The organism is Amycolatopsis sp. NPDC043887, assembly GCF_056435665.1.
Genome location: NZ_JBWKEB010000005.1, coordinates 54,670 through 510,396 on the forward strand (window position 1 = coordinate 54,670; position 455,727 = coordinate 510,396).

At 68.8% G+C, this 455,727-nt stretch carries 437 protein-coding genes and 9 pseudogenes (1 of these 446 only partly in view); 229 read left to right on the forward strand and 217 right to left on the reverse strand.

Features of this window, described 5'->3' with window-relative positions; all coding sequences use genetic code 11:
- On the forward strand, positions 1-306 hold the 3' end of the coding sequence (gene pip / locus AC069H_RS14700; RefSeq protein ID WP_478232927.1) for a prolyl aminopeptidase. Its footprint begins 600 nt before the window's first position; the window shows 306 of its 906 coding nt (coding positions 601-906); the start codon falls outside the window, past its left edge; its stop codon occupies positions 304-306.
- A 64-nt stretch (positions 307-370) separates the two neighbouring features.
- Here the strand turns inward: pip and AC069H_RS14705 are convergent, their stop codons facing one another.
- Positions 371-1,558, reverse strand: a complete 1,188-nt coding sequence (locus tag AC069H_RS14705) for a Glu/Leu/Phe/Val dehydrogenase dimerization domain-containing protein (RefSeq protein WP_478232613.1) — start codon at positions 1,556-1,558, stop codon at positions 371-373.
- 161 nt (positions 1,559-1,719) lie between these two features.
- Here AC069H_RS14705 and AC069H_RS14710 point away from each other — a divergent pair, with 161 nt between their 5' ends.
- The 8 genes from AC069H_RS14710 to AC069H_RS14745 all read left to right on the forward strand — a co-directional run bounded on the left by AC069H_RS14710 (position 1,720) and on the right by AC069H_RS14745 (position 10,311).
- On the forward strand, positions 1,720-2,643 hold the full coding sequence (locus tag AC069H_RS14710) for a LysR family transcriptional regulator (protein WP_478228281.1): 924 nt from the start codon (positions 1,720-1,722) through the stop codon (positions 2,641-2,643).
- 130 nt (positions 2,644-2,773) lie between these two features.
- The gene (locus AC069H_RS14715) at positions 2,774-4,036 is read left to right on the forward strand and encodes a glutamate-cysteine ligase family protein (protein ID WP_478232614.1); all 1,263 of its coding nucleotides are present in this window, start codon (positions 2,774-2,776) and stop codon (positions 4,034-4,036) included.
- On the forward strand, positions 4,033-5,382 hold the full coding sequence (gene egtB / locus AC069H_RS14720) for an ergothioneine biosynthesis protein EgtB (protein WP_478232615.1): 1,350 nt from the start codon (positions 4,033-4,035) through the stop codon (positions 5,380-5,382). Before AC069H_RS14715 ends, egtB begins: the two co-directional genes overlap by 4 nt.
- Positions 5,383-5,387: 5 nt before the next feature.
- Positions 5,388-6,152 carry an ergothioneine biosynthesis protein EgtC gene (egtC, locus tag AC069H_RS14725; RefSeq protein WP_478228284.1) on the forward strand — a complete coding sequence of 255 codons (765 nt, stop codon included), beginning with the start codon at positions 5,388-5,390 and terminating at the stop codon, positions 6,150-6,152.
- Positions 6,149-7,126, forward strand: coding sequence for an L-histidine N(alpha)-methyltransferase (gene egtD, locus AC069H_RS14730; protein ID WP_478232616.1), 978 nt, complete (start codon positions 6,149-6,151; stop codon positions 7,124-7,126). Before egtC ends, egtD begins: the two co-directional genes overlap by 4 nt.
- A 46-nt stretch (positions 7,127-7,172) precedes the next feature.
- Entirely contained in the window at positions 7,173-7,595 is a 423-nt protein-coding gene (locus AC069H_RS14735; RefSeq protein WP_478228366.1) for a nitroreductase family deazaflavin-dependent oxidoreductase, read from the forward strand.
- A gap of 156 nt (positions 7,596-7,751) precedes the next feature.
- The gene (locus tag AC069H_RS14740) at positions 7,752-9,359 is read left to right on the forward strand and encodes an alpha/beta hydrolase (protein ID WP_478232617.1); all 1,608 of its coding nucleotides are present in this window, start codon (positions 7,752-7,754) and stop codon (positions 9,357-9,359) included.
- A gap of 232 nt (positions 9,360-9,591) precedes the next feature.
- On the forward strand, positions 9,592-10,311 hold the full coding sequence (locus AC069H_RS14745; protein WP_478232618.1) for a nucleotidyltransferase domain-containing protein: 720 nt from the start codon (positions 9,592-9,594) through the stop codon (positions 10,309-10,311).
- Here AC069H_RS14745 and AC069H_RS14750 read toward each other — a convergent pair.
- Positions 10,301-10,648, reverse strand: coding sequence for a darcynin family protein (locus tag AC069H_RS14750; protein WP_478232928.1), 348 nt, complete (start codon positions 10,646-10,648; stop codon positions 10,301-10,303). The two genes, AC069H_RS14745 and AC069H_RS14750, sit on opposite strands and share 11 nt — an antisense overlap.
- A gap of 258 nt (positions 10,649-10,906) precedes the next feature.
- Positions 10,907-12,321 (reverse strand): annotated as a pseudogene (locus AC069H_RS14755) (MFS transporter); the annotation flags it as partial.
- Between the two features lie 144 nt (positions 12,322-12,465).
- Here AC069H_RS14755 and AC069H_RS14760 point away from each other — a divergent pair.
- From AC069H_RS14760 to AC069H_RS14805, 10 genes are all read left to right on the forward strand, one after another.
- The gene (locus AC069H_RS14760; RefSeq protein WP_478232619.1) at positions 12,466-13,419 is read left to right on the forward strand and encodes a LysR family transcriptional regulator; all 954 of its coding nucleotides are present in this window, start codon (positions 12,466-12,468) and stop codon (positions 13,417-13,419) included.
- A 135-nt stretch (positions 13,420-13,554) separates the two neighbouring features.
- The gene (locus AC069H_RS14765; RefSeq protein ID WP_478232620.1) at positions 13,555-14,037 is read left to right on the forward strand and encodes an MgtC/SapB family protein; all 483 of its coding nucleotides are present in this window, start codon (positions 13,555-13,557) and stop codon (positions 14,035-14,037) included.
- Positions 14,038-14,158: 121 nt separating this feature from the next.
- Positions 14,159-14,341, forward strand: coding sequence for a hypothetical protein (locus AC069H_RS14770; RefSeq protein WP_478232621.1), 183 nt, complete (start codon positions 14,159-14,161; stop codon positions 14,339-14,341).
- A gap of 498 nt (positions 14,342-14,839) precedes the next feature.
- Positions 14,840-17,347 carry a Pls/PosA family non-ribosomal peptide synthetase gene (locus tag AC069H_RS14775; protein ID WP_478232622.1) on the forward strand — a complete coding sequence of 836 codons (2,508 nt, stop codon included), beginning with the start codon at positions 14,840-14,842 and terminating at the stop codon, positions 17,345-17,347.
- Positions 17,348-17,355: 8 nt separating this feature from the next.
- Complete coding sequence (locus AC069H_RS14780; RefSeq protein WP_478232623.1) at positions 17,356-19,875, forward strand: non-ribosomal peptide synthetase; 2,520 nt, start codon at positions 17,356-17,358, stop codon at positions 19,873-19,875.
- A 12-nt stretch (positions 19,876-19,887) separates the two neighbouring features.
- Positions 19,888-20,895: a TauD/TfdA family dioxygenase gene (locus tag AC069H_RS14785; RefSeq protein ID WP_478232624.1), complete on the forward strand. Its 1,008-nt coding sequence runs from the start codon at positions 19,888-19,890 to the stop codon at positions 20,893-20,895.
- 32 nt (positions 20,896-20,927) lie between these two features.
- Positions 20,928-21,977, forward strand: a complete 1,050-nt coding sequence (sbnB, locus tag AC069H_RS14790) for a 2,3-diaminopropionate biosynthesis protein SbnB (protein ID WP_478232625.1) — start codon at positions 20,928-20,930, stop codon at positions 21,975-21,977.
- Between the two features lie 38 nt (positions 21,978-22,015).
- A complete protein-coding gene (gene sbnA / locus AC069H_RS14795; RefSeq protein ID WP_478232626.1) occupies positions 22,016-23,002 on the forward strand; it encodes a 2,3-diaminopropionate biosynthesis protein SbnA in 987 nt (328 codons plus the stop codon).
- 22 nt (positions 23,003-23,024) lie between these two features.
- On the forward strand, positions 23,025-24,197 hold the full coding sequence (locus tag AC069H_RS14800; protein WP_478232627.1) for a pyridoxal-phosphate dependent enzyme: 1,173 nt from the start codon (positions 23,025-23,027) through the stop codon (positions 24,195-24,197).
- Positions 24,198-24,579: 382 nt separating this feature from the next.
- Positions 24,580-27,489 carry an AfsR/SARP family transcriptional regulator gene (locus AC069H_RS14805; RefSeq protein ID WP_478232628.1) on the forward strand — a complete coding sequence of 970 codons (2,910 nt, stop codon included), beginning with the start codon at positions 24,580-24,582 and terminating at the stop codon, positions 27,487-27,489.
- A 404-nt stretch (positions 27,490-27,893) separates the two neighbouring features.
- Here the strand turns inward: AC069H_RS14805 and AC069H_RS14810 are convergent, their stop codons facing one another.
- Entirely contained in the window at positions 27,894-28,697 is an 804-nt protein-coding gene (locus AC069H_RS14810; RefSeq protein ID WP_478232629.1) for an alpha/beta fold hydrolase, read from the reverse strand.
- A gap of 74 nt (positions 28,698-28,771) precedes the next feature.
- On the reverse strand, positions 28,772-31,579 hold the full coding sequence (gene acnA / locus AC069H_RS14815) for an aconitate hydratase AcnA (protein WP_478232630.1): 2,808 nt from the start codon (positions 31,577-31,579) through the stop codon (positions 28,772-28,774).
- 387 nt (positions 31,580-31,966) lie between these two features.
- Between acnA and AC069H_RS14820 the strand changes: the two genes are divergently transcribed.
- The 5 genes from AC069H_RS14820 (at position 31,967) to AC069H_RS14840 (ending at position 37,167) form a co-directional block, all read left to right on the forward strand.
- A complete protein-coding gene (locus AC069H_RS14820) occupies positions 31,967-33,322 on the forward strand; it encodes an NlpC/P60 family protein (protein ID WP_478232631.1) in 1,356 nt (451 codons plus the stop codon).
- A 2-nt stretch (positions 33,323-33,324) separates the two neighbouring features.
- The gene (mobA, locus tag AC069H_RS14825; protein ID WP_478232632.1) at positions 33,325-33,867 is read left to right on the forward strand and encodes a molybdenum cofactor guanylyltransferase; all 543 of its coding nucleotides are present in this window, start codon (positions 33,325-33,327) and stop codon (positions 33,865-33,867) included.
- A gap of 300 nt (positions 33,868-34,167) precedes the next feature.
- Positions 34,168-35,235 carry an AAA family ATPase gene (locus AC069H_RS14830; RefSeq protein WP_007032585.1) on the forward strand — a complete coding sequence of 356 codons (1,068 nt, stop codon included), beginning with the start codon at positions 34,168-34,170 and terminating at the stop codon, positions 35,233-35,235.
- Positions 35,236-35,305: 70 nt separating this feature from the next.
- Positions 35,306-36,190 (forward strand): DUF58 domain-containing protein, encoded by an 885-nt coding sequence (locus tag AC069H_RS14835; protein ID WP_478228368.1) that lies wholly within the window; start codon positions 35,306-35,308, stop codon positions 36,188-36,190.
- Positions 36,187-37,167, forward strand: a complete 981-nt coding sequence (locus AC069H_RS14840; protein ID WP_378444146.1) for a VWA domain-containing protein — start codon at positions 36,187-36,189, stop codon at positions 37,165-37,167. The genes AC069H_RS14835 and AC069H_RS14840 overlap by 4 nt, the downstream gene beginning before the upstream one ends.
- An 80-nt stretch (positions 37,168-37,247) precedes the next feature.
- Here AC069H_RS14840 and AC069H_RS14845 read toward each other — a convergent pair whose 3' ends face one another.
- Positions 37,248-37,709, reverse strand: coding sequence for a tRNA (cytidine(34)-2'-O)-methyltransferase (locus AC069H_RS14845; protein ID WP_478232633.1), 462 nt, complete (start codon positions 37,707-37,709; stop codon positions 37,248-37,250).
- A gap of 111 nt (positions 37,710-37,820) precedes the next feature.
- On the opposite strand from AC069H_RS14845, the gene AC069H_RS14850 reads away from it, so the two are divergent.
- The gene (locus AC069H_RS14850) at positions 37,821-39,416 is read left to right on the forward strand and encodes an alkaline phosphatase D family protein (RefSeq protein ID WP_340682126.1); all 1,596 of its coding nucleotides are present in this window, start codon (positions 37,821-37,823) and stop codon (positions 39,414-39,416) included.
- Here the strand turns inward: AC069H_RS14850 and AC069H_RS14855 are convergent.
- From AC069H_RS14855 to AC069H_RS14880, 6 genes are all read right to left on the reverse strand, one after another.
- Complete coding sequence (locus AC069H_RS14855; RefSeq protein WP_478228303.1) at positions 39,404-39,835, reverse strand: acyl-CoA thioesterase; 432 nt, start codon at positions 39,833-39,835, stop codon at positions 39,404-39,406. The two genes, AC069H_RS14850 and AC069H_RS14855, sit on opposite strands and share 13 nt — an antisense overlap.
- A gap of 599 nt (positions 39,836-40,434) precedes the next feature.
- Positions 40,435-41,721, reverse strand: coding sequence for an alpha/beta hydrolase family protein (locus AC069H_RS14860; protein WP_478232634.1), 1,287 nt, complete (start codon positions 41,719-41,721; stop codon positions 40,435-40,437).
- Positions 41,722-41,821: 100 nt separating this feature from the next.
- Positions 41,822-42,763 (reverse strand): TAXI family TRAP transporter solute-binding subunit, encoded by a 942-nt coding sequence (locus AC069H_RS14865; RefSeq protein ID WP_478232635.1) that lies wholly within the window; start codon positions 42,761-42,763, stop codon positions 41,822-41,824.
- The gene (locus AC069H_RS14870; RefSeq protein ID WP_478232636.1) at positions 42,760-44,163 is read right to left on the reverse strand and encodes a sensor histidine kinase; all 1,404 of its coding nucleotides are present in this window, start codon (positions 44,161-44,163) and stop codon (positions 42,760-42,762) included. Before AC069H_RS14870 ends, AC069H_RS14865 begins: the two co-directional genes overlap by 4 nt.
- Before the next feature lie 3 nt (positions 44,164-44,166).
- Positions 44,167-44,835, reverse strand: coding sequence for a response regulator transcription factor (locus AC069H_RS14875; RefSeq protein WP_478228307.1), 669 nt, complete (start codon positions 44,833-44,835; stop codon positions 44,167-44,169).
- 10 nt (positions 44,836-44,845) lie between these two features.
- Positions 44,846-46,204 carry an MFS transporter gene (locus AC069H_RS14880; protein WP_478232637.1) on the reverse strand — a complete coding sequence of 453 codons (1,359 nt, stop codon included), beginning with the start codon at positions 46,202-46,204 and terminating at the stop codon, positions 44,846-44,848.
- A 190-nt stretch (positions 46,205-46,394) separates the two neighbouring features.
- On the opposite strand from AC069H_RS14880, the gene fabG reads away from it, so the two are divergent.
- Both fabG and fabI read left to right on the forward strand, forming a co-directional pair.
- Positions 46,395-47,099, forward strand: a complete 705-nt coding sequence (fabG, locus tag AC069H_RS14885) for a beta-ketoacyl-ACP reductase (RefSeq protein WP_016334125.1) — start codon at positions 46,395-46,397, stop codon at positions 47,097-47,099.
- A gap of 50 nt (positions 47,100-47,149) precedes the next feature.
- The gene (gene fabI / locus AC069H_RS14890; protein WP_061986623.1) at positions 47,150-47,917 is read left to right on the forward strand and encodes an enoyl-ACP reductase FabI; all 768 of its coding nucleotides are present in this window, start codon (positions 47,150-47,152) and stop codon (positions 47,915-47,917) included.
- A 6-nt stretch (positions 47,918-47,923) separates the two neighbouring features.
- Here fabI and AC069H_RS14895 read toward each other — a convergent pair whose 3' ends face one another.
- From AC069H_RS14895 to AC069H_RS14905, 3 genes are all read right to left on the reverse strand, one after another.
- Positions 47,924-48,427: a nuclear transport factor 2 family protein gene (locus AC069H_RS14895; protein ID WP_478232638.1), complete on the reverse strand. Its 504-nt coding sequence runs from the start codon at positions 48,425-48,427 to the stop codon at positions 47,924-47,926.
- An 8-nt stretch (positions 48,428-48,435) separates the two neighbouring features.
- Positions 48,436-49,617: a Cmx/CmrA family chloramphenicol efflux MFS transporter gene (locus tag AC069H_RS14900; RefSeq protein WP_478232639.1), complete on the reverse strand. Its 1,182-nt coding sequence runs from the start codon at positions 49,615-49,617 to the stop codon at positions 48,436-48,438.
- A 73-nt stretch (positions 49,618-49,690) separates the two neighbouring features.
- Positions 49,691-50,275 carry a TetR/AcrR family transcriptional regulator gene (locus AC069H_RS14905; protein ID WP_478232640.1) on the reverse strand — a complete coding sequence of 195 codons (585 nt, stop codon included), beginning with the start codon at positions 50,273-50,275 and terminating at the stop codon, positions 49,691-49,693.
- An 85-nt stretch (positions 50,276-50,360) separates the two neighbouring features.
- On the opposite strand from AC069H_RS14905, the gene AC069H_RS14910 reads away from it, so the two are divergent.
- Positions 50,361-51,407, forward strand: coding sequence for a ferrochelatase (locus tag AC069H_RS14910; RefSeq protein WP_478232641.1), 1,047 nt, complete (start codon positions 50,361-50,363; stop codon positions 51,405-51,407).
- A gap of 209 nt (positions 51,408-51,616) precedes the next feature.
- Here the strand turns inward: AC069H_RS14910 and AC069H_RS14915 are convergent, their stop codons facing one another.
- Positions 51,617-52,189 carry a TetR/AcrR family transcriptional regulator gene (locus tag AC069H_RS14915; RefSeq protein ID WP_478232642.1) on the reverse strand — a complete coding sequence of 191 codons (573 nt, stop codon included), beginning with the start codon at positions 52,187-52,189 and terminating at the stop codon, positions 51,617-51,619.
- 87 nt (positions 52,190-52,276) lie between these two features.
- On the opposite strand from AC069H_RS14915, the gene AC069H_RS14920 reads away from it, so the two are divergent.
- Both AC069H_RS14920 and AC069H_RS14925 read left to right on the forward strand, forming a co-directional pair.
- A complete protein-coding gene (locus AC069H_RS14920) occupies positions 52,277-53,161 on the forward strand; it encodes an alpha/beta fold hydrolase (protein WP_478232643.1) in 885 nt (294 codons plus the stop codon).
- The gene (locus AC069H_RS14925; RefSeq protein ID WP_340682113.1) at positions 53,158-53,778 is read left to right on the forward strand and encodes a VC0807 family protein; all 621 of its coding nucleotides are present in this window, start codon (positions 53,158-53,160) and stop codon (positions 53,776-53,778) included. The genes AC069H_RS14920 and AC069H_RS14925 overlap by 4 nt, the downstream gene beginning before the upstream one ends.
- A gap of 4 nt (positions 53,779-53,782) precedes the next feature.
- On the opposite strand, the gene AC069H_RS14930 is transcribed toward AC069H_RS14925, so the two are convergent.
- Positions 53,783-54,580 (reverse strand): hypothetical protein, encoded by a 798-nt coding sequence (locus AC069H_RS14930; RefSeq protein WP_478232644.1) that lies wholly within the window; start codon positions 54,578-54,580, stop codon positions 53,783-53,785.
- Between the two features lie 133 nt (positions 54,581-54,713).
- Here AC069H_RS14930 and AC069H_RS14935 point away from each other — a divergent pair, with 133 nt between their 5' ends.
- The 4 genes from AC069H_RS14935 (at position 54,714) to mshC (ending at position 60,163) form a co-directional block, all read left to right on the forward strand.
- Positions 54,714-56,111 carry a sigma 54-interacting transcriptional regulator gene (locus AC069H_RS14935; RefSeq protein WP_478232645.1) on the forward strand — a complete coding sequence of 466 codons (1,398 nt, stop codon included), beginning with the start codon at positions 54,714-54,716 and terminating at the stop codon, positions 56,109-56,111.
- Entirely contained in the window at positions 56,108-58,066 is a 1,959-nt protein-coding gene (locus AC069H_RS14940; protein WP_478232646.1) for a vWA domain-containing protein, read from the forward strand. Before AC069H_RS14935 ends, AC069H_RS14940 begins: the two co-directional genes overlap by 4 nt.
- 19 nt (positions 58,067-58,085) lie before the next feature.
- A complete protein-coding gene (locus AC069H_RS14945) occupies positions 58,086-58,850 on the forward strand; it encodes a MerR family transcriptional regulator (protein WP_478228320.1) in 765 nt (254 codons plus the stop codon).
- Between the two features lie 74 nt (positions 58,851-58,924).
- Entirely contained in the window at positions 58,925-60,163 is a 1,239-nt protein-coding gene (mshC, locus tag AC069H_RS14950; protein WP_478232647.1) for a cysteine--1-D-myo-inosityl 2-amino-2-deoxy-alpha-D-glucopyranoside ligase, read from the forward strand.
- A 52-nt stretch (positions 60,164-60,215) separates the two neighbouring features.
- On the opposite strand, the gene AC069H_RS14955 is transcribed toward mshC, so the two are convergent.
- Together AC069H_RS14955 and AC069H_RS14960 are read right to left on the reverse strand one after the other, a co-directional pair.
- Positions 60,216-61,823 carry an ABC-F family ATP-binding cassette domain-containing protein gene (locus AC069H_RS14955; RefSeq protein WP_478232648.1) on the reverse strand — a complete coding sequence of 536 codons (1,608 nt, stop codon included), beginning with the start codon at positions 61,821-61,823 and terminating at the stop codon, positions 60,216-60,218.
- Between the two features lie 149 nt (positions 61,824-61,972).
- On the reverse strand, positions 61,973-62,443 hold the full coding sequence (locus AC069H_RS14960; protein WP_478232649.1) for a MarR family winged helix-turn-helix transcriptional regulator: 471 nt from the start codon (positions 62,441-62,443) through the stop codon (positions 61,973-61,975).
- Positions 62,444-62,594: 151 nt separating this feature from the next.
- Between AC069H_RS14960 and AC069H_RS14965 the strand changes: the two genes are divergently transcribed.
- Genes AC069H_RS14965 through AC069H_RS14975 form a run of 3 tightly spaced genes read left to right on the forward strand, consistent with a single transcriptional unit; the run spans position 62,595 to position 65,248 of the window.
- On the forward strand, positions 62,595-63,173 hold the full coding sequence (locus AC069H_RS14965; RefSeq protein ID WP_478232650.1) for an ArsR/SmtB family transcription factor: 579 nt from the start codon (positions 62,595-62,597) through the stop codon (positions 63,171-63,173).
- Positions 63,170-64,408 (forward strand): MFS transporter, encoded by a 1,239-nt coding sequence (locus AC069H_RS14970; RefSeq protein ID WP_478232651.1) that lies wholly within the window; start codon positions 63,170-63,172, stop codon positions 64,406-64,408. The genes AC069H_RS14965 and AC069H_RS14970 overlap by 4 nt, the downstream gene beginning before the upstream one ends.
- A 15-nt stretch (positions 64,409-64,423) precedes the next feature.
- The gene (locus AC069H_RS14975) at positions 64,424-65,248 is read left to right on the forward strand and encodes a metallophosphoesterase family protein (RefSeq protein WP_378444121.1); all 825 of its coding nucleotides are present in this window, start codon (positions 64,424-64,426) and stop codon (positions 65,246-65,248) included.
- A 110-nt stretch (positions 65,249-65,358) separates the two neighbouring features.
- Here AC069H_RS14975 and AC069H_RS14980 read toward each other — a convergent pair whose 3' ends face one another.
- Entirely contained in the window at positions 65,359-66,258 is a 900-nt protein-coding gene (locus AC069H_RS14980) for a PAC2 family protein (protein WP_126732014.1), read from the reverse strand.
- Positions 66,259-66,436: 178 nt separating this feature from the next.
- Here AC069H_RS14980 and AC069H_RS14985 point away from each other — a divergent pair, with 178 nt between their 5' ends.
- The 5 genes from AC069H_RS14985 to hisG all read left to right on the forward strand — a co-directional run bounded on the left by AC069H_RS14985 (position 66,437) and on the right by hisG (position 70,358).
- Positions 66,437-67,117, forward strand: coding sequence for an HAD family hydrolase (locus AC069H_RS14985; RefSeq protein ID WP_478228325.1), 681 nt, complete (start codon positions 66,437-66,439; stop codon positions 67,115-67,117).
- A gap of 56 nt (positions 67,118-67,173) precedes the next feature.
- On the forward strand, positions 67,174-68,637 hold the full coding sequence (locus AC069H_RS14990) for an AlkA N-terminal domain-containing protein (RefSeq protein ID WP_478232652.1): 1,464 nt from the start codon (positions 67,174-67,176) through the stop codon (positions 68,635-68,637).
- A gap of 15 nt (positions 68,638-68,652) precedes the next feature.
- Positions 68,653-69,144 carry a methylated-DNA--[protein]-cysteine S-methyltransferase gene (locus tag AC069H_RS14995; RefSeq protein WP_340682101.1) on the forward strand — a complete coding sequence of 164 codons (492 nt, stop codon included), beginning with the start codon at positions 68,653-68,655 and terminating at the stop codon, positions 69,142-69,144.
- A 72-nt stretch (positions 69,145-69,216) separates the two neighbouring features.
- Positions 69,217-69,480, forward strand: coding sequence for a phosphoribosyl-ATP diphosphatase (locus tag AC069H_RS15000; protein WP_034306611.1), 264 nt, complete (start codon positions 69,217-69,219; stop codon positions 69,478-69,480).
- A gap of 32 nt (positions 69,481-69,512) precedes the next feature.
- On the forward strand, positions 69,513-70,358 hold the full coding sequence (gene hisG / locus AC069H_RS15005) for an ATP phosphoribosyltransferase (protein WP_478232653.1): 846 nt from the start codon (positions 69,513-69,515) through the stop codon (positions 70,356-70,358).
- A gap of 72 nt (positions 70,359-70,430) precedes the next feature.
- Here hisG and AC069H_RS15010 read toward each other — a convergent pair whose 3' ends face one another.
- From AC069H_RS15010 to AC069H_RS15020, 3 genes are all read right to left on the reverse strand, one after another.
- Positions 70,431-71,366, reverse strand: a complete 936-nt coding sequence (locus AC069H_RS15010; RefSeq protein WP_034306615.1) for a ParA family protein — start codon at positions 71,364-71,366, stop codon at positions 70,431-70,433.
- Positions 71,367-71,528: 162 nt separating this feature from the next.
- Complete coding sequence (locus tag AC069H_RS15015; RefSeq protein WP_478228328.1) at positions 71,529-72,314, reverse strand: thioesterase family protein; 786 nt, start codon at positions 72,312-72,314, stop codon at positions 71,529-71,531.
- Positions 72,315-72,323: 9 nt separating this feature from the next.
- On the reverse strand, positions 72,324-73,217 hold the full coding sequence (locus AC069H_RS15020) for a RecB family exonuclease (protein WP_340681807.1): 894 nt from the start codon (positions 73,215-73,217) through the stop codon (positions 72,324-72,326).
- 128 nt (positions 73,218-73,345) lie between these two features.
- Between AC069H_RS15020 and AC069H_RS15025 the strand changes: the two genes are divergently transcribed.
- Together AC069H_RS15025 and AC069H_RS15030 are read left to right on the forward strand one after the other, a co-directional pair.
- Positions 73,346-74,497 (forward strand): M50 family metallopeptidase, encoded by a 1,152-nt coding sequence (locus AC069H_RS15025; RefSeq protein ID WP_340681806.1) that lies wholly within the window; start codon positions 73,346-73,348, stop codon positions 74,495-74,497.
- A gap of 60 nt (positions 74,498-74,557) precedes the next feature.
- Complete coding sequence (locus tag AC069H_RS15030; protein ID WP_007035384.1) at positions 74,558-75,382, forward strand: tRNA (adenine-N1)-methyltransferase; 825 nt, start codon at positions 74,558-74,560, stop codon at positions 75,380-75,382.
- 337 nt (positions 75,383-75,719) lie between these two features.
- Here AC069H_RS15030 and AC069H_RS15035 read toward each other — a convergent pair whose 3' ends face one another.
- The gene (locus AC069H_RS15035) at positions 75,720-76,175 is read right to left on the reverse strand and encodes a hypothetical protein (protein ID WP_478228329.1); all 456 of its coding nucleotides are present in this window, start codon (positions 76,173-76,175) and stop codon (positions 75,720-75,722) included.
- Between the two features lie 7 nt (positions 76,176-76,182).
- Positions 76,183-77,004 carry a hypothetical protein gene (locus tag AC069H_RS15040; protein ID WP_478232654.1) on the reverse strand — a complete coding sequence of 274 codons (822 nt, stop codon included), beginning with the start codon at positions 77,002-77,004 and terminating at the stop codon, positions 76,183-76,185.
- Between the two features lie 362 nt (positions 77,005-77,366).
- Between AC069H_RS15040 and arc the strand changes: the two genes are divergently transcribed.
- Positions 77,367-79,169: a proteasome ATPase gene (arc, locus tag AC069H_RS15045; RefSeq protein WP_478228331.1), complete on the forward strand. Its 1,803-nt coding sequence runs from the start codon at positions 77,367-77,369 to the stop codon at positions 79,167-79,169.
- A 54-nt stretch (positions 79,170-79,223) separates the two neighbouring features.
- On the opposite strand, the gene AC069H_RS15050 is transcribed toward arc, so the two are convergent.
- Entirely contained in the window at positions 79,224-80,135 is a 912-nt protein-coding gene (locus AC069H_RS15050; protein ID WP_478232655.1) for a DMT family transporter, read from the reverse strand.
- A 143-nt stretch (positions 80,136-80,278) separates the two neighbouring features.
- Between AC069H_RS15050 and AC069H_RS15055 the strand changes: the two genes are divergently transcribed.
- The 3 genes from AC069H_RS15055 to AC069H_RS15065 are packed head-to-tail and all read left to right on the forward strand — an operon-like array spanning position 80,279 to position 82,232.
- Entirely contained in the window at positions 80,279-80,623 is a 345-nt protein-coding gene (locus AC069H_RS15055) for a hypothetical protein (RefSeq protein WP_125678154.1), read from the forward strand.
- Positions 80,620-81,573 carry an aldo/keto reductase gene (locus tag AC069H_RS15060; protein WP_478232656.1) on the forward strand — a complete coding sequence of 318 codons (954 nt, stop codon included), beginning with the start codon at positions 80,620-80,622 and terminating at the stop codon, positions 81,571-81,573. The genes AC069H_RS15055 and AC069H_RS15060 overlap by 4 nt, the downstream gene beginning before the upstream one ends.
- Before the next feature lie 53 nt (positions 81,574-81,626).
- Entirely contained in the window at positions 81,627-82,232 is a 606-nt protein-coding gene (locus AC069H_RS15065; protein WP_478232657.1) for a hypothetical protein, read from the forward strand.
- On the opposite strand, the gene AC069H_RS15070 is transcribed toward AC069H_RS15065, so the two are convergent.
- Positions 82,229-82,747, reverse strand: a complete 519-nt coding sequence (locus tag AC069H_RS15070) for an NUDIX hydrolase (RefSeq protein ID WP_478228335.1) — start codon at positions 82,745-82,747, stop codon at positions 82,229-82,231. The genes AC069H_RS15065 and AC069H_RS15070 overlap by 4 nt on opposite strands.
- A 43-nt stretch (positions 82,748-82,790) precedes the next feature.
- Here AC069H_RS15070 and dop point away from each other — a divergent pair, with 43 nt between their 5' ends.
- From dop to prcA, 4 genes are all read left to right on the forward strand, one after another.
- Entirely contained in the window at positions 82,791-84,293 is a 1,503-nt protein-coding gene (gene dop, locus AC069H_RS15075; RefSeq protein ID WP_478232658.1) for a depupylase/deamidase Dop, read from the forward strand.
- Positions 84,294-84,390: 97 nt separating this feature from the next.
- Positions 84,391-84,585: a ubiquitin-like protein Pup gene (locus AC069H_RS15080; protein ID WP_037319666.1), complete on the forward strand. Its 195-nt coding sequence runs from the start codon at positions 84,391-84,393 to the stop codon at positions 84,583-84,585.
- Positions 84,586-84,662: 77 nt separating this feature from the next.
- Positions 84,663-85,499, forward strand: a complete 837-nt coding sequence (gene prcB, locus AC069H_RS15085) for a proteasome subunit beta (RefSeq protein ID WP_378441607.1) — start codon at positions 84,663-84,665, stop codon at positions 85,497-85,499.
- A 52-nt stretch (positions 85,500-85,551) separates the two neighbouring features.
- A complete protein-coding gene (prcA, locus tag AC069H_RS15090) occupies positions 85,552-86,310 on the forward strand; it encodes a proteasome subunit alpha (RefSeq protein WP_478228337.1) in 759 nt (252 codons plus the stop codon).
- A gap of 811 nt (positions 86,311-87,121) precedes the next feature.
- On the opposite strand, the gene AC069H_RS15095 is transcribed toward prcA, so the two are convergent.
- A complete protein-coding gene (locus tag AC069H_RS15095; RefSeq protein WP_478232659.1) occupies positions 87,122-88,600 on the reverse strand; it encodes a phosphatase PAP2 family protein in 1,479 nt (492 codons plus the stop codon).
- A gap of 147 nt (positions 88,601-88,747) precedes the next feature.
- Between AC069H_RS15095 and pafA the strand changes: the two genes are divergently transcribed.
- The 4 genes from pafA (at position 88,748) to AC069H_RS15115 (ending at position 92,598) form a co-directional block, all read left to right on the forward strand.
- A complete protein-coding gene (gene pafA, locus AC069H_RS15100) occupies positions 88,748-90,106 on the forward strand; it encodes a Pup--protein ligase (protein WP_007035399.1) in 1,359 nt (452 codons plus the stop codon).
- A gap of 80 nt (positions 90,107-90,186) precedes the next feature.
- Positions 90,187-91,230 (forward strand): WD40/YVTN/BNR-like repeat-containing protein, encoded by a 1,044-nt coding sequence (locus tag AC069H_RS15105; RefSeq protein ID WP_478232660.1) that lies wholly within the window; start codon positions 90,187-90,189, stop codon positions 91,228-91,230.
- 91 nt (positions 91,231-91,321) lie between these two features.
- A complete protein-coding gene (locus tag AC069H_RS15110; protein ID WP_478228341.1) occupies positions 91,322-91,663 on the forward strand; it encodes an ArsR/SmtB family transcription factor in 342 nt (113 codons plus the stop codon).
- Between the two features lie 71 nt (positions 91,664-91,734).
- Complete coding sequence (locus tag AC069H_RS15115; RefSeq protein ID WP_478232661.1) at positions 91,735-92,598, forward strand: TIGR03620 family F420-dependent LLM class oxidoreductase; 864 nt, start codon at positions 91,735-91,737, stop codon at positions 92,596-92,598.
- On the opposite strand, the gene AC069H_RS15120 is transcribed toward AC069H_RS15115, so the two are convergent.
- Genes AC069H_RS15120 through AC069H_RS15130 form a run of 3 tightly spaced genes read right to left on the reverse strand, consistent with a single transcriptional unit; the run spans position 92,595 to position 94,718 of the window.
- Entirely contained in the window at positions 92,595-93,293 is a 699-nt protein-coding gene (locus AC069H_RS15120) for an SDR family oxidoreductase (RefSeq protein WP_478232662.1), read from the reverse strand. The two genes, AC069H_RS15115 and AC069H_RS15120, sit on opposite strands and share 4 nt — an antisense overlap.
- A complete protein-coding gene (locus tag AC069H_RS15125; protein ID WP_478232663.1) occupies positions 93,290-93,742 on the reverse strand; it encodes an SRPBCC family protein in 453 nt (150 codons plus the stop codon). The genes AC069H_RS15120 and AC069H_RS15125 overlap by 4 nt, the downstream gene beginning before the upstream one ends.
- A 37-nt stretch (positions 93,743-93,779) precedes the next feature.
- The gene (locus AC069H_RS15130) at positions 93,780-94,718 is read right to left on the reverse strand and encodes an NADP-dependent oxidoreductase (RefSeq protein WP_478232664.1); all 939 of its coding nucleotides are present in this window, start codon (positions 94,716-94,718) and stop codon (positions 93,780-93,782) included.
- 103 nt (positions 94,719-94,821) lie between these two features.
- Between AC069H_RS15130 and AC069H_RS15135 the strand changes: the two genes are divergently transcribed.
- The 7 genes from AC069H_RS15135 (at position 94,822) to AC069H_RS15165 (ending at position 99,757) form a co-directional block, all read left to right on the forward strand.
- Positions 94,822-95,253 carry a winged helix-turn-helix transcriptional regulator gene (locus tag AC069H_RS15135; RefSeq protein ID WP_478228369.1) on the forward strand — a complete coding sequence of 144 codons (432 nt, stop codon included), beginning with the start codon at positions 94,822-94,824 and terminating at the stop codon, positions 95,251-95,253.
- A 9-nt stretch (positions 95,254-95,262) separates the two neighbouring features.
- Positions 95,263-96,243, forward strand: coding sequence for a helix-turn-helix transcriptional regulator (locus tag AC069H_RS15140; RefSeq protein ID WP_478232665.1), 981 nt, complete (start codon positions 95,263-95,265; stop codon positions 96,241-96,243).
- Positions 96,240-97,217, forward strand: coding sequence for a helix-turn-helix transcriptional regulator (locus AC069H_RS15145; RefSeq protein ID WP_478228346.1), 978 nt, complete (start codon positions 96,240-96,242; stop codon positions 97,215-97,217). Before AC069H_RS15140 ends, AC069H_RS15145 begins: the two co-directional genes overlap by 4 nt.
- A 9-nt stretch (positions 97,218-97,226) precedes the next feature.
- Entirely contained in the window at positions 97,227-97,436 is a 210-nt protein-coding gene (locus tag AC069H_RS15150) for a bacteriophage holin (RefSeq protein WP_005150907.1), read from the forward strand.
- Positions 97,437-97,474: 38 nt separating this feature from the next.
- Positions 97,475-97,807, forward strand: a complete 333-nt coding sequence (gene tatA / locus AC069H_RS15155; RefSeq protein ID WP_034306661.1) for a Sec-independent protein translocase subunit TatA — start codon at positions 97,475-97,477, stop codon at positions 97,805-97,807.
- A 95-nt stretch (positions 97,808-97,902) separates the two neighbouring features.
- The gene (gene tatC / locus AC069H_RS15160) at positions 97,903-98,874 is read left to right on the forward strand and encodes a twin-arginine translocase subunit TatC (protein ID WP_478232666.1); all 972 of its coding nucleotides are present in this window, start codon (positions 97,903-97,905) and stop codon (positions 98,872-98,874) included.
- Between the two features lie 7 nt (positions 98,875-98,881).
- Positions 98,882-99,757 (forward strand): diacylglycerol/lipid kinase family protein, encoded by an 876-nt coding sequence (locus AC069H_RS15165; RefSeq protein WP_478232667.1) that lies wholly within the window; start codon positions 98,882-98,884, stop codon positions 99,755-99,757.
- A 53-nt stretch (positions 99,758-99,810) separates the two neighbouring features.
- On the opposite strand, the gene AC069H_RS15170 is transcribed toward AC069H_RS15165, so the two are convergent.
- Complete coding sequence (locus tag AC069H_RS15170) at positions 99,811-100,317, reverse strand: hypothetical protein (protein ID WP_478232668.1); 507 nt, start codon at positions 100,315-100,317, stop codon at positions 99,811-99,813.
- Positions 100,318-100,428: 111 nt separating this feature from the next.
- Here AC069H_RS15170 and AC069H_RS15175 point away from each other — a divergent pair, with 111 nt between their 5' ends.
- The 5 genes from AC069H_RS15175 (at position 100,429) to AC069H_RS15195 (ending at position 107,192) form a co-directional block, all read left to right on the forward strand.
- The gene (locus tag AC069H_RS15175) at positions 100,429-103,206 is read left to right on the forward strand and encodes a DEAD/DEAH box helicase (RefSeq protein ID WP_478228350.1); all 2,778 of its coding nucleotides are present in this window, start codon (positions 100,429-100,431) and stop codon (positions 103,204-103,206) included.
- Positions 103,207-103,477: 271 nt separating this feature from the next.
- A complete protein-coding gene (locus tag AC069H_RS15180) occupies positions 103,478-104,254 on the forward strand; it encodes a DUF4333 domain-containing protein (protein ID WP_478232669.1) in 777 nt (258 codons plus the stop codon).
- 40 nt (positions 104,255-104,294) lie between these two features.
- Positions 104,295-105,494 carry a GNAT family N-acetyltransferase gene (locus AC069H_RS15185; RefSeq protein ID WP_478232670.1) on the forward strand — a complete coding sequence of 400 codons (1,200 nt, stop codon included), beginning with the start codon at positions 104,295-104,297 and terminating at the stop codon, positions 105,492-105,494.
- A gap of 34 nt (positions 105,495-105,528) precedes the next feature.
- Positions 105,529-105,927 (forward strand): DUF4333 domain-containing protein, encoded by a 399-nt coding sequence (locus AC069H_RS15190; protein ID WP_478228353.1) that lies wholly within the window; start codon positions 105,529-105,531, stop codon positions 105,925-105,927.
- A gap of 44 nt (positions 105,928-105,971) precedes the next feature.
- A complete protein-coding gene (locus tag AC069H_RS15195; protein ID WP_478232671.1) occupies positions 105,972-107,192 on the forward strand; it encodes a GNAT family N-acetyltransferase in 1,221 nt (406 codons plus the stop codon).
- Between the two features lie 117 nt (positions 107,193-107,309).
- On the opposite strand, the gene AC069H_RS15200 is transcribed toward AC069H_RS15195, so the two are convergent.
- From AC069H_RS15200 to AC069H_RS15210, 3 genes are all read right to left on the reverse strand, one after another.
- Complete coding sequence (locus tag AC069H_RS15200) at positions 107,310-108,278, reverse strand: pirin family protein (protein ID WP_478232672.1); 969 nt, start codon at positions 108,276-108,278, stop codon at positions 107,310-107,312.
- Positions 108,275-109,219, reverse strand: coding sequence for a 5'-3' exonuclease (locus AC069H_RS15205; RefSeq protein ID WP_478228356.1), 945 nt, complete (start codon positions 109,217-109,219; stop codon positions 108,275-108,277). Before AC069H_RS15205 ends, AC069H_RS15200 begins: the two co-directional genes overlap by 4 nt.
- Positions 109,220-109,293: 74 nt before the next feature.
- Positions 109,294-109,830, reverse strand: coding sequence for an NADPH-dependent FMN reductase (locus AC069H_RS15210; protein WP_478232673.1), 537 nt, complete (start codon positions 109,828-109,830; stop codon positions 109,294-109,296).
- Between the two features lie 118 nt (positions 109,831-109,948).
- Here AC069H_RS15210 and AC069H_RS15215 point away from each other — a divergent pair, with 118 nt between their 5' ends.
- Genes AC069H_RS15215 through AC069H_RS15240 form a run of 6 tightly spaced genes read left to right on the forward strand, consistent with a single transcriptional unit; the run spans position 109,949 to position 113,936 of the window.
- A complete protein-coding gene (locus tag AC069H_RS15215; RefSeq protein ID WP_478232674.1) occupies positions 109,949-110,527 on the forward strand; it encodes an ArsR/SmtB family transcription factor in 579 nt (192 codons plus the stop codon).
- Positions 110,524-111,774 carry an MFS transporter gene (locus AC069H_RS15220; protein WP_478228359.1) on the forward strand — a complete coding sequence of 417 codons (1,251 nt, stop codon included), beginning with the start codon at positions 110,524-110,526 and terminating at the stop codon, positions 111,772-111,774. Before AC069H_RS15215 ends, AC069H_RS15220 begins: the two co-directional genes overlap by 4 nt.
- A gap of 10 nt (positions 111,775-111,784) precedes the next feature.
- Positions 111,785-112,927, forward strand: a complete 1,143-nt coding sequence (locus AC069H_RS15225) for a M24 family metallopeptidase (RefSeq protein ID WP_478232675.1) — start codon at positions 111,785-111,787, stop codon at positions 112,925-112,927.
- A complete protein-coding gene (locus tag AC069H_RS15230) occupies positions 112,924-113,376 on the forward strand; it encodes an Lrp/AsnC family transcriptional regulator (protein ID WP_016334198.1) in 453 nt (150 codons plus the stop codon). Before AC069H_RS15225 ends, AC069H_RS15230 begins: the two co-directional genes overlap by 4 nt.
- Positions 113,377-113,422: 46 nt before the next feature.
- On the forward strand, positions 113,423-113,650 hold the full coding sequence (locus AC069H_RS15235) for a hypothetical protein (RefSeq protein WP_007035425.1): 228 nt from the start codon (positions 113,423-113,425) through the stop codon (positions 113,648-113,650).
- The gene (locus AC069H_RS15240; protein WP_005150941.1) at positions 113,637-113,936 is read left to right on the forward strand and encodes a hypothetical protein; all 300 of its coding nucleotides are present in this window, start codon (positions 113,637-113,639) and stop codon (positions 113,934-113,936) included. The genes AC069H_RS15235 and AC069H_RS15240 overlap by 14 nt, the downstream gene beginning before the upstream one ends.
- On the opposite strand, the gene AC069H_RS15245 is transcribed toward AC069H_RS15240, so the two are convergent.
- Positions 113,933-115,006: a GDSL-type esterase/lipase family protein gene (locus AC069H_RS15245; RefSeq protein WP_478232676.1), complete on the reverse strand. Its 1,074-nt coding sequence runs from the start codon at positions 115,004-115,006 to the stop codon at positions 113,933-113,935. The genes AC069H_RS15240 and AC069H_RS15245 overlap by 4 nt on opposite strands.
- Positions 115,007-115,075: 69 nt before the next feature.
- Positions 115,076-115,978, reverse strand: a complete 903-nt coding sequence (locus tag AC069H_RS15250; RefSeq protein WP_478232677.1) for a LysR family transcriptional regulator — start codon at positions 115,976-115,978, stop codon at positions 115,076-115,078.
- Positions 115,979-116,074: 96 nt separating this feature from the next.
- Here AC069H_RS15250 and AC069H_RS15255 point away from each other — a divergent pair, with 96 nt between their 5' ends.
- Positions 116,075-116,914, forward strand: coding sequence for an oxidoreductase (locus tag AC069H_RS15255; protein ID WP_478232678.1), 840 nt, complete (start codon positions 116,075-116,077; stop codon positions 116,912-116,914).
- Between the two features lie 10 nt (positions 116,915-116,924).
- Here AC069H_RS15255 and AC069H_RS15260 read toward each other — a convergent pair whose 3' ends face one another.
- The 4 genes from AC069H_RS15260 to AC069H_RS15275 all read right to left on the reverse strand — a co-directional run bounded on the left by AC069H_RS15260 (position 116,925) and on the right by AC069H_RS15275 (position 120,668).
- The gene (locus AC069H_RS15260) at positions 116,925-117,554 is read right to left on the reverse strand and encodes a maleylpyruvate isomerase family mycothiol-dependent enzyme (protein ID WP_478232679.1); all 630 of its coding nucleotides are present in this window, start codon (positions 117,552-117,554) and stop codon (positions 116,925-116,927) included.
- A 191-nt stretch (positions 117,555-117,745) separates the two neighbouring features.
- The gene (locus AC069H_RS15265; RefSeq protein ID WP_478232680.1) at positions 117,746-119,209 is read right to left on the reverse strand and encodes a M20/M25/M40 family metallo-hydrolase; all 1,464 of its coding nucleotides are present in this window, start codon (positions 119,207-119,209) and stop codon (positions 117,746-117,748) included.
- Complete coding sequence (locus tag AC069H_RS15270) at positions 119,202-120,029, reverse strand: M55 family metallopeptidase (protein ID WP_007035431.1); 828 nt, start codon at positions 120,027-120,029, stop codon at positions 119,202-119,204. The genes AC069H_RS15265 and AC069H_RS15270 overlap by 8 nt, the downstream gene beginning before the upstream one ends.
- Before the next feature lie 42 nt (positions 120,030-120,071).
- Positions 120,072-120,668 carry an Rv1733c family protein gene (locus AC069H_RS15275; protein ID WP_478232681.1) on the reverse strand — a complete coding sequence of 199 codons (597 nt, stop codon included), beginning with the start codon at positions 120,666-120,668 and terminating at the stop codon, positions 120,072-120,074.
- A gap of 285 nt (positions 120,669-120,953) precedes the next feature.
- Between AC069H_RS15275 and abc-f the strand changes: the two genes are divergently transcribed.
- Positions 120,954-122,576 carry a ribosomal protection-like ABC-F family protein gene (gene abc-f / locus AC069H_RS15280; RefSeq protein WP_478232682.1) on the forward strand — a complete coding sequence of 541 codons (1,623 nt, stop codon included), beginning with the start codon at positions 120,954-120,956 and terminating at the stop codon, positions 122,574-122,576.
- Here abc-f and AC069H_RS15285 read toward each other — a convergent pair.
- Complete coding sequence (locus tag AC069H_RS15285; protein WP_478232929.1) at positions 122,560-123,825, reverse strand: family 1 glycosylhydrolase; 1,266 nt, start codon at positions 123,823-123,825, stop codon at positions 122,560-122,562. The two genes, abc-f and AC069H_RS15285, sit on opposite strands and share 17 nt — an antisense overlap.
- 181 nt (positions 123,826-124,006) lie before the next feature.
- Between AC069H_RS15285 and AC069H_RS15290 the strand changes: the two genes are divergently transcribed.
- Both AC069H_RS15290 and AC069H_RS15295 read left to right on the forward strand, forming a co-directional pair.
- A complete protein-coding gene (locus AC069H_RS15290; RefSeq protein WP_478228884.1) occupies positions 124,007-124,852 on the forward strand; it encodes an LLM class flavin-dependent oxidoreductase in 846 nt (281 codons plus the stop codon).
- 123 nt (positions 124,853-124,975) lie between these two features.
- Positions 124,976-125,107, forward strand: a complete 132-nt coding sequence (locus AC069H_RS15295) for a CGNR zinc finger domain-containing protein (RefSeq protein WP_478232683.1) — start codon at positions 124,976-124,978, stop codon at positions 125,105-125,107.
- Here the strand turns inward: AC069H_RS15295 and AC069H_RS15300 are convergent.
- A pseudogene (locus tag AC069H_RS15300) lies at positions 125,096-125,808 on the reverse strand (PIG-L deacetylase family protein). The gene AC069H_RS15295 and the pseudogene AC069H_RS15300 overlap by 12 nt on opposite strands.
- A gap of 177 nt (positions 125,809-125,985) precedes the next feature.
- Between AC069H_RS15300 and AC069H_RS15305 the strand changes: the two are divergent.
- A complete protein-coding gene (locus AC069H_RS15305) occupies positions 125,986-127,065 on the forward strand; it encodes a glycoside hydrolase family 5 protein (protein ID WP_478232684.1) in 1,080 nt (359 codons plus the stop codon).
- 72 nt (positions 127,066-127,137) lie between these two features.
- Here AC069H_RS15305 and sigJ read toward each other — a convergent pair whose 3' ends face one another.
- The 4 genes from sigJ to AC069H_RS15325 form a co-directional block, all read right to left on the reverse strand.
- Positions 127,138-128,025 carry an RNA polymerase sigma factor SigJ gene (gene sigJ, locus AC069H_RS15310; protein ID WP_478232685.1) on the reverse strand — a complete coding sequence of 296 codons (888 nt, stop codon included), beginning with the start codon at positions 128,023-128,025 and terminating at the stop codon, positions 127,138-127,140.
- 12 nt (positions 128,026-128,037) lie between these two features.
- Positions 128,038-129,114 (reverse strand): FtsX-like permease family protein, encoded by a 1,077-nt coding sequence (locus AC069H_RS15315; protein ID WP_478232686.1) that lies wholly within the window; start codon positions 129,112-129,114, stop codon positions 128,038-128,040.
- A gap of 83 nt (positions 129,115-129,197) precedes the next feature.
- On the reverse strand, positions 129,198-130,232 hold the full coding sequence (locus tag AC069H_RS15320) for a 4Fe-4S binding protein (protein ID WP_478232687.1): 1,035 nt from the start codon (positions 130,230-130,232) through the stop codon (positions 129,198-129,200).
- The gene (locus tag AC069H_RS15325) at positions 130,229-131,410 is read right to left on the reverse strand and encodes a thiolase family protein (RefSeq protein WP_478232688.1); all 1,182 of its coding nucleotides are present in this window, start codon (positions 131,408-131,410) and stop codon (positions 130,229-130,231) included. The genes AC069H_RS15320 and AC069H_RS15325 overlap by 4 nt, the downstream gene beginning before the upstream one ends.
- A gap of 89 nt (positions 131,411-131,499) precedes the next feature.
- Between AC069H_RS15325 and AC069H_RS15330 the strand changes: the two genes are divergently transcribed.
- The gene (locus AC069H_RS15330; RefSeq protein WP_478232689.1) at positions 131,500-131,946 is read left to right on the forward strand and encodes a winged helix-turn-helix transcriptional regulator; all 447 of its coding nucleotides are present in this window, start codon (positions 131,500-131,502) and stop codon (positions 131,944-131,946) included.
- Positions 131,947-131,992: 46 nt separating this feature from the next.
- Here the strand turns inward: AC069H_RS15330 and AC069H_RS15335 are convergent, their stop codons facing one another.
- Both AC069H_RS15335 and AC069H_RS15340 read right to left on the reverse strand, forming a co-directional pair.
- Positions 131,993-132,571 carry a DUF2867 domain-containing protein gene (locus tag AC069H_RS15335; protein WP_478232690.1) on the reverse strand — a complete coding sequence of 193 codons (579 nt, stop codon included), beginning with the start codon at positions 132,569-132,571 and terminating at the stop codon, positions 131,993-131,995.
- A complete protein-coding gene (locus tag AC069H_RS15340) occupies positions 132,568-132,840 on the reverse strand; it encodes a hypothetical protein (protein ID WP_478232691.1) in 273 nt (90 codons plus the stop codon). Before AC069H_RS15340 ends, AC069H_RS15335 begins: the two co-directional genes overlap by 4 nt.
- Positions 132,841-132,933: 93 nt before the next feature.
- Here AC069H_RS15340 and AC069H_RS15345 point away from each other — a divergent pair, with 93 nt between their 5' ends.
- Entirely contained in the window at positions 132,934-133,500 is a 567-nt protein-coding gene (locus AC069H_RS15345) for a TetR/AcrR family transcriptional regulator (protein WP_478232692.1), read from the forward strand.
- Between the two features lie 60 nt (positions 133,501-133,560).
- Entirely contained in the window at positions 133,561-134,562 is a 1,002-nt protein-coding gene (locus AC069H_RS15350; RefSeq protein ID WP_478232693.1) for an RNA polymerase subunit sigma-70, read from the forward strand.
- A 4-nt stretch (positions 134,563-134,566) separates the two neighbouring features.
- Here AC069H_RS15350 and AC069H_RS15355 read toward each other — a convergent pair whose 3' ends face one another.
- The 4 genes from AC069H_RS15355 to AC069H_RS15370 are packed head-to-tail and all read right to left on the reverse strand — an operon-like array spanning position 134,567 to position 136,935.
- Complete coding sequence (locus tag AC069H_RS15355) at positions 134,567-135,151, reverse strand: dihydrofolate reductase family protein (RefSeq protein WP_478228873.1); 585 nt, start codon at positions 135,149-135,151, stop codon at positions 134,567-134,569.
- Positions 135,152-135,206: 55 nt separating this feature from the next.
- Positions 135,207-135,353, reverse strand: coding sequence for a hypothetical protein (locus AC069H_RS15360; RefSeq protein ID WP_378444531.1), 147 nt, complete (start codon positions 135,351-135,353; stop codon positions 135,207-135,209).
- Positions 135,350-136,573 carry a hypothetical protein gene (locus AC069H_RS15365; protein WP_478232694.1) on the reverse strand — a complete coding sequence of 408 codons (1,224 nt, stop codon included), beginning with the start codon at positions 136,571-136,573 and terminating at the stop codon, positions 135,350-135,352. The genes AC069H_RS15360 and AC069H_RS15365 overlap by 4 nt, the downstream gene beginning before the upstream one ends.
- Positions 136,570-136,935: a cupredoxin domain-containing protein gene (locus AC069H_RS15370; protein ID WP_478232695.1), complete on the reverse strand. Its 366-nt coding sequence runs from the start codon at positions 136,933-136,935 to the stop codon at positions 136,570-136,572. Before AC069H_RS15370 ends, AC069H_RS15365 begins: the two co-directional genes overlap by 4 nt.
- Before the next feature lie 111 nt (positions 136,936-137,046).
- Between AC069H_RS15370 and AC069H_RS15375 the strand changes: the two genes are divergently transcribed.
- From AC069H_RS15375 to mptB, 6 genes are all read left to right on the forward strand, one after another.
- Entirely contained in the window at positions 137,047-138,837 is a 1,791-nt protein-coding gene (locus tag AC069H_RS15375; RefSeq protein WP_478232696.1) for a hypothetical protein, read from the forward strand.
- Between the two features lie 392 nt (positions 138,838-139,229).
- The gene (locus AC069H_RS15380) at positions 139,230-141,014 is read left to right on the forward strand and encodes an ABC transporter substrate-binding protein (protein WP_478232930.1); all 1,785 of its coding nucleotides are present in this window, start codon (positions 139,230-139,232) and stop codon (positions 141,012-141,014) included.
- Positions 141,015-141,124: 110 nt separating this feature from the next.
- Positions 141,125-142,156 (forward strand): ABC transporter permease, encoded by a 1,032-nt coding sequence (locus tag AC069H_RS15385; RefSeq protein ID WP_478232697.1) that lies wholly within the window; start codon positions 141,125-141,127, stop codon positions 142,154-142,156.
- Entirely contained in the window at positions 142,153-143,058 is a 906-nt protein-coding gene (locus AC069H_RS15390; RefSeq protein WP_478228868.1) for an ABC transporter permease, read from the forward strand. The genes AC069H_RS15385 and AC069H_RS15390 overlap by 4 nt, the downstream gene beginning before the upstream one ends.
- Positions 143,055-144,725: a nickel ABC transporter ATP-binding protein NikE gene (gene nikE, locus AC069H_RS15395; protein WP_478232698.1), complete on the forward strand. Its 1,671-nt coding sequence runs from the start codon at positions 143,055-143,057 to the stop codon at positions 144,723-144,725. Before AC069H_RS15390 ends, nikE begins: the two co-directional genes overlap by 4 nt.
- 14 nt (positions 144,726-144,739) lie before the next feature.
- Positions 144,740-146,302, forward strand: a complete 1,563-nt coding sequence (gene mptB, locus AC069H_RS15400) for a polyprenol phosphomannose-dependent alpha 1,6 mannosyltransferase MptB (protein WP_478228866.1) — start codon at positions 144,740-144,742, stop codon at positions 146,300-146,302.
- Positions 146,303-146,457: 155 nt separating this feature from the next.
- Here the strand turns inward: mptB and AC069H_RS15405 are convergent, their stop codons facing one another.
- From AC069H_RS15405 to AC069H_RS15420, 4 genes are read right to left on the reverse strand one after another with little or no spacing between them, the layout of a single operon-like run.
- Complete coding sequence (locus tag AC069H_RS15405; protein ID WP_478232699.1) at positions 146,458-146,874, reverse strand: TIGR03668 family PPOX class F420-dependent oxidoreductase; 417 nt, start codon at positions 146,872-146,874, stop codon at positions 146,458-146,460.
- A 14-nt stretch (positions 146,875-146,888) separates the two neighbouring features.
- Positions 146,889-147,512 (reverse strand): class I SAM-dependent methyltransferase, encoded by a 624-nt coding sequence (locus AC069H_RS15410; protein WP_478232700.1) that lies wholly within the window; start codon positions 147,510-147,512, stop codon positions 146,889-146,891.
- Positions 147,513-147,560: 48 nt separating this feature from the next.
- The gene (locus tag AC069H_RS15415; protein ID WP_478232701.1) at positions 147,561-148,448 is read right to left on the reverse strand and encodes a S66 peptidase family protein; all 888 of its coding nucleotides are present in this window, start codon (positions 148,446-148,448) and stop codon (positions 147,561-147,563) included.
- On the reverse strand, positions 148,445-150,385 hold the full coding sequence (locus AC069H_RS15420; RefSeq protein ID WP_478232702.1) for a S9 family peptidase: 1,941 nt from the start codon (positions 150,383-150,385) through the stop codon (positions 148,445-148,447). The genes AC069H_RS15415 and AC069H_RS15420 overlap by 4 nt, the downstream gene beginning before the upstream one ends.
- Positions 150,386-150,506: 121 nt before the next feature.
- Here AC069H_RS15420 and AC069H_RS15425 point away from each other — a divergent pair, with 121 nt between their 5' ends.
- From AC069H_RS15425 to AC069H_RS15455, 7 genes are all read left to right on the forward strand, one after another.
- Positions 150,507-151,082, forward strand: a complete 576-nt coding sequence (locus AC069H_RS15425) for a DUF3090 domain-containing protein (protein ID WP_378439468.1) — start codon at positions 150,507-150,509, stop codon at positions 151,080-151,082.
- Positions 151,083-151,086: 4 nt separating this feature from the next.
- Positions 151,087-151,869: an SCO1664 family protein gene (locus AC069H_RS15430; protein ID WP_478228861.1), complete on the forward strand. Its 783-nt coding sequence runs from the start codon at positions 151,087-151,089 to the stop codon at positions 151,867-151,869.
- Complete coding sequence (locus AC069H_RS15435; RefSeq protein WP_478232703.1) at positions 151,854-152,753, forward strand: aminoglycoside phosphotransferase family protein; 900 nt, start codon at positions 151,854-151,856, stop codon at positions 152,751-152,753. Before AC069H_RS15430 ends, AC069H_RS15435 begins: the two co-directional genes overlap by 16 nt.
- A gap of 97 nt (positions 152,754-152,850) precedes the next feature.
- Positions 152,851-153,666, forward strand: a complete 816-nt coding sequence (locus AC069H_RS15440; protein ID WP_478232704.1) for a DUF3097 domain-containing protein — start codon at positions 152,851-152,853, stop codon at positions 153,664-153,666.
- Between the two features lie 95 nt (positions 153,667-153,761).
- Positions 153,762-154,193, forward strand: coding sequence for an NfeD family protein (locus AC069H_RS15445; protein ID WP_219151993.1), 432 nt, complete (start codon positions 153,762-153,764; stop codon positions 154,191-154,193).
- Positions 154,194-154,251: 58 nt separating this feature from the next.
- Entirely contained in the window at positions 154,252-155,598 is a 1,347-nt protein-coding gene (locus AC069H_RS15450) for an SPFH domain-containing protein (protein ID WP_478228891.1), read from the forward strand.
- A gap of 194 nt (positions 155,599-155,792) precedes the next feature.
- Positions 155,793-156,275, forward strand: a complete 483-nt coding sequence (locus AC069H_RS15455; protein ID WP_478232705.1) for a pyridoxamine 5'-phosphate oxidase family protein — start codon at positions 155,793-155,795, stop codon at positions 156,273-156,275.
- Here the strand turns inward: AC069H_RS15455 and AC069H_RS15460 are convergent.
- From AC069H_RS15460 to AC069H_RS15475, 4 genes are all read right to left on the reverse strand, one after another.
- Entirely contained in the window at positions 156,265-156,639 is a 375-nt protein-coding gene (locus AC069H_RS15460; protein WP_478232706.1) for a MerR family transcriptional regulator, read from the reverse strand. The two genes, AC069H_RS15455 and AC069H_RS15460, sit on opposite strands and share 11 nt — an antisense overlap.
- Positions 156,636-158,084, reverse strand: a complete 1,449-nt coding sequence (locus tag AC069H_RS15465) for a DHA2 family efflux MFS transporter permease subunit (RefSeq protein WP_478232707.1) — start codon at positions 158,082-158,084, stop codon at positions 156,636-156,638. Before AC069H_RS15465 ends, AC069H_RS15460 begins: the two co-directional genes overlap by 4 nt.
- Entirely contained in the window at positions 158,081-158,665 is a 585-nt protein-coding gene (locus AC069H_RS15470) for an NADPH-dependent FMN reductase (RefSeq protein ID WP_478232708.1), read from the reverse strand. The genes AC069H_RS15465 and AC069H_RS15470 overlap by 4 nt, the downstream gene beginning before the upstream one ends.
- Before the next feature lie 75 nt (positions 158,666-158,740).
- The gene (locus AC069H_RS15475; protein ID WP_478232709.1) at positions 158,741-159,169 is read right to left on the reverse strand and encodes a hypothetical protein; all 429 of its coding nucleotides are present in this window, start codon (positions 159,167-159,169) and stop codon (positions 158,741-158,743) included.
- A 91-nt stretch (positions 159,170-159,260) separates the two neighbouring features.
- Between AC069H_RS15475 and AC069H_RS15480 the strand changes: the two genes are divergently transcribed.
- From AC069H_RS15480 to AC069H_RS15500, 5 genes are all read left to right on the forward strand, one after another.
- The gene (locus AC069H_RS15480) at positions 159,261-159,746 is read left to right on the forward strand and encodes a hypothetical protein (RefSeq protein ID WP_478232710.1); all 486 of its coding nucleotides are present in this window, start codon (positions 159,261-159,263) and stop codon (positions 159,744-159,746) included.
- Positions 159,743-160,129: a VOC family protein gene (locus tag AC069H_RS15485; RefSeq protein WP_478228852.1), complete on the forward strand. Its 387-nt coding sequence runs from the start codon at positions 159,743-159,745 to the stop codon at positions 160,127-160,129. Before AC069H_RS15480 ends, AC069H_RS15485 begins: the two co-directional genes overlap by 4 nt.
- Entirely contained in the window at positions 160,129-160,446 is a 318-nt protein-coding gene (locus AC069H_RS15490; RefSeq protein ID WP_007034535.1) for a metalloregulator ArsR/SmtB family transcription factor, read from the forward strand. Before AC069H_RS15485 ends, AC069H_RS15490 begins: the two co-directional genes overlap by 1 nt.
- 20 nt (positions 160,447-160,466) lie before the next feature.
- Complete coding sequence (locus AC069H_RS15495; protein ID WP_478232711.1) at positions 160,467-160,883, forward strand: SRPBCC family protein; 417 nt, start codon at positions 160,467-160,469, stop codon at positions 160,881-160,883.
- 64 nt (positions 160,884-160,947) lie between these two features.
- Complete coding sequence (locus tag AC069H_RS15500; protein ID WP_478228851.1) at positions 160,948-161,520, forward strand: TetR/AcrR family transcriptional regulator; 573 nt, start codon at positions 160,948-160,950, stop codon at positions 161,518-161,520.
- Here the strand turns inward: AC069H_RS15500 and AC069H_RS15505 are convergent.
- A complete protein-coding gene (locus AC069H_RS15505) occupies positions 161,511-162,269 on the reverse strand; it encodes an SGNH/GDSL hydrolase family protein (RefSeq protein ID WP_478228850.1) in 759 nt (252 codons plus the stop codon). The two genes, AC069H_RS15500 and AC069H_RS15505, sit on opposite strands and share 10 nt — an antisense overlap.
- 109 nt (positions 162,270-162,378) lie before the next feature.
- Between AC069H_RS15505 and AC069H_RS15510 the strand changes: the two genes are divergently transcribed.
- Positions 162,379-162,792 (forward strand): hypothetical protein, encoded by a 414-nt coding sequence (locus AC069H_RS15510; RefSeq protein WP_478232712.1) that lies wholly within the window; start codon positions 162,379-162,381, stop codon positions 162,790-162,792.
- 357 nt (positions 162,793-163,149) lie between these two features.
- Here the strand turns inward: AC069H_RS15510 and AC069H_RS15515 are convergent, their stop codons facing one another.
- A complete protein-coding gene (locus tag AC069H_RS15515) occupies positions 163,150-164,622 on the reverse strand; it encodes an alpha/beta hydrolase (RefSeq protein WP_478232713.1) in 1,473 nt (490 codons plus the stop codon).
- A gap of 129 nt (positions 164,623-164,751) precedes the next feature.
- Here AC069H_RS15515 and AC069H_RS15520 point away from each other — a divergent pair, with 129 nt between their 5' ends.
- The 7 genes from AC069H_RS15520 to AC069H_RS15550 all read left to right on the forward strand — a co-directional run bounded on the left by AC069H_RS15520 (position 164,752) and on the right by AC069H_RS15550 (position 174,824).
- On the forward strand, positions 164,752-165,474 hold the full coding sequence (locus AC069H_RS15520; protein ID WP_478228847.1) for a helix-turn-helix domain-containing protein: 723 nt from the start codon (positions 164,752-164,754) through the stop codon (positions 165,472-165,474).
- A 2-nt stretch (positions 165,475-165,476) separates the two neighbouring features.
- Positions 165,477-166,139: a hypothetical protein gene (locus tag AC069H_RS15525; RefSeq protein WP_478232714.1), complete on the forward strand. Its 663-nt coding sequence runs from the start codon at positions 165,477-165,479 to the stop codon at positions 166,137-166,139.
- 79 nt (positions 166,140-166,218) lie between these two features.
- Positions 166,219-170,595 (forward strand): HAD-IC family P-type ATPase, encoded by a 4,377-nt coding sequence (locus AC069H_RS15530; protein ID WP_478232715.1) that lies wholly within the window; start codon positions 166,219-166,221, stop codon positions 170,593-170,595.
- Positions 170,596-170,824: 229 nt separating this feature from the next.
- A complete protein-coding gene (locus AC069H_RS15535; RefSeq protein ID WP_478232716.1) occupies positions 170,825-172,303 on the forward strand; it encodes an FAD-dependent oxidoreductase in 1,479 nt (492 codons plus the stop codon).
- The gene (locus AC069H_RS15540; RefSeq protein WP_478232717.1) at positions 172,300-173,343 is read left to right on the forward strand and encodes a hypothetical protein; all 1,044 of its coding nucleotides are present in this window, start codon (positions 172,300-172,302) and stop codon (positions 173,341-173,343) included. Before AC069H_RS15535 ends, AC069H_RS15540 begins: the two co-directional genes overlap by 4 nt.
- Before the next feature lie 28 nt (positions 173,344-173,371).
- Positions 173,372-173,977 carry a TetR/AcrR family transcriptional regulator gene (locus AC069H_RS15545; RefSeq protein ID WP_478232718.1) on the forward strand — a complete coding sequence of 202 codons (606 nt, stop codon included), beginning with the start codon at positions 173,372-173,374 and terminating at the stop codon, positions 173,975-173,977.
- A 124-nt stretch (positions 173,978-174,101) separates the two neighbouring features.
- A complete protein-coding gene (locus tag AC069H_RS15550; RefSeq protein ID WP_478232719.1) occupies positions 174,102-174,824 on the forward strand; it encodes a VanZ family protein in 723 nt (240 codons plus the stop codon).
- A 10-nt stretch (positions 174,825-174,834) separates the two neighbouring features.
- On the opposite strand, the gene AC069H_RS15555 is transcribed toward AC069H_RS15550, so the two are convergent.
- Positions 174,835-175,290, reverse strand: coding sequence for a glycogen operon protein GlgX (locus AC069H_RS15555; protein ID WP_478232720.1), 456 nt, complete (start codon positions 175,288-175,290; stop codon positions 174,835-174,837).
- An 86-nt stretch (positions 175,291-175,376) separates the two neighbouring features.
- Between AC069H_RS15555 and AC069H_RS15560 the strand changes: the two genes are divergently transcribed.
- Positions 175,377-176,102: a TetR family transcriptional regulator gene (locus AC069H_RS15560; protein WP_478232721.1), complete on the forward strand. Its 726-nt coding sequence runs from the start codon at positions 175,377-175,379 to the stop codon at positions 176,100-176,102.
- A gap of 210 nt (positions 176,103-176,312) precedes the next feature.
- Here AC069H_RS15560 and AC069H_RS15565 read toward each other — a convergent pair whose 3' ends face one another.
- Positions 176,313-177,416 carry an epoxide hydrolase family protein gene (locus tag AC069H_RS15565; RefSeq protein ID WP_478232722.1) on the reverse strand — a complete coding sequence of 368 codons (1,104 nt, stop codon included), beginning with the start codon at positions 177,414-177,416 and terminating at the stop codon, positions 176,313-176,315.
- A gap of 90 nt (positions 177,417-177,506) precedes the next feature.
- On the opposite strand from AC069H_RS15565, the gene AC069H_RS15570 reads away from it, so the two are divergent.
- A complete protein-coding gene (locus AC069H_RS15570) occupies positions 177,507-177,965 on the forward strand; it encodes a MarR family winged helix-turn-helix transcriptional regulator (RefSeq protein ID WP_478228837.1) in 459 nt (152 codons plus the stop codon).
- On the opposite strand, the gene AC069H_RS15575 is transcribed toward AC069H_RS15570, so the two are convergent.
- Together AC069H_RS15575 and AC069H_RS15580 are read right to left on the reverse strand one after the other, a co-directional pair.
- The gene (locus AC069H_RS15575) at positions 177,962-178,837 is read right to left on the reverse strand and encodes a LysR substrate-binding domain-containing protein (protein WP_478232723.1); all 876 of its coding nucleotides are present in this window, start codon (positions 178,835-178,837) and stop codon (positions 177,962-177,964) included. The two genes, AC069H_RS15570 and AC069H_RS15575, sit on opposite strands and share 4 nt — an antisense overlap.
- 51 nt (positions 178,838-178,888) lie before the next feature.
- Positions 178,889-179,644, reverse strand: coding sequence for an SDR family oxidoreductase (locus tag AC069H_RS15580; RefSeq protein WP_478232724.1), 756 nt, complete (start codon positions 179,642-179,644; stop codon positions 178,889-178,891).
- Between the two features lie 151 nt (positions 179,645-179,795).
- Here AC069H_RS15580 and AC069H_RS15585 point away from each other — a divergent pair, with 151 nt between their 5' ends.
- Both AC069H_RS15585 and AC069H_RS15590 read left to right on the forward strand, forming a co-directional pair.
- A complete protein-coding gene (locus AC069H_RS15585) occupies positions 179,796-181,016 on the forward strand; it encodes a hypothetical protein (protein WP_478232725.1) in 1,221 nt (406 codons plus the stop codon).
- A 125-nt stretch (positions 181,017-181,141) separates the two neighbouring features.
- A pseudogene (locus AC069H_RS15590) lies at positions 181,142-181,248 on the forward strand (IS481 family transposase); the annotation flags it as partial.
- Positions 181,249-181,251: 3 nt separating this feature from the next.
- Here AC069H_RS15590 and AC069H_RS15595 read toward each other — a convergent pair.
- The 4 genes from AC069H_RS15595 to AC069H_RS15610 all read right to left on the reverse strand — a co-directional run bounded on the left by AC069H_RS15595 (position 181,252) and on the right by AC069H_RS15610 (position 184,502).
- Positions 181,252-181,770: a CGNR zinc finger domain-containing protein gene (locus tag AC069H_RS15595; protein WP_478228833.1), complete on the reverse strand. Its 519-nt coding sequence runs from the start codon at positions 181,768-181,770 to the stop codon at positions 181,252-181,254.
- Positions 181,771-181,974: 204 nt separating this feature from the next.
- Positions 181,975-183,099: a tyrosine-type recombinase/integrase gene (locus tag AC069H_RS15600; protein WP_478232726.1), complete on the reverse strand. Its 1,125-nt coding sequence runs from the start codon at positions 183,097-183,099 to the stop codon at positions 181,975-181,977.
- A gap of 111 nt (positions 183,100-183,210) precedes the next feature.
- The gene (locus tag AC069H_RS15605) at positions 183,211-183,636 is read right to left on the reverse strand and encodes a nucleoside deaminase (RefSeq protein ID WP_478228830.1); all 426 of its coding nucleotides are present in this window, start codon (positions 183,634-183,636) and stop codon (positions 183,211-183,213) included.
- Positions 183,633-184,502: a TIGR03619 family F420-dependent LLM class oxidoreductase gene (locus AC069H_RS15610; protein WP_478232727.1), complete on the reverse strand. Its 870-nt coding sequence runs from the start codon at positions 184,500-184,502 to the stop codon at positions 183,633-183,635. Before AC069H_RS15610 ends, AC069H_RS15605 begins: the two co-directional genes overlap by 4 nt.
- Positions 184,503-184,595: 93 nt before the next feature.
- Here AC069H_RS15610 and AC069H_RS15615 point away from each other — a divergent pair, with 93 nt between their 5' ends.
- Positions 184,596-185,042, forward strand: coding sequence for an Lrp/AsnC family transcriptional regulator (locus tag AC069H_RS15615; RefSeq protein WP_007034427.1), 447 nt, complete (start codon positions 184,596-184,598; stop codon positions 185,040-185,042).
- 26 nt (positions 185,043-185,068) lie between these two features.
- On the opposite strand, the gene AC069H_RS15620 is transcribed toward AC069H_RS15615, so the two are convergent.
- Positions 185,069-185,458, reverse strand: coding sequence for a VOC family protein (locus tag AC069H_RS15620; protein WP_478228828.1), 390 nt, complete (start codon positions 185,456-185,458; stop codon positions 185,069-185,071).
- Positions 185,459-185,528: 70 nt separating this feature from the next.
- Complete coding sequence (gene rox / locus AC069H_RS15625) at positions 185,529-186,956, reverse strand: rifampin monooxygenase (protein ID WP_478232728.1); 1,428 nt, start codon at positions 186,954-186,956, stop codon at positions 185,529-185,531.
- Between the two features lie 160 nt (positions 186,957-187,116).
- Between rox and AC069H_RS15630 the strand changes: the two genes are divergently transcribed.
- Entirely contained in the window at positions 187,117-187,380 is a 264-nt protein-coding gene (locus AC069H_RS15630) for a hypothetical protein (protein WP_478232729.1), read from the forward strand.
- Here the strand turns inward: AC069H_RS15630 and AC069H_RS15635 are convergent.
- Positions 187,371-187,961, reverse strand: a complete 591-nt coding sequence (locus tag AC069H_RS15635; RefSeq protein ID WP_478228825.1) for a CGNR zinc finger domain-containing protein — start codon at positions 187,959-187,961, stop codon at positions 187,371-187,373. The genes AC069H_RS15630 and AC069H_RS15635 overlap by 10 nt on opposite strands.
- Before the next feature lie 97 nt (positions 187,962-188,058).
- Here AC069H_RS15635 and AC069H_RS15640 point away from each other — a divergent pair, with 97 nt between their 5' ends.
- Positions 188,059-188,826 carry an MBL fold metallo-hydrolase gene (locus AC069H_RS15640; RefSeq protein ID WP_478232730.1) on the forward strand — a complete coding sequence of 256 codons (768 nt, stop codon included), beginning with the start codon at positions 188,059-188,061 and terminating at the stop codon, positions 188,824-188,826.
- Between the two features lie 147 nt (positions 188,827-188,973).
- A pseudogene (locus AC069H_RS15645) lies at positions 188,974-189,566 on the forward strand (dienelactone hydrolase family protein).
- A gap of 286 nt (positions 189,567-189,852) precedes the next feature.
- Here the strand turns inward: AC069H_RS15645 and AC069H_RS15650 are convergent.
- Positions 189,853-191,019 carry an epoxide hydrolase family protein gene (locus AC069H_RS15650; protein WP_478232731.1) on the reverse strand — a complete coding sequence of 389 codons (1,167 nt, stop codon included), beginning with the start codon at positions 191,017-191,019 and terminating at the stop codon, positions 189,853-189,855.
- Positions 191,020-191,100: 81 nt separating this feature from the next.
- Between AC069H_RS15650 and AC069H_RS15655 the strand changes: the two genes are divergently transcribed.
- Together AC069H_RS15655 and AC069H_RS15660 are read left to right on the forward strand one after the other, a co-directional pair.
- Positions 191,101-191,667, forward strand: a complete 567-nt coding sequence (locus tag AC069H_RS15655; RefSeq protein ID WP_478232732.1) for a CGNR zinc finger domain-containing protein — start codon at positions 191,101-191,103, stop codon at positions 191,665-191,667.
- Between the two features lie 11 nt (positions 191,668-191,678).
- The gene (locus tag AC069H_RS15660) at positions 191,679-192,371 is read left to right on the forward strand and encodes a class I SAM-dependent methyltransferase (RefSeq protein ID WP_478232733.1); all 693 of its coding nucleotides are present in this window, start codon (positions 191,679-191,681) and stop codon (positions 192,369-192,371) included.
- Here the strand turns inward: AC069H_RS15660 and AC069H_RS15665 are convergent.
- Positions 192,368-192,664: pseudogene (locus tag AC069H_RS15665) on the reverse strand (3-beta hydroxysteroid dehydrogenase); the annotation flags it as partial. The gene AC069H_RS15660 and the pseudogene AC069H_RS15665 sit on opposite strands and share 4 nt — an antisense overlap.
- Before the next feature lie 31 nt (positions 192,665-192,695).
- Here AC069H_RS15665 and AC069H_RS15670 point away from each other — a divergent pair.
- On the forward strand, positions 192,696-192,986 hold the full coding sequence (locus tag AC069H_RS15670; RefSeq protein WP_478232734.1) for a hypothetical protein: 291 nt from the start codon (positions 192,696-192,698) through the stop codon (positions 192,984-192,986).
- Here AC069H_RS15670 and AC069H_RS15675 read toward each other — a convergent pair.
- Complete coding sequence (locus AC069H_RS15675; protein WP_478232735.1) at positions 192,932-193,906, reverse strand: AraC family transcriptional regulator; 975 nt, start codon at positions 193,904-193,906, stop codon at positions 192,932-192,934. The genes AC069H_RS15670 and AC069H_RS15675 overlap by 55 nt on opposite strands.
- Before the next feature lie 93 nt (positions 193,907-193,999).
- On the opposite strand from AC069H_RS15675, the gene AC069H_RS15680 reads away from it, so the two are divergent.
- Positions 194,000-194,905, forward strand: a complete 906-nt coding sequence (locus AC069H_RS15680; RefSeq protein WP_478232736.1) for an NADP-dependent oxidoreductase — start codon at positions 194,000-194,002, stop codon at positions 194,903-194,905.
- A gap of 345 nt (positions 194,906-195,250) precedes the next feature.
- Positions 195,251-195,715 carry a MarR family winged helix-turn-helix transcriptional regulator gene (locus AC069H_RS15685; RefSeq protein WP_478232931.1) on the forward strand — a complete coding sequence of 155 codons (465 nt, stop codon included), beginning with the start codon at positions 195,251-195,253 and terminating at the stop codon, positions 195,713-195,715.
- Here AC069H_RS15685 and AC069H_RS15690 read toward each other — a convergent pair.
- Positions 195,636-197,282, reverse strand: a complete 1,647-nt coding sequence (locus AC069H_RS15690) for a WXG100 family type VII secretion target (RefSeq protein ID WP_478232737.1) — start codon at positions 197,280-197,282, stop codon at positions 195,636-195,638. The two genes, AC069H_RS15685 and AC069H_RS15690, sit on opposite strands and share 80 nt — an antisense overlap.
- Positions 197,283-197,380: 98 nt before the next feature.
- A complete protein-coding gene (locus tag AC069H_RS15695; protein ID WP_478232738.1) occupies positions 197,381-198,160 on the reverse strand; it encodes an SDR family NAD(P)-dependent oxidoreductase in 780 nt (259 codons plus the stop codon).
- A gap of 85 nt (positions 198,161-198,245) precedes the next feature.
- Here AC069H_RS15695 and AC069H_RS15700 point away from each other — a divergent pair, with 85 nt between their 5' ends.
- Positions 198,246-199,097 (forward strand): helix-turn-helix transcriptional regulator, encoded by an 852-nt coding sequence (locus AC069H_RS15700; RefSeq protein ID WP_478228797.1) that lies wholly within the window; start codon positions 198,246-198,248, stop codon positions 199,095-199,097.
- On the opposite strand, the gene AC069H_RS15705 is transcribed toward AC069H_RS15700, so the two are convergent.
- Positions 199,047-200,279: a PucR-like N-terminal domain-containing protein gene (locus tag AC069H_RS15705; protein ID WP_478232739.1), complete on the reverse strand. Its 1,233-nt coding sequence runs from the start codon at positions 200,277-200,279 to the stop codon at positions 199,047-199,049. The two genes, AC069H_RS15700 and AC069H_RS15705, sit on opposite strands and share 51 nt — an antisense overlap.
- Positions 200,280-200,431: 152 nt before the next feature.
- Between AC069H_RS15705 and AC069H_RS15710 the strand changes: the two genes are divergently transcribed.
- Positions 200,432-201,262 (forward strand): SGNH/GDSL hydrolase family protein, encoded by an 831-nt coding sequence (locus tag AC069H_RS15710; RefSeq protein WP_478232932.1) that lies wholly within the window; start codon positions 200,432-200,434, stop codon positions 201,260-201,262.
- A 136-nt stretch (positions 201,263-201,398) separates the two neighbouring features.
- Here the strand turns inward: AC069H_RS15710 and AC069H_RS15715 are convergent, their stop codons facing one another.
- Entirely contained in the window at positions 201,399-202,580 is a 1,182-nt protein-coding gene (locus AC069H_RS15715; RefSeq protein WP_478232740.1) for a S8 family peptidase, read from the reverse strand.
- A 260-nt stretch (positions 202,581-202,840) separates the two neighbouring features.
- Between AC069H_RS15715 and AC069H_RS15720 the strand changes: the two genes are divergently transcribed.
- Positions 202,841-203,644 (forward strand): pentapeptide repeat-containing protein, encoded by an 804-nt coding sequence (locus AC069H_RS15720; protein WP_478232741.1) that lies wholly within the window; start codon positions 202,841-202,843, stop codon positions 203,642-203,644.
- 119 nt (positions 203,645-203,763) lie between these two features.
- On the forward strand, positions 203,764-204,717 hold the full coding sequence (locus tag AC069H_RS15725) for a helix-turn-helix transcriptional regulator (protein WP_478232742.1): 954 nt from the start codon (positions 203,764-203,766) through the stop codon (positions 204,715-204,717).
- Here the strand turns inward: AC069H_RS15725 and AC069H_RS15730 are convergent.
- Positions 204,696-205,634 (reverse strand): AraC family transcriptional regulator, encoded by a 939-nt coding sequence (locus AC069H_RS15730; protein ID WP_478232743.1) that lies wholly within the window; start codon positions 205,632-205,634, stop codon positions 204,696-204,698. The genes AC069H_RS15725 and AC069H_RS15730 overlap by 22 nt on opposite strands.
- Positions 205,635-205,715: 81 nt before the next feature.
- On the opposite strand from AC069H_RS15730, the gene AC069H_RS15735 reads away from it, so the two are divergent.
- The gene (locus tag AC069H_RS15735; protein ID WP_478232744.1) at positions 205,716-206,543 is read left to right on the forward strand and encodes a Rossmann-fold NAD(P)-binding domain-containing protein; all 828 of its coding nucleotides are present in this window, start codon (positions 205,716-205,718) and stop codon (positions 206,541-206,543) included.
- A 32-nt stretch (positions 206,544-206,575) separates the two neighbouring features.
- The gene (locus AC069H_RS15740; RefSeq protein WP_478232745.1) at positions 206,576-207,067 is read left to right on the forward strand and encodes an anthrone oxygenase family protein; all 492 of its coding nucleotides are present in this window, start codon (positions 206,576-206,578) and stop codon (positions 207,065-207,067) included.
- A 7-nt stretch (positions 207,068-207,074) separates the two neighbouring features.
- Here the strand turns inward: AC069H_RS15740 and AC069H_RS15745 are convergent, their stop codons facing one another.
- The 3 genes from AC069H_RS15745 to AC069H_RS15755 form a co-directional block, all read right to left on the reverse strand.
- A complete protein-coding gene (locus tag AC069H_RS15745) occupies positions 207,075-207,758 on the reverse strand; it encodes an alpha/beta fold hydrolase (protein ID WP_478232746.1) in 684 nt (227 codons plus the stop codon).
- Positions 207,759-207,829: 71 nt separating this feature from the next.
- Positions 207,830-209,056 (reverse strand): RNA polymerase sigma factor, encoded by a 1,227-nt coding sequence (locus AC069H_RS15750; RefSeq protein ID WP_478232747.1) that lies wholly within the window; start codon positions 209,054-209,056, stop codon positions 207,830-207,832.
- Positions 209,053-210,186 (reverse strand): glycosyltransferase, encoded by a 1,134-nt coding sequence (locus tag AC069H_RS15755; protein ID WP_478232748.1) that lies wholly within the window; start codon positions 210,184-210,186, stop codon positions 209,053-209,055. Before AC069H_RS15755 ends, AC069H_RS15750 begins: the two co-directional genes overlap by 4 nt.
- Before the next feature lie 74 nt (positions 210,187-210,260).
- On the opposite strand from AC069H_RS15755, the gene AC069H_RS15760 reads away from it, so the two are divergent.
- The 5 genes from AC069H_RS15760 (at position 210,261) to AC069H_RS15780 (ending at position 213,771) form a co-directional block, all read left to right on the forward strand.
- Complete coding sequence (locus tag AC069H_RS15760) at positions 210,261-211,286, forward strand: hypothetical protein (RefSeq protein ID WP_478232749.1); 1,026 nt, start codon at positions 210,261-210,263, stop codon at positions 211,284-211,286.
- Between the two features lie 12 nt (positions 211,287-211,298).
- Complete coding sequence (locus AC069H_RS15765; RefSeq protein WP_478232750.1) at positions 211,299-211,586, forward strand: hypothetical protein; 288 nt, start codon at positions 211,299-211,301, stop codon at positions 211,584-211,586.
- A gap of 63 nt (positions 211,587-211,649) precedes the next feature.
- Positions 211,650-212,984 carry a hypothetical protein gene (locus AC069H_RS15770; protein WP_478232751.1) on the forward strand — a complete coding sequence of 445 codons (1,335 nt, stop codon included), beginning with the start codon at positions 211,650-211,652 and terminating at the stop codon, positions 212,982-212,984.
- On the forward strand, positions 212,968-213,516 hold the full coding sequence (locus AC069H_RS15775) for a hypothetical protein (protein WP_478228783.1): 549 nt from the start codon (positions 212,968-212,970) through the stop codon (positions 213,514-213,516). The genes AC069H_RS15770 and AC069H_RS15775 overlap by 17 nt, the downstream gene beginning before the upstream one ends.
- A 6-nt stretch (positions 213,517-213,522) precedes the next feature.
- Positions 213,523-213,771 carry a hypothetical protein gene (locus tag AC069H_RS15780; RefSeq protein WP_478228782.1) on the forward strand — a complete coding sequence of 83 codons (249 nt, stop codon included), beginning with the start codon at positions 213,523-213,525 and terminating at the stop codon, positions 213,769-213,771.
- A 449-nt stretch (positions 213,772-214,220) separates the two neighbouring features.
- Here the strand turns inward: AC069H_RS15780 and AC069H_RS15785 are convergent, their stop codons facing one another.
- Complete coding sequence (locus AC069H_RS15785) at positions 214,221-215,015, reverse strand: TetR/AcrR family transcriptional regulator C-terminal domain-containing protein (RefSeq protein ID WP_478232752.1); 795 nt, start codon at positions 215,013-215,015, stop codon at positions 214,221-214,223.
- Between the two features lie 68 nt (positions 215,016-215,083).
- Between AC069H_RS15785 and AC069H_RS15790 the strand changes: the two genes are divergently transcribed.
- Positions 215,084-217,801: a DEAD/DEAH box helicase gene (locus AC069H_RS15790; protein ID WP_478232753.1), complete on the forward strand. Its 2,718-nt coding sequence runs from the start codon at positions 215,084-215,086 to the stop codon at positions 217,799-217,801.
- Positions 217,798-218,958 carry an SWIM zinc finger family protein gene (locus tag AC069H_RS15795; protein WP_478232754.1) on the forward strand — a complete coding sequence of 387 codons (1,161 nt, stop codon included), beginning with the start codon at positions 217,798-217,800 and terminating at the stop codon, positions 218,956-218,958. The genes AC069H_RS15790 and AC069H_RS15795 overlap by 4 nt, the downstream gene beginning before the upstream one ends.
- Here the strand turns inward: AC069H_RS15795 and AC069H_RS15800 are convergent.
- The 6 genes from AC069H_RS15800 to AC069H_RS15825 all read right to left on the reverse strand — a co-directional run bounded on the left by AC069H_RS15800 (position 218,895) and on the right by AC069H_RS15825 (position 223,562).
- Complete coding sequence (locus AC069H_RS15800) at positions 218,895-219,542, reverse strand: DUF4865 family protein (RefSeq protein WP_478232755.1); 648 nt, start codon at positions 219,540-219,542, stop codon at positions 218,895-218,897. The two genes, AC069H_RS15795 and AC069H_RS15800, sit on opposite strands and share 64 nt — an antisense overlap.
- A gap of 25 nt (positions 219,543-219,567) precedes the next feature.
- The gene (locus AC069H_RS15805) at positions 219,568-219,996 is read right to left on the reverse strand and encodes a hypothetical protein (protein ID WP_478228243.1); all 429 of its coding nucleotides are present in this window, start codon (positions 219,994-219,996) and stop codon (positions 219,568-219,570) included.
- 312 nt (positions 219,997-220,308) lie between these two features.
- The gene (locus AC069H_RS15810) at positions 220,309-221,928 is read right to left on the reverse strand and encodes an acyl-CoA dehydrogenase family protein (RefSeq protein ID WP_478232756.1); all 1,620 of its coding nucleotides are present in this window, start codon (positions 221,926-221,928) and stop codon (positions 220,309-220,311) included.
- Positions 221,912-222,517 carry a TetR/AcrR family transcriptional regulator gene (locus tag AC069H_RS15815; RefSeq protein WP_410646765.1) on the reverse strand — a complete coding sequence of 202 codons (606 nt, stop codon included), beginning with the start codon at positions 222,515-222,517 and terminating at the stop codon, positions 221,912-221,914. The genes AC069H_RS15810 and AC069H_RS15815 overlap by 17 nt, the downstream gene beginning before the upstream one ends.
- 32 nt (positions 222,518-222,549) lie before the next feature.
- Entirely contained in the window at positions 222,550-223,008 is a 459-nt protein-coding gene (locus tag AC069H_RS15820; protein WP_478228241.1) for a peroxiredoxin family protein, read from the reverse strand.
- 20 nt (positions 223,009-223,028) lie between these two features.
- Positions 223,029-223,562 carry an RNA polymerase sigma factor gene (locus tag AC069H_RS15825; protein WP_478232757.1) on the reverse strand — a complete coding sequence of 178 codons (534 nt, stop codon included), beginning with the start codon at positions 223,560-223,562 and terminating at the stop codon, positions 223,029-223,031.
- A gap of 144 nt (positions 223,563-223,706) precedes the next feature.
- Here AC069H_RS15825 and AC069H_RS15830 point away from each other — a divergent pair, with 144 nt between their 5' ends.
- From AC069H_RS15830 to AC069H_RS15845, 4 genes are read left to right on the forward strand one after another with little or no spacing between them, the layout of a single operon-like run.
- Positions 223,707-224,222 (forward strand): DinB family protein, encoded by a 516-nt coding sequence (locus AC069H_RS15830; RefSeq protein ID WP_478232758.1) that lies wholly within the window; start codon positions 223,707-223,709, stop codon positions 224,220-224,222.
- 2 nt (positions 224,223-224,224) lie between these two features.
- Entirely contained in the window at positions 224,225-224,992 is a 768-nt protein-coding gene (locus AC069H_RS15835) for an NAD(P)-binding domain-containing protein (protein WP_478232759.1), read from the forward strand.
- Positions 224,989-225,747, forward strand: a complete 759-nt coding sequence (locus AC069H_RS15840; protein ID WP_478232760.1) for a putative protein N(5)-glutamine methyltransferase — start codon at positions 224,989-224,991, stop codon at positions 225,745-225,747. The genes AC069H_RS15835 and AC069H_RS15840 overlap by 4 nt, the downstream gene beginning before the upstream one ends.
- 10 nt (positions 225,748-225,757) lie before the next feature.
- Positions 225,758-226,399: a class I SAM-dependent DNA methyltransferase gene (locus AC069H_RS15845; protein WP_478228236.1), complete on the forward strand. Its 642-nt coding sequence runs from the start codon at positions 225,758-225,760 to the stop codon at positions 226,397-226,399.
- Between the two features lies 1 nt (position 226,400).
- Here the strand turns inward: AC069H_RS15845 and AC069H_RS15850 are convergent, their stop codons facing one another.
- The 3 genes from AC069H_RS15850 to AC069H_RS15860 all read right to left on the reverse strand — a co-directional run bounded on the left by AC069H_RS15850 (position 226,401) and on the right by AC069H_RS15860 (position 228,243).
- Positions 226,401-227,240, reverse strand: a complete 840-nt coding sequence (locus AC069H_RS15850) for a class I SAM-dependent methyltransferase (protein WP_478232761.1) — start codon at positions 227,238-227,240, stop codon at positions 226,401-226,403.
- A gap of 95 nt (positions 227,241-227,335) precedes the next feature.
- Complete coding sequence (locus AC069H_RS15855) at positions 227,336-227,692, reverse strand: VOC family protein (protein ID WP_478232762.1); 357 nt, start codon at positions 227,690-227,692, stop codon at positions 227,336-227,338.
- Positions 227,693-227,718: 26 nt separating this feature from the next.
- Positions 227,719-228,243: a DUF4303 domain-containing protein gene (locus AC069H_RS15860; protein WP_478228233.1), complete on the reverse strand. Its 525-nt coding sequence runs from the start codon at positions 228,241-228,243 to the stop codon at positions 227,719-227,721.
- A gap of 609 nt (positions 228,244-228,852) precedes the next feature.
- Here AC069H_RS15860 and AC069H_RS15865 point away from each other — a divergent pair.
- On the forward strand, positions 228,853-229,833 hold the full coding sequence (locus AC069H_RS15865) for a tyrosine-type recombinase/integrase (protein WP_219151799.1): 981 nt from the start codon (positions 228,853-228,855) through the stop codon (positions 229,831-229,833).
- A 1-nt stretch (position 229,834) separates the two neighbouring features.
- Here the strand turns inward: AC069H_RS15865 and AC069H_RS15870 are convergent, their stop codons facing one another.
- Positions 229,835-230,218 carry a hypothetical protein gene (locus AC069H_RS15870; protein WP_125677752.1) on the reverse strand — a complete coding sequence of 128 codons (384 nt, stop codon included), beginning with the start codon at positions 230,216-230,218 and terminating at the stop codon, positions 229,835-229,837.
- 66 nt (positions 230,219-230,284) lie between these two features.
- On the opposite strand from AC069H_RS15870, the gene AC069H_RS15875 reads away from it, so the two are divergent.
- Positions 230,285-231,064 carry a glycerophosphodiester phosphodiesterase family protein gene (locus AC069H_RS15875; RefSeq protein ID WP_478232763.1) on the forward strand — a complete coding sequence of 260 codons (780 nt, stop codon included), beginning with the start codon at positions 230,285-230,287 and terminating at the stop codon, positions 231,062-231,064.
- A 59-nt stretch (positions 231,065-231,123) separates the two neighbouring features.
- Here AC069H_RS15875 and AC069H_RS15880 read toward each other — a convergent pair whose 3' ends face one another.
- Positions 231,124-231,798, reverse strand: a complete 675-nt coding sequence (locus AC069H_RS15880; RefSeq protein WP_378436328.1) for a transglycosylase family protein — start codon at positions 231,796-231,798, stop codon at positions 231,124-231,126.
- A 270-nt stretch (positions 231,799-232,068) separates the two neighbouring features.
- Here AC069H_RS15880 and AC069H_RS15885 point away from each other — a divergent pair, with 270 nt between their 5' ends.
- The 3 genes from AC069H_RS15885 (at position 232,069) to AC069H_RS15895 (ending at position 234,832) form a co-directional block, all read left to right on the forward strand.
- Positions 232,069-233,469, forward strand: a complete 1,401-nt coding sequence (locus tag AC069H_RS15885; protein ID WP_478232764.1) for an MFS transporter — start codon at positions 232,069-232,071, stop codon at positions 233,467-233,469.
- A gap of 30 nt (positions 233,470-233,499) precedes the next feature.
- Complete coding sequence (locus tag AC069H_RS15890) at positions 233,500-234,258, forward strand: thymidine kinase (protein ID WP_478232765.1); 759 nt, start codon at positions 233,500-233,502, stop codon at positions 234,256-234,258.
- A gap of 226 nt (positions 234,259-234,484) precedes the next feature.
- Positions 234,485-234,832, forward strand: coding sequence for an RNA polymerase-binding protein RbpA (locus AC069H_RS15895; protein WP_005151365.1), 348 nt, complete (start codon positions 234,485-234,487; stop codon positions 234,830-234,832).
- Between the two features lie 258 nt (positions 234,833-235,090).
- Here AC069H_RS15895 and dapA read toward each other — a convergent pair whose 3' ends face one another.
- Positions 235,091-236,002 carry a 4-hydroxy-tetrahydrodipicolinate synthase gene (gene dapA / locus AC069H_RS15900; protein ID WP_478232766.1) on the reverse strand — a complete coding sequence of 304 codons (912 nt, stop codon included), beginning with the start codon at positions 236,000-236,002 and terminating at the stop codon, positions 235,091-235,093.
- A 73-nt stretch (positions 236,003-236,075) separates the two neighbouring features.
- Between dapA and AC069H_RS15905 the strand changes: the two genes are divergently transcribed.
- A complete protein-coding gene (locus tag AC069H_RS15905; protein ID WP_478232767.1) occupies positions 236,076-236,981 on the forward strand; it encodes a LysR family transcriptional regulator in 906 nt (301 codons plus the stop codon).
- Between the two features lie 28 nt (positions 236,982-237,009).
- Here AC069H_RS15905 and AC069H_RS15910 read toward each other — a convergent pair whose 3' ends face one another.
- On the reverse strand, positions 237,010-237,384 hold the full coding sequence (locus AC069H_RS15910; protein WP_478232768.1) for a DUF4406 domain-containing protein: 375 nt from the start codon (positions 237,382-237,384) through the stop codon (positions 237,010-237,012).
- Positions 237,385-237,435: 51 nt separating this feature from the next.
- Between AC069H_RS15910 and AC069H_RS15915 the strand changes: the two genes are divergently transcribed.
- Positions 237,436-238,233, forward strand: coding sequence for a DeoR/GlpR family DNA-binding transcription regulator (locus AC069H_RS15915; RefSeq protein WP_478232933.1), 798 nt, complete (start codon positions 237,436-237,438; stop codon positions 238,231-238,233).
- Here AC069H_RS15915 and AC069H_RS15920 read toward each other — a convergent pair.
- From AC069H_RS15920 to AC069H_RS15930, 3 genes are read right to left on the reverse strand one after another with little or no spacing between them, the layout of a single operon-like run.
- Positions 238,187-238,954, reverse strand: coding sequence for a polyprenol monophosphomannose synthase (locus tag AC069H_RS15920; protein ID WP_457954448.1), 768 nt, complete (start codon positions 238,952-238,954; stop codon positions 238,187-238,189). The genes AC069H_RS15915 and AC069H_RS15920 overlap by 47 nt on opposite strands.
- A gap of 26 nt (positions 238,955-238,980) precedes the next feature.
- Positions 238,981-240,573: an apolipoprotein N-acyltransferase gene (gene lnt, locus AC069H_RS15925; protein ID WP_478232769.1), complete on the reverse strand. Its 1,593-nt coding sequence runs from the start codon at positions 240,571-240,573 to the stop codon at positions 238,981-238,983.
- Positions 240,574-240,582: 9 nt separating this feature from the next.
- Positions 240,583-242,193: an amidohydrolase gene (locus tag AC069H_RS15930; RefSeq protein WP_478232770.1), complete on the reverse strand. Its 1,611-nt coding sequence runs from the start codon at positions 242,191-242,193 to the stop codon at positions 240,583-240,585.
- A gap of 142 nt (positions 242,194-242,335) precedes the next feature.
- Here AC069H_RS15930 and AC069H_RS15935 point away from each other — a divergent pair, with 142 nt between their 5' ends.
- Complete coding sequence (locus AC069H_RS15935) at positions 242,336-243,742, forward strand: KamA family radical SAM protein (protein ID WP_478228221.1); 1,407 nt, start codon at positions 242,336-242,338, stop codon at positions 243,740-243,742.
- 348 nt (positions 243,743-244,090) lie between these two features.
- Here the strand turns inward: AC069H_RS15935 and AC069H_RS15940 are convergent, their stop codons facing one another.
- The 8 genes from AC069H_RS15940 to AC069H_RS15975 all read right to left on the reverse strand — a co-directional run bounded on the left by AC069H_RS15940 (position 244,091) and on the right by AC069H_RS15975 (position 251,694).
- Positions 244,091-244,270: a hypothetical protein gene (locus AC069H_RS15940; RefSeq protein WP_478232771.1), complete on the reverse strand. Its 180-nt coding sequence runs from the start codon at positions 244,268-244,270 to the stop codon at positions 244,091-244,093.
- Positions 244,267-244,944 (reverse strand): hypothetical protein, encoded by a 678-nt coding sequence (locus AC069H_RS15945; RefSeq protein WP_340681908.1) that lies wholly within the window; start codon positions 244,942-244,944, stop codon positions 244,267-244,269. Before AC069H_RS15945 ends, AC069H_RS15940 begins: the two co-directional genes overlap by 4 nt.
- Positions 244,945-244,984: 40 nt before the next feature.
- Complete coding sequence (locus AC069H_RS15950; protein ID WP_340681907.1) at positions 244,985-245,341, reverse strand: hypothetical protein; 357 nt, start codon at positions 245,339-245,341, stop codon at positions 244,985-244,987.
- A gap of 20 nt (positions 245,342-245,361) precedes the next feature.
- Entirely contained in the window at positions 245,362-245,661 is a 300-nt protein-coding gene (locus AC069H_RS15955) for a hypothetical protein (RefSeq protein ID WP_478232772.1), read from the reverse strand.
- Positions 245,658-245,975, reverse strand: coding sequence for a YbaB/EbfC family nucleoid-associated protein (locus tag AC069H_RS15960; protein ID WP_478232773.1), 318 nt, complete (start codon positions 245,973-245,975; stop codon positions 245,658-245,660). Before AC069H_RS15960 ends, AC069H_RS15955 begins: the two co-directional genes overlap by 4 nt.
- 110 nt (positions 245,976-246,085) lie before the next feature.
- Positions 246,086-247,813, reverse strand: coding sequence for a cation:proton antiporter (locus AC069H_RS15965; protein WP_478232774.1), 1,728 nt, complete (start codon positions 247,811-247,813; stop codon positions 246,086-246,088).
- A 159-nt stretch (positions 247,814-247,972) separates the two neighbouring features.
- The gene (locus AC069H_RS15970; protein WP_478228214.1) at positions 247,973-248,668 is read right to left on the reverse strand and encodes a glycoside hydrolase family 12 protein; all 696 of its coding nucleotides are present in this window, start codon (positions 248,666-248,668) and stop codon (positions 247,973-247,975) included.
- A gap of 38 nt (positions 248,669-248,706) precedes the next feature.
- Positions 248,707-251,694: a glycoside hydrolase family 3 protein gene (locus AC069H_RS15975; RefSeq protein ID WP_478232775.1), complete on the reverse strand. Its 2,988-nt coding sequence runs from the start codon at positions 251,692-251,694 to the stop codon at positions 248,707-248,709.
- Positions 251,695-251,943: 249 nt separating this feature from the next.
- Between AC069H_RS15975 and AC069H_RS15980 the strand changes: the two genes are divergently transcribed.
- Both AC069H_RS15980 and AC069H_RS15985 read left to right on the forward strand, forming a co-directional pair.
- Positions 251,944-254,151 carry a glycoside hydrolase family 3 C-terminal domain-containing protein gene (locus AC069H_RS15980; protein WP_478232776.1) on the forward strand — a complete coding sequence of 736 codons (2,208 nt, stop codon included), beginning with the start codon at positions 251,944-251,946 and terminating at the stop codon, positions 254,149-254,151.
- 38 nt (positions 254,152-254,189) lie between these two features.
- Positions 254,190-255,197, forward strand: a complete 1,008-nt coding sequence (locus tag AC069H_RS15985) for a LacI family DNA-binding transcriptional regulator (protein ID WP_478232777.1) — start codon at positions 254,190-254,192, stop codon at positions 255,195-255,197.
- Positions 255,198-255,488: 291 nt separating this feature from the next.
- Here the strand turns inward: AC069H_RS15985 and yicI are convergent, their stop codons facing one another.
- The 5 genes from yicI to AC069H_RS16010 all read right to left on the reverse strand — a co-directional run bounded on the left by yicI (position 255,489) and on the right by AC069H_RS16010 (position 262,118).
- Positions 255,489-257,741 (reverse strand): alpha-xylosidase, encoded by a 2,253-nt coding sequence (gene yicI / locus AC069H_RS15990; RefSeq protein WP_478232778.1) that lies wholly within the window; start codon positions 257,739-257,741, stop codon positions 255,489-255,491.
- On the reverse strand, positions 257,738-258,550 hold the full coding sequence (locus tag AC069H_RS15995; protein ID WP_199749239.1) for a carbohydrate ABC transporter permease: 813 nt from the start codon (positions 258,548-258,550) through the stop codon (positions 257,738-257,740). The genes yicI and AC069H_RS15995 overlap by 4 nt, the downstream gene beginning before the upstream one ends.
- Positions 258,547-259,431, reverse strand: a complete 885-nt coding sequence (locus AC069H_RS16000; RefSeq protein WP_478232779.1) for a carbohydrate ABC transporter permease — start codon at positions 259,429-259,431, stop codon at positions 258,547-258,549. Before AC069H_RS16000 ends, AC069H_RS15995 begins: the two co-directional genes overlap by 4 nt.
- Positions 259,428-260,705, reverse strand: coding sequence for an ABC transporter substrate-binding protein (locus AC069H_RS16005; RefSeq protein ID WP_478232780.1), 1,278 nt, complete (start codon positions 260,703-260,705; stop codon positions 259,428-259,430). The genes AC069H_RS16000 and AC069H_RS16005 overlap by 4 nt, the downstream gene beginning before the upstream one ends.
- 237 nt (positions 260,706-260,942) lie before the next feature.
- Positions 260,943-262,118, reverse strand: a complete 1,176-nt coding sequence (locus AC069H_RS16010; protein WP_478232781.1) for a carboxylesterase family protein — start codon at positions 262,116-262,118, stop codon at positions 260,943-260,945.
- A 107-nt stretch (positions 262,119-262,225) separates the two neighbouring features.
- On the opposite strand from AC069H_RS16010, the pseudogene AC069H_RS16015 reads away from it, so the two are divergent.
- Both AC069H_RS16015 and AC069H_RS16020 read left to right on the forward strand, forming a co-directional pair.
- A pseudogene (locus AC069H_RS16015) lies at positions 262,226-262,282 on the forward strand (hypothetical protein); the annotation flags it as partial.
- A 65-nt stretch (positions 262,283-262,347) separates the two neighbouring features.
- A complete protein-coding gene (locus tag AC069H_RS16020) occupies positions 262,348-263,067 on the forward strand; it encodes a LysR substrate-binding domain-containing protein (RefSeq protein WP_478232782.1) in 720 nt (239 codons plus the stop codon).
- A gap of 10 nt (positions 263,068-263,077) precedes the next feature.
- On the opposite strand, the gene AC069H_RS16025 is transcribed toward AC069H_RS16020, so the two are convergent.
- Genes AC069H_RS16025 through AC069H_RS16060 form a run of 8 tightly spaced genes read right to left on the reverse strand, consistent with a single transcriptional unit; the run spans position 263,078 to position 269,972 of the window.
- Entirely contained in the window at positions 263,078-264,073 is a 996-nt protein-coding gene (locus tag AC069H_RS16025) for an amidohydrolase family protein (RefSeq protein ID WP_478232783.1), read from the reverse strand.
- A gap of 1 nt (position 264,074) precedes the next feature.
- A complete protein-coding gene (locus AC069H_RS16030; protein ID WP_478232784.1) occupies positions 264,075-264,596 on the reverse strand; it encodes a 3-hydroxyanthranilate 3,4-dioxygenase in 522 nt (173 codons plus the stop codon).
- Complete coding sequence (locus AC069H_RS16035; protein WP_478228202.1) at positions 264,593-265,021, reverse strand: RidA family protein; 429 nt, start codon at positions 265,019-265,021, stop codon at positions 264,593-264,595. The genes AC069H_RS16030 and AC069H_RS16035 overlap by 4 nt, the downstream gene beginning before the upstream one ends.
- Entirely contained in the window at positions 265,018-265,785 is a 768-nt protein-coding gene (locus tag AC069H_RS16040; protein ID WP_478232785.1) for a 2-keto-4-pentenoate hydratase, read from the reverse strand. Before AC069H_RS16040 ends, AC069H_RS16035 begins: the two co-directional genes overlap by 4 nt.
- Positions 265,782-266,789: a 4-hydroxy-2-oxovalerate aldolase gene (gene dmpG, locus AC069H_RS16045; protein ID WP_478232786.1), complete on the reverse strand. Its 1,008-nt coding sequence runs from the start codon at positions 266,787-266,789 to the stop codon at positions 265,782-265,784. The genes AC069H_RS16040 and dmpG overlap by 4 nt, the downstream gene beginning before the upstream one ends.
- The gene (locus tag AC069H_RS16050) at positions 266,786-267,718 is read right to left on the reverse strand and encodes an acetaldehyde dehydrogenase (acetylating) (RefSeq protein ID WP_478232787.1); all 933 of its coding nucleotides are present in this window, start codon (positions 267,716-267,718) and stop codon (positions 266,786-266,788) included. Before AC069H_RS16050 ends, dmpG begins: the two co-directional genes overlap by 4 nt.
- Positions 267,715-268,506 (reverse strand): 2-keto-4-pentenoate hydratase, encoded by a 792-nt coding sequence (locus AC069H_RS16055; protein ID WP_478232788.1) that lies wholly within the window; start codon positions 268,504-268,506, stop codon positions 267,715-267,717. The genes AC069H_RS16050 and AC069H_RS16055 overlap by 4 nt, the downstream gene beginning before the upstream one ends.
- Complete coding sequence (locus tag AC069H_RS16060) at positions 268,503-269,972, reverse strand: 2-hydroxymuconic semialdehyde dehydrogenase (RefSeq protein WP_478232789.1); 1,470 nt, start codon at positions 269,970-269,972, stop codon at positions 268,503-268,505. The genes AC069H_RS16055 and AC069H_RS16060 overlap by 4 nt, the downstream gene beginning before the upstream one ends.
- Positions 269,973-270,644: 672 nt before the next feature.
- On the opposite strand from AC069H_RS16060, the gene AC069H_RS16065 reads away from it, so the two are divergent.
- The gene (locus AC069H_RS16065; RefSeq protein WP_478232790.1) at positions 270,645-271,991 is read left to right on the forward strand and encodes an MFS transporter; all 1,347 of its coding nucleotides are present in this window, start codon (positions 270,645-270,647) and stop codon (positions 271,989-271,991) included.
- Between the two features lie 10 nt (positions 271,992-272,001).
- On the forward strand, positions 272,002-272,730 hold the full coding sequence (locus AC069H_RS16070) for a dienelactone hydrolase family protein (RefSeq protein ID WP_478232791.1): 729 nt from the start codon (positions 272,002-272,004) through the stop codon (positions 272,728-272,730).
- Here AC069H_RS16070 and AC069H_RS16075 read toward each other — a convergent pair.
- The 4 genes and pseudogenes from AC069H_RS16075 to AC069H_RS16090 all read right to left on the reverse strand — a co-directional run bounded on the left by AC069H_RS16075 (position 272,717) and on the right by AC069H_RS16090 (position 275,314).
- Positions 272,717-272,950, reverse strand: a complete 234-nt coding sequence (locus tag AC069H_RS16075) for a DUF6480 family protein (protein WP_478228194.1) — start codon at positions 272,948-272,950, stop codon at positions 272,717-272,719. The two genes, AC069H_RS16070 and AC069H_RS16075, sit on opposite strands and share 14 nt — an antisense overlap.
- A gap of 62 nt (positions 272,951-273,012) precedes the next feature.
- Positions 273,013-273,954 (reverse strand): glycoside hydrolase family 43 protein, encoded by a 942-nt coding sequence (locus AC069H_RS16080; protein ID WP_478232792.1) that lies wholly within the window; start codon positions 273,952-273,954, stop codon positions 273,013-273,015.
- A gap of 239 nt (positions 273,955-274,193) precedes the next feature.
- Entirely contained in the window at positions 274,194-274,490 is a 297-nt protein-coding gene (locus tag AC069H_RS16085; protein ID WP_478232793.1) for an erythromycin esterase family protein, read from the reverse strand.
- Positions 274,468-275,314, reverse strand: a pseudogene (locus tag AC069H_RS16090) (erythromycin esterase family protein). Before AC069H_RS16090 ends, AC069H_RS16085 begins: the two are co-directional and overlap by 23 nt.
- Before the next feature lie 95 nt (positions 275,315-275,409).
- Between AC069H_RS16090 and AC069H_RS16095 the strand changes: the two are divergent.
- Entirely contained in the window at positions 275,410-275,706 is a 297-nt protein-coding gene (locus AC069H_RS16095) for a DUF3040 domain-containing protein (RefSeq protein ID WP_478232794.1), read from the forward strand.
- An 8-nt stretch (positions 275,707-275,714) separates the two neighbouring features.
- On the opposite strand, the gene AC069H_RS16100 is transcribed toward AC069H_RS16095, so the two are convergent.
- The 7 genes and pseudogenes from AC069H_RS16100 to AC069H_RS16130 all read right to left on the reverse strand — a co-directional run bounded on the left by AC069H_RS16100 (position 275,715) and on the right by AC069H_RS16130 (position 281,464).
- On the reverse strand, positions 275,715-276,641 hold the full coding sequence (locus AC069H_RS16100; RefSeq protein WP_478232795.1) for a universal stress protein: 927 nt from the start codon (positions 276,639-276,641) through the stop codon (positions 275,715-275,717).
- Between the two features lie 20 nt (positions 276,642-276,661).
- A complete protein-coding gene (locus AC069H_RS16105; RefSeq protein ID WP_478232796.1) occupies positions 276,662-277,300 on the reverse strand; it encodes a dienelactone hydrolase family protein in 639 nt (212 codons plus the stop codon).
- An 80-nt stretch (positions 277,301-277,380) separates the two neighbouring features.
- Positions 277,381-277,790: pseudogene (locus AC069H_RS16110) on the reverse strand (DUF2267 domain-containing protein).
- 17 nt (positions 277,791-277,807) lie between these two features.
- Positions 277,808-278,299 carry a phosphoribosyltransferase family protein gene (locus AC069H_RS16115; RefSeq protein ID WP_478232797.1) on the reverse strand — a complete coding sequence of 164 codons (492 nt, stop codon included), beginning with the start codon at positions 278,297-278,299 and terminating at the stop codon, positions 277,808-277,810.
- A gap of 126 nt (positions 278,300-278,425) precedes the next feature.
- Complete coding sequence (locus AC069H_RS16120) at positions 278,426-278,755, reverse strand: DUF8129 domain-containing protein (protein WP_478232798.1); 330 nt, start codon at positions 278,753-278,755, stop codon at positions 278,426-278,428.
- Between the two features lie 55 nt (positions 278,756-278,810).
- The gene (locus tag AC069H_RS16125) at positions 278,811-279,905 is read right to left on the reverse strand and encodes a M20 family metallopeptidase (protein ID WP_478232934.1); all 1,095 of its coding nucleotides are present in this window, start codon (positions 279,903-279,905) and stop codon (positions 278,811-278,813) included.
- A 50-nt stretch (positions 279,906-279,955) separates the two neighbouring features.
- Positions 279,956-281,464, reverse strand: coding sequence for an AbgT family transporter (locus AC069H_RS16130; RefSeq protein ID WP_478232935.1), 1,509 nt, complete (start codon positions 281,462-281,464; stop codon positions 279,956-279,958).
- Positions 281,465-281,623: 159 nt separating this feature from the next.
- Between AC069H_RS16130 and AC069H_RS16135 the strand changes: the two genes are divergently transcribed.
- Positions 281,624-282,622 carry an Lrp/AsnC family transcriptional regulator gene (locus AC069H_RS16135; protein WP_478232799.1) on the forward strand — a complete coding sequence of 333 codons (999 nt, stop codon included), beginning with the start codon at positions 281,624-281,626 and terminating at the stop codon, positions 282,620-282,622.
- On the opposite strand, the gene AC069H_RS16140 is transcribed toward AC069H_RS16135, so the two are convergent.
- The 3 genes from AC069H_RS16140 to AC069H_RS16150 form a co-directional block, all read right to left on the reverse strand.
- Complete coding sequence (locus tag AC069H_RS16140; protein WP_478228186.1) at positions 282,603-283,634, reverse strand: TolB-like translocation protein; 1,032 nt, start codon at positions 283,632-283,634, stop codon at positions 282,603-282,605. The genes AC069H_RS16135 and AC069H_RS16140 overlap by 20 nt on opposite strands.
- Positions 283,635-283,650: 16 nt before the next feature.
- Positions 283,651-285,210, reverse strand: coding sequence for a discoidin domain-containing protein (locus tag AC069H_RS16145; protein ID WP_478232936.1), 1,560 nt, complete (start codon positions 285,208-285,210; stop codon positions 283,651-283,653).
- A gap of 419 nt (positions 285,211-285,629) precedes the next feature.
- Positions 285,630-287,198 (reverse strand): discoidin domain-containing protein, encoded by a 1,569-nt coding sequence (locus tag AC069H_RS16150; RefSeq protein WP_478232800.1) that lies wholly within the window; start codon positions 287,196-287,198, stop codon positions 285,630-285,632.
- 175 nt (positions 287,199-287,373) lie between these two features.
- Here AC069H_RS16150 and AC069H_RS16155 point away from each other — a divergent pair, with 175 nt between their 5' ends.
- From AC069H_RS16155 to AC069H_RS16175, 5 genes are all read left to right on the forward strand, one after another.
- Complete coding sequence (locus tag AC069H_RS16155; protein WP_478232801.1) at positions 287,374-288,909, forward strand: PucR family transcriptional regulator; 1,536 nt, start codon at positions 287,374-287,376, stop codon at positions 288,907-288,909.
- 109 nt (positions 288,910-289,018) lie between these two features.
- A complete protein-coding gene (locus AC069H_RS16160) occupies positions 289,019-290,284 on the forward strand; it encodes an NAD(P)/FAD-dependent oxidoreductase (protein WP_478232802.1) in 1,266 nt (421 codons plus the stop codon).
- Positions 290,281-290,451: a transposase gene (locus tag AC069H_RS16165; protein ID WP_478228182.1), complete on the forward strand. Its 171-nt coding sequence runs from the start codon at positions 290,281-290,283 to the stop codon at positions 290,449-290,451. Before AC069H_RS16160 ends, AC069H_RS16165 begins: the two co-directional genes overlap by 4 nt.
- Positions 290,452-290,539: 88 nt before the next feature.
- Positions 290,540-290,998, forward strand: a complete 459-nt coding sequence (locus tag AC069H_RS16170) for a GreA/GreB family elongation factor (protein ID WP_478232803.1) — start codon at positions 290,540-290,542, stop codon at positions 290,996-290,998.
- Between the two features lie 81 nt (positions 290,999-291,079).
- Positions 291,080-291,523, forward strand: coding sequence for a DUF6389 family protein (locus AC069H_RS16175; protein ID WP_478232804.1), 444 nt, complete (start codon positions 291,080-291,082; stop codon positions 291,521-291,523).
- A gap of 76 nt (positions 291,524-291,599) precedes the next feature.
- Here the strand turns inward: AC069H_RS16175 and AC069H_RS16180 are convergent, their stop codons facing one another.
- Genes AC069H_RS16180 through AC069H_RS16190 form a run of 3 tightly spaced genes read right to left on the reverse strand, consistent with a single transcriptional unit; the run spans position 291,600 to position 295,175 of the window.
- Entirely contained in the window at positions 291,600-293,777 is a 2,178-nt protein-coding gene (locus AC069H_RS16180) for a xanthine dehydrogenase family protein molybdopterin-binding subunit (protein WP_478232805.1), read from the reverse strand.
- Positions 293,774-294,736, reverse strand: a complete 963-nt coding sequence (locus AC069H_RS16185) for an FAD binding domain-containing protein (protein ID WP_478228178.1) — start codon at positions 294,734-294,736, stop codon at positions 293,774-293,776. The genes AC069H_RS16180 and AC069H_RS16185 overlap by 4 nt, the downstream gene beginning before the upstream one ends.
- Positions 294,723-295,175 (reverse strand): (2Fe-2S)-binding protein, encoded by a 453-nt coding sequence (locus AC069H_RS16190; RefSeq protein WP_478232806.1) that lies wholly within the window; start codon positions 295,173-295,175, stop codon positions 294,723-294,725. Before AC069H_RS16190 ends, AC069H_RS16185 begins: the two co-directional genes overlap by 14 nt.
- A 222-nt stretch (positions 295,176-295,397) precedes the next feature.
- Here AC069H_RS16190 and AC069H_RS16195 point away from each other — a divergent pair, with 222 nt between their 5' ends.
- Entirely contained in the window at positions 295,398-295,973 is a 576-nt protein-coding gene (locus tag AC069H_RS16195; RefSeq protein WP_478228176.1) for a TetR/AcrR family transcriptional regulator, read from the forward strand.
- Positions 295,974-296,005: 32 nt separating this feature from the next.
- Here AC069H_RS16195 and AC069H_RS16200 read toward each other — a convergent pair whose 3' ends face one another.
- Together AC069H_RS16200 and AC069H_RS16205 are read right to left on the reverse strand one after the other, a co-directional pair.
- Positions 296,006-297,745, reverse strand: a complete 1,740-nt coding sequence (locus AC069H_RS16200) for a pyruvate dehydrogenase (RefSeq protein ID WP_478232807.1) — start codon at positions 297,743-297,745, stop codon at positions 296,006-296,008.
- A gap of 353 nt (positions 297,746-298,098) precedes the next feature.
- Complete coding sequence (locus AC069H_RS16205) at positions 298,099-298,689, reverse strand: cysteine hydrolase family protein (protein ID WP_478232808.1); 591 nt, start codon at positions 298,687-298,689, stop codon at positions 298,099-298,101.
- A gap of 120 nt (positions 298,690-298,809) precedes the next feature.
- Between AC069H_RS16205 and AC069H_RS16210 the strand changes: the two genes are divergently transcribed.
- Positions 298,810-299,766, forward strand: a complete 957-nt coding sequence (locus AC069H_RS16210) for a helix-turn-helix domain-containing protein (protein WP_478232809.1) — start codon at positions 298,810-298,812, stop codon at positions 299,764-299,766.
- A gap of 454 nt (positions 299,767-300,220) precedes the next feature.
- Here the strand turns inward: AC069H_RS16210 and AC069H_RS16215 are convergent, their stop codons facing one another.
- Positions 300,221-300,586 carry an ArsR/SmtB family transcription factor gene (locus AC069H_RS16215; protein ID WP_478232810.1) on the reverse strand — a complete coding sequence of 122 codons (366 nt, stop codon included), beginning with the start codon at positions 300,584-300,586 and terminating at the stop codon, positions 300,221-300,223.
- Positions 300,587-300,852: 266 nt separating this feature from the next.
- Between AC069H_RS16215 and AC069H_RS16220 the strand changes: the two genes are divergently transcribed.
- Positions 300,853-301,512, forward strand: coding sequence for a hypothetical protein (locus AC069H_RS16220; RefSeq protein ID WP_478228171.1), 660 nt, complete (start codon positions 300,853-300,855; stop codon positions 301,510-301,512).
- A gap of 14 nt (positions 301,513-301,526) precedes the next feature.
- Here AC069H_RS16220 and AC069H_RS16225 read toward each other — a convergent pair whose 3' ends face one another.
- From AC069H_RS16225 to AC069H_RS16255, 7 genes are all read right to left on the reverse strand, one after another.
- Positions 301,527-301,676 carry a hypothetical protein gene (locus AC069H_RS16225; RefSeq protein WP_185927105.1) on the reverse strand — a complete coding sequence of 50 codons (150 nt, stop codon included), beginning with the start codon at positions 301,674-301,676 and terminating at the stop codon, positions 301,527-301,529.
- A gap of 391 nt (positions 301,677-302,067) precedes the next feature.
- Positions 302,068-302,874, reverse strand: coding sequence for a type I methionyl aminopeptidase (map, locus tag AC069H_RS16230; RefSeq protein WP_478232811.1), 807 nt, complete (start codon positions 302,872-302,874; stop codon positions 302,068-302,070).
- 80 nt (positions 302,875-302,954) lie between these two features.
- Positions 302,955-304,325 (reverse strand): aspartate aminotransferase family protein, encoded by a 1,371-nt coding sequence (locus AC069H_RS16235; RefSeq protein ID WP_478232812.1) that lies wholly within the window; start codon positions 304,323-304,325, stop codon positions 302,955-302,957.
- A complete protein-coding gene (locus AC069H_RS16240) occupies positions 304,322-308,374 on the reverse strand; it encodes a Pls/PosA family non-ribosomal peptide synthetase (RefSeq protein ID WP_478232813.1) in 4,053 nt (1,350 codons plus the stop codon). Before AC069H_RS16240 ends, AC069H_RS16235 begins: the two co-directional genes overlap by 4 nt.
- Complete coding sequence (locus AC069H_RS16245) at positions 308,371-309,639, reverse strand: aspartate kinase (RefSeq protein ID WP_478232814.1); 1,269 nt, start codon at positions 309,637-309,639, stop codon at positions 308,371-308,373. Before AC069H_RS16245 ends, AC069H_RS16240 begins: the two co-directional genes overlap by 4 nt.
- A gap of 329 nt (positions 309,640-309,968) precedes the next feature.
- Positions 309,969-310,694 carry an ABC transporter ATP-binding protein gene (locus AC069H_RS16250; protein WP_478232815.1) on the reverse strand — a complete coding sequence of 242 codons (726 nt, stop codon included), beginning with the start codon at positions 310,692-310,694 and terminating at the stop codon, positions 309,969-309,971.
- The gene (locus tag AC069H_RS16255; RefSeq protein WP_478232816.1) at positions 310,691-311,773 is read right to left on the reverse strand and encodes an ABC transporter permease; all 1,083 of its coding nucleotides are present in this window, start codon (positions 311,771-311,773) and stop codon (positions 310,691-310,693) included. The genes AC069H_RS16250 and AC069H_RS16255 overlap by 4 nt, the downstream gene beginning before the upstream one ends.
- 171 nt (positions 311,774-311,944) lie before the next feature.
- Between AC069H_RS16255 and AC069H_RS16260 the strand changes: the two genes are divergently transcribed.
- A complete protein-coding gene (locus AC069H_RS16260; RefSeq protein WP_478232817.1) occupies positions 311,945-313,111 on the forward strand; it encodes a sensor histidine kinase in 1,167 nt (388 codons plus the stop codon).
- Positions 313,108-313,743, forward strand: coding sequence for a response regulator (locus AC069H_RS16265; protein WP_478232818.1), 636 nt, complete (start codon positions 313,108-313,110; stop codon positions 313,741-313,743). The genes AC069H_RS16260 and AC069H_RS16265 overlap by 4 nt, the downstream gene beginning before the upstream one ends.
- Before the next feature lie 210 nt (positions 313,744-313,953).
- Here the strand turns inward: AC069H_RS16265 and aztD are convergent, their stop codons facing one another.
- From aztD to aztB, 4 genes are read right to left on the reverse strand one after another with little or no spacing between them, the layout of a single operon-like run.
- A complete protein-coding gene (aztD, locus tag AC069H_RS16270) occupies positions 313,954-315,126 on the reverse strand; it encodes a zinc metallochaperone AztD (RefSeq protein ID WP_478232819.1) in 1,173 nt (390 codons plus the stop codon).
- A gap of 26 nt (positions 315,127-315,152) precedes the next feature.
- The gene (gene aztC / locus AC069H_RS16275) at positions 315,153-316,052 is read right to left on the reverse strand and encodes a zinc ABC transporter substrate-binding protein AztC (RefSeq protein WP_478232820.1); all 900 of its coding nucleotides are present in this window, start codon (positions 316,050-316,052) and stop codon (positions 315,153-315,155) included.
- Positions 316,049-317,245, reverse strand: a complete 1,197-nt coding sequence (locus tag AC069H_RS16280) for a WD40 repeat domain-containing protein (protein ID WP_478232821.1) — start codon at positions 317,243-317,245, stop codon at positions 316,049-316,051. The genes aztC and AC069H_RS16280 overlap by 4 nt, the downstream gene beginning before the upstream one ends.
- Complete coding sequence (aztB, locus tag AC069H_RS16285; RefSeq protein WP_478232822.1) at positions 317,242-318,093, reverse strand: zinc ABC transporter permease AztB; 852 nt, start codon at positions 318,091-318,093, stop codon at positions 317,242-317,244. The genes AC069H_RS16280 and aztB overlap by 4 nt, the downstream gene beginning before the upstream one ends.
- Positions 318,094-318,140: 47 nt before the next feature.
- On the opposite strand from aztB, the gene aztA reads away from it, so the two are divergent.
- Positions 318,141-318,890 (forward strand): zinc ABC transporter ATP-binding protein AztA, encoded by a 750-nt coding sequence (gene aztA, locus AC069H_RS16290; protein WP_478232823.1) that lies wholly within the window; start codon positions 318,141-318,143, stop codon positions 318,888-318,890.
- Between the two features lie 9 nt (positions 318,891-318,899).
- Positions 318,900-319,481, forward strand: a complete 582-nt coding sequence (locus AC069H_RS16295) for an SMI1/KNR4 family protein (protein WP_478232824.1) — start codon at positions 318,900-318,902, stop codon at positions 319,479-319,481.
- 430 nt (positions 319,482-319,911) lie between these two features.
- Here the strand turns inward: AC069H_RS16295 and AC069H_RS16300 are convergent, their stop codons facing one another.
- Positions 319,912-320,121 carry a hypothetical protein gene (locus AC069H_RS16300; RefSeq protein ID WP_478232825.1) on the reverse strand — a complete coding sequence of 70 codons (210 nt, stop codon included), beginning with the start codon at positions 320,119-320,121 and terminating at the stop codon, positions 319,912-319,914.
- Between the two features lie 297 nt (positions 320,122-320,418).
- Between AC069H_RS16300 and AC069H_RS16305 the strand changes: the two genes are divergently transcribed.
- Positions 320,419-320,601: a hypothetical protein gene (locus AC069H_RS16305; protein WP_478228154.1), complete on the forward strand. Its 183-nt coding sequence runs from the start codon at positions 320,419-320,421 to the stop codon at positions 320,599-320,601.
- On the opposite strand, the gene AC069H_RS16310 is transcribed toward AC069H_RS16305, so the two are convergent.
- Positions 320,547-321,161 carry a TetR/AcrR family transcriptional regulator gene (locus AC069H_RS16310; protein WP_478228153.1) on the reverse strand — a complete coding sequence of 205 codons (615 nt, stop codon included), beginning with the start codon at positions 321,159-321,161 and terminating at the stop codon, positions 320,547-320,549. The two genes, AC069H_RS16305 and AC069H_RS16310, sit on opposite strands and share 55 nt — an antisense overlap.
- 87 nt (positions 321,162-321,248) lie before the next feature.
- Here AC069H_RS16310 and AC069H_RS16315 point away from each other — a divergent pair, with 87 nt between their 5' ends.
- Positions 321,249-321,710, forward strand: coding sequence for a nuclear transport factor 2 family protein (locus AC069H_RS16315; RefSeq protein WP_478232826.1), 462 nt, complete (start codon positions 321,249-321,251; stop codon positions 321,708-321,710).
- 11 nt (positions 321,711-321,721) lie between these two features.
- Here the strand turns inward: AC069H_RS16315 and AC069H_RS16320 are convergent, their stop codons facing one another.
- Entirely contained in the window at positions 321,722-322,405 is a 684-nt protein-coding gene (locus tag AC069H_RS16320; RefSeq protein WP_478228151.1) for a class I SAM-dependent methyltransferase, read from the reverse strand.
- A gap of 39 nt (positions 322,406-322,444) precedes the next feature.
- On the opposite strand from AC069H_RS16320, the gene AC069H_RS16325 reads away from it, so the two are divergent.
- The 3 genes from AC069H_RS16325 to AC069H_RS16335 all read left to right on the forward strand — a co-directional run bounded on the left by AC069H_RS16325 (position 322,445) and on the right by AC069H_RS16335 (position 326,049).
- The gene (locus AC069H_RS16325; RefSeq protein WP_478232827.1) at positions 322,445-323,485 is read left to right on the forward strand and encodes a DUF2891 domain-containing protein; all 1,041 of its coding nucleotides are present in this window, start codon (positions 322,445-322,447) and stop codon (positions 323,483-323,485) included.
- Positions 323,486-324,058: 573 nt separating this feature from the next.
- Positions 324,059-324,460, forward strand: a complete 402-nt coding sequence (locus AC069H_RS16330) for a hypothetical protein (RefSeq protein WP_478232828.1) — start codon at positions 324,059-324,061, stop codon at positions 324,458-324,460.
- Positions 324,461-324,585: 125 nt separating this feature from the next.
- Positions 324,586-326,049: a trypsin-like serine protease gene (locus tag AC069H_RS16335; protein ID WP_478232829.1), complete on the forward strand. Its 1,464-nt coding sequence runs from the start codon at positions 324,586-324,588 to the stop codon at positions 326,047-326,049.
- 56 nt (positions 326,050-326,105) lie between these two features.
- Here AC069H_RS16335 and AC069H_RS16340 read toward each other — a convergent pair whose 3' ends face one another.
- Positions 326,106-326,594 carry a hypothetical protein gene (locus AC069H_RS16340; protein WP_478232830.1) on the reverse strand — a complete coding sequence of 163 codons (489 nt, stop codon included), beginning with the start codon at positions 326,592-326,594 and terminating at the stop codon, positions 326,106-326,108.
- 277 nt (positions 326,595-326,871) lie between these two features.
- Here AC069H_RS16340 and AC069H_RS16345 point away from each other — a divergent pair, with 277 nt between their 5' ends.
- The 3 genes from AC069H_RS16345 to ligA all read left to right on the forward strand — a co-directional run bounded on the left by AC069H_RS16345 (position 326,872) and on the right by ligA (position 330,390).
- On the forward strand, positions 326,872-327,123 hold the full coding sequence (locus AC069H_RS16345; RefSeq protein ID WP_478228146.1) for a hypothetical protein: 252 nt from the start codon (positions 326,872-326,874) through the stop codon (positions 327,121-327,123).
- 123 nt (positions 327,124-327,246) lie between these two features.
- A complete protein-coding gene (locus tag AC069H_RS16350) occupies positions 327,247-328,344 on the forward strand; it encodes a calcium:cation antiporter (RefSeq protein WP_478232831.1) in 1,098 nt (365 codons plus the stop codon).
- Between the two features lie 54 nt (positions 328,345-328,398).
- The gene (gene ligA, locus AC069H_RS16355; protein ID WP_478232832.1) at positions 328,399-330,390 is read left to right on the forward strand and encodes an NAD-dependent DNA ligase LigA; all 1,992 of its coding nucleotides are present in this window, start codon (positions 328,399-328,401) and stop codon (positions 330,388-330,390) included.
- Positions 330,391-330,562: 172 nt separating this feature from the next.
- Here the strand turns inward: ligA and AC069H_RS16360 are convergent, their stop codons facing one another.
- From AC069H_RS16360 to AC069H_RS16375, 4 genes are read right to left on the reverse strand one after another with little or no spacing between them, the layout of a single operon-like run.
- Positions 330,563-331,708: a family 2 encapsulin nanocompartment cargo protein terpene cyclase gene (locus AC069H_RS16360; RefSeq protein ID WP_478232833.1), complete on the reverse strand. Its 1,146-nt coding sequence runs from the start codon at positions 331,706-331,708 to the stop codon at positions 330,563-330,565.
- 25 nt (positions 331,709-331,733) lie between these two features.
- Positions 331,734-332,597, reverse strand: coding sequence for a geranyl diphosphate 2-C-methyltransferase (locus AC069H_RS16365; RefSeq protein WP_478232834.1), 864 nt, complete (start codon positions 332,595-332,597; stop codon positions 331,734-331,736).
- A 53-nt stretch (positions 332,598-332,650) separates the two neighbouring features.
- Entirely contained in the window at positions 332,651-334,039 is a 1,389-nt protein-coding gene (locus tag AC069H_RS16370; RefSeq protein WP_478232835.1) for a family 2B encapsulin nanocompartment shell protein, read from the reverse strand.
- On the reverse strand, positions 334,036-335,457 hold the full coding sequence (locus AC069H_RS16375) for a family 2B encapsulin nanocompartment shell protein (protein ID WP_478232836.1): 1,422 nt from the start codon (positions 335,455-335,457) through the stop codon (positions 334,036-334,038). The genes AC069H_RS16370 and AC069H_RS16375 overlap by 4 nt, the downstream gene beginning before the upstream one ends.
- Before the next feature lie 453 nt (positions 335,458-335,910).
- On the opposite strand from AC069H_RS16375, the gene cmtR reads away from it, so the two are divergent.
- Genes cmtR through AC069H_RS16395 form a run of 4 tightly spaced genes read left to right on the forward strand, consistent with a single transcriptional unit; the run spans position 335,911 to position 337,999 of the window.
- Entirely contained in the window at positions 335,911-336,237 is a 327-nt protein-coding gene (gene cmtR / locus AC069H_RS16380; protein ID WP_478228139.1) for a Cd(II)/Pb(II)-sensing metalloregulatory transcriptional regulator CmtR, read from the forward strand.
- The gene (locus AC069H_RS16385) at positions 336,234-336,887 is read left to right on the forward strand and encodes a cation efflux transmembrane domain-containing protein (RefSeq protein WP_478228138.1); all 654 of its coding nucleotides are present in this window, start codon (positions 336,234-336,236) and stop codon (positions 336,885-336,887) included. The genes cmtR and AC069H_RS16385 overlap by 4 nt, the downstream gene beginning before the upstream one ends.
- A gap of 10 nt (positions 336,888-336,897) precedes the next feature.
- A complete protein-coding gene (locus tag AC069H_RS16390) occupies positions 336,898-337,509 on the forward strand; it encodes a class I SAM-dependent methyltransferase (protein WP_478232837.1) in 612 nt (203 codons plus the stop codon).
- Positions 337,510-337,552: 43 nt separating this feature from the next.
- Positions 337,553-337,999: an LppU/SCO3897 family protein gene (locus AC069H_RS16395; protein ID WP_478228136.1), complete on the forward strand. Its 447-nt coding sequence runs from the start codon at positions 337,553-337,555 to the stop codon at positions 337,997-337,999.
- Between the two features lie 4 nt (positions 338,000-338,003).
- Here the strand turns inward: AC069H_RS16395 and AC069H_RS16400 are convergent, their stop codons facing one another.
- Complete coding sequence (locus AC069H_RS16400; RefSeq protein WP_478232838.1) at positions 338,004-338,816, reverse strand: MBL fold metallo-hydrolase; 813 nt, start codon at positions 338,814-338,816, stop codon at positions 338,004-338,006.
- Positions 338,810-339,415: a TetR/AcrR family transcriptional regulator gene (locus AC069H_RS16405; protein WP_478232839.1), complete on the reverse strand. Its 606-nt coding sequence runs from the start codon at positions 339,413-339,415 to the stop codon at positions 338,810-338,812. Before AC069H_RS16405 ends, AC069H_RS16400 begins: the two co-directional genes overlap by 7 nt.
- A gap of 70 nt (positions 339,416-339,485) precedes the next feature.
- Here AC069H_RS16405 and AC069H_RS16410 point away from each other — a divergent pair, with 70 nt between their 5' ends.
- Positions 339,486-340,379 carry an NADP-dependent oxidoreductase gene (locus AC069H_RS16410; RefSeq protein ID WP_478232840.1) on the forward strand — a complete coding sequence of 298 codons (894 nt, stop codon included), beginning with the start codon at positions 339,486-339,488 and terminating at the stop codon, positions 340,377-340,379.
- Between the two features lie 6 nt (positions 340,380-340,385).
- Here the strand turns inward: AC069H_RS16410 and rraA are convergent, their stop codons facing one another.
- Positions 340,386-340,871, reverse strand: coding sequence for a ribonuclease E activity regulator RraA (gene rraA / locus AC069H_RS16415; protein ID WP_478232841.1), 486 nt, complete (start codon positions 340,869-340,871; stop codon positions 340,386-340,388).
- Positions 340,872-340,884: 13 nt separating this feature from the next.
- Positions 340,885-341,484 carry a TetR/AcrR family transcriptional regulator gene (locus AC069H_RS16420; RefSeq protein WP_478232842.1) on the reverse strand — a complete coding sequence of 200 codons (600 nt, stop codon included), beginning with the start codon at positions 341,482-341,484 and terminating at the stop codon, positions 340,885-340,887.
- 62 nt (positions 341,485-341,546) lie between these two features.
- On the opposite strand from AC069H_RS16420, the gene AC069H_RS16425 reads away from it, so the two are divergent.
- Positions 341,547-341,783: a hypothetical protein gene (locus AC069H_RS16425; protein WP_340681820.1), complete on the forward strand. Its 237-nt coding sequence runs from the start codon at positions 341,547-341,549 to the stop codon at positions 341,781-341,783.
- 2 nt (positions 341,784-341,785) lie between these two features.
- Here AC069H_RS16425 and AC069H_RS16430 read toward each other — a convergent pair whose 3' ends face one another.
- On the reverse strand, positions 341,786-342,241 hold the full coding sequence (locus tag AC069H_RS16430; protein ID WP_478232843.1) for an NAD(P)-dependent oxidoreductase: 456 nt from the start codon (positions 342,239-342,241) through the stop codon (positions 341,786-341,788).
- An 88-nt stretch (positions 342,242-342,329) separates the two neighbouring features.
- The gene (locus tag AC069H_RS16435) at positions 342,330-343,232 is read right to left on the reverse strand and encodes an EamA family transporter (RefSeq protein ID WP_478232844.1); all 903 of its coding nucleotides are present in this window, start codon (positions 343,230-343,232) and stop codon (positions 342,330-342,332) included.
- 79 nt (positions 343,233-343,311) lie between these two features.
- On the opposite strand from AC069H_RS16435, the gene AC069H_RS16440 reads away from it, so the two are divergent.
- Positions 343,312-344,217, forward strand: a complete 906-nt coding sequence (locus AC069H_RS16440; RefSeq protein ID WP_478232845.1) for a LysR family transcriptional regulator — start codon at positions 343,312-343,314, stop codon at positions 344,215-344,217.
- 71 nt (positions 344,218-344,288) lie between these two features.
- Here the strand turns inward: AC069H_RS16440 and AC069H_RS16445 are convergent, their stop codons facing one another.
- Both AC069H_RS16445 and AC069H_RS16450 read right to left on the reverse strand, forming a co-directional pair.
- Positions 344,289-345,149, reverse strand: coding sequence for an NAD(P)-dependent oxidoreductase (locus tag AC069H_RS16445; RefSeq protein ID WP_478232846.1), 861 nt, complete (start codon positions 345,147-345,149; stop codon positions 344,289-344,291).
- 11 nt (positions 345,150-345,160) lie between these two features.
- Positions 345,161-346,036: an NAD(P)-dependent oxidoreductase gene (locus AC069H_RS16450; protein WP_478232847.1), complete on the reverse strand. Its 876-nt coding sequence runs from the start codon at positions 346,034-346,036 to the stop codon at positions 345,161-345,163.
- 95 nt (positions 346,037-346,131) lie between these two features.
- Here AC069H_RS16450 and AC069H_RS16455 point away from each other — a divergent pair, with 95 nt between their 5' ends.
- The 4 genes from AC069H_RS16455 (at position 346,132) to AC069H_RS16470 (ending at position 353,391) form a co-directional block, all read left to right on the forward strand.
- Positions 346,132-349,320, forward strand: a complete 3,189-nt coding sequence (locus AC069H_RS16455) for an AfsR/SARP family transcriptional regulator (RefSeq protein ID WP_478232848.1) — start codon at positions 346,132-346,134, stop codon at positions 349,318-349,320.
- A gap of 147 nt (positions 349,321-349,467) precedes the next feature.
- Complete coding sequence (locus tag AC069H_RS16460; protein WP_478232937.1) at positions 349,468-352,044, forward strand: FtsX-like permease family protein; 2,577 nt, start codon at positions 349,468-349,470, stop codon at positions 352,042-352,044.
- A complete protein-coding gene (locus AC069H_RS16465; protein ID WP_340681814.1) occupies positions 352,037-352,729 on the forward strand; it encodes an ABC transporter ATP-binding protein in 693 nt (230 codons plus the stop codon). The genes AC069H_RS16460 and AC069H_RS16465 overlap by 8 nt, the downstream gene beginning before the upstream one ends.
- The gene (locus AC069H_RS16470; protein ID WP_478228123.1) at positions 352,729-353,391 is read left to right on the forward strand and encodes an ABC transporter ATP-binding protein; all 663 of its coding nucleotides are present in this window, start codon (positions 352,729-352,731) and stop codon (positions 353,389-353,391) included. Before AC069H_RS16465 ends, AC069H_RS16470 begins: the two co-directional genes overlap by 1 nt.
- A gap of 234 nt (positions 353,392-353,625) precedes the next feature.
- Here AC069H_RS16470 and AC069H_RS16475 read toward each other — a convergent pair whose 3' ends face one another.
- A complete protein-coding gene (locus tag AC069H_RS16475; protein WP_478232849.1) occupies positions 353,626-355,269 on the reverse strand; it encodes a tannase/feruloyl esterase family alpha/beta hydrolase in 1,644 nt (547 codons plus the stop codon).
- Between the two features lie 198 nt (positions 355,270-355,467).
- Between AC069H_RS16475 and AC069H_RS16480 the strand changes: the two genes are divergently transcribed.
- The gene (locus AC069H_RS16480; protein WP_478232850.1) at positions 355,468-359,760 is read left to right on the forward strand and encodes a GH92 family glycosyl hydrolase; all 4,293 of its coding nucleotides are present in this window, start codon (positions 355,468-355,470) and stop codon (positions 359,758-359,760) included.
- 64 nt (positions 359,761-359,824) lie between these two features.
- Here AC069H_RS16480 and AC069H_RS16485 read toward each other — a convergent pair whose 3' ends face one another.
- On the reverse strand, positions 359,825-361,231 hold the full coding sequence (locus AC069H_RS16485; RefSeq protein ID WP_478232851.1) for an MFS transporter: 1,407 nt from the start codon (positions 361,229-361,231) through the stop codon (positions 359,825-359,827).
- 423 nt (positions 361,232-361,654) lie between these two features.
- On the opposite strand from AC069H_RS16485, the gene AC069H_RS16490 reads away from it, so the two are divergent.
- The 3 genes from AC069H_RS16490 to AC069H_RS16500 are packed head-to-tail and all read left to right on the forward strand — an operon-like array spanning position 361,655 to position 367,669.
- Positions 361,655-362,413 (forward strand): SDR family oxidoreductase, encoded by a 759-nt coding sequence (locus AC069H_RS16490; protein WP_478232852.1) that lies wholly within the window; start codon positions 361,655-361,657, stop codon positions 362,411-362,413.
- 55 nt (positions 362,414-362,468) lie between these two features.
- Positions 362,469-365,540, forward strand: a complete 3,072-nt coding sequence (locus AC069H_RS16495) for a GH92 family glycosyl hydrolase (RefSeq protein WP_478232853.1) — start codon at positions 362,469-362,471, stop codon at positions 365,538-365,540.
- On the forward strand, positions 365,537-367,669 hold the full coding sequence (locus AC069H_RS16500) for an FUSC family protein (RefSeq protein WP_478232854.1): 2,133 nt from the start codon (positions 365,537-365,539) through the stop codon (positions 367,667-367,669). The genes AC069H_RS16495 and AC069H_RS16500 overlap by 4 nt, the downstream gene beginning before the upstream one ends.
- Here AC069H_RS16500 and AC069H_RS16505 read toward each other — a convergent pair.
- Both AC069H_RS16505 and AC069H_RS16510 read right to left on the reverse strand, forming a co-directional pair.
- The gene (locus AC069H_RS16505) at positions 367,617-368,261 is read right to left on the reverse strand and encodes a DUF4360 domain-containing protein (RefSeq protein ID WP_478228116.1); all 645 of its coding nucleotides are present in this window, start codon (positions 368,259-368,261) and stop codon (positions 367,617-367,619) included. The genes AC069H_RS16500 and AC069H_RS16505 overlap by 53 nt on opposite strands.
- Before the next feature lie 195 nt (positions 368,262-368,456).
- Positions 368,457-369,098, reverse strand: coding sequence for a DUF4360 domain-containing protein (locus tag AC069H_RS16510; RefSeq protein WP_478228115.1), 642 nt, complete (start codon positions 369,096-369,098; stop codon positions 368,457-368,459).
- 438 nt (positions 369,099-369,536) lie between these two features.
- Between AC069H_RS16510 and AC069H_RS16515 the strand changes: the two genes are divergently transcribed.
- Positions 369,537-370,526, forward strand: coding sequence for a malate dehydrogenase (locus AC069H_RS16515; protein WP_478228114.1), 990 nt, complete (start codon positions 369,537-369,539; stop codon positions 370,524-370,526).
- A 13-nt stretch (positions 370,527-370,539) separates the two neighbouring features.
- On the opposite strand, the gene AC069H_RS16520 is transcribed toward AC069H_RS16515, so the two are convergent.
- Complete coding sequence (locus AC069H_RS16520) at positions 370,540-370,923, reverse strand: MerR family transcriptional regulator (protein ID WP_478232855.1); 384 nt, start codon at positions 370,921-370,923, stop codon at positions 370,540-370,542.
- Between the two features lie 52 nt (positions 370,924-370,975).
- Between AC069H_RS16520 and AC069H_RS16525 the strand changes: the two genes are divergently transcribed.
- A complete protein-coding gene (locus tag AC069H_RS16525; protein WP_478232856.1) occupies positions 370,976-371,812 on the forward strand; it encodes an NAD(P)-dependent oxidoreductase in 837 nt (278 codons plus the stop codon).
- Here the strand turns inward: AC069H_RS16525 and AC069H_RS16530 are convergent.
- Positions 371,809-371,934 carry a helix-turn-helix domain-containing protein gene (locus tag AC069H_RS16530; protein WP_478228111.1) on the reverse strand — a complete coding sequence of 42 codons (126 nt, stop codon included), beginning with the start codon at positions 371,932-371,934 and terminating at the stop codon, positions 371,809-371,811. The two genes, AC069H_RS16525 and AC069H_RS16530, sit on opposite strands and share 4 nt — an antisense overlap.
- 362 nt (positions 371,935-372,296) lie before the next feature.
- Between AC069H_RS16530 and AC069H_RS16535 the strand changes: the two genes are divergently transcribed.
- On the forward strand, positions 372,297-374,744 hold the full coding sequence (locus tag AC069H_RS16535; protein ID WP_478232857.1) for a DUF6493 family protein: 2,448 nt from the start codon (positions 372,297-372,299) through the stop codon (positions 374,742-374,744).
- Here the strand turns inward: AC069H_RS16535 and AC069H_RS16540 are convergent.
- Both AC069H_RS16540 and AC069H_RS16545 read right to left on the reverse strand, forming a co-directional pair.
- Positions 374,727-375,860, reverse strand: a complete 1,134-nt coding sequence (locus tag AC069H_RS16540) for an SWIM zinc finger family protein (protein ID WP_478232858.1) — start codon at positions 375,858-375,860, stop codon at positions 374,727-374,729. The genes AC069H_RS16535 and AC069H_RS16540 overlap by 18 nt on opposite strands.
- Positions 375,861-375,974: 114 nt before the next feature.
- Positions 375,975-376,844 (reverse strand): TetR/AcrR family transcriptional regulator C-terminal domain-containing protein, encoded by an 870-nt coding sequence (locus AC069H_RS16545; protein WP_478232859.1) that lies wholly within the window; start codon positions 376,842-376,844, stop codon positions 375,975-375,977.
- Positions 376,845-376,931: 87 nt separating this feature from the next.
- Between AC069H_RS16545 and AC069H_RS16550 the strand changes: the two genes are divergently transcribed.
- Entirely contained in the window at positions 376,932-378,731 is a 1,800-nt protein-coding gene (locus AC069H_RS16550) for a right-handed parallel beta-helix repeat-containing protein (protein ID WP_478232860.1), read from the forward strand.
- Between the two features lie 132 nt (positions 378,732-378,863).
- Complete coding sequence (locus AC069H_RS16555; RefSeq protein ID WP_478232861.1) at positions 378,864-379,430, forward strand: hypothetical protein; 567 nt, start codon at positions 378,864-378,866, stop codon at positions 379,428-379,430.
- A 26-nt stretch (positions 379,431-379,456) separates the two neighbouring features.
- Here the strand turns inward: AC069H_RS16555 and AC069H_RS16560 are convergent, their stop codons facing one another.
- Positions 379,457-380,830 carry an aminotransferase-like domain-containing protein gene (locus AC069H_RS16560; protein ID WP_478232862.1) on the reverse strand — a complete coding sequence of 458 codons (1,374 nt, stop codon included), beginning with the start codon at positions 380,828-380,830 and terminating at the stop codon, positions 379,457-379,459.
- 31 nt (positions 380,831-380,861) lie between these two features.
- Here AC069H_RS16560 and AC069H_RS16565 point away from each other — a divergent pair, with 31 nt between their 5' ends.
- Positions 380,862-382,052, forward strand: coding sequence for an aminotransferase class V-fold PLP-dependent enzyme (locus AC069H_RS16565; RefSeq protein ID WP_478232863.1), 1,191 nt, complete (start codon positions 380,862-380,864; stop codon positions 382,050-382,052).
- Between the two features lie 54 nt (positions 382,053-382,106).
- Here the strand turns inward: AC069H_RS16565 and AC069H_RS16570 are convergent, their stop codons facing one another.
- The 4 genes from AC069H_RS16570 to AC069H_RS16585 form a co-directional block, all read right to left on the reverse strand.
- The gene (locus AC069H_RS16570) at positions 382,107-384,149 is read right to left on the reverse strand and encodes a M3 family metallopeptidase (protein WP_478232864.1); all 2,043 of its coding nucleotides are present in this window, start codon (positions 384,147-384,149) and stop codon (positions 382,107-382,109) included.
- Positions 384,150-384,252: 103 nt separating this feature from the next.
- On the reverse strand, positions 384,253-384,963 hold the full coding sequence (locus AC069H_RS16575) for a histidine phosphatase family protein (protein WP_478229477.1): 711 nt from the start codon (positions 384,961-384,963) through the stop codon (positions 384,253-384,255).
- 106 nt (positions 384,964-385,069) lie between these two features.
- Complete coding sequence (locus tag AC069H_RS16580; protein WP_478229476.1) at positions 385,070-385,909, reverse strand: undecaprenyl-diphosphate phosphatase; 840 nt, start codon at positions 385,907-385,909, stop codon at positions 385,070-385,072.
- Positions 385,909-386,955: an LLM class F420-dependent oxidoreductase gene (locus AC069H_RS16585; RefSeq protein ID WP_478232865.1), complete on the reverse strand. Its 1,047-nt coding sequence runs from the start codon at positions 386,953-386,955 to the stop codon at positions 385,909-385,911. Before AC069H_RS16585 ends, AC069H_RS16580 begins: the two co-directional genes overlap by 1 nt.
- A gap of 136 nt (positions 386,956-387,091) precedes the next feature.
- Between AC069H_RS16585 and AC069H_RS16590 the strand changes: the two genes are divergently transcribed.
- From AC069H_RS16590 to AC069H_RS16600, 3 genes are all read left to right on the forward strand, one after another.
- On the forward strand, positions 387,092-388,057 hold the full coding sequence (locus tag AC069H_RS16590) for an aldo/keto reductase (protein WP_478229475.1): 966 nt from the start codon (positions 387,092-387,094) through the stop codon (positions 388,055-388,057).
- Positions 388,058-388,170: 113 nt separating this feature from the next.
- On the forward strand, positions 388,171-389,184 hold the full coding sequence (locus AC069H_RS16595) for a YncE family protein (RefSeq protein ID WP_478232866.1): 1,014 nt from the start codon (positions 388,171-388,173) through the stop codon (positions 389,182-389,184).
- The gene (locus tag AC069H_RS16600) at positions 389,181-389,402 is read left to right on the forward strand and encodes a DUF5703 family protein (RefSeq protein ID WP_016334446.1); all 222 of its coding nucleotides are present in this window, start codon (positions 389,181-389,183) and stop codon (positions 389,400-389,402) included. Before AC069H_RS16595 ends, AC069H_RS16600 begins: the two co-directional genes overlap by 4 nt.
- Here the strand turns inward: AC069H_RS16600 and AC069H_RS16605 are convergent.
- Genes AC069H_RS16605 through AC069H_RS16620 form a run of 4 tightly spaced genes read right to left on the reverse strand, consistent with a single transcriptional unit; the run spans position 389,395 to position 392,976 of the window.
- Complete coding sequence (locus AC069H_RS16605; RefSeq protein ID WP_478229473.1) at positions 389,395-390,138, reverse strand: SRPBCC family protein; 744 nt, start codon at positions 390,136-390,138, stop codon at positions 389,395-389,397. The genes AC069H_RS16600 and AC069H_RS16605 overlap by 8 nt on opposite strands.
- Positions 390,139-390,735: a winged helix-turn-helix domain-containing protein gene (locus AC069H_RS16610; protein WP_007029600.1), complete on the reverse strand. Its 597-nt coding sequence runs from the start codon at positions 390,733-390,735 to the stop codon at positions 390,139-390,141.
- A gap of 31 nt (positions 390,736-390,766) precedes the next feature.
- Positions 390,767-391,654 carry an alpha/beta fold hydrolase gene (locus AC069H_RS16615; protein ID WP_478232867.1) on the reverse strand — a complete coding sequence of 296 codons (888 nt, stop codon included), beginning with the start codon at positions 391,652-391,654 and terminating at the stop codon, positions 390,767-390,769.
- A complete protein-coding gene (locus AC069H_RS16620; RefSeq protein ID WP_037338283.1) occupies positions 391,654-392,976 on the reverse strand; it encodes a M20/M25/M40 family metallo-hydrolase in 1,323 nt (440 codons plus the stop codon). The genes AC069H_RS16615 and AC069H_RS16620 overlap by 1 nt, the downstream gene beginning before the upstream one ends.
- Positions 392,977-393,720: 744 nt before the next feature.
- On the opposite strand from AC069H_RS16620, the gene AC069H_RS16625 reads away from it, so the two are divergent.
- The 6 genes from AC069H_RS16625 (at position 393,721) to AC069H_RS16650 (ending at position 397,940) form a co-directional block, all read left to right on the forward strand.
- A complete protein-coding gene (locus AC069H_RS16625; protein WP_478232868.1) occupies positions 393,721-394,518 on the forward strand; it encodes a hypothetical protein in 798 nt (265 codons plus the stop codon).
- A gap of 223 nt (positions 394,519-394,741) precedes the next feature.
- A complete protein-coding gene (locus AC069H_RS16630; protein WP_478232869.1) occupies positions 394,742-395,146 on the forward strand; it encodes a hypothetical protein in 405 nt (134 codons plus the stop codon).
- Positions 395,147-395,157: 11 nt separating this feature from the next.
- Positions 395,158-395,433, forward strand: a complete 276-nt coding sequence (locus AC069H_RS16635; RefSeq protein ID WP_478232870.1) for a hypothetical protein — start codon at positions 395,158-395,160, stop codon at positions 395,431-395,433.
- Complete coding sequence (locus tag AC069H_RS16640) at positions 395,427-396,539, forward strand: hypothetical protein (protein WP_478232871.1); 1,113 nt, start codon at positions 395,427-395,429, stop codon at positions 396,537-396,539. The genes AC069H_RS16635 and AC069H_RS16640 overlap by 7 nt, the downstream gene beginning before the upstream one ends.
- Entirely contained in the window at positions 396,540-397,394 is an 855-nt protein-coding gene (locus AC069H_RS16645; RefSeq protein ID WP_478232872.1) for a tetratricopeptide repeat protein, read from the forward strand. It begins immediately after the preceding gene.
- Between the two features lie 129 nt (positions 397,395-397,523).
- A complete protein-coding gene (locus tag AC069H_RS16650) occupies positions 397,524-397,940 on the forward strand; it encodes a hypothetical protein (RefSeq protein WP_478232873.1) in 417 nt (138 codons plus the stop codon).
- 218 nt (positions 397,941-398,158) lie between these two features.
- Here the strand turns inward: AC069H_RS16650 and AC069H_RS16655 are convergent, their stop codons facing one another.
- From AC069H_RS16655 to AC069H_RS16665, 3 genes are all read right to left on the reverse strand, one after another.
- Positions 398,159-398,992 (reverse strand): class I SAM-dependent methyltransferase, encoded by an 834-nt coding sequence (locus tag AC069H_RS16655; RefSeq protein WP_478229467.1) that lies wholly within the window; start codon positions 398,990-398,992, stop codon positions 398,159-398,161.
- 37 nt (positions 398,993-399,029) lie between these two features.
- Positions 399,030-399,899 (reverse strand): EamA family transporter, encoded by an 870-nt coding sequence (locus tag AC069H_RS16660; RefSeq protein WP_478232874.1) that lies wholly within the window; start codon positions 399,897-399,899, stop codon positions 399,030-399,032.
- 101 nt (positions 399,900-400,000) lie between these two features.
- Entirely contained in the window at positions 400,001-400,177 is a 177-nt protein-coding gene (locus AC069H_RS16665; RefSeq protein WP_478232875.1) for a hypothetical protein, read from the reverse strand.
- A 556-nt stretch (positions 400,178-400,733) separates the two neighbouring features.
- On the opposite strand from AC069H_RS16665, the gene AC069H_RS16670 reads away from it, so the two are divergent.
- The 3 genes from AC069H_RS16670 to AC069H_RS16680 are packed head-to-tail and all read left to right on the forward strand — an operon-like array spanning position 400,734 to position 404,266.
- Entirely contained in the window at positions 400,734-401,732 is a 999-nt protein-coding gene (locus AC069H_RS16670; RefSeq protein WP_478229464.1) for an NAD-dependent epimerase/dehydratase family protein, read from the forward strand.
- An 18-nt stretch (positions 401,733-401,750) separates the two neighbouring features.
- Positions 401,751-403,064: a glycosyltransferase family 4 protein gene (locus AC069H_RS16675; protein ID WP_478232876.1), complete on the forward strand. Its 1,314-nt coding sequence runs from the start codon at positions 401,751-401,753 to the stop codon at positions 403,062-403,064.
- Entirely contained in the window at positions 403,061-404,266 is a 1,206-nt protein-coding gene (locus AC069H_RS16680) for a cytochrome P450 (protein ID WP_478229462.1), read from the forward strand. Before AC069H_RS16675 ends, AC069H_RS16680 begins: the two co-directional genes overlap by 4 nt.
- A gap of 15 nt (positions 404,267-404,281) precedes the next feature.
- On the opposite strand, the gene AC069H_RS16685 is transcribed toward AC069H_RS16680, so the two are convergent.
- From AC069H_RS16685 to AC069H_RS16720, 8 genes are all read right to left on the reverse strand, one after another.
- A complete protein-coding gene (locus AC069H_RS16685) occupies positions 404,282-405,331 on the reverse strand; it encodes a methyltransferase (protein ID WP_478232877.1) in 1,050 nt (349 codons plus the stop codon).
- Between the two features lie 11 nt (positions 405,332-405,342).
- Complete coding sequence (locus tag AC069H_RS16690; RefSeq protein WP_478232878.1) at positions 405,343-406,560, reverse strand: aminotransferase class V-fold PLP-dependent enzyme; 1,218 nt, start codon at positions 406,558-406,560, stop codon at positions 405,343-405,345.
- Positions 406,557-407,645, reverse strand: coding sequence for an adenine nucleotide alpha hydrolase family protein (locus AC069H_RS16695; protein WP_478232879.1), 1,089 nt, complete (start codon positions 407,643-407,645; stop codon positions 406,557-406,559). The genes AC069H_RS16690 and AC069H_RS16695 overlap by 4 nt, the downstream gene beginning before the upstream one ends.
- 348 nt (positions 407,646-407,993) lie before the next feature.
- Positions 407,994-408,269, reverse strand: coding sequence for a hypothetical protein (locus tag AC069H_RS16700; protein WP_478232880.1), 276 nt, complete (start codon positions 408,267-408,269; stop codon positions 407,994-407,996).
- A 95-nt stretch (positions 408,270-408,364) separates the two neighbouring features.
- Positions 408,365-408,997, reverse strand: a complete 633-nt coding sequence (locus AC069H_RS16705; RefSeq protein WP_478232881.1) for a hypothetical protein — start codon at positions 408,995-408,997, stop codon at positions 408,365-408,367.
- A 109-nt stretch (positions 408,998-409,106) separates the two neighbouring features.
- On the reverse strand, positions 409,107-409,391 hold the full coding sequence (locus AC069H_RS16710) for a DUF1540 domain-containing protein (RefSeq protein ID WP_340681766.1): 285 nt from the start codon (positions 409,389-409,391) through the stop codon (positions 409,107-409,109).
- Positions 409,392-410,211: 820 nt separating this feature from the next.
- Positions 410,212-410,565, reverse strand: a complete 354-nt coding sequence (locus AC069H_RS16715; RefSeq protein WP_478232882.1) for a hypothetical protein — start codon at positions 410,563-410,565, stop codon at positions 410,212-410,214.
- Between the two features lie 513 nt (positions 410,566-411,078).
- Entirely contained in the window at positions 411,079-412,134 is a 1,056-nt protein-coding gene (locus AC069H_RS16720) for an AraC family transcriptional regulator (protein ID WP_478232883.1), read from the reverse strand.
- Positions 412,135-412,555: 421 nt separating this feature from the next.
- Here AC069H_RS16720 and AC069H_RS16725 point away from each other — a divergent pair, with 421 nt between their 5' ends.
- A complete protein-coding gene (locus tag AC069H_RS16725) occupies positions 412,556-412,969 on the forward strand; it encodes a RidA family protein (protein WP_478232884.1) in 414 nt (137 codons plus the stop codon).
- Between the two features lie 298 nt (positions 412,970-413,267).
- Here the strand turns inward: AC069H_RS16725 and AC069H_RS16730 are convergent, their stop codons facing one another.
- The 4 genes and pseudogenes from AC069H_RS16730 to AC069H_RS16745 form a co-directional block, all read right to left on the reverse strand.
- Entirely contained in the window at positions 413,268-413,747 is a 480-nt protein-coding gene (locus AC069H_RS16730) for a beta/gamma crystallin-related protein (RefSeq protein ID WP_478232885.1), read from the reverse strand.
- Positions 413,748-414,233: an NUDIX hydrolase gene (locus tag AC069H_RS16735; protein ID WP_478232938.1), complete on the reverse strand. Its 486-nt coding sequence runs from the start codon at positions 414,231-414,233 to the stop codon at positions 413,748-413,750.
- 237 nt (positions 414,234-414,470) lie between these two features.
- Positions 414,471-414,630, reverse strand: a pseudogene (locus tag AC069H_RS16740) (M20/M25/M40 family metallo-hydrolase); the annotation flags it as partial.
- Between the two features lie 63 nt (positions 414,631-414,693).
- The gene (locus AC069H_RS16745; RefSeq protein WP_478232886.1) at positions 414,694-416,859 is read right to left on the reverse strand and encodes an acyltransferase family protein; all 2,166 of its coding nucleotides are present in this window, start codon (positions 416,857-416,859) and stop codon (positions 414,694-414,696) included.
- Between the two features lie 168 nt (positions 416,860-417,027).
- Here AC069H_RS16745 and AC069H_RS16750 point away from each other — a divergent pair, with 168 nt between their 5' ends.
- The 7 genes from AC069H_RS16750 to AC069H_RS16780 all read left to right on the forward strand — a co-directional run bounded on the left by AC069H_RS16750 (position 417,028) and on the right by AC069H_RS16780 (position 425,904).
- Positions 417,028-417,258, forward strand: a complete 231-nt coding sequence (locus AC069H_RS16750; protein WP_478229445.1) for a hypothetical protein — start codon at positions 417,028-417,030, stop codon at positions 417,256-417,258.
- Between the two features lie 979 nt (positions 417,259-418,237).
- Entirely contained in the window at positions 418,238-421,117 is a 2,880-nt protein-coding gene (locus AC069H_RS16755; RefSeq protein ID WP_478232887.1) for a type 2 lanthipeptide synthetase LanM family protein, read from the forward strand.
- A 12-nt stretch (positions 421,118-421,129) separates the two neighbouring features.
- Entirely contained in the window at positions 421,130-421,324 is a 195-nt protein-coding gene (locus AC069H_RS16760) for a hypothetical protein (protein ID WP_034318598.1), read from the forward strand.
- Between the two features lie 197 nt (positions 421,325-421,521).
- Positions 421,522-424,410 carry a helix-turn-helix transcriptional regulator gene (locus AC069H_RS16765; RefSeq protein WP_478232888.1) on the forward strand — a complete coding sequence of 963 codons (2,889 nt, stop codon included), beginning with the start codon at positions 421,522-421,524 and terminating at the stop codon, positions 424,408-424,410.
- A gap of 3 nt (positions 424,411-424,413) precedes the next feature.
- A complete protein-coding gene (locus tag AC069H_RS16770) occupies positions 424,414-424,653 on the forward strand; it encodes a glutaredoxin family protein (protein WP_125677434.1) in 240 nt (79 codons plus the stop codon).
- Entirely contained in the window at positions 424,650-424,859 is a 210-nt protein-coding gene (locus tag AC069H_RS16775) for a putative acetyltransferase (RefSeq protein ID WP_478229441.1), read from the forward strand. Before AC069H_RS16770 ends, AC069H_RS16775 begins: the two co-directional genes overlap by 4 nt.
- A gap of 58 nt (positions 424,860-424,917) precedes the next feature.
- On the forward strand, positions 424,918-425,904 hold the full coding sequence (locus AC069H_RS16780) for a YihY/virulence factor BrkB family protein (RefSeq protein ID WP_478232889.1): 987 nt from the start codon (positions 424,918-424,920) through the stop codon (positions 425,902-425,904).
- 89 nt (positions 425,905-425,993) lie between these two features.
- Here AC069H_RS16780 and AC069H_RS16785 read toward each other — a convergent pair whose 3' ends face one another.
- Positions 425,994-426,875 carry a manganese catalase gene (locus AC069H_RS16785; protein ID WP_478232890.1) on the reverse strand — a complete coding sequence of 294 codons (882 nt, stop codon included), beginning with the start codon at positions 426,873-426,875 and terminating at the stop codon, positions 425,994-425,996.
- 31 nt (positions 426,876-426,906) lie between these two features.
- A complete protein-coding gene (locus AC069H_RS16790; RefSeq protein WP_340681753.1) occupies positions 426,907-427,362 on the reverse strand; it encodes a DUF4383 domain-containing protein in 456 nt (151 codons plus the stop codon).
- 417 nt (positions 427,363-427,779) lie between these two features.
- Here AC069H_RS16790 and AC069H_RS16795 point away from each other — a divergent pair, with 417 nt between their 5' ends.
- Positions 427,780-428,016 (forward strand): hypothetical protein, encoded by a 237-nt coding sequence (locus tag AC069H_RS16795; protein WP_478232891.1) that lies wholly within the window; start codon positions 427,780-427,782, stop codon positions 428,014-428,016.
- A 1,079-nt stretch (positions 428,017-429,095) separates the two neighbouring features.
- Here AC069H_RS16795 and AC069H_RS16800 read toward each other — a convergent pair.
- The 3 genes from AC069H_RS16800 to AC069H_RS16810 form a co-directional block, all read right to left on the reverse strand.
- Positions 429,096-431,429 (reverse strand): chitobiase/beta-hexosaminidase C-terminal domain-containing protein, encoded by a 2,334-nt coding sequence (locus tag AC069H_RS16800; protein WP_478232892.1) that lies wholly within the window; start codon positions 431,427-431,429, stop codon positions 429,096-429,098.
- A 124-nt stretch (positions 431,430-431,553) separates the two neighbouring features.
- On the reverse strand, positions 431,554-433,917 hold the full coding sequence (locus AC069H_RS16805) for an ATP-binding protein (protein WP_478232893.1): 2,364 nt from the start codon (positions 433,915-433,917) through the stop codon (positions 431,554-431,556).
- Positions 433,918-433,994: 77 nt separating this feature from the next.
- Positions 433,995-434,381 carry a hypothetical protein gene (locus AC069H_RS16810; RefSeq protein ID WP_478229435.1) on the reverse strand — a complete coding sequence of 129 codons (387 nt, stop codon included), beginning with the start codon at positions 434,379-434,381 and terminating at the stop codon, positions 433,995-433,997.
- A gap of 248 nt (positions 434,382-434,629) precedes the next feature.
- Here AC069H_RS16810 and AC069H_RS16815 point away from each other — a divergent pair, with 248 nt between their 5' ends.
- The 4 genes from AC069H_RS16815 (at position 434,630) to AC069H_RS16830 (ending at position 438,086) form a co-directional block, all read left to right on the forward strand.
- Positions 434,630-435,604 (forward strand): hypothetical protein, encoded by a 975-nt coding sequence (locus AC069H_RS16815; protein WP_478232894.1) that lies wholly within the window; start codon positions 434,630-434,632, stop codon positions 435,602-435,604.
- A gap of 79 nt (positions 435,605-435,683) precedes the next feature.
- On the forward strand, positions 435,684-436,511 hold the full coding sequence (locus tag AC069H_RS16820; RefSeq protein ID WP_478229433.1) for a peptidoglycan-binding protein: 828 nt from the start codon (positions 435,684-435,686) through the stop codon (positions 436,509-436,511).
- Positions 436,512-436,632: 121 nt separating this feature from the next.
- The gene (locus tag AC069H_RS16825) at positions 436,633-437,256 is read left to right on the forward strand and encodes a cyclodeaminase/cyclohydrolase family protein (RefSeq protein WP_478229432.1); all 624 of its coding nucleotides are present in this window, start codon (positions 436,633-436,635) and stop codon (positions 437,254-437,256) included.
- Entirely contained in the window at positions 437,253-438,086 is an 834-nt protein-coding gene (locus tag AC069H_RS16830) for a bifunctional 5,10-methylenetetrahydrofolate dehydrogenase/5,10-methenyltetrahydrofolate cyclohydrolase (protein WP_478232895.1), read from the forward strand. The genes AC069H_RS16825 and AC069H_RS16830 overlap by 4 nt, the downstream gene beginning before the upstream one ends.
- Before the next feature lie 114 nt (positions 438,087-438,200).
- Here AC069H_RS16830 and AC069H_RS16835 read toward each other — a convergent pair whose 3' ends face one another.
- A complete protein-coding gene (locus tag AC069H_RS16835) occupies positions 438,201-438,773 on the reverse strand; it encodes a TetR/AcrR family transcriptional regulator (protein WP_478229430.1) in 573 nt (190 codons plus the stop codon).
- A gap of 50 nt (positions 438,774-438,823) precedes the next feature.
- On the opposite strand from AC069H_RS16835, the gene AC069H_RS16840 reads away from it, so the two are divergent.
- Complete coding sequence (locus tag AC069H_RS16840) at positions 438,824-439,627, forward strand: class I SAM-dependent methyltransferase (RefSeq protein WP_478232896.1); 804 nt, start codon at positions 438,824-438,826, stop codon at positions 439,625-439,627.
- A 166-nt stretch (positions 439,628-439,793) separates the two neighbouring features.
- Here AC069H_RS16840 and AC069H_RS16845 read toward each other — a convergent pair whose 3' ends face one another.
- Positions 439,794-441,245, reverse strand: coding sequence for a cellulose binding domain-containing protein (locus AC069H_RS16845; protein WP_478232897.1), 1,452 nt, complete (start codon positions 441,243-441,245; stop codon positions 439,794-439,796).
- Complete coding sequence (locus tag AC069H_RS16850; RefSeq protein ID WP_478232898.1) at positions 441,242-443,563, reverse strand: cellulose binding domain-containing protein; 2,322 nt, start codon at positions 443,561-443,563, stop codon at positions 441,242-441,244. The genes AC069H_RS16845 and AC069H_RS16850 overlap by 4 nt, the downstream gene beginning before the upstream one ends.
- 227 nt (positions 443,564-443,790) lie before the next feature.
- On the opposite strand from AC069H_RS16850, the gene AC069H_RS16855 reads away from it, so the two are divergent.
- Positions 443,791-443,955 (forward strand): ArsR/SmtB family transcription factor, encoded by a 165-nt coding sequence (locus AC069H_RS16855; protein WP_478232899.1) that lies wholly within the window; start codon positions 443,791-443,793, stop codon positions 443,953-443,955.
- Positions 443,956-443,960: 5 nt separating this feature from the next.
- Here the strand turns inward: AC069H_RS16855 and AC069H_RS16860 are convergent, their stop codons facing one another.
- Positions 443,961-444,326 (reverse strand): RNA-binding S4 domain-containing protein, encoded by a 366-nt coding sequence (locus tag AC069H_RS16860; RefSeq protein ID WP_340681739.1) that lies wholly within the window; start codon positions 444,324-444,326, stop codon positions 443,961-443,963.
- A gap of 173 nt (positions 444,327-444,499) precedes the next feature.
- On the opposite strand from AC069H_RS16860, the gene AC069H_RS16865 reads away from it, so the two are divergent.
- The gene (locus tag AC069H_RS16865) at positions 444,500-446,041 is read left to right on the forward strand and encodes a GMC oxidoreductase (protein ID WP_478232900.1); all 1,542 of its coding nucleotides are present in this window, start codon (positions 444,500-444,502) and stop codon (positions 446,039-446,041) included.
- Positions 446,042-446,099: 58 nt separating this feature from the next.
- Here AC069H_RS16865 and AC069H_RS16870 read toward each other — a convergent pair whose 3' ends face one another.
- Both AC069H_RS16870 and AC069H_RS16875 read right to left on the reverse strand, forming a co-directional pair.
- Positions 446,100-446,579, reverse strand: a complete 480-nt coding sequence (locus AC069H_RS16870; RefSeq protein ID WP_478232901.1) for a carboxymuconolactone decarboxylase family protein — start codon at positions 446,577-446,579, stop codon at positions 446,100-446,102.
- The gene (locus tag AC069H_RS16875) at positions 446,576-447,655 is read right to left on the reverse strand and encodes an NAD(P)H-dependent amine dehydrogenase family protein (RefSeq protein ID WP_478232902.1); all 1,080 of its coding nucleotides are present in this window, start codon (positions 447,653-447,655) and stop codon (positions 446,576-446,578) included. Before AC069H_RS16875 ends, AC069H_RS16870 begins: the two co-directional genes overlap by 4 nt.
- Positions 447,656-448,023: 368 nt before the next feature.
- On the opposite strand from AC069H_RS16875, the gene AC069H_RS16880 reads away from it, so the two are divergent.
- From AC069H_RS16880 to AC069H_RS16890, 3 genes are all read left to right on the forward strand, one after another.
- On the forward strand, positions 448,024-449,169 hold the full coding sequence (locus AC069H_RS16880; protein ID WP_478232903.1) for a Cmx/CmrA family chloramphenicol efflux MFS transporter: 1,146 nt from the start codon (positions 448,024-448,026) through the stop codon (positions 449,167-449,169).
- A 30-nt stretch (positions 449,170-449,199) separates the two neighbouring features.
- Complete coding sequence (locus AC069H_RS16885) at positions 449,200-449,796, forward strand: formylglycine-generating enzyme family protein (RefSeq protein ID WP_478232904.1); 597 nt, start codon at positions 449,200-449,202, stop codon at positions 449,794-449,796.
- 81 nt (positions 449,797-449,877) lie between these two features.
- On the forward strand, positions 449,878-450,141 hold the full coding sequence (locus AC069H_RS16890) for an amphi-Trp domain-containing protein (protein ID WP_125677397.1): 264 nt from the start codon (positions 449,878-449,880) through the stop codon (positions 450,139-450,141).
- Between the two features lie 96 nt (positions 450,142-450,237).
- Here the strand turns inward: AC069H_RS16890 and AC069H_RS16895 are convergent, their stop codons facing one another.
- Positions 450,238-450,963 carry an SDR family oxidoreductase gene (locus AC069H_RS16895; protein WP_478232905.1) on the reverse strand — a complete coding sequence of 242 codons (726 nt, stop codon included), beginning with the start codon at positions 450,961-450,963 and terminating at the stop codon, positions 450,238-450,240.
- A gap of 93 nt (positions 450,964-451,056) precedes the next feature.
- On the opposite strand from AC069H_RS16895, the gene AC069H_RS16900 reads away from it, so the two are divergent.
- Positions 451,057-451,731 carry a TetR/AcrR family transcriptional regulator gene (locus AC069H_RS16900; protein WP_340681732.1) on the forward strand — a complete coding sequence of 225 codons (675 nt, stop codon included), beginning with the start codon at positions 451,057-451,059 and terminating at the stop codon, positions 451,729-451,731.
- Between the two features lies 1 nt (position 451,732).
- On the opposite strand, the gene AC069H_RS16905 is transcribed toward AC069H_RS16900, so the two are convergent.
- Together AC069H_RS16905 and AC069H_RS16910 are read right to left on the reverse strand one after the other, a co-directional pair.
- Positions 451,733-452,581, reverse strand: coding sequence for a fructosamine kinase family protein (locus AC069H_RS16905; protein ID WP_478232906.1), 849 nt, complete (start codon positions 452,579-452,581; stop codon positions 451,733-451,735).
- Positions 452,582-452,667: 86 nt separating this feature from the next.
- Complete coding sequence (locus AC069H_RS16910) at positions 452,668-453,486, reverse strand: helix-turn-helix domain-containing protein (RefSeq protein WP_478232907.1); 819 nt, start codon at positions 453,484-453,486, stop codon at positions 452,668-452,670.
- Between the two features lie 57 nt (positions 453,487-453,543).
- On the opposite strand from AC069H_RS16910, the gene AC069H_RS16915 reads away from it, so the two are divergent.
- A complete protein-coding gene (locus tag AC069H_RS16915; RefSeq protein WP_478232908.1) occupies positions 453,544-454,407 on the forward strand; it encodes an alpha/beta fold hydrolase in 864 nt (287 codons plus the stop codon).
- On the opposite strand, the gene AC069H_RS16920 is transcribed toward AC069H_RS16915, so the two are convergent.
- On the reverse strand, positions 454,404-454,751 hold the full coding sequence (locus AC069H_RS16920; protein WP_478232909.1) for a hypothetical protein: 348 nt from the start codon (positions 454,749-454,751) through the stop codon (positions 454,404-454,406). The two genes, AC069H_RS16915 and AC069H_RS16920, sit on opposite strands and share 4 nt — an antisense overlap.
- 160 nt (positions 454,752-454,911) lie before the next feature.
- Between AC069H_RS16920 and AC069H_RS16925 the strand changes: the two genes are divergently transcribed.
- Positions 454,912-455,667, forward strand: a complete 756-nt coding sequence (locus AC069H_RS16925) for a thioesterase II family protein (protein ID WP_478232910.1) — start codon at positions 454,912-454,914, stop codon at positions 455,665-455,667.
- Positions 455,668-455,727 lie beyond the last annotated feature (60 nt).

Here is a 455,727-nt window from a genome sequence, read left to right on the forward strand (position 1 = left end):
CCGTACAAGAGCTTCGAGAGTCCGAAGTTCCGGCTCGCCTTCGCCAGGCTGGTCACGCACTACTGGAGTCAAGGGTCCTTTTTGGACGAAGGCGTGGTCCTGCGGGAGGCCGGGAAACTGGCTCACATCCCGGCCGTACTCGCCGAAGGAAGTCTCGACCTGAGCAACCTCATCGGCACCCCGTGGGAGCTGGCGCACGCGTGGCCCGGCAGCGAGCTTGTGGTCATCGACGAGGTCGGCCACAGCACCCAGGACGAGCCGATGCGCGAAGTCCTCATCGGCGCGACGGACCGCTTCGCCGCGTAGCAGTAGCGCGTGAAGGCCTCCTTCCCTCAGCTCAGCTGAGGGAAGGAGGCCTTCACGCGCATTCTCAGGGGATGACCAGGGCCGGGGCGGTTTCGGGAGAGGTGGCGACCGAACGGGTGGTTTCGGCGAGCCGTAGCCCGGTGGTGCGCGGCGCGATCCGGTCGAGGTTCCACGAACTCAGCAGCAGGGCCACTTTCGCCCGCATCTCGGTCCGCAGGCGCAGGAACGAATCGGCGGGATCGGCGCCGACCTCGCCGAGCAGGAGCCACCAGGCCCACGCGGCCGCGCCCGCGTTCGCGACGAAGTCCGGGATCACCGGGATGCCACGAGCCGCCAGTCCGGCCTCGGCGTCGGGGGTGGTCGCCGCGTTGGCGGCTTCGATGACGACCTTCGCCTTGACCATGCCCTGGTTCCCGGCGCGCAGTGCGTACGAGATCGCCGCCGGGACGAGGATGTCGGCGTCCGTCGCCACGATCTCGTCGCGCGGGAGCAGCCGGACGTCGGCGGGAAGCCGGCTGCGGTCGATCTCGCCGTAGGAGTCCCGCAGCTCCAGCAGCGCCGGGATGTCAAGGCCTTCGGGCCGGTAGAGCGTCCCGGCCGCGTCGGCGACCGCGACGACCTTCATGCCGGCTTCGTGCAGGTACCAGGCCGCGCCGCCGCCCATGGTGCCGATGCCCTGGATGGCGACCGTGGTCTTCTCGGCCGCCCATTCCCAGGCGTCGGCGACACCGAGGCAGGCCTGCGCGACGCCGTAGCCGCCGATCACGTCGCCGAGCAGGAGGCCGCCGGGGACCGGTGTGCTCAACCCGGCCTGCACGCGGCGAAGGGTGTGCGCCGGGTCGGCCGAACGGCGGATCGCCGCGTGGTACGACTGCTCGAGCCCGAGCTTCGCGAACACCTCGTCGATCAGGTGCTGGGGTACGCCGAGGTCTTCGGCGGTCACCCAGTGGTTGTCGATCCACGGCCGCAGGAACGCGCAGAACCGTTCCAGCACACCGAAAGCGCGCTCGTCCTTCGGATCGAAGTCGATGCCGCCCTTGGCCCCGCCGACCGGCAGGCCGAAGGTCGCGGTCTTGTTCGCCATCCCCCTCGCCAGGTCCTCGACCTCCGGCATCGTGCAACCCGCGCGCATCCGGGTCCCGCCGGTCGCGATGCCGGAGACCAGGCTGTGCACTACGAGGTAGCCGGTGGCACCGGTGACGGGGTCGGTCCAGATGAGCCTCATCAGCGGTTCGGCGTTCCTCGCGGCCATGCGGCCACCTCCTTCGGGATTCGGGGTCGTCCTGCGCCACTTCCGAGAGTGCGCCCTGCCGGGCACGGGCGTCCATTTACCGAATCTGAACGATGTCGTGCAGAGAAACTGGTGTAACGCGTCATCCGGCGTCCGCGACCGCGCCCGATTACGTTGGGATCATGGAGCTTTCGTTGCACCGCCTGAGGATGCTCCGCGAGCTGAGCCGGCGTGGCACCGTCACGGCGGCCGCCGCTTCGCTGCATTACACCGCTTCGGCGGTGTCGCAGCAGCTGGCGCAACTGGAGCGGGACGTGGGCGCGAAGCTGTTCGAACGCTTCGGCAGGCGGGTGCAGCTGACCGAACTGGGGTTGTTGCTCACCGAGCACGCCGAGGAGATCCTGGGGTCCGTCGAGCGGGCGACACTGGCCTTGGAAGAGGCGCAGGAGACCGTTTCGGTACGGCTCATGGCCGGAGTGTGGGCGTCGGTCGCTTCGGGACTGCTTCCGCACGCGCTGGCCGCGCTGGCGGGTGAACATCCGGGGATCCAGGTCCGGACCCGGGAGCTCGCCCCCGAGGACACCGCCGACGCCGTCCGGGACGGCGAGCTGGATCTGTCGTTCGTGATCGACTACTCCGACGCGCCGATGCCGTGGGACGCCGGTCTGGAACGCGCGGTGATCGCGGTCGAACGGCTGCACGCCGCGGTGCCGGCCGGCGCCGTCCCCGCGGGGAGCGCGTCGTTGCTCGAACTGGCCGAGCACCCGTGGATCCTCGCCAGCCCGAAGAGTCACTTCGGCCGCGCGGTGCGCACGGCGTGCCATCGCCACGGGTTCGAGCCGAAGATCAACCACGAGGTAGAGGAGCAATCGACGGCGATGGCGATGGTCCGGGCGGGGCTCGGGGTAACCCTCGTTTCGGATCTCGGACTCGGCCTCCGGCCGCCCGGGATCGACGTCGTCGCGTTGACCACACCGTTGCTCCGGACGGTTTCGATCGCCTATCGGACGACCTCCTCTCGGCGGCCGGCGCTGCAGCTGGTGATCGAGGCGGTCCGCAACGCGGCCGCCGCGCTCGGGCTGGGCACGGAGCCCGCTTTGCCCTGAATCGTCCGGTCCTAAGAGGTGGTCGGGGGATCCTGCCCCGCAAGAACCGGCCTGAATTTGTCGGACCCCGCGTGTAGCGTCCGAAGTCAAGGTATCTCAGTTATCGGACAACCGACTGGACGGCGGAAAGATGACTACTGTTCATGATTTCCCCGAGAAGTCCGGGAGCGCGTCGAACGCGACGGCGAAGGTCCTCTCGGACCGCGCCGAGGGTGAGGCGTATGTGGCTTCCGTGTGCTTCAAGCACGGGCCACCGAGACTCCTCGGCGTAGAGCTGGAATTCACCGTGCACTACGCCGACGAGCCCGCCCGGCCTCTCGATCCCGACGATCTCGCCACCGCGCTCGGCCCGCACACCCCGCGGACCCTGCGCCCCGACAGCCCCGCCCTCCCGCTTCCGGCAGGTTCACCGCTGAGCCTCGAGCCCGGATGCCAGGTGGAGATCTCCGCTCAACCACAGACCACGCTGCGCCACTTGGACGCCGTCGTCTCGGCCGATCTGGCCCACCTCGAAAATCTTCTCGCCGCCCGCGGCCTGCACCTGGGGGACTCCGGGATAGACAGGTATCGCGCCCCCGTTCGCAAACTGGGCACACCGCGCTACGCCGCGATGGAACGCCGCTTCGCGCCGATGGGCGCCGGGGGCGCGACGATGATGTGCAGCACCGCCGGCCTGCAGGTCTGTGTGGACGCCGGTGAGACGGGCGACCTGGCCGACCGCTGGGCCGCGGTCCACGCGCTCGGTCCGCCCCTGCTGGCCACCTTCGCCAACTCCCGGGTCCACGCCGGACGCGACACCGGCCACGCGTCCGCGCGCTGGCTCGCCGTGATGGAAACGGAAAGGGTCCGCACCCGGTCGGCGGAACCGGGCAAGGATCCGGCGGGGGAGTGGGCACGCAGGATCCTGGACACCCCGCTGATGGTCCTTCCCGGCCGTGACGGCCGCTGGGACGCGCCCGATTCCCTGACCTTCGCCGACTGGATCGACGGACGGGGCGAGGGCGCCGGGCTCGACAGGCCGACCGAGGAAGACCTGGCCTATCACCTGACGACGTTCTTCACCCCGGTCCGTCCACAGGGGTATCTGGAGATCCGGTACCTGGACGCCCAGCCCGCCGCGAGGTGGCTGCACCCGGTCGCCCTGTTGGCCGCGCTGCTCGCGCGGCCGTCCACAGTGGACAAGGTGCTCGAACTGTGCGAACCGGTCATGGGCAGATGGGAGCGCGCGGCCCGGTTCGGCCTGGCCGACAGGGCGATCGCCGGCGTCGCGAGCAAGGTGGTGGACCTCGGCTGTGCCGAACTCGGCACCACCGGTCTGCCGCCGGAGACCATCACGGAGATCAGCGAGGGCGTGCAGTCCCTCGTGCACCGTTCGAGGAGCCACCAGTCATGAGCGTGGAAAGCACCGAGACCAACCCGCTTCGCGCGCTGAGCCCGCAAGACCTGCGGGCGCACGCGGCAGAGGCGCTCACCAGGGCCCGCGAGCGCAGCGTCGCGCTGACGGACGTGGACGACGAAGACCTGGTCCGCCAGCATTCGAAACTGATGTCGCCGCTGGTCTGGGATCTCGCGCACATCGGCAGCCAAGAAGAGCTCTGGCTGGTGCGTGACGTGGGCGGCCGTGAGGCGCTCCGGCCCGACATCGACGACATCTACGACGCGTTCCAGCACGCTCGAGCGGATCGTCCGGCGCTGCCGCTGCTGGGCCCGGAGGAAGCGCGCAAGTACGTCCGCGAAGTCAGGGAGAAATCCTTCGACATCCTGGAAAGCGTTCCGCTGCAAGGCAGGCGGCTCACCGAGGACGCCTTCGCCTTCGGCATGATCACCCAGCACGAGCAGCAGCACGACGAGACGATGCTGGCCACCCATCAGCTCCGCAAGGGCGATCCGGTGCTGCACGCGCCAGCGCCACCACCGTCCCGGTCCGGGCCGCTGCCCGCGGAGGTGTTCGTCCCCGGCGGCGCTTTCACCATGGGCACCTCCGCCGAGCCGTGGGCGCTGGACAACGAGCGTCCCGCGCACGAGGTCGCGGTGGAGGCGTTCTTCATCGACACCGCACCGGTCACCTGCGGGGCGTACGCCGAGTTCCTCGACTCCGGGGGTTACGAAGACCCGAAGTGGTGGAGCGAGCGTGGCTGGGCGTACCGGAGCGAGCACGGCATCGAGGCGCCGCGCTTCTGGAAACGGGAGCAGGACGGCTGGTGGCGGACGCGGTTCGGCGTCTACGAGAAGGTGCCCGCCGCGGAGCCTGTCGTCCACGTTTGCTTCCACGAGGCCGAGGCGTACGCCGCCTGGGCAGGCCGTCGCCTGCCGACGGAACCGGAGTGGGAGAAGGCCGCCCGGTTCGACCCGGCCACCGGCCGGTCGCGCCGGTTCCCCTGGGGCGACGAGGAACCCACTCCCGACCACGCGAACCTCGGACAGCGGCATCTGCGGCCCGCGGAGGTCGGCGCGTACCCGGCGGGTGCGTCGCCGTTGGGCGTGCACCAGTTGATCGGCGACGTGTGGGAGTGGACCAGCAGCGGCTTCGAAGCGTATCCGGGCTTCGCCGCGTTCCCGTACAAGGAGTATTCGGAGGTGTTCTTCGGAGGGGACTACCGGATCCTGCGCGGTGGCTCGTTCGGGACGGACGCGGCGGCCATCCGCGGCACCTTCCGCAACTGGGATCACCCGATCCGGCGACAGATCTTCTCCGGGTTCCGCTGTGCCCGGGACGCACGGCCGAGCGAGGTGGCCTGAGGGGCATGTGCCGTCACCTCGCGTATCTCGGCGAGCCGCGCTCGCCCGCCGAGATGCTCTTTCACGCCCCTCATTCGCTGCTCGTGCAGTCCTACGCTCCCCGTGACATGCGGGGCGGTGGTTCGGTCAACGCGGACGGGTACGGCCTCGGCTGGTACGCCGACGGCTCCGAACCGCTGCGGCTGCGCAGGTCCGCTCCCTTGTGGACGGACGGGGATCTGCCGGCGCTGGCCGGCTCGGTCCGGTCGCACGCCTTCCTGGCGGCTGTCCGGAACGGGACGACGGGGATGCCCGTGGTCGAGGCGGCGAACGCGCCGTTCACCGGCGGCCGTTACCTCTTCAGCCACAACGGGCTGGTGCGGGGCTGGCCGGACTCGATGGCCGAGCTCGCCGCGAAACTGCCGATCACCCGGCTGCTGACGCTGGAGGCGACCACGGATTCGGTACTGCTGTGGGCGTTGCTGAGTGAGCGGCTCGAGGCGGGCGAAGACCCGCTCGCGGCCGTCACGTGGCTGACCGGAGTGGTCGAGGAGGCGGGGCCGGGTTCGCGGCTCAATCTCCTGCTCACCGACGGCCGGACACTCGTCGGTACCGCGTGGACGCATTCCCTGTCCTATCGGGACACCGGAGGCGGTGTGCTCGTCGCGTCGGAACCGTGCGACGACGATCCCGGCTGGACTCCCGTTCCCGACCGCCACGCCGTCCGGGTCACCGGCGCGGGCGTGGAAATCCTTCCCCTCGAAGCCGATCGGAGCCCTGAGGCACGATGACCGAAGTCGACCTCGACGTACACCACAGCGAATCGGATATCACCGAGCAACTGCGCGCGGACGTCCGCGCCGGCCTGGAGGCGGATCAGAAATGGTTGTCGCCCAAATGGTTCTACGACGCCCGCGGCAGCGAACTGTTCGAGAAGATCACCGCCCTCCCCGAGTACTACCCGACCAGGAGCGAGCGGGAGGTGCTCGCCGCGCGCGGTGGCGAGATAGCCGAGAGTTCGGGCGCGCACACCCTTGTCGAACTCGGTTCCGGATCGAGTGAAAAGACGAGGCTCCTCCTCGACGCGCTCACGAGCCACGGCACGTTGAAGGAGTTCGTCCCGCTCGACGTCTCCGAAACCGCGCTCGCCGAAGCCGCGGAAGCCATCACGGCCGACTACCCGTCCCTCGAAGTCCGGGGCGTGGTCGGTGACTTCACCCGTCATCTGGACCTGTTGCCGGGCGACCGTCCGCGGCTGGTGGTCTTCCTCGGCGGCACGATCGGCAATTTCCTTCCCGCCGACCGCGCCACCTTCCTGCGCTCGGTCCGCGAAGTGCTCGACGAGGGGGAGTGGTTCCTTCTCGGGACTGACCTGGTGAAGGACCGGGAAACCCTGGAACGCGCGTATGACGACGCGGCCGGGGTCACCGCCGAGTTCAATCGCAACATGCTCCGCGTGATCAACAACGGTCTCGGCGCGAACTTCGACCCGGCCGCCTTCGACCACGTCTCGTATTGGGACGAGGAGAACGAATGGATCGAAATGCGTCTGCGCGCCCGTGAACCGCAGACCGTCGACATCCCGGGCGCCGACCTGCAGGTGAAGTTCGCCGAGGGCGAATACGTGCGCACCGAGATCTCCGCGAAGTTCCGGCGGGAGGGAATCGCCGCGGAACTGGCCGCCGCCGGTTTCTCGGTGGAGAAATGGTGGACGGACTCGGAATCGCGGTTCGGGGTGAGCCTGGCAAGATCTGTCCGTGGCTAACCCTCTCACGTCGCTCGCCCGCGCGCTCGGCACGAAACCGTGGCTGATGGGGCTCGCGGGCGGGATCATCTGGGTGGACAAGAGACTCCATCGGCTGTTCAAGGGGAAGGTGAGTCTGGTCGCGCTGGCCGGGCTCCCTTCCCTGCGCCTGACCACGACCGGCCGCAAGAGCGGCCTGGCCCGCAGTACCAATCTCCTGTACTTCCCGCACGGTGAGGACTTCGTGCTCGTCGGCTCCAATTGGGGGAGACCGAACGATCCCGCGTGGACGCACAACCTGCGGTCGAATCCCGACGCGATCGTCGCGCTGGCGGGCAAGGAGATCCCGGTCAGGGCCAGGGAACTGCGCGGAGACGAGTACGAAGCGATGTGGAAACTGCTGCTGGAGTTCTGGCCCGGTTACTCCATGGAGGAGCAAGCCGCTTGCCGTGTGTTACCGATTTTCGAGTTGAAGACAACCACTCGATAGGTTCGTACCATCCTTTCGGCCGGTGACTGGGTTACCGGCTTGTGCGAGGCTCGCTTGGTGTTACGCGCCGTGACGTCGACGGCGCGCCGAGCGACGTGGCCCATCACGTCGCCAGCCGAGGGAGGAGTCGTTTTGCCGAGATCCACAAGGAGGCCGGTGCGCGGTTTCGCACTGGTAGGGGCACTCGTGGCCGGCGCCGCGTTGACCGGGGCGTCCGGGACGGCGGTCGCCGCCCAGGAGGCTGGGACGCCCGCCGCCCAGGTAGGCGCGACGGCGCCGGTGAACTGGGGTGCCTGCACGGCGGACCAGGTCCGCGGTGTTCCCGCCGACCAGGCCAAGTTCTACAGCTGCGCGCGGTATCGCGTGCCGATCGACCACGACAACGCGGCGCTCGGCACCATCGACATCGCGATGCTGAAGCGGGCGGCGAAGACGCCCGACAAGAAGGTCGGTTCGCTGTTCCTCAACCCGGGCGGTCCCGGCGGTTCCGGTTTCCGGATGCCGATCGGCGCGGCGAACTACTTCCAGCCGCAGGTGCTGGACCGGTTCGACCTGATCGGATTCGATCCGCGCGGGGTCGGGGCCAGCAACCCGCTCAAGTGCTTCACCACGCAGGAAGACGCGGACGACGTCTTCTCCGCGCAGATCCCCGTGCCGCTGACCCGGCAGGAGATCTCCGGGACGCTGGCCTCGTACCGCGACTACGGCCAGTTCTGCAAGAACAACGCGGGCGCGCTGCTGAACCACATGTCCACCAAGGACGTCGTGCGTGACCTCGACAAGATGCGGGCGGCCGTCGGCGACCAGAAGCTGACCTTCGTCGGCTTCTCGTACGGGACCCTGATCGGGTCGACGTACACGTCGATGTTCCCGAAGCAGAGCCGGGCGATCGTCATCGACGGCAACGTCGACCCGGCGCTGCGCACCAGCGACGGTGTGCAGTACGACCGCGAGCGCGCTCGCGGGTTCGAGATCGCGCTGGACGCCTTCCTGCGCAAGTGCGCGCAGGTCGGGCCGAAGTGCTCCTTCAGCCCAGGCACGCCGCGGGAGAAGTTCGACGAGATCCGCGACCACCTGCGCCAGCAGCCGATCAAGCTGCCGGACGGGAGCAGCTACGACATCAACGCCTTCACCAGCACGGTGGCCGGGGTGCTGTACTCGCCGACGTCGTTCCCGCCGCTGGCCGACGACCTGCAGGCGCTGTACAACATCGTCCACCCGCCCGCGGCGCAGACGCAGACGGCACAGGCCGTCGAGCTGAAGGTGCTGCGGTCGGGGGCGAACGGGCGCGCGGACGTGAACCCGGACAGCCCGTACACCGGTGACGACTCCTACTTCGCCGTGAACTGCTCGGACAAGAAGATCACGATCAAGCAGGAGAAGGTCCCCGAGATCGCCGCGAAGTGGGAGAAGGAATCGCCCACTTTCGGCCGCTACCAGGCGTTCTCGGACGTGGCGGGGTGCCCGGTGTGGCCGGCGAAGAAGCCGGACGTCTATCGCGGTCCGTGGCAGGCCAAGACCGACACCCCGGTGCTGGTCATCGGCAACTACTACGACCCGGCGACCCAGTACCTGTTCTCGAAGCGGATGGCCGACCAGCTGGGCAACGCCCGGTTGCTCTCGGTCGACGCCTTCGGGCACTGCATCCTTGGCGACTCGCTCGGGGTGGACAAGGTGACGGCCGACTACCTGATCGATCTGAAGGTCCCGGCCAACGGCCAGGTGTTCCAGCCGAACGTCCAGCCGTTCGAAACCACTGCCTGATCCTGGGCGAACGACCACGAAGGCCACCGTCCCGGCGGTGGCCTTCGTGGCGTCCGGGGACCGGTCCCCAACGCCCGGCCCTAGGGTTCCCGACGGGGAGGGCCGGATAGGCCGGACGACTGCTCGTCCCGGCCATCCGGGTGGGTAACCAGGGCACCGGCTTCGGCGTGGTCGCGGCCGCCGGTGCGCCTGGCTCACCCACCGGCCGACGAGGCTGAGGCATGCTGGACGGATGGATCCGGTCCGAATCGCCCGCCAGGTGGTCGAGAGTCGCTTTCCCGGTGCGAGGGCCGCGATTCTGGGCGGAAGCGCGATCACCGGATGGCGTACCGCGAGCTCGGATCTCGACATCGTCGTGATCCTCGACGGCCCACCCGCGCCGTACCGCGAAACGACCGAACACGACGGCGTGCCGGTGGAACTTTTCTGCCATACCCCCGAGTCGTACGAGCGCTTCGCCGATCAGGAGACGGCGAACCGCCGCTCGCCTCTCCTGCACATGTGCGGTGGAGGTGTCGTTCTCCTCGACCACGACGGCTTCGGGCGTCGGACCCGGGCGGAAGCCCGGGCGCGACTGCGCGCCGGGCCTCCGCCGTTGTCCGCGACCGACCTGGAGGACCATCGTTATCTGCTCACCGACCTCTTGGACGATCTTGACGGGGCCGATGATCCCGACGAACTGATCTTCATCGCCGATCGGCTGTTGACCGCGGTGGCCGAACTGATCCTCCTGGCCGGGGGACAATGGCGATCCCACGGCAAATGGCTCCTGCGACGGCTTCGAGAGGCCGATCCGGAGACCTGCCGGGAACTCCTGCTCGGCTACCGGCAGGTCGTATGCACTGGGGATCGGGCTCTGATGCGGCGGGTCGCCGCCGCGGTCCTCGACGGTGTGGGAGGCCGCCTTCTGGTGGGTTACCGGCGAGACGCGCCCACCGGCTTCAGACGTTGACGCTCGCGCAGGCGTCGAGACCGTAGTTCGCCGCGTACGCGTTCTCGACCCCGACCAGGAGGTCGACGACCTCGAAGTACCGGTCCCAGAAGGGCGTCTCACGGAGCGCCTCGATGAGCAACTGGTACGAGTGATGGTCCTCCGCTTCCCATACCCACACGTCGGTCACGCGCGCGGAGTAGAACTCCGTGTCGAAGAACCCGGACCGGACACCTTTCACCTTGCTTTCGATCACCGGGAGGATCTCGGTCTTGAAGGCCTCCACCCGTTGCTCGACGGTGAGGCCGAGCCATTCCGGCGTGGTCTTCACCAGCATGAACGCGGTCACTTCGGACATGGTGTTTCCTTTCGGCCAGGCGTAGGCGCCGGTTTCGATGTCCTTGGCCATATGGGCTCCGTACGGGGTTCACTTGAGGAGTTCTCGGGTGCGCGCCCTAGTCGTGCTTGTTCGCCAGGTGGATGACGGCGCCGGCCTCTTCGGCACCCGAGCGGAGGCCGTCGAGATCGTCCAGGTCGCCGCGGCGGATCCGGGACGGCCGAGCCGATCCAGCCGGTCGCCCTGGTGACGAATACCTGCATGGGAAGCTCCTTCTACTCGGGGGTTACGGGAAAGCCTTGATTGCAGGACGACGAGCGCCCCGAGGACGAGCACGCTGACGCCGATCACCCGGAGGGCCGTGCTCGCGCCGGTGACGGACGCGGAGATCACTTCGGGAGAGCGGCCGGGGACGGTTGCCAGCGCCTGCGCCACGGTGTGCGGATCGTGGTCCGCGCGGACGTCGGACGGCAGCGCGGCGACGAACCGTCCGGTGAGGACGGTGCCGATGACCGCGACACCGAGCGCGCTGCCGAATTCCCGGGTGGTGGCCTGCAGCCCGGCACCGACACCGGCCTGGGCGGGAGGCAGCGAACCGGAGATCGCGGCGGAAAGCGTCGGAAGGGCCAGCGTGACACCGATCCCGGTCACCACGAGCCAGGCCGCGTAGACCGGGTACGGAGTCGAAGAGTCGCTTGTGGACAGTCCGACGAGGCCGCAGCCGCAGAAGACGAAGGCGATGGCGACAGTGGTGTCGACGCCGGCGCGCCGGACGAGTTTGCCGACGTGCCGCGCGCCGAGGATGACCGGACGGTCAGCGGGATGATCCCGAGCCCGGTCAGCAGCACACTGAAACCCTTGCCGTATTGGAGGAAGGACGCGTTGACGTAGAACAGCGCGAACATCCCGAAGAAGATCGCGGTCATGCCGAGGCAGGCACTGCGCAGCGCGGGCACGCGAAGCAACCGGGGATCGAGCAAGGGGTGTTCGGCCTTCAGTTCCACGAACGTCCACAGGGCGAAGAGCGCGACCGCACCGGCGAACCCGGACAGAACGATCGGGCTGCCCCAACCCGCTTCAGGGCCTTCGACGATGCCGAGCAGCAACGCGAACGACGCGCCGACGAGCAGGACGGCGCCGAGTGGACTGAGTGGCCGGTCGTGCCGCGGGGACACCGGCGCGATCCGGGCGGCCAGCGCGAGGAGCACCGGGGAGAGCGGGACGGCGGCCGCGAACAGCCATCGCCATGACCCTCCTGTCAGCACCGCTCCGCCACCGACGTTCCCCAGGACACCGCCGATCCCGGTCATCGAGGCCCAGGTCGCGATGGTCACCCCCTTGCGTTCGGCGGGGACGGCGTGCAGCAGGACGGCGAGGGTGTTGGGCAGCACCGCGGCGGCCCCGATCCCCGTGATCGCCCGGCCCGCCAGCAGGAAAGGCACGGTGGGCGCGAGCGCCGACAGCAGCGCACCGAGGGCGAAGAGCGCCAGGCCGGCGAGCAGGACACCCTTGCGGCCGAAGCGGTCGCCCGCCGCTCCGCCGGGGATCACGAGACAGGCGAAGAAGATGACGTAGGTGTCGACGATCCAGATCAGTGCCGACGCGGACGGGTGAAGCTCGCTCGCGGCCAGCATCGGGACGGCGAGGTTGATCGCGGCGACCATCCCGACCACGAGCACGACACAGGCGCACATGGCGGTCAGCAGGCCGCGCCGGTCCGTTGCGGCTTCGGGAGCGTCGCGGACTTGAAGTCGGAGTGGCATGTCCACGACGCTATGGGCCAGCGCATTCTTCGTGCCATGCAACTTTCACAACCCAAAGTTGCATACGATGCAACAATGGCCGATCAGCTGGACCTCAACCTCTTGCGCGTGTTCGACGCGTTGCTGCGAGAGGGCAGCGTGACGGCGGCGGCCGAACGGCTGCACCTGTCGATCCCCGCGGCCAGCCGGGCGCTGGGCCGGTTGCGGCGGGCGATGGGCGACCCGATCCTGGTGCGCGCCGGCCGCGGGATGGTGCCGACGCCGTTCGCGCTCCGGACGGCCCCGCGGGTGCGGTCCCTGCTCGACGAGGCGTCGGCCCTGATCAGCGCCGACCGCGAGCTGGCGATCGGCGACCTCGAACGGACCTTCACCATCCGCATCAACGACGGTGTCGCCGCCACACTGGTGACGGCCGCCGCCGAGACGACCGCCGCGGTCGCGCCTGGCGTCGTCCTGCGTTTCGTCGCCGAAGGCAGCGAAAGCACCGAGGCCCTGCGAGACGGTTCGGTGGACCTGGACATCGGCGCGGGCCACATCGCCGCGCCCGACATCCGTTCGACGCTGCTGTACCACGAACGACTGGTCGCGATCGTCAGGGCGGACGGCCCGCTCGGCGGCGTGCGCCGCCCGACGTTGAGACAGCTTTGCCGGTATCCGCACGTTTCCGCCTCACGGCGAGGGCGGGGCAGGGGACCGCTCGACGACGTGCTCGAGGCGGCCGGTCTCCAGCGCCGGGTCGCGGCGGTCGTCCCCACCTCCGCCGTCGCCACGTTCCTGGTCGCGTCGAGCGACTACATCGGGCTGGCGCCCCAGCGGCTCGCCGAGCAGTACGGCCGGTCGCTCGGAATCCGCTGGTTCCCGGTCCCCGCGGAACTCCCGCCCATCGAGGTCTGCCAGCTCTGGCACGCGCGACTCGACGCCGACCCCGCCCAGCGCTGGCTGCGTGACACGATCCACGCCGCGCTCGGCTCGTCCGGTGGTACAGTCCCGAAGGTTGATCAACACCGATCGAGTACGGAAGCGAGGTGAGCGGCACATGCCGGAAGACAGTTCTGGACCGACCGGACATGGTCGCCGTTCACCCGTGTGCGCGGTGCGCTGACCTTCTCCGGTCTCCTTTCTCTGTCTGGCTTTGTGTACGCACGCCAGAAAAGAGCCGGAATCATGAACACCTTCGAAATGCTGCTCAGGGTCGGCACCGGCGTCGGCCTCGGCGCCGTCATCGGCATCGAGCGCCAGTACCGCGCCCGGATGGCCGGACTCCGCACCAACGCCCTCGTCGCCGTCGGCGCGACCCTCTTCGTCCTGTTGTCCGCCCACGGTTTCGGCGGGCTGAGCACCAGCGGCGACGCCGACCCGACGCGTGTCGCGGCCCAGATCGTCTCCGGTATCGGTTTCCTCGGCGCCGGGGTGATCCTGCGGGACGGGCTGAACGTGCGCGGGCTCAACACGGCGGCCACGCTGTGGTGCTCGGCGGCCGTCGGCTCCCTTGCGGGAGCGGGACTTTACGTCGTCGCGCTCGCCGGGACCGTGGTGATCGTCGGGGTCAACGTGCTGTTGCGCCCGCTCGGCCGCGTCGTCGACCGCCGCCCGGAGCACCGGGAAGACGACCTCGTGCGTGGTAGGGACGGTTCTGTTGAGGGGTAAGTCAAATGTGGCGTGACCGAGCCCGGTACGCCCGCATCACACTCTCGATGCTCGCGCACGCCTGGCTCGCCGTCACCAGATCCCTTGCCATAAAAGGGGAATCGGTGTCGACGAACCAGGCATGATCGCGTTCACGCTACCGGAGATCCGACGCCTGCTCACCAAACTCATCCTGCGTGTCTCCGACACCGCCGAACACATCTGGCACTGGTCACGATTCCGCCGCCGACGACAACACCAAGCCCGCCTCAGCCACTACAAACGACGCGGCTACCCACTCACCGAACTGCCGTTGCAGTTTTAGAGCCCAAATCGCCACTCACGACCACCTGGACCGACCACTCACCGGAAGCCTCAAGCCGGTAGGTCCGTGAAGGCCTCCTTTCCTACCTTGAGGGTAGGAAAGGAGGCCTTCACGGACCTGGCACATTTGGCTTACCCCTCAATAGCCCGATCGTCGCGCCGCTTCTGCCAGAGCCGGCCACCACGGCGCGGTGAGGGCCTTGGCGAACGAGGCGTGCGCGATCCGTAGGGCCATTTACCCGGTATCGAGTTGAGGCAGGGTTGCGCTACGGCTGCGGCAGCCGCAAGCGCGCCGCAATCGCCAGGCGCTCTAGTGGTCACCAGAACGAACCAAAAAGTTCTGTACGACGACAAGGCTTCCAATGGCTCCTCCCTTGGCGCGCTAACGCTTGTAATGTGAGGCGCGGCCCGCCCGCGGAAGCCACCCCGCGCGGGATCCCGGCGTGTCCGTCATAACCCCGCACGGTCATCTCTCGATGTACTGCTCAAAGGAGACGACATGCCAGTGGATCATCGGGCCGTCGATCGCGCCGACGCGACGACCGGCACCGAAGGGATTCTCGCCGAGGTGCTGGCCGGTGTCGTGCGCGTCGAACGGGTGTCGGTCGACAGCCACTTCTTCGACGACCTCGGCGCCGACTCGATGGTGATGGCCCGGTTCTGTGCCCGGGTCAGGAAGCACGGGGACCTGCCATCAGTGTCCATAAAGGACATCTACCAGCATCCCACGATCAGAAGCCTGGCGACGGCGCTCGCGCCATCGAGCGATACCCCGGTCGAGCCGGCCCAGGCGGCCATCGAGGTGGCGACGCCGGTCAGCGCACGGCAGTACGTCCTCTGCGGAACGCTGCAGTTTCTGATCCTGCTCGGGTACGCCTACCTTGCCGCGCTCGCCGTCGAGCAAGGCGTCGACTGGATTTCCGCTGGGGATGGCAGCCTGCTCGATGACTACCTGCGGATGGCGCTGGCCGGCGTCGCGGGTTTCGTTGGCGTGTGCGCTCTCCCGATCTTGGCGAAATGGGTGCTCATCGGCCGGTGGCGGCACCAGCGGATCCGCATCTGGAGCCTGGCCTACGTCCGCTTCTGGGTGGTCAAGACGTTGGTCACGCTGAACCCGCTGGTCCTGTTCGCCGGTTCGCCGCTCTACGTGCTCTATCTGAGGGCGCTGGGTGCGAGAGTCGGGCGCGGTGCCGTGATCTTCTCCCGGCATGCGCCGGTGTGCACCGACCTGCTCACCATCGGCGACGGCACGGTCATCCGCAAGGACACGTACCTTACCTGCTACCGGGCCTGCGCCGGCGAGATCCAGACGGGCGCGGTCACCCTCGGGAAGGACGTTTTCGTCGGCGAGAAGGCGGTGCTCGACATCGAGACCTCGCTCGGCGATGGGGCCCAGCTCGGCCATACCTCCTCGCTGCACGCCGGGCAGGCCGTGCCCGGCGGCGAGCGCTGGCACGGGTCCCCGGCGCAGCCGACCGGAGCGTATTACCTGGGGGTCGAACCGGCCGGCTGCGGCACCGGGAGAAGGGCCGCCTACACCGTCCTGCAACTGGTGAGCGTGCTGTTCTTCTACGCTCCGCTGGCGTTCGGCGGCGTGGATCTCCTGTTCGCCAAGTCCCCGGTGCTCGCCATGCTGCTCGAGCCAGGGCCGTCGGCCTTCACGAACTGGAGGTTCTACGGCGCAGCGCTGGTGACCTCCTTCGTGCTGTTCTTCGGCTCCGCGCTCGTCGGCCTCCTCGTCGTCGTGACCGTCCCGCGCATGCTCAACCTCGCCATCGAACCGGACAAGGTCTACCGCCTGTACGGATTCCACTACGCCGTCCATCGGACGATCGCGCGCCTGACCAACTGGACGTTCTTCATCAAGTTGCTCGGGGACAGTTCCTACATCGTCGGCTATCTGCGCCGGCTCGGGTATCGCCTCACTCCGGTCGTGCAGACCGGGGCGAACTTCGGCAAGAAAGTGAAGCATGAGACCCCCTATCTGGTCTCCGTCGGCAGCGGCACGGTGATCGCCGACGGACTGTCGATCGTCAATGCCGACTTCTCCGGCTCGTCCTTCCAGGTGTCGCGAACCTCGATCGGGCCACGCAACTTCCTGGGCAACGAAATCGTCTATCCCTCGCAGGGCAGGACCGGTGACAACTGCCTGCTCGCGACGAAGGTCATGGTCCCGATCGACGGAGAGGTCCGGGAAGGTGTCGGTCTGCTGGGCTCGCCCAGCTTCGAGATCCCGCGTACGGTCGAGCGGGACAGCAGGTTCCACCATCTGGCCACCGGACCCGAGCTGCCACGCCGTCTCGCGGCCAAGAACAAGCACAACGCCCGCACCATTGGCTGGCTCCTGCTGTCGCGGTGGTTCTACGCCTTCGTGCTCGCCCTGATCGGTTTCTGGGCCACGGACCTCTACGGCTCGTGGGGAGCGCCGGCGATCGCGTTGTCCCTCATCTTTTCCCTGCTGTTCGGCGTGCTCTACTTCACGCTGGTCGAACGTGCCGCTACGGGATTCCGGGGCACGCGGCCGACATCCTGCTCGATCTACCAGGTTGATTGCTGGCGGCGGGAACGTTTTCTGAAGATGACCGGGCACATGCACTTGGCGCTCAACGGCACCCCGCTCAAGAACGTGGCCTGGCGGCTGCTGGGTGTCCGGCTCGGCAAGAGGCTCTTCGACGACGGCTGCACCATGGCGGAAAAGGACCTGGTGACGATCGGCGACGACTGCACGCTCAACGCGGGAAGTTCGATCCAGTGCCACTCACTGGAGGACTTCGCCCTCAAGTCCGACCGCACCACGATCGGTTCCGGCTGCACCATCGGGACCGGCGCACTCGTCCACTACGGCGTGACGATGGGCGACGGCGCGGTGCTGGCCCCCGACTCCTTCCTCATGAAGGGCGAGGAAATGCCACAGCGCGCACGGTGGGGCGGAAACCCGGCCCGGGAGATGCCGGACAACTCGGCCGACCCGCTGGTTCGCCGGAACGTCGACGTCGAGCGGAGGTGAAAGGTCTGATGGAAACGCCAGCGGAAGCAGGCCGGGAATTCTGGCGGAGTGTGCTCGTCACGGGCGGGTTCACCGCGATCCCACGGTGGACCACCGATCCGGTGCCGGGCGTCGCCGAGCGCGAGGTGCCGCTCCCCGGCGAGGAGATGGCGACGTTGTGGCGGCTCGCGGACGAGCTGGCGGTGTCGCTCAGTTCGGTGCTGCTGGCCGCGCACGCCAAGGTGCTCGCCGCGCTGTCCGGCGAGCGAGAGGTCACGACCGGCTACGTCGCCGTGGCGGGCGGCCGGCCGTTGCCCTGCCGGCTGACGACCGAACCGAGCTCGTGGCGGGCGTTGCTCCTGGGCACTTATCGAGCCGAGTCGGAACTTCTGTCGCACAAGGATTTCCCGGTCGATGATCTCGGGCGCGAGCTGGGCCTGACCGAACCGCCGTTCTCGACCGTGCTCGATCCGGCCGGTGACGATCAAGACCTGGCCGAGAACACCGTGCTGTGGTTGGGGATCTCGCGGCACAGCGGCCAGCTTGTGTTGCGGTACCGGACCGACGTCATCGACGCCGGCTGTGCCGCCAGGATCGCCGGCTATCACCGCACCGCGCTCGCGCTGATCGCCGCCGATCCGGAGGCCGAGCACGAACGGCAGAGCCTGCTGTCCGCCGAGGAACTCCACTTCCAGCTCAACGGACTCGCCGGACTTCGCCGGGAGCTGCCGGACAGGCGGGTACACGAGCTGTTCGAGCAGCGAGTGGAGGCACACCCGGATGCCGTCGCGGCCGTGCACGGCGGCCGGCAGTGGACCTACCGGGAGCTCAACGCCCGCGCCAACCGGCTGGGACGAACCCTGATGGCGCGGGGCCTGCGCCGCGAAGGCGTCGTCGCGGTGGTGATGGAACGCAACCTGGACTGGATGGCCGCCGTCCTCGCGATATTCAAGGCCGGTGGCGTGTACTTGCCCCTGGAGCCGCATTTCCCGGCCGATCGCATCGCGACCGCGCTCGCCCGCGCCGAGTGCGGGCTCGTGCTGACCGAACGCGGCAGCACCACCACGCTCGACGCGGCCCTCGACACCCTGCCCGGAATCGGGATCCTCAGCGTCGACGCGGCCTACCAGGAGGACCATGCCGACGGGAATCTCGGCATCGACGTCGCGCCGGACCAGCTCGCCTACATCCTGTTCACCTCGGGCTCCACCGGAGAACCCAAGGGCGCGATGTGTGAGCACGTGGGCATGCTCAACCACATCTACGCCAAGATCGCCGACCTGGAGATCCGCGAGGGCGAGGTGATCCCCCAGACCGGACCGCAGTGCTTCGACATCTCGGTGTGGCAGCTGGTCGCCGCGCTGCTGGTCGGTGGGCGGACCCTGCTGGTCGAGCAGGAGGTGATCCTGGACATCGAGCGGTTCGTCGACACGATCGCCGACGGCCGGGCTGCCGTGCTCCAGGTCGTGCCGTCATATCTCGACGTCGTCCTGTCCTATCTGGAGCAGCACCCCCGCGAACTGCCGGACCTGCATACGGTGTCGCCCACCGGCGACTTCGTGAAGAAGGAGCTCGTAGAGCGCTGGTTCGCGGCCCAGCCCAAGATCAAGCTGGTCAACACGTACGGGCTGACGGAGACCTCGGACGACGCCGTCCACGAGGTCATGGACCGGGTACCGGCCGGCGAACGGGTCCCGCTCGGCCGCCCCATCGACAACGTGCACGTCTACGTCGTCGACGAGAACCTGTCACCGGTGCCGCTGGGCGCCCCCGGCGTGATCGTCTTCTCCGGGGTCTGCGTCGGCCGCGGGTACATCAACGACCCCGAGCGCACCCGACTGGTCTTCACGGTCGATCCGCACCGCGAGGGTCAGCGGATCTGCCGGAGCGGCGACTACGGCCGCTGGCAGCCGGAGGGCAAGCTCGAGTTCCTCGGCCGCCGGGACAACCAGGTCAAGATCCGTGGCTTCCGGATCGAGATCGGCGAGATCGAGAACGCCTTGTCGCGGGTGGCCGAAGTCCGTGACAGTGCCGTAGTGGTCGCCGAGGGGCCCGACCAGAGCAAGCGTCTGGTGGCCTTCTACTCCGGTCGGCGGCCACTCGAGGCCGGTGTCATACGGGACCGGCTGGGTGAGTCGCTGCCCGAGTACATGGTCCCGTCGGCCTTCCATTGGAGGGAAGGTCTGCCGCTGACCGCCAACGGCAAGATCGACAGGAGAACGCTGACGGCGCTCGCCGCAGAACTCGACGCCCACGACGTCACGAAGAAAGACTTCCAGGCGCCGGGTACACCGGCCGAAGTTCGGCTGGCGGCCGCGTGGGCGACGGTGCTCGGGATCCCGGCCGGCCAGATCGGCCGGCGGGACCACTTCTTCGACCGGGGTGGCACGTCGCTGTCGGCAGTGCGGCTGGTGATCGCCCTGGACCGTGCGGTGTCCCTCACCGACGTCACCCGGCATCCGATCCTCACCGATATGGCCGCGATCCTCGACGACAGGTCCGAACGGAGCGCCGTCGAATTGCTGACTTCTTCCCCGAGTGGCAACTGAAAGGAAACCGAGATGTCGTCCTCATCCCGGGCGTCACAGCTCGCCGTGGACTTGCGGCCCGGCACACCTCCGATACTGCGGATCGATGCCAACGGCGACGCACTGAGCTGGGCGGCCGAGCACTCGGACGCGCTGCGAGCCGTCGTCGCCGAGCACGGTTCGGTCCTCCTCCGCGGTCTCGGGCTGTGCGACGCGGCCGAGATCGGTGCCGTCTTCCGAGTCATGGTGCCCACCGGTCTGATGACCGAGAGGGAGGCCTTCGCATCCCGGAAGACCTACTTCGGCGGCGTGTACTCGTCATCGACGTGGCCTGCGAACCAGCCGATGTGCATGCACCACGAACTGAGTTACACGCTTGAGTTCCCCGGCCTGATGCTGTTCGCCTGTCTTCGCGCGCCCACCGTCGGCGGAGCCACTGGGGTGGCCGACTCGCCGAGTGTGCTCGAGGCGCTGCCCGGCGAGGTGGTCGAGCGGTTCGAGCGGGAGGGCTGGCTGCTCACCCGCACCTACAACGACGAGATGGGGGCGTCGATCGCCGCAGCCTTCGGCACCGAGGACCGTGGCGCCGTCGAGAGCTACTGCCGTGCCAACGCGATCGACTTCGAGTGGCAACCCGGTGGTGGACTGCGCACCAGGCAGCGCCGCAGCGCCGTGGTGCGTCATCCGGTCACCGGCCGACGCTGCTGGTTCAACCAGATCGCGTTCCTCAACGAGTGGACCCTGGACCCGGAGGTGCGCGAGTACCTGGTGGACGTTCATGGCGCCGACGCCCTGCCGTTCAACACCCGCTTCGGCAACGGTGACGCGATCGGCGAGGACGTCATCCGACTGATCAACAAGGTCTACGAGGCCACCACCGCACGCGAGCCGTGGCAGGCCGGCGACCTGATGCTCGTCGACAACATCCGTACCGCGCACAGCAGAGACCCCTACGAGGGACCGCGCGAAGTGCTTGTCGCGATGGCCGACCCGGTGCGCCTGGCCGACTGCTCGCCAACCGTGGAGGTGACCACAAGATGACCACAATCCGTTCCACCGCAACGGAGCCCGCAATGTCCGAACCGATCGCCACCGAACCGATCACCGTGCCATCGTTCGCGGTGATCTCCGGCGCCCAGGTCCAGCATACGCTGCGGGGGCGTGAAAACCTGATCGTGGAGTTGGTCGAGGCCGCCTATCGGCTGCACAGCGCCGGTGATTCGGTGAACCCGCCGTCCTACTTCCTGCGTTTCCCTGACCGTCCGTCCTCCAGGATCATCGCGCTGCCCGCCGCGATCGGCGGGCAGGTGCGGGTGGCCGGCCTGAAGTGGATCTCCAGCTTCCCGGAGAACGTGGGGACCGGCATCCCGAGGGCCTCGGCCGTGCTGATCCTCAACGACCACGACACCGGCTACCCGTTCGCCTGCCTGGAAAGCTCGATCATCAGCGCCACCAGGACGGCCGCGCTGGCGGCGTCGGCGGCCGACTGGCTGTCCCGCGGCCGGCGACGCCCGATGCGCGTCGGGTTCTTCGGGGCGGGCCTGATCGCCCGTTACATCCACACCTTCCTGGCCGGCACGGGCTGGTCCTTCGCCGAGATCGGCGTGCACGACCTGTCCGCCGACAGCGCGGCAGGCTTCCGTGGTTACCTGGAGCGGTCGGGCACCGGCGGCCGGATCACCGTGCACGAGGACGCCGAGCGGTTGATCCGGTCGGCCGACCTGGTGGTCTTCGCCACCGTCGCCGGTCAGCCGCATGTCAGCGAACCGGCGTGGTTCGAACACAATCCGTTGGTGCTGCACGTGTCGCTACGCGACCTCGCGCCGGAGATCGTGCTCGCCTCGACCAACATCGTCGACGACATCGAGCACTGCCTGAAAGCCGATACCTCGCCACATCTGGCCGAACAGCTCACGGGCGACCGGGACTTCCTGCACGGCACGTTGGACGACGTGATCTCCGGGCGGGTGACGGTACCGGCCGACCGGCCGGTGGTGTTCTCGCCCTTCGGCCTCGGAGTGCTCGATCTCGCGGTGGGCAAGTACGTCTACGAGGAAGTGGTCCGCTCCCGCGAGTTGCGGGTCGTCGACGACTTCTTTTACGAGCTGCGCCGGTACGGATGAGCGGCCGAGTAGCTGCCACACAAATGAAGGGGGCAAAGGTGCCGGTCATATCCGTTCCCCAGGACTTCAACGAAGACGAGCTCTACGTCGATCTTCGGTCGATCTTCGGGCACTCGCTCTTCCTGAAGTGTGAAGGGTTCAACTTCGCCGGCTCGATCAAGCTGAAGGCCGCCACCGAGATGGTGGCGGCCGCCGAGCGGGACGGAGTCCTGATGCCGGGGTCGATCCTGGTCGAGTCTTCGTCCGGGAACCTGGGCGTGGCGCTGAGCATGATCGCGGCGAGCAAGGGCTACCGGTTCCTGTGCGTGACCGACTCCCGCTGCAACCTGTCGACCAGGCGGCTGATGGAGGCGTTGGGCAGCCAGGTGCACGTCATCACCGAACCGGACACCGTCGGCGGCTTTCTCGGTGCACGGATCGACCACGTCCGTGCGCTGTGCGCCTCCGACGACCGGTACGTATGGCTCAACCAGTACGCCAATCCGGGCAACTGGGAGGCGCACTACCGCAGGACCGCCCCGGCGATCGCGGCCGCGTTCCCGCAGCTGGACGTGCTGTTCGTCGGGGCCGGGACCACGGGGACCCTGATGGGCTGCGCACGCTACTTCTGCGAGTGGCACCGGCCGGTGCGGGTCGTCGCGGTGGACAGCGCCGGCTCGGTGACCTTCGGCGGTCCGCCGGGCCGCAGGATGATTCCCGGCCTGGGCACAAGCGTCCGTCCACCGCTACTCGACGAGTCCTATGTGGACGATGTGGTACGTGTCGAGGAGGCGGACACCGTCCGTGCCTGCCATCGGTTGGCCGGAAGCGGATTCCTGTTCGGCGGCTCCACCGGCACAGTGGTCAGCGGCGCGATGGACTGGCTGGCCCGGCGCGACGCGCGTGAACTCACCGCTGTGGCCATCGCCCCGGACCTCGGCGAGCGCTACCTCGACACCGTCTACCAGACCAACTGGCTGCGGGATCTTTACGGCGAGGATGTGCTCGGCGCCGACGAGCTGCCCGCCGGTTCCCGGGCAGTCTGACACACAGAGGGGTGGTTACGACGTGGGCAGCGTGACCGGGTCGGCCGACCTGGCGGGATGTGAATGGCTGCAATACGACTATAGCCCCGCGCTGATGTCGCGGGGGCGGCCGGGTTCGTTCACCATGTGGCGATACCGGAAGCTGCTGCCGGTTCCCGATGATCCGGTGCGGTACCCGCTGCCGGTCGGCGGCACCCCGCTCTTGCCCGCACCGGCTCTGAGACGGGAGCTGGGCACGCCGCAGCTATGGATCAAGGATGAGACGCGTAATCCGAGCGCGTCCAACAAGGACCGTGCCACCGCGCTCGTGATCGAAGACGGGCTGCGGCGCGGAGTGGATACGATCACGACAGCCTCCACCGGCAACGCGGCTGTGGCCACCGCCTTCGGTGCCGCGGCAGCCGGAATGCGGGCAGTCATCTTCGTGTCCACCGACTGCCGTCCGGGGAAGCTCGCGCTCATGACGCAGGCCGGTGCACAGGTCTTTCAGGTGCGCGAAGGTTATGCGGCCGCTGTCGAGCTCTCCCGGGCCGCCGCCCGCACGTTCGGCTGGCTCGACCGCAACACCGGCGCCAACCCGTTCACCATCGAGGCGAAGAAGACGGTGGCGTTCGAGGTGTGGGAACAACTCGAACGCCGGGTTCCGGACGTGATGATCGTCCCGGTCGGCGACGGCCCCACGTTGGTGGCGCTCGACAAGGGCTTCGCCGAACTCGTCAGCTGCGGCCTCGCAGCGCGCCAACCACGTCTGATCGGGGTACAGGCCGAGCGCTGTCAGCCGTTGGTGCGAGCCTGGTTCGGCACGCCCGCCGGGCAGACGGAGCTGGAGCCCGCAGCCACGGTCGCCGACGGCATCGCGGTGGTACACCCGGCCATCGGTGATGCCGTGCTGGACGCGGTAAGCCGAGGCGGCGGAGAAATGGTGGCGGTCACCGATGACGCCCTGCTGAACGCGGTCGCGACCTTGGCCGGCCGGGCAGGCGTGGGTGCCGAACCAGCCGGGGCCGCGGCCCTGGCCGGGCTGGAAAGTGCCGTCGAACGCGGTCTGGTGGACCCGTTGGAAACCGTGGTTCTGCTGGTCACCGGCCGGGAGGTGAAAGCGGGTGGGGCGACGGCCTACCCGGGCCGGGTGGCGGTCGTCGAAAGACTCGACGAGGTCGAGCGGGCTCTGGCGGACCCGATTCCTGCCCCATGAAGATGTGCCCTCGGTAAGGACCAGGTCATCCAGTGGATTGCACGACCGCGTTTCCCGGCCGTACTCGGAGAGGTGACGCCCGGTGCCGGTGTTGGTGATGGCCTGCCCCACGAAACGTCGTCTTGCCTGGCTCCAGCTCGCACGCATCGACCTGGACGCTCAGCTCCGCATTGTCACGTCGGGGAGGTCCAGTGAAACCGCCAGGTCTCGCTCGGCGGGTTTCGATGATCCAGGCATTGGGCGATGACAGCCGATTGTCCGATTTGCGAAAATGACGCTTTTGGCCTTGTTCAAACCCTTGCTTTCCCGGCGGAGCGGATAGCATCGATGATTCTCGGATCCGTGTCTGACCTGCGGATGGGGGATGCAGGTGGGGGTGGGAATGCCGGAAAATGTGAAGATCCATCTGTTGGGGCCGGTGGAGGTACTCGGGCCCGGCGGCGTGGTGGAGTTGCACGGTGGGGGACAACGCACCTTGATCGCCCGTCTGGCATCGCCGCCGGACAAGACGGTGACCCGTGGGGCGCTCATCGACGCGTTGTGGGCTGACGCGGGACCACCAGCCGCCCCGAAAACCCTGCACAGCCACCTGGCTCACCTGCGCCGGTGGCTTCGTGAGGCCGGTCTCCCGGATCTGATCGCCACCCGGGATTCCGGCTACGTACTGCGCGCACCCGCGGACGCGGTGGACGCCATCCGCTTCGAAACTCTCTCTGCGCAAGGGCGAAACGCGTTGGCCGCAGGAGACCTCAAAGCGGCAACCGAGTCGCTGCAGGCCGCGTTGAAGATGTGGCGTGGCGAGGCATTGACCGACTGCCGTCCCGGCGAATGGCGGCGTGCCGAGACAACCCGGCTCAACGAGGCCAGACTTGCCGCCACAGAGGACCTGATCAGTGCCCGCCTCGCCCTCGGCGAACACATCACCGCAGTCGGCGAACTGGAATTCCTCGTCATCCAGCACCCGTTCCGGGAACAGTTGTGGGAACAGCTGATCCTTGCCCTGTACCGCTCGGGCCGTCAAGCCGATGCCTTGTCCGCCTACCAACGCGCCCGCGCCACATTGATCGACGAACTGGGAATCGAACCAGGCCCGAAGCTACGCCGGCTCGAAACAGCCATACTCACCGCCGACCCCTCGCTCGATCAGCCGGTTGCTCCGGAAGTGACCGTGACCGGCCACCGCTTCAGAGGGCGCTTGCCAGTGCCGCTCACTCGCCTTGTCGGCCGGGAGGCAGACATGTCGACGCTGCGGCGGTCTCTCGCCCGGCGGCGTCTGGTCACCGTCACCGGCCCCGGAGGCTGTGGAAAGACGCGGCTGGCCGTGGCCATAGCGGCGCAGCACGCCCAACCTGTCTGCTTCGTAGATCTAGCCCCACTGGCCGAATCCGACCTCGTACCGCAGGCGATCGCCGACGCTCTCAGCCTGAGTGAGCAGGGCGGTCGCAGTATCATCGACAGCCTGGTCGACCACCTGGCAGATCAAGCGCTCCTTCTGGTACTCGACAACTGCGAGCATCTCGTCGACGCCTGCGCGCAGCTAGCCTGTGCGGTGCTCCCCAGCTGTCCTGAGTTACGGGTCTTGGCAACGAGCCGAGAGCCGCTGCATGTGCCGGGTGAAACGATCCACGCTCTGCGGCCCCTGGCAACCCCGGACCCCGGCGCCCCGCATTCCCACCGAGATCTTCTCCGCTACGACGCGGTCCGGCTGTTCCTCGATCGGGCACAGGACGCCGGAGCCCAGATCGGCACGGACGGGGCTACCGCACACGAGATGGCCTTGATCTGTGCACGCTTGGACGGGCTGCCACTCGCTCTCGAGCTGGCGGCGGCCCGCGCGGCGGCGCTGCCGATCCGGCAGATCGCCGAACACCTGGACGACCGCTTTCACACGCTCTTGTCCGGCAGCCAGGTCGCACGTCCCCAGCATCGGGCACTGCACAGGACCATCAAGTGGAGCTACGACCTGCTCAATCCCGACGAACGCGCACTGTTCCGGCGGCTTGCCGTGTTCGCCGGGAGTTTCGGGCTATCCGCCGTCACGGCACTATGGCCGCACGGCGACGATGCTGCCGCCCTGCTTGGCCGATTGGTAGAGAAGTCATTGGTGGCCAAGGAAGTCGGCGCCGCGCGTTACCACCTGCTGGACACCATCCACCAGTTCGCCGCCGTCCAGCTGGTGGGGAACGAACTGGCCGGCGCGCGGCGACGACACGCCGAATTCCACCTGGCACTGGCCGAACGGGCGGAAGAACACCTCGACGGTGTGAGTGCCGTGGAGTGGCTGGACCGGCTGACCGCCGAGCACGAGAACTTTCGAGCTGCCATCACTTGGACAATGGCGCATCCCGATCCCGCACCGGTCTTGCGACTGGCCGGCTCACTGTCGCGGTACTGCCGGCTGCGCGGACACTACGGGGATGGCCGGAAGTGGCTGGCGGGCGCTCTGGATCATGCTGGGCAGGCCCCCTCCGCGCTGCGGGCGAAGGCAATCGCCGGGGCGGTCACCCTCACCTTCCTTCAGTGCGACTACGACGCTGCCGCACAGCTGGCCGAGCAGAACCTGGACTTGTACCAGTCGCTCGGTGACGTGCACGGCGTTGCCAGCACTCGTCTGCTACTCGGCTCGATCTGCCGGGAACATGCCAGCTACCAGCAGGCCCTGGAGTACCACCGGTCCGCTCTGGAGACCTTCCAAGCCATCGACGACGCTCCAGGGATCGCGCGAGCCCTGCAGCTGTGCGCCTTCACCGCATGGCTGCGCGGCGACTTCGACTCAGCCGTCGCGTGGGCGCAGGAAAGTCTGCGCCGTTCGGAGGAACTGGGCGACGCGGAGTCGACCGCCAGCGCGGTCATCCATCTCGGCGCGGTAGCGCATTACCGAGGCGACAACACGCAGGCGCTCCAGCTGCTCGCCAAGGCGCACACGGTTTCCGAGCACAACGGATTCCTGGAAGGAATCGCCTGGACGCTGAACCTGCTCGGCCTGGTACACCACGCGACCGGCTCGGCGGAAGCCCGCACGCTCCTTGAACGAAGCCTTACCCTGCACCGCAAACTAGGCGACCGGTGGCGGATGGCCAGCGTGCTCGAGGCGATGGCCGCGATCGCTTGTGAACAGCACCGCTGGGAAGAGACGGCCGGCTTGCTGGACGAGGCCGGAACCTTGCGCAGGGAGATCAACAGCCCCATCCCCACCTGCGAACTTCCCCTCTACCAACGCACACAGGCCGCGCTCAAAGCCGCCGACAAACGCCCGATCGCCACCCTTCAGACGACCCGCCGAGCGAAGTAGTCCCGCCGGATTCTCGCGGTTCATGCATCCGACCTGCCGTGACAGGCACGTTCGACGGGTAAGGCATGATCGCCGGCCATGTCGTTGCGTCTGCTCTATCCGACCTTCTTTCGGCTGGTGGGCCTGGTGGTGTTGCTCGCCGCCCGTCGGCGCCCGAGAACGTCGAGGTGCTGGTCCTGCGCCATGAGGTCACCGTGCTGCGCAGAGGCAAACCGAAACCTCGTCTCGACTGGGCTGACCGGACCCCTCGTCAAACCGCACAAATCGCTCGACTCGGACACTGACGCCGCAGAAACTGTCCCTTATGGACAGTCGGGAAGGTGTCTCTTCGGCGAGTCCCGCTCCTGCCGCCAACTCCGGCACGCCACGTTTGCCTTACCCTGCTTGAGGATCAAGCTCACCACTCACGAGCAGGCCAGGAAATCCAGCACCATCCGGGAAAACTCGGCGGGCTTCTCCAGATTGATCATATGCGCGACCCCGGGGACGACCAGTTTCCGGGCGTCGCGTGCTTCGCTTTCGATCTGGCAGGCGATGGCGAGAATGTCCGAGGAATCCAGATCTCCCACCAAGGTCAAGGTGCGTGGGGTCAGCTCGCCGGTGCGCTCGATGGCCCGGAGCTCGTCCATCAGCGTGAAGCCCGAGAGCCCGTGCCGGACTATCGTCTGCGTGTACATCTCCTGGCACAGCCGCCGGACTCGCTGATCGACGTCCGCGGGTGCGCGCCGCGGCCCGTCCACCCACATGCGCAGGATGCACTCGATGGCGCCGGAAAGATCGCCCCGAGCGCCCGCCTCTTCGAGCTTCTTGGTCTGTTCCAAGACGAAAGGATCCTTCGTCACCATCGCGCTGAGGCCGGTGGCGACGAGCACGAGGTTCTCGACCAGATCCGGGTAGGTCAGCGCGAAGTCGACCGCGATCCGGCCACCACCGGAGAGTCCGACCAGCGACGCGCGGGGGAGTCCCAGCGTGGCCATCAGCTCGCGGAGATCCTCGTAGTGGCTGAATCGCTCCGTCGGCGTGGACGACTCGCCGTGCCCGCGCGCGTCGTACCGGATGGCGGTGTGGTGGCGTTCGAGCACCGTCATCTCCGCGTCCCACATCCGGGAGCCGAGGATCCCGCCGTGCAGCAGGATCACCGGATCGCCATCGCCCCGGGCCTCGTACGCCAATTCGCCGTTTTCGACCTGAACTCTCCCCGTGGTCATACCCGCACGGTACCGAAGAACGCGAAAGGCCCCTTTCCCCAAAGTGCGGGGAAAGGGGCCTTCGTGTGCCGTGCTTACGCCTGGGTCATCTTCCGCAGGACGTACTGCAGGATGCCGCCGTTGCGGTAGTAGTCCGCCTCACCCGGGGTGTCGATGCGGACGTCCGCGTCGAACTCCACCTTGGTGCCGTCGGTCTTCGTCGCGGTGACGTGGACCGTGCGCGGGGTCTCGCCGTCGTTCAGCTTCGTGATACCCGAGATGTCGAACGTCTCGGTGCCGTCGAGGCCGAGCGACGAGGCCGACTCGCCCGCCGGGAACTGCAGCGGGATGACGCCCATGCCGATCAGGTTCGACCGGTGGATGCGCTCGAACGACTCGGTGATCACCGCGCGCACGCCCAGCAGGCGCGTGCCCTTGGCCGCCCAGTCACGGGACGAACCGGAGCCGTATTCCTTGCCGCCCAGGACGACCAGCGGGATGTCCTGCGCCGCGTAGTTCTGCGCCGCGTCGTAGATGAACGCCTGCGGGGCGTCGTCCTGGGTGAAGTCGCGGGTGTAGCCGCCCTGCACGTCGTCCAGCAGCTGGTTGCGCAGCCGGATGTTCGCGAAGGTGCCGCGGATCATGACCTCGTGGTTACCGCGACGCGAGCCGTAGGAGTTGAAGTCCTTCTTCTCCACGCCGTGCTCGGTCAGGTACTGCGCGGCCGGGGTGCCCGGCTTGATCGCGCCGGCGGGGGAGATGTGGTCGGTGGTGACCGAGTCGCCCAGCTTCGCCAGCACGCGCGCGCCGGAGATGTCGGTGACCGGGGCGGGCTCCGCCTGCATGCCCTCGAAGTACGGGGGCTTCCGGACGTAGGTGGACTCCGCGTCCCAGTCGAAGGTCTTGCCCTCGGGGGTCGGCAGCGACTTCCACCGCTCGCCACCGTCGAAGACGTCGGCGTAGTCCTTGGTGAACATCTCCTGCGTGATCGCGTAGTCGATGGTCTCCTGGATCTCCTTGGCCGACGGCCAGATGTCCTTCAGGAAGACGTCGTTGCCGTCGGTGTCCTTGCCGAGCGGCTGGGCCTCGAAGTCGAAGTCCATCGTGCCGGCGAGCGCGTACGCGATGACCAGCGGCGGCGACGCGAGGTAGTTCATCTTCACGTCGGGGTTGATGCGGCCTTCGAAGTTCCGGTTGCCCGAGAGCACCGAAACCGCGGTGAGGTCGTTCTCCTGGATCGCCGCGGAGATCTCGTCCGAGAGCGGGCCGGAGTTGCCGATGCAGGTGGTGCAGCCGTAGCCGACCAGGTGGTAGCCCAGCTTCTCCAGGTACGGCCAGAGACCGGCCTTGTCGTAGTAGTCGGTGACGACCTGCGAACCCGGCGCCATCGAGGTCTTGACCCACGGCTTGACCGCGAGACCCTTGTCGACCGCGTTCCGGGCGAGCAGCGCCGCGCCGAGCATGACCGACGGGTTGGACGTGTTGGTGCAGGAGGTGATCGAGGCGATCACCACGGCGCCGTGGTCGAGGATGAACTCGCCGCGGTCGGGGGTGCTGACCTTGACCGGGTTGGTCGGGCGGCCGCTGTGGCCGTTCGCCGCGGACTGGATGTCGACCGCGCCCTCGTCCTTGAACGAGAGGGCGGCCGGGTCGCTGGCCGGGAACGACTCCTCGACGGCTTCGTCCACGTTGGTGTGCGGGACCTCTTCGCCGCCCACGTAGTCGTGGATCGACTTGCGGAACGAGTTCTTCGCGTCGGTGAGCTCGATGCGGTCCTGCGGTCGCTTCGGGCCGGCGATCGACGGGACGACCGTCGACAGGTCCAGCTCGATGTACTCGGAGTACTCCGGCTCGTGCGACGGGTCGTGCCAGAGGCCCTGCTCCTTGGCGTAGGTCTCGACGAGCGCGACCTGCTCCTCGGAGCGGCCGGTGAGCTTGAGGTAGCGGACGGTCTCCTCGTCGATCGGGAAGATCGCCGCGGTGGAACCGAACTCCGGGCTCATGTTGCCGATGGTGGCGCGGTTGGCCAGCGGCACCGCGCCGACGCTCTCGCCGTAGAACTCGACGAACTTGCTGACCACACCGTGCTTGCGCAGCATCTCGGTGATGGTGAGCACGACGTCGGTGGCGGTCACGCCGGTCGGGATCTCGCCGGTGAGCTTGAAGCCCACGACGCGCGGGATGAGCATGGAGACCGGCTGGCCCAGCATGGCGGCCTCGGCCTCGATGCCGCCGACGCCCCAGCCCAGCACGCCGAGGCCGTTGACCATGGTGGTGTGCGAGTCGGTGCCGACGCAGGAGTCGGGGTACGCCTGGCCGTTGCGGGCCATCACCGTGCGCGCGAGGTGCTCGATGTTGACCTGGTGCACGATGCCGGTGCCCGGCGGGACGACCTTGAACTCGTCGAAGGCGCCCTGGCCCCAGCGAAGGAACTGGTAGCGCTCGCGGTTGCGCTCGTATTCGATCTCGACGTTGCGCTCGAAGGCGTCGGCGCGGCCGAAGACGTCGATGATCACGGAGTGGTCGATGACCAGCTCGGCGGGGGCGAGCGGGTTGACCTTGTCCGGGTCGCCGCCGAGGTCGGTGACGGCCTCGCGCATGGTGGCGAGGTCGACGACGCAGGGCACGCCGGTGAAGTCCTGCATGATCACGCGGGCGGGCGTGAACTGGATCTCGATCGACGGGTCGGCCTTGGCGTCCCAGTTGCCGAGCGCGCGGATGTGGTCGGCGGTGATGTTCGCGCCGTCCTCGGTCCGCAGCAGGTTCTCGAGCAGGATCTTCAGGCTGTAGGGAAGGCGCTGGGAGCCCTCGACCTTGTTCAGGCGGAACACCTCGTAGGAGGCGTCGCCCACCTTCAGCGTGTCTTTGGCGCCGAAGCTGTCCTTGCTGGCGGGTGCGGTCACTTCTAACTCCAGTGGCGGGTCAGTTCGGTGAGTTCTCCAGGCCGTTCGGGTCGGCCGGGAGCGAGTCTTGCGCACCCCCACCGTAGGTCCGGACGCGGGATGGCACACCTCGTTCGTCTCCTCAAACAGTACGCCCGTCCTTTTTTAAATTCAAGTCGCCCCCCCCGGTTCCGGACCGTTCCCGCTCACTTTGACTGGCAAGCCGACACGCGGGTCAGGAACGTCTCATCCACCGGCGGCCGTTCGAGTGACGAAACGGTCGTCTGTCGTCCCCCGTTGAGGGGAAATGGTGCCTACGGTGTGTAAGTTCCTGGTGGTGCTTCTGGTAATGCTGTGACGGCAGTGGCACAGTGAGTTCATTGTTCAAGATCAGGAGGTGGGTGGATCGTGCGTGGTGAAGCCGGGTCTGGGGCACGCGCCCGCCGTGGCGTGACCATTGGCGCGCTCGGTGTCGCCCTGTTGCTCGGGGTGACGGGTACCGCCGTTGCGGTACCGCCGCCCCCGCCGAATCCCAGCGACTCCGAGATCAACTCCAGCAAGGCCGACGCCAACGCCAAGGCGGGCGACGTCGGCAGGCTCACGAACCAGCTGGCCCAGGCCGAGTCGAAGCTCGCCCAGCTCAACGACGACGTCGAGCTGAAAATGGAAGAGGCCAACAAGGCGAGGGTCGACGCGGAGACCGCGCAGGACGAAGCCGCGCAGGCCGATCGCGACGCGCAGGCCGCGCGCACCGAATCCGACGCGGCGCAGGCTGCCATCGAAAAGGCCCGCGCCGACCTCGACAGGTTCGCCGCCGCCAGCTTCCAGCAGGGCAGCAAGATCGGCTCGGTTTCGGCATACCTGACGGCCAACAGCCCGAAGGAACTGCTCGGCCGCGCCCAGATGCTCGACGCGGTCGGCGGCAGCAGGCTCAACGCGCTCGACACGATGAAGCGCGCGCAGACGGACAAGTCCAACAAGGACGCGACCGCGCGCAAGAAACTGGAGATCGCGCAGGAGCGCAAACGCGCGGCCGAGGCGGCCAAGCACGAGGCCGACAACGCCCAAAGCGCCGCGCAGCACGCGCAGGACACCCAGGCCGCGCAGAACGAGAGGCTCGAAGCCGACAAGGCGAGCGTCGAGAAGCAACTCTTCGAAGCGCAGCAGAAGGTCAGCGGCCTGCAGGGGCAGCGGCAGCGCTACGAGGACTGGAAGGCGCAGAAGGCACGCGAGGACGAGGAGCGTGCCCGTCAGGCCGCTCTCGCCGCGTCGAGGCCCAGCCCCAGCCAAGGCGGGGGTGGCCGCCCGACGGCCAGGCCCGTCCAGTCGGCCCCCGCCGGAGCGAGCGTCGAAGCCGTCGTCCGGCGCGCTTTGTCGCAGCTCGGAGTGGTGTACGCCTGGGGTGGCGGCAACGCGTCCGGCCCGACGCGCGGTATCCGCGACGGTGGTACGGCGGACCGTTACGGCGATTACAACAAGATCGGCTTCGACTGCTCGGGCCTGATGATCTACGCGTTCGCCGGGGTGAAGTCGCTCCCGCACTACAGCGGCTATCAGTACAACGCCGGGCGGAAGGTGCCGCTCTCCCAGATGCGCCGCGGCGACATGCTCTTCTGGGGCGGCAGCGCGCGGGGTATCCACCACGTCGCGATGTACCTCGGGAACGGGCAGATGGTCGAGGCGCCGCAGTCCGGTCTGCGGGTCCGCATCGCGCCGGTGCGCTACGGCGGAATCATGCCGTACGCGACCCGCTTGATCGGCTAGGCGTGACGTACTCGGGGATCGTGCTGGCGGGCGGCGCCGCCCGTCGCCTGTCCGGTGTGGACAAACCCGCGCTCCCTGTCGGCGGAAAGCCGTTGCTGTCCAGGGCTTTGGCCGCGCTCGCGGACGCGGACCCGGTGATCGTCGTCGGGCCGGAACGGCCGGGATTCGGCGACGTCGTCTGGACCCGGGAGTCCTCACCCGGTACGGGACCGGTGGCCGCGCTGGCCGCCGGGCTCGCGTTGGTGCGCTCGGACCTCGTCGTGGTGCTGGCCGGTGATCTCGCGGGCGTCCGGAAGTCCACTGTGGACCGGCTGCTGGCCGGGCTCGGCCGGGCATCGGGCGCGGTGCTGGTCGACGACTCGGGGGAGCGGCAATGGCTGCTCGGCGCCTGGCGTGTGGAGGCATTGCGCGACGCGCTGCCGGAGTCGGTGGAGAACGCGTCGCTGCGGCGGACGCTGGGCGGGCTGGAGATCGTCGAGGTGCCCGAGGAGCCTGGCGAGAGCGAAGACATCGACACGCCAGAGGATCTGGACCGGCTCTCTTAGGGCGGTCGTGAGTGGTATGGACGGTTAGAACCGTTCCTGCCACTCACGAGACCCGACCGGCTCGAAACCTGCGCCTTGGGCGGGGTGTGGCCCAAGCACACGAAGGCCCCCTTCATGTACCTGGGCCTTCACTCGCCATAGTCGTGGCGGTGGTTCGCCGTAGGCTCCAGCAGGCGTCGCCGAGGCCTTCACAGCCGTCATACCGCTGATCGGGTTGGCTACCGTCACGAACGGCTGTGTCACCGACCACTACGGTCACATCCGGACACAAGTACGCAAGCGGGGAACACAGGAGGCACAGTGACCGAGCCCGGCTACGCCGACGGCGCGCAGCAGCCCGGAACGCCGGCGCGGGACGCCCAGTTGCTTGAGCGGACCGTGTTCGAGGTCAAGCGGATCATCGTCGGCCAGGACAGGCTGGTCGAGCGGATGCTGGTCGGCCTGCTGGCCAGGGGGCACCTCCTGCTCGAAGGCGTTCCCGGTGTCGCGAAGACCCTCGCCGTCGAGACCTTCGCGCGAGTGGTCGGCGGTTCGTTCTCGCGGGTGCAGTTCACCCCGGACCTGGTCCCCGCCGACATCCTCGGCACCCGGATCTACCGCCAGGGCGCCGAGCGGTTCGACGTCGAACTCGGCCCGGTGGTGGCGAACTTCGTTCTCGCCGACGAGATCAACCGCGCGCCGGCGAAGGTGCAGTCGGCGATGCTGGAGGTGATGGCCGAGCGGCACGTGTCCATCGGCGGCCAGACCTTCCCGATGCCCGACCCGTTCCTCGTGCTCGCCACGCAGAACCCGATCGAGAACGAGGGCGTGTACCCGCTGCCCGAGGCGCAGCGCGACCGCTTCCTCTTCAAGATCGTCGTCGAGTACCCGACGGCCGAGGAAGAGCGGGAGATCATCTACCGGATGGGCGTCACCCCGCCCACCCCGCAAGAGGTATTGACCCCGGCCGAACTGGTCCGCCTGCAGAACGTCGCTTCGCAGGTCTTCGTGCACCACGCGCTGGTCGACTACGTCGTCCGCCTCGTGCTCACCACTCGTACGCCGAACGACCACGGCCTCGCCGACGTCGCGGGCTGGGTGTCCTACGGTGCCTCGCCGCGGGCCAGCCTCGGCATCATCGCCGCGGCCCGCGCGCTGGCGCTGGTCCGCGGCCGGGACTACGTGCTGCCGCAGGACGTCGTCGACGTCGTTCCCGACGTGCTGCGCCACCGGCTCGTGCTGTCCTACGACGCGCTGGCCGACGGCGTGCCCATCGACCACATCATCACGCGGGTGCTGCAGACCGTGCCGCTGCCGCAGGTCTCGGCCCGTCCGCAGGGCGGCGCCGGGCAGGGCGGCCCGGTCCCGGCCGGCGCACCGGTCAGGTAGGGAAGCGAGCGTGAAGAACGAGAAGGGCGAACGTCCTTCCTGGGCTCCGCCGGTACTCCGCGGGGAGCGGATGGAGGCGGGCCTGCGCACACTCGAACTCGACGTGCGCCGCCGCCTCGACGGTCTGCTGCAGGGAAACCATCTCGGCCTGGTGCCGGGGCCCGGTTCGGAACCGGGGGAGGCCCGGCCGTACCAGCCCGGTGACGACGTCCGCCGGATGGACTGGGCGGTCACCGCGCGGACGACGAGCCCGCATATCCGGGAGACCGTCGCCGACCGTGAGCTGGAGACGTGGCTGGTGGCGGACGTGTCCGCGAGCCTCGACTTCGGCACCGCGCTGTGCGAGAAGCGAGACCTGGTCGTCTGCGCGACGGCCGCGGTCGCCCATCTGACCGGCGGTGGCGGCAACCGGATCGGTGCGCTCGTCTCCAACGGGGCGGGCAACATCACGCGAATTCCGGCGCGTGGCGGCCTCCCGCACGCGCGGGGGCTGGTCCGCAAGATCGCCGAGACCCCGCGCGCCGAGGAAGGTGTCCGCGGGGATCTCGCCGCGGCACTGGAAAAACTGCGCCGTCCGCCCCGCCGTCGCGGGCTCGCCGTCGTGCTCTCCGACTTCCTCGGCGACACCGAATGGCAGCGGCCGTTGCGCGCGCTCGGCGGGCACCACGACCTCATCGCCATCGAAGTCCTCGACCCGCGCGACATCGACCTGCCCGACGTGGGCACCGTCGTGCTGGCCGACCCGGAGACAGGGAAACAGCGCGAAGTGCACGCTTCGGCCTTGCTGCGCAAGGAATTCGGCGCCGCGGCGCACGCTCACCGGCAGGACGTCGCGGCCGCGCTGCGCCGGGCCGGTGCCGCGCATCTGGTGCTGCGCACCGATTCGGACTGGATCGCGGACATGGTCCGGTTCGTGGTGGCCCGCAAGCGCCGCTGGTCCGGTGGTGTCGCGTGAGCCTCAGCGGATTCGCCTCGCCGTGGTGGTTCCTGCTGCTGCTGGCGGTCGCCGCGGTGGCCGTGGGCTACGTGCTTTCCCAGCGCGCGCGGCGCAAGCGCACCATGCGGTTCGCCAACCTGGAACTGCTGGAGAAGGTCGCGCCGAAGAGCCAGGGATGGGTGCGGCACGTTCCCGCCATCCTGATCGTGCTTTCGCTGCTGGTGCTCACCGTCGCGCTCGCGGGGCCGACGGCCGAACAGAAGGTGCCCCGCAACCGGGCCACCGTGATGCTGGTGATCGACACCTCGCTGTCGATGGAGGCGACCGACGTCGCCCCGACCCGGCTGAAGGCGGCCCAGGAGTCGGCGCGTTCGTTCGCGCAGAACATGACCCCGGGGGTGAACCTCGGGCTGATCTCCTTCGCCGGGACGGCGACCGTGCTGGTCGCGCCGACCACCGATCGCGGCGGCGTGGTGAAGGCGATCGACAATCTCAAGCTGGCGCAGTCGACGGCCACCGGCGAAGGGATTTTCGCCGCGTTGCAGTCGATCGAGAGCTTCTCGGCGATCGTGGGCGGCGCGGAAGGCCCGCCGCCCGCACGGATCGTCCTGATGAGTGACGGCAAGCAGACAGTTCCGGACGATCTGTACGCCCCGCGAGGCGGCTACACGGCGGCGCAGGCGGCGAAGCAGGCTCAGGTGCCGATCTCGTCGATCTCGTTCGGCACCACGCACGGTTCGGTCGACATCGACGGCAAACCGCAGGACGTGAAGGTCGACGACGAATCGCTGGAGGAGATCGCCCGGCTTTCGGGCGGCGACTTCTACAAGGCGGCGAGCGCGGACGAGCTGAAACGCGTGTACGACGACCTCGGCGAGCAGATCGGATACGAGCTCAAGGACGCCGACGCGAGCAGGCCTTGGGTGATTCTGGGGACGCTGGTGCTGATGATCGGGGCGGCGGCTTCGCTCTTCCTGGGGCAGCGGCTGCCGTAGACGCTCGGGCTCTGCAATGAAGGGGCCTTTCATAGCAAAATTTGCTATGAAAGGCCCCTTCATTGCAGTGGGGCTGCGTCTCAGGGAGTCGCGAAGCCGTTCTGCCGCCAAGCCTCGTAGACGCTGATCGCCGCGGTGTTCGACAGGTTCAGCGACCGGCTCGACGGCAGCATCGGCAGCCGTACCCGGTCGCTCACCTGCGGGGATTCCTGGATCTCGGCGGGCAGCCCCGCCGACTCCGGCCCGAACATCAGGACGTCACCGGGCTCGTACGCGACGTCGGTGTGCAGCCGCGTCGCCGAAGCGCTGAACGCGTAGACCCGCGCCGGGAGGAGCGCCGCCCAAGCGGCGTCGAGATCCGCGTGGACGTGGACACGTGCGAGGTCGTGGTAGTCGAGCCCCGCACGCCGTAATTGCTTGTCCTCCAGCGTGAAACCGAGCGGCTCCACCAGGTGGAGTTCGCAGCCGGTGTTCGCGGTCAAGCGGATCGCGTTACCCGTGTTGGGCGGGATTTCGGGGCGGTAGAACAGGATGCGGAACACGAGGGTTGATCGTCTTTCGTTCACGGGCGCTTCGCCTGAGCGCGGCCGGGTGGCCATCAAGCCGGACGAGCATGAGGCCCGCCCGTGACCATCCCACCACAGGAGGGCATCATGCCTTCGCTCCCTCACCCCCTGTCGCGGCGTCGCTTCCTCGGATACGGCTCCGCCGGCGCGGCCGCAGTCCTGCTGGGGACCGGTGCCTGGAACGCCGCCGGCGCGATGCCGCTCGCCAGCGGTGCCGGTAACCCGTTCACCCTCGGAGTCGCGTCGGGTGACCCGTTGCCCGGCGGTGTCGTGCTCTGGACAAGGCTCGCGCCGAAGCCCTACGAGGCCGACGGCTTCGGCGGTATGCCGCGGACGCCGGTCCGCGTCGAGTACGAGGTGTCGCTGGACGAGCGCTTCCGCGCCGTGATCCGCCGGGGATCCGTGGTCGCCACGCCCGAACTCGGTCACTCCGTGCACCCGGAGATCCACGGCCTCGCGCCGGACCACGAGTATTTCTACCGTTTCCGCACGGGCGGTGAGATCTCTCCGGTCGGGCGCACCCGGACGGCGCCGGTCGCGTGGTCGTCGCCGCGTGAGCTGAACTTCGCGTTCGCGTCCTGCCAGAACTGGGAGGCCGGGCATTTCACCGCGTACGAGCACATGGCGGCCGAGGACCTCGACCTGGTCGTGCACCTGGGCGACTACCTCTACGAAAGCGGTGTCACGGGCGTCGGCCGCGGAACGCCGGTGGGGCCGCAGTTCAAGGGCGAGACCTTCGACCTGGCCCGCTACCGGCTCCAGTACGCGCTCTACAAATCCGAAGCGCCGCTGATGGCCGCGCACGCCGCCTTCCCGTGGATCCACGTCAACGACGACCACGAGGTGGAGAACAACTGGGCGGGCGACATCTCGCAGATCGACAAGGAACCGGACCAGGACCGCGCGGTGTTCCGGCAGCGGCGGGCTGAGGCGTTCCAGGCGATGTACGAGCACCTGCCGTACCGCATCGCCCAGCTGCCGAAGGGCCCGGACGCGCGTCTGCACCGGCGGCTGAGCTACGGCACACTGGCCGACTTCACCATGCTGGACACCCGTCAGTACCGCGACGACCAGCCGTGCGGTGACGGCCAGTCGGCGAACTGCACGGAACGGTTCGACGAGAACCGCACCCTGCTCGGCTCGGAGCAGCGGAACTGGCTGCTCGACGGCTTCTCCCGGTCCCGTGCGCGGTGGCAGATCCTCGGCAACCAGGCGCCGATGGGCCAGACCGACACCGACGCGGGCGAGGCGACGAACGTCTACCTCGACCCGTGGGACGGCTACGTCGCCGACCGCGACCGCGTGCTCGCCGCGGCGCAGGACCGCGGGGTGCGGAACCTGGTGGTCATCACCGGCGACAGGCACCAGAACTACGCTTGGGACCTCAAGCGCGACTTCGCCGACCCGGATTCGCCCACCGTGGCTAGCGAGTTCGTCGGGACGTCGATCACCAGCGGCGGCAACGGCGCGGACATGACGCCTGGCGGTGAGAACCTGCTGAAGGCCAACCCGCACATGAAGTTCTTCAACAGCCAGCGCGGGTACGTCCGGGTCAACGTCAACCGGCAGCGCTGGCGGAGCGACTTCCGGGTGGTGCCGTTCGTCAACACCCCCGGCGCGCCGATCAGCACGCGCGCCAGCTACGTCGTCGAAGACCGGCGACCCGGCGTTCAGTCCGCCTGAGCGGGCAGGAGGGCGGCGTACACCTCGCGCACCGGCGCTGGTGGCGCCGCCTTCTTGAGCGTCTTCGGGTCGACGAAGACGTAGCGGGTCTTCACTTCCGTGCACAGGTCGCCGCCGCGGGTGATCTCGAAGTCGATGATCAGCGACGTCGTGCCGAGGTGTTCCAGGTACACGGCCACGACCAGTTCGTCGTCGTAGCGGCAGGGCGCGCGGTAGCGGAGGTTGGACTCGGCGACGACGACGTCGACGCCGCGGGCCAGCGCTTCCTGGTGCGAGCCGAAGAGGGCTTTCTCCACTTCGAACATGGCCATGTCGACGTAGGCGAGGTAGTTGGCGTTGAACACGATGCCCTGCCCGTCGCACTCGTGGTAGCGCACGCGCAGCGGCATTTCGACGATCGGTTTCCGTGGCTCCGTCACGGTTCCAACCTACGTGAAGGGCTCCTTCCCTTGGCTTGGGCAGGGGCTCGGCAAAGCCGCATGAACGCCGGCCGGTGTCGCTCTTGGTGATTCGAACTGGACGTCCGAACGGGCAGACGACAGGGGTTTGAACGGGCGGTGTCCGCAAAGGACGCCAGCTGACAGGTGGATGTCCGTCCGGTGCTCATCTGTACGGTTTTCGATCGGGGTCGTGAGTGGCGATTCGGGTTCTAACCCTCATTGCCACTCACGACCCCCTCGTCAAACCAGTCATATGGCCTTGAAGCAGGAGAGCGCGGCTGACTCCTGTCGGCCAGTCCGGAACCACGCCGCGAAGAGCCGCCTCTCTGCCCTGACTCAGCGAAGTGGTCCTTCACCGCAGAGGCTCGGTCACGCCACATTTGACTTACCCCTCCCTGGCACTCACGACCCCCTTCGCAAAACGCTCGAATCGGGTACGGCCGTCCCCAAAGTGTCCCCTGTGGACAGTCGAGAATGTGCAGGCCACTGTGACGAGCCCCTCCAACACCCACGTGACCAGCGGATAGAGGACTTCGCCGGGACCCTGTGGCTTGGGGGAAGGGAGTCCTTCACGCGGCTCAGTCGATGAAATCGATATCCGGGTGGCGCGGCGACTCGCCGTCGAACAGGTGCCGGTCACGGCCCTTCAGGTGCAGATCGAAGAACGCGCCGATGTAGTCCCGTTGCGCGGCCAGCGAACGACGGGGATCGATCGTGCCGATGACCGCCTCACGCTTCTCCGGCGCCACGCGCGAGCCGAGCTGCGGCACCACGACCTGCAGATCGCTGTACGCCATATGCGTGCTCCCGCCGCGCAGCAGCAGGTCTCGCTTCCAGCCCCGCTGGTTTGCCCAGAAGTCCGCCCAGCTGCGATCGAACTCGGGCTGCCGGTGCGTGTGCTCCAGCGGCTTCCCGTTCTCGTCGACGCCCTCGGCGCCCATCAGCAGGAACGGCCGGTCGAGACCGCGTTTCGTGACTTCACCGGGCACGTAGGCACTGCCCGGCGGGTAGCCGAACGCGGTCGCCATGGCGCCGTCGAGATTGATCCCCGCGTCGACACGGCGGTCGTGGACCATCGTCTCGCCCGCGGTGAACCCGCCGTAGGAGTGACCGTAGGCGCCGACCCTGGACAGGTCGAGCGACCAGCCGAGCCCGCGGGGGAGCGGCCGGTTCTCCGCGTCCGGGTTCTGGCCGCGGGTGATCTTCGCCAGCTGGTCGAGGACGAACCGGCTGTCGGCGACCCGGGCGTCGAGAGCCTTCTTCATGAACTCGGGCCCCTCGCCCGGCGGAAGAGCAGTTTCGAGCCGTCCGCCGGGGAACTCGACCGCGGCGCTCTCGTAGGTGTGCGAGAGCGAGACGACGACGTAGCCGCGGCTGGCCAGATCGTCGACGATCGCCGAGTACGTTTCCCGCGGCCCGCCGAAACCGGGGGAGAAGAGCGCGACCGGCTTGGGCGCGCCGTGCGCCGCGGGAACGCCGATCTCGGCCCGCCGCTTCGCCGACGCCCAGTCGATGGAGCCGACCGGGAGGCCGAGGTAGTCCTCGCCGGACAACGCTTGGTCGATGACACCGCTGATGCCGGGCGTGAGCCACGGAGCGCGCGGTCCGTCGGCGAACCGGTCCGCCGGATAGGTGACGGTGACCATGAGTTCCCGGCGCCGCTCCGGTTTCCACGGATCGGGTCGGGACGGGTCGACGAGATGGAGGTCGGTCGTGCCGACCTCGTAGTGGCCGGTGAGGGCGGGTGCGGTGAGTTTGGCCTGGTCGGCCGCGACGGCGGGGGCCGCCGCGGCGAGTCCGCCCGCGAGCGCGAGGCTCGCGATCAGCGCCGAACCCCGCACCACCCTGGTGTGTCTCGATGACACTGCTGGAGTCCTTCCGGATCGGGGCGGCCCGTTGGCCGCCTGGTTCCGACCCTGGCAGCGCGCCGGTGCGACGCGCATCCCTCTGAAGATGGAGCCCGGATCACCCGTGCAGGGCACGGTAGGCCGAGGCGGCTCCGGGATGCAGGGGCACCTTGCCGGTGCCGATCAGCGTCCGGACGTCGAGGAACTGCGTTCCCACCGCGGCCGCCGGGACGAGATCGGCGGCGTGCCCGGCCAGCACCCGGGTCACCGCCGCCGCGACGTCGTCGGGCAGTGAAGGAGCCGCCAGCAGCAGGTTCGCGACGCCGATCGTCCGCAGCTCACCGACCCCCTGATAGGCCTGCGCCGGCACGAGGACCTGGTCGTACACCGGGCCGTAGCCCGCGCGCAGGGCGGGGAGATGAGCGTCCAGCGGGAGAAGGGTGATCGGAGTGGTCCGGTTCAGTTCGGTGAGCGCGGGGGTCGGGATCCCGCCGGACCAGAGCAGCGCGTCGACCTCGTGCGCCGCCAACGCGTTGATCGCTTCACCCAAGAGCAGGTTCTTCGCCTTCACCGGGACTTCGGCGCGGGCGAACAGGCGCGTGCTGAACACCGCGACGCCGGATCCGCTCGCACCCATCGCCACCGGCCGCCCGGTCAGATCGGCGAGCGAGCGCACTCCGCCGTCCGCCCGGACCACGAGCTGGTGGTAGTTCTCGTAGACACGGCCGATGGCCGAGAACGCGATCGGGACGGAGAACGGCTCCGCGCCGGCGAAAGCGGACTCGGCGACGTCGCCGAGGACGAGCCCGAGATCCGCCCGGCCGTCCCGCAACCGCCGCAGGTTCTCGACGCTGGCCTCGGTGGCGACGGCCGTCGCGCGCAGCCGCGGTTCCGCCAGGTTCAGCTGCTGGGCCAGCAGTTCCGCGAAGGCGAGGTAGAAACCGCCGCTCTCTCCCGCCGCGATGACGACCTCGCGTTCCGGGCCCCGGTAACCCGCGGTCGAGCAGCCCGCGAGCGTCGCGAGCCCGGCCAGGAGAGCGGTGCGCCTGGTGACGGTCACGGCATTTCCCCTGTCGCGAGAGGCAGTTCGACGCGGACTTCGAGCCCATGTGGTTTCGCTTCGCGCAGTTCGAGTTTCCCGCCCCGGGCGAGCACGTGCTGGCTCGCGATCGCGAGCCCGAGGCCCGTTCCGCGCGGCGCGCCGTCGCCACCCGCGCGCCAGAACCGTTCGGTCGCGCGTTCACGGTCCTCAGCGGACAGTCCGGGACCGTTGTCGGAGACGAAGAACGTGGCCGTCGTGTCTCCGGTTTCGTAGCCGGTGGTGATCGTCGCGCCGCGTCCCGCGTAGTGCACCGCGTTGTCCAGCAGGACATCCAGGACTTGGGCCAGCTCGCTTTCCGTGCACCGCACCGGCACCGGCTCGTCGTGGCCTTCCGCCGCCGCGAGGCTCACCTCCGCGTCTTCGGCCGAGGGACGCCACGCGTCGACTCGTTCGGCCAGGACCGCCGGGAGGTCGCAGGGTTCGTCGCCGGACTCACCCGCGGCGAGCCGGGTCGCGGCGCTTTCGGCGAGCGCCAGCGCGAGCAGGCCGTCGAGCAGGGACTCCAGCCGTTCGACCTCCGCGACGGTCGCGCGGTAGGCCCGCTGACCGTCCCCGTCGACCTGCGCGGCCAGCGAGTCCACGCGCAACCGCAAGGCGGCCATGGGATTGCGCAGCTGGTGTGACGCGTCCGCGACGAGCCGCCGCTGCTGTTCGGACGCCTCGACGACGGCGTCGGACATCCGGTTGAACGACGTCGCGAGCGAACGCAGCTCGCGGGGCCCGGCCCGGTCGGGAACCTGGGCGCGATGCCCCTCGGTCACCGCCTGCACGCCGGTCTCCAGTTCGTGGAGCGGCCGCACCATCCAGCGGGCCAGCAGGACCGCGAGCACCACGAACACCGTCGCGACCAGCACCGCGCCCGCGACGATCGCGGCCCAGCGGATGGCGACGTCGGTCGCCGCCGTGGTCACCGAAGCGCGAAGCACGACCACTCCGGCGACCCGAGTGCCCGTGCCCACCGGACGAGCGAAGTAGACCGGATCGGCCGACCACGGGCTCAGTTGTTCCGGTCCCTTCGCGGGCTGGTTGCGAAGCGCGGCCTCGACAAGCGAGCGGGCCACCGGCTCGGCGGCGGTCATCCCGCCGGTTTCGACCAGCGGCACCCCGCGTGCGTCGACCACCACGACCGCTTCGCCGTATAACGACGAATACCGCTCGGCGTCGACCGCCAGCGCGGTCGGGTCGGCGGCGTCGACGGCTTGCTGCGCCAGGACGACGAAGCGGTCGACGTCGGCGTTGCGGGCGATCACCAGCTGCTGGGTCCGCTGCGCGGCGGTCGACCCGAACAGGGGGATCGCGAACGCGGCGACCACGGTCAGCGCGAGCGCGACGAGGACGACCAGCAGCCGGGTGCGCACCGCTCAGTCCCGGCCCAGCCGGTAGCCGAAACCGCGGATCGTGGTCAGCAGTCCCGGCCTGTCGAGCTTCGCGCGCAGCTGGGTCAGGTGCACGTCGAGGGAGCGGGAGACGGCGAGGTACGCGTCGCCCCAGACCTCGTCCATGAGCTGCTGGCGGCTCACCGCCGTGCCCGGCCGGGCGGCGAGCACGGCCAAGACGGCGAACTCCTTGGCGGTCAGCCCGATGTCGTTCCCGTCGACCAGCACGCGCCGCGCGCCGAGATCGATCTCGACGTCCTCGATACGGACGACGCCGTCCTGTGGTGCGGCGGAGACGGCCGCACGGCGCACGACCGCGTCCATCCTCGCCAGCAGTTCGGCCAGGCGGATGGGTTTGGTCAGGTAGTCGTCGGCGCCGAGCCGCAGGCCGCGCACCACGGACCGCTCGTCCCCGCTCGCGGTGAGCACGAGCACCGGCACCGGCGAGACCTGCCGGACCTTCCTGAGCACGTCGAGCCCGTGCATGTCGGGCAAGTCGAGATCCAGCAGGATCACGTCGGCCGCGCGATGCCGGTGCAGCGCGTCGCTGCCACGGATCGCGTGGGAGACGGTGTGGCCGCGCGTTTGCAGCGCCTCGGCGAGCGCGTCGGCGACACCGGCGTCGTCCTCGACGAGCAGCACCCGCACGGCCACACCTTCCCGCCTAGCCTTCGCGGCCGGACACGAGCTCGGGCTCGGGCCGCTTCTTCTTGTCCAGCTCCGAGGTCTTCGAGGTTTCCCGCATTGTGCCGTACACGATGAGGGAGACCAGGACACAGCCCGCGACGTAGTAGAAGAACACCGATTCGTGACCGGCGCCCTTCAGCGCCTGCGCGATGAGCTCGGCGGTTCCGCCGAAGATCGCCACGGTGAGCGCGTAGGGGAGACCGACGCCGATGGCGCGGATCTTCGTCGGGAACAGCTCGGCCTTCACGATCGCGTTGATCGAGGTGTACCCGGTGACGATCACCAGTCCGGCCAGCATCAGCAGGAAGGCGAGCACGGGTTCCTTGGTGCCGCCCATCAGCGTCATGATCGGGACGGTCAGCAGGGTGCCCGCGATCCCGAAGAACATCAGCAGCGGGCGACGGCCGATCCGGTCGGACAGCTTGCCCGCGAACGGCTGAAGGATCGCGGCGACGAGGATCGCGCAGAACAGGATCAGCGTGACCGTCCGGCGCGGGATACCCGCGGTGTTCTCCATGAACTTCTGGCTGTAGGTGGCGAAGGTGTAGAACGACACCGTGCCGCCGAGGGTGAGGCCGACGACGAGCGCGATCTCCTTGGGGTACTTGATCAGCGCGCGCAGCGTGCCCTTGTCGCCCGCGTCCTTGCCGGTGCCGGACGCCTTGGTCTCCTCGAAGCTGGCCGACTCGTCCATCCCGCGGCGCAGGACCATCACCACGACGGCCGCGAGCGCGCCGACGACGAAGGCGATCCGCCAGCCCCACGAGGTCAGCTGCTGTTCGGTCAGGATGGCCTGCAGCAGCAGCTGGAGGCCGAGAGCCAGCAACTGGCCGCCGTACAGCGTCACGTACTGGAAGCTGGAGTAGAAGCCGCGTTTGCCCGGTGTGGCCACTTCGGACAGATAGGTCGCGGAGGTCGAATACTCACCGCCGACCGAGAGCCCCTGGATGAGCCGGGCCACCAGCAGCAGGATCGGCGCGGCGATCCCGATCGTGGCGTAGCTCGGCGTCAGCGCGATCATCAGCGACCCCGCCGCCATCAACATGACGGAAAGCACGAGTGCGCTTCGTCGCCCGAAGCGGTCGGCGAACCGGCCCAGCATCCAGCCGCCGAGCGGTCGCATGAGGAAGCCGACGGCGAAGACCGCCGCGGTACCGAGGAAGGCTGCCGTCGTGTCCTTGGTGGGGAAGAAGGACTTGGCGAAGTAAGTGGTGAAAGCGGCGTAGGCGTACCAGTCGTACCACTCGACCAGGTTGCCGATGGAGCCGCGCAGCACGTTGCCGACGACTCGCCTCTCGCTCACGGGCGGCGAGGATTCGCCGATCCGGGTTGTCATCTTTGACCTCCTGTGTTCCGGCTCACGGTGAACAATCCGTGACGACCGGGCAAGGTTTCGGCGCGGTTCCTAACATCCGCTTAGGACGGTCGCGGTTACCCGGAGGTAGGGGTGGCGCGGCTCGGGCGTGAACCTGGCGAGCCGATAACCTCATGCCGTCAGCGCGACAGGACGAGGCGAGGAGAGCTCTGTGGGACGGTCGGTACTGGTCACCGGCGGCAACCGCGGCATCGGTTTGGCGATCGCGAAGGACCTCGCGGCGCAGGGGCACAAGGTCGCGATCACGCACCGCGGTTCCGGCGCGCCCGAGGGCCTCTTCGGGGTGCAGGCCGACGTCACCGACGCCGAGCAGATCGACGCCGCCTTCAAGCTCGTCGAGGAGCACCAGGGCCCGGTCGAGGTCCTCGTCGCGAACGCCGGCATGACCGACGACACCCTCCTCATGCGCATGAGCGAGGAGCAGTTCACCCGCGTGGTCGACGCCAACCTCACCGGCGCGTACCGGGTCGCCAAGCGTGCCTCCCGCGGCATGCTCCGCGGCAAGTGGGGCCGCTACATCTTCATCTCGTCCGTCGTCGGGCTCACCGGGTCCGCCGGGCAGGTCAACTACGCGGCGAGCAAGGCCGGCCTCGTCGGTCTCGCCCGTTCGCTGGCGCGTGAGCTGGGCTCGCGCAACATCACCTCGAACGTCATCGCGCCGGGCTTCGTCGCCACGGACATGACCGACGAGCTCGGCGAGGACCGCAAGAAGGAGATCCTCGCCCAGGTTCCCTCCGGCCGGTACGCCGAGCCGTCGGAGATCGCCGCCGCCGTCCGCTACCTCGCCTCCGAAGAGGCCGGTTACGTCAACGGCGCGGTGCTGCCGGTCGACGGCGGCCTCGGCATGGGCCACTGACGTCCCCGTTTTCCCGTACCGATCGCAAACCACTCCGGACTGGAGGTCCCGTGCCAGGACTGCTCGAAGGCAAGCGCCTGCTGATCACCGGCGTCATCACCGACGCCTCGCTCGCGTTCCACGCGGCCAAGATCGCGCAGCAGGAGGGCGCGAAGGTCGTGCTCACCGGCTTCGGCAGGCTGTCGCTCGTCGAGCGCATCGCCAAGCGTCTCCCCGAGGAGGCGCCGGTGCTGGAGCTGGACGTCACCAACCAGGAGCACCTCGACTCGCTCGCCGACCGCGTCCGTGAGCACGTCGACGGGCTCGACGGCGTGCTGCACTCGATCGGGTTCGCCCCGCAGTCCTGCCTCGGCGCGCCGTTCCTGGACGCTCCGAGCGAGGACGTGAAGGTGGCCGTCGACGTCTCGGCGTACTCCTTCAAGGCGCTGGCCGTCGCGACCCTGCCGCTGCTGTCGCGCGGTTCGTCGATCGTCGGCATGGACTTCGACGCGCGCGTCGCTTGGCCCGCCTACAACTGGATGGGCGTGGCGAAGGCGGCGCTGGAGTCGGTCAACCGCTACCTGGCCCGCGACCTGGGCCCGCAGGGCATCCGGGTCAACCTGGTCAGCGCCGGCCCGATGAAGACCATGGCCGCGAAGTCGATCCCCGGCTTCGCCGACCTGGAGAACGGCTGGGGTGACCGCGCGCCGCTCGGCTGGGACAGCTCCGACCCGGACCCGACGGCGAAGTCCGTCTGCGCCGTGCTGTCGGACTGGCTACCGGCGACCACCGGCTCGATGATCATGGTCGACGGCGGTCTGCACGCCACCGGCTTCTAGGTCTCTTCACGCGCTTCCAGTGGTGGCTGCCGGAGTAATGAAGGCCTCCTTGCCTACCTTCAGGGTAGGCAAGGAGGCCTTCACGGCCCTGCGGGCTGGCGGGATCAGGGAAGGACCGCGTTCGCGACGTGCCACGAGTCCTCGAGCAGCAGGTACTTTGGTGATCAGGCCGTCGTCGTTGACCTCGAACTCGATGGTGAAGGCCGTCTCGATAACCTTGCCGGTGCTGCGGATCGTCGAGCGGAGGCGGCCGATCGCGACGGCGTGCGGCCCGTCGACGAGGACGCGTTCGACATCGAACCGGTCCTTGATGAGCCCCTTGTCGAGCAGGTCGTAGAACTCGCGGATCTCCGCCGGATTCCGGCGCGGGCCGATCCACGGGACCAGCTCGGTCGCACCGGGGATGTCCCACGCGACGCTGTCGGCGAACAGTTCCGTGGCTCCGTCGGTGTCCCCTGTGGACATTCGGCGGAAGAACCCGGCAAGGGTGGATCGGGTTCGTTCGGACATGATTCTCCTTACTGGGTAACGGGTTCGCGGAGCAGGCGGGTGTCGTCGGTGCGCTGGACACCGGCGGCGAAGGTGAGCGCGACGACGGTGGCGACCCCGAGCCCGACGCTCACCCACGCGACGCTGGGGTAGCCGAGACCGGCGTCGATCGATTCGCCGCCGAGCCACGGGCCGAGGGTGTTGCCGACGTTGAACGCGGCCGTCGTGCTCGCGCCGACGAGCGTGGGCGCGTTGCCCGCCACGGCGAAGGCGCGGACGTTCAAAGCGGGGTTGACCCCGAATCCGGCGACGCCGAACAGGAACACGGCGAAGATCGCGACCGGGGTCGCCGGGCCGGAGATCGCGAGCAGGACCAGGGCGAGCAGGGCGACGGCGAGGCCGCCGTAGAGGGTCGCGAAAGGCCTCGCGTCGGCGAGCCTGCCACCCGCGGTGATGCCGATCAGCGCGCCGAGCCCGAACAGCGACAGGACTCCCGGCACCCAGCTTTCCGGCAGCCCGGCGACCTCGGTCAGCAAGGGCGCGAGGTAGCTGAAGGTCGCGAAGATCATCGCCTGCGCGAGCGCGATCACGCCGAGCGCCAGCCAGAACCGGCCGCCGCGGTAGAGCCGCAGTTCGGTCGCGACGTCGGTCTTGTCCGCACCGTTCTGGGTCTCCGGGACCAGGGCGAAGACCCCGATCAACGCGACGACGGTCAGCGCCGTGACCGCCCAGAAGGCCGCTCGCCAGCCCGCGTGCTGGCCGAGGAAGGTCCCCGCGGGGACGCCGGCGATGTTCGCGACGGTGAGTCCGCCGACCAGGATGGCCAGCGCGCGGCCACGGCGCTCGACCGGCACCAGCGCGACGGCGGTGGCCGCCGCGACCGCCCAGAATCCGGCGCAGGCGACCGCGCTGACGACACGCGTCGCGAAGAGCAGGGCGTACCCCGAGCCCAGCGCGCCGACGACGTGCGAAACGCCGAAGACGACGAGCAAGGCCATGAGGGTGGCGCGCCTCGGCACCCGCAGCGTCGCGATCGCGAGCAGGGGAGCGCCGACGACCATGCCGATCGCGAACGCCGAGATGAGCAGCCCGGCCTCCGGGATGCCGACGTTCAGATCGGCCGCCATCCCCGGAAGCAGGCCGGTGATCATGAACTCGGACGTGCCGAGCGCGAACACGCTCAGTCCGAGTACGCAGACTGCCAAAGGCACGGGAAGTCCCTCCAGTATTGTATCGATCAGTCCAAAATGTGGGCAGCGTCGCGCACGGGATTCGTTCGAGGTCTTACTTCGCGGCGATCGCGTCCAGTGCGATGGCGGCGACGGACTCCATGGCCGCCCGGCCGGCGCCTCGGCGGGACATCAGCCGGAGGCCGGCGACGGTGCTGTGCGCGAACTCGGCGATCGCACCGGGGTCGCGATCGCCGTCGATCGTCCCGTCGAGCTGCCCTTCCTTGGCGCAGGCCGAAAGAAGGGCGAGATGCCGCCGGGTGTCGGCCTCGATCCGCGCCTTGACCTCGGGGTCGCGCCCGCCGAATTCGGCCACCGTGTTGACCACGAGGCAGCCTCGTCCGTGGTGCGCGACCTCCTCGTCGATCGTGTACGAGAACAGGGCACGGAATCGCTCGACGCCGGTCCCGGATTCCTCCAGCAAGGCCGTCCTGGCCACGATCCCGCGATCGGCGTAGTGATCGAGCGCGCGCATGAACAGTTCGTGCTTGCTGGTGAAGGTGTTGTAGATGCTGCTACGGCCCAAACCGGTGGCTTCGCAGAGGGCCTGTGTCGACGTGCCCTCGTAGCCGCGTGTCCAGAACGCGTCCATGGCGCGCCCGATCGCGGCGCGTTCGTCGAATTCCTTCGGCCTGGCCATGGAAGTGACCGTACCAGGTTTTGGATCGGTCGGTTCAAAATGGGCCGGGTCAGCGTGCGGGGCGCCATAGCGGCAAGATGGCAGGGTGGGTTACGACGCGCTGCTTTGGCTTTCGTTCGGTGGTCCCGAGGGACCCGGCGAGGTGATGCCGTTCCTGGAGAACGTCACGCGGGGCCGTGGGGTCCCCCGGGAACGCCTGCTCGAGGTCTCCGAGCACTACCAGCACTTCGGCGGGGTCTCGCCGATCAACCGGCTCAACCGGGACGCGATCTCCGCGGTGGAGAAGCAACTCGCGGCCGCCGGGATCGACCTGCCCGTTCACTTCGGCAACCGCAACTGGCGGCCGATGGTCGAGGACACCCTCGCCGAGATCACCGAGGCGGGCGCTCGGCGCGTCCTAGTCTTCCCGACGAGCGCGTACGGCGGCTATTCCGCCTGCCGTCAGTACGACGAGGACATCGAGCGTGCCCGCGCGGCGGTCGGCGACGGCGCGCCGGAACTGGTGAAGCTGCGGCAGTTCTTCGACCACCCGCTGTTCATCGCCGCCTTCGCCGACGCCGTCCGCGCCGCGCACGCGAAACTGGGGAACCGGCCCGGAACCCGCACGGTGTTCTGTGCCCACTCGGTGCCCGAGTCCGCCGACGCCGCGTCCGGCCCGCCGTCGGAAGGCGGACGGCGCTACTCGCGCCAGATCGCCGAGGCCGCGCGCCTCGTCGCGGCCGAAGCGGGGATCGAGACCTACGACGTCGTCTGGCAGTCGCGCTCCGGCCCGCCGCAGGTGCCGTGGCTGGAGCCGGACATCGTCGACCACATCGACGCGCTGCACGCGGAAGGTGTCACCTCGGTGGTCGTCTGCCCGGTGGGTTTCGTCTCCGATCACCTCGAGGTGATCTGGGACCTCGACAACGAGGCCGCCGAGCGGGCCGCGGAACATGGCATGGGCTTCGCGCGGGCCGCGACGCCGGATACCGACCCGCGGTTCGCCGAACTCGTCGTGGAGTTGGTCCGGGAACACACCGAGGGGCTGCCGGCGCGGAAGCTGTCGCCGTTCCCGGCGGCCGGGTGCACGGTCAACGGGGCGCCTTGCGCGATCGGATGCTGCGAGCCCGCCAAGAGGCCCGCGCGCCCGTAAGTGTCAGCGGCCATCGCCGCTCTTCCTGCGCCGCCACTGTGGCTGCTGGGACCAGTGATGTCGCTGAGGCTATGGGTGGCGATCGCGCGTAGTCCGTGAAGGCCTCCTTCCCTACCTTCAGGGTAGGCAAGGAGGCCTTCACGCACCTGTCGCCACAAAAACAGACGTACCTCGGCGCTAACCGTCCTTGCCACTCACGAGATCGATCGTCATCGGGCGGCGATCCTCGACAGGTGGAGGTCGACGAGGGCGATGGCCTCGTCGCCGGTCTGGTAGCCGAGCAGCACCGCGTCGCCCAGGCCGGCCACTAGGGCGAGCAGGAGGTCGGCCTCCATGGCCGGGTCGCCGGTGAGCTGGAGGTCACCGGCGTCCTGGCCGGCGACGAGCAGGGCCGCCACCGCGTCGCGGAGCTGGCCGTGCCCGGTCCGGAAGTGGCCGGCGATCTCCGGATCCTTGAGCGCGCGCACCACGAAGGCGTTCGCGACGAGCGCGTGGTCCCGGCCTGCCTCGTCCAGGGGGAGCAGGGCGATGAGCAGGTCTCGGACCCGCGGCTCGGACGGGGTGGCGATGCGCTCCTCAATGCCACCTCGCAGGGTGGTCGTCGCGTAGCGCAGCATCTCGTCCCTCGACGCGAAGTAGTGCTGGACGGAGCCCTTCGAGATACCGGCTTCTGCCGCGACCTCGTTCAGGCTGACCCCTTCGAGCCCCCGGTCAGCCGCGATGCGGCGAACGGCCGCGGCGATCTGCCGCCGCCGGTCCTCGTGATCGACTCGTTTGGGCACCCGTACTCCTTTTGGCAGTCCGATCGGATTGCAAACTTCTCACCAACTGGTTACAATCCGATCGTACCGTAAAAAGGAGGGGTGAGAATGAAGGTGGGCGGATTCGCCTCGCCGGAGGCGCGCGCCGAGTACGAGGCCGTCTACGAACGAGGTTTGGCGGCCTTGCCCGCGCCGACCGGGATCCACGACGTCCGGACGGCGTTCGGGGTGGCGCGCGTGTACCGGTTCGGGGAGCCGGGTGCGACGCCGATCGTGCTGTTGCCCGGCCGCGCGGGGACCGCGGTGATGTGGGAACCCAACCTCACCGCGCTGCTCGGGCACGGCGAGGTCTTCGCGGTGGACCTCATCGGCGAAGCCGGCCGCAGCGAGCAGACCGCCCCGATCCGCGACGCCGCGGACCAGGCCGCGTGGCCGAGCACGGTGCTCGCCGAGCTCGACCTGCCGTCCGTGCACCTGATCGGGTACTCGTTCGGTGGCTGGCTCGCGACCAACCTCGCCGTGCGGTCACCGGAACGGCTGAAATCGCTCACCGTGATCGACCCCGTGCTGACGTTCGGCGGTCTGACCGCGGGACTGGTCTTCCGCTCCACGCTCGCCGCGATCCCCGGAATCAACCGATGGACTCGCCCGTCGTTCCTCGACTGGATCTCCGGCGGCGCGGAAGTCGACGCCACGGATCCGGTCGCGCGGGTGATCGACGAGGGGATGCGGACCTACCGCATCGCCCTGCCGTCGCCCAGGTTGTTCACCGATGAGCAATTGCGCTCCGTGCGGATGCCCGTGCTCGCCCTCATCGCCGGGCGCAGCGTCATCCACCACCCGGAACGGGCGGCCGCCCGCGCCCGTGAGTTCCTGTCGCGAGGTCAGGTCGAACTGTGGCCCTCGGCGACCCACGCCATCGCCGGGGAAGCGGCGGACGAGGTCAACGCACGTGTTCTGAAGTTCCTGTCCGAGTGCGAGATGGACTCGTGACCGCGCGCGCCAAGAACCCCACGCTGTCCTTGCTGCTCTGGGACGTCGCGCTCCCGCTGGCCGCCTACTACGGGCTCCGGCTCGCCGGACAGAGCGAGCAGGTCTCGCTGCTGGCCGGGGCGGGGGTGGCGGCGGCCCGGATCGTGTGGGTCGCCGTCCGGGACCGGTCCTTCGACGGCTTCGCCGCGTTGCTGGCCGGTGTGCTCGGGGTCGGGCTGGTGCTTTCGCTGGTCACCGGGGACGCGAAATTCCTGTTGCTGAAGGAATCCTTCGCCACCGCGACCGCCGCGATCGTCCTGCTGCTCAGCTGCTTCAGCCGTACGCCGATGGTGCTCGTCGCCGTGCGGGCAGGCTCCAGCGCGGCCAAACGCGCGGAGATCGACCGGCTCGGCGACGAGGTCCCCGAGTTCCGGCGGGCGTTCACCCGGATGTCGGCGGTGTGGGGAGTGGCGCTGCTGCTGGAGGCCGCGATCCGGGTGCCGCTGGTGTACACCTTGTCGGCCGACGTGATGAACGCGCTCAGCGTGGTCCTGCTGCTCGCCGTCATCGGCGGGCTTTCGCTGTGGTCCGTCCGCTATGCCGAGAAAGTCCAGAAAAAGCACACTGTGACCACGTGAACCGCTACGGGTGCCTGTCCGCCTGTTCGGCGAACACTCGCACCGCTTCGTTGATCGCCGCGTAGCGGGCGTTGCGGACCGCTTCGGTCAGCGGCCGCAGCGCCTCCGCCCGCCGGAGCGCCGCCGACGAAGAGAGCGCGCCGCCCGGATCGTCGGATTCGGCGATGGCGAGTATCGCCGCGATCTCCTGGGAACGCTGGAGCACCCGCAGCGCCCGGCTGGGCATCCCGGCGGGCCAGGGCGCGTCGGTGGTGGCCCGCAGCCGCGCCGAGAGTTCCGCCCGCACCCCTGGCCGCTCGCTGGCGACGTCCAGCGCCTGCAACGCGCCCGCACTCGCGCGGATCGCGTCGGTCAGACCGTGTTCGGCCTCGCCCAGCGGGCGGTACTCGAGGACGCCCGGCATGGGCACCGAGTACACCGTCCACCGCATGAGGCCTTCGGCGATCGCCTCGGGGACCACGCCGTAGCCGAGGTCCGGCAGCAGGACGGCCTCTCCGATCCGCAGCGCGGCCTCGGTGAACGGCCCGCCGCCACCCAGGCCCCGGACGTCGCCGGGTACCGGGAGCAGCAGCTGCATGCTCTTGGCGCCCTGCGCGCGCAGGGCGAGCAGCAGCTGGACCGGGGTCGCGGCCCGGTTGAACGCGAGCGGCAGGTCGAACGCTTCGGCGGCCGCCGCGTCCGCGGCGACGAAGTCATGGGCTTCGCCCCAGACCTGCAGGGCGTCAAGGATGTCGTCGGAGGCGGCGGCTCCGTTCAGCCACGCCGAAGACCAGACCGCGAGGGTCGCACTAGGACGGCACACCGGATTGATTTTAGTCGTGCTTTCGGCGAAACCCGGCTATGGGAGGGTTAACCCAGGCTTGCCGTTCGCCATCGCCGGAGCTGGAGTTGCTTCACGTCGACAGGGACCACGCTCGCGACGTAGCGTCGAACGGGTGAACGATGTTCCCGCAAACCTGCCCCGGACCGCCGGGGACCTTCGCGCGGCGGGTCACCTGCCGCGGTCGATCAAACAAGAGCTGCACGACAACCTCCTCGCCAAGCTCCGCGCCGGGGAAGACGCCTGGCCAGGGATCGTCGGGTTCTCGCGCACCGTGCTGCCGCAACTGGAACGCGCGCTGCTGGCCGGGCACGATGTCGTCCTCCTCGGCGAACGAGGCCAGGGCAAGACCCGCCTGCTGCGCACCCTCGCGGGGCTGCTCGACGAATGGACGCCCGTCATCGAGGGCGCCGAGCTGGCCGAGCATCCGCTCGACCCGATCACCCCGGAATCGCGCCGCCGTGCCGCCGAACTCGGCGACGCGCTGCCGGTGACCTGGCGCCACCGCGACGAGCGGTACACGGAAAAACTGGCCACACCGGACACTTCGGTCGGTGACCTGATCGGTGACGTCGATCCGGTGAAGGTCGCGGAAGGCCGCAGCCTCGGCGATCCCGAGACCATCCACTTCGGACTCGTCCCGCGCGCCCATCGCGGCATCGTGGCGATCAACGAGCTGCCGGACCTCGCCGAGCGCATCCAGGTCGCGCTGCTGAACGTGATGGAGGAACGCGACATCCAGGTACGCGGCTACACCCTGCGCCTGCCGCTGGACGTGCTGCTGGTGTCGACGGCCAACCCGGAGGACTACACCAACCGCGGCCGCATCATCACCCCGCTCAAGGACCGGTTCGGCGCCGAGATCCGCACGCACTACCCGCTCGACGTCGAGGCGGAGATCGCGGTCGTCCGGCAGGAGGCCCGGCTGGTCGCCGAAGTCGGCGAGCCGCTGCTGGAGGTGCTCGCCCGGTTCGTGCGGAACCTGCGCGAGTCGCCGGTGATCGACCAGCGGTCGGGTGTCTCGGCCCGGTTCGCCGTCGCCGCGGCGGAAACGGTCGGCGCGGCGGCACTGCGCCGGTCCGCGCTGACCGGTGAGGAACCCGCCGTGGCGCGTCCGGTCGACCTCGACGCGGTCCCCGGCGTCCTGCGCGGCAAGCTCGAATTCGAGCCGGGGGAGGAGGGACGCGAGACCGAGCACCTCGTGCACCTGCTGCGCCGGGCGGTCGCGGAGACGGCCCGTTCGCGGTTCGCCGGCCTGGACCTGCTGCCGCTGGCCGACGCCGTCGAGTCCGGGCATCTGGTCGCCACCGGGGAACGCGTTCCCGGCAAGGACGTCCTCGCCGCACTGCCGGAACTGCCCGTGCTCCACGACGTCGCCGCGCGCGCCGGCGTCGGTCCGGACGAACCGGCGGGGCGGATCGCGGCCGCGGTCGAACTGGCACTGGAATCCCTGTTCCTGTCGAGGAAACTCGCCAAGGACTCCGACGACTCGACGACCGTCTACGGCCGATGAGTCTCCTCCCGGAAGGATATTCATACGGGCCGTGGGACAACGGCCCCGATCCGCTGGCGCCGCCGGCGGACCTGCGGGACGCGCTCGACGAGATCGGCCGCGACGTCATGGCGGGCGCTTCGCCCCGGTCCGCGCTGGAAGAACTGCTGCGCCGCGGCACCCCGCGCACCGCCGGGCTCGACGAACTGACCAGGCGGCTCTGGCAGCGCCGGTCGGAGATCCAGCGGCGGCACCGGCTGGACGGCACGCTCCAGGAGGTCCAGCGGTTGCTCGACCAGGCGCTGGAGGCCGAGCGGCGCGAGCTGTTCCCAGATCCGGACGACGACGCCCGCTTCCGTGAGGCTCAGCTGGACGCGTTGCCGCCGGGGACGGCGGCGGCCGTGCGCGAACTCGCCGGGTACGACTGGCGCTCGCGGGAGGGCAGGGAGAACTACGAGAAGATCCGTGACCTGCTCGGCCGTGAGCTGCTGGATTCCCGTTTCGAGGGGATGAAGGAGGCGCTGCGGAACGCCGGGCCGGAAGGGGCCGAGCGGGCGAACCGGATGCTCGCCGACCTCAACGCGCTCCTGGCCGCGCACGTACAGGGCAGGGAGGACGTCCCGGAGCGGTTCGCGGAGTTCATGCGCGAGCACGGCGAGTTCTTCCCGGAGAACCCGAAGAACGTCGAGGAGCTGATCGACGTCCTTGCCGCTCGTGCCGCGGCCGCGCAACGAATGTTGAACTCGATGACGCCGGAACAGCGGGCCGAACTGGCCGAACTGTCGCAGCAGGCGTTCGGCGACCCCAGGCTCGCGCAGCAGCTGTCCACTTTGGACGCCCAATTGCGGGCGCTGCGGCCCGGCGAGGACTGGACGTCTTCCGAACGGTTCCGGGGCAACGATCCGCTGGGCCTCGGCGAAGGCGCCCGGGCGATGTCCGATCTCGCCGAACTGGACGCGCTGGCCGAACAGCTCGGCCAGTCCTACCCCGGCGCGAGGCTGGAGGACATCGACGTCGACGCTCTCGAACGCCGGCTCGGACCCGATGCGGGCGTCGACGCGCGGCGGTTGTCCGAACTGGAACGCGAACTCCGGCGCCAAGGTCTCTTCGAACGTGCCCCCGATGGCACGCTCCGGTTGTCGCCCAAGGCTTTACGACGGCTGGGGGAGACGGCGCTCGCTGACGTCGTGAACGCTTTGCGCGGCAAGACCGGCCAACGGGAGACGGAGTCCGCCGGAGCCGCGGGCGAGCCGACCGGTGCCACCAGGCCGTGGCGGTTCGGGGACATGCAGCCGTGGGACGTCTCCAGAACGGTCCGCAACGCGGTCCTGCGTTCGGTTTCGGTGGGCGAGCGGTCGGTCCGGATGGACGTCTCCGATGTCGAGGTGATCGAGACCGAACATCGGTCGCGCGCGGCGGTGGCGTTGCTCGTGGACACGTCGTGGTCGATGGTGCAGGAGGGTCGCTGGCTGCCGATGAAGCGGACGGCACTCGCGTTGCACCAGCTGATCAGCACCCGGTTCCGCAACGACGCGCTCCAGCTGATCACCTTCGGCCGCTACGCGACGTCGGTCGAACTGGCCGAGCTGGTGGGCCTGGAGGGCGCTTGGGAACAGGGCACCAACGCCCACCACGCGCTGCTCCTGGCCGGACGGCATCTGCGGCGGCATCCCGACGCGCAGCCGGTGGTCCTGATGGTCACCGACGGGGAGCCGACGGCACATCTCGAGCCCGACGGCACGGCGGAGTTCGACTACCCGCCCCAGCCGAGGACCCTGCTCAAAACCCTGTCCGAAGTGGACAGGATGGCGAAGCTGGGCGCGTCGGTGACGGTGTTCCGGCTCGGGGACGACCCGCGCCTGACGGAGTTCGTCGACCTCATCGCGCGCCGCTCGGGCGGCCGTGTCGTCGCTCCGGATCTGGACGGGCTCGGCGCCGCCGTGGTCGGCGACTACCTGCGAACCAGGAAGCGCTGAACTCGCTTACGCTGGCCCGATGGGGTACTCGGTCGGAAAGGTCGCGGCGCTCTCGGGGGTCACCGTGCGCACGCTGCATCACTACGACGAGATCGGCCTGCTGTGCCCGAGCGGGCGGACGGCGGCGGGGTACCGGAGCTACAGCGACGACGACCTCGACCGCCTGCAGCGCGTCCTGTTCTACCGCGAACTCGGGTTCGGCCTCGAGACGATCGCGAAGGTGATCGACGACCCGGCGGTCGACGCGCTGGAGCATCTGCGGCGCCAGCGGGTGCTGCTCGCCGAGCGGATCTTCGAGCTGACGCGGATGGCCGAAACGGTCGAGCGGGTGATCGCAGCGAAGGAGGCCGGAGCCGCGCTGACCGCGGAGGAGCGGTTCGAGGTCTTCGGCGAGTTCCGTGAGCCGGAGGGCTACGCGGAGGAGGCCGTCCGCCGGTGGGGGGACACGCCGCACTGGCAGGCGGCGGCCATCCCGCGGTCAAAGCAGGAATGGATCGAGGCGGAGAAGCTCCGGGAGGACTGGGTCCGGCGGCTGCTCGCCGTCTTCGACTCCGGCGCGCCCGCCGACGGCCGCGCGGCGATGGACCTCGCCGAGGAGCACCGCCGGATGCTCGCGGCGTTCATGGGGGACTGCGACCTCGCGACGCACCGGGAGCTCGCCGGGCTGTACGCGACCGAGCCGGTCCAGCTCGGCTTCCTGGTGCGTGAGCCGGACCAGCGACCGGGCCTCGGCGAGTACATCCGGGACGCCGTCCACGCCAACGCCGAACGGGTCACGGGATAGCGAATCGGTTACTCCGGCCGTGTCCGTCTCCCACCGGACGGGAACGGCGCGGCGGCTCCGCTTACAGTCGAGGTATGCAGACTTGGTCATCGGTCGACGTGCCCCGTATCCCCGGCACCCCCCGTCCGCTGCGGCTTCACGACACGGCGACGGGGCAGATCCGCCCCACGGCGCCCGGGTCGACCGCCCGGATGTACGTCTGCGGCATCACGCCGTACGACGCCACCCATCTGGGGCACGCCGCCACGTACCTGACATTCGACCTGGTGAACCGCCTGTGGCGGGACGCCGGGCACGACGTCCACTACGTGCAGAACGTGACGGACATCGACGAGCCCCTGCTGGAGCGCGCCGAGCGCGACAAGGACGACTGGGTCGTCCTCGGCATGCGCGAGACCGCGCTGTTCCGCGAGGACATGACCGCGTTGCGGGTGCTGCCGCCGCGGCAGTTCGTCGGGGCGGTCGAGAGCATCCCGGAGATCGTCGAGGTCATCGCCAAGCTGGTGGCGAACGGCAGCGCGTACCGCGCGGACGACGCGGAGTACCCGGACATCTACTTCGAGCACAACGCGACCGGGCACTTCGGTTCGGAGTCGAACTACGACGCCGAGACCATGGCGAAGTTCTTCGCCGAACGCGGCGGCGACCCGGACCGTCCCGGCAAGCGGCACCCGCTCGACGCGTTGCTGTGGCGGATGGCGCGGCCGGGTGAGCCGTCGTGGGAGTCCGAACTGGGCGCGGGGCGGCCGGGCTGGCACATCGAGTGCAGCGCGATCGCGGTCAACCGGCTCGGCCTCGGCTTCGACGTCCAGGGCGGCGGCTCGGACCTGATCTTCCCGCACCACGAGTACAGCGCCGCGCACGCGGAAGCCGTCGCGGGGGACAGGCCGTTCGCGCGGCACTACGTGCACGCCGGGATGATCGGCCTTGACGGCGAGAAGATGTCGAAGTCGCGCGGGAACCTCGTGTTCGTCTCGCGGCTGCGGGCCGACAAGGTCGACCCGGGCGTGATCCGGCTCGCGCTGTTCGCCGGCCACTACCGCGAGGACCGGCCGTGGACCGCGCAGTTGCAAGCGGACGCCGAAGCGCGCCTCGCGCGCTGGCGCGAAGCCGTCTCCCTCGGCACCGGCCCGGCGGCGGAGGACACCGTCGCGCGCCTGCGTGACCACCTCACCGACGACCTCGACACGCCCAAGGCACTCGCGGCCGTCGACGCCTGGGCCGAGCAGGCGCTGAACCGCTCCGGCACCGACCCGGCCGCGCCCGGGCTGATCCGGAACACCGTCGACGCGCTGCTCGGCATCGAGCTCTGACGAACACTGCCGGGGGCGGGAAGTTCCCGCCCCCGGCAGTGTGTATAACGCCCTAGACGGCGACGCGCCCGGCTTCCAGCCGGAGGTGGTCACCCGCCCAATCGCGCCGCAGCCACCGGTCATGCGACGCGATGACGACGGCACCCGGCGCGGAATCGAGCGCGGTGAACAACTCCTCGGCCAAGGTGAGCGAGATGTGGTTCGTCGGCTCGTCCAGCAGGAGCACCTCCGGCGGGTCGGCGATCAGCAATGCCAGCGCGAGCCGCCGCCGCAGCCCGACCGACAACGCGCCCACCCGGGTCCCGAGATCGCGCGGGGCCAGCAATCCCAGGCCGCGCAACGGGGGAGCGTCCTCGCCGAGGGCTTCGGCGTAGGTCCGCTGCGCGGTCTTCTCCGGCTCGGCGAACGCGACGTCCTGAGCCAGCATGCCGATCCGCACGCCGCGTCCGGAAAGGACGGTGCCGGAGTCGGGTGTCAGCGAGCCGGCGAGGACGGACAGCAGCGTCGACTTCCCGGCGCCGTTCCCGCCGGTGATCAGGAGCCTCGACGTCGTGGTGACGTCCAAGGTCGCCAGCCGCAACCGTCCGGCGATCTCGATGTCCCGTACGGAGATCGCCGTCTTGCCCTCTCCGGGTTCGCCGGTCAGCTCGCCCTGGAACCGCAGCGGCGCGGGCGGTTTCCGCACCTGGTCGCGTTCCAGTTCGGCCAGCCGCAGCTGGGCGTTGCGGACTCGGCGTGAGATCTGCTTCTGCACCCTCCCGGTCTTGAAGTCGTAGAGCATCTTGGCGTTGTCGCGCTGCGGCCGGTTGTGCGCGACGTTGCGCGCGGTGACGGCCACCGACTCACGCAGTTCCTTGAGCTCGTCCTGTTCCTCGGCGTAGCGCTGCTCCCAGCGCGCCCGTTCGGCCCGTTTCTGGTCCAGGTAGTCGGAATACGTGCCGCCGTACCGGGTCGGTCCGCCCAGGGCCGGGTCGAGGTCGACGATGTCGGTGCACACCGCGTCGAGGAACACGCGATCGTGCGACGACAGCACGAGGACACCGGTCAGCGAGGCGAGATGCTGCTCCAGGAACTCCATCGCGGCGTCGTCGAGGTGGTTCGTCGGCTCGTCCAGGACGAGCGTGCCCGGTCGCCGGATCAGCAACGCCGCGAGGCCGAGCCTCGACCGTTGCCCGCCCGACAGGGTGCCCAGTTCGCGCGCCGGGTCGATCCCGGCGAGCCCGAGACCCGCGCACACGACCTCGGCACGCCGGTCGGCGTCCCACAGGTCGTGTGCCTGGGCCCATTCCAGGACGGTGCCGTACTCGTCGAGCACGGCGGCGTCGTCCGGCTGCCGAGCCAGCGCCGCGGTCAGCTCGTCGAGCCTCGCCGACGCCTGCCGGATCTCGGCGAGCGCGTCGTCGACGACGTCGGAGAACCGCGCGGTGAGCGGGAAAGGCAGCTCCTGCAAGAGGAAACCGAGTTCGTCGCCTCGCAGTACCTCACCGCTCTGCGGCTCTTCGACGCCGGCCAGCAAGCGCAGGAGCGTGGACTTGCCGACGCCGTTCTCGCCGACCAGTCCGAGCCGCTGTCCCGCCGAAGCGGTCAGGCTGACGCCGTCGAGGACGACGCGGGCACCGTAGGAGTGGACGAGGTCCTTGGCGATCAGGGAAAGAGACATACGACATCACCGTGTTTCGCGGACATGAGGGATCCTCGCCGGGCCTCATGGCTTTACGGGAGCGGTGCTCGACCGAAGCCGCCTCGGAGCGGGGAAGGTGTGATGTCAGTTGTCCATGATGCGAGGAGTCTAACGCAACCGGTGTAGCGTTAGTCAACCCCCTTTTCGGAACGCAGGCGAGCGGCCTCCTGTTCGGCGAACGCGCGCCCGTCGGTCATGACGCCGAGAAGCGCGGTGAGCTGGCGCCGGTCAAGTCTGCCGAGGCGGTCGCCGAAGAAGCGGGCCATGGGGGAGTAGAGGTCGGCGACATCGTCGAGCCGGTCGGGTAGTGGGCGGATCGCGAGGCGGCGCCGGTCGGCCGGGTCGGGGACGCGTTCGACCAGGCGCCGCTCCTCCATGCGGTCGAGCATCCGGGTCACCGCGCCGGTGGTCATGCCGAGGGCCCGTGCCAGCCCGGTCGGCGAGGTCGCGGCACCGCTGATGACCAGCTGGAGGCCGTGCAGCTCGGTGGCGCTGATCCCGAGTCGCTCCGCCATGGCCGCCTGGAACAGGACGGTCGCGCTGACGAACCGGGGGATCTCCAGAGCCGCCGCGGTGGCGAGTTCGCGCTGGTCAGGCATGTGCTTCCTTGTTCAGTCGTTGAGTCATGCAGTGACTGCATCGTGCAGCAACTGTCCCGGCAAGGGTATCCGGGGCGCCTTGACATCCGGTCGGCCACCTGTGAATCTGAAAGAGAAATTTCGAAAGACTTCTTTCAGATTGGCTGGGCCGATGACCGGGTTACCGCCGCGCAAGCGGATCGAAGACGTCGAGCTGATGCGGGCGCTGGCGCATCCGCTGCGTTCGGCGCTGGTGGACCACCTCATGGCGGTCGGTCCGCGGACCGCGAGCGAGTGCGCGGAGGCCGTCGGCTCGACGGCCTCGAACTGCAGCTGGCATCTCCGTCAGCTGGCGCAGCACGGTCTCGTGGAGCGGGTCGAAGGGGAGGACGGGCGGGAGCGGCCGTGGCGGGCGTGCCAGGTCGGCATCGAGTTCGGCGACGACCCGGAGCTGCGCGGCGCGCAACTGGCGGTCGTCGGCACCACCCTCGCGCGGGAGAAGGAGCTGACCGAGCGCTATCTCGACGCCGCCGACCGGCTCGACGAGGAATGGCGGGACGCGTCGGGGATCAACAACTACTCGCTGCGGGTGACCGCGGCGGAGCTGGACGAGCTGGTGCGGGGGATCGACGCGCTCGTGCGGCCCTATGTCGGCGCGATCCGTGAAGACGCTCCCGCGGAGGCCCTGCCGGTCCACTTGGGACTTCGGGCGTTCCTCCGCATCGACGCCGAGGGGAAGCCGAGCAGATGAAACCGTTGAGAGAACCCGCCTTCGCGCGGTTGTGGATCGCTGCCTTCTTCTCCGAGACCGCCGAGTGGATGCTGCAGATCGCGTTGCCGGTGTTCGTCTTCCAGGCCACCGGTTCGGCGGCCACGACGGCGTTGAGCATCGTCCTCGGCCTGGTGCCCGCGGTGCTGCTGAGCCCGGTCGCCGGCGTGATCGCGGACCGCTGGAACCGGCGGCTGGTGCTGTGCGTGGTGTGCGCGGGACAGGCGTTCGTGGCGCTGCCGCTGCTGTTCGTCGCGTCCGGCGGCCCGGTCTTCGTGATCTACGGGGTGATGGCCGCGCAGGCGGGTCTGGCCTCGTTGTTCGAACCCGCCCGCAACGCGCTCGTGCCCGAACTGGTCGCCCCCGGCGAGCTGATCGGTGCCAATGGCCTGATGAGCATCAACGGCAGCGTCGCTCGCCTGGCGGGCGGCTGGGCGGGTGGTCTCCTGCTCGGATTCGGCGGCCTGGGCTGGGTCGTGGTGGCCTACCTCGGCGTGCTGGTGATCGGTTCGGCCCTGCTGGCGCGCCCGTTTCCGCGCGTCGCCGCGCCGAAACCGGCCGGACCGCACGAACCGGTGTTGCGAGCCTGGATCGACGGGCTTCGCGAGATCGGCCGCGAAGGGCGCCTTCGCCTCGCCGGTGTCGTCGTGGTGCTGACGTCCCTGGCGCAGGGGATGTTCCTGGTGCTGTTCGTGGTGTTCGTGCTCGACATCCTCGACGGCACCGAAGGCGACGTCGGCCTGTTGCGCGGTGTGCAGGCCCTCGGCGGGCTGGCCGCAGGCTTCGCCGTCGCCACCGTCGCCCGCAAGGTCGCGCCCGCCGCTCTGCTCGGCTGGGGCGGGCTGGCGCTCGGTCTGCTATCGGCCGTGATCTGGAATCTGCCCGCGTTGACCGCGTCGCTGGGTGTCTTCATCGGGCTCTTCGGGCTGGTCGGCGCCCCCGGAGTGCTGGCAGGCTCGGGTCTGCTCTCGCTGGTCCAGACCGCCGCGTCCCCTGAGCGGTCCGGCCGTGTGCTGAGCACCGTCTTCGCCGGGACGGCGGGGTTCACGGCACTGGGCGCGCTGTTGACGGGCGGCCTGCTCGACGTGCTGGGCTCCGGTGTCCTGCTCAACGTCCAGGCGGGCCTGCACACCGTCTCGGCGTTGGTCGTACTGGGCGTGTCGGCGTCGGGCAAGGTGCGCCGTGACCCGATTCCGGCGGTTCCCCGGTCCGGGTGAAGCTACGGTGGTGGAGTGCCGCATCTCTTCGCCACCAGCGACCTCCACGTCACCCATGAGGGCAACGCCCCGCTCGTCGACGAGGTCGTCCCCAGGACCCCCGACGACTGGCTGCTCGTGGCCGGTGACGTCGCCGAACGCGCCGAATCCGTGATCGGGGTGCTCAGGACCTTGCGTGAACGCTTCGCGAAGGTCGTCTGGGTGCCCGGAAACCACGAGCTGTGGACCACCCAGAAGGATGAATGCCAGCTGCGGGGACAGGCGCGCTACGAGCACTTGGTCGAGCGCTGCCGCGAGATCGACGTCCTCACTCCGGAGGATCCGTACCCGGTGTGGGAACACCAGGAGAAGCCGCTGACGATCGCCCCGCTGTTCGTGCTCTACGACTACAGCTGGCGCACCCCCGCGGCCGACGGCCTGCCGATGCTGGCGGCCATCGAGCAGGCAAGGGAGGCCGGCGTGCTGTGCACGGACGAGTTCTTCCTGCATCCGGACCCGTATCCCAGCAGGCAGGCGTGGTGTGCCGACCGGGTGAAGATCAGCACGGAACGGCTGGAGGCGATCCCCGAGGACCACGGGACGATCCTCATGTCGCACTGGCCGCTGCACCGCCACCCGACCGAGCCGCTGTACTTCCCGGAGTTCGCGCTGTGGTGCGGGACGACGGAGACCGAGGACTGGCACCAGCGCTTCCGGGCGGAGGTCGCCGTCTACGGGCACCTGCACATCCCGCGCTCCACGGAAGCGGACGGTGTGCGGTTCGAAGAGGTTTCGCTCGGCTATCCGCGTGAGTGGCGGAAGCGGTCGCGGGGGCCGATCCCGCTGCGGCGCATCTTCTGACGCCTCCTCAGTACCGGTGTCCCTTGCTCACCCGGAGTCCGTGAAGGCCTCCTTGCCTACCCTCAGCGTAGGCAAGGAGGCCTTCACGGACCGGCCTCGAGGCCGGGAGTTCAGCCGCGTCCGGGACCGTCCTGGCCGGGACGGCGCCGTCGCAGGTACCGCTCGAACTCGGCCGCGATCTTGTCCCCGCTCACGTCGTCCAGCGTGAACTCGGTCTCCGCGTCACCGCGCTCCTCGAGCCCCCGGACGTACTCGCTGATCTCCTCGTCCTCCTCGGCCATCTCGGTGACCGTCCGCTGCCACTCCTCGGCCTGCTCGGGCAGGGCGCCGAGCGGGATCTCGACGTCGAGGACGTCCTCGAGCTTGTGCAGCAGCGCCAGCGTGGCCTTGGGCGACGGCGGATGCGAGACGTAGTGCGGCACGGCCGCCCAGATCGACACCGCCGGGACGCCCGCCTGCACGCAGTAGTCCTGCAGGACCCCGACGATGCCGGTCGGCCCCTGGTAGTTGTTCAGCTCCAGGCCGAACTGCGAAGCGGTGTCCTTGTCGTACGCCGTCCCGGTGACCGGGACAGGGCGGGTGTGCGCGGTGTCGGCCAGGAGCGCGCCGAGGGTGACTACCGTGGCGACTTCCAGTTGCTGGATGTGCTCCAGCAGTTCGGCGCAGAAGGCGCGCCAGCGCATATTCGGTTCGGGGCCCTGGACCAGCACGATGTCGCGGCTGAAGCCCTCCGGGCGGCACACCGAGAGCCGCGTGGTCGGCCAGTCGACCCTTCGGGTGACGCCGTCCACCATGCGTACGGTCGGTCTGCTGACCTGGAAGTCGTAGTACTCGTCAGGACTCAGCTCGCTCAGCGGTGTCGCATCCCAGTTGAGCTGGAGATGCTCGACCGCCCGGCTGGCCGCGTCACCTGCGTCGTTCCATCCTTCGAAGGCGACGATCATGATCGGCTTGCTGTCATCCGGGTGGTCGCGGCCGGGCCGCTGGGTCTCGTCGACGGGCTCACTCACCGGACCAGCCTACGACCAGGCGGCCGTGCGGCGTTGGGCATGTCCGGTGGCGTTTCGCCGGGGCGAACCGTGCGGAGCCGACGTAACGCGACATTTCGGGCAGTGGCCTCGCCGCCGACGTGAATCCGTCTCGGCTACCGTGGGTCCCGGAAGGTCCATCCGATCATGAGGGGGAACCGTGACCGAACCGTCCACACTGGACGGACTCGCCGCCGTGCTGTGGGACATGGACGGCACGCTGGTCGACTCGGAGAAGCTGTGGGACGTCGCGCTCTACGAGGCCGTCGAAAGCCTCGGCGGCACCTTGGCCGAGGAGCAGCGCCTGAGTCTCGTCGGGTCCAATATGGACGACACGGCCGCCTTCCTCCTCGAAGTGTGCGCCAGGCCCGTCACGCCCGAGTCGATCGCGGAGATGGGGGAGTGGATCCGCCGCCGCACGGCCAATCTGTTCGACGGCCCGCTCCCGTGGCGCCCCGGCGCGCAGGAGCTGCTCGAACTGTTGCGCGCCAACGGTGTCCCGATGGCGCTGGTCACCTCCACCGAACGGTCGCTGACCGAGCTCGCGCTCAACACCATCGGCCGCGAGCACTTCGCCGCCACGGTCTGCGGCGACGAGGTCGATGGTCTGAACAAGCCGAACGCCAGGCCGTACCAGCTGGCCGCGGAGTTGCTGGGAGTCCCGGCTTCCCGGTGTGTCGCGATCGAGGATTCCCCGCCAGGCGCGGCTTCGGCGGCCGCCGCGGGCTGCACGGTGGTGGTGATCCCGAACGACGTCGAGGTCGAGCCGGGTGAACGGCGCGTGTTCCGTTCGTCGCTGGTGGGTCTCGACGTGTCGGCGCTGACCGCGCTCCTGCCTTGACCGCCATGTCGCATTTCCGCTAGACCCAGCCCCGTGCGGTCGGTGATGCTTGCCGGGTGCATGAGGATTTCGAGCGCTGCGTCCGGGCGGTCCAGTCGAAGGACGCCCGGTTCGACGGCTGGTTCTTCACCGCGGTGCTGACGACGCGGATCTACTGCCGGGCGAGTTGCCCGGTCGTCCCGCCCAAACCGGAGAACATGAGCTTCTACCCGAGCGCGGCCGCCGCGCAGGAGGCCGGGTTCCGCGCCTGCAAGCGATGCCGTCCGGACGCGAGCCCGGGTTCGCCGCAGTGGAACGAGCGCGCGGACCTGGTGGCCAGGGCGATGCGGCTGATCGCCGACGGCGTCGTCGACACCCACGGAGTGAGCGGGCTGGCCGCCCGGCTGGGCTACAGCGTCCGGCAGGTGGAGCGGCATGTGCGCGCCGAACTCGGTGCCGGCCCGCTCAGCCTCGCCCGCGCGCAGCGGGCGCAGACGGCACGGCTGCTGATCGAGACGACCGGCCTGTCGATGATCGACGTCGCCCTCGCCGCGGGCTTCGGCAGCGTCCGGACCTTCAACGACACAGTGCGAGAGGTCTTCGCCCTGTCCCCGACGGAGCTGCGGGCTCGCGTCCGCACGGCGCCGGCCACCGCACCTGGAACGCTGAGCCTGCGCTTGCCGTACCGGAAGCCGTTGTTCCCGGACAACCTCTTCGGGCATCTGGTCGCGACAGGCGTCCCCGGCGTCGAAGAATGGCGCGACGGCGCGTACCGCCGGACGCTGCGGCTCCCGCACGGTCCCGCCATCGTCGCGCTCAAGCCGGAGGACGGCTACATCGGCTGCCGTCTCACAGTCTCTGACCTGCGAGACCTCTCGACCGCGATCAGCCGTTGCCGCCGCCTGCTCGACCTCGACGCCGACCCGATCGCGGTCGACGAGGCGCTGGCGGCGGACCCGCTGCTCGAGCCACTCGTTGCCGCCGCGCCGGGCAGGCGGGTGCCGAGGACGGTCGACGGTGACGAGTTCGCCGTCCGCGCCGTACTGGGCCAGCAGGTGTCCACCGCCGCGGCCCGCACCCACGCGGCCCGGCTGGTCCTCGCGCACGGTGCCCCCGTCGACGACCCGGACGGCGGCCTCACACATGTCTTCCCGGACGCCGCCGCGCTGGCGGACATCGACCCGGAGAGCCTCGCGATGCCGCAGAGCCGTAAGCGGACCCTGCTCGGTCTCGTGGCCGAACTGAACGACGGCGACCTCGACCTCGGCGCGGGAAGTGACTGGCAGCGAGCCCGCGAGCGGCTGCACGCGCTGCCCGGTTTCGGCCCGTGGACCGTCGAGAGCATCGCGATGCGCTCGCTCGGCGATCCGGACGCCTTCCTGCCGACCGACCTCGGCGTCAAGGTCGCCGCGAAGGGTCTCGGACTCGGCCCGGCCGCGTTCGCCGCGCACGCCGAACGCTGGCGCCCGTGGCGCGCCTACGCCGTCCAACACCTCTGGGCGACCGGAGATCACCCGATCAACCGGCTGCCCGCCGCCTGAATTTCGAGGAGCGCCATGCGCACGCACACCGTCATCGACAGCCCGTACGACAAGCTGACCCTGGTCGCGGACGGCGAAAGCCTCTGCGGGGTGTACATGGTCCAGCAGCGGCATCGCCCGGCCGAGGAGACGTTCGGCCATCCGGATCCGGGCTCGCCGATCTTCGTGGACACCGAAAAACAGCTGAAGGAGTACTTCGCCGGCCAGCGGAAGGAATTCGATCTCCCACTGAGCTTCGGGGGCACCGAATTCCAGCGGATGGTCTGGGAAGGGCTGCTCGGGATCCCGTATGGCGAGACGGTCTCCTACGGTCAGCTCGCCGACCGGCTCGGCAGGCCCACCGCGTCGCGCGCGGTCGGTCTCGCGAACGGGAAGAACCCGATCAGCATCATCGTGCCGTGCCATCGGGTGATCGGTTCCAACGGCGATCTCACCGGATACGGCGGTGGCGTCGAACGGAAGCGGCACCTGCTCGACTTCGAGCGGGGCGGCGCGGCGCTGTTCTGAAGTGTGACGCGACCGGCACCACACCGGCCCGGGGCAGCGCGGTGCGGGCGCGGATGGAAGGATCTCCAGACTGTGAAGACCTTCGATGAGCTGTTCGCCGAGCTTGCCGACCGCGCCCGCACGCGGCCCGACGGTTCCGGCACCGTCGCCGCGCTCGACGCGGGAGTGCACGCGCAGGGCAAGAAGGTGCTCGAAGAGGCGGGTGAGGTGTGGATCGCCGCCGAGCACGAATCCGACGACAGGCTCGCCGAGGAGATCTCACAGCTGCTGTACCGCGTGCAGGTGCTCATGCTCGGCCGAGGACTGTCGACAGAGGACGTGTACCGGTACCTGTGACGCGTTCGCGTCCGGAGAACCAAGGAGAAGCAATGCTGCGTGTCGCCGTGCCGAACAAGGGAGCCCTCGCCGCCGCCGCGTCGGAGATGCTCGGAGAGGCCGGCTACCGCAGGCGACATGAGGCCCGCGACCTGACCGTGCTGGACACCGTCAACGAGGTCGAGTTCTTCTTCTTGCGTCCCAAGGACATCGCGATCTACGTCGGGTCCGGCGAGCTGGATCTCGGCATCACCGGCCGCGACCTCGCGCTCGACTCCGGCGCCCCGGTCGAGGAGATCCTCGGCCTCGGCTTCGGCGGTTCCACCTTCCGGTACGCCGCACCCGCGGGCCGGGAGTGGAAGGCCGGAGACCTGCAGGGCAAGCGGCTCGCGACGTCGTATCCGCGCCTCGTGCGCGAGAACCTGAAGCAGCACGGGGTGGAGGCGGAGGTCATCCGTCTCGACGGCGCCGTCGAGATCTCGATCCAGCTCGGCGTCGCCGACGCCATCGCGGACGTCGTCGAGTCCGGACGTTCGCTGCGCCAGCACAACCTCGTGGCCTTCGGGGATCCGATCTGCGTGTCGGAGGCGGTGTTGCTGCAGCGGGCCGGCACCGAGCACACTCGGCCGAAGGACCAGCTGAAGGCACGGCTGCAGGGAGTCGTCTTCGCGCAGCACTACATGATGCTGGACTACGACTGCCCGCGTTCGCTGCTCGACGCGGCCATCGCGATCACGCCGGGTCTCGAGTCCCCGACCGTCGCGCCGCTGGCGGACGAAGACTGGGTGGCCGTGCGGGCGATGGTGCCGCGCAAGGAGGTCAACCGGATCATGGACGAACTCGCCGAGACCGGCGCCAAGGCCGTGCTGGCTTCGGACATCCGGGCCTGCCGCCTCTGACCCCGGTCACAGACGCCATGAAAGGTCCTTTCCTTGCGAAATTTGCAAGGAAAGGACCTTTCATGGCGTTGGTCAGCGGGGCCGGTTCGGCTTCTTGGGCATCAGGTCGTAGAGCTTCTTGCGTGCCCCGTTGTCCTTCGCACTGCGGGTCACCGACACCTCGGTGATGAAGTCCTCGAAGACGAACTCCTCGTCCGCGGGCACGATCGCCGCGGCAGGATGGTTCTGCAGATAGCCGTCCAGTGTCGCCGCGATCTCCCGGAACGACAGCGCCTGCAAGGTTTCCGGCGCGTAGGTCGTCACCGGTACGCCGTGCGCGGCGGCCTCGTTCATCACGACGCCGAGTGGGACGTGCGACAGCATCGGGATCCCGAACGCGTACAACTCCTGCAACGCCGCCGCCGCGTAGTGCGAGATCGGGCGGCGGTACAGACCGGGGACGAGGCCGTAGTAGGCGATCGGCGGACGGCCGACGGTCTGTTCGACGTAACGCACCTGGTCCGCGAGCAGGCGCAGCGCGCGGATGCTCGTCCGGTCCGGCTGCACCGGCACGAGGATCCCGTGCGAAGCGGCGAGCGCGTTGTTGGTCAGGACGTCGAGCGCGGGCGGGCAGTCGATGATGATGTGGTCGTAGTTCGCGAACTGGATGACCCTGGCCAGCTGCCAGCCGGGCACCCGGAACTGGTCCAGCCGCCGGATCAGGTCGAACATGCCCGGCGAGGTCGGGATGACGTCGAACGCGCCGCCCCGGCCGAGGTTGCTGCGCGGATGCCGCACGGCGAGTTCCTCGATCGGCCCCTTCCATACCTTGGTCAGGGCTTTCGCCAGGCTGGGCATGTCATGCGCCACCTCGTCGAGCCCGAGGAGTTCGGTGGTCGCGTGGCCCTGGGGGTCGAGGTCGATCAGCAGCACCCGGCGGCCGCGTTCGGCCAGTGCGGCCGCCGCGCCCACGCTGAGTGAGGTCTTGCCGACCCCGCCTTTCTGGTTGACCACCGAGGTGATCTGCATGCCGAAGCGCTCCCTGTGTCTGTTGTTCCGGGAAGGCTATTGGAAACCCGCCGAGAAAGCGCGTCTATCCGATGGTGTTTTGGTCGCGCGCTACCGGAAGCATCCCGCACGGCGCGGGCCCGCGACTGCGGTGCAGCTGGTCAGGGCCGTGCGGCTGCCACGTCAGCCCGCCTGTCGCGGTCGCACCAGGAGAGCCTGGGCGCCGGAGGCGACCGGGCCCGAGGCGTCGTGCAGCGTGGTGGTCGCCGTCCCGATTCCGTTCGGGCCGACCAGGGTGGCCGCGTCGACGCCGATCCAGTCGCCCAGCGGTGGGCGGCGGAGGTGCACCGTCAGCTCCGAGTTGATGAACCACCACACACGCGGGTCGAGGAAGTTCGAGATCCCGTTGCCGGAGTCCGCGAGGACGAACAGCCGCTGCAGCGGGCTGGGCTTCTCCCCGTCGACGAGGGCGACGTGCTGGCGGCCCCAGACGGTCGCCGGTCCAGCCGCGTCGAGCGCGCCCTTGACCCGCCGCCACTCGACGGCGTCGAGGTACCCACCGTGCCAGCCCTCCGGCCAGGAGGACGTCGGCAGCCCCTCCGGCGAAGGCAGCGCCGGACCTTCCGCGGTGGCCACCGCCGTGGTGTCCGAGGTCGCGATACGCCACGCCGACGCACGGGCGACGACCCGCTCACCGTGGGAGAGTTCGGCCACCAGCCACTCGACCGAGCGGCCCGGCCGCTCCACCCACGCCCGCACCGAAAGCTCCTTCAGCGGCGCGGGCCCGAGGATCTCGATCGTCACCCGTGCCAGCTGGCTCGCGTGCGTCGCCTCGACCTCTTCGAGCGCGCGGACCAGCAACGCCGAGGGCGGCCCGAAGTGCTGCGCGTCCGGGGTCCAAGGGCCGGCGGTGTGCGGGGTCGGGAGGAAGACGCCGTCACCTGACGGCACGTAGAAGGCTTCTGTCACAAGGGCACTCTAATCAGCACGGTCCAATACGGACTCCTCGCCGGGATCCGGCTCTGGCCAGCCAGGATACGGCGGGGGAGTGCCGCCGTACTGCGGGCAGAGCGCCTGGTGATCGCACCACGCGCAGAGTTTGCTCGGATTGGGGCGGAAATCGCCGGTCTTGCCCGCTTTGAGGATCGCCTGCCAGATCGCCTCCAGTGTGCGCTCGAAGCGGATCAGCTCACCCTCGTCCGGCGTGTAGGCGAGGGACTGCCCGTCGGTGAGGTACATCAGTTTCAGCTGGCGCGGCACGACACCGCGAAGCCGCCAGAGGACCACGGCGTAGAACTTCATCTGGAACATCGCCTTGGCCTCGCCGATCTCGCGCGGCGCGGCGCCGGTCTTGTAGTCGACGACCCGGATCTCGCCGGTCGGCGCGACGTCCAGCCTGTCGACGTAGCCCCGAAGCAGCACTCCGGAGCCGAGCTCGATCTCGACGTGCAGCTCGCACGCCTCAGGCTCCAGACGGCGCGGATCCTCGAGGCCGAAGTAGGTGTCGACGAGCTGCTCGGCCGACGAGAGCCACGAGGTGACGGCCTCGGGATCATCCTGGTCGAACAGCTCGATCCATTCCGGGCGTTCCGCGGACAGGTCCTCCCACGCCGGCGCGAGCAGTTCCTTTGCCTGCGGCGGGGTGCGATCGGCTTGGGGAAGGGAGAACAGGCGCTCCAGCACGGAATGCACCAGCGTGCCGCGCAGCTGGGCCTTCGTCGGGACCTCGGGCAGTCTGTCTACCGCTCGGAAGCGGTAGAGCAGCGGGCACTGCTTGAAGTCGCTGGCACGCGACGGGGACAGGGCCGGCCGACGGCGCGGGACTTCGGCGCCGGGCGGCGGATCGGCGGTGACCGTGTCGGTGTCGGGCATGGGGTGAGCGTATCGCCGGGCACCGACAGTTTCGGGGCCGCGACGCACCGGAGCGACATGACCGACACCACCCGGACGGGAAGGGCGGGTTACCGGCACCCCACACCTGGGCATCTACGCTCTGACACATGGCGGTGACGGGTGAGCAGGGCCCGCCTCGACGAGGCGTGGCGCCAGAGGGTGGGCTCCTGCTGTTCCGGGTATCCGGGATCCCCGTGCTGCTGGCCCCTTCGTGGTGGATCGGCTCCCTGATCATCGTGGTGCTCTACACGCCGCTGGTCGGGCGGATCCTGCCCGGCGCGACGACGTTGACCTCGTGGCTGCTGGCGGCCGCGTTCGCGGTCCTTCTCGGACTCTCCGTGCTCGCGCACGAACTCGGGCACTGCCTGGTCGCGCTGCGGCTCGGGATCCCGGTCCGGCGCCTGCGGCTGTTCCTGCTCGGCGGTCTCTCCGAGGTCGCCAGGACCCCCCGCGAGCCGAGGCAAGAAGGGCTCGTCGCGGCCGCGGGACCGATCGTTTCCCTGCTGCTCGGCGGTTTCTGCGGTCTGCTCATGTTCGCCGTCCCACCGGAAAGCGCGGCATGGCTGCTCATCGCCGAATGCGCCGTCGCGAACTTCGCCGTCGGGATCTTCAACCTCCTTCCCGGGCTTCCGCTCGACGGCGGCAGGCTGGTCCGCGCCGGGGTCTGGGCGGCGACCGGCCGCCGTGAGAAGGGCACGCGGGCAGCGGTCGTCGGTGGCGGTGTCGTCGCCGCCGGACTGCTCGTCTGGGCGCTGTGGGGGCTGGCGGCGGGCAGCGAGGACCGCTGGCTCCGGCTCGGTGTCTGCGTCGTGACGGCGTGGTTCGTGATCCTCGGCGCCCGAAGCGAACTCGCCGCCGAAACCCGCCGGGGGTGGCCGGAAGGTGTGCGGCTGAGCGAACTCGTCCGTCCCGTTCTCCAGCTTCCGGCGGAAAGCCCCGTCTCGGACGCGCTGGCCGCATCGGCGGGCCGCGGGGTGGTCCTGGTGCGTGCCGACGGCGTCGCGGCGGGCCTGCTCGACGAGACGGCAGCCGCGCAGCTGGCCGGGACGTCGCCGCACGCGCCCGCGGAGATGGCCGCGGAGCCGATCCGTGCCGACACCGTGCTGCTTTCCTCGGAGTCGGGGGAGGAGATAGCCGAGCGGGTGCGGGAAACGGCCGCGTGGCAGTTCCTCGTGGTGGACGACGAAGGCAGGCCCGCGGGGGTGCTCAGGCGTGAAGACCTGCGCGCCGCGATGACCCGGAGCCGACCCCCGGCGTAGCGCGGTGCGGCCACCTGCGAGGATCGGTCGTCGATCTGTGTTCGCGCGTATGGAGGTTCAGTGTCGGTCCGAGGGCCGTTTCGTGTTGGTGACCGGGTTCAGCTGACCGACTCCAAGGGGCGGCACTACACCATGGTCCTCGCCGAGGGACAGCAATATCACACCCATCGCGGCGCGCTGGCGCATGACGACGTGATCGGTGCGCAGGAGGGATCGGTCGTCACTTCGGCAGGCGGCAGCCACTATCTGGCGCTTCGCCCGCTGCTGCCGGACTACGTGTTGTCGATGCCGCGTGGCGCGCAGGTGATCTACCCGAAGGACGCCGCGCAGATCGTGATGTGGGGCGACATCTTCCCGGGGGCGCGGGTACTCGAGGCGGGCGCCGGCTCCGGCGCGCTGACCTGTTCGCTGCTGCGGGCGGTCGGTTCGGAAGGGACCGTGCAGTCGTACGAGATCCGGGACGACCACGCCGAACACGCCGAGCGGAACGTCGAGAAGTTCTTCGGCCACAAGCCGGACAACTGGTCGCTGACGGTCGCGGACCTGTCGACGCACACCGGCGAGGTCGACCGCGTCGTCCTCGACATGCTGGCGCCTTGGGACCAGCTGGAGACGGTCGCCGCGCATCTGGTGCCGGGCGGCGTGCTCACGGTCTATGTGGCGACGGTCACACAGCTTTCGCGGATCACGGAAGCCTTGCGGGACCAGCAGTGCTGGACCGAGCCGGAATCGTGGGAGACCCTCATGCGGCCTTGGCACGTCGTGAGCCTCGCGGTGCGGCCGGACCACCGGATGGTCGCGCACACCGCGTTCCTGCTGACGGCGCGCCGTCTGGCTGACGGCACCGTTTCGCCGCGGGTGCACCGCCGCTCCGGCAAGGGCTGATCGGTACAGCCGGTCGTGAGTGGCGTTTCGGGTTCTCTTTGAGGGAAGGGCAAACGTGGCGTGATCGACTTCCTGTCACGCGGGCCGTCTTCGCCGATTGCGTGCCCGATTGATGTCATGATGTCCGCTTCTTGCCGGGGTCGTGAGCGGCATAGACGGTTAGAACGATCATTGCCACTCACGACCCCCACGCAAAGCACCCAAATCGGGCACGCGGGGGTGTCTTTGTGTCCCTTGCGGACAGTGGGGTCGCGATCAGTCCGGCAGGCCGGGCCTCCAGCGCGCAGCACGCCACATTTGCCTAACCCCTCAATAACCCGAAACGCCACTCACGACGTCAGGGCACGCACCACTTGCCGTCGTGCTTCTTGAGCGGGAACGGCGTGTCCTTCTGGCCGCCCACGCCTTCGACGTGGACGGTCACCGTGGCGGAGTCGCCGCTGACCACCGGCGGATCCGGGACGGTCGCGGTCACCTTGCCCGCCGCCGCCCATTTCCGGCCGAGCTCGGCCAGATCGGCCGACGACTGCTGGACGCAGGTGAGTTTCCCGAACGCCGTCGCGTCGTGGTTGACGATGGCCGCGGCGATCGCCTTGCCGACCACCTCGACCGCGGCCACGTCCGGATCCACCGGAACCGGACGGGACGACACCGGCGGTGGAGTGGGCGTGCCGGTGCTCGACGCGGCCGGGTCGGAGCCGGAGGGGGCCACCAGGAGCAGCCCCACCACGACCCCGGCCACGACCGCGCCACAAACCACCGCCACGGCGATCAGCTTGTGGCTCACCGTCACGGACAGGTCACTTCTTGTCGGCCTTGATGTCCTTGAGGCACCACAGGTCCGACTCCTTGGCCGCCGTGATGGTGCCTTCCGCCATCTTGGTGCCCTGGGTGGCGCGGTAACGGCCGGTCGCCCGGTCGCCGCTTTCCTTGGCTGGCTCGGTGATCTCGAGCTTGATGGGGTCGAGCGGCTTGCCCTCGTCCTTGGTGTTCTCGCTGCGGCAGATCAGGTCGAGGAACGTCTTCTTGTCACCCGCGCTGTAGGAGGTCGCGGCGCTTTCGAAGACTTCCTGCGGCGTGGCCTTGCCGCCGGGCGCCGGACCTGAGCTCTTCGTCGACGACGTGCTCGGCGAGCTGGACCTCGTACGGGTCGAGCTCGGCTTCTGCGACGACGAGGACGGGGCCTCCGACGGGGCGGCGCTGCTGGTGGGCGGCGCGGCGGTCGGGTTGTCGTCACCCGAGTTCAGCGCGATGACCAGCGCGGTGACACCGCCACCGACCAGCAGGACCGCGCCGATCGCGATGCCGACGATCAGGCCGGTCTTCTTTTTCTTGGGTGGCTCTCCGCCGCCGAACCCGCCTCCCTGCGGGTAGGCGTTGTAGCCGCCCTGCTGCCCGTACGGGTCCGGCTGGCCGAACTGCTGCGTGCCGCCGGGGTATCCCTGCTGGGGCTGAGGACCGCTCTGCGGGTAGCCGCCTTGTTGCTGGCCGTACGGATCCTGTCCGTACTGGCCGCCACCGGGGTATCCCTGTTGCGGCTGGGGGCCGCTCTGCGGGTACCCGCCCTGCTGGCCGTACGGATCTTGTCCGTAGCCGCCGGGCTGCTGCGGCGGGTAAGTCATGGCTGGTGCCCCCTAGCTGTTCTGCGAAAATGCTCAACATGACGTGCCGGTCCGCCTCCCCGGCGAACGTCGCCCGATGCTAGCCATCGAGCCGGATCGCCGCTCGATTAGGGCCGAACTGAGACCGGAAACCCGTTTGCACCCGGACGGAGCCGGGTATTCCGTCGCAGGTCAGGCCAGGTGGACGGATTGTGACCATGAGTGTGCCGGACCCGGCACCGGGATGGCCCCTTGCGCGTCGCGAAGGTACGTGCTGGCGGGTCGTCCGGAACGCGACGCGCCGATCTTGTGATGCGGAAAGGCCTTTTATTGTCGGTGATCGCCGGTACCGTGGAATGAAAAGCACTCCGAGGAGGTGCCCGATGCATCATGACCTTCCCGGAGGTCGGCGCGAGGAGGCCGACCCTTCAGAAACGACCGGAGCTGGAACCACGTCCGACGAGCAGGCACGTCAAATCCGCTTCCTCGAGGAGGAAGTCGCCCTGCTGCGCCGGAAGCTCACCGATTCCCCACGTCAGAACCGAGTGCTGGAGCAGCGACTCGCCGAGGCGTCGGAACGCGTGAGCCAACTCACTGAACGCAACACGAAACTGGTCGAGACGCTCCGCGAGGCGCGTGGTCAGTTGCTCGCGTTGCGGGAGGAGGTCGACAGGCTGGCCCAGCCTCCGAGCGGTTACGGCGTGTTCGTCACCGCGTACGAGGACAACACGGTGGACGTGTTCACCGCGGGCCGCAAAATGCGGGTTTCGGTCTCACCCGCGGTCGAGGTCTCGTCGCTTCAGCGCGGACAGGCGTTGCGGCTCAACGAGGCGCTGACCGTCGTCGAGGGCGGTGACTTCGAGCGGATCGGCGAGGTCTGCGCGCTGCGCGAGGTGCTGGCCCCGGACGTCGAGGGCGGCAGCCCCCGTGCGCTCGTGGTCGGGCACGCGGACGAGGAGCGGGTCGTCCTGCTCTCCGATCCGCTGTCCGAACAGCCCCTCAAGCCGGGCGATTCCCTGCTGGTGGACTCGAAAGCCGGTTACGCCTACGAACGCGTGCCGAAGGCGGAGGTCGAGGATCTCGTGCTGGAGGAGGTGCCCGACGTCCGGTACGAGGACATCGGTGGCCTGACCCGGCAGATCGAGCAGATCCGCGACGCCGTCGAGCTTCCGTTCCTGCACGCTGATCTCTACCAGGAGTACCAGCTGCGGCCGCCGAAGGGCGTCCTGCTCTACGGGCCTCCTGGCTGCGGTAAGACCCTCATCGCCAAGGCGGTGGCCAACTCGCTCGCCAAGAAGGTCGCGGAAGCCCGCGGCGACTCGGCGGACGGGAAGTCCTACTTCCTGAACATCAAGGGTCCGGAACTGCTGAACAAGTTCGTCGGGGAGACCGAGCGGCATATCCGCCTGATCTTCCAGCGAGCTCGGGAAAAGGCCTCCGAAGGCACCCCGGTGATCGTGTTCTTCGACGAGATGGACTCGATCTTCCGCACCCGCGGTTCGGGCGTGTCCTCCGACGTGGAGACCACGATCGTCCCGCAGCTGCTTTCGGAGATCGACGGTGTGGAAGGCCTGGAGAACGTCATCGTCATCGGCGCCTCCAACCGTGAGGACATGATCGACCCGGCGATCCTGCGGCCGGGCCGGCTCGACGTCAAGATCAAGATCGAGCGTCCGGACGCCGAAGGCGCGAAGGACATCTTCTCCAAGTACCTGTCCGATGGCCTGCCGATCCACGCGGACGACCTCGCCGAGTTCGGCGGGGACCGCAGGGCGACGTTCGACGCGATGATCCAGCACACGGTCGAGCGGATGTACGAGGAGACGGACGAGAACCGGTTCCTCGAGGTCACCTACGCCAACGGTGACAAGGAAGTCCTGTACTTCCGCGACTTCAACTCGGGCGCGATGATCCAGAACATCGTGGACCGGGCGAAGAAGTCGGCGATCAAGTCGGTGCTGGAGACCCAGCAGCCCGGCCTGCGCGTGCAGCATCTGCTGGACGCGATCGTCGACGAGTTCGCGGAGAACGAGGACCTGCCCAACACCACCAACCCGGACGACTGGGCCAGGATCTCCGGCAAGAAGGGCGAGCGGATCGTATACATCCGCACGCTCGTCACCGGCAAGAACCAGGATTCGGGGCGGGCGATCGACACCGCCACGAACACCGGTCAGTACCTGTAGGGCAAGCCGAAAGGGCCCTTCGCCGCAGCATCTGCGGCGAAGGGCCCTTTCGCGTCACGCGGGTACGGGTTCCCGGACTTTCTTGCGCACGCTCAGCCGTCCGTGCGCGGCCAGGATGCCGAGGACGACGAGCAACGCGCCGACGGGCTGGTTCCACGCCAAGGGTTCGTCGAGGACGAGAACACCGAGCAGCACACCCACGACAGGTGTGAGGTAGGTCACGGCTGACGCGTTCGACGCGCCCCACGCCGCGATGATCGACGCGTTCCAGGCGTAGGCGAGCCCGGTGCCCAGTGCTCCGAGCGCGATCATGCTGAGGACGATCGGCGTGTCGAGGCGGACCGGAGTCGTCGCGATGAACGGCGCGAGTACCAGCATCACGACGGCACCACAGCAGACCTGTCCTAGCGCGACAGTGGGCGCGTCGAGGTTCCGCCAGGAAATGAACCGTCGCACGTAGACGAACGAGATGCCGTAGCAGGTCGTCGCGCCCAGGCACGCCAGTTGCGCGGTCAGCTCGTGGGAGACATCGATCCCTTGCCAGACCCCGACGATGGTGAGCACTCCCAGGAATCCGAGGATCAGTCCGGTCGTGCGGGCCTTCGTGAAGCGTTCCGACGGCAGGGCCGCGGCGGCGATGAGCATGGTGATCAGCGGGGTCGTCGCGTTGAAGATGCTGGCGAGCCCGGAGGAGATGTACTGCTCGGCCCAGGAGAACAGCAGGAACGGGATGACGCACAGCAGCACGGAGACGACCGCGAGATGGCCCCAGAGCGCCGGATCGCGGGGGAGCGGCTTACGGCGCCACGCGGCGATGGCGATCAGCGCCACGGCGCCGAGGCAGACGCGCGAGAGCGCCACCTGAGCCGGCGACAGGCCGGTGAGACCGACCTTGATGAACAGAAAACTCGCACCCCATACGACCGCGAGCGCCGCGAACCGGATCGCGATACCGAAACGTCCCAATTGTCCTTCTCCTGAATCCTCAAGCCGGGGCTCAGTGAATCCCGGAATCCCGTTGCGCTCCAGCGGTTTTCGGACGATGTGTCCGAAGACTCGCGCGTGGCGGTCACCCGAACCGTCTGTATAACGACCTATACTTCCGGGCTGTGAGTGAATCCTCCGGGCGCCCGCGCGCGCCGATCACCGAAGCCGATGTCCTGGCCTGGCTGGAAACGACGGCGGCCGCCGTACGGGCGGGGGAGGTGAGCGCCCCCGAACTCATCGAGATTCTGGGGGAGTTGCGCCGCGCCTCCGCGGCCTGCGCCGACGCGTCGGACTGGGCACTGCTCGCCGCCAGAGAAGAGGGCGCCAGTCTCCGTCAGATCGCGCCCGTCTTCGGCAAGGGTTACGTTCGGGCTCCGGCGGCGCGCCTCGAAAAGCTCCATCGGCAGGCGCAGAACTCGAGCCAGTGGCTCGCGATCCTCCGCCACAAGAACGAAGGAGCCCGGTGACAGACTCGGAAACCCCCGTCGGCGACCGGATCGCCGTCGGACTGGCGGCGCTCGGCAGGCCCGCGTACATCAACCTCGGCCGGGTCGAGGCGCTGCCGCCAGGACGCGAGTTCGAGGCGATGCGCGCGGCGACCTACGACGTGCTGGACGACGCGTATCGCGCGGGCGTCCGCTGGATCGACGTCGCTCGTTCGTATGGTTCTTCGGAGGAGTTCCTCGCCGGCTGGCTCGCCGACCGCGGCCACCCGGGCGTCACCGTGTCGAGCAAATGGGGCTACCGCTACGTGGGGGAGTGGAAGCTCGACGCGGAGGTGCACGAGGTCAAGGAGCACACCGCGGCGCGGTTCGCCGAGCAGTGGACCGAATCCGCCGGGCTGCTGGGGAAAGCGATCTCGCTCTACCAGGTCCATTCGCTCACTGTGGACAGTCCACTGTTCACCGACGACCGGCTGATCGGAGCGCTGGCGGGACTCGCCGCGGACGGGGTTCCGGTGGGGTTCTCGACGTCCGGACCGTCGCAGGCCGACGCCGTCCGCCGGGCGTTCGAGCTGGAGGTGTCCGGAACGCCGGTCTTCAGTGCCGTGCAGTCGACGTGGAACCTGCTCGAACCGTCCGTCGGCCCGGCGCTCGCGGAGGCGCACGCCGCCGGGAAACGGGTGTTGGTCAAAGAAACCGTCGCGAACGGACGGCTGGTGGTCGAGCCGCCTGCGCCGCTCGCGCGGATCGCGCGGGACCACGGGACGGGCCCGGACGCGGTGGCCATCGCGGCGGTGCTGGTGCAGGACTGGCGTCCGATCGCGGTCGTCGGCCCGTCGAGCACCGCCCAGCTCGCGGAGAATCTCGTTGCCGCGAAGGTGAAACTCGCCGAAGACGAACTCGCGGAGCTGGCCGCGCTCGCGGAGGAACCGGTCGCTTACTGGCGGCACCGATCCTGCCTCGGCTGGCATTGAGGGGCTGGACTAGTCTCGCGGCAAACGTCAGGCGGAAGCCGGGAGGGCTCGGGGTGCGTCATCGGCAGGTGCTCGCGGTGGCGACGGTCGCGCTGTTCGGTCTGTCGGGATGCGCCGACCGTCCCAACGACCTCGACACCTACTACGACGACCCGACACCGACGCCCGCGGCCGAGCCGTCACAGCCCTCGGTCAAACCGCAGGCCAACCCGGTGCCGCCGTCGTCGACCCGGCCTCCCGTCCCCGCGGCCGTTTCCGTTGCGTTGCTGACCGACGAGGACGTCGCCGAGGAAGAGGTCGTCCCCGGCGACAGCAAGGTGTCCGGCTGTCTGACCGGTCTCACCCGGGGCACGAGCCGCTCGGCCACGTGGTCGTACCCCAGCGGCTCGACGCTGGAACATCAGGTCACCGAGTACCCCGACCGTGACGCTTCGGACGTCGTCCTCCGGGCGGACTGCGACGGCAAGAAACTCACCCTCGCGAAGCAAACCGGCGTCGAGGTCCAGCGCGCCTGGTGCGACGGCACGACGTGCACGGTGTTACTCGCCAAGGGGAAGCTCGTCTCCGCCCTCAGCGTGACGGCCGGAACCGAGGCGCGGGCAACGGAAGCGGCGAAGCGGCTGTTGCCGATCGTCGCGCAGCGCCTCCGTTCCGCCTAGCGGGCGTTCTCCCGCCGGAACCATTCCAGCGCACCGAGACGGCCGTCCGGCACGAACGCGCTCGAAGGATCGTCGAGCCACGAACGCAATTCGGCCAATGTCAGCCAACGCCCTTCGACGACTTCGGACGGCTGATGGACGAAGGGGCCGTCCCAACGCGTTTCGAACGCGAAGTTGTGGCAGCGGATCGTGTCGTCGTCGGTGACATGGACGAAAAGCGGCCGTAGTTCCGCTCCGTGAACACCCAGTTCTTCAGCCAGTTCCCGGCGCGCGCACTCTTCCGGTGTCTCACCCGCCGCGACGATGCCGCCCGCCCAGCAGTCCCAAGTGGAGGGATAGACGTCCTTCGTGGGAGTACGCAGGTGCACGTAGACGGAGTCTCCGTCACCCGAACGGACCAACACCACGCCCGCCGCGTGCCAGAGCCCTTCGGCGCGGACCCGGGAGCGCGTGGCCGCTCCGACCACGGTTCCGCCGAGGTCATAGAGCGCAACGAGTTCGTCACTGCCTGACATGGGGGGCATCGTCGCACGGCCCGGACCCCGTAGGGTGGTGGGTATGCGGCGGATCATGGGAACCGAAGTCGAGTACGGCATCGCGGTGCCGGGCGACGCGACGGCGAACCCGGTACTCACCTCGACCCAGGTCGTGCTCGCCTACGCGGCCGCGGCGGACGTTCCGCGGGCCAGGCGGGCGCGGTGGGACTACGAGGTGGAATCGCCCCTGCGCGACGCGCGCGGGTTCGACCTGACCGGCCCGAGCGGCCCGGGACACGACCCGGACGTCGAGGACCTCGGCGCGGCGAACGTGATTCTGACCAACGGAGCGCGGCTGTACGTCGACCACGCGCACCCCGAGTATTCGGCGCCCGAGGTGACGAACGCGCGCGACGCGGTCATCTGGGACAAGGCGGGCGAACGGGTCATGGAGGAGGCGGCGCGCAAGGCCGCCACCGTGCCGGGACAGCCGCCGTTGCAGCTGTACAAGAACAACGTCGACGGCAAGGGCGCGAGCTACGGCACGCACGAGAACTACCTGATGCAGCGGTCGACCCCGTTCACCGCGGTGATCGCGGGGCTGACGCCGTTCTTCGTGTCCCGCCAGGTGATCACGGGCTCAGGCCGCGTCGGTGTCGGGCAGCAGAGCGAAGAAGCGGGTTTCCAGCTCTCGCAGCGCTCGGACTACATCGAGGTCGAGGTCGGCCTGGAGACCACGCTCAAACGCGGGATCATCAACACCCGCGACGAGCCGCACGCCGACGCGGACAAGTACCGCCGTCTGCACGTCATCATCGGCGACGCGAACCTGGCCGAGTACTCGACGTACCTCAAGGTCGGCACGACGGCGCTGGTGCTGGACCTGATCGAAGCGGGCATCCGGTTCGACGACCTGAAACTGGACGAACCGGTGCGGGCCGTCCACCGGATCAGCCACGACCCGACGCTGAAGGCGAAGGTGTCGCTGGCCAACGGGCGCAAGTACACCGGGCTGGACCTCCAGTTCGCCTACCACGAGATCGCGTCGGCGAACCTGGAGCGCACCGGCGCGGACGAGGCCTCCAAGGAGGTCTTGCGGGTCTGGGGCGAGATCCTGGACGCGCTGGCGCGGGACCCCCAGGAATGCGCGGACAGGCTGGACTGGCCGGCGAAGCTGCGGTTGCTCGAGGGCTACCGCGCGCGGGACCAGCTGGCCTGGGGCGCGCCGCGGTTGCGGCTGGTCGACCTGCAGTACTCGGATGTCCGGCTGGACAAGGGCCTGTACAACAGGCTCGTCACCAGGGGTTCGATGAAGCGCCTGGTGACCGAGGAGGAGGTGCTGGAGGCGGTCACGACCCCGCCTTCGGACACCAGGGCCTACTTCCGGGGCCGCACGCTGGAGAAGTACGCCAACTCCATCGCCGCGGCGTCGTGGGATTCGGTCATCTTCGACGTCGGCAGGGAATCGCTGGTGCGGATCCCGACGTTGGAGCCGTTGCGGGGCACGAAGGCCCACGTGGGGAAGTTGCTGGACGACTCCGCGACCGCCGAGGAGCTGGTGGAGGCGCTCACCGGTTCGGACTAGCGGGATTTCCTTTCATCGGGGTTAAGCGATCACGGATCCCACGGATTGTCGGGACCGCTGGGTAGGCTAGGAAACATCGGCCACACCGGGAGGCGAGATGGCTCAGGAAAAGATCGAAAAGCACGGCGGCGGCGACTCGGACGAAGAGTTCGAGGACGGCGGTCCGGCGGGTCAGGAACGGCGCGAGAAGCTCGGCGAGGACGTCGACACGATCCTCGACGAGATCGACGACGTGCTCGAGGAGAACGCCGAGGACTTCGTCCGCGCCTACGTGCAAAAGGGCGGCGAGTAGCTCGTTTTCCGGCGGCCCCGGGCCGGGGCCGCCTGTGCGGAGCCGGCGGATCACACAGATTGGAACTTTGAGCACGTATGGAACACACCTCGGGTAAGTCGGCGCTGCCCGCCGCGTACTTCTCGTCGGCGACCTCGTCGTTCTCGGACTTCCTCCGGGCGCAGGCGCCCGAGCTGCTCCCGGAGCGGCGGGTCTCGACCGGGGCGGGCGGGCTGGACGCCCCCCACGGGACGACGATCGTCGCGGTCAAGTTCGCGGGCGGGGTGCTGATCGCCGGTGACCGGCGGGCCACGTCAGGCAACCTGATCGCTTCGCGCGACATGGAGAAGGTCCACGTCACCGACGAGTACTCGGCCGTGGGCATCGCGGGCTCGGCCGGGCTGGCGATCGAGATGGTGCGGCTGTACGCGGTCGAACTGGCGCACTACGAGAAGATCGAGGGTGTTTCGCTCTCGCTCGACGGCAAGACGAACAAGCTCGCGGGGCTGGTGAAGTCCAACCTCGAGATGGCGATGGCGGGGCTGGCCGTGCTGCCGCTGTTCGTCGGGTACGACCTCGACGCCGAGGACGCGAAGCACGCGGGCCGGATCGTCTCGTACGACGCGACGGGCGGCCGCTACGAGGAGAACGCGGGCTACCACGCCATCGGCTCGGGTTCGCTGTTCGCGAAGGGCTCGCTGAAGAAGCTGTACGACCCGGACGCGGACGCCGAAGCCGCGATTCGGACGGCGGTGGAGGCGTTGTACGACGCGGCGGACGACGACACCGCGACCGGCGGGCCGGATCTGGTGCGCCGGATCTTCCCGACGATCGTGACGGTCACCGCGGAGCAGGGTGCGGTGGCGTTGCCGCTCGAGCAGACGACAGCGGTGGCCGAGGCCGTCGTGGCCGCACGAGCCGAGCGCGGGCGCTAGCCGTCCCTCCCTGTCCCTTCCCGATTAGAGCCCGAAAGAGCGGAGCACCACAGTGACGATGCCGTTGTACGCCTCTCCCGAGCAGTTGATGCGGGAGCGTTCCGAGATCGCGCGCAAGGGCATCGCGCGTGGCCGGAGCGTGGTCGTGCTCAAGTACCGCGGTGGCGTGCTGTTCGTGGCCGAGAACCCCTCGGCGACGTTGCACAAGGTGTCGGAGATCTACGACCGGATCGGTTTCGCGGCCGTGGGCCGCTACAGCGAGTTCGAGAACCTCCGTGTCGCCGGCATCCGGCACGCGGACCTGAAGGGCTACCAGTACGACCGGCGGGACGTCAGCGCGCGTGCGCTGGCGAACGCGTACGCCGCGACGCTGGGCAGCATCTTCACCGAGCAGCTGAAGCCGTTCGAGGTGGAGGTCTGCGTCGCCGAGGTCGGCGCGACCGCCGCCGAGGACCAGCTGTACCGGCTGACCTACGACGGCTCGATCTTCGACGAGCCGAAGTTCGTCGTGATGGGCGGTCAGGCCGACACGCTCACCACGAAGCTCAAGGAGAGCTTCGAGTCGGACATGGAGCTGGAAGCGGCGCTCGGCGTCGCGGTGAAGGCGTTGCGCGCCAACACCCCCACGCCCGCGAACGGCGACTCGGACCCGGTGAAGCTCGAGGTCGCCGTCCTGGAGCGGGAACGGCGTGGCCGCAAGTTCCGCCGGGTCGCCGGTGCCGCGCTGGACGCGCTGCTGCCCGCCGAGCCGGAGGAGCCGAAGGACGACGCCGAGGGCGACAAGCCCGATGGTGAGTCCAAGAAGGACTGAGCCTCTCGAATTACGTGAAGGCCTCCTTGCCTACCGTGAGGGTCAGGGTCCCGGCAAAGTCGGCTATCCGCTGGTCAAGCGGGTGCCGGATGGGGCTCGTCACAGTGGCCGGGCACCTTCTCGACTGTCCACGGGGGCCACTTTCGGGGCGACCGTGCCCGGTTCGGGTGTTTTGTGCGGGGTCGTGAGTGGCAAAGAGGGTTAGAACCCACTGTCACGTAGCTTAAGTTGATCTTGGGTGAGGTTGACGGGTGGGGTGAAGGCTCCCTTCGCTGCGTCTGATGCGACGAAGGGCTGGTCGTGGGTCGGGTTGGTCGTGAGTGGCGTTTCGGGTTCTAACCCGAAACGCCACTCACGACCCCCATCCGGGCTTCAATCAGACATTGAGTCAGCGAGAAGTGTCCTTTGTGGACACTCGGGGGCGCGGTCGGCTCCTGTCGGCCAGGGCAACCGAGCGCGTGACCTGCGGCAATCCTCGCCGCTTACGATCCAGGCCCCATCCAAGATCAACTTAAGCTACGTGGGATTGGGTTCCAATCCCTCTTTGTCGCTCACGGCCCCGACCGAGAACCGTACAGATGCGCATCAAACGGACATCCACCCACCCGTCAGCTGGCGTCCTTTGTGGACACCGTCCGTTCAAGCCCGCTGTCGTCCGCCCCGTTCGAATCACCAACAGCGACGCTGACCAGCGTCTATGCGACTTCGCCGAGCCCTGGCGTTCAGCGCAATGAAGGGGGCCTTCATGAACTTGCGGGCTGCGTTGTACACAGTGGACGCGGCGGCGCGTGTTCGGCCCGGAGGGCGGCGCCTAGAGCCGGTAGATGGTGAGCGCGCTGGGCCGCGACCGGAAGCGGAAGTCGTTGCCGAGCGGGCCGACCTCGCCGTCGGTGGCGACGCGGCGGTTGCCGTTCAGCAGCCGGACGTGCAGCTCCGGAACGTCGAGTTCCTGGTAGACGTGGCTGGCGTTGAGGCTGTTCGTGATCGTGGCGAGGATGAACCGCGCTCGCGAGTACGGCAGGTCGGCGCGCAGGTACCGGACGTCGAGAAGGCCGGTGTCGAGCGCCGGGCGGCGTGAGGGCGCGAATCCCTTGGGCGAGTAGGTGCCGTTGCCGACGAACAGCAGCCAGATGCTGGTGTGCTTGCCGTTGAGGGTCACTTCCAGCGGCTTCGCACGCCGGAGGGTGCGGGCGAGCGCGATCGCCGCCGACGGCCACTTCGGGTGCCGCTTCTGCAGCCTTTCCCGGATGCGGACCATTTCCGGGTAGCCGCCGAGGCTGGCGGTGTTGACGAAGTAGCGGTGGTCGTCGCCGTGGTTGATCTCGGCCTCGCCGAGGTCGACGCCGACGGCGTTGCCCGCTTCGGTGGCGGCGTCCGCGTCGGGCATCGAGCGCATGCCCACGTCCCGGGCGAAGTGGTTGAGGGTGCCGGCCGGGATGAGCGCGAGCGGCAGGTCGTGGTCGGCCGCGACGGCGGCCACCGCGGCGACCGTCCCGTCACCCCCGGCGACACCGAGCGCGCGCACGGTGTTGTCCCGGGCGGCGATCTCGTCGCAGAGTTGATCGCGCAGGTCACGCTTCGCGTCCGGATACAGGATCGTGGCCTTGGGCCAGGCGAACCGGGCTTCCTCGGTCGGATCCTGGCCGTCGATCCCCGAATGCGGGTTGACCAGGACGAGCATGTCCTCGCCGTCGCGCATCTCGGGCGCTTCGGCGGTGTGCGCGGTGCGGCCGGGGACGTCGTCGTTCAGCGGCCACCAGTGCCGCGTCAGCAGGCCGGCGCCGACACCGATCCCGATCCCCACGCCGACGTCACTGGGCCAGTGCACGCCGGTGTGGACCCGGGAATAGGCCACGGCGGCGGCCAGCGGTACGAGGGCGGCGCCTGCCTTGGGCGATTCCATCGCGACGGCCGTGACGAAGGCCGCCGCGGACGCCGAGTGCCCGGACGGGAACGACGACGAGGTCGGCCGCCGGACGAGCCGCCGGTGCATCGGCACCTCTTCGGCCGCCGGGCGGCGGCGGGGGAACAGCGGCTTGCCGATCAGGTTCGCCGCCGCGCTGGCCCCGGCGATGGCGGCCACGCCGCGGAGCGCTCCCCGGCGCGTCGGCCCCTTCTTCGCCGCGAGCAGGACCGCGACACACCACCAAAGCTTGGATTTGTCCGCACTTTTGGAGAGCGAGGTGATCACGTCGTCGGCCCTGGTCCTCCGCAGGGCAGCACTCCGCGCCATCAGCCGCCGATCGGTCCGCCCGACCTTGCGGAAAGGGCGCTTGAGCTGCTTTAACACGGGTTCCCCACTTCCGGCCCGGAACGTCATGCGCGTGAGACCCGATCGGGACGTCCCGCACACCTTTCACCGAATGCAACGTACCGACCGCGTGTCGCCGCCCGAACGGCGCACCTTCAGTGGGTCTTCACCGCCTACTCTGGTGGGATGCAGCGGCGGATCTTTGGCATCGAGACCGAGTTCGGGGTCACGTGCACCTTTCACGGGCAACGCAGGCTCTCCCCGGACGAAGTGGCGCGTTACCTGTTTCGGCGTGTCGTGTCCTGGGGGCGTTCGTCGAACGTCTTCCTGTCGAACGGCTCGCGGCTCTACCTCGACGTGGGTTCCCACCCGGAGTACGCGACGGCCGAATGCGACGACCTCGTCCAGCTCGTCACGCACGACAAGGCGGGGGAGCGGATCCTCGAGGACCTTCTGGTGGACGCCGAGCGGCGGCTGGCGGACGAGGGCATCGGCGGCGACATCTTCCTGTTCAAGAACAACACCGACTCGGCGGGCAACTCCTACGGCTGTCACGAGAACTATCTGGTGACGCGGGCGGGTGAGTTCTCCCGGATCGCCGACGTGCTGCTGCCGTTCCTGGTGACCCGGCAGCTCATCTGCGGCGCCGGCAAGGTGCTGCAGACGCCCCGCGGCGCCGTGTACTGCCTGTCCCAGCGAGCGGAACACATCTGGGAGGGCGTCTCCAGCGCCACCACGCGCTCGCGGCCGATCATCAACACCCGTGACGAGCCGCACGCCGACGCCGAACGCTACCGGCGCCTGCACGTGATCGTCGGCGACTCGAACATGGCCGAGCCGACCACGATGCTCAAGGTCGGATCGGCGAACCTGGTGCTGGAGATGATCGAAGCGGGCGTCCAGTTCCGCGACTTCACGCTGGACAACCCGATAAGGGCCATCCGCGAGATCAGCCACGACCTCACCGGCCGCCGACAGGTGCGGCTCGCCGGCGGCCGCGAGGCGTCCGCGCTGGACATCCAGCGCGAGTACCACGCCCGGGCCGTCCAGCACGTCAAGGAGACCGGTTCGTCGCCGCAGTCCGAGCGCGTCGTCGAGCTGTGGGGCCGGGCGCTGGAGGCGGTCGAGCAGCAGGACTTCAGCAAGATCGACACCGAGATCGACTGGGCGATCAAGCACCGACTGGTCGAGCGCTACCGCAACAAGCACGACCTCGACCTGTCGAGCCCGCGGATCGCGCAACTCGACCTGGCCTACCACGACATCCGGCGCGGGCGGGGCATCTTCGACCTGCTGCAGCGGAAGGGGCTCGTGCGGCGGGTCACCGACGACGGCGAGATCGAGTTGGCCAAGGACACTCCGCCGCAGACCACGCGGGCGAAGCTGCGCGGTGACTTCATCGCCGCCGCGCAGGCCGCCGGGCGTGACTTCACCGTGGACTGGGTGCACCTCAAGCTCAACGACCAGGCGCAGCGGACCGTGCTGTGCAAGGACCCGTTCCGCTCGGTGGACGAACGCGTCGAGAGGCTCATCTCCTCGCTCTGAATTACTCCGTGAAGGCCATCTTGGAAAGCTCCGCGCCCTCTAAGGTGGCCTTCACGGATCTTCGAGGGAGAGGTGCGCCGATGCGCCGTGCGTTGCTGGTCCTGCTGGGTGCGGTCGTCCCGATGGCGTTCACCGGCGTCGCGCACGCCGCACCGGAATGTCCGGAGCCCGCGTGGACGGAGACTCCGACGGGCACGGACGCCCAGTTGCGCGGCCTGTCCGCGGTGGATTCCCGTACGGCGTGGGTCAGCGGCAGCAGGGGCACCGTCCTGCGCACCACCGACCGCGGCCGCACCTGGCAGCCCGTCGCCCCGGCGGGCACCGAGGCGCTCGACTTCCGTGACATCGAGGCCTTCGACGCCGATCACGCGGTCGCGCTGTCGATCGGGCCCGGCGACGCGTCCCGGATCTACCGCACCGACGACGGTGGCAAGAGCTGGCGACTGTCCTTCAGGAACAGTGACCCTGCCGCCTTCTACGACTGTGTCGCGTTCTTCGACCACCGGCGCGGTCTCGCGATGAGCGATCCGGTGGACGGCAAGTTCCGGTTACAGTCCACTTCGGACGGCGGTCGCACGTGGAAGCCGGTCCCCGCCGAGGGCATGGTCCCCGCGCTCGACGGCGAGTTCGGGTTCGCCGCCAGCGGCCAGTGCCTCACCACTTCAGGCCCGCGTGACGCTTGGATCGCCACCGGTGGCGGGGCCCGCGCCCGCGTCCTGCACTCCGGCGACGGCGGGATGACGTGGGAAGCCGCGGACACCCCGTTGCCGAGCGGCGCCTCAGCCGGGGTCTTTTCGGTGACGTTCCGGGATCCGCGGCACGGCGTGGCCATCGGCGGCGACTACGCGGCGCCGAACGCTCCTGGTCCGGCGGTGGCGCTCAGTGCGGACAGGGGGCGCACCTGGCGGACATCGCCCGAGGCCCCGGTCGGCTACCGCTCCGGCCTGGCGTGGCTGGGGAACACCGTGATCGCCGTCGGCCCCGGCGGGAGCGATCTGAGCCCGGACGGCGGACGGCATTGGAAGTCGTTCGACACCGGATCGCTCGACTCGGTCGACTGCGCTCGTGGCGCGTGCTGGGCGAGTGGGGCCAACGGCAGGGCCGCGCGACTCGGCACGGCCTGAGCAAAAGCGCGTGGGTGCCCTGGTCGTGAGTGGCAAGTAGGGTTAGAACACGAATCGCCACTCACGACCGACCCGCGAGCTTCTGAGGACTATGACCGCACAAGCCGAACCAGTCCCGGAGACCACCGATCATCTGGTCGAGGTGTTGAAAGCGCTCGCCAACCCGATCCGGCTCCAGGTGCTCGGGTGGCTGCGCGAACCGGACCGGCACTTCCCGCCGGAGAACGCGATCGCCGACCAGAACGAGGTCGGGGTCTGCGTCAGTCATCTCCAGGCGAAGCTGGGGCTCGCGCAGTCCACGGTGTCGGCGTACATGGCGCTGTTGCATCGCGCCGGGCTCGTCCGGTCCACCCGGGTGGGCAAGTGGACGCACTATCGCCGTGACGAGCAGCGGATCGCGCAGCTGGTCGACTTGCTGGGACGCTCCATCTGAGCCCGGCCGGGAATAACGTATCGAAAATCTGCGATACTTCGATACGTTGGACCCGACTTGAGGAGAGACAGATGGAACTGGGGCGTTTCGGGATCTGGACGTTCGACTTCGAGGATCAGCCCGCGAGCATGATCCGGGATTCGGTGCGAGAACTGGAAGAACTCGGCTGGCCCGCGATCTGGATCCCGGAACGGGACGGCCGCGAAGCGCTGACCCACGCCGGATTCCTGCTCGCGTCCACCGAACAGATGGCCGTGGTCAACGGGATCGCGCGCATCGACTCCCGTGGGTCCCGCTGGACCCGTGGCGCGGCGCTCCTGCTCGCCGACGCGTATCCGGGCAGGCATGTCCTCGGGCTCGGCTTCGGTGGCGCGCGTCCCGGCGTCAAGCCGCTGGAGGCGATGAACACCTACCTCGACGAACTCGACGCTGTCACCAGCGCGAACCCGCTGCCCGCTCGGCCGATCCGGCGGCTGTTGGCGGCGTACGGGCCGAAAATGCTCGGGCTCGCCCGCGACCGGTCCGAGGGCGCGCACACCTACCACGTGCCGGTGTCGCACACCGCCCAGGCGAGGGAAGTGCTGGGGGAGAAGGCCTTCCTCGGCGTCGAGCACGCCGTGCTGTTCGAAACCGACCCGGGCAAGGCGCGTGCGATCGCCCGCGACCATCTGCACGCCTACCTGACGTCGAAGTACAACGTGGCCAAGTTCCTCCGCCTCGGCTACACCGAAGCCGACATCGACGGCGGTCGAGGCAGCGACCGGCTCGTCGACGATCTCGTGTTCTGGGGCGACCTCGGCACCGTCACCGCGAAACTGCACGGCCACCTCGACGCGGGCGCCGACCACGTCGGCGTCCAGGTCATCGGCATCGAACCCGGCGAATCGGCCATGCCGCACTGGCGGCGGCTGGCCGACTCGCTGCTGCCGCGCTAGCGGACCTGGCCGGTCGGGCGGACCACGACCTCGTTGATGTCGACCGAGGGCGGCTGCTCCAGCGCGAAGAGCACCGCCCTCGCGATGTCGTCGGGTTCCAGTTTCGGCTTGGACTTCGAGTCCTCGGGGATCATCGAGGTGTCGACCAGTCCCGGCTGCACGACGGTGACCCGCACGCCGGTGCCGATGGCCTCCTCGCGGATGGACCCGGCGAGCCCGGTCACCGCCCATTTCGTGGCCGAGTAGAGGTTCCCGGGCCGGTGGTAGCGCCCGGCGACCGAGCCGGTGAGCACGAGGTGCCCCTTCGATTCCGCCAGTGACGGAAGGGCCGCCCGCGCGGTGAGGGCGGTGCCGTAGACGTTCGTCAGCACCATGTCCCGCCACTGTTCGGGGTCCGCGCCGCCGTCGCCGAAGAACGAGACGACGACGCTTTGTCCCGCGTTGGCGAACACCGCGTCCAGCCGGCCGAAGGTGTTCTTCACCGTCTCGACGGCCGCGGAGATCGATCCCCATTCGGTGACGTCCGCCGCGACCGCGAGGGCCCGCTCCTCGCCGAGCTCGGCGACGAGCGGGAGCAGCGCCTCGCGGTCGCGGGAGAGCAACGCCAGCCGGAATCCGGCCGTCGCGGCCCGGCGCGCGGTGGCCGCGCCGATGCCGCGGGAAGCACCGGTGATCAGCAGTACTCGCTCGTTCATGCCTCCAAACTAGGCGGCGTGTAGGTGTCCCATACGGGCACCGGTTCGCCGGCGAGCGCGGCGCCCAGCCGGTCGAGGTAGAAATGCCAGCCCTTGGCGATATCCGAGGTGTCCCAGTCGGGCCGGGGCATCCGATGCACGAAGTCGAGCACCGTTCCCTCTCCGCGCGGCGTCAGGGTCAGCTCCACCCGCCAGGTCGGCTCGCCGGTGTTGTGCAGATCCATGACCAGCCGTTTCGGCGGATCGCATTCGCGGATGACGGCGGGACCCGGCTCGGAGCCCTCCTCGGCGGTCATCGACAGCATGATCGTGTTGCCGACTCCGGCTTCGCCCGTCCAGGTGCCGATCCAGCGGGCCGTGCGCTCGGAATCGGTGAGCGCCGACCAGACGTCCTCGATGGGGTCCGGGTACTCGCGCCGGAGTTCGAGCCGGGTCTCCTCGTTGTCCATGACGCGAAGATAACCGTAGGCTTAATTAAGCGTCAACTTATTCGTTGGTCAGGACCAGCCTCCCGCGGAGCCCGCCCTCCGCCAGGCGTTCGTGCGCCTTCACCGCCTCGGCCAAGGGCAAGGTGTCCGCGACCCGGAGGATGAGCGCGCCGTCGTCGACCAAGGTCGCCAGCCCGGCGAGCGCCGCGCCGTCGGCGGCTATCCAAACGTGCTCGACCTTGATACCCCGCAACGGAATCGGGGCGGCTCCGGCGGCGAACACGACGAACCGGCCGCGGTTCGCCACCGCGTCCACCGCGTCGAGCCCGAGCAGCGCCGTGTCGAGTGCCGCGTCGACGCCGCCAGGGACCACCGTCCGCACGCGATCGGCGAGGAAATCGCCACGTGACACGAAAACCTCCGCGCCGAAGCCTCGAACCAGCGCCTCGTCGGCCGGGCCGGCGGCCGCCACCACGCGGAATCCCCTCGCCTTGGCCAAGGCGACCGCGTAGCCGCCGACGGCTCCCGCCGCGCCGGTCACCAGAACCGTCGAACCCGATGGCAGGTCGAGCAGATCGAGGGCCTGGACCGCGGTGAGACCGTTCAGCGGCAACGTCGCGGCCTCTGCGAGGGACACCGTCCGCGGGGCGGCGGCGATCGCGTCCGCGTCGAGTACGACGAAATCGGCATACGCGCCGAGCGCGGCTGACGGCCGGTCCAGCAGGCCGATCACGCTGTCGCCGGCGGCGAACCCGGTGACGCCGCCGCCCACGGCGTCGACAGTCCCGGCCACGTCCCAGCCGATCCCGACCCGCTCACGCGGCGGGATGATCCCCGCCTCGGTCAGGAAACCCGACCGGGTCCCGGCGTCGACCGGGTTGACCCCGGCCGCGGCCACCTTCACTCGTACCTGACCGGGCCCCGGTGCCGGCACCGGGACTTCGGCGAACTCCAGGACTTCCGGCCCGCCGAACCGGCGGACCACCACTGCGCGCATCGTTCTCCTCCCGGGAATCGTTCACGGCGAACGTATGGGGAGTTACTCTCCTTCGGGAAGTACGCACCTCGAGGTGCCCAACCCACACGGAGGTACGCGCACCGTGGTCACGCGCACGGCACAGGAACGCCGGGACGAACAGAAACGGGCCTACGACGCCTACCTCGCGGCCTGTCCCGCCCGGAAACTGCTCGACGAGGTCTCGGGCAAATGGGTGAGCCTCGTCCTCGTCGCCCTCGGCGACGGACCCCAGCGCTACAGCGACCTCTCGCGCCGGATCGCCGGCGTCAGCCAGAAGATGCTCACGCAGACCCTGCGGACCCTCGAACGGGACGGCCTCCTGACCCGCACGGTGACACCCTGCGTGCCGGTCCGCGTGGACTACGAACTGACCGAGCTCGGCCGGAGCCTCCGGCAGCTGCTGGCCGGGATCAAGGACTGGGCCGAGACCCGGTTCGACGAGGTCGAGACCGCCAGGGATCGTTACGACGCGCGATCGGCGGCTGTCACCATCGGGTCGGACGGCGCGGGCTAGGGTAGCCGGGTGTCCACCGCACGCGCCGAACGTCTGGTCAACCTGGTTCTGGCCCTTCTGTCCACCCGGCAGTACCTCACCGCCGAGCGGATCCGGGGCATCGTGCCCGGGTACGCCGACGCGGCCAGCGACGAGGCGTACTTCCGCATGTTCGAGCGCGACAAGACCGAACTGCGCGAACTCGGCATCCCGTTGGAGACCGGCCGCAATTCCGCCTTCGACGCGATCGACGGCTACCGCATCGCGCGCCGCGACTACGAACTCGGCGAGATCGACCTGGCGCCCGACGAGGCGACCGCGGTCGGCCTCGCCGTCCGGCTGTGGGATTCCCCGGAACTGACCGGTGAGGCGCAAGGCGCGCTGGTGAAACTCCGCGCCGCCGGGGTCGAGGTCGACGACCACGCCCCGACCGTCGTCGAACCCCGCGTCCGCGCCGAACCGGCGTTCGGCCCGCTGCTCGCCGCCGTCCAAGCCGGGCGGGCGGTGCGTTTCGAGTACCGCCGCAGTGGTTCGGCCGAACGCAAGATCCGCACCCTCGAACCGTGGGGCGTGGTGTCGTGGAAGGGCCGCTGGTACGTCGTCGGGCACGACAGGGACCGCGGTGCGCCCCGGTGCTTCCGCCTCTCGCGCGTGACCGGGAAGGTCGACGCCTTCGGCGCGACCGGCGTCGTCGAACGCCCGGAAGGGGTCAACCTGCTGCGGATGGTCTCCGCCAGCAGTGGCGAGGACCCGTCCGCGCCGACCACCGCCAGTGTCTGGGTCGCCGACGGCCGGGCCGCCGGGGTCCGTCGCCGCGGCCGGGTGGTCGGCCGCAGCGACGCCGGGGGAGAAGAAGGCGATCTCGTGGAGATCGAGCTGTACTACCCCGAATCCGCCGCCGACTGGCTCACCGCGCACGGGCCGGACGTCCTCGTCCTCGAACCAGAGGTGCTCGCGAAGTCGGTCTTCAGCCGCCTCGAAGCCATCGCGCACGCCGGCGGTGCCCGATGAGCACCACCGGACGGATGCCGCGGCTGCTCGCGCTCGTGCCGTATCTCCTCGCGCGGCCCGGGATCAAGATCGACGACGCCGCCCACGACTTCGACGTCACACCCAAGCAGCTGCGCAAGGACCTCGAACTGCTGTGGATGTGCGGGCTGCCCGGCTACGGCCCCGGCGACCTGATCGACCTCTCTTTCGAGGGCGACACGATCGTCGTCACGCATGACGCGGGCATGAACCGCCCGCTGCGGCTCACCGGCGGCGAGGCGACGGCCATGCTCGTCGCGCTGCGCGCGCTGGCCGAGACGCCCGGGGTGGTCGACGCCGACGCGGTCCGCCGGGCCATCGCGAAGATCGAGGTGGCCGCGGGGCAGGCCCAGCCGTCGGGGATCGTCGTCGGCGGGGGAGTGCGGGAAGGCAAGAAGACGGCAGGCACGCGCGAAGCCGTCCGGGCCGCTCTCACGGCGAAGCGCGCGTTGCGGATCCGGTACTACACGGCGTCGAAGGACGAGATCACCGAACGCACCGTCGATCCGATGCGGCTGCTCATCGTCCAGGCGGTCGGCTACCTCGAAGCGTGGTGCCGCCGCGCCGAGGGTGTCCGGCTGTTCCGCCTCGACCGGATCGATGAGCTCACCGTGCTGGACGAACCCGCCGTCCCGCCGGCGCACGCACAGCCCACTGACATTTCCGATGGTGTTTTCCGCCCGCGTCCCGATCAGCAGGAAGCCGTTCTCGTCCTCGACCCCGACGCACGCTGGGTAGCCGAGTACTACCCCTGTGAGGAGCTCGACGAGCTCGACGGCGGGCGGCTGCGCATCCGGATGCGGTACGCCGACGAATCGTGGATGGTCCGGCTCATTCTGGGGCTGGGCGGAGACGCGCAGGTCGAAAGCCCGGTCGCGCTCGCAGAGGCAGTTCGTCAACGGGCGGCCGACGCACTGGCCCGGGCTCGTCACCTAACGTCAACCTACGAGCAGTAGGGTGACGCCGTGTCGTACCTGCCGAGCATCGCGCTCGCCGTCGCCGGGCTCATCCTGCTCTTTGTTCTGCTAATCAAATTACGCAGAGTCTTGCGCGTACTCACCCATACGATGAGCATGGTGGCTACGAACACCCGAAAACGGACAGGGCTCCTTCGCGCCCGGTCGGCCGCGCTGCGCGTGGCGATCGCGCAACGACGTGGGCTCGAAGACCGGTAACATCACACACGAGAGACTCGAGAAGGAGGCCGCAAACGATGAACGCGCTGCAGCCGTGGCACATCATCATCCTGGTGCTCGTCGTTGTTCTGCTGTTCGGCGCCAAGAGGCTTCCGGACGCCGCGCGGTCCATCGGCAAGTCCATGAAGATCTTCAAGGCCGAGACCAAGGACATGGCCGGAGACAAGGACAAGGCCGCCGAGGCCGAAGAGGTCGAGACCAAGCAGCTGCCGCAGGCCACCACGCCCGCGCCCGCCGCGACCGCGCAGGACAAGCAGGTCGCCGACCTCCAGCGTCAGCTCGACGAGCTCAAGAAGCAGCAGGCCGCCGCGCCCGCTCCGGCCGAGCAGGCGCAGAAGAACGCCAGCTGAGCGGTCTTTAGTTAGCCAAGCGGAGCCTGTTCGCGGATGAGCGCGCCGAAGTGCCGGCGCGCTCATGGTGGACCCTGACGAGAACGGACTGTCCAGTGGCGGATTCCGCCTCCGGTGAGGAGCGCCGCGGCACGAAGCGGCGCAAGCGCAGCCGTCGGGCCAACCCCGACGGCACGATGACGCTCATCGAGCACATCTACGAGTTCCGGCGCCGTCTGGGCTTCGCGCTGCTCGCCATCCTGGCGGGCGGGATCATCGGTTTCCTCTGGTTCCAGACCAGGGTGGGCCCGATCCCGTCGCTCGGCCAGATCATGACCGGGCCGTACTGCGGCATCCCGTACCAGCGCAGGCTCGGCGGGGAACCCGACGGTCCCTGCCAGCTGCTTCAGACGGTTCCGTTCGAAGCCTTCATGATCCAGCTGAAGGTCGGTCTCGCCGCGGGCGCGGTCCTGCTCGCCCCGCTGTGGCTCTACCAGATCTGGGCGTTCATCGCGCCCGGCCTCTACTCGAAGGAGCGCAAGTACGCGCTCACCTTCGTCTTCTTCGCGTCGATCCTGTTCGCCGCCGGCGCCGTGCTGGCGTACCTGCTCATCCCGCACGCTCTCGAGCTGCTGATGAACTTCGGTGGCGACCAGTTCATCACCGCCCTCACCGGTGACAAGTACATCTCGTTCATCCTGTCGCTGCTGCTGATCTTCGGCGTCAGTTTCGAACTCCCGCTGTTCGTGGTGATGCTGAACCGCGTCGGCGTCCTCAAGTACCAGACGCTGAAGAAGTGGCGCCGCGGCCTGATCATGGTCGTGTTCGTCTTCGCCGCGTTCGCGACGCCCGGTTCGGACCCGTTCTCGATGCTCGCCCTGGCCGGCGCGCTGGTGGTGCTCCTGGAGCTCTCGATCCAGATCGCGCGCTTCCACGACCGCAAGCTCGACAAGGTGCGCGGCACCGAGGGCTGGGACAAGCTCGCCGACGACGAGGCCGCGCCGTTCGACTACACGCCGAGCACCATCGACGAGGAACCGTCGGCCGCCACGAACGGCAAGCGCACCAGCACCGACGACGTCACCTGAGCCGGGGATGCACGCGGCGCTGGCCGTCCACCCCGCCTCCGGTGACGGGGCCGCGGGACGGCTGCTGGAGTCGGTCGCGGCGCGGCTGCGGCCCGTCGTGGACCGGCTCGACGTCCTCGTCGCCCACACGGTCGAGGAATCCCGCGCGCTGACGACCGACTCGCGCGCGGCCGGGCTGGACGTCCTCGTCGTCCTCGGTGGTGACGGTGCGGCGCACCAAGGCGTGCAGTTCTGCGCCGAATCCGGCGTCGCACTCGGGCTCGTCCCCGCGGGTACCGGCAACGACTTCGCCAGGGCACTCGGCATCCCCGATCGGCCGCACGCCGCCGCCGATCTCGTCGCGAGGCGGATCGCGGAGGGGAAACGACGGAGGATCGATCTCGGCCGGGCGGGTGGCGAATGGTTCGCCACGGTGCTGTGCTCGGGTTTCGACGCCCTCGTCACCGAACGAGCCAACCGGCTGACCTGGCCTCGCGGCCCGCGCCGCTACGACGTCGCGATCCTCGCCGAACTCGCCGCCTTCCGGCCCCGGCCGGTCGTGCTCCGCACGGACGTCGAGACACTCGAACTCGACGCCACCATGATCGCCGTCGGCAACACCCCGTTCTACGGTGGCGGCATGCCGATCTGCCCCGGGGCGGACCCCGAAGACGGTCTGTTCGACGTCACCGTCGTCGGCAACGCGACCCGGCGCGACCTGCTCCGCATGCTGCCCGGAGTCCGGGCCGGGCAGCACATCGCGCATCCGGCGGTCCGGACCCTCAAAGCCAGTCAGATCCATCTGGCGGGCAGCGACCTGCCCGTGTACGCCGACGGCGAGCCGCTGGGCAGGCTGCCGATCGACGTCACCTGTGTTCCCGGCGCGCTCACCGTCGTCGGGTGAGCCCGGCGTAGCACCCGCTCGCCACACCAGTCCGCGGAACGTCGCGGCAGACATCAGTTCGCCGCGCGGGAAGAACACCCCGCCGCAGCGGTGGCAGAACCACGCCTGCCGCCAGTACTCCAGCGCGTCGGGGATGCCCCGCCGGATCCGCGCGTTGCGCCGCAGCCTGAGCACGAACAGCACGGCGAACAGCGCGACCAGCGCGAAGGCACCGAACGGGAAGATCGACGCTCCGATGAACTGCGCGACCCGGACGTCGGCGCGACGTTCTCGTCGAGCACGTCGGTGGCGAACGCGAGGAACACGAACGCGGGGATTAGCATGACCAGCACGAGCGCCAGGAAGCAGCCGCCGCGGAGCACCGGGTAAGGGGAGAGGGAGGCCGCGGTGGCGGTCACCGACACGCCGGTGTGCGTCGTCGCGGTGTAGACCACGCCGTCGCCCGCCGGGATGGCCGTCATGCCGCCTTGCACCCGGTAGGTCGTCTGCCCGCTCTGGAACACCGCCGGCACACTCTGCACTTGGTCGACCTGCGCGCATTGCGGGCAAGCGATCTCCATGGGTCCCCTCTCGATCTCGGATCCGGCCCTTGGATGACACAGGGGTGGCGGCCGTTCCCGAGATCGTCACACCGAGTGCGAACTGTCGGTGGGGTATGGAACCCTGACGAAGTGGTCAATAGCCCTTCTCAGACCCCGGCCGAGGCCTACGCGGCCTCCCAGCGCCGCGCTCGATACCCCCAGCTGACCCGCTTCGCGGCGGAATCGTCGTTCGAATTCGACGACTTCCAGGTCCGCGGCTGCGAGGCGCTCGAAGACGGTCACGGCGTGCTCGTCTGCGCGCCCACCGGCGCCGGGAAGACCGTGGTCGGCGAGTTCGCGGTGCATCTCGCCCTCGCCGAGGGTCGCAAATGCTTCTACACGACACCGATCAAGGCGTTGTCGAACCAGAAGTACGCCGACCTCGTCGGCCGCTATGGGGCCGACGCCGTCGGCCTGCTGACCGGCGACACCTCGATCAACGGCAACGCGCAGGTCGTGGTCATGACCACCGAGGTCCTCCGCAACATGCTGTACGCCGGGTCCTCGACCATCGGCGAGCTCGCGTACGTGGTGATGGACGAGGTCCACTACCTCGCCGACCGGTTCCGCGGTGCCGTCTGGGAAGAGGTCATCCTCCACCTGCCCGAACACGTCCGGGTCGTCGGCCTGTCGGCCACGGTGAGCAACGCCGAGGAGTTCGGCGAATGGCTCGTCGAGGTCCGCGGCGACACCACCGTCGTCGTCGACGAGCACCGGCCGGTGCCGCTGTGGCAGCACATGCTGGTCGGCAACCGGCTGCTGGACCTGTTCGCAGGCCAGGAGGAACACGCGCCGGGCGCCGAACTGCGGATCAACCCCAGCCTGCTTCGCCGCACCGAGGAGATCGGCGGGCGTTTCGCCCCGGCCGGGTTGCGCGGGCCGAGAGGACGGCGAGGGGCGCCGTCGCGGATGCCGCGGTATCGGCCGCCGTCCCGCACCGACACGGTCGAGCGGCTGGACAACGCCGGGTTGCTCCCCGCCATCGTGTTCATCTTCTCCCGCGCCGGCTGTGACGCCGCCGTCGGTCAGTGCGTCCGGTCCGGCTTGCGGCTCAACGGCCCCGAAGAGGTCGAGAAGGTCCGCCGCATCGTCGCCGAGCGCACCAAGGACCTCCCCGAAGGCGACCTCGGCGTCCTCGGCTTCTGGGAATGGCGTGAGGCGCTCGAACGCGGTATCGCCGGGCACCACGCCGGGCTGCTCCCGGCGTTCAAGGAAACCGTCGAGGAGCTGTTCGTCCAGGGCCTGGTGAAGGTCGTCTTCGCCACCGAAACGCTCGCGCTCGGCATCAACATGCCCGCGCGCACCGTGGTGCTGGAGCGGCTGGTGAAGTACAACGGCGAGGCGCACGTCGACCTGACGCCGGGGGAGTACACGCAGCTCACCGGGCGGGCCGGACGGCGCGGCATCGACGTCGAAGGCCACGCGGTCGTCGCCTGGCAGCCGGGAATCGACCCGAAGCAGGTCGGCGGGCTGGCCTCGACCAGGACGTACCCGCTGCGGTCGTCCTTCCGGCCCGGCTACAACATGGCGGTGAACCTGGTCGCCCAGGTCGGCGCCGAAGAGGCCCGTGACCTGCTGGAACAGTCGTTCGCGCAGTTCCAGGCCGACCGGTCGGTGGTCGGGACGGCCCGGCGGATCGAGCGGAACAAGGAGGCCCTGCGGGGCTACACCTCGGCCATCACCGGCGATTTCGACCAGATGCTGGAGTACGTCGAGTTGCGGGCGAAGATCTCCGCCCGGGAGAAGGCGCTGTCGCGTCAGAACACCTCCGCCCGCCGTGCGGGAACCGCCGAATCGCTGGAGAAGCTCCGGAAGGGCGATGTCATCGCCGTCCCCGCCGGGCGGCGCGCCGGGCTGGCGGTGGTCGTCGACCCGGGGCTCGACCCGATCCGCGAACCGCGGCCCGTCGTGGTCACCGAGGACCGCTGGTCCGGGCCGCTCTCGGTCTCCGACTTCCCGTCGCCGGTCGAGGCGCTGGGGAACATCAAGCTGCCGAAGCACATCGAGCTGCGCTCGCCCAAGACCCGGCGGGATATCGCTTCGAGTCTGCGCAACGCGGGAATCTCCTTGCCTGGCAGGCAAAAGCGCCGAGCTGGGGCCAATGAGGACGGTGAGCTGGCCGCGCTGCGGCGGGCGCTGCGCGCGCATCCGTGCCACGGCCTCGCCGAACGCGAGGCGAACCTGCGCTGGGTCGAGCGGTACCAGCGGCTCACGGCCGAGACCGAGCAACTGGAACGCAAGGTCGCGGCGACCACGCACTCGCTCGCGCGTGCCTTCGACCGCATCCTGCGGCTCCTCGGCGAACGCGGGTACCTCGGCCCCGAGTCGAAGGGCGACGGCGAGAACCGTGTCACCGAACACGGGAAGCGGCTCACCCGGCTCTACAGCGAGTCCGATCTGCTCGCCGCCGAGTGCATCCGGCACGGCGTCTGGAAAGGACTGGCGCCCGCCGAACTCGCCGCCGTCGTCTCGACGCTGGTCTTCGAGGCACGCCGGGACACCGCGGGGGAGCCCCGCCTGCCCGCGGGCAAGGTGCTCGACGCCTGGCAGGCGACCACGCGGCTGTGGATGGAGCTCACCGAGGACGAGCGGCGCCACAAACTGGACCGCACCCGCGAACCCGACGCCGGTTTCGCCTGGCCCGTCTACCGATGGGCGCGCGGCGAATCGCTGGAGAAGGTCCTCACCGCCGCCGAGGCGAACGGGCAGGAGCTGTCGGCCGGTGACTTCGTGCGCTGGGCGCGGCAGGTCATCGACCTGCTGGACCAGATCCGCGACGTCCTCGGGAAGGCGGACCCGGTCGGAGCGGCGGCCTCGGACGCGGTGAAGGCGTTGCGGCGTGGAGTCGTGGCGGCCGGCGGCGCGTGACCGTCCGTGAAGGCCTCCTTGCCTACCTTCAGGGTAAGTAAGGAGGCCTTCACTACGCGCGAGACCACCACCCCTCGCGGAGAGCCCATCTCCACACCCAGGAGTTGGGCTGACCGGCGGAATGGAAGCGCGTCCGGTGTGAGCACGGTCGCGGCGAGTTGCCCCGACACCGGCCGGGAACAGTGGGCAGGGGCGCCGACCTGTGGTTGGATCGCCCACGACGGCCATGCAGGTCGGCCGGTGACGATGGCGGAACAGGCGGAGGCGAACGATGAGCACGCCGTATGGCGGCAACGACCCGCAGCAGCAGCCCCAATGGGGGCAGCAGCCGGGCTACGGGCAACAGCCGGGCGGCGCTCAACCGCCGAGCGGCCCGCAGCAGCAACCGCAGTGGGGCCAGCAGCCGCAGTACGACCCGTCGCAGACCCAGCAGCAACAGCCGCAGTGGGGTCAGCAGCCCGCCCCCTACGACCCGTCCCAGCAGCAGCCGGGCTACCCGCAGCAGCAGGACCCGTCGCAGACGCAGCAACAGCAGCCGCAGTGGGGTCAGCAGCCGCAGTACGGCCAGCAGCCGGGATATCCGCAGAGCGGGCCCCAGCAGCAACCCGGCTACCCCCAGAGCGGCCCGCAGCAACAGGCGCAGTACGGGCAGCAGCAGCCCGGCCAGTACGACTACGGCCAGAGCCAGTTCCCAGGCACCCAGGGCGAGGCGCAGGACAAGCCGAAGTCCAAGAAGGGCCTGTTCGTCGGGATCGGCGCGCTCGTGGTGATCATCGCCGCGGTCGGCATCCTCGGCTTCGTCACGCCGGGCTGGTTCAACACCCAGGTGTTCAACAACACGCAGATGCAGACCGACGTGCAGAAGCTGCTCACCGAGACCTACGGGATCAAGGAGATCAGCGCGGTCACCTGCCCCTCCGGCCAGGAGGTCAAGGACGGCGTGAAGTTCACCTGCACCGCCACGATCGAGGGCAAGCCACAGGAGGTGCCGATCACCGTGAAGGGTGACACCGGCAACTACGAGGTCTCTCCGCCCGCCATCAAATAACGGCGGGCGCCGCGCGCGGTCGATCCTGCATGATCGTGTCATGAGCGACTTCTCAGTGCGGCGGCTGCGGTCCGACGAGGAACGGACCGCGACCGATTTGTTCAGGCGCGCCTTGCACGCCAAGGAGATGACCGACGAGGAATGGTCGGCCATCGCCCCGTCGATGCAGCCGGACCGCGGGTTCGGCGCGTTCGACCAGGAGCTGATCGGCACCCTCCGGTCGTTCGATTCGGAAGTGACCCTGCCCGGCGGCGGCACCACGCCGCTCGCCGCGGTCAGCCTCGTCGGCGTCCGCGCCGACCGGACCCGCCGCGGCGTGCTGACCGGATTGATGCGCGCGCAGTTCGAGGATTTCGCCGCTCGGGGCGTTCCCGCGGCGATGCTGCACGCGTCCGAAGGCGCCATCTACGGCAGGTTCGGCTACGGCGTCGCCGTGCGGGCGAAGTCGATCGAGGTCGACAGGCACCGGGCCCGCTTCCGGCCCGAGGCGCCCACTGGCGGTGAGATCTCCTTGCTGGATCTGGAAAGCACTGTCGAGCAATGGCCTTCGCTCTTCGACGCGCTGCCGCGCACCCGGCCGGGGATGATCGCGCGGAGCCCGCATCTGTGGCCGGGCTACGAACGGGAACTGCGCCGGGCGACCACGCCGGTCACGACCGCGGTGCATCGCGGCCAGGACGGGGTCGACGGCTATGTCACCTACACCGTCGAGAGGGCTCATTTCGGCGCTCCGGCGCTCCTGAAGGTCCAGTCGTTCCACTACGCGAGTCCTGACGCGTTCGCGGGGTTGTGGCGCTACCTGGTGTCCGTGGACCTGGTCGACCTCATCACCGCCGAGAAGCGGCCGCTCGACGAGCCGGTCGAGTTGCTGTTCAGCGACCCGCGGCACGTGACGGTGCAGAAGATCCAGGACGAAGGCTGGCTCCGGCTGGTCGACGTCGCGAGGATGCTCGACGCGCGCACGTACCGGGGCGAGCCGGTCGTCATCGAGGTCACGGACCCTTTCCTGGACCACAACTCCGGCCGCTACCGCCTGTCCGAGGACGGCGCCGTCCGCACCACCGACCCGGCGGATCTCGAACTGCACGCCGACACCCTGTCGATGGTGTACCTCGGTGGCTGGCGCCCGTCGGATCTCGCGGCCGCCGGCCGGGTCCGTGCCACCGGTGCGGCCGCTCTGGAGCATGCGGACCTGCTGTTCGGCACGCGGGTCAATCCCTGGTGCGGTACCTTCTTCTGACGTTGGATGATCACACCGGTGGGGGTGGAGAAGCTTGAGCAGGCGAGCCGTCGCGACGGTCGGTCTGTGCTGTGCCGCGTTCGCGATGCTGGCGGCGTGTTCGGACACCCCGGCGCCCACGCCGGCGACGAAGACCGTCACGGTCCCGCCGACGACGAGCCCTGCGCCGGGCACGCCCGCCACGTCCGGCGGTTCGTCCTCCGCCGCTCCGGGCAGAGTCTTCGACCCGCGGACCATGCAGGCGGACGTGCGGAAGATCCTCACCGAGACCTATCAGGTGAGAGACGTCGGCGACGTGCTCTGCCCGGCGAACCAGACGGTCAAGGACGGCAGCACGTTCACCTGCACCGTCCAGGTCGGCGACGAGGGCAAGACCGTGACGATCACCGTCACCGGGGACGACGGCCGCTACGAGGTCGGCGCGCCCGCCTGAAAACGGGTTGGGTTCGGCCGGTCCGCGCGGCAGGATCGGCGGGTATGAGCGAATTCCATGTGCGTGCCGTGGCCGAAGGCGAACAGAGGGCGTGTCTCGGAGTCCTGGCGGAGTCCTTGCACGGCAAGCCTGCTTCGGACGAGGTCTGGGCGAAGATGGCCCCGTCCTGGCCCGCCGCCGGGAAATTCGCCGCGTTCGACGACCACGGCACCCCGGTGGGCATCGCCAGTTCCTTCGAGGTGGAGCTGACCGTCCCGGGTGGACGGAAGCTCGTCACGGCCGCCGTCGACGGTGTCGGCGTCCGCGCAGACTGGACCCGCCGCGGGATCCTCACCGCGATGATGGCCGTACAGCTGGAAGACCTCGCGGCGCGCGGCGTCCCGCTCGCCGCGCTGCACGCGTCGGAAGCGGTGATCTACGGTCGCTTCGGTTACGGCGCGGCCACTTTCTGCAGAGGTGTTTCCGTCGAACGCCCCCGCGCCCGGCTTCGCGACGGCGTGGGGCGGGACGGCGTGGTCAGGTTCGTCACCCCGGCCGAAGCGGTCGAGCGTGTTCCCGCGCTGTACAGCCGATTCGAGGGAACGCGGCCGGGTTTCGTGACCCGGCCGGCCAACTGGTGGCCGGGCTTCTTCGAACGAGTGGTCACCGGGGACGACGGGTATCGCGTAGCCGTCCACAGTGGACCGGACGGCGACGACGGGTTCGTCGTCTACCAGACCATCGACACTCGCGACCGGCAGGCGCCGGAGCGTGGCGCGCTCCTGGACATCCGTGAACTTCATGCCGCCACGCCACAGGCCTGGGCGGGCCTGTGGCGCTTCCTGCTGTCGATCGACCTCGTCTCGGCCGTCGCCGGCCGTGGCCGCCCGCTGGACGAGCCGCTCGCCGAACTGCTCACCGACCCGCGCGCGGTGAACACCACCGAAGTCATCGACGACCTGTGGCTGCGCCTCGTCGACGTCCTCGCGGCGCTGCGGGCACGCTCCTATGGCACCGCCGATCCCGTGGTACTCGAAGTGCACGACAAGCAGCTTCCGGACAACAACGGCCGTTACGTCGTCGGCCCGGACGGCGTGGAACGCACGACCGCCGAGGCCGATCTGCGGCTGGACGTCGCCACGTTGTCGTCGCTGTACCTCGGCCACGGCCTGTTCGGCGATCTGGCCTTGTCCGGCCGGGTCGAGGTACTGGACGAGGCAGCGGCCGCCCGTGCCGACGCGCTGTTCCACACCGCGCGCACGCCTTGGTGCGGAACGTTCTTCTAAGTCGGGCTGCCCGCAGGGCGATCGTGTGTCCGTGAGGGCCTCCTTGCCTACCCTGAAGGTAGTGATGGGGCCCTTCACGGACTTCAGTCCATCCCTAGCGGCTCCGAGGCCGCGCTGCTAAGCCGGGTTGCGGCGAGGTTTGATCCGCACCTGCGGCAGCGTGGGCGCGGGCAGCCACGCGGTGGTGCCCTGATAGCCCTCCACCTGACCGAATCGGTCGGCCTGTGCCTGCCACGCCTCGCGGTACCCGGCGATCTCCTCGTGACTCCGGCCCACGAAGTTCCACCACATGACGAGTTCCTCGGTGAACGGAGTCCCGCCGAGCAGGAGCACCCGAGCCGGTTCGCCACTGGAGTTCGTCAGTTCCAGCCGCTCCGCGCCCGGTGCGAGGTAGGCGAGTTCCCCGGTTCCCAGCGCCACTCCGGCGACCGTGACGGAGCCGATGTCCTGGAGGACACCGTGCTCGAAGGCCGGGTCGACATCGAGCGCCAGGGTCGCTCCGGGCTCCACCGTGAGTTCGGCGCCCAGCAGGGGAGTGAACGCCGGGACCGGTGACGTGGTCCCGGCGAGACTCCCGAGAAAGACCCGGGCGGTCGCGCCGGGCAGGTCGAGCAGTGGCGGCGCGTAGTGCCGGAAGTCCCGAGCGGTGTCGCGATGTTCGTCCGGCAGCGCGATCCAGAGCTGGACGCCGTGCAGCGTCGAGGTGTCCGGTGTGGACACTTCGGAATGCGCGATGCCGTGCCCGGCGGTCATCAGGTTGAGCTCGCCGGGCCGCACCATGGCCCGGGTGCCGATGCTGTCGCGGTGCTCGATCTCGCCGCTGAACAGCCAGCTCGCGGTCTGCAAGCCGGTGTGCGGATGCGGCGCGACGTCCATCCCGCCGGACTCCGAAACGTCCTGCGGGCCGTAGTGGTCGGCGAAACACCAGGCGCCGATCAGGGACCGTTGGCGCTGCGGGAGTGTCCGCCGGACCCGGATGGCGCGCGGACCGCCGAGCGGGACGTCGCGCGGGGTCAGCACGGTGACGCCTTCGCCCGGCCTTTCCCGGCACCGCAGCTCGGCCGGGTCGGCCTCGGTGTTGCTCACGGCTTGGGGAGCGCGGCCAGCAGACGCTCCACCGAACGGCCGAGATTCCAGCGTTCCGCGAGTTCCGCGACCTTGTCCGGGTCGGCGGGCTCGGACGGGACGACGTCCGGACGGGACTGTTCGACCGGTGCGTCGGCGGCGACCCGGACGACGGTCGGGGCGACCGCGAGGTAGTCGGCGGCGTCGGTCAGCCGGAGCCGGGTCTTGAGCGGCACGCGCGAGTCGCCTGCGTCGGACGCCTCGATCAGCTCCTGCAGCGAACCGAACTGGGTGATCAGCTTCGCCGCCGTCTTCTCGCCGATCCCGGCGACGCCGGGCAGCCCGTCCGAGGGGTCTCCGCGCAGCGCCGCCATGTCGGCGTAGCCTGGCCCGGCGTTCCCGGCCGGGATCCCGTACTTCTCCGCGATCTCGTCCGGGCCGAGGACCTCGGCCTTGTTCCAGCCCTTGCCGACGTAGATGACGACCGTGGGCGTCGGTTCATGGCGGACCAGCTGGAAAAGGTCGCGGTCGCCGGTGATGACCTCGACGGGTGACACCTGCTCGCGGATCGCGAGCGCGCCGATGACGTCGTCGGCCTCGTACCCGGCCGCCTCGGCCGTCGCGATCCCGAAGGCCTCCAGCAGTTCCAGGATGATCGGCACCTGGGGCGTCAGGGTGTCCGGCACCTCTTCGACATCGCTGCCTTCCGGGACCTCTTCGGCCACCCGGTGCGCCTTGTAGCTGGGCAGCAGGTCGGTGCGGAACTTCGGCCGCCAGTCCGCGTCGAGGCACGCCACGAGCCGGGAAGGCCGCCGGTCGACGAGGATCCGCGCGACGGTGTCGGTGAACCCGCGCACCGCGTTGACCGGTGTCCCGTCGGGGGCGGTCATCGAATCGGGCAGTGCGTAGAACGAGCGGAAGTAGAGGCTCGCGGAATCGAGGAGAGCGAGTGGTCCGGTCACGCGGACAGCCTGCCATGTCCCGCCCCGGATGTCCGTGAAGGACCCGACCCCCAGCCGGGTCCTCCACGGACACGTCAGGCCGCGTAGGGCCGCACCCGGCGCGCGTCGCGGAGGGCGTTGGCCCACCAGTTCAGCTGATTCAGCAGCGTGGTGGCCGCGGCGGAGGCGCCTTCGAAGTCGTCGTGCTCACCGTCCGGGCCGAAGTGGTTCCAGGCGTAGGGGAAGCTCACGGTCTCGCGGATCGTCGCGGCGTGGAGTTCGGCGAAGACCGGACGCAGGTGCTCCACCGCGCGCAGGCCGCCCGAGATACCGCCGTAGGAAACGAAGGCGACCGGTTTCCCGTGCCATTCGGGGCCGGTGGCGTCGAGCGCGGTCTTGAGCGGGCCGGGGTAGCTGTGGTTGTACTCGGGGACGATCACGACGACGGCGTCCGCGGCGGCGACGCCGCGGGAGAGATCACCGGGGGCTTCGGCCAGGTCGATGACGGACAGGGTGACGTCGTCGCGCTGCTTGGCGCGGTCGAGGAACCAGTTCGCGACGACGGGAGCGAAGCGGCCCTCGCGGACGCTGCTGATCACGACGGCGAGTTGGTAAGGCGAGTTCGTTGTCATGCCCAAGACCGTAAAACCTGCACTTAACTTGAAGTCAAACTCCAGAATGGTCTCACTTCAAGAGTCATTCGCAGAGAACTCTTTGCAAAGAACTCTCTGCGGTCGTAGGGTGGAGCACATGGGGGAGGGCGAGAGGTATCTCGCGCGGGTCGACGGCCGCATCCTGCGGGCGCTGTCGCATCCACTGCGCGTCAAGATCCTGGAGTTGCTGCGGGAGGACGGACCGGCGACGGCGTCCGGACTGGCGAAACGGGTGGGGGAGAGTTCCGGGACCACGAGCTGGCATCTGCGTCAGCTGGCCGAATCCGGGCTGATCACGGAGGACACCGAGCGCGGCAGCAGGCGTGACCGGTGGTGGAGGGCGGTGCACGAGGGGGACCAGATGCGCGCCAAGGACTTCATCGACGATCCCGACCTCGCGGGTCCCTTCAACGCCTACGCCCACACGATGATCGAGCGGCGCTACGCGGCCGAAGCGCAGTTCGTCGCCGAAGTGCGGGACTGGGCCGACGAGTGGATCGACAAGGTCAGCTTCCACGATTCGCCGCTGTCGCTGACACCGGACGAGGCCGCCGCGTTGAGCGACGAAATCCTCGAGGTGATCGGCCGGTACCGCCGTCCGGAGAAGGACGGCGACACCCAGGTCCGTGTGCACTGGGCGGCCTTCCCGAGGAAGTCCCGGCCGGAGACGCCATGAGCCGGATGCCACTGGGGGCTCTGGTCGTGGCTTCGGGGATCTCCTCGGCCGGGGTGATGATGACGTTGCTCGCGATTCCCTGGTTCGTGCTGCAGAGCACGGGCAGCGGCACCAAGACCGGTCTCGTCACCGCGGCCGAGGTGCTGGGACTGATGGTCGCGGCGCTGCTGGGCGGGCCGATCGTGGACCGCGTCGGCACACGCCGGGCGAGCGTCGGTGCGGACCTGCTGACCACCGTCACGGTGCTCCTCATCCCGCTCGCGATGGGCACGACAGGGCTCAGCCTGCCCGGGCTGATCGTGCTGTCGTTCGTGATGGGGGTTTCCCGGGGGCCCGCGGACACGGCCAAGCAGGTGCTGCTCCCCGGCGTCGCCGAACTCGGCGGTGTCCGCTTGAGCCGGGCGGCGAGCGCCGTCGAAGCGGCGATGAGAACCGGCCGGATGGTGGGCGGGCCCGCCGCCGGCGCGCTGATCGCGCTGATCGGCCCGATGCCGGTGCTGTTCGTCGACGCGGGCGCGTTGCTGCTGTCCTCGGCGCTGGTGTTCGCGCTGATCCCGGCCGCGGCCGGTCCGCCGAGGCCGCCGTCGGGCGGATACCTCAGGCAACTGCGCGAAGGGCTCGGATACGTCAAGCGTGACGCGGTACTGCGCGCGGTGGTCGGCATGCTGATGCTCACCAACAGCCTCGATTTCGGGCTGCTCGGCGTCCTGTACCCGGCGTACGGCGACCAGGTCCTGCACAGCACCGCGCTCATCGGCGCGATGATCACCGCGGTCGCGGCGGGCGCGCTGCTCGGTTCGGCGATCTACGGCTGGATCGGCCACCGGTTCTCCCGGCGGACGGCGATCCTCGTCGCCGTCGCGATCGAAGGCGCGCCACGCTTCGCCTTGCTCGCGCTGGAACCCGCACCGCCGGTCCTGCTCGCCGGGCTCGTGGTCGCCGGGATCGGGGCGGGCGCGCTGAATCCGATCGTGCTCCCGGCGGTCTACGAACGGGTTCCCGAAGCCGTCCGCGGCCGCGTGCTCAGCCTTCTCGTGGGCGGGGTGCTCGCCGCGATGCCGCTCGGCTCGATGGCGGCAGGGTTGCTGCTGGACGGGATCGGCCTCGTCGGCGCGCTCGCCGTGTTCGGCGCTCTGTACCTGATCGCCGGCACCTTCCCGGCGATCTTCCGGGTCTGGCGCGGACTCGACGATCCCGCCCCGATCGGGGGTGACCGGCCGGTGAGCCAAGGGGCGCGGACCGACTAGGCTCGCCATCATGTCGCGCCGTTCCCTTCACAACCCAGCCCCCGACGCCGCCAGCCTCCGCGCCCGCCTCGACCGGGCCCGCGCCGCCGCGGCCGCCGCCGACACCGACGCCCTGCTGATCGCACCCGGCTCGGACCTGCGCTACCTCATCGGCCAGGCCGGGGGCTCCTTCGAACGGCTGACCACGCTGGTGATCCCGGCCGACGGCGTCCCGGCGCTGGTCCTGCCGAAGCTGGAAGCCCCCGGCTACGCCGACGTCCCCGCCGACGAACTCGGCATCGAGATCGTCACCTGGGTCGACGGCGACAACGCCTACGAACTGGTCGCCGACCGGCTGGGCAAGCCCGGCCGCGTGGCGGTCAGCGACTTCACCCCGGCGCTGCACGTGCTCGCCTTCCGCGGCGCGCTCGGCGACGCGGAGCAGACGCTCGCCGGGCCGATCGTGCGCGAACTGCGGATGCGCAAGGACGCGGCCGAGATCCAGGCGCTGCGCGACGCGGGTGCCGCCATCGACCGCGTACACGCCCGCGTGCACGAATGGCTGCGCCCCGGCCGCACCGAGGCCGAGGTCGGCGCGGACATCACCGCCGCGATCGTCGAAGAGGGCCACACCCACGCCGACTTCGTGATCGTCGGCTCGGGCCCCAACGGCGCCAGCCCGCACCACGACGTCTCCGACCGGGTCATCGAGCGCGGCGACGTCGTCGTGGTCGACATCGGCGGCCCGATCGCCGAGGGCTACAACTCCGACTCCACCCGCACGTACGCGGTGGGCGAGCCGCGTGACGCCGACGTCGCCGAGACCTACGCCGTCCTGCAGCGGGCGCAGAAGGCCGCCGTCGACGCCGTCCGTCCGGGTGTCACCGCCGAGTCGATCGACGCCGCCGCGCGCGACATGATCGCCGAGGCGGGGTACGGCGAGTACTTCATCCACCGCACCGGCCACGGCATCGGCCTCGACGTGCACGAGGAGCCCTACATCATCAAGGGCAACGCGCTGCCGCTCGAACCGGGCATGGCCTTCAGCGTCGAGCCCGGCATCTACCAGCCCGGTCGCTGGGGCGCCCGCATCGAGGACATCGTCGTGGTCACCGAGGACGGCGTCGAGTCGGTCAACCAGCGCCCGCACGACCTGATCGTGCTCGACGCATGACGGGTTCCCTGGAGCCGCTGGATCAGGCCATCGTGCAGGAACTGGCCGCGGACGGACGGCGCAGTTTCACCGATCTGGCGGAGCGGGTCGGGCTTTCGGTGTCGGCGGTGCACCAGCGGGTGCGCCGCCTGGAGCAGCGCGGGGTCATCCTCGGGTACACCGCGCGGCTCGACGGCGAGCAGATCGGGCTGCCGCTCACGGCGCTGATCTCGCTGACGCCGAACGATCCGGCCGCGCCGGACGACTACCCGCAGCGTCTCGAGCACATCAAGGAGATCGAGTCCTGCTACTCGGTCGCGGGGGACGAGTCGTACATCCTCCTGGTCCGGGTGGCTTCGCCGCTCGGCCTGGAGGATCTGCTCCGCCGGATCCGGGAGTCCGCCAAGGTCTCGACCAGGACCACGGTGGTGCTGTCGACGCCGTTCGAGGGCCGTTCGCCCACCCTGTGAAACGGGAAAACGGGTGGGCTTGCGCGACGCTGGTACGATAAAAGGTATGGCAACACGTAAGGTCACTCTCTCACTCGACAGTGGTGCGCTCGAGTTCGCCGAGCGGGCCGCGAAGGCACACGGGATCTCGGTCTCGTCGTGGTTGTCCAAAGCGGCCCGCAGGGAGGCCGTCCGCACCGGATACACCCCGCAGCGCGCCCCGGTCGAACCGTCCGCCGAATCGGACGAGGCCGAGCTGACCGCCGCGGAGAAGGATCTGCGTGCACAGGGGTGAAGTCTGGACGTACCACCCCCCGACCGAACCGGCACGGCAGCGCACCGTCGTCCTGCTGTCCTCGGACGGGGTGAACGAATCCGAGCGGCCGTGGCTGCTCGGCACCGAACTGCTGGACCGTGACCCGCAGGACATCCTCGGCGTCGCCGTCGACGCGCGGTACTGGGTCTCCACGCTGAACCTCACGCGCCTGTACAGGCCGTGGTTCGACGAGAAGATCGCGGAGATCGACCAAGAGGTCCAGGAGCGCATCGACATCGCGTTGCGCGCCGCACTGGACCTCTAGCGCGCGATCACCTCGGGCGCGGCGTGCAGTTTCCCGTCGGGTCCGGAGAGGCACGACGCGTTGCCGCCGCGGGCGGCGAGGAACTCGTTGAGGCAGTTCGCGATCTGCGCGTGGCCGTTCGCGTTGGGATGGAACGACTCCTGCAACGCGTGGCTGGCGCGGTCCACCTGGCCGAGGTCGCGCAGCTGCAGCGTCAGCCTGCTGAACCACTCGTTCGCCGGGTCGCTGCTGCACGCCTCGTGCCCGGCGCCCGCCCGCGAGAGGTCCAGGAACCGCGCGCTGGTCGCCCTCGACGCCTGCTTGAGCCCGTCCGACAGGACGGAGACGCCGTCGCGGCGCATCCACTCGAGGTCCTCGATGCGGAACGGGCAGCCGTTGAGGCTGCGCAGGGCCTCCGGGATCTGGGGGCCGACAGGCGAGGCGTACGACATCAGCACGAGCTGATAGTCCGCCGGGACGTAACCGGCCTGAGCCAGCACCTTCTTCACGTCGGCGACGGCGTTGGTCACCTTCGGCACCATGGCGTCCACTTTGGACTTCCACGTGGTGCGAAGCGCCGCGCTGCACGGCGGGTTCTGCGGCGAGAACCAGGCCTTGAAGCATTCGTTGACCTGAGCGGAGAACTTCGGCTCGTCGTTCGCGCCGATCGCGATCACCACCGCGGCGACCCGATGGTCCTTGATCAGGTTCGCGAGCTGTTGAGCCTGCGACGGCTCGGTCCACTGCTTGGCGTCGCCGAGGGCGATCTGCTCCGAGGGCGCCCCCGAACACGCGAGGTTCACCCGCGCGGTGACATCGGGGATCTTGATCTGCTCGACGAAGGCGTTGGGGGAGCGGTGGCACCAATTGCCGCCCTGCCCGTTGGTCGTGGGCGTGTAGTCGCCCGCGCCCTCACCGGACACGGTGCTGTCGCCGATGGAGACGACCGTCAGCGGCCCCGTCCCCGGTGGGCCTTGGCGCGGGGACGGCTGCCCTGGGCGGCTTTCCGACCCGGTAAAGGCAATGAACCCGACGAGAACCACCACGAACGTGAGCGCCAGAGCACCCCACCACCACCGGAAACGTCGCATCGTCACCGGATTCTACGGACCCGCGGCCCGACAGGGTGATCATGGCGGTGTGACGGTCGCGATGTCCGGTCAGCCCGCCTCCGTCAGATCCGTTCCAGCTGCCAGTTCTGTCACGATTTCGAGCACGCCGGGCAGCGTGGGCTTGCCGTTCGCCGGCGACCAGGCCACCACCGTCCGGGCGGTGTCGCCCGCCAGAGGCACGAACACCACGCCGCTCCGGCGCAGGCTGTGCGAAGACCTGGCGAGTCTCGTGACCCCGACGCCAGCGGCGACCAGACCGAGCAGGCCTTGGACGGTCGCCGCCCGCTGGACGACCCGCGGCGTGAAGCCGGCCGCCTCGAATTCGTCGTCATAGTGGCGATGCCAGGGCTCCCACGAGCTTCGCGGCGTGAGCACCCAAGATTCGTCGGCCAGATCCGCGAGCTTCAGTTCGGGCGCGGCCGCGAGGCGGTGCCCCTCCGGCAGGACGGCGCAGACCTCCTCGGTGGTCAGGGTGCGGGTCTCGAACCCGTCGACGAGCGGAGGCCGGGTGAAGATCAGGTCGTAACGTCCGCCGGTGAGCCCGTCGACGAGGGACGCGATCTGGGTGTCGTCGGTGGTGAGGGTGAGGTCGGGGAGCCGTTCACGGACCGCGCGCACCACCGGCGGGAGCAGGTAGTTGGCCGTGGTGGTGAGGAAGCCGAGGTGCAGTGTGCCGATTTCGCCGCGCACCGCCCGGTCCAGTACCGACAGCGCCTCGTCGTTGCGCGCTAGGACGGCGCGGGCCTCCGGCAGGAACAGTGAACCGACTTCGGTGAGCCGGGTCCCGCGGGTGTCACGCTGCAGCAACTTCGCGCCGAGGACCCGTTCCAGCACGGTGATCTGCTGCGAAAGGGACTGCTGGGCGATGTGCAGGCGCCGCGCCGCCTTGGTGAAGCTCGCGTCCTCGGCGACGGCGACGAAATAGCGCAACTGCCGCAACTCGGGGGTCACAGGCTCTGACTGTAGCCGTACCAGGAAGCCGGTGTTGGCGGCCCGGGCGCGGTCTTCGCACGATGGACCCCAGGAACTTCACTGGAGGAAACAGGAATGACGAAGGAAACCGAGGGCCGCGTCTGGCTGATCACCGGCTGCTCGTCCGGGTTCGGCAGGCACCTCGTCCTGGCCGCGCTCGACGCCGGTGACCAGGTGATGGCCACGGCACGCCGTCCGGAGACACTGGCCGATCTGGAAGAGTTCGGCCAGGGCCGGGTGCGCACCGCGGCGCTCGACGTCACCGATCCGGCGCAGGTCGAAGCCGCAGTGCAGGCGACTCTCGCCGAGTTCGGCCGGATCGACGTCGTGGTCAACAACGCCGGGCATGGTTCGGTCGGTGCGGTCGAAGAACTGACCATGCCCGACCTGCGATCGCTGATGGACGTGATGTTCTTCGGCGCCGTCGAGGTGACGAAGGCCGTCCTGCCGCACCTGCGCGAACAGAGGAGCGGAGCCATCGTGCAGATGAGTTCGATGGGCGGGCAGCAGAGCCCGCCCGGCTTCGGGGCCTACTGCTCGGCGAAGTTCGCCCTGGAGGCGATGTCGGAGTCCTTGGCCGCCGAGGTCGCGCCGTTCGGCGTGAAAGTGCTGATCGTGGAGCCCGGCGCCTTCCGGACCGCGTTCGGCGGTAGCCGGTTGCAGCGCTCGCGGGTGATCGAGGCGTACCGCGAATCGACCGGCGCGATCCGGGACTTCGTCGAGGGGATGGACGGCTCGCAGCCCGGAGACCCGGCGAAGGCCGCGGCGGCGATCTTGAAGGTGCTCGAAAGCGATGCCCCGCCGCTCCGGCTCGCACTCGGCGACGACGCTGTCGACGGGTTGCGAGCCGTGCACGAGGCCAGGGCGGCGGAGTTGGCTGCTTGGGAGTCCTTGAGCCGTTCCACCGCGCTCTGAGCCTTCGGCCTCAACGACCGTCCACCCTGGACGCGAGGATCGCCGCGCCGGGCCCGGAAAGTTCGTCCAGTGCCACGGCCCGGCCGGCGATCGACAGCAGGAGCGCCTCACCGGGGCCGCGGACCTCCGGTCCGGATCCGGCCGACCAGCCGAGATCCGTGGCGACGAGCCGGAGCCCGCGCGCCCGCTTGCGCGCCTTGATCGGCGGGGCGTAGCGGGCGAAAGCCAGGGCGTGCCGCAGCCGTTCCGGCGGCACCTCGCGGGGAAACCCCAGCGGGCGCCGGATGTCCTGGTGATGGAGGAGGCCGTCGAGCAGCGCCACCCGTCCGCCGAACGCCGAGGTGAGGCCGCGTGGTTCGAGGTGCTCCTCGAACCACGCGATCAGCTCGTCCGGGGTCCGGCCGGGTTTCCGTGCCACACCCAGCGCGTTCATCCGGTTCAGCCGCAGCCCGCCGCGGACGGCCTGGCCGAGCAGATCACGGAACCGCTGGGCGTCGTAGTCGACAACGTGGGCGACCACCTGGCGGACCGTCCACTCCGAACACAACGTGGGCGCGTCCCAGTGCTCGGGGGACAGCGTTCGCAGGAAGGCGGCGAAGTCCGCCCGTTCGTTCCGGGCGAGTCGCGCGACGGTGTCCACTGGCGGCCTCCTGCTCACTCGTGGTCGAGCCACCCGCAAACGTAGTAGTCCGTGTCCTCGTTCCGCTCGACATACCGCAGGAGGGTCGACCGCAGACGCGGGCAGGGTCGTCTGCCGGAGGGGTCGTCTATGAAGGATTTGGGACACTCAACGTCCCAAATCCTTCATAGACGCGAGACCGCCCCGGTGCCTCAGCAGTGCTCGAGGAAATGCCGCAGCACCCGCGTGCCGAACCGCAGGCCCTCCACCGGGACGCGCTCGTCCACCCCGTGCGCCATCGCGCGGTACGGGAAGCCTTCCGGCAGCCACAACGGAGCGAAGCCGTAGCAGTCGATCCCGAGCGGGCTGAACGCCTTCGCGTCCGTGCCGCCGCCCATGCAGTAGGGGACGACGACGGCTTCGGGGTCTTCGGAGCGCAGCGCCTCAGCCATCGCGTCGAACCACGGCGAATCCACCGGGGCCTGGACCGGCGGCTGGTGTGCGACGAACTCGCGGCTGACGCCCTCGCCGAGCATCGCGTCGAGTTCGGCGAACAGGTCGGGCTCGGTACCGGGGAGGACGCGGACGTCCACCTGGGCCTCGGCCGAAGTCGGGATCACGTTCACCTTGTAACCGGCGTCGAGCATGGTCGGCGTCGTGCTGTTACGGACGGTCGGCACCACCAGCGCACCGGCGGGCCCGAGGCGGGCGATCGTTCCGTCCACATCGGACAGATCGATCGGGACGCCGAGCGCCTCCCCGGTGCGTTCCAGAAACGCTTGCACCGTGGGTGTCAGCTGGACCGGCCACCGGTGCGCGGCGATCTTGCCGAGCGCGGTGACCAGCCGGGTGACCGCGTTCTCGTCGTTGGGGCGCGATCCGTGGCCCGCGCGGCCCTTGGCGGTCAGGCGCAGGTGCGCCGTGCCGCGTTCGGCCGTCGCCACCGGATAGAGCCGCACGGTGCGGCCGTCGGCGGCGGGGACGTGGTAGGTGTACGCGCCCGACTCGCTGATCGCGGCCGCGCAGCCGTCGAACAGGTCCCGGTGCGTCGCGGCGAGCCAGTGTGCCCCGTACTCGCCCTTGTCCTCCTCGTCGGCCACGAACGCCAGGACGATGTCCCGCCGCGGCCGGAAACCCGTGGCGAGGGCGGCGAGCACCATCGCGCAGAAGTCCTTCATGTCGACCGCGCCGCGGCCCCAGAGGAACCCGTCGCGGATCTCGCCCGAGAACGGATCCACCGACCAGTCGGCGGCGTCGGCCGGGACGACGTCGAGATGTCCCTGTACGAGCAGCGCGGGCAGATTCGGGTCGGTGCCGGGCACCCGGGCGATCACGTTCGCGCGGCGGGGCGCGGACTCGATGATCTTCGAGCCGATCCCGAGTCCCGAAAGCAGCGATGCCACGTACTCGGCCGCATCGCGCTCGCCCTCGGAGTCCCCGTTGCCCCGGTTCGTGGTGTCGAACCGGATCAGCCGCGAGCAGATTTCGACGACATCCAGGTCAGCGTTGTTTCGGGAACCCGCGTCCGCGATCGCGTCGCCAGGGCGCACCTTTTCACTGCTCGGCACGTCGTCGCCGACGGCGCCCTGGCGCCGCGATAGCGGGGCCTGCGGCCGGGCGAGTTCCGCGTTGGCAACACGGTCGGGAAGTTCGCCCTGCGTTTCCAGCTCAGCCATAGATACCCTGCACCGCCCCGGCCGCGATCGCCGTGACGATCTTGAACGCCTTCATCGCTTCGGTCATGTCCGGCGCGTCGAAGCCGACCCGCCGCACGCCGATCTGTTCCACCGTCGGGATCACCGCCGCGGCCTGCGCGAGGTGGCTCGCGTCGAACTCGACCTCGATCCGGTGGGGCGTGGTGAATCGCTCGACCCGGCCCGCCCGGTTCATCGCGTCCGCGGCGGCCGAGCTCAGCAGTTCGGCCGTCCTCGCGGGCGGCAGGCAGATCGCGGCGTAGCGGCTGACGCACTCCTTCACCGTGACCAGTTCGGCCTCCGGCGCGTAGTCCTGGGCATCGTCGCAGGCTTTGTCGTCACCGGAGACGACGAGCACCGGGACGCCGTACTCGGCGGCCATCGCGGCGTTCAGCCTGCCTTCGCTGGCGGGGACGTCGTCGAGCCACACGCCGGTGATCTGGTTCTCGAGGTACGTGTGGGACAGGACGCCGTCGAATCCCGCGCCGGCGTGGTAGCCGAGGAAGACGACACCGTCCACGCCGGTGTCGATGCCTTGCATCATCGAGAGCGGCTTGTGCCTGCCGGTGAGCATGCGCGCGCGGCCGTCGAGGTCTTCGAGCAGGAGGTTCCGCTGGGAGGAGTGCGCCTCGTTGACCAGCACGTCGGTGGCGCCGGCGTCGAACAGACCCGCGATGGTGGCGTTGACGTCACCGGTGAACAGGCGGCGGAATCGCTGCCATTGCTCGGTACCGGGGATGACGTCCTCGGTCCAGGTGACGCCGGTGGCGCCCTCCATGTCCGCCGAGATCATGATGCGCATGCGGGGCACCCTAGCCGAGGCTCTTTGCCTTCGCCGCCGGGATCAGGGCCAGGAACCGGAACGCGGGTAGACCGCCCAGGCGCGCTCCCAGGCCGCGGCGCGCTGCCGGTCGAGCACCAGCCGGACGACCCGGTGGAACAGGACGAGCGCGGCGACCACGGCGAACCAGAGCCAGAGGCCGACGAGCACGGAATCGAACACCGCCGTCGACGCGTTCCTCGGGGCCGCGGTGAGCTCGCCGCGGGCGTCGATCCAGATCGGCACGGGCGATCCTGCGGGGCTGCCCGGCGTCGCGAGGACACCACCGGTGTGCCGCGCTCCGCGCGAGTCGGTCCAGGTCGCCTGGGTGGTGGAGTCGTCGGTCCCGACGCTCTCGCTGTCGACGATGCGGACGGGCGCGGCCGTCAGCAGATACGCGGTGGCGGCCTGGCGCCCGGTGGCGTCGGAGGCGGCCGCGGCGACCTGCCTGCCGTGGTTGGTGGAGCCGACGGCGGCCGCGCCCGGGATGGCGAGCAGCGCCGCGAGGATGACGAGTTTGAGCACCAGGGCTTCGAACCGGTCGGAGCCGCGGGCCAGCGAGTTGCGACCGGGGAAGAGCCGTCGCCCGAACCGGGTGATCGGACCGCTGGACCCGTGCACGAGGAACCCCATTCCCTCAGACCGCGAAAACCTCCACGTTCGATTCTCGGTCACCGGGGCGCCGCTGTCGCGGTATGGGGACACAGACCACTCTGTGAACCCGTACACAACCTTTAATTCGTTTTACCCGTCCGCGTTGCCCCGCTACCGTCTTCGGCATGGGGATTTTCTTCACTCTGTGATTCTCGCCTTCGACGCGGCCCTGGCGTAGAGCCTTTCGCTCCGCCGGGCCGCGTCCTTCCGCATGTTCTCTTCTTCCCTTGCGAGAATCAGGAGGACGCCCCTGTGCGTACCCCGCATCGAAATCCCGGAACACAACTCGTGCTCTCCGGTGTCACCAAGCGTTTCGACGACCATGTCGTACTCGACCAGGTCTCCTTCACCGTCAAACCGGGGGAGAAGGCGGGCGTCATCGGCGACAACGGCTCGGGCAAGTCCACGTTGCTGAGGCTGATCGCCGGCCGGGACCGGGCGGACAACGGCACGGTGACCGTCACCGCGCCCGGAGGCGTCGGCTATCTCCCGCAGACGCTGGAGCTGCCCGACACCGCCACGGTCGGCGACGCGATCGACCTCGCGCTGGCCGACATCCGGGACCTCGAGTCACGGCTGCGGGCAGCCGAAACAGCGCTCGAAACCGCCGAAGACCTGGCCGCTTACGGGGACCTCATGACCGTCTACGAAGCCCGTGGCGGTTACGAGGCCGACGCCAGAGTGGAGGTCGCCCTCCACGGTCTCGGGCAGCCGGGCCTCGATCGCGGCCTCGTGCTGGGCAGCCTGTCCGGCGGTCAGCGGTCCCGGCTGGCGCTCGCGGCCACCCTGGCCGCTTCGCCGGAACTGTTGCTGCTGGACGAGCCGACCAACGATCTCGACGACGAAGCCGTCGCCTGGCTGGAGAACCACCTTCGCGGGCATCGCGGCCGGATAGTCGCGATCACCCACGACCGGATGTTCCTCAGCCGGGTCACCAGCACGATCCTCGAGGTCGACGCGGACCGCCGGACCGTGCAGCGGCACGGCAACGGCTACGCGGGTTACCTCGCGGCGAAGGAGGCCGCGCGGGCCCGATGGGTCCGTGAGTACGAGGAGTGGCGGCTGGAGAAGGCCCGTTACGAAAGGATGGCGGACGTCAATATCGACCGGTTCTCGGCGATCCCGCGCAAGGCCCCGGCGGCCTTCAGCGGGGCCGGCGCGTTCCGGGCCCGATCCCGGGCGCACGGGGCGATGAGCCGGATCCGGTCGGCACGCGAGCGGATCCAGCGGCTCGAGGCGGACCGTGTTCCGCCGCCGCCGGAGCCGCTCCGGTTCACCGCGCGGATCGCCGCGGGGGAGACCGAGGCCGATCAGTACGTGGTGAAGGTGGACGACGTGTCGGTCGACGGCCGTCTTCCGCGGACGTCGCTCAGCGTGCTGCCGGGCGAACGGGTCCTCGTGACCGGGCCCAACGGGGCGGGCAAGACGACCCTGATGCGGGTGCTCGCCGGCGAGCTGGCGCCGTCGACGGGGTCGGCGGAGCGGACGGGCCGGATCGGGTTCCTGCACCAGAATGGCGGACTCGCCCCCGACGCTCGAACCGTTCTGGCGGTCTTCGCCGGGGACAGTGACGAGGACGAGGCGGCCGGGAGGTTGCTGTCGCTGGGCCTGTTCCGGGCGCCGGATCTGCGCAAGCCGGTGCGGGAGCTGTCCATCGGGCAGCGGCGGAGGCTCGAACTGGCCAGGCTCGTGACGGCCAGGACCGACCTGCTGCTGCTCGACGAGCCGACCAACCATCTCGCCCCGGATCTCGTGGAGGAGATGGAGCAGGCGCTCGCGGAGTACTCCGGCGCGCTCGTGGTCGTCACCCACGACCGGCGGATGCGGCGGACGTTCGAGGGCAGACGACTGGAGCTGGTCACTTCAGCGGCATGAGCGGTCCGTCCACTTTGGCCGGGTTGAGGCAGCTGTTCAGCCCGTCCACGAGGGAACAGGTCCCCGGACCGCGCTTGAGCCGGAAGCCCTGCGGCACGCCACCCGCCGTCACCAGAGCCTGGTACGCGGGAACGGCGTCCGTGGGGCGCCGGGTCAGCGCGGGATCGGTGAGAGCGTCCACTGTGTACAGTCCGAACCGGGCGCGATAGCTGCCCCATTCGTAGTTGTCGGTGAGGCTCCAGTAGTTGTAGCCGATGAGGTTCATCCCGTCGGCCTTGGCTCGCTGGAGCCAGTACACCGTGTCGCGGACATGATCGCCGCGGGTGTAGTCCGCGTCGCGGAGCTTCCCGTTGTCGGTCGCCATGCCGTTTTCGACGATGTAGAGCGGCATCCGCGGGAACCGGTCGTGGTAGCTGCGCAGCGCGTAGTAGATGCCTTCGGGCTGGAGCTTCACGTCCCAGAACTTGTCGGTCGCCGCGGCGAACACCGTCCAGTTGTCGATGCTCAGGCCGTAGTAGTAGTCGATCCCGATGAAGTCGAGCTTGTCCTTGACCTGGTCGAGGAAGAACCAGTCGGCCATCCCGTTGACGCCGGTGATGTAGGCCTGGTTGCTGGTGACCTTCGAGGTCGGGTCGAGTTCGTGGATCAGGTCGTAGGCTCGCCGGTGCGCCTGGACGATGTTGGACTGCGCCGCGAAGTATCGCGTCGCGTTCAAGGCGCCGACCTTCTGTTCGTTCTTGAGGAAGATCAGCGGCTCGTTGAACGTGACCCAGAGGACGTCCTGCCCGGCGTAACGCTGGACGATCTTCCGGCTGAACTCCAGCCACGCGTCGGCCGTCCGCGACTCCGCCCAGCCGCCCTGATCGAGCGCCCAGCCCGGGTAGACCCAGTGGTTGAGCGTGATCATCGGGGTCATGCCCGCGGCCCGGACCTGCCGGAGCACGTCGTCGTAGAAGGCCAGCTCGGTTTCGTCCCACCGTCCTGGCGATGGCTCGACGCGAGCCCACTCGATGCCGAAACGGTAGGTGTTGACGCCGAGCCCGGCCGCGAGGCGGATGTCGTCGGCGTAGCGGTGCCGGAAGTCGACGGAGTCGCGGTATTCGTCGACGCCGTCTTTGCCGGCGGAACGGTCCACGAACCGCTTCCAGTTGCTGTCCGGAGCGCTGCCCTCGGACTGATAGCCCGACGACGCGACGCCCCAGTAGAAGTCCCGGGACCAGCCGTCGTCCTGCGACGCGGACGCGTTCACCGCGGAGAGTGTCGCGCATAGTGAGACGGCGACCACCGAGGACAGCGCCCGGCGTAACCTTCCCCGATGCTCCGGCCACTTCGTCGATCGTTCACCAGCGTCCGCCATCCTCGGGACGCTAACGTGGGTGAACGGCGTAAACAAGCGGCCGTCCGGGGACTTCGACGATGACGTTGGGGAGATGATCGACTTGACCGGCAGCACGGTCCGACACGCCGTCTATCTGCCGCCTTTCGGCCCGTTCGGTGAGCCGGGGGTGCTCGTCGACCTCGCCGTGCGCGCCGAGGCGGCGGGCTGGGACGGGTTCTTCCTGTGGGACCACGTGGTCGCGGACACCATGCCCATCGCGGATCCGTGGACGACGCTCGGCGCCATCGCGCACGCCACCAGCCGGCTGCTGTTCGGCCCGATGATCACGCCGCCCGCCCGGCGCCGCCCGTGGGTGGTCGCCCGGCACGCGTCGACGGTCAGCAGGCTCTCCGGCGGGCGGCTGATCCTCGGCACCGGTCTCGGTTCGGACGAATCCGGTGACTTCAGCCGGTTCGGCGAGCAGACCGACCTGCTGACCCGGTCGGCGATGTTCGACGAGGGTCTCGACGTCATCCGCGCGATCTGGTCCGGCAGGCGTTTCGACCACGACGGCGCGCACTACCAGGTCGCGCTCGCCGAGGCCCCGCCCGAGCCGTTCCGGATCCCGATCTGGGTGGCGAGCTCCACCGACAATCCGCGCGTCGTCCGGCGGGCGGCGTTGTGCGACGGGATCTTCCCCAATCCGGAGGACCACACGCCGACCGCCGAGGAGATCGCGGAGACGCACCGTGCGCTCGGCCTCGCCGGGCTGGAGCCGGGCCGTCCCTTCGACGTCGCGGTCGCCGGGAACGCGAGCCCGGCGTGGGAGGAGCCGATCAAGGTCGATCTGCCCGCGCTGGGGCAGGCCGGGATGACGTGGTGGATGGAGTCGCTCATGCATCTCGACCCGCTGGAGCTTTCGCAGAAGATCGTGGACGCCGGTCCGCCTCGGTGGTGAGCGGCCGCTCGGCCTCGTGAGTGGTAAGGACGGTTAGAACCGTCCTTACCACTCACGAGACCTGCCCCAAGTCTCTCCGGCACTCACTGTCCACAGTGGACCCAGGATCCGCCGTCCGTCGGGTTGTGCGCGGCGCCGCGGTGCGATCAGGTGTACATCGACGCGAGCCAGGCGCAGATCAAGCGGTTCTGCGGGCTGGCCTGCCAGAACCGGGTGAAGGCCGCCGCGTACCGCGCCCGCCGTTCAGGAGCGTGAGCCTCGCGGTGTCGCGTCGACGTACCACTCGCGGTTGAACACGAAGCCGAAGAGCGGCGCCGGAATCCGGGTGAGCACGCGCATCAGCGGAGCGAGCCTGCCGTTGCCGCTCACCTGCGAGGAATGGGCGGCGATCGCCGCCTGCTTCTGGCGCGCGAAGCGCCGGACGTCGAAGGTGTGCGTGATCTCGGACTTGGCGCTGTAGGCGCGGCGAAGCGCGTCGACGTCATAGCGGAACGGGATCCGTGACAGGCGCACGATCCACACCAGGCGCGCGACGACGTCGCGGGGATCGTGGCCTCCAGCAGACGGACGTCGCCCGCGAGTTCCGCCGCCCGCTTGCCGACCTCGTGTACCTTGACGTGGTCGCGGTGACCGTAGCCGCCGTTGCGGTCGTAGCTCAATAGGACCGAAGCCCCCTCTTCGCGCAGGATCGCCACGAGCCGCGCCGCCGCTTCGTCGGTGCTCGCGCGGACGAAGCGGACCCAGTCCGGCGGGTCCGGATGAACGACGCGCGCGACGCCCAGCACCTTCGCGCTCGCCTCGAGTTCGGCCCGGCGCGACGCGTCCGCGCCCCGCATGCCGATGGTGGCGACGACGAGGACGACACGGTGGCCGTCCGCGGCGGCGCGGGCGAGGGTGCCGCCGGTCAGCAGGGCTTCGTCGTCGGGATGGGCGTGGAAGGCCACGATGGTCGTCATGCTCCGAGCATGTCAGTGGTCGTCGGAACGGTCGGCGGTGAACTCTTGACCGTCCGTCGACCCTGTGGGTAATCTTCCCTTTACCTTCCAATAGTAAGGAAAGTTTCTTATTTAAGTCCGCCGCCCTGACCGTCGGCGCGCCAACGTCGGTGCCGTCGACGCGAGAGGAGAAGCCGAATGCGTTGGGACAAGATCCGCCTCCGGGTGACGGCCGCACTGGCCGCCGGACTGCTGGCCCCGGTCGCGACCGCGAGCACGTCGACGGCGGCCGAGACCGCGGCAGAGCCCGCAACGCAGGCAGCCGCCGCGCTGCCGCCGGGCAGTCCGGCGGCGATCAACGGACAGCTGAAGGTCTGCGGTCTCCAGCTCTGCAACTCCGCAGGCAAGCCGATCCAGCTCCGTGGCATGAGTACCCACGGCATCCAGTGGTTCAGCCAGTGCGTGAAGACCGCTTCACTCGACGCGCTGGCCAACGACTGGAAGGCCGACGTCCTCCGGATCTCGATGTACATCCAGGAAGGCGGCTACGAGACCGACCCGCGCAAGTTCACCGACATGGTGCACGGGTACATCGAAGAGGCCACCAAACGCGGGATGTACGCCCTGGTCGACTGGCACCAGCTCACCCCCGGCGACCCGAACGCGAACCTCAGCCGCGCCAAGACGTTCTTCACCGAGATCGCCCAGCGGCACAAGGACAAGACCAACATCATCTACGACATCGCCAACGAGCCCAACAACGTCAGCTGGGACCGGGTCCGCAGTTACGCGGAGCAGATGATCCCGGTCATCCGTGCTCAGGACTCCGACGGCGTCGTGCTCGTGGGCACGCACGGCTGGGGCTCGCTCGGCATCTCCGACGGCCGCGACGAGACCGACATCATCAACAACCCGGTGCGCGCCAGCAACTTCATGTACACGTTCCACTTCTACGCCGCGTCGCACAAGACCGAGTACTTCAACGCGCTGAGCCGCGCCGCGAGCAAGATCCCGCTGTTCGTGACCGAGTTCGGCACCCAGACCGCCAGCGGTGACGGCGGGAACGACTTCACCAACTCGCAGAAGTACCTCGACTTCCTCGCGTCGAAGAAGATCAGCTGGACCAACTGGAACTTCTCCGACGACAGCCGTTCGGGCGCGGTGTTCAAGCCGGGCACCTGCTCGGGCAGCTCGTTCACCGGTACGGCGCCGCTGAAGCCCGCCGGTGTCTGGATCCGGGACCGCATCCGCACCGCGGACAACTTCCCGACCTCCTGATCCCGGCAGCGCGCACGTCAGGAAAGGGTCGTTCAGGACGTTTTCCGTCCTGAACGACCCTTTCCTGACATTTCAGCCGAGCGGTTCGAAGTCCAGCGCGGCCAGGCGGTCCGGATCGGCCAGGATGTCGATCGCCGCGATCTTGCCGCCGACGACGGTGAACGCGAAGACCGTCGTCGGGACGCCGTCCTTGGTGATCACCATCCCGGCCGCGCCGTTGACCAGCGCGGGACGCGGGACTCCGCCGTCGCCCGCCGAGCGGAACATGAGCGCCTGGCTCGCCACTGTGGCCGCCCCGCGCACGAAACGCGAGGTCCCCGCCGGAGCCGCGCCACCCTCGGCGCGCAGGATGACGTCCGGGTCGAGCACCGAAACCAGCGCGTCGAAGTCGCCGCCCCGGGCGGCGGCGAAGAACGCGTCGACGACTTCCCTCTGACGGCTCAGATCCGCGTCGGGGACGGTCGGCGAGCCCTGCAGACGGCGGCGCGCGCGGCTGGCTAGCTGCCGGGTCGCCGCGGAGGACCGGCCCACGATCGGCGCGATCTCGTCGAACGGCAGGGCGAACATGTCGTGCAGGACGAACGCCAGCCGCTCGGCGGGGTCCAGGGTGTCGAGCACGACCAGGAGCGCCAGCCCGACCGAGTCTGCCAGCAGTGCTTGGTGTTCCGGGTCGATCCCGCCCTCACGGCCGATGATCGGGTCGGGGAGTTGCGCGCCGACCGGCTCCTCCGGTCGCGACTTGCGGGAGCGCAGCATGTCGAGACAGATCCGGCCGACGACGGTGGTCAACCATCCGGCGAGGTTGTCCACGTCGCCGGAGTCCGACCGGCTCAGCCGCAGCCAGGCCTCCTGCACGGCGTCGTCCGCTTCGCTCAGCGAACCGAGCATCCGGTACGCCACCGCCCTCAGATGCGTCCGGTGCCCTTCGAAGCGCCGTGCCAACCAGTCGTGTTCGTCCACGGTCCCCATCCTTCATCGATCAGTCGTAACCCTGACGCGTGGGGGATCGGAGATGTGACAGGTCTTCAGCCGCGGATACCCGCTCGGATCGCCGGGGTGCGCATCGCCTTCGCCGCCGCGCCCAGGTGTGAACCGAGCGTCAGGGTCACCGCGACGGCGACGATGGCGAGATAGGTGCCGATCGTCGCGACCGCCACCAGGACGGTGCCCTCGGTACCGACGAGCCGCAGGACCTGCGACGGTGTTCACCAGCATCACGGCGGCGAACAGCGCGATCATGCCGGCGACGACGTAGTTCAGGGTCTCGATACTGCTCGCGATCTCGACCGGTGCGGTGACGGCGGCGTTCTCGATGGCCTGCATGTGCAGCGTCCCGGTAGCGATCCCGGTGAACAGGATGATCGGCACCAGCACCCCGGCCATCTGGCGGCTTCGGACCCGAAGGTGCGCAACCGTGAGGTGACCGGTGACGCCCGCGCGTCGCAGCCGAGCCGGCAGCCGGCACGATCGCGGCGACGGCCATCTGGAGGGGCTGGTCCGCCAGGTATCGACGCCCGCTTCGCGAATCGCCTCCACCGCTCCGCGTCGGGTCACCTGCCGCGCGGCGACCGTCCCCGCCGCCAGGGCCGCGAGAAGGGTGATGTCGGTGCCCATCGAGACCGCGATCGGGCCGAACCGCGCCTCCAGCCTGGCCGGGACGCGGCCTGTGTCGCCGAGCAGCGCGACCAGCCACCGTCCGGCGAAGACCGACGGCACGACGGCCGCGGCCTCACTGACGATCACCCGGCCGATCTGCGACGGCGTCGCGCCGACACTTTTCAGCAACGCCATCTCCGGGGCGCGTTGCCGGATCAGTAGTGAGAGCGTCGAAAGCGTCGCGAACAGGACGATCACCAGGCCCCAGCCACCGACGACGCCCGCCATGATCAGCAGCGTCTTCGCGGTCTCCGGCCCAGCGGCGGTGCGAGTGTCCAAAAGGGACGTGAACGTCATCAGGATCGTGGCGCCGAAGAACAGCGCGACGAAGCTCGCGATGAATCCGGTGGTACGACGGCGGAGCGACGAGAACGCCAGCTCGGTCGCGATCATGCGGAAGGTCCTCCCCAGGCTTTGCCGCGAGGCCGGCCGTCATCGGACAGGGACAGGCCCCCGGACGCGGGGTAGGGACGGCCCTACCGTCGCGGGTAGCCGCCGTCGACCTCCTTCACCGGCTTGTGGGGGAAACGGCGTTCGGCGTAGGCCTTCGCTGCCGATCCTTCTCGCACGTACAGCGTCTCCACTTTGTCCTGCAACGGCTTCACGACGTTTCCGAGAAAGCCGCGCCGATCTTCGAGGTACGGGCCGAGCACGTCTTCGCCCGCCGGACAGACCGCCATGCAGTACGCGGCCTTGTAGTTCGGCTTGAACGCGAGGCTCTGCCACATCGACACGTTCTCCGAGTCGGTCACCCTGGACCGGAAGTCGGCGGCGTCCTCGCTGTCGGCCACGGTCTGCGCCCAGTCGGTGAAGCCGCTCATGAACTCACGGTAGTTGTGCGTCGAACAGGCGAGGAAGTCGAATTCGCCGGTCTTCGAGATCGCCCCGATGGGACAGGCGGCGACGCACAGCTTGCACTCCAGGCAAGGGTTATAGTCGAGAGCCTCGCCGTAGGTGGACACCTCGGCATCGACGAGCAACGTCGCGAGGAGCACGAAGTTGCCGAACTTCGGGTGGATGACGTTGCGATGCAGTCCCATGGCGCCGAGACCGGCCGCGACGGCGACCGTCTTGTGCGCGACGACCCAGATCCGGCCGGGATAGTGCTCCATCTCCATCGGGAACGTCGCGGACGGGTTGATCGCGCGGTATCCGGCGTCCTGCAGCGTCCGGACGATCTTGTGTCCGGCCTCGTTGATGATCTCTCCGGCGCGATGGAACTCCTGGTTGGCGACGCTGCGGGCGGGGGAGCGGACGTCGTCGCGGTTCGTCCGCACCACGAGCGAGACGAGGGTCTTCGTGCCGGGAAGGGCGCGCTCGACGTGCTCGCGTTCGCCCGCCAGATCAGGATGGTCGAGCGAGACCGCGGCCGCGTCGTCGGCGCCGGCGGCGAGACAGATCTCCTTGAGCCAGGCGGCGTCGATCACCGGGGACGGCTTGTCCCGCGGTTTGGCGAGTACCGCCCGCACCGACGGATGATCCGCCAGCTTCTTGGGGAGCCTGCCGGTCACAACGCCTCCAGGATTGTCGCGTTGGCCTGGCCGCCGCCTTCGCACATCGCCTGCAGGCCGTACCGGGCGCCGTGGTGGTGCAGCGCGTTGACCAGGGTGCCCATCAGGCGGGTCCCGCTCGCGCCGAGCGGATGGCCCAGCGCGATCGCGCCGCCGTGGACGTTGACCTTGGCCGGGTCGGCCCCGGTTTCCTGTTGCCACGCCAGCACGACACTGGCGAACGCTTCGTTGATCTCGAAGAGGTCGATGTCCGCCAGGCTCAGCCCCGCACGCCGCAGCACCTTCTCGGTCGCCGGGATGACCCCGGTGAGCATGAGCAACGGGTCGGATCCGGTGACGGCGAAGCTGTGCAGGCGGGCGCGCGGGCGGAGGCCCAGCCGGGCCGCGGTCGCGCTGGAGGTGATGAGCAGGGCGGAGGCGCCGTCGTTGATCGGGCTGCTGTTGCCCGCGGTCACCGACCAGTCGATCTGCGGGAAACGCGCGGCGACAGCCGGCTCCTGGAACGCCGGGCGCAGCTTGGCGAGCGTTTCGAGGTCGGTCCCCGGCCGGACGGACTCGTCGGTGGACACCCGGCCTGACGGTGTCTCGATCGGCACGATCTGGCTCGCGAACCGCCCGAGTTGGTGCGCCCTGGCCGCCTTCTGGTGCGAGGACATCGCGAACTCGTCCATGGCCTGGCGGCTGAGCGACCACTTCGCGGCGATGAGTTCGGCACTGATCCCTTGGGGCACCAGGCCTTCCGGGTAGCGGGTGGCGACGCCCGGGCCGAGCGGATCGGTGCCCGGGAGGACGTTCGACCACATCGGGACGCGGCTCATGGACTCGACGCCGCAGGCGATGACGACGTCGTACGCGCCGGCCATCACGCCCTGCGCGGCGAAGTGAACGGCCTGCTGACTGCTTCCGCACTGCCTGTCGACGGTGGTCGCCGGCACGGTTTCCGGCAGCCCGGCCGCGAGCGCCGCCCACCGTGTGACGTTCTGGGCCTGTTCGCCGACCTGGTCGACCGCGCCGCCGATGACGTCGTCGATCAGCTCCGGATCGAGGCCGTTGCGTCGGACGAGAGCCTGCAGCGTATGGGCGAGCAGCTGGACCGGATGGACCCCGTGCAGGGCGCCACCGGGTTTGCCCTTGCCGATCGGGGTACGGACGGCGTCGACGATGACCGCGTCGTGCACGGCTGCCTCCAGGGGTGAGTTGGTATCTCCAACTCACTGTGGCATCGAGTGGGTTGGAAATCAAGACTCACTGGGTTTACGCTGGTCGCATGACCGAAGGACCGAGGGACTGCTCGATCGCCAACGCGATGGAGGTGATCGGGGAGCGCTGGAGCCTGCTCGCGCTGCGCGAAGTGTTCTTCGGTGCGCGGCGGTTCGACCAGATCGTCCGCAACACGGGGGCGAGCCGGGACATCCTGACCGCGCGGCTGCGGAAGCTCGTCGAGACGGGAATCCTCGAAAAGCGACTCTACGAGGAGCATCCGCCGCGCTACGAGTACGTGCTCACCGAGACCGGGCACGCCCTCAATCACGTGCTGCTGAACCTCATGGCTTGGGGCGACGCGCACGTCACGGAGGGGCCGCCGCCGACGGTGTGGCGGCATTCGTGCGGCGAGGTCCTCGCCCCGGAGACCGTATGCGCGCACTGTCGCGAACCGGTGCGGGAGAAGGACATGACGCTGGTACGGAGCAGTCGTCGCGCCACTTCCTCGTGAGTGGTAAGGACGGTTCTAACCGTCCTTACCACTCACGAGGCCGGTCTCAGGAGTGGCTCGTCCATTCCCGCGCGATCATCCGCATGAGCGCCGGATAGATGATCAGGTACCGGAACGGCTTGATGAATCCCATGTACACCCGGCCGAACAACCCGTTGGGTTTGACCAGCACCGCCATCTGACCGCGATACCCGCCACGCCCGTCTTCGACCCAGGCGATGTGCAGGACGCCGTGCATGGTCCGGTTCGCCATTTCGGCGGCGAATTCGTCGTCGAGCCGGTAGAGCGGGGTGAACGGAAGCCAGTCCTCGTCCGGGCCGGTGGGTGTGCCGCGAAGGTCTTCCGGCAGCTTGCCGCGGAGCGATCCCACTCGGGTGTCGAGGCCGGAATTCCGTTTGTCCAGCCCCAGCAGGCGACCGAGCTTCCAGCGCAGCGCCCACAGCGCCCGGACGGGGGGTGGTGCCCCGTCCGGGAAATTCCCCGACGAGAACTGCACCACCAGCTTGCCGAAATCGTCCGGCCCGCCGGGTGTTCCGAGCGCCCAGACGTCTTCGAGGTCGAAGTCCCCGGCGATTTCGTGGATCCGCCACGAACGTGTGGTGTGGGCCGTGTTCGCGAGCTTCATGCCGACACCAACTGGACGATCTCGCGCGGACGGACCTCGCGGTCGTCGAAGGCGACGTCCACGTCCGCCGACCCCAGAGCTTGCATCGAGGCCGCCTGGGCCGCCTCGGATTCCCGGCGCACGATCGACACCACGGCGTCACCCGCGGTGGTGACCCGGCATTCGGCGGCGAGACAGCGCAAGACGTCGGCGACTCGCCGGACTCGCGCGACGAATTCGTCGTGGTGATCGGTGTGCGGGTAATGCGTGGCCACGAATCCGACAGTCATCGTCGTTGTTCCTCCCAGTGGACTTCCGCCATCTATACGGTAGCGTATATATCGTCCTAGTGGTGCCGGAGTGACGGGAGATACGGTGATCCCATGGCCGCCGCAACCCGGACCCCGCCGAGCGCCTGGATCGACGCGGGGCTGCACGCTCTCGCCGCCGGAGGTCCCGGCGCCGTGCGCGTCGAGGCGCTCGCGAAAGCCCTGGGAGTCACCAAAGGCGGGTTCTACGGCCATTTCGCCGACCGGGGGGCGCTATTGGAGGGAATGCTCGCCACGTGGGAGCGGATGAGCACCGACCTGCTCTTCGAAAGCGTCGAGAGCGCAGGCGGTGACGCCAGGGCGAAGATCCGGCGCGCGGGTCTGCTCGCCGGCGATCGTCTGCTGCCGATCGACCTCGCCATCCGGGATTGGGCCCGGCGCGACCCGGCCGTGGCCGAGCGGCTCCGGCGGGTCGACAACCAGCGAATGGACTACCTGCGTTCCCTCATGCGCGAGATCTTCGCCGACGAGGACGAGGTCGAGGCACGTTGCCTGCTCGCGTTCTCACTCCTGATCGGCAAGCACTTCATGGCCGCCGACCACGGTGGCCGTACCCGGGACGAGGTCACCGAGCTGGCCGGAGCACTGCTTCTCGGCGGTCGGCCCGGTCATGACGGCTGAGGCGGGCCACCACGTCGTCAGTTCCGGTAGCCCTCGCATCCGGTGGAAGGATTGATGACGATGACCGACGCTGGACCGCTGCGCGCCGACGCGGCCACGTTCATGGCGGCGGCCCGCTCCGGCGATACCGCGCGGTTCGCGCTCATCACGGAGCGCCACCGGCGTGAGCTGCAGGTGCACTGCTACCGGATGCTCGCGAACTACGAGGACGCCCAGGACATGACGCAGGAGACGTTCCTGCGGGCGTGGAACAAGCGGGAGTCCTTCAAGGGCCACGCCACGTTGCGGACCTGGCTGTACCGGATCGCGACCAACGTCTGCCTCGACTTCCTGGAGAAGCGCGACGACCGCACGCCCGCACCGTCCGAGCTGCCGGACTCCGAGGTGCTGTACCTGCAGCCGTACCCCGACCGGATGCTCCCCGAGGACCCGCAGGAATCGGTGGTGGTGCGGGAGACGATCGAGCTGGCGTTCATCGTCGCCGTCCAGCATCTGCCGCCGCGCCAGCGGGCGGTGTTCATCCTGCGCGACGTCCTCGGCTGGCCGGCGTCGAAGGCCGCCGACGCCCTCGAGGTGACCGTCGCGTCGGTGACCAGCGCACTGCAGCGGGCGCGCGTGACGATGCGGGAGCGGCTGCCCGGCAGCCGCCTCGATTGGCGGAGCCCCGCCACCCACGAGCTGTCGGATGACGAGCGCGGAGTGGTGAAGTCGTACATCGAGGCCCATGAGCGCAACGACCTCGACGGGCTGATCTCCCTGCTGCGGGCCGACCTGCGCTTCGCGATGCTGCCCGATTCGGGCACCGCGGTCAGGACGGCCAAGGACGCGGTGGACGGCTGGGTCTCCGGCGGGCTCTTCCAACGCGGCCACGACGACTGGCGCGGTATCACCACGACGGTCAACCGCATGCCGGCCGCCGCGCTCTACCTGCGCACCCCCGGCGATCCGGAGTACCGGCTCTTCGCCATCGCTGTCCTGCGCGTCGTCGACGGGAAGATCGCCGAGCTCACCGGGTTCGACGCCGCCGGCAAACCATGGCTGGACGTGCCCCCTGCACTGTGACCACTCAGCGCCTTGTCTCGTATCGGGTCAGCACCACACCGCCGGGAAACGTCCGTGTCTCCACCAGGGCCAGGTTCACCCAGTTGTCCAGGGCGGTGAAGAACGGCGTGCCGCCGCCCACCAGGACCGGATGGGTGACCAGCACGTACTCGTCGATCAGCCCGGCCCGCATGGCCGCCCCGGCGAGCGTCGCGCCGCCGATGTCCATCGGGCCGGCGTCCTCGGTCTTGAGCCGGGTGATCTCGGTGACCGCGTCGCCGGTGACCAGGCGGGTGTTCCAGTCGACCGTGCCGGTCGTCGAGGAGAACACCACCTTCGGCATGTCCCGCCAGCGGCGGGCGAACTCGGTCTCCGCCGGGGTGGCGCCGGGCTGCAGGCCGGCGGTCGGCCAGTGGGAACTCATCGCCTCCCACAGCTTGCGTCCGTACAGCGCCAGGCCCGTCGCCGCCACCCGGTCGGACCACCACCCGAACAGCTCGTCGCTCGGTGACGAGTCCGGTCCGTCACCGCCGCTCCAGCCGAGGTCGTCGCCGGGCGCGGCGATGTAGCCGTCCACGGTCAGGTTCATGCCGAAGGTCAGTTTCCGCATGGCGTCAGCCTCCTGTGAGTCGATCTCACACGTACTGACGGGGGCGGCGCGAAAACTAATCGTCGTCTTCTTCGGGTGTCGTCGGGACCTGCTTGCGCGCGACGTAGACGAGCAGCCCGATGATCACCACGGGGCCGGCGAAGATGAGGATCTCGTCCCAGCCGCCCTGGTGCATCATCACCACCCGCGCCGCGATGGTCATGAGCCGGAGACCAGCGCGATCCCGAGCGCGGTGTAGCCGATCATCAGCGCCAGCATGGGGTACTGGCCCACCTTGACGTAGTTCGAGCGCAGCACGCCGACGGAACGGTCATGCGCCGAGGTTACGGCCAGCACGTGCCCGGCGACGATCCCGGCGATCTGCACCAGCGCGATCACCCCGGCCGAGACGACCGTGTAGTCGATCGCGCGGCCGAATCCCTGCTGGCCCGAGAACACGGCGAACGAGAAGTAATGCGCGACCGTGTAGCCGACCATGATCGGGATCAACGACGGCGCGAACGCGGGATACGGGTCGAACCCTCGGCGCAGATACGGCCTGGTCAGGCTGATGGCGCCCGCGTAGGCGCCGTAGGTGAGCGCGATACAGACCGCGAGCCCGGCGGTGCCGCCGAAGACGCCCGCGTCCAGCGACGTCCAGAACGGAAGCCGGGTGAGGCCGTCGAACGCCGTCGAGCCGAGCACCACCAGCACCAGCGCGGTCAGCCAAGGCGCGGGGGAGACGGTGAGCAGGCCGTCCAGCGGATTCCGGATCACCAGGCGCCCATCCGTCCGCCTCCCGAAAGGGGAGAGGGCCGCGATCAGGCGCGCATAGACCTCGAAAGCGTCGCCGCGGTCGAACCAGCGCGGACCGAACACCGCCCCGAGAGCGATGTGTATAACGGCATACACGGTGGCGAAAACAGCGATCGCCCTGGGCGAGTCCGAATGCGGAAACACCAGTTCCAGCCAAAGAAACGCCAGGAGGCCGACGATCGCGGGCAGGTGACCCAGTCGATCCGGGAGTTCGCGCCGTCGCGCGGGGATCAGTGCCGCGATCGTCCTCAGTGGATTCAACCGCGGCCAGACCGGGCCGAGCAGGAGCGAAAGCGGGACCAGTCCGACCCAGAACCAGACGTAGAACCACGCCGGAGCCGGGTTGCCGGCCGAGTTGTCCGGGCCTGCCCACGCCATCGAGAGGAAGCCCGTGAACAGCGCCAAGCCGAGTACCCGCGCCGCGATCCGCGAGAACCCACCATCGGCGAACCGTTGCAGGACCTCGGGAAGGGGGCGGCCGGCGTCGGCGCCGCGGAGTTTGGGCTTCTTCCAAAGCACGGTGAGCGCGAAGAAGGAGACCACGACGGCCGCCGCTCCCGCGTAGAGCGCGAGCCACAGCGGGACCGGCAGATCGGACCGGCCGCCGAGACCGTGCGCCAGGATCATCCGCTCACCCGGAGCTTGGTCACCGCCGCGCCGCTCTTGTGCAGTTCCACCTCGAAGATCCCGTCGATGTTCGCGGTGAAGGCGACCGTCCCCGGAACCCCGGGAGACAGCTGGGCGGCCTTGTCGTAGCCGTGGACGTGCAGTTCGTCCGGCTGGTCCGAGGTGACTTCGAGCGCGACGTTCTCGCCCGTGCGCACGGCGACCTCTTCCGGCCCCGCCGTGCGCTTGCCCTCGGTGATCGAGAACTTGACGGTCCGGGTGCCGGCGCCCGGCGCCTGTTCGGAACCGGTCGTCCCCGAACAGCCGGTCACGGCCAGCAGTGCGGCCACGGTGATCCCGCAGATCCCGCCGATCCTCCGCATCGAGGTGCCTCCAAGTCGTACGCCCCGGCTTGCCCGGCCGGGACCTTGCGCCTATCGTGTTACCCCAAGGTAACAGTTACTCAGGTTAGCAGGAAGGCGAGCACGGTGTTCATGGCTCAGGAGAGCCCGCCTGCCGGCGGCGCGCAATTCGGGCAGATCGTCATCGCGGGCCTGATGTTCACCGCGGTCTTCCTGCCCTTGGCCCTTTTCGTGCTCCGCGAGCGCGCGGGGAAGCGGACGGTCTTCGGCCGCGTCGCCGACTGGATGGGCGAGTTCAGCGGTCTGCCGCGCTGGGCGGCGCTGCCGATGTTCGTCGCCTTCCTCTCCGGGATGTCGGCGCTGATCGGCGTCTACTGGGACGTGCCGATCCACATGGAACTCGGCCGCGACGAAGGCCCGCTCGCGAACCCTTCGCATTACCCGATCTACTTCGGACTGATGGGCATCTTCGCCAGCGGTGTGCTCAGCGCGACCCTCGCGACGAAGGACCTGCCCAAGCGCACGTTCAAGATCGGCCCGCACTGGCGGGCGCCGATGGGTTCCATCCAGATGATGGCGACCGGCCTGGTCGGCATCGCGGGCTTCCCGCTCGACGACGTGTGGCATCGCCTGTTCGGCCAGGACGTCACCGAATGGGGACCGACGCACGTCCTGATGATCGGCGGCGGCGTCTGTGTCGTGCTGGGCCTGCAACTGCTGCTCGGCGAGGCCCGACAGGTCGGCGCGACCGGGCCGGTCGTGCGCCTGCTCGGCCCGGTGCTCGCCGGTGCCTGGATGATGGGTGCTTCGGCGTTCCTCATGGAGTTCGACCTCGGCGTCCCGCAGTTCCCGATGCTGTCGCAGGTCGTGCTCGTCGGTCTGATCGGCGCGTGGACGCTGACCTACGGGCGGCTGTCCTGGGGGCCGGGCGGCGCGCTGATCGTGCTCGCGGTCTTCCTCGCGTCCCGTGCTTCGTTCGCCGTCATCCCGCTGTTCGCGGACCTGCACGTGGCCTCGCTGCTGCCGTACGTCGCCGAAGCGGTGATCATCGAGGTCGTCGCCCTCGCGATGCGCAACCGGCAGGGCTACACGTTCGCCGCTGTCGCCGGTCTGCTCGTGGGGACCGCCGGGATGCTCGCCGAGGCGGCGTTCACCCACTGGCTGATGCCGAACCCGTGGCCCGCCGCCCATCTGCCGCTGTTCGTCCTGTTCGGGACCGGCGCGGCGCTCGCGGGTGCGTTCATCGGTGTCTGGCAGTACCAGCGAGTGGAAGAGACGGCGACGCGGGTGCCCGCGGCGGGGCCCCGGCACGCCGTCGGACTCGTCGGCGCGCTGGGCGCGGTCGCCCTGATGTCGGCGGTCGCCGTCCCGCAGGATCCGGAACCGGGGTTCACCGCCGACATCCGGCTGACCGAGGCCGCGACCGGGCTGCCGATCTCGAATCCGCACGGCGGCGGCACACCCCGCTGGGTCGACGCGACCGTGACGATCTCGCGGCCCGACCTGGCCGACGATGCCGTGTGGCTCAACGGTTTCGCTTGGCAGGGCGGCGACTTCTTCACCGCGCCGCTGGAGAAGATCGGCGACGGGGTGTACCGCACCGCCCAGCCGTTGCCGGTGTTCGGCCAGTGGAAGACGGGGATCCGCGTGCACGTCCCGAACCGGGTGATGGGGCTCGCCCCGATCTACGCGCCCGCCGACCCGGCCGCGAACGCGCCGTCGATCGACGCGAAGTCCGGCACGCGCCCGTTCATGTCGGAGATCGAGTTCCTGCAACGGGAGCGGAAGTCGGACACGCCCGCCGTGCTGTGGACTGTCGCTTACGTGACCGTGGGGCTCATCTTCGCCGGTATGTGGGTGCTGTTCGCGTGGCTCTACGCGGCCGCGGCCACGGCGCGGCGGCGTGAGGTCCCGGTCGGCTGACGCCTAGCGTTTCGTCCTCTGAATGCGGTACTTGCGTGTGCAACTACCGCATTCAGAGGACGAAACGCTTTGCTCTCACTTCGTCGCACGTATCGATTGGGCATCATCGCGCGCAAGGCTTTTGCAAGCCCGCTTCCCTTGAATACCCAGGACACTGCACGTGTTGCCCGTTCGCGCGCCGAAATGGTGACACAGCGCAACGTCGGTGAGACGTAAAGTAGCTGCCGACCACGCGACGACATCCGCTGTGCACGATCGGTATTGGCGAGTCATTGCGCGGTTACCGCGACATGTGGTTACTTTTCCGCCTCGGGGGTTGGGTTACAGCGAGTTTCGATGGGGTGGTCTTCGTGCGCACAGAGCGTTTTCCGAAGCGACGGCGCGGTCTTCGCGTGGTCGCGGTCCTCGCCGCTTCGGCGGTCGCGACGGTGCCTTTCGTGCCCGCCGCGTCGGCGCAGCAACAGGGCAAGGTGCTCCGGGTGGCGCTCACGACCGGCATCGACCACCTGAACCCCTTCACCGCCCAGCTGGCGGCGTCGACGCAGGTCGGCCGGTTCAACTACGAGTTCCTGACCCTGCCCTCGGCCGAGGACACCCAGCCCACGGGCGGGATCGCGGAGTCGTGGAAGACCTCCGACGACAAGCTCACCTGGACCTTCACCATCCGCCAGGGGATGAAGTGGTCCGACGGCAAGCCGATCACCGCGCAGGACCCCGCGTACACCTTCCAGCGGATGCTCGACGACGAGAACGCCCGCACCGCGAACGGCAGCTACGTGACCAACTTCGCCTCGGTGTCGGCACCCGACGACAAGACGCTGGTCATCAAGACCAAGGCCCCGCAGTCGAGCATGACCTCGCTCGACGTCCCGATCGTGCCCAAGCACATCTGGGAGCCGATCAAGGATCTCAACGCCCCCTCGACCGACGACATGGCCGTGGTCGGCGTCGGCAGCGGACCGTATCTGCTGACCGAGTACAAGAAGAACGAATTCGTGAAGTTCAAGGCGAACAAGGACTACTGGCGTGGGGCGCCCAAGGTCGACGAGCTGCAACTGTTGCAGTTCAAGGACGCCGAGGCCGCGGTCAACGCGCTGAAGCAGGGCGAGGTCGACGTCATCAACCGGCTCACGCCGACGCAGTTCGACGCGCTCAAGGGCGAGAAGAACATCACCACGAACAAGGCGCCGGGCCGCCGGTACAACGAGCTCATCATCAACTTCGGCGTCAAGAACGTCCTCGACCAGCCGATCGGTGACGGCAACCCGATCCTGAAGGACCTCCGCGTCCGCAAGGCGATCGCGCAGGCCATCGACACCAAGACCATCGTGGACAAGGTGATGAACGGGTACGGCCAGCCGGGGACCGGTGTCGTTCCGGCGATCTACAAGGCCTACACCTGGAGCCCGTCGGACGCCGAGAAGACCAAGTTCGACATCGCGGCCGCGAACGCCACCCTCGATCAGGCCGGCTACGCCAAGGGTGCGGACGGCATCCGCGTCGCCCCCGGCGGCGCGAAGCTGGAGTTCCGGCTCGCCGGTCACGCGAACCGGCCGTTCGACCAGCGCACCGCGCAGTTCGTCAGCGGTTGGCTCAAGGACGTCGGCATCGGTGTCAAGCAGGAGCTCGTCTCCGACGACGAACTGGACGACCGCACCACCGCGGGCAACTACGACCTCGCGATCTCCGGCTACGGCACCTCACCCGACCCGGACTACGCCCTCAGCCTGAACACCTGCGCCGGCCGCCCGAACGCGGAGGGCAACGGCGGCAGCTCGGCGACGTTCTTCTGCGACCCGCGCTACGAAGACCTGTACAAGAAGCAGCTGACCGAGTTCGACCCGGCGAAGCGCGCCGAACTCGTCAAGCAGGCGCAGGCGGTGCTGGCGGGTGAGTACGTCGATGTCGTCCTGGACTACGACAACGTGCTCGAGGCCTACCGCTCGGACAAGTTCTCCTCGTTCACCAAGCAGCCGCAGCCCGACGGCGCGATCCTCGAACAGTCCGGCTACTGGGGCGTCTACGGCGCCACTCCGGCCGACGCCGCCGCGGCGGGCGCCGAGGAAAGCAGCAACACCGGATTGTGGATCGGCATCGGCGCGGTCGTGCTCGTGGTGCTCGTCGGCGGCGGGGTGCTGCTCGGGCGGCGCGGCAAGTCGGCCGACGACCGGGAGTAAGCACCTGTCGGCGGAGCTGAGATCTACTCCGAGAAAGGGACACAACGCGTGAACCAGTCTGGCTGGCCGCTCGCGGACGCGGGTTCACCGACGAAATCAGAAGGACCGCGTTGACCGAAGCACTCAGTTCCCTCGAAAAGCCCCCGGCGCTCGGCGATCCCGACGAGCGCCGGGGCGGGACCGGCACCGCCCGGTTCGTGCTCTCCAAGATCGGCGGCGCGCTGGCGAGCCTCGCGCTCGTCGTCGTGCTGGGGTTCTTCCTGTTCCGGACGCTGCCCGGCGATCCCGTGCGGTTCATGGTCCGCGACCGGCCGACCGATCCGAAGATGATGGCGGAGCTCCGGGCGCAGATGGGCGTGGACAAGCCGCTGCTGCAGCAGTTCTGGGACTACCTCACCGGCCTGCTCCAGGGCGACATGGGGGTCTCGTACCTGCAGCGGCGCCCGGTCTTCGACATGGTCGGCGAGCGATTGTGGCCGACGATCCTGCTCGTCGGCAGTGCGACGGCGCTCGCGGTCGCGCTCGGCCTGTGGCTCGGCATCCGCGCGGGCTGGCGCCGGGGGAGCAGGTTCGACAAGGTCCAGACCGGGATCGCGCTGACGCTGTGGTCGGTTCCGCAGTTCTGGCTCGGGCTCATGTTGCTGGTGGCCACCAACGGCCTCTTCCCGAGCCGGGGCATGCATTCCCCGGATGTCGCGCCGGGCTTCTTCAGTGAAGGGCTCGACGTGCTCCACCATCTGGTGCTGCCATGCGTGACCCTGCTGGTGGTGTTCTACGCGCAGTACATGCTGGTCATGCGTTCGTCCCTGATCGGTGAGATGAACTCGGACTACCTCACCACCGCGCGGGCCAAGGGCCTGCGTGACGACCTCGTCCGCAAGCGGCACGCCGTGCCCAACGCCCTGCTGCCGACGGTGACGCTGGTCTTCATGCAGTTCGGCATGGTGGTCTCGGGTGCGGTCTCGGTCGAGGCCGTGTTCAGCTGGCCGGGGCTCGGGCAGCTGCTCTACGAAGCGCTCCGCGGACCTGATCTACCTGTCCTGCAAGGAGTCTTCGTCACCCTCGCGGGTGCGGTGGTGCTGATGAACCTGCTCGCGGAGTTGCTCTACCGCGTGCTCGACCCCAGGGTGCGGACGGCATGACCACTGCGGAAAAACCCGGTTCGATCGTCTGGCGCCGCCGCCGCGAGGCCGTGGCGAAACGCTGGCACGAGTTCACGACGAACAAGGCGGGCGTCTTCGGGCTGGCCTTCCTCGGTGTCATCACGGTGCTGGCCATCCTCGCGCCGGTGATCTCGGACGAATCCGGACTCGACGTCACCAAGGCCCAGGGCGGTTCGCTGGAGTCACCCAGCGGGGAGTTCTGGCTGGGCACCGACATCGACGGCCGTTCGGTGCTGCTGATGACGTTCTGGGGTGCGCGGATCTCGCTGCTCACCGGTTTCTCGGCGGCGTTCCTCTCGGTGCTGATCGGCACCCTCATCGGGATCGCGGCCGCGCATTTCGGCGGCTGGCTGTCCGGGCTGCTGCTGCGGTTCACGGACTTCTTCCTGGTGCTGCCGTCGCTCGTCCTCGCCGTGGCGCTCGCCTCGGTGCTGGACCAGGGCACGATGACGGTGATCATCGCCATCGGCGTCACCGCCTGGCCCAGCACCGCGCGCCTGGTCCGCGCGCAGACCCTCACGATCGAGGGCCGCCCGTACATCGAGCGCGCGAAGGCACTCGGCGGCGGTCACCTGCACATCGTCGGCAAGCACGTCCTTCCCGGCGTCATGCCGCTCGTGCTGGCCAACACCACGCTCGTCGTGGGCAACGCGGTCATCGCGGACGCGACGCTGGCGTTCCTCGGCGTCGGCAACCCGAACACCGTCTCCTGGGGAGCCATGCTGCAGACCGCGTTGAACAACGGCGCGATCAGCAAGGGTGCCTGGTGGAACCTGCTGCCGCCGGGTGTCGCGATCGTCGTGGTCGTCCTCGCCTTCACCCTCGTCGGACGCGCGCTGGAGACCGTGCTGAACCCGCGCCTGAAGGGACAGCACTCATGAGCCCCTTGCTGGAACTGAAGAACCTCGGCGTCACCTACGCCACCGGAGGCGGTGAGGTCGCCGCCGTCCGCGGCGTCGACCTTGTCCTCGAAGCCGGCGACACCCTCGGGGTCGCGGGGGAGTCGGGGTCGGGGAAGTCGACGGTCGCGATGAGTGTGCTGCGGCTGCTCCCGCGGTCGGCGAAGGTCAGCGGGGAGATCCTGCTGGACGGCGAAGACGTCACGGCCATGAAATGGGGCAGGCTGCGCGCGGTGCGCTGGGCCGAGGCCTCGGTCGTGTTCCAGGGCGCGATGCACGCGCTCAACCCGGTGCGGAAGATCGGCGAGCAGATCGCGGAGCCGATCCGCCTGCACCCGCCCGGCGGCAAGGCGCTTTCGGACAGCGAGATCCAGGCCAAGGTCTCCGAGCTGCTCGAACAGGTCGACCTGCCACCCGGCCGTGCCGGGGCCTACCCGCACGAACTGTCCGGTGGGCAGAAGCAACGCGTCATGATCGCGATGGCGCTGGCCTGTTCGCCGCGGCTGATCATCGCGGACGAGCCGACGACCGCGCTCGACGTCGTCGTCCAGGCTCAGGTGCTCGACCTGCTGGGCAGGCTGGTCACCGAGCAGGGGATCGGGCTGATCATGATCAGTCACGACCTGTCGGTACTCGCCGCGACCTGTCGCCGGATCGCGGTGATGTACGACGGCGAGATCGTCGAGGAGCGGCCGAGCGCGGAGTTGATGAGCGCGCCGCACCACGAGCACAGCAAGGCGCTGGCGGCCGCTTTCCCGACCGTCGGCGACCCTGCGTCCCGGTTCGCGCCCGCGACCAGCACGCCGTTGCCACCGGAGCCCGAACGCACCGGTGACCAGCCGGCGCTGTTGGAGGCCGAGGATCTGCGCGTCAGCTTCCGCGACCGCACGGGCAAGCGGATCAACGCCGTCGCCGGGGTGAGCCTCCAGGTGCGGAAGGACGAGATCGTCGCGCTCGTCGGCCAGTCCGGTTCTGGCAAGACGACGCTCGCCCGGACCCTGCTCGGGCTGCAGAAACCCGACTCCGGCGCGGTGCGGTACGACGGCAAGCCGGTTCCGCTCGGTGGCGCCGGGCTCAAGGCGTACCGGCGGCAGGTCCAGCTGGTGCTGCAGGACCCGACGAGCGCGCTGAACCCGAATCACACGGTGTACGAGGCCGTTGCGGAAGGCCCGCGCATCCACGGAATGGGCGCGAACGAGCACGAGATCGTCGTCAAGGCACTGGAAGCGGCCGAACTGCGGCCTGCGGAGAAGTTCCTCGACCGGCTCCCGCACGAGCTGTCCGGCGGGCAGCGGCAGCGGGTCGTCATCGCGGGCGCGCTCGCGCTGGACCCCGGCGTGATCGTGGCGGACGAACCGGTGGCGTCACTCGACGCGTCGGTGCGGGGGGAGATCCTCGCGCTGCTGCTGCGCCTGCGGCGTGAACTGGGTCTCGCCGGGCTGGTGATCACCCACGACCTCGGACTGGCCTGGAACATCGCCGACCGGGTCGCCGTGATGTATCGCGGGGAGCTGGTGGAAGTGGGTACCGTGGAGGAGGTCCTGCTGGACCCGAAGCACGACTACACGAAGTCGCTGCTCGCCGCGTTGCCCGGTGGCACCGCGCGGGAAACACCCATTGCCGCGCACTCGCACAGGCGCGGTGTGTAACCTCCAATCTCGAAATGGCGACCACTACAGACCCCCAGCAGACGCCCTCGGCCGGCTCCCTCGGCGAGCGGCTCCGGGTGCCTTCCCGGTTCCCGTACCGCACCATCGCGATGGGAACCATAGGCAGCACGCTGCTGATGCTGGCGGCGCTCGGCGCCGGTGGAATCCTCATCCGTGACCCGATCCTGGGGCACGGACCGCTGTCGTGGATCCGCTACGGCCATGGCCGCATCCTGGCCAACGTGATGCTCTACACGGGCTTCGCGCTGATCATCTGGGCGTGGGTCCGTTTGGGTCGCTACGCGCTCGCGGGCCGGATCGGCAGCCGTCCGATCGTCATCGCCGCCGCCTGCTGGATGGCGCCGCTGCTGGTCTCGCCGCCGCTGTTCACCCGCGACGTCTTCTCCTACCTCGCGCAGGGCGCGCAGCTGCTCAACGGGCTCGACCCGTACGCCAACGGCCCGGCCGAACTGGCCGTGCTGCCGGACGTCGTGCAGAACGTCCATCCGCTGTGGCAGACCACGCCCGCGCCGTATGGCCCGCTGTTCCTGCTGGTCGCCAAGGGGATCGTCTCGGTCACCGGCAACGACATGATCGCCGGTGTCATCGCGACCCGGCTGGTCCTGATGCTCGGCCTGGTCGGGATGCTGTGGTCGCTGCCGCGGCTGGTCAAGCACCTCGGTGGCAAACTGCCGATCACGTTGTGGCTCGCCATCGCCAGCCCGATGACGGTGATCCACTTGGTCGGCGGACCGCACAACGACCTGCTGATGCTGGGCTTCCTCACCGTCGGCGTGCTGGCCGCGCTGGAGCGCAAGCACGTCGTCGCGATCGTCCTGGTCACCATCGGCATGCTGATCAAGCCCACCGCGGCGTGGGCGCTGCCGTTCCTGGTCTGGGTGTGGGCGAACCACCTGCCCGGCGACCGGAAGGTGGTCAACTTCTTCCGCGCGGGCGCCGCGTCGGTCGGGATCTTCCTGCCGGTGTTCGTCGCCGGCACCTGGCTGTCGCTCGGCTCGGTCAACCTCGGCTGGCTGACCGGTCTCAAGGCGCCGACGCTGATCGCGAACTGGATGAACTTCCCGACGGGGATCGGCGAGATCTTCTACTCGCTGGTGGACCTGGTGATCGACGTCGAGGTCTCGCCGTTCGTCACGGTGTTCCGCGCGATCGCGATGGTCGGCCTGTTCGTCTTCGCCGGCTGGCAGTGGTGGCTCGCCCGCGACGGCGGCTACCCTGCGATCCACCGGATGGCGATCGTGCTGCTGGCCGGTGCGATCGTCCCGCCGCCCTCGTTGCCGTGGTACCTGACCTGGGGTTTCGTCGTTCTTTCCGCGTTCGAATGGCGCCGCCGTAATCTCGCGGTCGTCGTCGCGGTGTCGGTTTTCGTGACGCTGGTCTACTACCCGACGGGGGAGCAGGCGCTGTACGACTGGTGGTTCATGGCGGGCGTCGTCGCGGCGAGCGTGTACGCGGCCGCTTCGCTGCTGCGGCCGGATCCGCTGGGGATCGTCGCCGCTTGGCGGGGGAAGCCGGTGGAGCAGTTCCTGCCTGCCGAGGCTCCACGCTCGTCCTGACTTTTCAGTCCGTGAAGGCCTCCTTCACTACCTTCAGGGTAGGGAAGGAGGCCTTCACGGACCCAGAGTCCTTCAAGAAATCTCATCAAATGTATAACGACCTATACGACATGGCGAAGGCCTTGTTGCCGTAAAACGGCAACAAGGCCAAAAGCTCAGGAAGCGCGCCACCCGCTCCATGAGTGAACGAGCGTGGTCACCACGACATGCGGAGGAGGCTGCGCCTCGTACTGCGGATACTTGTCCCGCAGCAGCCGCGCCGGTAGCGCCTGCTCGTCGGGATCGGTCAGCGCCCGGGCGACACCGTCGGCCCGAGCCCACCACAGTCCTGCCCAGTCCTCGTCGTAGTGGTCGGTCAGAAAACTGACCGCGGGGTTCTCCGCGATGTTCTTCAGGCGCCGCAACGCCGTCGTGCTCTTGGGCTTGTGGTCGATCGCGAACGCCACCGAGTCGCCTTCGAGAACGAACGTCACCGGCACCACATGGGGCACGCCGTCCGAACCCGTCGTCGCCAGCCTCGCTATCCGCTCGCCTTCGAACCGTGACCTGGCTTCGGCACGCGTCATCCGCATGTCGCAGACGGTACCTAGGCGCGGCGCACGCGGAGCACGTTGTCCGAACGCGTTCCCTGCTGTCCTTCCGGTCCCGGGAAGTCGTGAGTGATCAGATCCTGTCGCTCCACCGTCCATTCGCCGTCGCCCAGCGCCAGGGCTTCGAGGACCTCGGCGGTGGTCGGGAAATGGACGTCCTTGTGCGGCGGCTCTTCCATCCACGTCGGCCAGCCCGCGTGGCCTGCCACCACCAGCGTGCCGCCCGGCGCGACGGCTTCGGCGGCGCGACGGAGTGCCTTGTCCCGCTCGCCGTCCTCGGCGACGGGGGAGTGGAAGAACTGTGCGGAAACGAGGTCGAAGCGTCCTGCCGGGAACGACTTCGCCAGGTCGTGGCGTTCCCAGACGATGCCCTCGACTCCGGCCTCGGCCGCGTGTGCGGCGGCGCGCTCGAGCGCGACGTCCGAGATGTCGACGGCGGTGACGTGCCAGCCCTGCTGAGTGAGCCAGATGGCGTCACCGCCCTCGCCGCAGCCGAGATCGAGTGCCGTGCCCGGCGTGAGGGCGGCGACCTCGTTCACCAGGATCGGGTTCGCCTTCCCGCTCCAGACCTGGTCCTTGTCCCGGTAGAAGTCTTCCCAGAACTGCTGTGTCGAATCCATGACCGCAAGATGCCTCCGGCCTGGCCGAGTTCGCAAGTTCCGTTGCCGTTATGGCAAAACCAGAAGTGTCCCCGCGTCGGCGTCGAGGGTGGCCCGCGCCCCGAGTGGGATGGTCGGCGAGGCCGGAACGTGCCCGACGCCGAAGTCCCACGCGATGGGCACGCCGAGCGGCCCGAGCCGCTCGAGCATCAGGGCGCGGATCTCCTCGGGATCACCGCAGGACTTCCACGAACCCAGCACGAAGCCCCGAACACCATCGAGCCAGCCGGAACGCAGCAACTGGGTCAGCATCCGATCGATTCGGTAGAGGCTCTCGGTGACGTCCTCCAGCAGCACGATCGACTCACGCGCCGAGCCTTGTTCCGGCGCACCGAGACCGGACGTCAGCAGGGCGAGGTTGCCGCCGACGAGCGTCCCGGTCGCCACGCCTGCCGCCAGCGGCGACGACGTCGGCGAGGTGATCAGCCGCGCGCTGTCCGGTTCGAACAGCGACAGCCGCAGGTGTTCGGCCGCCACCGCGTCGAACAGGGTGGTCGCGGGCATCGGGGAGAACAGCGTCTCCAGTCCCAAGTGGACGTTCACCGCCCGGTGCAGCGCGGTGACGTCGCTCGATCCGGCGAGCGTCTTGGGCCCGGCCGCCTTGAGCGCCGTCCAGTCGAGCAGGTCGAGCATCCGCTGCGAGCCGTAACCGCCACGTGCGGCCAGGACGCAGGTGACTCCCGGGTCCAGCCAGGCGCGGGTGAACTCGGCGGCCCGCGCCTCGTCGGAGGCGGACAGATAGCCGGTGGAGGTCGCGCGGACGCATTCACCGACATGGACATCGACGCCCCAGCCGCGGAGCACCGGCAGCGCCTTCTCGACGAGGTCCGGCGGGACCGGCCCCGCCGGGGCGACAAGGGCGATCGTGTCACCCGGCCGTGTCTTCGGTGGCCTCATCGGCTCAGCCGGAGTTTCGGCACGCCGGGTGTCTCGAAGCCGAGGACCTGACCGTAGAACGACAACTCCGCTTCGAGCGCGGCCACGATCGTCTCCGCCTTCCGGAAACCGTGCTGCTCGCCCTCGAACCTGAGGTAGGCGTGCTCGATGCCGCGTCCTTCCAGCCCGGCCACGAACCGGTCCGCCTGTTCGGGCGGGCAGATCTCGTCCTCCAGCCCCTGCAGGAACAGCAGCGGGCCGGCGAGGGTGCCCGCGTTGTTGATCGGCGACCGGTCCCGGTAGCGCTGTACGGCCTCCGGCAGCGGCCCGATCAACCCGTCGAGGTAGCGGGACTCGAAGTCGTGCGTCTCGCCGCCGTCGCCGGTCCACTGCGTGAGGTCGAGGATCGGGTACATCACGGTGCCCGCGCGGTAGGTCGTGGTGGTGGTCAGCGAGGCGGCGGAGGTGTACCCGCCCGCGCTACCGCCGCGGATGGCCAGCCTGTCGCCGTCGACGGTGCCTTCGGCGGCGAGGGCTTCGGCGACGGTGACACAGTCGGCCACGTCGACGACGCCCCACTGTTCCCGCAGCCGCTCGCGATAAGCGCGTCCGTAGCCGGTCGAGCCGCCGTAGTTCACCGTGACGACGGCGATGCCGCGGCTGGTGAAGTAGGCGATCTCGTAGTCGAGTACCGCGCTGTCCCGGCCGGTCGGCCCGCCGTGCGGGTACACGAGCAACGGCGGCAGTTCCCCGTCCGGAGCGGCGAAGTCGTCGTTGGCGGGAAGGTAGACGAAGGCGGGGATCCGAGCGCCGTCGTCGGTTTTGAAGATCCGTTCGACGGGCGTGGACAGGTAGGCAGGCGACGGCGGTTCGGGTGCTGCGGCGAGTTCGGTCACCGTTCCGCTGCCGAGACCGACTTTCACGACGGCACCTTCGCGCTTCGGCCCCGCCGCGACGCCGACGATGTCGCCTTCGTGGACGGCGAACCCGTTGGTGGACCACGCGGTCAGATCGGCGGCGGCCGCCACCGGGGTCACTTCCCGCGTCGCTTCGTCGAGGACGGCGAGCCTGCCCGACGCGATGACGGCGAACCTGCCGTCGCCGAGCGGGGTGAACCAGCGCGTGCCGAGTTTCCACTGCGCGCCGCCGATCTCCTGTTCGGCCGGCGCGAGGTTCGTGATGCCGCCGTCGAGTCCGACGCGGTGCAGGTTCCACCAGCCGTCCGGGTCGAGCAACGCCAGCAGGCTGTCCGCCGACTCCCATTCGACCTGGCAGACGGAGATGCCGGCCGCGCCGGCGAGCACACGGTGCGGGCCGAACGCCCCGTCCTCGTCGAGTTCGGCGACGCACAGTTCGGTGCCGTCCCAAGGCATCGCGGGGTGGTTCCAGCCGATCCACGCCGCGCGTGCGCCGTCCGGCGAAAGCCGCGGCGCGGTGAGGAAGTGATGGCTCGCCGTCAGAACCCGTTCCGGGCCGCCGTCGAGGGGCACCGCGAGGAGATCCCGGGCGATGTCGACGCGACGGGGGCCGGTGCTGCGTTCGCGGACCAGCCACACTTCGCCGGTGAGGCCGGGCCGGAGGTCGCTGTAGCGGATCTGGTGCCGGGTCGCCGGTTCCGGGGTCAGCGGTGTCGTCTCGCCGGTGGTCAGGTCGCGGCGGTAGACGCGCTGATCCGCCCAGTGGGTGAAGACCAGGACGTCACCGAGGACGAGCCAGGGCCGGCCGCCGTATTCGTGGACCCGGTTCCGGACGCTCCACGGAGCGGGGAGGACGTCTTCGACCGTGCCGTCGGCGCGGGACCGTACGAGGGTCACGCGGCCGCCTTCACCGGTTCTCGCTTCGGCCCACCAGACCTCGTTTCCCACGGTATCGAGCCATTGCGCGCTGACTCCCGAGGCCGCGACAGCGGCGGCCGACAGGGGAGACGTCCAGGTGCCGTAAGGGGCGATCTCAACCACGGTTGAAGACTAGGTTCGGCCCTTTGCCCATGACGGCCCGGGGCGCGGCGGTTTCGCCCTGGGCTGAACCTTGGGGCGGCGGATGCCGATCACGGGGCCGTGGCCTAGTGTCAAAGGTGCCATGTCTCGCGTAATCCACGTCTTCCGCCAGCCCGACCGGTTCGTCGCAGGAACCGTCGGTGAGCCCGGCGACCGCACGTTCTACCTCCAGGCGTCCGAGGACGTCCGCACGATCAGTGTGACTATCGAAAAACAGCAGGTGGTGGTCTTGGCCGAGAGGCTCAGCTCGCTGCTGGAAGAGGTCGCCAGCCGGTTCGGAGCGGATGTACCGGACGACGCGCCCGAAGAGCTCCTCGACGTCGACCCCTTGACCGTTCCGGTCGAGGAGGAGTTCCGCGTCGGCACGATGGGACTCGGCTGGGACGCCGAGAGCAAAGCCGTCGTGATCGAGCTGCTCGCGATGACGGAGGGCGAGGTGGACGAAACGGTCGTGCTGGACGACACCGAAGAGGGGCCGGACGCCGTGCGCGTCTTCCTGAGTCCTGGCGCGGCGCGCGCGTTCGCGGAACGAGCGGACCGGGTGGTCAACGCCGGCCGCAAGCCGTGCCCGCTCTGCGCGGAACCGCTCGACCCGGCGGGCCACATCTGCCCGCGCCAGAACGGGTACCGGCGCGACGTCGACGTCCTCGAGGACTGACGAGGTGGAGGAGTCTTCTCGGGAGCTGGTGACGCGCGGCAAGATCGACGTCGAAGGCAGGCTCGTCGACGCCTCCAACGTCACGCTCTTCTGCACGATCGAGCTCGACGGCGTCACCGGGAACGTCGTGTACAAGCCGGTTTCCGGTGAGCGGCCGCTGTGGGACTTCCCGGACGGGACGCTCGCGGGCCGCGAGGTCGCGACGGCCATGGTCGCCGAAGCCTCCGGACTGGGCGCGATCCCGCCCACGGTGCTGCGCGACGGGCCGTTCGGGCCCGGCATGGTGCAGCTGTGGATCGAGACCACCGACGAGGAGCTCGTCGACGTCCGGTCGCCGGAGAGCCTGCCGGAAGACTGGCGTGTCGTGCTCCACGCGCACGATCGCGACGGCGAACCCGCGGTACTCGCGCACGCGGACCGGCAGGGCATGCGGGAGCTGGCCGTGCTCGACATCGTGGTCAACAACACCGACCGCAAGGGCGGTCACGTGCTCGCCGGTGCCGACGGCCGGATCTACGGCGTGGATCACGGGATCTGCCTGCACACCGACCCGAAGCTGCGGACGGTGCTCTGGGGCTGGATCGGCGAGCGGCTGACCGATGCCGAGGTCAGCAAGCTCCACGGCCTTCGCGAGCGGTTGGACGGGGAACTCGGGGACGCGCTCGGCGAGCACCTCACCGGCTTCGAGATCCGCGCGCTGGCCGAACGGACCGAACTGCTTCTGGCGGAGGGGGTCTTCCCTGAGCCCGGCGACGACTGGCGCGCCATCCCGTGGCCGCTGTTCTGAAGGTGCTGGACGAGCAGGCCCGCGCGCGTCTGATCACGCGATTCGGCGAGGACGTCGCGAGGTGGTGTGACGAGCTGCCCGCCCTCGTGGAGCGGTTGGCCGCGCGGTGGGGGCTCACCGTCGTCGACGCCAAACCGGGCAACACCGGCCGGACCTTGATCTGCCACGGGGACGACGGCCTGACGAAGGTCCTCAAGCTGACCCCGGATCACACGATCGCCGAATCGGAAGCCGCCGCGTTGCGGGCATGGGACGGCTGCTCGCGGGTCGTGCAGGTGCTCGACACGGAACTCGCCGCCGGGGCGATCCTGCTGGAGGGCATCGACCCAGGCACGCAGCTACTGGAGGCGGGAGCGAACGTCCCGTGGGCCGAGGTCGGCGACCTGCTGACCCAGATCCACTCGGTGACCCCGCCGTCGGATTTCCCGCCGCTGGAAGACCGTGTCGTCTTCATGTACCGGCTCGCCGAGCGGGGGCTGCGCGGCTCGGTGGCCGAGGCCACGCTCTCGCTGGAGACGCTCGATCGCGCGCGGCTGCGGGCGCTCGAACTCGCGACCGGCTGGGGAGGGAACGCGATCGTGCACGGCGACCTGCATCCGGGCAATGTCCTCGACGGCGGGCCCGGACGGGGAGCGGTCGCGATCGACCCGCGGCCGAGCGTCGGCGACCCGTCCTTCGATCTGGCCGACTGGGTCACGTTGCCGATGCGCGACGGCGGAACGCTCGAAGACGGTTTCGACGCGATCGCGCCGCATCTGCCGGGTTTCGACGCCGGACGAGTGCGCGCGTGGTGTGCCGCGCTCGCGCCGCTGTTCGTGATGCGCCCGCTCGAGCGGGGCGAGCGGACCCCGTTCGTCGACGCGATGCTGTCATTCTGTTGGTGAACCTGAGTCCGCGATCGACGTCGGCAGGGCGGCGGATGGCCGTCTGACCGGCGTGGCGGGGAGACGACGGCCCCTGGCACCGATAGCGTCGTCCGCCGTGCGCTCCCATTCGTACGACGACGTGCTGTCCGGCCCGCGCAAGCGGAAGGTCCCCGAGGTGCCCGCGGAGCCGGGGCTCGTGGTCGAAGACCCGGCCAGCGGCTACTGCGGTGCCGTGGTGAAGATCGAGTACGGCAACGTCGTCCTCGAAGACCGGCACGGCAAGCACCGCGTGTTCCCGCTGAATCCCGCGGGTTTCCTGCTCGAGGGCAAACCGGTCACGCTGGTGCCGTCGAAGGCCGCCCCGAAAACCCCGGCACGGCGGATCTCCGCGTCCGGGTCGGTCCAGGTCCAAGGGCTCAAGGCGCGGGTCGCTCGCGATTCACGCATCTGGGTGGAGGGCAAGCACGACGCCGAACTCGTCGAACGTGTCTGGGGCCACGACCTGCGAGTCGAAGGCGTGGTGGTGGAACCACTCGATGGGGTGGACGTGCTGTCCGACCGCATCGACGAGTTCGGCACCGGACCCGGCCGACGCCTCGGCGTGCTGGTCGACCACCTGGTCGCGGGCAGCAAGGAGTCGCGGATCGTCGACGCGATCCGCGACGAGAACGTGCTGATCACCGGGCATCCGTACATCGACATCTGGGAGGCGGTGAAGCCGTCGGTCGTCGGTATCCGTGCCTGGCCGAAGATCCCGCGCGGCACGGAGTGGAAACAGGGCGTCTGCGACGCGCTCGGCTGGGGCGAGCCGTGGGAGGGCTGGCAGCGGATCCTGGTGGCGGTCGGCAGCTACCGGGATCTGGAAACGCCGCTGATCGGAGCGGTGGAACGGCTCATCGACTTCGTCTCGGACCCGGGCGAAGAGTTCTGAATGCCCGGTTTGTGCGAGGTCACTCAAGGTCACGCGTCGGTCACGTCGGATTCGCTTCCTCGGTATGAATCGGCGCGATCTGGGAGCATGAACGCATGACAGGCGCGCTCATCTGGCTGATCGCCGGCATCCTCTTGATCATCGCCGAGCTGCTCTCTGGTGATCTGTTCCTGCTCATGGTCGGCGTCGGAGCCCTGTTTGGAGCGGGCTCGGCCGCCTTGACCGGGAACCCGTTCATCGACGTCGCGGTGTTCGCCGTCGCCTCGGTCGGGATGCTCGTCCTCGTCCGGCCGACCCTCAAACGCCGGTTCCTCGCGGGGCCGGACATCAAGACCAACACCGACGCGCTGATCGGCGCGCGGGCGGTAGTAGTGTCCACAGTGGACGGCGATGCGGGTCAGGTGAAGCTGGCAGGCGACGTCTGGTCGGCACGGAGCATGACCGGCGGGGAACCGATCGCCCCGGGGACATCGGTGACGGTCGTCGAGATCTCGGGCGCCACGGCGGTCGTCTCGGCCGAGCTGTGAGCCGGACGGCCGCACCGCAACAGGTTTCTACGTAAGGGGAAGGTAGTTGTCAGAGACAGTGGTGTTCATCGTCGTCGGACTGCTCGCGTTGTTCGTGGTCGTCGTCGTGGTCAAGGCGATCATGGTGGTGCCGCAGGCACAGTCCGCTGTGATCGAACGGCTGGGCCGGTTCCGGACGGTGGCTTCTCCCGGCCTGACGTTTCTGGTGCCCTTCCTGGACAAGGTCCGGGCGCGGATCGACCTCCGCGAGCAGGTCGTCTCGTTCCCTCCGCAGCCCGTGATCACCGAGGACAACCTGACGGTGTCCATCGACACGGTCGTGTACTTCCAGGTCACCGACTCGCGGGCCGCGGTCTACGAGATCTCGAACTACATCGTCGGTGTCGAGCAGCTGACCACGACGACCCTGCGTAACGTCGTCGGTGGCATGAGCCTCGAACAGACGCTGACCTCGCGCGACTCGATCAACAGCCAGCTGCGCGGCGTGCTGGACGAGGCCACCGGCCGCTGGGGCATCCGCGTCGCCCGGGTCGAGCTGAAGGCGATCGACCCGCCGCCCTCCATCCAGGACTCGATGGAGAAGCAGATGCGCGCCGACCGTGAGAAGCGCGCGATGATCCTGACCGCCGAAGGTCAGCGGGAATCGGCGATCAAGACCGCGGAAGGCCAGAAGCAGAGCCAGATCCTCGCGGCCGAAGGTGCCAAGCAGGCCGCGATCCTGAGCGCGGAGGCCGAGCGGCAGTCGCGGATCCTGCGTGCGCAGGGTGAACGTGCTGCCCGATACCTGCAGGCGCAGGGTCAGGCGAAGGCCATCGAGAAGGTCTTCGCGGCGATCAAGGCCGGACGTCCCACGCCCGAGGTCCTGGCGTACCAGTACCTGCAGACCCTGCCGCAGCTGGCGCAGGGCGACGCGAACAAGGTCTGGATGATCCCGAGCGACTACGGCAAGGCCCTGGAGGGCTTCGCCCGCGCGCTCGGCGCACCCGGCGACGACGGCGTGTTCCGCTACGAGCCGCCGAAGGAAGACCCGGTCGAGAAGCCGGACCTGGAGGACGAAGAGGTCCAGGGCTGGTTCGACACCTCCAGCGACCCGAAGGTCGCCGAAGCCGTCGCGGCCGCGGAAGCCGTGGCGCGCAAGGAGGTTCCGGCGCTGGGTGTCGCGACGCCGCGACAGGAGCCGCCCGCTCCGCGTCAGGTCCCCAAGGTCGCGCCTGCTCCCGAGCCGGAGGCCGCTCCGGAGCGGCCGCAGGCCCCGCCGCCCACCCGGTTGCCGCAGGCGCAGCCGCCCGCCGGTCCGCAGGGTGGCCCGTACCAGGGGCCGCCGTCGCAGGGGCCGGGCAGTGGCCCGTTCCCGCAGCAGGGACCGTTCGGCGGTCCGCAGGGTGGTCCGCCGCCGCAGCGCTGAGTCACGTGAAAGAGGGCCGTCCCGTTCGGGGCGGCCCTCTTTCGTACTGCCGCTGTGACAGGTGGCCGCATAGGTAGTGAAGGCCTCCATCGTTACCTTCAGGGTAGGCAAGGAGGCCTTCACGGACTCGTTCGCGGGGGCGAAACCTCGTCGTCACTGGACCTCGATCGCGGTCGAGAGTGCAGGGTGAGGTGATGGACCGATCGATTCTTGCGGTACAAGACTTCCTCCATGAACCGCGTCTGCCTGCCAGCGTCGCCGCAACCACCGGCCGCGGGAATCCGGCATTGGCGATGATGTGGTTCGTGGCCGAGGAGAGCCGGTTGTGGTTCCACACCCCGGTGTCCGACGGCCGGCCGTCGCCGTTCTTGGCCGCGGCCCGCGACAATCGCGAGGTCGCTGTCATGATCGCGACCTTCGACCCACCCGATGACGTCCGTCAGGTCCGCATGACCGGTCCCGCGAGACTGGAAGTCAAAGATATGGCCCGGATTCGACGCATCTACGAGCGCTACATCCCCGCCTGGTCGGCGGACTGGGCGGATCATGCCGCGTCGCCTGACGCGCGGCTGTGGTCGATGTCCCCTGACCGGGGTATGGCCGTGGCCTACCCCGGTCTCGAGAACCGTCCTGTGTTCCGCTGGTCGAGCGCGGCGGAAGGACCGTTCAACTCCTGAGGAACTCGAGTGTCCGGTACTCGTCGACCACCGAGGTGAGCTCGGCGATACGAGCCTGCCCGGCGTCGATGAGCCGTTGCCCCGCCCGCGACCACTGTTCGAGATCGGGGGACATCGGCGGGATCTCGGCCAGGATCTCCGCGCTTTCGGCGAGGCTGAGCCCGACCCGCTGGGCGGCGACCGCGAGCCGGATCCGGCAGATGGCGTCGATCGTGAACCGGCGTGCGTTGCCCGCTGTCCGCTCCGCGGTGATGACGCGGTAGCGCTCGTAGTACCGGACCGCGTTCGCCGAGACCCCGGCTTTGCTCGCGACCTCGCTGACGGTCAGCCGGGCATCGAGCGGGGACTGTGTCGACGTCGTCATGCTGCGCTCCGTACCGTGGTGGGTTCCGTCGTCGGGGCGGGGCGTGTCCGCAGCCTGACCACCAGGGCGAGCACCATGATCGCGAGGACTCCGACGAGAGTCAGACGATACGCGTCGACGATCTCCTCGGTGAGCATCGAGCCCGCCGACGGATCGCTCAGCGCGGCGAGACCCTGTCCAGCGGTGGCGGACGCGATCAGCCCGGTGAACACCGCGCTCACCACCGCGGTGCCGACCGCGCTCGCGATGGTGCTGGCCAAGGGGAGGATCGCGGAACCGGATGCGAGATCCGGCCCCCGCAGTTCGCGGCCGGCGCTCACGATGGTGGGCATCATGATCGCTCCGGTACCCGCTCCCTGGAACACTCCCAAGATCCCCAGCACGAGGTACGGGGTGTCCGGCGTGAGGACGAGCACCGTCAGAGCGGTCGAGACGATCGCCAGGCTCAGTCCCGTCCCGACGACGATCCTCGGACCGAAGCGTTCCAGGACGCGGGCGGCGAACTGGATGGTGATGCCCATCCCGATCGCTCCGGGGACCATCATCAGCGCGCTGGTCAGGGCCGAGTCGCCGCGCATCACCTGAATGTAGGCGGGCATCAGCAGCATCGAGCCGAAGTAGGGCGCGGCGTACAGGACGAGGACGGCGGTGTTGCGGCCGAAGGTCCGGTCGCGCAGGAGCCGGACGTTCAGAAGCGGCGCGTGATGACCCCATGACCTCCGGATGAACACGGCCATGAGCACCAGCCCGGCGGCGACGATGCCCGACCGGACGTCCACGCCGAGCGTCTCTTCGCTGAAGCCGTACGCCACCGCGACCACGCCGGGGACGAGCAGCAGGCCGCCGGCGAAATCGATCGGAGCGCGTTCCGCCGAAGGAGTATCGGCGGGCACCCAGCGCAGCACCCCTACGACGGCGAGCAGAGCCGGGGGGACGGTGATGAAGAACAGCGCCCGCCACGACAGGCTGTCCAGCAGGATCCCGCCGAGCATCGGGCCGAGGATCGGCCCGATCAGCAACGGAAGACCGGTGATCGCGGTCATCCGGCTCCGGCGCTCCGGGGCCACCGTGCCGAAGCCGATGGTCATGCCCAAGGGATTGATCAGGCCACCGGCGAGGCCCTGCACCGCTCGTGCGGCGATCAGCCAACCCAGATCACCGGCGGCTCCGGCCGCCGCGGACGCCACCGCGAACACGAGCAGCGCGGCCAGATACACCCGGCGCGCTCCCCACCGCAGCGCGAAGGTCGCGGCGAGCGGCATCGCCGCGACCATGCCGAGCGCGTACGCGGTCACGATCCACTGGATCGTGGTGAGGGACGCGGAGAAGGTCGTCATGAACCGCGGCAGCGCGACGGCGACGATCGTGGTGTCGAGAACGGCCATCAAGCCGCCGAGCGCGATCACCGCCGCGATACGCAGTTCTTGTGCGGTCAGGCGGTTCATGCCGCACTCACCTGATCCGCGACGCGTCCGGCGCGCAGGGTGCGGGCCCACCAGGTCAGTTCGGTCATCGTAGCTACCAGCGCGCCGCGTTCGCCTTCGGTGCCCTCGTAGCCGTTCGGACCGAGCCGCGTCCACGGCGCGTTCAGCAGGACCGCGTCGCGGATCGTGGTCGCCCGCAGCTCGGGGAAGATCAGCCGCAGCTGCTCGATCGCGCGGATGCCGCCCGAACCCGCGCCGTAACCGACGAACCCGACGGGCTTGTAGGCCCATTCCGTGAAGTGCCAGTCGATCGCGTTCTTCAGCGCCGCCGGGAAACTGTGGTTGTACTCCGGGGTGACGACGAGGTAGGCGTCGGCCGCGCGCAGCCTGTCGCTGATCACCGTCCGGGTGCCGCCGGGCCGCGTTCCCTGCAGCGGGAGATCGACGTCGGCGAGGTCGATCGGGTCGGCTTCCAGGCCGTCGATCGCGGCGAGTTCGGCCAGCAGCCAGCCCGTGATGGCGTCGGCGAAGCGTTCGTGGCGGACACTGCCGATGATCACGGCGAGGCGAACGGGGGACTGGGCGGTGGTTTCTTTGCTCATGACGAAGACGCTAAAAGTTCGTCCATAGGTGAACTCAAGCTCTTGCGTCCCTGGTCACGAACCCTGGAACTCTATTTAGGTCGAGGTTGTAGCACTGCCGGTGTGGTATGTCTTTCGGTCATGGATCACCTCGACGATGACCCGGATGACCTGGCGAAATGGGGTCTGCACTGCTTTTGTCTCGGCGCGCGGAGCACTCCGCATCACGTTGTGAAGATGGATGACAACGGCCGTCTTCTCTTTCGCGCGCGGCTGGGCGTCGGTCGCACGGAACTGCGGCACCAGGGAATCGACCCGCTGGACAGTCAGATCGCGCTTCTGCGGGCGTACCACCTCATCGCGGTCGAAGGTGATCGGCTGGTGACCACTTTTCCCGTGCTCGGTTCCCAGGAGACGGCCGCATTGCGCGGCCGGATGGCCGGCCTCGCTGACGTGATCGCGCCGGAAATCGCGGCCGACGTGTCCGCGTTCGCCGACGTCTTGGCCGGTCGGGGACTGGCTCACTGTGTCTACGGAGTGTTCTTCGGATACGTGATCGATGGTCTCGTCTGGGACTGTCTCCGGTCGGACGGCTTGCTTCCTTTCGGGGAGCTGAGTGTCGAACGTCCTTATTGGAATGGTGTCTTTTGGGGAAGCCGGGGCCGGATTGACGATGGTCTGGACGGACCCGACGGTCGAGGCCTTGAATCGGCTGGCCGAGTCTCCGGCGCTGCGCCCGGCTTTGCGCGCGGTCGGTCGTGGCGATCTTCCGCGCGCGACTCTCGTGGCAGGCGAAGGGCATACGTGGACGCTCGCCGGCGATGGTGCGTGGCCGACGATTCCGCTCATCAGGCGGCGGGAGGTCGATCCCGTCCACGTGATCGGCCTGCGGATCGCGGCGAAGGTCGGTGTGGTCGTGGCCGCCCATGAGCTGATCTGGAACCTCATGGAAGCCTTGGAAGCGGCCGGAATCGTCCGGCGACCGGCGGTGTTCGGCGGTTCCCAGGCGACTCCTGACGCTCTTGGTGCCCAGATGTTCCTTGTCGTCGATGGTGGCACGAGTTGGCATGTAGGAGATCTCCTACATATGGTCACGGTATGAACATCGACCGCATCCAGTTCCTCACCGTGCCGGTCTCCGATCAGGCGAAGGCGCGGGACTTCTACGTCGGCAAGCTGGGGTTCGACCTGCTCGTCGACGTCAGTGGCCCGCACGGTCCGTTCGTCATGGTCGGCCCCAAGGGGGCGGACACCGGGATCGTCCTCGTGGACCGCGCCGTCGGCGACCTGGACCCTGACACACGCGTGCACTTCCAGCTGAGCACCACCGACATCGATGCCGACATCGCGGAACTCCGTACTCAAGGCGTCGAGGTCGGGGACGCGGAGGAGATGCCGTGGGGTCGCGTGACCTCCCTGAAAGACGCCGACGGCAACGCGATGGGACTACTCGAACCCTCGGGTTACGGGAACTGGCCGCGCTAGTGCCGGTCAACGACGACGTTTTCGCCGCGCTCGCCAACCCGGCCCGCCGCGAAGTTCTCGGCATCCTTCTCGACGGCCCACGAGCGGCGGGGGAGATCGCCGAACGGTTCGACATGCGGCGGCCGAGCCTGTCGGAACACCTTCGGGTGCTGCGTGAAGCCGGGCTCGTCCGCGAAGAGAGGCAGGGCCGCAACCGCGTCTACTCTCTTGAGGCCGCGCCGCTGCAAGAGGTCTCCGACTGGCTTTCGCCGTACGAGCGGTACTGGCGCGGCAAACTGGGCAACCTGCGCGAACTGCTGGACGAGGAGGACTTCTGAACGACGAGGATCCTACGGCCGTGCACGTCGACCAGTTCCTGGCGCATCCTCCGCGCAAGGTGTGGCGCGCGCTGACCGAACCGCAGCTGCTCGAACGCTGGCTGCGGATGCCGAACGACATCAAACCCGTTGTGGGACATCGGTTCGAACTGCTCGCCGACCCGATTCCCGCCGCCGGGTTCGCGGGCGGCCCGGTCGCCTGCGAGGTGCTGGCCGTGGAGCCGGAGCGGCTGCTCAGCATCAGCTGGGGTCCGGAGTGGACGGTCACCTGGAGGCTCGAACCCGAGGGGCGTGGGACGCGGCTGTTCCTCAGCCACGAGGGCTTCGACCCGGAGGACGAGTTCCAGCGGATGTCGCGCCGGATCATGGGCGGTGGCTGGCGCACCGGAGTCCCGAAGGCGCTGGCGCGCGTATTGGATGAGATGCCGGACGGCTAAAAGCGGACGTGTCTTGCCCGGTACCTCTGCTGTACCCCTCGACAACGGGTCTAGGATCCCCGCTGTGACGGACGAGAAACCGCTCCGAGCCGATGCCCGCCGTAACCGCACGCGGGTGTTGGAGGCCGCGGAGCGCGTCTTCACGGCCAAAGGCACCAGTGCGCCGACCGAAGAAGTCGCCCGCGAAGCAGGCGTCGGGGTGGGCACTGTATTCCGGCACTTTCCGACGAAGGAAGCGCTGCTGGAGGCTGTGCTCTTCGCGCGTCTGCACCGCTTCGTCGACGAAGCGGAGGCCACGGTGGCCGTCGAATCGCCCGACCCTGGTGCCACGTTTTTCGGCTTCCTGACCGGCTGGATCGAGATGGCGGGTGCCAAGAACGCCTATTTCGAAGCGCTGTCAGCGGCCGGGGTCACTGTCCCGCAGGCCGGGTCCGTCATCGGCGCGCGGCTGAAAGACGCACTCGGCGTCCTGCTGGGCAGGGCACAGGACACTGGCGACGTCCGCAAAGACATCGGCGTCGACGAACTGATCGCGGTGATCATCGGAACGGCGAAGGCGGCGGAGCATGCCGGGCCCGAATTCCGGGCCCGGACGATCTGCGTCCTCTTCGACGGGCTTCGGCCGCGTCAGGCGTAGGGCTCCATCGTCGGCCGCTTCGGCGCGAGCGAGTCGCCCGAAGACTCCCCACGCAGCCTGCGTTTGATCCACGGGACAGCGTGCTCCTTGCCCCACTGGAGGTTCTCGGTGCGCCGCGCTTGCGGGCTCAGCAGCGGCCGCGGTCCGAGTTCGGCGGGCCTCAGCTTGTGCGGTTCGCCGAGAGCTTCGAGGACGGCGATGGCGATCTCGTTGTGCCCCAACGAGTTCAGGTGCAAGCGGTCGGGAGCCCACAGCCGCCTGTCCCGCAGCTGCCGCATCGCCCACATGTCCACCAGCAGTGCCCCGTGCCGCGCCGCGATGCCGCGGACGTGCTCGTTGTAGATCGCGACCCGACCCCGAATCGTGCGGAACAACGCGTCCTCGACCCCGTCGACACCGGTGAAGAGGATGACCCGCGCACCCGTGGCGACCACCTTGCCGACCGCGGCGTCGTAGTCGTCGATGAGGGCGTCGATGTCGACCTTCGGCCGCATCAGGTCGTTGCCGCCGGCGTACAGCGTCACGAGATCCGGGTTCAGCGCGAGTGCCGGGTCGAGTTGCTCGGCGAGAACCTGCCCGAGGAGCTTGCCGCGGATCGCGAGGTTCGCGTAACGGAAGTCCTGGTGGTTGGCCGCGAGGGTACTCGCGACGCGGTCGGCCCAGCCCCGGACGCCGTTGGGCGATGACGGGTCTTCGTCACCGACACCCTCGGTGAAGGAGTCTCCGAGACTGACTAAGCGCTTGCTCATACCAGGATGCTACCCAGACCGGTGCGCTGGGTTTGGCAGCCCCCTCCTCGGCGTAACGCGGTCCCTTTTGCCCGCCCAAGCCCAGCGGTATCGTCAGGCGAAAGCGACCGTGGCGGGAGCTGAATTGCTGGACGTCATCGGTCTGAGTGAAATCGACGTCGAGGTCTACGACGCGTTCGCCGGTACCGGTTCGATGACCGTCGCCGAAATCCGGCAGCGAACCGGGTTGCCCGGCCCGGCCGAGGCGTATTCGGCGGTGCGACCGGAGATCGCGCTGGAGGCGATGCTCCGGCAGAAGGAGCGGGAACTCGCGAGTGCGCGGTTGGTCGCCGACCGGTTGCGTGACCGGTACCGGGCGACGTCCGGTGAACGCCCGGTCGACCTCATCGAGGAGATCCACGGGAACACGCTCATCGCCGACCGGGGCCGATCAGCTGCTGCGCTCTGCCGAGTAGGAGGTCGCCTTCGTCAACAAACCTCCGTACGCACAACCGCCGAGTGTGCTGCATCCCGCCGAACGTGACCTCCTGAGCCGGGGTGTGCGGTTCCGCGGGGTTTACGAGCGCAGCACGCTGGAACCGCACGATCTGTCATCCGACATCGAGGCGGGTCTCTCCCTCGGCGAAGAGGCCCGCGTGGTCACCACCGCCCGGCTGAAGATGATCGTGGTCGACCGCAGGCTGGGACTGGTGCCGCTGCGTTCCGATCTCCCCGAAGTCGGCACGGCCTTGGTGATCCAGCCGTGCGCTCTGCTCGACGCGCTCAGCGCGGTCTTCGCTTTCCTTCGGCAGACAGGCTTTACCGCGGTTCGGCGATCACCGGGACCGTCGTGCCCGGAGCAAAAGGGCCCAGGACCGCGCCTGGGCCCTCCCGCTGTCGATCACCTGCAGAACACGTCGCGCTTCGGCAGCTTCCCGGAGATCAGGAAGTTCGTCGTGGTGTTCAGCGCGCAGGCGTTGCCGCCGAGGACGTACACGCCGTGGCCGCCGGCGTCCACGGTCACCAGCCGCGACCGGTCACCGAACTTCTCGTCGATCAGCTGCCCGCCCCGCAGCGGTGTCGCGGGGTCCCGCCGATTCTGGGCGACCAGCACGTTCTCCGGCCCCTTGTCCTTGACCGCCACCGGGGGTTCGGCCGGCGCGTAAGGCCAGAACGCGCACGGCAGGATGTTCGCTCCGGCGGCGCCGAAGAGGGGGTACCGCTCGCGGTCTTCGGCCACGCCCCGCTGATAGGTGCGCATTTCCGATGGCCACGCGACGTCATTGCACGTCACCGCGAGGAACACCGACCACGCGTTGTCCGTCGGCGACGGCGTGGCAGCCAGGGACAGGCGCTTCGCTTCGGCGGCGACGCGTTCCGCCGCCGCCTTGTCGCCGTCACGGACCGACTGCCACCACTGCGCGGTCTGCCCGTACCGCGTCTTCCCGTAAAGGCCCGCGAAGGTGGCCAGCCGGAACAAACGCCCGTCGAGGCCGTTCACCGCGGTCTTGTCGAGCTTCTCCGCGAGCGCGAAGTACGTCCTGCGCACTTCGGCGGCTGTACGGCCGAGGCCGTACGACTCATGCCGTGCCGCCACCCACTTCGCGAAGTCCGGGAAGGTCTCCTCGGCGCCGAGCCCGAACCTGCGCAGCCCCTCGCGGTTGAGGTGGGTGTCGCCGACGTTGCTGTCGAGCACCACCCGGTCGGACTTCTCGGGGAACATCGACGCGTACGCCGCACCGAGCGCGGAACCGTACGAATACCCCAGAAAACTGGCCTTCTCCTCGCCGAGCGCGGCCCGGATCCGGTCGAGGTCCCTCGCCATGTTCGCCGTGGAGATGTGCCGCAGCCTGCCGTCCTTGTCGTTCGCGGCGCACTGCGCGGCCACGCCTTTCGCGATCTTCGCCTGCTCGGCGACGGCCGCTTCGTCCACCGCGTACGGCGGGATGTTGCCCAGGTACTCCTGCTCCGCCGTGAATCCGCAGCTCACCGGCGTCGAGTGCCCGATGCCTCTGGTGTCCATGCCGATCACGTCGTAGGCGTCCAGGACACTCGCGGGCATGCCGTGCGAGGCCAGATCAGCGGGGAACGACAGCCCAGGCCCACCCGGGCCGCCCGGGTTCAGCATGAGCACGCCTCGCCGCGCCGCCGGTTTCGTGCTGGCCAGCCGGGAGATCATGACGTCGATCCGCTCGCCCTCCGGCATCCGGTAGTCCAGTGGCACCGGCACGGTGGCGCACTGCAGCACGATGCCTGCAGGTACCACCACGTCCTCGGGACACGCGGCCCACGCCAGGCCTTGCGCGGGTTCGGCCGCCCCGGCGGGCGCCGTGAACAGCGGCGCCGTGAGGCCGAGCAGCACCGCCAGGGCCACAACTCGATTCCGTCTCATCATCTTTCCCCGATCTTGGTGTGATCACCGACGGTGTATTCGAGGCCGTGCCCTCGGGGCATGGTCAAGCCGCTTGACCATGCCCCTGGGGCACGGTGTCCAATGCGGGGGATGTCCTGGAGCACACGGGAGCTGGCGGAACTGGCCGGCACGACGCTGAAGACCGTCCGCTACTACCACCGGATCGGGTTACTCGACGAGCCGGAAAGAGCACACAACGGGTACAAACGGTATCGCGTCGAGCATTTGGTCCGGTTGCTGCGGATCCGGCGGCTGGTGGACCTGGGTGTGCCGCTGTCCGAAATCCCGGCGATGGCGGACTCGGACGAACGCGCGGAGCAGACGCTGCGCGCGCTGGACGAGGAACTGCGGGCGAGTATCGAGCGGCAGCAGCGGATGCGCGACGAATTGGCCTTGATCCTGCGCCGCCGCAGCCTGGTGGACCTGCCACCGGGCTTCGACGGGAACGTCGAGGGCATGACGGAGGAGGAACGGTCGTTGATGATGATCTTTTCGACCGTGCTGGACCCGGCCACGATGGCTTCGCTGCACGCGCTCCAACCGGCGTCCCGGCCCGCCGTCCAGACGGAGTTCGACGAACTGCCCGCGGACGCCGACGACGCGACGAGGCAGCGCATCGCCGAGGCCCTCGCGCCGGTCGCCCGCGACCAGTACGAAGCCCAGCCCGGGTTGCTGGACGCGAAGACGTGGAAGGCCCTCACCAAACCGGTCGTCCTCCACGGCGTGGTGGATCTGTACAACCCGGCCCAGCTCGACGTTCTGCAGCGCGTGAACGCCCTGCTCGACCTCAACCCACCGGAAGCGACGTCCTGACCATGGTCAAGAAACTCAAACGACGGTGGCAGCTCTCCAGGGTCAGGTCCGGGGACGGATCCGCGCTGGCCGAGTACCGCCGATGGCAGCTGTTCTCCCGTTCGCTGTTCTTCCTCGATCTCGAACCACACGTCTACGCGGTCGACGTCCGGTACCTCGCCGACGCCAAAACCCGGAAGCAGCACGAGGACGCGGTCGGGAAAAGCCCCGCCGCGCTGTACCGGGACGGTGTCCAGCTCTTCCGGTCCAACCTTCCCGCGGCGTTCCCCGTGCCGGGAGGTGTCATCGAAGTCGCCACCAGCGCGGTCGGGCTGAAGCGCATGCACTTCGTCCCCGACCACGGCGGCGAGCGAGCACTGCGCCCTCACCCTCGTTCGCAGGAAGGACTGCGGGCGAGGTTCGGACGGCGGTTCCCCCGTACCAGTGCCGCGATCGGCGCGGTCTCGCTCGTATTCCTGCTGATCGCGCTCGTCGTGGGTCTGCTCCAAGGCGCGGAGGCCGTCACGAAGATCCCCGTCGTCGCCGAACACGTCGGCACGTTCACTTCGCCGGTACCGCTGCCGCAGTGGGCGAAGATCACTCTCGGGGTGGCGGGATTCTTCTCCGCCCTCGAACGCGCGCTGAGGCTCCGGTACAACCGGTTGATCGACTCCGTCACCTCTTGAGGCGGAAAGGGGATTCGACCTTCCGGCACGCGGGTACTCGGTGAGATCCACAAGGCACCGAGCGCGAGGAGGATTCCGCATGCGGCGGACGGACCTGGAGACCGTGGACGTGCTGGGTGTCGCCTTCCCCAAACCGTCGCGGACGCTGGGGCGGGTCGCCCGGGGGCTGGCCGGGCTGGCACTTCTGCCGCTGGAGGGAATCCCGGGACGCGGACCGCGGCGGGCGGTCTGGTCGTGTCCCGGCAGGCTCTACATCGAGACGCACGGCGTGAAAGGGCCGAACGGCGCCCACGTCGCCCGGCGGGTGGAACGAGCCTTGACGGAGATCCCCGGTGTGCGATGGGCGCAGGTGAACGCGCCGACGTCGCGAGTCGTCGTCGCGGTCGGGGCTCCGGGACCCCGGCGTCTGGAGCTGATCCGCGCGGTCGAACGAGCCGAGGCGGAGCCCGCTTCCGAAGCCGAGCTGGTCGAGGAGGACGAACTGCACCATCCGGCGGACGGCACCACGGCGACCCGGCTGCCCTCCACACTCGCGGCGGACGCCGCGGGATTGATGCTGTCGGTGGCTTCGAAGATCATGCCGTGGGCTCCGTTGCCGACGGAGGTCGCGGCGCTGGCGTCACTCGTCGACCTGCACCCGCGGTTGCGTGCCTTGGCGGACCGGAAGCTGCGCGGACGGGAAAGGGCGGATTCGGCCACCTCCATCGGTGCGGCGCTGGTCCACGGACTCGCGGCCCGCAGTGAGGGGACGGTCCTGGACATCATGGTCCGCGGCACCCAATGGCGGGAAGCCAAGGCGCACCAGCGGGCCTGGTGCGAGGCCGAGTCCAGGCTGGTCGGACAGCGCGAGCACGCCGGCGCGGCCTCGGTGGTGAGCGAGCGACCGCGGCCGCTTCCGGAAAGTGCCGCCGATCGTCACGCCCGCCGGTCCATCACCGCCGGAGCCGCGGCCGCCGCGGCGACCCTGCCGTTCGTCGGGCCGAGGCGCGCCGCCGCGGTCGGGATCTCCGCGTTGCCCAAGGCCCCGTCCAACGGCGCGGCCGCCTATTCCGCCCAGCTGGGCCAAGTCCTCGCCAGGCGCGGCGCGCTGGTGATGGACCGGTCCGTGCTGCGCGGGCTCGACCTGCTCGACACGATCGTCATCGACACCACGGTGCTCGGTGCGGGGGCGAACGTCCTCAGCGATCTGGTCCCGTTTCCCGGTGGTGACCCCGTGGACCTGACGGCTGCCGCTTTCGCGTTATTCGACCCGGAGAAACCCGAGGTGGTCCGGCGGGACGGCGAGTGGACGCTCGGGCCGGTCGAAGACCTGGACGGTGGCGAAGGATTCCCCGACCGGCAGCGGATGCTGGACCAGGGCGCCCACATGGTGCTTGGGCTGGTCCGTGACGGGAATCCGGCGGGACTGCTCGCCGTCACGCAGGAGCGCTCACCCGACGTGGACGCGTTGGCTTCCGCGGCCGAGGCCGCCGGGGTGCGGGTGGTCCAGACCGACGGTGAGGAGGTACTCGACGCCGTCCGCGAACTCCAGGCGGACGGACGTGTGGTCATGCTGGTCTCCGATGATCGCCGGGCGCTGGGGGCGTCCGACTGCGGAGTCGGCGTGCACGAGGACGGGACCCCACCGCCGTGGGGCGCGCATGTGCTGATCGGCCGCGACATCGGCACGGCCGTCCTGCTCGTCGAGGCGATCACCGCCGCCAAAGCGGTCGTCCGTGACTCGACGATGTTCGCGACCGCGGCCAGCGGAATCGGTGGCGTGACCGCGCTCAGCGCCCGGCGCAGGCCCGCCGCGAGCGGGCTTCGCGCGGTGAACGCCGGGGCGCTCATGGCTTTCGGTGACGGGATCTGGCGCGCCCGCACTCTCACCGGCGAGCGGAAGGCTCCTTCCTCGGGCCGTGTGGCGCCGCCATGGCACCTGATGCCGGCGGACCTCGTGCTCGACCGGCTCGGTTCGGGCCCGCGTGGTCTGGACGAGCGCGAGGCCCGGCGGCGGGCGCCCGCCGACCGCCCGGGCGCAGAACGCGGCGCCGGCACGAGCATCGCGAAGGCGTTCATGGCCGAGCTCGCCAACCCGCTGACCCCTGTACTGGCCGGTGGCGCGGCGGTTTCGGCCGCGGTGGGCTCTCCGGTCGACGCCGCGCTGGTCGCCGGAATCGTCGGGGTGTCGGCGCTGATCGGCAGCGCGCAGCAGGTGCACACCGACCGCGCCCTCGCAGGGCTCTTCGAACGGTCCGCGACGGTGACCACCGTCGTGCGTGACGGTGCCGAGCGGCAGATCGTCGCCGACGCGCTGGTGCTGGGTGACGTCGTGTCGCTGCGGTCCGGCGACGTCGTACCCGCGGACTGCCGGGTGCTCGAGACGACCGGCGCGGAACTCGACGAGTCCTCGCTGACAGGGGAGTCGTTGCCGGTACCGAAGACCCCGGCGCCGGTCGTGGCCGCGGAACTCGCCGAGCGGGCGTCGATGCTGTACGAGGGCACCACGGTCGCCGCGGGCAAGGTGTCCGCCGTCGTCGTGGCGACCGGAGACGAGACCGAGGTCGGACGGGGGATGGCCGCCGCACGAGGTGCCGCCCCAGAGACCGGCGTCGAAGCACGGCTCGCGTCGCTCACCGAACAAGCCTTGCCGGTCGCGGCCGGCTCGGCGGCCGCCGTCGCGGGCGCCGGGCTCATCCGTGGCGTACCGCTGCGGCAAAGTGTCGGGGCGGCGGTGAACCTCGCGGTCGCTTCGGTGCCGGAAGGCCTGCCGTTCCTGGTGAACGCGGCCCAGCTGGCGGCCGCTCGACGGCTCGCCCGACACGGCGCGCTCGTCCGTAATCCGCGGACCATCGAAGCGCTCGGGAGGGTCGACGTCCTCTGTTTCGACAAGACCGGCACCCTCACCGAAGGCAAGCTGAGCGTCAACCGGATCGACGACGGCAGGACCACCGCCTCGGTGAGCCGGCTGCGGAAGAGCCACCGGTCGGTGCTGGCCGCCGCCGTCCGCGCGACGCCCCGGGCGGAGAACCCCGAGAAGCTGCCGCATCACACGGATCAAGCCGTGCTCGAAGGCGGCATCACCGCGGGCGTGGACGCCGGCGGCTGGGAGAAGACGGGCGCCGTCCCGTTCGAGCCGTCGCGGGGATTCCACGCGACCAACGGGAAACTCGGCGAACGGCACGTGGTGTGCGTCAAGGGCGCACCGGAGACCGTCCTTCCGCTGTGCACCAGGCACGGCGATCGGCCGATGAGTGTGGGTGTCCGGAGCAGGCTGGAGAAGCGGGTCGGCCGCCTGGCCGCTGCCGGGCACCGCGTCCTCGCCGTCGCCGAGCGCACGGTGTCCACAAAGGACCTTTCCGAGGACGACGTCGCCGATCTCCGGTTGCTCGGCTTCATCGCCTTGGCGGATCCGGTGCGCGACAGTGCCGCACCGGCGGCGGATCGGCTTCGCGAGGCCGGAGTGCGCACGGTGATGATCACCGGCGATCATCCGGCCACCGGCGAGGCCGTCTCAGAGGAGATCACCGGCCGCAACGGCGACACCAAGGTGCTCACCGGCGCGAGGATCGAGGAACTCGCCGACGAAGAGCTCGATCGCGAACTCGCCGACGTCGACGTGATCGCGCGGTGCAGCCCGGCGCAGAAGGTCCGGATCATCCAGGCGTACCAACGCGGTGGCCGGGTCGTCGCGATGACCGGTGACGGCGCGAACGACGCCCCGGCCATCCGGCTCGCCGACGTCGGGATCGCGCTCGGTCAGCGGGGTACGGCCGCGGCGAGGGCGGCCGCGGACCTCGTGGTGACCGACGACCGGCTGGAGACGATCGTCGCCGCGCTGGTGGAAGGCCGGGCGATGTGGGCGTCGGTCCGCGAGGCGCTCGGCATCCTGCTCGGCGGGAACCTGGGGGAGATCGCCTTCACCGTGCTCGGCTCGGCCGTCACCGGGCGTTCGCCGCTCACCGCCCGCCAGTTGCTGCTGATGAACCTCCTCACCGACCTGGCGCCCGCGCTGGCGATCGCGTTGAGCAGGCCGGACGGCGAGTCCGTGCCGGAGTTGCTGCGCGAAGGGCCCAGCGCGTCGCTCGGGAACGCTCTCCGGCGCGACATCACCACGCGGGCGGTGACCACGACACTCGGGGCATCCACCGCGTGGACCCTCGCGCGGCTGACCGGCAGGCGACGGCGGGCGAGCACGATCGCGCTCGTCTCCCTGATCGGTACCCAGCTCGGGCAGACGCTGGCCGTCGGCGGCCGGGACGGCACCGTCCTCGCCGCGGCGCTGGGCTCCGCCGCACTGCTGGCGATCCTGGTCCAGACTCCCGGGGTCAGCCAGTTCTTCGGATGCACGCCGCTCGGGCCGGTCGGCTGGGGGATCGCACTCGGCAGCGCCGGTACGGCGACCGTCGGCGGCCTGCCGCTCGGACGCCGCGAGGTCGAGGCTCCGGATCGTGTCCGTCCGCCCGAACTCGCGTGATTGAAGGCCGAACTCGCGTGTTTGAAGCCGTAACTCGCTGATCCGGCCCGAGACACGCGTGATGCGGCTCCAAACACGCGAGTTACGGCTCTAATCACGCGAGTTACGGCTCTAATCACGCGAGTTACGGCTTCAGGCACATCTGTCGGCATCTTGACAGCCTGTGGCATCGTTCATACATTCATACAAGCGTTGTAAAACTGTATGAATGACGCTGGGAGTTGGTCGTATGCGACTCGGCAAGACCGCCGTCGTCCTCGGTGGCAGCGCCGCCGGACTCTGCACCGCGGGCGCGCTCGCCCCGTACTTCGACCGCGTGCTGGTGCTCGAACGCGACGAGCTCCCGGCCGAGGCCGAACACCGGCGCGGGGTGCCGCAGAGCAAACATCCGCATTTCCTCCTGAACTCGGGCCGCCGCGCGATCGGAGCGTTGTTCCCCGAATTCGAGGACGACCTCATCGCCGCCGGCGGACTGCATCTCATGCCGTCCATGGACGCCGCCTACCTCGACGGGAAGGGCTGGTCGGCGCGGAAACGCAGCGCGATGACGATGATCTACAGCTCGCGGATCCTCATCGAACGCGTGCTCCGGGACAAGGTCCGCGGGCTGTCCAACGTCGTGATCCGTGAGGGCGTCGCGGTCAGTGGGCTGAAGACCCGGGACGGCGCCGTCACGGGGGTCGGCTTCTCCACGGGCGACGGCGAGGAGCACCTCGACGCAGACTTCGTGGTGGACGCGATGGGCCGCGGTTCCCCGGTCGGCGCGTGGCTGGTGGCGGCCGGCTGGCCGGAACCCGAAGTGCGGACCCTCGACGCCAAGGTCACCTACACCTCACGCTGGTACGACCTGCCGTCACCCGAGGAGCGCCCGCCGTCGTGGTGGTGGCGGCATCTGGTGATCATGCCGACCCCCGACAAGGGCCCGCATCCGGACGAGCACGAGTTCCTGGTGAACTTCTTCCCGATCGAGGGCAACCGGGTCATCGCGTGCATGGGCTCGTGGGGCATCGAGATGCCACGCACCACCGAGGCGTTCGTCGAGTCCGCCCGCCGAGTGCGGGCACCGCTGTTCGCGGCCGCGATGGACCGGTCCACGCCGATCTCCGAGGTGCACCTCACCCGGTCGACCGGCAACAAATGGCGGCGCTACGACCGGCTCCGCACCCCGCCGGAACGGCTGGCGTTCGTCGGCGACTCGATCTGCGCGTTCAACCCGTTCTACGCACAGGGCATCAGTTCCGCCGCCGGTTCGGCGCTGCTGCTGCGCGAGCACCTCGCCGGCGCCGAGCGTCTCGACACCGGGTTCTCCGCACGTTTCCTCGCGGCCCAGCGCAAGCTGCTCACCGTGCCGTGGAGCCTGGCGATGGCGAGGGACCAGGGGTACGCCTCCGCGGTGGGCACCGAAAAGGCGGGGGAGTGGAAGCGACGTCTGCTCTCGGCGGTGTCCGGCCCGGCGTTCAGGCTCATCGTCGGCGCAGCTCGCGAAGACGACGTGGTCGACGAGCATTTCGCGAAGGTGTTCAACCTCGACGAGTCGCTGCGCGACATGATGACGAACCCGAGGGTGATCGGGGGCCTCGTGCGCTACCGGATCCGGGCGGCGCTGGGGCGGCACCGGATCCCGTTCGACTTCGACGCCCGCGCCGAGCCGCCGGTCACGGACTATTCACCGGAAGGTGGCGCCGCCGAACCGGCGGTCGCCCGATGAGCGCCGTATGCGGTGCGGACGCGGAAGCCGTCACCCGAGGCCTCGGCTTCGACTGTCACGACGTGTCCGCCTGGCTCTCGATCCGCCCACCGTGGGCGGCGGGGCACTGGACGATGCCGCTGCTGGAACTGCTCGTCCTCGGCGGAGCCGTGTTCGCGCTGGTGCACGCCGTCCGCCGTCACCGCCAGGGCGACTCGGTCAATCTGGCGCTGTGGTGCGCTTCGCTGGTCTACCTCTTCGTCATCGAACCGCCCCTGTACTTCCCGGAATGGTTCGGCCTCGAGCGGCAGTACGGATTCATCTTCGCCCACAACCGGTTCACCGTGCAGTTCATGTGGGACCGGCTGCCCCTCTACATCGTGGCGTTCTATCCGATGATCAGCCAGCTCGCCTACGAACTCGTCCGGTCGCTGGGGATCTTCCGTGCGCGCGGCGCGCTGGCCGGGTCGGTGGCGGTCGCCTTCGCCTGCCAGGTCTTCTACGAGGTCTTCGACCACCTCGGGCCCCGGCTGAAGTGGTGGGCCTGGAACGGGAACAACCGGATCGTCAATCACCCGGCACTGGATTCCGTGCCCATGACCAGCATGCTGCTCTTCGCGTCCGTATCCATGGGCGCCATGACCTATCTGGTGGTGCGGCTCGCCGGTGGTTCGAGGCGCGGGTGGTCGCTGGTGGCACGCATCGTGGTGGCCGGGGTCCTCACGCCGCTGAGCATGGCGATCGCCGGGCTCCCGTCGAGCCTCTTCGGCGGCAACGTGACGATGCGAACCTGGATTCTCGCCGTCGAGCTGGCGCTGCTGTGGGCGGCGGGAATCTGGATCTTCGTCCGGCATCGAGGCGCTGAAGAGCCTCGTTCGCCTTTCGTCCGGTACTTCCCCGCCGTCTACCTGGGTGTGATGGCCGTGTTCTGGCTGGGCGCCGTCATCGAAGACGGTGTCACACTGGGGAGCGGCCTGTACGTACTGGCCTGCTTCGTGGCCGCCGGCCTGATGCTCGCCGCGCTGTACCACGTGCGTCGCCCGGCACCTGCCACCGTCTGAGATTCTCCGTTCGGGGAAGATGAGGCGCATGGGGCACCACGGATGGCGGGGCAATCCGCCCGGAACCGAGCGCGAGGCACGTCGCCGGATCGTCGAGGCGGCGACCGCCTGCATCGACCGGGTCGGCCTCGCCAAGACCAGCCTCTCCGACGTCGCCGCGGAAGCGGGCGTCACCCGGCAGACCGTCTACCGCTACTTTCCGAGTCTCGCCGACATCCTCAGCGCCGTCGCGCTGGACCGGGTCGAAGAGTTCGCCGGCCGGATGGAGCGGCATCTGGCCACGTTCGCCGACCCCGCCGAGGTCGCGGTGGAATCCGTGGTGTTCGGCATCCGTGCGGTCCCCGACGAGCCGTACCTGGGACTGCTCCTGAAAGCGGGTGAGGCCGATGTCTTCACCGTGGCGGTCACTTCCTCGCAGTCGTTCGCGCTCGGCGCGCGGATCCTGCGGAACGTGCCGGTCGACTGGGCCGCGGTGGGCGTCACGGCCGACGAGCACTTCGAGGGCCTCGCTGAAATGCTGATGCGGCTGTTCCTGTCGTTCCTGCAGTACCCCTCGACACCGGCGCACACCGACGAACAGTTGAGGGCCTTGGTCCGACGATGGATCGGTCCGGCGCTGACCGCACGGCCGTGACAATCGAACCCCGTGAAGTATCAACGCGGATGGTAGTTATTCACCGACAATAACCAGGGTCCTTGTCTGGTCTTCACGATGCTGCCACCCTCGCCGAAGACGATCATCGGCGAAAGGGGAGTGCATGGGATGGTGGTGGCGGGCGTTCTCCGACGTCGCACCGTGGTCGCTGCTCGCCGCCGCGGCCGGTGCCGTCGTCGCCGAATTCGTCGCGCGGCTTCGGGGGAACCGGCGTCGCCGGTCCGCGATCGCGCTGGATTTCGCTTTGCTGGCCTCGCTTTTCGCGTTGCTTCCGGTCGTGTTCGTGCCGGCGCCGACGGCGGGCCGCGGTTCCTCGGTGAGTCTCCACCTGCTGGGTGATGTCCTGCCCGTCTTCGAGGATCGCCCGGATCTCGCCTTGTTCCAGTTGGCGGGCAACGTTTTGCTGCTGGCGCCGCTCGCGATGCTGGCGCCGGTGCGCTTCGACTGGGCGAAGCCGGTTCCGCGGATCGTCCTGGCGGCGTTCGCGGTGTCCGTATCGATCGAATGCCTTCAGGTCTGGCAGGGCGCCGGACGGGTGGGTTCGCTGGACGACGTCTTGTGCAACACGGCCGGGGCCGCGCTCGCGGCCTGGTGCGGAAGCCGGTGGCGAGGCCGGGCGACGGGCAGCGTTCGCGTGTGGCACCGCTCGGGAATCGAAGTCCGGCGTTCCGGTGTGGTGAACGCCCGCCGCGGTCAACGGCTGATCGGCCGCGTCACCCTGAGCGATCTGCCGCCGCTGGCGGAAGGGGCGTCTCTCGAGATCACCCTGTCCGAATCGGACGGTGGAGCGCTGCTCGTTTCCGCGCAGGCGTCGGTGGCGGCATGAGCCGCGTGCGCTACCTCGGCCGGACGCCCGCGAGGACGGCGTCCAGGCTGGGAAGCCACCGCTGCCGGGGATCCGGTGCCGAGAGCCATTCCGCGTGGGCCTCTGCCCGGCCGGAGTCGGCGGGAAGGGGGAGCAGTGTGCCCCAGGCGAGTACTTCGACGTGCTGCGGCAGGGAATCCCGAGAGGGGATCAGCCCGTCGGTCTCCGCGAGAATGGCCACACGCGGTCCCTGCTGCGTCAGTACCGTCATGGCGGGGCCTTCGCAGCCGGTTTCGGCGAGCCGGGCGAGGACCTGGGCGCCGTTGATCTTGGGCAGGGTCACCGCGCAGATCCCGCCTTCGAGGACCAGGAACGGCTGCGGACCTCGCCATTTGAGCGACCAGCCGAAGAGCCGACCGTAGAAGGCATCGCCCCGGGGGCGGATCGAACGTGACTCGACCGGGAGCACTTGGTGGTCCAGCGACATCGTCGGCGCCTTCCGAGCGGGGGAGGGAACTCCGCACAGACTAACGGCACTCAGTGCCACTAGCAAGTGGCTGCTACCGTCCCGCTATGACCGATTCGCCGCGCCGGGTGCCGGTGACCAGAGCCGGCGCGACCCCCGCGGGGAGGCGCCGGCTGCGTCGTGCGCTCGGGGCGGCGGCCGTGGACCTGTTCGTGGCGAAGGGCTACGAGGCCACCACGGTGGACGAGATCGCGGCCGCGGCAGGGGTGGGCCGCCGGACGTTCTTCCGGTACTTCGACGCCAAGGACGACGTGCTCTTCGCCAACCACGACGAGATCGTGGCGGAGATGGAGGACACGTTCGCCGCCGCGGATCCGGACCGTGATCCCGTCGAGGTGGCATGCGCCGCCGTCGGACTGGTCCTCGACTCCTACGCCGCGGAACTCGACGTGTCGCTCAAGCGGTTCACACTGACGCGGACGGTGCCTTCGTTGCGGGACAAGGAAGTCGCGACCGTCGACCGCTATCAGCGCGTGCTCGCCCGCTACCTGCGGGCGCGGTTCACCGAACAGGGTGACGAGACGGCGAGCCTGCGGGCGGCCGTGGCCGCGGCGGCGATCGCGGCCGCCAACAACCATGTGCTCCGGCGCTGGCTGCGCAGTGGCGGGCAGGACGACATCGCGGCCAGCGCGGCGGAGGCATTCGCGCTGGTGATCGACGCGTTCAAGGCGCAGGACGCCGCGGCCGAAACGACCATGGTGGCGGTGATGACCACGTCGACGCCTCTGCACGACGTCATCGCCAAGGTCAACGCCGCCTTGACCGAACAGTAAGGACTGGCACTCAGTGCCACGGAGGTGCTTGCCAGGTGTCGCCCAGGGGGAGGGGAGTGGCGCGCCATACAGGACGCTGGACAGCGGGGGAGCGTGGCGCGGCGATCGCCGTCCGGGACAGCCGGGAGGCCGGACGACCTCCCGGGGACACGCTGAACCTTCGAAATGTATAACGGTCTATACGGTACGGCAGGATAAAAAAACTCGGCCTCACGTCACAAAAAACTGCACGGAGGTGAGGCCGAGAAAGAACTTCCGGATGTCTTCGGCGAGCAGGTCCGGAACCTCCATCGCGGCGAAGTGCCCGCCCCGGTCGAACTCCGACCAGTGCCTGATGTCGTACAGCCGCTCGGCCAGTGGTTGCACCGACTGCGTGATGTCATGCGGGAGCACCGCCACGCCGAGTGGTGCGCGGCAAGGAGTGTTCCCCCTTCCGGCGTCGTGGTGGAGGCGCGCGGACGACGCCGCGGTCGCGGTCAGCCAATACAGCGAGATGTCGGTGAGCATCCGGTCGTCGCTGACCGGCGTGCGCGGGTCTGTCCACTGTGCGAAGCGCTCGGCGATCCAGGCGAGCTGGCCGACCGGTGAATCGGTCAACGCGTAGCCGATGGTCTGCGGGGTGGCGGCCTGCAATGCCTGATACGGCGGGCGATTCGCCATGAGTCGCTTCACCTTCTCCAAGCGAGCTTCGTCCCCTTCGGACAGTTCGAGACCGGCGTCCGGATCCGGCCGGGTCGGCAGGTAGTTCACGTGTACCCCGACCACGTGCTCCGGTGCCGCCGCGCCGAGTGCCGTCGAGATCCCCGAGCCGAAGTCGCCGCCTTGTGCGCCGTAGCGCTCGTACCCGAGGCGGCGCATCAGCTCGGCCCACGCCCGGGCGATCCGGTCGGTGCTCCAGCCTCGTTCGTGGGTCGGGCCGGAGAACCCGAAGCCCGGAATCGAAGGGATCACCAGGTGGAAGTCGGGTGAGAGCGGCTCGATCAGGTCGAGGAACTCCAGGAACGAACCGGGCCAGCCGTGGGTGAGGACCAGTGCGAGCGCGTCCGGGTTCGCCGACCGGACGTGCACGAAGTGGATGTTCTGACCGTCGATCTCGGTGGTGAAGTGCGGAAGCTTGTTGAGTTCGGTTTCGTGGGCGCGCCAGTCGTATCCGGTTCGCCAGTATTCGGTGAGTTCCTTGAGACGGGCGAGCGGAAATCCGTAGTCCAGGCCCGCGTCGGCGACCTCGTTGGGCCAGCGGGTGCGGGCCAGCCGGTCGGCGAGGTCGTCGAGATCGGTCTGGGGGATGTCGATGTGGAAGGGCTTGATCGTCACGCCTGGCTCGATTCGTTGGGTAGATAAACGTTTGGTGTCCCAACGATACCGGAATCGTTCGGGTGCCCAACGATTCGTTAGACTCGTCACATGGAGAACTCCTCGGACGAGCCGTGCGGCGGCTGGCGGAAGCTGCCCAGCTGGCTGCTCACGCAGACCGCGAACCACGCGCATCGCCTGGTGACCGACGGGTTCGCCGCGGTCGACTCCCGTGGCTACCACTACCGCGTGCTGGCGACGCTGGACGAGTTCGGGCCTGCCAGCCAGGCGATGCTGGGCCGCCGGAGCGGCATCCACGTGAGCGAGATGGTCGCGGCGATCAACGAGCTCGCCGAACGTGAGCTGGTCGAGCGTGCCCCGGATCCGGCCGATCGGCGGCGTAACGTCATCTCGCTGACCACCGCGGGCAGGCGGCAACTGCGACGGCTGGAGAAACAGCTGGCCGAACGGCAGGACGAGCTGTTGGCTCCGCTTTCGGCCGACGAGCGGAAGCGGTTCACCGAGCTGCTGTCGAAGCTACTGGACCACCACGACCGGCTCGGCCTCTAGAAGCCTTGAGCGGACGCGAGAAACGCTTGGCGTGCGTCGGAAGTGCTGTGCTGCGGCCAAAGGGCTTGCAGCGGGACGTGCGCGGCAGGCCGCAGTTCCCTGACCTGGACGGCGCCGCCCGCCGCCGGTCCGGGTGAGGCGGTCACGAACGCGACGCCTTCGGTGTCGAGGACGGCGGTCACCGGTGGCGTTCCCTGGATGGGGTTGCGGCGTACGTTGGGTTCGAATCCCGCGTCGCGGCAGAGGTTGACGAGCAGATCGGTGTAGCCGGACCGGCCTGGGTGTCCCCAGACGGTGATCTCTTCGCCGTCGAGGTCGGTCAAGGCGAGGTACTCGCGTTCGGCGAGCCGGTGTCCGGTGGCGACCGCGACGTTGAGCCGCTGCCGGATCAGGGTGGTCCCGGCCAGGCCGTGCGCGAGGGTCAGCGCGCGGCCGAGGCCGAGGTCCAGTTGCCCGCCGAGCAGTTGTGCGACGAGTTCGTCGGGGTAGCGCTGGTTGACGTCGATGATCAGGTCCGGGTCGGTCTGGTGTTTGCGCAGCAGGGCGGTGACCTCGTCGCCGGTGACGGCCGGGGTGTGGCCGACGCGGAGGCGTTCCGGTTCGCTGCGGCCGATGCGCCTGGCGCGCCGGACGGCGGAGTCGGCGATGCCGTGCAGGAGGTGGGCGTCGGCGATCAGTGCCTGTCCGGCGGGGAGCACGGTGACGCCGGTGGCGCTCCGCTCGAGCAGGGGGACGCCGACCTCCCGCTCGAGCGTGCGCACCGACGTCGACAGCGCCTGCTGGCTCAGGTGCAGCCGCGCCGCCGCGCGGGTGAAGCTGCCTTCTTCGGCGACGGCGATGAGGTGGTTCAGCTTGTACAGGTCCAGGCCCACCCCGGGGTTCCTTTTCGTGTCCGGTCTACGGCGTCTTGGCCAGCGTAAGGGTCAGCGGGTGGTGTAGCCGCCGTTGGGGAACATCGTCTGGCCGGTGAACCAGGCGCCGTCGGTGGCCAGGAACCTGATGATCGGCACGATGTCCTCGATCTTCGTGAGTCGTCCGCCCATCGCCTGGGACTTGTGGAATTCGACCCGCTCGGGGGTTTCCTGCGGGTAGAAGAACGGGGTGTCCATCGGGCCGGGTGCGACGACGTTGACCGAGATGCCGCGGTCGGCGAACTCCTTGGCGGCGGCCCTGGTGAAGTGCTCCAGCGGGGCTTTGCCGCCGGCGTAGGTGGAGTAGCCGTCGGTGAAGGCCGCCAGCAGGGACGTGCCGAGGCTGATGATCTTGCCGTTGTCGGAGAGGCGTCGTCCGGCTTCCTGGATGAAGAAGTAGGCGGCTTTGGCGTTGACCGCGAACATGCGGTCGTAGTCCTCCTCGGTCGTTTCGAGGATCGGCTTGCGCAGGACCATGCCGGTGGTGTTGATCGCGATGTCGGCGCCGCCGAAGGTGTCGACGGCGGTGTCGAAGAGGCGGCGGACGTCGGCGACCGCGGTGAGGTCGCCTTGGACGGCGATGGCTTCGGAGCCCGCGCCGCGGACGGCTTCGACTGTCTTGCCGGCGTCGGCCGCGGAGGCGTCGCCGTGGTAGTGGACGACGATTTTGGCGCCGGCTTCGCCGAGTGTGGTGGAGAGGAGCCCGCCGAGGTTCTTCGCGCCGCCGGCGATGATGGCGACGGTTTCCTTGAGGTTCTGTTCGCTCATGACTTCGAACGTAGGAGCGGGGGCGGTGGCTGGGAAACACAAGATCGAGGTGGGGTCACAAGCCGGGTTTGTGGCCTTCCCCACCTGCGCGGAGCCTGGGAATCTTCGGGATCGAGCGGCGAGCTGGCCCCGCATTGTGGACACTCTGAGCGTGCTCCGAGAAGTCGACGACCTTGATCAGCCCGCCGCTCCCGAGAGGGCGCCCCGGCAGGGGCGTCCGGCGCGCGTGTTCGAGAGAGCGCTCGACAGACTGGCGTGGTCGCCTTATCCGAGGGCGATCCTGTTGTATCTCGTGATCCGGACGGCGAGTGTCCAGCTGCTCGATCTGCTGGCCGCTCGCCGTGGTGCCACGTTGACCGATCGGCTCACGGCGTGGGACGGGCAGTGGTATCTGCGGTTGGCGGTGCACGGGTACGCGGATCTGCCGGGGACGCTGGACGCGGCGCGGCAGCCGTATTCGGACGCGCCGATGGCGTTCTTCCCGTTGTATCCGAAGCTCGTCGGCGCGGTGATGTGGCTAGGGCCGGATGTGGTGACGGCGGCGTTGACGGTGTCGGTGCTGGCCGGTCTGGTGCTGGCGTGCGGGTTGATCCGGATCGGGCGGGCGGTTTCGCCGGAGCGGGGTGACCGGACCGGGTTGTTGCTGGTGGCGTTGTGGGCCGGGGCGCCGATGGCGATCGTGTTCTCGATGGCTTACACGGAAGCGGTGTTCTGCGCATTCGCGGTGTGGTCGCTGGTGGGTGTGCTGGAGCGGCGCTGGATGCTGGCGGGCCTGTGCGCTTTCGCGGCCGGGTTGTCGAGGTCGACGGCGGTGGTGCTGGTCGCGGTGGTCGTGGTGGCGGCGTTGGTCGCGGTCTTCCGGCGTACCGAGAAGCGTTGGTGGGCGTTGGCGGGTGCGGTGGTGGCCCCGCTGGGGGTCGCCGGGTATCTGGGGTTCGTCGCGTATCGGACGGGCAGTTGGACCGGTTGGCAGGACATCGAGTTGCGCGGCTGGAACACCGAGTTCGACTTCGGTGCGGAGACCGCGGATTCGGTGCTGGCGCGGTTGACCGGGGACGAGTCGGTGTTCAGCACGCTGACGGTGTTGTTGCTGCTGGGTGCGGTGGTGCTGGTGCTGGTTGCGGCGTTCATCCGGGTTCCGTGGCCGTTGACGCTGTACGGGGCCGGGGTGCTGTTGCTGGCGATCGGTACGCGGGGGTTGCCGGATGCGAAGATCCGGTTCATCCTGCCCGCCTTCCCGGTGCTGGTGCCGATCGCGATCGGATTGTCGAAACGGCGGACGGTCACGGCGGTGGCGGCCGCGGTGGCGTGGGTGGTGCTGGGTGCGTGGTTCTCGGCGCACGCTCTGACGGCGTGGCGGTACGCGATCTAGCTGTATCGGCGGCATGGGCGGAGACGCGATCACCCTGTCCGGGCACGGGTCATCCGCCGATACGAACGCGAGCGTCCCGGCGAAAATCGGAGCACGGATCGCCAATGATCGGCAGGCCACGGCATCATCGCCGAACGTATCCTCACAGACGACGGCTCCTGCCGCGGTCGAGCGTCTGAATCGCACCCTGCTCGACAAGTGGGCGTACGTGCGCCCGTACTCCGGCAACGCCGGACTACATCCAGCCCGCTTGCCGGTTCCGGTGGTCGGCGACGTGGACCCTGGTCGCGCAGCGGGTGGAGCAGAATCGGCGGCGGCCGTTGCGGGAGACGTCGACGTAGACCGTTTCGCAGCCTTCGCGTGAGCAGACGCCGAAGCGGTCCGGGGTGTCGCAGACGAGGTGTGCGAGTCCGCCCGCGGTGTAGGCCCGGACTCGGGACGCGGTGCCGGCGTGTGCGTCGACGTAGTGCAGGTGGGGTGCCTTGCCGTCGTGGGTGGAGATGTAGGGCTTGGACGCGGAATCGTGGAGCAGCGCGTTGACCAGGTCGACGCGGGTGGCGGGGTCGGCTTCGAAGACGTCGCGGAGTCTCTTGGTCCAGGCGATGATCTCGGTCGATTCGTGGTCCTTTACGGCGGCGACGGTCATGCGGTCGCGGAAGATCGTGGTCAGCGTCGCCGGGTCGGCGGCGTCGCCGAGGTTGACGAGGTCGGCGGCGATCTGCGCCGCCGCACCGCCGTAAGGGTTGAAGTGCATTGACTCATTACAGCACGATCGGGGCATGGAAGCGAACGAGTGCCCGCGGTGTGGGTGGCCGCTGGCCGAACTGCCTGGAAGCGCGACGAATTCCCAGCGGGTCTCCCAGGGGAGGCTTGAGTACGTCCGGTGCCTGTGCGGGAGCTGGCTCGCGCGTGTCGACGGTGTGGTGATCGGGGCGACGAAGTCCCAGCTGGGGCAGGCTCAGTTCTGACGGTGTCGCGCGTCGGCGAGCAGTTGCGCGAGCGCGTGCACGGGAGAGGTCTCCAGCTTGTGGCGATGCGCGTCGTAGCGGTCGCGGGTCGTTCGGATGTCGGCGTGTCCCAGCAGGTCCTGGACTTTCTGGACCGGGACGTCGTTGGCCAGCAGCAGGGTTCCCGTGGTGCGCCGCGCGGTGTGCGGGGAGATGGTGTTCGCTTCGGCGAGTCCGGCGGCGCGGGCCTGTGCCCGCAGGAGGAACCAGACATCCCGTTGCGCCAGTGGTTTCCCGCCGGATTTGGTGCTGTCGTAGCGGTGGGGCATGGTCGCGAGCAGCGGGCCGGTCAGCTCGTCGGGGCGGACGCCGGTGCGCGCGGCGCGCAGTTCGAGGTAGCGGCGCAGCGGGTGCTGGGCGGCGGGGACGAGCGGGACGAAGTCGCGGTGGCCGCCTTTGGCGGTGTAGCGCAGGATCGTGTGCCCGGAGTCGGTGTCGAGGTCCTGCACGGTGGCGGTGGTGAGGCCGGAGACGCGCAGGCCGGTGTAGAACAGGATCGCGACGACGGCGGCGTCGCGCCAGGACGGTTCCGTGTCGTTCGCGCGGGCGCGCTTCTCCATGTGGTTCAGCAGTTTCGCCGTCGACTCGCCGCCGAGGGCGGGCAGTGGCGGGGTCTTGCCGGTCTTGGGCCGGTTGACGGCGGAGACCGGGTTGCGGTCGGCGATGTCGTTGGACTGCAGGTACCGGTACCAGCTGGAGATGCCGGCGAGGGTGCGCGCGACGGTGGAGGCCGCGGCGGGCCGGGGCAGGCCGTCCTTGCCGGTGACGGTGAGGGTGTTCTTCCAGGCGTCGACGTCGGCGCGGCGCGCCATGAGCGGGTCGAGCCCGGTGCGGGCACACCAGCCGAGCCAGGCGGAGAGGTCGGCGTAGTAGGCGCGGCGGGTGTGATCGGTCTTGTCGGTCTCGAGCCAGAGCGTGGTGATGTGCCGGATCGCGTACCGGTCGAGCGGGTCGGCCGGAGGAAGCGTGGGCAGCAGTGCGACGGCTTCGGCGAGGATCCGCCGCCGGTTCTCGGGCCTGGTCTCCGGAAGCCGGGCCGGTGGTTCCGGTGCGGTGGGCACGAGTTCGGCGGACATCGTGATCATCCTATGCGCCTGACCGTGAAGTCCCCCTTCACGACCCGCAAGTCCGTGAAGGCCTCCTTCCCTTCTTTCAGGGTAGGGAAGGAGGCCTTCACGGACCGGGGCTCAGGTGTAGTAGCCCTCGACGGGGACGCGGGCCTCGTCGTACAGCGCGGGCCCCTCCAGCCGAACAGGCGGTGCGGTGACGGGCGGCTTGAGCGCGGTGACCTGTTCGCCGGAGAGGGCGAACACGACCCTGCCCAGGCCGGAGCGTTCGATGGCGCCCTGGCACATCCCGCATGGCTGGCAGCTGGTGTACATGGTGGTCTTCGCGGCGACGGTGGGTTCGAGTTCGCGGGCGGCCCACACGGCGAGTTTCAGCTCCGGGTGCAGGCTGATGTCTGATTGCGACACCGTGGTGTTGTGGTCCTCGGCCAGCACCGTGCCGTCGGCGCCGACGAGCAGCGAGCCGAAGGGCGGGTCGCCGTCCTTGCGGGATTTCGCGGCCAGTTCGATGGCGCGGCGGAGGAACTTCTCGTCTTCTTCGGTCATCGTCGGTCCTGTTCGGTTCGGTAGCGGCCCAGTTCCCAGTGTGCGGCCACGGTCGCCAGTGCCTGCCAGGCGGCTTCCGGGCGGAGGGTCTCGTCGGGGTCGCCGGAGAACGGGTCGAGCACGACCGTCTCGGCGCCGAGATGCTGCAGGCGGTCGAGGTCGTCGACGATCTGCTCGATCGTGCCTTCCCCGGCGGGGCGATCGGGTCCGGTGGCGGGGCGTTCGGTGACGTTGAGCAGGATCCGCGGGGCGAACGCGGGGACCGGCCGATCGTGGGCGTCGGCGATGGTCTTGACCCTGGTGAGTGCTTCGGTGAGCCAGGGGAGGGTGGCCCGCAGCGGGTGCCAGGCGTCCCCGATCCGGACGGCGCGGCGGATCCCGGCGTCGCTGTTGCCGCCGACCCAGATCGGGATTTCGCCGGCGCGGTAGTCGGCGTCGTCGGCCCACGCCTTCCGGACGGCGTCGAGGTGGCCGTCGGTCAGCCGTCCCCGGTGCTCGAACGGGACGTCGAGGGCTTCGAACTCCTGACGGGCCCAGCCTGAGGCGACGCCGAGTACGAGCCGGCCGCCGCTGAGCTGGTTCAGGTTCGCGGCCATACGGGCGATGAGCAGTGGATGCCGGTACGGGACGATGAGCACGGTGGTGCCCAGCCGGATCCGGTCGGTCACGCCGGCGAGCCACGACAGCGTCGTGAACGGTTCGTAGAATGGAGCCGGGTACTGCTCGGCGACGTCGGGGGTGATGGCGACGTGGTCGGACACCATCAGCAGGTCGTAGCCGAGGCCTTCGACCGTGGTGGCCCAGCCGCGGAGGATCCCGGGGTCGGTCCCCGGTCCGAAATTCGGGACGTTGACACCTATTCGCACAGGTCAAGGCTATCGGCGGAGCCCGAATCCCGGGAAGGGATCTTTCCCGGCGTATGGCCGTTTCCGCCGTGGATCTGCCGGTATTCTCCCCGGATGGCCGAGACTCTCGACGCGACGGACTGGGCGATCCTGGTCGAGCTCCAGAAGGACGGGCGCCTGCCACTCACCGAGCTGGGGAAGCGGGTCAGCTTGAGCGCGTCGGCGACGACGGAACGGGTCAAGCGGCTGGAGTCGGCCGGGGTGATCACCGGCTATCGCGCCGAGGTCGATCTGGAGAAGGCCGGGTACGTGGTGCTCGCGGTGGTGCGGTTGAAGTACCCGGGCAGCAAGCACGCACCCTTGCACAAGCTCCTGGCCGAGCGGACCGAGATCCTCGAATGCCTCCGCACGACCGGTGACGACTGCTATTCGCTGAAGATCGCGGCCCCGTCGATGGGGCGGCTGGAGGAGATCGTCAACGAGCTCGCGCTCTTCGGCAGCACGAACACCAACATCGTCTACAACCAGACGTTGCCGTACCGGGGGCCGCAGGGCCCGTGACCACGACGGCCACGGGCCCGCGGGGTTCAGCTTTGGCCCGCGTTCTCCCAGAGCCCCATGACGTTGCCTTCCGGGTCCTTGAAGTAGGCGGCGAAACCCATGTCGCCGACCGCGGTCCGGCCGACGAGGGTCGTGCCGCCCTGTTTCTCGATGACCGCGAGCGTGTCGTCGATGCCGTCGACGTCGAGCACGATCACCGGTCCCGACGCGGGGCTGAGTTCCTTGGCCAGCATCCCGCCGTTGATGAACCCCGGCTCCGCGGGCATGCCGGTCTCGGCGGTCGGCCCCGAGGCGACCATCGTGTAGTCCATCCCCGGCATCGTGTCGGCCTTCCAGCCGAAGACCTCCCGGTAGAAGCCGCGTGCGCGCTCGCCGTCCTCGAATGGAATCTCGAAGTGCACCACCCGTCCGGCCATTGGTCATCAACTCCTGTCGTGGCAGTGGATTCGGAACGTCCTCAGCCAATAGCCGCCGTCCCCGGGCGCGCTAGAGGACTTCGCCCTCTCCGAACCACCGGCGCAAGGCGCCGACGAGCTCGTGCTGGTCTTCGCCCGCCCACGCCACGTGTCCGTCCGGCCGCAGCAGGACGGCCGGCACGTCCAGTTCCTCGCTGACGTCGACGACGTGATCGACCCGGTCCGACCAGCCCTGTACCGACAGCGCGCCGGTCTGGTCGAGCAGCAGACCCCGGCCGCCGCGGGTCAGCCCGTAGAGATGTCCCTGCTTGAGATCGAGGTCCCGCATCCGGCGGCCGAGAAGTTCGTGCCCTTCGCCGAAGTCGTAGCGGATCGCGGTCGCGGTGATCTTCTCGGTCAGGAACCGGCTCACGTCCTCGAACCCCATGAGTTCCGCCAGCAGCCGCCGGACCGCCTGGGACCCCGGATCGAGTGACATCAGCTGCATCTGCGCACGGGTGTTGTCCAGCACCGCGGCGGCCACCGGATGCCGTTCGGTGTGGTAGGTGTCCAGCAGGTCCTCCGGCGCCCAGCCGTTGACCGCGGCGGCCAGTTTCCAGCCGAGGTTGAAGGCGTCCTGGACGCCGAGGTTGAGCCCCTGCCCGCCGACCGGCGGATGGATATGCGCCGCGTCGCCCGCCAGGAACACGCGTCCGTCCCGGTAACGCTCGGCCAGGCGGGTGGCGTCACCGAAGCGGGAGAGCCAGCGCGGTGAGTGCACGCCGAAGTCGCTGCCCGCGACGGCTTTGAGCTGTCGTTTGACCTCGTCGAAGGCCGGCGGGATCCGCGGGTCGTCGGCCAGGCCTTCGGCGGGCACGCCGACCCGGTAGACCCCGTCGCCGATGGGAGAGAGGCCGAAGCGCAGCTGGGTCTTGCGGACTTCGGTCATCACGGCGAGCACGGTTTCCCAGTCCTCGGTCAATTCCATCTCGCCCAGCAGGGTCTCGGCGGTGGCAGGTTCTCCGGGGAAGCCGATCCCGAGGAGTTTGCGCACCGTGCTGCGCCCGCCGTCGCAGCCGACGAGGTATCGCGCGCGCAACTTCGTGCCGTCGGCCAGTTCGACCTCCACTCCGTCCTCGTCCTGGCTCAGGCCGACCAGTTCGCGGCCACGGCGGATCTCGACGCCCGCTTCGGCGGCGTGCTCGGTCAGCAGCCGGTCGGTGACGGTCTGCGGGATGCCGAGGATGTAGGCGTGCGCGCTGTCCAGCGGCGGCGCCGGTTTGATGATGCCCGCGAAGGAGCCGCCGACCGGGTACTTCGTTCCGTTCTCGAGGAATCGCTGCAGCAGGCCACGCTGGTCCATCACCTCGATGCTGCGTGCGTGCAGGCCCATGGAGCGGACGACCTTGGTCTGCTCCAGGTCCTTCTCCACGACGACCACGCGGACGCCGTGCAGCCGCAGTTCGGCGCCCAGCATCATGCCGGTCGGTCCGCCGCCCGCGATGATCACGTCGATCAAGAGTTCCCCCGTTTGTCGAGCTCGTGCCGGTACGGCGGGGGATTCTGCGGCATGACCGGGGTCTTGCCGCAAGCCCCCGGGTGCGCTATAAGTTGGAAGTGGCAGGGAGAGTCGATCTCTCTGCCGTTGTCCTTGAGGTCGTCCTGAACCACTTCGACGGGTGGACACGGGACTGCGGGCGCTGATCACCGGCGAGCTGATCCTGCGGCCGATCCACGCGCTGCCCATAGGCCACCGCTGGGACCGTGTCCCCGGTGTCACCCTGCTCGGGGACGCCGCCCACCTGATGTCGCCGTTCGCCGGAGAGGGCGCCAACCCTCGCGATGCTCGACGTAGCCGAACTCGGCCCGCCGAAAGCCTCGTCCTCTGCTTCGCCGAAGACTCCCCGAAGCCCCTGCTGGACCAGTTCGCGTCCTACCGCTGACCGACCGGCTGCGAGCGCCTGGCATAGGCGCGGGCGGCGCGAGCCCGGTCACCACAACGCACGGAACACCACTGGCGCCGCCCGTTGCGCAGGAAGAACCGCGTGCACGGCGGCGACCCGCAGGCGGCGATCCGCTCCGCGTCCGGACCGGTCAGCAAGTCCGCGGCGTTGGCGGCGAGCGTCGCCAACGCGTGCTCGACGATCTGGGTGATCGGATGCGACGCGGTGCGGTACAGCCCGCGGGCCGGGTCCCAGCGCAGGAGTTCCGCGGTGGGCGCCTTGCTCAGCGCTTCGTTGACGGCGTTGAGGGCGCTCTTCGGAGCCGGATCCGAGCACGACCTCGACGCGAGCAGCACCCGCACCTGCTCGCGCAACGACTGGACCAGTCCCGCGCACATCTCCTGTAAACCGGCGTTGACCGGGGCGAGCCCCTGTTCGGCGAGCCACTTCGTCGCGGCGGCCGGAGTGCCGAGCAGATCGGTGAACTGGCCGCCGGGCAACGCGATCGTGGTGTTGGCGAGCGCCAGCGCGACGTACTGCTCGGCGCCGGGGGCCGGGGGAAGGGCAGCGGTGTCGTTCACGTTCTCATGGTAGTTCCTCACGGAAGTTATTGAACTCGTCCGTGAGAACTGGCTAGAGTACTCACGGAAGCAGAATTACTTATCCGTGAGGAGAACGATGCGCCAGCTCGGCGAACAGCTCTCGGTCCAGGTCTCGGGCGGCCCGACCGCGGTGATCGACTACGGCGGCCTGCGATTCCTGACCGACCCGACCTTCGACGAACCCGGCCATTACGGGCGGCCCGACGGGAAACCCGGCCTCACCAAGACCGCGCCGGCATCGCTGAACCCCGCAGACCTCGGCCACATCGACGCCGTCCTGCTCTCCCATGACGAGCACCCCGACAACCTCGACCACTCCGGCCGGAAGCTGCTGGCGGACGTGCCCCTGACGCTCACCACGCCCAGTGGCGCCGGCAGGCTGGGCGGCACCGCGAAAGGGCTGGAGACCTGGGAGACGGTCGAGCTCGACCGGCCCGGCGGAGGAGTCGTGACCGTAACCGCCGCGCCCGCGCTCCACGGGCCGGAAGGCTCGGAGAAGGTCACCGGCGACGTCGTCGGATTCGTGCTCACCGGCCAGGGCCTGCCGACGGTCTACGTCAGCGGCGACAACGCCTCGCTCGACGTCGTCCGCCAGGTCGCCGACCGGTTCGGCCCGGTCGACACCGCTGTGCTCTTCGCCGGGGCTCCGCGGCTGAAGCCGGTCTTCGACGGCGCCCTGCTCGTCCTCGACAGCGCGCTGGCCGCGGAGGCGACGCGGATTCTCGGTGCCCGCACGGTCGTCCCCGTGCACATCGACAGCTGGGCGCACTTCACCGAAGGCCGCGACGACCTGGTGACGGCGTTCACCGCGGCCGGACTGGCCGATCGGCTGCGGCTGGGCTGAGCTTGATCGTCTACGTTCGGGGTTACACCGACGAGACGAGGGAGCACCGCCATTCCTGCCACAACGCTGAGCATTCCCACCCCGGACGGCCAGTCCGACGCCTTCGCCGCCATCCCCGGCGACGGCGGAACGCATCCGGGCGTCCTCCTGTACCCGGACGCGTTCGGGCCACGCCCCGTCCTGTGGGACATGGCCCGCGAACTGGCCGGACACGGCTACTACGTACTCGTCCCGAACGTCTTCCACCGGCACCGCCCGGCACCCGTGTTCGACCTGCCCGAGCACATCACCACCGAAAACCGTCCCGCGCTCTTCGGCCAGATCATGCCGCTCATCGAAGCGCACACCACCGAACGCGCACTGAGCGACGCCGCCGCGTACCTCGACTTCCTCGCCTCCCGGCGCGAGGTCCGCGGCGGACCGGTCGCCACGATCGCGTCGCCGCCGTCGCCGGGTTCCATCCCGGTGCCCTGGTCACCGACCGGCCCGACAGCCCGCATCGGCAGATCCCGGGCCTCACCGCGAAAGTCCACCTCGGACTCGCCGAGAACGACATGACACCCGAGGCGATCACCGAGATCAGCCAGGCGTTCAACGCCGCCGGCGTCGGCTACAGCTGTGAGATCTACCCCGGCACCGTCCACGGCTTCACCATGGCCGACACCGACGCCTTCGACGAGGCCGGATCGCGGCGCCACTGGGAACGACTGCTCGCCCTCCTCGGCAGCACGCTGGAATGACCTGGCCCGAGAAGGACACCCGCCGGGTCTCGCTCCGGAACGGCCAGTCGTTCCTCTGGCACCTCGATGCCGACTGGGAAACGACAACGCGCGTGATCCGCGTCAAGGAAGACGGCACCGGCGGACAGGTTCTCGTTCTCGACCCCTACCACCACGCCTTCCTGCCTACTCAGACGCAGGTCCGCCGCGCCATTCGTGACGCCTTTCGCGCCGGCTGGCAGCCCGCCGCGCGACGACCGCCGCTCGAGATGGTGTTCGACGGCGAGCGCTTCGTTCCCCGAGAACCTCAACGACCCCCTGCGGCCAGTACCGCCGCTAGACCTTCCCTCAGGTCCTTGACGAAATATCCGGGAACCTCCAGCGACGGGAAGTGACCCCCGGATTCGGGAGACCTCCAGCGAACGATCCGCCGGTACCGCTCCTGCGCCAAAGGACGTGGGCATTTCTCGATGTCGCGGGGATACATGGTGATCGCCGACGGGACGTCGACCCGGAGTCCGGGGTCCAGGGAATCGTGGCTTTCGTAGTAGATGCGGGCCGCCGACGCGCCGGTCCGTGTCAGCCAGTACAGGGTCACGTCGTCGAGAACGCGGTCTCTGGAGATCGTCTCGAACGGACCGTCTTCGGTGTCCGACCACTCGGCGAACTTGTCGAGGATCCAGGCGAGCAGCCCGACCGGTGAGTCGACGAGGGAGTAACCGATGGTCTGCGGCCGGGTCGCCTGCTGTTTCGCGTACGCCGCGCGACGGCCCCAGAAATCACGGGTCTGCTCGGCCCACTCGCGCTCGGCCGCCGTCAGCCCGTCCATGGACAACCCGGGCGGCCCCTGCGCGAACGTCGTGTGGATGCCGAGTACGTGCGCCGGGAACCTGCCGCCGAGCACCGTGGTGATATTGCCTCCCCAGTCGCCGCCGTGGGCCACGAACTCGCCGTAGCCGAGCCTTCCCATCAGCTCCACCCACGCGGACGCGATCTTTTCGGTGCCCCATCCGGTGGTGGCAGGCCTGTCGCTGTACCCGAATCCCGGCAACGACGGGGCCACGACGTGGAACGCCGGCGCGTCCGCGTCCTTCGGATCCGCGAGCTCTTCGATCACGTCGACGAACTCGGCGACGCTGCCCGGCCAGCCGTGGGTCAAGATCAGGGGAGTGGCATCCGCACGCGCGGATCGGCGATGCAGGAAGTGGATCCCCAGGCCGTCGATGGTCGTGCGGAACTGGCCGATCCGGTCGAGGCGCTCTTCGAACGACCGCCAGTCGTACTCCGTGCGCCAATAGTCCACGACCTCGACGAGGTCGGCGAGAGGAACGCCCTGGTCCCATCGGCGCGGGTCGGGCGCCGGGCGACAGACCGTCTCGGCCTCGGGCAGCCGCGCCGCGGCCAATCGCGCCCGCAGCTCCTCGAGGTCGGCCTCCGTCGCCCGGCTTTCGAATGCTCGCACCTCATTGGTCATGAGACCTCCTGGCATTGCGGAACCAGCTAAGACGGTTCTAACAGTTCCGGCCGACGGTGTGCAACCGGCTAAGGTGGTTCCATGCCTGCTGGGTTTCCCGACTTCCGCCTCGGTAGCGTGCTGGCGACCAGCTTCACGGCGACTCTGACGGAGCGTCGTGGCGACGCCGTCGAGCGCATACCCACGCCGCACCGGCTCGTGGACTGGCTGGCCGTGAACGGCCTCGACGTGGGCTCCTGCACCACCGCCCAGCTCGACCTCGCCCGTGAGCTGAGGGAAGCGATTCACGCCGCCGCGACCGCGACCGCGCTCCAGGACACGCTCCCCGCGCCTGCCGTCCGGGTCATCAACGAGTGCAGCGCCCGGGGCCGGGCCGCGGCCGTCCTGACACCCGAGGGTGAGCGGCGATGGCGGGTTTCCGGCGTGGAAGACGCCCTCAGCGTGATCGCCGCCGACGCGATCAGCATCATCGCGAGTGAACGCGACGGACGATTCGCCTTGTGCGCGTCACCGACCTGCCGGGCCGCCTTCTTCGACACCAGTCAAAGCCGCACCCGCCGATGGTGCGACATGAACACGTGCGGGAATCGCCAGAAGAAAGCGCGGTTCAACGCCAACCACCGCAAGAACCCCGGATCGGCCCGGTGAAAGGCATAGCGATGGAGAACGACTACGACGGCTTCGCCGAGGCATACGCGGCCGAGTCCGAGAACAGCCTGATCAATGCCTACTACACACGGCCCGCGATCCTGAACCTCGCGGGGGACGTGGCCGGCAGGCGGATCCTCGACGCCGGCTGCGGCGCAGGCCCCCTGTTCGAGTCGCTGCGGGAGCGGGGCGCCATCGTGACCGGCTTCGACGCCAGCACCAAGATGCTGGAGCTGGCCCGGAAACGACTCGGAGACGACACGGCCCTCCAGGTCGCCGACATCGGCGCCCCGCTGCCCTTTCCCGACGGCGCGTTCGATGACGTCATCGCGGCCCTCGTCCTGCATTACCTCGAAGACTGGACCGCGCCGCTGGCCGAGATCCGGCGCGTACTGAAACCCGGCGGCAGGCTGATCATGGCCGTCAACCACCCGCTCCTCTTCAAACTGGTCCATCCCGACTCGGACTACTTCAAGACCGCCAAGTGGTCCGACGAGTACACCTTCAACGGCCGGAAAGCCGTGCTGACGTACTGGCATCGCCCTCTGCACGCGATGACCGACGCGTTCACCGCGGCAGGTTTCCGGACCGCCGTCATCAGCGAGCCCCCTCCGGCACCGGGCGCGCACGAGCGCTTCCCCGAGGAACTCGCGGGCAAGACCGCCTTCTTGAGCTTCCTGTTCTTCGTCCTCGAGGCCGTCTAGGGCTGGATGTTCTCGAGGTCTTTCAGCAGGCTCGGGTGCTGGGGAGTCCAACCGAGCGCTTGGCGGGTGTGGGCGCTGGACGAGGGCTGGTCGGCCGCGAAGATGACGCCGAGAGGCCCGTAGGTCTCCACCGGCACGGATTCGACGGGCAGTCCCAGCCGCCCTCCGATGACCGCGGCGATGTCGCGCACCGGGTTGCCCTCGTCGGCGACGGCGTGCCAGGCAGTGCCTGCTTCGGCCTTCTCCAGGGCGAGCCTGAACAGGACCGCGGCGTCGAGAGCGTGCACCGCGGGTCTCGTCCGCGCGTCGACCGCGATGGGCCCGATGAGCCGGGAGATCGCCCTGCGGCTCAAGGCCGCGGTCGCCGCGAGCGCCGAACTTCAGGAACGAGACGCCCTCAAGAGCGTCAGCCTCGCCGCCGCCATGACAGCCGCCCTGGTCGCCCGCGGCGTGCCCGATCCGACCGCCGCCCTCGCCAGCGAGCTCGGCGTCCTCGCCTTCAAACGGGGATACGCCGAATGGTCCGAAGGCGACCGCGCTCCCGAGGACGACTTCGCCACCTACCTGCTCAAGGCCCTTGAAGAACTGCGCGCCGCGAGCGCGTCTCTGGGCTGACCGGGAGTGGCCGCCGACCGCCGGTACCTGCCGGGCGGGGTCTCGTACTGGCGTTTGAACGCCACGGCGAGCGCGAATTCCGACCGGTAGCCGACAGCATCGGCGATGGAGCTGAGTGGCGCGTCGGACTCGCGCAGCAGCCGGGCCGCCGTGGTCATGCGCCACCAGGTCAGGTAGCGCATCGGTGGCCGGCCGACCAGTTCGGTGAACCTCTTGGCGAATGGAGCCCGGGACAGACCCGCGAGCGTGGCGAGCGACGCGACCGTCCAGGGGTGCGCCGGCTTCCGGTGGATGGCGTGCAGCGCGGCCGCGACGCCCGGATCCCGCAACGCCGTCGCCCAACCGGTGCCAGGCTTGGTCCGGGCGCCGTCGAACCAGGCGCGCAGGGCGTAGAGCAGCAGCATGTCCAGGAGTGCGGGAATGGCCGCGTCCGTGCCGAGCCGCGGCCGAACCGATTCGGCGCCGAGCATGTCCACCACGGTCCTCAGCTCGGCAAGACCGTCGGCGCGGGTATCGAGATGGATGACCTCGGGCAGGTCCTGCAGCAAGGGGTGCAGACCTTCGGGTGCGAGTTCGTAGGCGCCGCACAGGGTGACGGTGGAGGATTCCGACGCGTCGGCGAGCGCGAGCGGATGGTCCTCGGCGGCGGGACCACAAGGCCGTGCGGTCGGCGGCGTGGCCGGGCTGTCGGCCAGCACGTGCCCTCGTCCGTGCGGCAGGAGCACGACGTCACCCGCGACAAGCCGCACCGGCTCGGCATCGGCCGGGACGAGAACGCAACTGCCGCGCACCACCACACGAAAGCCGACGGCGCCGGGCACCGGAGAAAACTGTTGCGCCCAGGAGCCTTGCCACGTCACGAGCGCCGACCTCGGACGGCCGGCGCGTACCACCGACAGCACGTCGCTCAGCACGTCCACGGCGGCAACCCTACGCGTCCGGAGACGATCGCGAAGGAAATAGGCGGGTTTGACACATGGTTCGTCTCTCCGGGCGTCCCTACGGTCGAGAACATGAAAGCCGCACGGATTCATCAGCACGGAGACGCGACCGTCATTCGGATCGAGGAGATCGCGCGGCCCGTCCCCGCGGCGGGCGAGGTGCTGATCGAGGTCGCCGCCACCTCCTTCAATCCCACCGAGGTGGCCCTGCGCTCCGGCGCGCTCCGCGACCTGGTGCCGGTGAGTCTGCCGCTCACCCTGGGCTGGGATGTCGCGGGCACGATCGTCGAACTCGGTGAGGGAGTACGCGCGCACGCGGTCGGCGACAAGGTCGTCGGCTGGATCGACGGCGCGGCCGCGGAGTTCGCCGTGGCCGACGCCGCGGCATTGGCCGCTGCGCCCACCGCGATCCCTCTCGCCGACGCGGCCGCCCTGCCGCTCGCCGGGGTGACGGCGTGGCAGGCGGTCGAGCGCGCACGCCTCGTCCCAGGGGAACGGCTTCTGGTCAACGGCGCGGGCGGCGGCATCGGCGGCTTCGCCGTCCAACTCGCGAAACGCGCCGGCGCACAGGTGGTCGCCACCGCCAGTCCGCGCAGCAGGCAAGCGGTCCTGCGGTACGGCGCGGACCTGATCGTCGACTACACCACCACGTCGCTCGGGGACGCGCTCGACGGTCAGGTCGATGTCGTCCTGAACCTCGTCGGTCTCGACGAGCCGCGGAGCGCGGCGCTGGCTTCGCTCGTCCGGCCCGGTGGTCGCGTCGTCTCGGTCACCAACGAGATCGAGGCGCCGATCACCACACGTGTCGTCGCCCGTAACGACTCCGCCCATCTCGCAGAACTGGTGGCCCTGGTCGACAGCGGCACGATCACCGTCGAGGTCAGCGAACGGCACCTGCTCGGCGCGCTCGCCCCCCTGCACCGCAGAAGCGAAGCGGGTGGCATCCGCGGCAAGGTCGTCGTTCTGCCGGTGGCCTGACCAGGCAAAACGCTCTCAGATTGCCGCTGAGTGCCTAATCCGGACCGCCTGGTGTCTTCACCCCGGGCTTCTGCTGTCTCCGGACGGCGTATTTCGCGCTCTCCTCAGGGATACTCAGTCATAAGGGGCATTATCACGGTGCATGGCCGCTGCCATAGTTACGCGTGCGTAAGACGCGAAACTAGATACGCGTATCGCGTAAACAGTCAAAAGGGACAAGGGATTGCCGAGATCGGCGGCCAGGAGTGGATCAGCTCAACGCGCGGCGCTGCTTCAGGCGTTCACGTGCTGGGTGAGAAAGAGGGCGGCGCGGTCGAGGGCCTGGCCGGATTCGTCGAGTCGGCCATGTCAGAACTGGAGAACGTGCGGCACGCCGGCCGTGACGTCCAGGATGACGTCGACCTCGGCGTCGCAGTACGAGTTCCTGCGCTATCTGCGCGACCACCCGGACGCATCGGCGTCGGAGCGATCAGCAAGGGAATCGACCGCCTCGAAGGGCGCGGCTTGGTCAGGCGCGTTCCGGATCCCGCCGACCGCCGCTCCTCGCTACTGGAACTCACCGACACCGGCACGCAACTCGTCCATGAAGCGGACGAGACGTTCGCGGCCATCGGCGCGCTCATCCAGATGGCCCTCGACCCCGCGCGACGCCTAGCAGGCACTGCGGCAACTCCTGACCGCGCTCGAACACGACAGGATCGGCACACCCGCCGCCTGAAAAGCGGCCTGTTCAGGGGAGAGCTTTACCGAGCTTTTCCAGCCCCTCGCGGATCCCGTCCTCGATCCGCCGGTACGTGTCGGCACCCGTGACCAGGCTGTCGGCGATGCCACCGACCGTGTCCACACCCGCCGTCAGCCGATCCCCGGCGGCACTGATGTGCTTGGTCAGCGCCTCGCTGAAGGTGGTGGCGGCGGGGACCTCGCCGAGCAGGTGCGACACCAGTTGCAGCCGCGACACCGCGCCGGCCGCCGTGCTCAACGTCGACGTCGCCCCGTCCAGGACGCCCGCGGCACCGACCAGCGAATCGGGATCGGTTTCGTATCCGGCGTCGCCGGGGGAGAGCGCGCCGTCCGGATCGAGCCCCAGCTCCTCCAAGGCGATCCTGGTCAGCTCGGGCTCGTCCCACTTCGAACCCGGGTTCTTTTGGTAGCCGTAGGCACCGGATTCGTGCGCCAGCACGATCTCCCCGTCGATCTCGACGGCTTCCTCGACACCGTGCGAGTCGTAGCCGTCTTCGTTGCCGGGCTCGCCGCCCTTCAGCTCGATCTCCTCACGATCGTTGAAGTCGTACCACTCCGGCGTCCGATCCTGCCGATAGAACTTGCCGCTGTGCCCATCGGACGAGGAGAAGATGAACTCGTCGTCGCGTACCACGACGCCCTGGACGTTGTTCGGTGTCTCGATCGGATCTCCGGCCTCGTCCGGCTGGGGTGAGCCGTCCGGGCCGACGGGAATTTCGTAGAGCCGGTTGTTCTTGTAGTCACCCACGAAGAGCTTGCCTTGGGCGTAGGTGACATAGCTGTGGGCGGGCGTCGGAACCACGTCGATGGCGTCGACCGGCTTGCCGCTGTCCTGTGCGGCGTCGAGTTCGGCCTTGTCGTAGACGTACACATGTTCGTTGGACGACACCCAGACGTGCTCGCCGTCCGTCGCGACGCCACCGGTATGGGTGGGCGCGCCGACGTCGCCGTTGCCGTTGAGATAGACGTTTCCCGTTTCCACACCGGTCTCGTAGTCGACGTAGGTCAGCCTGCTCGGCGTCAGCCCTGGCCCGATCGGGCTGTCGCCGGAGCCGTCCCCATCGCCGTCGTGGTACGAGCCCACCAGCAGGTTCTCGCCGTCGTAGGCCAGACCTTGGGATGTCCACGGCTCGCCTGGGTTGACGCCGCTGATGTCGGCGTCGCCCTCGCTGTCCCAGCCCTCACCGCCGCCGTCGGTCGTGGCCGCCAGCGCGGTGAGCCTGCTTTCGTAGGTCTGCTGGGCCACGGTCAGCGCCCGGACGGTCTTCATCGCGATTTCCGGCGCTTCGAGGAGGTCGCTCAGGCCGAGTTCGCGCCAGGGCTTGATGGCGGCGTCGGCTGCCGTCCGCAGGGCGGTGTACGCCTTCGCGGCGCCCTCGACGGCCGCCTCCGCGGTGTGGAGCCGGCCGTACACCTCGGCGACGGCCCGCGAGGACGCTTTCGCCTTGCCGACGAACTCGGCCGCCGCCGTGCCACGCCATGACCGTGCCGCCCGCAGCGCGCCGTCGGAGATCCCGTCCGCGACCGTCTGCAACGACGCCCTGGTGTCGGCGATGGTGGCACCGACCTCGGCGATACCCGCCGCGTCGCCCGAAGTGAGCTTGGCGTAGAGCGGTTCGGGATCCAGGAACGGCATCGGCTTCTCCTCGGGCAACCACTGGTCAGGGTGGGTCGTGCGCGTTCAGACGCCGACAGGCGGACACCGGTTCCCGCGCATCACCCACCCCGCCCGGGTCAGGACAGCATGCCGCCGTCCACCCGCAGGACCGTCCCGGTCACATAGGAGGCGCGGTCGCTCAGCAGCCACGCGGCGGCCTCGGCGATCTCCTCGGGTTCGGCCACCCGGCCCAGTGGCGTGCGCGCGTTGAGCCGGTCGAGGATGTCCGGCGAGCTCTTGACCCACTCGTCGAACATCTCGGTCAACGTCGTGCCGGGGGCGACGACGTTGATGCGGATCCCTTCCGGGCCGTAGGTGGTGGCCGCCGAGGCGGTGAGGCTGTTGACGCCGCGTTTCATCGCCCCGTACGCCGGGAGTTCCGGATTGGACATCAGGCTGCCGACACTGGTGTTGTTGACGATGGCACCGGTCTTCGCGGTGGCCCGGATCGCCTCGATCTCGGCGACCATCGCCAGCCACGGGCCTTTGAGGTTCACCGCGTAGATGCGGTCGAAATCGGCCTCGGTCACCTGGTCCATCGGGCCCGGTGGCACGTTCGTCGCGCCGTTGTTGAACGCGACGTCGAGCCTGCCGTGCAGTTCCACGGCACGGCCGACGGCCGCGCGGATGCTCGATGGGTCGCCGAGGTCGCACACCACGTGGTGCGCGACGCCGCCATCCGCGCGGATCTCCTCGGCCACGGCCTTCAGCTGGGACTCGGTGCGGGCGGCGAGCACGACGCGGGCGCCTTCCCTGGCGAACAGCCGCGCGGCGGCGGCGCCGATACCGCGGCCGGCGCCGGTGATGAAGGCGACCTTGCCGTCGAGCAGGCCTGGAACAGTCGTTGTGTTGGTCATGGCACCGAGAGTTCCTCCGCCGTCGGCGCGTATCCAGGCACCGGCGGTACCTGGCTGACGTACCGCCATCGTCCACACTGGAGTGGTGGACAGACGACAACTCGCGGACTTCCTGCGCACCAGGCGCGAGCGGATCACTCCCGCGGACGTCGGCCTCCCCGCCGGGCGCCGCCGCCGTACTCCCGGGCTGCGGCGTGAGGAAGTGGCACAGCTGGCGTTCATCTCGACCGAGTACTACACCCGGCTGGAGCAGTCCCGTGGTCCACGGCCCTCTCGTGAGGTGCTGGCCGGGCTGACCAGGGCCCTTCGGTTGTCGGACGTGGAACGCGATCACCTGCATCACCTCGCCGGCGCGCCGCCGGGACCACCGCCCGGCCCGTCCCGGGAGGTCCGGCCGAGCCTTCTCGCGCTGTTGCACCGTCTTCCGCAGGCGGCGGCGATCGTACTGTCGGCGACCTACGAGGTGCTCGCCTGGAACGACCTCGCCGCCGCGTTGATGGAGGACTTCTCCGCACTGCCGCGGCGGGACCGTAATCTCGTGCGCCGCGCGTTCCTCGCGCCGCGGCCGGACGGGCGGCGGCTCTACGGTGTGTCCGATGTGGACGAGTTCTCCGCGAGCGCGGTCCGCAACCTCCGGGCCACCGCGGGTCGTTATCCCGACGACCCCGAGGTCACCGGGCTGATCCGGGAACTCCTCGACGGCAGCGAGGAATTCGCCCGGCTGTGGGCAGCGCACGACGTGTGCGCCGCGCCCACCCTGTGCAAGACCTTCCGGCATCCGGTGGTCGGCCCGGTCAGCGTGAACTGCGACGTCCTCGACATTTCCGACCGCGATCAGCAGGTCGTGATCTACACCGCGGACCCCGGAACGCCGTCGGAGAACGCCTTACGCCTGCTGTCCGTCGTCGGGACGCAGCGAATGGACGCCCAGCTCTGAGCGGTTTGTAGGTTCCCTCGATACCAGCGGATCGATTCTCAGCGCGATCGCCAGCGCGAATCGCCCGGCCGGATCGTCGATCGTGCCGCCGAAGAGCGTCCGCAACTGCCGGATCCGGTACCGGACGGTCTGGACGTGGACGTGCAGTTCGAGGCCGATCGCCTGTGGCTGGTCCGGCCGGGCGAGCCACGCCGCGAGGGTCGTGGTGAGCCGTTGTCTCGCCGGTTCGGGCAGACCGGCCAGCGGCGCGAGGACGTCCTTCGCGAACTCGGCGGCGAGTTCGGGATCGGCGGTCAGCAGCAGATCGATGCGGTGGTCGACGGTGTGGACCAGCGGGCTGTCGCCGAGCGCGCCGGTGCGCGTCAGCCGCCACAGCGCGCTCGCCCGGCGGGCGCTGAGCGCGGCCGAGCGAAGCGGTACGGCCGGGCCGACGCCGGCCTGGTCGTCGCCGAGCAGGTCCCGCAACCGGCCGAGGTACCACTCGAGCCGGTCGGCGGGCATGACGATCGCGGTCAGATCATGGTGACGGCCGACCAGCACCCGTCCCGGCATCCGGTCCAGCAGCTGCGGTGCCATATCGGCGCTGGTGACGGCGATGACGAGCCGGCCGGGCAGCACCCATGCGGCTTGGTTCGCGACGTCGTCGAGCTGGTCGCGGGTGGTGGCCGGTTCGGCGAGCAGGAGGCCGAGGAGCCGGTCGCGCCGTGCTTGCCCGGCTCGCGCCGCCTGTGATCGCGCTTCGGCGTACCCGTCGGCGGCCGCCGCCGAGAGTTCCGCGATGAAGGCGAACAGTGCTTCACCGAGTTCGACGATCGCCTGGGTCGGCAGATCCACCGCGGGCGCCGCCGAGGTGAGCTGCCGCCAGACGCCCAGCGCCGCCGATTGGTAGAAGCCGAGCATCTCCTCGAGGCTGCGGCCGGCGGTGTGCTGGGCCCGGCCCTGCGCCCGGTAGACCTCCCGGTCGGTCGTGATGTCGGGATGGCCGATCTCGCTGAAGAAGGCGTGCAGGGCGACGTCGAGGGTGACCTGGAGGTTCGCCGCCGTCCGGTCGTCCAGCGGGGTCCGGAGCCCGGCGCGGACCTGGTCCATCGCGGCGGACGCGATCGCGGCGGTGTCCGGCTCCAGCCGTGTCAGCACCGAGGCGTCCAGCCTGCGCCAGGGCTGTGCCGACGCCTTCGTCATAGAGGGAACCTACAAAACCCCGATCAAGAACGCGCGCCTCCGTTCTAGTGGTTCTCCGCGGGTCGGCGGACGCTGATCGCGGCATTCGACGACGCATGCAGGAGGCGGCAGTGACACGTACGCGCTGGGGAAGACTCGCCCGGATCGCCGCGGTGGCGGGCACCGCACTGACCCTCGCCGGAATCGGGACACCGGCCCTCGCCACGGCGGAACGCCAGGTGTACGTCGCGATGGGCGACTCGTTCTCGGCGGGCTCGGTGGTCTTGCCGCAGTCCGATCTGCTCACCTGCGCCCGGTCGGCGATCAACTACGCCGGCCTGCTGGCGAAGCAGCTCGACGTCGACGAACTGCGCGACGTCACCTGCGGCGCGGCGACCACGTCCCATTTCACCAACCCGCAGAAGGGCATCGTCTCCGGCACCAACCCGCCGCAGTACGACGCGCTCTCGGCCGACACGACACTGGTGACCGTCGGGATCGGCGGCAACGACGTCGGCCTGGTCGGGCTCGCGACGTCGTGTGTGAACCTGCTGCCGGTGGGTGCCTCCTGCAAAGCGGCCAACACCACGGGCGGGGTGGACAAGTACGCCACCAAGATCGACGCCTTCGCCGCGAGCTACGGCACGGTCATCGAGCAGATCCGCCAGCGCGCCCCGCGCGCCCAGATCGTCATGGTGGGCTACCCGACCGGGATCAAGCCGGGCGGGTGCTGGCCGCTCGTCCCGGTCCTGCCGCAGGACGCCGACTACATCCAGGCCAACATCGACCGGCTCAACGCGCGGATGGCCGAGCAGTCCGCCGCGCACGGCGCGAAGTACGTCGACATCCGGACGCCGAGCATCGGTCACGACGCCTGTCAGCCGATCGGCGTCAAGTGGATCGAGGGGCTCATCCCGTCGGTGGTGAACAACAGCTTCGCTCCGCTGCACCCGAACGCCGCCGGTCTCGCCGCCGTGGTGCCGAGTATCCGGAAGGTGCTGTAGCGGGCTCGTGAGCCGGGTCCGTGAAGGCCTCCTTGCCTACCTTGAGGGTAGGGAAGGAGGCCTTCACGGACTTGAGCCGGGGGATCAACCGCAGCCGGGGGCCATGGCTCTAGCCGTCCTGACCACGCACGAGCCGTCAGGCGGACGGCGCCCAGTACAGGAGCCGGTTCGGGGAACCGGAGCCCGGGTTGGTCACCTTGCCGGGGGTGGCCGCGTTGATCAGCGCGGTGGCCACCTGCGCGGGTGTGGCGCTCTTGTTGTTCTGCAGGAAGCGGGCCGCGACACCGACCACGTGCGGGGTCGCCATCGAGGTGCCGCTGATGGTCTTCGTCGCGGTGTCATTGGTGTTCCACGACGACGTGATGTTCGTGCCCGGCGCGAAGATGTCCACGACGCTGCCGTAGTTGGAGAAGCTGGAACGCGCGTCGGTTTCGATGGCCGAGCCGACGGTGATCGCCTGTGTCACGCGGGCGGGGGAGAAGCCCGAGGCGTTCGAGTTGGAATTCCCGGCGGCCACGCCGTAGGTGACGCCGGCGGCGATCGACCGGCGGACGGCGTCGTCGAGCGTGCTGGAAGCGCCGCCGCCGAGGCTCATGTTGGCCGCGGCCGGTTTGACGTGGTTCTTGGTGACCCAGTCGATGCCCGCGATGACCCCGGCGGTGGTGCCGCTGCCGGAGTTGTTGAGGACACGGACGCCGTAGACGGTGGCGCCCTTGGCGATTCCGTACTGCGATCCGGCGATGGTGCCTGCGACGTGGGTGCCGTGGCCGTTGCCGTCCTGGGCGACCGCGTCGTTGTCGACGAAGTCGTAGCCGTTGCGGGCGCGGCCGCCGAAGGTCTGGTGGCTGATCCGCACGCCGGTGTCGATGACGTAGACGTTCACGCCGGCGCCGGTGCTTGTGTAGCTGTATTTGTTGTCGAGCGGGAGGTTGCGCTGGTCGACGCGGTCGAGACCCCAGGACGGCGGGTTGGTCTGGGTCGCGTCCGCGTGGACGAGCTGGTTCTGTTCGACGGACACCACCGAAGGGTCGGCGGCGAGCCGCTTGGCCTGCCGCTCCGACAGTGTCGCGGAGAAGCCCTTGACCGAGCTGCTGTAGACTTGCTCGACCTTCGCGCCGAAGCGGTTCGCCAGCGCGTCGACGATGCCGCCGTCCTTCAGCGTGACGATGTAGCTGTTCGGGATCGCTTCGGCGGATCCCGCGGCGAGGATCCGTCCTTCGGCGGCTTGGGCCGGAGCGGCGGTCACGCTGATCGCCACCGCGACCGCGCTCACCATTCCGGCACGCGACAGCCAACGCGCTTGTCTCGTCTCTCGCATGTGTTCGTCCTGTCGTTCGCAGGGGACCGGCCGGTCAGGACCACAGCGGCGGAAAGCGGTCCGGCACGACCGCATGGGGCGGCACCTGCCGAATCCCACGAAGATCGAGGCTATTGAGCGGCCGAGATGTCCGATATCGACTGAACGGGGCAGCACCCGACCTTCGTCTGGCGGCCATTGGCGGCGGGTGCCCTGCACGGAAAGTGCGCTCCGTACCCTGTGGCTGGAACACCGTGCCGAAATCTGGAGTCCGAACCACCGTGCCAGCCCTTTCCAGCCTGCGGGCCGACTGCGAGAACTGCTTCGGCCTATGCTGTGTCGTCCCGGCCTTCGCGGCGTCGGCCGATTTCGCGATCACCAAACCGGCCGGTCAGGCGTGCCCGAACCTGCGCGAGGATTCCCGGTGCGGCATCCACGACAAGCTCCGCAAGAAGGGTTTCACCGGCTGCACGGTCTATGACTGCTTCGGCGCGGGCCAGAAGGTCTCCCAGGTCACCTTCGACGGCGAGGACTGGCGGAAGGCGCCGAAGACGGCCAAGTCGATGTTCGCGGTCTTCCCGGTCATGCGGGATCTGCAGGAACTGCTCTACTACCTCACCGAGGCGGCGGCGCTGCCGACGTCCGCGCCCATCCGCGACGACCTGGTCGAGATGATCGACCGGACCGAGCGGATGACACTGGACACGCCCGGCGTGTTGAGGAAGCTCGACGTCCCCACGCATCGGGCCGCGGTGAACGGGCTGCTGGTGCGCGCGAGCGAACTCGCCCGCGCCGCCGTGCCCGGCAAGAAGAAGGACCGGCACGGCGCCGACCTCATCGGTGCGAAGCTGAAGGGGGCGAACCTGCGCGGCGCGCTGCTGCGCGGGGCGTACCTGATCGGCGCGGACCTGCGGGGAGCCGATCTCCGGCAGGCCGACGTCACCGGAGCGGATCTGCGTGACGCCGATATCCGCGGCGCGGATTTCCGTGACACGCTCTTCCTCATCCAGTCCCAGCTGGACGCGGCGAAGGGTGACGCGACGACGAAGCTGCCGGAGTCGCTCGCGCACCCCGCGCGCTGGTAACCCCCGCGTTTCGTCCTCTGAATGCGGTGGTTGACATCGCGCACTACCGCATTCAGAGGACGAAACGCGGGAGAGCAAAGTGTGCATCGGGTGAGCGGTTTGGCTGCGAGACTGGGCGCATGCGTGCCGATCGCCTGGTGGCCACCCTCCTGCTGATGCAGGCTCGTGGCCGCGTCACGGCTGCCGAACTGGCCGAGGAGCTCGAGACCTCGGTCGCCACCGCCCGGCGTGACCTGGAGGCGTTGTCCGCCGCGGGTGTGCCGGTGTACCCGCAGCCCGGCCGTGGCGGTGGATGGTCGCTGGTCGGCGGCGCGCGGACCGACCTCAGTGGACTGTCGGCGCCGGAAGCTCAGGCGTTGTTCCTGCTCGCGGGCCCGGCCGCGTCGATCTCCCCCGAGGTCAAATCCGCGCTGCGGAAGCTGGTCCGGGCCCTGCCCGACACCTTCCGCGTCGACGCGCAGGCCGCCGCGGACGCCGTTGTCATCGACCCGTCCCGGTGGGGCGAGCGCGAGCAGGAACGGCCCGAACTGCTCCCCGTGCTGCAGGCCGGGATCGTCCGCCGCCGCAAAGTCCGCTTCGGCTACGCGAAAAAGGGCGCGGAACCGGTCGAGCGGATCGTGGATCCGTGGGGACTCGTGGACAAGGACGACATCTGGTACCTCATCGCGGGCACCGAGAAGGGCCAGCGCACCTTCCGGGTCGACCGCATGTCCGACGCCGAGGTCAGCGACCTGCCCGCCGGTCGCCCGGACGACTTCGAGCTGTCGAGAGCGTGGGAGCAGGTCGTCGACCGGGTCGAGGAACGCCGTTCCGGGCTGGACGCGACCGTGCTCATCGCCGAGCGGCATCTTCCGATCCTCCAGGACCACTTCGGACGGCAGTCCACTGTGGAGGAGAAGCTCGGCGATGGACGCGTGCGGGTGACGGTGTCGGCGCCGGTGGCACGGATGATCGCCCAGCAGCTCGCGGGCTGGGGCTCGATGATCGAAGTGCTGGGGCCGCCGTCGGTCCAGGCGGAACTCGCGCGGATCGGCGCGGAACTGGTCGAGCGTTACGCGACGCCGGCGCGGTAACCCTGCGGGCTGACGCCGTGCTCGCGTTTGAACGCGGTGCTGAGCGCGAACGAACTGCCGTAGCCGACCTGGCGGGCGACCGCGCCGATCGTGACATCGGGATGCTGACGCAGGAGATCCGCGGCGAGCGCGATACGCCAGCTCGCGAGGTACGCCATCGGCGGTTCGCCCACCGCGGCGGTGAACCGGCGGGCGAACGCGGCGCGGGAAACTCCGGTGTCGGCCGCGAGGCTCGCCACGGTCCACGGTTCGGAAGGCTTGTGCTGCAACAGTTTCAGCGCTCGCCCGACGACCGGGTCGCTGTGCGCGCGATACCAGGCGGGCGCTTCGGCGCCGGGCCGGTCGAACCAGGTCCGCAGCGCGGCGACCAGGAGCAGGTCGAGCACGCGGTCCAGGACGGCTTCCTGACCGGGCGTGTCCTTGACGATCTCACCGGCGAGCAGCGGCACGAGCGGGTTGTCCCACTCCTCGTCCCGCACGACCAGCAGTGACGGCAGCGCGTTGAGGAGCCGTTTGCTGATCTCGCCTTCGAGCGGATAGGTGCCGGTGAGCAGGACGACTGGGCCGTCCGGATCGCTGCCCCAGGTGCGGACGCCCAGATCGGACAGCTCGGTGAGGTGCTGTCCGTCCGGGGTCAGGCATTCCTGTCCCGGCAGGATCATCGCCTGCGGTGGCGTGGCCGGGTCGTCCGCGACGCGATACGGGTCCGGACCGCGCGCGATGGCGATGTCGCCGGTGCCGAGGCGGACCGCCTCCCCGCGATCGGGTACGACCCAGGACTCCCCGCGAACCTGCGCCAACACCGTCAGCGGTGCCTCGTCCTCGATCCTCAGCGACCACGGCGGGGTCATGACCGACTTCAGCAGGAAGGCGCCGCGGGCGCGGGGTCCGTCGAGCAGACCGGCGAGGGGATCCATGCCGAGAAGTGTAGACGATGAAACATGGAACAGAGCCTTTGAACTATGTTACGTCTCATTTGGAGACGCTTGACTAGGGACATGACAGAAACGAAGAACAACGAGACGGTCCTGGTCCTCGGCGCTACCGGCAAGACGGGGAGCCGGGTGGCGCGGCGCCTGACCGAACAGGGCGTCGAGGTCCGCAAGGCGTCGCGCCCCGGGTTCGACTGGAACGACCGGTCTACCTGGACGGCGGCGGTCACCGGGATCAGCGCGGCTTACCTGACCTACTACCCCGACCTCGCCTTCCCCGGTGCCGCCGAAGCGATCCGCGACTTCTCGAAGCTGGCCGTGGACCACGGCGTCCGGCGACTGGTCCTGCTGTCCGGCCGCGGCGAGGAGGAGGCCGTGGTCAGCGAACAGGGGGTGCGGGACTCCGGTGCCGGATGGACGGTCGTGCGGGCCAGCTGGTTCGCGCAGAACTTCAGCGAGCACTTCCTGCTGGAACCGGTGCTCGCCGGGGAGATCGTGCTGCCCGCCGGGCGAGTGACCGAGCCGTTCATCGACGTCGAGGACATCGTCGACGTCGTCGTGACCGCGCTGACCACCGACGGGCACGACGGCGAGGTGTACGAGCTGACCGGGCCCCGATTGCTGAGTTTCGCGGACGCGGCGGCGGAAATCGGCAAGGCTTCGGGGCGAGAGATCCAGTACGTTCCGGTTTCCGCGGCGGAGTTCGCCGCGGGAGCGGCCGAACAAGGCGTTCCGGAGGAAGAGATCGAAGGCCTGACCGACCTGTTCACCCGGGTCCTCGACGGCCGGAACGAATCCCTCACCGGTGACGTCGAGAAGGTGCTGGGCAGGCCGGCGCGGGACTTCTCCGTGTACGCCGCGAAGGCCGCGGCCACCGGGGTCTGGAATCGATGAGACGAGCGGGAATCGGAAGGGAGGCGACAGGAATGGCGACGCTGAGCGAGATCGTCCTGATCGCGGCCGTCATCACGGCGGGGTTGATCGCGGGCTTGTTCTACGCCTACACGTGCTCGGTCATGCCGGGGCTGGGCCGGGCGGACGCCCGGACGTACGTGACCGGGATGCGGGAGATCAACATCGCCATCCTCAACGGCTGGTTCGCGATCGGCTTCGGCGGCGCGCCGTTGCTCGCCGCGGTGGCGGCGGCGCTGCACTTCCGGTCGGAACTGCGGTCCGCGCTGCCGTGGATCATCGCGGGGTTCGTCCTGCTGCTGGTGATGCTGATCGTGACGATGGCACTCAACGTGCCGTTGAACAACGCGCTCGAAGCCGGTTTCGACGGCGACAAAACCGACTTCGAGGCGCTGCGGGCGAAGTTCGAGGGTGTCTGGGAGCGGTGGAACCTGGTCCGGACCTTGGCCGCGATCGGTGGCTTCGGCGCTCTGGTGGGCGGGCTGATCGTGCACGTCCGCGGCTGACCTCCGGTCAGACGTCGAGCACCTCCCGGAGCAGCGGAGCGAACGCGGTGGCTTCGGCGGCGAAACCACCGTGGTCACCGGGGAAGTAGGTCGGATCCAGCCCGAGTCGGCCGGCCGCGAGCACCGCGGCCTCGTGTGCGGGCTGCCCGGCCGATTCCTTGCCGACACCGACGACGATCCGGATCTCCGGTGGGAGACCACCCTCACCCGCCTCGAAACCGGCCTCCGCCATGAACTTCGCCATCGCCGCCTCGATACCGTGCTCGCGGTGGATGCGCAGTAGCTCGTCGGGATCGATGTCGGGCTGTTCGTCCAGCAGGCTGGTCAGCGGCGGTTCGTGCGCCACGAGCGTCCGTACCCGCCCGGGGTGGCGGGCGACGAGCTCGAAAGCCTGCATGCAACCACCGCTGGACGCGAAGATCACCGCGGGTTCCTCGCTCACGCTGTCGAGCAGGCGGAGCGCGTCGGCGGCGTGGACCTCGATCCGCTGCTCCTCGTCGGGATCGTCGAGGGTGCTGCGGGAGATCCCGCGCGGGTCGTAGGTGATCGCCGTGTAGTGCTCCGCGAGCAGGCCCGCGATCGGCGCGAACATGCCGGAATCGGCCGCACCACCGGGGATGCACAGCAGCGCCGGACCGCTGCCGGTGACGGTGTGGTGCAGCCGGGCGCCGGGGACGTCGAGAACGGCCATCGGATGACCCCTTCCTTTCGGGACTTGTCGCTCACCGACGAACGGCGGCACCGCGGACAGACACCCCGGCATCAGGAGATTTCGGCGAGTTTTCCCGACAGGTAGGCGCGCTCGGCATCCGTACCGGCGAGCGCGAGCGCCTCGCGGTAGGCGCCGGCGGCCTCCTCGAGACGACCGAGACGCCGCAGCAGGTCCGCGCGGGTCGCGGGAAGCAGGTGGTAGCCCGGAAGACTGCCGGTGAGCTTGTCGACCAGCACGAGCCCGGCTTCGGCGCCCTCGGCCATGGCGACGGCGACCGCGCGGTTCAGCTCGACGACCGGCGAGGGCACGAAACGCAGCAGCTCTCCGTAGAGGGCGGCGATCTGCGCCCAGTCGGTCTCGGCGGCGTGGGCCGCTGTCGCGTGGCAGGCGGCGATGGCGGCTTGGATCTGGTACTGCCCGGGGACACCGCGGCGGAGCGCGGACTCCAGCAGTTCGGTGCATTCGGCGATCTCGGCGGTGTTCCAGCGGCCGCGGTCCTGGTCCTCGAGCGAGACGAGGGTGCCGTCACCGTCGACCCTCGTGGAACGGCGAGCGTCGTGCAGGAGCAACAGGGCCAGCAGTCCGAGGACCTCCGGTTCGCCGGGCATCAGGTCCGCGAGGATCCGGGCGAGCCGGATGGCTTCCGCGGAGAGGTCGGGCCGGAGGAGATCGGTGCCGACACTTGCCGAGTAGCCCTCGTTGAACAGCAGGTACAGCATCCCCAGCAGCGCGGCCGTGCGTTCGGGCAGCAGCTCCGCGGGCGGGACCCGGTACGGGATGCCCGCGGTGCGGATCTTCCGTTTCACCCGGACCAGACGCTGCGACATCGTCGCCTCGGAGACGAGGAAGGCGCGGGCGATCTCGGCGGTGGTGAGCCCGGCCAAGGTCCGCAGCGCGAGCGCGACCTGGCCTTCCAGCGGCAGCGCGGGGTGGCAGCACGTGAAGATCAGCCGGAGCCTGTCGTCGTGGACGCCGCTCTCGTCCCGTTCCGGCTCGGCGGGGACGTCCAGTTCGGCGGCTTCCCGCAGTTTCGCCGCGCCGACGGCCTCGCGCCGGATCCGGTCGGTGGCCCGGTTGCGTGCCGCCGTGGTCAGCCAGGCGCCGGGTTTCGCCGGGACACCGTCACGGGGCCAGGTGCGCAGCGCGAGCGCGAACGCCTCCTGGACGCATTCCTCGGCCAGATCCCAGTCTCCGGTGACCCGGATCAGGGTGGCGATCACCTGCCCGGACTCCTCGCGGAACGCTCGGGTGATCGCGGCGCCGAGGTCGGTGGTCACCGCAGCAGCCCTTCCAGGAGCGGGACGATCTTCTCCGGAGGCGGGTACGCGGTGACCTCGTCGCGCAACCGCGCTGCCGCTTCCCAGTAGGACGGTTCCCGCAGCACCGTGGTCACGGCATCGCGGATGTCCTCCGGTGTGGCTTCGATGACGTCGAGGACGGTGCCGAGCCCGAGTTCGATGACCCGGTCGCCGTTGTGGGGCTGGTCGGCGCCCATCGGGAGCAGCACCATCGGCAGCCCGTGCGCGATCGCGCCCAGCAGGCTGCCCGAACCGCCGTGGGTGAGAGCCGCGTCGCAGTACGGGAGGACGTCGTCCTGCGGCAGGTACTTCGTGAGATGGATGTGCTCCGGTTGGGGGCCGAACTCGGCGGGGTCGAGGAGATTCCCGACGGTCACCACACACGTCGCGTCGACGTCCTTCAGCCCGGCCAATGCCCGGGTGAACAGGTCGCCGGATTCGGTGTTGAAGATCGTGCCGAGGGTGAAGTAGACCGTCGGGCGGCCCTCGACGTGCCAGTCCGGCGCCGGTCCACGGCCGGGAACGGGATCGTGGAACGGCTGTGCGGTCGGCGGCAGCGGGAACCGGGGATCGCGGAGACTCGCGGGGAACGGTGAGAGCACGAGATGGCGATAGGCCATTTCGAGGTTCCGCTGCCGGGGAAGCCCGTGGGCGGCACGGACCTCGTTGAGCGCGTCGTCGACAAGTTCGGGACGGATGAGGGCACCCGCCGCCATAACCAGGACGGTCGCGTGGGGGAGATCGAGCTTTTCGGCCGCGATCATCGCGCCGTGATCGGCTTCGTCGCAGACGAGCAGATCCGGTGTCCAGTCTTCGCAGAGCGCCAAGACGTCCTTCGCGCGCAAGGGTGCGGTGCGACGGACGAACCCGTCACGGAAGTCGGCGTCCTCCCGGTCCCGGTCGACAGGCAGCAACGGGCGACGGCGTCCGTCACTGCCGAGATTGGGCCCCGACGGGAACGCGGCGAATCCCGCCGCCTCGACGATCGGGACCATGAACGGCTCGCCGGTGAACGCGATCGTGTGGCCCGCGTCGGCGAGCGCGCGGGCGAGGGGGAGCAGCGGCCGGAAGTGACCGTTGCCGCCGGCGAAGGTGAACAGAACACGCATGCGATCGACCCTATCGGCGGTCTTACCGGCGTTGCCTCGCTTTTCGCACGGGCGGGCAGCGCTACCCTGCTGCGGTGATCGATACGGACGCCGACGAGGTCCGGCTGTGCGCGCTGGAAGGCTGCGAGAATCCCTTGCCCCCGCCCGCGGTGGACGCCGACGGGAAACGCAAGGGCGGCAGGCCTTCGGCCTACTGCGGCAAGACCCACGCCGACGCCGCGTCGCGCGCCCGGCGGGCGGCCGCCGTGGCGAGCGTGGCCGATCCGCTGCTGGAGGTCCGCCGGATCGCCGACGAGTTCACCCCGGCCGCGGCGTCGCTCGTGGAACTGCTGGACGCCATGCGCTCGCGCTTCGACAACGCCGCCGAGGCGGCGCTGGGCCGGGTCACCGAAGCCGAAACCGACGCGGCCGCGGCCCGGCGCGAGGCCGAGGACGCGCAGCAGGCGGCGGCGAAGGCCGACACCGCGCGCGCGACCGCGCTGGCCGCGTCCCGCGACGACAAGATGGCCAAGGCCAAAGCGGAACGCGCCGCCGAACAGGCCCTGAAGGACGCCGAGGAGACCCGCCAGCGTTCGTGGGCCGAAGTCGCCGCCCACGAACGGGCCCGTGGCGCCGCGGAAGCCGCGACCGTGGCGGCCGAACGCGCCCGAGACGCGTTGGTCTCCGATCTCCGGACGCTGCGCGAGGACTTCGCGGCCGTCCGGGACGAGAAGACCCGGCTGGCGGCGGAGCTTGGCGAGCGGGACACGGCGCTGGCCAGGGCGGTTGCGGAACTCGAAGCGCTGCTGGACCGGCTCGACGAGGCGAAGGCCAGGGCGACGGTGTCCGAAAAGGACTGTGCCGCCGCGCGGGAGGAATCGGCCGCTCTGCGTGGAGAACTGGACCGCGTCCGAGCCGAACTCGCTCAGGAGCACACGGCCAGGAGCCTCGCCGAAGCCCGGGCGACGGCGCTGGCCGAAGAACTGGAGCGCGCGCAGGCCCGTGCCGCCGCGGATCAGGCGCGGTATGACGACGTCGTCCGGCAGCTGGCCGAACTCGCCCGTCCTCCGGTCGTCGAAGAATCGCCCGAATCGCCTGTGGAGGCGTCCGAGCTGAAGTAGAGTCCACCGGCTGTGAGCGGGTACGAGGTCGAAATCGGTCAGCTGCGGAACGCGGCCAAGGCGGCGGGATCCGCCGCGGACCAGGCCAGAGCCGTGGAACCGGGCACCGGCATGGACGCCATCGCGACGGCGTTGCCCGGTGGGGAGGCCGCGAAGAGCGCGCCCACGCTGGCGTCGACGTTCACCGAGCGCGCGAAGGGGTGGGCCGGCGAGATCGACGGCTGGAGCGAATCGATCACGAAAGCCGCGAACGCGTACTCCGAAAACGAGAACTCCGCGGAGGAGGCTTTCGGCGGATGACGATCGGCTACGACGACGTCCGCAAAATGGGACGCTGAGGCGCTCGAAACGACGGCCACCAACTTGGGCGGGCGGCGGGACAAGCTCATCGGGTTGCAGGACGAACTCGACGACGCCAGGAAACTGCCCGATTGGCGAGGCCCCGCCGGCGAGCGCGCACGCGGCTCGCTGGGCGACACGCGGAACAAGGCCGAGATCCTGATCGCGGAGCTGTCCGCCGTCGAAACCGCCCTGCAGAACGCGTCGGACGAGGTGTCCGCGCTGAAGACCAGAGTCGCCAACAACGACTCCCTCGCCGGCACCTACCAGTTCCGCATCGCCGCCGACAGCGCGATCGTGGACGACAAACCCGCCGACCCACCGCCGAAATCGCGGTTCGAGGCCGAGGAGTACGCCGAGTCCCGGCGGCACCGCGAAACCATCAGGAAGCAGCTGGAGCAGGAGACCAAGGCGATCCTCACCGCGGCGACCAACATCGACGCCGCCCTCGCCCGGGTGATGCGGCTCGCGCAGGACGCCCAGATCAGCGACCACGGGGCGACCGACCTGGCGGGCGCCAGGAAGAGCGGGGAGATCGAGGCCGGAGTCATCGAGATGGAGCAGTCCCTGCGTGAGGCGGGGCTGCTGATCGGGCCGCCCGCGTCCGGCCATTACCGGCAGTGGCTCGAGAACGCCGTACGCCGGGGCGTATCGATCGACACCATCAAGAAGATCGCCGACGACCACGACATCACACCGGACGACTTCAAGGTCCTCGACGGTATGGAAGAGATCCGCGAGGACGAGGACGGCGACGGGACGTTCAAGTCGTACTTCTTGATGCCGACCGACATCAGCGGGGACGACGCGGCCAAGGCCGTGCGGATGACCTACATCCTGAACGCGGGCACCGACTACGGGACCGAAGGCGAGAAGACCGACTTCGCGCCGACCCCGTACGGCTCCGAGGAACTGCGGCGGATCACCGACCGGCAACGGGAGAACTCCTGGAGCTACGACGACGACGTGGGCTTCGTGCACGGCAACGGCGGACGGCTGGTGACCACCCCGAACGGCATGATGATGGGCCTGGGCGGGAACCTCGTCCAGGACCAGTTCAGCCAGCAAGGCGGAACCGCCTGGGGCGACACGTTCATGCTGAACATCGACGACCCGAAGGATCCGGCGCAGCAACTCCGAGAGGTCGTGAAGTCGGGCCACGCCTGGTACGAGGGCGACAACGGCGTGTCCCAGGGTTCGCTCGACCTGGACCGGTTGCTGCATCACGAGGAGCGCCACTCCCAGCAATGGGCGCGCGAAGGCTACGCGGGCTTCCTTGCCTCCTACGCGTGGGAGCAGGTCACCGGCGGCAACGAAACCGAGGAAGACGCGGGACTGACCGATGGCGGATATCACTAGGGGTTCGCGCGTCGCCTGCGCCGCCTTGCTCGTGGTGGCGATGACCGCGGCGTGCGACACCAAGGCGCAGTTCGCGCCGTCGCTGCCACCGGAGGCCGGATTCCGGGTTGATGACGGTGTCCTGAAACTGTGGACGGGCACTCCATGCGAGGGCGTCACCGGCCTGAGGTTGACGTTCGACTCCGGCACCCAGGCAAGCACGGAACAGGTGTGGACCGCGCCGCGGCCAGGAGTGCGGGTCGAGCACCTGGACCTGCTCGGGGTGTCCTTTCCGGACACCGGTGGCCCGCTCCAGGTGCGGACACCGCTGCCCGCGGACTACGACTGGACCAAGGCGGGCTCGGTCAGCATCGCCGTCGACGGACCGAAAGCGAACGGCGCCAAGGCCGACGTCGCCCAGGTGCTGCGCGAGTCGGCCCAACATCCGTCTGGGAGCTACCTGTTCGGCCGGAGCGGCTGGATGGACGCGGCGGCCGTGCAGCGTGAGAACCGGAAGTCGTTCCTGACCGTCTGCACTCCCGACCCGGAGTGATGGCTCATGGATACGCCGGAGAGTGCCTCGCGAACGGTGCTGCGCCGCATCGTGCTGGGCGCGTTCGCCTGCGTCGCCGCGGTGATCGTGCTGCTCGTCGGACGCGCGGTGCTCAGCGCGACCGGCCTGTCGTCCGATCCGCACGGCTACGGGATGTTCGCGGGAATCCTGTTCACGGCGGTCCTGACCCCGGTCGCGCTGGCGTTGTGGCTGCTCTACCGCTCACTGCGGCGACGCGGCAATGACCTGAGGTGATAGGGGCTTGGCTCCGGACTCGCCGATGGGAGCCAGCCGTACCGCGAGTGTCCATAAAGGACGCGTTCGCGTGGCGAGATGTCTGATTTACGCTCGTAGGCACGACCCCGGTGACCCACTCGGTACCGGCGCCCGTGCCCGCCCGAAGTACATGAAGGACCCCTTCCCTCGGCTGAGCCGAAGGAAGGGGTCCTTCACGCGCGGCCGCCGTGCCTGCTGTGGCCGCTGGTGCCTACTGGATTCGGCTGGGGCTGACCCTGAAGGTCCGTGAAAGCCTCCTTCACTACCTTCAGGGTAGGCAAGGAGGCCTTCACGGACACATGATCAGCCCCAGCCAAATCCAGCAGGCACCCAAGACGCTCTCGGCCCTGACCCGAACCGCCACTCACGACCCCACTTCGACTCTGCCGGCCCCTGGGGTCAACCGAGGGAAGGAGGCCTTCACGCGCTCAGGACGGCAGTTCCCGCTCGGACCCGCGTGCCTGCCCAGTGATCAGCTGCTCGACGCCGTCCAGGATCCGCGCCAGCCCGAACCGGAAGGTGTGCAGCGGCGCGCTCGCCGCACCGTGCGTCTCGCCGGCCGCCTGCCCGATCCGCGCCGCGAGCGGGAACAGCCCGGCGTCGGCTTCGGGGATCTCCGCGAGCACGGGCGCGCTGGCCGTCCACCACTCCATGTCCGTCAGCCCGGATCGCCGTACGAGACTCGCCGATTCGACCGAGCCGCGCGCGATGCCCTGGACGAACCCGTTGACCATCGCGACCACGGCGTCCATTTCCAGGTCGGTGAGCCCGATCGCGTCGACGGCCCTCAGTTCGCGTTCGTGTTTGGCGAAGGTGTGCGGGCCTAGGGGGAGACGGCCGGTGGTGAGCTGGAGCATCCACGGATGCCGGTGGTACATCTCCCACGCGTCCTCGGCGAGGATCGTCATCGTGACCCGCCAGTCGTGGCTCTCCGGTGGATCGGTCAGTTCGCCGTGGACCCGGTCGATCATCAGGTCGAGCAGTTCGGCCCGGCCGGGGATGTAGGTGTAGATCGTCATGGGGGAGACGCCGAGTTTCTCCGCGTCCCGGCGCACCGACAGCGCGGTGAGGCCCTCGGTGTCGGCCAGCTCGATCGAGGCGGTGACGATCTCCTCGACGGTGAGCTTCGGCTTGGGGCCGCGGCGGGGTTTCTCGCGCACACCCCAGAGCAGTTCGATGGTCCGCCGTGGATCGCCCGTGCCGGTGTGGTCCGCGTCTGTCATCACGTTCTCTCTACGGTGTACAGAGTTGTGTTATCCTGAACTGTACACCGTACAGAGATTGGGGTTGAGTGGCGTCTCACGACGGTTTCGGCAGTGTCGTTTTCGAACCGAAGAATCCCCCTCGGACCAGCGGATTCGTCTTCTGGAACGCCGAGGGGAACACGCCGGGGACCGGGGAGGTGACAGTCGCCCTCCCCGAGGTCACCACGGTGCCGTGCGTACGGCTACCGATGGTCGAGGCGCTCCCCGCGCTGCTGCGGCTTCGTAAGAGCGACGATCCCTCCGCGCGTTTCTGGAGCACTGCGGCCACGGCGGCGTTGAAGCTCGCCGAGGCGGGCAGGCTGCTGCCCGGGCTCACGGAGTCCGATGTGGACGCCTGGCGCGCGGGCCCGCTGGAACCCGCCGATGCCGCTTGGCTGCGCGAGCTGTCCGAAGCGATGCCGGCGCGGGCACGAGCGATCCCGGGCGAGGGAAACCTGCTTCCCGCGCGGTATCCGTTGCTGCGTGCGTTCCTCGACGCCGTGGCCGACACCCTTCCCCGCACGCCGGCGGCCGCGCAGGCGGCGGGCGTCAAGGCGTTCGCCGCCGCGCCCGCGCATCGTGTCCCGCAGTTGCGGGACTGGGCGGCCGAGGTCGCGGCGGGGCTGGATTCGGGTGTCCGGGTCTCGGTGCGGATCGAGGCACCGGGTGACGACTTCACGAGCGGCCGCTTCAGCGGGGTCGTCCAGGTGCACAGTCTCGCCGATCCCGGCGTCCTGATCGACGCCGCCGCGCTCTGGGCGGGCGACGACCGGTTCGGCCCGCGAGCACGGATCGACGTCATGCTGGCACTTCGCCGCGCCGCCCAGCTGTGGCCACCGCTGGAACCCCTGCTCAGCGCCGCGGTGCCCGATGAGGTCGTACTCGGCGACACCGACATCACCGAACTGCTCACCACGGCCGCGCCCCTGCTGGCCACGGCGGGTATCGACGTGCACTGGCCCGCCGATCTCGTCCGTGACCTGAGCGCGAAGGCCGTCGTCGGCGGCGGTGCCGCGCCGCCTGCCGACCTTCCGTCGTTCTTCGCCGGCGGCACGTTGCTGCAGTTCGACTGGCAGCTCGCGCTCGGCGGCGCACCCCTCACCGCGGCAGAGATGGACGCGCTGGCCGAGGCCCACCGACCTGTCGTGCGGTTGCGCGATCAGTGGGTGCTGGTCGATCCGGCGTTGGCGGCGAAGGCGCGGGATCGCGCGTTGAAGCCGCTCACGCCGATCGACGCGCTCGGCGCCGCCCTGAGCGGGACGGCCGAGGTCGACGGTGAACGCGTCGACGTCCTCACCGACGGCTGGCTCGCCGCGTTGCGGGAACGGCTGCTCGCGCCACCTGAGCCGCAGGCACCGCCGCGCGGGCTGGCCGCGACCTTGCGCGACTACCAGATGCGCGGCCTGCAATGGCTCACCGCCATGACGTCGATCGGGCTCGGTGGCTGCCTCGCCGACGACATGGGTCTCGGCAAGACGATCACGCTGATCTCGCTGCACCTGCATCGTGCGGACGGACCGACGCTGGTCGTCTGCCCGGCTTCACTGCTGGGGAACTGGGAACGCGAGATCACCCGGTTCGCCCCCGGTGTCCCGGTGCGCCGGTTCCACGGCACCGAACGCTCACTCGAGGATCTCGACGACGGCTTCGTGCTCACGACCTACGGCACGCTGCGCGCCGACCCGGAACCGCCGGCGAGTGTCCGCTGGGGATTGCTGGTCGCCGACGAGGCCCAGCACGTCAAGAATCACCGCTCCGGCACGGCGAAGGCGTTGCGGACGCTGACGTCGTCGGCGCGGGTGGCGCTGACGGGCACCCCGGTGGAGAACAACCTCGCCGAGCTGTGGGCGATCCTGGACTGGACGACACCGGGCCTGCTCGGCACCATGGCCGACTTCCGCCGGGTGTGGGCGAAACCGGTCGAGTCCGGGAAGGACCCCGAGGCCGCGGAGCGCCTGTCCCGGCTGGTCCGGCCGTTCCTGCTGCGCCGCCGCAAATCCGATCCGGGGATCGCGCCGGAGCTGCCGCCCAAGACCGAGACCGACCGGCCGGTGACGCTCACCGCCGAGCAGGCGGCCCTCTACGAGGCGACGGTGCGCGAACTGATGGCCGAGATCGCCGGGAGTGAGGGCATCGCGCGCCGCGGCCGGATCGTCAAGCTGCTCACCGGACTCAAGCAGATCTGCAACCACCCCGCGCAGTACCTCAAGGAGCCGTCGGAAGCGGTGCTGGACGGGCGGTCGGGCAAGCTCGAGCTGCTCGACGAACTTCTGGGCACAATCCTCGCCGAGGACGGATCGGTGCTGGTGTTCACCCAGTATGTCGCCATGGCACGGCTGCTGGAACGTCATCTCGCGCAGCGCGGGATCGGCACGCAGCTGCTGCACGGCGGCACACCGGTGCCCAAACGCGAGGAGCTCGTGCGCCGGTTCCAGGCCGGTGAGGTGCCGGTGTTCCTGTTGTCGCTCAAGGCGGCGGGGACCGGGCTCAACCTGACCCGCGCCGATCACGTCGTGCACTACGACCGCTGGTGGAACCCCGCGGTGGAGGACCAGGCGACCGACCGCGCGTACCGGATCGGACAGACCAGGCCGGTGCAGGTGCACCGGCTCATCGCCGAGGGCACGGTCGAGGACCGGATCGCGGCGATGCTGCGGGAGAAGCGTGCGCTCGCCGACGCGGTGCTCGCCGGCGGCGAGGCCGCGCTGACCGAACTGACCGACGCCGAGCTGGCCGAACTGGTCGAGTTGAGGAGCCGCCGATGAGCACGCCAGACGACCGCGTCCGCGGTTTCCCCGCCTTCGGCGCCCAAAGCGGACGCGGCCAGTTCGCCCGCTCGTGGTGGGGCCGCGCGTGGATCAGCGCGATGGAGGACACCGCGCTGGATCTCCGTCAGCTCAAACAGGGCCGCAAGTACGCCGCGGCGGGCCGGGTCGGTCCGATCACGGTCAGCCCTGGGCGGATCGCCGCCGTGGTCGACGACCAGGAGGGCCAGTACCGCACCGAGGTCCGTCTCGCGGAGCTGACCGGCGACGAGTGGGACCGGTTCCTCGACCGGGTCGCCTCGCGCGCCGGGCATCTCGCCGCGTTGCTGGACCGGGACATGCCGCACGACCTCGTCGAGGCCGCCGACGACGCCGGGGTGCATCTGCTGCCCGGGATCGGCGACCTCGACCCGGACTGCGACTGCCCCGGCTGGGAGTTGCCGTGCCGCCATGCCGCCGCGCTGTCGTTCCAGGCTTCGTGGTTGCTCGACGCGGATCCGTTCGTGCTGCTGTTGATGCGCGGCAAGGGGGAGCGGGAACTGCTCGACGAATTGCAGCGACGCAACGCTCCCCGGTTCGTGCGCACCGGCGACGACGAAGTCCCGACCGAGCGCGCGTACGCCGACGAGCCGGGTTCGTTGCCGGATCTCGCCGGATTCGCTCCCACTGGAGGCCCGACTGTGCCGGGTGCGCCCGGCATCCCGGCCGAGACCTTCGCCCTGCTGGTCGCCAACGCGAGCCAGATGGCAGGTGCGCTGCTGACGTCGCGGCCGAAGCTCACCCGTAAGCAGGACGCCGTCCGCCTCGCTGCGACTCATCCGGAGACCGTCGACAGGCTGCGCCCGGCCGAGAGCGCTGAGGACTTCGACCGTGCGGTGCTCGCCTGGCGGTACGGTGGCCGGACCGGTCTCGACGTCCTGGAGACCACGTGGACCCCGCCGCCGCAGGCGATGGGCCGGGCACGGGCCGCGTTCGCCGAGGTCGTGGACGACCCCGGCCAGGGGCTGGACGCCGAACGCAACCACTGCACCGTCCACGGAACCGGGGTGCAGGTGCGGCTGGGCAAGGACGGTCTCTGGTACCCGTACCGGGATCAGTGGCCCGCCGGCCCGCCCGAAGCCGATCCCGGCGCGCTGTTCGCCGCCTTGCTCGGCTGATCCCACTGCCGTCCTCGCCGCAGCTGATCCAGGTGCGGCGAGGACAGGTGGAGGATCCGGTAACGAACCTCGTCCGACTCCGGCGCCTCGCCCGCCCACAGGCTGTAGCGGACGACCTGCCAGGTCCGCGGATCGACGGCGAGCGCGCTCGAATGCGCGCCGTCCTGGCGCAGATGCTCGCGAAGTCCGTCGAGTGCTTCGCCGAGGAAGGCGACCGGGTCGGTCTCGTCGGGGATCCGCACGGCGTGCTTTCCCGCCGCGACCGGGGTCGAGCCGAAAGCGGGTCCTTCCTCGAACCCGAGCACGGTCCAGTGCTGCACGGCGGGACGCCCGAAGGATTCGACGATGCCGCTGAACGGACCGCCGAACAGGAAGGCGTTCATCCCGGCCTCGTCGTGCCACAGGTAGAAGGGCGAGTACTGGTTCAGCGTCGAGCCGTCGACGCCGCGCTCGCGGATCCCGTAGACCTTCAGCCCCAGACCGCCGAAGTCGTCGAGCAGATGCCCGCGCGTGGCGACGCGTTCGCGGATGATGCCCATGTCGTAGTCGGCGGGGAGGGTGATCTCGTACTGCATCGCATGCATGTCGTACATACTAGTAGGTACAGAGCTATTTCCGGTTGAGCCGGACGATCCCCTCGTCACCCTGCACCGCGACGACGGCGATCACCTGCCGGTTGATCTGGTGCACCATCCCCGGCGGACCCGACACCGCCTCGCCCATCCCGCCGGAAGCCGGAGCGAGACCCACCTTCCCGGACTGGACCGTGACCGCGAGCGGGCCGGCGCCGCCGTCGTTCGGGATCTGGTCGCCGGTCCGGACCAGCACCTCACACTCCCCATCCGAGCAGGCTTTCAGATTCCGCCCGTCCACCGCGACGAACGGCGCGCCGGACGGGGCCGCCGCCTCCATCAGCACACTTCCCGCGGAAGGCCTCGAACTCGCCGCGGCGAAGATCGGCGTCGGAGTCGCTGTCGCGCAGCCGGCGGCGAACAGCGCCAGGGGGACCAGGACCAGGCATCTTCGGCGATCGACCATGACCGACGAACGTAGCCGAAGCGCGAGCCCTTGCATGCACCCGAATTCCGCAATCGTGCGGTTGTTCGCAGTGCTCGGCGCCGGTCCGGCCGGGGGAGTCGGCCGGACCGGCGCAGCACGTGGTCATGCGGGCACCGAGAGTCCGGAACGCGCGAAAAGGACTCACTTACCTGCGCGACACCTCGACATACCTCGGCAGGGCCGCCACCCAAGGAACTCAGCGAGGAGTGAAGGCCTCCTTGCCTACCTTCAGGGTAAGCAAGGAGGCCTTCACGGACGAGCCGTCATCGGGAGGCCGATCCTCCCGGCCGCTCAGACCTCCGCACGGGCGATGATCGCCCGCGTGTCCACTCCGGACGGAAGCGTCCCGAACGCGACACCCCAGTCGCCGCCCAGCCGCGACGCGCAGAACGCGTCGGCCACCGCCGGCGTCCCGTGCCGCACCAGCAACGAACCCTGCAGGACGAGCGCCATCGACTCGACCAGCCGCCGCGCCCGGTACTCGATGTCCGACAGATCCGACAGTTCCTTGCGCAGCCTGCCCACCGCGTCGTCCAGCCGCGCGTCGGCACCGGACGCCTGCTCGACCTCCGCGAAATACGCCGCCACCGACTCCGGCTGCTTCGCCATCGCCCGCAACGCGTCCAGCGCCGCGACGTTGCCCGAACCCTCCCAGATCGACATCAGCGGAGCCTCACGGTAGAGCCGCGGCATCCCCGACTCCTCGACGTACCCGTTCCCGCCGAGGCATTCCAGCGCCTCCACCGCGTGCGACGGACCGCGTTTGCACACCCAGTACTTCGTCACCGCCAGCCCCAGCCGCCGGAACGCCTGCTCCTGCTCGTCCTCCGGCCGGTCGGTGGCCGACGCGAGCCGCATCCCGACCGTCGTCGCCGCCTCGGACTCCACGACGAGGTCCGCCAGCACGTTGCCCATCAGCGGCTGATCCACCAGATTCGCCCCGAACGCGCGACGATGCCGCGCGTGGTGGACCGCCCGCACGGCGCCGTACCGCATACCCGACGCGCTCCCGACCGCGCAGTCCAGCCGGGTGTTGTTCACCATCTCGATGATGGTGCGCACCCCGCGGCCTTCCTCGCCGATCAGCCAGCCGATCGCGTCGTCGTACTCGATCTCCGAGGACGCGTTGGACCGGTTGCCCAGCTTGTCCTTCAGCCGCTGCAACCGGATCCCGTTGCGCGTGCCGTCCGGCAGGATCCGGGGGAGCAGGAAACACGACAACCCGCCCGGTGCCTGGGCCAGCGTCAGGAACATGTCCGACATCGGCGCCGAGGTGAACCACTTGTGCCCGACGATCACATAACCGCCGTCGCCGAGCGGCCGCGCCGTGGTGGTGTTCGCCCGGACGTCGGAGCCACCCTGCTTCTCCGTCATCGACATCCCGGCGATGAGCCCGCGCTTCGAACTCGGCTCACGCAACCCGAAGTCGTACTCCGTCGCCGCCAGCAGCGGCTCGTACCGCGCGGACAGCTCGGGATTGAACCGCAACGCCGGAACCGCCGCGTACGTCATCGAAATCGGGCACGTGTGCCCCGCGTCGACCTGGCCCCAGACGTACATCTTCGCTGCCCGCGCCGCGTGCGCACCCGGCCGGGAATCCCGCCACGGCGCCGCGTGCAACCCATGGGACACCGCGACGTCCATCAGCTCGTGCCAGTGCGGGTGGAACTCGACCTCGTCGATCCGGTTCCCGACCCGGTCGTGCGTCCGGAGCACCGGCTCGTTCTCGTTGACCAGCCTGCCCCACTCCTGGGCCTGCTCGCTCCCGGCCAGCCTGCCGAGGGCGTGGACCTCGGCCACCGCCCAGCCCGCGCCCGCCCGCTCCAGCCCTTCCAGCAAGGCCGGGTCGGCGGCGACGTCGTACTCCGCCAGCGGCGGGACCTGATTGGTGACCTCATGAGTGCTCGGCATCGGAACCTCCCAAGGAACGCAGGACGAAAGTGCGCAGCCCGGACACCTCGTCCGCACTGCCGGTGGTCAACGGGCCGATCAGCACCTCGGCGGCCGCCCCGACGAGCGCCGCCGCGGTGACGTCCGCGTCCTGGGCGGGCAGCGCCCCGGACCGGACGCCGTCGGCCACGTGCTGGGCCACGACGTCACGGAAGGCACGCCGGAACACCAGCCGCTCGGCCTCGATCGGCGCGTCGACGGGCTCGGCCAGCAGCGCGTACGCCATCCGCGGCGTCTTCAGCGCCCGGCTCGCGAAGGTGTCGAAGACCGCCACGACCCGCTCGGCAGGCGTGCCGGGCCGCTCCGACACCTCGCGCACCGCCTCGACCTCACGCGTGACGACCTTGCGGAACAACTCCACGACCAGGGCGGCCTTGGTGGGGTAGTGGCGGTACACGCTCCCGACCGCCACGCCCGCCCGTTCGGCGACCGCCGACACCGAGCAACCCGCGTACCCGCGCTCGGCCAATTGCTCCATGGCGGCGGCGAGAACGGCGTCGCGCTGGGCGTCCAGGCGCTCCTGGACCTTCGGTGTACGTCGATACGGCACCCAAGAAGTGAAGCACTGATTCACACCTTCAGTCAACGCACCCTGGCGAGCCCCTCCACCGCCCTGGCGATGCCCTTCTTGTCATAAGCACTCGTCGGCATGGTCGCCGCATGGGCATGCCGGACCACCCCGTCCCGGTCGATCAGCACACTGCCCGACTGCTGCAGCATCTTCTTCGCCAATCCGAACGCCTCATGCGGCGTGCCGTTCCGGCCCGAGACCACCGGGAGCGACAACCCGCGCTTCGCCCGCCACGCCTTGGCCTCCGCCCGGCCCTCGGGAACCGCCACCAACACCCGCACACCGGCCGCCGCCAGCTCCTCGGACCGCGCCGCCAGGTCCTTCACATGGCCGGTGCACACCGGACACGTGGTCGAGCGCATGAAATAGATCAGCACTCCGGCCGTACCGCGGAACTCCGAAAGCCGCACGACCTGCCCGGTCGTGTCCTCCAGCGCGACATCAGGGACCGTGGAACCGATTTCGAGCATGAAAACTCCTCAAAAGAAGGTCAGGAAGCGGGGTCGTCGAGAAAGGCACGGACCGTCGCCCGCGCACGGTGCAGCCGGGACTTCATCGCGGCCGTGCTCAGACCGAGCGCGTCGGCGACCGCCCGGCCCGAATGCCCCTGGATGTCACGCATGATCAAGACGCGACGCTGGTCGGCGGGCAACTCGGCGATCGCCGCGGCCACCCGCTGCGCCTCCAGCCGATCCAACGCGTCTTCCTCGGCCGAAACCACCGCGACGGAATCCGCCGGACCCGCACCACGCACCACCCGGCGCGCCCGACGGAGGCATTCGTTGCGCACGATCCGGAACATCCACGACGCGAGCGCACCCGTGGCCCGCAGCGTGCCGATCTTCCGGTACAGGATGATCAGCGCCTCCTGCGCCGAATCCTCCGCGTCCTCCGGCGAAGCACACAGCGACCGCGCGAACCGCTGCACATGCGGATGGGAACCCGAGACCAGCGCGGCGATGGCGGACGCGTCCCCGCCCTGCGCCGCCACGATCAACGATTCCCTCGGCCACTCGGCCTCCACGACAACCTCCTCCTGCGCCGAGCTTGTCCCGGCCCCTACAAGAGCCGCGACCCTCGCGAAAGGATTCAGCAGCCTCCACGTGACCCCGCTCACCCCAGCGGGCGCACCACGAACCCCACGTCACCCGATGGCATGATCGCCGCTATGACATGGACCGCCCCCGAGGTGACCCGGCCGTCCGGCGACACCGCCGCCGACGAGCCGACCCTCCTGCCCTCCCTGCTGGCCTGGCACCGCAGCACCTTCCTCCACAAACTCGCCGGCCTCACCGGAGAACAGCTCGCCACGGCATCGGTCCCGCCGTCGAACATGACCCTGCTCGGCCTCGTCCGGCACCTCGCCAAGGTCGAACGCTTCTGGTTCCGCCTGCGCTACGCCGCACAGGACATCGAACCCCTCTACGACCCCGCCCTCGGCAAGGACCACGACTTCGAAGTCCTCGACGCCGCCAAAGCCGAAGAGGCATACGACATCCTCCTGGACGAGATCCGGCTCGCCGACGAAGCCGCCGCCGAAGGATCCCTCGACGACACCTTCGACCTCGGCGGGAACCCGTTCTCCCTGCGCATGCTCTACCTCCACATGATCGGCGAATACGCCCGCCACAACGGCCACGCCGACCTCATCCGCGAACGCGTCGACGGCCACACGGGAGCCTGACCATGGACTACGGATTCGTCGGCGCGGGCGAGATCACCGCCGCCATCGTCGAAGGCCTCAGCAAGGACATCACCGACCCGCCCTCGATCTTCCTCTCACCCCGCAGCCGCAGCGTCGGCCAAGAACTCTCGGCACGCTTCGCCAACGTCGAAGTCCGCGACAGCAACCAAGCCGTCCTCGACAGCGCCACGACCATCGTGCTCGCCGTCCGCCCGCCGATCGCCGAAGAAGTCCTCCGAGACCTCACCTTCCGGCCCGACCACGTCCTGATCAGCGCCCTCGCCGGCGTCCCCCTCGACCGGCTGCGCGACTGGGCCGCCCCCGCCCGCGAAGTCGTCCGGAGCATTCCCCTGCCCCCGGCCGCGCGCCGCCAAAGCCTCACCGCGATGTACCCCGACAACCCCGAAGCCCGAGCCCTCTTCGACAGCATCGGTGGCAGCGTCGTCCCCGCCGCGGAGAAGGACCTCGACGTCTTCAGCGGCGCCACGGCCACCTTCGCCGCCCACCTCGACTACCTCGGCACCATCGCCGCCTGGATGACCGACCAAGGCATCGAGGACACCACGGCGACCGCCTTCACCAGCCACATCTTCGGCCAGCTCGGACACTCCCTCGTCCAGCAGAGCGGCTCCCTCGAAACCCTCACCGGCAAACACATGACCCCCGGCGGGCTCAACGAACAATTCCTCACCGACCTGCGCACCAACGGCGTCCCCGACACCGTCCGCCAGGCCCTCGACGGAATCCTCACCAGACTGCGAAACCAGTGACCGTCATCGAAAAGCTCCGGGCCGCCGGATGCGTCTTCGCCGAAGACGAAGCCCACCTGATCACCGCCGAAGCCCGCACCCCCGACGAACTCGACACCATGATCCAGCGCCGCATCGACGGCGAACCGCTCGAAGTCATCCTCGGCTGGGCGGAATTCCACGGACTGCGCATCACCGTCGAACCCGGCGTCTTCGTGCCACGGCAACGATCAGAACTCCTCGTCCGCCACGCCGCCACCCTCGCCGGACCAGGAGCGGTCGTCCTCGACCTCTGCTGCGGCACCGGCGCACTCGGCGCCGCCATCGCCGCCGAACTCGGCGACATCCGGCTCTACGCGGCCGACATCGAGCCCGCCGCAGTCCGCTGCGCCCGCGTCAACGTCGCCCAAGCCAGGGGAGAGGTCTTCGAAGGCGACCTCTACACACCACTACCCGCGACGCTACGAGGCCGGGTCGACATCCTGGTCGTCAACGCCCCGTACGTCCCCACCGACGCCATCGCGATGATGCCGCCCGAAGCACGCGACCACGAACCTCGCGTCGCCCTCGACGGCGGGCACGACGGGGTCGAGGTCCACCGCCGCGTCGCCGCCGAAGCCCCACAATGGCTCGCACCGGGCGGGCACCTGCTGATCGAAACCGGCGAAAGCCAGGCCGCGAGCACCGCGGAAGCCATGGCACACAACGGATTGACCCCCGAAGTGGTCACCGACGAAGCGCTGTACGCGACGATTGTTGTCGGTGCTCGGGTCTAGGGTCGCCGCCGTGACCGACTACCTCCAAACCACCCGCACCGCCTACGACACGGTCGCGGCCGACTATGCCGAACTGCTCCGCGACCACCTCGCCGGATCCACCTGGGACCGCGCCGTGCTCGGCGCGTACACCGAACTCGTCCAGGCCGCCGGCGGCGGCCGCGTCGCCGAAATCGGCTGCGGACCCGGCCGCATCACCGAGTACCTCCACCAGCTGGGCCTCGACATCCACGGCATCGACCTCTCCCCGGAAATGGTCGCCGTCGCCCGCAAGTGGTACCCCCACCTGGACTTCCGGGTAGGGGAGATGCCCGGTTTGTCCATTGAGGACGGTGCATTGACCGGCGTCGTCGCGTGGTACTCCATCATCCACACACCACGAGAGCGGCTGCCGGAGATCTTCGCCGACTTCCACCGGATCCTCGCCCCGGGCGGCCACCTGCTCGTGGCCTTCCAGGTCGGCGACGAAGTACGCCACATCGAGCACGCCTATGGGCACGACATCTCCTGCGACGCCTACCGCCTGTCGCCCGAGAAGATCACCGAGCAGCTGGGGGAGGCGAAGTTCAGCGTGCTCTCCACCCTCGTCCGTGAGCCGTCCGAGGAATTCGAAAGCACGCCACAGGCCTACTTGATCGCCCGCAAGCAGTAGCTCAAGGACGCCGGGCCTCGACGAGCCAGGCCGCCGAGCCGTAGAAAACGCCTCGGTCGGTCTGGTGCTCGGCGAGATCGGCTCGCAAGGCATCCACAGCCGCGGTGCGAGCGGCCTCATCCAGGTCGCTCAACCGGCCACCATGCTGCTCGACGATGAAGTCGGCCGCGTCATCCACGTCCTGGCCGAAGTACATCGGCTTGGTCACCGCGGTGCACCGGACGTCGGAGTACCCGGCCGAGACCAGCAACTTCTCGGTCTCGGCCGGGTCGCTCAGCGCGAGATCCGACGACGGCACCTCACGACCCGCCGCGAAGATCGTCCGGAACGTGGTGATCCACTCGTTGAGCCGCAACGGCTGCCACGTCAGCAGGATCAAACGGCCACCAGGCCTTGTCGCCCTGGCCAAGTTGGAGAACGCGGCCAGGGGAGTACCGAAGAACATCGATCCGTGCCTGCTGATCACCACATCGAACCGCGCCTCGGCGAACGGATGGATCTGCGCGTCCACCTGCGCGAAAGAGACATTGGGAACGCCTTCATCCTCGGCGAGCCGACGAGCGAGAACCAGCATCTCACCGGAGAGGTCGACACCCAGCGCGGAACCGCGACTGGCGAACCGCGCCGCGTCCCTCGTCGTCTGACCCGCACCGCAACCGACGTCGAGGACGTTGTCAGTCGGCCTGATGCCGGCCGCGGCGAAGAACGTGTCGCGATAAGCAGCGACACCGTCGTCGAAACGCTGCGCGCGCTGCGCCCAAAGAGCGCCGTCGTCACCGTCCCACGCCATCAACATCCGCTCGTTCGACGGATCGACATGCACAGCGGCGCACTCGGACATTTCGGCTACCCCCAGGTTCTCTTCCGAAAAACGACCCTAGCTGACGGAGTTCGGCGGGGACGTCAGCGAGCCTATGGTGGAACTGTTCGACCGGATCACCCGGCGTCTGGTCCCGCCCGACGCGAAGTAGCGTTGGCGATGTTGACCATCCAGGTGATCCCGAACTTGTCCACGAGCGCGCCGGCCTCGTCGCCCCACACCTGCTTCTCCAGCCGCATGGTCACCGTGCCGCCGACGGACAACTTCTCGAAATGGCCGCGGAGTTCGCCATCGCCACCGAGGTAGACCGCGACGTTGTTGCCAGGGGAGTGCGGCACGTCCTCGACCTGGCCGTCAACGTCGCAAGCCATCAGCGTGTATCCGTGCGGGGTGTCGAGCTGGGCGTGCATGACCTTGTCAGCGTCGGGGGAGTCCGGCGAGCCGAAGTCCGCGATCCACCGAATACACGACATCCTGTGGCGGGTATTCGCCGCAGGATTCAGGCCAGGCCCCAGTAAGCCAGCCAAGCGTCCAACGCCGGCCCGGGCGGGTTGAGCCGACGAGCACGGGCGACGTTCTCCTCGTCGTCAGGAACGACCTCGGCCAGAACCAGCACGTTCCCGCGAGCTTCGCCGACACCGAACAGACCTTCGTCAGAGAGCCTGCGCAGCGCCGTCTCCATCGCACGAAGCCGAAGATCGAACTCCGCGTCGGAGGCATCGTCGTCGGCGATGTCGAACACCTCCGGCCGGGCGGCGAACAGCTCGCGGACCGGCTTCAGATGTTCCTCACCACCGATCGAAAACGGTGAATCGGCGTAGGAGTAGCGGACGTCGTCGGCGTCTGGTCGCTGTGTCAGCGCCTCGTGCGACCACGCCGACAGAGCCGGACCAAAGGCTTCGCCGGGCGTGGTCAGCGTGACGTAGTAGAACGTGTGGCCGGGGTTGTCGCGGAACAGGTCTGTGACGGCTGCACGAGTGGCCGTGGTCAACGCGTCGGCAAGGTCGGCTTCGGTAGGAATCACCAGGGCATCGAACCATGTCCCGCTTCAGCCTGAGGGAGGACATGTCCTGACCTTACTTGACATAATGTACATTATCGGCACTTTGGCTGACCTGGATAACGATGGCCGAGAGGGGCCTCGATGCAGGCGCGAAGGGGTCCTTCGTCGCATTTCATGCAGTGAAAGCGCCCTTCGCCACGCCTGATGCGGGCATGGCTCCCTTTGGCTCACCCTGAACCGGGTCGCCACAGATCTCCTGAGGCGACCCATGGCACCCCCGGCGACGCGAAACGGAGGTCCGATCACCCAGCCTCAATACGTCACTGTGACGAATCGATGTGGGTCTCACGGAGCCATTGATGATCAATGGAGGCGTCAGGCGCGGTTGGATCTCGTCGAGTCGGCCAGTCTGGCGACGACATGGACCCAAGTGCCGCCTAGGTGGCCCAAGTGTCACGAAAGGGTCGTTCCTGACGCTTTTCGTCCTGAATGACCCTTTCATGACACCCCGGAGAGCGACGGGCGAACCGGGATCCCCCGCGAGGGGTTTCCGGACCCATCACTCCGTTTCATGCATAATCACTATTATGCATGAAACGGAATATAACCGAGTGTAAGACTGTCGGTGCCATGCGGTACAAGATGTTCATGAGGGTTTCCGAGGCACAGCAAGCCTTTTTCGCCGCACGTCGTCCCCGTAAGGATTCTCCTCACACCACCGACGCCTACCGCCGCGACCTCGCCGGCATCACCGCACTTCTGCTTCGCGAACTGGACCGCTCCCCTGACGAACTCACTGTTGAGATGCTCACCGCCCAGGCGCTCCGCAACGCCTTCGGTGCCTTCGCAGACACCCACGCGAAGAGTTCGGTGCTCCGCGCCTGGTCGACCTGGAATCAGTTCCTCACCTTCTGCGTGTCCGACGGGTTGCTCGCGGGCAATCCGATGGGCGCGGTCGCCCGGCCGAAGGCGCCTCCGCTGACGCCGAAACCGTTGCGCGGTGAGGAAACCCCGGAGCAGCTGCTCGCTGCCGCCGCCGACGGCTCGCGCCGGACACGAGATCCATGGCCGGAGCGGGACGTCTTGGTGATCGCGCTGGGGCTGGTCGCCGGGCTGCGTGCCGCCGAGATGCGGGCCCTGACGGCGCGATCGCTGGTCGGCCGTCAGGGCGAGATGCGGCTGCACGTCCATGGCAAGGGAAGCCGCGACCGGTCGATCCCGGTGCAGCCGATCATGGAGAAGATCATCGAGGAGTACCTGGCCTCCTGTCGTCGGCGGTTCCCGCAGCAACGGTTCGGGCCCTCCACTCCCCTCCTCCGGGATCGTGCGGGCGAGCCGATCGGCCGCGGCGCGCTCGAGTACCTCGTCAAATCCTGCTATCGGTGGGCAGGCCTGCACGACCGCGTGCCGGTCGGGGCGAACCTCCACGCGTTGCGGCACACCTTCGCGACAAGGCTGGCGGAGGACGGCGCGACGGCGTCCGAGATCATGGCTTTGCTGGGGCACGCGAGCCTCGCGACCAGCCAGAACTACATCGAGGCGACCGGACGTGAGCAGCGTGCGGCGGCCGCGAGCAACCGGACGTACCGGGCGCTGGACGGGATCTTGTAGCTCAGCGGAGTTGTTCGAGGTCCTTGGCTGCTTGGGCGATTTCGCCGGCGAGGCCGCGGAGTTCGGCGACGGAAGCGCCGTCGTCGGCCGCGGTGACGACGTCTTCGGCGGCGCAGCGGAGTTGGAAGAGCCTGTCCTGGAGGGTGGCGATCTCGGTGTCGGAGAGGACGACGGCGTCTTCGGGGAGTCCGCTGCGTTGGAGGGCGGTGCGGCGTTCGTAGGCGCGCTGGCGGCAGGATTGCCCGCAGTAGCGGCGGCGCCTGCCGACGTTGCCGCCTTGTTCGAGCCGTCGGCCGCACCATCCGCAGTGTTTGGGTACCCCCGCGCGGCGGAGTTCGGACACCTCTTCGGCGGATGTCTTCGGGTGTTCGGCCACTTCCCTCACGGATCAGACCCTAGCTGGCCATCCGGCGATCATGCCGGGGCCACGACCGAAGTGCACACTAGTGGGGTGCCGACACTGTTTCCGTACCTCGCCGACCCGCTCCCGCGTGCCTTCGCCCATCGGGGCTGGCACCTCGGTGACCTGGAAGGACTGGAGAACTCGTTGCCTGCCTTCCAGCAGGCGGTGACGGAGGGTTATCGCTACCTGGAGACGGATGTGCACGCGACGTCGGATGGTGTGGTGGTCGTTCATCACGACGCGTCGTTGGACCGGACGACGGACGGTGCGGGGTTGATCTCCCGGCAGACGTGGGCTCAGTTGCGGACGGTCAAGGTCGGTGGCCGTGCGCCGTTGTCGCGGCTGGAGGACGTCCTCGAGGAGCTGCCGGAGGCGCGGTTCAACATCGATGTGAAGTCGAACGAGGCGGTGGCGCCCTTCGTGCGGGCGATCGAGCGGACCGGGGCGTACGACCGGGTCGCGGCGGCGTCGTTCTCCGACGCGCGGCTGGCGCGGATCCGGAAGCTGGCGGGGCCGAAGCTGGTTACCGCGATGGGGCCGCGTTCGGTGGCGGTGATGTGGGCGAACGGGTTCTTGCCGCTGGTGTCGTTGCGGGCCTTGTCACGGGGTGCGATGGCGCAGGTGCCGGTGCGGCAGGGGCGATTGAAGGTGGTGGACCGGGCGTTCCTGCGGCAGGCGACGCGTGGGGGTTTCGAGGTCCACACGTGGACGGTGGACGATCCGGCGGAGATGCGGCTGTTGCTGGATCTCGGGGTGCACGGGATCGTGACGGACCGGCCGGATCTGCTGCGTGACGTTCTTCGGGAACGCGGCGCTTGGCCTTCCTGATCCGCGTTTAGTCCTCTAAATGCGTTGTAAGCGCATTTAGAGGACTAAACGCGGGGACGTCATCGGGGTGCTTTTCCGTTCCAGGCGGCGTCCCAGGTCTTGGGTCCGAGCCGTCCTGAGTCGTTGATGCCGTTGGCTCGTTGGAGGGCGAGGACGGCTTCGCGGGTTTTGTCGTAGTAGCAGCCTGTTCCGGTGAAGCCGTAGCCGAAGGCGTTCATCCGCAGCTGGAACTGCTTCAGGGGTACCGCGCAGTCGCCGTAGGCGTAGACGACGCCGGGCCAGGCGGGTTTGGGTCCGCCTGGCGGAGCGGGCGGGGTGGGCTTCGGCTTGGGCGGAGGCGGCGGGGCGGGCTGTCCTCCCCCGCCGATGTAGGCGGAGTCGGCGTAGGACGGGACGCGTTTGCTGCGGCCGTCGCTGTCGTTGCGGAAGCCGAGTTTGCCGGCGCATTCCCAGGGTTGCCAGCCGCGCATGCGGTAGAGGTAGAGGGCCCGGTAGTCCTGCTCGCGGGGGGCGGCCTGGTCGGGTCGCCCTTGGCCGCCGACGCTGCGCCAGGTGGGCAGGTCGAACTGGTAGGCGCCGTAGTAGCCGTTGCCGGTGTTGATGTTGTAGCGCCCGCTCGATTCACACATGCGGAGCTTGGCCCAGTGGGAGCCGTGGGGATCCGCGGCGGCGGATCCGGTGGTGGCGATCTGCAGGCCCGTCACGGCGAGGGCGAGCAGGAGTGTTCTCGCCACTACGCGGTGTGCTGTGCGAAGGCGATGGGTCCTCATGAGCGGAACAGTAAGTATCAGCCCCGTGCTTCACAAGAGTCACAGATCGCTCACCAGCCTCACACGAAACACACGGGGATCGTGGCAGCGACACGCCGACAATGGTCGGGAAGGTGTCCGGGAAGGGTTCGTCCCGCGTCGAAACGAACACGGTCCGGACTCGTGCCGGACAGGTGGGTGTGATCACCAGTAGTCTCCCGCTGACCTCGACGTTCTCGACTTCAGGAGCAGTGCATGACGGTGGCCGGGACCCGTGATCGCAAGCGGGTGTGGCGGGCTTGGTACCTCTATGACTGGGCCAATTCGCCGTTCTATTCGTCGGTGATCACCGTCTTCGGTGCGCTCTATTTGAGCGAGATCGCGTCGGCGGACGCGAAGACGAATTTCACCCTTAACGGGGACAGGGCGTGCACCGATTCGAGTGGAGCTTCGAGCACCCTTCAGAACTGCGACGTCTCCTTGTTCGGGCTCCACTTCCCCGCTGGTTCGCTGTGGGGGTATCTGCTGTCGATCGCGACGGTGACGCAGGTGCTGGTGCTGCCGATCGCCGGTGCGATCGCGGACCGGAGCAGGCACAAGCGGCGGATCCTCGGCGGGTTCGCGTTCCTGGGTGCGGTGGCGTCGGCGTTGATGTTCTTCATCGCGGGGACGAACTGGGAGGTCGGGGTCTGGACGTTCATCCTGGCCAACATCGGTTACGGCGGTGCGCTGGTCGTCTACTACTCGTTCCTGGTGGACATCGCGGAGCCCGATGAGCGGGACGCGGTGTCGTCGAAGGGATGGGCTTTCGGGTATCTCGGCGGTGGTCTGGCGCTGGCGCTGCAGCTCGGGTTCTTCATGGGGCACGAGTTCTTCGGGGTGAGTGAAGGACTGGCGATCCAGATCTGCTTCCTGACGTCGGGGATCTGGTGGGCGGTGTTCACGATCCCGGCGGTGCGGGCGCTCCCCCAGACTCATGTGCCGAAGTCGGGCGAGCGTGGCCTGTCGGTGCTGACGGCCGGGTTCAAGGAGTTGAAGCAGACGATCAAGGAGGCGAGGGCCTATCCCCTGACGCTGGCGTTCCTCGGCAGCTATCTGGTCTTCACCGACGGGATCACGACGGTGGTGGCGGTGTCGGCGCAGTACGGCAAGGACGAGCTGAAGTACAGCACCCAGGTGCTCATCGTCACGATCCTGGTGATCCAGTTCCTGGCGTACGCCGGGGCGATGATCCACGGGGCGATCGCGGCGCGGATCGGGGCGAAGAAGACGATTCTGGGCAGTTTGGTGGCCTGGGTGGCCGTGCTGTGCTTCGCGTTCTTCATCCAGGCCGGGCAACCGCTGCAGTTCTACGCGGTGGCGGTCGGGATCGGGCTGGTGCTGGGGGGAACGAACGCGTTGTCGCGGTCGTTGTTCGGGCAGATGATCCCGGATGGAAAGGACGCGCAGTACTTCTCGCTGTACGTGGTCGGTGAGCGGGGGACGTCGTGGCTCGGTCCGCTGTTGTTCGCGGCGGTCGGGCAGATCACCGGCTCGTTCCGGTACGCGATCATCGCTCTGGTGATCTTCTTCGTGCTCGGTTTCGTGTTCGTGTGGCTGGTGCCGGTGCGCCGGGCGATCGAGGCGGCGGGCAACCGGCCACCGGCGGTGCTGTGAGGGCGGAGCGTGCCGATAGGGTCGGGCGTCGTGACCGTACTGAAGGAGAGTGGCCCGGATCCCACGGACGCGTTGTCGTCGGTGCCGGTGGCGGGTTCACGGCGGGGTGTGCCGGTCGTCGGGAAGCTGAAGTTCTGTTACGGGCCGATGGACTGCGGGAAGTCGACGCTGGCTTTGCAGATCGACCACAACCACGCGCGGCAGGGTCGTCGTGGGATGGTGCTGGTGCGGCATGACCGGTCCGGGGAGCCGCAGATCACGAGCCGGATCGGATTGACGCGCAAGGCGATCGAGGTGGGGAACGAGACCGATCTGCGGTTGCTGGTGCGTGAGCAGTGGGCGGCCGGGCGGCATGTGGATTACCTGATCGTCGACGAGGCGCAGTTCTTGTCGCCCGATCAGGTGGATCAGCTGGCCGAACTGGCGGATGACGTCCAGATCGACGTGTACTGCTTCGGGATCGCGACGGATTTCCGGAGTGTGTTGTTCCCGGGTGCGGCGCGGTTGTTCGAGCTGGCGGACGAGTTGCAGCCGGTTCAGGTCGAGGTGCTGTGCTGGTGCGGGCAGACCGGGCGGTTCAACGCGCGGGTGTCCGACGGCGAGGTGCTGCGGGCCGGCGACACCGTGGTGGTGGCAGATACCGAACAGATGGTCGTTGAATCTTCACCGGTATCACGTTCTGAGGGCGAACCGAATACGGTCCGTTATCAGGTATTGTGCCGTCGCCACTTTCGACTGGGCGACCTGGGGCCCTCCTCGGCCCAACACGGTCAGTTACGGTTGACGTGACAGGCGTACTACTAGCCCATCTGGGGGATATCCGCACCAAGATGGCCGTATTGACGTCACGCCAGAGCGCGAAACCACTCCTACTAGGAGAAGCTGTTGCCACCGGGTGACACAGCTCATCGTGAGCAAGGACATGCTGTCCAGGGAATCCTCTGGCCGTCACTGTCGTTGCATAGGGTGAGCATCACCCTGGCTCCACCCGGAGCTGACTGAAAGGACCCCCATCATGGCCGACCGTGTTCTCCGTGGAAGCCGGCTGGGAGCGGTCAGCTACGAGACCGACCGCAACCACGACCTCGCGCCTCGGCGCACCGTGCGCTACGCCTGCCCCAAGAACCACGAGTTCGAGGTGCCCTTCTCCGACGACGCCGAGATCCCCTCGGTGTGGGAGTGCAGGCTGCACGGCAGCGAGTCCGAGATCGTGGACGGCGGGCAGCCGGAGCAGAAGAAGGTCAAGCCCCCGAGGACGCACTGGGACATGCTCCTGGAGCGCCGTTCGATCCCGGAGCTCGAAGATCTGCTCAACGAACGTCTCGCCGAGCTGAAGGGACGCAGGACCACCCGGTCCGCCTGACGCACGGCACAAGTAGCTAGCCCCACCACGAACCGGCGAAGCCCCCGCGACCTCCCACCGCGGGGGCTTCGCCGTGTCTCGGGGATGCGTGGTCGTGCGTGTTCCGGGTCGCTAGAACGACCCGAAACACTCACGACCACCGGGTTTCGCGTGATTGACCGGACGACACGCGTGATCCGGCGGACGACACGCGAAACTGCCACCGTGCACGGCGACGACCACCCACACCGCCGCGCGGCCACTAGGGCACCCTTGGCACTAACAGCTCGTATCACCCACGAGAGCCCCGGTGCGGAGAGGCGCCAAGACGTCTCGGAGTCGCAGCAGGTGCTCGGGTGGCGAATCCAGCAGCGGGAGCCGCACCGTCGCGTGCGGGATGACACCGAGTTCGGCCAGTGCGGCCTTGGCCATGATCGCTCCCTGCGAGGTGCGCATGAACGCGTCGGCCAGGGGAAGCAGCGCGGCGTTGAGGGTCCGCGCGGTGTCGAGGTCTCCCCCGCGTACGGCGGCGATGAGTTCGGCGTTTCGGTCGGCGTAGGCGTTGCCCACGACGCTGACCAGGCCGGTGGCTCCCGCGGCGAGGTACGGCAGGTTGAGTTCGTCGATGCCGCAGTAGTAGGCCAGCCGGGTGTGCGCCATGACTGACATCGCTTCGAACAGGTCGCCTTTGGCGTCCTTCACGGCTCGGATCCTGGGGTGACGGGCGAGTTCGATCAGGGTCGCCGCCTCCATGGCCGTTCCGGTGCGGGCCGGGACGTCGTAGAGCATCACGGGTAGTTCGGTGGCGTCGGCCACGGCCTGGCAGTGTGCCGCGATCCCAGCCTGTGTCGGCTTGGAGTAGTAGGGGCAGACCAGCAGGAGCGCGTCGGCGCCGGCCGCCTCGGCTTCCTTCGCGCGCCGGATGCAGGCGGTGGTGTCGTAGGTGCCGACGCCGGCGATCACGCGCGCCCGGTTCCTGGCGTGGCCGGCCACGGTGCGGACGAGCCGGGCGGCTTCGGTGTCGGTCAGGGTGGGTGACTCGCCGGTGGTCCCGCCGACGACGATGCCGTCGCAGCCGGTGTTCAGCAGGTGGTCGACCAGGCTGGAGAGGCCGGGTTCGCTGAGTGCGCCGTCGGGTTCCATCGGGGTGACCATGGCGACGAGGTTGGAGCCGAAGAGGGTCTCGGTCATGCGGTCGATCCTGTCGGCGTCGATACCTGCGGTCCAGCGATGGTTTTTGGCCGGTATTGCGTAGTATCGCTTCATGATCGAGGTCGGAGCCCTGCGGGCACTGCGGTCGGTGGCCGCACTGGGGACGTTGGCGCGGGCGGCGGACGAACTGGGGTTCACGGCGTCGGCGGTGTCGCAGCAGATCAAGCGGCTGGAGCGCCAGATCGGGATGCCCGTGCTCGCTCCGGCCGGACGCGGAGTCGTGCTCACTCCGGCAGGTCAGGCCGTGGTCGACTCGTCCCTGGAGGTGTTCCAGGCACTCGAGCGCTGCGCCGAGGCCGCTCAGTCGGTGGCGGAGGGCGCGCCTCGCGGGATTTTACGGGTGGCCGCGTTCTCGACGGGTATCCGCGGGCTCCTGGCCCCCGTTCACGTGCGGCTGCTGGGGCGCTACCCCGATCTCCGGCTGCACATCACCGAGCAGGATCCCGACCAGGCGTTGCACAGCGTCGAGTCCGGTACGGCCGATCTCGCGCTCCTGCACGACGCCGACGGCCTGCCTGTCCCGCTCTCGCCCGCCCTTGCCCGACGTCTCGTACACACCGATCTCGGCGACGTCGTCATGGCCAGGGCCCATCCGCTGGCGCGAGCCGAGCCGCCGCTGGACGGTGCGGACCTGGCCGGGCACGCGTGGGTCACCAGTCCGCCGGGCACGGTGTGCCACCAGTGGTTCCGGCGCCTGTTCGCCGAACTGCCGGAGGAGCCCGACGTCCGGCATCTGGTGGACGACTTCTCCACGCAGTTGTCGCTCGTCGCCTCGGGCGAGGTACTCGCGTTGATCCCGCGGCTGGCGCGCCCGCCCTTGGCCGACGGGCTCGTCGTCCGGCCACTGCGGCGCCCGCCGAGGCGCGAGGTGCACGCGGCGTGGCGCCGCAGCGCCGAGGCGAGCCCGGCGATCCGCGCTGTACTCGCGGAACTCCAGAGGAACGTTTCCGCCTGCTGAGTACAGCCGGCGGAAACGTCACACGTGGTCACGCGGCTTGATACCCCGGGATGTCCTCGACATGGTGATACACCGCCAGGCCGCGGGAGAGCGCGATGGCGACGTCCTGGTCGGCGCCGGTGGATTCGCCCGGCAGCCGCAGGACGGCGTCGCAGTGATGCAGCAGCCTGTCGGCCGTCGGATACATGACCTCCTTGGCGATCGGGTCGGCGACGGTCTTCCCGCCTGCGCCGCGCAGCACCGGGAGCGCGACCCACTCGCCGATCATCGGCACGTGCCCGCTGCGGAAGATCGGCCAGGCCGCCTCTTCGAGCCGGGCGAGATTACGGGCGAGGAGTTCGGGGTCGTCGCCGGTTCCGGAGCGGAACGGTCCGGCGATGAGGATCATCAGAGGTTTGCTCATGCGCCGGAGCATAATGTGCAACAATCGGCAGGAACAAGGAGGAACGTGCACATGTTGGCTGCGCAGCGACGAGACCTGCTGATGGAACGACTCAAGAGCGAAGGCCGCATCGTGGCGAAGGACCTCGCCGCCGAACTCGGCGTATCGGAAGACAGCATCCGCCGTGACCTGCGAGAACTCGCGGACGCCGGGCTCTGTCAGCGGGTCTACGGCGGAGCCCTGCCGGTCTCCCCGGCCACCGCGGACTACGCGACGCGCATGGCGGTCAGCGTCGCAGGCAAGGAACGGATCGCGAAACGTGCAGCAGCGTTGATCCGGCTGGGATCGACGGTCATCCTCGACGGCGGCACGACCGCGCTCGCGCTGGCGAAGGCACTCCCCGTCGACCTCGAAGCGACAATCGTCACGCACAGCCCCACGGTCGCGGCCGCGCTCGTCACGCATCCGAAGGTCGAGGTGTTCCTCATCGGCGGACGGCTCTTCAAGCACTCCGCCGTCACCTGCGGGGCGGCCGCGGCCGAGGCGGCCGAGGGCATCAACGCCGATCTGTTCTTCCTCGGCGTCACCGGCGTGCATCCCGAGACCGGGCTCACCACCGGCGACTCCGACGAGGCCGCGATGAAACGCACCCTCGCCAAACGGGCCGCCGACACCTACGTGCTGGCCAGTTCGGAGAAGATCGGCGCGGCCTCGCCGTTCACCGTGCTCCCCCTGTCCGACGTCGCGGGCGTGATCACCGACGCGGCGCCGGACGAGCCGACGGTGAAGGAACTGGGAAAGCTCGGGGTGAGCGTGCTGGGGGTCAGCCCTTCTTGGCCAGCCCGCGAAGCTGCTGCCAGCGACGCTTGAGCCCCCACAGACCGACCAGGACGATCGCCTCGCGCACGACCGAACCGCTCATCTTCGACTGACCGACCTCGCGTTCGGTGAAGGTGATCGGCACCTCGACCACCTCGAACCCGGCGAGCGCCGTGCGGAACGCCAGGTCGATCTGGAAGCAGTAGCCCCGCGAGGCGATCTCGTCGAGCGGGAGCTTCTCCAGCACCGTGCGGCGGTACGCGCGGAAACCCGCCGTGATGTCCTTGATCTTCGTGCCGAGCGCGATCCTCGCGTAGAGGTTCGCCACCCAGGAGAGCGCCTTGCGCTGGAACGGCCAGTTCACCGTGCTGCCACCGGGAACGTACCGGGAGCCGATGGACAGATCCGCGTCCTCGAGGGCCGCCAGTACCCGCGGCAGATCCTCCGGCGCATGTGAGCCGTCGGCGTCCATCTCGACGATGGTGGCGTAGTCACGAGCGAGTCCCCAGCGGAAACCCGCGACGTACGCGGCGCCCAGGCCGGCCTTCTCGGTCCGGTGCATGACGTGGATCCGCTCGTCGGCCTTCGCGAGCTCGTCGGCGACGTCGCCGGTCCCGTCCGGGCTGCCGTCGTCCACGACGAGGGCGTTGACCTCCGGGAGTGCTTCGAGCAGGCGTTCCAGGATCGGGCCGATGTTCTCCCGCTCGTTGTACGTCGGGACCACCACCAGCACCGGGTCGATTCCCTGGGCCCCCCGTGGCGCCTGCGCCATCCGCTTTTCCTCCGTGTTCCGGCGGGTCAGCCCGCCGCTTCCCTCGTTGCCTTGGCGACGCTCGCGCGCCGGGTGCGGAAACGCAGCACGTACCCGCCGGTAACCCCGGCGATCGCCAGGGCGAGCAGCCCGTACTCCGTCGTCACACCGAGTAGATCCGACAGCGTAGTCTGCTGCCTCAGCGGTACGCGCCCCACCAGGGAGTCTGCGGTGAACAGGCTGGTGGAGGCCGTGATCGAACCGTCCGGCGCGACGATCGCGCTGACCCCGCTGGTGGCGGAAACGATCACGGCGCGCCCGTGCTCGACCGCTCGCAACCGCGACATCGCCAGCTGCTGATAGCTCATCTCCCCCGGTCCGTACCAGGCGTTGTTGGTGGGTACGACGAGCAGTTCCGCGCCATCGGCCGCCGACTCCCGCGCCGGGTAGTCGAAGGCTGTCTCGTAACAGATGAAGACGCCGACCTTGGTACCCGCGACCGACAGGGCGGCGTTGGCTCCGTCGCCCGGCTTCATGTCGGCGACGCTGTCGACGAACGGGGTCACCAGCTTCGCGACCTCACGGGCCGGGATGTACTCGCCGAACGGCACGAGCTGTTGCTTGGCGTAGCGCTGGCCCGGGCCGGTGACCGGATCCCAGACGAGCGCGGAGTTCTGCGCGCTTCCGTCGGGCAGCCGGACCAGCGCACCGATGATCGCCTGCGTGCCGTAGTCGCGGACCAGCTGATCGACGCCGGCATCGCCGGTGCGCATGGCCATCGCGGTCTCCGGCCATACGAGCAGATCGACCTTCGTGTTGCTCGCCTTGAGCTTTTCCAGCAGCCGGGCACTTTCGGCGAGGTGGTTGCTCCGGAGTTCGTCGCGGCGGCCTTCCAGCGCCAGGCCGATGTCCGGGGCGTTGCCCTGCACCGTGGCGACGGTGAGCTCGCCGTCCTGGGCTTCGGTGCCGATCGTCGGCCACACCGCGAGCCCCGCCACCACTGGAACCAGCGTCAGCGCCGACGCCGCCACCAGAGAACGGCGCGGATCCGCGCCCTTCAGCCGCAGGCACAGCGCCGCGAGCCCGAAACCGGTCGCCACGACGGCGAGACCGACCAGCGGAGCACCGCCGATAGATGCCAGCGAGACGAACGCGCCCTCAGGCTGGCTGAACGCGACACGACCCCACGGGAAACCGCCGAAGGGGAACCAGGTGCGAGGAGTCTCCAGCGCGATGATCACCAGTGCCGCCCATAGCGGCCCGAGCGGCAACCTCCACACCACGGTGGCGAAAGCCCCGCCGAAACCGAGATACACCGACAGCGCTATCGCCAGCCCGAGCCACGGCCACGGCCCGAAGCCCGGGCCGAGGAAATCCAGCAGCCACGTCAGCAGCGGCAGGAAGAACCCCATCCCGAACACGAACGCGTAACCGAACGCGCCCCGGAACCTTCGTCCGTGCACCACCATGGCGAAGCCGGTGAACGCCAGCGGCGCGAGCCACCACAGCGGACGCGGAGCGAAACTGAGGTACAGCGTGAATCCCGACGCCGCGGCGACGAGGAAACGCACGAGCCAGGCGAGGGAGAAGCGCTTCCGGGGCGCCGCTTCGGGGTCCGGATCGGTCACGGTCGTGGACACTCCTGAACCCTAGGCCGTCCGGGTGAACAGATCGTGGATGACCTGTCCGCCGCGGACCGTGCGCAGACAACCGGGCAGTGTCGCGCCCTGCGCGAGGTTCGGCAGCGGGGGCACGCCCGCGCGCGGGTCGGTCGACCAGCGCTGTACACGTGAGTCCGGTGTCGCGACGACGAGGTCTTCGGCGTCCCAGATCGCGTAGTGCGCGGGAGCGCCCGGGACCAGGCTGCCGGTGACGCCGTCGTTGACGCCGGCTGCGCGGTGTCCCGCACGGGTGTGGGCGGTGAAGGACGCGCGGGCGGACAAGCCCGAGCCCGGCGTGCGGTGATAGGTCCCGGCGCGGACGGTGGCCCACGGGTCGACCGGCGTGACGGGTGCGTCGGAGCCGAAGGCGAGCAGGAGCCCTTCGGCGGCCATGGCGGCGAAGGGATTGAGCTTCGGGGCGCGTTCCGCGCCGAGGCGTTCGGTGTACATGCCGTGGGTGCCGCCCCATTCCGCGTCGAACTGCGGCTGGACCGAAGCGACCACACCCCAGCCCGCGAGCGCCTTCGCCTGGTCGACGTCGATCATCTCCACGTGTTCGAGCCGGTGGTGGCGGGCGGCCAGCGCTCGACGGCCGACGGTCTTCTCCGCGAGCCGGAACCCTTCGACGACCTCCGCGACGGCGGCGTCGCCGATGACGTGGAAACCGGCCTGGAGTTCGGCCTCGGTGCAGGCGCTGATGTGCTCGGCGATGGCGGGGGCGTCGAGGTAGAGCGTCCCGGAGGTGCCATGGGCGTCGGCGTACGGCTCGTGCAGGGCGGCGGTGCGGGAGCCGAGCGCGCCGTCGACGAACAGGTCGCCCGCGACTCCCCTGGCGCCGAGCGCGCGGGCGGTGTCGACACCACCGCGTTCGCCCCAGTAGCCGACGACTTCCGGCAGTCCGGGTTCGGAGGCGAGCGCGAGCAGATCCGTGAGGTCTTCGGCGCCGGAGATGTCCGGGCCCGCGCATTCGTGGACGCTCACGACTCCGCGCGCGGCGGCTTCGGCGAGGAACGCGCGCTGGGCTTCGCGGCGCTGCTGCGGCGTGATCGCCTCGCGCATCGCGGCGCGCACGAGGTGGTGGGCGTCGCGGGTCAGCGGTCCGTCGGCCGACCAGCCCGGCGCCTCGTGCACGCCGGCGGCGAGCGCGACGAGGGCGCTGGAGACGAGCGCCGAGTGGACGTCGACCCGGCTCAGGTACACCGGGGTGCCGTTCGAGGCCTCGTCGATCTCCGCGCGGCTGGGCAGCCTGCCGTCGCTCCAGCGGGATTCGTCCCACCCGTGCGCGACGAGCACCTGGCCGGGGCGGGCGGCATCGCGGACCGCGGCGAGGAGCTCTCCGGCACCGCGGATGTTCGCGAGGTTCAGCCCGGTGAGGTGCAGGCCCGTCGCGGTGGCGTGGACATGTGCGTCGACGAAGGCGGGTGCGACGAAGGCGCCGTCGAGGTCGACCAGTTCGGCGTCGGGATGCAGGGCCCTGGCCGGGCCGTCCTGTCCCACCCAGACGACGGTGCCGTCGGTGATCGCCATGGCGGTGGCGTCGGGGGCCGAGGGGCTGTAGATACGCCCGCCGAGCAGGAGCGTGGTTCGCGCGTTCGTCACGCTCCCGAGTTTGCAGCGTGCGGACGACCAGGTGACCGGCGGGTCGGTGACATTTCGACACACCACGCGCGACAGGAATATTTACGTCTTCCGAACGATGTGACAGGATATTTTCACGCGTTTCCGACGACGAGGAGTACAAGTGACTGCGATCCAGGAACCGACCTCGCCGGTGGCCGCCTACGATCAGCCCTACGACTACACCCGTGTCGAGCTGATCGAACCCGACTGGCGCCGCTTCCCCGGCTGGCACGACGTGACCGAGGCAGAGTGGCGTGACGCGCAGTGGCAGCGAGTGCACTGCATCCGCAACGCCAAGCAACTGCGCGCCCTCATGGGCGACCTGCTCGAGGAGCGCTTCTACGAGGACATGCTCGCCGACCAGCGAGAGATGGCCACGATGTCGATGCTGCTGCCGCCGCAGATGATCAACACGATGGCGCCCAACGCGGGCACCGACCCGGCGAAGGTGACCGAGGCCTGGTACGCCGACCCGATCCGCCGCTACATGCTTCCGGTGCGCAGCGACCGCGACACCGAGTGGCCGAGTCACCCGCACTCCGAACGGGACTCACTGCACGAGGCCGAGATGTGGGTGGTGGAGGGGCTGACCCATCGCTACCCCACCAAGGTCCTCGCCGAGATGATCTCCACCTGTCCCCAGTACTGCGGGCACTGCACCCGGATGGACCTGGTCGGCAACTCCACCGAGCAAGTCGAGAAGCACAAGCTCTCGCTCAAACCGGTCGACCGCCAGGACGCGATGATCGAGTACCTGAAGAAGACCCCGGGCGTGCGTGACGTCGTGGTCTCCGGCGGCGACGTCGCCAACGTGCCCTGGCCGCAGCTGGAGTCGTTCCTCATGCGGCTGATGGACATCGACACCGTCCGCGACATCCGGCTCGCGACCAAGGCGCTCGCCGCCCTCCCGCAGCACTGGATCCAGCCGAAGGTCGTCGAAGGGCTCGAACGCGTCGCCGGCACCGCGCAGCGGCGCGGCGTCAACCTCGCGATCCACACCCACGTCAACCACGCCCAGTCGGTGACCCCGCTGGTCGCCGAAGCCGCCAGGACCGCCCTCGACGTCGGCGTCCGCGACGTGCGCAACCAGGGCGTGCTGATGAAGGGCGTCAACGCGACCCCGGCCGACCTGCTGGACCTGTGCTTCGCGCTGCAAGGCGAGGCGAACATCCTGCCGTACTACTTCTACATGTGCGACATGATCCCGAACGCCGAGCACTGGCGGGTTTCCGTGCACGAAGCACAGGAACTCCAGCACGCGATCATGGGCTACCTGCCCGGCTACGCGACTCCCCGCATCGTCTGCGACGTGCCCTACGTCGGGAAGCGGTGGGTTCACCAGCTGGCCGAGTACGACCGGGAGTTGGGCATCTCCTACTGGACCAAGAACTACCTGACCAGCGTGGACAGGGAAAACGTCGCCAACGCCGACGAGGCACTGCAGCAGCGCTACCCCTACTACGACCCGATCTCCACCCTTCCCGAGGCCGGTCAGCGCTGGTGGCGCGACCAGCCCCGGACGGCCTGACCCGGCCGACCCGTCAGGCCCAGAAACGGCCCAGAAAATCCGTGGCTGCCTGTCGGTACGCGATGGAATACCGGCTGACGTGACCGGGTCGCCTTCGCGCCGATGACCCCCGCGTGGTCGAGGTCCGGCACGCAGTCCACGGCCACACCCCGTAGCACTTGTCCAACCCAGCTCCACGACGACCACGCGTTCCCCCGCGGCACGGCGTCGCAGCACCAACTGCGTCATGAACGCCGGTCGTGCCGCCGACGGCGCGCATCCCGTCCATCGGCTGAGGTCCTTTGCGCGCGAGCGTGTCACGAGGGGTCCCCATAGGACATTTCGTCCTATGGGGACCCGCCGGGGTCACTACCAGGCCTTCCCGAACTTGAGCCGGAACTCAGGATCCTCCTCGGCGGGCATGCCCGCCCCCTTGATCCTGGCCTTCGGCTTGCCCGCCTTCTTGCGTTTGGCGGCGAGTGTCTCCGGATCCCACGGGTTCTCGAGCAGGCGTTCGCCGTCGGGCTCCTTCGTCGGTTCGTCCGTCACTGCGCGGCCGCGGGTTCCTTCGGCACCGGCTTGACCCCCCAGAGCTCGGGGTTCCCGGCCGCCTCGGCCATCTCCTTGACGTCACTGAAGTCGTTCGCCTGCCGGGCGAGGAACACGCCCATCTGGCGCAGGTCGCCCATTTTGCGGACGGAGGCCTCGACCAGATCGCTGACGTTCTGGACGAAACCGTTGAGCAGGCGGATGACGTTCGCGGCCTCACCGAAGGGGTTGATGAGGTCTTCGAGGAAGTTCGCCGAAGCCTCGGCGATCTGGTTGGCGCACTCGCTGATGAAAGCGATCGCGTCGCCGTAGGTCTCGTAGACGATGTCGATGCAGCTCTCCATCGTGCCGGCGATCTCGTTGAACACACCTTCGTTGCGGGAGATGCGCTTGGTGGCGTTGATCGCGTAGGTGTTGTACGAGTCGTACCCGCCGCCCTGCCAGTACGCGGCGAGGTTGTTGCGCGAGTCGTCGATCGCGGTCTCCGAGTCGACCATGTACCAGGCCTGGCCCCACCACACGGCCAGTTCTTCCATCCGATCGGCGTTGCCGAAGAGGAGATCCCGGATCATGAACAAGGTGTCGAGGGCACCCTTGTGCTCGTGCTCTTCGGCCTTCTCCTGGACTTTCTTGGCCGCGTTCTCAGGCCACTCGGCCTTCTGGCGTGTCGCCATGCTCTGTTCTGTTCCTTAAGTTTCGAGTGTGTGCCGGGGCCTAGAAGCGGCTGTCCGCAGCGTCGTCGTCGCCACCCATGTATCCGAACTTCTCGTAGTACTCGGCGTCGCGGTTCTCGTACTCCTTGGCGACCTTGTCCAGGTTGCCGCGGACCTCGTCGATCTGCTCGATGCCGATCCGAGCGGTCTTCAGGATGGTCTCGCGGGCGACGTTGTAGTCCGTGGGGAAACCGGTCTTCATACCGAGCAGCCCCATGTCGGCGGGGGCCATGGCCGCGTAGTCGCTGCCGCGGTCGACGAACTCCCGCCAGGCGTCCCCGGTGGTGACCCACGCCTCGGTGTTCTTGCGGAGGGCGTCCGGTACGACGTAGTAACCGGTGCCTTCGATTCGAGCCAAAGTCGTTCTCCGTTCGGTGATCAGCGGGGGCGCGAGGCGGTGAGGGCCTGCTGCCTGAGTTCTTGCGCGTGCTCCTCGGCGGCGACGATCGCCTCCAGCAGGCTCTCGCTCAACGCCTGGGCCGTGGTGTAAGGGAGGTTTTCGAGGTCGATTTCGATGCGTTGCAGCCGGCCGGCACCGGAGACCTCGACGACGCCGAGCTCGCCGGGGATGTCGACCTCGATGGCCTGATCCCTGGCGTTCGCGAGCGCTGTCGTGAGCGCGGCGTCGCGCTCCTCGATCTCGCTGACCAGGTTCTCCAGCCTGCGCCTGCGGTTCAAGCGCGCACCCCCGGGAGGATTCCTTCGGCCTTCTCGCGGCCTGCTGCGCCGGCCGCGGCCCGGGCTGCGACGATGGCTTCGATGGTGTCCGGGCCGATGTTCTGCGGGTAGGCCTGACGCAGCGCCTCGGCGCTCACGTCGAGGTCCGTCAGCCGTCCGTTGCCGTCCACTTCGGCCTCGACGAGGCCGCTATCCGAACGACCGGTAAAACGTTCTTCGGCCTGTTCGGCGGCGAGGCGTTCGAATTCCGCGGCCTTGGCCTCCCAAACGGCCATTTCCGCATCCGTGGGCGGAGCCCAGTCGTATCCGTTCATACCGCGCATGTAAGCATCGTTGACTTTGTCGATGCGGACGGTTCGGGGCAAACGCCGGAGACATTGTGTCCTAGATCACTATCGCCGCCTTGTCGGCTCCAGCTTGTCGGTCACGACGCCGGTTTATCCGCCAGCTGCTCGAGGCGGGCCATCTCCACGTCGAGGGCTGTTTGCGCCCGGCTCACCGTCTCCGAGCTGTATCCGCCGCTCGACCGGGCTCGCTGGAGGCGTTCGGACTGTTCGGTGAGGACACGCAAGCGCAACCGCAGATATTGCTGCACGCTCTCGACCTGTTCCGGCGCCGGACGGCCCGCGGTCGCTTTGCCCGGGACGCGCACGTCCGAGCGCACCCGGTCCAGGATCGCCTCGCTGAACGGCCCGTCGGCCGGATCGTCCAAAACGGACTTCGCCGCGTCGGCGAGCTCGGCCATGAGCCGGACGTACTCCTGGCGTGCCCGGTCCGGATCCTCCTCGGGCACACGCGCCGCACGGATGACCGCCGGGAGAGTCATTCCCTGTACCAGCAGCGTCGTGGTCGCCACCACGTAGGCGATCAGGACCAGCAGGGCGCGGTCCGGGGTGTCCTGCGGAAGGGTCTGCGCCGCCGCGAGGGTGATGGCGCCGCGCATCCCCGCCCAGCCGAGCACCACACCGCCGCGCCAGCCCAGAGTCTCGGTGAGCCGGAACTCCACGTCCGCGGCGGCGCGATCGAGCCGCTTCCGGAAATGCGCCACCCGTCTCGGTGACGCTTTGTCCAGCCGCTCGGTGACGGCGGGATTCGACTCGTCGCCCCGCAGCACCGCCTGCGTGGTTTCCAGTCGCGGTTTGAATCGCGCGGCTTTTCGCTGCTCGCGGTACAGGCCGGCGACCAGCGGTCCGACGAAGACGACGCGCGCGACGATGACGAGCGCCGACGCGGCCAGGCCGATGGCGAGCGCGCGCCAGACGCTCGAACCGTCCTCGTGCACCTCGTCGACGAGGGTCTTCACGCTGAGTCCCATGAGCAGGAACATCCCGCTCTCCAGCAGGAACGCCGCGGTGCGCCAGTTGACGGTCTCGGCGAGGCGGTCCGTCGCGCGCAGGTGCCGCGGGGCGAGATGACCGGTCACCAGGCCGGCGACGACGACGGCGAGCACGCCCGAGGCGCCGGCCTCTTCCGCGGGCAGGAAGGCGATGAACGGGACCACGAACGAGATGGCCGTGTTGAGCACGGCGTTGCCCAGCAAGGCGCGCGCCCGCACGTTGACGACCCCGACCAGGATCCCGATCCCGACCGCCACGACGACCGAGAAGGCGAACTCGCCCACGACGCCCCAGACGGACACCGACCCGGCGACCGCGGCGACGGCGGACCGCAGCAGCACGAGCGCTGAGGCGTCGTTGACCAGCCCTTCGCCTTCGAGCACGGTCAGCAGCCGGGGTGGCAGACCGAGTCGCCGCCCCACGGACGTCGCCGCGACGGCGTCGGTGGGGCTGATGACCGCGCCGAGCGCGAACGCGGCGGGCCACCCGATCCCCGGCACCAGCCAGTGGAACAGCCAGCCGGCGCCCAATGTCGTCCCCACCACGAGAAGGACCGCGAGGCCGGTGATCGGCCGGATGTTCCGCCGGAAGTCGACCATCGGCATGTTCACCGCCGCCGAATACAGCAGCGGAGGGAGCACCCCGGCGAGGATCAGCTGGGGTTCGACCTCCGGATGTGGGACGCCCGGCAGAAAGCTCAGCCCGATCCCGGCCACCACGAGGCTCAGCGGAGCAGCCAGGTTCAGCCGTTCGGAGAACGCGGCCACCACCACGATGAGGACGACGCCGAGCACGGCGACGAGAGTCAGGTTCACAGGGCTGTACGTGTCCTCTCGCCGTTCGCGCCACTCAGAACATGTCCATTGGTGACACGACGGCACCGGGCCCGCAAGTCGGAGCGGTACGGTCGGGCATCTCCGCCGGTGCGGACCTGATCCAGGCGGGGTCGTGCGTGGTGTGAAAGTGGCTACCGATCAGGACGACGAGACGGAATAACTGTTCGACGAGAAGTTCATGCCGCCGCTGGACGACGTGATCTCGAAGCCGAACTGCACTTCACCGACCGTCACGTCGCCGTACCAGCCGCGATTCTTGATCCAGTTCAGCACGGCGAGCACGTCGACCGAACCTGCGTTCGTGTTGGAGGTGCGCAGGAAGGAGAACACCGCGTTGGCGCCGTTGCTCCCCCGGTAGACGTCCCAGGTGTGGCCGCCGACCGACACCGTGGTCTCCTTCGAACCGATCGCGCCCACGGCACCCTGCTTGTTCATCCACAGCATGATCTCGTAGGCGTTGTTGTTCGCCCAGATGTCGTACGCCGTCGCGTAGGCGCCGCCACCCGGCCTGGAGACGTTGAAACTGCTGGAAAGGCTCCGCAGTCCGCTCAACTGGCGGCCGACGTTCTTCGCCGAATGCGGATACGACTTCACTCCGCCGGTGTTCGGGTGGTTCGCCCAGACGCCGAAGTTGCTGTAGGAGTTCGCCCAGATCGACTGCGGGCCGGCGCCTCCGCCCCAGACGTTGTTGCGGACGGTGTAGCCGCCGTTCGACCAGCTCCCCCACTTGTCCGAAGAGCTCCAGGTGGCGGCCTGCGCCGTCCCTCCTATCATCAGGGTGGCGACCAACGCCATGACGACACTGCTCGACAAGGATCGTGCTTGCCTGCGCATAGCCGGGCTCCTTCCGTGTCTTTTCACCAAGTGGACCGTTACCGCAGAGAAAACGTGCTGATTCTCGAATCGGCGGTGAAGACGAGGTAGACGTCGTGCCGCCCGTTCAGCCCGGACAACGTCGCGGTGGTCGTCGAGTACGTGTACTTGTCGCCGGTACTGGCGATCTGCGCGGTGCCGGCCAGCCTGCCGCGTGGGCCGCCGAGCCGGATTTCCACAGTGGACGTTCCTGGTGCGGCGCGAGCCGTTCTGGCGGTGAACGTCCGTGCCCCGGAACGGAAGTCCACGTCGCTGAAGCGCAGCCAGTCTCCCGCGCCGACTCCGACCGCGTCGCCACGGACCTTGCTTTCGTCGACCAGTTCGACGCCCGAGTAGTCGTCGAAGTCGATCGCCCTGGTGTTCCGCGTCAGGTCGCGCGGCGGGATCTGCTCGCCGCGAACGGGGATCGCCGAGCGCAGCCGGATGTCGGCGGCGGACGCACCGACCATCACCTCGTGGACGGACGATTCCAGCACCCATTTGCCCCGGGTGACGTCCCAATGCCGGAGGTCGGGCACCGACAGGCGCACCGTCTTGGTCTGCCCTGGTTCCAGGTGCACCCGTTCGAAGTCGCGGAGCCGCTGATTCGGCTGCTTGTCGCGGGACACGAGTTGATGGGTGTAGAGCTGCACCACCTCGTCACCGGCACGTTTCCCGGTGTTGGTCACCTTCACCGTCGCTTCGAACGTCCCTTGTGGACCCGGCTTGCCGAGGCGCAGGTCGCTGTAGCGGAAGTTCGTGTAGGACAGACCGTGGCCGAAGGCGTAGAGCGGATCACCGGTGAAGTACTGGTAGGTGCTGCCGCGTTTCATGATGTCGTAGTCGAGGATGTCCGGGAGCTCGGCGTCCGAGCGGTACCAGGTCTGGGTGAGACGGCCGGCCGGGTTCACGTCGCCGTACAGCACGTCGGCGAGCGCGTTGCCGGTCTCCTGGCCGGCGTGCGAGGTCCACACGATCGCCGGGATGTTCTCCTGCTCCCAGTTCAAGGTCGTGGGATAGCTGTTCTCGACCACCACGACGGTGTTCGGATTCGCCTTGCGCACGGCCTTGATCAGTTCGCTCTGGCTCTGGGCCAGCGCCGTCGTGGTGCGGTCGTGGTCTTCCCGGCCGTTGATGAACGGCATGCTGCCCACGACCACGACCGCCGTTTCGGCCGATCGTGCCGCCTTCACCGCGCTGTCGATCCCCGAGGTGATCTGCTCCTTGCGGAACTTGGTCGCTCCCGCCGCGTTCGGCGAGCCCAGGGTCAGTGTGCCGTCGGCGGCTACGGTGAGATAGCTGTTCGGCCCGTCCCAGTCGTTCGGAAGCTCGTAACCGGCGTACCTGATCACGACCGTGCCGTCACCCGCGTCCTCCAGTTTGAACTGCTGGTGGACGAACCAGTCCCGCGGCTGCGGCGCCTGGTTGAGGAACGGACTGGTGGCATCGGCGAGGTTCTGCCGCTCGACGTACTTCCCGTTCGCGACACTGCGCAACGTCAGCACACCATCGCCCCACTCGAAGGCGTCGAACTGCTCCGTGGCCCCGGCACTGGTGGCGCCGGTCTTGAGCACCGCGCCCGCCTCACCCGCGCCGCCGCTGAGGTACCTGCCGGTGGCGGCGTCGCGCAAGGCGATCCTGTCGACGGCCTCGGTGTCGGTGATCTGTGCCCCGCCGCCGAGCCGCGCGCGGATCCCGTCCACCGGGGTCACCTTGTACGGCAGTCCGCCGGAGTACCAGTCGGTGTACAGGGTCTTCTCCAACGGCCCGATGACAGCGACTCCGCGCTTCGGGTCCAGCGGCAGCGCGCCGCGGTCGTTCTTCAGCAGCACCATGGCCTCGCCCGCCGCCTTGCGGGCGAGCTGCCGGTGCGCCGGACTGTTGACCACGTCCTTGCCGATCTTGGCGTACGGGCCGCCGTCCGGATCGAAGTCGCCGAGCCGGAAGCGGACGCTCAGGACGTGCTTCACCGCCTTGTCGATGTCGGCCTCGGCGAGCAACCCCTTGGCCAGCGCGGACGTGATGATCTTGATGGTGGGGCCGGGGTTCTGGTTGTCGACGGTGAAGCCGTCCAGACCGGCTTTGAGGGTGGCCGCGAACCCTTCCTCGTTGGTTCCGTAGTACTTCTCGGAGCCTGTCAGGTTGTACGGGGCGGACGCGTCGCTGACGTTGTAGAGCGTCTTGTCGGTCCACGTCCGCACGACGTCGTCAAGGTCGGGGTTGACCGTCGCGGGCCGTCCGTTGACGAGGTTGTACGACCCCATCACGCCGGTCGCCGCGTCGGCCGCGATAGCCGGTTTGAACGCCTGCTCGTCGTATTCGCGCAGCACTCGCGGGCGCAGGTTGGACGATGTGGTGTCGCGGCGGATCTCGTTGTTGTTGGCCAGGTAGTGCTTCAGCACCGGAGCGGTCTTGAGGTACTGGGGATGGTCGCCGGTCATCCCCTTGCCGTACGCCGTCGAGATCGCCCCGGTCAGCAGAGGATCTTCCGAGTAGCCCTCCTCGTTGCGCCCCCATCGCGGATCACGCAGCAGGTTCACCACCGGCGCCCACAACTGGAGCCCCCAGAACCCGGGGTCCTGCGAGTGGTAGCCCCGCGCCTCGTCACCGACGACCGCCCCGACCTGTTCGATCAACGCGGGGTCCCACGTCGAAGCGAGCCCGATCGCCTGAGGGAAGACCGTGGCGCTCGCGGTCACGACGGCGCCGTTCGTGCGCTCCGTCGTCCAGCCGAGACCGTGGAGGGCCTCGGTTCCCGTCTTGAATTCGGGGATGCCCAGCCGCGGGATCGCGGGCTGGAACTGGTGCAGCAACGACACCTTCTCCGCCAGGGTCAGCCGCCGCACCAGATCGTCCACCCGAGTGGTCAGCGGAAGGCCCGGATCACGGAATGGAAGAGCGTTCAGCTCGTCCGCGACCGCGGGTGACGCGAGGCCCAGCACCAGGGCGATCGTCGTGGCGAACATGCCGATCCGGCGGAGGCGGGCAAGGCGAGCTGCTCTGCTCATGAAGTCTCCATCGCGAGTAATCGAAGCGCTTCGACGAAACGGGCGGCGATATTCGGCGAGTTTCGAGCGGTCGTGATCGGGTGGCGATCGAGCAGGAGATCCGACTGTCGAAACGATTCGACAGTCGCGTTACGGCGATGTTAGCGGACAGGACACGACGAGACAATGCTCTCGGCCGCGTCGTGCCAGCGGTGTGTCCGTCTGGCACTCTCGAACACAGTGGACAGTTGCCGGCCGGAAGGAATCCCGTTGACCTCGATCGAACCCACCGGCCTCTCGCTCGAGCAGAAGGCGTCGCTGCTGTCCGGCCGCGACTTCTGGCACACCGAGGCGATCGAGGTCGCGGGGATCCCGTCCATCCTGCTCTCCGACGGCCCGCACGGCCTGCGACGGCAGGACGACGAGGCCGACAATCTCGGCGTGCACGACAGCGTGTCCGCCACCTGTTTCCCGCCGTCGGTCGCGGTGGGTTCCAGCTGGGATCCCGAGGTCGCCGCGCGGGTCGGCGCGGCCATCGGCAGGGAAGCCCGCGTGGCAGGGGTCTCGGTGGTGCTCGGCCCCGGTGTGAACATCAAGCGGTCCCCGTTGTGCGGCCGCAATTTCGAGTACTACTCGGAGGACCCGTTGCTGAGCGGGGCGCTCGCCGTCGCCTACGTGCGGGCCATGCAGGCCGAAGGCGCGGGAGCCTCGGTGAAGCATTTCGCGGCCAACAACCAGGAGACCGACCGGATGCGGGTCAGCGTGGAGGTCGACGAACGGACCCTGCGCGAGATCTACTTCCCGGCGTTCGAACGCGTCGTGACCGAAGCGCACCCGGCGACGGTGATGTGCTCGTACAACCGGGTCAACGGCGTCTACGCCTCCCAGAACCGCCGTCTGCTCACCGACGTCCTGCGCGACGAATGGGGTTTCGACGGTCTGGTCGTCTCGGACTGGGGTGCGGTGAACGACCGGGTCGCCGCACTCGCGGCGGGGCTCGACCTCGAGATGCCGGGCACCGGCGGCAGCGGCGACGCCGAGATCGTGGCGGCGGTCCGGCGCGGGGAGCTGGACGAAGCCGTCGTCGACCGGAGTGTCCGCCGCGTTCTCGCCCTCGCCGGCAGGTCGTTGCCGCCGAGTGGCGACGTGGACCCCGACGCGCAGCACCGGGTGGCGAAAGAAGTCGCCGCCGGCTGCGCTGTCCTGCTGAAGAACGACCGGGACACGTTGCCCCTGACCACGCGATCCGCGGTGGCGGTCATCGGCGAGTTCGCCGCGAACCCCCGCTTCCAAGGCGGCGGCAGCTCCCACGTCAATCCCACCCGGGTCGATACCGCGCTCGACGCGATCCGGGAGCTCGGAGAATCCGTGACCTACGCGAGCGGCCTGGCTGACAACGCCGTCGAGGTCGCCCGTGAGGCCGACGTCGCGGTGGTCTTCGCGGGTCTGAGCGAAAGGGACGAATCCGAGGGGTTCGACCGGGACACCATCGGCCTTCCCGCGGCACAGGTCGAGCTCATCAAGGCGGTCGCGGCAGCGAGCACGCGCACCGTGGTCGTCCTCTCCCACGGCGGCGTGGTGTCACTGGAGGGTTGGCACGACGACGTCGACTCCATTCTCGACGGCTGGCTGCTCGGCCAGGCAGGCGGCAGCGCGCTCGCCGACCTCCTCTACGGCGTCACCAACCCGTCAGGTCATCTCGCCGAGAGCATTCCGTTGCGTTTGCAGGACAACCCCAGCTATCTCAACTTCCCCGGCGAGTCGGGCCACGTCCGGTACGGCGAGGGAGTCATGGTCGGCTATCGCTACTACGAGACCGCCGAGGTCGCGGTCCGGTACCCCTTCGGCCACGGCCTGTCCTACACCACCTTCGAGACCGCCGGCCTGACGGTCACGGCGACGGGCGACGACTCCGCCACCGTCGCGGTGACCGTTACCAACACCGGAACCCGCGCCGGTAAACACGTCGTCCAGGTCTACGTCGCCACCAACGCCGCTCCCGTTCGCACCCCGGCGCGGGAGCTCCGCGCGTTCGCCAAGATCTCGCTCGAACCGGGCGAGACCCGCCGCGTCGAGCTCACCCTCGATCGCCGCGCTTTCGCCTGGTACGACGTCGAACTGAGCCGCTGGGTGGTCTCGCCGGGCGACTACACCGTCCAGATCGGCCGGAGCGCCGCGCATATCGTCGCCGAAGCGCTCGTCACGCTGGCCGGCGACGTCATCATCCCGGTCCTGTCGATCGACTCTACGGTCGAGGAGTGGTTCGGTCACCCGATCGTGGGTCCGGAGCTTGGCGAGTTGCTCGCCGGCCAGAGCAATCGGGCTGAGAGCAGCGCGGACTGGATGCGCATGGTCGCTTCGATGCCGATGCGCCAGTTCACCAAACTCATGGCCTACCGGGGTGTCTTGCTGCCCACTGACGCGTTGCCGCGGTTGATCGAACTGAGCAAGGGCGGTGCGCGACCCTCTCGATCCTGAATCCGTCGAATCGATTCGACGCGCACTATCATCGGCTGATGGTCACCATCGCAGACGTCGCCCGGGCGGCCGGGGTCTCCCCGAGCACCGTGTCCTACGTGCTGTCCGGACGGCGTTCGATCTCGGAGGACACCCGCCGCCGCGTCCAGCACAGCATCAGCGAACTCGGTTACCACCCGAACGCGGGCGCCCGCGCGCTGGCCAGCAGCCGCACCAACGTGCTCGCGCTCGTCGTCCCGCTGCGGACGGACCTGAACGTCCCGGTGGTCATGCAGTTCGTCGCGGCCACCGTCACCGAGGCACGCACCTACGACCACGACGTGCTCCTGCTGACCAAGAACGAAGGCCCGGACGGCCTGCGCCGGATCGCGGCGTCCGCCATCGCGGACGCGCTGATCGTGATGGACGTCGAAACCTCCGAGCCGCGTCTTCCGGTGCTGAGATCCTTGCACCGGCCGGTGGTGCTGATCGGAGTTCCCGCCGACCCCGGCGACCTGACCTGCGTCGATCTCGACTTCACCGCCGCCGGCGCCGCGAGCGTCACGCATCTGGCCGACCTCGGCCATCGCGAGGTCGCGCTGATCGGCCCATCCCCCGCGGTCTACAAACGCGGCACGAGCTACGCGGAACGCTTCCTGCGCGGCTTCCGCCAGACGGCCACGAAACGCAAGGTGCGCGCCGGTTCGTTCCCGTGCGCGCCTTCCTACGACGCGCTGCGTGCCTGCCTCGACGACGTGTTCGCCAAGCACCCCGGCGTCACCGGGCTGGTCGTGCACAACGAGGCCATCCTCGGCCCGTTGCTGTCCGAACTGAACCGTCGCGGCAAGCAGGTGCCCCAGGACATCTCGGTACTGGCCGTCTGCCCGGAGGACATGGCCGAGGCGCAGTCGGTACAGCTGACGTCGATCGCCATCCCGGCCGCCGAACTCGGCAGCCTCGCCGTCGAAATGGCGATGCGCCGTCTCGACGACGGAGGCCAGGCCGAGGTCCGGCTGCTGTCACCTCGCCTGACCGAACGGGGCAGCACCGGCCCCGCGCCTTCCTAGGCCCGACCGGCTCGGTACCAGTGTTCTTGCCCGCCTGAATACATGAAGGCCCCCTTCCTGTACCTAGGCGCAAGAGGAAGGGGGCCTTCATGTACTCGGGCACGGTGTGAAGGTCGAGTTTCCTCGGCGCCCCGTTGCGACTGCTGGTGCACCTGGGGCGAACGTGGCGATTATGGAGTCCGTGAAGGCCTCCTTCCCTACCCTCAAGGTAGGCAAGGAGGCCTTCACGGACAGGGCCTGGGACCAACTCCGCCCGGAATCCACGGAGCCCTTGGCTCCGCTTCGCGACACTCAGTTCGGTGCCCCAGCGCCGCGAATCGTCAGCGTGCTTCCTGTCGCCACGATCGTCTCGTCACCCCCGGGAAAGGCCACCTGCCAGCCATCGGGCGCGGCGTCGACGTCGACGTGGACGCTGTCGCCCTCCCGGCGCGTGCGGAACGTCGAGCCGCCGACGGTGGTGGTGATCCCGGCGCCGTCCTCCAGCCGGTACGGCCGCAGCGTGACGCCGTCGGCGTAGTCGTAGTCCGGCCGGTCGTCTACGGCACCCAGCGGCAGAACGGTGTTGGGACGAACGAGCAGCGGGACGGTGAGCATGTCGCAGACGGTCGTCACCCACCGCGGCCCCTGGATCTCGTCGCCGGTGAAGAAGTCGGTCCACACACCGCCCGGGACGTAGTAGGTCACTTCGCCCTCGTCCGAAAACACCGGTGCCACCAGGAGCGAGTCGCCGAGCATGTACTGCCGCTCCAGATGGGCGCACGCCGGATCGGCCGGGAACTCCAGCGCCATCGCCCGCATCATCGGCGTACCCTCGGCCGCCGCCTGTGCCGCCGCTTGCCACAGGTACGGCATCAGCCGCGCCTTGAGCTTGGAGAACACCCGCAGGACGTCAACGGCCTCCTCATCGAACAGCCACGGCACCCGGTAGGACGAACTGCCGTGCAACCTGCTGTGCGAGGACAACATCCCGAACGCGATCCAGCGTTTGAACAGTGCCGGATCCGGGGTGCCTTCGAAGCCGCCGATGTCGTGGCTCCAGTACCCGAAACCGGACAGACCGAGGGAAAGGCCGCCACGCAGGCTCTCTGCCATCGACTCGTACGTCGACTCGCAGTCGCCGCCCCAATGCACCGGGAACTGCTGAGACCCCGCGGTCGCCGAACGCGCGAACACCACGGCTTCGCCCTCCCCGCGCCGTTTGCGGAGCACGTCGAAGACCGTCTGGTTGTAGAGATAGGTGTAGTAGTTGTGCATCCGCTCGGGATCGGATCCGTCGAAGTAGACGACGTCCGTCGGCACCCGCTCGCCGAAGTCGGTCTTGAAACAGTCCACGCCTTGTTCGAGCAGAGCGTCCAGTTTGGACGCGTACCACTCACGCGCGGCGGGGTTGGTGAAATCGACCAGCGCCATCCCCGGCTGCCAGAGATCCCACTGCCACACGTCGCCGTTCGATTTCCGCAGCAGGTACCCGCCCGCGACGCCCTCGGCGAACAACGGTGACCGTTGCGCCACATATGGGTTGATCCACACGGAAATGCGCAGGTCACGCGCTTTCAGTCGCTCCAGCATGCCGACGGGGTCCGGGAACGTCCGCGGATCCCATTCGAAGTCACACCAGTTGAACTCGCGCATCCAGAAGCAGTCGAAATGGAACACGCTCAGCGGCAGGTCGCGTTCGATCATGCCGTCGACGAATCCCGAGACGGTCTCCTCGTCGTAGGACGTGGTGAACGACGTCGACAGCCACAGCCCGAAGGACCACGCGGGCGGGAGCGCCGGTCTGCCGGTCAGCGCCGTGTACTTGCGCAGGATCTCCTTCGGGCTCGGGCCGTAGATGACGAAGTACTCCAGCGACTGGCCCACGACGCTGAACTGCACCCGCGACACCGCTTCCGAGGCGACCTCGAAGGACACGCGCCCCGGATGATCGACGAACACGCCATAGCCGGCGTTGGTCAGGTAGAACGGGACGTTCTTGTAGGCCTGTTCGCTGCTCGTGCCGGCGTCGGCGTTCCAGATGTCGACGACCTGCCCGTTGCGCACCAGTGGCCCGAATCGCTCGCCGAGCCCGTAGACCTGGGCTCCTACCGAGAGGTCCAGCTGGTCGCGGACATGGTGCTCGCCGTCGAGGCTCATGAAGCCCATGCCCTTGGCCCCGCTGGTGGTGAGTACCTTGTCGTCCGCGACGAAATCGACCTTCCATCCTTCGCCGCGGTGGAGCCGGACCGACAACGCGCCCGCGGTGAGCGTGTGCCCGTCCTCGGAGACTTTCGCCTCGTCGTCGACGGCCGACAGCTCGAAGCGGGGCTCTCGCGGCAGCCCGCCCTCGAAATGCGTGACGCTCACCCCGATCACGTCCGGCATCGGCGAGGAGAACCCGACCGTCGCCACCGGTCCCTTCAACAGGTCCCCGCGGTGGCGGATGCGATGGGTCGGCGCGTGCACCACGATCCGGCCGTCCCCCGCGGTGAGGTCGTACACCTCCACCGGATGCGCCGCCTGTACCCCGTCGCGCAGCAGCCAATAGCCGTTGCTGAACTTCATTTGACCGCCCCTGCCGTGATGCCACGTGTCAACGTCCGCTGGAAGATCAGGAAGAAGGCGATCGCCGGGATGACCCCGAGCAACGCCGAGGCACTGGTCATGGTCGCGTCCATCATCCGCTGGCCCTGCAGCACACCCAGTGCGACCGGGACGGTCTGGGTGTCGTTGGAGATCAGCAGGATCAGCGGCAGGAAGAACTCGTTCCACGTCCAGATGAAGAAGAACACGAACAGCACACCCAGCGTCGGCCTGCTGATCGGCACCACGATCCGCACCAGGGTCTGCCATTTGTTCGCGCCGTCGAGATAGGCGGCCTCGAGCAGTTCGTGCGGGAATCCGACGAACGTCGAGGACAGCAGATAGGTGCCGAACGCGGCCTGGATGATCGTGAAGATGATGATCACGCCGAGCTGCGTGTCGTAGAGACCGGTCTCGTTGGCGAGGAAGTACAGCGGGTACGCCAGTGCTTCCTGCGGCAGCGTGTTCGCGATGAGGAAGGCGACCAGGATCCACGTCCGGCCGCGGACCCGGCCGATGCCCAGCGCGTAGGCGTTCAGCACCGAGATCACCACCGCGAGCACCGCGACCGACCCGCTGATCACGACGCTGTTGAGCAGTTTCTGCCCGAACCCGACCCGGACCCAGAAGTCGATCAGCCCCTGCAGGTACACGCCGTCCGGAAAGGACAGCGGGCCGTCGGCCGCGTATTCGGCCGGAGACTTCAGCGCGTTCAGCGCCACGACCAGGAACGGCGCCAGCATCACGACCGCGAGAACGATCAACGACCAGAGCGTCACGTGCCGTTTCACGCGTGCTCACCCCGCCTCTGGATCCGGAGGAACACCGTGGTGAGCACGAGGATCAGCACGGTGAGCACGGTCGCGATCGCCGCGCCGTAGCCGACCTGCGTCTTCTCGAAGAAGTTCTGGAACGAGTAGTACGACGGCACGTTGGTGGACCCTCCGGGGCCTCCCCTGGTCAGCACGTAGATCGGCCCGAACACCTTCAGCGCGGCGATGGTGCAGGTCAGCAGGACCACGAAGACCTCGGGCCGCAACTGCGGCACGGTCACATGCCAGAACCGGCCCCACCACGACGCGCCGTCCAGTTCCGCCGCCTCGTGCAGTGAGGGATCGGCACGCTGCATCCCGGCCATGAAGATCACCACCGGATAGCCGACCTGGATCCACACCATCACGCCCATCACGCTCCACAGCGCGACGTCCGGATCGCCCAGCCAGTTCTGGGCGAGCGAGCCGAGCCCGACGGCGGAGAGGAGTTCGTTCACCGCGCCCTCGGGGGCCAGTATCCAGCTCCACACGATGCCGGCGACCGCGATCGGCAGCACCTGCGGCAGGTAGACGCAGGCCCGCAGCACGCTGGCCGCTCGCGTCCCGAACCGCTTGGCCACGAAATCGAACAACGCGGCCGCGATCACCAGCCCTGCCACGGTCGGCACGAGGGCCATCGCCACCACGAGCCCGAGGTTGTGGCGGAACGACGCCCAGAAGACGTCGTCCTCGAACAACCGCCGATAGTTCTCCAGCCCTGTCCACTTCGGATCGCCTGCACCGGACCACTGGGTGAAGCTGATGCCGATGTTCATCGCGAACGGCACCAGGATCACCGCGATCAGCAGCAGCGCGCCGGGGATCAGGAAGAGCAGGTAGTTTCCCCGTCCCCTGGTCATTTGCCGACGTTCGCCAGATTCTCTTCGTAGGGCTTGGCGAGCTCGTCGAGTACCTGCGACGGCTGAGCGCTCGAGGTGATGAGCTTCTGCGTCGCCGAGACATGGACGTCGTAGTACCCGGGAGCGGGCCAGTCGGGATAGAACGCCAGCTTGTCCTGTGTGGACAGAGCGGTGAAGTCCTCGACCAGATCCTTCAGGCGCGGCTCGGCCGGTGGCGTGGGGCCGTTCACCACCGGTACACCGCCTGCCTCACGCAGCTTGTCCTGGATGGGCTGGGACATCGTGATCGCGATGAAGTCGAGCGCGAGGTCGCGGTTCTTCGCACCCTTGGGGATGACCCACATGTTGCCCGCGGAACCCGAGGTCATCCCCGGCCACGGGACCGAACCCCACTGGAAGTCCTTGATGCTCTGCACCAGCCTGCCGTACCACCAGCTGCCGCTGATCATGATCGGGTACTTGCCCTGCATGAACGAAATGCCCATGCCTTCGGCATCGACCCCGGCGGAATCCTTGCTGATGTAGCCCTTCTTCACCCAGTCGGCGAAGGTCGTCGCGCCGTAGGTCCACGCGGCGTCGTGGAAGTCGACCTTGCCGGTGTAGCGCTGGTAGCGGTCCACCCAGCCGCGATCGGCTTTGGTGAGGGCGAGCTGGTACAGGACCTGGTGCGCCGGGTACTCCGAGCCGCCGACGGCCAGCGGGGTGATCCCGGCACCGGTGAACTTGGCCATGGCCGTGGTCAGCTGCTCGATGGTTCTCGGCTCTTCGAGGCCCTGCTGCGCGAACATGTCCTTGTTGTAGAAGATCTTCACGTACTCGGCGTAGTTCGGGACGCCGTACCAGTTGCCGGATCCCATCACGCCGTTCTCGTCGTAACGGGCGGTGGTCTGGAGCGCCGGGGTGAGCTGCTTGTCCCAGCCGCGTTTGGCGACCTCTTCGCTGATGTCGGTCAGCAGTCCCTGTTTGGACAGCAGTCCCGCGGTGGCGTTCCCCTTGTTGTATTCCAGGACGTCCGGCGCGTCGCCCGAATTGAGCACCATCGGTGCCGTCTTCTGGATCTGTTCGAAGCCCTTCTCCTCGAAGGCGACCTTGACGCCGGGATGGCTCGCTTCGAACTGCTTGATCGCCTCGGCCCAGGCCACGCCCATCGCGCTGTCCGGCGGCTCGTAGTGCCACAACTTCAGGGTCTTCGGGTCGCCGCTGCCCGATCCGGACCCGCAGCCCGCGATGGCCAGCATGGCGACCATCGCGGCGGCCAGTACTCGCTTCGACATCAGAGGTTCCCTCCAGAGAAGTCGGTGATGCTCGCCGGCCATCGTGGCCTCCCTCGGAATCCGCGGTGATCCGGACTGTCGAAGCGCTTCGATCGACACGATAGGACCGCGCGGCCGGTCAGCACAACGTCTTGACCGGGCGCGCTCCCACCTCTACTGTCAGGCCCTTTTCACCAGGCATGTGAGGGCCTCACGATGCGTGAGTTACGCCTTCGATCACGCGAGTTACGGCTTCGATCACGCGAGTTGCGCGCCGAACCGGATGGGGTGGCCCGCCACCGGCGTGGGGTCGAGGGCGCCGGTGCGGGCGAAGGTCGCCCAGACGGCACGGAGGGCAGCGCCGAAGGCGTCGACCTCGGACCACGGGACCTCGCCGAGCATCGGGCTGTCCTCCCAGGCCCGCCGGGTACCGAGCAGCAGCGGCAGTTCCAGGCAGTGGGTGGCGCCGAACTCGGATCCCTCGGGGCGCCAGTCCAGGCGATACGAGAAGACGTCCGCTCCGGCTGAGCGCAGACGGTCGCCGAAAGCGGCCAGTGGTTCGACGTAGATCTCGTCGGTGCCGGCGGCGCCGGGGAACGCGGTCATGTCGTCGGCGTTCCAGCCGTACAGCACGCCGAGGTCGCGCACGTTGTCCGCGAAGGACGTCTTGTCCAGCGTGTCCACCGGAATGAACGCGGGCTCCATCGGGTCGCCGGTGAGCCGCAGGTTGGTCAGCGCGGTTTCCTTCTGCGCGGCAAGGATTTCCGAGATCCCGGCGGTGCGCGGGTCGGTGCCGAGCGCGTCGGCGAACACCTGGCCGAGTTTCTCCGCCTGCTCGGGCCGGCGGGCGCCGAGGCCGAGCGGCGCGCTCTGCAGGATCGCCCGCCGGAACAGGCCGCGTGCCTCGGGCAGATCCATCAGCAGCCGGATGGAGATGCCGCCCGCGGACTGCCCGGCGACCGTCACGTTGTCCGGGTCCCCGCCGTAGGCCGCGATGTTGGTCCGCACCCAGCGCAGCGCCTCCAGCTGGTCGGCCAGCCCGAGGTTGCCGGGGCTGACGCCGTCCAGGTACAGGTAGCCGAGCGCGCCGAGCCGGTAGTTGACGCCGACCACCACCAGGTCACCTTCGGCCGCCAGCGCGCCGCCGTCGTACCAGTCCAGCAACCCGCCACCGCTGGAGAATCCCCCACCGTGCAGCCACACCAGCACCGGCCTGCGTCCGTCATCCACGCCGGGGGTGCTGATCATCAGGTTGAGACAGTCCTCGCCCTGAGGCAGGCGATCGCGCGGCGGGCCCATCACGCGGTCCAGCCGGGACGGCGGTTGCGGACTGAGCTCACCGCTGGACGGCGTCTGCTCCGAAACGGCGACCGGCAGCGCGAACCGCGCCGCTGTGGCATAGCGAATCGGTCCTGTTCGGACAATCGTGGTCATACGCACCTCGCGGGTAGGATCGGCTGGTGATCTTGCCTCGCCTGCTGGACGGCCGACTGAAGTTCCGCCACCTCGTCCTGCTCGACGCGCTGGCCAGGCAGGGCACCGTGGTCGGGGCCGCCGCCGAGTTGCACGTGACGCAGCCGGTGGCGACCCGAAGTCTGCACGAACTCGAAGAGATCCTCGACGTGCGGTTGTTCGAACGCGGCCGCGCGGTATCACCCCGACCGTGTTCGGCGAGGCGTTCACCGGGCATGCCCGCGCGGTGCTCGCCCAGCTCGAGCAGGCCGGGCGGCACGTCGCCGAGCTGGCCGACGCCGAACGCGGCACGGTGGTGGTCGGCACCCATCTCGCGGGATCGAACATGCTGCTGCCGCGCGCGATCGCGGCGATCAAGACCGAGCGGCCGTACCTGACCATCGTGGTCCGGGAAGGTTCTCCCGAAGCCCTGCTGGTCGAGCTGGAGGCCGGCCGGGTCGACCTGATCATCGGCAGGCTGACAGCGCCTTCGGACGAGCGGATCGAGCGGCGCAAGCTGTACGACGAATCGGTGGATCTGGTCGTCCGCACCGCGCATCCGCTGGCCGGCGCGACCGGCGTCGAGCTGGCCGACCTCGCCGAGTACCCGTGGATCCTCCCCGGAGCGGAGACCGCGCTGCGCCGCGAGCTGGAGCAGCTGTTCACCCGCAACGGCTTCCCGCTGCCCGCGAACCGGGTGGAGACCACCTCGTTCCTCACCGTGCGGCAGCTGCTGCTGGAGACCGACGTGATCGCCGCCCTGCCCAGCCTGATCACCAAGGACGATCCGAGGATCACCAGGGTCGCACTGGCGCTGGAACCCATCGGGCACAGCGTCGGACTCACCCTGCCCGCCCAGCGCACGCTCAGCCCGTCGGTGGACGCGCTGATCCGCAGCCTGACCGACGTCGCCACCGCCATGTCGCATTAGGACTGTCCGATCACGACAGGGACAGGAAGCGTTCGGCGTTCCCGCTGGTGATCAGCTGACGCTCGGTCTCGCTCAAGAAGCCGCTCTTGCGCACCACCTCGCCGACCGGACGTTCGCCGAGCGGGTACGGGTAGTCGCTGCCGACCATCACCCGCTCGGCGCCGAGCGTGTCCACGAGCAGCCGCAGCGCCCGCTCGTCGAAGACCACCGAGTCGACGTGGAACCGATCGAGGTAGTGCGACGGCGGGAACTCCGAAGTGCCGATCACGTCGTTCCGCCGATGCCAGGCGTTCTCCATCCGGCCGAGCCAGAACGCGAACGACCCGCCGCCGTGGGCGAAACAGATCTGCAAGCTCGCGTCGATCCGGTCGAAGACCCCGCCGAGCACCAGCGCCAGGATCGACAGGTGCGTTTCGGCGGGCATCGCGGTCAGCCACCGGGCCATCCACCGATCCAGCCGGGGCGAATCGGTCATGTCCCACGGGTGCACGAACACCGGAACCCCGAGCGACGCGCAGTGCTGCAGGAAGGTCTCCACCCCGGCGCTGTCCAGATCCTGATCGCCGACGTGGTTGCCGATCTCCACCCCGCGATGCCCCGCCGCCAGGCAGCGTTCCAATTCGCGGCACGCGGCGTCGGGATCCTGCAACGGAACCTGGCAGAACGGGATCAGCCGGTCCGGCGCCGGTGCGACGATCTCCAGCGCCAGATCGTTGAAGATCCGGGCGATCCGGCCCGCCTGCTCACCAGTCCGGCCGTAGTTGAAGAACGCGGGCGTCGGGGAGACCACCTGGGTGCGCACGCCGTCGGCGTCCATGTCCAGCAGCCGGGTCTCCGCGTTCCAGCAGTCCGCGGCGATCCGACGGAACTCCTTGTCCCCCATCATGATCATCGCCTCGGACTCGGTCTCCGCGCGCAGCCACGGCGCGTCCGGTCCGGCGTCCGCGCGCAGATCCGGCCAGCCGTTCGGCACGTAATGCGTATGGATGTCGATCAGGCCGGTCATCTCAGCCCTTCCCGGGGTGAAGGGCTCCGCAGCCGCCGCAGGTGCGGGCCTGCTCGTCACCGTAGAAGGCGGTGAAGACCGGTGGCAGATCCTCGACGATGTCGCGCACCTGAAGTTCCACCTCGTGCACCAGCGCGGCGCATTCGAGGCAGTACCACTGGAACTTCTCCAGCGTGCCCTCCTCACGGACGCGTTCGATGACCAGGCCGATCGAGTCGGCCTCCGGGCGCTGCGGCGAGTGCGGGATATCGCCCGGCAGCAGCCACGTGTCGCCCTCGGAGATGCGGATGGTCTTCTGGCCTTCGCCGGTCATGATGTTCACGTGCATGTTGCCCTTGAGCTGGTAGAACCATTCCTCATAGGGGTCGACGTGGAAGTCGGTGCGCTGGTTCGGCCCACCGACGATCTGCACGATGAAATCGTTGCCGAGCGCCATGGTCCGGTTGTTCACCGGCGGCTTGAGCAGATGCTCGTGCTCGGCGATCCAGGCCTGGAAATTGACGACCTCGGGAATGTCGGTCATCGCGGGACCTCCGTGTTCTTCGGTAGATGAGCGATTGCCTGGATTTCGATCAGCAGATGCGGATGCGGCAGCTGATGCACCGCGACCGTCGTGCGGGCAGGGCCCGTTTCGTCGAAGTATTCGCCGTAGATCTCGTTGTAGCCGCCGAAATCGTTCATCGAAACCAGGAAGGTGGTGATCTGTGTGATGTCGGCGAGGTCGGCGCCGACGTCGTGCAGGATGCCGCGGATGTTCTCGATCACCGCGCGGGTCTGTGCCCGGATGTCCAGGTTCGTGGTGCCGAGTTCGTCCACCTCGACGCCGGCGAACGTGTTGTCCGGGCGCCGGGAGCTGGTACCGGACACGAAGACCAGATCTCCCGCGACCTTCACATGCGGGAACCGGCCCCTCGGCTTGGCCAGCCCCGAAATCACCCGCCCGCTCATGCCAGCCCCCGTATCGAAACACGGCCGAGTCCGGCGATGTCCGCCTCGGCGACGCCGGGCGCGAACGGCACCGCTTCGGTCGCCGCCCCGGCCAGCACCACCTGCCCGGCCCGCAACGGGATGTCCCGTCTCCGGCACAGCTCGACCAGCGCGTGCAGCGCGCGCACCGGATCGCCGAGGATCGCCGCCGTCGAGCCGATCACCTCACGGTCCCCGGACCGCAGCCGCACCGCCCGGTTCGCTGCCTCCCCGAACGCGCGCCACGGTCCGAGCACGAACCCGGCAGCCGAAGTGTTGTCCGCGACCACATCGGTGTAAGTGAACCGGAAGTCCCGGTACCGGGAGTCGATGATCTCGATCGCCGGCGCCATCGCGTCCACAGCGGACTCCACATCGAACGAGGGGTCGTTGAAGTCGACGTCTCGGGCCAGCCGATACGCGACCTCCGGCTCGACCTTCGGATGGATGAAGCCCGCCAACGAGACCTCGCCGCCGTCGGCGACCCGCATCTCGTCGGTGAGCCTGCCGGCGATCACCTCGGACACACCCATCTGCGCCATCTTCGCCTTGCTGGTCAGCCCCAGCTTGACGCCGAGCACCCGCTCGCCACGCGCCTCTCGGCGGGCCACCAGCTCGGCCTGGATCGCGTACGCGTCGGCGATGCCGATCTCGTGATCGTCGGCGAGGCTCGGCGTGTCCGCGCACGTGGTCCGCGCGGTGTCCAGCCGATCGGCGAGCGCCGAGATCTCCGCGGTGGCCATCATGTGCCGCTCCGTACCAGGTCGAGTGCGATGTCCACGATCATGTCCTCCTGCCCGCCGACCAGCTTCCGCCTGCCGACCTCGGTGAGAATCCGCCGGGTGTCCAGTCCGTAGCGCGCGGCCGCGCGTTCGGCGTGCAGCAGGAAGCTCGAGTACACCCCGGCGTAACCGAGGGTGAGTGTCTCGCGGTCCACCTGGACCGGCCGTTCCCGCAGCGGGCGGACCAGATCGTCCGCCGCGTCCTGCAACGCGAACAGGTCCGCGCCGTGCTCCCAGCCGAGCAGGTCGGCGACCGCGACGAACGGCTCGGCCGGGCAGTTGCCCGCCCCCGCGCCCTGCCCGGCCAGCGCGACGTCCACCCGGTAGGCGCCGTGCTCGACCGCGGTCACGCTGTTCGCCACCGAGAGGGAAAGGTTCTCGTGCGCGTGGATGCCGATCTCCGTCTCCGGGCCGAGCACCTGCCGGTACGCGTCGATCCGCTCGGCGACCCCGCCCAACGTCAACCGCCCACCGGAATCGGTGACGTACACACAGTGCGCGCCGTAGGACTCCATCAGCCTGGCCTGTTCGGCGAGCGTGGCCGGCGTGGAAAGATGGCTCATCATCAGGAATCCGGACACGTCCATGCCCTGCTCGCGGGCCCAGGCGATGTGCTGTGCGGCGACGTCGGCCTCGGTGCAGTGAGTGGCGATCCGCACGCTGCGCACCCCGAGGTCGCGGACGCGGCGCAGCTGGCCGATGGTGCCGATGCCGGGCAGCAGCAACGTGGTCAGCGTGGCGTTCTCGATCACTTCCGCGGCCGCGGTGATCCATTCCGCGTCGGTGTGCGCGCCGAATCCGTACGTCGCGCTGGACCCGCCGATCCCGTCGCCGTGCGCGACCTCGATCGCCGCCACCCCGGCCTTGTCCACGGCGGACACGATCCGCCGGACTTGGTCCACTGTGTACGCGTGCCCCATCGCGTGCATGCCGTCGCGCAAGGTCACGTCCTGGAGGTAGACCTTCATACGAGCCACCCCCTCAGTTCGGCGATCCGCTCGGCCGTGCGCAACGCCGCCGAGGTCATGATGTCGAGATTCCCCGCGTAGTCCGGCAGATAGTGGGCCGCGCCGAGCACTTCGAGGAACACCGAGACCTTGAACCCGGAGATCTCCCGGCCGAGCTCGGGCACCCATTGCCGGTGCACCTGGTCGAACTGCACTTCCTGTTTCAGGGCGTAGCCGGGCACGTACTCGCGCACCTGCTCGGCCATCTGCCGGACCGACGCCGCGATCTTCTCCCGGTCCGGCTCCCCCTCGACCAGGCAGTACACCGTGTCGCGCATGACGATCGGCGGGTCGGCCGGGTTCAGCACGATGATCGCCTTGCCCATCGCGGCACCGCCGACCTCGCGGATCGCGGCCGCGGTGGTCTCGGTGAACTCGTCGATGTTCGCCCTGGTTCCCGGCCCTGCCGAGCGGGACGAAATGGACGCGACGATCTCCGCGTACGCGACCGGGGCGACCGAGGACACCGCGGCCACGATCGGGATCGTGGCCTGTCCGCCGCAAGTCACCATGTTCACGTTCGGCGCGGTGAGGTGCTCGTCGAGGTTCACCGGCGGCACCACGAACGGGCCGAGCGCGGCCGGGGTCAGGTCGATCATCAGCTTGCCGTGCGCCTCGGCCACCTCGGCGTGCCGCCGGTGCGCACCCGCCGAGGTCGCGTCGAAGATCACCCGTACGTCGGCGAACTCCGGCAGCCCGGCGAGGCCGTCGATACCGCCGTGGGTGGTGACCACCTTGAGCCTGGCGGCCCTGGCCAGCCCGTCCGAGGCCGGGTCGATACCCGCCATCGCGGCCATCCGCAGCGTCTTCGACAACCGCAGCACCTTGATCATCAGATCGGTGCCGATGTTGCCGGAGCCGATGACGGCGACCGGAACCGTTGCTGTCACTGAGTCTCCTCCTCGATCACCGCGTCGACCTCGCCGAGCCCGTCCAGCCGCAGCCGGAACCGGCCCGCTCCCGTGACCGGCACCATCGGGCCGAGCGCCCCGGACATCACGACATCGCCCGCGCGCAACGGCTGCTCGCGGGCGGCCAGCTCGCGAGCCAGCCAAGCGACCGCGACCACCGGCGAGCCGAGGCAGGCGTGGCCCGCGCCGTACGACACCGGTTCACCGTCCAGCTCCAACGTCATCCCGATCGCGGCGAGATCCCGGCCGGTCAACGAGACCGGGGTGCATCCCAGCACCACCGCGCCACTGGACGCGTTGTCCGCCACCGTGTCCACGATGGACAGATCCCAGGCCTTGATCCGGGAGTCCACGATCTCGATCGCGGGCAGCACGAACTCCGTCGCCCGCAGCACGTCCACGACCGAGGCGCCCGGCACGTCCAGATCGCGGCCGAGCACGAACGCGATCTCGCCCTCGGCGCGGGGTTGCAGGAACCGCCGATACGGAACGGGTTCGGTGTGCGCGTACAGCATGTCGTCGAAGAGCACGCCGAAGTCCGGCTGGTACACGCCGAACTGCCGCTGCACCGAAGGCGCCGTCAGCCCGATCTTCGCCCCGGCCACCCTGGCACCCGCCGCGACCCGCTCGTCACGCAGTCTGCGCTGCACCGCATAGGCGGTGTCGACGTCTTGCATGCCCAGGAATTCCCGCACCGGCGGGCACGGGGTCGCGGTGCTCGCCGCGGTCGTGAGACGGGCGGCGGCCGCCTCGATCGGCGCGCTCACAGCCGCACGCACACATTCGTCGGCTCGGTGTAGAAGTGCAGCGAAGACGCGCCGCCCTCCCGGCCGATACCGGAAAGCCCCATTCCGCCGAACGGCGAGCGCAGGTCGCGCAGGAACCAGGTGTTCACCCAGGACATGCCGACGTGCATGGCCCGCGCGACCCGGTGCCCCCGGCGCAGGTCCTGTGTCCACACCGAGGAAGCCAGCCCGTATTCGGTGTCGTTGGCCAACGTGATCGCCTCGGCCTCGGTGTCGAAGGGGATCAGCGCGGCCACCGGGCCGAAGATCTCCTCCCGCACCGGCCGGTCCTTGTTGGTCAGGCCGGTCCACAGGGTCGGCTCCAGCCACGAGCCGCCGTCGAGTTCCGGTCCTAGCTCGGGAATCCCGCCGCCGGTCAGGGTTTTGGCGCCGGACTGCTCGGCCAGCGCGAGGTAGTCCAGCACCTTGCGCCGGTGCTCCGGCGAGATCAGCGGGCCGGTGGTGGTCTCCTCCGCCGAAGGGTCGCCGAGCCGCAGCTCGCGCGCCCGCTCCGCCAGCCCTGCCGCCACGTCCTCGAACACCGAACGCTGCACGTACACCCGCTCGGTGCACAGGCACACCTGCCCGGTGTTCGCGAACACCGACCGGGTCAGCCCGGCGAGCGTCTCGTCGAGATCCGCGTCCTCGAACACGATGGCGGCGTTCTTCCCGCCAAGCTCGAACGAGACCGGCCGGACCCGGGGCGCTACCGTGCGCATCACCTGGGTTCCCGTGGCCGACGAGCCGGTGAACGTCACCCCGTCGATACCGGGATGCTCGGTCAGGAACTGGCCCGCCGAGTCGCCCCCGAACCCGTGCACCACGTTGTAGACACCCGCGGGCAAGCCGACTTCGGCCAGTACTTCGGCCAACAGGGTCGCCGTGGAAGGGGTCTGGTCGCTCGGCTTGACCACGACCGCGTTGCCGCAGCCGAGCGCGGGCGCGACCTTCCAGGTCAGCAACAGCAGCGGCAGGTTCCACGGCACGATCACCGCGACCACACCGAGCGGCTTGCGCACCGCGTAGTTCAGCGCCTGCGCCCCACCGGGCAGATCGGTGACGAACGATTCCTGGCCGGCGGCCGCGATCACGTCGGCGAACGTGCGGAAGTTCGCCACCGCGCGGGCCACGTCCAGTTCGCGGGCCTGGGTGACAGGCTTCCCGGTGTCCGCGACCTCGGCCGCGACGAACTCCTCGAACCGGGCCTCGATCCGGTCGGCCGCCCGGCGCAGCAACGCGGTCCGCTCCCGCACCGGAGTGTCCGCCCAGCCGTTGTGCAACGCGGCGCGCGCACCGGTGACCGCGCGGTGCACCAGCTCCCGGTCGGCCTCGTGCACCCGGGCGAACTCCGCGCCGGTCGCCGGATCGACCGCCGGGAACCCCGGCCCGTCCGGCGCGGCGAACTCACCGTCCACGAAGTTGCGGATCCACCGCACTGACTGCGTCATGGCGTTCACTCTGACGGGCCGCGCCATGCGGAACAAATGCGTATCTGCTCGCTAGCTATACCCTATAGGGCATACCGCAGCGTTGGGTTCTGGAGGTTCGCGATGGACGACACGCGTGCTTGGACGTACAAACTCGTGGAGTCGTCCACTCAGCCACGCGAACGCCACCCCGGGCCTGGTCCGTGAAGGCCTCCTTACCTACCCTGACGGTAGTGAAGGAGGCCTTCACTACCGTCAGGGTCGCCGCTCTCGTCCCAGGTACACCAGCGACCACAGCAGGCACGGCGGCCGCGCGTGAAGGCCCCCTTCCCTCGACTCAGCCGAGGAAACTCGACCTTCACACCTTGCCGAAGTACATGAAGGCCCCCCTTCCGTGCGCCTGGCACAAGGAAGGGGGGCCTTCATGTACTTCGGGCGGCATCGGCGCTCCGGTACCGAGCCCACCGAACGCCTCGTGAGTGGCGATTCGGGTCAGAACACGAATCGCCACTCACGACGGTCCAGCGAGCGTGTTGCGGGACCGGGCGCATCCCCACCCACTCAAGCTATGCCCATTTAGACATGGCAGACCGCCAATTCGGCATTTGTGGCCTATGCCTCACGGTGTCAGGCTTCTGCCCAATCGCCAGCAGCCGCGATCGGCTGTCGCCCGAGTCGATTGGGTTTTCGCAGATGAACGCACCCGCGCCCCGCAAGATCGCCGCCGCCACGCTCGCCGGGACCACCCTCGAGTGGTACGACTTCTTCCTCTACGGCACCGCGTCCGCGCTGATCTTCAACAAGCAGTTCTTCCCCTCGCTGAGCCCCACGGTCGGCACCCTCGCCGCGTTCAGCACCTTCGCCGTCGGGTTCATCGCCCGCCCGCTCGGCGGTCTGGTGTTCGGCCACTTCGGCGACCGGATCGGCCGCAAGTCCACGCTGGTGGTGTCGCTGATGTTGATGGGCGTCGGCTCCACGTTGATCGGGTTGATCCCGAACTACGAGGCGATCGGCATCTGGGCGCCGATCCTGCTGGTCGCGATGCGGATCGTGCAGGGCATCGGGCTCGGCGGCGAAGGCGCGGGAGCGACCCTGATGTCGATGGAACACGCGCCCGCCGATCAACGGAACCGGTATGCCGGCTTCCCGCAGATGGGCACGCCCGCCGGTCTGGTGCTGGCGAATCTGCTGTTCCTCGGTAGCAGTGCGCTGATGCCCGCGAGCGCGTTCGCCGCGTGGGGCTGGCGAATCCCGTTCCTCCTGAGCTTCGTACTGGTCGCGATCGGCCTGATGATCCGGCTGAGGATCACCGAATCACCGTCGTTCACCCGGGCGGCTCAGGACGACAAGGTGGTCCGGTTCCCGCTCGGCGCGGCACTCAAGGTCGGCTTCGGCAGGCTCGCGCTCACCTTGCTGGTCGGCGTGGCGAACTCGGCGGTCGCCTACGTGTTCATGGTCTTCACCCTGTCCTACGGAACCCAGAACCTCCACTACGACCGGCAGTTCCTGATCCTGTCGGTGACCGGATCGGCCGTGCTGTGGTTCGCCACCATTCCGATCTGGACCCGGATCGCCGACCGCCACGGCAGGCGCACCATGTTCGTCGCCGGGTCGGCCGCGCTCCTGCTGTGGTGCCTCGCGTTCTTCCCGTTGCTGAACACCGGGAACACCGTTCTCGCGATGCTCGCGCTGGCGGGTATGGGCCTGGTCGTCCCGATCACCCACTGCGTGCAGGGCGCGATCATCGCGGACACCTTCCCGGTCAACGTCCGGTTCTCCGGTATGTCCCTGCTGCTGCAGGGCGGTGCGATCCTCGGCGGCGGGCTCGCTCCGATGATCGCCACCGCGGTGCTCAACGCCACCGGCTCGACCGCCGGCATCACCTGGTACCTGGCCGCGATCTGCGGCGTCAGCATGATCAGCGCGATGGCTCTGTTCCGCCTGATCCCTTCTCGCGCCGAGGAATCCACAGTGGACGGACCGCACGACGTGGTTCCGCTGTCCGTGAACACCCGCCCGGCCGGGTCCGGCGATCATTAGAGTCCGGTTCATGCCGGTCACCACACGCACGGTCGAGTACCCCGCCGACGGACTGACGATGGTCGGGCACCTCGCGCTCCCTACCGGTGCCGACCGCCGTCCCGCGGTCCTGATCGGGCCGGAAGGACCGGGGCTGAACGATTTCCAGCGACGCCGGGCCGACGCTCTCGCCGGGTTGGGGTACGTGGCGCTGGCCTTCGACATCAACGGCGGGCGCTGGTTCTCGGACCCCGAAGAGATGCTGGCGTACGTGATGCCCCTGCTCGCCGACCCGGACCGGATGCGGGAGATCGGCCACGCGGCCCTCGACGTGCTGCGGTCGGAGCCGCGGGCCGACCCGGACAGGATCGCCGCCATCGGCTACGGCACCGGCGGCGCGATCGCGCTGGAACTCGGCAGGGACGGTGTCGACCTGCGCGTGATCGGGACGGTCAACGCACTGACCACGGGCCGTCCGGGCGACGCGACGCGTATCCGCTGCCCGGTCTGGGCCGGGGTCGGATCCGAAGACCCGATCATGCCGCCCGCGCAGCGGGAGGCGTTCACCGCGGAAATGCAGGAGGCGGGCGTCGACTGGCGGCTCGTGGTCTACGGCGGCGCCCAGCACGCCTTCCATCACCCCACGGTCGACCACACCGTGCTCCCCGGCGTCGCCTACCACGCGCGGCATGCGGAACGGGCGTGGCTCGACGTCGTCGGCCTGCTCGACGAATGCCTGCCCGTGGTCAGCCCAGCTTGAGCCATCCCAGCGCCAGCGCGACGACGAACCCGCTCGCCAGGACGACGAGAACACCGATGAGGATCAGCCAGGCGACAGGCATCGCCTTGGAGGGCATCGGCTGCGGATGCGATAGCCCTGACGTCTGAGCCGAGTCGGGCGGCGTGTCGCCCGGTGCGACACCACCTCCTGGTTCGCGGTGTGTTTTCTCGGGTTCCGGGTCGGGCGGCTGGGCTGTCATCGCCGGTGCTCCTTCGGTCGGTCTCACCGTGCGGATACCCGAACGCCGGCGATGAAACCTTCTCAGCCGAGCTGGGGAACATCGTTCGGGAATCCGATGGGCAGCTGGTACATCCCGCGGGCGGTGCGGCCACCCCCGAGCCAGCCGTGGAAGTGGATATGGCCGTCGACGACGTCAGCCCCGCCCGGTGCGTCGACCTTGCCGCCGAGCAGATCGGTGGACAGGAACGGTGTACCGGCTTTCACGAACGGCCCGCTCAGCGCGGGCGCGGAGGCATATCCCGTGTGGTAGCCGGAACTTTGGAACGTGTCGGCGGAGTAGAACAACAAGTACCGGCTCGCCGTCTTCACCACCGACGGTGCTTCGACGACCGCGTTCTCCGACGCGAGATCGGCGCGCAGGAGCTCGATCCGCGGACCGTCCGGTGTCCGCCCGTCGGCGAGCAGTTTCTGTGACCAGATCGCGGCAGGCGGACCGACCGCCGCGCCGTCACTCTTGTAGATCAGGTACCGCGAGCCGTCCGAGTCCACAAAGGTCTGCGGGTCGATGTCACCGCCGTCGCCGGGGACGCAGATCAGTGGACCGTCTCCGGCAGGCGTGTACGGCCCTTCGGCCTTCGCGGCGGTCGCGACGCCGATGCACATCTCCCCTCCGGGAGCCACCGCCGCCGAAAAGTAGAGCAGGAACGTACCGTCGGAAAGCCGGGTCACATCGGGAGCCCAGAACCCGCTGTCCGGTTTCGCCCACCGCGGTGCGGCCGCGAGAGCGTCACCGGCCACCCGCCACGGACCTTCCGGGGCCGGAGCGTGCGCATAGGGCACTTTCACCGCACCGGTGCTCGTGGAGAAGGCGAAGTAGCCGGAGTCGGTTTTGACGATGTCGGGGTCCGGGAAGTCCTGTCCGATGAGCAGCCTCGGTGTGCCGATGGCGGAGGCCGGAGGCGAGCTGAGAAGTGTCGCGGCCATGACCGCGGCGAGGGTCAAGAGGCGATGCATGAACTTCATGACCGATTCTGTCGACGTGACGACGCGGTCGGCAGCGTCACCGGGGCCCTGCCACCGGGAAGCGTGTACTTGGTCGTTCACCCGGTCCCGCGGGATTCATCCGCGGGACTTCGGGTAGTCGGCGCGATCCGTGATCGTAAGCATATGCGTATCATGAGCGCTGACCAGCCAGGTCGCGGAGTTCTCCGGGAGACGTGCTCAGCCGCGAGTGGCCGACCGCTGGTTGAGAGAGCTTCCCGTCATTCCGCGAACGGATACGTCTCCAGTTCACCGTCGACAGGCTCGAGCCGATGCAGAGGATGGACCGCGTCGGTGTGGTCGCAATGAAGGAACACGTCGTATCGGCGGCCGAGAATCGTGGGTACGTAGTTGCCTGCCCATTCTCTGAGCGGGCGGTAGACGACGCCGATCGCCCGATGTCCGCGAACCTGTCCGGCCCATGAGTCACCCGGCACGACGAAGACCGCGTCGTCGTCCGGAACAGCCTGATGCAGCAAGTCCTCGACGCTCCCGTCACGGGCTTCCGGCACCGGCATCCGACGCACCGGCCCGCCCCGGAAGTTCGACGCGATCACCCTCCCCCCGATGGGTGCCGAACCCGATGAGCACGACGTCGTCGGCGGTGTGCCGTTCACGGGCCAGCTGCCCGAGGTTCACCATCCCCGCGGCCGCCATGTCGGTCGCCCGGGCATCACCGACATGTGTGTTGTGCGCCCACACCACGGCTTTCGCCTTCGGCCCATAGGTGGCCATCAGGCGGTCGAGGGTGTCGGCCATATGGTGATCGCGGAGGTTCCAGGACCGGCCGCCGCCGCGCATCATCTCCCGGTAATACCGCTCCGCGCCGGCGACCACTTCGGCGTTTTGCCAGGCGAAGAAGGACTCGTCCAGCCCAGGCAACGAGCTTTCGTCGAGAACGGGACGCAACTCGGCGAGCATGCGGGCGACGTCGCTCACAGGTCTCGGGCACGACCCGGGTCGCGAACGCGTAGTCCTGAGGGTCGGCGTAGGGCTCGAAACACCGGGGCGCCGCCAATGCGGTGTCCACGCTGCGGGGTTCGTGGGCCCGCAGGTAGTCCAGCACGGCGTGCAGCGACTCCCACAGGCTGTAGACGTCGAGACCGTGAAAGCCGGCCGGTCGCCGTCGTGAAGTGTTGAACCCGCGCAGCCACCGGGCGAATCCGGCCACTTCCTCGTTCGCCCACATCCATCGTGGCCACCGGTCGAACTCCCCCCAGCACCTCGGCCGGATCGTCCGCCGTACCCGGAGCGCCTGCCACGCAGCAGTGCAGCCGATGGCAGTCCGGCCAGTCACCTTCCACGGCCACGCCGCCCGCCTTGCCTCCGACACCGGGTCCATGGCGTTCGGCTACCCGGAAGCCGACGCCGCGAACCGGCCTGTTTGTTCCGGGCCTCGACGGGTACGCGCGGGTACACGACGACAAAGGAGGCATCGTGCTACGCCGAGACCGCCGCGTCCTGCAGAAGATCGAGGAAGACCTGACCGCGAGCGATCCCGACCTCGTGGCGGCCTTCGACCAGGTGAAGCGTCCGGCGAGCGTCCAGACCTGGTGGGCCGTGCTCGTCGTCGCCGAAGTCACCGCGATCCTCATGATCATGGTGGGTCTCTTCAGCGACAGGGGTTTGGTGTTCCTGGGCGGAGTCGCCGCCGCGAGCGCGCTCGTGTGGACGCACAACACCTTCCGGACGAAGCCGGCCGACTCCGCGGATCGAAGTGGTTCCGAGCCCTGACACCGGTCTCAGTCCTTGTGGTGACGGACCACGGCGACGGGACAGGGCGCGTGGTGAACCATGGCCCGGCTGACCGATCCGAGCAGAGCACGGCGGAGCGGTCCGCGTCCATGACTGCCGACGACGAGCAGCGCGGCACACTCGGCTTGCTCCGCCAGCGCATGAGCGGGCCGGTCCACGGCGATCACCCGGTGGACGGGGACGTCCGGATACCGTTCCCGATATCCGGCCAGCGATTCGTCGAGCAGGGGCTTTCCCCGTTCCTCGATGATCTCCCTGTCGTGCTCGGTAGGACTCACCGCCATCGCTTCGAGCGGAAGATCGGACCAGACGTGCAAGGCCACCAGCACGCAGCCGTGCCGGTCGGCGAAGTCGTAGGCGAACCCGATGGCCCCCACACTGGTCTCGGATCCGTCGACGCCGACCACGACCTTCCGATCGCAGTCCGCCGGCGGTTCGTCACCGGCTCGTACCACCACGATGGGCCGGTGGTAGTCGTGCAGGAGTTCGTTGGCCGTCGACCCGACCAGGAGCCTCGGCAGCGCGGTGAGCCCCGACGACCCGATGACCAGCAGATCCGCGTTCTCCGCGGCACGGGCTAGCGCGTCGGGTGCGCGGCCGGACAACAGCCGGGTCGAAACGGCCAGATCCGGCCATGCTCGGCGGCATTCCTGCGCGATGTCGCCGAGCATGGCTTCGGCGTGCCGCTGTGCTGTTTCCTGACCTGCTTCGAGAAACCCCGGCCGCGGCCACGCCCCGCCACCCGGGACCGCCTCGGGTACGGACGGGAACCCGACGACGTGGGCTACGACCAATCCACAGCCGCGGGCAGCGGCTTCCCCCGCGGCCCAGCGCACGGCCTTCCGTGCTTCTTCGGAGCCGTCGTAGCCGGTTACGACGGCTCCCTTGTCCATTGTGGATTCCGGTGCTGACATCACTACTCACGTCCTGCCGGTCATGGCAAGTGCCGGTCGAACCAGTCCGTCGCCAGCCTCGCCACTTCGGCCAGCGCTCCCGGTTCTTCGAACAGATGGGTGGCCCCGGCCACGACCTCGATGCGGTTCGGCGCGACGAGTCGCCCGGCGGCGAGCCGGTTCAGCTCCAGGACCGGATGGTCAAGGCCGCCGACGATCAGCAGCGTCGGAGCTCTCACCTCGGTCAAGGCGCCGCTCGCCAGGTCCGGCCTGCCACCACGGGACACCACGGCACGAACGGGTTTCTCCCTGGCCGCGGCGATCAGCGCCGCCGCGGCACCCGTACTGGCACCGAACAACCCGATCGGCAAGCCGCGGACCACCTCGTGGTGCCCGATCTCGTTCACCGCGGTGACCACTCGGTCGGCGAGGAGCGGAATGTCGAAGCGCAACTCGCCGGTGCTCCGGTCGGCGCGTTCCTCGTCCTCGGTCAGCAGATCCAGCAACAGCGTGGCGAACCGGTTGTCCTGCAGCACTCCGGCCACCGCACGATTACGGCCGCTGTGCCGCGAGCTTCCCGATCCGTGCGCGAAGACCACGATCCCGCGGGGGTCGCCGGGGACCACCAGGTCACCGGACAGCGCCACCCCGGCGGAATCGATGACGACCGGAACGGTCATGGCGTCACTCCCAAACCGCGCGGGCCTTGACAACGCCAGGACTACCACGTTCGGCGGCCACCGAAACCTCGAAGCGCCGCCTACTCCAAGGCCCCGCTCGATCCGGCGTCGACCAGTGACCGCAGGTCGTCGGGCAACGATTCCCGGATCTTGTCCATGCTGCCGCCCGTGGTGGCCTCGCCGAGGACTTCGAGCACGACCCGGGATCGGTAGGTGGCCTGGGGTTCGTCGGTGTGGCCACGCTGTGCCCCCCGCCGGATGAACTCGTCACGGCCGAACCGCTCACCGCTGCCGGTACCCGCCATCGTGATCGTGCGGTTCAGGTGCTCACCGATCTCCTGAGGCAGCTGAGAAGCCAGGTTCGCCGCCAGCGGTTCGGGAATCCATTCACCGAGCGTCGGCAGGTCGCGCGCGTCGCCCCCGCCGCTTCACCGCGGTCGGACAGCTTCGCCCGGTTCTGCACCTGGCCGATGAATTCGTCGTGCCGCATTGTCCGTCTCACTCCTTTCAGTGCCGGTTTCCCGATGCCGCCTCGAGCAGCGAGACGACTTCCTCGTCGCTGGTCTGAGAGAAGTCCTCGTACCACTGACCGACCGCCTTGAACCGCTCCGGTTCGACCACACAGAGGACGTCGTCCGCCTCGTCGCGCAGCATCTCGGGCGCCCGGACGGCGCACACCGGAGCGGCGAACACCAACCGGCGCGGTTCCGCCTGACGCAGGGCTCGCAGCGCGGCCGTCGCCGTGACACCGGTGGCCAGCCCGTCGTCCACCAGCAGGACGTCCCGGCCGCACGCCGCGATCGGCCCACGATCGCCCTGATAGCGACGGAGGCGGCGGCGGGCCTCCGCCTCGCGGGCGACTTCCGCGGCGACCGGCACACCGCCCCTTGTCAGCCCGAGCACCACGGGATCGGGCCAATCCGGCCGCCCGATCAGGCGGGCCGACTGCCGTCCGGCCATCCGCCGGTCGGCGAACGCGCGATACGTGACTGAAGACATGACTTCGACCTGACCGCGCGAGTTCGTGACATCGATACCGGAACTGCGGGCTCAGGCGTCGAACACCTCCTCCACCAGGGCGTAACCCACCAGCGGAACGGGCAAACGAGGTCCGGCCGCTTTCGGTCAGGGGCGTCCCCGCAACGCTGTCTGGTCCGACTGTCCGTGCCTCAGCGGAGTGCTCGGTTCCGCCGCGGTGACTTCCCGAACCGGCGAACCTCCGCGTCCGCCGGAAACCTCGGGCGTGACATCCTGGTTCCCTCTGGAAGACTCGGCATCGGCGACGACCTCGTCGAGACGGACCTGCAGCAATTCGAGGACCCGAGTACGCCCACCGTGTTCCTGCTCGTAGTCGATCAGTTCGCGCAGCTGTGGTCCCGTCAACGCACGGATGCGGTGCTGAAGCGTCCCCGCGGGCAGTTCGTCGTAATTCGCCAACGGCAAGTGGTCGGCCATCGTGACCTCCTTTCGGCAGCTCCGGGGATACCCCCGCGGGAGGCGGGCAAACTCGTCAGGCGAGTGCCGCGATCAGCCCGATCGTCAGCGCCGTCCGTTCCGGGATGTGCCTCACGAGGATGTGTTCGTCGCGCGCGTGGGCGCCGCCTCCGACCGCACCGAGCCCGTCGAGCACCGGGCGGCCCAGCGCGGACACGAAGTTGCCGTCGCTCGCCCCTCCCACCGCGGTCTCCTCCAGCTCCCAGCCCTCTTCGGCGGCCACCTTCCGAGCGGTCGCGAACAGCGCCCGCGACGGGTCGTTCGGCGTCATCGGTGGTCGATTCCACTCCCCTTCGACCGAGACGGTCACGCGAGGATCGGCGGCCTCCAGGCCGGCGAACACCTTGTCTATCCGGTCCATTTCGGACGGTTCGGCGACGCGGATGTCGACGCCGCAGCTCGCGCCGCCCGCGGTGACGTTACGACCGGTACCGCCGGAGATGGTGCCGACGTTGACCGTGGTCCCGTGTTCACGCGAGCCCGCAGCCGCCAGCTGTCCGACGATCTCGGCGAGGGCGTGGATCGCGCTCGCTCCCGCGTACGGGTCCAGGCCCGCATGCGCCTCGACGCCGGTGGCGGTCACGTCGAACAGGCCGACCCCCTTGCGCGCGGTCTTCAGCTTGCCGTCCAGTGACGCCTCGAAGACAAGCGTGGCCAGCGCGCCTTCACTGGCCGCTTCGATGTACGGCCGCGAGTGGGGGCTGCCGATCTCCTCGTCGCCGTTGAAGAGGAACTTGACCGACGGATGCGGAAGGCCGAGTTCGCGGAGGCCTCGCAAGGCCCAGACCGACTGCACCAAGCCGAGTTTCATGTCGAACGCGCCCGGCCCGGTGACGCGGGCGTCCTCGTCGGTGTACGGCCATCCGGCGAGCGTGCCGGTCGGCCAGACCGTGTCGTAGTGGCTCAGCAGCAGCACCGTTCCCGGCGCCGTCCCCGCATAGCTCAGTTCGAGCACGTCGCCGCGGACCGTGTCGGTGTGGCGGGCCTCGGCATCGGGTGCGCCGAGGCGGTCGAAGACCCAGGCCCGGATCGTGTCGAGGCCTTTGTCCAGCATCGGCTTGTCGTAGCTGTGCGTCTCCAGTTCGACGATCGTCCGCAGATCGTCGAGCATGGCCGGCAGTGCCTGGCGGGACCAATCCGTGTGTGACAAGAGGATCCTTTCTACCGAACAGGGGCACCGGGGCCGAGCGGGATGCCGAACACCCAGAACACGAAGAACAGCAACGTCCACACCACCAGCAGGGCGAACGAGAGCGGGACCGTCATCGAGAACAGCGTGCCGATCCCCGCCGAACGCCGATAACGCTGCAGGAAACCCAGCGCCATCACGAAGTACGGGCTCATCGGGGTGATCGCGTTCGTGCACGAGTCCGCGATGCGGTACAGCGCCTGCGTGGTCTCCGGCGGGATGTCCAGCAGCATCAGCATCGGCACGAACACCGGGCCGATCAGCGCCCATTGGGCGGAGCCGCTGGTGACGACCAGGTTCACCAGGGTCACCACGACGAGGATGCCCAGCATGATGACCGGTCCGGAGACGCCGGCGGATTTGAGCAGACCGGCGCCGTTGATCGCGGTGATCTCGCCGATACCGGTCCACTTGAAGTAGGCCAGGAACTGGGAGATGGCGAAGAACAGCACCAGGATCGGCGCCATCTCGCGGAATCCGTGTGCCATGAACCCCGGGATGTCGCGGCTGCTGGTCACCGTCCCGGCGACCTTTCCGTAGGCCCAGCCCGCCGCGAGGAAACCCAGCGCGAGGAAGATCGAGATGGAAGTCAGCAACGGTGACTCGATGATGCTTCCGCCCTTGCCGCGTAACGGCGACGACGCGGGCAGCACCGCCAGCACGAGGGCGATCACGAAGACGGCCAGCGCGATGAGCGCGGCGAGCAGGCCCCGTCGTTCCTGGCGGCTGAGCTGGAGCGAGCCGAGATCGTCCTCCTCCGCGTCGTCGTCGACGGGCATCGCCTCGGCGCGCCGCGCCAGGACCTTCTCGGTCACGAGCGTGATCACCGCGGCCAGCACGACCGACGAGGCGAGCGAGAAGAAGTAGTTGGCCAGTGGCGTGACCGAATAGGCCGGATCGATCGTCTGCGCCGCCGCCGTGGTCAGCCCGGACAGGATGGCGTCGGTCGGCGTGATCAGCGGGCTCGCGTCGTACCCGGCGGAGATGGATACGAACGCGACCACGATACCCAGGATCGGGCTGCGCCCCACCGCGCGGAAGGCCAAGGCCCCCAACGGGATCAGCACCACGTAGGCCGCGTCGGAAGCGACGTGGGACACCATTCCGGTGAATGCCAGCGCGAAGGTCACCCACCGCGGCGAGACCTTCGAAACACCGGACCGGAGCACGGCCGCGAGCAGACCGGACCTCTCGGCGACCGCCACGCCGAGCATCACCACGAGGATCGTGCCCAGCGGCGGGAAGGACGTGTAGCTCTTGACCGCGTCGGTCACCATCATCCGCACGCCGTCTGAGGACAACAGGTTCTTCGCCTCGACGGTCTTGCCCGTTGCCGGGTTCACCGCGGACACCCCGGCCGCGCTGAGCCCCCAGCTGGCCAGAGCCAGCACTGCGCTCAGGATGACGAAGAGCCAGAACGGGTGCGGCAGCTTGTTGCCGAGCCGCTCGACGCCGTCGAGCGCGCGCAGCAGGAGGTTCATCGGACGTGAGGTCGTTCTGGCCTGGCTGGAACTCACCGGCGCGGCTCCTTCCTGATCGGAGGCCCATTACAAACTCAAGCGAACGAATAGTGCAACCCTGAACTGTATTCCGCACGGATCAGTCACATGGGCGCGCCGGATGACTGATATATTCACCCCATGCTGACCGAACCCGAGCTGGACCTGATCGCGGCGCTCCAGATCGCCCCGCGCGCCTCGGTTGCCACGCTCGCCGAGGCGCTCGACGTCTCCGCCAGCACGGTGGGACGACGGCTGGTCCGCCTCGATGAACAGCGGATCCTCCGGGTGATCGGCCAGGTCGAGTGGACGGCGAGGGCTCGCGGGAACCCGCGGCATGTCTGGGTCACGACCGAACCGGGCGCGTCCGGTTCGGCGGCGAAGGCGCTCGCGCGGTTTCCCGAGGTCCAGCTCGCGGCGGAGACGGCGGGCCGGTCGGACGTCTACCTGGCCGTGCACGTTCCGGACCGAGCCGAGGCACGCGAACTGCTCGCCGAGCGCATCCCCGGGGTGCCGGGCGTGGCGGGGACCCATTCGGAACTGGTGCTGCGGGCGCTGACCAGGGCCGACTCCTGGCGTCTGCACCGGCTGAGCGAAGAGCAGCAGAAGATCTTGTCCCGCGATCAGGTGATACCGGCCGCGCCGGACGGATTCGACGCCGACGAGGTGGGCTCGGACGAGCGGCGGCTCATCGGGCTGCTGGCGGGGAACGGGCGGATCACCGCGGCCGAAGCGGGCCGGAGCCTCGGCCTCAGCCAGTCCACCGCCTACCGGCTGATCCAGTCGACGTTGCGGCGCGGCATCGTCCGGCCACGCGTCGAGGTGGAACCCGCGCAGCTCGGCTACGAACTGGAGGCGGTCATCGCGCTGACCATCACCCCGGGCGCCATCCAGGCCGTGGCCCGGGAATTGGCGCGGCATCCGTCGGCGCGGTACGTGTCGATCGTCGCCGGCACCGCTTCGGTCATCCACCAGGGCGTGTTCCGGAACGAGGACGAAATGGCCGACTTCCTCACCAGGGACCTCGCTCCCTTACCCGGGATCACCGCACTGCAGGTCTCCGTGGTGTTGCGCATGCTGCGCCGGTACTGGCTGTACCGGGAGGACGGGAGATTCGCCGTTATCGACGAGCCGTCGTGACCGACGGCGACGACGCCAGGGGGACCAGAAGGCGCGGTGATCCGGTGCCGTCGGCGGGCACGGACCAGATGTCGCTTTCCTTGCCGTCCCCGCGCGGCAGGCCGTAGGCGATCGTGTCGTTGTCGAGCCAGACCACCTGGTCGTCGATGCTGCGCGCCTCCGCGAGCGGGGTCTCCCGCATCGTGGTCAGGTCCAGCACATGCTCCCGCCAAGGCCGGACGTCGCCGTCGGCCACGCGTTTCTTGAACGCGAGTTTCGTGCCGTCCGGCGACAACGACGGACATTCCGCGTTCTCCCGCAGGGTGCGCGCCTTCCACGCCTCGTTGTCGCCCTCCACGAGATAGGTCCGCCCGCCGGTGGCGACCGTGGCGAAGAACGTCCGCTCGTCGGTGGCGAACGTGACACCCCAGTAGTTGACGTCCTCGCCCCGGTGGACCGCGTCCCCGATCCGCAGCGGGATGCCCTCGATATTGCTCGAAAGCTCGTTCCGTTCGCGATCCATGATGGCCGTTCGCGTCGAGAAGGTGCCGGGCGTCGAATACGAGTCACCGGTGACGAAGGTGGTCCAGCTCCCCATCCGGCCACCGGGTGAGAGTTTCGCGCGGTTGGGGATGCCGGGGACGTCGACGCGCTTGACCTCGCCGAGCGCGGAGTCGACGAATTTGGCGACCGCGCCCGGCAGCGGCGTGGGTTCCTTCGCCAGGCACAGGCCGCCGTCGACCGCCGTGTAGAACCGTTCGCAGCCGAGTGAACTGATCCGTCGCGGGCCCCCGGGTTCGAAAACGGGGACCGACGCGACGTTCCCGTACCCCGGCCCCGGCGCGCCGTTGCGGAACAGCAGCCTCCCCGGCTCGCTCAGTACGACCCGCCCCGAGGAATCCACCGCGACCGCCGCGTCGGCCGTCCGCCGCTCGGGGCTGTTCGCCTTGGCCTGCACCACGTACACCACCGAGGCGGCGGCGAGCGCGGCGACACCCGCCAGCGCCACGACGAACTTCACCGGGAGCTTCATTCTGTCCCCTTTCCTGTCACCGGCAGGTGTACGGGCCCGCTTTGTCGAGCAGTTCCCCGTTGGTGCCGATGATCTCCCAGGAATAGGTCTTCCCCTTGAGCACCAGCTTCATCACCCCGTGCTTGCCTAGGATCTTCTCCACGCCTTCACGGGCCTTGTAATCGAGATAGAGACTGTCTCCGCCGATACCGGCGATGACCGACCGCATACCGTTGGCCTCGTCGACATGCCCGTTGACGTCCAGCGGCTTCGTCCGCTCGTAATGGTGATCGTGCCCGGCGAACACTACGTCCGCCTTCGCCCTGGCCAGCTCGTTCCACAACGGCGCGATACTCTTCGCGTCGCCGGAATTCCCCGAGTTGAAGCGCGGGTGGTGCCAGTATCCGGCGATACAGGACTTCTTCGTTTTCGCCAGATCCTTGCGCAGCCACGCCACCTGCTCGGCGCCCCCGCCGTTGTACACCGGGTCCGAATCGAGCGCGACGAAGTGGAAGGCGCCGACGTCGAAGCTGTAGTATGGCTTCCCCTTCGGTGTCGCGATCTTCCCGAAGTACTGCTTGTATCCCGCCAGCTCGTTGTTCCACTCGTGGTTGCCCGGCGTGGGTTTGGTGATCTTCTTGAACTTGCCCCAGGTCTTGTCGTAATAGGTCCGGAACTCCTCGATGGTGCCGTCGACGTATTGGTTGTCGCCGACCGTCAGCACGTACCGGGGGTTGATCTTGCTCACCAGCTCCGCCGTCCGCTGGTGCTCGGACGGCAGCTCCGCCTTGGCGATGTCGCCGGCGAGCGCGATGACGATGCCGTCGGACGCCGTCGGCCGGGTGGACGCCTTCACCGGCTCGGTCGATCCGGACAGGTTCCCCGCCGCGTCGCGCGCCCGCACCGCGTACTGGAAGTCGAAGCCCGACGCCAGCGACGTGTCGGTGTAGGAAGTCGTCGTGGACCGGCCGATGACGTTGCCGTTGCGCAGGACTTCGTACTCGGTGACCCCGACGTTGTCGGTGGACGCGGTCCAGCCGAGCGTGATGCTTTCGGTGGTGGACGACGTCTGCCGGAGCCCGGTCGGCACCGACGGCGGCTGGATGTCGCCGTCACCGGTCCGGACGCCGTAGACCTCCAGCTCCCACAGCGAGTACCCGTAAACGGTCGCCCGCGCCGTGCCGAAGATCCGGACGTGCCTGGCCGAGGTGTTCAGCCCGGTGAACTCGTCGAGGCCGCCGTCGCTGCCCACCACGGTTTTCACGTCGCGCCAGTTCTGGCCGTCGTCGGACGCCTGGACCTGATAGTCCTTCGCGTGGGCTGATTCCCAGAAGACCTTGATCCGGCTGATGTCCGCCGGACCGCCGAGGTCGACCGCGATCCACTGTGGATCGCCCTCCAGACTGGCCCAACGGGTCGTCGAATCGCCGTCGACGGCGAGCGCGCCACTGAAACCCTCACTCTCCACGGTGGAGGTCGTGGTGCGTTTGCCGACCGACAGCAGGGATTCCGCCGGTCCGGCCGCGGCGCTGGAAGCGATCACGGGCTGAGCGAGCAGGACGATCGCCGCAATCGCGGCGGTGCCCGGCTTCACCATTCGATTCACCTGTACTCCTGGATGGACTTAAGGCGTGTTTCATGTTGAGGGGTAAGCAATGTGTCATGTCTTGACTAGGGGCTACCGATGGCGAGTCGGTGGTGGAGCCTGGCGCGTTCTTGACCATCCACAAGGGACGCCGGCCAGGCAGTAATGTTCGTTTTGGACACTTTGCGCGGGGTCGTGAGTGGTAATGAGCGTTCTAACCGTCATTATCACTCACGACCTCGCTCGAAAACCGCACATTCATACACGAACAAGACATATCACCGTCCGAAAGTGTCCCTTGTGGACACTTAACGCCCGGCGGGCTCCAGTGGTCAGTCCGAAACTCGCCACGTTCGCCCTTCGGCTCGATAGCCCGAATCGCCACTCACGACACCGGGTCCGGTGCCGCGTTCGGCACCGGACCACGGCGATCAGCGGCAGGTGTACGGTCCCGCCTTGTCGAGCACATTCCCGTTGGTGTCGTGGATTTCCCAGGAGTAGGACTTCCCGTTCAGCATCAGCTTCATCACCCCGTGCTTGGCGAGGATCTTCTCGACCCCTTCACGCGCCCTGTAGTCCGTGTAGAGGTAGTCGCCACCGATGCCGGCGATGACCGAGCGGACGCCGTTGGCCTCGTCGACGTGGCCGTTGACGTCCAGCGGCTTCGTCCGCTCGTAGTGATGATCGTGTCCGGTGATCACCATGTCCGCCTTCGCGTTGGCCATCTCGTTCCACAGCGGCGCCATCTGCCTCTTGTCCCCGGAGTTCCCCGAGTTGAAGCGCGGGTGGTGCCAGTACCCGATGACGCAGGACTTCGTGTTCTTCGCCAGGTCGTTGCGCAGCCAGGTCACCTGGTCGGACCCACCGCCGGTGTAGATCGGGTTCGAGTCCATCGCGACGAAGTGGAAGTCACCGATGTCGTAGCTGTAGTACGGCAAACCCTGCGGGTACGCGATCGCGCCGAAGTACTCCTTGTAGCCCCTGAGCTGGTCGTCCCATTCGTGGTTGCCCGTTGTGGGCTTGGTGATGCTCTTGAACTTGCCCCACGTCTTGTCGTAGTGCGAGCGGTATTCGGAGATGGTGCCCTTGTGGTACTGGTTGTCGCCGACGGTCAGCACGTACTTCGGGTTGATTCTGGCGACCTGGTTCGCGGTCCCCTGGTGCGTGGAGAAGAGCTCCGGGTTGGCGATGTCACCCGCGAGCGCGAGGGTGACGGGGCCGGTGCCGCCCGGCTGGGTCGCGGCCCTGATCACCGGACTCGCCGCGGAGACGTTGCCCGCCGCGTCCCGTGCCCGCACGGAGTAGCCGAACTCCACTCCGGACGCCAGGCCGCTGTCGGTGTAGGTGGTCGTCGCCGTGGTCCCGACGACATTCCCGTCGCGGAGCACCTCGTACTCGGTGACCCCGACGTTGTCGGTGGACGCGGTCCAGCCGAGGGTGACGCTGTCCGTCGTGGTGGCGTTCGTGGCGAGACCCGTGGGCACCGTCGGCGCCTGCGTGTCACCGCCGCCGACGCGATCACCGTAGATTTCCAGCTCCCACAACGAGTAGCCGTAGGTCGTGCCGCGAGCCGTGCCGTGGACGCGGATGTGGCGTGCGGTGGCGTTGAGGCCGAGGTGTTCGTCGATGCCGCCGTCGCCGTCGACGACGGACTTGATGTCGGTCCAGGTCCTGCCGTCGGCCGAGCCCTGGATCTTGTACGTCTTGGCGTAGGCGACTTCCCAGTTCAGTCTGACCTTGGTGACGGTCGCGGTGGCGCCGAGGTCGACGGCGATCCATTGCGGATCGACCATCTCCTCGCTCGCCCACCGGGTCGTGGCGTTGCCGTCGACGGCGTTGGCGCCGCCGAACTCGACGCCCTCGACCGACGAGGTCGTGGTCGGTTTACCCCCGGACAGCAGTGATTCCGCTTGCGCGGTGGTACCCGACGAGATCAAGGTCTGCCCCAGCAGGGCCAGCGTCGCCACCGCGACACCGGCCAGGGGTGTTCTCCGTTTCATGCGAACTCCTCGACGTTGCGGAGTCGGCGAGTACCGGCGGTGGGCGGCGACTTGTCAGCCGGAGTCGCTTTAGTTAAGTAAGTTTCCTAACGATTGCAGTGTAAAAGGTTCCTAAACTCACAGTCAACGGGTGAACGCGTCGTGCCCGGCACCATTTGATGGCAGGGTCGCGGCCATGGTGACGCTGGATCGGCTCGTGAACGTCTTGGGTGGGTACGGGGCACGGCTGTGGTGCTGCCCGGTGTCGCGCGAGGCGGCCTTGCGCGATGTGGTGATGCACGACGCCGCCGACCCCCGCGACCTGCGCGGGGACGTGTACCTCGCCGTCGGGACGGACTCCGTCGCGACGGCCGTCGAGCTGGCCGCGGCGGCACGGGCATCGGTCGTCCTGGTCCGCGGGTCGGCGGCCGATCCCGCGGCGGCCGAACGTGCGGAGCGCGGCGGCGTCGCGGTGCTGCTGGTGGAGCCGGATGTGTCCTGGGGTCAGCTCGCCGGCGTCGTCTACGGCCTCGTCCTGGAAGGCCGCGAAACCGAATCGGGACGCGGTCCGACCGATCTGTTCGCGCTGGCCGACAGCCTAGCGGACGCGCTCGGCAGCGCGGTGACCATCGAGGACCGCCTCTCCCGGGTCCTGGCCTACTCCAGCCGGCAGCACCTGGCCGACCGGGCGCGATTGGAGACGATCCTCGGCAGGCGGGTACCGGAACCGGTCCGCGAACTGTTCGAACGGCGCGGCGTGTTCGCGCATCTCGCGGAATCCGACGAGCCGCTGTTCGTCGAAGCCGATCCCGAACACGGACTGACCGGGCGCATGGTCGTCGCGGTCCGCGCGGGCCGGGAGCTACTGGGCTCGATCTGGGTGGAATGCGACCGGCCGTTGACCGACGCGCGGCGCGCGGTCCTGCGGGACAGCTCGCGCACCGTCGGCCTGCACCTCCTGCGGTCTCGGGCGAGCGCGGACCTGGAGCGGCAGGTCGAGTCCGATCTCGTGATCCGGCTGGTGGAGGGAACGCCGGACGCCGCCGCCGTGCTCAGCAGGCTCGGCCTGCCTCCCGGCCGGTTCCGGGTGATCGCGCTCCAGGCCCATATCGGCGACGAGCGTCACGCCGCGCTCCTGCTCGCGTTCGAGCGGGCGACGACGGGTTTCGGCTGGTCACGGCCCGGCCGCAGCACGTTGTTCAGCAACACCGTCTACACGGTCCTGCCCGGGGACGACGTCGGGGCGGCCAGGGCATGGGTGCGTTCGATCCGCGAGGCGCTGCCCCGGCAGGTGACGATGCTGGCCGGGATCGGTGCGGGCGCGGCGTCGGCCGAACTGCCGGCCAGCAGGCTGGAAGCGGACGAATGCCTTGCGTTGCACGCTGTGCGGCCGGGCACGAAATCCGCGATCGCCTACGACGAGGCCTGGGACGACATCCTCGTGCAACGGCTGCGAGCCGCCGCGGCGTCCGGCAGGGCTCCGGCCCGCGGCCCGATCACCGAGTTGCGGGGGCACGACAGTGCCAACGCCACCAGTTACGTCGCGACGTTGCGTGCCTGGCTCGAGGCACAGGGGGATCTCGCGGAGGCCGCCGAGCGGCTGGAAGTCCACCCGAACACGATCCGCTACCGGCTCCGGAAGATGGCGGAGGTGACCGAACTCCGCCTCGACCAGCCCGCGAAACGGCTGGCGATGATCATCGAGCTGGCCGTGTCCGATCCGGCCCCTTGACCGTTCCGGCCAAACCGACCCGCCCGGATTGTCGGAACCGGACAATCTCCACCGTCCGGATCCGAGCCATCCTGACCGCGACAGCACCACTCGTGCAGCGGAGGAATTCATGGGCGAGCTCGACCGGATCGACGGCGGCCCGCGTTCGGCGATCGTGATCGGAGCCGGCGTGGTCGGCCTGTCGACCGCGTGGTTCCTGCAAGAACGTGGCGTCGGCGTCACGGTGCTGGATCGCGAAGGCATCGCGGCGGGAGCGTCATGGGGCAATGCCGGCTGGCTCTCCCCTGGCCTCGCGATCCCGCTCAACGATCCCGGCGTCCTTCGCTACGGGCTGCGTACCCTGCTGGACCGGCAGGCACCGCTGCACGTCCCGCCGTCCCCCGATCCGCGGCTGTGGTCGTTCCTCGCCCGCTTCGCCGCGAACTGCACCGGGCGATCGTGGACTCGCGCGGTCGAAGCGAACTCGCCCCTGAACGAAGAGTGCCTGGAAGCCTTCGGCGTCCTCACCGCGAACGGGGTGGACGCGCCGACCATCGAAGCGCCGATCACGGCGGCGTTCGAGACCGCGGACCAGGCCTCGGCGCTGATCTCCGAACTGCGGCGCGTCGCGGAGACGGGTCAGGACATCTCCTGGACACGACTCACCGCGGCCGATCTCGCCGAGCGGTTCCCCCAGGCCACGGCCCGGCTCGGCGCCGCCGTCCGGATCGACGGTCAGCGCTACGTGGACCCTGGCCGGTTCGTCGAGTCGCTCGCACGGGCGGTGGTCGGCCGGGGCGGCACGATCCGCCACAAGTTCGAGGTCGCCTCCCTGCGCGCGCACCGGCACGCGCTGAGCGTGCGCTCGAAGACCGGCCAGACGGTGAACGCCAACGCGGTCGTGCTGGCGACCGGGGACTGGCTGGGTGACCTGGGCCGGAAGTGGGGAGTCAAGATCCCCGTCCGCGCCGGACGCGGCTACTCCTTCACCGTGCCGACTGACCGCCCGGTGCCCGGCCCGCTCTACCTGCCGGACATCCGTGTGGCGTGCACGCCGTACCGGGACGGCCTCCGTGTGGCCGGGACGATGGAGTTCCGGAAGCCGGACGCGCCGCTGGATCCGGCCCGGATCGCCGCGATCATCGCGTCAGCACGGCCCTTCCTCACCGGCCTGGACTGGGAGGGGCACACCGACGAATGGGTCGGCTCCCGCCCGGTCACCACCGACGGGCGGCACGTGATCGGCGCGACGAGCACCCCGGGGCTCTACGTCGCCGGCGGGCACGGGATGTGGGGACTGACCCACGGCCCGATCACCGGACGACTCCTGGCCGAGCACATCACCACCGGCAAACAACCTGAGGCCCTGCGCCCCTTCGACCCGCTTCGCCGATGACTCCGGACAACGAAACGCCGCCGGCCGAACAGTCCGAAGTGGACCGTCTTCGCGCCGAGAACGCCCTCCTCCGCGCCGAGAAGGACCTTCTGCTGAAGGCCGCGATCGGGTTCGCCACCGACGCCGGCGTCTTCCGGCACAAGTCACCCGAACCCGAGGCCCGCTGACCGACGCGGGCTTCACCGAAGGTCTGTGGGGGCGGGCCGTTTCCGCGCCCGGCCCCCACAGACGTATCCCCGAAAGGCGATCACCATCATGTCCACCGTCTCGTCAGGCCCTTGGCTGACCCCGGAAGCGCACGCGCGCCTGGTGCGGGAACTCGCCACGTTGCGGCGCCCCGGCACCGGCGACCGGTACGGTGACGACGAAATCGCGCACAACACCCACCGGCAGGCCCGGATCCGGCAGATCGAGGACATGCTGCGCGGCGCCGTCGTCGGACAGGATCCTCCCGACGACGGGATCGCCGAGCCCGGCATGGTGCTCACCGTCCGGTACGACGACGGCGACACCGAGACCTTCCTGCTCGGCACGCGGGACGAGGCAGGCCACGGCGCACTCGAGGTCTACTCCCCCGACTCCCCGCTCGGCCGCGCGCTTCACGGCGCGCAACCGGGCGAGAGGCGGGAGTATCGCGTGCCCAGCGGCGGGGCGGTGGGCGTCACGCTTATCGACGCCAAGCCTTACGGGCGCCATCGCGCGACCGCGCACTGACGGACCGGCGATGCGGAGTTCCGGGGTCATGAGTGACAAGGGGCGCTAGTGCGGTCACACGGGCGCGCTAAATTGTCCTGTGTGGACCAGGAAGAGTACCGCCGGAGACTGCGCCGCGTGGTCGACGCGCATTCCGAAGACGTCGCCACGCGGCTGAGGAGGATCGTCGAGGCGATCGGGGACACCGTCGAAAGCCTGCAGATCGAGGTCTTCCCCGACCAGGACGGCGAGGGCACCTTCGACGTCTGGGCCCGGTTCGAAGGCCGGGATTCCTACGTGCTGAACAAACCGATCGACGAACACCGCCATCTGTTCGGCGTCGTCCACCACGAAACAGGCTGGGAACCCGACGTACCGCCGCTTCCGCGAGGGCTCTCGGCGGACCTCGTCGTCGACACGGCCGCCGACTGGATCGACTCGGTGTGGACCCGGACGGTCAGCCGGCCGCTGTCGATTCCGGTGGAGGTGTCCTCCCCGGACGGTTACGGCACGGCCACCCCGATACCGCGGGTACGCCCGATGTGACGTGGCTCAGTGACCTTGGCGACCGTCGCGTTCGTGGAGATCCGGGACGTCACGTGTCCCGAATCTCCACGATCTCCTAGGACTCGTCGAGGAGGTCCTCGATGAGGATGGGGATGTGCCGGACCCGGATGCCGGTGGCGTTGTGGACGGCGTTCGCGACGGCCGCCGCCATCCCGACGATGCCGATCTCGCCCAGCCCCTTCGCGCCGACCGAGTTGTGCAGGGTGTCCGGATACTCGAGGAAGTGGACGTCGACCTCGGGGATGTCCGCGTTCACCGGGATCAGGTAGCTCGCGAAGTCACCGTTGGCGAACCGCCCGTTCTCCTCGACCTCCAACCCCTCGTGCAGGGCTGCCGAAACACCCCAGATCATGCCTCCGAGGATCTGGCTCCGAGCCGCCACGGGGTTGATGATCCGGCCGGCGTCGAACACCCCGAGCATGCGGGACACCCGGATCTCGCGGGTCCACTTGTGCACGCGGACTTCGCAGAACTGCGCACCGAACGAGCTGAACGAATGTTTCGTCAGCTCCTCGCCGGGAGCCGAGGAACCGGTCACGGACAACGAGTGTCGGCCCAGTGCCCGCAACAGTTCCCCGAAGGACATCGTCCGGTCTCCAGCCAGCACCCGGCCGTCCGCGTAGGAGACGTCCATGCCGTCGAACGGCGCGCCCGGTGCCGACGCCAGTGCGAGCAGCTCGTCGATCGCCTTGGCCGCGGCGATCATGATGGCCGTGCCCGCGCTCGCGGTAGCCGTGGAACCGCCGGACATGCCTCCGGGCGGCAGGGTCGAATCGCCGAGCCGCGGCACCACCCGGTCCGGCGGGATGTCCAGCGACTCCCCGCCCACCAGCGAAAGCACGGTCAGCAGGCCCGTCCCGGGGTCCGCCCCGCTGGTCTCGACGACCGCCGTGTCGTCGGGCAGCAGGGTGATCCCGACCGTGGCCGGGAACCGCAGCGCGGGGAACATGGCGGTGGCCGTGCCCATGCCCACGAGCCAGTCGCCGTCCGTGCGCCCGTGGGGCGCGCGATCCGCCCAGCCGAATCGCGCCGCGCCGACGCGGAAACATTCGTCGAGGTGTTTGCTCGACCACTGCAGATCCTTGCCGGGCGGAGCGGTCGAATTGTTCCGCTGCCGCAGCTCGATCGGGTCCATGCCCAGCGCGACCGCGAGTTCGTCGATCGCGCTCTCCAGCGCGAAGGATCCCGGTGCCTCACCCGGCGCCCGCATGAAGGTGGTCGGCGGGATGTTGAGCGGCACCATCTTCTGGCTGATGGCCAGGTTCCGGGTGGCGTACCACTCGCGCGACGTGCCGTGTGACGTCGGCTCGACGAACGACCGGTCCAGGGGCGTGCTGCACCACGAATCGTGCCGCAGCGCGTTCAGCGTGCCGTCGTGCTCCGCGCCGAGGGCGATCTTCTGCACCGTCGCGGCGCGGCCCGCGGTCGCGGTGAAGACCTGCTCCCGGCCGAGCACGGCTTTCACCGGCCTGCCCAGCACCCTGGCCGCCGCCGCGGCGAGGAACGCCGGGGTGGACGTGCGGCCCTTGCCCCCGAACGCGCCGCCGACGAAGGGATTCACCGCGTGCACCTCGGACGGCTTCGTGTCCAGCGCCATCGCCAGCTCCGCCGCCTGGAGGTCGGATCCCTGGTTGCCGCTGTGGATCGTCAGGCCGTCGGGCCCCCACACCGCGACCGCGGAATGCGGTTCCATCGCGGCGTGGTGCTGAGGCGCGGTGGTGTACGTGGCTTCGACGACCACCGGGCTCTCGGCGAGCGCGTCCTCGATGGACTCGACACCCGGGGCGAGCACGGCGAGGGCCGACGGGCCACCGTCTCTCGCGGCGGGCGGCTCTTCGGCCGAGGCGAGGCCGTCCTCCAAGGACGTCTGGGCCGGCCTGGTCAGGTAGGAGACCTCGACCAGCATCGCCGCGTCGCGCGCCTGCTCATAGGTCTCGGCGACCACGAACCCGATCGGCTGGCCGTAGTAGGTGACTTCCTTGTCCTGCAACGGAACCCAAGTCTCGCCCATGAACGGCGTGGCCGGAGTGCGCAGTTCCAGCGGATCGAATGGCGTGTACACGCCGACCACGCCGGGCGCGCCCTTCGCCGCCGTGACGTCCATCGTGTCGATCTCGCCGTGGGCGATCGTGCTGAGCACGACGTAACCGTGGACGAGTCCGGGGAAAGTGTGGTCCGCCCCGTACTCGGCCCGGCCGGTGACCTTCAGCGGCCCGTCCACCCTGCTGGTCATGAGCGGCTCCCCTCGGTCAGTTCGAGCAGCGCGCGGACGATGGTCCGCCGCAGCAGCGACGTCTTGAATCCGTTCGCGGCCAACGGGCGTGTGCCCTCGGCGGCGAGTGCCGCGGCGTCTTCGAAGGCGGCGACCGTCGCGGGTGCACCCCGCAAGGCCTCCTCGACCGCGGGCAGCCGCCACGGCACGGTGGCCACGCCGCCTGCCGCGATCCGGGCGTCGACGACGCGCGAGTCTTCCACCCGCAGCGCGACCGCCGCGGAGCACAGCGCGAACTCGTAGGACTGCCTGTCCCGCACCTTGACGTAGGTGGAGTTCGACGCCCAGTCCAGCCGCGGGACTTCGACCTCGGCGATCAGTTCGCCGGGCCGCAGGTCGTTCTCGAGCTCAGGAGTGTCGCCGGGCAGGCGATAGAAGGAGCCCAGCTCGACGGTGCGGCTCCCGGTCTCGCTGACCAGGCGAAGCCGCGCATCGAGGGCGACCAGTGCGACGGCGACGTCGCTGGCGTGGGTCGCCACGCACGAATCGCTCGTGCCCAGCACCGCGTGCATCCGGTTGGCGCCCGATATCGCCGGGCAGCCGCTGCCGGGGATTCGCCGGTTGCACGGCATGGCGACGTCGCGGAAGTACGAGCAGCGCGTGCGCTGCATGAGGTTTCCGCCGATGCTGGCCATGTTCCGGATCTGCTGGGAGGCGCTGAGCAGCAGCGCACGGGAGATCGCCGGGTACACCCCGGGATGTCCGGCGATGTCGGCCATGCGCTCCAGCGCCCCGAAGCGGAGCCCGTCGGTGGTGTCGATGCCACGCAGCGGTACCGCGTTGATGTCCAGCACCTGCGGTGGTGTCAGGACATTGAGCTTCATCAGGTCGACGAGTGTGGTCCCGCCCGCCAGGAACGTGCCGGACGAGCCGACCGCGTCTTCGACGGTCTCGGGTGCGAGCAGCTCAAAGGGACGCATCGGCTCTCCTCGCCTGCTCGACCGCGGCGACGATGTTCGGGTACGCCGCGCATCGGCAGAGATTGCCGGACATGAACTCCCGGACGTCCTCGACGCCTTGCTCGACGGCGGCGACGGCCGACATGATCTGCCCGGACGTGCAGAATCCGCACTGCAGGGCGTCCTGATCGACGAACGCCTGCTGAACCGGATGCAGCACGTCCTCTGTGGACAGTGCTTCGACCGTGGTCACCGGCTGCTTCACGGTGGCGGCCAAGGTCAGGCAGGAGAGCACCGGACGGCCGCCGACGTGCACCGTGCAGGCTCCGCACTGCCCTCTGTCACAGCCCTTCTTCGGGCCCGTGACGGCGAGCCGCTCCCGCAGCGCGTCGAGCAGGGTCACCCCGGGATCAACCCCGAGATGTTCCGTCCTGCCATTGACTTCGAGTGAGATGTCCACTGGATCTCTTTCCGCAGATCGTCCGGGCCGGGCCCGACGGCGTAGGTTGAGGTGGTGGGAAGTCCGTTCGCGAAGTGAAGCGGATATTCATCCGCTTCGATTTCCAAGCTAGCGGATTACAATCCGCTCGGCAAGGTCGATGCTCGCCCTGGAGCCGCTCCAGGTCCGACGGGTTCCTCGGCTACATTCACCGGAGAACGAGGTCGGCGGACAGGAGGGACCATGACGACGGGATCGGTCAATCCCCGGCGTGCGGACACCCGCCGCAACCACGAGCGCATCCTCGCCACCGCGGCGAAATCGCTGGCCTGTTCCGGCGAAGTCTCGTTCAACGCCATCGCAAAGGAGGCCGAGGTCGGCGTCGGCACGGTGTACCGGCACTTCCCCACGCCGGAGGCCCTCATCCTGGCGGTGTACCGGCGTGAGGTGCGCCAGCTCGTCGAGATCGTGCCGAGCCTGCTCGAGAAGTACGCACCGGAGCAGGCGTTCCGCGTGTGGACGACCGACCACCTGGCGCACTACATGATGACCAAACGCGGCCTGGCCGACGCCCTGCGCGCCGCGACCGCCTCACGCGGCGAGCTGCCCGCGGGGGCCTACCAGGACATGGTCGGCGCGGTTTCCACCTTGCTGCAGGCCAACATCGACGCCGGCACCGTGCGCGCGGGCCTGGAGCCCGAGACCGTCCTACGTGGACTGGGCGGACTGCTGTACCTCGACCCGAAGGGCGAATGGCGGCGCGACGTCGCGAGCCTGCTCGACCTGCTGTGGCGCGGGATGGGCACCGGCCGGGCCTGACGCGCGACCTGCACCCCGGTGCCGCGAAAGCGTCACGGCCGCGGGATGTTGCGAAGGTTGGCCCGGGCGAGGTCGATCATCCGGCCGACCCCGCCTTCGAGAACGACCTTGCTCGCGGCCAAGGCGAATCCGCCGAGCTGACCGGCGGTGATATGCGGCGGGACGGACAGCGCGTTCGGATCGGTCACGACGTCCACCAGTGCCGGGCCGTCGTGGCTCAGCGCTTCCTTGAGCGCGGCGCGCAACCGGGTCGGGTCGGTCACCCGCTCGGCGCGCAAACCCGCACCACTGGCGATGGCGGCGAAGTCGACCGGGCGGTGGTCGGTCTGATAGTCGGGCAGGCCGTCCACCAGCATCTCCAGCTTCACCATGCCCAGCGAGGAGTTGTTGAACGTCACGATCTTGACCGGGAGGTCGTGCAAGGCCACGGTGAGCAGTTCGCCGAGCAGCATGCCCAGCCCACCGTCGCCGGACATCGACACGACCTGGCGTCCCGGATAGGCGAACTGCGCGCCGATGGCGTGCGGCAGGGCGTTGGCCATCGTGCCGTGCAGGAACGACCCGATGACCCGGCGGCGCCCGTTGGGGGTGAGATACCTGGCCGCCCAGACATTGCACATGCCGGTGTCGACGGTGAAGATCGCGTCGTCCGCGGCCAGTTCGTCGAGGAGATCCGCGGCGAACTCCGGGTGGATCGGCACGTGCCGCTCGACGTTGCGGGTGTAGGCGTCGACGACCTGTTCGAGCGTTTTGCAGTGATCACGCAGCATGCGGTCCAGGAACGTCCGGTCGGTCTTGCGCCGCAGGAGCGGCTGCACGGCCCGCAGGGTCTCCCGCACGTCGCCGTGTACCGCCAGTTCCAGCGGGGTACGCCTGCCGAGTCGGGTCGCGTCGTGGTCGACCTGCACGGTCCGGGCCTGGGGAAGGAAGGAGTCGTAAGGAAAATCGGTGCCCAGCAAGACCAGCAGATCCGCGTCGTGCATGGCCCGGTAGCAGGCGCCGTAGCCGAGCAGCCCGCTCATCCCGACGTCGTAGGGATTGTCGTACTGGATCCATTCCTTGCCGCGCAGGCTGTGGCCGACCGGCGCCTGCACGGTCCCGGCCAGCTCCATCACCTCCGCGTGCGCGCCGCGCACCCCGGCGCCGGCGAACAAGGTGACGGTCTCGGCGTCGTTGATCAACTCGGCGAGCCGTGTCACCTGGGGTTCGGGTGGCATGACCGTCCCGTGCTCGGTGACCGGCTTCCCGGTCCCCGTGGGCGCGACGGCGTCGAGGTGCGCGATGTCGCCGGGCAGCACCAGCACCGAAACCTCGCCGCGGGACAACGCGTGCTGCATGGCGATCCGCAGCACCCTGGGCATCTGAGCGGGCCTGCTGATCTGTTCGCAATAGCCACTGCAGTCGACGAACAGCCGTTCGGGATGGGTTTCCTGGAAGAACCCGGTGCCGATCTGGCCGGACGGGATATGCGAGGCGAGCGCGAGCACCGGGGCGCCGGTGCGGTGGGCGTCGTAAAGCCCTTGCACCAGATGGGTGTTGCCGGGGCCGCAGCTCCCCGCGCACACCGCGAGCCGTCCGGTCAGCTGGGCCTCGGCGGCCGCGGCGAAGGCACCCGCCTCCTCGTTGCGGACATGGACCCACTCGATGCCCGGGGTGCGGCGGATCGCGTCGACGACGGGGTTGAGGCTGTCTCCGACCACGCCGTAGATCCGTTCCACCCCGGCCTGCACCAGGACTTGGACGAATTGCTCGGCGACGTTGGGCTTGGCCATCACGACCCCTTCGATGCTTCGGCGGCGAATACCCTCATGATCCACGTGCAGACCTCACCTCGCAGGTCCTATTGAGGGGTAAGGCAAAAATGGCCTGATCGAGGCAGCGGTGGGAGTGGGCTCGCCAAGGACCGGCTGAAGCTTGACCGCGTCGGTGCCATTGCCCCCTTGCTCGCCCGAAGTACATGAAGGAGCCCTTCCTGTACCTAGGCGCAAGGAAGAGGTCCTTCATGTACTCGGCAAGGTGTGAAGGTCGAGTTTTCCTCGGCTGAGCCGAGGGAAGGGGGCCTTCACGCGCAGCTGCTGTGACTGCTGGTGGACGTGGCGCTTGCCGGGTCCGTGAAGGCACGGCCCTAGCCGAGTTCCGCCGAGGAACCGACGACGACGGCGTAGAGATCACCGATCGTCGCGAGCGCCGCGCGGTGCTGTTCCGCGGCGGTCACCGGACCGGCGACGGAAGGAAGCGCGCGCGTGGCACAGGCCGCGGCGACCACGGTCGGGGTGTTCCCGCGCAGGAACGCGCCCTCCGCGGTGAACGTGACGCACATATGGGTCATGAACCCGGCCACGACGACGTCCTGGTGCCCTGCGGCATCGACCAGCTCCTCCAGCCGGGTTCCGACGAACGAATTCGGCGCGGTCTTCACCACGACCTCCTCGCCCGGAACGGGGGCGACACGTTCGTGGATCCGGCCGATGTCCTGCCGGAGGTCGTACGGGCTGCCCTCGCCGCCGTCGTGCATGACGTGGATGACCGTCGCGCCCTCGGCACGAGCGCGCTCCAGCAAGGTGGCCGCCTCGTCGAGTGCCGCTCCCCAGCCGTCGAGCTCCATCACGCCGCGCGTGTAGGTGTTCTGGTAGTCGACGAGGATCACGGTCGCGTCCGAGAGCGTCGCGGGGGTCGTCGGCAAGGTGCTGATTTCGCGGAGAGTGGTGCTGGTCATCGTGTGTTCCTTCGCTTTCCGGTCGGTACGGCTACCATGATTGCTGACCCGATCCGATAGCGAGATACGGATTCGGGTCAGCCGTGGTCGAGATCGGCCGACATCCGCGGGAAGGGAACGATGCACGCTCCGAGTGTGGCCGTCCTGGCGTTCGAGGGGATCAGCCCGTTCCATCTCGCCGTGCCGTCGCTGGTGTGGGGACCTGAATCGCCGGCGGGCGACATGGAGCCGTGGCCGATCACGGTCGTCGCCGTCGAACCGGGCAGACTCACCACGAGCGCCGGCTATTCGATCGACGTTCCCGCCGGTCTCGGCACCCTCGCGGAGGCCGACATCGTCGTGGTGCCATGGTGGTCCGACCCGGAAACCTCGACGCCCTCGCCCGTGGCCGCCGCGTTGCGAGCCGCGCACGAACGCGGAGCGCTCGTCGTCGGCCTCTGCCTGGGAGTCTTCGCTCTCGCGGACGCGGGCATCCTCGACGGGCGCGCCGCGACCACCCACTGGAAATGGGTCGAAACCTTCCGGAGGCGCTTCCCCTCGGTGGAACTGCGTCCAGAGGAGTTATACGTCGACGAAGGTGACGTCGTGACCGGCGCGGGCGCGACCGCTGGGATCGACACGTGCCTTCACCTGCTCGCCCGCACGGCCGGGCAGGTCGTCGCCAACCGGGTCGCCCGGCGGATCGTCGCCGCGCCGCACCGTCCCGGCGGCCAGGCCCAGTTCATCGAACTGCCCGTCCCCGCCGCGGACGAGGATCCGCTCACCGCCGTGATGAGCTGGGCGCGGTCCCATCTGGACGCGCAGCACAGCATCGACGACCTCGCCGCCCGGGCACATATGAGCCGCAGCACCTTCACTCGCTCGTTCCGCGCCCGCACCGGGACCACCGTCCACAGCTGGCTCGTCGCACAACGCCTCGCCCGGGCGCGCCAACTCCTCGAGACGACCTCGCTCGGCATCGACGCGGTCGCCGCGCAGTCCGGCTTCGGCACCCCTGCCCGTCTTCGCAAACACTTCGCCACCGCGCTGGGCACGACGCCGACGCGCTACCGAGTCGAGTTCTCCGCCCCGCGCTGATCGCCACGGGTTAGACACGCGGGCCGCCCGAGGTGAGAGAAATCCTTTTCTCGCCCGCTCATGGGAAAGTGGAATCCTTATTTCCGCAAACCGGCGGGACTGAGTGCGCGCGGAAAGAGTCGTGTCATACACTCGGCTTTTCACATCAGCGAATGGCTCACCCCAGAGGGTGATCTCTATCGAGTGCATTGCCCGGCGGAACTGGATCGAAGAAGCCGTTCCGGGGCAAGATGGCCGGGCACGAAGACCGGCACGATGGAGGACCATGTGGAGCTGTGCGGAACCCCCATCTTCGACTCTCTGGTCGAGGAGACGAGGAGGACGGCCGCCGGAAATGGCACGCTCCCCCGCGATGACAATTCAGAATCGAGCGAGCAACGCGCGGACGCCATCGACGAAAACAAATGACGATCACCTGACGCCATGAGAAAACGAAATAGACCGTTTTCGATTCTCATCCTTTTTCAGATGAAGACACATCACCGGAAAATCCGGCGGAATTCTGCAGATCGTCGAGCAACCCCAGCTGGCCGGCGATGACCCCGGTCAGGATCCCGCGAGCGACGGTGAGCAGTTCGGTGACCGACGGACTGGTCAGCGAGTAGGAGACGGTCGCGCCTTCCTTGCGGGGCACCACCAGGTTGGCGCGACGCAGGACGGCGAGCTGCTGCGACAGGTTGGCGGGCTCGATGCCGAGGTCGGCGAGCAGCTCCGAGACGTGATGCTCCCGCTCGCTGAGCAGTTCGAGCACACGGATCCGGACGGGGTGCCCCAGCGTCTTGAAGAACTCCGCCGTCGCCTGATACAGGGGGCTGTTCATCGGCATCCCTTCCCCGCAGGTCCAGCCGTCCGCACACCCCTGATCGTGCCCGATTTCCGGAGCCGCCGAACCTCACCCGCGCCGATCGGGCGCGACCACACCCGATCAGGGCACAAAAACGCGTTATTTGAGCACCAGCACACGGTCACGAATTGCACAATTATGCAAGTCTGCATATCAGAGAAGGTGAGAACACCTGTGAGTCACGGCATGCGGGATTCCGCGAGCCTCTTGTCGATCCCCCGGCCCGCCACGAGGAGTGGACGGTGACCACCCGCCACTCCATCCCCACCGCCGCCACCCGGGCTCACCTCGTCCTCGCCGCGCACGCGGCGGAGCTGGCCGATCTCGCCGCGAACGCCGCCCGGGAGGACGCGTGCTCGACGCGGGATCATTCCGGCTTGATCGGGATGGCACAGCAGATCCTCGAGGCGGCGGTGGTCGCCGCGAGGCTCGACGGGAAGACTTGGCAGGAGATCGCGTGCGGACTCGACGGCGCGACCCCGCGGTCCGTGCGGACCCGGTACTGGCCCTCGGTCGCGCGGTTCCGCGCGGATCCCTTCCCCTCGCAGAACGCGCGCCGCGAGGGCGTGCCGGAGCACACCGAGCAGACGGCCTTCCACCTACGACGGCTGCCGACTCCGGAACAGCGACCCGACACCGCCGAGTCCGCGACGGAACCGGCCCGTTCGCCGGCCGGGCACCTCGCCCTGGTCACGATCCCGGCTGAACAGGGCGAAGGCGAAGCGGTGCGCGAACCGGCGGCCGCGGACGCCCGGTTGAAGATCGCGGAAAGGCTGGTCGCCGCCTACGAGCGGATCGCGACCAGCGACCGTCAGCCCCCGCAATGGATCCTCGACGGTCTGGCCCACGCCCGCCGCACGGCCGCGGAACTCCGTGCCCACACGGGCACGCCACCTGAATGACTCTCGGCGGGAAGCTACACCGAGGTCGCGAGACCGGCTTCGCGGTCGAAGTCGTGCTCATCCTCGGTCTGCGTCCGCGCCACCATCTTCGCGACCAGGTCGAAGATCGGCGTGGCTTCCTGCGGGAAGGTCACGCTCTGCTGGTTCGCGCTCTCGGCGATCATGAACCGCTACTCCTCATGGGTGATGACAACAGCGACCATTCACTCTAACGGTCGCGCCGTGACGACGGGCCGTATTCGGAGTTTTCGGTCGAACATCACCCAGGGGCGACCAGGACGGAGGCCGGGCGATGCCACACCGCCCGGCCTCCGTGCCGGTGACGCCGGCGTTCGCGAAGCACCGGTTGGTCCCATCCCGTCGCCGAACGAGATGTCCGGCTTCACGAAATCATCCCTGTTGCCACAGACGACGGTGTTGATGGCGAAGGCCGATGATCGCCCGGTTGGGTGACCGGACGCGAGCGAGCCTATTCACGCCGGCGGCACCGGAGAACGAGAACCCCGCGACGCCGCCTGGTACGCACACCGGCGCTGCCCGAAAAGGCGAACGGGCTCAGGAATCCTTTGTGGACACACGGCCGGCGGCAACTTCGTCCTCGCGCCTGGTGAGCACCAGCGGAGCGCCTTCGGTGATCGCCACCGTGTGCTCGGAATGGGCCGCGCGGGAACCGTCGGCCGAGCGGATGGTCCAGCCGTCGTCGTCGAAGACGATCCGGTCGGTCGTGCGGGCGAACCAGGGTTCGAGCGCGACGGTGAGTCCCGGCTGGAGCTTCAGGCCACGGCCCGCCTTGCCCTTGTTGGGAATGTGGAGTTCCTCGTGCATGGTGCGGCCGATGCCGTGGCCACCGAACTCGGTGTTCACCGGATAGCCGTGGGCACGGGCCACCGCCCAGATGGCCGCGGAGATGTCGCCGAGGCGATTGCCCGGACGCGCGGCCTCGATCGCGGCCTCCAATGCCTCCTCGGTGGCGCGGACGATCCGCAGATCCTCCTCGGCGGGCGTCCCGACGATGACCGTGCGCGCCGAGTCGGCCGCCCAGCCGTCGATCTTCACCGCGAGGTCCGCGGTGAGCACGTCCCCGTCGCGCAGCGTGTAGTCGTGGGGCAGGCCGTGCAGGACGGCGTCGTTGACCGCCAGGCAGATGACGTTGCGGAACGGGCCTTTGCCGAAGGACGGCGCGTAGTCCCAGTAGCACGACTCCGCGCCCCGCCGCTCGATCATGCCGCGTACGTGGTGTTCCAAGTCCATCAGGTTGACGCCCACGTTCGCGAGGTCGCCGACCTCGGTGAGCACTTCGGCGACGAAACGCCCGGTCACGTGCATGCGCTCGATCTCGGCGGGCGTCTTCAGTTCGATCATCGGATCCTCGTGTCGCTGATTGGTATTATCATACCGGCACCCTAGCAGCAGGCGGTATAATAATACCAATCAGCGGTGCCCTACCCTGCCGGGCAGCAGCGCTCGATCGCGTCGAGCAGGATCCCGCCCGCGAGCTCGATCTCCTCGGCGGTCACGGTGAGCGGTGGCATCAGCCGGATCACGCTGTCGTCGCGGCCGCCGAGCTCGACGATCAGCCCATGCCGCAGCGCGTGGGCCTGCACGGCGCGGGCATATCCGCCTGCCGGGCGGCCATCGCTCGGATCGGCCAGCTCGATCCCCCACATCAGGCCGAGGCCACGGACCTCACGGACCCAGACGTGGTCGTGCAGGGTGTCGAGTCGTCGTGAGAGCTGCCGCCCGCGCTGCCGGACATTGCCCAGCACGTCGTCCCGCCGGACGACGTGGACGGCCGCCGCGCCGGCGGCGAACGCGGTCTGGTTGCCCCGGAACGTGCCGGTGTGCGCGCCGGGCGCCCAGCCGTCCAGTCGCCGGTCGTAGAAGATCACCGCCACCGGAAGCCCCATCCCGCTCAAGGCCTTCGAAGCGATGATCACGTCGGGCTCGATGTCGTAGTGCTCGAAGGCGAACCAGGTTCCGGTGCGGCCGCAGCCCGTCTGCACCTCGTCGACGACGAGCGGGACGTCCAGTTCCGCGGTCAGCGCGCGGACGCGCCGTACGAAGTCACGGTCCGCCGGGATGATCCCGCCTTCGCCTTGCACCATTTCGAGAATCACCGCGGCGGGAAGGGGGATACCGCCGTTGGGATCTCGCAGCGATCGTTCCAGCAGGCCAACGCAGTTGGTCTCGCACGTGTCGGGCGCAAGGCCCACCGGGCACCGGGCGCAGTAGGAGTACGGGAAGAAATGCACGCCGGGTACGCCGTTGACGATCGGTCGTTTCTGGTCGACGAGACCGGTCAACGCCATCGCCGCGTGGCTCGAGCCGTGGAACCCGCCCTGGAAGGACACCAAGTCGCCACGGCCGGTCGTGGTCTTGCAGAGTTTGATCGCGGCGTCCACCGCGTTGGCCCCGCCGGGATCGCAGAAGTGCATCCGCATCCGCGAGCGCAGGCCAGGCGGCAGCATGGACAGCTGAGCGTCGACGAAGTCACGTTTCGCCGGCGTCGGGAAGTCCAAGCCGTGGGTGAGCACGTGGAGCTGTTCGGTGGCCGCGTGCACCAGTTCGGGATGGTTGTGGCCGAGGGAGAGCACACCCGCGCCCGCCAGGAAGTCGATGAAGACGTTCCCGTCCACGTCCCACAGGTAGCTTCCCGCCGCACCCGCGATCGCGATCGGCAGGTGGCGTGGATAGGCCCGCGCACTGGATTCCCACTGGCGCTGGTGTTCGAGGAACTCCGCGGAGCGCGGCCCCGGCAGGGAGCCCTCGACGCGAGGTGCCAGCGCCGGCCTCGTCGTGGAAGCGTGGGTCATGGCAACCTCCTTACCGCGGCGATCTCGGCGGCCGCTTCGAGTTCGACCGCCGGATTGGCGTGCCAGCGGGTTCGCGCCGGGGCCACGGTGCCCTTCATCAGGAACGCGTCGGCCTCGGCGATCACTCCTTCCTCCATCGTCACTCCATAGTGGACGAAGGCGCCGACACCGAGCGTGCATCCCGCGCCGATGGTGATGTGGTCGGATTTGAAGGTCCCGTCCTCGAGCGAATGTCCTTGCACGACGGTGTGCAGGTTGAGCACGCAGTCGTCGCCGATGCTCACCAGGGACCGTTCCGGGATGGCACATCCGTCGTCGAAGACACGGCGGCCGATCCGGACGCCGAGACGGCGCAAGAGGAACGGCTTGAACGTAGTCCCGTCGAACAACGCGAGATAGCGGGCGGGGCTGAGTTTCCAGAACCGTTCGTGCCGCCAGAAGGCCGGATCGTAGATCGAGCAGAACAGCGGCCGCATCGACCGGAAACCCTGTACGGCCAGTTCCGCAAGCATGAGGAACGCGACCGAGAACACCAGCGTCGCCACGATGCCGCCACCGACGGCGAGCGGGCCGAACCGCGCGTGCAGGACTCCGGCCGCCGCGCCGATCAACAGGATTCCGAACAGGTGCAGCCAGTGCACGAGCAGGTAGACGCCGATGGTGACGGTGTTGTGCCGGTTCTTCGCCCTCAGGCCCCGGCGCAGCGCGTCCCCCGTGCCGAGGTGCTCGAACCCGGTGTCACGGCGGACGGTGCGAGGGATCTCGAACGCGGGCGAGCCCAAGAGGCCGACGTTCTCCCGGACCGGTCCGTCCAAGGGAACGAGGACCTTGGTGGCCAGCAGGCAGTTTCGGCCGATCTTCGCGCCCGGCGGGAAGGCGATTTCGTTGCCCAGGAACGCCTGCGGCGCGACGGACGTCCTGCGCATCCGGAACGACGAAGCGGAGAAGTCGGCGTTGAGCAGCGAAAGGCCGTCAGAGACCATCGTCCCGGTGCCGACCGTGCTCAGGAACGGTGTCTCGTGCTTGACCTCGACCCCGAAGTTGGATCCGGTCTGCTGGACCTTCGACAGGTCGTACCCCAGCGCACGCAGGTAGTACACGATGTAGCTGCTGTCACCGAACAGGTACGTGTACGCGCGCAAGTTCGTCAGCCGCGCGATCAGCCGCTGGATCGCGAAATGCCTGCCATAGAGCGAGTAGACGCGGTCCGGCCGGAGGAACAGGCCGAGCAGGCGCGGGATCGTGAGGACGACCACCAGCCCGGCGAGCAGCGCACCGAGGTACATCAGCGCCGAGTCGGCGATCCGGCCGAGGTAGAAGGCCCAGCTCGTGAAGTCCACCGTCGTCGTGAACCACTGTTCGACGAGCACACCGGCACCACCCAGCGTCAGGGGAAGCGTGCCGAGCAGCAGAAGCAGCACGCTGGCCACGCAGAAGACGATTGGCCTGAGCCTGCCGCGCGCGACCGTGCCCAGCGCCCGGTAGTCCACGCTGGAGAGGCGAGCGGGCGACCCGTGCCAGCTCTCGCCGCTGGGGACGGACTGTCCGGAGTGCAAGGACGACGAGTGGCCGAGCTGCGCGTCGTCTCCGAGCGCCGTGCCGATGTCGAGCACGGTCATCTCGCCGACGAAGGCGTTGGCGCCGAGCGTGATCGTGCCGGTCTGGATCCGGCCCGCTCTGGCGCGGTAGCCCGAGAAGTAGGCGTCCTTCCGGATGACCGCCCCGGCATCGACGCTGAGCAGATCGGTGCAGACCGGCGGGTTCCTGGAGAGGATCAGGGCGCCCTTGCCGATGTCCGCACCGAGCGCCCGCAGGTACCACGAGTACAGCGGAGTGCCGACGAACAGCATCAGTGGGCTGAACCTGACCAAGGTCTTGACTGTCCAGAAGCGCAGGTAGCCGACGCTCCACAGCGGGATCTCCCCCGGCTTCCACCGGCCGACGATCGCCCACTTCGCCAAGATCGGCACCACTGAGAGAACGACGAACACGGCGAGCCCGAGCCCGGCGGCGCGCGCGTAGCTCTCGGCGAAGCCCGTCGCGGCGTCGATCCAGGCGAATCCCGTGTCCAGGAGCCAGCCCGAACCGGCGGCATAGGCGAGGAAGGCAATGAGCTGGAACACTCCACAGAGGACGTACGACGCGGTGGACGCCCGGCGTGGCTCCTCGGCGCGAGCGACCGTGACCTCGGCCGCGGAGGTGGCCGACTCGGCGAGGCCGCGAATGGTCGGGTTGAGGTACACCTCTCTGGCCGACAGCGGCGCGACCTCGCCACGATCCCGGATCACGGCGCAGAACTTGGCCAGCAGCAGGGAGTCGGCACCGTAGTCGTCGAAGAAGTGCCCCGTCACCGAGACCGGCTCGATCCCGAGGACACCGCTCAAGGCCTCCGCCAAACGCAGTTCGGTCTCGGTGGCGGGCGCCACGTAGTCGACGTCGCCGGCCGCTCTTCTCGGGTTCGTGGGTGCCGGGAGATGCTTACGGTCGGCTTTGCCCGCCGGTGTCAACGGGATGTGGTCGAGCTGTTCGAGATAGGCGGGCACCATGTAGCCCGGCAGTAATTCCGCCAAGCGGCGACGGAGTTCTCCGGGATCGGCGTCCTCGTTGTCGCGCCGCAGGCTGTAGTAGGCGACCAGTTCGGTGGTGCCCGCGTCCGGATGGTGGGTTTCGACCACCGCCTGGGCGATGCCGGGTATCCGCAGGAGGACCGACTCGATCTCGGTGAGCTCGACGCGGTAGCCACGGATCTTCACCTGTGTATCGGCACGGCCGTGGTATTCGATCTCCCCGTCCGGGGTGATCCGGCCCAGATCGCCGGTGCGGTAGATCCGGCGGGACGGATTGTGCCCGATGCCGAGGAAGTCCGGGATGAACGCGCGCTCGGTCAGGTCCGGCCGGTTCAGATAGCCGCCGGCGAGCCCGATCCCCGCGATACCGATCTCCCCCAGCTCACCCGCGGCCAGCGCCCTCGGCTCGTCCGGATCGAGGATGACGACCGAATAGGTGGGCAGGGGCACCCCGATGGTCACCGGCCGGTCGGGGCGCAGCACGGACCACGTCGCGGTGACCGTCGCCTCTGTCGGACCGTAGACGTTGAGGAATCGCCTGTCCGCGCGATACCAGCGACGTACGAGGTCTTCGGGACACGCTTCGCCGGACACCAGGAGGAACCGCAGCAGCGGCAGGTCCTCGTCGAGGCTGGCCAGCAGGGTCGGGACGCAGCACAACGCGGTGACCCGGTTCTCCCGCAGGAATTCGAGGAGATCGTGCCCGACGAGGGCGGCACCGCCGGGTTTCGGCACGAGCGTCGCACCGCTCAGCAACGGCACCCAGATCTCCTCGACCGAGAAGTCGAACGCGATCGTCATGCCCTGGTAGACCCTGTCGGTGTCCCGGATGCCGTAGACGTCGGCGGCGACCAGGACGAAGTTGCAGATAGAGGCGTGGTCGATCGTCACGCCTTTCGGTCGTCCGGTCGAGCCGGAGGTGTAGACGACGTAACAGAGTTCGTCGGCAGGTGTGCCCTTCTCAGCCGTGCTGAGCCGTGTTCCCGGCAGCGCGGCGATCCGGTCCGAGTCGTCGTCCAGGCAGACCAGGTCGACACTGCCCGGTTCGAACCGATCGCGCAGCCCGGAGGTCGAGATCACGAGCCGGACGCCGGCGTCCTGGACGATGTAGGCCAGACGGTCGTCCGGAAAGCCCACGTCCAGCGGCACATACGCCGCGTTGACCTTGAGCACGGCGAGCATCGCGACGTAGGGATGCACCGGTTCGGCGAACAGCAGCCCGATCCGGTCACCGGGCCGTACCCCTCGCGCCAGCAGGTGCCGGGCGAGCCGATTGGCTCGCTCGTCCAGCCCGTCGAACGTGACCTTCACGCCTCTTGCGTCCACTGCCAGGCGGTCTCCGAGCCCGTTGGCGCGCAACCGATCGCAGAGGCGCTCGTACAGCAGCTCCAGCCGGTCACCGGCCCGCCATCGAACCCGCTGTTCGTGGCCGTCGCAGGTCAGTACCAGGCCGTCGGTGGTGAACTGTCCGTACGGGCTCATGTCCTGTCCTCCGCCAAGCCGAAGGAGTCGTGCAGGGCTCGGACGGTCGTGTCGACGACGTCGGCGGGGATCACGGCGGTGAGGCGCGACTGCGACGTCGTCATCGACGGCACCGTGACCCGGTGACGGGCGAGGACCCGCAGCAACTCGGGCAGGAAACCGGGCGGATCGAGCAGTGCGGTGCCGACCACGGATACCGAACCGAGCTCCTCACAGACCGTGGAGCGGGCGTCCAGCTCCATCGCGAGCCGGGTGATCGGCGGACCGAGCGGCTCCGTACCCCGGACGGTGAACCTGAGTTCGCCGGGGTCGGGCCAGCTCAGATTCGCCGGTCTCACGCCGCAGCCGGCCAGCATCGTGAGCACGCGTGCGTAGCGATCGGGGTCCGCGGCCGAAACTTCGACCCGGACCAGCCGCACGTCGCGTTCGTGCGCGATACCGATGACGCGGGGAGTGCCTTCCAGCGGCTCTTCGCCCGCCGTGACGACGGTGGACGGGCCGGGATCCGAAGAATGCTTCACCCGCACCGCCACCCCGCGACGGCGCGCGAGCTCGACGGATCGGGGATGCAGCACGCGGGCGCCGAGCTCGGCGAGCTCGACCATGGTGTCGTAGGAGATCGTCCGGACCGGCCGGGTGTCCCGCACGATCCGGGGGTCGGCCGTGCGAACGCCGTGGACGTCGGTGCGGATCTCGCATTCGGAGCCACCGAGCGCGGCCGCCAGTGCCACCGCGGTGGTGTCGGAGCCACCTCTGCCCAGAGTCAGCAGTTCACCGTCGGCGGTCCGTCCCTGGAACCCGGCGACCACGACGACCCGCGCGTCCCGCAGCCGCGCGACGACCTTGCCGGGATCGACCCGGACGATGGTTCCCGCTCCCGGTTCGCCCGCGACCTCGATCCCCGCCTGATCACCCGACAGCGAGACGGCTTCGACCCCGCGCTCGGCCAGCGCCATGGCGAGCACCGCCGCGGAGGCCTGTTCGCCGGTCGCCATCAACTGGTCGAGTTCCCGGGGAGCGGGCGGTTCGGCGAATTCGCCTGCCAGCGCGATCAGCCGGTCGGTACTGTCTCCCATCGCCGACACGACGAGGACCACTCGATGTCCGGCTTCGGCGATCGCCGTCACCTCGGCGGCCACCTGGTTCACCAATGCCGGGGTGGCCAGCGACGATCCACCGTATTTTCGTATGACCAGTCCTTCGCTTCGCGGATTACGTAAAGGTGCGTCCGGGCCGACATCGAGTTCCGGGGAATAATTCACCATTTTCCTTCATGGGGTCGTCGCCGCGAATGGCCGCATTCGCGGCTGGGCATACGACAGGGTCCGGGAGTCCCTGCCGGACAAGGCGCCTTGGCAGGGATGACAGGTTTGGAAAGTAGTGCGGGACGCATTCCACGGATACCTCCATAAGTACGAAAGATCGGCCGTCCGTTTCTCGTGGGCCATAACCCGGCGACAGCGTGCAAGATTATGGCGGCAAACAGCCGAGTTCGATGGAATTAGGGCAGAAGAATGACGTATTCGCAGTGGCTTCGAAATCCGGGCGCGCGACAGCGTGACAAAACGGAATGAATTACCCTGCTCGCCGCGTATTACGAGATCCTTTTACGTATGGATCGGAATGAAGACGGCGGTTCCGAGCGTCCGTCCTTTGTGGAGAGCCGTCCGTCGTGCACTTCGACGATCCGCTCCACCGCGGTGAGATGGACGCGGTCGTGCGTGACCAGGACGGTGGCGGTGGCCCGCTCGCGCGTCAGGCAGGCGATCAGGTCGATGACCGCCGCGCCGCGCTCGTGATCGAGGGCGCTCGTCGGTTCGTCGATCAGCAGCACGGTGGGTTCGTTCATCAACGCGCGGGCGATGTTCACCCGCTGTCGTTGGCCACCGGAGAGCTGGTGCGGGCGACGCCCCGCCTGCGCCGCGAGCCCGACGGCGTCCAGCAGGTCCATGGCCGCAGCCCGTGCTCCGGCCGGGGAGCGGCCGTCGATCCGGGCCATGACCTGAAGCTGCTCGGCGGCTGTGAGGGCGGGCAGCAGATTCGGCTGCTGGAAGACGATCCCGATCTTGCGCCGGCGAAGTCCGGTGAGTTCGCCGCGGGTGAGGCCGGTGGTCGTGGTGCCGTCGACCGTGACGGTCCCATGGTCCGGGGTGATGAGGGTGGCCGCGACGGCGAGCAGGCTGGACTTGCCGGAGCCGGAGGGGCCGGCGACCGCGGTGAGCGTGCCCGGCGGGACGTCCAACGTGACGTCATCGAGTGCGGTGAGGCGGGTGTCACCGTCGGGATAGGTGAGGGTGACCCCGGTCAGATTCAGGCTCATCGGGCACTCCCCAGTGCGGTCAGCGGATCGACGGAAGTGATGCGGCGGACGGAAAGCGCCGCGCCCAGCGCGCCGAGCAGGATCATCACGGCGGACGGCACGAGCACGCTGGCCGGAGTCAGCAGGAAGGGCACGGCGGAGCCGTCGACCATCGTGCCGAGCCCGACGGCCAAGCCGGTTCCGATGGCGGTGCCGCCGACGAGAAGGACGACGGCCTGCCCGAGCGCGTCCTTCAGCAGGAAGGCGGTACTCGCCCCCAACGCCTTGAGGACGGCGATGTCGCCGCTGCGCTGGATGGTCCACACGGTGAAGAAGGCGCCGATCACGAGGGCGGAGATGGCGAAAAGGAAACCGCGCATCAGTTGCAGCGAACCGTTCTCCGAGGTGTAGGAGCCGATCGCGGACAGTGAGTCGCTCTTCGAGACCGTCGTCGTGCCTGCGGCGAGGTCGGTGGCCCCGAGATCGGCGTCGGACGTGGTGGTCAGCGCGAGCACGGTCGCGCTCGGCGCGCCGTCGGTGGGTGGCGCCGTCTTCGCCCAGACGTCGAGGCCCGCCCAGATCACCGGTGTGTGGCTGAACCAGGCGTCTCCCGTCACGGCGGCGACCGTCAACGGGCGTCCGGCCACGGCGACGGTGTCCCCACTGCGGACGCCAAGATCGTCGGCGGCGGACGTCGACAGCACCACCGAGTCGCCGGAGATCCTTTCGGCGCCCGGGGCGAGCGCCGACCCGGTCCGCACACCGAAAACGGAGATCCCGGCGCTGCGGTCGCCCGCGGTGGCCTTGGTGGTGGCTATGCCCAGCGGTTCGGCCGCCGTGACACCCGGGGTCTCGGCCCACTGCCGCCGCTGTGTTTCGGTGACCGCGGAATTGGCATAGGAGAGGCTCTGCCCGGCACCGGGGGCGGCGAAGACGATCTTGTCCGCGGGCAGGCCGGTGATCGCGGAGATGTTCTGCTCGCCCAGCCCCGCGGTGAGCCCGGACAACAAGCCGACCAGCAAGGTGATCAGCACGACGACGGCACCCATCAGGGCGAACCGTCCTTTGGCGAATCTCAGATCTCTCCAGGCGACGAACACGGCTCGGGTCTGTCCTCTCCGGCGGGTGGGCTGGGTACCTCTCCACGATCGCCGCCGGTGACCGTGACGGCATCCAGCCGGAGATGGCACTTCGCCCGCCGGAAGACGGCACGCCGCCTCTACCTTTGGATAGAGGCGCTCGCCGATCCCGCTCCGTAATCTGGACGCACTGTGACCGCCGCGCCCGTTTTGACCCCGACCAGCCGGGTGCTGACCTGGTGTCTGCACCTGCTGCTCGTCGCCCTGCTCGCACTGGCGGCCGCGCGGGCGGTGGCGGACGGCTCGCCCGAAGCGGGAGCGGTCGTCGCGGTGGCGGTGACGTGCGCCGTGGTGTACGCGGCCGGCCCGCTTCTGCCCCGCGTCAGGACGTCCCGGCCGGCCGCCCTGTGGTGGCTGGTCGCGGTGGGCCTCGTGTGGCTGGTCCTGCTGGTGCTGACCGCCGACGGCGTCTGGGTCGCCTTCCCGCTGTACTTCCTGCAGTTGCATTTGCTGCCGCGCCGTCAAGGCCTGGTCGCGGTGATCGCGACCGCGCTGGCGGCGATCATCGCGTTCGCCGTCCACCAGGGTTCCTTCGCCCCGGCGGCGGCGATCGGCCCGGCACTCGGTGCCGCTGTCGCGGTCGCCGTCGTCTGGGGTTACCAGGCGCTGTACCGCGAAAGCGAACGTCGCCGGAACCTGATCGAGGAGCTCACCGCCACCCGCGCAGACCTCGCAGAAGCCCAGCACGCGGCGGGAGTGCTCGCCGAGCGGGAGCGCCTGGCCCACGAGATCCACGACACCCTCGCCCAGGGACTGTCGAGTATTCAACTCCTGTTGCGCGCGGCGGAAAGGACACTGCCCGATACCGCGGGGAACGCCGCCCGCTACGTCGAACAGGCTCGTCAAGCCGCCGCGGACAACCTCGCCGAAGCCCGCCGGTTCGTCGTCGCCCTGTCGCCTCCCGCGCTCGACGACACCACGCTGGCCGACGCGCTGGAACGGCTGTGCGCCACCACCAGCGCCCGGCACCGGACCACCGCGCGCTTCCACCTCGCCGGCGACCCCGTTCCGCTGCCGACCGCGCACGAAGTCGCGTTGCTGCGCATCGGTCAGGCGGCACTGGCGAACACCGTCCGGCACGCCGACGCGTCCACCGCCGATGTCACGCTGAGCTACCGCGGCGAGTACGTCACCCTCGAGGTCGTCGACGACGGCGTCGGCTTCGACCCGGAACACAGCGGCTTCGGGCTCACCGCAATGCGCACCCGGACCGAAGCGCTGGATGGGATCTTCACCGTCGAGTCCTCCCGCGGACACGGAACAACCGTGTCCGCGCGACTGCCCAAGGAATGCCCGTGACCGAACCCCCGATCCGGCTCCTGCTGGCCGACGACCACCCCATCGTCCGGGCGGGACTGCGTGCCGTCCTGGAAACCGAGCCGGGTCTCGTGGTCTCGGCCGAAGCCGCGACCGCTGAGGAAGCGGTGTCCCGCGCCGCCGAGGGCGACATCGACGTCGTGCTGATGGACCTGCGGTTCGGCGCCGGGATGACCGGCGCCGAGGCCACCGCGGCGATCACGGCGCGGCCGGACGCACCCCGCGTCCTCATCGTCACGACCTACGACACCGACGCCGACACGCTGCCCGCCATCGAAGCCGGCGCCACCGGCTATCTCCTCAAGGACGCCCCTCCCGAGGATCTTGCCGCCGCCGTGCGCACCGCCGCCGCCGGACGCACCACGCTCGCCCCGACCGTCGCCGACCGGCTCATGAACCGGATGCGGATGCCCGCCACCGCGCTGACGCTGCGCGAGATCGAAGTCCTGGTCCTGGTCGCCGACGGCCTGTCCAACCGGGCCATCGCGGATCGGCTCCACCTGACCGAGGGCACGGTGAAATCCCATCTGGCCCGCAGCTACACCAAACTCGGCGTCGATTCGCGTACCGCCGCCGTCGCCACCGCGACCGACCTCGGTCTGATCCGGCGCTGAACGGCAGCGCCTCCTCTGCTGAATGTGGCGGGTCCGTGAAGGCCTCCTTGCCTACCCTGAAGGTAGGGAAGGAGGCCTTCACGGACTACGTGATCGCCGCCCGCTCTCCCAGCAACACCACCAGCCTCAGCGGTCACAGCGGCGGCGTGGTCGAGCATAGGTCGTGAGTGGTAAGGACGGTTGGAACCGTCTCTACCACTCACGAGTGGGTCAGTGGGCGAGCACGCCGCTGACCTCGTTCGGCGTTCCCGGAATCGTCCCGGTCGCGGTCTTCGTGCCGGACGCGAGGTCCACGGAGTGGATCTCCTTCTTGCCGGGATCGGTGACGTAGGCGGTTCCGCCCCGGACGAAGATCGCCGGGCGCGGCTGCTGCCACTCGATCGGTTCCTGCCAGGTACCGAGGACGGCGATCTTCCGCGTCACCGCACCGCTCACCGGGTCGATCACGTGGATCTGACCGTCGGTGCCCAGCACCAGGGCCTCACCCTGCGGTCCGCGAGCCAGCGACCGGAAGGTGTAGCTGGTCCCGATGTCGACGTGCTTGAGCGTGGCCTTCTCGGTGTCGATCAGGGAGATCCGGGTCGGGCGTTCGAGCTCGGCCGCTTCGTCGACCTTGTAGTCGCCCAAGGTGATCGGGGAGACGTCCGAGCCCGCCTGGTTGCCGATGCGCCCGTACGGGTCCGGGCTGGTCACCTTGGTGATGACGCCGTTGCGGTAGATCAGCGCACCGGTTTGGCAGCCGACCACCACCGCCTCGCCGCGCGCGGCGGCTTCACCGTGCACGCCGGGGCACTGCTCGTTGCGCGCGATCTCCTTCTTGTCCTTGTCCAGCACCACGATCCCGGACCGTTTGTCCTTGTCGCCGACGGTGGTGAGCAGTTCGCCGTTCGCGAGTTCGACGGCCACACCGTGATGCGCCTCGGGCGTCTTGTGCTTCGGCGCGGGGAGCGCCGCGGTGCCGATCGTCTTCGGGTCGAAGACGGTCACTTCACCGGTCCCGTCGGCGAACAGCACCGTCTTGCCGGCGTGCCGGACGACGTGTCCCGGTTTCGCCGCCTTGACCTCGTTGTCCGTGAGCACGGCACCGACGGCGTCGAGGACCCGGAATCCGGTGGAGGTCGAGACCAGGAGGTGCCGGTCGTTCCCGGCGGGGTTGAGCCGGTTGAAGCCTTCCAGCGGGAGGTTCTTCGCCTCCTTCAAGGTCTTCCCGTCGAGCAGGACTATTCCGCCGTCATAGGTGACAGCCACCGGATCGGCGACGACGGGTGCCGGAGCCACGTCCTTCGCGGGCTCCGCCGCCGGCTGTTCGGTCCCGCAGGCGGCGAGCGCGAGGGTGCTCGCCGTCGTCGCCATCAGCGCGAGATATCGGGCTTTCCGTGCCATTTTCCTGTGCCTTTCGTCTGTTCCGATCAGGAACGGGTCAAACCGGTGGTGATCGATTCGGTGTTGGCGCGCATCATTTCGAGATAGGTGGCCGCGCCCTGGCCTGGTTCACTGAGCGATTCCGAGAACAACGGGGCCACCTGGACGTGCAGCCCTGCCTGCTCGGCCAAGACCCGCGCGAGCCGGTCCGGTTGCGAGGAATCGGCGAAGATCACCGGCACTCCGGCCGCGCGAACGGTGTCGGCGAGTGCCTTCAGATCCGAGGAACTCGGTGAAGCGAGTGTGGTACCGCCGGGGATCACGGCACCGACGACCTCGAAGCCGAACCGCTGTGCCAGGTAGCCGAACACATGGTGGTTCGTGACCAGCTTCCGGCGCTCCGGCGGAATCCCGCCGAACTTCTCGGTCATCGCCTTGTCGAGCGCCTCGATCTCCCCGCGATAGCGTTCGGCGTTGGCGCGGATCACCGCTTCGTCGACCCCGTCGACATGGGCGACGACCTCGTCGGCGATCGTCTTGACCGCGTCGCGCACCCGTGCCGGATCCGTCCAGAAGTGGGGATCGGGTTTGCTGTCGGCGTAATTGATCGGGTTCACCCGCTCCCCGGCGGGCAACGCCGGTACGCCGCTTTCCTCGGCCGTGCGGACAGTGCGCAGGATCCCCTCTTCGAGCCCGAGTCCGTTGTAGACGATCAGACCGGCACGCTCGACCTGGGCCGCCTGCTGTGCGGAGATGCCGAAGGAATGCGGGTCGGCGTTCGGCTTCATCAGCACCGTCACCTCGGCCTGATCGCCGACGACGGCGCGAGTGATGTCGCCGAGGATGTTCGTCGTGACGACGACCGACTTGCCGCCCCCGCCGGTCCCGGAGCAGCCTGCCGCCGCCAGCAGCGCCACCATGCACAGGGCGAGTACGCGGCGCCTCATCGGCCGGTCTCCACGATGTGCCCCGCCTTGCCGCCGACCTTCAGCGTCCTGGCGCGTCGGAGGTTGTCGTTGTAGTCGATTTCGTACACCTCGGCCGAGAGCGGGTTGTTGACGTAGGCGCGGGTCGAATCGACCTGGATCGACGGAACCTCGGCGGCGGTCGCTTCGGGCGTCAGGAGCGGGACGGCCGTCTGTTCCTTTCCGGAGCCGTCGAAGGAGCGCAGCTTTCCGTCCCGGGCGAGGACCAGCAGCGGTCCGCCCTCGCCGACGGCGTTCACCGCGGCGACCGGGCCGGTCTCGACGTACTGCCAGCTGCGTCGGCCGACGTCCAGTGACCACACCGCGGACTCCCCCGCCCGCGCCGCGAGCGTGGAGCCACCGGGCCGGTGGAAGAAGGCGGTGGCGCGTTCCCGCGCGGTGACGCTGCGCGGGTACGGGATCTTGACCCCGGCGAACGCGCCGTCCTTTTCGGTCACCAGCAGGGCGCCGTCCGCGCAGCCGAAGACGACTCCGCGCCTGGTCACGGCCTGGCCCTGCAGCTCGGGGCACGGCTGGTCGATCTCGGCCACGGCTTTGCCCTGACGGTCGTGGACGCGCACTCCGCGGGCGAGCGGCTTTCCGGCGTCCGCCACCGTGGCGATGATGTGCTCGCGGTAAGGGATCGCGACACCCGAGTGCGGCTCGCGCGTGATCTTCCCCAGTTCGGTCACAGAGCCCTTGTCGAGCGCGGCTCGATCCAGCAAGGTCGTCGTACCGTCCGAATAGGACAGTGCGGCGACGGCGGGATCGCTGTAGGCCGCCAAGGGCTGTTTGCCGGGCGCCACGCCGACATCTCGGACCTTCGCCCGGTAGTAGTGGACGTGGTCACCGTGGTCGACCATCCACGAGCCGCTGTCGATCACCCGGATCGTGCCGTCACGAGCGGTCAGGTAACCGAAGCGGCCGTCACCCGTCACGGCTCGCACTCCGTCGACTCGGCCGACCTCGTGCACCTCCTCGGTGATCAGGTCGACGACCCGAACGGCGCCGGTGTCCGTGTCGGCGACGATCAGCCGTGACTGCGCCTCGGCCGCCTCCTCGGCGCCTTCGACGTAGCCGTGCGGGACTTCCGCGGTCACCTCCTTCGGCTGCTCCGAGCCGCACGCCGCCAGGGTCAGCGCCGCGACGACCGCCGTCGCTGCTTTCAGTTTCATCGTGAGCTCTCGATCTCCGGTGTCAGGGAACGGAATCGCTGTCGTACGAAGGACAGGAACGCGGAAAGGAAGAACAGGAGGACCGCGCCGGCGGCGATGGTCGCGCCCGCCGCGGTGCCCCAATGCCAGGACACGAGCAGGCCGCCGACCGTGGCGGCGATACCGAGCAACGCCGCGATGAGCATGATCGTGGTGATCCGCCGCGACCAGAAGAGCGCCGCCGCGGCGGGGGCGATGAGCAGGCCGAACACCAGCAACGTCCCCACGACGCGGAACGACGCGACGATCGTCAACGTGACCAGCCCGAGGAGCACCGCGTTCGCCAAACGTGGACGAAGCCCCAGTGTGTGCGCCTTGCGGACGTCGAAGGTGAGCGCGGTGAACGAACGATGTCCCACCAGTGCCACCACCCCCACGACGAGAAGGGTGATCGCGAGGCCCACCAGGTCGCCCGATCCGACGGCGAGCACGTCGCCGAACAGGAAGCCGGTGAGATCGACCGCGAACGACCGTGAGTGGGACACGATGATCACGCCGCTCGCGAGCATGCCGACGAAGAGCAGCCCGATCGTGGTGTCCTCGGACAGCCGCCGCGAACGGCCGAGCGCGGTCACGCCGAGCGCCATCACCCCGGCGCTGATCGCAGCGCCGATCAGCAGGTTCACGCCGGTCAGCGAGGCGATCGCCACGCCGGGCAACATGCCGTGCGACATCGCGTCGCCGATGAAGGCCATGCCGCGCAACACCACCCAGGTGCCCACGACGGCGCACACCGCCGAAACGAGCACTCCCGCCACCAGCGCGCGCTGCACGAACGACACCTCGAAGGGGATCAGCAACCACTCCACCCGTCACACTATAGTGGTAATGATTGTCATTATCTGAAAGAGGTGTGATGACCCCGGACACAGCGGCACTCACGATCGACCGCGCACACGCGCACTACGGCTCCCGCGAGGTGCTGCGCGGGATCACCGCCCAGGTGCCGTCGGCGCGGCTCACCGCGATCGCCGGCGCGAACGGCGCGGGGAAGTCGTCGCTGCTGAACCTCGTCGCGGGCGTGCTCCCGCCGACCACCGGCACGGTGACCCGGCGAGACCCGGGGCGGGTCGCCTACGTGACCCAGCAGAGCGAGGTGTCGCGGTCGTTGCCGATCACCGTCCGCGCCACCGTGACGATGGGGCGCTGGGCGCACCGCGGACACTGGCGGCGGCTGTCGAAGACGGACCGGGAGATCGTCGGGGAATGCCTGGAGTTACTGGAGATCACGTCGATCGCGGACCGGTTGATCGGCACGCTCTCCGGTGGGCAACGCCAACGGGCGCTGGTGGCGCAGGGGTTGGCTCAGCAAGCCGGATTGCTGCTGCTCGACGAACCATCGGCCGGGCTCGACCTGCACGCCCGCGGCCTGATCGACGAAGCCCTGCGCGCCACACTCGCCGAAGGCACGACGGTCCTGCGCGTCACCCACGACCTCGATGTGGCGGGCCGGGCCGATCACTGCCTGCTGCTCCAGGACGGCCGCCTCGTCGGCGAAGGTGTTCCGGCGTCAGTGCTGACCCCGGAACGCGTGGCGGAGGCCTGGGGCCTGCCGACCCGCATTCAGTCACCTGATCGCGTGCCCGAGGCCGCCGATTCTCGCTAGGGTGCACCGGTGGAAGCGACGTGGCGGCGCATCATGGCCTTGTTGTCCGAACACGCACCCGCCACCGCGCGGGAAATCCGGTCCCCGGCACCGGCCGCGCACGTCGCGCGCCTGCGGAATCGCGTCGGCCTCGAACTCCCGCCCGAACTGCTCACCTGGTGGGCCCTCATGGACGGCGTCGACGACGAACGTGTTCGCGGAACCGGAAACCTGATCCCGAAGGGCTACCAGCCTCTGTCGGTGGCGCGAGCCGAGGAGGAGTACACCCGGCAGTCGCGGTATCCCGACCCTGACTGCTGCACTCCGGAAAGCACCCACCGCAAGGAGGCGGGCCAGGCCGGATTCCCGTTCTGCACCGCGATCCTCCCCATCGGCCGGGCCATCGACGGAGGTCTGCTGTGCGTCGATCTCCGGCCCGGCGAGCACCACGGTTGCGTCATGGAGTGGTACGCCAGCGAGGGGATCTACTGGTCCGACTGGGCGAGCGTGACCGAGATCCTCGACGAGATCGCCGAGCGACTCGACAACTACGTCCACGGCCTTGGAGAACGGCATCCCGTCATCAGCGACTGTGCGCTCAGCTGGCTTTGACCCGCGAAAGCCACCGCACGGTGACCTCCAGGGCCTCTTCCGCCGAGTCCCCGAAGCCGTGTCCGCGCCGGCAAGAGAGTGCCACTCGGTCTCGGGCCGCGCGAGGGCCGTTTCCCGCGCGATGTCGCGAGAGACGTGCTCGTCCCCCGAGCCATGGACGACGAGCGCGGGCGGCCTGGACGCCAGGAAGGCGACCCGCGGGTCGAGTTGAGCGAACTCCTCGAACAGCGCCGCACCCAGCTCGAACCGGCCTTCAGCTCCGGCTCCAGGAAGGTCCGCCGCAGGTCGAGCAGCGGCTGCCAGAGCGCGACCCGCCGCACAGGCAGCGACGCCAGCGACAGTGCCGTGCTCACGGCACCGAAGCTCGACGCCACCACCGAAACGGGCTCGTCCACCGCGGCGCGCAGTTCCAGGAGTTCGCCCGCGACGGTCATGTCCCTCGGCCGCCCGTCACTACGGCCGTGCCCGCGGAAGGAACCCTCAGCACCGAGAATCCCGCCACGGTGAGCCTCGGCGCGAGCTCGGTGAAGAGCCCGTTCTCGTCGAGGTCCGCGGTGATGCCGTGGACGAGCACGACCGTCTCCGGGCCGCCGTCGTGCCGGACGCTGTCGAGCCGTAGCCCGTCGGACGTCGTGATCACAGGTACAGCACCAGGTGTACGGCAGCGTCGAGACCATCGCGCGTTCGGGGCGCACCCCGGCCTGCTGCGACGCCCACACGGTCTGTGTGCTCGTGGGGTCGGAGAGGCTGAACACCTGGTTGCAGGACGCCATCAGCCCGTCACGCGGTGCGAAGTACGTCATGGTCTTCATGATCAACGACAGGAGCAACCATCGCTCGATCGGCTGGGGCCGGTCCGCCGACGGGCGGAATTGGACGTTCTCGCAGACCTCGCTTATCCGCCCCGACCATCGCCCAGCGCGGCACGTTGACGTACGTGATCTACAACGACTTCAGCAAGCGCAAACACCTCGGTGTCTTCCACGCCCCGATGTCGGGAGCACCGGACAACGGGCGCTGCGCGGCTCCGTCGTCCGGGACCATGAACGGCAAGGAGTACATGTTCTACGAGGCCGGGGCACGCCTGGACGGCTCGATCGCGATCGCCCGCGCGGTCTGACTTCCGAGCAACGCCGCGACCACCTCGCGCGCCTGACGGGCAGGCGCCGGGTCCCCGCTGATTCCCGCCGTCACGATGGCTCCTTCGGCGAGCAGGTAGACCGGTTCGGTCACCGGCAGACCCGTTGCCCGCACCCAGGTGTCGATCTGTTCGCGGAACGCCTGTTTGTGCGCCCGCACCTCGGCCAGTACCGCCTCGGACGACGCGCCTAGTTCGCCGTGCGCGTTGATCCAGGCACAGCCGCGGAAACCCGGTTCGGCGAACCACCCCGCGAGCCAGTCGAAGATCGAGAGCACCCGCTCGCGGGGATCCGCGACCCGGTCCACATGTGCGGCCAGGCTGCCACGCCAGCGCTGATCACGGCGTTTGAGCATCGCCACCACGAGGTCTTCCTTGGCTTCGAAGAACCGGTAGATCCGCTTGAGCGAGAGGCCGGACGCCGCGCGCACCTGGTCCATGCCGACTGTCTGAATGCCGTTTTCGTAGAAAAGTTTCTCAGCGGCATCGAGCAGGGCTTCGCGATCGACGCGGTTCTGCTCATCGGTGACGGCGGCCGGCATCGGGTCTCCCTTGACGTTGAGAACGTGCGTTCCCTATCGTAGGCGCCAGACGTGGAGAACGCACGTTCTCAACCTGGGAGGCTCGACATGACCGAAGATCGCCCGCCCTACCCGCCGTTCACCCGCGAGACGGCACTACGGAAAGTCCAAGCGGCAGAGGACGCCTGGAACACCCGGGATCCTCGCAAGGTGGCGTCGGCGTACACGCCCGACTCGGTGTGGCGGAACCGGGAGACCTTCGTCCGCGGCCGCGAGGAGATCGTCGCGTTCCTGACCGGGAAGTGGGAGCGGGAACTCGACTACGCGCTGCGCAAGAACCTCTGGGCGTTCACCGGGAATCGGATCGCCGTCCGGTTCCAGTACGAATGGCATGACCGGGCCGGTCGATCGTGGCGCAGCTACGGCAACGAACTGTGGGAGTTCGACGAGCACGGTCTCATGAGCCGTCGCGAGGCGAGCATCAACGACGTCGCCATCTCCGAGACCGAGCGGCGTATCCACGGCCCGCGCCCGAAGGAGGAACACGGCGCCGACTCCCCGCTTCGGTGAAGCCGCCGCGATCAGTCCACGATCGCGGAGATCTCCCACAGGCCCAAGGACTTGTCGGCGTAGGCGCCATCCTCCTCGGTGCACCCCTCGACCAGCACGGTCAGCGGCTCCGGGAACCCGAACGGCTCCCGGCACAGGTTCAGCGGCCGCCAGTCGCCGGTCACGATGTCGGTGTTGGTCCGCAGTTCGGTGAACGTCGTGGTCAGCAGGTACCGGGAACCGCTCCGCCGCAGGTTGCGCAAGGCCCGCCCGATATCGGCGAAACTCAGATGAACCAAGCAATCCCGGCACAGCACGAGATCGGCCGACGGCAGCGGATCGCCGGTCAGATCGAGCACCCGGAACTCGTGGACCGGGTCGCCCCGGAACCGTTCGGCGTTCATCTCGATCAGATCGGGAACGATGTCGGCGCCGATGTACCTGTCGAGATCAAGGCCCACCTCACTGAGCCAGCCGTAGTCGCCGCACGGCAGGTCAAGCAGGGTGCGTACCCCGAAACGAGCGAGAAGAGCAGGCAACCTGTCGCTCAACTCCCGCGTCTGGACCGACTCCGAACCAGGCCCGGAGACCGAAGAGGAACTCCACAGCCGGGAACGGAAGATGTAGGTGAAACGATCCTGGGTCCCCATGCTTTCCAATTCTTCGGCGACCCGCCGGAAGTTGCGCTGCGCCGTGGTGATCGGTCGTTCGTCCACTCTGGCATCGTAACCTCGTGCGTAATGGAGGGCGGTGCGATGACCGAATGGGATTTCGAACGCGACCGGCTGCTGAAGTCGAATGCCGGCGCGCTGGCCAGGACGGCGCTGACCAACGTCTTGCGCGAGTATCCGCACCACGAGAGTCACTGGCACGTCGAAGGTGTGCCCATCCTCTCCCCTCGGCTCTCGCACCCGTGCTTCTACGGCAGTTTCGATTGGCATTCCTGCGTGGAGATGTTCTGGGTACTCGTGCGTTTGCTGCGCCGTCACGCCGAACTCGTGCCCGCCGAGGAGATCCGCGGGCTTCTCGGCGAGCACCTGACCGTTGAGGCGCTCGCGGGCGAGGTCGCTTTCTTCGCCCCCGAGGAGCAGCGCAACACCCAACGCCCGTACGGCTGGTCGGCACTGCTGGAACTCACCTTCGAAACCGCCACCTGGGATGACCCGGACGCCGCGTGCTGGTCAGCGGGGCTGCATGAGTTGAGCGCCGTCTTCGTGAACCGCTACCTCGACTGGCTTCCCCAGGCCACGTACCCGATCCGGTACGGGGTGCATGACAACGGCGCGTTCGGATTGTCTCGCGCCCTGCCGTACGCGGGATACCTCGCCGACCACGGCGACCCGCGGTTGCGCGGCCTCATCACCGAGACCGCATGGCGCTGGTTCGGATCCGACCGCGATTACCCTGGCTCCTGGGAGCCGTCCGGGGCCGATTTCCTGTCCCCCGCGCTCGCCGAAGCCGAGCTCATGTCCCGCCTGATGCCCGCGGCCGAATTCACCGATTGGCTGGGACGTTTCCTTCCTGGCATCGCGGAGCGTAGACCCGCGACTCTCTTCACCCCGGTGACCGTCACGGACACCTCCGACGGACAACTCGCCCATCTCCACGGTCTCAACCTGCATCGGGCGTGGTGCTGGCACCGCATCGCGGACGCCATCCCGGGCAATGACGACCGGATCCCCGCCATCCTCGAAGCCACGCACGCCCATACCCACGCTTCACTCGCACAAACCACGGGCGGTGCTTACATGGTCGAACACTTCCTTGCCTACTACGCGCTCCTCCTGCTCGGCTGAGCCGGCAACCGGCGAGAGTGTTCGGAGTGCGACCACCCGTTCAGAGCAGTCACTCGCTGTTGGTAAGCCGAGCGAGGCGACTACGGGTGAACACCCGCCTGATCGGGTGAACACACCGTGAGCACGCTGCTCGGATCTCGTTGAACCTGGGCGAAGTTCGACTTAACTCGGCAGTTGCGATCAGCATTTCGCACAATGCGAAAACAGCGTGCACGACAGCGCCAACATCGGGCTTCACCTGGGGGACTTCGCTACCACGGCACATCTGGCGATGACCTGACTCGACACCGGGAAGGCAAGTTGCCGGGCCGCGGAGATCTCTCGGCGGCACTGATCCATTCGGCGCCACCCACTACTTTTAGTAGTTTTCGAAGTCACCCGGACCGTTGAGCGACGCGTGCATACCGTTCAGCGCGACACACGCTGTACTACTGAACGGTCACAGTCTGCTTTCGCCAAGATGTCTTCAGCCGCACCGGTCAAGAACCGGTAACGCACGCGTGGCCCCCTGCTGTCACAGGAGGCCACGCGGATGTCCATTCGCCCGCTCGCTAGAACAAGGACAGGACGGTCGTGACCTTACAGCCTGACAACACGAAGACACCAGACAATGAGCCGCCCCAACGGGTCAAAGTCGTCATCGACAACGCCGAAAAGCCGGCTCGGCGTGTCGCGACGTCCGCGGAGATGATCCGCACGGCGCGGCCGCTCCTGAGGACACCGGGACGCCACCGCAAAGAGCAGACGCGCGACAGCTGGCTCTGCCTGGCGATGGCGGTCCTCGCCGGCTGGGCCCCGACGCTGCGGATGTGCCTCCTGCTGACGATCGGCGGCGGAATCGTCGTCGGCGTCGTCAGGATCAGCACTCCGCAAATCGGGCTGTCGGCAGGGACCACCGTCGGTCTCCTGACCCTCTTCTGCGTATGGATCGTCAAGTCCCGCCAAGGAAAACAGCGGCGAGAGCCGAGTCTGTAACCGCATCGCGCCCCGTGCCCGTCACCTCGCGGGCACGGGGCGCCCGGCAATGTCGGAAAATCTCCCCGCCTGTGCGGCGACTTCCGGTTGAATGATCGCGAAGTCCCGACATGTGAGGAGATCTCGTGCGGAGAGCTAGAAGACTGGGGGCCCTGGCCGTTTCGGTGCTGGCGGCGGCCACGGCACTGGGCAGCCCGGCGTCGGCCGACACCGTGCAGTCGTTCCACACCTCGCTCGACCCCGCTTCGGTGCGGGAGTCGATGCGCTATCTGGTCGAGAACTACGGAGTGAGCGAGCAGGAGGCGTTGCGGCGTCTGGAACTGCAGACCGACAGCCTCAAACTGGACGAACTGCTGCGCCGCGACCGCGGTGCCGAGTACGGCGGCATGTGGCTCGACCAGGACAAGGGGCAGCTGGTCGTGGCGATGACCAAGCCCTCGGCGGCCGAGCCGTATCTGAAGGCGATGCCCGCACGCTCCGCTGTTCGCACGCAACAGGTCCAGCACTCGTTGCAGCAGCTCACGGCGGCGAAGTATCGCGTCGCCGCCAAGGTCGGCGCCGGTCCGGAAGCGGTCTACCTGCCTTCGGTGAGCGAGTCCGAAAACCGTGTCGTGCTTTGGGAACGCGGTTGGGTGGCGCAGGAGAAGGCGGCCGTGCGCGCCGCGGCCGCCGAGACGAACGCCGCGCACCAGGCCGCGGCGGCGGAATCCGGCATGGTCGTCTCCCGCGTGCTGAAGAACCCGAACGCGCTGTCCACGGCGAACGTGGATCTGGGTTTCTGTCACCCGCTCTACTGCACGAACTACGGCCCGATGCGCGGCGGCCTCCGGCTGGACATGAAGCGGGACAACGGTACCTGGGGCGGTTGCACCAGCGGCTTCAACCTGCGGTCCACCGGTGGCGGGTTCCCCGGTAAGGGCTGGGTGCTCACCGCGGGCCACTGCATGCGGACCAAGACCAACAACACGCCGACGCAGCACAACGGCAACGACGTGCTGCAGCAGCACGGCATCGAGAAGAGCTCGTACCCGTACGACTACGCGGCCCTGCCGTACGTCAACGACGCGGCGTCGATGCAGTGGCTCGAAGGCCAGACCGGCCGCAACCGCGTACTGAAGTATTGCCGCAACGGCGGTATGGACAGCAACGGTGACACCCCGTGCGGCGCGCAGGCCACCTCGGTCGACGAGTACATCACCAGTGCCCGCAAGCTCGCCGACATCAAGGCCGGGTATGTCGTCTGCGCCTCCGGAACGGCGTCGAGCGCGGTGAATTACCCCGATTCCGTCGACAGCGGCGCGGGCGCCGGCTACCTCGTCGGGACCCGGTGCGGTCGCGTCCTCTCCACGGACGTCGGCATCAACACCGACCTCTGCGCGCGTCCGGGCGACAGCGGCGGACCGCTGTTCAGCCAGGCCGACCACGCGGCACTCGGCATCCTGGTCGGCAACCAGCAGTCCCGGTCGGGCCCCTGCCAGGCCGGTGAGCTGAACAACTACGCGCCGATCGAGACGATCACCACCGATCTCAGCGAGCGGATCGCCAGTCAGGGATCCACGTTCGCGGTGATCACGACTCCGAACGGCTGACCTCACAAGTACGTGAAGGCCCCCTTCATCTTGGGTGAAGGGGGCCTTCACCGACTTCACGTGGTCAGCAGAGGACCTTCGTACCGCAGTGCGTCACCCTCGCCGTACACCCGGACCGTCAGCTCCGGCGGCTCCCACGGGGCGAACACTTCGTCGATCGTCCGGGGCACCGGACCCAGGTCCACGTCCACGGCGAAGGTGTGCGCCACGATCGCCGCCTGGACGACGTCGCCGTCCGCGTCGGCCACCTCCAGCCGGGTGACCCCGGTGTCGAGCGCGCCGAGCACGCCCGGTCGCCTGCTCCACACCGCGAACCCGCGCTCGCCGGTGTCGCGCCCGTATCCGGTGCTCATGATGTTGAACAGCGTGCGCTCTCCCTCCCGGAAGACGCACTCCGCCTCGACACCCGAATCGTGGTAGGCCAGCATCCGCCCGTCCGCGGTGCTCGTCCCGATCCGGGCCCCGGTGTGCCACCCCGCGTGTGACACCGCCTCCGCCGATCCCGCGATCTCCGCGGACCGGTAAAGCTCACAGAGGTCCGTCAACTCCGCTATCCATCGCGCGGTCTCTTCATCACTTGCTGGGGCCACTACGCGTGTGCCCTCCTTCCTGACTGTCCACAATGGTCATCAACGAGGCTGGCACACCCGGATGTCGATCACATCGGGGTTCTCCCGGAGATCGCCCCGGCCCGCTGCACGGTTCGGTGCAACCGACGCCGGGCGGTTAGGCCGAGCAGAGCAATCTCGCGGGTATCCCGTCATGGGTGTTTCCGTCACCCGTCGGAGTGTCGTGACACTCCGACGCAGAGAGGTACGGCCGATGACCGCGCAGCGCACGATCACGGAAGAGATCGGCGAAATCGGTGTCTGGCTGATGGGCGAGTTCGGTGGCCGCGTACCCGCGGCCGTGATCAGCCGGGTGCTCAACGCGAGCAAGCGCGACCTCGAAGGCCGCATCGACCCTGAAGCGCTGGGCGAGATGTTCTACGCCCTCTGCCGGTTCCGCCTTCAGCGGATCGTCGCCGCGGACGAGCGGATCACGGTCACGATTCCCGACGGTCGCCCTTCGTGATGGTCTTGCCCCTTCGAGAGGCAGTTGCGGCCAGGGAAGCAAGACCAAGCCACACTCGCCTGGCATTCACCTCGCGACCCCCATGGAGGGGCGACGTCACGCAGAGTGTGCGAAGGTGACGGCATGGCCGCTCCGCGCAGACGATTTCCCGTGTCCTGGACCACCGTCATGCCGGTCCTCGCCATAGTCGTGCTGGCGCTGAGCTGGGGCCGTGACCTGGGCCCGGTGCCCGTGGCCATCGTCGCGCTCGCGCTCGGCGGTACCGTGCTGGCCGCGGTGCACCACGCCGAGGTGGTCGCGCATCGCGTCGGGGAACCCTTCGGCTCGCTGGTGCTGGCGATCGCGGTCACGGTCATCGAGGTCGCGCTGATCGTGACGATGATGTCCTCCGGCGGCCCCGAGGCCGGGACACTCGCCCGCGACACCGTGTTCGCCGCGGTGATGATCACGATGAACGGCATCGCGGGCATCTCGCTCATGGTCGGCGCCCGCCGCTACGGCGAGACACACTTCAACCCCGAAGGCAGCGGCGGCGCGCTCGCCACCGTGGCGACACTCGCTTCGGTCAGCCTCGTGCTGCCGACGTTCACCACGAGCACCCCCGGCCCGGCCTTCAACGGCACACAGCTCACCTTCGCCGCCGTCGCCTCACTGCTGCTCTACGGACTTTTCGTGCTCACGCAGACCGTGCGCCACCGCGACTTCTTCCTGCCGGTCGACAGTGAGGGCTCCGTCAAGGAGGAAGAACACGCCGAACCGCCGACCAACAAGGCCGCCCTGACCAGTCTGGGGCTGCTGCTGGTCGCGCTGGTCGCCGTAGTCGGCCTGGCGAAGGTCGAATCGCCCGCGATCGAAGCGGGAGTCCGCGCCGCGGGGTTCCCGCAGTCGTTCGTCGGCGTCGTGATCGCCATGCTGGTGCTGCTGCCGGAGACCCTGGCCGCGACCCGGGCCGCGCGGCGCGACCGGATGCAGACCAGCCTGAACCTCGCCTACGGTTCGGCGATCGCGAGCATCGGGCTCACCATCCCGACCATCGCACTGGCGTCGATCTGGCTGGACGGGCCGTTGCTGCTGGGCCTCGGCGCCACGCACATCGTGCTGCTGGCGCTGACGATCGCGGTCAGCGTGCTCACCGTCGTCCCCGGTCGCGCGACGCGGTTGCAGGGCGGGGTGCACCTGGTCCTGCTGGCCGCGTTCCTGGTGCTGGCCATCAACCCGTGACACGAGTCCTCTTCGGACGGTGTTCTGTCGGTGGTCCCGGGTAATCTCTGCCCCGTGAACGCTCGGAACCGCATCCAAGAACTCGCCGATCAGATCGTCGTCCTTCGCGACGCCTACTACCGTGGCTCGCCGAAGGTCGCCGACGCCGACTACGACGCGATCGAAGACGAATTGCGCGGGCTCATCGAGGCGAACCCCGAGCTCACCCCGGATCCGAACCCGCTCGACCAGGTCGGCGCGCCCGCCATCCTGCACGCGCCCATCCGGCACTCGCGCCCGATGTTGTCACTGGAGAAGGCGACCAAGCCCGAGCAGGTCGCGGCGTTCTTCACCCGGTTCCCGGGCCAGCCGGTGGTCGTCATGCCGAAGCTCGACGGCCTGTCGCTGGCGCTGGTCTACGAGAACGGACGGCTCGCCAGGGCGGTCACCCGCGGCGACGGGACCACGGGCGACGACGTGACCATGCTGGTCCGGGCGCTGACCGACGGCGTCCCGGACACCGTCGACGCCCCCGGCCGGGTCGAGGTCCGCGGTGAGGCGGTCATGCTGCGCTCCACCTTCGCCGCCTACAACAAGGTCCACCCGGACAAACCGCTGATCAACCCGCGCAACGCCGCCGCCGGCACCCTGCGCGCCAAGGATCCGGCCACCGTCGCCGAGCGGCGTCTCCAGTTCTTCGCTTTCGACCTCTCCACCGAGCCCGAAAGTGCGGAGACCGATCTCGACGGCGCTCTCCGGACGCTCGGGTTCGCCGCCGCGGACATGCGCCACTGCGAGGACGCCGAGGCGGCACAGGCGGTCATCACGACCATCGAGCAGCAGCGCAACGAACTCGACTACGACCTCGACGGTGCCGTGCTGCGCCTGGCGGATCGCGACGCCTACGCCGCCGCCGGCACCAGGTCCAGCTCACCGCGTGGCGCGCTGGCGTTCAAGTTCGCCGCCGAGGAGAAGACAACCGTGCTCGCCGATGTCGTATGGGACGTCGGCAAGACCGGCAAGATCGCACCCGTCGCGTGGCTGGAGCCGGTGTTCGTCGGCGGGACCACCGTCACCCGGGCGACGCTGGCCAACCAAGAGGTCATCAAGGCCCGCGGCATCAAGATCGGCGACACCGTGCTGGTGCGCCGCGCGGGCGACGTGATCCCGTTCGTGGCTGGCGTTCTCGACGCCGCCAAACGCACCGGCGAGGAGCGGGAGATCGTGCCGCCCTCGGTGTGCCCGTCGTGCGAAGAACCGTTGACCGAACAGGGCAACAGCCGGGAACTGTTCTGCACCAACGTCGCCTGCCCCGCGCAGACCGTCCGGCGGCTGATCCACTGGGCGTCTCGCGCGGCCGCGGACATCGACGCGATCGGCGGCGTCTGGATCGAGCGGCTCGCCGAGGCCGGGATTCTCGAGCACCCGTCGGACTTCTACCGGCTCACCAAGGAGAAGCTGCTGGAGTTCGACCGGATCGGCGAAATCTCCGCCACCCGCATGATCGAGTCGATCGACGCGAGCCGGGCCGTCGGCCTGCGCCGGGCGCTGATCGGGCTCGCGATCCCGATGGCGTCCGAGGGCACCGCCGCGCGACTGTGCCGGGCAGGGTTCGGTTCGCTGGAAGCCGTCGCCGACGCCGGCGAGGAAGGCCTCGTCGCCGTGGAGGACATCGGCCCGAAGGTCGCCGCGTCCCTGATCGAGCACCTCAGCCGGCTTCGTCCCGAGCTCGAGCGGCTGCGGGAAGCCGGAGTCTCGCTGGACGTACGCGAAGAAGACCTCCCGCCGGTCGTCGCGGCCGGCGCGCCGCTGGAAGGCAAGACGGTCGTGGTCACCGGCTCGATCAGCGACCCCCGCTCCGGCGAGAAGGTGCCGCGCCCGACCTTCCAGCGGCTGTGCGAAAGGGCGGGCGCGACCATCGCGTCTTCGGTCTCGGCGAACACGGACATGCTGATCACCGGCGCCGACGTCGGGGCGAGCAAGCTCACCAAGGCCGAGAAACTCGAAGTCGAGGTCGTGGACCAAGGCGTGATCTGGCAGCAGTTGATCGAGGCCGGTGTCGTTTAGCGATGGGTCTCGTGAGTGGCGTGGCTGCTGGCTCCTGTGGGGTGAACGTCGCGGTCACCTAGGTAGTGAAGGCCTCCTTACCAACCCTCAGGGTAGGCAAGGAGGCCTTCACGGCTCACCCCACGTTCAACCGCATCCGGGAACCACGTAGGTACCGAAGACACCCTTGGTGCTAACCGTCCTTACCACTCACGAGCTTGTACCGCGGACTCGTCGAGTGCCATTCGAAACCGCCGCCCATCCATCCACGCAATCCGCGTAAGAACCGTTGCAATTCGACGGAAGGAACAGCGCTCAGCTTTTCGTGCGCCGCCTGGAAGTCCCGTACGACGTCGTTGTGCAGTTCGACGGTGATCGCCGTGGCCTCTTCGATCGAGCATTTCCGGTCGCCGGCGATCAGCAGGACCGCGTTGCAGGGCGGCGACTCGTCCTCCAGGTCCTTGGCGACCGAGTGCACGTCGTTGACGAGCACGGCCGCCGTCCCCGCCTGGATCGCCGCCTCGCGGACCCGGGGGTCGTAGTACAGGTTCGAGGTCAGTTCGTAGCCACCGAGGACGTCGATCAACGTCATCGAGGTGTAGAAGCTGTCGTGCTGCCGTGCCGCTAGGTATTCCCACGCCGGCGGGTATTTCCCGCTGTGGCGCCACGCGGCGTAGGCGGTCCAGCTCACGAACATCGCGAAGGTCGAGTAGCAGACTCGCTGGACCTGCGCCGCGGTCCCGGATCGCCGCAGGAAGTCCGTCGCCGAGCCCAGGGCTACCAGAACCCGGTCGTTCCGCAGTGTTTCGTCGAGGTCGCGGCTGAATTCGCCCAACGACGGCACCGGGTCCATCGCGGCCATCGCCAGCGCGAGCTTAGGCGGCAGCTCGGCGGGCACGGCGCCGAGGGAGGTGTCGTCGGCGTAGAGGTCGTCGGCCGCCCACCATGCGGCGTTGAGCTTCGCCGAGATCAACAGCCGGTCCGGATCCTCACAGTCCGGGTGGGCGAGCATGACGAGCCTGCCGAATCCCGCCTTCCCGATCTGCTCGCACTCCTCCTCGTCGAACCCGCACTCCCCCGCCCACAGGACGAGCCGCCGGTCGACCTCCAGGGCGAGCGGATCGTTGATCCGTTCGGTGACGGGGCAATACAGCGGCGGCGCCGACCCGTCGCCCCACGGCCGGTAGGCGTACGCCGGGTCGAGAGCGGGCTCCTGCGGCGGTGGACCGTCCTCCACCGCCGCGGGAACAGCGGTCAGCCGGGCCGCCAGCCGGGCGGCGGACGTGCCCAGCCCGCTCGGACCGGCCAGCAGTGTGGCGAGCGCACCCTGTTCGGTCATCGCTTGCTCCGATGGTCTCGCGGGATCAGACGCGGTCCGCGGCGATCAGCAGGTAGTGGAAGCTGCCTTCGCGATAGGCGTCGAGGAACGGTCCTTCGATCCCGGTCGCCACCGAAGACTTCGCCCGCAGCTCCCAGTACGGGATCGTGTCCGGCGTCAGGTCCACCACCGAGATCGGCACCAGGTCGTTCGCCGTCATGGCCTTGAAGTACTCACTGCGTGGGTGGATGTTGCACGTGTAGTGCTGGTCGATCTGCGCGACGGCCTTGGACCGGCCGCCGGTCACGTCGTTGTAGCACCCGGTGATGGTGACGTACCGCCCGCCGAACTCCAGCTGCCGCGCGTGCTCGGCGAAGAGTTCGTGGAGGTCAACGTACATCGTGCTCTCGTTGTTCCAGATCGCCTTGCGCGAGCCGGTTTCGAAGCCGGTGTCGAGCATGTTCCGGAAGTGGTAGCGCACCCGATCGGCGACACCTCGGATATCCGCCTGGTGATTGGCGAACTCGACCTGCTTCTCCGAGATCGAGATGCCGTCGACGTGGCAGCCGAAGCGCGCGTTGGCCATGATGCTGGTCCCGCCGCGTCCGCAGCCGGCGTCGAGGAGCCGGTCGTCCGGTTTGACGTCGCCGAGGTGATCGAGCAGGACGTCCGCCTGAGCGGTCTCCAGTCGGTGCATTTCGGCGATGATCCGCTCGTCGCGGGTGTTCTCGGGGCCTTCCAGCACCGACCAGTCGACCTCGCCGACCCCGTAGTGGTGGTGGTAGAGCCCGTCCACATCGCCCAGACGCAGGTTGACCGGATCCTTCTCCTTGTTCCAGTACGACGCCACCGACTTCTGGTACTCGGTGCGCAACACCTTGGCAGGAGCGGGAGTACGGGCGATGGTCACGTGTGTGGTCCTTTCTGGAGCGTTGTTGTCCGTTGTCGTCGCGGGGCGAGGGGTCACCGCGCGACCTCGACGTTCTCCAGGACACCGAGCGCGTCCGGAACGAGCACGGCGGCCGAGTAGTAGGTGCTGACCAGATAGCTGGCGATCGCCTGTTCGTTGATGCCGTCGAAGCGCACGTTCAGGCCCGGCTCGTACTCGTCGGGCAGGCCGGTCTGGTGCAGTCCGATCACGCCGTTGTCCTCGACACCGGTCCGCATGGCGAGGATCGAGGACGTGCCGCTGTCGGTGATCGGGATCTTGTCGCAGGGCAGGAGCGGCACGCCGCGCCACGCGGCGACCACCTTGCCGTCGATCGTGGTGCCCTCCGGATACAGGCCGCGGCGCGTGCATTCCCTGCCGAACGCGGCGATCGCCTTCGGATGGGCGAGAAAGAACTTCGTCTTGCGGCGACGACTGACGAGTTCGTCCATGTCGTCGGGTGTCGGCGGACCCGACCGGGTCTGGAACCGCGACTTGAGGTCGGCGTTGTGCAGCAGCCCGAACTCGCGATTGTTGATCAGGTCGTACTCCTGCCGCTCCCGCAGTGCCGCCACGGTCAGCCGGAGTTGCTCGTCGAACTGGTCCATCGGCCCGTTGTAGAGATCGGTGACCCGGGTGTGCACCCGCAGCGCAGTCTGCGCGACGGCAAGGTCGTACTCGCGCGGCGAGATCTCGTAGTCGACGAACGTGCCGGGAAGCAGTGGCTCGCCGTCGTGCCCTGATGACATCCCGATCTCGGCCTCGCCCTTGGCGTTCTGCGGCTTTCCCTTATGCGCCAGCATGTCCTGGACGTGGCGGCGCATCGCCTCCGACCGGCCGTTGAGGTCGGCGAAGTCTTCGGCGCGCAGGGTCAGCACGATGACCGGGGTGACGGCCTTGGCGGTGAACGGCCAGTTCCGGTCGATGCCGGCGAGCATTTCGTCACCGAAGTGGTCGCCGTCGGCCATGCTGCCGACAGTGGCTTCGGCGCCGTACTCGCCCGGCACCACCTTGGCGATCTTGCCGTGCGCGACCAGCACGACCTCGTCGAGCGGAGCCCCGTGGCCGACGATGGTCTCGCCGGGCTGGTACTCGTGCTGCACGAACCGGTCGGCGAGCGCGGTGAGCGTGTCCTCGTCGTCGAAGCCCCGCAGCAGGGCCAGTTCCGCGAGTTCCTGCGGGACGACCCGGACCTCGGTGCCGACGTTGGTGAAGCTCACCCGTCCGTCGCCGATCGCGTAGGTCAGCCGCCGGTTGACCCGGAAGGTACCGCCGGACGCCTCGACCCAGGGCAGCATCTTCAGCAGCCAGCGCGGGGTGATGCTCTGCATCTGCGGCCGCGTCTTGGTGGTCGTGGCCAGGTTGCGCGCGGCGGCGGGGCCGAGACTGAGCCGCCGGTCGGCCTCCGGCGTCGTGGCGGTCATCCTTCGCGGCCGAGTTCGGCGGCTTCGAGGACGGCCAGCGCGTCCGGTACGAGCACGGCGGCGGAGTAGTAGGTGCTGACGAGGTAGGAGATGATCGCCTGCTCCGAGATCCCCATGAACCGGACGTTCAGGCCGGGCTCGTATTCGTCCGGCAGGCCGATCTGACGCAGTCCGACGACGCCCTGGTTCTTCTCGCCGGTGCGCATCAGCAGCACGGAGCTGGTGCTGGTCTGGCTCACCGGGATCTTGTTGCAGGGCAGGATCGGCACGCCGCGCCAGGACGGCACCTTGTGCCCGCCGAGATCGGTGCCGGTCGGGTAGATCCCACGTTTGCTGCACTCGCGGCTGAACGCGGCGATCGTGCGCGGATGCGCGAGGAAGAAGCCGGGCTCCTTCCACACCAGTGCGAGCAGGTCGTCGAAGTCGTCAGGAGTGGGCGGGCCGGTGCGTGTCGCGATGCGCTGGGTGAAGTCGGCGTTGTGGAGCAGGCCGAAGTCCGCGTTGTTGATCATTTCGTGCTCTTGCCGCTCACGCAGCGCCTCGATGGTCAGGCGCAACTGCTGCTCGGTCTGGTCCATCGGCTGGTTGTAGAGATCGGACACCCGGCTGTGGACCCGGAGCACCGTCTGGGCGACGCTCAGTTCGTATTCGCGCGGCGAGGTCTCGTAGTCGACGAACGTACCCGGCAGCAGTGGCTCGCCGTCGTGCCCGGAGGAGATGTCGATCTCGGCCTCGCCGAAGTCGTTGGCGCGCCCGGAGTCCTGCGACGCCTGCTCGATCTGTGCCTGCAGCGATTCGGACTGTTCCAGTATGCGCTCGAAGTCCTGGCGGGTCAGGGTGAGCACGGTGCAGGCGGTGGCCGCCTTGGCGGTGAACTCCCAGATGCCGTCACCGTCCACGAGGGCTTGCGCACCGAAATAGTCGCCGTCCTTGACCACGCCCAGCGCGGTCTCGTCACCGTAAGGACCAGGGCCGGTCTTCGTGATCTTGCCGTGTGCGATGAGGTAGACCCGGTCGGCCCGGTGGCCGAATTCGACGAGCACGTCGCCGGCCGCCACTTCCTGCTGTTCGAATCGGCGGGCGAGTTCGGCGAGTACTTCCTCGTCGTCATATCCCTTGAGCGGCTTCAGCTCTCCCAGTTCCGCCGGGATCACACTCACCTCGGCGCCCGCTTTCGAGAAGGTCACCCGCCCGTCGCCGACCGCGTAATTGAGCCTCCGGTTGACCCGGTAGGCACCACCGTTCACCTGAACCCATTCGAGCGACTTCAGCAGCCAGCGGGACGAAATTCCCTGCATCTGCGGAACGGATTTGGTGGTCGTCGCCAGGTTGCGCGCGGCGGCCCTGCCCAAACTCAGCTGCGGATTTTCCGGCCCCTGGACACCTTCGGCGGAAGTGTCCGATTCGGTCACGGTCACAGCAAGGTCCACCCTTCGATAGTCGTGTGAACAAACAAGATCCACAATTCGCGGCGCGCCGGTCCTGCCCCGAAGTGCGGTCCGCAGGATCAACATAGCAAGGGGTTTTTCCCACACAAGCGCACTTTCAGGTAATACGACAATGCCACCCGAATGCCGAATTTCTTTTGCACACGAAGCCTTTTGACAAAGTCACTCGACGTTCTACGGTGGCCACGCAATCGGGCCAGCAATTGCGCTGAGGTGTCACGCGAAGCCGCGCCGGGATTCCCCCGGGTACCCGCGATGCGGCCGTTGGAGTGGCCACACCGGGCTCTTTCGGGTTGGTCCGGCGTCCCTGTTCGGCGATGACTTGACAGACCGCGACGAAACAGAGGGTCGCGTCCGGACCCTCAGTAGGGGCAATGGTTCAGCCCTTGCTGATACGTCAGCGTTGGCTGTACTGTCTCGCCTGTGCTGACATGTGAGACCCAGGGGGCCGCCCTCGCCCGGCTCGGTCGTGCCCTCGCCGACCCGAACCGGTGCCGGATCCTGGTCGCCCTGCTCGATGGCGTGAACTATCCCGGGCTGCTGGCCGGGCAACTCGGGTTGAGCCGCTCGAACGTGTCGAACCATCTCGCCTGCCTGCGTGGTTGCGGGCTGGTCGTGGCCACCTATGAGGGCAGGCAGGTCCGCTACTCGTTGGCGGACGAGCATCTCGCCCGCGCCCTGCGGGAACTTGTCCAGGTCGTGCTGGCCGTCGACACCGCCGAGCCCTGCATGGACGAGGCGCTCCGATGAGTGTGGAGAGCGGTTCCTGTGCGGATGGCTGCTGCGCCGCGAGGTCCACAGTGGCCCCGGATCGCCGTGCCGTGCTTTCCCGGCGGGTCCGGCTCTTGGTCGCCGCGACGATCACGTACAACGTCGTCGAGGCGGTCGTCGCCATCGCGGCGGGCACCATCGCCTCGTCGACGGCCCTGATCGGTTTCGGCCTGGACTCGGTCATCGAGGTCGCCTCGGCCGCGGCGGTCGCCTGGCAGTTCTCCGGAAAGGACCCCGAAGCCCGCGAACGCGCGGCGCTCAAGGTCATCGCGGTGTCCTTCTTCGCGCTGGCCGCGTACGTCACCGTCGAATCGGTACGCGCCCTGTTCGGCGCCGACCCCGCCGAACACTCCCCTGTCGGCATCGTGCTGGCGGCGGTCTCGTTGCTCGTGATGCCGTTCCTGTCCTACGCCCAGCGCCGCGCCGGGCGCGAACTCGGCTCCGCCAGCGCCGTCGCCGACTCGAAGCAAACCTTGCTCTGCACCTATCTTTCCGGTGTGCTGCTCGTCGGGCTGTTGCTCAACAGCCTCCTCGGCTGGTACTGGGCCGACCCGCTGGTCGCGCTCGTCATAGCCGCCGTCGCGATCAAGGAAGGCCGCGAGGCCTGGCGCGGGGAACACTGCTGCTGAAAGGAGCGTCATGACCCGGCCCGCCCGATGGAACCGTTACTGGGACGGCAAATCCCAGAACTACGACCGGGAGATGCAGTTCCTGGACCGGAAGCTCTTCGGCGATTCCCGTACGTGGGCCTGCGGCCAGGCCGCCGGCGAAGTTCTCGAAGTCGCCGTCGGGACAGGCCTGAACCTGCCGCTCTATCCCGAAGACGTCACGCTCACCGGCATCGATCTCAGCGACGGAATGCTCACCATCGCCCGCGGTCGCGCCGAACGCCTCGGCCATCCGGTGACGCTGCGGCGGGCCGATGCCCATGACCTCCCCTTCGACGCCGATTCGTTCGACACCGTGGTCTGCACGCTCGGACTCTGCGCCATCCCCGACGACGGCAAGGCGTTGCGGGAAATGGCCAGGGTTCTCCGGCCAGGGGGCAGGCTCATCCTGCTCGACCACATCGCGAGTTCGTCGCGCGCCGTCCGTGGTCTGCAATGGATCGCCGAAAAGATCACCGTGCCGATGGCGGGCGAGCACTTCCTCCGTCGCCCGCTCGACAAGGTCGACGGTCTCGGCTTGGCCGTGGAGCACCGGGAGCGGTTCAAACTCGGGCTGGTGGAACGGCTCGTCGCCCGCAAGTGAACCGTGTCATCGGAATTTCATCGACGTGGCCGATCCTGATGGCGTGACCTACCCTCAGCAGCAGCCGCCCATCTGGCAGCAGTACCCCGTCGCGACGCCGAAGAAGACCCCGAAGACGGGGCTGATCGTGGGGATCGCCGCCGCGGCGGTCGTCGTCACCGGCGGGGCGATCGCGGTGACCGTGGCCATCACCACGGGCGGCGGCGCTTCCGGTGCCGGCGTTCCCGAGGTCGACCCCGACCCGTTCTCGGCGCAGGCCGGGGATTGCATCTCGGCCGACGAAGACGCCGGCAGCAACGGCGCGTTCAGCGCCGGCGCCGTCCGGGTCCACTGCTCGGACAGCTCCGCCAACTATTCGGTGATCGCCCAGCTCTCGTCCGGGTCCGGCTCGGACTGCAACTCCGTGCCCGGCTACGAGTACGGCAACCCCGTCGTCTACGACTTCAAGTCGGGGCGGTCCAGGGAACTCTGCGTCATGCCGAGGGGATGACGGCTCAGGACGGTTGTCGCCGGGCGAGGCTTCGGGCTTGCCCGGCGTGCAGATCGCTCACCCATTCCCAGCCGGGTTTCGCCGACGGGCCGATTCGCGGGTCGTCCGGAGTCCGGCCGTCGCGCAAGGCGTGCGCGTACGCGCGATCCAGGTCGATCCGTGCCCGCACTTCACCGGCTCCGCCGAAGGCTCCGTGGCCGGGTACGACGACGTCGACGTCGCCCGCCGCGTCTTCGATCACCCGGAGCCCGGCCAGGTAGTCCTCGATCGGATCCCCGTCGTCGTCGAACATCGGGACCAGGACGTCGGAAAGCATGTCGCCGGCGATGAGCACCCCGCGGTCCTCGATCAGCAGCGCCGCATGACCGGGAGCGTGGGCCGGATGCTCGACGATCCGGATTCGCGGGCCGTCCCAAGGAATCCGGGTGGTTCCGGCGGGCAGGCCGGTGATGAGGCCGAACAGGTCGAGCGGCACCTGTCCGTCGATTTCCGGCGGCAGCCCCTCGGCGACGCCGGTCTTCCAGTCCGCGTTCGACCGCAGATCTCGCAGGTACTCCGCGCAACGGGCGGTGCCGTAGCGGGGTGCGTCACCCAGCTCGGCGTGCCAGAGCACGTGATCCCAATCGGGATGGGTCGCGAAACCCGCCACGACCGGGCGGCCCGAATCGGAGAGATCGTGCGCGAGGCAGGCCATTTCGTCGCCCGTGATCCTGGGGTCGACGAGCAGCACGCCGTCCCTGCCCTCCACGACGACCGTGTTGTTCTCGAGCAGCGCGCTCTGGTGGACCAGTACACCCTCCGCGATCTGTGTCAGCACGGCGATCCCTCCGCTTGTGACGTCCCGTTACGGCTGGCTTCCCAGGCCGCTTCGATCATCCGGAAGATCTCGTCCACCGCGGCCGCCGGATCGGCCGCCTCCCGGCCGAGCGAGTAGGCGTCGATCACGAACCTCGCGATCGTCCGGCAGGCGATCGCGGACCGCGACGACTCCACATCCGCCGCGATGGCCGCCGCCAGGGACTCCGCGTGGCGCAGCCGCATCGAGTCCTCGTACTCCCGCAACGCGGGCGACTCGTCGATCATGCGCCAGATCGGTGCGGCGCCGTCCGCCGTGCAATGGCGCACCATCGTGTGGACCTCCCGGCGCAGCGCGGGAATGAGCGGCTCGTGCGGCGCCCTTTCGGTGACCGCCCGCGCGAGGCCCTGCTCGAACTCCGCGTCCTGCCCGAACACCAAGGCCTCTTTCGAGGCGAAGTGGGAGAAGAGCGTCGTGACGGCCACGTCGGCCTCCGCGGCCACCTCGCGGATGCCCACCGCGTCATACCCACGTTCCAGGAAAAGCCGCAATGCGGTGTCGGCGATCTTCTGACGGGTGGCGGCCTTCTTCCGCTCACGCCGTCCAGTCGGCACGGTCATGCGGGGACGCTATCAGATCCAAAACAACAACGGTTTCAACATGCTAACCGTTAGTGCTACGGTCGATCGCATGAAGAAAGTGATCTTCACCGAGTTCGGTGGTCCGGAAGTCCTGCAGCTCGTCGACGCCGCGGATCCGCACGCCGGCCCAGGCCAGGTACGCATCGCTGTGCGAGCTGCGGGGGTGAACCCCGTCGACTGGAGAATCCGTGAAGGCCAGGTCCTGGGCGCGCATCCGACGGTGTTGCCGTCCGGCGTGGGCCTGGACGCCGCCGGGGTCGTGGACGAGATCGGCGAAGCCGTCACCGGAGTCGACGTCGGCGATTTCGTGTTCGGCGAGGGTGCGAGTACCTATGCCGAGTTCGCCGTGCTGACGGCGTGGGCTGTGATGCCCGAAGGTCTGACGTTCGAGGAGGCGGCCGGATACCCCTCCGTGGTCGAGACGGCGATACGGCTGATCCGCGAAGCCGGAGTGCGGCCTGGCGAGATGCTGCTGGTCAGCGGCGCGTCCGGCGGGGTCGGGTCGGCGGTGCTGCAGATCGCGCGGGAACGCGGCATCGCGGTGATCGGCACGGCGGGCGCCGCGAACCAGGACTACCTGCGCGCCCTGGGCGCGCTCGCCACGACCTACGGTGAGGGCTGGGTGGAGCGGGTGCGGCGGCTCGGCCGCGTCGACGCCGCTCTCGACCTGGCCGGATCCGGCGTGATCCCGGACCTGGTCGAGCTCACCGGGGATCCGGGGAAGGTCATCTCCATCGCCGACCTCGGCGCGCCCGAGTTCGGTGTCCGCTTCTCCGGCGTGGCCGGGAGCGTGCCGGACGCACTGGCCGAGGCCGTCGATCTCATCTCACGAGGGAAGCTGCACATACCGGTCGAGAAGGCCTATTCGCTCGCCGACGCCGCGGCGGCGCATGCCGACAGCCACGCCGGGCACGCCCGCGGCCGCCGGGTCATCGTCGTCTGAGCCGGTTCAGGATCCGGCCGCGGGAAGGATCACGACGCCGTCGTCATCGGCGTAGAGCGTGTCTCCGGGGGTGAACGTCACTCCCCCGAAACCGACTGGGACGTCGACAGCGCCGGCGCCTGCCTTGGAACTCTTGCGCGGGTTGGTGCCGAGCGCCTTCACCCCGAGTGGGAGCCCGGCGAGCTCGGCGCTGTCACGTACCGCGCCGTTGACGACGATGCCCGCCCAGCCGTTGTCGACGGCGGACTTCGCGATCATGTCGCCGGTGAGCGCGCTGTGCAGCGAGCCACCACCGTCGACCACCAGGACGGCGCCGTCACCGGGGGTGGCGAGGGTCTTCTTGACCAGGCCGTTGTCTTCGTGACAGGAGATGGTGCGGATCGGGCCCGAGAACTTCCGGTGCCCGCCGAACTGGCGGAACTGGGTGTCGCAGACGCGCAGCCGGTCGCCGTGTTCGTCCACGAGGTCGGCGGTGGTGAAGGAATCGATCACGCGCGCGAGTTTCTCACGTCGCCTCGGGCGGGAACACCGAGTCCAGCACGTGAGTGAGGATGGCGGTGGGGTCGGCGGCCGGTGCGACCGCCTGCCGCAGGGCGAGCCCGATACCCAGAGCTCCCAGCATCACCACGGCCTCGTGGAGCGGCATGGCAGGTTCGAGGCGGAGCCGCCGCGCATGCTCGACGAGCAGGGAGACGACGTCGTCGTCGTGACGCCGCTGGACGGCGGCGACGAGAGCGGCGGTTTCGGGCTGTTGTGCCGTCGCGGCGAGCACTTCGGCGGCCGCCGCGCTCCAGCGGGCGGCATCCTTGTCCACCACGTCGCCGGGGGCCAAGGCCGCGATGACGTCGTCCCTGCCGGTGGCCACGGCGAGAGATTTCTTCAGCTCCGAGAGGTGTCCTTCCGCGGTGGCTTCGATGATCGCCAGCCACAGCCCTTCCTTGCCGCCGAAGTGCTTGTAGACGGCGCCGCGGGTGTACCCGGCGTCGGCCGCGATCTCCTCGACCGTCGCCGCCAGGAAGCCGCGCCGCAAGAAGACCTGGCGTCCGGCCTCCAGCAGGTGTTCGTGGGTGCGCTGCTGCTGCTCGGCCCGTGTCAGCCTGGTCATCGCCCGCCCTATTCAGTAACAGAACGTTTCTGGATACACGACGTTACTGTATCGTCGGGTGCATGGAGGTCCTGGCGCCCGTGGCCGCGTTCCTCAGCCTTCCCCTCTTCCTGGCCGGGTTCGCGTGGTACGCCGCGCGTGCCCGCCGGGCAGGCGTCAGCCAGTCACTGCTGGCGCCGATCGAGGAGATTTGGGACCCGATCTCGCACAAGACCAACATCGAGATCCAGATCGAGGCCGAACGGAGCCCCGAAACGCCCTCGCCCGGAGACCCGCCTGAGCTGAAGTGGCGGCTGTAGCGTCAGTACCCGACGGTGAAATGCCGGTCTGGGCCCGGATTCTCGAGCTCGTCCACGACGGCGACCGCGAGATCCTCCGCCGATATCCCGGATGACCCGTCCTCCGCGGTGAGGATGGTCGTCGTTCCCCGCCGGTAGACGCCGGTCCGGACGCCGGGCTCGAGCATCGCGGGCGGGCTGAGGTACACCCAGTCGCCCGCGTGGGCCTCGCAGGCCTGAAGCTGACTCGCGCTGGCCGAGGCGATGGTCCGCCATGCCGGCGGCACGAACGCCGGATCGTCGATCACCAGCCCGCCGGACGGCGTCCGCAACGGCCCGGCGCCGCCGATGACCAGGACGCGAGTGTCCGCCGCGGCGTCGAGCAGGGCCGTGACCGTGGCGGCGACCGTGTCTTCGGCGCCGGGCGCGGGTCTCGTCGCGCCCACGACGGCATCGACTCCCCCGAATACCGCTCTCATGTGTCCTGTGTCAGTGACGTCGCCGCACACGACGTTCACTTCCGGATGCGGGAACCCGCCATTCCCGACGCTCCGACAACGGCGATCTTCATCGGACGGCGCCTTCCTGCTTGCTCTTCGGGGTGATCTGGCCTGCCACGATCGAGGCCAGGGCGAGCGCGAAGCCGACGAGCTGGATCGGCCCGAGCGACTGACCGAGCAGCACGGCGCCGAGTACCGCGGCGACCATCGGCGAGAGCAGGCCGAGGACCGCGACCGACGTGACCGGCAGGGCTGTGATGCCACGGAACCACAGCACGTAGGCGAGCAGGCCGCCGATCAGGCCGAGCCAGAGGTAGCCGAGTGCCGCGTTCAGGTCGATGGCAGGCGGTGCGCCTTCGAAGAGGAAGGTCACCGGTACCAGAAACAACCCGCCCGCGGTGAGCTGCCACGAGGCGAACGCGGTCGGCCCGACGTCGGCAGGGCGTCCCCATCGTTTGGTGAGCGTGACGCCGAGCGCCATGGTGCCCGCGCCACCGAGTCCGGCGAGCACCCCGATCAGGTCGAAGCCCGCCGCGGGTCCGATCACCACCAGGCCGACACCCACGATCCCGACGATCCCCCAGGCGAACCGCCACGCGGACGGGTTCTGGCGTAACACGGCCACGGCGAGGATCGCGACGAGCAGCGGCTGGGCGGCACCGAGCGTGGCCGCGACGCCGCCGGGCAGCCGTTCGGCGGCCACGAACAGCAGGGGGAAGAACATCCCGATGTTCAGGACGCCGAGCGCGGCGGCCTTCAGCCACCAGGTGCCGCGCGGGAGCGTGCGGATGATGGCGAGCGCGATCAGTCCGGCGGGCAAGGCGCGCATGAGCCCTGCGAAGAGCGGATGTCCGGGCGGAAGTAGTTCGGTGGTGACCACGTAGGTCGTCCCCCAGACCATGGGGGCGAAGGCGGTCAGCGCGGTTCCGGCGAGACCTGCGGCGAGCGGTGTGGTCGTCAGCGTTTTCACGCTTCCCAGCTTCGACGCCGACGATCAATGAGTCCAACACATGTTTGTCACTTGATCCATCGTGATTCAAGATGGATTCATGGAGCTTCAGCAGATGCGATACGTCGTGGCCGTGGCGGAAACGAACAGCTTCACGCGTGCCGCGCAACGGTGTCTCGTCGTGCAGTCGGCGCTGAGCCACCAGATCGCGCGGCTGGAACGAGAACTCGGCGCGCGGCTGTTCGAGCGCACGAGCCGACGGGTGCGGCTCACCGCCGCCGGCGAGGCGTTCCTGCCCGCCGCCAGGCAATGCCTCGAGGCCGCGGAGCGGGCCGGATCGGAGGTCGCGGCGGCCGTCGGCGAGATCCGCGGGCGGCTCACCGTCGGTGTGATCCCGACCGTCGCGGCGGTCGACGTCCCCGCCGCCCTGCAGACCTTCCGCGGCCGGTATCCGCACGTCCGGATCGGGCTGCGGGTCGGGGCGAGCGGGCAACTGGTGGAGCAGATCAAGGACGGTGCGATCGAGGTCGCGTTCCTCGGTCTCCCGGTGACTGACCGGCCGGACGGCGTGGCCACCTGCGAACTGGGCAGGGACGATCTGATCGCCGTGGTGGCTCCCGGGCACCCTCTCGCCGTCGAGTCCGGAGTGGACTTGAAGCGGCTTTCGTCGGAGGTGTTCGTCGACTTCCCGTCCGGATCCGCGGGGCGTGCCCAGACGGATCAGGCCTTCGCCGCGGCGGGAGTGACCCGGGAGGTCGCCTTCGAGGTGACGGCCGCCGACTTCATGGCGCGGCTGATCCATCAGGGCTTGGGGGTGGCGCTGCTGCCGTCGAAATTCGTGCCGAACCTGACCGACGTGGTCACCGTGCCGGTGCGGGACGCGCCCGCGCGGATCGAACACCTCGTCTGGAACCGCTTCACGGTCACTCCGGCGGCGAAGGCCTTCCTGGAGATTCTGGGCGTCGTGAGCGAAACTCGCCCTTCTCACCCTGCCCGAAGGTCGTGAAGGCCTCCTTGCCAACCCTGAGGGTTGGCAAGGAGGCCTTCACGACCTTGGTGGCCGCACGAGCCGGGCACTTACTTGCGGTCCGCCTTGATGATCTCGAAAAGGCTGGTCCACGAGCTACGTCCGTGTCCGGCGGCGATCGCCCGGTCGTAGTGCGACTTGACCGCCTCGGGCAGGGCCAGGTCGACCCCGGCGTCCCGGCTCGCCTGGACGATGTGGTCGGCCGTCGCGCCCATCATGGTCACGCTGGCGTCGTCGCCGGGGTGTTCGCCCTTCTCGATCTGCTCGGCCGCGGCGTCCAGGTAGAAATCCATCATCTTGAAGTTGTCCTTGGCGTACGGGAGGAACTTCTCCACCGGCACACCTGCCGAGCGCACCAGCGCGCTCGCGTGCATGAACACCGAAAGAGAGGTCAGGAAGATGTCCAGCTGCGCCTGGTAGAACAGCTGCGCCAGCCGGACGTCGTCACCGAGGTAATCCGGCCGCCCGATCAGCGCCAGGGTCTCGCGGTGCTTCTCGAGCACGTCAGCCGGGCCGCTGTAGAAGACGTACGCCTCCTCCTTGCCGACCAACTCGGCGGGCACCATCACACCACCCGCGAGGAACTGCCCGCCACGGGCCTTGACCCAGTCCGCGGCTTCGCGGGTCTTCTCCGGAGTGTCCGAGCTGAGGTTGACGATCACCTTGCCCGCCAGTGCGTCCTCGGCCTTGCCGAGGATGTCGTACATGGCGGCGTAGTCGGTGAGGCTCAGCAGCACCAGCTCCGACGCCGCCACCGCGTCCGCGGGAGTCGCGGCGCGCACGGCACCCGCCGCGACGACGTCGTCCGCGCGGGCGGCGGTGCGGTTCCAGACCGTCACTCCGTGGCCGTTCTCCAGGAGTACCCGGACCATGGCCTGTCCCATCGGGCCGAGCCCGATCAGTGTGATCATTGTGTCTTCCTTTACTTTTTGAGGAGTTCGATGACGCCGATCAGGTCTTCGGCGCCGTGTCCATCGGCGACCCGCTTGTCCATCAGCGACTGCAGCGGGGTGAGCAGTTCGGCGCTGACGCCTTGTTCCGCCGCGGCTTTGGCGAGGTTCGGGTAGGCGGCCGCCTGCATCGCGATGTTCGAGACGACGTCGGTCACGTAGTCGCCGTCGTCGATCTGTTCGGCCGCGCGCTCCAGGAAGCCGCTCATCGCGTCGATCCAGGCTCGGAGCAGCGGCGCGAATTCCCGCGCCTTGACCCCCGCCGAGCCGACCAGCGCATACGCCTGGATGACGCCGACGAAGTGCCCGTACATCCCACTGAGCAGCGCGATGTCGTGCAGGGGCGCCAGTCCGGGATCCGCGCCGAGGTAGTTGGCGCCGCCGAAGGTGTCGAGCGCGGTGCGTGCCCGGCCGAAGACCGTGCCCGAGCCGCTGTAGAAGATGAACGCCGCGGGGGTGCCGATCATCGGCGGGACGGCCATGATCCCGCCGTCCAAGTACTCCGCGCCCAGTTCCTCGGCCCAACCACCCATTTCGCGCGCCTGGCCGGGGGTGCCGTTGGTCAGGTTGATCAGCTGCCGTCCCTTGAGCCCGGACGCCACCGGGTCGAGGGCCTCGTGCACCGAGTCGTAGTCGAGCAGGCAGGCGATCACGATCTGGTTCGCCGCGAGAGCCTCCTCGACGGTCGAAGCGACCGAAGCTCCCTTCGCCGCCACCGCCTCGGCGCGGCTCGCGGTCCGGTTCCACGCGGTGACCGGATGTCCCGCGGCCAGTAGTGCCTCTACGAGCGCGGTTCCCATCGCGCCCAGCCCCAGTACCGTCACCGGGGTCTTGCCGTGTTCGCTCATGGGACCACCGTGACGCGGGCCGCGCACGGATCGCTGCGGGTCCGCGCACGGCCTCGCGCACGATCTTGTCGGTGCTCCGCGCTAACGTCGGTTTCGTGCGATTCGGAGTGCTGGGACCACTCGCCGTGTGGACGACCGCGGGCGAGCCCGTCGTCGTGCCCGAGGCGAAGGTCCGCCTCCTGCTCGCCGGGCTGCTGAGCCGCGACGGCAGGGCGGCGTCGGTGTCGTCGCTGACCGACGACCTGTGGGGCGAGCATCCGCCGGGCAATCCGTGCAACACCCTGCAGACGAAGATCTCCCAGTTGCGCCGCGCGCTGGATCGCGCCGAGCATGGCGCGCGGGAACTCGTGACGCACCAACCGGCCGGGTACGTCCTCGCCGTCGAGCCGGGTGACCTGGACGTCCATCGGTTCCGCGCGCTCACCGCACGGGCCCGCGACGCCGTCGACCCGCGCGCCCGTGCCGCACTGCTGGCGGACGCGCTGGCGTTGTGGCGAGGGCCCGCGTACGCCGGATTCGAGGACGAGCCGTTCGCCGTCGCCGCTGCTCAGCGGTTGGAGGAGGAAAGGCTGCTCGCCGAAGAGGAGCGAGCCGAAGCCCGGCTGGCGCTCGGCGAGCACGGCGTCCTCACCGGGGAGCTGGCCGCGCTGGTCTCGCGCCATCCGCTGAGGGAACGGCTCCGCGGCCTGCTGATGCGCGCGTTGTACGCGGCCGGACGGCACAGCGAAGCTCTCGAGACCTACGCCGAACTGCGCGCCCGCCTGCGTGACGAATCCGGTCTCGAACCGGGGCCGGAGCTCGCGGCGTTGCACCAGGCGGTCCTCACCCGCAGTCCGGACCTCGAGCCAGTCCGCGCCGCCGGGCCGGTGCGCGGGAACCTGCCGGAGGCGGTGACCGAGCTGATCGGCCGCACGACAGCGGTCAAGGAAGTGGTAGCGCTCGTCACCGACGCACGACTGGTCACCCTCACCGGCCCCGGCGGTGTGGGCAAGACCAGGCTCGCCATCGAGGCCGCGTCGAAGGTCGTGATGGGCGACGGCACCTGGCTCGTCGAGCTGGCGGGTCTGGACAACGTCGAGTGCCCGACGTGCCCGCCCGAGGATCTCGTCGCCGTCGTCCTGGCGGCCGTGCTGGATCTCCGGGAAGACGCGACGTCGACTGGAACGCTGTCCCAGTCGCTGGCCGATGCCTTGCGGGACAAGGAGATCCTGCTGGTCCTGGACAACTGTGAACAGGTCGTCGAGCCGGTCGCGGCATTGGTGGAAAGGCTGCTCGCGGCGGCGCCCCGGCTGCGCGTGCTCACCACCAGCCAGGAGCCGCTCGGGTTGCCAGGGGAGAACGTCTGGATGGTACCGCCGCTGGAGCTGCCCGAGCTGCCGGATTTCGCCGGCGTGCGGGAGTCGAGCGCGGTCCGGTTGTTTGCCGCGCGTGCCGCCGCGGCCGCGCCGGGGTTCGCGCTCGACGCGGAGAACGCGGCCGTGGTCGCCCGGATCTGCCGCACGCTCGACGGCATCCCGCTGGCGCTCGAACTCGCCGCCACCCGCGTGCGGACGCTGGGCGTGCACGAACTCCTCGCCCGCCTCGACGACCGGTTCGCCCTGCTGTCGTCGGGCAGGCGAGGCGGGCCGCGTCGCCAGCAGACGCTCCGGGCGATGATCGACTGGAGCTGGAGCCTGCTGAGCGAGCCCGAGCAGATCGTGCTGCGCAGGCTCGCCGTCCACGCCGAGGGCTGCGGGCTCGACGCGGCCGAGTCGGTCTGCGCCGGCGGTGAGATCGCCGCCGGCGACGTGCTGGATCTCCTGTCCCGGCTCGTCGACAGGTCGCTGGTGGTCAGCAGGCCCGGCAGGTCCGGTGAACCGCGGTTCCGGCTCCTGGAGTCCGTATCGGCATACGCCTTGGACCACGCCGAGCAGGCGGGCGAACTCGACGACCTGTACTTGCGGCACGCCCGTTTCCACGTCGAGCTGGCCGAACGCGGGGACACGGGCCTGCGCGGGAGGGAGCAGCGGCGCTGGCTCGACAGGCTGGACGCTGAAGGAGCCAACACCCGGCGCGCGCTGGAAACGCTGCTGCGGCAAGGAGAACATCGGCTCGCGTCGCGACTGGTGAACGCGACGGCGTGGTTCTGGTTCCTCCGCGGACGGCTCACCGAGGCCAAGCGCTCGCTGGACCTCGTGCTCGGCACCGAGGCGGGCACCGGCGATGAATACGCGCAGGCCCTCGGCTGGCGCACCGGGATCGCCGTGCTCGACGGCACCGGCACGGACGGAGCGGCGGAAGAGATCGCGTGGGGTATCACCGATCCTCTCGTACAAGCACGGATCTTGTGGTTCCTCGGCTACGCGTGGTCCACGGTCGGCGACCTGTGCCGGGCGGAGAAGCTCACGCTCGGCGCGCTGGAAACCGCCCGCGACATCGGTGACGACTGGAGCGCCGCCGCCGCGCTGAGCGACAGGGCGGCCCACCTGATCGCCGGTGGCGACCTCACCGGAGGTGGCCGGATCGCGGCGCAGAGCGCCGGCATCTTCGACGGGCTCGGCGAACGCTGGGGCTGGCTTCAGGCTTCGTTCGTCATCGGCATGCTGGCGTCGATCGCCGGGGATTACGACCACGCCGCCCGCGTCCATCGGGAAAGCCTTCGCCGCGCGGAGGAACTGGAGTTGTGGCCGGAGGTCTCCTACAAACTGTCGTGGCTGGGCCGGACGGCGCTGCTCACTGGCGATTTCGAAGGAGCGAAGGAGTTCCACGAGCGGGCCAGGACCTTGGCCGTCGAGCACAGTTTCAAACCCGGTGAGGTGTACGCCGAGACTGGGCTCGCGCTCGGCGCACGGCGCCAGGGGCTGTTCGATGAGGCCGAGCGGCGGCTGCTGTCCATACTGGACTGGCATCGCCGGGTGGAGTCCGAAGCGGGCAGCACCCTGATCCTGGCGGAGCTCGGGTTCATCGCCGAGCAACGCGGAGACGCGGTGGCGGCGAAGCGGCTCCACCTGGACGGTCTCGCGATCGCTCGCCAGAGCGAGGATCCCCGTGCGATCGCGCTCGGTCTCGAGGGCCTGGCCGGCGCGGAGGCGGCAGCCGGCTCGTATCGCCTGGCCGCGCGGCTGCTCGGTGCCGCGGCGGCTTCGCGGCGCTCGGTGGGTGCACCCCTGCCGAAAGCCGAACGCGACGACGTCGACAGGATCACCGGCGTGATCGTCGCGGCGCTCGGAGAAACCGCATTCTCGGCGGAGTGCGAGGCGGGTGAGACGACACCCATCGATCAATTGGTGACGGACAGTCAGTGAGCACGGGCCCGTGTCACCACAATGGACCAGGCCTTACTTCACGTCAGCAACAAACAGTGAGTTCTTCCTGTCGCCGGAGCGCCATGACCGGTAGCGTGCGTATCCATGCGGGTGAAGTGGGGGGCTCCCGGCGGGCCCAGGGTGACGATGCCGTGGCGAGCGGCTCCGAAAGCGGCACTGACCAGTCCCCTGACTTTGATCATCGCCGCGGTGACCGCGTTGCTGGCCTGTTTCCTCGGGACCGCCGCCGTCCTGCAGGCCTCGGCCGCGGGTGGCGCGGCCGTCACGTATCAGTCCGGCATCGTGTGCCCGGACTACTACGGGCCGGTCTTCAGCAAGGACAACGTGCCCGCCGCGGTGGCTCCGCAGGTCGTCGACTCGGTCCGCCGGAACGCCGCGGCGCACGGCTTTCCCGCGCCGGTCACCTCCCGCTACACGCCGTACCTCTACGGCACCGAGTTCAACGGCGACCCCAACTACAAGGTCGTTCTCGCCCATCGTGACCAGGCGACGCAGGGCCACCTCGACGTGACGAGCGGATCCGCGGGCGCCGGGTTCCTGCTCGGCACCGTCGTCGCCGGGGCGGAGAACATCAAGGTCGGAGCCACGCCGAGCATCAAGGGCACCCCGATACCCCCGGTGACCGGGCTGTACCGCGACCTTCCCGACACGGCGCCGCGCTGGTGGTGCTCGCAGCAGCGGAACGCCGTCGTCAGCAGGCTCGCCAACGACCCGCTCGACTCGGTCATGTTCGCCAACGACGGGAAGACGTTCGACGACACGGTCCGCGCGCTGGGCGTCCCGACGATCAAGACGTTGCACATGTCGTTCTACGAGGCTCCGCCCAAGACCGTGAGCGAAGCCGAGGACCTGGAGGAACGGGGGAAGGCCCTCATCGCCGCGGTCAAGGCGGATCTGGGCTCCCGTGGCCTCGGTGACGCGATCGTCGGGTCGCTGCCGTTCGAGCGCTCGGTCGAGATCAGCAACCAGGCGGAATCGAACGTCCTGGTCTCGATCCTGCCGCTCGCGGCCATCAGCATTCTCGTCGGCTGCGCGGGGATCGGCACCGTCGCGTTGCAGTGGTACCAGCGGCGGCACCCGCAGCTGAGGTTGCTGTCGGCACGCGGCAGCGGCCCTGGGGCGCTGGGGTTGCTCGCGGTCGCCGAACTCGGGCTCCCGATCGTCGCCGGTGGCGCGCTGGGCGCGGCGTTCGCGCGGCTGTTGCTCGGGCTCTACGGACCACCAGGTGAACTGGATGATGGCGCGACGTTCTGGGGATCGCTCGTCGCGGCCGGGATCCTGCTCGTCTCGCTCGCACTGCTCGCCGGGGTGATCTCCGTCCGGACCCATCGGGAGTTCGAACTCGGAAGGGTCCGCTCCGGACGGCGCAAGAAGGTGAAGTTCCTGGCCTTCTTCCCGTGGGAACTGCTCACCGCCGGTGTCGCCCTGCTCGGCTGGAACCGGCTCGTCGACTACAGCAAGGGATCGCGGATCGGCAATCCGCTCCCCCAGGTCGACCCGCTCGCGCTCACGTATCCGGTGTTCGTCGTATTGACGGTCGGGCTCGTCGCCGCACGACTGGCCTGGCTCGCCCTGCACGCCTCGCATCGCGCCCGGCTGTGGTCCCGGCCTGCACTGCAACTGGCCATCCGGCGGCTCGCCAGCGCCCGCGCGCCGGTCACCGGTGTGCTCGTGATCGGCACGCTCGCCATCGGGACCCTGGCCACCGGGATCGGCATCGCGCGCGGGCAGGAAGAAGCCCTGCAGACGAAGTCCGCCATCTTCGTCGGGGCCGAGACCAGGGTCGACACCGAAAGCATCGTCGGCACCGGAAAGGTCGCGCTTCCCGCCTCACTGGACGGCGGCACCACGATCGTCGGCGAGCTGACCGGCACCGGCAATGTCGTGCTGGTCGTGGACCCGCGGACCTTCCGGCAGGCCGCCACGCTCGGTCCGCTCGACGGCGCCGAGGTCGACCGGTTGCTGAGCGGTCTGTCGAGCCAGGGCACCGGTGTCCCGGCGATCCGGATCGGACACGACGCGGCCCAGACGACCACGTTGCCCGCCGGTCTCGCCGAGGCCAAGGCGATCGGTGAACTGCCGATGTTCCCGATCATCGGCACCAAGGCCGGGTACGTGATCTCGCGGGAATCGCTCACCGAGGCGCAGTTGCGCACCGTGCCCAAGTGGAGCGTGCTGTCCAGCTCGTCGATGACGCGGGTGACCGAGGCGCTGGCCTCGGTGGGGGTGATGACGGCGGTCAACCGCGTCACCCGTGAGTCCGCGCTCGACGCGCTCCCGTTCTACGTGGTGTCTTGGACGTTCTCGTTCATGGCCCTGCTCGGGGCCGTGCTCGGCGTGGTGGCCGTGCTGTCGCTGCTGGTCGCGGTCGAAGTCCGACGGCGCCAGAACGCGCTCGCTGGGGCTCTGGTGCTGCGGATGGGAATGCGGCCACGTGCCCTGCTGGCGAGTCATCTGATGGAACTGGGCACCCTCAGCGGGCTCGCCGTGGTCATCGGCGTCGTGTGCGGTGTCTCGGTCGCGGGGCTTTCGGTGCCGCGGTTCGATCCGGCGACGTTCCTCCCGCCGCAGTCGGCGCTGCCCGACCCGACCCCGCTCGCCCTGACCGTGCTCGCCGTCGGTGTGCTCGTCGTGGCGCTGGCGGGCTGGATCGCGATGCGCTCGGTGCGCACCGCCCGAACCGCGGAGTTGATCCGTGCCTGAGAAACCGATCTTCCGGCTGCGCGGGATCGGCGTCGACTACCAGACGCCGGCGGGCACGGTCACCGGCGTCGAGGACGTCACCTTCGACATCCCGGCGCGCGGGATCACCGTGCTGGCGGGGCCGTCCGGCTCCGGCAAGTCCACCCTGCTACGGACGCTCGGCCTCTTCGAGCAGCCCGTACGGGGCACGATCTCCTTCCAAGGCAGCGAAACCGGCAAGCTGCGGCATCGTGACCGGCGGGCGCTGCGGCGGAACCACCTCGGCCTGGTGTTCCAGAATCCGACCGACAACCTGCTCGCGTATCTGAGCGTCGCGGACAATCTCCGCGCGGCGGCCGAATCGGCCGGGACCGAATGCCTGCCTGACGACATCCTCGAGCAACTGGGGCTCGGCGGGACCGGCAGCTGGCGGATCTCCGCACTGTCCGGCGGACAGCAGCAGCGCCTCGCGTTCGGCTGCACCCTCGCCCGACGCTCGACCGTCGTACTCGCCGACGAGCCGACGTCCCAATTGGACGAAGGCTCCGCCGACCGGGTGCTCGACACCCTGAAGTATTTGGCGGATCAGGATTTCGCCGTCATCGTGGCGTCGCACGACGACCGGCTCATCGAACTCGGCAGCCGGGTCGCGCGGATGCACAAGGGCAGGCTGGAAGAAGTCGAAGAACGGGAGGTCGTGCCGTGATGGCGGAACCCGCCCTCGAGGCCGTCGGGTTGCGCCGCCGGTTCCCCCATCCCAGCGGGGACGTCGAAGTCCTGCGCGGGCTCGAACTGCGGGTGGCCCCGGGAGAACTGGTCACCGTGTCCGGCCGGTCGGGTTCCGGCAAGAGCGCGCTGCTGGCGCTGCTGTGCGGTTTCGACTCGCCCGATTCGGGCAGTGTCCTGCTGGACGGCGTCCCGATAGCGGGCGCGCCGCCGTGGCACACCTGCGCCGTCCTGCCGCAGGCGCTCGGCCTCGCGAACGAGCTCACCATCGCGGAGAACGTGGCGCTGCCGCTGCGGCTCCGATCCGACGTTCCCAAGCCCAGCGCGAAAGACATCCACACGCGGGTTTCGGAGCTGCTGGAGGAACTCGGGATCGGCGATCTCGGTGACCGCTACCCACTCGAGGTCTCGTTCGGGCAGCAGCAGCGGGTCGCGCTCGCCAGGGCGGTCAGCGGGCGGCCCCGGGTCCTGCTCACCGACGAGCCGACGGCGCACCTGGACGCCGGGAGCACGCCGCGGGTGCTTCGGCTGTTGCGGCGCTGCGCCGAAGAGGGCGCCGCGGTCATCGTGGCGACGCACGACGACGAGGTGCACCGGATCGCGGACCGGCGGGTACGACTGCTGGACGGCGTCCTCTCCTGACTCGTGAGTGGTAATGACGGTTCTAACCGTCCTTACCACTCACGAGGGGACCTGGGCCAGCCTGAACGTGCCGTTGCCGGCGTTCTGGTGTCCGTGAAGGCCTCCTTCCTTACCTTGAGCGTAGGGAAGGAGGCCTTCACGGACCCGCGATCGACCGGCAGTCACCTCCGGTAGGTACGCAAGACACCGTTGGCTCTAACGTCCTTACCACTCACGAGACGCGCCCCAACACCTCTAGGGAGCTACCGGCCCTGCCTTCCCGTACAGCCCGTTCCCCGCCCAGTTCACAAGATCGCGCGAAGGCCGCGAGGGCGGGACTGGCACGAAGTTGGCCGCGTCGTCGACGCTTCCGGTGCCGTCGTACTTCGCCTGCAGCGGATACGGGAACACCGGCCGCGTGCGGAAGACCTTGCCGTCGGCGTCGCGGCCGGTGGCGACCGTCCGGTCCGGCGCGGCGCCGCGCTCGACCCAGGAGACGAGTTCCTTCAGCGGGTCGTACTCGGTCAGCTTGTCGCCGGTCGCGCAGTGGTACAGCGCGGGCACCATGAACAGCCGCGCCCAGTCCCGCGTCGCGGCGGGGCCGCCGTTGGCGCGGGTGAGCCGCTCGTAGTAGTCGATGCTGCCCGCGGCGGGGATCGCCTGGTCCGCCCAGCCGTGCCAGATCACGAGTTTCCCGCCCGCACGCCGGAATTCGCGCAGGTCCGTCGACATCGCGTTGGAGCGGACGCCTTCCGGGGTCAGCCTGTCGAATTCACGAGCGGTGAAGGCGAACTTCTCGACCGACGAATGCCGTGTCCCGATCGGGTACGCCATGTACTTCAGGTAGTTGTCGGCGAGCGAGTGCGCGAACGGGATCCCGCCGGTTTCCGGGGACGGGATGATCCAGCCGTACCAGGAGAGTTCGGAGCCGACGGTCTGGCCACCCGGGTACAGCTTGCGGCCGCGTTCGTCGGTCGGCGGCGCGTAGATCTTCTTGGTGGCTTCGACCTGTGCGGTGGTGAGGCAGCCCGCGTTGTCGGTGCCCGGCGGGCAGGCGATCGTGGCCGGGTCGAAGCGGCACGTGCGCGGATCGTCGATGGCACCGTCGCCGAGCCCGTCGGACTTGTCGCAAGAGGACAGTGCGGCGGCGTGCAGGGCCGGGAGTTTGTCTTCGGTCAGGATCGGCTCGCCGTCGGCGCCGGTGTTCACCTTGGCGAGCCAGGTCTGGTAGACGCCGAGCAGCGGCCCCCAATATCCGGCCGGCGCGCCCGCGAGGATCCCGTCGAAGTCGTGGGGATAGCGCTGCGCGAGCAGAAGCGCCTCGCGGCCGCCGTCGGAGCAACCGCTGAAGTACGACTTCTTCGGAGGAGCGCCGTAGAACTGCGTGATCAGCCGCTTGGACGCCTTCGAGACCACGTGCGGGGCGCGGAACGCGAAGTCATCGCGCGCGGCCTGGTCGTTCTCGGCCCACTTGCCGTCATCGACGATCGCGGGGGTCTTGCCGACGTGACCGTCGTCCGTGGCCGCGACCGCGACGTCGCCGCCGTGCGGGAGGCCGCAATCGGCGAACGGTGGCGTGGTGACCACCCCGCAGAACCCGCCGCAGCCGAACTGCAGGTACCGGCCCGCGTAGGTCTTGGTGGGCAACCGGAGCTGGAACCGCACCGCAGGTTCGACGTAGCCGCGGACGTCGCAGTTCTCGGGTTCGGTCGCCGTCGCCGGCACCACGGTCGCGGTCTCTACATGCGTGACCGCGCCGGGGATGTCATAGGTCCGCACCAGATCGGCGCAGGTGCGCACCGGGCGGAACGTCGTTTCTCCGGCGGTGGCCGCCGGAGCCGTGAGTATCGAGCCTGCCGTGATGAGCGCTGCCACGCCGAGCATGGACAACCGCCGCATGTCCCCACCCCAGTTTCCCGATCGGCCTCAGTCGTCTCTTCACCCTGGCCCCGGCCCCGGCGGTTGTCCACCAGGTTTCCGGGCATCCGGGTTGTCCAGTTCGGGCCAGGTTTGTCCGAGTGTCTTGACATCGATGTCACACGCGAGCTTTTCTCTCTTGGCGTCACCGGTCCCCTGCGAGAAAGCATTGGTGCAACGATGCCCCGAAGCGTCAGACCTTGGGTCTGCAGCCTTCTGAGTGCCACGGTCGTGGCGTCCGGGCTGGTAGCCCTCCCCGCCACCGCCGCGGCCGAAGAGGCCCCGCCGGACTTCTACTCCTCGTTCGAGCCGGGCGAACCGCAGCCGACGTGGAGCGACACCGTCGACGTCGACCCGTCCGGCAAGCCGAAGGCCTTCGGTGTCGACGGCGCGAACGCCACCACCATCCCCGGTGACATCCGCGGCAAGGTCACCGAGGTCTCCGCCAACAGCGAGAACACCCCCAACGAGGGGGTGGCGAACCTCGTCGATGGCTCGACCGACACCAAGTGGCTGGCCTGGACCCCGACCGGCTGGGCGCAGATCACGCTGTCCGAGCCGACGTCGATCACCCGGTACGCGTTGTCCTCGGCGAACGACTTCGACAACCGCAACCCGCAGGACTGGACGCTGAAGGGCTCCGCCGACGGCCAGACCTGGACCGATCTGGACAAGCAGACCGGGCAGAAGTTCAGCGAGCCGTTCCAGAAGAAGGAATACCGCCTCGCCGCCGCGAGCGCCGCGTACAAGTTCTTCCGGCTCGAGATCACCAAGAACAACGGCGGCCCGATCATGCAGCTCTCGGAGCTGCTGCTGGCCAACGAGGACCCGGCCCCGCCTGCGCTGCCGAACATGCGTAGCTTCACCGACAGCGGCCCCGGCAGCGGTTACACCAGCAAGAACCGGGTCGGGTTCACCGGTCTGCGCGCGTTCCGCTACTCCGGCAGCCACAAGGCGCAGGGGCACGGCTGGTCGTACAACAAGATCTTCGACGTCGACATCCCGGTGGCGGCGACCTCGGAGCTGTCGTACAAGGTGCAGCCGGAGTTCATCCGCGGCGACCTCAAGTACCCGAGCACGAACGTCGCGGTGGACCTGGCGTTCACCGACGGCACCTATCTGAGCCAGCTCGGCGCGGTCGACCAGTACGGTTTCGGGCTCTCCCCGCAGGGCCAGGGCGCGAGCAAGGTGCTGTACACCAACCAGTGGAACCTGGTGCGCTCGCAGATCGGTGTGGTCGCGAAGGGCAAGACGATCGACCGGATCCTCGTCGGCTACGACAACGCCGACGGCCCGGGTTCGCTGCAGGGCTGGCTGGACGACATCAAGGTTTCGGCGACGCCGACACCGCCGGCGAGCCTTCGCCCGTCCGACAACGTGCTCACCACTCGCGGCTCGCTGTCGAACGGGTCGTTCTCGCGGGGCAACAACATGCCCGCCACCGCGGTTCCGCACGGGTTCAACTTCTGGATCCCGACGACCGACGCGGGCACGTTGAGCTGGATGTACTCCTACCACTCGCGCAACAACGAGCAGAACCTCCCGGCGCTGCAGGCGTTCTCCGCGAGTCACGCGCCGAGTCCGTGGATGGCGGACCGGCAGACCTTCCAGTTCCTGCCCTCCACCGCGTCCGGAGTGCCGAATCCCGACCGTGAGGCGCGGAAGCTGCCGTTCAAGCACTCGAACGAGACGGCGCGGGCGCACTACTACGGTGTCGACTTCGAGAACGGGATCAAGGCCGAGGTCGCGCCGACCGATCACGCGGCGCTGTACCGCTTCAGGTTCCCCGGGGCGGACTCGAACCTGATCTTCGACAACGTCAACAACAACGGCGGGCTCACCCTCGACCCCGCCGGCCGGGCGATCACCGGGTACAGCGACGTGAAGAGCGGGCTGTCGGCCGGCGCCACCCGGATGTTCGTCTACGCCACCTTCGACAAGCCGGTGACCGCCGGTTCGAAGCTGTCGACCGGTTCGGGCGACCAGAAACGGGACAACGTCCTCGGCTACCTGAAGTTCGACGCGGGCGCTGACAAGACGGTGAACATGCGGATCGCGACCTCGCTGATCAGCGTGGACCAGGCGAAGAAGAACATGGAGCAGGAACTCGCCCCGAACGCGACGCTCGAGTCCGTCGCCGGTGCCGCGCAGAACGCGTGGGACGAGAAGCTCAAGGTCGTCGAGGTCGAAGGTGCCTCGAAGGACCAGCTGATCACGCTGTACTCCAACCTGTACCGCCTGTTCCTGTACCCGAACTCGGGCTTCGAGAACGTCGGCACCGTCGAGAAGCCGGTGAAGAAGTACGCGAGCCCGGTGTCGCCCAAGGCCGGTCAGGACACCCCGACGCAGACCGGGGCGAAACTGGTCGACGGCGAGTTCTACGTCAACAACGGGTTCTGGGACACCTATCGGACGGTGTGGTCGGCGTATTCGCTGCTCAGCCCGGACACCACCGGCAAGCTCGTCGACGGTTTCGTGCAGCAGTACCGTGACGGCGGCTGGATTTCGCGCTGGTCCTCCCCCGGTTACGCGGATCTGATGACCGGGACCAGTTCGGACGCCGCGTTCGCGGACGCCTATCTCAAGGGAGTCAAGGGTTTCGACGTCCAGTCGGCCTACGACTCGGCGATCAAGAACGCGACGGTGACCCCGCCGAACGGCGCGGTCGGACGCAAGGGAATCGACGAGGGCACGTTCCTCGGGTACGCACCGAACACCGCGGACCACGGGTTCTCGTGGGCGATCGAGGGCTACGTCAACGACAACGCCATCGCGAACATGTCGAAGAAGCTCCACGACGAGGCTCCGGCGAACGATCCGCGCAAGCAGGAGTACCTGGACAACTACGGATACTTCACCGAGCGGGCGACGCAGTACGTGAACGTGTTCGACCCGAGTGTCGGCTTCTTCCAGGGCCGTGACGCGGCGGGCGAGTTCACCCGGAGCAAGGAGGAGTTCGACCCGGAGGTCTGGGGTATCGACTACACCGAGACCAACGCGTACGGCATGCGGTTCTCGGTGCCGCAGGACGGACAGGGCCTGGCGAACCTCTTCGGCGGTAAGGCGGGGCTGGCGTCCAAATTGGACGAGTTCTTCGCCAAGCCGGAGCAGGGTCTCAAGTTCGGCACCTACCCCGGCGTCATCCACGAGATGACCGAGGCACGGGACGTGCGGATGGGCATGTACGCGCATTCCAACCAGGCCGCGCATCACACGCTCTACATGTACGACTACGCGGGTCAGCCGTCGAAGACACAGGCGAAGGTCCGCGAGGCGCTCGCCAGGTTGTACGTCGGCAGCGAGCTCGGCCAGGGCTACGGCGGTGACGAGGACAACGGTGAGCAGTCGGCCTGGTGGCTGTTCGGCATGCTGGGCTTCTACCCGCTGCAGGTCGGCAGCTCGGACTACGCGATCGGCTCGCCGCTGTTCACCAAGGCGACCGTGAACCTGCCCGGCGGCAAGAAGATCGTGGTCAACGCGCCGAAGAACAGCGCGAAGAACGTCTACGTGCAGGGTCTGAAGGTGAACGGCAAGGCGCAGACCTCGACGTCACTGGCGCATTCGGCGATCGCGAACGGCGGGACGCTCGACTTCGACATGGGCCCGAACCCGTCGTCGTGGGGTACCGGCCCGGACGACGCGCCGAAGTCGATCACCAAGGGCGACGCGGTGCCGACCCCGGTGCACGACCTGACCAAGCCGGTCTCCGGCGGGGACGCCGCGTTCTTCGACAACACGTCGCGGACCGAGGCGAAGGTCAAGGCGCCGATCCAGTACCAGGTGCCTTCGACGAACGAGGCGGGTTCGTTCTACACGCTGACTTCGGGCAAGGGCGCGGGTGACGCGAAGAGCTGGGTGCTGAAGGGCTCCTACGACGGGAAGACGTGGGCGGTCGCGGATCGGCGGACCGACCAGACGTTCCAGTGGCGCCAGCAGACCAGGGCGTTCAAGATCGCGAATCCGGCGCACTACGCCTACTACCGGCTCGAGGTCACCGCGACCACGGGCGGGGAGGCGTCGCTGTCGGAGTTCGAGGTGCTGGGCAAGCCCGACGCGGCATGCACGGAGACGATCACCGGCGAGCGCAAGGGTCCGCTGACCGTTCGGAGCGGCGTGACCTGTGTGGACGGTGCGACGATCTCCGGTCCGGTGTCGGTGGCGGCGGGTGCGAGCCTGATCGTTCGCGGCGGCTCGATTTCCGGGCCGTTGACGGCGACCGGCGCGGCGCAGGTCGTGCTGGACCGGACGAAGGTGGGCGGTCCGGTGGCGATCACCGGGACGACCGGGTCGGTCTCGATCGAGCTGACCGAGATCGGCGGGCCGGTGGCGTTGACGGGCAACAAGGGGCCGGTGCTGACTGCCAGCACGATCGGCGGACCTCTGGCGTGCGCGGCCAACTCCCCCGTTCCGACGGACCACGACCTGCAGAACACCGTCCGCGGCCCGGCCGCCGGGCAGTGCGCGAAGCTGTAGTCCTCCGGTGAGTACGTGAAGGCCCCCTTCATTGCGCCTGGCGCGGTGAAGGGGGCCTTCACGTCTATTCGGGACGTCGGCCGCGGACGATACCGAACCCGACGAGGGCCGCGGACAGCAGGGTGAGCGCGAGCCCGGCGCAGGTGATCGCCTCCGGGAAGTCGGCCGACCGCTGAGCCGCCGTCAACGCGCCGGGGAAGACCAGCGCCAGGATGGTGCCGCTGAGCGCGATGCCGATCCCGGTGGTGACCTCGCTGGAGGTGTCGACGAGCGCGGCTCCGATGGTGGTCCGGTTCGAGGGCAGGCCGCGCATGACGTTGGTGCCCGCCACGACACCGACCACGCGCATCCCCGCTGCCACGAGGGCGAGCGCGACGGCGATCCAGGCGTAACCGAGCCCGCCGAACACCGTGTAGACCGCGAGCCCGCACACCACCGCGGCGGCGCTGAGCCAGGCGGCCTTGTCGAGGCCGACGCGGGTGATCAGCGGGCCGATGAGGGCGCCTCCGGCGATGAGGACGATGACTTGGGGCAGCATTCCCAGCGCCGCCTGAGCGGGTGCCCAGCCGAGACCGAACTGCAGCTGCAGTGTCACGAGGTACCCGAGGCCGGCGGTCGCCAGCCCAGCCGCGGCTTTGAGCGCCAGGCCGCTGGACACGAGCGGGCGGGCGATGAGTTCCAGGTCGAGCAAGGGATGCCGGGCGGTCTTCTCGCGGACGACGAAACAAGTTCCGGCGACGAGCGCGGCAACGGTGGCACCCCAAGGCAGGGTCGAGGCGGTGCCCGCTACGACGAAGAGCGTCGGGGCGACCAGCGCGAGGACGATCGTGGCGGTTCCCAGCACGGCACCGGCGACGTCGATCGGATCGTGGCGCAGGTCGGCGGGCTCGTCGGCGGTGATGCCGGCCCGGATGCCGAGGAACGCGAGCGCGGCGACCGGCACGTTCACCAGCAGCAGCGACTGCCACGGCGCGACGGTGAGCGCGAGCCCGCCGGCGGTGGGGCCGACGGCGAGGCCGATCAGGCCCACGGTCGAGATCAGCGTGGTCGCGCGGACGCGCAGGACGTCGTCGTCGAACAGGCGGAACGCGAGGGCGAGTGATCCCGGCGTCGTCATCGCGGCCGCGACACCCATGAGCGCCCGGACGGCGATGAGCTGCCACGCGGAGGTGACGAGCAGCGTGGCCAGGCTCGCCAGTCCGAGCAGGACGAGCCCGGTGAGCATGATCTTGCGCCTTCCTGCCCGATCGGCCAAGGCACCGAACGCCAGCATCAGGCCGCCGAACACGACGGAGTAGGCGCCGGTCACCCATTGCAGGGTGGTCGTCGAGGCGGACAGCTCACGGCCGATGGTCGGCAACGCGACGTTGAGGATCGAGTTGTCGAGCATCTCGACCAGGAACACGGCCGAGAGCCCGGCCAGCGCGGGCCATTTCCCGGCCAGGGAGGGGCTTTGGACAGGGGAACGCATCACGTACTCCTTCGAAGTGAAGGAGTGGCGGTTCATTCGATCCCGCGTATGCGCGTGCCCGGTACGGCGGGCACGTTTCTACCCCGATATCCCGATCATACGGCGCTCGTGAGCGGCAAGGACGGCTAGGTCCGACCGTGGTCTCGGGATCTGCCGCGGACCGGTCCGTGAAGGCCTCCTTGCCTACCCTGAGGGTTGGCAAGGAGGCCTTCACTACCTCTGGGACCGCCATGCTCGTCCCGCGCGCAGCAGTGATCACATCGGTCTCGTGAGTGGTAAGGACGGTTAGAACCGTCCTTACCACTCACGAGACCAGGCGGAAGCGCCCCGCACCGCCAGTTTCCGCACGTCCATGTACAGGGCATCCGGCGGGGTGGCCCGCCGGTTCTTGAGGGTGGAAGCTCTCGTGAACGGAGGATCAAGGTGACGAACCCGATTCTGGTGACCGGCGGTACCGGCGACCTCGGCCGTGAGGTGGTGCGGCGGCTGGTGGCCGAAGGTCGGCCGACCCGGATCATGAGCAGGCGACCACGTCCCGCCGACGAGCCGAACGAATGGGCGCGGTGCGATCTGAAGACTGGTGACGGCCTCGCCGAGGCGGTCGACGGTGTTTCGGCGATCATCCATTGCGCGTCGACGCCGGGCCGCGGGGACGAGCGGGTGACGCGGAACCTGGCCGAGGCGGCGCGGCGGGCGGGCGGTCCGCATCTGGTGTACATCTCGATCGTCGGCATCGACGTGATCCGATTCTTCTACTACGACGAGAAGCTGGCCTCGGAGAAGGTGATCGAGGAGTCCGGTCTGCCGTGGACGGTGCTGCGCGCGACGCAGTTCCACGAACTCGTCGCACGGGCGTCGGCGGCGCAGCGGCGGCTGCCGGTCACGTTCATGCCGTCGGGGTTCCGGTTTCAGCCGGTCAGCACCGCCGACGTCGCGGATCGGCTGGTCGAGCTGGTGTCCGGTGCACCGTCGGGGCGGGTGCCGGACATGGGCGGCCCCGAGGTGCGCAGCGCCCGTGAACTGGCGGAGGCGTATCAGCGGTCGGTGGGACGCCGGAAGCCGATCGTGTCGCTGTGGTTGCCGGGCAAGGCGGCCCGGGCGTTCCGGGCGGGCGGCAACCTGACGCCGGAGAACGCGACCGGCGTCGGCACCTTCGAGGAGTTCCTTTCCTCACGCGTTTAGTCCTCTGGATGCGGCACACCGAGCCGCGCTCACGCGTCCGAGTTACGGTGGCCTGGTGACGATCACCGGGTTCTTCTCCTCCTTCGAAACGGGTGATCCGCAGCCGGTCGATCCGGCCCTGCGCGTCGGCACCGGCCCGGCTTCGTCGCCGACCGCGAAGACCGGCGTCGGCTTCACCGGCGCGCACGCCCTCCACTACGAGAACACGCTGCGCGCGACCGTGTTCGAAGTGGACGTCGAGGTCACCGGCGACACCGAACTGTCCTATGTGGTCTTCCCCGAAGCGGGGACCGACTACCGCGGCACCTTCGTGGCGCTGGACGTCGAGTTCGCCGACGGCACATCGGCCGGGTTCAGCGCCACGGAGCAAGGGCTGGACAAGACGCTGTACGTGGACCAGTGGAATCTCGTGCGCCGCCGGCTGGGCGACTTCGCCGGACGGCGGATCGCCCGGGTCGTCCTGGTCAGCGAACCACCGGACGGCGAGAGCACGGGCTGGGTGGACGACGTCCGGATCGCCGAACGCGCGGTCGGGATCCGCGAGCCGGTCGACCACGTCCGCACCACCCGCGGCACACAGTCCAGCGACAAGTTCTCGCGCGGCAACAACTTCCCCGCGACCGCGGTCCCGCACGGCTTCAATTTCTGGTCCCCGGTCACCGACGCGGGCGCCACCAATTGGATCTACAGCTATCACCGGCACAACGACGCCGCGAACCGCCCGGCGCTGCAGGCGTTCGCGCTGTCGCATCAGCCGAGCCCGTGGATGGGCGACCGGCACACCTTCCAGGTGATGCCGGGGATCGGTCCGGTCGAGGCCGACCGGGTCCGGCGCGCGCTCGCGTTCTCCCATGACGACGAGGTCGACCGGCCGCATCACTACGGTGTCCGGTTCGCCAACGGCGTCACCACCGACATCGCACCGGCGGATCACGCGGCGCTGTTCCGCTTCACCTTCCCGGGTGATCGCGGCTGGCTGCTGTTCGACAACGCCCGCAACCGGGGCGGGTTGAGGCTCGACCCGGCGAACGGCGTGGTCACCGGCCACACCTGGGTGCGCAGCAGGTTGTCGACCGGGGCGCGGCGGATGTTCGTGCACGCCGAGTTCGACGTCCCGGCCGAACGCGGAGGGAGGATCCGGCGTCCGGTGTGGCGCACGGTGACCGGTTTCCTGGAGTTCGCCGCGGGCGAGGTGACGATGCGGATCGCGACGTCGTTGCTCAGCCTCGCGCAGGCCAAGCGGAACCTCGATCAGGAGATCCCGGCAGGCACGAGCTTCGAGCAGGTCCGTGACCAGGCCCGCGCGCAGTGGGCCGAGGTGCTGGACCGGGTCGAGATCGAGGGCGCGACCGAGGACCAGCGCACCACGTTCTACTCCAACCTCTACCGGCTGTTCCTGTATCCGAACTCCGCGCACGAAGTCACCCCGAAGGGTGTCCGTCACGCGAGCCCGGTCATCCGCCGCCTCTGGCCCAGCACGCGCACCAGGACCGGCGCGAAGGTCGTGGACGGCGAGATGTACGTCAACAACGGCTTCTGGGACACCTACCGCACCACGTGGCCCGCGTATGCCCTGCTCACGCCCGGCCGGTGCGGGCGGATGATCGACGGGTTCGTCCAGCAGTACCGCGAAGGCGGCTGGATCTCGCGCTGGTCCTCCCCCGGTTACGCCAACCTCATGACCGGCACCAGTTCCGACGTGGCGTTCGCCGACGCGTACCTCAAAGGCGTGCGCGGGTTCGACGTCGAGGCCGCCTACGAAGCGGCGCTGAAGAACGCGACGGTGACGCCGCGCGGGCAGAGCGTCGGCCGCAAGGGCCTGCACGAGTCGATCTTCCTCGGCTTCACGCCGACGTCGGTCCACGAAGGGCTGTCGTGGGCACTGGAGGGCTGCATCAACGACTTCGGCCTGGCCAATTTCGCCGAAGCGCTCGGGCACCACGACGACGCCGCGTACTTCCGGCAGCGTTCGCAGCAGTACGCGAACCACTTCGACCCTCTGATCGGCTTCTTCCAGGGTCGCAACCGCGACGGCAGCCGCCATTTCGCCCCCGAGGGCTACGACCCCGAGGCATGGGGCGGCGACTTCACCGAGACGAACTCGTGGAACACCGCCTTTTCGGTACCCCACGACGGCGCCGGGCTCGCCGCGCTGCACGGCGGCACCGAAGCGCTGGAGTCCAAACTGGACACTTTCTTCGCGACCCCGGAGACCGGCCTCAAACCCGGCTCCTACGGCGGGCTGATCCACGAGATGACCGAGGCCCGCGACGTCCGGATGGGACAGTACGGACATTCCAACCAGCCGTCCCATCACATCCCCTGGATCTACCACTACGTGGGCGCGCCCTCGAAGACGCAGCGGATCGTGCGGGAGGTCCTGCGGCGGCTCTACGTCGGAAGCGACCTCGGCCAGGGCTATCCGGGCGACGAGGACAACGGCGAGATGTCCGCTTGGTACGTCTTCGCCGCGCTCGGGTTCTATCCGCTGGCGATGGGCAGCCCCGAGTACGTGATCGGCGCACCGTTGTTCACGAAGGCGACCGTCCACCTGGAGAACGGGAAGGACCTGGTCATCGAGGCGCCCGGCAACACCGGCGACACCGTGTACGTCCAAGGGCTCACGATCGACGGACGTCCGCACGACAGCAGCTCGCTCCCGCATTCCACGCTGGCCGAGGGCGCCGTGCTGCGGTTCACGATGGGCGAGCAGCCGTCGGACTGGGGCCGCTCCCCAGCCGAGCCCGCCGACCCGCGGCCGCTCACGGACATCACGATGGCCGGCGGTCCCCTGTTCGACGACACCACCAAGACCGAAGTCACCTTCCCCGAGCGCGAACCTGTCATCGAGTTCCCAGTCGAGAACGGGTCGCGAGAGGTGGTGATGTACACGCTGACCTCGGGCAGCCGCGGGGGTGATCCGCGTTCGTGGGTGCTGGAGGGATCCGACGACGGCGAGCACTGGACGCTGCTGGACCAGCGTGAAGGCGAGAAGTTCCGTTGGCGCCGCCAGACGCGGCCGTTCGCCCTCGCCGGGACGGCAAGGTACGCCCGATACCGTCTTCGCGTCACCTCGTCCACCGCCAGGCGGGTCACCCTCGCCCAAGGAGAGCTGCTCGCCCGATGATCACCCGCATCACCCAGGCCACGACCGACCGTCTGGTCGCCTCCGATCCGGGCCTGGTCCGGCTCCGGCTCGGCTTCTCGGCCGTCCTCAGCATCGTCGTCGCGGTGCTGGCGATCCTGCCGTTCCACCAGCCGCTCACGGTCATCCTCGTCGCAGCGATCGCGGGGATGACGTCAGCCTTCACCGTCAACGACGCGACCCCGGGCCAGCAGGCGGTGACGCTGGTGCTGGGGCTGGTATTCGGTGCGGCGTCGCTCACGGCGGCGAGCGTGGGCTCGGCGGTGCCGCCACTGGACAGTGTCGTGTTCGTCCTGCTGATCTTCGTCGCGGTCTACGCCCAGCGGTTCGGCTCGCGTGGGATCGCGCTGGGCTCGCTGTCGTTCTTCCTGTTCTTCTTCGCGATGTTCCTGCAGACGCATTTGAAGCAGGTCCCGGCGCTGCTGCTGGCGCTGACCATCGGGATCGCGGCCAACGCGGTCGTCCGGTTCGTCCTGGTGCGCAGGCACACCGACGCGGAGTTCCTCCGGATCCGGCGGGCGTTCCGGGCCCGGCTCGCCGCGGTGGTGCGCGCGGCCGAAGACCACCTCACCGTGGGCGGCAGCGAACGCACCCGCAAACGGCTCCGCAGGACGAACGCCCGCATGCACGAGTCCGTCCTGCTCATCGAGGACACCGCGCCGGAGGTGATCGGCGCGGACTCGGTGAACCGGCTCCGCCGCCGGGCGATCGAGGTCGAGCTGGCGGTGCAGTGGCTCACGATCACGGTGCAGCGCACCTGCGCCGAAGACCTCGACGAGGACGTCCGCGACGATCTGATCGCCCGGATGCGGCGCTTCCGGTCGCTGATCGAGCGCGACCCGCGAGAGTTGCCGCTGATCAGCGAGACCGAAGAGTTCAGTAAGATGCTGGTGGAAGGCAGCCGGATCGACGAGCACGCCGCACCCGGTGACGGCGTCCGCCGCGCGCTCGCCGAACTCGCGCTGGCCGACGTGCGCGCACAGCGGGTGGCCGAGCACGACGTCTCCGACGCCGCCGACGATCCCGAAGACCCCGAGGAGGAGAAGTCGTCGGCGTTCGCCTACGACAACCAGACGCGCAGCGCCATCCAGGCCGTGGTGGGCGGCGGTCTGGCCGTGCTCGGCGGAGAGCTTGTGTCGAGCCAGCGGTGGTACTGGGCGGTGCTGACCGTGTTCGTGGTGTTCATCGGCTCGTCGACCGCGGGGGCGACGTTCGTCAAGGGTGTCCGGCGGCTCGGCGGCACGCTGATCGGGATCGTGGGCGGGCTGGTGCTGACGCTGCTGGTGTCGGGCAGTGTGCCGGCGACGCTGGCGCTGATCCTGGTGTGCGTGTTCGGCATGGTCTACATGGCGCGGGTGTCGCAGGTGATCATGGCGTTCTTCATCACCAGCATGCTCGGGCTGCTGTACAGCCTGCTGGGGACGTTCAGCCTCGAGGTGCTGTGGATCCGGGTCGCGGAGACCGCCGTGGGCGCGGCGGCCGGGGTGCTGGCGGCGGTGGTGATCGTGCCGGTGCGCACGCGGGCGGTGATGCTGGACGACGTCTCGGCGTTGCTGGAGGAGCTGGACGAGTTCGTCGAGAAGGCCGCGGGCCTGCTGTCCGGCGCGGAGAACGTGAGCGTCATCGAGAAGTCGCGTGATCTGGACCGGGCGGTGGACAAGGTCCGCACGACGATCGAGCCGCTCACCCATCCGGTGAATCTCAGCAGCCGCCGTGACTACGGCTGGCACGTGCTCACCACGGTGGAGGCGATCGCCTTCCACTCCCGCCACGTCGCCGCGCGGTCGCAGCCGGGGCTGCTGCTCGACGAGGCGGACCGGCTGCTGCTGTACACCGGGCGGATCCGGGAGAACACCGCGGTGCTGAGGAAGGCGATCGGTGATCCCGGCGGTTCGGGGCACGGGACGCTGATCCGGGACGACGGTACGCCGGTGGCGGACCGGATCGACGATCCGCGGGCGCGTTCGGTGCTCACCAGTCTCGGGCATCTCGACGAGACGGTGATCGCGCTGGGCCGCGCGTTCGGGGTCGAGGCCACGGATCCGGAGCCGTCAGGAATCAGCTCTTCGGCTTGGGACAGTTCTTCCACGAGAAGTGGTACGTGGTCTTGATGGAGCCGTCGGTCGAGTCCATCGTCACGAAGCTGGTGGTCTTCTTCGGATCGGAAGTGCCGACCGCGGCCCGCAGTTCCGTGTTGATGTTGAAGTTCCGGTCCTCGCCGCAGGGTTTGTAGACGATGGCGCCGATTTCGATGTTGTCGGTGAACTGCCAGTTGTCCTCGAACGGGCCTTTGAGGCTGTGGGTCACATAGGACGTCGGGGAATTGCCCTGGAAGTAGTAGTTGGCCCGTTCCAGCCCGGTGGCTCCCGCGGCCAAGGAGGCGAACCCGCGGTAATCCGTGCCCGCGATGCCGTAGGTGAATCCCTGCGGCACGTGGACATACAGGTTGAGCTGGCAGTTCTTGCGCAGATCGGTCGGTTTCGCGCCGACGCCGACCTGGGCGGTGTATTCGCTGTAGGTGACGGTGAACGCGGTGTTGTCCGGCGAGACGGAAATGGCGGCCGTACCCGGTTTACATCCGGTCCCGTTGACGTTCACGACGTCGATGACTATCTTGTCGGACGGCAACGGGGGCGGCACCCAGGCGTTCGGAGTGACGACCGAAGAGAGCAGCGTTACGGCAGCGACCAGCGCGTTGAGCATGGGATCCTCCCAAGAACGGTTTCGGTCACCGGACGGGGTGACCGCCGAAAATGAGGTCGTCGAGAAGGCTCGTCGCCGCCGAGCGGGCGGCGACGAGCGGTGGAGCCCTCGTTCAGGGCAGCCAAGACCCTGACCGGCATGGGTGGGACGGCCTTCTTCCGCACCGGGAAGCAGGCCGTCACCCGGAAACAGCCGTCAGGACTTCGGGCAGGTCTTCCACGAGAAGTGGTAGGTGGTCTTGAACGCGCCGTCGGTCGAATCCATCGTGATGAAACTGGTGGTCTTCTTCGGATCCGACGAACCGGCACCGACCCTCAGTTCCGTGTTCACGTTGAGGTTCCGGTCCTCACCGCACGGCTTGTAGATGATGACACCACCTTCGGCCTCGTCACGGAATTGCCAGTTGTCCGAAATCGGCCCGTTGACGGGATGATTGACGTGCGCGGTCGGGGAATTCCCCTGGAAGTAGTAATTCGCCCGCTGCAGCGCCTTGGCGCCGGATTCGAGATGGGCGAAACCGCGGTAATCGGCACTGGCGATGCCGTAGGTGAATCCCTGCGGAACGTGGATGTTGAGGTTGAGCTGGCAGTTCTTCCTGAAGTCGGTGGGCTTCGCGCCGACGCCGATCTGGGCGGTGTATTCGCTGTAGGTGACGGTGAACGCGGTGTTGTCCTTGGCGACGGCGACCGCGGACGAACCCGGCGGACATCCGGAGCCGTTGACGGTGACGACGTCGATGACGACGCGATCGGGCGGCGGTCCCGGCGGCGGGGACATGCTGTTCGGTGTTATTATCGACGAAAAAAGCGATACAGCGGCGACCATTGTATTGAGCATGAGGTCCTTCCCGAAAACTTCCACACGGGGGCGGGGAACTGGGCGGACCCATGTTAGCGAAACGATCTTCACGATGCCGTCCGCCGATCGGACGCAAACGTCCCGGCAATCGGTTCATGAAATGAAATCATGGCCTGTAACCGTTTTCCGAATCCAACGGAAACACCGCCGGACCGGGAAAACACCATTCACTTCGCACGATATGAAAAAGGCTTTCGCGGGTTCGCCGTTGACGATCCCGGAGAGACAGGCTTTCCGTACCGCACACGGACCTCCCTCCCCACGCGGCGCAGCGCGTGAGCCGGGTCACCCGGCGGTGTGATGCGGCCGCGGACCGCATCGATCAAGAAAACAGTGACTGGACGCACCCGAACGGCGACTCGGGACAGGACTAGCATCGCGGTACAAGTCGATGTCGCCTCAAGCTGGAGAACCGCAATGACCCAAGCCCCTGTCAACGTCACCGTCACCGGTGCGGCCGGCCAGATCGGCTACGCGCTGCTCTTCCGCATCGCGTCCGGTCAGCTGCTCGGCCCGGACACCCCGGTGAAGCTGCGGCTCCTGGAGATCCCGCAGGCGGTCAAGGCGGCTGAGGGCACCGCGATGGAACTCGAAGACGGCGCGTTCCCGCTGCTGTCGGGCATCGACATCTTCGACGACCCGAAGCAGGCCTTCGAAGGTGCGAACGTCGCCCTGCTCGTCGGCGCCCGTCCCCGTGCGAAGGGCATGGAGCGCGGCGACCTGCTCGAGGCCAACGGTGGCATCTTCAAGCCGCAGGGTGAGGCCATCAACGCCGGCGCGGCGAGCGACATCAAGGTCCTCGTGGTCGGCAACCCGGCCAACACCAACGCCCTCATCGCACAGGCACACGCACCCGACGTCCCGGCCGAGCGGTTCACCGCGATGACCCGCCTCGACCACAACCGCGCCCTCGCGCAGCTGTCGAAGAAGCTGGGCGTGCCGGTGACCGAGCTGAAGAAGGTCGCGATCTGGGGCAACCACTCCGCGACCCAGTATCCGTCGATCGCGCACGCCGAGGTGGCCGGCAAGCCCGCGACCGAGGTCATCACCGACCAGGCGTGGCTGACCGACGACTTCATCCCGACCGTCGCCAAGCGCGGCGCGGCGATCATCGAGGCCCGCGGCCTGTCCTCCGCGGCGTCGGCCGCCTCCGCCGCGATCGACCACGTCTACACCTGGGTCAACGGCACCCCCGAAGGTGACTGGACCTCGGCGGCCGTCGTGTCCGACGGCTCCTACGGAGTCCCGGAGGGCCTGATCTCCTCGTTCCCGGTCACCGCCGCGAACGGCGAGTACAAGATCGTCCAGGGCCTGGAGATCGACGACTTCTCGCGTGCCCGCATCGACGCTTCGGTCAACGAGCTGGCCGAAGAGCGCGACGCGGTGAAGAAGCTCGGCCTCATCTGAGCCTGAACCACCTTCACGAAGGCGGCCGTGTCCCCCGGGACGCGGCCGCCTTTTCGCTGCCGATGATCGTGTCGAGGTTCGCGCGGGTGGTCTCCAGCTCACCGATCGCCTCGTCGATCCGGTCGCGCTGCCGCCGCAGCGCCTCCACCAGTTCCGGGCAATCCGGCGTCAACCAGCCGTCCTCGTCGACGATGCAGGGCAGGATCTCCAGGATCTGCGCGGTATTCAGCCCGGCCGCCAGCAGGATCCTGATCCGCCGCACCGCCGCCACGTCGGCGTCGCCGTACACCCGGTAGCCGCTCGGCCGCCGCTCCGGGGTGAGCAGGCCCTGCTCCTCGTAATACCGCAGCGCGCGCCCGCTGACACCGGTCCGCCGCGCGAGCTCCCCGATCCGCATCCGCACTCCCGACTTGACTCTCACGTCAATGTCAAGGTTTAGCTTAGCCGCCATGACCACCGTGACCGTCCTCGGACTCGGCCCCATGGGCCACGCCCTCGCCGCCGCGTTCACCGCCGCCGACCACCCCACCACCGTCTGGAACCGCACTCCTGGCAAGGAAAACGGCCTCGACGCCACCGTCGCCGCCACTGCCGCCGAAGCGCTCACCGCCAGCCCGCTCGTGATCGTCTGCGTGCGTGACTACGCCGTGGCGCAGTCGATCCTCGACGCCGACGCGCTCAAGGGCCGCACGCTCGTGAACCTCAGCGGCGGATCACCACGGCAGGCCCGCGCAATGGCGGCCTGGACCGCCGAACACGGCATCGACTACCTCGACGGCGTGATCATGGCCACCACCGACGCGATCGGCGGCCCGGACGCGGCCCTGTTCTTCAGCGGCCCCGCCGACGTCTACGAAACACACCGGCCCACACTGGCCGCCCTCGGCGAGAACGCGCTGTACGTCGGCGACTCACCCGGCCACGCCGCAGCGTTCGACGCATCCCTGCAGGACATGCTCTGGACCTCCATGAGCGGAGTGATCCACATGCTCGCGCTCGCCAAGGCGGAGAACATCGGCGCCACCGACATCGCCGCACACGCCAAGGCACTGCTCGGCTTCTTCCCCGCCATGATCGACCTGCTCGCCGAACAGGTCGCCACCGAGAACTACTCCGGCGACGCCGGCACCCTCGAATCCACCGCCGCGACGATGGACCACGTCCTCGACGCGATCCGCGCGCAAGGCCTCGACAACGGAGTCCTCACCGCGGCACGAGCCCAAGTCCGGCACGCGATCGACGCGGGCCACGGCTCCGACGGCTTCGCCAGGCTCGCCGCCCTCTAAGAGCGGAACTGCCGCGCCTTGATCCCGTACTGGCCCATCTTCCGGTACAGCGTCGCCCGGCCCATCCCGAGCTTCTCCGCCGCACCGACCACAGTGGACCCCGGCTCGGCGAGACACCGCACGATCGCGACGCCGCCTCCCGCGCCACCCGGCGCAACTGCTTGGCGTTCTCCGGCCAGTCGAAGAAACCGAGGTCACCGTCCACCTGAGGCTCCCGACGTCGTTCTGCTCGCCCAACTTCGCCTACCTCATGGCCTCCGACGCCAAAGACGTCCTCACCGCGCTCGACGCCCTCGACGCCGGACGCATCCGCGGCCGCGCGATCCTCGTCCCCTGAGGTGCTCGGTCCGTGAAGGACCCCTTCCCTCGGGGCAGCCGAAGAAACTCGACCTTCACACCTTCCCAAGTACATGAATGCCCCTAACACCTCGTGAGTGGTAAGGACGGTTAGAACCGTCCTTACCACTCACGACGCAATGAGCCCGTGCACCTCGACGCGCTCCTCACCGGCCAGCCCTCGGAAGTCCTCACCCGGACCCTCGAGCTCTCCCACGCCGAGCGGAAAGCCCTCCTCCCCGAACTCCTGGCCGCCTTCAAGGACAGCAGCCAGTTCGTCGAGATCAAGCCCAACACCTACGGCGCCCGCAACCCGCTCAGGGGTCAGCAAGCCGCGACCGCTCTCTGGGCCATCCTCCCCGCCGGCGACCCCCTGCTCCGCAAGCTCTGGATCGCCTCACCCACGATCCTCGAACGCGTCCTGCAGGACCGATCACTCACCGAACGCAAGACGATCGCACTGCGCATGATCGGCCACCACACCGCCTGGGAAGCCATCCGCCGCATGATCCTCGACGGCGACCTCGAACCCATCCGGACACCGGAGTACCACGCCGGCTGGTTCCGCTGGGCCGGACGCTTCGGCGGGAAACCACTGGCCGAACGGCTCCGGACCGAACCCGAAGCCCTCACCGAAATCTGGGAACTGCTCACGATCGAAGGCAACGGCGACGGCAGCTTCGCCGCCTTCGACAAGTACGTCCGCGACGAGGACAAATGGTCCACCGCGCTGCTCGAACTCACCGAAACCGGCGAACTCGACCGCACCCGGCTCCTCGACCTCACCCTCGACATCCTCGCCCGCGACTTCGCCGCCTTCCGCGCCCAGTGGTACACCGCGCTCCACGAAGCGCTCGCCCCCACTCCGAACGAACGCACAGCGGCTCAGCACCGCTATGCCCGGCTGTGCGGAAGCGGCCTCCCACGCACCGTCTCCTTCGCCGTCAAAGCACTGTCCCTTGTGGACAAACAAGGCACGCTGGACGACGAAGTCGCACTCCAGCACCTCCCCGCCGCAGCCGCCGGACGCGGCGCCGCCACCGCCAAACTCGCACTCAAACTCACCGGCCGCATCGCCGACCGACGCCCCGAACTCACCGACCTCGCCAACGAGGTCTTCGAAGCGGCACTCACCCATGACGCCTCCGACGTCCGCGCCATCGCCACCGCCCGGCTCGGTGTCACCCCTGACGCGGCACCCGTCATCGAGACCACCGAGTACCCGGAATCCACCCGAACACCGTGGGACCAGCGCAAGACGCTGACCGTCCCGCTCGAAATCCCCGACACCCCGGCCACGGTCGCCGAAGCCCTTTCGTCCCTGCTCGCCGACCCCGACCAGGCCGACCTCCTCCTGGCCGCCCTCGACGGCGCCCACCGTGTCGCCGGCGAACTCCGGGACGCCCTCAAACCGCTGGTGAAACGCGCCGCCCGGATCGCCGACCAGAAGTACAGCGCGGCCGTACCGAAGATGATCGCCACCCTCATCCTCGGCCTCACCGGACGCGACGTCGCCCCTCCGCCGAAGGTCGACGGCTGGCGCCGCCCCCTCCACCACCGGGTCACCGCCCTACTCGAAGGCACCGCCGTCCCCGTCTCCGCCGCCACCCACCAAGGCGGCTGGCTCGACCCCGTCGCCTTCGTCGCCCGCATGCTCGAACACCCCGACGCGGCAGAAGACGACGTCGCCGACGCACTCCTCCGGCTCGCCCCCGACACGAGACCCGCAGCCCTCGCGCTCGCCGCGGATCTCACCGGGCCGCACGCCGACACCATTCGCTATGCCCTCGGCGGACCGGCCATCGACGACACGGGCTGGACCGCCCTCGCCGCCGCCCGCGCCCGGCACCCCGAATCCGCCGACCCCGCCGCCGCACTCCGCGGCGAACCCGGACCGGCCATCACCTGGACGGCGAAAGCCGGCCTGACCCACTACGGCTCGAACACACTGAACGTCGAACAAACCCCGGAACCCGTCTCACCGGGCGCTCCCTGGCTGGGCATCCCCTTCGACGGCCGGGCCCCCGAGTGGCTCGGCTTCACCGAATGCCACGAAGCGGTCTCGTCCCCGTATGACCGCGACCACCTCGAAGCCACGGTCGCCGGAAACCTGTACTTCAACGACATCGAAGTCGGCTATCCCGTGGAGCAGGCCGCGCTGCCCCCGTTCCTCGACAGCCCCTCGGTACCGGGCCTCCCCGGCACGATGCTCCTCGCCACCACCCTCGCGCTGAAACGCCCCGCCGCCGTCCAACTCGGCACGGACGCCGTGCTCACCCTGCTGGACCGGCGGATGCTCGGCCCCCGCGCGCTCGGCGAGGCGCTGGGCGTACTCGGCTCGCAGCTCATCATCACGCGACTGGCACCCCGGCTCGCGGTGATCGCGAACGAACACCCGATCGCCGTTCTGTCCACACTCGACACTTTGCTGCCGAAGCTGGTGCCCTCCCACCGCGGCATCTTCGCGCTGCTGGAGCTCGCCGCGGACCTCGTGGACCGCGGAGCGGGCACGATCAGCGCCGAAACGAAGGAATGGCTCGCAGGCTTCAAGGGCGGTTCGAAAGCGGCGAAGGCGGCGTCACGACTCAGCGGCTGACATCCGGGCCGCCAGCACATGTGAACACGGCCCTCGGTTCTCCTGATGCTTGGCCCACCACGCACACGTGCACCCGGCGGGCGAAAGCCGGACACGCTGCACCGAGCCGGCACGGGTGATCTCGTAGCCACCGTCCGGCAACATACGGACGGCTCCGGCGGCGAGAAGCTCCCGGGCTTTCGCCAGCCGGCCGTTCGCCGGAGCGGCCCCGCTCGGGAGCTCGCGCGGGAACCACGTGCCGTCGACGACGTCGTGCCCGGCGCGACCCGCGACGAGTTCCGGCGCTTCGAGCCCCGCCGCCAGCGCGTTCAGCCAGCCGCCTTCGCCCGAGACACCGCGGGACGGCTCCGGGGACAGCGTGACGACGAGCCGCGCTCGCTCCAACCGAAGCACCCAAGTCGCGACCTCGCTGTCCGGTCGCGTGTAGACGGTCAGTCCCTGGACGAACCGGATGAGCGGCTCGACGATCCGCAACCGATGGAGCCCGGTCGCCGGGATCGAGTCCCGGCCCGGCCGTGACGTCAGCCGGAGCCCACGGCCCGACGCCACCGCCCAAGACTTGCCAACCGCAGTGGGGAGCCTCCGCAGGAAGTTCCGTGCCTCCGCCTTGTCCAGCTCCGCCTTCTCGACCGCTCCCACCGTGACAGCGGCGACCTCGGCGAACCCCGACACCCAGCGATCCGGCAGCGGCACCACGGACTCGTCGTTCTGCCCGTCGAGAGTGCGAAGGCGGACCCCCTCACCACGAACGGTCAGGTGTAACGGATCCTGGGCCACGACCCCGGCCAGAACGGTCCGCGTCGCCTCGGACAGGTCCACATTGGTGCAACCCTCACCGAGACCAACCGCCTCCAGCAGATCGAGCCTGGCGTAGACGCCGCAGCACGGCGAGAAAGCCTCCGCTCGCAGCGTCGTCCGGTCCGCGGTGAAGACCGGATCGGATTCGGCGATCAACCGCTTCACCATGGACGGCGGCATCCAGAACCGGGTGCGGGCGACCTTCCCCAGCACGAGCAGCGCCTGGGCCGCCTGTGCTCCAGGTTCCAAGAAACCCTGGAAGAGCACGGACGTCGAGGCGTCCTCCTCCAACTGCTCCAGCAAGACGTCGGTGATCACCGGGCAACCCTAGCCAGGGCCCCCGACAGTCTTTGCAGGTTTTGTCGTCGGCTTAAAGTTGATCTTGTCAATCACCCGACTGAATAGGTCGTTATACACTTTGAATCGACCGAATCAGTCCGACTGAGCCTGACGACGCCGATAGGCGCGTTGCTGACACGCCCTCGAGCAGTAGTCCCGCGGCCTGCCCCGCCCTCCCCCATCCAGCGGCTTACCGCAGACGACGCACTCCCCTCCCCCAGTTTCGTCACTGATTACCTCACTCCCCTGGCTTTGGATGAGCGCCTCGACACCGTCGAGGGTCCGCCGCAGCCCGAATTCGAAGGTGTCCAGTTGAGCATCCATTCCCCCGGCCTTCCACAGCCGCTCCAGTGCCGGATAGCGGTCCAGGCGCTCGAAGAGGGACTCGCGTTCGCTCCACCAGCGCTCATGGGTCACCCCCGTGCGCCGCTGGAGCTCCGCGGCCTCCCCCGCCTGACGCACGGCCGACTCGACGAATCCGCCCACCAGGTTCACCACCGCGATCACCTCCGCCGGCGCCAAACCGCTACGCGAAGCCACGTCCAGCGCGTGGTCGTAGCCGGCCATGATGTTCGGCCCCGGGAGTCGGCGGGACCCGGAGCTGTGAACCAGCCACGGATGCCGGTGGTGCATCTCCCAGGCCCGCCGCGCCCAGCGTTCGAGGCCCGCTCGCCAGCCGAGCCCGTTCGAAGCCCCCATCGGGAACTCGCCGTACACCGCGTCACGCATCAGTTCCACCAGTTCCGCCTTGCCGGGGACGTACCGGTAGAGCGACATGGTGGTGGTACCGAACCGTTCCGCGACCTTGCGCATCGACAGCGAGGCAAGCCCTTCGGCGTCCGCGACCTCGACGGCCGCCGCGACGATCCGGCCGAGGCTCAACCCGGGCCGCTCCGGCTCGGACGTTCCCCACAGCAGTTCGATCGCGCGCTCCGGATCCGGCTGCGTGTCGTCTTTCGCCACCGCTACTCCCTTGACGCTCTTCACTCGCTCGTGTTTAGCTGATAAACCTCAGTATATCCCATATACCTCCCGCAGGAGCGCTTCAGCATGCCCGAAATCAGGTTCTTCGTATCCCCGGACGGCAGAGACGACTGGCCCGGCACCGCCGAACAGCCGTTCGCCAGCCCGAAAGCCGCGCAGGTGGCCGTCCGTGCCGCGACGGCCACCATGACCGGCGACGTCATCGTCTCTTTCGCGGCAGGTGTCCACCGCCTGGACGAACCCCTTGTCTTCACTGACACACAGGGCGATTCCGGGTCGAACGGCTTCCGCGTGATCTTCCAGGCACACGGCTACGGAACAGCCGACCAGGCCGAGGTCGAACTGAGCGGCGGCCGCGAGATCACCAGCTGGACGACGGGCGACGACGGCGTCTGGACCGCGCCGATCGGCGACCTGGCGCCACGACAGCTCACCGTCGACGGCAAACCCGCGGCACGAGCGGCCCGCACGGACGGACTCCCGGGAAACGTGATGAAAACAGCGGCAGGTTACGTCACGGACAGCACGGAGCCTCAGGCGTGGCCGGACCCCTCCGGGCTGGAGTTCGTGTATCCGGGCGTCTACCCGTGGTCCGAAGCCCGGCTCGCGGTCGCGTCGATCTCCGGTGACGCCTCCTCGACCACGATCACCATGGCTCAGCCCGCTTTCGACCATGCCAAATCCCTCTACGACGCCAAGTGGTACGGCGCCGGTGGCGACGGCTCCTGGGACGGCCTCGCCGCACCGTCCACGCTCGAGAACAACGTGGCTTTCCTGACCGAACCGGGAACATTCGCCGTCAGCCGCATCGACACAGGCGAGCACGTCCTGCATTACCGTCCTCGTCCCGGAGAGGAGATCGGCGAGACCAGCGTCGTCGCTCCGGTGCTCGAGACGCTCATCAGCGGACGAGGTGTGCACGACCTCGTGCTGCGCGGCTTCACCTTTACCGACGCGACCTGGTCCGGTCCTGCCCGCACCGGCGGCTACCTGCACTATCACGGCAACGCACGCTACGAGCGGGGTGACTTCCAGAAGATCGACCTCGGCGCGGACGTGGGCTATGTCCACGTGCCCGCCGAGCCGGTCCAGTTGCCCGCCAACGTCAGCCTCACGTCGGTCAGCCGGGTCTCCCTGGAGGACAACCATTTCACCCGGCTCGGCGCGGGAGGACTGCTGATCGAGGACGCCACCGACGTGCGGATCCGGGCGAACGTCTTCGACGAGATCTCGGGCAGCGGGATCGCCGTCCACATGAGCACCCGGGTCGCGGTCGAAGACAACCTCGTCCACCACATCGGCACCGAGTACCGCGGTTCGTCCGCCGTCCTCGTGGTCGAGTCGGCGGAGACCATCGTGGCACACAACGAGATCCACGACGTCCCGCACAACGGCATCGTGATCACCGGCGGCGAGCGCGCCAAGGGCACGCAGGTGATCTCGAACCTCGTCGAGCGCAGTTTGGGGAAGCTCATGGACGGCGGCGGGATCTACCTGTCGGCCCCACAGGGCTCGTCGTTCGCCGGTGGGGCGCTGGTCCGGGGCAACGTCATCCGCGACGTCCTCACCTCGTACAACTTCGGCCTCTACACCGACTACGGCGCGGCGTGGATCACCGTTCTCGGCAACATCGTCCACCGGGCCGACACCCCGATCGTGCTCCAGGTGGGACCGCCGATGGAGCACGTCGCCTTCGTCGGCAACTTCTGGGATGCCCTGCCCGACGGCTACGACACCCCACCCGAGACGGTGACCGTGGCCGGGAACACGGTGCTGCCCAAGGAGAGTTTCGACGAGGCCGTCCGGGCGGACCCGGCGGGCGCGGACATCCTCGCGCGGGCGGGCCGCCGCGGTCTGGAACGATGATCACCGCTCCTGCCGGGCGCGAGTCCGGCAGGAGCCGCTCCGGCCACGATTCCCGAGGAGACCACGCGCGATGCCGACGCAGACCACGGAAGCCCCGGGACCCGCCGACGTCTCGCGCGGATCGCGACCGAGGTGCTCGCTCCTTGGGTCTGGGTGCTCGGTCTCCCGCTGATCGTCGCCTGGAAGGTCACCGGATATCACGTCGGCGAGACGGTGCTCTGGGGTCTCGTCGTCGGCGTCACCGGCTCGCTGATCCCGATGGCCGTGATCGTGCGCGGCGCCCGGAAGGGCAAGTGGGACAGCCACCATGTCACCGATCGCGCCGGACGGCTCGTCCCGTTCGCGGTCTGCATCGGCTCGCTGACCGCCGGCTTCGCCGTCTTGATCGTCGGCGGTGCCCCGCACGAGATGATCGCGCTCGCGGCCGCCGAGCTCGTCTGCCTGGTCACCGCGCTCGCGATCACCTTCGGGCTCGAGTTCAAGGTCTCGATGCATGCGATGGTGGCGGCGGGTGCGGCCGTGATGCTGATCCGTGTCCACGGCCCCTGGCTCGCACTGGTCTTCCTCTGCGTCGCCTGGGTCTGCTGGTCCCGCGTCGAACTCGGAGATCACACCAAAGCCGAAGTCACGGCCGGGATGGCCGCGGGTGTCGTCCTTGGCGGTGGGGTTTATCTGTTGCTTGAGGCGGTTCTGGCTTGAGCCACGCCGTATAGGTCGTTATACATTCAACCTAATCGCCTGATGCCTTCGGCGAGTTCGGCGACGTCGGCCGCGGCGGCGAAGCCGAGCCGGAGGAACGGTCCGGCTGGTTCGGCGGCGAAGAACCGGTCCCCCGCCCCGACCACGACTCCCCGCTCCCTCGCCGCGCGGGCGACCGCGTTCGCGTCACTCCCCGCCGGTAGCCGCACCCACAGGTGGAGGCCGCCCTCGGGCAGCCGCGCGACAGTCCACTCAGGACGCTCCCCTGCCAGCGCCGCGGCCGCCTTTCCGCACCGCTGCCGTAGTTCGGAGCCCAGTTTCCGCACGTGACGTTCCCAGGACGGCGCGCTGAGCAGTTCGAGGGCGGCCTCCTGCAGTGGACGGGAGACGAAGAAGTCGTCGACCTGCCGGATCGCCTTCATCCGGTCGAGGACCGGCCCTCGCGCGATCACCGCGCCGATCCGAAGACTCGGCGCGGCGGCCTTGGTCACCGATGTCAGATGGACGACCGTGCCGTCCCGGTCGTCGGTGATCAGCGGACGCGGTGCGGTCACCCCATGGGAGAGATACCGGGCGAAGTCGTCCTCCAGGACGAACGCGCCCGCCGCCCTGGCGACGTCCAGCACCCGCGTGCGCCGTTCGGCCGCGAGCACCGTCCCGGTCGGGTTGTGGAAGGTGGGCTGGCAGTAGAAGAGCCGGGCGCCGGTCATCGCGAACGCCTCGGCCAGCAGATCCGGGCGGACTCCGTCGTCGTCGATCGGCACCGGCACCGGCCGGAGCCCCGCCGCCCGGGCGGCGGCGAGCGCTCCCGGATACGTCGGCGATTCGACGAGGACCGGGCTTCCGGGCGCCGCGATCGCCCGGAACGCCATGGACAGCCCACTCTGCCCGCCCGCGGTGATCAGGACGTCGTCCGGCGAGGCACCGGCCGGCCCCGCGAACACCGACCTCAGCGTGGGCAGACCGGCGGCCGGCGCGCGGTCCCAGGCGTCCGGACGGCGGCCCGCCCGCGCCAGCGCCGCACTCAGGAAGCGAGTCGCCTGCAGTGACCGGTGCGGATAGCCGCCGTCGAGGAGGATGGCGCCCTCCGGTGGCGGGCCGAGGGCGCCGGTGAGGGATCTGGTGTCGACGCTGCGATCGGTCAGCGCGACCGTCTGCCACGCCGTGTCGAGCGGTTCGCCCACCGTCGTCGCCTTCGCCGCCACGTAGGTCCCGCTCCCGGGGCGAGTCACGACCGTGCCCTCGGCTGCCAGCAGGGCGATCGCGCGAGAGACCGTTCCCGGGCCGACCCGGTAGCGCTCGATCAGCTCCCGGCTACTGGGCAGCCTCTCCCCCGCGGCCGCAGTGCGGATGAGCGAACGCAGCTGGGCGACGAGTGTGGAAGTGCTACTATCCGACATGAAGCGACATGATAGTGCTACTGAGATTCTGGTGGGATCACTACTGGACGTCCCGGCCCTGCGAGCCGATACCCCGGGCAGCGAGAAGGTCGTCCACTTCAACAACGCGGGCTGCGGGCTCCTGGCGAGGCCGGTACTGGCCGCGATGCTCGATCACCTGAATCTCGAAGCCGAGACCGGCGGGTACGAGGCCGCCGCGGCGCGCGCGAGCGAGGTCACCGGCTTCTACGACGAGATCGCGGCCCTGATCAACGCGAGGCCCCGCAACATCGCCTTCGCGGCGAGCGCCACCCACGCCTACTCCACCGCGCTTTCCTCGATCCGCTTCGAGCCCGGCGACGTCGTGCTCACCACCCGCAACGACTTCATCTCCAACCAGATCGCGTTCCTGTCGCTGCGGAAGCGGTTCGGAGTCGAGGTCGTGCACGCACCGGACTCGCGGGAGGGCGGTGTCGACGTGGAGGCCATGGCCACCCTGATGCGCTCGAGGAAGCCGAAGCTGGTCGCCGCAACGCACATTCCGACCAACTCGGGCCTCGTCCAGCCGATCGCCGAGATCGGGCGGCACTGCCGGGAGCTCGGCCTGCTCTACCTGGTCGACGCCTGCCAGTCGATCGGCCAGTACCCCGTCGACGTTGAGGAGATCGGAGCCGACCTGCTCACTTCGACGTGCCGCAAATTCCTGCGTGGTCCGCGCGGTTCGGGGTTCCTGTTCGTCTCCGACCGGTTCCTCGACGCCGGGCACGAGCCGTTGTTCATCGACATGCACGGAGCCCGCTGGAGCGCGCCCGGCGCGTACGAACCGGCGAAGTCGGCTTCCCGGTTCGAAGAATGGGAATTCCCGTACGCCACCGTGCTCGGCTGCGCCGCCGCCGCTAGGTATGCCCGTGAGGTCGGTCTGGAGGCGATCTCACGGCGCACGCCCGCGCTCGCGGCGAGACTGCGGGGCGGGCTCAGCGCCATCCCGGGCGTCGAAGTGCTCGACCGGGGCCCGGAGTTGGGCGCGCTGGTGACGTTCTCCATCAAGGGCTGGGAAGCGGTGCCCTTCAAGGAGGCGATGGACGCCCGCCGGATCAATTCGGCGCTGAGCTACCGGGAGTTCGCGCAGTTCGACTTCGGCGACAAGGACGTCGAGTGGTGCCTGCGGCTGAGCCCGCACTACTACAACACCGAACGGGAAGTGGACGACGTGGCCGCTGCCGTCGCCGAGCTGGCCGCCTGAGCGCGGTTCCCCGCCTGGACACTGGGGGTGTCCAGGCGGGGAACCGTCGGGAGGTCAGGCGCCCGCGAGGCCGCGGCGCTTCAACAGCGGCTCGATCTCCGGGTCGCGGCCACGGAACGCGCGGAAGGCCGCCATCGGGTCGACGCTGCCGCCCCGCCCGAGGAGCTCGCGGCGGAAGTGGTCGCCGTTCTCCCTGCTGAGCCCGCCGTTCTCACGGAACCACTGGACGGTGTCGGCGTCGAGGACCTCGCTCCAGATGTAGGAGTAGTACCCGGCGCTGTAGCCGCCACTGAAGATGTGCGCGAAGTACGTGGTGCGGTAGCGCGGCGGCACGGCTTCCAGCGCGGCACCGGCCTTCGTCAGCGCCTCGGCCTCGAACCGCTGGACGTCCTCGACGTTGTCCTCGGTGCCCAGCGCGTGCCACGCCTGGTCGAGGAGGGATGCCGCGAGGTACTCGGTGGTCGAGAAGCCTTCGCCGTACTGCTGCGACGCCAGGAGCTTGTCGATCTGCTCCTGCGGCAGCGGCTCACCGGTCACGTGGTGTTTGGCGTAGTTGGCCAGCACCTCGGGCCAGAGCATCCACATCTCGTTGACCTGCGAGGGGTACTCGACGAAGTCACGCGGGACGTTGGTGCCCGAGAACATCGGGTACTCGACATCGGAAAGCAGCGAGTGCAGCGCGTGCCCGAACTCGTGGAACGCGGTGACGACCTCGTCGAAGGTCAGCAGGGTCGGCTCCCCCGCCGGTGGCTTGGCGACGTTGAGCACGTTCACCACGACCGTCTTCGTGCCCAGCAGCCTCGTCTGGTCGACGAAGTTGTTCATCCAGGCGCCGCCGCGCTTCGAGTCGCGGGCGTAGTAGTCGAGCAGGAACAGGCCGAGTTCCGTGCCGCCGGCGTCGAAGACCTCGAAGATCCGGACCTCGGGGTGATACTTCGGCAGGTCTTCCCGCTCGGTGAAGCTCAGGCCGTACAGCTTGGACGCGGCGAAGAACACGCCGTCGGTCAGCACCCGGTTCAGCTCGAAATACGGGCGCAGCGCGGCGGTGTCGACCTCGAACCGGTCCTTGCGGACGCGTTCGGCATAGAACGCCCAGTCCCACGGCCGCAGGATCGCGCCGGGGATGTCGGCTTCGAGGTAGCGCTGCAGTTCTTCGGCCTCCGCCTTGGCGTTGGCGACCGCAACGGGCGCGAGCCGTTCCAGGAGACCGACAGCGGCCTGAGCGGTCTTCGCGGTCTCGTCCTCGATGACGTACGAAGCGTGGTCGGGGAAGCCGAGCACGGCGGCCCTTTCCGCACGCAACCGGACCAGCTGGGCCACGACCTCGTTGTTGTCGAACTCGTTGCCCCGGTTGCCACGGGAAACCGATGCGGTGAAGATCCGCTCACGAAGAGCGCGATCCTCCAGCGAGGCCAGCGCGGCCTGCGCCGTCGGCAGGGTCAGCTTGAGGACGTACTTGCCCTCCTCGCCGGCGGTTTCGGCGGCCGTGGCGATCTCGTCCTCGCCGAGACCCGCGAGTTCCGCGACGTCGTCGACGACCACGGCCAGTTCGTTGGTGTCCTTGAGCAGGTTCTGCTGGAACCGGGTCGACAGCGTCGAAATCTGCTCGTTCAACTCGCGCAGACGCTTCTGGTCGGCTTCGGGAAGACCGGCGCCGGCGCGGCGCACGTCGGTGTGGTGACGCTCCAGCAGGCGCAGCGATTCGGCGTCGAGGCCGAGTTCGTCCCTGCGCTCGAACAGCGAGTCGATCCGGGCGAACAGCGCCGGGTTCAGGTTGATGGCGTCGGCGTGCGCGGCCAGTCGCGGCGCCATCTCGGCCTGCACGCGCTGGATCTCGTCGTTCGCGTTCGACCCGGCGAGGTTGAAGAACACGCTGGAGACACGGGACAGCAGCCTGCCGGACTTTTCGAGCGCGACGATGGTGTTCTCGAAGGTCGGCGGCTCGGCCGAGCCGGCGATTTCCTCGATTTCGGCGGCGTGCTCGGCCAGGCCCGCTTCGAAGGCGGGAAGGAAGTGCTCGTCGGCGATCCGGTCGAACGGCGGAAGGGCGTAGGGCAGCTCACTCGGCGCGGCGAACGGGTTGTCCTGCGAAATCATCGGTGTTGCTCCCGGGTCGTCGAATCTGCTGGTCTGGCCACCTTACGGGCAGTGAGGGGCCGGTGGATGCCGTCCGTGGCGGTGACGCCACCGACGGCGGTGGTCACGCTCCGGTGGTACCGCCCACCACCGCGTCGGAGCTGCGTTTTCCCTTGCCGCGCTTGGCTTTGGCCTTCGGTTCGGGTGGGGCGACACCGGCCAGGTCGCCGCCGTTGTCGTTGACGCGCAACACGAACGGACGAGTCTCGGTGTACCGGACGACCGAAACCGACGCCGGATCGACCACGATCCGCTGGAAGGAATCGAGATGCTGGCCGAGCGCGTCGGCGAGGATCGCCTTGATCACATCGCCATGGCTGCATAAGAGCCACACCGCGTTTTCGCCGTGCTTCGCGGTGATCCTCGCGTCGTGCGCGCGAACGGCGGCGACCGCCCGCGCCTGCATCTCGGCGAGCCCTTCCCCGCCAGGGAAGACCGCGGCCGAGGGATGCGCCTGCACGACGCGCCACAGGGGTTCCTTGAACAGATCCTTGAGCGCGCGCCCGGTCCATTCGCCGTAGTCCACTTCGGACAAACCTGGCTCTTTGAGCTTGTCCAGACCGCGTGCCTCGGCCAGCTTCGCGACCGTCTGGCGGCAGCGGAGCATCGGCGAGACCACCAGCTCGGCGAGCGGGACCGGCGCCAGGCGCTCGACGAGCGCGGCGGCCTGCGCCCGGCCGGTGTCGTCAAGGCCGACCTTGGGCGTGCGCCCGGCCAGGACGCCCGAACCGTTCGCCGTGGACTTGCCGTGGCGCAGAAGGATCACAGTACTCACGTGGCCCACCCTACGTGTCGTGCTTTGCCCGGCTACGCGATTCGTCCTCTGGATGCGGTCCTTGCGCGTGCAAGGACCGCATCCAGAGGACTAAATGCGTGAGGATCTACAGGTGCGGGCCCGCGCCGGGGTCCAGGACACCGGTGAAGATCAGCACGAACAGCAGGACACCGAGTACGAGCCGGTAGATCACGAACGGCACGAAGCTCTTGGTCTTGATGTAGGACATCAGCCAGGCGATGACGGCGTACCCGACGCCGAACGCGACCAGCGTCGCCAGGATCGTCGGCCCCCACTGCGCCGGGGCGCCGTCCTTGCCGATGTCGGTCAGCTTGTACAGCCCCGAGCCGAACACCGCCGGCAGCGCCAGCAGGAACGAATACTCCGCGGCCTCCGCGCGGGTGTAGCCGAGCAGCAGACCGGCGCTGGTGGTGCCGCCGGAACGCGAGACACCCGGGATCAGCGCCAGCGCCTGGGCGAACCCGAAACCGAGGCCGTGCGGCACGGTCAGGTGGTCGAGGGTCCGCTGCTGCTTCCCGATGCGGTCGGCCACCAGGAGGATCAGGCCGAACACGATCAGAGTCGTCGCGGTGATCCGCAGGTCACGGAAGGTTTCGTCGATGGCGTCCTGCAGCAGCAGGCCCAGCACCACGATCGGCATCGAGCCGACGATGATCAGCCAGCCCAGCCGGGCGTCGGGGTCCTGGCGCCAGTCCTTCTTGTAGATCGAAAAGAACCAGGCGCGGAGGATCTTCCCGATCTTGGCCGAGAAGTACAGGATGACCGCGAGTTCGGTACCGATCTGCGTCACCGCGGTGAACGCGGCGCCCGGGTCGTCCCAGCCGGCGAGCGCCGCGGTGATCCGCAGGTGCGCGCTGGAGGAGATCGGCAGGAACTCGGTCAGGCCCTGGACGAGACCCAGGACCAGCGCTTCGAACCATCCCATCAGGCGACACCGGCCGTTTCGATGGCCCCGGCCGCGATCTCGAGGGCGCGTGCGGAGCCCTCCGGGTCCGGCATGGCGGGCGCGACGGTCAGCGTCGTGACGCCGGATCCGGCGAAGGCCTGCATCCGTTCGGCGATGCGCTCCTTCGGCCCCAGCAGCGACGTCGCGTCGATGAACTCCAGCGGGACGGCGGCCATGGCGCCCTCGTAGTCCCTGCCCAGGTACTTCTGCTGGACGTCGGCGGCTTCGCGCTCGAAGCCCATCCGGCAGGCGAGCTGGTTGTAGAAGTTCTTCTCCCGGCTGCCCATCCCGCCGATGTACAGCGCCGCGTACCCGCGGACAGCGTCGGCGCAGGCCTTCCAGTCGTCACCGACAACGAGCGGGACGGTGGGGACGACGTCGAAGCCGTCGAGGGTGCGTCCGGCCTTGTCCGCGCCGGCCTGGATCAGTTTCAGCTGCTCACCGGCGTGCTCGGGCGAATAGAACACCGGCAGCCAGCCGTCCGCGATCTCGCCGGTCAGTTCGAGGTTCTTCGGGCCGATGGCGGCCAGGTACACCGGAATCTCGTCGCGAACGGGGTGCACGGTCAGGGTCAGCGCCTTGCCGGGCCCGCCGGGCAGGGGCAGCTGGAAGTGGTCGCCGTCGTACCGGACCCGCTCGCGGCTCAGCGCCTTGCGGACGATCTCGACGTATTCGCGGGTGCGGCCCAGCGGCGACGCGAACTTCACGCCGTGCCAGCCCTCGGAGACCTGCGGGCCGGAAACACCGAGGCCGAGACGGAACCGGCCGCCGGAAAGCGTGTCCAGGGTCGCGGCGGTCATCGCGGTCATCGCCGGTGTCCGCGCCGGGATCTGCAACACCGCGCTGCCCACGTCGATCCGTGAGGTCTGCGCCGCCACCCATGAGAGCACCGTCGGCGCGTCCGAACCGTAGGCCTCCGCGGCCCAGACGACCGCGTAGTCCAGTTCGTCCGCCTTCTTCGCCAATGCCAGGTTGGCCGCGTCGTTTCCCGCGCCCCAATAGCCCAAGTTCAGTCCGAGTCGCACGGCGTGAATGTATCCATCGGAGTGTCACTCCTCCGTTCAGGGTGTTGACAGCCGATGACCCGCACGGTGGTACTCGATCACGACACGCTCACCTGCTCCGCGTCCAGCACTTGCCTTCCGGCTAGGCTCGCCCGTCGTGGAAAAGCGACAGCTCGGCCGGTCGGGACTTCGGGTCTCGCGGATGGCCCTCGGGACCATGACGTGGGGTGGCGACACCGACTCGGAGGAGGCGGCCAGCCAGCTGGTCGCGTTCGTCGACGCCGGGGGCACCCTGGTCGACACCGCCGACATATACGGCGAGGGCGAGAGCGAACGCGTCCTCGGGGCGTTGCTCGGCGATCTCGTCCCCCGGGACGACATCGTGCTCGCGACCAAGGCCGTGGCCCGCCGTACCGACGGCCCGTTCGGTGGCGGTGCCTCACGCGGCGCCCTCTTGAGCGCGCTCGACGGCTCGCTGCGACGGCTCGGCACCGACCACATCGACCTGTGGCAGCTGCACGCGTGGGACACCACCGTACCGGTCGACGAGACCCTCGGCGCCCTCGAGTACGCCGTGACCAGCGGCAAGGTCCGCTACGTCGGTGTCTCCAACTACTCGGGCTGGCAGCTGGCGACCGCCGCGGCCCGCGGCTCCGCCGCCGCTCCGCTGGTCTCGACGCAGGTCGAGTACTCGCTGCTGGAGCGCGGGGTCGATCGCGAAGTCGTCCCCGCGGCGGAGCACCACGGCATCGGGCTCCTGCCGTGGGCGCCGCTCGGCCGGGGCGTGCTCACCGGCAAGTACCGCAGCGGGACCCCCGCCGATTCGCGCGGCGCTTCGAGTGTCTTCGCGGGCTATGTCGAACATCACCGGACCGATCGCGCGGCCCGGATCGTGCAGGCGGTCGCGACGGCCGCGGACGGCCTCGGCACCTCGCCGCTGGCGGTCGCGCTGGCGTGGGTCCGCGACCGGCCCGGAGTGGTCGCGCCCGTGGTCGGAGCCCGTGACACCGGTCAGCTGACCGGTTCGCTGACGGCCGAGGAGATCACGCTCCCGCCCGCCATCCGCTCGGCGCTCGACGACGTCAGCGCGATCGAGGTCGGATACCCGGAACGCGGCCTCTGAGCCGTCTCGAATACTGGATTAGGTGACTGTTGGGTGACGCTGACGTGACGTGGTGGAGTTCCAGGAGGATGCTGGACAAGTCCGTTCGACGAGTAGCAGGTGGAGGCACCAAGGTGGGTCGGCTGTCCGCCGTTTCCCGGATCGCGATCCCGCTCGCCGGTGTCCTGGTGCTCTCGTCCTGTAGTACGGACGACACGCCGAACGACTCCTTGCAGATCGTGCAGAACCCCGTCGCGGCCACCGCGGCGGTCTCCCCCGCGGTGACGGTCAAGCCCGCGGGGTCGGTGTTCGCGGTGCCGGGTGTGAAGGCGCTGGTGACCGACGAGGCGAGCAAGACGCTGGTCGCCGCGGTTTCGGAGCCGCCGTCGCTGCGTATCTATGATCTCGCCGCCCTGGACTCCCCTGAGACGACCGTGGCCTTGCCGGGTCCCGCCGAGCGGCTCACCGTCTCCGGTTCCCAGGTGCTCGCCAGCGTCCCTGGCAAGAGCATGCTGGCGAAGGTCTCGCTGCCCGGTGGCGCGCTGGAGACGGTCCCGGTCGCGGGGCAGCCGTCGGCCGGTCTCGCCGACGGTGAAGCGACGCTGGTCTCGGTGCGGGACCGCAAGGCCGTCGAGGTGCTGTCGAAGAACGCGGGACCGAAGACCATCACCGGCCAGATCTACAGCGCCGACGACGTGCTGAACACCGGTGACGGCGTGGTCGTGCTCGACAAGCTCCGCACCGCCCTGTTCGCCGTCGACCTCGACGAGGGCAAGATCGGCGAGGGCCTGCGGGCGGGCGACGGCGCGGCCAACGCCGTCACCGACGATCTGGGACGCGTCTTCGTCACCGACGCGCGGGCGGGCGCGCTGCTGGCGTTCTCCACGACGCCGTTGCTGCTGCGCCAGCGCTATCCCGTGCCGGGCGGGGCGTACGGCATCGCCTACGACCGCACCCGTGGCCTCGTCTGGGTCACGCTCACCGAACGCAACGAGGTAGTCGGTTTCGACGTCCGCGGTGGAGAACCGATCGAGAAACACCGGTTCCCCACCGTGCGGCAGCCAGATTCGGTCACCGTCGACGAGCAGGGCGGCCGTGTGGTCGTCGGCTCGGCCATCGGAGAAGGGATCCAGGTGATCACGCCATGACAGTCGTGGACGAGGCGGTGGTCGAAGGGGATTGGGAGTACCGGCGGTTGCAGCTTCCGCCCGGTGTTTCCCGGCGGGCGGCGGCGACGCAGCTGTCGATCCACGCCGAGTTCGCGGGCTGGGAACTGTCGACCGTCCGGCTCTACTCCGATGGGACCAGGAGGGTGTGGTTGCGCCGCAAGCGCACCGCCACACCCCTGCCCGGCCTCATCACTTGAACACCCGGCCGAGCCACTCGGCCCAGAGCGCGTCCTGTTCCGCGGAGTCGACGTCGCCGAACAGGTGATGCATCGCGCACATCGGCCCGGCGAAGCCGCGGACGAACCTCAGTAGCGCGTCCGCGGTCCGGATCCCGACCGTCTGCGCGTTCGCGAAATAGACCTCGCCGTCCACAGTGGACACCGGGCCGGTGGACAGGCGGACCCGGTCCCCCGTCCGCGGCCGCCCGGCGAGGCCGAGTTCCCGGCCCAGCGTCGGCCAAGCGCTGTCCCAGTCCGCGATCATCGGCCCGAATACGGTCACCGGCACCGCTTTCCGGCCGGCGAAACGGTTGAGGTACTCGACGAGGGTGCGGAGGAACAGCTCGCCGCCCGCGGTCATAGCCTCGAACTCGTCTTCCCAGTCGTCGCCAGGCAGGAAGCCGCTTGTCACGGTCCGCAGCACGGTGCTGCCGCCGGACCGGCCCTCGATGAGGAACTCGTAGGCGACGAAGCGTCCGTCCGGCGCGGGTTCCGTGCCGTAGACCAGGCGTTCCAGCGGGTCCCACGCCGTGATCGCCGAGGTGGGTTCAAAGCCGCCGAAAGCGGTCTTCACAGTGCCGCCGACGCCACCGTCGACCTCGTTGCGTCCCATGAACCATGACGTGATCCCCGGCCCGGTCGCGATGGCGTCCCAGACCTGTTCCGGCGTCGCGTCGATCTCGACGCGGTCGGTGATCTCGAATTCGTGGCCCATTCAGCGCTCCTCGGGCTCGGTGCGGACGCTCGGGTGGACGGCGACGACGATCCGGTGATCGCGGCCCTGTTCGGCGCCTTCGTCGTGGTACTTGCTCACCAGGTTCGTGATCGCGACGGTGAGCTCTTCGGCGAACGCGGCCCTGTCCGCGGCGGAGGAGAACCGCACCTCGCCGTCGATCGCGAAGGTCGCGACCCGTTTGCGTGCCTTGGTCGCTCCGGTGATCAGCAGGCCGACGTCGCGCACCAGCCTGCCGGCCACGGCCAGCAGCCAGCGTGCGGACAGGCGGTCCGGCGACTGGGCCGGATCTGGTTGCACGGCTGAGAGCGCCGTCGGCGAGATGACGTACGACGACGCCGTCGCGCGCATCATGCGCTCGGTGACGTTGCCCTTCCGCCGTTCCTCGACCAGCTCCACGAGCCCGTGCTTCTCCAGCGCGCGAAGGTGGTAGTTCACCTTCTGTCTCGGCAGATCGACCCGCGCGGCCAGCATCGTGGCCGACGCCGGTTCGGCGAGTTCGGCGAGCAGCCGGGCCCGGACCGGATCCAGCGACACTTCGGCCGCTTCCGCGTCCTCGATCACCGCAACGGAGAACATGCCCAGAACGTGCCACCGAAAACAGATTTTGTCAAGACAGTCCGGCTTGTCGGCGAGCTTGGTTCGCCAGCGCGAGCAGGCGGGGAATGACCTGCGGGGCCGCCTCGAGCGGGACGACGTGCCCGACGCCGGGCAGGACCACGGCCGTCCCGTTCTCCACCGCGCCCGCCAGTTCCTCGACGTCCGCCGTCGGCACGAGCTTGTCCCGCTCCCCCACGATCGCCGTCACCGGCACAGCCCCGACCTGCGACAGCGCCGATTCCCGCGTGTAGGCGTCCAGTGCGGGGCGGAAGGCGGACACCGTCTGCGGCCAGTTGCCGCGGATCATCCGCACGGTCAGTTCGACGTCGGCGGGCACCGGGTCGTCGCCGAAGAGCCACCACCTCAGCCCGGCGGTCACCGCCTTGCTCGTGTGCTCCCGTACCAGGCCGATCAGTTTCGTCCCGAAGACGATCTCCAGGTCACGGCCGAGTTTCCCGAGCGCGTTCGGCCAGATCGCGTCCGGGGTGACGCCACCCGCCGACATCGCGAGCAACCCGATCCCGGCCGCCCTCGCCGCGAAGACGTCCGGGTGGCGCTGGGCGAGCGACAGGATCGCGAGCCCGCCCATGTCATGGCCGACCAGGACCACCTTGCCGCCGGGGACCACCTTGTCCAGCACCTCGGCCAGATCGTCGGCGAGCTTCCCCATGGTCGCCGACGACGCCCGGACCTCACCGGATTCTCCGTGGCCGCGCTGGTCGTAGGCCACCACGGCGAGAGGTTCCTCGGACGCCTCGGCGAGCACCGGCGCGATGGCACGCCAGCTGCGCCTGTCGAGGGCGTACCCGTGGAGGAGCACCACGGTCACCGGCGCCGACGGATCACCCCAGCGCTCGAAGTGCAGGGGTGTCCCGTCGGCGGCCAGCAGACCGGGCATCAGGCAGAGCGGAGGAAGCGGTCGAGTACGCGCACGCCGAACTTCAGCGCGTCGACCGGGACACGCTCGTCGACCCCGTGGAACAGAGCGGAGAAGTCTAGGTCCGCGGGCAGCTGCAGCGGAGCGAAGCCGAAGTTGCGGATCCCGAGCGACTGGAACGACTTCGCGTCGGTGCCCCCGGAGAGCATGTACGGGAGTGTGCGGGCGCCCGGGTCCTCGGCGAGGACCGCGTTGGTCATCGCGTCGACCAGGGCACCGTCGAAGGTCGTCTCGACCGGCGGCAGCTCCATCCACTCCTTCTCGATGTCCGGGCCGAGGATCTCCTCCAGTTCGGCGTTGAACGCCTCGAGCCTGCCGGGAAGGATCCGGCAGTCGACCGAAGCCTCCGCGACGGACGGGATGACGTTCGACTTGTAGCCCGCGGTGAGCATCGTCGGGTTCGCCGTGTCGCGCAGGGTCGCGCCGATCATCCGGGAGATGTTGCCGAGTTTGGCGACGGAACCTTCGATGTCGTCCTCGGGGAAGTCCCAGCCGGTGATCTCGGTGACGCCGTCCAGGAACTCGCGGACGGAGTCGGTCATGACCAGCGGGAAGCGGTGGTTGCCGAGCCTGGCGACGGCCTCGGACAGCTTGGTGACGGCGTTGTCGCGGTGGATCATCGAGCCGTGACCGGCGGTGCCGCGCACCCGCAGCTTCATCCAGCGGATGCCCTTTTCGGCCGTCTCGATGAGGTACGCGCGGACGTTGTCCTTCAGCGTGATCGAGAAGCCGCCGACCTCGCTGATCGCCTCGGTGACGCCTTCGAACAGCTCGGGCCGGTTCTCGACCAGCCACTGGGCGCCGTACTTGCCACCCGCCTCTTCGTCGGCCAGGAAGGCGAAGACGAGGTCACGCGGCGGGACGATGCCGTTGATCTTGTAGTGCCGGGCCAGCGCGAGCGCCATGCCGCACATGTCCTTCATGTCCACCGCGCCGCGGCCCCAGACGTAGTCGTCCTGGATCGCACCGGAGAACGGGTGCACCGACCACTCCGAGGCGTCGGCGGGGACGGCGTCGAGATGACCGTGGATCAGGAGCGCGCCGCGCGACGGGTCGGCGCCCGGCAGCCGGACGATCACGTTATGGCGGTCCTTGCCCCCGGACTCGACGTAGGTGATCTCGTAGCCCGCGTCGGTGAGCTTCTCGGCGACGTACTCCGCCGCGGCGCGTTCACCGACCAGCGTGTCGGGGTCACCCGTGTTGGTGGTGTCGATGCGGATCAGTTCACTGGTGAGGGTGACTGCCTCTTCGGCGGCTGCTTCGATCAAATTCGGTTCGGTCACCAGGCATTCCTACCATTGGCGGAGCCCGCCGACCCGCTGCCACCGCCTGGTGGACGGCGTGTGAAGACCCACTCAGGCGGCTGCCGCCGCGTCATGGCAGGCAGCGGGTGATCGCGCGCAAGCAGACAAGCACCTTCGCCGCTGAACGATCACGGCACCGTAGCACCGCTGTGCGCGAGATGCGTCAATCCGACCCGAGCTTCTGGGGCCGCTGCCCGACCTGCCAACAGACGTGGCAGTTGAGCCTGAGTCCTTGCCTGCGTTGCACCCTCGGCCAGCGGGTACGCAGCCTCCTCGGCGACCGCGCCGAGCTCGCGGCACCGCACCACGCGATCACCCACGTCGAACGGCCCGACACTGCCATGGCCTGGCTCGCACGCCCCAACGTCAGCGCGCTAACTCGCCGCACTTGGCCGGGATGACCGCCCGCTCACCCACGAGGTGCTCGACGAGCTACCCGCCAGCAAGACCCTGGCCCACCTGCGCAGTGTCCCGGCCGCCACGGGCACCCTGCCCTCCGCGGGACGAGCGCCTTGTCGTCCTGGAACGCTGGATCGGCGACCGGGTGGCGCGCTGACCGACTGGACGGATCGAGGTCACGGCGGCGGCCCGCCTCCACCCGAAGCACTGACCGGCAAGCGGCAGTTTTGGCGCGCGGGGGTCACAACCGCACCGCATTCTGTGACACTTTGACGGGCTGTGTCCCGCTGTGACAGCGCGAGAAGGGAATCTGCTGTGTCCGGAATGCTCAACAGACGCAAGGCGCTCGCTCTCGGTGGTGGTGCCGCGCTCGGCGTCCTGGCCGCCGGTGCCGACACGGCTTCCGCCGCGACGGGATGGATCCGGCTGCCGATCGTCACCGCCAACATCGGCCGCGACAACCTCGGGGCGCGCGAGGCCGCGATCGACGCCGTCCGCAACTGTGACCCCCTGGTGCGGCCTCTGGTCGGCTGGCAGGAGATCAACGAGGGCGACACCGGTGAGCCCGCGATGATCGACCACTACTTCGGGCCCCTGTACAACAACGCGTTCCTGCGGCACAACACGTCGTTCCGGATCCCGATCTCGATCCCGCGGCCGTGGGCGGTGGCGAGCGCGAAGACCACGTATGTGCACGGCGGCATCAGCGGGGTGACCCCGCCGCGCTGGATCAACGAGGTCGTGGTGCGTCACCAGAGCTACCCGACGCTCCAGTTCGCGCTGATCAACTCGCACTACATCGCCAACGCGTACAACGGCGACCAGCGCACCGACCTGCGCGACGAGTGGAACGAGCACAAGAGAATCCACGCCAGTCGCGTGCTCGCGCACCACAACGTCGGGCGCCTGGTCTTCTGGACCGCGGATACCAACAACCCGAACTACTACAAGGCCACCAGCCTGGACGCGGAGCGCCGGTGCTTCGGCACCGGTATCGACCGCATCAACTGGCTGGCGGGCAACGGCGTCGTCCAGGAGCGGTTCATCGACACCAAGACTGTGGACATGCGCGTGGACGGGCATGACGCCCGGGTCGCCGTCTTCCAGGTCCGCCTGGCCTGACGGCACGGGCCGGGCCGGGCGCCGCCCCGCCCGGCCCGTGCCATGGCTGAGGTCTCGAAGGGGCAGAACCCTCGTCCGCGGCGAGCCGGTCTATCCGGTGTTCGCCGGATAACGGCCGTGCAGGAGTGCGTTGACTGTTCGCGCCTGAAGGCGGGGCTGTAGCGGTCTGAGCGTCGTGGCCGATATCGACGGTTGACGGTCGTGGCGACGTGAGAGGTTCGGTGTGATCGAGTCGGTCGAGCTGGTGGTAGCGGCGTTGGCCGCGGGTGCGGCGGTGGGGGCGCGTGAGACGGCGTCGAACGCGGTGAAGGACGCTTATTCGGGGGTGAAGACGCTGACCCTCCGCACGTTGCGCCGTGGCGATTCCGTGCCGCCCGAGGTGGTGGAGGCTGTCGAGTCCGACGCGATCACGCCGATCGAGGACGGGGCCGCGCGGCGACGCGAACTCACCGCGGCCTTGGCCGCGGCGGACGCGGGGGCGGATGACGAGCTTGTGGCGGCGGCGCTCAAGGTCCTGGAGCTGACCGATCCCGCCGGAACCCAGGAGGGAAAGCGCCGGGTGCTGATGCACGGCAACAAAGGCGTGCAGGTCGGCGACCACAACACTCAGACCAACACCTTCGGCTGACACCGTCGCCGATGCCCTCGAACCCCTACGGTTCCGGCGGAGAACCGGCCGCCGCGTACGAGATCCGCGGCGGCCAAGGCGTGCAGGTGGGAAACCACAATGTCCAGCACAACACCTATGCGCAGCACGTCCACGTACCCGCGGTCGTCACGCCGATGGAGCAGATCGACACACCGGCCGGTCTGGTCGACCTGCCGAAACGGTCCGCGATGTTCGTCGGCCGTGGCGGGACCTGCAGCGGCTGCGGGAGGCGATCACGGCGTCCTCGTCGGGATCGGTGGTGGTGACCGCGGTGCACGGCTTGGGCGGGATCGGCAAAAGCACGCTGGCCGCGCACTACGCCGACACGCACCGCGCCGGCCACTCACTGGTGTGGTGGATCACCGCCGACGCCCCCACGTCCATCGAGACCGGCTTGGCGCGCCTGGCGGTCGCGCTGCAACCCGCAGTGGGAACTCTGCCGCTGGAGCAGCAGACCGAGCACGGCCTGCGCTGGCTGGCCACCCACAGCGGCTGGTTGCTGATCCTGGACAACCTTCCTGGACCGAATGACGCGGCGACGCTGCTGGCTCGCCTGCCCGGGGGCCAGGTGCTGATCACCAGCCGGCGCACCACCGGCTGGCACGACATCGCCACCACGCCGCTCTCGCTCGACGTCCTGGAACCCGGCCAGGCGCACGAACTGCTCACCCGGATCCTGACCCACCACGACCCCGCCGCCGGCACCGACGGCGCGGACACCTTGTGTGCCGAACTGGGATTTCTGCCGCTGGCCATCGAGCAGGCCGGCGCCTTCATGGCCGAAACCGGTTCCACGGCCGGCGAATACCTCGACCTGCTCGGCCGGTACCCGGCCACCATGTACGGCGAAACCGCCGAGGGTGGGAACACGCAGCGGACCATGGCCCGGATCTGGCGCGTCACCCTTGATCGGCTCGCCGACACTCCGTTGGCGGGCAAGGTGTTGCGAGTGCTGGCGTGGTACGCCCCCGACGACATTCCCACCACGCTGCTGAACGAGATCGATGACGAGCTCGCCGTGACCAAGGCGTTGGGACGCCTGGCCGCCTACGCCATGATCACCCGCAACGGTGCAGTGATCAGCGTGCACAGGCTCGTGCAGGCGGTCACCCGCACCCCCGACCCCGATGACCTCCATCGCAGCCCGGTCGACGTCGCATACGCACGCGACCACGCCACCAGCGCTCTGAGCCGGGCACTCCGACCGCTGAATCCCGAGGCGCCCCAAGACTGGCCAGGGCTGCGGGTCCTGGTGCCCCACGCTCAATCACTCATCGGCAACACCGCCCCTGAGGACGACACCATCTTCGTCCTCGGCCAGTTGGGGCGATTTCTGTGGAACCAGGGAGCAGTGGCGATGGCGACGGGATAATTGGACCGTTGCCTCATAGACTGTGTGCGGGTGCTGGGTCCTGACCACCCCGGCACTCTGACCTCCCGCAACAACCTCGCCGCCGCCTACGAGTCGGCGGGGGATCTCCGACAGGCGATCCGGCTGTACGAGGCCGCTCTGGCCGATCGCGAACGGGTGCTGGGCCTCGACCATCCGGACACCCTGACCTCCCGCAACAACCTCGCATACGCCTACCGGTCGGCGGGGAATCTCGAATACGCGATCTCGCTGCATATAGCCACCCTCGCCGATCGCGAGCGAGTGCTGGGCCTCGACCATCCGGACACCCTGACCTCCCGCAACAACCTCGCTGGCGCCTACCGGTCAGCAGGTGATCCCGGGCAAGCGATCCCGCTGTGCGAAGCGACCCTCGCCGACTGTGAACGGGTCCTGGGCCCCGACCACCCCAGTACTCTGACCTCCCGCAACAATCTCGCCGCCGCTTACGAGATGGCGGGAAAACTCGAGCAGGCGATCCCGCTGTATGAAGCGACCCTCGCCGACTGTGAGCGGGTGCTGGGCCCGGACCACCCCGACACTCTGATCTCCCGCAACAACCTCGCCTACGCCTGCTGGCTGGCAGGAGACCTCGGGCGGGCGATCCCTTTGCACGAGGCCACTCTCGCCGCCCGCGAACGGGTACTCGGTCCCAGTCACCCGCACACTCTGTCCTCTCGACACAACCTCGCCGGCGCCTACGAATCGGCGGGGGATCTCCGGCAAGCGATCCCGCTGTACAAAGCCACCCTTGCCGCCTACAAGCGGATACTGGGGCCCGGCCACCCCGAAACCCGGGCCGTACGCGCCAATCTTCGCCGCGCCCGCGGAAGGTGACACCTCGAAGAACGGCCCAGTGATGCGCTCGTGTCCCGTCGGACCGGCGGAAGTGGCCGGGAGCGGGGCACGCTTTCGGCCACCGATCTGCTACGCGGGCAGGGTTTGGTCCACTCGGCGTTGATCCGCGTGCCTGAGCAGGTCGCCCTCGTGCTGCGCGCGACCCGTGGTTTCGGGCTGTCGATACTGACCAAAGTTCTTCCCCCACGCTCAGGTTCCGAGGATCTGCCGTCGGCCTTCAACGACCCCGAAGCCATGATCGGCTGGGTATCCTTGCGTGAAACGGCTGAGTCCGACGGGACCGATGGCGGTTCCAGGAGTCCGTGGGACCGATACCTGCGGACGCCGATTCGCAAGACCGCCGCTCATTGGGAGCGACTGGACGGCTGTGCGTCTCGAGTTCGCCACGGAGCAGTGTGGTTTGTCGCTGCCATCCCACAGCCGCCGGAGTGGCAGCGCGTGTTCGTCGGAGGTGACGAGATCATGGTTGTCTCCTCGCCCGAGAGGATGCGCGACATGGGCTTCGGCGACACCACATTCCTTTAATAGTTCAGTTACACGCTCGACGGCACGAGCAGACAGTGGCGGGAACACACGACCCGCGGCATGAGCGGACGTTTGACTCAGTGAACGGGCCGGAGGGGAAACCGCGATGCCGGCCACGCCGCACCCGTCAACGCGCTTTGTTTGTCAGAACCAGAGCCTGCTTTCGCCTGATCAGGGCGATGGACGTGGTGGACCTAAAGGACGTTCGAGTACGGCGATCAGCAACGGGCGACGAAGTACCGCACGGGTGACGGGATTTCGAGGACGCCAGATTCCGTCACGAACTCGGCTGCTTCGGCCGCGATCTCTTGTGCGACCGTCTCGTGGTGCTCCGCGGGCATCGTGTCCCACATCATCCGCATACCGTGCGTCCAGGTCCAACTGACGAGCTGATCCGGTGAGTCCGCCCGCAGGAGGACGTCCTCGACGTGGACGGCGACATCGGAGAAACCGGCGCGCCGGAGGTCCGCGGTCGCCTTTTCCGCGCCACCGAAAGCTTCCTCTTGCGGGTAGACGCGGGCCGAGACAGAGAACCTGGCTGCGGCCGCCGCGATGGACCGCAGCCCGAACACTCGGGGCTCGGGTTCGAGTACTGACGCCGGCGCACAGACCGCCAGGCGTCCGCCGGGAGCCAAGAGGGTCCGGTACCGGCCGTAGGCGGATTCCAGGTGCGGCACCATGTGCACACTGTTGCTGCCGATGACGGCGTCGAAGTAGCCGGGTCCGAAGCCGGGAGCGGCGCCATCCATGACCGCGACGACCGCTCCGGTGGCGTGTCTGCTTCGCAGATTCGCCGCCGTCTTCGCGACCATGGCCGGAGAGACGTCAATCCCGACGACCTGCCCGGAGGGGCCGACCGCATCGGCCGCCGCGAACAGCGCCGCGCCACGGCCGCAGCCGATGTCCAGGACGTACTCACCGGCACTGAGCGCGGCCAGCTCGACGAGCCGTGCGGCGATCGGGCGGAAGTATTCGACGCCGTTCTGGTCGTAGGCCCCTGCCACCGTGTCGAAGGTCTGCCGCATCGCTGTGTCGGGTGACGACGTGTTCATGGTCTTGTTCCTTTCGCAACCGTGAGCGGGTCGGGCCTCAAGCGAAGGTCAGCATGGCCACACCACCCATCACAACCAGCGCGCCGGTGACCCGGCGGCGAACATGGCCTTCCCCGAGGAAGTACCAGCCGAAGATGACCGCGGTCACGATGCTCAACTCCTTCACTGGAGCGATTACGCTGACCGGTGCCCACCGGATCGCGAAGAGCACGAGGACATACGCGGTCGGCACCAGCGTGCCGACCACCACGATTTCGCGCCGGTGCGCCGACCAGAGCTCTCGCAGTGCCCGGGTGCGCGCGAGCGCGACCGGAGCCAGGACAAGCACCTCCCCGACCGACACGCCCCAGAAGACGAGCAGCGGTGAAAGACCGAAGCCGCTGACGACGTTCTTGTCCCACAATGTCGCCAGCGCGTTGGCAAGACCGATCAGCATCCCGAACCCGGCCGCGGACACCCTCGCGGCGCGGCCGATCGGGCCGGGCGACCGGTCCACGGTGATGACCAGGACCCCGCCGATCACCGTGGCCGCGCCGAGCAGGGCCAGCGGGCTCGGCCGCTCGCCGAGCAGCAGCACGGCCGCGGCGATCGCGAATACCGGTGCCGCGCCACTGGACAGCGGGTAGACCACTGACAGATCCGATGTACGGTAGGCGCGTTGCAGCAGCAGGTAGTAGCTGAGCTGCAGGCAGGTGCCGACCACGGCCGACAGCGCCCAGTGCCCGAGGTCGACCGGACCGCCGAGGATGAGGGCGCCGATCCCCAGCGGCAGTATCAGCACACTGCCCACGGCCATATAGGAGAAAACGAACAGCGAACCCGACATGCCCATTCTCTTCGCGATCACGTTCCAGCCCGCATGGGCGAACGCCGCGACGAGCACGAGCAGCACAGCCAGAACTATCAACGGGGCACCTTTCGCGATTTTCGATGCGGGGCGCCACCTGCCCCCAGGTACGGCCGACGCGGCCGATCATGCGCTGTGACCGGCCGCGCCGGCCTGGTCGGCTAGACCGAGACCAGCTCGTAGACACCGGCCGACGCGCACAGCGCCCGGTCCGAAACCCACTCACTGCGGTCCGAGACCCAGTTCGCCCGGTCCGAGACCCAGTTCGCCCGGTCGGACACCCAGTTCGCCCGGTCCGAGACCCAGTTCGCCCGGTCGGACACCCAGTTCATCTCCATTGTTCCTCCTTTCACTGAATCGAATCGGCTCCCGGCCGCCAGCCCCGGCACGAGGAGTGCGGGAATGGTTTCCCGTCAGGCGGACGGGAACGAAGGCGCCCGGCAGTGGCGCGAGCGCGGAATTCCTTTATGGACGAAAGGCGGTGGGCGCAAGAATGGCCGTCAGCCCCCCAATCCTCGCTTCCGGTGGATCGCGCCTCAGCATTTCTAACACGCGGATTTGGTGTCGATCAATCGGCCGCCGGTGCCCGACTTCGTCGCCCTCTGTCGTCGGCAGGCGGATCCGTGTCCACCAAACGGGTTCTGACACTCCGGTCCGCAGGCCTGGCGATCGGCGTATCCGCGCTACGGATTCCGCCTTGCCGCAGAAACAAAACTACCGATTTGTGCTACGAAAGGAAAAGCAAGCAAGCACTTTCCAATCGATGATCGTCCACTCGATCAGCGGATTCCCCCGCCTTTCGTGGTCTGCTTCCATGGAGAAGGTAAATTCTCGCCGGTGTCACCCTGGGGGGCTGGACACCGGCTCTCACAGTGAGTTCCCCCGAGGAGCGATATGGCTTCCTACAAGGACGTCCTCGTCACCGGCGGCGCCGGATTCATTGGACGCAACATGATTGCCGGGATGGTCCGTGACGGGTACACCATCACGGCGCTGGACAACTACAAGATCGGCGGGAAGGAGTTCGTCGACGACGAGATCCGCAACGAGGTCAATTGGGTCGAAGGCGACTCCCGCGACTATTCCCTGGTGGCGAAGCTGACCAAGGGTATGGACGGGGTCATCCACCTCGCCGCGCCGTCCTCCTTCCTGATGTACGAGGAAGACCCCACCGACGGCGCGTCGGTCACCACACAAGGCTTCCTCAACATCCTGGAGGCCGTGCGCCGCAACGAGGTCGGCAAACTGGTGTACGCCAGCACGAGCGCGGTGTACGAGGGGAACCCGGTGCCCTACACCGAGGAGATGACCCTTGCCCCGCCGGATCTGAAAGCGCTTTCGAAGAAGTGGAACGAAGAGGCGGCCCGGCAGTACTCCGACCGCTACGGCATCACCGCGGTCGGGCTGCGCCCGTTCAGCGTCTACGGGCACGACGAGTTCAGCAAGGGCGGCTACGCGAACGTCATCTCGCTGTTCGTCTGGGCCGCGCTCAGCGGGCAAACGCCCGTCCTCTGGGGGAACGGGCAGCAGACCCGCGATTTCATCTACGTCACCGACGCCGGCCGCGCCTTTCAGCTCGCGCTGGAAGGCGACCTCAAGACCGACGAGTTCAACGTCGGGACCGGGCTGGAAACGACGTTCAATCGCACCCTCGACCTGATCGGCGCCGAACTGGGCATGGACCTCACGCCCCGCTACGTACCGACGCCCATCGCGATCTACGCGGAGCGGCTGTGGGCGGACACGCGCAAGGCCGAGAACCTCCTCGGTTTCCACCCGTCGGTCACAGTCGAGGAGGGTATCCGCCGGGTGATCGCGTCCGCCAAGGAAGCACGCGATCGCTGGCCGGAACTCGGTACTCGGCAGATGTACTTCGAGAGCCTGCCGGCCTGACGGCGCGGGTGGGACGGGATGACGACGATGAAGCGGGTACTGGCGCTGACCGACGCGCCTGACGACGTCAGTATCTTCTGTCAGGACACGGAACTGCTGCTGTTCCGGATCGAGCAGCTGCCGGCGGCCAGACACGACTTCAAGTTCTTCGAGCAGGTGTACACCAGACTGCGCGAGGCCTGCGATCTGTCCACCGTGGACATGGTCGTGGCGGAGTACACCGAGGCGCTGCCTTTGCTGTACCTGATGAGGCGGGACGGCCACTCGTGCCCGGCGCTGATCATCCCGCACACGAATCCGTACCCGCTCAATATCCTGTGCCACCTGATGCTGGTCGCCGAGACCGCGCATCCCGGCGACCTGGTCCTGTGCGGCTCGACCAATGCCGCGGCCGCCTACGAGCAGGTCGCCGGGATCCCCGCCCGCAACATCTGCACGTTCGGCATCCGCGACATCTACCGGCCGGGAGACCGTACGGCGGCCAGGGCCCGGTTCGGGCTGCCACCGGACCGGCCGATCCTGCTCTATACCGGCCGGTTCATGACCGACAAGGGAATCGGCGCCCTGCTCGAGGCGTACCACCTGCTGCGCCGGAGCGTGCCGGACGCGTTGCTGACGATGTCGGTGACACACATCGACGCGGTGCTGTACAACCAGCTCGCCGTACAGCTCGAGCACGTGGTGCTGTTCCAGCGTCTCTCGCGGGAGGAGACGGTGAGCCTGTACAACGCGGCGGACCTCTACGTCTCCGGTGCCACCAGCATCTTCGAGACCTACGGGAAAGCGCCGCTGGAGGCGATGGCCTGCGGACTGCCCGCGGTGCTGCCGCGCTGGGACGGCTTCCCGTACTTCGTCGGCGAGCACAACGGCGCACTGGCCGCGGTCCAGCACGGGGATACCGGCCGGACCAGCCCGTTCGACTTCGCCGCCGTCGACCCGGCCGACCTCGCCCGGCAATGCCGCCGGGTGCTGGACCGCGGCAAGCTGACGGACTACCGGACGCCTGCCTGGGCCACCTACGAGGAGACCATGCGCGTACTCCGCGGCGTGGTCGGTGAGCTCACCGACCACCCGCGGCTGGCGGTACCCGTCGCCCCGTCCGCGGCGTTACACCGTGAGCGCTACTCACCCGCCGTCCGCGCCTTCCTCGACCATTACCGGTTGGAAACGCTGGAAGACCTGACCGTCCGGACGACCGAGCTGGGCCTGATCGACCGCCGCGATCCGGGTGACCGGACTGTCCTCAGTGGACTGCATGATGAGATCTTCGGCATCATGGCCGCCGATCCCGGCCGTGCCGGTGACGACGAGAAGGCCGGGGTGACCGGATGACCGCAGGACTGGGACTGGCCGACCAGCGCAGCGACTACGCCTCCCTGGTGCGCTGGTGGACACGGATGCGGGACTCGAAGCCGGTGCATTACGACGCGGAGCTGGGGAACTGGCACGTGTTCCGCTACGACGACGCGGTGCGCGTCATCGGCGACCACGAGACGTTCTCGTCGGACCTGCGCTCGGCTGTCCGGCAGCCGGAGCAGTTCGCGATCGTCGCGCGCGGCGCGTTCAACGGCTTCGACCCGCCGGAACACACGAAACTGCGGTCACTGGTCAGGACCGCGCTCACGCCCCGGATGATCGCCGGTCTCGCGCCCCGCATCACCGCCATCGCGCACGAGCTGCTCGACTCGATGGCCGGGCGGCGCCGGGTGGAGCTGGTCCGCGATCTGGCCTACCCACTGCCGCTGATCGTGATCGCCGAGCTGATGAACATCCCGCTGGCCGATCGGTACCGCTTCCGCGCCTGGGCCGACGCGCTGTTCTTCCAGGGCCGCGGGGACAAACCGGTGGTGGTGCCGACCGAGGAGATGTTGCGCTCGGTCGAACCGCTGATCGGCGAGATGAACGCCTATTTCCTCGACCACATCCGTTACCGGCGGCGGCATCCGGGCGGCGACCTGATCAGCAAGCTCGCCGCCGTCGAGGTGGCCGGTACCCGGCTTGCCGACGAGGAAGTGCTGGGCGTCTGCGGCTTCCTGCTGGTAGCCGGGCACATCACCACCACACTTGTGCTCGGCAACGCCGTGCACCTGCTGGCCACCCGGCCGGACCTCGCTGCGGCACTGCGGTGCCAGCCTGGCCTGATCCCTGCCGCCGTCGAGGAGGTCCTGCGCTTCCGGGGGCAGCTGCCCGCGACCCCGCGCCGGACCACCCGCGAAGTCACCCTCGGCGGCCAGGCCATCCCGGCGGGTGAGGTACTGCTCGTCTGGATCGCCTCCGCGAACCGGGACGAACGCCAGTTCGCGCAAGCGGATCGCTTCGATCCGCGGCGCGAACCCAACCGCCATCTGGGATTCGGGCGGGGTATCCACTTCTGCGTCGGTGCCCCATTGGCCCGGCTCGAGCAGCGCATCGCCCTGCGCGCGGTGCTCGAGCGGTGGGACTCGTTCTCACTGGACGGCCGCGTGCGACCCGAGGACGTGCGCAAAGCCATCGGGTTCCGGACTCTTCCCCTCGAAGTTTCCTGGGCCGGCTGAGCCTCCTGCCGGCAGTCAGCCGACGTCGAAGCAGACCAGGAACAGACCCTGCTCCGGCAACAGCCCGGCGACGCCGTCCGGCCGCAGCCCGGCTTCCCGGCCGAGCCGGGCGAACTGTGCTTCGGTGCGCTCGGCAGCGTCCAGCAGGAGCAGCATGGCCAGGTCTCGCTGGCTCGCCACGAACTGACCAGGATCGTCACCGGCTGCGGGCACCTCGTCCAGCACTCGCTCGACGAGCACGACCTGCCCGCCCGCGACCACCGCTGCCCCGCAGCGGCGCAGGATCGCGACCGCGGCCTCGTCGGGCCAGTCGTGCAGGATGTTCGCCAGCAGACAGACGTCCGTCCCGCCGGGCAGCGGATCGAAGAAGCTGCCGCCCACCACCGTCACCCGATCCGACACCCCCGCCGCCCGCAACACCGGGTCCGCGGCGCTGACGGTGCCGGGCAGATCCACCAGCGTTCCGGCGAGCCCGGGGTGAGCGGCCAGTACGGCCGCGAGGACGTGCCCGGTCCCGCCGCCGACGTCGGTCACGTGCCGGACACCCGACCAGTCGTACCGTCGCGCCACCTCGGGGCCGAGCGTGGCGGCGTGCGCGGCCATCGCCGCGTCGAAGGACCGGCCGAGCACCGGATCGGCGGCCAGGTCGTCCCAAAAGCCGCGTCCGAACAGGCCGGCCCACACGCTTTTGCCCGTGCGCACCGCTTCGGGTAGTGAGGCGATCGCCTCGTCACCACGACGGGCAAAGGCTTCGCGCTGGTCCAGTGCCTTCGCCAAGCCTGCCGGGTGGCCGCTGCACAGGACCGCCCCGAGCTCTCCGAGTTCGACGCGATCTGCGGCGGGCGCGCGGAACACCTCCAGCAGCACGAGATACCGGACCAGCCGCCGAAGGGCAGTCACGTCCGCGCCGGACCCGCGCGCCAGGCCGGCGAGGTCATTGACGCCGTCGGCCACCAGGTCCGGCAGTCCGAGCGTAACCGCGGCCCGCAACGCCCACGGGGTGAACAGGGTCGCGCCGCGGGCCACCCTGACCACCGCATCCCGGTCGGTATCCCTGTTGCTCAACGTCTCTCCGTTCAGGTGTGGTTTTTGATGATCCGGTCCAGTGCCTCGGCTCCGCGGTCGACGTCGCCGAAGTCGTTCAGCACGCCAGGGGCGAACCGGACCGCGCTGCTGCGATACGGCGTCTGCCCGGCGACGACCCCTTCGGCGAGCAGGAGATCGACGACGGTGGCCGGGTCGATGCCGAAAACGTCGAAGCACACCATCCCGGACGTCAGCCCGCCCACGTCAGGCGTGCGCACGTGGACACCGGCTACATCGGCGAGCGCACCGCGGCAGTGCGCGTTCAGGTCGTGGATGCGGGCGGCCACCCAGGGCTTTCCCAGCTCCTGTTGGAAGTCGAAGGCTTCGGCGAGCGCCCACCGGTGCTCGTAGGCCGGGAACCCACCCGGGGTGCAGAACCGTGCCGCCGGCGCCTTGCCGTCCGGCACGGAACCCAGGTACCACGGCCAGAACACTTCGACGTCGAACGAGGTGATGATCGGCCGGATCGCGGCCCAGCCCCGCTCACTGCCCCAGACCAGGCCCGTTCCGCGAGGCCCGAAAAGCCATTTGTGGCAACCTGTGGCAAAGAAGTCGCAGCCGAGCTCGGTCACCTCGAAATCCTCGACGCCCATACCGTGCACCCCGTCGACGCAGGTCAGGACCTCGGTACCGGGTGTACGCCCGGCGTTGACGGCCGCGACGACGTCCGCGATACGGGCCAGCGGCAGCTTGACCCCGGTCCCCGAGTGCACCCAGGTCAGTGCCAGCAGCCTGGTCCGGTCCCCGATGCCGCGGGTCACGGCATCGACAATCTCGTCCTCGGTCGCCGTCCGAGGGTCCTCGTAGAGCTCGATGGTCCGGTGGGAGGCGCCGCTCGATTCGGCCTTGAACCGCAAAAGTTCCCTGGCCGCGTAGTGCTCGTGCGAGGTGCTCAGGATCTCCTCGCCGGGCCGAAGCATCATGCCGGTGAACACGACGGCGAGGCCCATGGTGGTGCTTTCGGTGAGCGCGATCGTGTCCGGCTCAGCACCGAGGTAGCGTCCCGCCTTCTCCAGGACCCGGCGCTGGAGCTCGTCGCGATGGTGGAAGTACAACGCCGGGTTGCTGTCGAGGCCCTGCCGGTGCCGTTCGATCGCCTCGCGGACCGGCCGCGGGTGTGGGGCCAGCACTGAGAGTCCCAGGTGCACGTAGGCCGGGTCGAGGTCGAACTGGGCCCGCAGCTCGGGCCAGTGGGGCTCGGCCGTCACTTTTCGATGCCCCAGCGGCGGGACTCGACCGGTGTCAGCTCGATCAGCTTCGCTCCGCGCCGGATCGCCTCCTCGTCGAGGGTGGCGATGTTCGCGGGCGACGGGTTGGGCGAGAGTCGCTGCTCGTGGGCTTCGGCGATCTGGTAGATGTCGAAACCGTACTGATTGCGCATGATGCGGTAGCCGAGTTCGTTGATCATGCAATTCGTGCTGCAGCTGCCGGTGTTGTGGGGTACCTCCCAGCCGATGGCCTCGAGGTCGGCGATGATGCGCTCGGTCGGCGGCTTCGGCACGAACTCGTAGAAGGGCACCAGAGCGGTTCCGCTGTCCCCGGCCCGGAGCAATTCCGCGGCTTCCGGCGCCTTGCGTTCGGCGTGTCTGCGCAACAATGAGACCTGGTCCTCGACGACGTCGGCCAACGGCGTCAGCCCGTCTATCTTCACGATCGGCCGGTCACCGGCGGTAGTGCGGTTCTGGCCTTTGTGTGTCCCGACGAAACATAGCGGTATCGAATTTTCCAGACAATATACCGACGCCTGAGCGAGAATGGTGGAAAAACAAGGCCAGCACGCCGACCCCCACGACATCGCCGCGCGGAGAAGATCCGAGTCATCCTCTTCGTTCATCGCGAAACCGAGCCGGAACAGAGTGTTCATCGGATCGCGTTCCGGACGCACGATAACCAATTCGATGTCGAGTTTCTCGCACAGTGAACTGGCGTTGCGGATCGCCAGCGGCGATTGATATCCCTGGTCGAGCATCCAAGCCACGACCCGCACGTCCCTGCCTGCCAGATCGTGCAGCATCCAGCTGGAATCCTTGCCGCCACTGTAGAGAACCAGCGCGTCGGCCTTCGCCTGCGGCCGCCGCGCCGGCACGCTGGCGACAAGTTCGTCGAGTTCGGCCGGTACTTCTCCCGCCACTTCGCCGCGGGCCACTCGGAAGACCAGATCAAGTAACCTGCCGCGGTCTTCCTGGGCAGGCAATTCCGCTGGATCCGGCGGATTCAAACAATGGGTGCACAGTGCGGGATCAGGCGATGGATCCCTGCCATCGAGGCAGGCGATGAATTTGTCGTACCCCATGGGCATACCGCATCGAGTGCAGACCGAACCGTCCGGAGCGACCGACATAACCATTCCTTTCGCGCGACTGGCAACATTTGTTCCCACGGCCGCCGTGCCTGCGAAAACCCCCGACAGGCCGGACGCCGGAGTGCGACGATCTTTCACGGCCGTGTAACTACCCTAGAAATGGTTGAGGTGCACGACAAGGGACCACTCGGGTACCGTGTGATCACAGCGGGTGGGCGCTGACAAAGGGGTGCCTGACACATTTTGGATCTCTTGATCTTGCCGTGCGAGCGTGAGCACCTGGACGATCGAGCTCGAAGACCAGCGTTGATCGAGTCGCGATCCACCGCGGGAAGCGGACTAGTACTCCAACGCGACGACGTGCCCAGTCTCGTGAGCCTCAATCGTGAGAAGGGTTGCCTTTTCGCGGTAGACATCGACGATGACCTTCGATGACTGCTCGTATCGGACGCGGACTCTCTGCCCGATCACATCCCAGGTGATGTGAAGCTTTTCGGTCACGGAGACGGGGACGCGCACCTCTCGTACCCAATCGTCGCCCGACACCTTCTCAGCCTGCGGGAGAACGCCGAACGCAGTGAGCCACACCTCGTCCTCGGCAACCACGAACTCCACGCGGGCAGCCTGCCCATCCGCCTGAGAAACACCCTGATCGCGCCCTGTGCGAACGTTCAGCGTGCTCCCGCCGCGGTCATGGTGGGGCGCGTCCGTCAGGCCGTCCCCTCTCTGCGTTCCAGGGGGCGCGGGTCGTGGCTGGGAAGATCGCTCCCGATCAAGAGCGCATCACCGCCGCGCTCGAGCGCGGCGGGATCGACCACCTCTATGCCCTGTTCGTGCCTCACTCCCACCACGACCACGTCATGGATGCTCCCGACGTCGTCCGCCTTCGTGGTGGCACCTTGTACGGTTCGCCGTCCACGCTCAACGTCGGCCGCGGAGCGGGCCTGCCCGACGACTCCATGTGCGTGATCGCTGACGGCGACCAGGTCAAGCTGGGAGACTTCACCGTTCGCGTCTTCGAAGGGCTCCACAGCCCGGGCGATCACTACCCGGGCACGATCGACGAGCCCTTGACCACACCGACCAAAGCGTCCGCCTACCGCACCGGAGGCTGCTACTCGTTCCTGCTCGTCCACCCCAGCGCCGACTTCGTCCCTCACCAGTTCGACGGGCTCGACGTCGACTTCCTCTGCCTGGGAGTCGGAGATGTCGGCGCCCAGGGCAAGCAGTTCCAGGACGACTACTGGCATCACGTCGTCGAGGCCGCCAGCCCGTCGTTCATCGTTCCGGTGCACTGCTGCCGCCGATCCGCCGGCTGGCACGTGGACGCGCGACTCGGTCACTTCGTTCCGGACTCCGGTCAGCGGTGCACCAGGCGTCGGAGTCCGCGTAGCGTCGTGGCCATGTCCAAGGGACAGAAGCCCACGCTGGTCCTCACCCGTCCTCGCCGTACTACAGCGGCGCGTAGGTCAGGCAGTCCGCGTCATCCTGACGATGGCCGACCTCGATGGCAGGTGCCTGGCACTCCAGGTCGACGTTGTACCGACAGTCGGACATTTTGCAGGCGCCGACATGCCCGACGGCGGCTGGATCCCCGCCTTTGAAGGAGGCGTGGAAGAACGTGTCGCAGTGGGCATGCAGGGGGTCGCCGATCGTGATGGCCAGGGCATGGCAGCCACGGTCGCGGTTGTAGGAGCACGTGTCGACCTCACACGTGGTCACCACGGGCATCTCCATGAGAATCTCCTGATGGTGTGTCGTGGCGCGGCTCGAATGCCGGTACCGGCAAGCCTTCCCGGCTCGTGTCCGGTGCGTGCCACTCGAAGTCGCCGGCTGTCCTGTGGCGGCGGTGCGCAGGAGCCGGCTGAGAAGGGCCTGGCTTCGGTGCTGTAGCCCGAGCGACGAACAGGGGCGTCGTCTTGGAAAATGAGCCAGCACAAAACCGATCAGCCTCCCTCGGTCGATCTCAGGTGACCAAGGCAGCTGATCCGGCTCCTCCTTGGAGAACACCAACGTGGCCATGCGCACCACCCCGCCGAGACCAGGCTAGGCAGCCAGGACGCGCCCGTCACGAGGCCACAGCAGGCGAATGCACGACACGGGCGTATTGTCGTCAAGCCTGACTGCCGATCACTCGACCGAACGCTGATTTCCGGCCATTACCGTTGACCGCCACTCGAGGGGTCGAGTTGCTCGACCGGTGCGCTCACGCGGCACGGAACTTGAGCCCCGTGTTCTCGCAGTGGAGCGCGAAGGTGCCGACAACCCGCGCAAGGACCTGCGCAACCGATCGGACTTCCGGTTCGCCTACTGGTTCTTTACCCGACTGTTCGCCCCGCTGTCCGGTGCCGGCGATGAGCGGCTCACGCCCCTCGGGGGCGGCGCCCGAATCCGAGTCATCGCCCAGGCGCGTTGCAGTCGGGCCCGGGAATACCAGCAATTGCCGGGTACTATGACCTGGCACGTGTCAGTGCCGGCCGGCCGGACATGCGGATACGCGGCGCGGTCGACGCCGGAGCGGTCGGCGGTGCCGTCACCCGGCACCGCCGACCGTGTGTCAGAACACCTTGACCGAGACCGTTTTGTCGTTCATCTGGTCGCCGACGTAGGAAAGGCTGCCGGTGTGATCGAGAGCCGGCGCGCCGGAATCCGTCCAGCAGTTGGCGCGCGAGTACAGGATCCACCGGGTGTTGGACCGGACCGAAGAAATCGTGTTGACGAAGTAAGTCGGGAGGTTGTAGCACCGGCCGCCGTCGCCCGGGTCGTAGATCGAAGAGCAGCAGTAGTTGGCGTTGTCGAAGAACTCGGCGTAGGCGGCCGAGGTGGCGGCCTGGGCCGAAGTGGCCGGCGTGAGCGCCACCGCCGCCACTGCGGCAGCGAACGCCGCGATTCCCTTGGCGCGAGAAATCATGTCTTTCTCCTCTATTTCGTCGGAAAGGAACGATCGTGTCGAGAGCGGCCGGGAAGGTATTCCGGCCTCGACGGTATCGTCGTGCAACTGAACTCAGTGATCGACTGCGGCTGCCGCCATTCGAGTGCGACTGCGCATAAGGCCACCCCATTCAGGTCCAGCAGGCGGACCAGTTACCACTGGCGCTGCAGATGATATCTCCAGCTGTTCGCAGATCCACTCTGATGGGCGTTCGAGTAAAAACGATCAGAATCGTTTCTCAAACCGTAGCGGGGCTAAAACTGTGTCGTAAACGTCCTTCAAACTGCATTGAAACCCCCTAGACCCTGACGACAGCCTCGGTTCAGCGTACGGATGGCGGACGACCGCCCTCTATCCGTTATCCGCCGAGTGATCTGCGTGTATCGGATTGCCGGCACGGCCCGGACCCGTCTCGCTCCGGCGGATAGGCCCGGAAAGAAAACGGACCCCGGGAATCCCGGGGTCCGTTACTGAAACGGTCGTGAGTACGCCTCAAGCCGGCGGGCTGTAGCGCCTTTCGGCGGTGTGGGACGGCACCTGTCCGTACGCCTCGCGGTAGTAAGCGGCGAACCGGCTCAGGTGGGTGAAGCCCCAGCGCGTCGCGACCTCGGCGACCGTCCCGGACGCGGAACCGTCCGCGATGCGCAGCAGGTCCTGGTGCACCCGGTCCAGTCGTACGCGCCGCAGGTAGGCCGCCGGGGTGGTCCCGAAGTCGATTCGGAAGCGCTCCTGGAGAGTGCGGGGGCTGACCCGCGCCGCCGCGGCCATGTCCGCGACCGACACCGGCTCACCCGCGTGTTCCTCGCAGTACGCCATGGCCCGTCGCACGGCACGCGGCAGCGCCGGATGGGCGTACGCGGGAAGGGCGGTGAAATGGTCGTGCGGCTGGAGGTCCACCAGACCGTGCACGAGGACCTGTTCGAAGTGCGCGGCGGCCAGCGGTGACCGGGCCGCGAGGGGTGACGCGGTGAACTGCGCGAAGGCTCGCGCGGTCCCCAGCCACGCGGCCACCGCCGGGTCGCCGTCCGCGAGGGCGGGGGCGAAACGCACGGCGGCGGCGGGCGGTTCACCGGTCTGCGCGGTGACGGCGTTGTCCACCACCGCCTGCGGCAGACACAGGATGAGCGTGTCCGCCCTGGCCGACAGGGACATGTCCAGGGTCATCCCGGGCCCGGCGACCGAGCACGACGCGGTGACTTCGCGGCCCGCCACCCGGACCGTACCTTCACCGGCGAGCGGGATGTGGACGTTGTAGAAGTCGGGCAGTTCGCCTGCCGCGACCTCAACCGGGATGCCCCACCCCAGCTCGTACAGCGCCAGACCCCGCCGGTGCAGGCGGCGGAAGCGGCCGGGCGACCGGTGCCCTCGGCCGACGCGCAGACAATGGGGCGAGAACTCCCCGGTCACTACCTCGTCCAGCGCCTCGACATCGTCCCCCTCGAACAGTATGTGCGGCGTGCCTGCCCCCGGTCCGCCCCGGCCGACGTGTCCAGCTCCCCGTTCCCGTACCGCCGCCCCGCGCGTGCGTCCCCCGTATCCGCCCTGCATCTCGTCTCCCCCAGGCTCCGGCCGGTGGTCCGCAGGTCGCGCCCCGGCTTTCCGCCGAATTTACAGCTACAAGGAAGCACCGTCCCGTGAGATCGCCGATCCGCTCCGGACCAGCCTCGCGTGCGCGGGGACGACAACGCGTCGGCCGGGGCCGCGTAGGGCCTGTATCGAAGTCGGCGGAGATGGTTTGACTTGACCGACGCTCAATGGGCGGCGCTGGAGCCGTTGCCGCACATCGCCCGCATCGGTCACGTCGGCACAGCCATCACGCGCCCAAGGTCACTGTCGAAGGCGAGAAGCCGCCGAACCGGGTCGTGAAGGACGATGCGCAGCAGAGGCTGTGCAGAGCACGGTGGCTTCGCCTCATGATGCTTCCGTCTCGCCCTTGCTCCACTGGATGTCGTGCGATCATGGGTGTGGCATGAAGCCACGCCGCTGGAACCCGCCGGCAGTCGCACCGCCGCTCGGGCGGTACAGCCCTCTCGCGGAATTGCCGCCGGGCCACCGGCTCGTCTTCGTCGCGGGCCAGCTCGACGTCAACCCGGACGGCACCCTCGCCGGCCCGGACGCCGAAACGCAGACGCGGCGGATCTTCGCCAACATCGAGGCCCTACTCGCCGCGCAGGGCGTCGGGCCGCAGCACCTGGTCAAGCTCGTCACCTTGCTCGCGGGCATCTGGCCGGCTACCGCTCGGCGCAGGCCGAGACTTTCGCGAAGTGGTTCCCGGACGGCGACTTCCCGGCCCAGACGCTCGCAGTCGTCGCCGCACTGGCAGGGCCGGACTACACGGCCGAAGTCGAGGCGATCGCGGCGATTCCGGATGGCCGCGCTCTAACGAGGCGCGTTCGGGCGCAGCGTGCGGGGCCCCCGCATCGCGGAACATCATCAACTGGTAGTCGAGCCGTTCGAGCCCGGTTCTCGACGGTTGGACGCTGATGTTCGGCACTCCGCCCGGATCCGCGCATCCGGCTTCTGGGGGGGGCCGCCTGATACCTTGCCGAACACGGCTATCTGCTGCCTCATGAAGAAAGCGGGTTTCCGAGGGGCTGGACTGAGGGGCTCGACCTCTCCGACACAGCAGCGGTCCGGGAGCTCAGCGGGCAGGTCAGACGCGACTTCGCGTTTCCCGGTACCTATTCACCTTGAGGCTCGATCAGACCTTTGTCTGCCTCTGCGCCGAGTGCGGGCCGCAATGACGAGACGGCGTCGTTCGCGATTCCAACATCTTGCAGAGATGGGTAATTACCTGGCCCGAGAACGCCTAATAGATCACTGAAGTTGCCGTGTCGAAAGAAAGCCCACCTGCCATCTAGAACGACAACCGAAGAGACTTTGTCATTAAAGAACCTGTCGTCTGACGCGTTGAGATTGGGTTCCGCGACGAAGACGTGCTTATGTGCTCCATGAAAACGGACATGCTCGAACAAGATGACATGAGGCATGAAGGTCTCCTGCGCTTGAATCGTAACCGTATGCACCTGTGAGGTGAATTCTTTGCCTTTTCCAAGGACTGGTTCACCATCATGATCGTACCTGCCTGCCCAGCTGGGAAGTGGCCCTTTCAATGGCCACCGCGCCACCCCTGGTGGCGGTCTGACAGCACGACCGGCCATTCAGCTGGCAGATGATCGGACCACGCGCCTGGCGATCTCCGCGTCCAGCGGGCTCATATCCTCGCTCACCGGTTCCGATGGCGGCCACCAACGAAAGTCCAGCGCTTCACCGTTGACGGTCAGCCGAGGCACGACCTGGAGCTGAACCCGATATACGGCTAGGAGTTCCCGACGCTCCGGCTTCGTGAGATCGAACTCGGCCACGGCGGCGAACGACAGGTCCACGCCGTGGATGCCGGTCTCCTCACCCAGCTCCCGCACCGCGGCCTCGCGCGGGCTCTCACCCGTCTCCCGCATTCCTCCCGGAAGCTCCCACTGCCTCCGCCAGCTATCGAACATCATCAGGACTGCTTCCGCGTGGATGGCGACGACCAACGACGCGGGCACAGCCATGTGCTTGACCAGACGCCCCATCTCCTCTTCCGCGACAAAACGAAAGTCGACCAAGGCGTTGTCGGCACGGTCGCGGATCGGAAGTCCAGCCATGACGCCATTCCACCGCAATACCGACAGAATGCACACCAGACGAACCAACCCAGGCAAAGTCCGCACATCGGCATGAGCGCAGGGTCTGTCGAACGAACGGTGTAACTCGGGTTGAAGGAAACTACTTGCGTCCGGCGGCCAGGCTGCCGTCGAAGGCGTGCAGGGCGGGTTTCCAGCGCGTGGTCCAGCGGGTGCGCGAGATCGGCCAGGAAATACTGCTGCCACAACAGGTGCAGCGCGGCAGCAGCGCGCCGCGCGACGGGTCGGCGCCCGGCAGCCGGACGATCACGTTATGGCGGTCCTTGCCGCCGGACTCGACGTAGGTGATCTCGTAGCCCGCGTCGGTGAGCTTCTCGGCGACGTACTCCGCCGCGGCGCGTTCACCGACCAGCGCGTCGGAGCCCGCCGACCCCCTGCCACCGCCTGGTGGACGGCGTGTGAAGACCCACTCGGGCGCCTGTCATCCCAGGCCGAGTCCCGCGGTCAGGGGTCCGTAGAGAGTACGAACGTACGAGTCCGTGAGGTGATTGTCCCGGTATACCACGACGTTACCGATGACCGCCGGGCACACGTCGCCGACGCACAGCCACGGAGTCAGGTCGACGACCGTCGTGCGCGGCACGCGTTCGGCGGCCTCCACCAACGGGTCCTTGTCCCGGCCGAAGGCATCACCCACGGCCGTGTCGCAATTCGCGTGCCTGCCGGGGTTGCTTTCCAGGCAACGTGGGGTGTTCTTGGCGGGCCGGGGCACGTCGCGGATCACGCCGGACCGGATACCGGCGTCCGAGATACGCCGCAACAGGGACTCGTAACCGTCCACGGTCTGCGCACGCGACTCCCAACGCCATTTCAGGTCCTTGTCATAGGACTCGGGGGACATCGCGGAGGTCACCACGAGATCCGGCTTCATGGCGAGGATTCCGGCGAGTTCGCGTTCGTTCTGGTCGGAGCAGACGGTGAGACCTGCCGGTGCGACGGCGGTGAAGGGGCAGCCGTTGCGCAGCATCATCTTCACCCGCCACTCAGGATGCTCGCGCACGAATCGCGCGAACACGGTACTGAACATCGCCGCGTGCGAGTCACCGACCAGTACGAGTGTCTTCGGCGCGGTCGCCGTGCCGTAGGTGCATTCGTCACCGGTGGGCGGCCAGTTCTCGATGTCGTATGACGTGCAGTTGACGGTTTGGTCCTGCAGCGGCCAGTCCCGTCCCGCCACAGCCGGGTCAGGGGTCAGCGGGACGCCCTCCGGCGCCGGTCTCGGGTTGTCCCTGTCGAGCGCGAGGGCGCCCGGGTGGCTTTCATCGAGGCCGGTGGCCGACGCGAGGCGATCGAGTTCCGCCGAGGCGTACTGCCACGGCACCGTCGCGACGACCGTCGTGGCGGCGACCAAGGCCGCTCCGAGCAGGTAGGCGCTGCGGAGCCGGGGCGGGTGGCGCCGGAACGGTGGCCGTGCGGTCCTCCCGCCGCGGAAGGCGTCTTCGACCACGTGTTTGGACACCATGGCCAGTGCCAGGCTGAGCACGAAGGCACCCACCGCCTGCCGCCGCGTCAGTTCCGAGCTGCCCGCGAGCTGCAGGACCACCACGATGACGGGCCAGTGCCAGAGGTACAGGCTGTAGGAGATGTCGCCGAGATAGCGCAGCGGTTGGAGACCCAGCACGAAAGCGACTTCCGGGCGTGCCACGCGCTGGTCCGCGGCGACGACCCCGGCCAGCAACAAGCCGACGGTGCCCAGCGTCGGCAGGAGGGCGAGGTAGCCGGGGAACGCCATCGCGGTGGTCAGCACGAACGAACTGACCACCACCGCGACCATCCCACTCCAGCCGACAAGCAGCCGGACCCCACCCTTGAGCCGGATCCGGTGGACGGTCATCGCGGCGAGGCCGCCGAGTCCGAGCTCCCACATACGGGTGGGCGTGACGAAGTAGGCGCGACCGTGGTCGAGCTCGCTGTAGACCACGGAGAACACGAACGACGCGGCGGTGACGATGGCGACCGCGGTGACGGCGTGACGGGCGGCCTTCGGCCCGGCGCGGTGGGCCAGGCGGGCGCAGACGAGCAGGACCAGCGGGATGACGAGATAGAACTGCTCTTCGACACTGAGCGACCAGAAGTGCTGGACCGGTGACGCGGCGGCGGTGGCGTGGGCGTAGTCGGCGGATTGGGCGGCCAGCGCCCAGTTCTGGACGTTCAGCGCGGACGTGAGGACATCGCTCATGATGGCGGGCCAGCGTGAGATCGGCAGGACCAGCCAGGTCACGAGCACGGTGCTCAGCAGGACCACCGACGCGGCGGGCAAGAGGCGCCGGATGCGGCGAGCGTAGAACTCGCGCAGGCGGATGGTGCCGGTGCGGCGCAGCTCGCCGGCGAGGGTGCCAATGATGAGGTAGCCGGAGATGACGAAGAAGACGTCGACACCGACGAAGCCGCCAGGAAGCCATTCCGGCCGAAGGTGGTAGACGATCACCAAACCGACCGCCAGCGCGCGCAACCCCTGGATATCCGGACGCTGGACGCGTGGCTCGGCCGGCTCCGGTCTCAGCGGACCCGTCTCCTCGACCTGCGCGAGCGCCATCGCGACCCCCTTGCCCCCCATCGCTACGGCCGCGCGGGACAAGGCGGCCACTCAGCCAAGAGCGTAGTACACCCGGTCGACCACCTGTTTTCACCCTCCCGAGTGAGTCGGGCAGTGCCGCCAGGACCCGGCGAAACCACCCATTCGGCAGACAAGCGAGTCCGATTCATGATTATTTGGGCACGCACGTGTTCCAAGAAGAGAACTGGGGTTACACAAGTGAAGAAGAAGATCGCGGCGACCGCCGTCGTCCTGGGCGCGCTCGCGTCGACGATCGCGTTCGCGCAGCCTGCCGGCGCGGGTGTCGATCCGAAGTATTACTACGAGTCCAGTTGGTCGACGGAGGGCGACTGCCGGATCAACGGCCACTCCGGCCAGCAGAGTGGCCGATGGTCGGCCTACTTCTGCTCCGCCTCGACCTGGTCGTGGGACCTCTACATCAAGCGGTAGCCCGCGATACTCGCTCCGGCGGCGCGGATTCGCGCCGCCGGAGACAGGGCGCGAACCCGCAGCGCTGTCAGTTCACCGTCCCGGTGACGACCACCCGGCGGCACCTGACACGTCTTCCCTTGTGCGACCGGAAGCGATCCTTACCCACTCGCTCGTCACCCGTATCAGTGATTCTCGCCGACTCACCATTCGTGGCATGTGGATCACCGGTTCGTGTCACGCGCCCGCCCACTTGCCGTAGCGGAGGCCCAGCTTCCACATCGGCTCCCCTCGGGCTCGCTACACACAGTGTCAACGCCCGTGAAGCCCACCCCTGGCGCAAAACACGAAAGACTTACGTGTTTATCGTAGGAAGATTCACGAGTCGCCGATGGCCCGGGAAATCGTTTTTTGACAGAGCGCCAACCTGGTGAAAATCTTCGGTCGCTCCTCGCGAGAGCACAACCGAACACGAAATCCGAAACAAGGAGCCCCTCAATGCAGATGTTCACCCAGCACGTGCACCACGGCCACGACCTGATCTCGGGTCTGCTCGCGCACCTGGCCCACGTGCTCGGATGGCTGGTCTGACGCTCTGAGCAACAGGGATTGACGGGGGCCAATCTGTTGGCGCGGGTCGGCCCCTCGTGTTTGCGACCCGGTAAAGGGACACACCCGTGTCCCTTTACCGGGTTCCGGTTTTCCACCGCAGAAAAAGCTGACCGTCGATTCTCGGATTCTTCTTTCGCCCGGCCCACAGGCGGCGCGGGCCGGACCCCCAGTAACCGGCCCGCGCCCGGCACCGCGGTGATCCCCCCTGGCGACCACCGCGCCACCCGACCATGGTGCGGCCGGGACCGGACCCCGCGCATGGGGGCCGGGACCCCATATTCCGGTGAGGGCCCGCCAGGGTGCCCGGCCGTCACTCTCCGGACATCTTCGTGCGTGCGCTGAATGTGGGGGTGCCACCCCCATGTGCGTGCCCCGCCGAACTGAAACCATGACCGCCGTGACGCCCCCACCATCGGCGACGTCCCTGCCGCCGAGGTGGTGGGTGCACGGCCAGACCCCGCGCGAACGGACAGCGGACAAGCCCGCATGGGCGGATTTCGCCGAACACGCGGTCACCGCGCTTCTGCCGGAGCGCCCCCCAGCCGGTGACTGGCGTGTCGAGTTCGCCGGGGTCTTCAGGTCGCTCGTCCACACCGCTTCGCGTGACGCGATCCCGGACGACCTTCTCGGAGCCGATGTCGAAGCCCTCCGTCGGGGTTTCGCGGCCCAACTCGGCCAGCATCTGCTCAAACTCGCGATCCGCACACTGGTCCTCGAACTCCACCGCGACCGCACGGCCGGAAAACTCCGGGGAGAGACGCCCGAAGAGCGCTTCTCCGATTTCGTGCGCAGGCAAGCCACTCCGGCCGGGCTCGTCCGGTTGTTCGGCGAGTACCCGGTCCTGGCCCGGCTCGTCGCCCAGGCGTGCCTCCATGCCGCCGAGGCCCACGCCGAAACGCTGGCCAGGTTCTCGGCCGACGCCGCCTTGCTGCCCTGTTCGGTCGTCGACGGCGAACTCGGCACGCTCGTCGAGGTCGCGGGCGGGATCGGTGACTCGCACGCACGCGGGCGTTCGGTCAGACTGCTCCGGTTCTCCAGCGGCGCCAAGGTGATCTACAAACCCCGGCCGCTGATCCTGCACGAACGGTTCACCGACATCGTCGCGCGGCTGAACAAACGACTGCCCGGGCTCGAACTGCGGACCGCGGACGCGTTACCGCGTGCGGGCTACGGCTGGCTCCGGTTCGTCGAGCACCGGCCGTGCGCCGATATCGGCGACGTCGACCGCTTCTACCGGCGGCAAGGCATCCTCCTGGCGCTCCTGTACGCGCTCGACGCCACCGACGTCCATTACGAGAACATCATCGCCTGCGGCGACCAGCCGGTGCTGATCGACATCGAGACGCTGTTCCAGCCGTCGCCTCCCGATCCGCCGTCGGGCGACCCCGCGGCGGCGATGCTGGCGCGATCGGTCCAGCGCACGCTGCTGCTCCCCCAGCTCTTCGCCGGCGAACACGGCGCCGTCGACATCTCCGGTCTCGCCGGCCGCGGCGGCAAGCTTCCCACCGACCGCGTCGAGTGGGCCGATCCGGGCACCGACCGCATGCGGCTGGTCCGGGTGCCCGGCGAACTCGCGGGCGGGAACAACCTGCCGCGGCTCGACGGCCGCGACATCACGCCTGCCGAGCACAGCGCCGCGCTGCTGGCCGGATTCCGCCTCGGCTACGACGCGATCTCCACCGGGCGGGACGAACTCACCGAGCACCTCCGGCGCTGCGCCGAGGATCCCATCCGGGTGCTCGTCCGGCCGACGAACTTCTACTTCCGGCTGCTGGACGAGACCACCCATCCCGATCTGCTTCGCGACGCCGCCGACCGCGACCACGCGTTCGACCTGCTCGAAGACGATTCCGCCGACGAGAAGACGCTGCTCCGCCTCGTGCCACACGAGCGGGACGATCTCTGGGCGGGCGACGTGCCGATGTTCACCTCGAACCCCGGCTCGACGTCACTGCTGGATTCACGCGGCGAGAGCGTCGAAGGGGTGGTCGACCGGGCGTCGCTGGACACCGTTCTGGCGAAACTCGCCGACATGGACCCCCTCGACCAACGCGACCAGGAATGGCTGATCTCGGCCACCCTCGCCATCAGCACGGCGACCGAGGGTCATCACGGTGTCGGCGAGACCGCGGAAACGGCGACGCCGAACCAGGCGCCCGACGCGGAACGACTGCTGGTCACCGCGTGCGGTATCGCCGACCAGATCGTCGCCAACGCCTTCTCCGACGAACACCGCTCCAACTGGCTCGGGATCGAACTCGTCGACGACCGCTACTGGACCGTGCTGCCGATGGGCGCCGGGCTCGGTGAGGGCTACTGCGGTGTCGCGTTGTTCCTCGCCCAGCTCGCCGAACTGACCGGGATCGCGCGATACCGCGATCTGGCCGCGTATGCGATCAGCCCGCTCCCCGGCCTTTTCGCCACGCTCCGCGCGGACCGCGAGCTGGCCGCCACCGCCGGCTGCGGCGGCCTTCTCGGGCTCGGCGGCGTCGCGTACACGATCGCGCGGCTCAGCACGCTGGTCGGTCTTCCCGCCGGCGATCTCATCGAACAGGCCGTCGACCTGATGCCCGACGCGACCCCCGAAACACCCTCCGGGTTCACGACGGGGCTGGCGGGCGGTGTCGCGTCGATGCGGTCGGTGTATGTCCAAACAGGACTGGACTCGGCACTGGCACGAGCGGACCGGTACGCCGGAGAACTGCTCGGCCGCGAACGTCCACAAGAGAAGTCGTTCGCCCGAGGTTCGGCCGGCGTCGACTGGGTACTGCGGGCGCACGATCGTTCCGGCGAAGAACCACCCGGAAGGGCGGACGATCGGGCGGAAAGCACCGGCGGATGGTGCGCCGGTCTCGCGGGTGCCGCGCTCGGCCTTGCCGCTCACCTGCCCGATCCCGGACACGCCAGGGATCTCGACCGGACGGTCAAGCGGCTGGCCGACGGGGCACCGTTGAAGGATCTCAGCCTCTGCCACGGCGAGTCCGGAGTGGTGGACGTGTTGTGCGTACTGGCGGAGAACGGGCACACTGGCGCCGCCGCCGCGGTCCGCCGCCGGACCGGTCATCTGCTCGCCGCCATCGACCAGCGCGGTGCCCGCTGCGGGACACCTGGCGCGGTCCCCTCGCCAGGGCTGCTGAGCGGTCTGGCGGGAATCGGTTACGGCCTGCTGCGGCTGGGATTCGGTGACCGGGTCCCCTCCGCGCTCCTGCTCCGCCCCGACCGGCCGCATCCCGCGGCCACCGTTGTTCCGCCGGTAAATCGAGTATGAGGAGAAACCCGCATGTACGAAAGAGATCTGCCCGCCACCGAAGACGTCCTCGGCGCCGTGAACCTGCCGCGCGCCCTCGAGGTCGGCTCGCGCAACCACGCGCTGGCGGGCGGCAAGCCGCGGCTGAGCGCCAACCCGCTCGCCACCCTGTCCACGGACCCCGGTTCTCCGTCCGTCGTCAGCGTCTTCACCGGCGGCTGGATCTGAGTAGCCGCCGGTGAACCCGCGACCGCGATAGCCGGGCCTTTCGGCCGGGCGGGTTCAAGCGTTCGGTCACTTTTGCGCTACATCCTCAGCTCCGCCTGTCGGATCTGAGACAGGATCACGAAGGCGGGTTCGCGCCGCCCGCCTTCGTGATCATTTATTGGCCGTGGCGGGGAAATCCGCTCGCTATAGTCACGGCGGTGGGGATCCGTTCGTCGCGGGTGATCGGCCGCGACGCCGAACTGGCCGAGCTCTCCGGAGCTCTCGATCGCGCCATCGCAGGCCGCGGCGGCGCGATCTTCCTCGTGGGCGAAGGCGGCATCGGCAAATCGCGGCTCGCCATCGAGGCCGCCTCACGAGCGGTCGCCGCCGACATCCCGGTCTTGCAAGGCCGGGCCAGTTCGATCGGCCCGCTCGTCCCGTTCCGGCCGCTGGCCCAGGCGCTGTGGTCGCATTTCCGTGGCGGCGGCCCGCCGGCGGCCGCCGAACTCGACCCGTTCATCCCCGTGCTCGCCCAGCTCGTCCCCGACTGGGGCCGGGGCGACCGGCCGCGGGAATCGGGCTCACTGCTGGTGCTCGCCGAAGCGGTGTTCCGGCTGCTGGCCGTCACGAGCCGCGACCGCGGTGCGCTCCTGGTCCTCGACGATCTCCAGGACGCCGACGCCGAGACGCTGTTCATTCTCGAATACCTCGTCGACAACCTGCCCGCGGCGCAGGCCCTGTTCGTCGGCACCCTCCGCAACGAGCCCTCCGACGCCCTGCGCCTGGCGACCTCCGGCGCGCAGCGGATGAGCTGCGCCCTCGTCGAACTGGGCAGGCTCGGCCTCGCCGACACCCGCGCCCTCGCCGCCGCCTGCCTCGAGACCGAGCCGGGACTGCTTCCGTCGGCCGCGGCGGAACTGTTGTGGCGCAACAGTGCCGGCCTTCCGTTCATCGTCGAGGAACTGCTCCACGGCATGGTGAACGACGGACTGCTGGTCGAGGGCCGCGACGGCTGGCGCGTCATCGGCGAGCTCCGCGCCCGCGTTCCCGCCGCACTGGTCACCAGCATCGGCGTCCGGATGGAGCAACTCGGCGAGCAGGCGGGCGAGCTGCTGTCGGTCGCGGCGATCATCGGCCGCCGCTTCCCGCTGACGGTGGTCCAGACGGTCACCGGCACGAACGACCGCACCCTGCACAACCACCTGAGCGCCGCGGTCTCGGCGAACCTGGTGACCACCGACGAGACGACGCCCGGCTGGTACGCCTTCCGTCATCCGCTGACCGCGGAAGCGTTACTGGCACGCCAGTCACCGGCACGGAAGGCGGCGCTCGCGCGTCAGACCGCCGACGCCGTCGAAAAGCTGTACCCGGGGCTGCCGGGCGACCTGTGCGCGCTCGTCGCGTCGCTCCGGCTGACCGCGCTGGACGAACAGGCGGCCGGCCGCCTGTTCGCGGAAACCGGTCGCCGTGCCCTCGACGCGGGCGCCGCCGACTCGGCGGTCACGATGCTCACCAAGGCCGTCGACCTGCTCGCCGGGGCCGACGCGGGTGATCGGGCCGAGGTGCTGGAGACGCTGGTGCACGCGCTCGGGCGGACCGGTCAATTCGACCGCGCCGTCGAGCTTTCCGCCGGATTCGGCGAGATCGGCACTCTCGAACGGGCCGCGAAACTGCATACCCAGCTGGCCTGGGCCGCCTACATCGCCGGACGGCACGACGAATGCCTCGGCCAGATCGAACGCGCCCGCGCTCCACTCGGTTCGGCGATCTCGCCTGCTCAGCAGGCCGCGCTCGACGCCGTCGAAGCGAACCTCTGGCTGGACGTGCCCGGCCGGGCGGGCACGGCGGAACGGCTCGCCCGTCAGGCCTGGAAGGTGGCCGAGGCCACCGAGCAGCCGTTCGTCGTCTGCCAGGCGCTGCAGGTGCTCGGCATGCTCGCGCTGTCGCGGGACCTCACCGAATCCGAGCGCTACATGCAGCTCGCACGGCGGACCGCCGAGGACAACCATCTCCACCACCTGCGCACCCAGGCGCTGGTCCGGCTGGGCGGGCATCGCGTGCTGATGAACGGCGACGAGCAGACCCTGCTGCTCGCCCGCGCGGACGCCCAGCGCACCGGGTCGATCACCCTGCACTGCGCGGTCGATTCCGTGCGCACCATGCACGCGATCCTACGCTGCGAATTCGGCACCGCGCACGCGCTGCTGGCGGAGAACCTCGCCGTGCTGGGCAGGCTCCGGCTGACCGCGTTGCTGCAGTACGCCCATATGACGAGGGCGATGTCCGCCGGGCACCGGGCCGACCGCCCCGCGATGGAGCAGGCGCTCGACGACTTCCGGGAGAGCGGCGGTGAGAACGCGCAGGAGATGGTGCTCAGCATCGGGCTGGCGCGGGTCTTCTGTTCACTGCTCGAAGAGGACTTCGAGCGGGTCCGCCGCGAACTCGACCAGGTCATCGAGCTGGAGGACCGGCGGCCGAGCCGGTTCCACCTCGCCGGCCAGCACGGGCTCCGGACGCTCGTCGACACCCTCGGCGGCGCGCCCTGCCCGGAGAACGGATCCGCCGTGAGCGGGATGCGGTGGAACCGGCAGTTCGTCGAGTTCGCGCACGCGGTCGAGCACGGCAGGCGAGGCGACGCGGCGGCGGCCGGACAGGCGGTGGCCGCCGCGCTGGAGACGTCGGCGCCCTATCCCCTGGCCCGCCATCTCGGGCTCCGGCTCATCGCCGAACCGGCCGCCGCCGACGGCTGGGGCGATCCGGCGGGCTGGCTCAAAGAGGCCGAAGAGTACTTCCACCGCAGGGACATCCCGGCGGTCGCGGCCGCCTGCCGGAGTCTCCTGCGCAAACTCGGCGCACCCGTCCGGCAGCGCCGCTCCGGGGTCGACCGGGTCCCCGGCGACCTGCGAGCGTCCGGCGTCACCGTGCGCGAGTACGAGGTCCTGGTGCTGCTCGCCGAGCGGATGGGCAACAAGGACATCGGCGCCCGCCTGCACATCTCGCCGCGGACGGTCGAGAAGCACGTCGCGAGCCTGCTCGCCAAGACCGGGCTCGCCGACCGTGCGGCCCTCGCCGAACGCGCCGCCGGACCACGACCTGGCATGCTGTGATCCATGAGTGACCTCACCGTGTACGGCGCCGGCTGGTGCCCCGACGTCAAACGCAGCCGTGCCCTCCTCGACTCGAAGGGCATCGAGTACGACTACATCGACGTCGAAGCGGATTCCGGCGCCGAGGAGACCGTGCGGGCGCTGCAGAACGGTGAGCGGCGCATCCCGACCATCGTCTGGCCGGACGGCACCCACCTGGTCGAGCCGAGCGACGACGAGCTCACCGCCCACCTGAACCGGTGACCCTTCCGGACGTCCCGCCCGGCACGAGGGTCGTCGTCCGGTACCGGATCGAGGGCGGGTTCACCGACGCGCTCGGCTACCTCCGTTCCCGTGGCGACACGGAGTGCACCGTGGAGACCAAACGCGGACTCGCGACGATCCGGCTGGCGGACATCGTGCTGGCGAAGACTGTCCCGCCACCACCATCGCGGCCACGCCGGGCCTGACCACCCGTTTCGCCCCGGCACCACCGGGTAAGCCAAGGAATCCCAGCAGGAGGTTCCCGTGGCTGCCACAGCGAAAGACCCGGACGGTCCCACCGAGTTGTCCCGACGATCGTGGTGGGCGGTGCTCAAACGGACGTTCGTCCAGTTCAACCGCGACAACATGCTGGACTGGGCCGCCGCGCTCACCTACTACGGCGTGCTCTCGCTCTTTCCCGGTCTGCTCGTGCTGACCGGAATCCTCGGTCTACTCGGTCCGTCGGCCACCCAGGCCCTGGTCGAAAACGTCGGCCGGATAGCACCCGGTCAGGGCCGGGACATCCTGATCGGTGCGATCGAAGAGCTGTCCCAGACCGGCGGCCTTGCCGGACCGGCGGCGATCCTCGGCACCGCCGGCGCGTTGTGGTCCGCGTCCGGCTACATCGGCGCGTTCATGCGGGCGTCCAACGTCCTCTATTCGATGCCCGAAGGCCGCCCGATCTGGAAGACCGTGCCGTTGCGGGTCGGACTCACCATCGCCGTGCTGTTCGTGCTCGCCTTGTGCGCCGCCGGAGTGGTGGCGACCGGCGGGGTCGCCCGCTACCTCGGCGACCTGATCGGCCTCGGTTCGACCGGCGTCCTCGTCTGGGACATCGCGAAATGGCCGGTGATCGTGCTGCTCGCGGGGCTGGCGTTCGCGATGCTCTACTGGGTGAGCCCCAACGTGCGGCAGCCGAAATTCCGCTGGCTGACCCCGGGCGGCCTCGTGGCCGTACTGCTCTGGGCCGCGGCCACCGCCGGGTTCGCCTTCTACGTCGGCAATTTCGGGTCGTACAACAAGGTCTACGGTTCGCTCGCCGGTGTCATCGTGTTCCTGATCTGGCTGTGGATCTCGAATATCGCCGTCCTCCTCGGCGCCGAACTGGACGCCGAACTCGCGCGTGGCAAGGAGCGCGCCGCCGGATCCCCCGCCGACGACGAACCCTTCCTCCCGCCGCGTGACACCAAGGCGATGGACGACGACGAAGCAGCCGCGGTCGCCGAAGCCGAAACGAAGACCACCGACTGATCATCTATGCGCCTGGCCGTGAAGGCCTCCTTCCCTACTTTCAGGGTAGGGAAGGAGGCCTTCACGGACTTTCCTTACTGAAGGGATGCCTAGCTCTTGCTCGACTTGGTGGCCTTCTTCTTGGCGTCCTTGACCTTGCCCTTGACGGTCCCGACCGCGTCCTGCAGCGGCGCGTACGTGCCGTAAAGCGCCGGATCGGGCTTCGGGGCGGTGCCCGGTCCGCCGAGTGGCTCGGGTTCCATCAGGTACTCGATCCCGTCCTCACCGAAGCTCCAGCCGCCCTTCGAACCGTCCGGACCGTCGGACAGGTGCCAAACGGTGTTGTTGTGCTCCCGGTTCTCCTCGTCGAACAACGCCGTCGGCGCGATGTCACTTTCCAGGCCGTCGGCCTTGAGTTCCTCGATCGCGGCGAGCCACTGCTTCTGGTGCACCGTGTCCCGCGCGAGGTTGAACTGCAGCATCGCCTTCACACCGGGGTCGTCGGTCATGTTGTACAACCGGGCCGTCTGCAAGCGGCCCTGCGCCTCGGCCGCGACGTTCGCCCGGAAGTCGGCCAGCAGATTGCCGGACGCCACGACATAGCGGCCGTTCCAGGGATAGCCCTGGCTGTCGCTGGGCGTGGCGCCGCCACCGGAGATGATCGCCTGCTGGGGATCCATCCCGCCCAGGATCGCCGCGGTGGCCGGATCCTTCGCGGCTTCGGCCACCGTGGTGGCGGGCGCCCCTTCGAGGAGCCGGGCGACCATCGTCGCGAGCATTTCCACGTGACCGATCTCCTCGGTCGCCGTGTCCATGATCAAATCTTTGTACTTGCCCTCGATCCGGCAATTCCAGCCCTGGAACAGGTACTGCATGGTGACGGTCATTTCACCGTAGGCGCCGCCGATGAGCTCCTGCAGCTTACGGGCGTACAAAGCGTCCGGCTTTTCCGGTTTGGCCTCGAATTGGAGCGATTTGGTATGACGGAACACTGACAACCTCCAGAGAATTCAGGGGAACGGACTAGCGCGAGTCGGCGATCGGCGCCTTCGAACCGGAGAGCGGAATGAGCCCGAGGGCGATCATCCCGACGGCGAGCCCGAGGTGCAGCCAGTTGTCGGCGGTGTTGACCGGCACGAAATTCGCCGCCGACCCGTGGTCGATCAGCAGCCCGTACAGCCAGAGCACGAGGTAGATCACCCCGCCGCCGACGAGGAACGCTTTCGCGCCGGTCGCCGTCCGGGCCAGCAGAATGCCCGCGACGCCGAACGCCAGGTGGACGATGTTGTGCAGGATCGACACCTGGAACACGCCCAGCAGCAACGCGCCGGACTGGTGCCCGGCACCGCTCAGCTGCTCGTAGTTCGTCGTGATGCCGGGGATGAAGCCGAGGATGCCGACGAGCAGGAAGACCGCGCCCACGCCGAGGGCGATGAGCTGGCGCGGAGCCCGCCGAACCGTGGCCGGCGATGCAGTCATGGATTTCCTCCGATCCAGGTGGAACACGATGAGCGAACAGCACGTCGAGTACCCGGGCGGAAGCCACTCACACCGGAAAACCGGCGTTCTCGATTCCGTGGGAATTCCCGTGTAATCCGGCTCGCCCGGGGTAGTCCCCGCGGAGCACACACGTCACCAGGAGGGTGGAAATCGTGGCCGAGACAACGCACCGCAGGCAGGGCCGGTCGGCAGGCTTTTCCACGCCGGATTTCACGCGCTGGCGGCGCTTCGCGGCGCGAGGGCCTTCCACCCGAACGGACTACTACTCAAAGGAGAACTTCAGGCTTTGAGGCGCGATGACCTCACACTTCCGGAAGAGCCGGTCGCCGTCACCGTGCGGATGTCCAAGGGAGCCGGTCTGCCAGGGCGCGTGCCTGACGCGCTCGGGCTGGCGGTGTGGATCCGGCCGTCGGGGGCCACCCGTGGGATCTCGCGTTGACCACTTCGGGCACCGGCCTCGCCGGCCGCGTGTTGCCGCGGCCGGCTCGCGCCTGGACCACCGGTCGCTACAGCACGTTGCTGCCCTATCGCACAAAGGGTGAATTGGTCTGGTTGTCGGCCCGCGCGGAGACGTCACGGCACGCCGAAGCGTCGCTGGGCGGATTGAGACGCTGGTGGCCGAAGGGCCGGTGACCTACCTTGTCGAGACCGTCCGCGCGAACGGCCATCGGAAGCCCTGCGCGACACTGACCCTCCAGGAGGTCGACGAAGACTCCCCTCGTCCCGCCTTCGATCCGATGCTCAACCCACCGCCAGGCTGGGAGCTGCGGCCCGGCTGGCTCTCTGGGCTACACGAGCGGGCCTATGAAGGCGGCCGGGAGGGTCGCTGAGTCGCCCCGCGGGCGCGGCTTGTCCAGCGCGGCGCCGAACACCAGTCCGCTCGGCGGCGGCTTGGGCATCCTTGCTGATCACGGATTTGAGCCTGATTGAGGACGTCTTCCGCCGCGCGGTATAGAGCGTTATACAGAAACCGTTTCAGGGAAATAAACCTTGACCGTCCACAAGGGACATTAATCGAGACCCGCCTGCCCGATTCGAGTACTTTGCACGGCTTCGCGACGGGGGTCGTGAGTGGCAAAGAGGCTTCCAAGCCAAGGCCACGTAGCTTAAGTTGATCTTGAATGGGGGATCTTGATCGCAAGCGGTGAGGATTGCCGCAGGTCACGCGTTCGGCTGCCCTGGCCGACAGGAGCCGACTGTGCCCCCGATTGTCCACCAAGGACACTTTTCGCCGACTCAATGTCTGAGTGATGCCGGGAGGGGCGATTTCACGAGGGGGTCGTGGGGGGGGGGGGGGGGGGGGGGGAAAACCAAAAACCCCCCCCCACGACCCCCTCGACCCACGACCAGGCCGAAGGTGCCCCTTCGTCGCATCAGACGCAGCGAAGGGAGCCTTCACCCCCCTGTCAACCTCGTCCAAGATCAACTTAAGCTAAGTTAAATTGGGTTCTAACCCCTCATTACCACTCACGACCCGTTGCAGAACTGTACATATCGGCACAAATCAGTCATTCAGTGACCGAAGAGTGTCCCCAGCGGACACACAGGACACGGCCGCCCTGCCGGCGTCCAGAGTCACGCCGCGAGGGCTTCTTTGACGAGTCCACTCCCCTGGCAGAGGAAGCGTCCTTCCCAACTACATGAAGGACCCCTTCATTGCGCCTAGCGCCGTGAAGGGGTCCTTCATGTCCTTCGCGAGACGTGGCCCGGCCTTACGGGTAGCTCACCAGGTTGCTCGGCCGTGTGTCCGGTGGCGTCACCGCCCCGGCGTCGTTGATCACGTGCGTGATGGTCCCCTTGTAGTTCAACGAAACCGTCACCATGTTGTGGAACCGGACGCCGGAGCGGTTCGGCACCTCGAACGCGTGATACAGGTTCACCGAAGGGTTGTCGTTGAAGAAGCAGTAGCTGCCCAGTCCCCACGCCTCGTGGGAGGTCACATTGTCCCCCACCTTGTACGCGGCGTACCCGTTCAGCCCGTTGGGACTCTTCCAGCCTGCCTGATCCGGGACGTCGTACGGGATTTCGTTCTGGAAGAAGATCGTCCTGCCGTTCTGGCCGTTCCAGATCACCTGGTACTTCTGGTAATGCTCGACGAACAGCCCGGTGGCCAGCACGTTGTCGCCGTTGACGACCACGCCGGTGTCACCGGTGTTGATCGTCCAGCCGTAGGTGCCGGCGTTCCCGTGGTCGGCCCGCCACGCCCAGATGTGGTCGATGATCGTGTCACGGCTGTTGACGATCAGGCTGTTCGTCGCCTTCCCCGCGATCTGGCCGCCGATCCGGAAGAACACGTCCTGCAAGGTCGTCGGGTTCGCGGAGTGATTCGCCGTCGAGCCCGCCTGCCCGACCGTGAGCAGCGACTGCGAGTTGGTCGTCCCGGCGTCGAACAGGAGGCCCTTGATCCGGACGCCGTCCACGTCGGCGACCTTCATGGCATCGACACCGTTGTCCGGCACCAGAGTCGGGTAACCGATGCCGAGGACGACGGTGTTCGCCTTCGTCACGTTGAGCGTCTGGTTCAGGTGATAGACGCCCGGAGTGAAGAACAGGTTGCAGCCCTGCGAGAGCGCGGTGTTGATCGACGCCGCCGTGTCCCCTGCCTTCACCACGTAGAACTGGCTCATCGGCAGCGAGCCGCCCTGAGTGCCGCCGTTGGCCCAGCTCGGCCCGGAAGCGTTGGTGCGCAGCGAAGGCAGGAACACGCGGTACTTGCCGGAGCCGTCGAGGTACAGGTACGGGACGTCGCGGGACACCGGCGTGGTGCCGAGCGTCGTCTCCGGCGGGTTGGGGAAAGTGTTCGCGGGAGCGCCGCTCGTCCCGGAAAAGACCATGTTCCAGACCCCGCCGTCCCAGCTGCCGTAGCTGCTGTCCCGGGTGTACCACTGCTGCTGCGAGATCGACGCGGCCTGCCCGGACACCTTGCTGTCGGCCGTGTAACCACCGCTGGCGAACCCGTAGCTGGCCGGGTACAGCTGCAGCCCGCCGCGGATGTCCATCCGGCGGAACGGCGCGGCCTGCGCGACGGCCCAGCGGGTCGATCCGCTGCTCGGTACGACGGCCAGGTTCTCCGCCGAGCGCCAGAAGTTCTGCAGCGCCACACCCTTGTCCGACTCGTTGAACGCGTCGACGGTCACGTCGCCGTTGATCACGACGTCGCCCGGGTTCTGCCCGAGGCCCGCGACCGAGGTGTAGTAGCCGACGTTGTCGTGGATGCCGTTGTACACGCCGGGCTTGAACAGGTGCGCGTACCGGCGCTCGGTGAACTGCGCGGCCAGGGTGTCCTTCTGCGCGTTGAAGTCCGCGTCGAGCCGGGACTGGATCGACGCCGCGGACATCCCCGGGTCGAAGATCCGCACGTTCGGGCCGAAGTCCGGGACCTCGGCCTGAGCCGGGCAGGTCGCCTGCGTGGATCCGATCGTGTAGCTCGCCGACGTCACCGGGGAATTCGCCGAACCGGACTTGAGTGCGATCGCGGAGATCGTCGAGGACGCGGAGACCGTGACCGGCCCGGTGTACAGAGTGGACGACGCCGTCGGCGCGGAACCGTCCACTGTGTACCGGATGGTCGCGCCCGCGGTCGTGCTCGACAGGGTCACCGAGCGGGCGCTCGGGTAACTGCCGCCCGGCGGATCGAACGTCGGTGACGCGACGGTCGTGCCGCTGCCGCCGTGGGTGTACGTGAAGTGCGGGGTGTCGTACTGCGGCCCGTTCTTCTCGTAGGTGAACCAGTAGTCGAGCACCGTGCCCGCCGACAGCGAGCCGACGGCGTGCCGCCACGTGCCCCCGTTGTCGGTCATGCGGACGTTCTGCTGCCCCACTCCCGGAACGCCGGTGTAGTGGATGTCGACGTAGCGCGCGGGGGTCGCCGGCGTGAAGGAGAACTGCGCCTGGGTCGCGTTCAAGGACGCGGCGCTCTGGCTGTAGTCGGCGGCCGCGGCGGTGGCACCGCCGAGCCCGGCAGAGATCAGGAGCGCGGAAAGGCCGAGGGCGAGCGCGCCCCGGACCCCTTTCCGCCGTTTGGACTGCACGAAGATCCGGTTCACGTCGTGACACCTCCGGCGTTGGAAATCCACGGGCGAGGCAATTCGTTGCGCGCCACAACAAAGTAGCGGTCCGCGCGATATGTCCAGATCAAGCTTCGGTAACAGTGGTGGTCCAAACCACCGACTACTCCGGACGGCCCCCTCGGACGCTGCCATTCCGCTCGCTTCGCACCGCCGTCTGGGTCACCCAGGCCGCGATCTGCGCACGGGAATCGAAGCTCAGTTTCCGCAGGATGCGCTGGACGTGGCCCTCGGCGGTGCGGCGGGAGATCACCAGCCGATCGGCGATCTCCTGGTTGGACAGGCCGTCGGTGATCAAGACCGCGACCTCGTGCTCTCGGTCGGTGAGTACCGTCTCGACCTCGGCGACGGGAGCGCTCTCCGCCACCTCGGCCTCGTCGAGCGCGAAGGCGACGGCCTCTTCCAAGGTGAACTCGCTCCCGTACCGAGACAGGACCGCGTACCGGCTGTCACCGAGCGCCTCACGGGTCGCCGCCTCACAGTCACCGTGCGGGGCGCCGAAGTACTTCGAGCCGAACATCGGGTAGCCGACCGATTGCCAGATCCGCCCCGCACAGCCGAGCAGGGTCGCCGCGCGCACCCAGTGCCGCAGCGACGACTCGATCCACGCGAGCACCTCGATCGACAGCACCATGCCGAGCAGGTCGTTGAAGGTGCGCTTGATCCTCAGGCAGTTGCGCGCGTAACCGGTCGCCAGCTCGAATTCGCCCCGGTTCAGCGCCACGAGCGCCAGTACGTAGATCGCGTAGGCGTAGGCCCATTCCTCGCCATGCGCGGCACCGATCGCGCGCGCCTCTTCGCACAGCGCCGCGGCCTCCTCCAATTCGCCGAGGAAGATCGATGCGATCGCCATCTCGATTCCGGCCAGCATCACGTTGCCGTTCATCTCGCCCAGCCGCCGATAGCGGATTCGGGCGTCCTCGAACAGGTCCTTCGCGTAGCCGACGTCGTCGCCGACCAGCGCGTTGCAACCCAGGCGGTGGGTCGCGTAGGCGAGCGCCGCCTCGTCCCCGACCCTGCCCGCTTCCGTGCGGCACTCCCCCAACAAGGTCACCGCATGCGAGACGTCACCCTGCAGGGTTGAGACGTATCCGTTGACCCACAATGCTTTCAAGCGGTCTTCGCCGCCGTCTGGGACGGCTTCGAGCGCGTGGTCGAGCCAGTGTCTCCCCTCCCCCAGCACACCGCAACCCGCCCAGTAGAACCACAACGTGCCCGCCAGCTTCAACCCGGTCCTGCCTTCGGACGGCGTGGCGAGGCAATAGTCGAGCGCGGCGCGCAGGTTCGCGTGCTCCAGTTTGGTCCGCGTGAAGATCTCCGCCTGATTCGGCCCGAACCATTCCTGCTCGCTCTGCTCGGCCTGCGCGAGGTAGTAGTCCCGATGACGGCGCAGGATCGAGTCCTCGTCACCCATGTCGCGGAGCTTCGCCCCGCCGAACTGGCGAAGCGGCTCCAGCAGCCGGTACCTCGTCCGGTCACCGTCGCGTTCGAAGAGCAGGACCGACTTGTCCACCAACCCGGCCAGGTGCCCGAGCACCGAACGAGCGGGCAGCCCGTCCCCCGCGCAGACGGATTCGGCCGCGTGCAAGCTGAACCCACCCCCGAAGACCGACGCCCGCGCCCAGAGGACCCGCTCGGCGGCTCCGCACAGGTCGTGGCTCCATTCCACCGCTGCCAGCAGTGTCTGGTGCCTGGGCAGTCCGCCGCGTTCACCCTTGGCGAGTAAGTGGAAGCTGTCCGCCAGCCGGGTCTCCAGCTCTTCGAGCGACAGCGCCCGGACCCGGACCGCGGCCAGCTCGATCGCCAACGGTATCCCCGCGAGCATCCGGCACACGTTCGCGACCAAAGCCTGGTTTTCGTCGGTGACGGCGAACGCCGGCTCGACGGCGGCCGCCCGTTCGGCGAACAACGTCATCGCGGGATAGCCACGCCAAGCCTCCGAGCGCAGCGGGACCAGCGGCTCAGGCAGCGGTAACGGCGCGACCTGCCAGAGGTGCTCTCCCGGAATCCCGAGCCGTTCCCTGCTGGTGGCGAGGAAGCGGAGCCCCGGCGACACCCTCAGCAGCCGGTCCGCCGACGCCGCACAGACCTCGATCAGATGTTCGCAGTTGTCCAGGATCACCAGGATCCGGCGCTCCCTCAGGTGATCCGCGAGCACGTCCGCCTGGTCGCGGCCCGTGTCGTCGCGGACGCCCAGCGCCTCCAGTACCGTGTGAGCCATCAAGTCCGGGTCGGACAGATCCGCGAGTTCGACGAGCCAGGCACCGTCGGGGAAGGCCCGGCGCAGTTCGGCGGCGGTACGCAGGGCCAGCCTCGTCTTGCCGACCCCACCGACCCCGGTCAAGGTGACCAGCCTCGCCTTGGACAGAAGTCTCTTGACCTCGGCGATGTCCTTCTTTCGACCCACGAAACTCGTGGTCCCGGCGGGGATGTTGCCCGGCCGGCCTGCTGCGGCCGCAGTGCCCACCCCTGAACCGTACGGACGCCTGCGACCGGCGGTCAACGAGGCCTGGGGCCCGTTCGCTCGGTCAGCCCAATCCGAATTCAGCTGTCTGGCACCACATAGAGCGTCGATGCTTCGCCTCCGTGCATGGCCATCAGGCTGCTCCGGCAGGCGAAGAGCACTTCGCGGTTCGCGACCGTGTCCGGCGGGACACCACAGCCGTCGCAATAGAGTTCGACCGATCCCGGAATGGTCTCGTCGATCTCGACGTCGACCGTGCGGTCGCAGCGCCTGCACCAGCGGTGCCCGGTGACGACCAGTACGTGCAACGGATCGGAGATGCACTGGTGCACCCAGCAGCGGTGCGTGTAACAGGTCGTGCGCGTGTGTGCGCTCAGCCCGTACTCCTCCGCCACGTCCTCGGCGGCGAGGATCGCGGCCAGCCGCCGGTCGGCGATCTCGCCGTACCGATCCAGACGGCCGCCCACCCGGGGTGTCTTACGCGTCTCCTCCGAGGAGACCAGTCGGAGACGGGCTCGCGAAGGCGGTGAAACACGCAGCACCATATGGGTCTCGACCTTTCGGCATCCACTGGAAGTCTTATCAGGTTGCGCTTGTTCCGGCTGGACGACACCCGTACAACTACCTGTCTTCGTACCTGAGTGCGCGTTGACGTTCGGGTAGGCTTTGAAACCACGAAACTCGCGCTGGGGGTTACGTCAGGGGCTGAATGACCATGACAAATCCTGAAGGCACCGCTCGCCGCCACCTCACTCCGGACCGGGTGGGGAACCGCGATGTCGAGGCGCTGGAAACGCAGACGAAGGCGCTCCGTGCCGTCGACTACCAATTCGGGGGCGGGATGTGCCGCGACGCCGTCGTGGTCCGGATCCATCGCGGCCACCGGATGCTCGCGATGTCGATCTCGGAACCGTTGCGGGCCAGGCTTTTCTCCGCGGTCGCGGATCTGCACAACCTCGCCGGGTGGACCTGTTTCGACAGCGGTCACGTCGGCGCCGCGCAGCACCATCTCGATGTCGCGCTGGAGCTCGCCGCCGACGGCGAGAACGCCGAGTTGATCGCGAACATCCATTACCGGCGGGGCCGGATCGATCTGCATTACGGCGTCACGGACGAAGCCCTCGCCCGATTCGAGCTGGGCAGGCTCGCCGCGAAGCGTGCCGGTTCGAAGCTGGCCGCGAGCATCCTGAGCGCGAACCAAGGCTGGGCCTACGCCAAGAAAGGCGACGCGAACCTCGCCGTCGGACTGGTGGATCAAGCAGGTGAGGAATTCGCCGAAAAGGATGAAGCCGAGCCACCCGACTGGGCCAGGTTCTTCACCGAGGTCGACGTTTCCGCGATGGCGGGGTCGGTGCACACCGACCTGGCTTTGCGCAAGGGTGGCCGTCATGTCGGACTGGCCATCGCCGCACTCACCGACGCCGTTCGCGGCTACGGTCCGGATATGGCGCGCAGCCGTTCACTGTGCCTGGCCATGCTGGCCACGGGGCATATTCTCGACGGGGACGGCGACCAGGCGCTGTCCGTCGGCATCCAAGCGATCGAAAGCGCCGAAACGGTCAAATCGGTCCGCACGAGAGACCGGCTGCGCCCACTCGAGCGGGAAGCCGCCAAACACCCCGATGACGCCCATTGCCGGACTTTGTCCGAGGCGGTGACCTTGTTCGTCACCGGCCCGGACCAGACCTGAAGAACGTTCGTTTGTACGGCCCTTGTATTCACGCTGCCCATGCTGTCCGGACAAACCGAATCCGCTCAGGAGGCAGGAATTGTTGACCAAGGTAGCCGTGCTCGCGACAGCGACCGCGCTCTCCCTCGGCGTGGCCGCCGCACCGGCCGGCGCCGAAGTGACCGCGTTGCCCACGGCCAGCATGGAAGCGGTGCTCAAGGCCGCGCAGATCGACCCGCGCCGGGCCGACAGCGCGCTGACCCCCGGGGCCAAGGACAGCGTGCTGCTGGTGGAGCAGGCGCTCGCCGCCAAGGGACTGCTCGCCCAGCAGTACGTCGACGGCCATTTCGGGACGTCGACCATCACCGCGTACTCCAGCTACCAGAAGTCGCTGGGCTACACCGGGATCGACGCCTCCGGCCTGCCGGGCAAGACGTCGCTCGAGAAGCTGGGCGAGGGCCGGTACACCGTCACCGCGGTGGTCTCGGCGGGTAGCCGCCTGACCTACCACGGCAAGACGATGAACACGCGGACCAAGGCGATGCTGGTGAAGGCCGAGGGTCTGCTCGGCAGGCAGCTCACCATCACACAGGGCTCGTACAACCCCGGCGGCGTCGGCGCTTCGGCCGGGACTCACGACGGTGGTGGCGCGCTCGACATCGGCGTCGAGGGCATGTCCTCGACCACGCGGACCGACGTCGCACGGAAGCTGCGTCAGGTGGGCTTCGCGGCTTGGGTCCGGACCCCGGCCCAGGGTTTCGCCTACCACATCCACGCCATCGCACTGTCCGATCCGGACCTGTCGTCGGGCGCGCAGCACCAGGCCGGTGACTACTACCTCGGCTACAACGGCCTCGCCGGCCGCGGTTCCGACGACGGCCCCGCCGTCACGCCGAAGCTCACGTGGGAGGAGTACCAGCGGTCTTGACCCCGCTGGCCGGAGGCCACCTTCGCCGATGTCGATCGTCGCGAAGGTGGCCTTCGGGCTGTCCGGGAACCCCCGGGTAGGCTTCGGCGCGACGGCAAAACCAGCGGGAAGGGAACATCGCGTGGAGGCTCAACCGGTCGGTCAGTGGCTCGACGAGCTGGCATCGAAGGCCTCGACGCCCGGTGGTGGCGCGGGTGCCGCGATGAACGCCGCGGTCGGTGCCGCCCTGGTCTCCATGGTGTGCAACCTGACCATCGGCAAGCCGAAGTACGCCGAGCACGAGGCCACCATGACCGAGGCGCTCGCGAAGGCCGAAGACCTCCGGACGCGCGCGCTCGGCCTCGCCGCCGACGATGCCGCCGCGTTCGACGCCGTGGTCGCCGCGTACAAGCTCCCCAAGGCCACCGACGAGGAGAAGCAGGCGCGCACCACCGCGATCCAGGCCGCGCTGGTCGGCGCCGCCGAGGTTCCGCTGCGCACGGCCGCCCTCGCCGCCGAGGTCATCGACGTCGCCGCCTCGATCCTCGAAGGCGCCAACACCAACGTCATCTCCGACATCGCGGTCGCGGCTTCGTCCGCCAAGTCCGCCCTCGAATCGGGCGTGGTCAACGTCGAGGTCAACCTCGCGTCCATGTCGGACGAGCAGCTCCGCAGGGAGGCCGAGGCCCGCCTCGCCGAGTACACCCCCGCCGCCGGGCGCGCCGACGCGCTCATCACCCAGGTTCGCGAAAGGCTCGCCCGATGACCCTGATCGACGGGCGCGCGATCGCCGCCGCCATCACCGCCGAGGTCACCGAGACCGCCGCCAAGCTCCGCGAATCGGGCACCGCCCCGACGCTCGCCGTGCTCGTGCCGACCGACGACGACGCCACCGCCTGGTACGTGCGCTCGATCGAGCGTGCCGCGAAGAAGGTCGGCGTCGACTGCCGCGTGGTCCAACTCGAGAAGCCGACCGGCGAGGACGTCACCCGCGAGCTCGACAAGCTCTCCGCGGACCCGTCGGTCCACGGCATCATCTGCCAGACCCCGCTGCCCGAAGGCGTGACGCTCGACGACGTCGGCGCGCACATCGATCCGCGCAAGGACGTCGACGGCGCCAACCCGGTCAGCCTCGGCCGTCTCACCGCGGGCCTCCCGACCTACGCGCCCGCCACCGCCGCCGCGGTGCTGGAGATCCTGAAGCGCGAGCAGGTCGCCCTGTCCGGCGCCCAGGTCGCCGTCGTGGGCCGCTCGACCATCGTCGGCAAGCCCGCCGCGCTGCTGCTGCTCGGCGAGCACGCGACGGTCACCGTCTGTCACTCCCGCACCAAGGACCTCGCGGCGGTCACCAAGACCGCGGACGTCCTGGTCGTCGCCGTCGGCCGCGCGCATTTCATCGGCGCGGACCACGTCAAGCCCGGTGCCGTGGTGATCGACGTCGGCACGAACCCGACTCCCGAAGGCGGGCTCGTCGGCGACGTCGACCAAGCCGCGGTCGAGGAGATCGCGGGGGCGATCACGCCGGTCCCCGGTGGCGTCGGCCCGGTCACGACGTCGCTGCTGCTGCGGCACACCGTCACCGCCGCGCAGTCCTGATCCACCGGAAAGGCGGCGAGTCCACTGAGGACTCGCCGCCTTTTCGCGTCCTGAGGCAAGGTGGCGTGTTGCGAAAGTGGCTTTCGCAACGTCGGCAGCGGCGTCACCGCGCTGTCAAGTCCCGATCACCGTCTCCACCACCTTCCGCACCTGCGCCGTTTCCGGCGCGGGCGCGGTGCGGTCGGCATAGAGCAGGTGTGTGGCGCCGATGAGCGTGGCCGCGAGGGTCTCGACGTCGGCGTCCGCCGCGATCCTGTCCTGCGCCCGTTCCGCGTCGAGGTAGCCACCGATCATGATGGCGGCCTGGGTCAGCACCGGGACCCCGGCGGGCCACTCGCGGCGTAACCGGGCACGCAGCTCGTCGCGGAAGATCACGAGCGGGACGATCGCGACCGCGACCGACTCGAACACCGCGATGAGCGCCGAGGTGAGGTTGTCCACGACCGTTCCGGTACCGACGGCTTCCCGAAGACCCTTCTCGTCCAGCTTCTCGATCCGGTCCATCACGAACTCGGCCAGGAATCCGTCGAAGTCGTCGAAATGCCGGTGAAGGACACCTTTCGCGCAGTCCGCCTCCGTGGTCACCGCGCGGCTCGTGAGCCCGCTCGGCCCCTCCCGCAGCAGGACACGCTCCGCCGCGTCGAACAACTGCGCGCGGACGGCGCGCAGGGCTACCCCTGTCGGCATACGGCTCCCTTGCGTTGACGAGTGGGCAAGCGCCCACTTAAGGTGGGCGCATGCCCACTCTACCTTCGGGGCAAGAGCCTCATCGCTATCGACAGGCCGCGGATTCCTTCGGCGCGGACGTCGAGCGCTACGACCGCACCCGGCCCGCCTATCCCCCGGAACTCATCGATCACCTCATCGCCGCCGCGCCCGGCCGCGGTGTCCTCGATGTGGGCGCAGGCACCGGAATCGAAGCGCGCCAGTTCCGGGCGGCGGGTTGTCACGTCCTTGGCGTCGAGCCGGACTCGCGGATGGCGGAGTTCGCCCGCCGGAGCGGCGTCGCCGTCGAGGTCGCGAAGTTCGAGGAATGGGACCCCGCCGGACGCCGGTTCGATCTGCTCGTCTCCGGGCAGGCCTGGCACTGGGTCGACCCGGTGGCGGGCGCCGCCAAGGCCGCCGAAGTGCTACGGCCCGGCGGGCTCTTGGCCGCGTTCTGGCACGTACCCGAACCGCCGGAAAAGGTCGCGAACGCCTTGGCGGACGCTTACCGGCGGCTCGTGCCGGATTCCCCGATCGATCTCGACAGCGTGCCGAAACAACCCTCTGACCCGTACGGGCCACTCATCGTGAAGGTCGCCGACGGCCTGCGCGAAGCAGGTGGGTTCGGCGAACCGGAACGAAGCCGCCACGACTGGGCCAGGGTCTACACCCGGGACGAATGGCTGGACCAGCTCCCCACGTTCGGCTCGCTCACCTGGGTCGAATCCACAGTGCGCCAAGAGATCCTCGCTGAAGTCGGCGCGGTGATCGACGGGATGGGCGGGCGGTTCACCGTGCGCTACGCCACCGTCGCGATCACCGCGGTCCGGGACTGATGAGAGGAAAGGCAGTTGTCACCCACCTGACCGGCTCGCCGGCGCATGTCACGAAAGTGGCTTTCGCGACGCCCTCCAGCCGACGGGCCGACCGCACGCCACCTTCGCCTTACCCCTCGAAACCCGCCGGGGACGGGAGCCGTGGAGCTCCCGTCCCCGGCGCCTGTCAAGGCGTGACGGGAATGTTGGTCAGCCCGTTCACCGCCCTCGACACGGTGTTGGACGCGTGGACGACGTTGGGCCGATCCGAGCACTTCGACGTCGACGTGATCTTGATGGCGTACTGGCCGACCCCGCCGAGATCGGACTTGTTGTCCCGCCACACGTTCCCGCACCCGTTCGGGAACGACGGGGTGGTGCCGGGATTGTGCGTCTCGTAGCCGTTCGCGAACGTCCCCGGCGAAGCGAAGGTGCCGGTGTTGCCCTCGATCACGTACCCGGACCCCTTGACGTCGACCCAGGAATCGGCCGAATTCTGCCCGGAAACCCCTTGACCGTCGAAGGTGTTGCCCCGGATGACGCCGTCCACGGTGCCCTCTTTGACATCGATGGCCTCCGCGGCGACGTACGGCCCGATGTGGTTGTCGAGCACCTGGATCCGGTCGCTGCGGTCGACCCCGCCCGAGTTCCCGTGGCACGCCCAGTTCGAGTTCGCCGAGCCCAGGTAGACGCCCTCGCCGTAACCCGCCTGCACGAGACCGGTGTGGCTGATCGTCGAATCACGGATGACACTGTCCGCCGAGGAACGGCGGAAGTGCACGGCCTCCTCGTCGATCCGGTGTACTCGCACTCCCTCGATCACGGTGTGGTGCGAGTTGTCCGCGACGACGCCCTTCTTCGACTCCTGCACGGTGAAGCCCTTGAGGTGCCAGTACGGCGCACCGTAGAGCCAGAAGCCGTACCCGGAGTCCCAGCCCGCGGTCGGCGCCGGGCAGGAAGGCGCCTCACCGGACGGGCCGTCGTTGATCAGGATCGCCGTCGACGGTCCGGTCACCGTGATCGGCGCGCCCGCCGTGCCGGGTTTCGTGGCCACGAAGGAACCCCGATAGGTTCCGGCGGCCAGCCGGATGGTCCGGCCGGGGCTCGCGACGGCCAGCGCGGCCCGCAGCTCCGCCGCCGTGCTCACGTCGATCACGTCTCCCGCGGGAACACTGGTGGTCGTCGTCGGCGGTTTGCTCGTGGTCGTGGTGGTGGGCGGGGTCGTGGTGGTGCTCGGCGCTCCTCCCCCGCACGGGCTGCCGTTGATCGTGCAGCCGGTCGGCAGGCCGAGCCCCGAGGTGTTGAAGCCGAACGACGCGGTGCCGCCGGGTTTGATCGTGCCGTTGAAGCCGGCGTTGGTGACCTTGTAGTGCTGGCCGGTCCTGGTGAGCACCGAACTCCACGACGTCGTGATCGCGGTGCCTTCGGGGAGATCGAACTCGATCGTCCACTGCGTACTGTTCGCGTCGCCCGCGTTGGTCAGCGTGTACTTACCGCCGTATCCGCTGTCCCACACCGAGCTCTGGGCGAAGGCCGCGGTCAGGCTGGGCGCGGCGGCCTCGGCGGTGACGACGGCGCCGAACAGGCCCGCCGCCGACGCCGTGGCCGCGATCGCGGCGTGCAGTCGTTTCCTCGTCATTCCGTGCCTCCGCATTTCGTTCCGGCGATCGAGCACGCGACCGGGAGTCCCTGACCGGCGGCGTTGAAGCCGAACGTCGCCGTGCCGCCGGGTTTGACGCTCCCGTTGTGGGCCGCGTTCCCGAACCGGTAGTGCTGTCCGGTCCTCGCCAGCACCGAACTCCACGATCCGGTGATGGTCGTCCCGGCGGGCAGGTCGAACTCGACCGCCCATGAACCGACGGCGGCCGAACAGGTGTTGGTGACGGTGAAGCCGGCACCGTAGCCGCTGTCCCACACCGACTTACGGGTGAACGTCGCGTTCAGGCACGCACTCGGGGTCTGGGTCGTCGTGGTGGTCGGTGTCGTCGTGGTGGGGCTCTGGCTCGCCGGCGAGGACGGCGGGGTCCCGTCGACGGACTTCAGGAAGAGTGACGAAGCGGCGTCGGTCTTGGTGGCGTCGACCCCGTGCCCTCCGGTGTAGTCCCGCTGCTCGTTCTTCGCCCAGTCGGCGATCGGTGTGCCGCCGATATCGAGGTGTTTGTACGCGGTGCCGTCCCAGCCGAAGGAGTGGACGCGGTGCCGGTCGGCGTAGAAGCCGTTATACGGCCCGTTGTCCGCGACCTGCTTGGTCATGGCGTTGTTGAAGAACACGTTGCGGTAGCCGGAAGCGCCCGACCACTTGACCGCCTTCTTGCCCGCGCCCCACCAGATCGGGAACCAGTTCGAGTCGTCGGGACCGCCGCCACCCTCCTCGCCGCAGTTGGCCCGGCAGTTCCCGGAGCGGTGCGCGTACGAGACCTTGACGGTGTTGAGTTCGAACAGGTTGTTGCGTTCCCAGCCGCCGTGCAGGTTGAGGTCGGAGTCGAACGAGTTGCCGATCACCACGTTGCCCGCGGCGGACCATTGGAAGGTGAAATGCCGCAGCAGGGTCGAAGTGTTGCCGGCGTAGAGCGAATCCCAGACGCGGGAGCCGCGGAAGTAGCCGTTGCCGCCCTTGCCCTTGTTCCACGAACCGTTGAGTTCGTTGTCGACGATCTGGAGGTTCTTGGCCTCCTCGGTGACGATCGGATGCGATCCGGTCATCTCCGCGCGGACGCCGCGGACCCAGGAGTTCGCCGCCCATTTGAAGACGATCCCGTGCATCTCCGCGGCGGGCGCCATGTTCCCGTAGTTGTTGTCCGCCTCCGCGGGGTTCAGCCCCGGCATGTCCTGGGTGAAGCCGAGGTTCTCGAATCCGACTCCGAGCACCGGGTCGACCAGCGGCGCCGCCTTCGAGTCGTAGGTGGCGCCGTCGATCGGGGCCGAACCGTCCGAAGTGGAGTTCACCGGGACGTCGTACTCGAGCGGTTTGTCCAGGGTGATCGTGCGGGCGGACGTGTCGAGCGCCGCGATCGTGAAGATCTGCTGGCGCATGTGCATGTTCAGCAACGGGAACGTGGTCGGCGTCGCCTGCTGCTGCTCGTAGAACTTCAGCGAGTTGGCCGCCCTGATGTTGACCAGGTTCCCGGCGGCGAGCGCGGTCAGCGCGCCGCTGCTCGCCAAGTGGACGACCTTGTCCCCCATCCGCGCGGCGAACGCGGTGTCGCCCGGCTTGCCCCGCAGCTTCACCCCGGCCTTCCAATGGACGTTGATGGTGCCCTCGAAGATGTCCTTGCGGTTCGCGGGCGCCGAGGCGTAGTCGCTGGAGTAGGACGTGTGCACTCCCCTGGACTGGACACGGAACAGCCCGCGACCGGGCCACAGCCAGCCGCCCTTGCCCGCGCCCGAGGTCATCCCGTCCTCGTCCCAGTCGGAACCGTCCGGGGTGAGGGTGTCGTAGAGGGTGTTCGCGTCGGGTTTGTAGACGAACTTCGTGGCGTCCTTGCCCGCGCCGCGCAGGATCAGGTAGTCGGCGTCGACGTGGATCTCGTGCGTGACGTCGAATCGGCCCGCCGGGAAGGTGATCGTGCTGAGCTTGGTGTAGCTCCCGGACGGCGAGCACGCGCTCTTGATCCCGTCGATCGCCGCCTGGATACCGTTCGTGTCGTCGGCGCCGTCGTCGGGTTTGACGTTGTACTGGCTCGCCAGCTCGGCCGCGGTGACCTGGCAGGTGGCATTCGGATTCACCTCACCGGAGCCGGGCAGCGCGGCACCGCCGCGATACCCGGCTTTGGACCAGTCGTAGAGCCCCGCGACCGGCGCGCGGCGGTTCGCCGCTCCGAGGTCGAGGCCGGTCAGCGCGCCGGGTCCCGGTGCCGCGTCCGCCACCTGGGGCGGTACCTGCAGGAGTGCGGCGGTGGCGACCACGGCGGCGACCGCCGGGAGGACGGCACGACGAAGAGGACTTTTTCGGGACACCCGAAACCTCCGTGACGGACTGACGGAAGGTGTTGCGGCGTGTACACCCGGACCCCGTCTTTATAGTTCACGTCCCTGTTGCTCGTCAACGGATGTGAATTATGTCCACGTATGTGAACGGACGAAGGTCGAGATATGGATGGAGAACGCCTCCAGGTAGCGACGAACGAACGCCTCCGTTACGTCGTCCGTCACGCCTCCGGCCTGCCCGGCACCGGGGAGTTGCCTTGATCGGGCGGACGCTCGCCCGCCGGCTGTCCATGGCGCCCGGCGCGGTCAGCCAGCACCTGAAGGTCCTGCACGACACCGGCTTGATCACGCGCCATCGGACCGGACGCGAAGTGTTCTACGCGCGCTCGGCGCTCGGTGACACCTTGTGCGCCAACGGGTAGGCAGGTCAGCCCTCACCCGAACGGAACCGGTCGAGCACGCGGCGCTCCCGCTTCGTCGGACGCCCCGCGCCCCGCTCTCGCCGCGCGACCGGGATGGCGGCCTCGGGCGGCGGCGCCGGCGTCCGGTCGATGAAGCAGGTGGCGGCGTCGGCGGCACCGACCCTTTTCTGGATCACGCGCGTCACTTCCAGGATCCGCGTCGTGTCGTGCACCCGCGCACGCACTTCGTCACCCGCCACGACCGTGGTCGCGGGTTTGGCCGGTTTGCCGTTCACGCGGACATGGCCGCCACGGCATGCCGCGGCGGCGTCCGGACGCGTCTTGGTCAGCCGGACGGCCCACAGCCAGCGATCAACTCGAGTGGACTCCACAGCAGTACATAGTGGCCTATCGGCCGGCTTTATTGCCACCCGGCATAACCGCAGGTATAACTTGTTCTAAATCCCTCAACGGTGAGGAAGATCACGTGAGCGACGAAACCATGCGGAGAAGCGCTTCCGGACAGTTATCCCGCCGCCTCTTTATCGCAGGAACTGGTTCTATCTTGGGGGCGGCCGCCCTCGGCGGGACCGCTTCCGCGAAAAGTTCGATCGCCGATGCCGCCCGAATCCCGGCACTCGTCATCGGTTCGGGATACGGCGGTTGCGTCGCCGCGCTCCGGCTCGCCGAGGCCGGCGTCGACGTCCATCTCGTCGAACTCGGCATGGCCTGGGACACCCCGGGCACGGATGGCAAGATCTTCGCCAACACCACCAAACCCGACTACCGTTCCTTCTGGCTGAGGACGCGGACCAAGCAGCCGTTGAGCAACTTCCTCGGCTTCCCGCTGGACAAGGACGTCCCCCGCCACACCGGGATCCTCGACGCCGAGGAGTTCGGCGGCATCACCGTCTACCAGGGCCGCGGCGTCGGTGGCGGCTCGCTCGTGAACGGCGGCATGGCCGTCACGCCGAAACGGGAGAACTTCGGCGCCGTCCTGCCCACGGTCAACGCCGACGAGATGTACGGCGTTTACTACCCGCGCGCCAACGCGGGTCTCGGCGTCGCCACCATCGACCCGAACTGGTTCGAGACCGCCGAGTGCTACCAGTACGCGCGAGTCGGCCGGAAACACGCGCAGAGGTCCGGTTTCCCGTTCCTGTTCGTCCCGGACGTGTACGACTGGGACTACATGAAGAAGGAACAGGCGGGCACGGTTCCGAGGTCGGCGCTGGCCGGAGAGATCCTCTACGGCAACAACGCCGGAAAGAAGTCGTTGCAGCAGACCTATCTCCCGCGGATCAAGGCGACGGGGCGGGTGACGATCTCGGCGCTGCACCGCGTCACCTCGGTGACGCCCGCGTCCGGCGGCGGGTACACCGTGGTGATGGAGCAGCTCGACACCGGCGGCACCGTGACGGCGACGAAGTCCGTCACCGCGGACAAGGTGTTCTTCGCCGCCGGCAGCGTCGGCACGAGCAAACTGCTGGTCAAGCTCAGGGCCACCGGTGCGCTGCCCAACCTCAGCAACGAGGTCGGAAAAGGCTGGGGCGACAACGGGAACGTCATGTGCGGACGGGCCAACCACATGTGGGACGCCACCGGGGCGTTGCAGTCGTCCATCCCCACCGCGGGTATCGACAACTGGGCGGCGGGTGGCGCGTTCGCCGAGGTCGCACCCCTGCCCACCGGCATCGAGACCTACGCTTCGTTCTACCTGTCGATCACCAAGAACCCCCACCGCGCGACGTTCTCCTGGAACCCGAGCGCGAACAGGGTCGACCTCGACTGGCAGACCGCGTGGAAGCAGCCGTCGATCGAGATGGCGAAGACGATCTTCGACAAGATCAATTCCAAAGAGGGCACGATCTACCGGACCGACCTCTTCGGCACGTACAAGATCTGGGGCGACCACCTCACGTACCACCCGCTCGGCGGCGCGGTACTCGGCAAGGCGACCGACAATTACGGCAGGCTCCACGGATATCCGGGGCTTTACGTGATCGATGGCGCGCTGATTCCGGGGAACACCTCGGTGAACCCGTTCGTCACCATCACCGCGCTGGCGGAAAGGAACATCGAAAAGATCGTCGCCACCGATCTGTGACGACGATCTACAATAGGCCGGGGGCGGCACCCCCGGCCTATTCTTTGAACAAGCACTGTCATATCTTCGGCAGAACGCAGACGGTGTCGATCCCCAAAACGTGGTTCAGCCGTCCGAAGGCGAGCCAGGAACCGATGCTCATGCTCAGTTCGACGACCTCCTTTTGGCTGTAGTGCTCGGCCATCCGTTTCCAGAATTCGTCGTCGATGCCGTGGTGGTCGAGCGCGTAGCGTTCGGCGTACTCGGCGGCCAGCCGGGTCCGCTCGTCGAACGCGTCGGTGGTGCGCCACTCGGTCACCGCGTCGGCGAACTCCTCCTCGACCTTCACCCCGTCGCGTTCGGTCCGCCAGTCCAGGCAGAAGACGCAGCCGTTGATCTGGGCGATCCGCAGCCGGGCCGCCTCGAACTCGCGGAGCCCGAGCGTGGTGTGCGAGTACACCGCGAGCGAGAGATTCGACGCCGCGACGCCGATCCCGGGCACCATCTCGCCCCACACGTAGCCGATCGGGTCCTTGCCCTCGGGAATGTCGATGTTCATCGCGCGCTCCTTCCGAGCTTGCCGGTGGCCGGTCGCAAGGGGACGTCGAGTGCGTCGTAGAGGCCCGGTTTCGCGTCCACGAGCCAGTCGATGGCGCCGACCAGCCTGCCGACCGCGGTCGCGTTACCGCCGGCGGACCGGTTCTCGCCCTCGTCGGTGGCCTCGACCGAGACTTCGATCCGGGGACGGCCCTCGATGATCACCTTGTGCGCCCCGTCGCCGCTGGGCGGCATCGGCCAGTCCCGCGCGCACGACGAGTGGATCCGCGTGACGTGCTCGATGACGATCCGGGGCTCGCCGTCCACGATTCCCTGCACTTCGAAGCGGACCGCGCCCTGCGTGCCGGCTTCGAACTCGCCCATCGCCCGCGTGGTCACGGTCTTCTCCAGCGGACGGCGGTCGAGCGTCTCCCGGATCTCGTCCAGGTCGACCCCGAGACCACGGGCGATCAGCCGCACCTGCCCACCCCACACCATCATGGGCACCGACGGGGCGAGCATCGGCGGCTCGTAGTCCATCGGCTGCCCCATCCCGACCAGGTAGCGGACGGAGTCCGGCTGGTCGTAGGTGGAGTAGTCGAAGATCTCCTGGCAGCGGACCACGTCGACGGTGGTGCCGAGCCCGCTGATCAGCAACGGCAGGATGTCGTTGCCCCATCCCGGATCCACTCCGGAGACGAACAGCGACCCGCCGCCCTCCGCGATCGCCGCGAGCACCGGCTCGCGCAGTTCTTCGGGCGCGTTGCGCTGGTCGTACAACGCGTAGAGCGCGGGCGTCACCACCACCGCCCCGGCCCGGATCGCGCGGACGATGTCGGCCAGCGCGTCGGCGGGCCGGATGTCGCCGGACGCCGCGTACACCACCGCTCGCGGCCCCGCCGCCAGAATCGCTTCGACGTCATCGGTCGCCGCCACACCCAGTTCGCCGTCGATTCCCGCGAGCGCGGCCGCGTCGCGGCCGACCTTCGCGGGATCGTGCACGAGCACACCGGTGAGTTCCAGCGCCGGATGCGCGTCGACGGCCCGGATGGAGGCGCGGCCGATGTTGCCTGTACCCCAGACAACAGTGGGAATCATGAAGTCGAGATTAACCGAATCCCAGTACCGAAACAATCACGAAAACCGCAGGTCAGAGTGCATTACTCGGGTTCAATCCAACGGGCAACGAAAGCGTTCCGGTACGCGGAACGGACACCGTTTTCCGCGGTGACAGGCAATCGGGTTGAGGGGCGGCGGCGGGCGTGTGTAGTGTGCGTTCCCGTGACGAGCCCCGAGTCGGACAGAACCCCGCCGCCGGTCATCCGGCGGCGAGTCGTCGTGTCCGGCCGCTAGGCGTCGGCCCTCTCGCTTCCCGGTGACCGGAGCGCTTTTCCGTGCGTCCGGCCGGGTTTCCTCCTGCCCCGCGCACGGCTTCCTCCTGCTCACTTTTCCTTGGGAGTCGTCTGTTGCCCCTGTTCGTCTATGTCCTCGGCCTTGCCGTCTTCGCGCAAGGCACCTCCGAATTCATGGCTTCCGGCCTCGTGCCGGGGATCGCCGGTGAACTGTCCGTCCCGGTGGGCGCGGCCGCCGCGCTGACGTCGGCCTACGCCGTCGGAATGATCGTCGGCGCGCCCGCCATGGCCGTGCTCAGCGCACACTGGCCTCGCCGCCGGGCCTTGGCCGGGTTCCTGGCCGCCTTCGTCGTGGTGCACGTCATCGGCGCCGTGACGACGAGTTTCCCGCTGCTGTTCGGCACCCGGATCGTCGCGGCGATCGTCAACGCCGGATTCCTCGCCGTGGCCATGCCCGTGGCGGTCGCCCTGGCACCTCAGGGAAAGCAGGCGCGGGCGACGGCGGTCCTGTTGGCGGGTATCACGCTGTCGTGTGTCGCCGGAGTGCCGGCGGGCGCCGTACTAGGCGACCTCGCGGGCTGGCGGTCGGCGTTCTGGGCCGTCGCCGCGTTGTGCCTTCCCGCGCTGGTGCTGGTGTTCCGTTCCGCACCGGCCGGCGCGGCGGATCCGCACGAAGTCTCGATCAGGCGCGAAGCCCGTGAACTGAAAGCAACTCCCGTGCGGCAGGCGATGCTCCTCGGCGCGTTGGTGAACGGCGCCACCTTCGCGACCTTCGCCTTCCTCGCGGTCATCGCGACGGATGTCGCCCACCTCCCCGCCAGAGCGGTTTCCGGGCTGCTGGCGGCTTTCGGCGTCGGCGCGTTCCTCGGTGTCACAGTGGCGGGCCGCACGGGAGACGGCGAACTCCGGCGCGGCCTGGTGCTCGGGTTGTGTGCGCTGCCGGTGGGCTGGGCGGTGCTGGCGATGGTCGGGACGCAGCCGATCGCCCTGTTCGTCGTGACGGCCGTCCAAGGTGGACTGTCGTTCGGCTGCGGTTCCGCACTGGTGGCCCGGGTCATGCACGTGACCCCGGGAGCTCCGACGCTGAGTGGCTCGTTCGCGACCGTCGCGCTGAACGCGGGCGCGTTCCTTGGCCCGGTGCTCGCCGGTTTCCTCACGGAGTCGACCGGCGACTACCGCTACGCCATCTGGATCAGCGCGGCGATCACCCTCCTCGCGCTTCCGCTCGTCCTGCGGCCCGCCCGCGTGCGTCATCGATGAACGCGGGGGGTGGGTACCATCGGCCGTACCATGGAGATGATCACTGTGCCCGCGGGCGAGGTGACGCTGTCGGACCGCCGGACACAGCGGAACTGGACCGTCGATGTCGCGTCCTTTCTGCTCGCCTCGGTTCCGGTCACCCGCGAGCACGGCAGGCTCCCCCTCGTCGACGTCTCGTGGCAGGACGCCCTCGAGTTCTGCAACACCCTGTCCGAACGCGAAGGCCTGACTCCCGTCTACCAGCTGGATTCCCTGGTCTGGGACCGGACCGCGAACGGCTATCGGCTGCCCTCCGAAGCGGAATGGGAGCACGCCTGTCGCGCCGGCACGAGCGGTCCGCGCTACGGGCCGCTCGACGAGATCGCCTGGTACCGCGAGAACTCCGCGGAGACCGTGCACGAAGTCGGCGGCAAGGCGCCCAACGCGTGGGGCCTGCACGACATGCTCGGCAACGTCTGGGAATGGTGCTGGGACGTGTACGACACCGAGGTGTACGGCGAATACCGGGTCCTCAAGGGCGGTGGCTGGTTCGACGAGCACTGGAGCTGCCGGGCTTCGGTACGGCGCCGCAGCCACCCGACCTTCCGTGTCGACGACGTCGGCTTCCGCCTCGCCCGGTCACTGTGACCCCGCCTCCACGACGTGATGATCACGCGATTGAATGACGGCACGGACACCCGGCCAGGGTGTCGGACACTGGAGGAAATCGTGACCGGAACCGCTCCCCGAGACGTCGAACGCGTCTACTCCACCGCCGACGTCGTCGCGAAACTGCGCCGGCTCGCCGACGCGCTCGAGTCCGAGACCTCTTTCCGCATCCAGATCGCCGGGGAACGGTTCCGTGTCCCCGCTCGCGCGCAGTTCTCGATCGAGCACGAGCGCGGTGACGGCGAGGAAGAGGTCGAGTTCCAGCTGAAGTGGAAGATCGAAGAGACCGACTCGGACGACGACTCCGAAGGAACCGTCGTCTGATCTTCTGTCCATAAAGGACTGGGGCGGGCTCGTCATTCGTCGGCGGGCCCGCCCCTTTCGCAACGCGCCACCACTGCTACCTCTGATCCAAGAAGCTCAGACGATCCCGCCGTTGGCGCGAAGGACCTGACCGTTGACCCAGCGGGCCGGGCCGGCGAGGAACGAGACGACCTCCGCGATGTCGGACGGGGTGCCGAGGCGTTCGAGCGGGGGCTGCGCCGCCATGCTCGTGATGGTCGCCTCGTCCTTGCCGTCGAGGAACAGCGCCGTGGCGGTCGGGCCGGGGGCGACCGCGTTCACGGTGATGTCGCGGCCGCGTAATTCGCGGGCGAGGACCAGAGTGATCGCCTCGACCGCACCCTTCGAGGCGGCATAGGCGGCGTATCCCGGCAGCGCGAGGCCGAGTACCGACGTGGAGAAGTTGATGATCGCGCCACCGTCGCGGACTCGGCTGGCGGCCTGCTGGTCGACCACGAAGGTGCCGCGGATGTTGGTGCGGTGCAACCGGTCCAGCCGGTCGAGGTCCAGTTCGGCCACCGGCGCCAGGTACATGGCACCGGCGGCGTGGACCACGACGTCGACTCCGCCGAAGGTCTTCTCCGCGGTGTCGAACACGGCCGCGACGGCCTGCTCGTCGGCGACGTCGGCCTGTGCCGCGATCGCCTGACCTCCGCCGTCGGTGATCGCGTCGACCGCGGCCTGCGCCTCGTCCTTGTTGCCGCCGTATACGACGACGACCGCGAACCCGTCGGACGCGAGCCGCTCGGCCGACTGCCTGCCAATGCCCCGCGAACCGCCGGTGACGATCGCTACGCGTGCCATGCAAGTGCTCCCATCAGAGGTTTCCATTGCTAACGAGATCACTGTATCAGCGATATCGAACCAGCGATACCGCGCGAGTGTTATCGTTGATACATGACGTTGACCACGAAGGACCGGTTGATCCGCGCGGCGGCGGAACTCTTGGAGGAGGGCGGACGCGAGGCGTTGTCGACGCGTGCGGTCAGCGCCGCCGCCGGAGTGCAGGCGCCGACGCTCTACCGGACCTTCGGCGACAAGGACGGTCTTCTCGATGCCGTCGCCACGTACGGCTTCAAGAGCTACCTGGAGGGAAAGCACGCTCTCGGAGAGACCGGCGACCCGGTGCGCGACCTCCGGCGAGGCTGGGACCTCCACGTCGAGTTCGGCCTGCACCAGCCCGCCTTCTACATGCTCATGTACGGCGAGCCCCGCGTTCGCGAAGCACGCAAGGAGGCCGACGCGATACTCCGCCGGATCATCGAACGCATCGCCGAGGCGGGCAGGCTGCGCGTCCCGGTCGAGCAAGCCGCGCAGCTGGTGCACGCGACCGGAATGGGGGTGATCCTGTCGTTCCTCGCGAGCCCGCCGGAGCAGCGCGATCCGGACCTGATCACCGCCGCTCGCGAACACGTGATCGCGGCGATCACCACCGACAGCGCGGACAAGGCTTCGGACATCCCCAGCCGCGCCATCGCGCTCAAAGCCGCATTGGAGAAGGAACCCGGCAATGTCCTGACCTCCGCCGAGCAGGCGATGCTCGCCGAATGGCTCGACCGCCTCGCGCGCTGAATCACCGGCCGACGGCCTTCGCCGCCGCGACCGCCTGCCCGGCGTAGGACCGTCCGAAAAGGACGGTGTGGACCAGTAGCGGGAACAACTGGTGCGCGCCGATCCGGTCGGCCCAGCCGTCGGCGAGCGGGGCGACCTCCTGGTAGGCGGCGAGCACCCGGTCGAGCAGCGGGCAGCCGAACAACTGCAGCATCGCCAGATCGGTTTCACGATGGCCGCCGTGGGCGGCCGGATCGATGAGCGAGGCCTCGACGGCTCCCCACAGCACGTTGCCGTTCCACAGGTCACCGTGCAGGCGCGCCGGAGGTTCGGACACCTCGGGGAGCCGTGCGCAAGCCTGCTCGATGGCAGCGGCTTCGTCACCGTTCAGGATGCCCTCGTCGACCGCGCGACGGACGTAGGGCAGGACCCGGTGCTCGGCGTACCACGTCGGCCAGTCCTCGCCCGGCGTGTTCTCCATCGGGGCCAGGCCGATCCACGCGTCGGCGGGCCCGTCCGGCGGCGCCGCGCCGAACGCCGGCGCACCGGCCGCGTGCAACTCCGCGAGCCCACGCCCCAGCCGCTCCGCCGCGTGATGCGTCGGCCGTCCGCCGCCGACCAGTTCCGTGACCAGCCATTCACCGTCGTGGCCACGAACCTCGGGCACCCGTACCGCACCGGGCTCCCCCAGCCACCGCAGGCCTGCGGCCTCGGCCGGTGTCGCGTTCCGGGCGTGGCCCCGTTTGACGACCACCGTGTCGCCGTTGTCGAGTACCACTTCGGTCACCTCGCTCGACAGGCTCCGCTGCCCGGCGACGGCGCGTCCGGTGATCTTCATGGCAGCCTCGGCAGGCGTCGAAACCTGGGTCATGCCCCGCAACCTACCTCCGCCGATCGGGTGAACGCTCGTTGTCCCGCGGAAATTCGCGTGCGTGCGCTTTCGAGAGACGAACGGCCTTACCGGGGCGGAACGAACAGCCCCGCCGGCTTCCCGACCTCGGCCGGGGTGCGTCCGGTCAACGCCCGAAACTCACGGATGAGATGCGCCTGGTCGCTGTAACCGCCCGAATGCGCGACCTCCGCCCAGGAAAGCGACGACGTCCGGTCCAGCAGGGCCAGCACGCGATTGAGCCGGGCGATCCGTCCGACCGTGCGAGGATTCAGCCCGATCTGCTCGCGGAACCGGACGTTGAGATGCTGCCTGCTCCAGCCGATCTCGTCCGCGAGGACGTCGACGCGGACCGGGCCCGCGCAAAGCCGGTCCCACGCGTACCGGACAGGTGCGGCCAGCTCGGGGCCGCGAGCGACCCTCGCCGCGAGGTAGTCGTCCAGCAGCCGGAATCTCTCCGGCCAGTCCGCCGCCTCGGCCAGCCGTTCGGTCAACGATCCGGACGGCAGCAGGTCCGACGCCGCGACGACCGAGTTCGCCAGCTCCCGCAACGGGATCCCGAACAACGCGTACGAACCGAGCGGGGGCAGGGTGACGATGATCCCGCGCGAAGCGCCTGCCTGGTCGACTCGCAACGGCCGGTCGCGCAGGCCCAGCACCGGCGACGCGGGAACATCCGGTCCCCTGGCAGGCGCGTCGATGTCGATCACCCAGGTGAGCACGGACAACGGGGTGACCTGCCAGGAGTTCGCGCCCGCGTCGGGAAGATCGTGCGCGACGTAGCTCGCCACATGGGCGGCGAGGCCGGGGTGCGGCCACCGGAGAATCCGCTCGCCGGGTGCGCGGACGATGTCCCGCCGCGGCACCACGAGACCCCACCCGCCCATGCCGTCATCTTACTTTCGTTCAAGACCCGGAAGACGGCTTTGCCTAGCGTTCCGCTCATGAACAAAATCGGAGGCTTCAGGAATCCGGCGGCCGAAAAACGCTATTTCGCCGCCTACGACCGTGCCATGGCCGAATGCCCGGAACCGGGCGCGGTCTTCGACGTCGAAACGCGCCATGGCACCACGCGGGTCTACCGCTACGGTGACGGCGGCAGTCCGATCGCCCTGCTGCCGGGCCTTCTGGCGACCTCGGCCTGCTTCGCGGCGCTGATCCCCGCATTGGCCGAGCGGCACGCCGTCTACGCGATCGACACTCTCGGCGAAGCGGGCCGCAGCGTGCAAAAGGCGCCGTTCAAAGACATCCGCGACCGCGCGAACGCCCTCGACGACGTTTTCGAGAACCTGGAACTGACCGACGTCCGTCTCGTCGGTGGTTCGACCGGCGGCTGGCACGCGGTGAACCAGGCGATCCACACACCCGGCAGGCTCGCGTCCATCGCGTTGCTCGACGCGACCACCGTCTCCGCGCCGTTCGCCCGGAAGGTGTTCCGGTACAGCTTGGCCGCCGCCGTACTCGACAGCGACCGGCTGTGGCGCCGCTTCGTGACGTGGTCCGCCGGCGAGGACGTCCTCGACCAGCCCGCCGCCCGGCTCGTGCTCGCCGGGATCCGGTGTTATCGCGCCCGAGTGCCGTTCCAGGTCTGCCCGGACGAGGAGGCCTTGCGGTCCATCGAAGTACCCACGCTCGCCCTCTTCGGCGGGCGCAGCGTCGTGCACGATTCCGCCGCTGCCGCCGCACGACTGGAGAGTCTGCTCCCCCATGCCGACGTCGAAATCCTGCCGGACGCCGGCCACTACCTCTATCTCCGCCCGCAGGACCGCGTCCTGATCATCGAGCGGGTCCTCGACAAGGTCGCTTAGGCGGCCAGACTGGCGCGGCAAGCGGCGATCAGCCTGGCCGAGGCGGCACTTTCGCCGTGGCCGCACCGAGGACAGGACATCGTGACGTCGCCGGACAATTCGTCGACCGAGACGGTCAACGCGGTCGCGCAAGAACGACACCAGCGGTGGCGGGTGATCGGGTTGACGTGCAGCGGGGAAGCCACGCACTGGTGGATCCAGCGGCCGTGCACGTGGCAGGTCAGACGGTCGTCCGGGGACAGGCGGCCGACGTCTTCCGCGTCGTCCTCCATCGCCAGCAGAACCGGCAGGGTGCGGCTCACCGGGTTCAGCCGCGTGGTCGAGGCCAGTGTCGTGGTGTTCATCGCTTTCTCCTTCCGGCTCTTGTCAGGACGTCGAACAGGGAGCGCCAGATACGACACGCCGGGCAGCTTTTCGCCGAAACCTCCCTCAGTAGGGTGAATCGATCTTGGTCGAATCCGAACCGTTACCCCATTCGGGTTAATCGCGCGTATCTTTCGGATCATGACGTCCGCACTCGTTTCACTGTCCACATCAGACAGTCGCGGACCCGGCTACCTGCTGTTTCCGCCCGCCGGCGGTACCAGCCGAGCGTTCGACGCGCTGGCGGGCGCGGTCGATGCGGACATCCGAGCCTTCGAATATCCCGGACACGGGGAACGGCTCGCGGAATCACCGGCGTCCTCGCTCGAAGAACTCGCCGCACACCTGGCCGCCGCGACACCGAAACCCTGGTTTTCCCGCTCCGTGACGATCGGATTCGGGATGGGTGCCTTCGTCGCCTTGGAAACCGCTCAGCGGCTCGGCGTCGCCCCCGGTGCGCTGGTCGTCGTGGACGCGTGCGCCCCGCAGCGACGCTCACCGGACAAGAACGCCAAGGCGGGCGCGTCGGCGATGGGGCGGGTGTTCGGCCGCACCGGGCTCACTCCCGTCGCGGGTTACCGTGACTCACCCGAAAGCTGGGAGTACGCCCTGGACCTGCTGCTCGGCGACCTCCAGCTGCTGAACGCCTACCGTGGGCCCGCCAGGACCCGGCTCCCGAGCCCGATCGCGGCGATCCGAGGCACCGACGATCCCGCGTCCGCCTCAGGGGACGACGCCACGGGTGGCTGGCGGGTGTGGACGTCCGGTCCGTTCGTGGGGCGCGTCGTACCCGGTGGGTATCTGGGCGTCCTCGAGCCAGGCAGAGAGGCCGAGTTCTGGGCCCGGATCCGAAGGCTGGAAGCGGCCTTCGTGACCGCCGAACCTGAAGTCGCCTAGTAGATGACGTACACCGGTGACGTCGTCCGACGGTCGCCGCGCCAGGAGCCTGCCCCCTAA

Excerpts from the sequence above, each read along its gene's own strand:
- AC069H_RS16920 (WP_478232909.1), bottom strand. The coding sequence starts at position 454,751 with ATGAACACCACGACACTGGCCTCGACCACGCGGCTGAACCCGGTGAGC.
- AC069H_RS16665 (WP_478232875.1), bottom strand. The coding sequence starts at position 400,177 with ATGGAGATGAACTGGGTGTCCGACCGGGCGAACTGGGTCTCGGACCGG.
- AC069H_RS15235 (WP_007035425.1), top strand. The coding sequence starts at position 113,423 with ATGGCAACACGTAAGGTCACTCTCTCACTCGACAGTGGTGCGCTCGAG.
- AC069H_RS15130 (WP_478232664.1), bottom strand. The coding sequence starts at position 94,718 with ATGCGCGCAGTGGTGGTCCGCCGGTTCGGCGGGCCGGAAGTCCTGGAG.
- AC069H_RS16730 (WP_478232885.1), bottom strand. The coding sequence starts at position 413,747 with ATGGCCGGTCGTGCTGTCAGACCGCCACCAGGGGTGGCGCGGTGGCCA.
- AC069H_RS15595 (WP_478228833.1), bottom strand. The coding sequence starts at position 181,770 with ATGCACTTCAACCCTTACGGCGGTGCGGCGGCGCAGATCGCCGCCGAC.
- AC069H_RS16625 (WP_478232868.1), top strand. The coding sequence starts at position 393,721 with ATGCTCAACAGACGCAAGGCGCTCGCTCTCGGTGGTGGTGCCGCGCTC.
- AC069H_RS15800 (WP_478232755.1), bottom strand. The coding sequence starts at position 219,542 with ATGCATGCGATGCAGTACGAGATCACCCTCCCCGCCGACTACGACATG.
- AC069H_RS16835 (WP_478229430.1), bottom strand. The coding sequence starts at position 438,773 with ATGCCGACAGGGGTAGCCCTGCGCGCCGTCCGCGCGCAGTTGTTCGAC.
- AC069H_RS16030 (WP_478232784.1), bottom strand. The coding sequence starts at position 264,596 with ATGACCGACATTCCCGAGGTCGTCAATTTCCAGGCCTGGATCGCCGAG.
- AC069H_RS16515 (WP_478228114.1), top strand. The coding sequence starts at position 369,537 with ATGACCCAAGCCCCTGTCAACGTCACCGTCACCGGTGCGGCCGGCCAG.
- AC069H_RS15360 (WP_378444531.1), bottom strand. The coding sequence starts at position 135,353 with ATGACCATCGCGGCGCGGGTGGTGATGATGCACCAGGGCGGCTGGGAC.
- AC069H_RS15265 (WP_478232680.1), bottom strand. The coding sequence starts at position 119,209 with ATGGCTGAGCTGGAAACGCAGGGCGAACTTCCCGACCGTGTTGCCAAC.
- AC069H_RS16105 (WP_478232796.1), bottom strand. The coding sequence starts at position 277,300 with ATGACCGTTCCGGTCGTCATCGATTCCGCCGGGGTGGCGCTGTCCGGT.
- AC069H_RS14850 (WP_340682126.1), top strand. The coding sequence starts at position 37,821 with ATGCCTTCGCTCCCTCACCCCCTGTCGCGGCGTCGCTTCCTCGGATAC.
- AC069H_RS16125 (WP_478232934.1), bottom strand. The coding sequence starts at position 279,905 with ATGCTCGACGATCTGCGGACGATCGTCGAACTGGAGACGCACAGCTAC.
- AC069H_RS16510 (WP_478228115.1), bottom strand. The coding sequence starts at position 369,098 with ATGCTCAATACAATGGTCGCCGCTGTATCGCTTTTTTCGTCGATAATA.
- AC069H_RS16790 (WP_340681753.1), bottom strand. The coding sequence starts at position 427,362 with ATGACTGCATCGCCGGCCACGGTTCGGCGGGCTCCGCGCCAGCTCATC.
- AC069H_RS16505 (WP_478228116.1), bottom strand. The coding sequence starts at position 368,261 with ATGCTCAACGCGCTGGTCGCTGCCGTAACGCTGCTCTCTTCGGTCGTC.
- AC069H_RS15945 (WP_340681908.1), bottom strand. The coding sequence starts at position 244,944 with ATGGCGACACGCCAGAAGGCCGAGTGGCCTGAGAACGCGGCCAAGAAA.
- AC069H_RS15920 (WP_457954448.1), bottom strand. The coding sequence starts at position 238,954 with ATGGCGCAGGCGCCACGGGGGGCCCAGGGAATCGACCCGGTGCTGGTG.
- AC069H_RS15485 (WP_478228852.1), top strand. The coding sequence starts at position 159,743 with ATGAACATCGACCGCATCCAGTTCCTCACCGTGCCGGTCTCCGATCAG.
- AC069H_RS16225 (WP_185927105.1), bottom strand. The coding sequence starts at position 301,676 with ATGATCGCCGAGAGCGCGAACCAGCAGAGCGTGACCTTCCCGCAGGAA.
- AC069H_RS16120 (WP_478232798.1), bottom strand. The coding sequence starts at position 278,755 with ATGGCCGACCACTTGCCGTTGGCGAATTACGACGAACTGCCCGCGGGG.
- AC069H_RS16925 (WP_478232910.1), top strand. The coding sequence starts at position 454,912 with ATGACGTCCGCACTCGTTTCACTGTCCACATCAGACAGTCGCGGACCC.
- AC069H_RS15695 (WP_478232738.1), bottom strand. The coding sequence starts at position 198,160 with ATGACCAACACAACGACTGTTCCAGGCCTGCTCGACGGCAAGGTCGCC.
- AC069H_RS15895 (WP_005151365.1), top strand. The coding sequence starts at position 234,485 with ATGGCCGACCGTGTTCTCCGTGGAAGCCGGCTGGGAGCGGTCAGCTAC.
- AC069H_RS14945 (WP_478228320.1), top strand. The coding sequence starts at position 58,086 with ATGGGGTACTCGGTCGGAAAGGTCGCGGCGCTCTCGGGGGTCACCGTG.
- AC069H_RS15330 (WP_478232689.1), top strand. The coding sequence starts at position 131,500 with ATGACCGAAGGACCGAGGGACTGCTCGATCGCCAACGCGATGGAGGTG.
- AC069H_RS16915 (WP_478232908.1), top strand. The coding sequence starts at position 453,544 with ATGAACAAAATCGGAGGCTTCAGGAATCCGGCGGCCGAAAAACGCTAT.
- AC069H_RS15465 (WP_478232707.1), bottom strand. The coding sequence starts at position 158,084 with ATGAACCGCCTGACCGCACAAGAACTGCGTATCGCGGCGGTGATCGCG.
- AC069H_RS16720 (WP_478232883.1), bottom strand. The coding sequence starts at position 412,134 with ATGCAGGGCGGATACGGGGGACGCACGCGCGGGGCGGCGGTACGGGAA.
- AC069H_RS15540 (WP_478232717.1), top strand. The coding sequence starts at position 172,300 with ATGAGCGCCGTATGCGGTGCGGACGCGGAAGCCGTCACCCGAGGCCTC.
- AC069H_RS16425 (WP_340681820.1), top strand. The coding sequence starts at position 341,547 with ATGGAGGTCCTGGCGCCCGTGGCCGCGTTCCTCAGCCTTCCCCTCTTC.
- AC069H_RS16390 (WP_478232837.1), top strand. The coding sequence starts at position 336,898 with ATGACCCGGCCCGCCCGATGGAACCGTTACTGGGACGGCAAATCCCAG.
- AC069H_RS15230 (WP_016334198.1), top strand. The coding sequence starts at position 112,924 with ATGACGGGTTCCCTGGAGCCGCTGGATCAGGCCATCGTGCAGGAACTG.
- AC069H_RS16840 (WP_478232896.1), top strand. The coding sequence starts at position 438,824 with ATGCCCACTCTACCTTCGGGGCAAGAGCCTCATCGCTATCGACAGGCC.
- AC069H_RS16410 (WP_478232840.1), top strand. The coding sequence starts at position 339,486 with ATGAAGAAAGTGATCTTCACCGAGTTCGGTGGTCCGGAAGTCCTGCAG.
- AC069H_RS14765 (WP_478232620.1), top strand. The coding sequence starts at position 13,555 with ATGAACACCTTCGAAATGCTGCTCAGGGTCGGCACCGGCGTCGGCCTC.
- AC069H_RS15820 (WP_478228241.1), bottom strand. The coding sequence starts at position 223,008 with ATGCTCGAAATCGGTTCCACGGTCCCTGATGTCGCGCTGGAGGACACG.
- AC069H_RS14770 (WP_478232621.1), top strand. The coding sequence starts at position 14,159 with ATGATCGCGTTCACGCTACCGGAGATCCGACGCCTGCTCACCAAACTC.
- AC069H_RS15865 (WP_219151799.1), top strand. The coding sequence starts at position 228,853 with ATGCGGTACAAGATGTTCATGAGGGTTTCCGAGGCACAGCAAGCCTTT.
- AC069H_RS16145 (WP_478232936.1), bottom strand. The coding sequence starts at position 285,210 with ATGGTGAAGCCGGGCACCGCCGCGATTGCGGCGATCGTCCTGCTCGCT.
- AC069H_RS16470 (WP_478228123.1), top strand. The coding sequence starts at position 352,729 with ATGGCGGAACCCGCCCTCGAGGCCGTCGGGTTGCGCCGCCGGTTCCCC.
- AC069H_RS15170 (WP_478232668.1), bottom strand. The coding sequence starts at position 100,317 with ATGGAGATCGCTTGCCCGCAATGCGCGCAGGTCGACCAAGTGCAGAGT.
- AC069H_RS16550 (WP_478232860.1), top strand. The coding sequence starts at position 376,932 with ATGCCCGAAATCAGGTTCTTCGTATCCCCGGACGGCAGAGACGACTGG.
- AC069H_RS15080 (WP_037319666.1), top strand. The coding sequence starts at position 84,391 with ATGGCTCAGGAAAAGATCGAAAAGCACGGCGGCGGCGACTCGGACGAA.
- AC069H_RS16180 (WP_478232805.1), bottom strand. The coding sequence starts at position 293,777 with ATGACCAGCAGGGTGGACGGGCCGCTGAAGGTCACCGGCCGGGCCGAG.
- AC069H_RS16520 (WP_478232855.1), bottom strand. The coding sequence starts at position 370,923 with ATGCGGATCGGGGAGCTCGCGCGGCGGACCGGTGTCAGCGGGCGCGCG.
- pafA (WP_007035399.1), top strand. The coding sequence starts at position 88,748 with ATGCAGCGGCGGATCTTTGGCATCGAGACCGAGTTCGGGGTCACGTGC.
- AC069H_RS15290 (WP_478228884.1), top strand. The coding sequence starts at position 124,007 with ATGATCGACTTGACCGGCAGCACGGTCCGACACGCCGTCTATCTGCCG.
- AC069H_RS14775 (WP_478232622.1), top strand. The coding sequence starts at position 14,840 with ATGCCAGTGGATCATCGGGCCGTCGATCGCGCCGACGCGACGACCGGC.
- AC069H_RS16060 (WP_478232789.1), bottom strand. The coding sequence starts at position 269,972 with ATGACGCAGTCAGTGCGGTGGATCCGCAACTTCGTGGACGGTGAGTTC.
- AC069H_RS16235 (WP_478232812.1), bottom strand. The coding sequence starts at position 304,325 with ATGACCCACGCTTCCACGACGAGGCCGGCGCTGGCACCTCGCGTCGAG.
- egtD (WP_478232616.1), top strand. The coding sequence starts at position 6,149 with ATGACCGAAGTCGACCTCGACGTACACCACAGCGAATCGGATATCACC.
- AC069H_RS15740 (WP_478232745.1), top strand. The coding sequence starts at position 206,576 with ATGGCGACGCTGAGCGAGATCGTCCTGATCGCGGCCGTCATCACGGCG.
- AC069H_RS15550 (WP_478232719.1), top strand. The coding sequence starts at position 174,102 with ATGGGATGGTGGTGGCGGGCGTTCTCCGACGTCGCACCGTGGTCGCTG.
- AC069H_RS15365 (WP_478232694.1), bottom strand. The coding sequence starts at position 136,573 with ATGATCCTGGCGCACGGTCTCGGCGGCCGGTCCGATCTGCCGGTCCCG.
- AC069H_RS16075 (WP_478228194.1), bottom strand. The coding sequence starts at position 272,950 with ATGACAGCCCAGCCGCCCGACCCGGAACCCGAGAAAACACACCGCGAA.
- AC069H_RS16325 (WP_478232827.1), top strand. The coding sequence starts at position 322,445 with ATGACCGAATGGGATTTCGAACGCGACCGGCTGCTGAAGTCGAATGCC.
- AC069H_RS15795 (WP_478232754.1), top strand. The coding sequence starts at position 217,798 with ATGAGCACGCCAGACGACCGCGTCCGCGGTTTCCCCGCCTTCGGCGCC.
- map (WP_478232811.1), bottom strand. The coding sequence starts at position 302,874 with ATGATCGAACTGAAGACGCCCGCCGAGATCGAGCGCATGCACGTGACC.
- AC069H_RS16900 (WP_340681732.1), top strand. The coding sequence starts at position 451,057 with ATGACGTTGACCACGAAGGACCGGTTGATCCGCGCGGCGGCGGAACTC.
- AC069H_RS15255 (WP_478232678.1), top strand. The coding sequence starts at position 116,075 with ATGACGAAGGAAACCGAGGGCCGCGTCTGGCTGATCACCGGCTGCTCG.
- AC069H_RS16100 (WP_478232795.1), bottom strand. The coding sequence starts at position 276,641 with ATGTCAGCACCGGAATCCACAATGGACAAGGGAGCCGTCGTAACCGGC.
- AC069H_RS15455 (WP_478232705.1), top strand. The coding sequence starts at position 155,793 with ATGGACCGATCGATTCTTGCGGTACAAGACTTCCTCCATGAACCGCGT.
- AC069H_RS16150 (WP_478232800.1), bottom strand. The coding sequence starts at position 287,198 with ATGAAACGGAGAACACCCCTGGCCGGTGTCGCGGTGGCGACGCTGGCC.
- AC069H_RS16215 (WP_478232810.1), bottom strand. The coding sequence starts at position 300,586 with ATGAACAGCCCCCTGTATCAGGCGACGGCGGAGTTCTTCAAGACGCTG.
- AC069H_RS15615 (WP_007034427.1), top strand. The coding sequence starts at position 184,596 with ATGGCCGAGACTCTCGACGCGACGGACTGGGCGATCCTGGTCGAGCTC.
- aztD (WP_478232819.1), bottom strand. The coding sequence starts at position 315,126 with ATGGCACGGAAAGCCCGATATCTCGCGCTGATGGCGACGACGGCGAGC.
- AC069H_RS15305 (WP_478232684.1), top strand. The coding sequence starts at position 125,986 with ATGCGTTGGGACAAGATCCGCCTCCGGGTGACGGCCGCACTGGCCGCC.
- sbnB (WP_478232625.1), top strand. The coding sequence starts at position 20,928 with ATGTCCGAACCGATCGCCACCGAACCGATCACCGTGCCATCGTTCGCG.
- AC069H_RS16735 (WP_478232938.1), bottom strand. The coding sequence starts at position 414,233 with ATGGCTGGACTTCCGATCCGCGACCGTGCCGACAACGCCTTGGTCGAC.
- AC069H_RS16830 (WP_478232895.1), top strand. The coding sequence starts at position 437,253 with ATGACCCTGATCGACGGGCGCGCGATCGCCGCCGCCATCACCGCCGAG.
- AC069H_RS16370 (WP_478232835.1), bottom strand. The coding sequence starts at position 334,039 with ATGACCGCCACGACGCCGGAGGCCGACCGGCGGCTCAGTCTCGGCCCC.
- AC069H_RS15215 (WP_478232674.1), top strand. The coding sequence starts at position 109,949 with ATGGGGGAGGGCGAGAGGTATCTCGCGCGGGTCGACGGCCGCATCCTG.
- AC069H_RS15390 (WP_478228868.1), top strand. The coding sequence starts at position 142,153 with ATGACCACTGCGGAAAAACCCGGTTCGATCGTCTGGCGCCGCCGCCGC.
- AC069H_RS15350 (WP_478232693.1), top strand. The coding sequence starts at position 133,561 with ATGACCGACGCTGGACCGCTGCGCGCCGACGCGGCCACGTTCATGGCG.
- AC069H_RS14750 (WP_478232928.1), bottom strand. The coding sequence starts at position 10,648 with ATGTCCGAAGTGACCGCGTTCATGCTGGTGAAGACCACGCCGGAATGG.
- AC069H_RS16755 (WP_478232887.1), top strand. The coding sequence starts at position 418,238 with ATGACCGCCGTGACGCCCCCACCATCGGCGACGTCCCTGCCGCCGAGG.
- AC069H_RS15830 (WP_478232758.1), top strand. The coding sequence starts at position 223,707 with ATGACATGGACCGCCCCCGAGGTGACCCGGCCGTCCGGCGACACCGCC.
- AC069H_RS15460 (WP_478232706.1), bottom strand. The coding sequence starts at position 156,639 with ATGACGACGTCGACACAGTCCCCGCTCGATGCCCGGCTGACCGTCAGC.
- AC069H_RS16310 (WP_478228153.1), bottom strand. The coding sequence starts at position 321,161 with ATGCCGGCCGCCGTCACCGATGAGCAGAACCGCGTCGATCGCGAAGCC.
- AC069H_RS15535 (WP_478232716.1), top strand. The coding sequence starts at position 170,825 with ATGCGACTCGGCAAGACCGCCGTCGTCCTCGGTGGCAGCGCCGCCGGA.
- AC069H_RS15520 (WP_478228847.1), top strand. The coding sequence starts at position 164,752 with ATGTCCTGGAGCACACGGGAGCTGGCGGAACTGGCCGGCACGACGCTG.
- AC069H_RS16430 (WP_478232843.1), bottom strand. The coding sequence starts at position 342,241 with ATGAGAGCGGTATTCGGGGGAGTCGATGCCGTCGTGGGCGCGACGAGA.
- AC069H_RS16210 (WP_478232809.1), top strand. The coding sequence starts at position 298,810 with ATGCACGCTCCGAGTGTGGCCGTCCTGGCGTTCGAGGGGATCAGCCCG.
- AC069H_RS15570 (WP_478228837.1), top strand. The coding sequence starts at position 177,507 with ATGGAGAACTCCTCGGACGAGCCGTGCGGCGGCTGGCGGAAGCTGCCC.
- AC069H_RS15375 (WP_478232696.1), top strand. The coding sequence starts at position 137,047 with ATGGCTCAGGAGAGCCCGCCTGCCGGCGGCGCGCAATTCGGGCAGATC.
- AC069H_RS15525 (WP_478232714.1), top strand. The coding sequence starts at position 165,477 with ATGGTCAAGAAACTCAAACGACGGTGGCAGCTCTCCAGGGTCAGGTCC.
- AC069H_RS14705 (WP_478232613.1), bottom strand. The coding sequence starts at position 1,558 with ATGGCCGCGAGGAACGCCGAACCGCTGATGAGGCTCATCTGGACCGAC.
- AC069H_RS16910 (WP_478232907.1), bottom strand. The coding sequence starts at position 453,486 with ATGGGCGGGTGGGGTCTCGTGGTGCCGCGGCGGGACATCGTCCGCGCA.
- AC069H_RS15315 (WP_478232686.1), bottom strand. The coding sequence starts at position 129,114 with ATGATCGCGACCGAGCTGGCGTTCTCGTCGCTCCGCCGTCGTACCACC.
- AC069H_RS15975 (WP_478232775.1), bottom strand. The coding sequence starts at position 251,694 with ATGAGCAGAGCAGCTCGCCTTGCCCGCCTCCGCCGGATCGGCATGTTC.
- AC069H_RS15220 (WP_478228359.1), top strand. The coding sequence starts at position 110,524 with ATGAGCCGGATGCCACTGGGGGCTCTGGTCGTGGCTTCGGGGATCTCC.
- aztA (WP_478232823.1), top strand. The coding sequence starts at position 318,141 with ATGACCCCGGACACAGCGGCACTCACGATCGACCGCGCACACGCGCAC.
- AC069H_RS16115 (WP_478232797.1), bottom strand. The coding sequence starts at position 278,299 with ATGTCTTCAGTCACGTATCGCGCGTTCGCCGACCGGCGGATGGCCGGA.
- AC069H_RS15725 (WP_478232742.1), top strand. The coding sequence starts at position 203,764 with ATGCGTGCCGATCGCCTGGTGGCCACCCTCCTGCTGATGCAGGCTCGT.
- AC069H_RS15195 (WP_478232671.1), top strand. The coding sequence starts at position 105,972 with ATGAGCGAATTCCATGTGCGTGCCGTGGCCGAAGGCGAACAGAGGGCG.
- AC069H_RS15600 (WP_478232726.1), bottom strand. The coding sequence starts at position 183,099 with ATGTCCGCCGAACTCGTGCCCACCGCACCGGAACCACCGGCCCGGCTT.
- AC069H_RS15730 (WP_478232743.1), bottom strand. The coding sequence starts at position 205,634 with ATGGATCCCCTCGCCGGTCTGCTCGACGGACCCCGCGCCCGCGGCGCC.
- mshC (WP_478232647.1), top strand. The coding sequence starts at position 58,925 with ATGCAGACTTGGTCATCGGTCGACGTGCCCCGTATCCCCGGCACCCCC.
- AC069H_RS15605 (WP_478228830.1), bottom strand. The coding sequence starts at position 183,636 with ATGACCGAAGAAGACGAGAAGTTCCTCCGCCGCGCCATCGAACTGGCC.
- AC069H_RS15210 (WP_478232673.1), bottom strand. The coding sequence starts at position 109,830 with ATGACAACGAACTCGCCTTACCAACTCGCCGTCGTGATCAGCAGCGTC.
- AC069H_RS16080 (WP_478232792.1), bottom strand. The coding sequence starts at position 273,954 with ATGAAGTTCATGCATCGCCTCTTGACCCTCGCCGCGGTCATGGCCGCG.
- egtB (WP_478232615.1), top strand. The coding sequence starts at position 4,033 with ATGAGCGTGGAAAGCACCGAGACCAACCCGCTTCGCGCGCTGAGCCCG.
- AC069H_RS16315 (WP_478232826.1), top strand. The coding sequence starts at position 321,249 with ATGACCGAAGATCGCCCGCCCTACCCGCCGTTCACCCGCGAGACGGCA.
- hisG (WP_478232653.1), top strand. The coding sequence starts at position 69,513 with ATGCTGCGTGTCGCCGTGCCGAACAAGGGAGCCCTCGCCGCCGCCGCG.
- AC069H_RS14780 (WP_478232623.1), top strand. The coding sequence starts at position 17,356 with ATGGAAACGCCAGCGGAAGCAGGCCGGGAATTCTGGCGGAGTGTGCTC.
- AC069H_RS16000 (WP_478232779.1), bottom strand. The coding sequence starts at position 259,431 with ATGACCAGGGGACGGGGAAACTACCTGCTCTTCCTGATCCCCGGCGCG.
- AC069H_RS16710 (WP_340681766.1), bottom strand. The coding sequence starts at position 409,391 with ATGGAGATGCCCGTGGTGACCACGTGTGAGGTCGACACGTGCTCCTAC.
- AC069H_RS16615 (WP_478232867.1), bottom strand. The coding sequence starts at position 391,654 with ATGCCCGGTCTGCTGGCCGCCGACGGGACACCCCTGCACTTCGAGCGC.
- AC069H_RS15685 (WP_478232931.1), top strand. The coding sequence starts at position 195,251 with ATGTCAGAACTGGAGAACGTGCGGCACGCCGGCCGTGACGTCCAGGAT.
- AC069H_RS14995 (WP_340682101.1), top strand. The coding sequence starts at position 68,653 with ATGCGCACGCACACCGTCATCGACAGCCCGTACGACAAGCTGACCCTG.
- AC069H_RS15680 (WP_478232736.1), top strand. The coding sequence starts at position 194,000 with ATGAAAGCCGCACGGATTCATCAGCACGGAGACGCGACCGTCATTCGG.
- AC069H_RS16480 (WP_478232850.1), top strand. The coding sequence starts at position 355,468 with ATGCCCCGAAGCGTCAGACCTTGGGTCTGCAGCCTTCTGAGTGCCACG.
- AC069H_RS16385 (WP_478228138.1), top strand. The coding sequence starts at position 336,234 with ATGAGTGTGGAGAGCGGTTCCTGTGCGGATGGCTGCTGCGCCGCGAGG.
- AC069H_RS15620 (WP_478228828.1), bottom strand. The coding sequence starts at position 185,458 with ATGGCCGGACGGGTGGTGCACTTCGAGATTCCATTCGAGGACGGCGAG.
- AC069H_RS15115 (WP_478232661.1), top strand. The coding sequence starts at position 91,735 with ATGGAACTGGGGCGTTTCGGGATCTGGACGTTCGACTTCGAGGATCAG.
- AC069H_RS15705 (WP_478232739.1), bottom strand. The coding sequence starts at position 200,279 with ATGACGAAGGCGTCGGCACAGCCCTGGCGCAGGCTGGACGCCTCGGTG.
- AC069H_RS15225 (WP_478232675.1), top strand. The coding sequence starts at position 111,785 with ATGTCGCGCCGTTCCCTTCACAACCCAGCCCCCGACGCCGCCAGCCTC.
- AC069H_RS16475 (WP_478232849.1), bottom strand. The coding sequence starts at position 355,269 with ATGCGGCGGTTGTCCATGCTCGGCGTGGCAGCGCTCATCACGGCAGGC.
- AC069H_RS16195 (WP_478228176.1), top strand. The coding sequence starts at position 295,398 with ATGACGACGGGATCGGTCAATCCCCGGCGTGCGGACACCCGCCGCAAC.
- AC069H_RS16200 (WP_478232807.1), bottom strand. The coding sequence starts at position 297,745 with ATGGCCAAGCCCAACGTCGCCGAGCAATTCGTCCAAGTCCTGGTGCAG.
- AC069H_RS16160 (WP_478232802.1), top strand. The coding sequence starts at position 289,019 with ATGGGCGAGCTCGACCGGATCGACGGCGGCCCGCGTTCGGCGATCGTG.
- nikE (WP_478232698.1), top strand. The coding sequence starts at position 143,055 with ATGAGCCCCTTGCTGGAACTGAAGAACCTCGGCGTCACCTACGCCACC.
- AC069H_RS15780 (WP_478228782.1), top strand. The coding sequence starts at position 213,523 with ATGGATACGCCGGAGAGTGCCTCGCGAACGGTGCTGCGCCGCATCGTG.
- AC069H_RS16715 (WP_478232882.1), bottom strand. The coding sequence starts at position 410,565 with ATGATTTCTCGCGCCAAGGGAATCGCGGCGTTCGCTGCCGCAGTGGCG.
- AC069H_RS15070 (WP_478228335.1), bottom strand. The coding sequence starts at position 82,747 with ATGTCAGGCAGTGACGAACTCGTTGCGCTCTATGACCTCGGCGGAACC.
- AC069H_RS15020 (WP_340681807.1), bottom strand. The coding sequence starts at position 73,217 with ATGCCCGACACCGACACGGTCACCGCCGATCCGCCGCCCGGCGCCGAA.
- AC069H_RS16905 (WP_478232906.1), bottom strand. The coding sequence starts at position 452,581 with ATGACCCAGGTTTCGACGCCTGCCGAGGCTGCCATGAAGATCACCGGA.
- AC069H_RS14960 (WP_478232649.1), bottom strand. The coding sequence starts at position 62,443 with ATGCCTGACCAGCGCGAACTCGCCACCGCGGCGGCTCTGGAGATCCCC.
- AC069H_RS15960 (WP_478232773.1), bottom strand. The coding sequence starts at position 245,975 with ATGAACGGATACGACTGGGCTCCGCCCACGGATGCGGAAATGGCCGTT.
- AC069H_RS16205 (WP_478232808.1), bottom strand. The coding sequence starts at position 298,689 with ATGACCAGCACCACTCTCCGCGAAATCAGCACCTTGCCGACGACCCCC.
- AC069H_RS16010 (WP_478232781.1), bottom strand. The coding sequence starts at position 262,118 with ATGACCACGATTGTCCGAACAGGACCGATTCGCTATGCCACAGCGGCG.
- tatA (WP_034306661.1), top strand. The coding sequence starts at position 97,475 with ATGAACGCGCTGCAGCCGTGGCACATCATCATCCTGGTGCTCGTCGTT.
- AC069H_RS15445 (WP_219151993.1), top strand. The coding sequence starts at position 153,762 with ATGACAGGCGCGCTCATCTGGCTGATCGCCGGCATCCTCTTGATCATC.
- AC069H_RS16570 (WP_478232864.1), bottom strand. The coding sequence starts at position 384,149 with ATGATTTCGCAGGACAACCCGTTCGCCGCGCCGAGTGAGCTGCCCTAC.
- AC069H_RS16460 (WP_478232937.1), top strand. The coding sequence starts at position 349,468 with ATGCCGTGGCGAGCGGCTCCGAAAGCGGCACTGACCAGTCCCCTGACT.
- AC069H_RS14905 (WP_478232640.1), bottom strand. The coding sequence starts at position 50,275 with ATGGCCAGGCCGAAGGAATTCGACGAACGCGCCGCGATCGGGCGCGCC.
- AC069H_RS15410 (WP_478232700.1), bottom strand. The coding sequence starts at position 147,512 with ATGGATTCGACACAGCAGTTCTGGGAAGACTTCTACCGGGACAAGGAC.
- AC069H_RS15165 (WP_478232667.1), top strand. The coding sequence starts at position 98,882 with ATGCACGCGGCGCTGGCCGTCCACCCCGCCTCCGGTGACGGGGCCGCG.
- AC069H_RS16725 (WP_478232884.1), top strand. The coding sequence starts at position 412,556 with ATGAAGCCACGCCGCTGGAACCCGCCGGCAGTCGCACCGCCGCTCGGG.
- AC069H_RS16695 (WP_478232879.1), bottom strand. The coding sequence starts at position 407,645 with ATGGGGTACGACAAATTCATCGCCTGCCTCGATGGCAGGGATCCATCG.
- AC069H_RS15505 (WP_478228850.1), bottom strand. The coding sequence starts at position 162,269 with ATGAGCAAGCGCTTAGTCAGTCTCGGAGACTCCTTCACCGAGGGTGTC.
- AC069H_RS16070 (WP_478232791.1), top strand. The coding sequence starts at position 272,002 with ATGCCGGTCACCACACGCACGGTCGAGTACCCCGCCGACGGACTGACG.
- AC069H_RS14880 (WP_478232637.1), bottom strand. The coding sequence starts at position 46,204 with ATGACAACCCGGATCGGCGAATCCTCGCCGCCCGTGAGCGAGAGGCGA.
- AC069H_RS14810 (WP_478232629.1), bottom strand. The coding sequence starts at position 28,697 with ATGACCACGGGGAGAGTTCAGGTCGAAAACGGCGAATTGGCGTACGAG.
- AC069H_RS15340 (WP_478232691.1), bottom strand. The coding sequence starts at position 132,840 with ATGACTGTCGGATTCGTGGCCACGCATTACCCGCACACCGATCACCAC.
- AC069H_RS15555 (WP_478232720.1), bottom strand. The coding sequence starts at position 175,290 with ATGTCGCTGGACCACCAAGTGCTCCCGGTCGAGTCACGTTCGATCCGC.
- AC069H_RS14895 (WP_478232638.1), bottom strand. The coding sequence starts at position 48,427 with ATGTCCGAACGAACCCGATCCACCCTTGCCGGGTTCTTCCGCCGAATG.
- AC069H_RS16445 (WP_478232846.1), bottom strand. The coding sequence starts at position 345,149 with ATGATCACACTGATCGGGCTCGGCCCGATGGGACAGGCCATGGTCCGG.
- AC069H_RS15850 (WP_478232761.1), bottom strand. The coding sequence starts at position 227,240 with ATGTCCGAGTGCGCCGCTGTGCATGTCGATCCGTCGAACGAGCGGATG.
- AC069H_RS15185 (WP_478232670.1), top strand. The coding sequence starts at position 104,295 with ATGAGCGACTTCTCAGTGCGGCGGCTGCGGTCCGACGAGGAACGGACC.
- AC069H_RS16165 (WP_478228182.1), top strand. The coding sequence starts at position 290,281 with ATGACTCCGGACAACGAAACGCCGCCGGCCGAACAGTCCGAAGTGGAC.
- AC069H_RS15560 (WP_478232721.1), top strand. The coding sequence starts at position 175,377 with ATGACCGATTCGCCGCGCCGGGTGCCGGTGACCAGAGCCGGCGCGACC.
- AC069H_RS16670 (WP_478229464.1), top strand. The coding sequence starts at position 400,734 with ATGGCTTCCTACAAGGACGTCCTCGTCACCGGCGGCGCCGGATTCATT.
- AC069H_RS16185 (WP_478228178.1), bottom strand. The coding sequence starts at position 294,736 with ATGCGTCCCTTTGAGCTGCTCGCACCCGAGACCGTCGAAGACGCGGTC.
- dop (WP_478232658.1), top strand. The coding sequence starts at position 82,791 with ATGCGGCGGATCATGGGAACCGAAGTCGAGTACGGCATCGCGGTGCCG.
- AC069H_RS16135 (WP_478232799.1), top strand. The coding sequence starts at position 281,624 with ATGCTGACCGAACCCGAGCTGGACCTGATCGCGGCGCTCCAGATCGCC.
- AC069H_RS16560 (WP_478232862.1), bottom strand. The coding sequence starts at position 380,830 with ATGTCGGATAGTAGCACTTCCACACTCGTCGCCCAGCTGCGTTCGCTC.
- AC069H_RS16130 (WP_478232935.1), bottom strand. The coding sequence starts at position 281,464 with ATGAACCTCCTGCTGCGCGCGCTCGACGGCGTCGAGCGGCTCGGCAAC.
- AC069H_RS15910 (WP_478232768.1), bottom strand. The coding sequence starts at position 237,384 with ATGAGCAAACCTCTGATGATCCTCATCGCCGGACCGTTCCGCTCCGGA.
- AC069H_RS15715 (WP_478232740.1), bottom strand. The coding sequence starts at position 202,580 with ATGCGAGAGACGAGACAAGCGCGTTGGCTGTCGCGTGCCGGAATGGTG.
- AC069H_RS16240 (WP_478232813.1), bottom strand. The coding sequence starts at position 308,374 with ATGAGCCCGTACGGACAGTTCACCACCGACGGCCTGGTACTGACCTGC.
- AC069H_RS15660 (WP_478232733.1), top strand. The coding sequence starts at position 191,679 with ATGGAGAACGACTACGACGGCTTCGCCGAGGCATACGCGGCCGAGTCC.
- AC069H_RS16035 (WP_478228202.1), bottom strand. The coding sequence starts at position 265,021 with ATGAGCGGGCGGGTGATTTCGGGGCTGGCCAAGCCGAGGGGCCGGTTC.
- AC069H_RS14785 (WP_478232624.1), top strand. The coding sequence starts at position 19,888 with ATGTCGTCCTCATCCCGGGCGTCACAGCTCGCCGTGGACTTGCGGCCC.
- mptB (WP_478228866.1), top strand. The coding sequence starts at position 144,740 with ATGGCGACCACTACAGACCCCCAGCAGACGCCCTCGGCCGGCTCCCTC.
- aztC (WP_478232820.1), bottom strand. The coding sequence starts at position 316,052 with ATGAGGCGCCGCGTACTCGCCCTGTGCATGGTGGCGCTGCTGGCGGCG.
- AC069H_RS15530 (WP_478232715.1), top strand. The coding sequence starts at position 166,219 with ATGCGGCGGACGGACCTGGAGACCGTGGACGTGCTGGGTGTCGCCTTC.
- egtC (WP_478228284.1), top strand. The coding sequence starts at position 5,388 with ATGTGCCGTCACCTCGCGTATCTCGGCGAGCCGCGCTCGCCCGCCGAG.
- AC069H_RS15370 (WP_478232695.1), bottom strand. The coding sequence starts at position 136,935 with ATGCGGAGGATCGGCGGGATCTGCGGGATCACCGTGGCCGCACTGCTG.
- AC069H_RS14940 (WP_478232646.1), top strand. The coding sequence starts at position 56,108 with ATGAGTCTCCTCCCGGAAGGATATTCATACGGGCCGTGGGACAACGGC.
- AC069H_RS15270 (WP_007035431.1), bottom strand. The coding sequence starts at position 120,029 with ATGCGCATCATGATCTCGGCGGACATGGAGGGCGCCACCGGCGTCACC.
- AC069H_RS16405 (WP_478232839.1), bottom strand. The coding sequence starts at position 339,415 with ATGACCGTGCCGACTGGACGGCGTGAGCGGAAGAAGGCCGCCACCCGT.
- AC069H_RS15640 (WP_478232730.1), top strand. The coding sequence starts at position 188,059 with ATGCGCCAGCTCGGCGAACAGCTCTCGGTCCAGGTCTCGGGCGGCCCG.
- AC069H_RS15025 (WP_340681806.1), top strand. The coding sequence starts at position 73,346 with ATGGCGGTGACGGGTGAGCAGGGCCCGCCTCGACGAGGCGTGGCGCCA.
- AC069H_RS15355 (WP_478228873.1), bottom strand. The coding sequence starts at position 135,151 with ATGCGGAAACTGACCTTCGGCATGAACCTGACCGTGGACGGCTACATC.
- AC069H_RS15245 (WP_478232676.1), bottom strand. The coding sequence starts at position 115,006 with ATGCGACGTTTCCGGTGGTGGTGGGGTGCTCTGGCGCTCACGTTCGTG.
- AC069H_RS15835 (WP_478232759.1), top strand. The coding sequence starts at position 224,225 with ATGGACTACGGATTCGTCGGCGCGGGCGAGATCACCGCCGCCATCGTC.
- AC069H_RS15545 (WP_478232718.1), top strand. The coding sequence starts at position 173,372 with ATGGGGCACCACGGATGGCGGGGCAATCCGCCCGGAACCGAGCGCGAG.
- AC069H_RS16815 (WP_478232894.1), top strand. The coding sequence starts at position 434,630 with ATGACAAATCCTGAAGGCACCGCTCGCCGCCACCTCACTCCGGACCGG.
- AC069H_RS16170 (WP_478232803.1), top strand. The coding sequence starts at position 290,540 with ATGTCCACCGTCTCGTCAGGCCCTTGGCTGACCCCGGAAGCGCACGCG.
- AC069H_RS15125 (WP_478232663.1), bottom strand. The coding sequence starts at position 93,742 with ATGGACAACGAGGAGACCCGGCTCGAACTCCGGCGCGAGTACCCGGAC.
- dmpG (WP_478232786.1), bottom strand. The coding sequence starts at position 266,789 with ATGAAGGTCTACCTCCAGGACGTGACCTTGCGCGACGGCATGCACGCG.
- AC069H_RS15915 (WP_478232933.1), top strand. The coding sequence starts at position 237,436 with ATGTTGGCTGCGCAGCGACGAGACCTGCTGATGGAACGACTCAAGAGC.
- AC069H_RS16360 (WP_478232833.1), bottom strand. The coding sequence starts at position 331,708 with ATGACCGAACAGGGTGCGCTCGCCACACTGCTGGCCGGTCCGAGCGGG.
- AC069H_RS16500 (WP_478232854.1), top strand. The coding sequence starts at position 365,537 with ATGATCACCCGCATCACCCAGGCCACGACCGACCGTCTGGTCGCCTCC.
- AC069H_RS16655 (WP_478229467.1), bottom strand. The coding sequence starts at position 398,992 with ATGAACACGTCGTCACCCGACACAGCGATGCGGCAGACCTTCGACACG.
- AC069H_RS14745 (WP_478232618.1), top strand. The coding sequence starts at position 9,592 with ATGGATCCGGTCCGAATCGCCCGCCAGGTGGTCGAGAGTCGCTTTCCC.
- AC069H_RS15105 (WP_478232660.1), top strand. The coding sequence starts at position 90,187 with ATGCGCCGTGCGTTGCTGGTCCTGCTGGGTGCGGTCGTCCCGATGGCG.
- AC069H_RS14970 (WP_478232651.1), top strand. The coding sequence starts at position 63,170 with ATGAAACCGTTGAGAGAACCCGCCTTCGCGCGGTTGTGGATCGCTGCC.
- AC069H_RS16610 (WP_007029600.1), bottom strand. The coding sequence starts at position 390,735 with ATGTTCTCCGTTGCGGTGATCGAGGACGCGGAAGCGGCCGAAGTGTCG.
- AC069H_RS16895 (WP_478232905.1), bottom strand. The coding sequence starts at position 450,963 with ATGGCACGCGTAGCGATCGTCACCGGCGGTTCGCGGGGCATTGGCAGG.
- AC069H_RS15805 (WP_478228243.1), bottom strand. The coding sequence starts at position 219,996 with ATGGTCGATCGCCGAAGATGCCTGGTCCTGGTCCCCCTGGCGCTGTTC.
- AC069H_RS15775 (WP_478228783.1), top strand. The coding sequence starts at position 212,968 with ATGGCGGATATCACTAGGGGTTCGCGCGTCGCCTGCGCCGCCTTGCTC.
- AC069H_RS15970 (WP_478228214.1), bottom strand. The coding sequence starts at position 248,668 with ATGCGCAGGCAAGCACGATCCTTGTCGAGCAGTGTCGTCATGGCGTTG.
- AC069H_RS16675 (WP_478232876.1), top strand. The coding sequence starts at position 401,751 with ATGACGACGATGAAGCGGGTACTGGCGCTGACCGACGCGCCTGACGAC.
- AC069H_RS16280 (WP_478232821.1), bottom strand. The coding sequence starts at position 317,245 with ATGAAACTGAAAGCAGCGACGGCGGTCGTCGCGGCGCTGACCCTGGCG.
- AC069H_RS14805 (WP_478232628.1), top strand. The coding sequence starts at position 24,580 with ATGCCGGAAAATGTGAAGATCCATCTGTTGGGGCCGGTGGAGGTACTC.
- AC069H_RS16580 (WP_478229476.1), bottom strand. The coding sequence starts at position 385,909 with ATGGGATGGTTCGAAGCGCTGGTCCTGGGTCTCGTCCAGGGCCTGACC.
- AC069H_RS15755 (WP_478232748.1), bottom strand. The coding sequence starts at position 210,186 with ATGCGTGTTCTGTTCACCTTCGCCGGCGGCAACGGTCACTTCCGGCCG.
- AC069H_RS16420 (WP_478232842.1), bottom strand. The coding sequence starts at position 341,484 with ATGACCAGGCTGACACGGGCCGAGCAGCAGCAGCGCACCCACGAACAC.
- AC069H_RS14920 (WP_478232643.1), top strand. The coding sequence starts at position 52,277 with ATGAAGGTGGGCGGATTCGCCTCGCCGGAGGCGCGCGCCGAGTACGAG.
- AC069H_RS15690 (WP_478232737.1), bottom strand. The coding sequence starts at position 197,282 with ATGCCGTTCCTGGATCCCGAACCGCTCTACGCCAAGCTCACTTCGGGC.
- arc (WP_478228331.1), top strand. The coding sequence starts at position 77,367 with ATGCATCATGACCTTCCCGGAGGTCGGCGCGAGGAGGCCGACCCTTCA.
- AC069H_RS16155 (WP_478232801.1), top strand. The coding sequence starts at position 287,374 with ATGGTGACGCTGGATCGGCTCGTGAACGTCTTGGGTGGGTACGGGGCA.
- AC069H_RS16600 (WP_016334446.1), top strand. The coding sequence starts at position 389,181 with ATGACAGTCGTGGACGAGGCGGTGGTCGAAGGGGATTGGGAGTACCGG.
- yicI (WP_478232778.1), bottom strand. The coding sequence starts at position 257,741 with ATGAAGTTCAGCAACGGCTATTGGCTGCTGCGCGACGGGGTACAGGCG.
- AC069H_RS15470 (WP_478232708.1), bottom strand. The coding sequence starts at position 158,665 with ATGAGCAAAGAAACCACCGCCCAGTCCCCCGTTCGCCTCGCCGTGATC.
- AC069H_RS16140 (WP_478228186.1), bottom strand. The coding sequence starts at position 283,634 with ATGAAGCTCCCGGTGAAGTTCGTCGTGGCGCTGGCGGGTGTCGCCGCG.
- AC069H_RS14735 (WP_478228366.1), top strand. The coding sequence starts at position 7,173 with ATGGGGCTCGCGGGCGGGATCATCTGGGTGGACAAGAGACTCCATCGG.
- AC069H_RS15110 (WP_478228341.1), top strand. The coding sequence starts at position 91,322 with ATGACCGCACAAGCCGAACCAGTCCCGGAGACCACCGATCATCTGGTC.
- AC069H_RS14955 (WP_478232648.1), bottom strand. The coding sequence starts at position 61,823 with ATGTCTCTTTCCCTGATCGCCAAGGACCTCGTCCACTCCTACGGTGCC.
- AC069H_RS15650 (WP_478232731.1), bottom strand. The coding sequence starts at position 191,019 with ATGACCAATGAGGTGCGAGCATTCGAAAGCCGGGCGACGGAGGCCGAC.
- AC069H_RS15335 (WP_478232690.1), bottom strand. The coding sequence starts at position 132,571 with ATGAAGCTCGCGAACACGGCCCACACCACACGTTCGTGGCGGATCCAC.
- AC069H_RS15670 (WP_478232734.1), top strand. The coding sequence starts at position 192,696 with ATGAGCCGGGAGATCGCCCTGCGGCTCAAGGCCGCGGTCGCCGCGAGC.
- AC069H_RS16525 (WP_478232856.1), top strand. The coding sequence starts at position 370,976 with ATGACCACCGTGACCGTCCTCGGACTCGGCCCCATGGGCCACGCCCTC.
- AC069H_RS15810 (WP_478232756.1), bottom strand. The coding sequence starts at position 221,928 with ATGCCGAGCACTCATGAGGTCACCAATCAGGTCCCGCCGCTGGCGGAG.
- AC069H_RS16635 (WP_478232870.1), top strand. The coding sequence starts at position 395,158 with ATGCCCTCGAACCCCTACGGTTCCGGCGGAGAACCGGCCGCCGCGTAC.
- AC069H_RS15855 (WP_478232762.1), bottom strand. The coding sequence starts at position 227,692 with ATGTCGTGTATTCGGTGGATCGCGGACTTCGGCTCGCCGGACTCCCCC.
- AC069H_RS16875 (WP_478232902.1), bottom strand. The coding sequence starts at position 447,655 with ATGATTCCCACTGTTGTCTGGGGTACAGGCAACATCGGCCGCGCCTCC.
- AC069H_RS15885 (WP_478232764.1), top strand. The coding sequence starts at position 232,069 with ATGACGGTGGCCGGGACCCGTGATCGCAAGCGGGTGTGGCGGGCTTGG.
- AC069H_RS16350 (WP_478232831.1), top strand. The coding sequence starts at position 327,247 with ATGGCCGCTCCGCGCAGACGATTTCCCGTGTCCTGGACCACCGTCATG.
- AC069H_RS16870 (WP_478232901.1), bottom strand. The coding sequence starts at position 446,579 with ATGAACATCGACATTCCCGAGGGCAAGGACCCGATCGGCTACGTGTGG.
- AC069H_RS14760 (WP_478232619.1), top strand. The coding sequence starts at position 12,466 with ATGGCCGATCAGCTGGACCTCAACCTCTTGCGCGTGTTCGACGCGTTG.
- AC069H_RS16885 (WP_478232904.1), top strand. The coding sequence starts at position 449,200 with ATGGAGATGATCACTGTGCCCGCGGGCGAGGTGACGCTGTCGGACCGC.
- AC069H_RS16450 (WP_478232847.1), bottom strand. The coding sequence starts at position 346,036 with ATGAGCGAACACGGCAAGACCCCGGTGACGGTACTGGGGCTGGGCGCG.
- AC069H_RS16245 (WP_478232814.1), bottom strand. The coding sequence starts at position 309,639 with ATGGTGAATTATTCCCCGGAACTCGATGTCGGCCCGGACGCACCTTTA.
- AC069H_RS14710 (WP_478228281.1), top strand. The coding sequence starts at position 1,720 with ATGGAGCTTTCGTTGCACCGCCTGAGGATGCTCCGCGAGCTGAGCCGG.
- AC069H_RS16065 (WP_478232790.1), top strand. The coding sequence starts at position 270,645 with ATGAACGCACCCGCGCCCCGCAAGATCGCCGCCGCCACGCTCGCCGGG.
- AC069H_RS15785 (WP_478232752.1), bottom strand. The coding sequence starts at position 215,015 with ATGACAGACGCGGACCACACCGGCACGGGCGATCCACGGCGGACCATC.
- AC069H_RS16605 (WP_478229473.1), bottom strand. The coding sequence starts at position 390,138 with ATGGGCCACGAATTCGAGATCACCGACCGCGTCGAGATCGACGCGACG.
- AC069H_RS15415 (WP_478232701.1), bottom strand. The coding sequence starts at position 148,448 with ATGAGGCCACCGAAGACACGGCCGGGTGACACGATCGCCCTTGTCGCC.
- prcB (WP_378441607.1), top strand. The coding sequence starts at position 84,663 with ATGGAACACACCTCGGGTAAGTCGGCGCTGCCCGCCGCGTACTTCTCG.
- AC069H_RS16440 (WP_478232845.1), top strand. The coding sequence starts at position 343,312 with ATGGAGCTTCAGCAGATGCGATACGTCGTGGCCGTGGCGGAAACGAAC.
- AC069H_RS14835 (WP_478228368.1), top strand. The coding sequence starts at position 35,306 with ATGGAGGCGGGCCTGCGCACACTCGAACTCGACGTGCGCCGCCGCCTC.
- AC069H_RS15655 (WP_478232732.1), top strand. The coding sequence starts at position 191,101 with ATGCCTGCTGGGTTTCCCGACTTCCGCCTCGGTAGCGTGCTGGCGACC.
- AC069H_RS15345 (WP_478232692.1), top strand. The coding sequence starts at position 132,934 with ATGGCCGCCGCAACCCGGACCCCGCCGAGCGCCTGGATCGACGCGGGG.
- AC069H_RS16345 (WP_478228146.1), top strand. The coding sequence starts at position 326,872 with ATGACCGCGCAGCGCACGATCACGGAAGAGATCGGCGAAATCGGTGTC.
- AC069H_RS15905 (WP_478232767.1), top strand. The coding sequence starts at position 236,076 with ATGATCGAGGTCGGAGCCCTGCGGGCACTGCGGTCGGTGGCCGCACTG.
- AC069H_RS15735 (WP_478232744.1), top strand. The coding sequence starts at position 205,716 with ATGACAGAAACGAAGAACAACGAGACGGTCCTGGTCCTCGGCGCTACC.
- AC069H_RS16485 (WP_478232851.1), bottom strand. The coding sequence starts at position 361,231 with ATGCGTTCCCCTGTCCAAAGCCCCTCCCTGGCCGGGAAATGGCCCGCG.
- dapA (WP_478232766.1), bottom strand. The coding sequence starts at position 236,002 with ATGACCGAGACCCTCTTCGGCTCCAACCTCGTCGCCATGGTCACCCCG.
- AC069H_RS16040 (WP_478232785.1), bottom strand. The coding sequence starts at position 265,785 with ATGATGGCCACCGCGGAGATCTCGGCGCTCGCCGATCGGCTGGACACC.
- AC069H_RS16760 (WP_034318598.1), top strand. The coding sequence starts at position 421,130 with ATGTACGAAAGAGATCTGCCCGCCACCGAAGACGTCCTCGGCGCCGTG.
- AC069H_RS15425 (WP_378439468.1), top strand. The coding sequence starts at position 150,507 with ATGTCTCGCGTAATCCACGTCTTCCGCCAGCCCGACCGGTTCGTCGCA.
- AC069H_RS16085 (WP_478232793.1), bottom strand. The coding sequence starts at position 274,490 with ATGCCGGTGCCGGAAGCCCGTGACGGGAGCGTCGAGGACTTGCTGCAT.
- AC069H_RS14715 (WP_478232614.1), top strand. The coding sequence starts at position 2,774 with ATGACTACTGTTCATGATTTCCCCGAGAAGTCCGGGAGCGCGTCGAAC.
- AC069H_RS15120 (WP_478232662.1), bottom strand. The coding sequence starts at position 93,293 with ATGAACGAGCGAGTACTGCTGATCACCGGTGCTTCCCGCGGCATCGGC.
- AC069H_RS15040 (WP_478232654.1), bottom strand. The coding sequence starts at position 77,004 with ATGACTTACCCGCCGCAGCAGCCCGGCGGCTACGGACAAGATCCGTAC.
- AC069H_RS16025 (WP_478232783.1), bottom strand. The coding sequence starts at position 264,073 with ATGACCGGCCTGATCGACATCCATACGCATTACGTGCCGAACGGCTGG.
- AC069H_RS15405 (WP_478232699.1), bottom strand. The coding sequence starts at position 146,874 with ATGCGGATGACGCGTGCCGAAGCCAGGTCACGGTTCGAAGGCGAGCGG.
- AC069H_RS16680 (WP_478229462.1), top strand. The coding sequence starts at position 403,061 with ATGACCGCAGGACTGGGACTGGCCGACCAGCGCAGCGACTACGCCTCC.
- AC069H_RS15745 (WP_478232746.1), bottom strand. The coding sequence starts at position 207,758 with ATGGCCGTTCTCGACGTCCCCGGCGCCCGGCTGCACCACACCGTCACC.
- AC069H_RS15145 (WP_478228346.1), top strand. The coding sequence starts at position 96,240 with ATGAGCACCACCGGACGGATGCCGCGGCTGCTCGCGCTCGTGCCGTAT.
- AC069H_RS15985 (WP_478232777.1), top strand. The coding sequence starts at position 254,190 with ATGGTCACCATCGCAGACGTCGCCCGGGCGGCCGGGGTCTCCCCGAGC.
- AC069H_RS16770 (WP_125677434.1), top strand. The coding sequence starts at position 424,414 with ATGAGTGACCTCACCGTGTACGGCGCCGGCTGGTGCCCCGACGTCAAA.
- AC069H_RS15580 (WP_478232724.1), bottom strand. The coding sequence starts at position 179,644 with ATGAGCGAACAGAACCTCAAGGAAACCGTCGCCATCATCGCCGGCGGC.
- AC069H_RS14965 (WP_478232650.1), top strand. The coding sequence starts at position 62,595 with ATGACCGGGTTACCGCCGCGCAAGCGGATCGAAGACGTCGAGCTGATG.
- AC069H_RS15010 (WP_034306615.1), bottom strand. The coding sequence starts at position 71,366 with ATGCAGATCACCTCGGTGGTCAACCAGAAAGGCGGGGTCGGCAAGACC.
- AC069H_RS15180 (WP_478232669.1), top strand. The coding sequence starts at position 103,478 with ATGAGCACGCCGTATGGCGGCAACGACCCGCAGCAGCAGCCCCAATGG.
- AC069H_RS16250 (WP_478232815.1), bottom strand. The coding sequence starts at position 310,694 with ATGAGCCTGAATCTGACCGGGGTCACCCTCACCTATCCCGACGGTGAC.
- AC069H_RS16005 (WP_478232780.1), bottom strand. The coding sequence starts at position 260,705 with ATGTCGAAGCGAGTACTGGCCGCCGCGATGGTCGCCATGCTGGCCATC.
- AC069H_RS16845 (WP_478232897.1), bottom strand. The coding sequence starts at position 441,245 with ATGACGAGGAAACGACTGCACGCCGCGATCGCGGCCACGGCGTCGGCG.